Origin of the sequence: Azoarcus sp. CIB, from assembly GCF_001190925.1 — a bacterium.
Lineage (GTDB): Bacteria > Pseudomonadota > Gammaproteobacteria > Burkholderiales > Rhodocyclaceae > Aromatoleum.
In genome coordinates, this window is the sequence record NZ_CP011072.1 from 1473061 (window position 1) to 1929260 (window position 456200).

At 64.0% G+C, this 456200-nt stretch carries 434 protein-coding genes, 4 tRNA genes and 11 pseudogenes (2 of these 449 only partly in view); 218 read left to right on the plus strand and 231 right to left on the minus strand.

The annotated features are described in order from the left end of the window. The 6 genes from AzCIB_RS06480 to AzCIB_RS06505 all read left to right on the plus strand — a co-directional run. Nucleotides 1–1104: the 3' portion of an FAD-dependent oxidoreductase gene (locus tag AzCIB_RS06480; protein WP_050415142.1), read on the plus strand. The gene continues 576 nt to the left of window position 1, outside the view; only the last 1104 of its 1680 coding nucleotides appear in the window; the start codon falls outside the window, past its left edge; its stop codon occupies nt 1102–1104. 11 nt (nt 1105–1115) lie between these two features. Continuing rightward, the gene (locus AzCIB_RS06485) at nt 1116–1340 is read left to right on the plus strand and encodes a DUF2783 domain-containing protein (RefSeq protein ID WP_050415143.1); all 225 of its coding nucleotides are present in this window, start codon (nt 1116–1118) and stop codon (nt 1338–1340) included. Nucleotides 1341–1360: 20 nt separating this feature from the next. Next, nucleotides 1361–1906, plus strand: coding sequence for a VOC family protein (locus AzCIB_RS06490; protein WP_050415144.1), 546 nt, complete (start codon nt 1361–1363; stop codon nt 1904–1906). Continuing rightward, on the plus strand, nt 1903–2913 hold the full coding sequence (locus tag AzCIB_RS06495) for a fumarylacetoacetate hydrolase family protein (protein WP_050415145.1): 1011 nt from the start codon (nt 1903–1905) through the stop codon (nt 2911–2913). Before AzCIB_RS06490 ends, AzCIB_RS06495 begins: the two co-directional genes overlap by 4 nt. Before the next feature lie 93 nt (nt 2914–3006). Continuing rightward, nucleotides 3007–4995 carry an acetoacetate--CoA ligase gene (locus AzCIB_RS06500; protein ID WP_050418258.1) on the plus strand — a complete coding sequence of 663 codons (1989 nt, stop codon included), beginning with the start codon at nt 3007–3009 and terminating at the stop codon, nt 4993–4995. A gap of 42 nt (nt 4996–5037) precedes the next feature. Next, a complete protein-coding gene (locus AzCIB_RS06505) occupies nt 5038–6078 on the plus strand; it encodes a glucokinase (protein ID WP_083446894.1) in 1041 nt (346 codons plus the stop codon). 16 nt (nt 6079–6094) lie between these two features. Here AzCIB_RS06505 and AzCIB_RS06510 read toward each other — a convergent pair whose 3' ends face one another. Continuing rightward, entirely contained in the window at nt 6095–7363 is a 1269-nt protein-coding gene (locus AzCIB_RS06510) for an ABC transporter substrate-binding protein (protein ID WP_083446895.1), read from the minus strand. A 93-nt stretch (nt 7364–7456) separates the two neighbouring features. Between AzCIB_RS06510 and AzCIB_RS06515 the strand changes: the two genes are divergently transcribed. The 5 genes from AzCIB_RS06515 (at nt 7457) to AzCIB_RS06535 (ending at nt 11729) form a co-directional block, all read left to right on the plus strand. Then, the gene (locus AzCIB_RS06515; protein WP_232299376.1) at nt 7457–10045 is read left to right on the plus strand and encodes a response regulator; all 2589 of its coding nucleotides are present in this window, start codon (nt 7457–7459) and stop codon (nt 10043–10045) included. 132 nt (nt 10046–10177) lie between these two features. After that, on the plus strand, nt 10178–10663 hold the full coding sequence (locus AzCIB_RS06520; protein WP_050415146.1) for an adenosine-specific kinase: 486 nt from the start codon (nt 10178–10180) through the stop codon (nt 10661–10663). Nucleotides 10664–10804: 141 nt separating this feature from the next. Further along, complete coding sequence (locus AzCIB_RS06525) at nt 10805–11074, plus strand: site-specific integrase (RefSeq protein WP_050415147.1); 270 nt, start codon at nt 10805–10807, stop codon at nt 11072–11074. A 41-nt stretch (nt 11075–11115) separates the two neighbouring features. Further along, on the plus strand, nt 11116–11442 hold the full coding sequence (locus tag AzCIB_RS06530) for a type II toxin-antitoxin system RelE/ParE family toxin (protein WP_050415148.1): 327 nt from the start codon (nt 11116–11118) through the stop codon (nt 11440–11442). After that, nucleotides 11439–11729 (plus strand): helix-turn-helix domain-containing protein, encoded by a 291-nt coding sequence (locus tag AzCIB_RS06535; RefSeq protein WP_050415149.1) that lies wholly within the window; start codon nt 11439–11441, stop codon nt 11727–11729. The genes AzCIB_RS06530 and AzCIB_RS06535 overlap by 4 nt, the downstream gene beginning before the upstream one ends. A 141-nt stretch (nt 11730–11870) precedes the next feature. Here AzCIB_RS06535 and AzCIB_RS06540 read toward each other — a convergent pair. The 15 genes from AzCIB_RS06540 to AzCIB_RS06610 form a co-directional block, all read right to left on the minus strand. Beyond that, nucleotides 11871–11946 (minus strand) — tRNA-Thr (locus tag AzCIB_RS06540). Between the two features lie 10 nt (nt 11947–11956). Then, nucleotides 11957–13117, minus strand: coding sequence for an HD domain-containing phosphohydrolase (locus AzCIB_RS06545; protein WP_050415150.1), 1161 nt, complete (start codon nt 13115–13117; stop codon nt 11957–11959). Nucleotides 13118–13222: 105 nt separating this feature from the next. Further along, a complete protein-coding gene (locus tag AzCIB_RS06550) occupies nt 13223–13975 on the minus strand; it encodes a Crp/Fnr family transcriptional regulator (RefSeq protein WP_050415151.1) in 753 nt (250 codons plus the stop codon). A gap of 4 nt (nt 13976–13979) precedes the next feature. Further along, nucleotides 13980–15845 carry a nitric oxide reductase activation protein NorD gene (locus AzCIB_RS06555; protein WP_050415152.1) on the minus strand — a complete coding sequence of 622 codons (1866 nt, stop codon included), beginning with the start codon at nt 15843–15845 and terminating at the stop codon, nt 13980–13982. A gap of 1 nt (nt 15846) precedes the next feature. Further along, the gene (locus tag AzCIB_RS06560; RefSeq protein WP_050415153.1) at nt 15847–16887 is read right to left on the minus strand and encodes a 4Fe-4S binding protein; all 1041 of its coding nucleotides are present in this window, start codon (nt 16885–16887) and stop codon (nt 15847–15849) included. Nucleotides 16888–16891: 4 nt separating this feature from the next. After that, a complete protein-coding gene (locus AzCIB_RS06565; RefSeq protein ID WP_050415154.1) occupies nt 16892–17299 on the minus strand; it encodes a magnetosome magnetite crystal formation protein family in 408 nt (135 codons plus the stop codon). Nucleotides 17300–17331: 32 nt separating this feature from the next. Continuing rightward, nucleotides 17332–18132: a CbbQ/NirQ/NorQ/GpvN family protein gene (locus tag AzCIB_RS06570; protein WP_050415155.1), complete on the minus strand. Its 801-nt coding sequence runs from the start codon at nt 18130–18132 to the stop codon at nt 17332–17334. After that, a complete protein-coding gene (locus AzCIB_RS06575; protein WP_050415156.1) occupies nt 18129–18440 on the minus strand; it encodes a cytochrome C oxidase subunit IV family protein in 312 nt (103 codons plus the stop codon). The genes AzCIB_RS06570 and AzCIB_RS06575 overlap by 4 nt, the downstream gene beginning before the upstream one ends. 13 nt (nt 18441–18453) lie before the next feature. Further along, nucleotides 18454–19050 carry a cytochrome c oxidase subunit 3 family protein gene (locus tag AzCIB_RS06580; protein ID WP_198149629.1) on the minus strand — a complete coding sequence of 199 codons (597 nt, stop codon included), beginning with the start codon at nt 19048–19050 and terminating at the stop codon, nt 18454–18456. Between the two features lie 203 nt (nt 19051–19253). Beyond that, nucleotides 19254–20636: a cbb3-type cytochrome c oxidase subunit I gene (locus AzCIB_RS06585; protein WP_050415158.1), complete on the minus strand. Its 1383-nt coding sequence runs from the start codon at nt 20634–20636 to the stop codon at nt 19254–19256. A gap of 37 nt (nt 20637–20673) precedes the next feature. Continuing rightward, complete coding sequence (locus AzCIB_RS06590) at nt 20674–21099, minus strand: c-type cytochrome (RefSeq protein ID WP_050415159.1); 426 nt, start codon at nt 21097–21099, stop codon at nt 20674–20676. Nucleotides 21100–21322: 223 nt separating this feature from the next. After that, the gene (locus AzCIB_RS06595) at nt 21323–22063 is read right to left on the minus strand and encodes a hypothetical protein (protein ID WP_050415160.1); all 741 of its coding nucleotides are present in this window, start codon (nt 22061–22063) and stop codon (nt 21323–21325) included. Between the two features lie 43 nt (nt 22064–22106). Beyond that, the gene (locus AzCIB_RS06600) at nt 22107–23663 is read right to left on the minus strand and encodes a DUF5666 domain-containing protein (RefSeq protein ID WP_050415161.1); all 1557 of its coding nucleotides are present in this window, start codon (nt 23661–23663) and stop codon (nt 22107–22109) included. Continuing rightward, a complete protein-coding gene (locus AzCIB_RS06605) occupies nt 23660–24520 on the minus strand; it encodes a DUF6502 family protein (protein ID WP_050415162.1) in 861 nt (286 codons plus the stop codon). The genes AzCIB_RS06600 and AzCIB_RS06605 overlap by 4 nt, the downstream gene beginning before the upstream one ends. 261 nt (nt 24521–24781) lie before the next feature. Then, nucleotides 24782–26314 (minus strand): fumarate hydratase, encoded by a 1533-nt coding sequence (locus AzCIB_RS06610; protein WP_050415163.1) that lies wholly within the window; start codon nt 26312–26314, stop codon nt 24782–24784. A gap of 248 nt (nt 26315–26562) precedes the next feature. Here AzCIB_RS06610 and acs point away from each other — a divergent pair, with 248 nt between their 5' ends. The 8 genes from acs (at nt 26563) to AzCIB_RS06650 (ending at nt 38202) form a co-directional block, all read left to right on the plus strand. Next, a complete protein-coding gene (gene acs, locus AzCIB_RS06615; RefSeq protein ID WP_050415164.1) occupies nt 26563–28536 on the plus strand; it encodes an acetate--CoA ligase in 1974 nt (657 codons plus the stop codon). 202 nt (nt 28537–28738) lie between these two features. Next, on the plus strand, nt 28739–28936 hold the full coding sequence (locus AzCIB_RS06620) for a hypothetical protein (protein ID WP_198149691.1): 198 nt from the start codon (nt 28739–28741) through the stop codon (nt 28934–28936). 10 nt (nt 28937–28946) lie between these two features. Continuing rightward, nucleotides 28947–31706, plus strand: a complete 2760-nt coding sequence (locus AzCIB_RS06625) for a sensor histidine kinase (RefSeq protein WP_050415166.1) — start codon at nt 28947–28949, stop codon at nt 31704–31706. A 25-nt stretch (nt 31707–31731) separates the two neighbouring features. After that, on the plus strand, nt 31732–32103 hold the full coding sequence (locus AzCIB_RS06630; protein WP_018990971.1) for a response regulator transcription factor: 372 nt from the start codon (nt 31732–31734) through the stop codon (nt 32101–32103). Nucleotides 32104–32106: 3 nt separating this feature from the next. Next, the gene (locus tag AzCIB_RS06635) at nt 32107–34275 is read left to right on the plus strand and encodes a 3'-5' exonuclease (RefSeq protein WP_050415167.1); all 2169 of its coding nucleotides are present in this window, start codon (nt 32107–32109) and stop codon (nt 34273–34275) included. Nucleotides 34276–34339: 64 nt separating this feature from the next. Continuing rightward, nucleotides 34340–36397: a sodium:solute symporter family protein gene (locus AzCIB_RS06640; RefSeq protein WP_050415168.1), complete on the plus strand. Its 2058-nt coding sequence runs from the start codon at nt 34340–34342 to the stop codon at nt 36395–36397. Between the two features lie 102 nt (nt 36398–36499). After that, nucleotides 36500–36590: transfer RNA gene (locus AzCIB_RS06645), tRNA-Ser, on the plus strand. Between the two features lie 91 nt (nt 36591–36681). Further along, nucleotides 36682–38202, plus strand: coding sequence for a site-specific integrase (locus tag AzCIB_RS06650; RefSeq protein WP_050415169.1), 1521 nt, complete (start codon nt 36682–36684; stop codon nt 38200–38202). Nucleotides 38203–38562: 360 nt separating this feature from the next. Here the strand turns inward: AzCIB_RS06650 and AzCIB_RS06655 are convergent, their stop codons facing one another. Then, on the minus strand, nt 38563–39474 hold the full coding sequence (locus AzCIB_RS06655) for a hypothetical protein (protein ID WP_050415170.1): 912 nt from the start codon (nt 39472–39474) through the stop codon (nt 38563–38565). A gap of 729 nt (nt 39475–40203) precedes the next feature. Here AzCIB_RS06655 and AzCIB_RS06660 point away from each other — a divergent pair. Further along, nucleotides 40204–40479: a hypothetical protein gene (locus AzCIB_RS06660; protein ID WP_050415171.1), complete on the plus strand. Its 276-nt coding sequence runs from the start codon at nt 40204–40206 to the stop codon at nt 40477–40479. A 192-nt stretch (nt 40480–40671) separates the two neighbouring features. On the opposite strand, the gene AzCIB_RS06665 is transcribed toward AzCIB_RS06660, so the two are convergent. From AzCIB_RS06665 to AzCIB_RS06775, 24 genes are all read right to left on the minus strand, one after another. Beyond that, nucleotides 40672–42831 carry a hypothetical protein gene (locus AzCIB_RS06665; RefSeq protein WP_050415172.1) on the minus strand — a complete coding sequence of 720 codons (2160 nt, stop codon included), beginning with the start codon at nt 42829–42831 and terminating at the stop codon, nt 40672–40674. Beyond that, nucleotides 42828–43715 carry a hypothetical protein gene (locus AzCIB_RS06670; protein ID WP_050415173.1) on the minus strand — a complete coding sequence of 296 codons (888 nt, stop codon included), beginning with the start codon at nt 43713–43715 and terminating at the stop codon, nt 42828–42830. The genes AzCIB_RS06665 and AzCIB_RS06670 overlap by 4 nt, the downstream gene beginning before the upstream one ends. Further along, complete coding sequence (locus AzCIB_RS06675) at nt 43712–46486, minus strand: Mks condensin complex protein MksF (RefSeq protein WP_198149630.1); 2775 nt, start codon at nt 46484–46486, stop codon at nt 43712–43714. Before AzCIB_RS06675 ends, AzCIB_RS06670 begins: the two co-directional genes overlap by 4 nt. Then, on the minus strand, nt 46483–47043 hold the full coding sequence (locus AzCIB_RS06680) for a condensin complex protein MksE (RefSeq protein ID WP_198149631.1): 561 nt from the start codon (nt 47041–47043) through the stop codon (nt 46483–46485). The genes AzCIB_RS06675 and AzCIB_RS06680 overlap by 4 nt, the downstream gene beginning before the upstream one ends. A 38-nt stretch (nt 47044–47081) precedes the next feature. Then, entirely contained in the window at nt 47082–48338 is a 1257-nt protein-coding gene (locus AzCIB_RS06685; RefSeq protein WP_050415175.1) for an MksB family condensin complex protein, read from the minus strand. A 165-nt stretch (nt 48339–48503) separates the two neighbouring features. After that, nucleotides 48504–49229: a hypothetical protein gene (locus AzCIB_RS06690; RefSeq protein WP_050415176.1), complete on the minus strand. Its 726-nt coding sequence runs from the start codon at nt 49227–49229 to the stop codon at nt 48504–48506. 5 nt (nt 49230–49234) lie between these two features. After that, a complete protein-coding gene (pglZ, locus tag AzCIB_RS06695; RefSeq protein WP_050415177.1) occupies nt 49235–51229 on the minus strand; it encodes a BREX-3 system phosphatase PglZ in 1995 nt (664 codons plus the stop codon). Next, complete coding sequence (locus AzCIB_RS06700; protein ID WP_050415178.1) at nt 51226–54033, minus strand: DEAD/DEAH box helicase; 2808 nt, start codon at nt 54031–54033, stop codon at nt 51226–51228. Before AzCIB_RS06700 ends, pglZ begins: the two co-directional genes overlap by 4 nt. After that, nucleotides 54033–56819, minus strand: coding sequence for a DNA methyltransferase (locus tag AzCIB_RS06705; RefSeq protein ID WP_050415179.1), 2787 nt, complete (start codon nt 56817–56819; stop codon nt 54033–54035). Before AzCIB_RS06705 ends, AzCIB_RS06700 begins: the two co-directional genes overlap by 1 nt. 17 nt (nt 56820–56836) lie before the next feature. Beyond that, nucleotides 56837–58774 (minus strand): hypothetical protein, encoded by a 1938-nt coding sequence (locus AzCIB_RS06710; RefSeq protein ID WP_050415180.1) that lies wholly within the window; start codon nt 58772–58774, stop codon nt 56837–56839. 4 nt (nt 58775–58778) lie between these two features. Further along, nucleotides 58779–62504, minus strand: coding sequence for a DUF6079 family protein (locus tag AzCIB_RS06715; RefSeq protein WP_050415181.1), 3726 nt, complete (start codon nt 62502–62504; stop codon nt 58779–58781). A gap of 15 nt (nt 62505–62519) precedes the next feature. Further along, nucleotides 62520–62993, minus strand: coding sequence for a BREX-3 system P-loop-containing protein BrxF (gene brxF / locus AzCIB_RS06720; protein ID WP_050415182.1), 474 nt, complete (start codon nt 62991–62993; stop codon nt 62520–62522). A gap of 71 nt (nt 62994–63064) precedes the next feature. Beyond that, nucleotides 63065–64468, minus strand: coding sequence for a DNA-processing protein DprA (locus AzCIB_RS06725; protein WP_050415183.1), 1404 nt, complete (start codon nt 64466–64468; stop codon nt 63065–63067). Next, entirely contained in the window at nt 64465–66543 is a 2079-nt protein-coding gene (locus AzCIB_RS06730; RefSeq protein WP_050415184.1) for a RecQ family ATP-dependent DNA helicase, read from the minus strand. Before AzCIB_RS06730 ends, AzCIB_RS06725 begins: the two co-directional genes overlap by 4 nt. A 1-nt stretch (nt 66544) precedes the next feature. Further along, nucleotides 66545–67450, minus strand: a complete 906-nt coding sequence (locus AzCIB_RS06735; protein WP_050415185.1) for a helix-turn-helix transcriptional regulator — start codon at nt 67448–67450, stop codon at nt 66545–66547. A gap of 281 nt (nt 67451–67731) precedes the next feature. Then, nucleotides 67732–68697, minus strand: coding sequence for a helix-turn-helix transcriptional regulator (locus tag AzCIB_RS06740; RefSeq protein ID WP_050415186.1), 966 nt, complete (start codon nt 68695–68697; stop codon nt 67732–67734). A 72-nt stretch (nt 68698–68769) separates the two neighbouring features. Beyond that, the gene (locus AzCIB_RS24075) at nt 68770–68907 is read right to left on the minus strand and encodes a hypothetical protein (RefSeq protein ID WP_157058432.1); all 138 of its coding nucleotides are present in this window, start codon (nt 68905–68907) and stop codon (nt 68770–68772) included. A gap of 16 nt (nt 68908–68923) precedes the next feature. After that, nucleotides 68924–69934: a methionine adenosyltransferase domain-containing protein gene (locus tag AzCIB_RS06745; RefSeq protein ID WP_050415187.1), complete on the minus strand. Its 1011-nt coding sequence runs from the start codon at nt 69932–69934 to the stop codon at nt 68924–68926. Then, nucleotides 69931–71316, minus strand: a complete 1386-nt coding sequence (locus tag AzCIB_RS06750; RefSeq protein ID WP_050415188.1) for a vWA domain-containing protein — start codon at nt 71314–71316, stop codon at nt 69931–69933. Before AzCIB_RS06750 ends, AzCIB_RS06745 begins: the two co-directional genes overlap by 4 nt. After that, nucleotides 71313–71783: a hypothetical protein gene (locus AzCIB_RS06755; RefSeq protein WP_157058433.1), complete on the minus strand. Its 471-nt coding sequence runs from the start codon at nt 71781–71783 to the stop codon at nt 71313–71315. Before AzCIB_RS06755 ends, AzCIB_RS06750 begins: the two co-directional genes overlap by 4 nt. Beyond that, the gene (locus tag AzCIB_RS06760) at nt 71780–73171 is read right to left on the minus strand and encodes an AAA family ATPase (protein WP_050415190.1); all 1392 of its coding nucleotides are present in this window, start codon (nt 73169–73171) and stop codon (nt 71780–71782) included. Before AzCIB_RS06760 ends, AzCIB_RS06755 begins: the two co-directional genes overlap by 4 nt. Further along, complete coding sequence (locus AzCIB_RS06765; RefSeq protein ID WP_050415191.1) at nt 73168–73599, minus strand: hypothetical protein; 432 nt, start codon at nt 73597–73599, stop codon at nt 73168–73170. Before AzCIB_RS06765 ends, AzCIB_RS06760 begins: the two co-directional genes overlap by 4 nt. Before the next feature lie 253 nt (nt 73600–73852). Then, on the minus strand, nt 73853–74632 hold the full coding sequence (locus tag AzCIB_RS06770; RefSeq protein WP_050415192.1) for an ADP-ribosylglycohydrolase family protein: 780 nt from the start codon (nt 74630–74632) through the stop codon (nt 73853–73855). A gap of 212 nt (nt 74633–74844) precedes the next feature. Beyond that, the gene (locus tag AzCIB_RS06775; RefSeq protein WP_050415193.1) at nt 74845–76206 is read right to left on the minus strand and encodes a vWA domain-containing protein; all 1362 of its coding nucleotides are present in this window, start codon (nt 76204–76206) and stop codon (nt 74845–74847) included. A gap of 310 nt (nt 76207–76516) precedes the next feature. Here AzCIB_RS06775 and AzCIB_RS06780 point away from each other — a divergent pair, with 310 nt between their 5' ends. From AzCIB_RS06780 to AzCIB_RS06795, 6 genes are all read left to right on the plus strand, one after another. Then, nucleotides 76517–76909, plus strand: a complete 393-nt coding sequence (locus tag AzCIB_RS06780) for a hypothetical protein (RefSeq protein WP_050415194.1) — start codon at nt 76517–76519, stop codon at nt 76907–76909. 49 nt (nt 76910–76958) lie between these two features. After that, nucleotides 76959–77120: a hypothetical protein gene (locus AzCIB_RS24080; RefSeq protein ID WP_157058434.1), complete on the plus strand. Its 162-nt coding sequence runs from the start codon at nt 76959–76961 to the stop codon at nt 77118–77120. A gap of 197 nt (nt 77121–77317) precedes the next feature. Then, a complete protein-coding gene (locus AzCIB_RS06785; RefSeq protein WP_157058435.1) occupies nt 77318–79612 on the plus strand; it encodes a hypothetical protein in 2295 nt (764 codons plus the stop codon). Next, entirely contained in the window at nt 79609–80751 is a 1143-nt protein-coding gene (locus AzCIB_RS06790; protein WP_157058436.1) for a hypothetical protein, read from the plus strand. The genes AzCIB_RS06785 and AzCIB_RS06790 overlap by 4 nt, the downstream gene beginning before the upstream one ends. A gap of 1 nt (nt 80752) precedes the next feature. After that, the gene (locus AzCIB_RS24085; protein WP_157058437.1) at nt 80753–81640 is read left to right on the plus strand and encodes a hypothetical protein; all 888 of its coding nucleotides are present in this window, start codon (nt 80753–80755) and stop codon (nt 81638–81640) included. Between the two features lie 280 nt (nt 81641–81920). Continuing rightward, nucleotides 81921–83432, plus strand: coding sequence for an NYN domain-containing protein (locus AzCIB_RS06795; protein WP_050415197.1), 1512 nt, complete (start codon nt 81921–81923; stop codon nt 83430–83432). A 157-nt stretch (nt 83433–83589) separates the two neighbouring features. Here the strand turns inward: AzCIB_RS06795 and AzCIB_RS06800 are convergent, their stop codons facing one another. The 5 genes from AzCIB_RS06800 to AzCIB_RS06820 all read right to left on the minus strand — a co-directional run bounded on the left by AzCIB_RS06800 (nt 83590) and on the right by AzCIB_RS06820 (nt 88277). Next, nucleotides 83590–83883: a hypothetical protein gene (locus AzCIB_RS06800; RefSeq protein WP_050415198.1), complete on the minus strand. Its 294-nt coding sequence runs from the start codon at nt 83881–83883 to the stop codon at nt 83590–83592. Between the two features lie 167 nt (nt 83884–84050). Then, nucleotides 84051–84302: a hypothetical protein gene (locus AzCIB_RS06805; RefSeq protein ID WP_050415199.1), complete on the minus strand. Its 252-nt coding sequence runs from the start codon at nt 84300–84302 to the stop codon at nt 84051–84053. Between the two features lie 73 nt (nt 84303–84375). After that, on the minus strand, nt 84376–85380 hold the full coding sequence (locus AzCIB_RS06810) for a DUF932 domain-containing protein (protein ID WP_198149633.1): 1005 nt from the start codon (nt 85378–85380) through the stop codon (nt 84376–84378). A 55-nt stretch (nt 85381–85435) separates the two neighbouring features. Then, nucleotides 85436–87820, minus strand: coding sequence for a VIT and vWA domain-containing protein (locus tag AzCIB_RS06815; protein WP_050415201.1), 2385 nt, complete (start codon nt 87818–87820; stop codon nt 85436–85438). Then, nucleotides 87807–88277, minus strand: coding sequence for a MerR family transcriptional regulator (locus AzCIB_RS06820; RefSeq protein WP_050415202.1), 471 nt, complete (start codon nt 88275–88277; stop codon nt 87807–87809). Before AzCIB_RS06820 ends, AzCIB_RS06815 begins: the two co-directional genes overlap by 14 nt. 235 nt (nt 88278–88512) lie before the next feature. On the opposite strand from AzCIB_RS06820, the gene AzCIB_RS06825 reads away from it, so the two are divergent. The 5 genes from AzCIB_RS06825 (at nt 88513) to AzCIB_RS23655 (ending at nt 91631) form a co-directional block, all read left to right on the plus strand. Continuing rightward, the gene (locus tag AzCIB_RS06825) at nt 88513–89463 is read left to right on the plus strand and encodes an endonuclease/exonuclease/phosphatase family protein (RefSeq protein ID WP_198149634.1); all 951 of its coding nucleotides are present in this window, start codon (nt 88513–88515) and stop codon (nt 89461–89463) included. Nucleotides 89464–89742: 279 nt separating this feature from the next. Next, nucleotides 89743–90057, plus strand: a complete 315-nt coding sequence (locus AzCIB_RS24630) for an NADAR family protein (protein WP_157058438.1) — start codon at nt 89743–89745, stop codon at nt 90055–90057. Between the two features lie 19 nt (nt 90058–90076). Then, nucleotides 90077–90607, plus strand: a complete 531-nt coding sequence (locus AzCIB_RS06830) for a hypothetical protein (RefSeq protein WP_157058439.1) — start codon at nt 90077–90079, stop codon at nt 90605–90607. 53 nt (nt 90608–90660) lie between these two features. Continuing rightward, nucleotides 90661–91104, plus strand: coding sequence for a hypothetical protein (locus AzCIB_RS06835; protein WP_050415205.1), 444 nt, complete (start codon nt 90661–90663; stop codon nt 91102–91104). Between the two features lie 335 nt (nt 91105–91439). Continuing rightward, nucleotides 91440–91631, plus strand: a complete 192-nt coding sequence (locus AzCIB_RS23655; protein WP_083446899.1) for a DnaJ domain-containing protein — start codon at nt 91440–91442, stop codon at nt 91629–91631. Here the strand turns inward: AzCIB_RS23655 and AzCIB_RS06840 are convergent. Next, a complete protein-coding gene (locus tag AzCIB_RS06840; protein WP_050415206.1) occupies nt 91579–92259 on the minus strand; it encodes a TY-Chap domain-containing protein in 681 nt (226 codons plus the stop codon). The genes AzCIB_RS23655 and AzCIB_RS06840 overlap by 53 nt on opposite strands. A 132-nt stretch (nt 92260–92391) precedes the next feature. Between AzCIB_RS06840 and AzCIB_RS06845 the strand changes: the two genes are divergently transcribed. The 4 genes from AzCIB_RS06845 to AzCIB_RS06860 all read left to right on the plus strand — a co-directional run bounded on the left by AzCIB_RS06845 (nt 92392) and on the right by AzCIB_RS06860 (nt 96269). Further along, on the plus strand, nt 92392–93285 hold the full coding sequence (locus AzCIB_RS06845; RefSeq protein ID WP_232299378.1) for a WYL domain-containing protein: 894 nt from the start codon (nt 92392–92394) through the stop codon (nt 93283–93285). Between the two features lie 745 nt (nt 93286–94030). Continuing rightward, nucleotides 94031–94312, plus strand: a complete 282-nt coding sequence (locus tag AzCIB_RS06850; RefSeq protein WP_050415207.1) for a nucleotidyltransferase family protein — start codon at nt 94031–94033, stop codon at nt 94310–94312. Beyond that, nucleotides 94309–94806, plus strand: coding sequence for a hypothetical protein (locus AzCIB_RS06855; RefSeq protein WP_050415208.1), 498 nt, complete (start codon nt 94309–94311; stop codon nt 94804–94806). The genes AzCIB_RS06850 and AzCIB_RS06855 overlap by 4 nt, the downstream gene beginning before the upstream one ends. A 77-nt stretch (nt 94807–94883) precedes the next feature. Then, nucleotides 94884–96269: an ISL3 family transposase gene (locus AzCIB_RS06860; RefSeq protein ID WP_050415209.1), complete on the plus strand. Its 1386-nt coding sequence runs from the start codon at nt 94884–94886 to the stop codon at nt 96267–96269. Between the two features lie 117 nt (nt 96270–96386). Here AzCIB_RS06860 and AzCIB_RS24845 read toward each other — a convergent pair whose 3' ends face one another. Genes AzCIB_RS24845 through AzCIB_RS06880 form a run of 5 tightly spaced genes read right to left on the minus strand, consistent with a single transcriptional unit; the run spans nt 96387 to nt 100553 of the window. Next, complete coding sequence (locus AzCIB_RS24845) at nt 96387–96509, minus strand: hypothetical protein (RefSeq protein WP_286130915.1); 123 nt, start codon at nt 96507–96509, stop codon at nt 96387–96389. 22 nt (nt 96510–96531) lie between these two features. Further along, nucleotides 96532–97485 carry a metallophosphoesterase gene (locus AzCIB_RS06865; protein ID WP_050418263.1) on the minus strand — a complete coding sequence of 318 codons (954 nt, stop codon included), beginning with the start codon at nt 97483–97485 and terminating at the stop codon, nt 96532–96534. Between the two features lie 44 nt (nt 97486–97529). Continuing rightward, nucleotides 97530–97793, minus strand: coding sequence for a hypothetical protein (locus AzCIB_RS06870; RefSeq protein ID WP_157058440.1), 264 nt, complete (start codon nt 97791–97793; stop codon nt 97530–97532). Between the two features lie 43 nt (nt 97794–97836). Next, nucleotides 97837–100092, minus strand: coding sequence for an AAA family ATPase (locus AzCIB_RS06875; protein ID WP_050415211.1), 2256 nt, complete (start codon nt 100090–100092; stop codon nt 97837–97839). Between the two features lie 2 nt (nt 100093–100094). Then, nucleotides 100095–100553, minus strand: coding sequence for a hypothetical protein (locus AzCIB_RS06880; protein ID WP_050415212.1), 459 nt, complete (start codon nt 100551–100553; stop codon nt 100095–100097). A gap of 95 nt (nt 100554–100648) precedes the next feature. On the opposite strand from AzCIB_RS06880, the gene AzCIB_RS06885 reads away from it, so the two are divergent. The 5 genes from AzCIB_RS06885 (at nt 100649) to AzCIB_RS24095 (ending at nt 106507) form a co-directional block, all read left to right on the plus strand. Then, a complete protein-coding gene (locus AzCIB_RS06885) occupies nt 100649–101665 on the plus strand; it encodes a helix-turn-helix transcriptional regulator (protein WP_050415213.1) in 1017 nt (338 codons plus the stop codon). Nucleotides 101666–101755: 90 nt separating this feature from the next. After that, nucleotides 101756–102352, plus strand: coding sequence for a cyclin-dependent kinase inhibitor 3 family protein (locus tag AzCIB_RS06890; RefSeq protein ID WP_198149635.1), 597 nt, complete (start codon nt 101756–101758; stop codon nt 102350–102352). A 2541-nt stretch (nt 102353–104893) separates the two neighbouring features. Next, the gene (locus tag AzCIB_RS06895) at nt 104894–105211 is read left to right on the plus strand and encodes a hypothetical protein (RefSeq protein WP_050415214.1); all 318 of its coding nucleotides are present in this window, start codon (nt 104894–104896) and stop codon (nt 105209–105211) included. A gap of 230 nt (nt 105212–105441) precedes the next feature. Next, nucleotides 105442–106209, plus strand: coding sequence for a uracil-DNA glycosylase family protein (locus AzCIB_RS06900; RefSeq protein WP_050415215.1), 768 nt, complete (start codon nt 105442–105444; stop codon nt 106207–106209). 124 nt (nt 106210–106333) lie between these two features. After that, nucleotides 106334–106507 carry a hypothetical protein gene (locus AzCIB_RS24095; protein WP_157058441.1) on the plus strand — a complete coding sequence of 58 codons (174 nt, stop codon included), beginning with the start codon at nt 106334–106336 and terminating at the stop codon, nt 106505–106507. Nucleotides 106508–106528: 21 nt separating this feature from the next. Here the strand turns inward: AzCIB_RS24095 and AzCIB_RS06905 are convergent, their stop codons facing one another. Together AzCIB_RS06905 and AzCIB_RS24405 are read right to left on the minus strand one after the other, a co-directional pair. Further along, complete coding sequence (locus AzCIB_RS06905) at nt 106529–107119, minus strand: hypothetical protein (RefSeq protein ID WP_050415216.1); 591 nt, start codon at nt 107117–107119, stop codon at nt 106529–106531. A 398-nt stretch (nt 107120–107517) separates the two neighbouring features. Further along, nucleotides 107518–107835 (minus strand): annotated as a pseudogene (locus AzCIB_RS24405) (ATP-binding protein); the annotation flags it as partial. Between the two features lie 74 nt (nt 107836–107909). On the opposite strand from AzCIB_RS24405, the gene AzCIB_RS24850 reads away from it, so the two are divergent. The 3 genes from AzCIB_RS24850 (at nt 107910) to AzCIB_RS06925 (ending at nt 108842) form a co-directional block, all read left to right on the plus strand. Continuing rightward, nucleotides 107910–108098: an ATP-binding protein gene (locus AzCIB_RS24850; protein WP_286130936.1), complete on the plus strand. Its 189-nt coding sequence runs from the start codon at nt 107910–107912 to the stop codon at nt 108096–108098. A gap of 199 nt (nt 108099–108297) precedes the next feature. Continuing rightward, a complete protein-coding gene (locus tag AzCIB_RS06920) occupies nt 108298–108567 on the plus strand; it encodes a CopG family ribbon-helix-helix protein (protein ID WP_050415218.1) in 270 nt (89 codons plus the stop codon). Next, nucleotides 108567–108842, plus strand: coding sequence for a type II toxin-antitoxin system RelE/ParE family toxin (locus AzCIB_RS06925; protein WP_050415219.1), 276 nt, complete (start codon nt 108567–108569; stop codon nt 108840–108842). Before AzCIB_RS06920 ends, AzCIB_RS06925 begins: the two co-directional genes overlap by 1 nt. A gap of 114 nt (nt 108843–108956) precedes the next feature. Here AzCIB_RS06925 and AzCIB_RS24855 read toward each other — a convergent pair whose 3' ends face one another. Then, the gene (locus tag AzCIB_RS24855) at nt 108957–109085 is read right to left on the minus strand and encodes a hypothetical protein (RefSeq protein WP_286130916.1); all 129 of its coding nucleotides are present in this window, start codon (nt 109083–109085) and stop codon (nt 108957–108959) included. A gap of 622 nt (nt 109086–109707) precedes the next feature. Here AzCIB_RS24855 and AzCIB_RS06930 point away from each other — a divergent pair. Then, entirely contained in the window at nt 109708–110553 is an 846-nt protein-coding gene (locus AzCIB_RS06930; RefSeq protein ID WP_157058442.1) for a hypothetical protein, read from the plus strand. Nucleotides 110554–110594: 41 nt separating this feature from the next. Further along, nucleotides 110595–111662 (plus strand): annotated as a pseudogene (locus AzCIB_RS06935) (IS5 family transposase); the annotation flags it as partial. A gap of 570 nt (nt 111663–112232) precedes the next feature. Here AzCIB_RS06935 and AzCIB_RS06940 read toward each other — a convergent pair. After that, on the minus strand, nt 112233–112481 hold the full coding sequence (locus tag AzCIB_RS06940) for a helix-turn-helix domain-containing protein (RefSeq protein WP_050415221.1): 249 nt from the start codon (nt 112479–112481) through the stop codon (nt 112233–112235). A 420-nt stretch (nt 112482–112901) separates the two neighbouring features. On the opposite strand from AzCIB_RS06940, the gene AzCIB_RS06945 reads away from it, so the two are divergent. From AzCIB_RS06945 to AzCIB_RS06980, 8 genes are all read left to right on the plus strand, one after another. Further along, complete coding sequence (locus AzCIB_RS06945) at nt 112902–113195, plus strand: hypothetical protein (RefSeq protein WP_050415222.1); 294 nt, start codon at nt 112902–112904, stop codon at nt 113193–113195. Nucleotide 113196: 1 nt separating this feature from the next. After that, nucleotides 113197–113865, plus strand: a complete 669-nt coding sequence (locus tag AzCIB_RS06950; RefSeq protein WP_050415223.1) for a hypothetical protein — start codon at nt 113197–113199, stop codon at nt 113863–113865. Next, complete coding sequence (locus AzCIB_RS06955; RefSeq protein ID WP_050415224.1) at nt 113862–114284, plus strand: hypothetical protein; 423 nt, start codon at nt 113862–113864, stop codon at nt 114282–114284. Before AzCIB_RS06950 ends, AzCIB_RS06955 begins: the two co-directional genes overlap by 4 nt. After that, entirely contained in the window at nt 114281–114733 is a 453-nt protein-coding gene (locus tag AzCIB_RS06960; RefSeq protein WP_050415225.1) for an HAD domain-containing protein, read from the plus strand. The genes AzCIB_RS06955 and AzCIB_RS06960 overlap by 4 nt, the downstream gene beginning before the upstream one ends. Beyond that, entirely contained in the window at nt 114730–115500 is a 771-nt protein-coding gene (locus tag AzCIB_RS06965) for a metallophosphoesterase (RefSeq protein ID WP_050415226.1), read from the plus strand. Before AzCIB_RS06960 ends, AzCIB_RS06965 begins: the two co-directional genes overlap by 4 nt. A gap of 1 nt (nt 115501) precedes the next feature. Then, nucleotides 115502–116077, plus strand: a complete 576-nt coding sequence (locus tag AzCIB_RS06970) for a hypothetical protein (protein ID WP_050415227.1) — start codon at nt 115502–115504, stop codon at nt 116075–116077. Further along, nucleotides 116071–116586: a 3'-5' exonuclease family protein gene (locus AzCIB_RS06975; RefSeq protein ID WP_050415228.1), complete on the plus strand. Its 516-nt coding sequence runs from the start codon at nt 116071–116073 to the stop codon at nt 116584–116586. The genes AzCIB_RS06970 and AzCIB_RS06975 overlap by 7 nt, the downstream gene beginning before the upstream one ends. Before the next feature lie 118 nt (nt 116587–116704). Further along, nucleotides 116705–117760 carry a metallophosphoesterase family protein gene (locus AzCIB_RS06980; protein WP_050415229.1) on the plus strand — a complete coding sequence of 352 codons (1056 nt, stop codon included), beginning with the start codon at nt 116705–116707 and terminating at the stop codon, nt 117758–117760. On the opposite strand, the gene AzCIB_RS23665 is transcribed toward AzCIB_RS06980, so the two are convergent. Beyond that, on the minus strand, nt 117751–117972 hold the full coding sequence (locus tag AzCIB_RS23665) for an MbcA/ParS/Xre antitoxin family protein (RefSeq protein ID WP_083446900.1): 222 nt from the start codon (nt 117970–117972) through the stop codon (nt 117751–117753). The genes AzCIB_RS06980 and AzCIB_RS23665 overlap by 10 nt on opposite strands. A 60-nt stretch (nt 117973–118032) precedes the next feature. Here AzCIB_RS23665 and AzCIB_RS23670 point away from each other — a divergent pair, with 60 nt between their 5' ends. The 6 genes from AzCIB_RS23670 to AzCIB_RS07010 all read left to right on the plus strand — a co-directional run bounded on the left by AzCIB_RS23670 (nt 118033) and on the right by AzCIB_RS07010 (nt 123732). Continuing rightward, nucleotides 118033–118410, plus strand: a complete 378-nt coding sequence (locus tag AzCIB_RS23670) for a 3'-5' exonuclease family protein (protein WP_083446901.1) — start codon at nt 118033–118035, stop codon at nt 118408–118410. A gap of 465 nt (nt 118411–118875) precedes the next feature. Then, on the plus strand, nt 118876–119070 hold the full coding sequence (yhhA, locus tag AzCIB_RS06990) for a YhhA family cyclophane-containing RiPP (RefSeq protein WP_050415231.1): 195 nt from the start codon (nt 118876–118878) through the stop codon (nt 119068–119070). Next, a complete protein-coding gene (gene yhhB, locus AzCIB_RS06995; RefSeq protein WP_198149636.1) occupies nt 119070–121217 on the plus strand; it encodes a cyclophane-forming radical SAM/SPASM peptide maturase YhhB in 2148 nt (715 codons plus the stop codon). Before yhhA ends, yhhB begins: the two co-directional genes overlap by 1 nt. A 3-nt stretch (nt 121218–121220) precedes the next feature. Continuing rightward, complete coding sequence (locus AzCIB_RS07000; protein WP_050415232.1) at nt 121221–122198, plus strand: hypothetical protein; 978 nt, start codon at nt 121221–121223, stop codon at nt 122196–122198. Between the two features lie 65 nt (nt 122199–122263). Continuing rightward, on the plus strand, nt 122264–122677 hold the full coding sequence (locus AzCIB_RS07005; protein WP_050415233.1) for a GNAT family N-acetyltransferase: 414 nt from the start codon (nt 122264–122266) through the stop codon (nt 122675–122677). An 11-nt stretch (nt 122678–122688) separates the two neighbouring features. After that, nucleotides 122689–123732, plus strand: coding sequence for a glycosyltransferase family 2 protein (locus AzCIB_RS07010; RefSeq protein WP_050415234.1), 1044 nt, complete (start codon nt 122689–122691; stop codon nt 123730–123732). Between the two features lie 2 nt (nt 123733–123734). Here AzCIB_RS07010 and AzCIB_RS07015 read toward each other — a convergent pair whose 3' ends face one another. Continuing rightward, a complete protein-coding gene (locus AzCIB_RS07015) occupies nt 123735–124301 on the minus strand; it encodes a class I SAM-dependent methyltransferase (protein WP_157058444.1) in 567 nt (188 codons plus the stop codon). A gap of 623 nt (nt 124302–124924) precedes the next feature. Here AzCIB_RS07015 and ilvD point away from each other — a divergent pair. Continuing rightward, on the plus strand, nt 124925–126583 hold the full coding sequence (ilvD, locus tag AzCIB_RS07020; protein ID WP_232299429.1) for a dihydroxy-acid dehydratase: 1659 nt from the start codon (nt 124925–124927) through the stop codon (nt 126581–126583). A gap of 207 nt (nt 126584–126790) precedes the next feature. Here ilvD and AzCIB_RS07025 read toward each other — a convergent pair whose 3' ends face one another. The 3 genes from AzCIB_RS07025 to AzCIB_RS07035 all read right to left on the minus strand — a co-directional run bounded on the left by AzCIB_RS07025 (nt 126791) and on the right by AzCIB_RS07035 (nt 130294). Beyond that, nucleotides 126791–128221, minus strand: coding sequence for an IS1182 family transposase (locus AzCIB_RS07025; protein ID WP_050415237.1), 1431 nt, complete (start codon nt 128219–128221; stop codon nt 126791–126793). Nucleotides 128222–128414: 193 nt separating this feature from the next. Then, nucleotides 128415–129623, minus strand: a complete 1209-nt coding sequence (locus AzCIB_RS07030) for an NAD(P)/FAD-dependent oxidoreductase (protein WP_050415238.1) — start codon at nt 129621–129623, stop codon at nt 128415–128417. 128 nt (nt 129624–129751) lie between these two features. Beyond that, nucleotides 129752–130294: an RrF2 family transcriptional regulator gene (locus AzCIB_RS07035; protein WP_050415239.1), complete on the minus strand. Its 543-nt coding sequence runs from the start codon at nt 130292–130294 to the stop codon at nt 129752–129754. An 836-nt stretch (nt 130295–131130) separates the two neighbouring features. Here AzCIB_RS07035 and AzCIB_RS07040 point away from each other — a divergent pair. Both AzCIB_RS07040 and AzCIB_RS07045 read left to right on the plus strand, forming a co-directional pair. After that, nucleotides 131131–136308: a glycosyltransferase gene (locus AzCIB_RS07040; RefSeq protein ID WP_050415240.1), complete on the plus strand. Its 5178-nt coding sequence runs from the start codon at nt 131131–131133 to the stop codon at nt 136306–136308. Then, nucleotides 136305–136892 carry an SLOG cluster 4 domain-containing protein gene (locus tag AzCIB_RS07045; RefSeq protein WP_050415241.1) on the plus strand — a complete coding sequence of 196 codons (588 nt, stop codon included), beginning with the start codon at nt 136305–136307 and terminating at the stop codon, nt 136890–136892. The genes AzCIB_RS07040 and AzCIB_RS07045 overlap by 4 nt, the downstream gene beginning before the upstream one ends. 269 nt (nt 136893–137161) lie before the next feature. On the opposite strand, the gene AzCIB_RS07050 is transcribed toward AzCIB_RS07045, so the two are convergent. From AzCIB_RS07050 to AzCIB_RS07070, 5 genes are all read right to left on the minus strand, one after another. After that, entirely contained in the window at nt 137162–137857 is a 696-nt protein-coding gene (locus AzCIB_RS07050; protein WP_050415242.1) for a thermonuclease family protein, read from the minus strand. A 404-nt stretch (nt 137858–138261) separates the two neighbouring features. Beyond that, complete coding sequence (locus tag AzCIB_RS07055) at nt 138262–138957, minus strand: hypothetical protein (protein ID WP_050415243.1); 696 nt, start codon at nt 138955–138957, stop codon at nt 138262–138264. Continuing rightward, entirely contained in the window at nt 138954–140600 is a 1647-nt protein-coding gene (locus tag AzCIB_RS07060; RefSeq protein ID WP_157058445.1) for a hypothetical protein, read from the minus strand. Before AzCIB_RS07060 ends, AzCIB_RS07055 begins: the two co-directional genes overlap by 4 nt. Further along, on the minus strand, nt 140597–141418 hold the full coding sequence (locus AzCIB_RS07065) for a hypothetical protein (RefSeq protein ID WP_157058446.1): 822 nt from the start codon (nt 141416–141418) through the stop codon (nt 140597–140599). The genes AzCIB_RS07060 and AzCIB_RS07065 overlap by 4 nt, the downstream gene beginning before the upstream one ends. Beyond that, on the minus strand, nt 141418–142884 hold the full coding sequence (locus AzCIB_RS07070; protein ID WP_050415246.1) for a hypothetical protein: 1467 nt from the start codon (nt 142882–142884) through the stop codon (nt 141418–141420). Before AzCIB_RS07070 ends, AzCIB_RS07065 begins: the two co-directional genes overlap by 1 nt. Before the next feature lie 866 nt (nt 142885–143750). Here AzCIB_RS07070 and AzCIB_RS24635 point away from each other — a divergent pair. After that, nucleotides 143751–143960, plus strand: a pseudogene (locus AzCIB_RS24635) (transposase); the annotation flags it as partial. Between the two features lie 29 nt (nt 143961–143989). On the opposite strand, the gene AzCIB_RS07075 reads toward AzCIB_RS24635, so the two are convergent. From AzCIB_RS07075 to AzCIB_RS07110, 8 genes are all read right to left on the minus strand, one after another. After that, complete coding sequence (locus AzCIB_RS07075; RefSeq protein ID WP_050415247.1) at nt 143990–144706, minus strand: SOS response-associated peptidase; 717 nt, start codon at nt 144704–144706, stop codon at nt 143990–143992. Nucleotides 144707–144897: 191 nt separating this feature from the next. Continuing rightward, nucleotides 144898–146880, minus strand: a complete 1983-nt coding sequence (locus AzCIB_RS07080; protein WP_050415248.1) for an SbcC/MukB-like Walker B domain-containing protein — start codon at nt 146878–146880, stop codon at nt 144898–144900. Continuing rightward, the gene (locus tag AzCIB_RS07085) at nt 146786–148732 is read right to left on the minus strand and encodes an AAA family ATPase (RefSeq protein ID WP_050415249.1); all 1947 of its coding nucleotides are present in this window, start codon (nt 148730–148732) and stop codon (nt 146786–146788) included. Before AzCIB_RS07085 ends, AzCIB_RS07080 begins: the two co-directional genes overlap by 95 nt. Then, nucleotides 148729–149997, minus strand: a complete 1269-nt coding sequence (locus AzCIB_RS07090) for an exonuclease SbcCD subunit D C-terminal domain-containing protein (protein ID WP_050415250.1) — start codon at nt 149995–149997, stop codon at nt 148729–148731. The genes AzCIB_RS07085 and AzCIB_RS07090 overlap by 4 nt, the downstream gene beginning before the upstream one ends. A 120-nt stretch (nt 149998–150117) precedes the next feature. Then, nucleotides 150118–150789, minus strand: coding sequence for a hypothetical protein (locus AzCIB_RS07095; protein WP_157058447.1), 672 nt, complete (start codon nt 150787–150789; stop codon nt 150118–150120). Nucleotides 150790–150925: 136 nt separating this feature from the next. Further along, complete coding sequence (locus tag AzCIB_RS07100; RefSeq protein ID WP_050415252.1) at nt 150926–151207, minus strand: hypothetical protein; 282 nt, start codon at nt 151205–151207, stop codon at nt 150926–150928. A gap of 11 nt (nt 151208–151218) precedes the next feature. Next, nucleotides 151219–151656 carry a hypothetical protein gene (locus tag AzCIB_RS07105; RefSeq protein ID WP_050415253.1) on the minus strand — a complete coding sequence of 146 codons (438 nt, stop codon included), beginning with the start codon at nt 151654–151656 and terminating at the stop codon, nt 151219–151221. A gap of 239 nt (nt 151657–151895) precedes the next feature. Beyond that, on the minus strand, nt 151896–152354 hold the full coding sequence (locus AzCIB_RS07110; RefSeq protein ID WP_232299379.1) for a type II toxin-antitoxin system RelE/ParE family toxin: 459 nt from the start codon (nt 152352–152354) through the stop codon (nt 151896–151898). Between the two features lie 979 nt (nt 152355–153333). Here AzCIB_RS07110 and AzCIB_RS23680 point away from each other — a divergent pair. From AzCIB_RS23680 to AzCIB_RS07155, 11 genes and pseudogenes are all read left to right on the plus strand, one after another. Beyond that, a complete protein-coding gene (locus AzCIB_RS23680) occupies nt 153334–154266 on the plus strand; it encodes an ankyrin repeat domain-containing protein (protein WP_083446904.1) in 933 nt (310 codons plus the stop codon). A gap of 363 nt (nt 154267–154629) precedes the next feature. Then, the gene (locus AzCIB_RS07115; protein ID WP_050415254.1) at nt 154630–156330 is read left to right on the plus strand and encodes an IS1634 family transposase; all 1701 of its coding nucleotides are present in this window, start codon (nt 154630–154632) and stop codon (nt 156328–156330) included. A gap of 1968 nt (nt 156331–158298) precedes the next feature. Next, nucleotides 158299–159012: pseudogene (locus tag AzCIB_RS23685) on the plus strand (IS4/Tn5 family transposase DNA-binding protein); the annotation flags it as partial. After that, nucleotides 158989–159165 carry an IS4 family transposase gene (locus tag AzCIB_RS25065; protein ID WP_502685652.1) on the plus strand — a complete coding sequence of 59 codons (177 nt, stop codon included), beginning with the start codon at nt 158989–158991 and terminating at the stop codon, nt 159163–159165. The pseudogene AzCIB_RS23685 and the gene AzCIB_RS25065, both read left to right, overlap by 24 nt. A 137-nt stretch (nt 159166–159302) precedes the next feature. Further along, complete coding sequence (locus AzCIB_RS24860) at nt 159303–159434, plus strand: hypothetical protein (protein ID WP_286130917.1); 132 nt, start codon at nt 159303–159305, stop codon at nt 159432–159434. A gap of 67 nt (nt 159435–159501) precedes the next feature. Then, on the plus strand, nt 159502–162684 hold the full coding sequence (locus AzCIB_RS07130) for a serine-rich family protein (RefSeq protein ID WP_050415257.1): 3183 nt from the start codon (nt 159502–159504) through the stop codon (nt 162682–162684). Between the two features lie 17 nt (nt 162685–162701). Continuing rightward, the gene (locus AzCIB_RS07135; RefSeq protein WP_050415258.1) at nt 162702–163391 is read left to right on the plus strand and encodes a hypothetical protein; all 690 of its coding nucleotides are present in this window, start codon (nt 162702–162704) and stop codon (nt 163389–163391) included. Next, nucleotides 163388–163603 (plus strand): hypothetical protein, encoded by a 216-nt coding sequence (locus AzCIB_RS07140; RefSeq protein ID WP_050415259.1) that lies wholly within the window; start codon nt 163388–163390, stop codon nt 163601–163603. Before AzCIB_RS07135 ends, AzCIB_RS07140 begins: the two co-directional genes overlap by 4 nt. Beyond that, nucleotides 163600–164439 (plus strand): hypothetical protein, encoded by an 840-nt coding sequence (locus AzCIB_RS07145; RefSeq protein WP_050415260.1) that lies wholly within the window; start codon nt 163600–163602, stop codon nt 164437–164439. The genes AzCIB_RS07140 and AzCIB_RS07145 overlap by 4 nt, the downstream gene beginning before the upstream one ends. 4 nt (nt 164440–164443) lie before the next feature. Next, the gene (locus AzCIB_RS07150) at nt 164444–165328 is read left to right on the plus strand and encodes an immunoglobulin domain-containing protein (RefSeq protein ID WP_050415261.1); all 885 of its coding nucleotides are present in this window, start codon (nt 164444–164446) and stop codon (nt 165326–165328) included. A gap of 13 nt (nt 165329–165341) precedes the next feature. Next, nucleotides 165342–168185: an Hsp70 family protein gene (locus tag AzCIB_RS07155; protein ID WP_050415262.1), complete on the plus strand. Its 2844-nt coding sequence runs from the start codon at nt 165342–165344 to the stop codon at nt 168183–168185. A gap of 87 nt (nt 168186–168272) precedes the next feature. On the opposite strand, the pseudogene AzCIB_RS24110 reads toward AzCIB_RS07155, so the two are convergent. Beyond that, nucleotides 168273–168497, minus strand: a pseudogene (locus tag AzCIB_RS24110) (ATP-binding protein); the annotation flags it as partial. A gap of 22 nt (nt 168498–168519) precedes the next feature. Continuing rightward, a pseudogene (locus AzCIB_RS24115) lies at nt 168520–168684 on the minus strand (IS21 family transposase); the annotation flags it as partial. 311 nt (nt 168685–168995) lie between these two features. On the opposite strand from AzCIB_RS24115, the gene AzCIB_RS07165 reads away from it, so the two are divergent. Together AzCIB_RS07165 and AzCIB_RS07170 are read left to right on the plus strand one after the other, a co-directional pair. Beyond that, nucleotides 168996–170624 carry an NERD domain-containing protein gene (locus tag AzCIB_RS07165; RefSeq protein WP_050415263.1) on the plus strand — a complete coding sequence of 543 codons (1629 nt, stop codon included), beginning with the start codon at nt 168996–168998 and terminating at the stop codon, nt 170622–170624. A 190-nt stretch (nt 170625–170814) separates the two neighbouring features. After that, nucleotides 170815–171837 carry an IS110 family RNA-guided transposase gene (locus tag AzCIB_RS07170; RefSeq protein WP_050415264.1) on the plus strand — a complete coding sequence of 341 codons (1023 nt, stop codon included), beginning with the start codon at nt 170815–170817 and terminating at the stop codon, nt 171835–171837. Between the two features lie 410 nt (nt 171838–172247). Here AzCIB_RS07170 and AzCIB_RS24120 read toward each other — a convergent pair. Together AzCIB_RS24120 and AzCIB_RS07180 are read right to left on the minus strand one after the other, a co-directional pair. After that, nucleotides 172248–172454: pseudogene (locus tag AzCIB_RS24120) on the minus strand (IS3 family transposase); the annotation flags it as partial. A 25-nt stretch (nt 172455–172479) separates the two neighbouring features. Further along, on the minus strand, nt 172480–172917 hold the full coding sequence (locus AzCIB_RS07180; protein WP_050415266.1) for a plasmid pRiA4b ORF-3 family protein: 438 nt from the start codon (nt 172915–172917) through the stop codon (nt 172480–172482). Between the two features lie 67 nt (nt 172918–172984). On the opposite strand from AzCIB_RS07180, the gene tnpA reads away from it, so the two are divergent. The 4 genes from tnpA to AzCIB_RS07200 all read left to right on the plus strand — a co-directional run bounded on the left by tnpA (nt 172985) and on the right by AzCIB_RS07200 (nt 175928). Then, nucleotides 172985–173404, plus strand: coding sequence for an IS66-like element accessory protein TnpA (tnpA, locus tag AzCIB_RS07185; RefSeq protein ID WP_083446906.1), 420 nt, complete (start codon nt 172985–172987; stop codon nt 173402–173404). Continuing rightward, a complete protein-coding gene (tnpB, locus tag AzCIB_RS07190) occupies nt 173401–173748 on the plus strand; it encodes an IS66 family insertion sequence element accessory protein TnpB (protein WP_050415268.1) in 348 nt (115 codons plus the stop codon). Before tnpA ends, tnpB begins: the two co-directional genes overlap by 4 nt. Nucleotides 173749–173811: 63 nt before the next feature. Then, nucleotides 173812–175341, plus strand: a complete 1530-nt coding sequence (tnpC, locus tag AzCIB_RS07195) for an IS66 family transposase (RefSeq protein ID WP_050415269.1) — start codon at nt 173812–173814, stop codon at nt 175339–175341. Nucleotides 175342–175343: 2 nt separating this feature from the next. Continuing rightward, nucleotides 175344–175928 carry a plasmid pRiA4b ORF-3 family protein gene (locus AzCIB_RS07200; RefSeq protein WP_050415270.1) on the plus strand — a complete coding sequence of 195 codons (585 nt, stop codon included), beginning with the start codon at nt 175344–175346 and terminating at the stop codon, nt 175926–175928. A gap of 25 nt (nt 175929–175953) precedes the next feature. Here AzCIB_RS07200 and AzCIB_RS07205 read toward each other — a convergent pair. Next, nucleotides 175954–176226 (minus strand): annotated as a pseudogene (locus tag AzCIB_RS07205) (transposase); the annotation flags it as partial. A gap of 192 nt (nt 176227–176418) precedes the next feature. On the opposite strand from AzCIB_RS07205, the gene AzCIB_RS24125 reads away from it, so the two are divergent. Next, on the plus strand, nt 176419–176568 hold the full coding sequence (locus tag AzCIB_RS24125) for a hypothetical protein (protein WP_157058448.1): 150 nt from the start codon (nt 176419–176421) through the stop codon (nt 176566–176568). Between the two features lie 136 nt (nt 176569–176704). Here the strand turns inward: AzCIB_RS24125 and AzCIB_RS07210 are convergent, their stop codons facing one another. Next, nucleotides 176705–177688: an IS5 family transposase gene (locus AzCIB_RS07210; RefSeq protein WP_021444719.1), complete on the minus strand. Its 984-nt coding sequence runs from the start codon at nt 177686–177688 to the stop codon at nt 176705–176707. Between the two features lie 100 nt (nt 177689–177788). Here AzCIB_RS07210 and AzCIB_RS24130 point away from each other — a divergent pair, with 100 nt between their 5' ends. Further along, nucleotides 177789–178166, plus strand: a complete 378-nt coding sequence (locus AzCIB_RS24130) for a hypothetical protein (protein ID WP_157058449.1) — start codon at nt 177789–177791, stop codon at nt 178164–178166. Between the two features lie 78 nt (nt 178167–178244). Continuing rightward, on the plus strand, nt 178245–178856 hold the full coding sequence (locus tag AzCIB_RS07215; RefSeq protein WP_050415272.1) for a cold shock and DUF1294 domain-containing protein: 612 nt from the start codon (nt 178245–178247) through the stop codon (nt 178854–178856). Nucleotides 178857–179273: 417 nt separating this feature from the next. Here AzCIB_RS07215 and AzCIB_RS07220 read toward each other — a convergent pair whose 3' ends face one another. Both AzCIB_RS07220 and AzCIB_RS07225 read right to left on the minus strand, forming a co-directional pair. After that, complete coding sequence (locus tag AzCIB_RS07220) at nt 179274–180974, minus strand: class I adenylate-forming enzyme family protein (RefSeq protein WP_050415273.1); 1701 nt, start codon at nt 180972–180974, stop codon at nt 179274–179276. Nucleotides 180975–181192: 218 nt separating this feature from the next. After that, a complete protein-coding gene (locus AzCIB_RS07225; protein WP_050415274.1) occupies nt 181193–182275 on the minus strand; it encodes an MBL fold metallo-hydrolase in 1083 nt (360 codons plus the stop codon). Between the two features lie 223 nt (nt 182276–182498). Here AzCIB_RS07225 and AzCIB_RS07230 point away from each other — a divergent pair, with 223 nt between their 5' ends. Next, entirely contained in the window at nt 182499–183605 is a 1107-nt protein-coding gene (locus tag AzCIB_RS07230; protein ID WP_050415275.1) for an aromatic ring-hydroxylating dioxygenase subunit alpha, read from the plus strand. Between the two features lie 103 nt (nt 183606–183708). Here AzCIB_RS07230 and AzCIB_RS07235 read toward each other — a convergent pair whose 3' ends face one another. The 3 genes from AzCIB_RS07235 to AzCIB_RS07240 all read right to left on the minus strand — a co-directional run bounded on the left by AzCIB_RS07235 (nt 183709) and on the right by AzCIB_RS07240 (nt 185485). Continuing rightward, nucleotides 183709–184038 (minus strand): hypothetical protein, encoded by a 330-nt coding sequence (locus tag AzCIB_RS07235; RefSeq protein WP_050418267.1) that lies wholly within the window; start codon nt 184036–184038, stop codon nt 183709–183711. Then, entirely contained in the window at nt 184035–184316 is a 282-nt protein-coding gene (locus AzCIB_RS24410; protein WP_198149734.1) for a hypothetical protein, read from the minus strand. The genes AzCIB_RS07235 and AzCIB_RS24410 overlap by 4 nt, the downstream gene beginning before the upstream one ends. Before the next feature lie 185 nt (nt 184317–184501). Next, nucleotides 184502–185485: a WD40/YVTN/BNR-like repeat-containing protein gene (locus tag AzCIB_RS07240; protein WP_050415276.1), complete on the minus strand. Its 984-nt coding sequence runs from the start codon at nt 185483–185485 to the stop codon at nt 184502–184504. Nucleotides 185486–185753: 268 nt separating this feature from the next. Here AzCIB_RS07240 and AzCIB_RS07245 point away from each other — a divergent pair, with 268 nt between their 5' ends. The 8 genes from AzCIB_RS07245 (at nt 185754) to AzCIB_RS07280 (ending at nt 195141) form a co-directional block, all read left to right on the plus strand. Continuing rightward, complete coding sequence (locus AzCIB_RS07245) at nt 185754–186977, plus strand: acyl-CoA dehydrogenase family protein (protein WP_050415277.1); 1224 nt, start codon at nt 185754–185756, stop codon at nt 186975–186977. A gap of 237 nt (nt 186978–187214) precedes the next feature. Next, a complete protein-coding gene (locus AzCIB_RS07250; RefSeq protein ID WP_198149637.1) occupies nt 187215–187973 on the plus strand; it encodes an SDR family oxidoreductase in 759 nt (252 codons plus the stop codon). After that, nucleotides 187970–189025, plus strand: a complete 1056-nt coding sequence (locus tag AzCIB_RS07255; RefSeq protein WP_050415279.1) for a ferredoxin--NADP reductase — start codon at nt 187970–187972, stop codon at nt 189023–189025. The genes AzCIB_RS07250 and AzCIB_RS07255 overlap by 4 nt, the downstream gene beginning before the upstream one ends. A 315-nt stretch (nt 189026–189340) precedes the next feature. Beyond that, complete coding sequence (locus AzCIB_RS07260) at nt 189341–190090, plus strand: electron transfer flavoprotein subunit beta/FixA family protein (RefSeq protein ID WP_050415280.1); 750 nt, start codon at nt 189341–189343, stop codon at nt 190088–190090. Nucleotides 190091–190103: 13 nt separating this feature from the next. Continuing rightward, the gene (locus AzCIB_RS07265) at nt 190104–191063 is read left to right on the plus strand and encodes an electron transfer flavoprotein subunit alpha/FixB family protein (RefSeq protein ID WP_050415281.1); all 960 of its coding nucleotides are present in this window, start codon (nt 190104–190106) and stop codon (nt 191061–191063) included. A gap of 129 nt (nt 191064–191192) precedes the next feature. After that, nucleotides 191193–192362 (plus strand): helix-turn-helix transcriptional regulator, encoded by a 1170-nt coding sequence (locus AzCIB_RS07270; RefSeq protein WP_232299380.1) that lies wholly within the window; start codon nt 191193–191195, stop codon nt 192360–192362. A gap of 237 nt (nt 192363–192599) precedes the next feature. Next, complete coding sequence (locus AzCIB_RS07275) at nt 192600–193454, plus strand: SDR family NAD(P)-dependent oxidoreductase (RefSeq protein WP_050415282.1); 855 nt, start codon at nt 192600–192602, stop codon at nt 193452–193454. A gap of 43 nt (nt 193455–193497) precedes the next feature. Beyond that, nucleotides 193498–195141: an electron transfer flavoprotein-ubiquinone oxidoreductase gene (locus tag AzCIB_RS07280; RefSeq protein WP_198149638.1), complete on the plus strand. Its 1644-nt coding sequence runs from the start codon at nt 193498–193500 to the stop codon at nt 195139–195141. A gap of 158 nt (nt 195142–195299) precedes the next feature. Here the strand turns inward: AzCIB_RS07280 and oah (AzCIB_RS07285) are convergent, their stop codons facing one another. Further along, on the minus strand, nt 195300–196427 hold the full coding sequence (gene oah, locus AzCIB_RS07285; RefSeq protein ID WP_050418270.1) for a 6-oxocyclohex-1-ene-1-carbonyl-CoA hydratase: 1128 nt from the start codon (nt 196425–196427) through the stop codon (nt 195300–195302). 464 nt (nt 196428–196891) lie between these two features. Here oah (AzCIB_RS07285) and AzCIB_RS07290 point away from each other — a divergent pair, with 464 nt between their 5' ends. The 4 genes from AzCIB_RS07290 to AzCIB_RS07305 all read left to right on the plus strand — a co-directional run bounded on the left by AzCIB_RS07290 (nt 196892) and on the right by AzCIB_RS07305 (nt 202827). After that, on the plus strand, nt 196892–198565 hold the full coding sequence (locus AzCIB_RS07290; RefSeq protein ID WP_232299381.1) for a DUF1302 domain-containing protein: 1674 nt from the start codon (nt 196892–196894) through the stop codon (nt 198563–198565). A gap of 28 nt (nt 198566–198593) precedes the next feature. Continuing rightward, nucleotides 198594–199970: a DUF1329 domain-containing protein gene (locus tag AzCIB_RS07295; RefSeq protein WP_050415283.1), complete on the plus strand. Its 1377-nt coding sequence runs from the start codon at nt 198594–198596 to the stop codon at nt 199968–199970. A 116-nt stretch (nt 199971–200086) separates the two neighbouring features. Then, nucleotides 200087–201313: an NADH:flavin oxidoreductase gene (locus tag AzCIB_RS07300; protein ID WP_050415284.1), complete on the plus strand. Its 1227-nt coding sequence runs from the start codon at nt 200087–200089 to the stop codon at nt 201311–201313. A 44-nt stretch (nt 201314–201357) separates the two neighbouring features. Then, complete coding sequence (locus tag AzCIB_RS07305) at nt 201358–202827, plus strand: FAD-dependent oxidoreductase (RefSeq protein WP_050415285.1); 1470 nt, start codon at nt 201358–201360, stop codon at nt 202825–202827. Here AzCIB_RS07305 and AzCIB_RS07310 read toward each other — a convergent pair. The 6 genes from AzCIB_RS07310 to AzCIB_RS07335 all read right to left on the minus strand — a co-directional run bounded on the left by AzCIB_RS07310 (nt 202781) and on the right by AzCIB_RS07335 (nt 208959). Continuing rightward, nucleotides 202781–204196: an MFS transporter gene (locus tag AzCIB_RS07310; protein ID WP_232299382.1), complete on the minus strand. Its 1416-nt coding sequence runs from the start codon at nt 204194–204196 to the stop codon at nt 202781–202783. The two genes, AzCIB_RS07305 and AzCIB_RS07310, sit on opposite strands and share 47 nt — an antisense overlap. Nucleotides 204197–204440: 244 nt before the next feature. Further along, nucleotides 204441–205505 (minus strand): alkene reductase, encoded by a 1065-nt coding sequence (locus tag AzCIB_RS07315; RefSeq protein WP_050415286.1) that lies wholly within the window; start codon nt 205503–205505, stop codon nt 204441–204443. A gap of 11 nt (nt 205506–205516) precedes the next feature. Beyond that, on the minus strand, nt 205517–206146 hold the full coding sequence (locus tag AzCIB_RS07320) for a nuclear transport factor 2 family protein (RefSeq protein WP_083446908.1): 630 nt from the start codon (nt 206144–206146) through the stop codon (nt 205517–205519). An 8-nt stretch (nt 206147–206154) separates the two neighbouring features. Next, nucleotides 206155–206925: an SDR family NAD(P)-dependent oxidoreductase gene (locus tag AzCIB_RS07325; protein WP_050418272.1), complete on the minus strand. Its 771-nt coding sequence runs from the start codon at nt 206923–206925 to the stop codon at nt 206155–206157. Nucleotides 206926–206935: 10 nt separating this feature from the next. Then, a complete protein-coding gene (locus AzCIB_RS07330; protein ID WP_050415288.1) occupies nt 206936–207772 on the minus strand; it encodes an SDR family NAD(P)-dependent oxidoreductase in 837 nt (278 codons plus the stop codon). Nucleotides 207773–207954: 182 nt separating this feature from the next. Beyond that, the gene (locus AzCIB_RS07335) at nt 207955–208959 is read right to left on the minus strand and encodes an AraC family transcriptional regulator (RefSeq protein WP_050415289.1); all 1005 of its coding nucleotides are present in this window, start codon (nt 208957–208959) and stop codon (nt 207955–207957) included. Between the two features lie 227 nt (nt 208960–209186). On the opposite strand from AzCIB_RS07335, the gene AzCIB_RS07340 reads away from it, so the two are divergent. After that, nucleotides 209187–210395: an XdhC family protein gene (locus tag AzCIB_RS07340; RefSeq protein WP_050415290.1), complete on the plus strand. Its 1209-nt coding sequence runs from the start codon at nt 209187–209189 to the stop codon at nt 210393–210395. 245 nt (nt 210396–210640) lie between these two features. On the opposite strand, the gene AzCIB_RS07345 is transcribed toward AzCIB_RS07340, so the two are convergent. The 4 genes from AzCIB_RS07345 to npdG all read right to left on the minus strand — a co-directional run bounded on the left by AzCIB_RS07345 (nt 210641) and on the right by npdG (nt 215089). Further along, on the minus strand, nt 210641–211282 hold the full coding sequence (locus tag AzCIB_RS07345) for an SRPBCC family protein (protein ID WP_050415291.1): 642 nt from the start codon (nt 211280–211282) through the stop codon (nt 210641–210643). Nucleotides 211283–211323: 41 nt separating this feature from the next. After that, nucleotides 211324–213720, minus strand: a complete 2397-nt coding sequence (cofH, locus tag AzCIB_RS07350) for a 5-amino-6-(D-ribitylamino)uracil--L-tyrosine 4-hydroxyphenyl transferase CofH (protein ID WP_050415292.1) — start codon at nt 213718–213720, stop codon at nt 211324–211326. Beyond that, nucleotides 213672–214391 (minus strand): 2-phospho-L-lactate guanylyltransferase, encoded by a 720-nt coding sequence (gene cofC / locus AzCIB_RS07355; RefSeq protein ID WP_050415293.1) that lies wholly within the window; start codon nt 214389–214391, stop codon nt 213672–213674. The genes cofH and cofC overlap by 49 nt, the downstream gene beginning before the upstream one ends. Nucleotides 214392–214492: 101 nt before the next feature. Continuing rightward, nucleotides 214493–215089, minus strand: coding sequence for an NADPH-dependent F420 reductase (gene npdG / locus AzCIB_RS07360; protein ID WP_232299383.1), 597 nt, complete (start codon nt 215087–215089; stop codon nt 214493–214495). Nucleotides 215090–215299: 210 nt separating this feature from the next. Here npdG and AzCIB_RS07365 point away from each other — a divergent pair, with 210 nt between their 5' ends. Genes AzCIB_RS07365 through AzCIB_RS07380 form a run of 4 tightly spaced genes read left to right on the plus strand, consistent with a single transcriptional unit; the run spans nt 215300 to nt 219492 of the window. Then, entirely contained in the window at nt 215300–216415 is a 1116-nt protein-coding gene (locus tag AzCIB_RS07365) for an acyl-CoA dehydrogenase family protein (protein WP_050415294.1), read from the plus strand. Between the two features lies 1 nt (nt 216416). Then, a complete protein-coding gene (locus tag AzCIB_RS07370; RefSeq protein ID WP_232299384.1) occupies nt 216417–217583 on the plus strand; it encodes an acyl-CoA dehydrogenase family protein in 1167 nt (388 codons plus the stop codon). 22 nt (nt 217584–217605) lie between these two features. Then, complete coding sequence (locus tag AzCIB_RS07375) at nt 217606–218475, plus strand: TIGR03619 family F420-dependent LLM class oxidoreductase (protein WP_050415296.1); 870 nt, start codon at nt 217606–217608, stop codon at nt 218473–218475. A 3-nt stretch (nt 218476–218478) separates the two neighbouring features. Continuing rightward, entirely contained in the window at nt 218479–219492 is a 1014-nt protein-coding gene (locus AzCIB_RS07380) for an enoyl-CoA hydratase/isomerase family protein (protein WP_050415297.1), read from the plus strand. Here the strand turns inward: AzCIB_RS07380 and AzCIB_RS07385 are convergent. The 4 genes from AzCIB_RS07385 to AzCIB_RS07400 are packed head-to-tail and all read right to left on the minus strand — an operon-like array spanning nt 219489 to nt 224160. Further along, nucleotides 219489–220928, minus strand: coding sequence for an amidohydrolase family protein (locus AzCIB_RS07385; protein WP_083446911.1), 1440 nt, complete (start codon nt 220926–220928; stop codon nt 219489–219491). The two genes, AzCIB_RS07380 and AzCIB_RS07385, sit on opposite strands and share 4 nt — an antisense overlap. Beyond that, nucleotides 220925–222328 carry a CoA transferase gene (locus AzCIB_RS07390; RefSeq protein WP_050415298.1) on the minus strand — a complete coding sequence of 468 codons (1404 nt, stop codon included), beginning with the start codon at nt 222326–222328 and terminating at the stop codon, nt 220925–220927. Before AzCIB_RS07390 ends, AzCIB_RS07385 begins: the two co-directional genes overlap by 4 nt. A 4-nt stretch (nt 222329–222332) precedes the next feature. Continuing rightward, complete coding sequence (locus AzCIB_RS07395) at nt 222333–223847, minus strand: class I adenylate-forming enzyme family protein (protein WP_050415299.1); 1515 nt, start codon at nt 223845–223847, stop codon at nt 222333–222335. A 4-nt stretch (nt 223848–223851) separates the two neighbouring features. Continuing rightward, nucleotides 223852–224160 carry a hypothetical protein gene (locus AzCIB_RS07400; protein ID WP_198149639.1) on the minus strand — a complete coding sequence of 103 codons (309 nt, stop codon included), beginning with the start codon at nt 224158–224160 and terminating at the stop codon, nt 223852–223854. 292 nt (nt 224161–224452) lie between these two features. Between AzCIB_RS07400 and AzCIB_RS07405 the strand changes: the two genes are divergently transcribed. The 5 genes from AzCIB_RS07405 to AzCIB_RS24975 all read left to right on the plus strand — a co-directional run bounded on the left by AzCIB_RS07405 (nt 224453) and on the right by AzCIB_RS24975 (nt 228900). Further along, complete coding sequence (locus tag AzCIB_RS07405) at nt 224453–225685, plus strand: CaiB/BaiF CoA transferase family protein (RefSeq protein ID WP_050415300.1); 1233 nt, start codon at nt 224453–224455, stop codon at nt 225683–225685. A gap of 282 nt (nt 225686–225967) precedes the next feature. Further along, nucleotides 225968–227062, plus strand: coding sequence for a nitronate monooxygenase (locus AzCIB_RS07410; RefSeq protein ID WP_050415301.1), 1095 nt, complete (start codon nt 225968–225970; stop codon nt 227060–227062). Then, entirely contained in the window at nt 227037–227351 is a 315-nt protein-coding gene (locus AzCIB_RS07415; RefSeq protein WP_050415302.1) for a hypothetical protein, read from the plus strand. The genes AzCIB_RS07410 and AzCIB_RS07415 overlap by 26 nt, the downstream gene beginning before the upstream one ends. Nucleotides 227352–227356: 5 nt before the next feature. Beyond that, the gene (locus tag AzCIB_RS07420; protein WP_050415303.1) at nt 227357–228145 is read left to right on the plus strand and encodes an electron transfer flavoprotein subunit beta/FixA family protein; all 789 of its coding nucleotides are present in this window, start codon (nt 227357–227359) and stop codon (nt 228143–228145) included. Nucleotides 228146–228657: 512 nt separating this feature from the next. Further along, entirely contained in the window at nt 228658–228900 is a 243-nt protein-coding gene (locus AzCIB_RS24975) for a surface-adhesin E family protein (protein ID WP_050415304.1), read from the plus strand. Here the strand turns inward: AzCIB_RS24975 and AzCIB_RS07430 are convergent. Further along, entirely contained in the window at nt 228890–230020 is a 1131-nt protein-coding gene (locus AzCIB_RS07430; protein ID WP_083446821.1) for an ISAs1 family transposase, read from the minus strand. The genes AzCIB_RS24975 and AzCIB_RS07430 overlap by 11 nt on opposite strands. 95 nt (nt 230021–230115) lie before the next feature. On the opposite strand from AzCIB_RS07430, the gene AzCIB_RS07435 reads away from it, so the two are divergent. Continuing rightward, nucleotides 230116–231054 carry a DUF4238 domain-containing protein gene (locus AzCIB_RS07435; protein WP_286130937.1) on the plus strand — a complete coding sequence of 313 codons (939 nt, stop codon included), beginning with the start codon at nt 230116–230118 and terminating at the stop codon, nt 231052–231054. Between the two features lie 377 nt (nt 231055–231431). On the opposite strand, the gene AzCIB_RS07440 is transcribed toward AzCIB_RS07435, so the two are convergent. From AzCIB_RS07440 to AzCIB_RS07470, 7 genes are all read right to left on the minus strand, one after another. Beyond that, on the minus strand, nt 231432–232637 hold the full coding sequence (locus AzCIB_RS07440) for a BaiN/RdsA family NAD(P)/FAD-dependent oxidoreductase (RefSeq protein WP_050415306.1): 1206 nt from the start codon (nt 232635–232637) through the stop codon (nt 231432–231434). 110 nt (nt 232638–232747) lie between these two features. Further along, entirely contained in the window at nt 232748–233089 is a 342-nt protein-coding gene (locus AzCIB_RS07445; protein WP_050415307.1) for a type II toxin-antitoxin system RelE/ParE family toxin, read from the minus strand. Next, complete coding sequence (locus AzCIB_RS07450) at nt 233089–233364, minus strand: type II toxin-antitoxin system Phd/YefM family antitoxin (RefSeq protein ID WP_050415308.1); 276 nt, start codon at nt 233362–233364, stop codon at nt 233089–233091. The genes AzCIB_RS07445 and AzCIB_RS07450 overlap by 1 nt, the downstream gene beginning before the upstream one ends. Before the next feature lie 80 nt (nt 233365–233444). Continuing rightward, nucleotides 233445–234608, minus strand: coding sequence for a helix-turn-helix transcriptional regulator (locus tag AzCIB_RS07455; protein WP_050415309.1), 1164 nt, complete (start codon nt 234606–234608; stop codon nt 233445–233447). A 37-nt stretch (nt 234609–234645) separates the two neighbouring features. Then, nucleotides 234646–236091 carry a coniferyl aldehyde dehydrogenase gene (locus AzCIB_RS07460; RefSeq protein ID WP_050415310.1) on the minus strand — a complete coding sequence of 482 codons (1446 nt, stop codon included), beginning with the start codon at nt 236089–236091 and terminating at the stop codon, nt 234646–234648. Between the two features lie 133 nt (nt 236092–236224). Next, nucleotides 236225–236614 carry a type II toxin-antitoxin system RelE/ParE family toxin gene (locus AzCIB_RS07465; protein WP_050415311.1) on the minus strand — a complete coding sequence of 130 codons (390 nt, stop codon included), beginning with the start codon at nt 236612–236614 and terminating at the stop codon, nt 236225–236227. Nucleotides 236615–236632: 18 nt separating this feature from the next. Then, the gene (locus AzCIB_RS07470) at nt 236633–236923 is read right to left on the minus strand and encodes a type II toxin-antitoxin system Phd/YefM family antitoxin (protein ID WP_050415312.1); all 291 of its coding nucleotides are present in this window, start codon (nt 236921–236923) and stop codon (nt 236633–236635) included. A gap of 286 nt (nt 236924–237209) precedes the next feature. Here AzCIB_RS07470 and AzCIB_RS07475 point away from each other — a divergent pair, with 286 nt between their 5' ends. The 17 genes from AzCIB_RS07475 (at nt 237210) to AzCIB_RS07555 (ending at nt 255434) form a co-directional block, all read left to right on the plus strand. Continuing rightward, complete coding sequence (locus tag AzCIB_RS07475; protein ID WP_050415313.1) at nt 237210–238187, plus strand: flavin reductase family protein; 978 nt, start codon at nt 237210–237212, stop codon at nt 238185–238187. A gap of 212 nt (nt 238188–238399) precedes the next feature. After that, nucleotides 238400–239173: a glucose 1-dehydrogenase gene (locus AzCIB_RS07480; protein ID WP_050415314.1), complete on the plus strand. Its 774-nt coding sequence runs from the start codon at nt 238400–238402 to the stop codon at nt 239171–239173. Nucleotides 239174–239217: 44 nt separating this feature from the next. Then, the gene (locus AzCIB_RS07485; protein WP_050415315.1) at nt 239218–240009 is read left to right on the plus strand and encodes a fumarylacetoacetate hydrolase family protein; all 792 of its coding nucleotides are present in this window, start codon (nt 239218–239220) and stop codon (nt 240007–240009) included. Nucleotides 240010–240105: 96 nt separating this feature from the next. Next, a complete protein-coding gene (locus tag AzCIB_RS07490) occupies nt 240106–241035 on the plus strand; it encodes an acetaldehyde dehydrogenase (acetylating) (RefSeq protein ID WP_286130938.1) in 930 nt (309 codons plus the stop codon). A gap of 10 nt (nt 241036–241045) precedes the next feature. Then, nucleotides 241046–242074, plus strand: coding sequence for a 4-hydroxy-2-oxovalerate aldolase (gene dmpG, locus AzCIB_RS07495; RefSeq protein WP_050415317.1), 1029 nt, complete (start codon nt 241046–241048; stop codon nt 242072–242074). Between the two features lie 164 nt (nt 242075–242238). Next, the gene (locus AzCIB_RS07500; RefSeq protein ID WP_050415318.1) at nt 242239–243567 is read left to right on the plus strand and encodes a spinster family MFS transporter; all 1329 of its coding nucleotides are present in this window, start codon (nt 242239–242241) and stop codon (nt 243565–243567) included. A 232-nt stretch (nt 243568–243799) separates the two neighbouring features. Next, nucleotides 243800–244981, plus strand: a complete 1182-nt coding sequence (locus AzCIB_RS07505) for a CaiB/BaiF CoA transferase family protein (RefSeq protein ID WP_050415319.1) — start codon at nt 243800–243802, stop codon at nt 244979–244981. Nucleotides 244982–245010: 29 nt separating this feature from the next. Continuing rightward, nucleotides 245011–246219 carry a CaiB/BaiF CoA transferase family protein gene (locus tag AzCIB_RS07510; protein WP_050415320.1) on the plus strand — a complete coding sequence of 403 codons (1209 nt, stop codon included), beginning with the start codon at nt 245011–245013 and terminating at the stop codon, nt 246217–246219. Between the two features lie 27 nt (nt 246220–246246). Next, nucleotides 246247–247164, plus strand: a complete 918-nt coding sequence (locus AzCIB_RS07515) for an enoyl-CoA hydratase-related protein (RefSeq protein WP_050415321.1) — start codon at nt 246247–246249, stop codon at nt 247162–247164. Between the two features lie 12 nt (nt 247165–247176). Continuing rightward, on the plus strand, nt 247177–248340 hold the full coding sequence (locus AzCIB_RS07520; protein ID WP_050415322.1) for a thiolase C-terminal domain-containing protein: 1164 nt from the start codon (nt 247177–247179) through the stop codon (nt 248338–248340). Nucleotides 248341–248360: 20 nt separating this feature from the next. Next, complete coding sequence (locus AzCIB_RS07525) at nt 248361–248786, plus strand: Zn-ribbon domain-containing OB-fold protein (protein WP_050415323.1); 426 nt, start codon at nt 248361–248363, stop codon at nt 248784–248786. A 129-nt stretch (nt 248787–248915) separates the two neighbouring features. Next, nucleotides 248916–249695 carry an enoyl-CoA hydratase-related protein gene (locus tag AzCIB_RS07530; RefSeq protein WP_050415324.1) on the plus strand — a complete coding sequence of 260 codons (780 nt, stop codon included), beginning with the start codon at nt 248916–248918 and terminating at the stop codon, nt 249693–249695. Nucleotides 249696–250126: 431 nt separating this feature from the next. Further along, nucleotides 250127–250711, plus strand: coding sequence for an amidohydrolase family protein (locus tag AzCIB_RS25070; protein WP_502685653.1), 585 nt, complete (start codon nt 250127–250129; stop codon nt 250709–250711). 7 nt (nt 250712–250718) lie between these two features. Beyond that, entirely contained in the window at nt 250719–251441 is a 723-nt protein-coding gene (locus tag AzCIB_RS07540) for an EthD domain-containing protein (protein ID WP_050415326.1), read from the plus strand. Nucleotides 251442–251453: 12 nt separating this feature from the next. Then, complete coding sequence (locus AzCIB_RS07545; RefSeq protein ID WP_050415327.1) at nt 251454–252653, plus strand: MFS transporter; 1200 nt, start codon at nt 251454–251456, stop codon at nt 252651–252653. Nucleotides 252654–252855: 202 nt separating this feature from the next. Beyond that, complete coding sequence (locus AzCIB_RS07550; protein ID WP_050415328.1) at nt 252856–253374, plus strand: nitroreductase/quinone reductase family protein; 519 nt, start codon at nt 252856–252858, stop codon at nt 253372–253374. Nucleotides 253375–253436: 62 nt separating this feature from the next. Next, nucleotides 253437–255434, plus strand: coding sequence for an oxidoreductase (locus AzCIB_RS07555; protein WP_050415329.1), 1998 nt, complete (start codon nt 253437–253439; stop codon nt 255432–255434). Nucleotides 255435–255673: 239 nt separating this feature from the next. Here AzCIB_RS07555 and AzCIB_RS07560 read toward each other — a convergent pair whose 3' ends face one another. From AzCIB_RS07560 to AzCIB_RS07630, 15 genes are all read right to left on the minus strand, one after another. Further along, on the minus strand, nt 255674–256930 hold the full coding sequence (locus tag AzCIB_RS07560) for a CaiB/BaiF CoA transferase family protein (RefSeq protein WP_050415330.1): 1257 nt from the start codon (nt 256928–256930) through the stop codon (nt 255674–255676). A gap of 225 nt (nt 256931–257155) precedes the next feature. After that, nucleotides 257156–259579 carry a xanthine dehydrogenase family protein molybdopterin-binding subunit gene (locus AzCIB_RS07565; protein ID WP_050415331.1) on the minus strand — a complete coding sequence of 808 codons (2424 nt, stop codon included), beginning with the start codon at nt 259577–259579 and terminating at the stop codon, nt 257156–257158. Between the two features lie 22 nt (nt 259580–259601). Continuing rightward, nucleotides 259602–260096, minus strand: a complete 495-nt coding sequence (locus AzCIB_RS07570; protein ID WP_050415332.1) for a (2Fe-2S)-binding protein — start codon at nt 260094–260096, stop codon at nt 259602–259604. 30 nt (nt 260097–260126) lie between these two features. Further along, nucleotides 260127–261002 carry an FAD binding domain-containing protein gene (locus tag AzCIB_RS07575; RefSeq protein ID WP_050415333.1) on the minus strand — a complete coding sequence of 292 codons (876 nt, stop codon included), beginning with the start codon at nt 261000–261002 and terminating at the stop codon, nt 260127–260129. An 82-nt stretch (nt 261003–261084) separates the two neighbouring features. Beyond that, a complete protein-coding gene (locus tag AzCIB_RS07580) occupies nt 261085–261741 on the minus strand; it encodes a nuclear transport factor 2 family protein (protein WP_050415334.1) in 657 nt (218 codons plus the stop codon). A gap of 112 nt (nt 261742–261853) precedes the next feature. Beyond that, nucleotides 261854–262684, minus strand: a complete 831-nt coding sequence (locus tag AzCIB_RS07585; RefSeq protein ID WP_050415335.1) for an enoyl-CoA hydratase/isomerase family protein — start codon at nt 262682–262684, stop codon at nt 261854–261856. 159 nt (nt 262685–262843) lie between these two features. Beyond that, complete coding sequence (locus AzCIB_RS07590) at nt 262844–263767, minus strand: TIGR03619 family F420-dependent LLM class oxidoreductase (RefSeq protein ID WP_050415336.1); 924 nt, start codon at nt 263765–263767, stop codon at nt 262844–262846. 54 nt (nt 263768–263821) lie between these two features. Continuing rightward, nucleotides 263822–265042, minus strand: a complete 1221-nt coding sequence (locus tag AzCIB_RS07595; RefSeq protein ID WP_050415337.1) for a CaiB/BaiF CoA transferase family protein — start codon at nt 265040–265042, stop codon at nt 263822–263824. A gap of 15 nt (nt 265043–265057) precedes the next feature. Then, on the minus strand, nt 265058–266290 hold the full coding sequence (locus tag AzCIB_RS07600) for a CaiB/BaiF CoA transferase family protein (protein WP_050415338.1): 1233 nt from the start codon (nt 266288–266290) through the stop codon (nt 265058–265060). A 16-nt stretch (nt 266291–266306) separates the two neighbouring features. Beyond that, nucleotides 266307–267080: a DUF2889 domain-containing protein gene (locus AzCIB_RS07605; RefSeq protein ID WP_050415339.1), complete on the minus strand. Its 774-nt coding sequence runs from the start codon at nt 267078–267080 to the stop codon at nt 266307–266309. 37 nt (nt 267081–267117) lie between these two features. Then, the gene (locus AzCIB_RS07610) at nt 267118–268281 is read right to left on the minus strand and encodes an acyl-CoA dehydrogenase family protein (RefSeq protein ID WP_050415340.1); all 1164 of its coding nucleotides are present in this window, start codon (nt 268279–268281) and stop codon (nt 267118–267120) included. 56 nt (nt 268282–268337) lie between these two features. Beyond that, complete coding sequence (locus AzCIB_RS07615) at nt 268338–268826, minus strand: hotdog family protein (protein ID WP_050415341.1); 489 nt, start codon at nt 268824–268826, stop codon at nt 268338–268340. After that, entirely contained in the window at nt 268823–269368 is a 546-nt protein-coding gene (locus AzCIB_RS07620) for a MaoC family dehydratase (RefSeq protein ID WP_050415342.1), read from the minus strand. The genes AzCIB_RS07615 and AzCIB_RS07620 overlap by 4 nt, the downstream gene beginning before the upstream one ends. Further along, entirely contained in the window at nt 269365–270525 is a 1161-nt protein-coding gene (locus tag AzCIB_RS07625) for a CaiB/BaiF CoA transferase family protein (protein WP_050415343.1), read from the minus strand. The genes AzCIB_RS07620 and AzCIB_RS07625 overlap by 4 nt, the downstream gene beginning before the upstream one ends. A gap of 15 nt (nt 270526–270540) precedes the next feature. Next, nucleotides 270541–271722, minus strand: coding sequence for an acyl-CoA dehydrogenase family protein (locus AzCIB_RS07630; protein WP_050415344.1), 1182 nt, complete (start codon nt 271720–271722; stop codon nt 270541–270543). Between the two features lie 535 nt (nt 271723–272257). On the opposite strand from AzCIB_RS07630, the gene AzCIB_RS07635 reads away from it, so the two are divergent. From AzCIB_RS07635 to AzCIB_RS07650, 4 genes are all read left to right on the plus strand, one after another. Then, a complete protein-coding gene (locus tag AzCIB_RS07635; RefSeq protein ID WP_050415345.1) occupies nt 272258–273226 on the plus strand; it encodes an electron transfer flavoprotein subunit alpha/FixB family protein in 969 nt (322 codons plus the stop codon). Nucleotides 273227–273240: 14 nt separating this feature from the next. Beyond that, nucleotides 273241–273672, plus strand: coding sequence for a Zn-ribbon domain-containing OB-fold protein (locus AzCIB_RS07640; RefSeq protein WP_198149640.1), 432 nt, complete (start codon nt 273241–273243; stop codon nt 273670–273672). Nucleotides 273673–273686: 14 nt separating this feature from the next. After that, the gene (locus AzCIB_RS07645) at nt 273687–274880 is read left to right on the plus strand and encodes a thiolase C-terminal domain-containing protein (RefSeq protein WP_083446917.1); all 1194 of its coding nucleotides are present in this window, start codon (nt 273687–273689) and stop codon (nt 274878–274880) included. Nucleotides 274881–274973: 93 nt separating this feature from the next. Beyond that, nucleotides 274974–276941: a heterodisulfide reductase-related iron-sulfur binding cluster gene (locus AzCIB_RS07650; RefSeq protein WP_050415348.1), complete on the plus strand. Its 1968-nt coding sequence runs from the start codon at nt 274974–274976 to the stop codon at nt 276939–276941. A 355-nt stretch (nt 276942–277296) separates the two neighbouring features. Here the strand turns inward: AzCIB_RS07650 and AzCIB_RS07655 are convergent, their stop codons facing one another. Continuing rightward, nucleotides 277297–278145, minus strand: a complete 849-nt coding sequence (locus tag AzCIB_RS07655) for a Fic family protein (RefSeq protein WP_083446918.1) — start codon at nt 278143–278145, stop codon at nt 277297–277299. Nucleotides 278146–278360: 215 nt separating this feature from the next. Next, nucleotides 278361–278864, minus strand: coding sequence for a hypothetical protein (locus AzCIB_RS07660; RefSeq protein ID WP_050415349.1), 504 nt, complete (start codon nt 278862–278864; stop codon nt 278361–278363). Nucleotides 278865–279001: 137 nt separating this feature from the next. Here AzCIB_RS07660 and AzCIB_RS07665 point away from each other — a divergent pair, with 137 nt between their 5' ends. Beyond that, nucleotides 279002–279850, plus strand: a complete 849-nt coding sequence (locus tag AzCIB_RS07665) for a PA4780 family RIO1-like protein kinase (RefSeq protein WP_050415350.1) — start codon at nt 279002–279004, stop codon at nt 279848–279850. A gap of 35 nt (nt 279851–279885) precedes the next feature. On the opposite strand, the gene AzCIB_RS07670 is transcribed toward AzCIB_RS07665, so the two are convergent. The 3 genes from AzCIB_RS07670 to AzCIB_RS07680 form a co-directional block, all read right to left on the minus strand. After that, on the minus strand, nt 279886–280236 hold the full coding sequence (locus tag AzCIB_RS07670) for a CPBP family intramembrane glutamic endopeptidase (RefSeq protein ID WP_050415351.1): 351 nt from the start codon (nt 280234–280236) through the stop codon (nt 279886–279888). A gap of 121 nt (nt 280237–280357) precedes the next feature. Then, the gene (locus AzCIB_RS07675) at nt 280358–282292 is read right to left on the minus strand and encodes an ABC-F family ATP-binding cassette domain-containing protein (RefSeq protein ID WP_050415352.1); all 1935 of its coding nucleotides are present in this window, start codon (nt 282290–282292) and stop codon (nt 280358–280360) included. Nucleotides 282293–282479: 187 nt separating this feature from the next. After that, on the minus strand, nt 282480–283382 hold the full coding sequence (locus AzCIB_RS07680; protein WP_050415353.1) for a LysR family transcriptional regulator: 903 nt from the start codon (nt 283380–283382) through the stop codon (nt 282480–282482). A gap of 121 nt (nt 283383–283503) precedes the next feature. Here AzCIB_RS07680 and AzCIB_RS07685 point away from each other — a divergent pair, with 121 nt between their 5' ends. The 4 genes from AzCIB_RS07685 to AzCIB_RS07695 all read left to right on the plus strand — a co-directional run bounded on the left by AzCIB_RS07685 (nt 283504) and on the right by AzCIB_RS07695 (nt 286349). Continuing rightward, the gene (locus AzCIB_RS07685) at nt 283504–283941 is read left to right on the plus strand and encodes a DoxX family protein (RefSeq protein ID WP_050415354.1); all 438 of its coding nucleotides are present in this window, start codon (nt 283504–283506) and stop codon (nt 283939–283941) included. Between the two features lie 595 nt (nt 283942–284536). Beyond that, nucleotides 284537–285121: a tyrosine-protein phosphatase gene (locus AzCIB_RS07690; RefSeq protein ID WP_050415355.1), complete on the plus strand. Its 585-nt coding sequence runs from the start codon at nt 284537–284539 to the stop codon at nt 285119–285121. Beyond that, the gene (locus AzCIB_RS24865) at nt 285082–285243 is read left to right on the plus strand and encodes a tyrosine-protein phosphatase (RefSeq protein WP_083446920.1); all 162 of its coding nucleotides are present in this window, start codon (nt 285082–285084) and stop codon (nt 285241–285243) included. The genes AzCIB_RS07690 and AzCIB_RS24865 overlap by 40 nt, the downstream gene beginning before the upstream one ends. A 233-nt stretch (nt 285244–285476) precedes the next feature. Next, nucleotides 285477–286349 carry a DMT family transporter gene (locus tag AzCIB_RS07695; protein WP_050415356.1) on the plus strand — a complete coding sequence of 291 codons (873 nt, stop codon included), beginning with the start codon at nt 285477–285479 and terminating at the stop codon, nt 286347–286349. Between the two features lie 59 nt (nt 286350–286408). Here the strand turns inward: AzCIB_RS07695 and AzCIB_RS07700 are convergent, their stop codons facing one another. Beyond that, nucleotides 286409–286957 (minus strand): gamma carbonic anhydrase family protein, encoded by a 549-nt coding sequence (locus AzCIB_RS07700; RefSeq protein ID WP_050415357.1) that lies wholly within the window; start codon nt 286955–286957, stop codon nt 286409–286411. 98 nt (nt 286958–287055) lie between these two features. Between AzCIB_RS07700 and AzCIB_RS07705 the strand changes: the two genes are divergently transcribed. The 4 genes from AzCIB_RS07705 to AzCIB_RS07720 are packed head-to-tail and all read left to right on the plus strand — an operon-like array spanning nt 287056 to nt 290268. Continuing rightward, entirely contained in the window at nt 287056–287901 is an 846-nt protein-coding gene (locus AzCIB_RS07705; RefSeq protein WP_050415358.1) for a 23S rRNA (adenine(2030)-N(6))-methyltransferase RlmJ, read from the plus strand. Next, the gene (locus AzCIB_RS07710) at nt 287898–288254 is read left to right on the plus strand and encodes a nucleotide pyrophosphohydrolase (RefSeq protein WP_050415359.1); all 357 of its coding nucleotides are present in this window, start codon (nt 287898–287900) and stop codon (nt 288252–288254) included. The genes AzCIB_RS07705 and AzCIB_RS07710 overlap by 4 nt, the downstream gene beginning before the upstream one ends. A gap of 60 nt (nt 288255–288314) precedes the next feature. Continuing rightward, nucleotides 288315–289898: an inorganic phosphate transporter gene (locus AzCIB_RS07715; protein ID WP_050415360.1), complete on the plus strand. Its 1584-nt coding sequence runs from the start codon at nt 288315–288317 to the stop codon at nt 289896–289898. A 40-nt stretch (nt 289899–289938) separates the two neighbouring features. Then, nucleotides 289939–290268: a DUF3301 domain-containing protein gene (locus tag AzCIB_RS07720; protein ID WP_050418276.1), complete on the plus strand. Its 330-nt coding sequence runs from the start codon at nt 289939–289941 to the stop codon at nt 290266–290268. 10 nt (nt 290269–290278) lie between these two features. On the opposite strand, the gene folE is transcribed toward AzCIB_RS07720, so the two are convergent. Genes folE through fabI form a run of 3 tightly spaced genes read right to left on the minus strand, consistent with a single transcriptional unit; the run spans nt 290279 to nt 292339 of the window. After that, the gene (gene folE / locus AzCIB_RS07725) at nt 290279–290920 is read right to left on the minus strand and encodes a GTP cyclohydrolase I FolE (RefSeq protein ID WP_050415361.1); all 642 of its coding nucleotides are present in this window, start codon (nt 290918–290920) and stop codon (nt 290279–290281) included. A gap of 28 nt (nt 290921–290948) precedes the next feature. Beyond that, nucleotides 290949–291545: a hypothetical protein gene (locus AzCIB_RS07730; protein WP_050415362.1), complete on the minus strand. Its 597-nt coding sequence runs from the start codon at nt 291543–291545 to the stop codon at nt 290949–290951. Nucleotides 291546–291559: 14 nt separating this feature from the next. Further along, a complete protein-coding gene (gene fabI, locus AzCIB_RS07735) occupies nt 291560–292339 on the minus strand; it encodes an enoyl-ACP reductase FabI (RefSeq protein WP_050415363.1) in 780 nt (259 codons plus the stop codon). A gap of 186 nt (nt 292340–292525) precedes the next feature. On the opposite strand from fabI, the gene AzCIB_RS07740 reads away from it, so the two are divergent. Next, a complete protein-coding gene (locus tag AzCIB_RS07740; RefSeq protein WP_050415364.1) occupies nt 292526–293029 on the plus strand; it encodes an HAD domain-containing protein in 504 nt (167 codons plus the stop codon). A gap of 9 nt (nt 293030–293038) precedes the next feature. Here the strand turns inward: AzCIB_RS07740 and AzCIB_RS07745 are convergent, their stop codons facing one another. Then, a complete protein-coding gene (locus tag AzCIB_RS07745; protein WP_050415365.1) occupies nt 293039–294031 on the minus strand; it encodes a serine/threonine protein kinase in 993 nt (330 codons plus the stop codon). A 138-nt stretch (nt 294032–294169) separates the two neighbouring features. Here AzCIB_RS07745 and AzCIB_RS07750 point away from each other — a divergent pair, with 138 nt between their 5' ends. The 4 genes from AzCIB_RS07750 (at nt 294170) to paeA (ending at nt 298030) form a co-directional block, all read left to right on the plus strand. Then, nucleotides 294170–294949 (plus strand): hypothetical protein, encoded by a 780-nt coding sequence (locus AzCIB_RS07750; protein WP_050415366.1) that lies wholly within the window; start codon nt 294170–294172, stop codon nt 294947–294949. Between the two features lie 54 nt (nt 294950–295003). After that, complete coding sequence (locus tag AzCIB_RS07755) at nt 295004–295549, plus strand: YaeQ family protein (RefSeq protein ID WP_050415367.1); 546 nt, start codon at nt 295004–295006, stop codon at nt 295547–295549. Between the two features lie 160 nt (nt 295550–295709). Then, the gene (locus AzCIB_RS07760) at nt 295710–296639 is read left to right on the plus strand and encodes a hypothetical protein (protein ID WP_083446921.1); all 930 of its coding nucleotides are present in this window, start codon (nt 295710–295712) and stop codon (nt 296637–296639) included. An 86-nt stretch (nt 296640–296725) separates the two neighbouring features. Next, complete coding sequence (gene paeA / locus AzCIB_RS07765) at nt 296726–298030, plus strand: polyamine export protein PaeA (protein WP_232299385.1); 1305 nt, start codon at nt 296726–296728, stop codon at nt 298028–298030. A gap of 15 nt (nt 298031–298045) precedes the next feature. Here the strand turns inward: paeA and amaB are convergent, their stop codons facing one another. From amaB to AzCIB_RS07785, 4 genes are all read right to left on the minus strand, one after another. Next, nucleotides 298046–299566 (minus strand): L-piperidine-6-carboxylate dehydrogenase, encoded by a 1521-nt coding sequence (gene amaB, locus AzCIB_RS07770; protein WP_050415370.1) that lies wholly within the window; start codon nt 299564–299566, stop codon nt 298046–298048. A 38-nt stretch (nt 299567–299604) separates the two neighbouring features. Next, nucleotides 299605–299907, minus strand: a complete 303-nt coding sequence (locus AzCIB_RS07775) for a hypothetical protein (RefSeq protein ID WP_050415371.1) — start codon at nt 299905–299907, stop codon at nt 299605–299607. A gap of 94 nt (nt 299908–300001) precedes the next feature. After that, the gene (locus AzCIB_RS07780) at nt 300002–300826 is read right to left on the minus strand and encodes a class I SAM-dependent methyltransferase (RefSeq protein ID WP_157058584.1); all 825 of its coding nucleotides are present in this window, start codon (nt 300824–300826) and stop codon (nt 300002–300004) included. A 59-nt stretch (nt 300827–300885) separates the two neighbouring features. Further along, nucleotides 300886–301446: a DUF1415 domain-containing protein gene (locus AzCIB_RS07785; RefSeq protein ID WP_050415373.1), complete on the minus strand. Its 561-nt coding sequence runs from the start codon at nt 301444–301446 to the stop codon at nt 300886–300888. A gap of 88 nt (nt 301447–301534) precedes the next feature. On the opposite strand from AzCIB_RS07785, the gene ylqF reads away from it, so the two are divergent. Then, complete coding sequence (gene ylqF, locus AzCIB_RS07790) at nt 301535–302443, plus strand: ribosome biogenesis GTPase YlqF (RefSeq protein WP_050415374.1); 909 nt, start codon at nt 301535–301537, stop codon at nt 302441–302443. Here ylqF and AzCIB_RS07795 read toward each other — a convergent pair. Further along, the gene (locus AzCIB_RS07795; protein WP_050415375.1) at nt 302409–302618 is read right to left on the minus strand and encodes a dodecin; all 210 of its coding nucleotides are present in this window, start codon (nt 302616–302618) and stop codon (nt 302409–302411) included. The genes ylqF and AzCIB_RS07795 overlap by 35 nt on opposite strands. 364 nt (nt 302619–302982) lie before the next feature. Here AzCIB_RS07795 and AzCIB_RS07800 point away from each other — a divergent pair, with 364 nt between their 5' ends. From AzCIB_RS07800 to AzCIB_RS07825, 6 genes are all read left to right on the plus strand, one after another. Continuing rightward, a complete protein-coding gene (locus AzCIB_RS07800) occupies nt 302983–304185 on the plus strand; it encodes a YbfB/YjiJ family MFS transporter (RefSeq protein ID WP_050415376.1) in 1203 nt (400 codons plus the stop codon). A 56-nt stretch (nt 304186–304241) separates the two neighbouring features. After that, complete coding sequence (locus AzCIB_RS07805; RefSeq protein ID WP_050415377.1) at nt 304242–305867, plus strand: NAD(P)/FAD-dependent oxidoreductase; 1626 nt, start codon at nt 304242–304244, stop codon at nt 305865–305867. After that, complete coding sequence (locus AzCIB_RS07810) at nt 305867–306067, plus strand: SlyX family protein (RefSeq protein WP_050415378.1); 201 nt, start codon at nt 305867–305869, stop codon at nt 306065–306067. The genes AzCIB_RS07805 and AzCIB_RS07810 overlap by 1 nt, the downstream gene beginning before the upstream one ends. Before the next feature lie 93 nt (nt 306068–306160). Beyond that, the gene (locus AzCIB_RS07815; RefSeq protein WP_050415379.1) at nt 306161–306406 is read left to right on the plus strand and encodes a CDGSH iron-sulfur domain-containing protein; all 246 of its coding nucleotides are present in this window, start codon (nt 306161–306163) and stop codon (nt 306404–306406) included. Between the two features lie 188 nt (nt 306407–306594). Next, the gene (locus tag AzCIB_RS07820) at nt 306595–311106 is read left to right on the plus strand and encodes a PAS domain S-box protein (RefSeq protein WP_083446922.1); all 4512 of its coding nucleotides are present in this window, start codon (nt 306595–306597) and stop codon (nt 311104–311106) included. Next, complete coding sequence (locus AzCIB_RS07825; RefSeq protein WP_050415380.1) at nt 311103–312317, plus strand: EAL domain-containing response regulator; 1215 nt, start codon at nt 311103–311105, stop codon at nt 312315–312317. The genes AzCIB_RS07820 and AzCIB_RS07825 overlap by 4 nt, the downstream gene beginning before the upstream one ends. Here AzCIB_RS07825 and AzCIB_RS07830 read toward each other — a convergent pair. From AzCIB_RS07830 to AzCIB_RS07840, 3 genes are read right to left on the minus strand one after another with little or no spacing between them, the layout of a single operon-like run. After that, nucleotides 312314–313351 (minus strand): CobW family GTP-binding protein, encoded by a 1038-nt coding sequence (locus tag AzCIB_RS07830; RefSeq protein ID WP_050415381.1) that lies wholly within the window; start codon nt 313349–313351, stop codon nt 312314–312316. The two genes, AzCIB_RS07825 and AzCIB_RS07830, sit on opposite strands and share 4 nt — an antisense overlap. Nucleotides 313352–313389: 38 nt before the next feature. Beyond that, nucleotides 313390–313584, minus strand: a complete 195-nt coding sequence (locus tag AzCIB_RS07835; protein WP_050415382.1) for a YbdD/YjiX family protein — start codon at nt 313582–313584, stop codon at nt 313390–313392. A gap of 4 nt (nt 313585–313588) precedes the next feature. Continuing rightward, nucleotides 313589–315670, minus strand: a complete 2082-nt coding sequence (locus AzCIB_RS07840; RefSeq protein ID WP_050415383.1) for a carbon starvation CstA family protein — start codon at nt 315668–315670, stop codon at nt 313589–313591. Between the two features lie 230 nt (nt 315671–315900). Between AzCIB_RS07840 and AzCIB_RS07845 the strand changes: the two genes are divergently transcribed. Both AzCIB_RS07845 and AzCIB_RS07850 read left to right on the plus strand, forming a co-directional pair. Then, a complete protein-coding gene (locus AzCIB_RS07845) occupies nt 315901–317271 on the plus strand; it encodes a cache domain-containing protein (RefSeq protein WP_050415384.1) in 1371 nt (456 codons plus the stop codon). Then, nucleotides 317268–317912, plus strand: a complete 645-nt coding sequence (locus tag AzCIB_RS07850; RefSeq protein WP_050415385.1) for a response regulator — start codon at nt 317268–317270, stop codon at nt 317910–317912. Before AzCIB_RS07845 ends, AzCIB_RS07850 begins: the two co-directional genes overlap by 4 nt. Before the next feature lie 15 nt (nt 317913–317927). On the opposite strand, the gene AzCIB_RS07855 is transcribed toward AzCIB_RS07850, so the two are convergent. The 10 genes from AzCIB_RS07855 to AzCIB_RS07900 form a co-directional block, all read right to left on the minus strand. Then, complete coding sequence (locus AzCIB_RS07855; RefSeq protein ID WP_050415386.1) at nt 317928–318800, minus strand: DMT family transporter; 873 nt, start codon at nt 318798–318800, stop codon at nt 317928–317930. Between the two features lie 29 nt (nt 318801–318829). Further along, nucleotides 318830–319540, minus strand: a complete 711-nt coding sequence (locus AzCIB_RS07860; protein WP_050418278.1) for an ABC transporter ATP-binding protein — start codon at nt 319538–319540, stop codon at nt 318830–318832. Beyond that, nucleotides 319540–320370 (minus strand): ABC transporter ATP-binding protein, encoded by an 831-nt coding sequence (locus AzCIB_RS07865; protein WP_050415387.1) that lies wholly within the window; start codon nt 320368–320370, stop codon nt 319540–319542. The genes AzCIB_RS07860 and AzCIB_RS07865 overlap by 1 nt, the downstream gene beginning before the upstream one ends. Then, nucleotides 320367–321668 carry a high-affinity branched-chain amino acid ABC transporter permease LivM gene (gene livM / locus AzCIB_RS07870; RefSeq protein WP_050415388.1) on the minus strand — a complete coding sequence of 434 codons (1302 nt, stop codon included), beginning with the start codon at nt 321666–321668 and terminating at the stop codon, nt 320367–320369. The genes AzCIB_RS07865 and livM overlap by 4 nt, the downstream gene beginning before the upstream one ends. Next, the gene (locus AzCIB_RS07875) at nt 321668–322582 is read right to left on the minus strand and encodes an ABC transporter permease subunit (protein WP_050415389.1); all 915 of its coding nucleotides are present in this window, start codon (nt 322580–322582) and stop codon (nt 321668–321670) included. Before AzCIB_RS07875 ends, livM begins: the two co-directional genes overlap by 1 nt. Nucleotides 322583–322748: 166 nt before the next feature. After that, nucleotides 322749–323846 (minus strand): branched-chain amino acid ABC transporter substrate-binding protein, encoded by a 1098-nt coding sequence (locus AzCIB_RS07880; RefSeq protein WP_050415390.1) that lies wholly within the window; start codon nt 323844–323846, stop codon nt 322749–322751. Further along, complete coding sequence (locus AzCIB_RS07885) at nt 323843–324535, minus strand: GntR family transcriptional regulator (protein ID WP_050415391.1); 693 nt, start codon at nt 324533–324535, stop codon at nt 323843–323845. The genes AzCIB_RS07880 and AzCIB_RS07885 overlap by 4 nt, the downstream gene beginning before the upstream one ends. Nucleotides 324536–324660: 125 nt before the next feature. Next, nucleotides 324661–324873: a hypothetical protein gene (locus tag AzCIB_RS07890; RefSeq protein WP_050415392.1), complete on the minus strand. Its 213-nt coding sequence runs from the start codon at nt 324871–324873 to the stop codon at nt 324661–324663. A 23-nt stretch (nt 324874–324896) separates the two neighbouring features. Then, a complete protein-coding gene (locus tag AzCIB_RS07895; protein WP_050415393.1) occupies nt 324897–325295 on the minus strand; it encodes a thioredoxin family protein in 399 nt (132 codons plus the stop codon). Between the two features lie 82 nt (nt 325296–325377). Continuing rightward, nucleotides 325378–325989: a hypothetical protein gene (locus AzCIB_RS07900; protein ID WP_050415394.1), complete on the minus strand. Its 612-nt coding sequence runs from the start codon at nt 325987–325989 to the stop codon at nt 325378–325380. A gap of 281 nt (nt 325990–326270) precedes the next feature. Here AzCIB_RS07900 and AzCIB_RS07905 point away from each other — a divergent pair, with 281 nt between their 5' ends. Continuing rightward, on the plus strand, nt 326271–327371 hold the full coding sequence (locus tag AzCIB_RS07905; RefSeq protein ID WP_050415395.1) for a PQQ-dependent sugar dehydrogenase: 1101 nt from the start codon (nt 326271–326273) through the stop codon (nt 327369–327371). A 15-nt stretch (nt 327372–327386) separates the two neighbouring features. Here the strand turns inward: AzCIB_RS07905 and AzCIB_RS07910 are convergent, their stop codons facing one another. Next, nucleotides 327387–327815, minus strand: coding sequence for an acyl-CoA thioesterase (locus tag AzCIB_RS07910; protein WP_050415396.1), 429 nt, complete (start codon nt 327813–327815; stop codon nt 327387–327389). Between the two features lie 241 nt (nt 327816–328056). Between AzCIB_RS07910 and AzCIB_RS07915 the strand changes: the two genes are divergently transcribed. Then, nucleotides 328057–330192: a DUF1631 domain-containing protein gene (locus tag AzCIB_RS07915; RefSeq protein WP_232299386.1), complete on the plus strand. Its 2136-nt coding sequence runs from the start codon at nt 328057–328059 to the stop codon at nt 330190–330192. 113 nt (nt 330193–330305) lie between these two features. After that, nucleotides 330306–331241 (plus strand): HDOD domain-containing protein, encoded by a 936-nt coding sequence (locus AzCIB_RS07920; protein WP_050415398.1) that lies wholly within the window; start codon nt 330306–330308, stop codon nt 331239–331241. A 6-nt stretch (nt 331242–331247) separates the two neighbouring features. Here the strand turns inward: AzCIB_RS07920 and AzCIB_RS07925 are convergent, their stop codons facing one another. Beyond that, nucleotides 331248–331757, minus strand: a complete 510-nt coding sequence (locus AzCIB_RS07925) for a hypothetical protein (RefSeq protein WP_050415399.1) — start codon at nt 331755–331757, stop codon at nt 331248–331250. Between the two features lie 221 nt (nt 331758–331978). Between AzCIB_RS07925 and AzCIB_RS07930 the strand changes: the two genes are divergently transcribed. From AzCIB_RS07930 to AzCIB_RS07945, 4 genes are all read left to right on the plus strand, one after another. Further along, nucleotides 331979–332053, plus strand: a tRNA-Val gene (locus AzCIB_RS07930). Nucleotides 332054–332080: 27 nt separating this feature from the next. After that, nucleotides 332081–332155 (plus strand) — tRNA-Val (locus AzCIB_RS07935). A 139-nt stretch (nt 332156–332294) separates the two neighbouring features. Further along, nucleotides 332295–333692 (plus strand): glutamate--tRNA ligase, encoded by a 1398-nt coding sequence (gene gltX / locus AzCIB_RS07940; protein ID WP_050415400.1) that lies wholly within the window; start codon nt 332295–332297, stop codon nt 333690–333692. Between the two features lie 212 nt (nt 333693–333904). Continuing rightward, the gene (locus AzCIB_RS07945) at nt 333905–334783 is read left to right on the plus strand and encodes a L,D-transpeptidase Cds6 family protein (protein WP_198149641.1); all 879 of its coding nucleotides are present in this window, start codon (nt 333905–333907) and stop codon (nt 334781–334783) included. Nucleotides 334784–334787: 4 nt separating this feature from the next. Here AzCIB_RS07945 and AzCIB_RS07950 read toward each other — a convergent pair whose 3' ends face one another. Beyond that, nucleotides 334788–335255 (minus strand): DUF4124 domain-containing protein, encoded by a 468-nt coding sequence (locus AzCIB_RS07950; protein WP_157058450.1) that lies wholly within the window; start codon nt 335253–335255, stop codon nt 334788–334790. A gap of 123 nt (nt 335256–335378) precedes the next feature. On the opposite strand from AzCIB_RS07950, the gene AzCIB_RS07955 reads away from it, so the two are divergent. The 22 genes from AzCIB_RS07955 to AzCIB_RS08060 all read left to right on the plus strand — a co-directional run bounded on the left by AzCIB_RS07955 (nt 335379) and on the right by AzCIB_RS08060 (nt 357863). After that, nucleotides 335379–336350: a helix-turn-helix transcriptional regulator gene (locus AzCIB_RS07955; protein ID WP_232299387.1), complete on the plus strand. Its 972-nt coding sequence runs from the start codon at nt 335379–335381 to the stop codon at nt 336348–336350. Nucleotides 336351–336932: 582 nt separating this feature from the next. Beyond that, a complete protein-coding gene (gene bzdN, locus AzCIB_RS07960) occupies nt 336933–338072 on the plus strand; it encodes a benzoyl-CoA reductase, bzd-type, subunit N (RefSeq protein ID WP_050415404.1) in 1140 nt (379 codons plus the stop codon). A 21-nt stretch (nt 338073–338093) separates the two neighbouring features. Next, the gene (gene bzdO / locus AzCIB_RS07965) at nt 338094–339407 is read left to right on the plus strand and encodes a benzoyl-CoA reductase, bzd-type, subunit O (protein WP_224792950.1); all 1314 of its coding nucleotides are present in this window, start codon (nt 338094–338096) and stop codon (nt 339405–339407) included. A 28-nt stretch (nt 339408–339435) separates the two neighbouring features. Continuing rightward, nucleotides 339436–340245: an acyl-CoA dehydratase activase gene (locus tag AzCIB_RS07970; protein WP_050415405.1), complete on the plus strand. Its 810-nt coding sequence runs from the start codon at nt 339436–339438 to the stop codon at nt 340243–340245. Between the two features lie 38 nt (nt 340246–340283). Then, complete coding sequence (gene bzdQ / locus AzCIB_RS07975) at nt 340284–341189, plus strand: benzoyl-CoA reductase, bzd-type, subunit Q (protein WP_050415406.1); 906 nt, start codon at nt 340284–340286, stop codon at nt 341187–341189. A 138-nt stretch (nt 341190–341327) separates the two neighbouring features. After that, nucleotides 341328–341612 carry a ferredoxin gene (locus tag AzCIB_RS07980; protein ID WP_050415407.1) on the plus strand — a complete coding sequence of 95 codons (285 nt, stop codon included), beginning with the start codon at nt 341328–341330 and terminating at the stop codon, nt 341610–341612. 40 nt (nt 341613–341652) lie between these two features. Further along, nucleotides 341653–341949 (plus strand): hypothetical protein, encoded by a 297-nt coding sequence (locus AzCIB_RS07985; RefSeq protein WP_232299388.1) that lies wholly within the window; start codon nt 341653–341655, stop codon nt 341947–341949. Nucleotides 341950–342000: 51 nt separating this feature from the next. Further along, nucleotides 342001–342453 (plus strand): GNAT family N-acetyltransferase, encoded by a 453-nt coding sequence (locus AzCIB_RS07990; RefSeq protein ID WP_050415409.1) that lies wholly within the window; start codon nt 342001–342003, stop codon nt 342451–342453. 30 nt (nt 342454–342483) lie between these two features. Continuing rightward, nucleotides 342484–343122 carry a CehA/McbA family metallohydrolase gene (locus tag AzCIB_RS07995; protein WP_050415410.1) on the plus strand — a complete coding sequence of 213 codons (639 nt, stop codon included), beginning with the start codon at nt 342484–342486 and terminating at the stop codon, nt 343120–343122. Between the two features lie 57 nt (nt 343123–343179). Next, nucleotides 343180–345729 carry an FAD-dependent oxidoreductase gene (locus AzCIB_RS08000; RefSeq protein WP_232299389.1) on the plus strand — a complete coding sequence of 850 codons (2550 nt, stop codon included), beginning with the start codon at nt 343180–343182 and terminating at the stop codon, nt 345727–345729. A 10-nt stretch (nt 345730–345739) separates the two neighbouring features. Beyond that, nucleotides 345740–345922: a hypothetical protein gene (locus tag AzCIB_RS08005; protein WP_050415411.1), complete on the plus strand. Its 183-nt coding sequence runs from the start codon at nt 345740–345742 to the stop codon at nt 345920–345922. A 45-nt stretch (nt 345923–345967) separates the two neighbouring features. Further along, entirely contained in the window at nt 345968–346747 is a 780-nt protein-coding gene (locus AzCIB_RS08010) for an enoyl-CoA hydratase/isomerase family protein (protein WP_050415412.1), read from the plus strand. Nucleotides 346748–346908: 161 nt separating this feature from the next. Next, nucleotides 346909–347976: a 6-hydroxycyclohex-1-ene-1-carbonyl-CoA dehydrogenase gene (gene had, locus AzCIB_RS08015; RefSeq protein ID WP_050415413.1), complete on the plus strand. Its 1068-nt coding sequence runs from the start codon at nt 346909–346911 to the stop codon at nt 347974–347976. Between the two features lie 35 nt (nt 347977–348011). Then, the gene (gene oah, locus AzCIB_RS08020) at nt 348012–349142 is read left to right on the plus strand and encodes a 6-oxocyclohex-1-ene-1-carbonyl-CoA hydratase (protein WP_050415414.1); all 1131 of its coding nucleotides are present in this window, start codon (nt 348012–348014) and stop codon (nt 349140–349142) included. Between the two features lie 156 nt (nt 349143–349298). Further along, nucleotides 349299–350045: a 3-oxoacyl-ACP reductase FabG gene (fabG, locus tag AzCIB_RS08025; RefSeq protein ID WP_050415415.1), complete on the plus strand. Its 747-nt coding sequence runs from the start codon at nt 349299–349301 to the stop codon at nt 350043–350045. Nucleotides 350046–350093: 48 nt separating this feature from the next. Next, on the plus strand, nt 350094–351695 hold the full coding sequence (locus tag AzCIB_RS08030; protein WP_050415416.1) for a benzoate-CoA ligase family protein: 1602 nt from the start codon (nt 350094–350096) through the stop codon (nt 351693–351695). Between the two features lie 61 nt (nt 351696–351756). Beyond that, nucleotides 351757–352944: an ABC transporter substrate-binding protein gene (locus tag AzCIB_RS08035; protein ID WP_050415417.1), complete on the plus strand. Its 1188-nt coding sequence runs from the start codon at nt 351757–351759 to the stop codon at nt 352942–352944. Between the two features lie 177 nt (nt 352945–353121). Beyond that, complete coding sequence (locus AzCIB_RS08040; protein ID WP_050415418.1) at nt 353122–353988, plus strand: branched-chain amino acid ABC transporter permease; 867 nt, start codon at nt 353122–353124, stop codon at nt 353986–353988. Nucleotides 353989–353990: 2 nt separating this feature from the next. After that, entirely contained in the window at nt 353991–354968 is a 978-nt protein-coding gene (locus AzCIB_RS08045) for a branched-chain amino acid ABC transporter permease (protein WP_050415419.1), read from the plus strand. Further along, complete coding sequence (locus AzCIB_RS08050) at nt 354961–355722, plus strand: ABC transporter ATP-binding protein (protein WP_050415420.1); 762 nt, start codon at nt 354961–354963, stop codon at nt 355720–355722. The genes AzCIB_RS08045 and AzCIB_RS08050 overlap by 8 nt, the downstream gene beginning before the upstream one ends. Next, a complete protein-coding gene (locus AzCIB_RS08055) occupies nt 355715–356431 on the plus strand; it encodes an ABC transporter ATP-binding protein (RefSeq protein ID WP_050415421.1) in 717 nt (238 codons plus the stop codon). The genes AzCIB_RS08050 and AzCIB_RS08055 overlap by 8 nt, the downstream gene beginning before the upstream one ends. Before the next feature lie 73 nt (nt 356432–356504). Then, a complete protein-coding gene (locus AzCIB_RS08060; RefSeq protein ID WP_050415422.1) occupies nt 356505–357863 on the plus strand; it encodes an MFS transporter in 1359 nt (452 codons plus the stop codon). A 54-nt stretch (nt 357864–357917) separates the two neighbouring features. On the opposite strand, the gene AzCIB_RS08065 is transcribed toward AzCIB_RS08060, so the two are convergent. The 5 genes from AzCIB_RS08065 to AzCIB_RS08085 are packed head-to-tail and all read right to left on the minus strand — an operon-like array spanning nt 357918 to nt 364420. After that, on the minus strand, nt 357918–358298 hold the full coding sequence (locus tag AzCIB_RS08065; RefSeq protein ID WP_050415423.1) for a hypothetical protein: 381 nt from the start codon (nt 358296–358298) through the stop codon (nt 357918–357920). Between the two features lie 50 nt (nt 358299–358348). Beyond that, complete coding sequence (locus AzCIB_RS08070; RefSeq protein ID WP_050415424.1) at nt 358349–361468, minus strand: efflux RND transporter permease subunit; 3120 nt, start codon at nt 361466–361468, stop codon at nt 358349–358351. A gap of 9 nt (nt 361469–361477) precedes the next feature. Continuing rightward, on the minus strand, nt 361478–362632 hold the full coding sequence (locus AzCIB_RS08075; protein WP_157058451.1) for an efflux RND transporter periplasmic adaptor subunit: 1155 nt from the start codon (nt 362630–362632) through the stop codon (nt 361478–361480). Nucleotides 362633–362654: 22 nt separating this feature from the next. Further along, on the minus strand, nt 362655–363218 hold the full coding sequence (locus AzCIB_RS08080) for a hypothetical protein (RefSeq protein ID WP_050415425.1): 564 nt from the start codon (nt 363216–363218) through the stop codon (nt 362655–362657). Further along, a complete protein-coding gene (locus tag AzCIB_RS08085) occupies nt 363215–364420 on the minus strand; it encodes a TolC family protein (RefSeq protein ID WP_050415426.1) in 1206 nt (401 codons plus the stop codon). Before AzCIB_RS08085 ends, AzCIB_RS08080 begins: the two co-directional genes overlap by 4 nt. A gap of 313 nt (nt 364421–364733) precedes the next feature. Here AzCIB_RS08085 and AzCIB_RS08090 point away from each other — a divergent pair, with 313 nt between their 5' ends. Beyond that, entirely contained in the window at nt 364734–366737 is a 2004-nt protein-coding gene (locus tag AzCIB_RS08090) for a methyl-accepting chemotaxis protein (RefSeq protein WP_050415427.1), read from the plus strand. Between the two features lie 169 nt (nt 366738–366906). After that, nucleotides 366907–367263 carry a DUF423 domain-containing protein gene (locus tag AzCIB_RS08095; protein ID WP_050418282.1) on the plus strand — a complete coding sequence of 119 codons (357 nt, stop codon included), beginning with the start codon at nt 366907–366909 and terminating at the stop codon, nt 367261–367263. Between the two features lie 22 nt (nt 367264–367285). Here AzCIB_RS08095 and AzCIB_RS08100 read toward each other — a convergent pair whose 3' ends face one another. The 4 genes from AzCIB_RS08100 to AzCIB_RS08115 form a co-directional block, all read right to left on the minus strand. Further along, nucleotides 367286–367825, minus strand: coding sequence for a TPM domain-containing protein (locus tag AzCIB_RS08100; RefSeq protein ID WP_050415428.1), 540 nt, complete (start codon nt 367823–367825; stop codon nt 367286–367288). 31 nt (nt 367826–367856) lie between these two features. Further along, nucleotides 367857–368792: a TPM domain-containing protein gene (locus AzCIB_RS08105; RefSeq protein WP_232299390.1), complete on the minus strand. Its 936-nt coding sequence runs from the start codon at nt 368790–368792 to the stop codon at nt 367857–367859. 22 nt (nt 368793–368814) lie between these two features. Next, nucleotides 368815–369435 carry a LemA family protein gene (locus AzCIB_RS08110; RefSeq protein WP_050415429.1) on the minus strand — a complete coding sequence of 207 codons (621 nt, stop codon included), beginning with the start codon at nt 369433–369435 and terminating at the stop codon, nt 368815–368817. 161 nt (nt 369436–369596) lie between these two features. Next, nucleotides 369597–370028 (minus strand): hypothetical protein, encoded by a 432-nt coding sequence (locus tag AzCIB_RS08115; protein ID WP_157058452.1) that lies wholly within the window; start codon nt 370026–370028, stop codon nt 369597–369599. A 93-nt stretch (nt 370029–370121) separates the two neighbouring features. Between AzCIB_RS08115 and AzCIB_RS24135 the strand changes: the two genes are divergently transcribed. The 4 genes from AzCIB_RS24135 to AzCIB_RS08130 all read left to right on the plus strand — a co-directional run bounded on the left by AzCIB_RS24135 (nt 370122) and on the right by AzCIB_RS08130 (nt 373534). Further along, nucleotides 370122–370334: a hypothetical protein gene (locus tag AzCIB_RS24135; RefSeq protein ID WP_157058453.1), complete on the plus strand. Its 213-nt coding sequence runs from the start codon at nt 370122–370124 to the stop codon at nt 370332–370334. 46 nt (nt 370335–370380) lie between these two features. After that, complete coding sequence (locus AzCIB_RS08120) at nt 370381–372621, plus strand: DUF6351 family protein (RefSeq protein WP_232299391.1); 2241 nt, start codon at nt 370381–370383, stop codon at nt 372619–372621. Nucleotides 372622–372833: 212 nt separating this feature from the next. Continuing rightward, entirely contained in the window at nt 372834–373169 is a 336-nt protein-coding gene (locus AzCIB_RS08125; protein WP_050415431.1) for a hypothetical protein, read from the plus strand. Nucleotides 373170–373201: 32 nt separating this feature from the next. Continuing rightward, the gene (locus AzCIB_RS08130) at nt 373202–373534 is read left to right on the plus strand and encodes a hypothetical protein (RefSeq protein WP_050415432.1); all 333 of its coding nucleotides are present in this window, start codon (nt 373202–373204) and stop codon (nt 373532–373534) included. Between the two features lie 63 nt (nt 373535–373597). Here AzCIB_RS08130 and AzCIB_RS08135 read toward each other — a convergent pair whose 3' ends face one another. The 23 genes from AzCIB_RS08135 to AzCIB_RS08225 form a co-directional block, all read right to left on the minus strand. Continuing rightward, a complete protein-coding gene (locus AzCIB_RS08135) occupies nt 373598–373816 on the minus strand; it encodes a hypothetical protein (RefSeq protein WP_050415433.1) in 219 nt (72 codons plus the stop codon). Nucleotides 373817–373890: 74 nt separating this feature from the next. Next, complete coding sequence (locus tag AzCIB_RS24415; protein WP_198149642.1) at nt 373891–374049, minus strand: hypothetical protein; 159 nt, start codon at nt 374047–374049, stop codon at nt 373891–373893. After that, complete coding sequence (locus AzCIB_RS24140; RefSeq protein ID WP_157058454.1) at nt 374039–374212, minus strand: hypothetical protein; 174 nt, start codon at nt 374210–374212, stop codon at nt 374039–374041. The genes AzCIB_RS24415 and AzCIB_RS24140 overlap by 11 nt, the downstream gene beginning before the upstream one ends. After that, a complete protein-coding gene (locus AzCIB_RS24420; protein WP_198149643.1) occupies nt 374205–374378 on the minus strand; it encodes a hypothetical protein in 174 nt (57 codons plus the stop codon). The genes AzCIB_RS24140 and AzCIB_RS24420 overlap by 8 nt, the downstream gene beginning before the upstream one ends. Nucleotides 374379–374387: 9 nt before the next feature. Further along, complete coding sequence (locus tag AzCIB_RS08140) at nt 374388–374828, minus strand: hypothetical protein (RefSeq protein WP_050415434.1); 441 nt, start codon at nt 374826–374828, stop codon at nt 374388–374390. Further along, nucleotides 374828–375070, minus strand: a complete 243-nt coding sequence (locus AzCIB_RS08145; RefSeq protein ID WP_050415435.1) for a hypothetical protein — start codon at nt 375068–375070, stop codon at nt 374828–374830. Before AzCIB_RS08145 ends, AzCIB_RS08140 begins: the two co-directional genes overlap by 1 nt. Further along, nucleotides 375070–375384, minus strand: a complete 315-nt coding sequence (locus tag AzCIB_RS08150; RefSeq protein WP_050415436.1) for a hypothetical protein — start codon at nt 375382–375384, stop codon at nt 375070–375072. The genes AzCIB_RS08145 and AzCIB_RS08150 overlap by 1 nt, the downstream gene beginning before the upstream one ends. After that, nucleotides 375377–375979 (minus strand): glycoside hydrolase family 24 protein, encoded by a 603-nt coding sequence (locus tag AzCIB_RS08155; RefSeq protein ID WP_050415437.1) that lies wholly within the window; start codon nt 375977–375979, stop codon nt 375377–375379. Before AzCIB_RS08155 ends, AzCIB_RS08150 begins: the two co-directional genes overlap by 8 nt. Then, nucleotides 375976–376692, minus strand: coding sequence for a hypothetical protein (locus AzCIB_RS08160; protein ID WP_157058455.1), 717 nt, complete (start codon nt 376690–376692; stop codon nt 375976–375978). The genes AzCIB_RS08155 and AzCIB_RS08160 overlap by 4 nt, the downstream gene beginning before the upstream one ends. Before the next feature lie 44 nt (nt 376693–376736). Next, nucleotides 376737–377552: a hypothetical protein gene (locus AzCIB_RS08165; RefSeq protein WP_050415439.1), complete on the minus strand. Its 816-nt coding sequence runs from the start codon at nt 377550–377552 to the stop codon at nt 376737–376739. Between the two features lie 3 nt (nt 377553–377555). Further along, nucleotides 377556–377804 carry a hypothetical protein gene (locus AzCIB_RS08170; RefSeq protein ID WP_050415440.1) on the minus strand — a complete coding sequence of 83 codons (249 nt, stop codon included), beginning with the start codon at nt 377802–377804 and terminating at the stop codon, nt 377556–377558. A 1-nt stretch (nt 377805) separates the two neighbouring features. After that, nucleotides 377806–378081 carry a hypothetical protein gene (locus tag AzCIB_RS08175; protein WP_050415441.1) on the minus strand — a complete coding sequence of 92 codons (276 nt, stop codon included), beginning with the start codon at nt 378079–378081 and terminating at the stop codon, nt 377806–377808. Nucleotides 378082–378093: 12 nt separating this feature from the next. Beyond that, nucleotides 378094–378930 (minus strand): major capsid protein P2, encoded by an 837-nt coding sequence (locus tag AzCIB_RS08180; RefSeq protein ID WP_050415442.1) that lies wholly within the window; start codon nt 378928–378930, stop codon nt 378094–378096. A 14-nt stretch (nt 378931–378944) separates the two neighbouring features. Next, nucleotides 378945–379106: a hypothetical protein gene (locus AzCIB_RS24145; protein ID WP_157058456.1), complete on the minus strand. Its 162-nt coding sequence runs from the start codon at nt 379104–379106 to the stop codon at nt 378945–378947. A gap of 77 nt (nt 379107–379183) precedes the next feature. Further along, nucleotides 379184–379756, minus strand: a complete 573-nt coding sequence (locus AzCIB_RS08185) for a hypothetical protein (protein WP_157058457.1) — start codon at nt 379754–379756, stop codon at nt 379184–379186. 128 nt (nt 379757–379884) lie between these two features. Beyond that, nucleotides 379885–380277, minus strand: coding sequence for a hypothetical protein (locus tag AzCIB_RS08190; RefSeq protein ID WP_050415444.1), 393 nt, complete (start codon nt 380275–380277; stop codon nt 379885–379887). A 2-nt stretch (nt 380278–380279) separates the two neighbouring features. After that, a complete protein-coding gene (locus tag AzCIB_RS08195; protein WP_050415445.1) occupies nt 380280–380537 on the minus strand; it encodes a hypothetical protein in 258 nt (85 codons plus the stop codon). Nucleotides 380538–380554: 17 nt separating this feature from the next. Next, on the minus strand, nt 380555–380734 hold the full coding sequence (locus AzCIB_RS08200) for a hypothetical protein (RefSeq protein WP_050415446.1): 180 nt from the start codon (nt 380732–380734) through the stop codon (nt 380555–380557). 27 nt (nt 380735–380761) lie between these two features. Continuing rightward, nucleotides 380762–380980: a crAss001_48 related protein gene (locus AzCIB_RS08205; RefSeq protein WP_050415447.1), complete on the minus strand. Its 219-nt coding sequence runs from the start codon at nt 380978–380980 to the stop codon at nt 380762–380764. 1 nt (nt 380981) lies between these two features. After that, the gene (locus tag AzCIB_RS08210) at nt 380982–381170 is read right to left on the minus strand and encodes a hypothetical protein (RefSeq protein ID WP_050415448.1); all 189 of its coding nucleotides are present in this window, start codon (nt 381168–381170) and stop codon (nt 380982–380984) included. Then, complete coding sequence (locus tag AzCIB_RS08215; RefSeq protein WP_050415449.1) at nt 381160–382389, minus strand: protein rep; 1230 nt, start codon at nt 382387–382389, stop codon at nt 381160–381162. The genes AzCIB_RS08210 and AzCIB_RS08215 overlap by 11 nt, the downstream gene beginning before the upstream one ends. Before the next feature lie 106 nt (nt 382390–382495). After that, entirely contained in the window at nt 382496–382798 is a 303-nt protein-coding gene (locus AzCIB_RS08220) for a hypothetical protein (protein WP_050415450.1), read from the minus strand. Further along, the gene (locus AzCIB_RS08225) at nt 382795–383013 is read right to left on the minus strand and encodes a hypothetical protein (protein WP_050415451.1); all 219 of its coding nucleotides are present in this window, start codon (nt 383011–383013) and stop codon (nt 382795–382797) included. Before AzCIB_RS08225 ends, AzCIB_RS08220 begins: the two co-directional genes overlap by 4 nt. A gap of 237 nt (nt 383014–383250) precedes the next feature. Here AzCIB_RS08225 and AzCIB_RS08230 point away from each other — a divergent pair, with 237 nt between their 5' ends. Beyond that, the gene (locus tag AzCIB_RS08230; RefSeq protein ID WP_050415452.1) at nt 383251–383535 is read left to right on the plus strand and encodes a DUF3693 domain-containing protein; all 285 of its coding nucleotides are present in this window, start codon (nt 383251–383253) and stop codon (nt 383533–383535) included. A gap of 331 nt (nt 383536–383866) precedes the next feature. Here AzCIB_RS08230 and AzCIB_RS23695 read toward each other — a convergent pair whose 3' ends face one another. Further along, nucleotides 383867–384130 (minus strand): helix-turn-helix domain-containing protein, encoded by a 264-nt coding sequence (locus tag AzCIB_RS23695; protein ID WP_083446925.1) that lies wholly within the window; start codon nt 384128–384130, stop codon nt 383867–383869. A 213-nt stretch (nt 384131–384343) separates the two neighbouring features. Here AzCIB_RS23695 and AzCIB_RS24150 point away from each other — a divergent pair, with 213 nt between their 5' ends. Next, on the plus strand, nt 384344–384622 hold the full coding sequence (locus AzCIB_RS24150; protein WP_157058458.1) for a hypothetical protein: 279 nt from the start codon (nt 384344–384346) through the stop codon (nt 384620–384622). A gap of 109 nt (nt 384623–384731) precedes the next feature. On the opposite strand, the gene AzCIB_RS08235 is transcribed toward AzCIB_RS24150, so the two are convergent. Beyond that, nucleotides 384732–385820, minus strand: coding sequence for a DNA-binding protein (locus tag AzCIB_RS08235; protein WP_198149644.1), 1089 nt, complete (start codon nt 385818–385820; stop codon nt 384732–384734). A gap of 189 nt (nt 385821–386009) precedes the next feature. Between AzCIB_RS08235 and AzCIB_RS08240 the strand changes: the two genes are divergently transcribed. Continuing rightward, nucleotides 386010–387188, plus strand: a complete 1179-nt coding sequence (locus AzCIB_RS08240) for a tyrosine-type recombinase/integrase (protein WP_050418285.1) — start codon at nt 386010–386012, stop codon at nt 387186–387188. Between the two features lie 332 nt (nt 387189–387520). On the opposite strand, the gene AzCIB_RS08245 is transcribed toward AzCIB_RS08240, so the two are convergent. Both AzCIB_RS08245 and AzCIB_RS08250 read right to left on the minus strand, forming a co-directional pair. Beyond that, nucleotides 387521–388543 (minus strand): IS110 family RNA-guided transposase, encoded by a 1023-nt coding sequence (locus AzCIB_RS08245; protein ID WP_050415454.1) that lies wholly within the window; start codon nt 388541–388543, stop codon nt 387521–387523. Between the two features lie 443 nt (nt 388544–388986). Then, on the minus strand, nt 388987–391284 hold the full coding sequence (locus AzCIB_RS08250) for a TonB-dependent receptor (RefSeq protein WP_050415455.1): 2298 nt from the start codon (nt 391282–391284) through the stop codon (nt 388987–388989). Between the two features lie 160 nt (nt 391285–391444). On the opposite strand from AzCIB_RS08250, the gene AzCIB_RS08255 reads away from it, so the two are divergent. Continuing rightward, complete coding sequence (locus tag AzCIB_RS08255) at nt 391445–392863, plus strand: sensor histidine kinase (RefSeq protein ID WP_050415456.1); 1419 nt, start codon at nt 391445–391447, stop codon at nt 392861–392863. After that, nucleotides 392864–393496: a response regulator transcription factor gene (locus tag AzCIB_RS08260; protein WP_050415457.1), complete on the plus strand. Its 633-nt coding sequence runs from the start codon at nt 392864–392866 to the stop codon at nt 393494–393496. Nucleotides 393497–393716: 220 nt separating this feature from the next. Here the strand turns inward: AzCIB_RS08260 and AzCIB_RS24155 are convergent. Together AzCIB_RS24155 and cadR are read right to left on the minus strand one after the other, a co-directional pair. Beyond that, nucleotides 393717–393961: pseudogene (locus AzCIB_RS24155) on the minus strand (IS5/IS1182 family transposase); the annotation flags it as partial. Nucleotides 393962–394112: 151 nt separating this feature from the next. Continuing rightward, nucleotides 394113–394583, minus strand: coding sequence for a Cd(II)/Pb(II)-responsive transcriptional regulator (cadR, locus tag AzCIB_RS08270; protein ID WP_050415459.1), 471 nt, complete (start codon nt 394581–394583; stop codon nt 394113–394115). A 109-nt stretch (nt 394584–394692) separates the two neighbouring features. On the opposite strand from cadR, the gene AzCIB_RS08275 reads away from it, so the two are divergent. The 3 genes from AzCIB_RS08275 to AzCIB_RS08285 all read left to right on the plus strand — a co-directional run bounded on the left by AzCIB_RS08275 (nt 394693) and on the right by AzCIB_RS08285 (nt 398265). Continuing rightward, nucleotides 394693–397092, plus strand: coding sequence for a heavy metal translocating P-type ATPase (locus AzCIB_RS08275; protein WP_050415460.1), 2400 nt, complete (start codon nt 394693–394695; stop codon nt 397090–397092). Between the two features lie 47 nt (nt 397093–397139). Next, a complete protein-coding gene (locus AzCIB_RS08280; protein ID WP_050415461.1) occupies nt 397140–397658 on the plus strand; it encodes a hypothetical protein in 519 nt (172 codons plus the stop codon). Between the two features lie 142 nt (nt 397659–397800). Beyond that, complete coding sequence (locus AzCIB_RS08285; protein WP_050415462.1) at nt 397801–398265, plus strand: disulfide bond formation protein B; 465 nt, start codon at nt 397801–397803, stop codon at nt 398263–398265. Nucleotides 398266–398298: 33 nt separating this feature from the next. Here the strand turns inward: AzCIB_RS08285 and AzCIB_RS08290 are convergent, their stop codons facing one another. Both AzCIB_RS08290 and merR (AzCIB_RS08295) read right to left on the minus strand, forming a co-directional pair. Next, the gene (locus tag AzCIB_RS08290; protein WP_050415463.1) at nt 398299–398637 is read right to left on the minus strand and encodes a YnfA family protein; all 339 of its coding nucleotides are present in this window, start codon (nt 398635–398637) and stop codon (nt 398299–398301) included. Then, nucleotides 398634–399047, minus strand: coding sequence for a mercury resistance transcriptional regulator MerR (gene merR, locus AzCIB_RS08295; RefSeq protein ID WP_502685648.1), 414 nt, complete (start codon nt 399045–399047; stop codon nt 398634–398636). The genes AzCIB_RS08290 and merR (AzCIB_RS08295) overlap by 4 nt, the downstream gene beginning before the upstream one ends. Before the next feature lie 39 nt (nt 399048–399086). On the opposite strand from merR (AzCIB_RS08295), the gene AzCIB_RS23700 reads away from it, so the two are divergent. Together AzCIB_RS23700 and AzCIB_RS23705 are read left to right on the plus strand one after the other, a co-directional pair. Then, complete coding sequence (locus tag AzCIB_RS23700) at nt 399087–399302, plus strand: mercuric transporter MerT family protein (RefSeq protein ID WP_083446926.1); 216 nt, start codon at nt 399087–399089, stop codon at nt 399300–399302. Then, nucleotides 399263–400249 (plus strand): annotated as a pseudogene (locus AzCIB_RS23705) (IS1595 family transposase). The gene AzCIB_RS23700 and the pseudogene AzCIB_RS23705 overlap by 40 nt, the downstream one beginning before the upstream one ends. A gap of 73 nt (nt 400250–400322) precedes the next feature. Here the strand turns inward: AzCIB_RS23705 and AzCIB_RS08305 are convergent. From AzCIB_RS08305 to merR (AzCIB_RS08335), 7 genes are all read right to left on the minus strand, one after another. Next, nucleotides 400323–400679: a copper-binding protein gene (locus AzCIB_RS08305; RefSeq protein ID WP_050415465.1), complete on the minus strand. Its 357-nt coding sequence runs from the start codon at nt 400677–400679 to the stop codon at nt 400323–400325. 90 nt (nt 400680–400769) lie between these two features. Beyond that, nucleotides 400770–403925, minus strand: a complete 3156-nt coding sequence (locus tag AzCIB_RS08310; protein WP_050415466.1) for an efflux RND transporter permease subunit — start codon at nt 403923–403925, stop codon at nt 400770–400772. Further along, on the minus strand, nt 403922–405481 hold the full coding sequence (locus AzCIB_RS08315; RefSeq protein WP_050415467.1) for an efflux RND transporter periplasmic adaptor subunit: 1560 nt from the start codon (nt 405479–405481) through the stop codon (nt 403922–403924). The genes AzCIB_RS08310 and AzCIB_RS08315 overlap by 4 nt, the downstream gene beginning before the upstream one ends. Nucleotides 405482–405506: 25 nt before the next feature. Next, on the minus strand, nt 405507–406802 hold the full coding sequence (locus AzCIB_RS08320) for a TolC family protein (RefSeq protein ID WP_050415468.1): 1296 nt from the start codon (nt 406800–406802) through the stop codon (nt 405507–405509). Nucleotides 406803–406958: 156 nt separating this feature from the next. Further along, nucleotides 406959–407420: a hypothetical protein gene (locus AzCIB_RS08325; protein WP_050415469.1), complete on the minus strand. Its 462-nt coding sequence runs from the start codon at nt 407418–407420 to the stop codon at nt 406959–406961. A gap of 2 nt (nt 407421–407422) precedes the next feature. Further along, entirely contained in the window at nt 407423–407917 is a 495-nt protein-coding gene (locus AzCIB_RS08330; protein ID WP_083446927.1) for a MerR family transcriptional regulator, read from the minus strand. A 156-nt stretch (nt 407918–408073) separates the two neighbouring features. Then, nucleotides 408074–408487 carry a mercury resistance transcriptional regulator MerR gene (merR, locus tag AzCIB_RS08335; RefSeq protein ID WP_502685649.1) on the minus strand — a complete coding sequence of 138 codons (414 nt, stop codon included), beginning with the start codon at nt 408485–408487 and terminating at the stop codon, nt 408074–408076. Nucleotides 408488–408526: 39 nt separating this feature from the next. On the opposite strand from merR (AzCIB_RS08335), the gene merT reads away from it, so the two are divergent. The 3 genes from merT to AzCIB_RS24870 are packed head-to-tail and all read left to right on the plus strand — an operon-like array spanning nt 408527 to nt 409445. After that, nucleotides 408527–408901, plus strand: a complete 375-nt coding sequence (gene merT / locus AzCIB_RS08340; RefSeq protein WP_050415470.1) for a mercuric ion transporter MerT — start codon at nt 408527–408529, stop codon at nt 408899–408901. A gap of 14 nt (nt 408902–408915) precedes the next feature. Then, a complete protein-coding gene (merP, locus tag AzCIB_RS08345; protein WP_502685650.1) occupies nt 408916–409203 on the plus strand; it encodes a mercury resistance system periplasmic binding protein MerP in 288 nt (95 codons plus the stop codon). Then, entirely contained in the window at nt 409200–409445 is a 246-nt protein-coding gene (locus AzCIB_RS24870) for a GDCCVxC domain-containing (seleno)protein (RefSeq protein WP_083446928.1), read from the plus strand. The genes merP and AzCIB_RS24870 overlap by 4 nt, the downstream gene beginning before the upstream one ends. On the opposite strand, the gene AzCIB_RS08350 is transcribed toward AzCIB_RS24870, so the two are convergent. Further along, a complete protein-coding gene (locus AzCIB_RS08350; RefSeq protein WP_050415471.1) occupies nt 409420–410751 on the minus strand; it encodes a heavy metal sensor histidine kinase in 1332 nt (443 codons plus the stop codon). The genes AzCIB_RS24870 and AzCIB_RS08350 overlap by 26 nt on opposite strands. A 2-nt stretch (nt 410752–410753) precedes the next feature. Then, nucleotides 410754–411440 carry a heavy metal response regulator transcription factor gene (locus tag AzCIB_RS08355; RefSeq protein WP_050415472.1) on the minus strand — a complete coding sequence of 229 codons (687 nt, stop codon included), beginning with the start codon at nt 411438–411440 and terminating at the stop codon, nt 410754–410756. Nucleotides 411441–411608: 168 nt separating this feature from the next. On the opposite strand from AzCIB_RS08355, the gene AzCIB_RS08360 reads away from it, so the two are divergent. From AzCIB_RS08360 to AzCIB_RS08405, 10 genes are all read left to right on the plus strand, one after another. After that, entirely contained in the window at nt 411609–411947 is a 339-nt protein-coding gene (locus AzCIB_RS08360; RefSeq protein ID WP_050415473.1) for a DUF4148 domain-containing protein, read from the plus strand. 130 nt (nt 411948–412077) lie between these two features. Beyond that, nucleotides 412078–412425, plus strand: a complete 348-nt coding sequence (locus tag AzCIB_RS08365; RefSeq protein WP_050415474.1) for a hypothetical protein — start codon at nt 412078–412080, stop codon at nt 412423–412425. Nucleotides 412426–412556: 131 nt separating this feature from the next. Next, entirely contained in the window at nt 412557–413819 is a 1263-nt protein-coding gene (locus AzCIB_RS08370; protein WP_050415475.1) for a TolC family protein, read from the plus strand. Nucleotides 413820–413836: 17 nt separating this feature from the next. Further along, nucleotides 413837–414400, plus strand: a complete 564-nt coding sequence (locus AzCIB_RS08375; protein WP_050415476.1) for a hypothetical protein — start codon at nt 413837–413839, stop codon at nt 414398–414400. Continuing rightward, nucleotides 414397–415509, plus strand: coding sequence for an efflux RND transporter periplasmic adaptor subunit (locus AzCIB_RS08380; protein ID WP_050415477.1), 1113 nt, complete (start codon nt 414397–414399; stop codon nt 415507–415509). Before AzCIB_RS08375 ends, AzCIB_RS08380 begins: the two co-directional genes overlap by 4 nt. Before the next feature lie 15 nt (nt 415510–415524). Then, nucleotides 415525–418644, plus strand: a complete 3120-nt coding sequence (locus tag AzCIB_RS08385; protein ID WP_050415478.1) for an efflux RND transporter permease subunit — start codon at nt 415525–415527, stop codon at nt 418642–418644. 41 nt (nt 418645–418685) lie between these two features. Then, complete coding sequence (locus tag AzCIB_RS08390) at nt 418686–419072, plus strand: hypothetical protein (RefSeq protein WP_050415479.1); 387 nt, start codon at nt 418686–418688, stop codon at nt 419070–419072. A gap of 66 nt (nt 419073–419138) precedes the next feature. Continuing rightward, the gene (locus AzCIB_RS08395; RefSeq protein ID WP_050415480.1) at nt 419139–419489 is read left to right on the plus strand and encodes a hypothetical protein; all 351 of its coding nucleotides are present in this window, start codon (nt 419139–419141) and stop codon (nt 419487–419489) included. A gap of 112 nt (nt 419490–419601) precedes the next feature. Next, entirely contained in the window at nt 419602–420159 is a 558-nt protein-coding gene (locus AzCIB_RS08400; RefSeq protein WP_050418289.1) for an ankyrin repeat domain-containing protein, read from the plus strand. A 166-nt stretch (nt 420160–420325) separates the two neighbouring features. Continuing rightward, nucleotides 420326–421132 (plus strand): hypothetical protein, encoded by an 807-nt coding sequence (locus AzCIB_RS08405; RefSeq protein ID WP_050415481.1) that lies wholly within the window; start codon nt 420326–420328, stop codon nt 421130–421132. Here the strand turns inward: AzCIB_RS08405 and AzCIB_RS24425 are convergent. Further along, nucleotides 421125–421388: a hypothetical protein gene (locus AzCIB_RS24425; protein WP_050415482.1), complete on the minus strand. Its 264-nt coding sequence runs from the start codon at nt 421386–421388 to the stop codon at nt 421125–421127. The genes AzCIB_RS08405 and AzCIB_RS24425 overlap by 8 nt on opposite strands. 195 nt (nt 421389–421583) lie before the next feature. Between AzCIB_RS24425 and AzCIB_RS08415 the strand changes: the two genes are divergently transcribed. From AzCIB_RS08415 to AzCIB_RS24645, 3 genes are all read left to right on the plus strand, one after another. Next, nucleotides 421584–421946 carry a YgdI/YgdR family lipoprotein gene (locus AzCIB_RS08415; protein WP_050415483.1) on the plus strand — a complete coding sequence of 121 codons (363 nt, stop codon included), beginning with the start codon at nt 421584–421586 and terminating at the stop codon, nt 421944–421946. 99 nt (nt 421947–422045) lie between these two features. Then, on the plus strand, nt 422046–422195 hold the full coding sequence (locus AzCIB_RS24640; RefSeq protein ID WP_232299470.1) for a hypothetical protein: 150 nt from the start codon (nt 422046–422048) through the stop codon (nt 422193–422195). Beyond that, on the plus strand, nt 422141–422410 hold the full coding sequence (locus AzCIB_RS24645) for an ankyrin repeat domain-containing protein (protein ID WP_232299392.1): 270 nt from the start codon (nt 422141–422143) through the stop codon (nt 422408–422410). Before AzCIB_RS24640 ends, AzCIB_RS24645 begins: the two co-directional genes overlap by 55 nt. 402 nt (nt 422411–422812) lie before the next feature. Here the strand turns inward: AzCIB_RS24645 and copK (AzCIB_RS08425) are convergent, their stop codons facing one another. From copK (AzCIB_RS08425) to AzCIB_RS08470, 11 genes are all read right to left on the minus strand, one after another. Next, entirely contained in the window at nt 422813–423094 is a 282-nt protein-coding gene (gene copK, locus AzCIB_RS08425) for a periplasmic Cu(I)/Cu(II)-binding protein CopK (protein WP_018992678.1), read from the minus strand. Nucleotides 423095–423329: 235 nt separating this feature from the next. Further along, nucleotides 423330–423611 carry a periplasmic Cu(I)/Cu(II)-binding protein CopK gene (gene copK, locus AzCIB_RS08430; protein ID WP_026296319.1) on the minus strand — a complete coding sequence of 94 codons (282 nt, stop codon included), beginning with the start codon at nt 423609–423611 and terminating at the stop codon, nt 423330–423332. Nucleotides 423612–423727: 116 nt separating this feature from the next. Beyond that, a complete protein-coding gene (locus tag AzCIB_RS23715; RefSeq protein WP_083446929.1) occupies nt 423728–424120 on the minus strand; it encodes a CzcE family metal-binding protein in 393 nt (130 codons plus the stop codon). A 244-nt stretch (nt 424121–424364) separates the two neighbouring features. After that, entirely contained in the window at nt 424365–424646 is a 282-nt protein-coding gene (gene copK, locus AzCIB_RS08435) for a periplasmic Cu(I)/Cu(II)-binding protein CopK (RefSeq protein WP_018992676.1), read from the minus strand. A gap of 1708 nt (nt 424647–426354) precedes the next feature. Then, nucleotides 426355–426600 carry a hypothetical protein gene (locus AzCIB_RS08440; RefSeq protein WP_050415484.1) on the minus strand — a complete coding sequence of 82 codons (246 nt, stop codon included), beginning with the start codon at nt 426598–426600 and terminating at the stop codon, nt 426355–426357. 151 nt (nt 426601–426751) lie between these two features. Further along, complete coding sequence (locus AzCIB_RS08445; protein ID WP_232299431.1) at nt 426752–427531, minus strand: HD-GYP domain-containing protein; 780 nt, start codon at nt 427529–427531, stop codon at nt 426752–426754. Next, nucleotides 427531–428184, minus strand: a complete 654-nt coding sequence (locus AzCIB_RS08450; protein WP_018992671.1) for a methyltransferase family protein — start codon at nt 428182–428184, stop codon at nt 427531–427533. Before AzCIB_RS08450 ends, AzCIB_RS08445 begins: the two co-directional genes overlap by 1 nt. Further along, nucleotides 428181–428444: a DUF2933 domain-containing protein gene (locus AzCIB_RS08455; protein ID WP_050415485.1), complete on the minus strand. Its 264-nt coding sequence runs from the start codon at nt 428442–428444 to the stop codon at nt 428181–428183. The genes AzCIB_RS08450 and AzCIB_RS08455 overlap by 4 nt, the downstream gene beginning before the upstream one ends. Nucleotides 428445–428458: 14 nt before the next feature. Further along, nucleotides 428459–428929, minus strand: coding sequence for a hypothetical protein (locus tag AzCIB_RS08460; RefSeq protein WP_232299393.1), 471 nt, complete (start codon nt 428927–428929; stop codon nt 428459–428461). Then, nucleotides 428926–429768, minus strand: a complete 843-nt coding sequence (locus AzCIB_RS08465; RefSeq protein ID WP_232299394.1) for a class I SAM-dependent methyltransferase — start codon at nt 429766–429768, stop codon at nt 428926–428928. Before AzCIB_RS08465 ends, AzCIB_RS08460 begins: the two co-directional genes overlap by 4 nt. Before the next feature lie 143 nt (nt 429769–429911). Next, nucleotides 429912–432341: a heavy metal translocating P-type ATPase gene (locus AzCIB_RS08470; RefSeq protein ID WP_502685651.1), complete on the minus strand. Its 2430-nt coding sequence runs from the start codon at nt 432339–432341 to the stop codon at nt 429912–429914. Between the two features lie 659 nt (nt 432342–433000). Between AzCIB_RS08470 and AzCIB_RS08475 the strand changes: the two genes are divergently transcribed. From AzCIB_RS08475 to AzCIB_RS08485, 3 genes are all read left to right on the plus strand, one after another. Beyond that, a complete protein-coding gene (locus AzCIB_RS08475) occupies nt 433001–433246 on the plus strand; it encodes a hypothetical protein (protein WP_018992666.1) in 246 nt (81 codons plus the stop codon). 436 nt (nt 433247–433682) lie between these two features. Continuing rightward, nucleotides 433683–434288 carry a ubiquinol-cytochrome c reductase iron-sulfur subunit gene (gene petA / locus AzCIB_RS08480; RefSeq protein ID WP_050415488.1) on the plus strand — a complete coding sequence of 202 codons (606 nt, stop codon included), beginning with the start codon at nt 433683–433685 and terminating at the stop codon, nt 434286–434288. Further along, nucleotides 434285–435808, plus strand: coding sequence for a hypothetical protein (locus tag AzCIB_RS08485; RefSeq protein ID WP_232299396.1), 1524 nt, complete (start codon nt 434285–434287; stop codon nt 435806–435808). Before petA ends, AzCIB_RS08485 begins: the two co-directional genes overlap by 4 nt. A 52-nt stretch (nt 435809–435860) precedes the next feature. Here AzCIB_RS08485 and AzCIB_RS08490 read toward each other — a convergent pair whose 3' ends face one another. From AzCIB_RS08490 to AzCIB_RS08560, 15 genes are all read right to left on the minus strand, one after another. Beyond that, complete coding sequence (locus tag AzCIB_RS08490) at nt 435861–436283, minus strand: ABC transporter permease subunit (RefSeq protein ID WP_353611553.1); 423 nt, start codon at nt 436281–436283, stop codon at nt 435861–435863. A gap of 130 nt (nt 436284–436413) precedes the next feature. Continuing rightward, nucleotides 436414–436665 carry a hypothetical protein gene (locus AzCIB_RS08495; RefSeq protein ID WP_050415491.1) on the minus strand — a complete coding sequence of 84 codons (252 nt, stop codon included), beginning with the start codon at nt 436663–436665 and terminating at the stop codon, nt 436414–436416. Nucleotides 436666–436861: 196 nt separating this feature from the next. Next, nucleotides 436862–437167, minus strand: coding sequence for a hypothetical protein (locus tag AzCIB_RS08500; protein WP_050415492.1), 306 nt, complete (start codon nt 437165–437167; stop codon nt 436862–436864). Between the two features lie 640 nt (nt 437168–437807). Then, nucleotides 437808–438188 carry a hypothetical protein gene (locus AzCIB_RS08505; RefSeq protein ID WP_050415493.1) on the minus strand — a complete coding sequence of 127 codons (381 nt, stop codon included), beginning with the start codon at nt 438186–438188 and terminating at the stop codon, nt 437808–437810. Between the two features lie 48 nt (nt 438189–438236). Beyond that, nucleotides 438237–441356: an efflux RND transporter permease subunit gene (locus tag AzCIB_RS08510; RefSeq protein ID WP_050415494.1), complete on the minus strand. Its 3120-nt coding sequence runs from the start codon at nt 441354–441356 to the stop codon at nt 438237–438239. A 9-nt stretch (nt 441357–441365) separates the two neighbouring features. Continuing rightward, nucleotides 441366–442520 (minus strand): efflux RND transporter periplasmic adaptor subunit, encoded by a 1155-nt coding sequence (locus AzCIB_RS08515; protein ID WP_050415495.1) that lies wholly within the window; start codon nt 442518–442520, stop codon nt 441366–441368. 23 nt (nt 442521–442543) lie between these two features. Then, nucleotides 442544–442981, minus strand: coding sequence for a hypothetical protein (locus tag AzCIB_RS08520; RefSeq protein WP_050415496.1), 438 nt, complete (start codon nt 442979–442981; stop codon nt 442544–442546). A gap of 134 nt (nt 442982–443115) precedes the next feature. After that, entirely contained in the window at nt 443116–444336 is a 1221-nt protein-coding gene (locus AzCIB_RS08525; protein ID WP_050415497.1) for a TolC family protein, read from the minus strand. Between the two features lie 119 nt (nt 444337–444455). Next, nucleotides 444456–447629 (minus strand): efflux RND transporter permease subunit, encoded by a 3174-nt coding sequence (locus AzCIB_RS08530; RefSeq protein WP_050415498.1) that lies wholly within the window; start codon nt 447627–447629, stop codon nt 444456–444458. Between the two features lies 1 nt (nt 447630). After that, a complete protein-coding gene (locus tag AzCIB_RS08535; RefSeq protein WP_050415499.1) occupies nt 447631–449229 on the minus strand; it encodes an efflux RND transporter periplasmic adaptor subunit in 1599 nt (532 codons plus the stop codon). Continuing rightward, a complete protein-coding gene (locus AzCIB_RS08540) occupies nt 449226–450515 on the minus strand; it encodes a TolC family protein (RefSeq protein ID WP_050415500.1) in 1290 nt (429 codons plus the stop codon). The genes AzCIB_RS08535 and AzCIB_RS08540 overlap by 4 nt, the downstream gene beginning before the upstream one ends. A 90-nt stretch (nt 450516–450605) precedes the next feature. Continuing rightward, nucleotides 450606–450959: a copper-binding protein gene (locus AzCIB_RS08545; protein WP_050415501.1), complete on the minus strand. Its 354-nt coding sequence runs from the start codon at nt 450957–450959 to the stop codon at nt 450606–450608. Nucleotides 450960–451065: 106 nt separating this feature from the next. Next, nucleotides 451066–451554: a cupredoxin domain-containing protein gene (locus AzCIB_RS08550; RefSeq protein ID WP_353611544.1), complete on the minus strand. Its 489-nt coding sequence runs from the start codon at nt 451552–451554 to the stop codon at nt 451066–451068. A 250-nt stretch (nt 451555–451804) separates the two neighbouring features. Next, the gene (locus tag AzCIB_RS08555) at nt 451805–452263 is read right to left on the minus strand and encodes a hypothetical protein (RefSeq protein WP_198149647.1); all 459 of its coding nucleotides are present in this window, start codon (nt 452261–452263) and stop codon (nt 451805–451807) included. Nucleotides 452264–452672: 409 nt separating this feature from the next. Then, the gene (locus AzCIB_RS08560) at nt 452673–453095 is read right to left on the minus strand and encodes a hypothetical protein (protein WP_050415503.1); all 423 of its coding nucleotides are present in this window, start codon (nt 453093–453095) and stop codon (nt 452673–452675) included. A gap of 177 nt (nt 453096–453272) precedes the next feature. On the opposite strand from AzCIB_RS08560, the gene AzCIB_RS08565 reads away from it, so the two are divergent. The 3 genes and pseudogenes from AzCIB_RS08565 to AzCIB_RS23720 form a co-directional block, all read left to right on the plus strand. Next, nucleotides 453273–453953, plus strand: a complete 681-nt coding sequence (locus AzCIB_RS08565) for a heavy metal response regulator transcription factor (protein ID WP_050415504.1) — start codon at nt 453273–453275, stop codon at nt 453951–453953. Next, complete coding sequence (locus AzCIB_RS08570; RefSeq protein ID WP_050415505.1) at nt 453950–455365, plus strand: heavy metal sensor histidine kinase; 1416 nt, start codon at nt 453950–453952, stop codon at nt 455363–455365. Before AzCIB_RS08565 ends, AzCIB_RS08570 begins: the two co-directional genes overlap by 4 nt. Before the next feature lie 34 nt (nt 455366–455399). Further along, nucleotides 455400–455792: pseudogene (locus tag AzCIB_RS23720) on the plus strand (DUF411 domain-containing protein); the annotation flags it as partial. A gap of 15 nt (nt 455793–455807) precedes the next feature. Here AzCIB_RS23720 and AzCIB_RS08575 read toward each other — a convergent pair. Then, nucleotides 455808–456200, minus strand: partial view of an ISAs1 family transposase gene (locus AzCIB_RS08575; protein ID WP_083446821.1) — the end only. The gene runs 738 nt beyond the window's last position; 393 of the gene's 1131 nt are visible here — the last part of the coding sequence; the start codon falls outside the window, past its right edge — the gene reads right to left on this strand; it ends in the stop codon at nt 455808–455810.

Here is a 456200-nt window from a genome sequence, read left to right on the forward strand (position 1 = left end):
CTGGGCCTGGACATCGACGGGAAGATCTTCATGGATCGCTTCCTGATCGCCGACGTCGTGATGAAGGCGGACTTCCCGACCGAGCGCTGGTTCTGGTTCGATCCGCCGTTCCATCGCAATCAGTCGGTGCTGCTGCACCGCCAGGCCGACAACGTCTTCCGCATCGATTTCCAGCTCGGCTGGAACGTCGATCCGGAGGAAGAGAAGAAGCCCGAGAACGTGATCCCACGCATCAAGGCGATGCTCGCAGATGACGGAAACGAGGACAGGGAATTCGAGCTCGAGTGGGTCAGCGTCTACACCTTCCAGTGTCGCCGCATGAATCGCTTCAACCACGGCCGCGTACTCTTCGTCGGCGATGCGGGGCACCAGGTCTCGCCCTTCGGTGCGCGCGGCGCCAACTCCGGTATCCAGGACACCGACAACCTGGTGTGGAAGCTGAAGCTCGTGATGGACGGCAAGGCGCCGGCGACGCTGCTCGACACCTACTCGGACGAGCGCTGCTACGCCGCCGACGAGAACATCATGAACTCGACACGCTCGACGGACTTCATCACACCGAAGAGTGCCGTCAGCAAGACGTTCCGCAACGCGGTGCTGGGGCTCGCCGAGCAATTCCCGTTCGCCCGCGCGCTGGTCAACTCCGGGCGGCTGTCGGTGCCAAGCTTCCTTGCCGATTCGCGCCTGAACACGGGCGATTCGGACGTGTTCGCCGGCAACATGATTCCCGGTGCGCCGATGGACGACGCGCCGGTCGCGGTTGCCGACGGCACGCACTGGCTGCTCGGTGCGGTCGGCAACCGCTTCCAGTTGCTGCACTACGTCCCGAATGCGGGCGCGCTGGATGCGGCGACCGCCCAGTCGCTCCGCAGCCTGATCGACGCGCCGATTCCGGTCGAAGCGATCGTCGTCGCCGAACGCGGCACAGCACCCGCCGGCTTGAAGACCCTGATCGACGTGAAGGGCCGCGTGCGCGAGCGCTACGATCTGCGCGAAGGCACGAGTTACCTCGTCCGCCCCGACCAGCACGTCGCCGCGCGCTGGCGCGCGCTCGACCTCGCCCAAGTGCGTGCCGCCGTGGCGCGCGCCACCTGCAACGCCTGATGGAGACCGCCATGGCCCTCAACACGCAACCGAACCTGCACGAACCCGGCAAGCGCCACTTCCGCGCCTTCTCGCCCGGCGACGACTTCTACGAGGCGCTGATCGAGACGCACCGCGACCTGACGGACGAGCAGAGCGCGATGGTGAACGCTCGCCTGATCCTGCTGCTCGCGAATCACATTGGCGACATCTCGGTGCTGCGCGACGCGATGAAGATCGCGCGCGAAGGCGTCTGAGAATGAATACGGAGACAAGAATGCTAATCCAGAAGATCCACCACGTGGCCTACCGTTGCCACGACGCACTCGCGACCGCGCGCTGGTACGAGAAGCACCTCGGGATGAAGCTGATCCTGTCGATCGCCGAGGACGCCGTGCCCTCGACCGGCGAAGCCGATCCCTACATGCACATCTTCCTCGACGCCGGCATGGGCAACGTCCTCGCCTTCTTCGAGCTGCCGACCCGTCCGAAGATGGGCCGCGACGAGAACACCCCGGCGTGGACGCAGCACCTCGCGCTGCAGGTCGAGTCCGTCGAGGTGCTGCTGGCCGCCAAGGCGCGCCTCGAAGCCGAAGGCATCGACGTGATCGGGCCGACCGACCACGCGCTGTTCCAGTCGATCTACTTCTTCGACCCGAACGGCCATCGTCTGGAACTCGCCGCGAACACGGCGTTGCCCAAGATGCTGGAGGCGCTCGACGACGTGAAGTGGGCGATGCTCGAAGAGTGGGCACAGACCAAGAAGGCGCCGAAGCACGCGGCGTGGATGCACGACGGCAGCTACAAGGAGATGTTCAAGTGAAACTCGCGACCCTCAAGCAAGGCGGCCGCGACGGCACGCTCGTCGTCGTCAGCCGCGACCTGACCCGCTGCCGCGCCGTCCCCGCGATCGCCCGCACGCTGCAGGCCGCGCTCGACAACTGGTCCGACTGCGAGGCGCAGCTGCGCCAGGTGTACGAGGCGCTCAACAGCGGCGCCGTGGATTCGCTTCCCTTCGACGAATCCGCCTGCCACTCGCCGTTGCCGCGCGCCTACCAGTGGGCGGACGGCTCGGCCTACCTCAACCACGTCGAGCTCGTGCGCAAGGCGCGCAATTCGGAAGTGCCCGAGAGCTTCTACACCGACCCGCTGATGTACCAGGGCGGTTCGGACAGCTTCATCGGCCCGCGCGACAAGGTCGTCGCCGACGAGAGCTGGGGCATCGACTTCGAGGCCGAGGTGACGGTCGTGACCGGCGACGTGCCGATGGGCGCGACGGCCGAAGAGGCCGCGAAGGCGATCCGGCTCGTGATGCTGGTGAACGACGTCAGCCTGCGCGGCCTGATCCCGAACGAACTGGCGAAGGGCTTCGGCTTCTTCCAGTCCAAGCCTGCGTCGGCGTTCTCGCCGGTCGCCGTGACGCCCGACGAGTTGGGCGACGCGTGGCGCGACGCCAAGGTCCATCTGCCGCTCGTCGTGCATCTCAACGACCGGCTCTTCGGCAAACCGAACGCCGGCGTTGACGTGAGCTTCAGCTTCGGCCAGCTCGTCGCGCATGTCGCGAAGACGCGCGAGCTCGAAGCGGGCTCGATCATCGGTTCCGGCACGGTGTCGAACAAGGCGGGCGATCTGTGGGGCTCGTCGATCGAGCACGGCGGTGTCGGCTACTGCTGCCTCGCCGAGGTGCGTACCTGGGAGACGATCGAGCAGGGCAAGCCCGCAACGCCCTTCATGCGCAGCGGGGACACCGTGCGCATCGAGATGTTCGACGCCGCCGGCCGCAGCATCTTCGGCCGCATCGAAAACACCGTCGCTGCGCTCGCCGGCTGAGCGGAGCGCGAGGCTCGACTGCCCCGCTCGCGGCGCTACGCGCGATGCTACAGGGATAGAATGGAACGACGAGGAAACCGGATGGAGTTTCATATGACCGACAACACCGTTGTTCCGCTTTGGACGCCCTCCGCCGATCGCATCGCCGCCGCGAACGTCACCGCCTTCCGCCTCGCGGCCGAGAAGCGCTGGGGCGTGTCGCTGCCGGACTACGATGCCCTTTACGACTGGTCGATCGCCGCGCCCGAACAGTTCTGGGTCAGCGTCTGGGAGGGTGACAAAACCGGTGGAGGCGTGATCGGCCAGCGTGGCGAGCGCGTCTTGGTCGACGGCGACCGCATGCCCGGCGCGAAGTGGTTTCCCGATGCGCGCCTCAATTTCGCACAAAACCTGCTGCGCTCGCGCGACGCCAAGGACGCGCTCGTCTTCTGGGGCGAGGACCGCGTGCAGAACCGCATGACCCACGGGGAGCTGTATCGCGCCGTCGCGCACTTCGCCGCCGCGCTGCGCGAGCAGGGCGTGCAGAAGGGCGACCGCGTCGCGGCCTACATGCCGAACATGCCCGAGACCGTGATCGCGATGCTCGCGGCGGCCAGCATCGGCGCGATTTTTACCTCCGCGTCGCCGGACTTCGGCGTGCAGGGCGTGCTCGACCGCTTCGGCCAGACCGCGCCGAAAGTGCTCGTCGCCTGCGACGGCTACTTCTACGGTGGCAAGGCCATCGATGTGCTCGGCAAGCTCGGCGACATCGTGCGCCAGCTGCCGTCGGTGAGGCGCGTCGTCGTCGTGCCCTATGTGCATGCCGAACACGACCTCAAGCACGTGCCGCATGCGCTGATGTGGAAGGATTTCGTCACGCCCTTCCACCTCGTCGACGACATCGCCTTCGAGCCGCTGCCCTTCGATCACCCGCTCTACATCATGTACTCGTCCGGTACGACGGGCGTGCCGAAGTGCATCGTGCATTGCGCGGGCGGGGCGCTGCTGCAGCACCTGAAGGAGCACCGCCTGCACGCCGACGTGAAGCCGGGCGACCGCCTGTTCTACTTCACCACCTGCGGCTGGATGATGTGGAACTGGCTGGTGTCAGGTCTGGCCGCGGGCGCGACGCTGCTGCTCTACGACGGCTCGCCCTTCGCGTCCGACAACCAGATCCTCTTCGACTACGCCGACGCCGAGCATATGACGCATTTCGGCACCTCGGCAAAGTTCATCGACGCCGCCGCGAAGTTCAATCTGAAACCGCGCGAGACGCACAAGTTCGCCACGGTGCGCGCAATGATGAGCACCGGCAGCCCGCTGGTGCCGGAAGGTTTCGACTACGTTTATCGCGACATCAAGGCCGACCTGCAGCTGTCGTCGATCTCGGGCGGCACCGATATCATCTCGTGCTTCGTCCTTGGTTCGCCGGTGCTGCCGGTGTGGCGTGGCGAGATCCAGTGCCGCGGCCTGGGCATGGCGGTCGACGTCTGGGACGACGAGGGCCGACCATTGCGCGGAGAGAAGGGCGAGCTTGTGTGCACGAAGCCGTTTCCGGTGATGCCGATCGGCTTCTGGGGCGACGAGGGCGGGGCCAAGTACCACGCCGCCTACTTCGACCGCTTCCCGAACGTGTGGTGTCATGGCGACTTCTGCGAGATCACCGAACATGGCGGGCTGGTCATCCACGGACGCTCGGACGCGACGCTGAACCCCGGCGGCGTGCGCATCGGCACCGCAGAAATCTACCGCCAGGTGGAGCGCCTGCCGGAAGTGGTCGAGTCGCTCGTGATCGGCCAGGACTGGCCGCCGCAGAATCCGAACGACGTACGTGTCGTGCTGTTCGTGAAGCTGCGCGACGGACTGACGCTCGACGACGCGCTCGTCGTCCGCATCCGGCAGACGATCCGCGACAACACCACGCCGCGCCACGTGCCGGCGAAGGTGCTGCAGGTCGCCGACATCCCGCGCACCAAGAGCGGCAAGATCGTGGAACTCGCGGTGCGCAACGTCGTGCATGGCCGGCCGGTGAAGAACCAGGAGGCGCTCGCGAATCCGGAGGCGCTGGCCTTCTTCTGCGACCGGGTCGAACTGGCTGAGTAGCGGCACGCCGTGTCGCAACCGGATCCGGGCAATGGAGTCGGCATGCCGATCGAGCAAGAAACTGATCTGAACCGCGAGTCCGCGCAGGAGTTCGGTGACGGTGCGCGCCTGCTCGCGGACATCGGTGCGACCAATGCGCGTCTTGCGCTCGAGCGTGCCCCCGGCCGCGTCGAGACGATCGGGCTCTTCGATTGCGGCGACTACGCGGGCATCGTCCCCCTCATCCAGTCCTACCTGCGGAAACAGGGCAAGCTCGCCCCGCGCCATGCGGCGATCGCGATCGCCAACCCGATCGATGGCGATTACGTGCAGATGACGAACCGCGACTGGCAGTTCTCCATCGAGGAGACGCGCCGTGAGCTGGACTTCGACACGCTGCTGGTGGTGAACGACTTCAAGGCGCTCGCGATGGCGTTGCCGCGGCTGTCGGCGGACGAGCGCGTGCAGGTGGGCGGCGGCGCGGCCGCACCGGACGGTGTGATCGGGGTGATCGGCCCCGGCACCGGCCTCGGCGTGTCCGGCCTGATTCCCGCCGACGACCGCTGGATCGCGCTGGGCAGCGAAGGCGGCCACACCACGTTTGCGCCCGCCGACGAGCGCGAACTCTTCATCCTGCAGTATGCGTGGCGCGAAAGGCCGCATGTGTCGTCGGAACGGTTCGTGTCCGGCCCCGGGCTGGAGCTGATCCACCGCGCACTCGCCGAGCGCAACGGCGTGGCGGGCGTGCAGCCGCCGAGCGCGGCCGGGATCGTCACGCGTGCGCTGGCGGGCAGCGACCCGTTGTGCGCGGAAGTCGTCGACTGCTTCTGTGCGATGCTGGGCACGGTCGCGTCCGACCTCGCCCTGACGCTCGGCGCGGTTGGCGGCATCTACATCGGCGGCGGTGTCGTGCCGCGGCTGGGAGCACTTTTCCTGCGCTCGCCCTTCCGGCAGCGTTTCGAGGCGAAGGGGCGCTTTGCAGACTACCTCGCGCGCATCCCGACCTACCTGATCACCGCGCCTTACCCGGCCCTGCATGGCGTTTCGGCGATCCTCGGCCACCACCTGCAGGCGGAAACCCGCGCCAGCCCGTTGGTCGATTAGGTGCGTGCCGCGCGCCTCAGCGCTTGACGAGGGGGCAGCCGCCCTCGGCGAGCGGCTTGAAGGCCTCTTCGGCGGGGATGGTCCGCAGGATGCGCAGGTAGTCCCACGGGGTCGTGATCTCGGCGGGCTTTTTCACTTCCATCAGGTAGGTGTCGTGCACCATGCGGCCATCCTCGCGCAGGCGGGCGTTGCGCACGATCGGGTCGCGGATCGGCAGCTCGCGCATCTTCGCGACGACGGTCGTCCCCTTGTCGCTGCCGCTCGCCGCGACGCCCTTGAAATAATGCGTCAGCGCCGAATACACGCCGGCCTGCATGTCGTTGGGCATCGCCCCGGTGCGCGCGCGGAAACGTTCCGACCAGGCGCGCGCCTCGGGGTCGCGGTTCCAGTAGAAGGCGTGCGCGAGCTTGAGCCCCTGGGCGAGTTGCGGCTTCATCAGGTGCACGTCGTTGAGCGTCGTCGCGACCGCCGCGAGCACCGTCTGACCCTTGCTCACGCTCAGCACGTCATAGCTCTGGCGCACGGCGCGGATCATGTCGTCGCCGGCGTTGACCAGCGCGATCGCGTCGGCGCCGGACTGCGCCGCCTGGCGGAGCTGGGCGAAGAGCTGCTCCTGCCCCAGGGTGTGGCGCGCCGCGCCGATCACGTGGCCGCCGTTGGCGGCGATGACCTTCGTCAGGTCGGCCTGCACGTTCTGGCCGAAGGAGTTATCGACGGTGACGAAATACCACGAGCGCGCACCGCGTTGCGTGAGCTCGCGTCCGATCGCGGTCGTGAAGGCATAGCCGTCGTACATCCAGTGGATGCCGGTGGGGGCGCAGGCGGAGCCGGTGAGATCGGAAGTCATCACGCCGTTGTAGAAGACCACCGCCCCGCGCGTGCGGTTGAGCTCCTGCACGGCCAGCGCAGCCGGTGAGGCGACGACGTCGGCGATGACGTCCACGCCTTCCTCGTCCAGCCAGCGGCGCGCGGTCTCGACCGCCCGGACGACATCGTTGCCGTGATCCGCGATGACGAGTCTGATCGGACGGCCGGCGACCTCGCCTCCTGCGTCCTCGACCGCCATCCGTGCGGCGGTCGCTGATCCGTGCCCCGATATGTTGGCGTAGATGGAGCTCATGTCCGCGAGCAGGCCGACCCGCACTTCGCCGTCGGAGATAGTGGCTGACGCCGGCGCAGCGCCGCACGCGATCGCCACGTACGCCGCTGCCGCGAACAAGCGCATCCGGCGCAGCGGGCACGGACGCGGCCGAAGCGGGAAATTGCCGCCGCGCATATTGTCCATCGGGGTGTCCTGAGTGGAAAATGACCGCGATGATAAGAGGGGTTCTACGCAGGCACAACCGCCGGTGTGCCCGTCCGCAAGGGGAAGTTCAGATTGAAGGACCATTCGAAGGGGGCGCAGCGCCTGCCTTTCATCATTTACGGCGTTGCGGTGCTGGCGGGCGTGATGCTGATGATCGGTTTCGCGCGATTCAATACGCTGCACGAGGTCTTCCTTGGCGCGAATTTCAACGCCGTGCATGGCGCGCGCACGCTGCTGAAGGCGCGCTACTTTCTCGGCCATGCGCAGGAGCGTATCGAACGTGCCGGCGACGATGTCCTGAAGCGCAGCCAGCACCTCGCCCACGCCGCAGAGGCGCTCGCACTCGCGGCGAGCTACGGCGCCGAAGGGCAGGACGCGGACCCCGCGCTGCGCCGCTCGCTGTTGAGCCGAATCGCCCCGATCCGCGAGTCGGTTTCGCGCGTGGCGATGCTCGACAGCGCTGCAGCGGACGAACAGCTCGCCGAGGTGGTCCGCGAGGTGCGCCGGCTGGCGGGCGATTTCGAGGCGGCTGAACTCGACCGCTGGGGTGTGCTGTCCTCACTGAATGCGCAGCTCGCCGATCGCATGGACGGCATGCGCCTGATCATTGCCGCAATCGTCGCGGGGTTTGCCCTTCTGATGTGGATGCTCGGCTGGGCGCTGCTGCAGGCGCGCCGGGCCGAGGTCGGCCTGCGACGCGCCAAGGAGGGGCTCGAGGCGGTCCAGCAGACCACCCTGGATGCGGCCGCCGTCGGTATCGCCTACGTGGATACGAGCAATCCCGCCGACCGCCGCATTACGCGGGCCAATCGCCAGATGGCGGCGATCTTCGGCTATTCGGAAGGCGGGTTGATCGGCCTCAGGACGGCGGACCTGTTTCCCGATGCGGGATCCCACGAACAGGTGGCGAGCCGGGCGCTGCCCGGGCTCGTGGCAGGCGAGGTGCTGCGCATGGAAACGCAAATGCGTCGTCGCAGCGGAGAGGTGTTCTGGTGCGCATTGTCGTGCAAGGCGATCGATCCCGACGATTTGGGTCGCGGTGTGGTGTTGGCCTTCGACGACGTCACCGAGCGCAAGACCGCGGAAACCGAGGTGCGCGATGCGCGCGAACGTGCCGAGGCCTGCAGCCGTGCGAAGAGCGACTTCCTCGCCAACATGAGCCATGAGATCCGCACGCCCTTCACGGGCATTCTGGGGGTGCTCGATCTGCTGCGTCACGCGAACCTGACGGAACAGCAGGACCGCTACGTCCGCCTCGCGCACGACAGCGCGCGGCAGTTGCTAGGCATCGTCAACGACATCCTCGACATCTCCCGCATCGAGGCCGGCAAGCTCGTGATCCGGCCGGAGAGCTTCGAACCGCGTTCGCTGTTCGGCGATGTCGCGCTGATCCACGAGGCGGCTGCCGAGCGCAAGAAGCTGCGCTTCAAGATCTCCTGGAGCGGGGACATCCCGCCGCTGCTGCAAGGTGACCCGGTGCGCTTGCGGCAGGTGGTCGACAACCTGCTCGGCAACGCAGTGAAGTTTACCCCCGCCGGCGGGGTGACCCTGAGCGTCGGCTGGTTGCCGACGGATGCCGGCAGAGGGCGTCTCAGGGTGGAGGTGCGTGACACCGGCATCGGGATCGCACGCGAGTGCCAGGAAAGCATCTTCGAGAAGTTCGGGCAGGCCGATTCGTCGACGACGCGCACGTTCGGCGGCAGCGGACTGGGACTCGCGATCTGCCGGCAGCTTGTCGGGCTGATGGGCGGCGAACTGGGCCTCAAAAGCCGCGAGGGCTCGGGCAGCACCTTCTGGTTCGAGCTCCCGCTCGAGCTGGGCGATCCGCAGCCTGCGCCGGTACCGCGAGCCGTGCCGCACGCCGTCGCGGCGCGCCTGGCGGGCGCTCGGGTCGTACTCGCGGACGACGTCGAGATGAGCGTGGAAGTGCTCGGCGAATACCTGCGCGCAGGCGGCTGCGTCGTGCGGTCGGCGCGCAACGGCGACGAGGCCGTCGAATTGGTGCACGAGTGGAAACCCGACTTGGTGCTGATGGACTGCCAGATGCCGGGCACGGACGGCTACGAGGCGACGCGTCGCATCCGCCTGCTCGAGGATTCTGAGCGGCACACGCCGATCATCGCCCTGACGGCGTTCGCAATGAGCGGGGATCGCGACAAGTGCCTCGAGGCCGGGATGGACGACTACCTGTCCAAACCGGTGGAGCGCGACGTGTTGCTCGGGACGCTCGTGAAGTGGTTGCGGTGCGAGGGCGCAGCGCGCTCGGGGCGGGCGGAGTTCGTCGGGCGGGTGCTGCTCGTCGACGACGATCCGGCCATCCGCGAGGCGAGCTGCGGCCTGCTGGAAGCGCTGGGCTGCGAAGTGAAGCTTGCCGCCTCGGGCCACGAAGCCCTTGAGGTCGCACGCGACGATGCGAACCTCGATATTGTGCTGATGGATTGCCGCATGCCCGGCATGGACGGCTGGGAAACGAGTCGCGCGTGGCGCGAGCACGAGCGCGAATTCGGCCAGACGCCCACCGCGATCGTCGCCCTCACGGCCGGCGAACGCGACGAGAACTTCGAGCGTTGCCGCGAGGCGGGAATGGACGACTTCCTCGGCAAACCGTTCTCGCCGGCCGAATTGAGCGGATTGCTAGGGCGCTGGCTCGCCCGGGGGTGAGCGTGCGGACCCACCCGTCGCCGCGCCGCGTCCGGCCCGACCGGGTGCTATGGTGAAGGTGACGGCCGCTCGCACAGGTATCGTTCCGGCATGACGCCGCGGCGCGGCCCCACACAGCGGAGGCGTGACACCATGAATCTGATTCCTGTCAGGATCGACAAACCCGAACCGATCAACGTCATCCTCGGCCAGACGCACTTCATCAAGTCGGTCGAGGATATCCACGAAGCGCTCGTCAATGCGGTGCCCGGCATCCGCTTCGGGCTCGCGTTCTGCGAAGCGTCCGGCGATCGCCTGATCCGCTGGTCGGGCACCGACCAAGCACTGGTATTGCTGGCCCAGACGAACGCGCACGCGATCGGCGCGGGTCACAGCTTCATCGTCTTTCTCGGCGAAGGTTTCTATCCGGTCAATGTCCTCAACGCGATCAAGCAGGTGCCCGAGGTGTGCCGCATCTTCTGTGCGACGTCGAATCCAGTCGAGGTTCTGCTGGCGGAAACGGGGCAGGGGCGCGGGATCATCGGTGTCGTCGACGGTTATCCGCCGCTCGGGATCGAGGACGATGAGAAGATCGAAGCGCGCAAGCTGCTGCTGCGGCAAATCGGCTACAAGCTCTGAGTTTCTGCACATTCGCGCCAGGGCAAACATCAATCCTGGATGACGGTGTGCGCGAGTGGACGTGCAGAAACGAAAAAGCCAAACCGTGAAGGTTGGCTTGAATCGTTGAGTCCGTTGGTGCCGACAATCTGACTCGAACAGATGACCGCTGCTGCCGGTCTTCCTGCGCTCTCTCTGCATGGCCTGCGCCGCTCCATCGGTACGTTGGCCGAATGGGTGGAATGCCCGGTCGGCGTGTCCGCGCAGATCATGGGGCATAAACCGAGTGCCATTGCCGAGAAGCATTACCGCCGCCGGCCGCTCGACCTGTTGCGCCAGTGGCACACGAAGATTGAGGGCTGGATTCTGGAGCAGGCCGGAATCGAGCAGCCGGATTCCTGGCAGTCGACGGGTTTGCGCGTCGTGGCATAGCATCGACTTGCTGTTTATACAAAAATTTATATACTTAGCCCATGAAGCCGATTTCCTTCCGTGGAACTGCGCTCGATGATCTGCGCCAGTTTCCGTTGAATGCACGTCGCGAGGCCGGTTATCAACTCGATCTGGTGCAGCACGGGCAAGAGCCAATCGACTGGAAGCCCATGAACAGCGTAGGACAGGGGGTGAAGGAGATTCGCATACGAGACGCCGACGGCGCGTTTCGCGTGATCTATCTGGCCAAGCTGGCTGATGCCGTGCACGTGTTGCACTGCTTTCAGAAAAAGACGGAAAAGACAGCGGATGCCGACATTGAACTTGCCCGCAAGCGTTACCGGGTACTCATGGGAGAGCAACGATGACGACTCAGACCTTTACCAGCGTGTGGGATGCGATCGAGGATACGCCGCAACAGGTCGCAAGCATGCGGGCCAAGGCTGAACTGATGCGCGCCTTGGAGCAGACGATCCGCCAGCGCGGCATGACGCAGCAGGACGCCGCCGCACTTTTCGGTGTGACCCAGCCGCGAATCTCGGACCTGATGCGCGGCAAGATCAATCTGTTTTCGCTTGATGCGTTGATTGATATGGCAGCGACCGCGGGCCTGTCGCCGCACATCGTATTCGAGAACGAACCGCTTGCTGCTTGACTGAGCTTGTGGGGTCCCAAGAGCCGGACGCAAACGCAGTGCGCGAATTTCGTTCTCTACCAATTCTCTACCGAGTCACAGGGAGAGCATGGAACACGAAAAAGCCAACCCCTGCGAGTTGGCTTAAGTCTCTGAATCCATTGGTGCCGACAATCTGACTCGAACAGATGACCTACCGCTTACAAGGCGGTTGCTCTACCAACTGAGCTATGCCGGCGCGGGCCGGATTATAGCGTAACGCTGGCGTCCTGAAAGCGCTGATAGATCGCTTCGACTTCTTCGCGGCAATGGAGCAGGGCCTGTACCGCAGGTGCATAGAGCTGGGAACCCGACATGCGTTCGATTTCCTCGAAGGCGTTGTCCAGCGTCCAGGCGGGCTTGTAGCTGCGCGCGCAGGCCAGCGCGTCGAAGACGTCGGCGGTAGCGACGATGAGGGCTTCGAGCGGAATCGCGTCGCCGCGGAGGCCATGCGGATAGCCGCTACCGTCCAAGCGTTCGTGGTGCGCGATGACGATGTTGCGCAGCATGTCGATGTTCGACAGGGATGCGAGGCCGAAGTCGTTGATCAGGCGTTCGGCCATCTGCAAGCCGACGATGACGTGCCGGCGCATCTCCTCGCGTTCGGTATCGTCGAGCTTGCCGGGCTTGAGCAGGATGCGGTCGGGCACGCCGACCTTGCCGATGTCGTGCAGGGCGGAAAACAGGAAGATGTTTTCCGCGTAGTCGTCGGTCTTGCCGTGCGCCGGGCCGATTTCGCGTGCGATGAGGCGGGCATAGCGCGCCATGCGGTCGAGGTGGGCGCCGGTTTCGAGGTCGCGCACGTGGGCGAACTGGCTCGCCAGCCTCAGCCCGCCCACCAGCATCTGCACGGTGGCGAGCTCCTGGGTCACGATCATGCCGATGAGATGGCCGTAGAGCAGGAGGTCAGCGACGACCGGGTCCTGAAAGACGTCGCGCTCGCGGGCGTCGAAGAACAGGAAGCCGAGCAGTTGGTCGCCCCGCCGGATCGGCAGCGTGAGGCTGGACTGGAAACCTTCGTTGTGCAGCCAGCGCGAGTGCGTCGTGTCGGACTGCGCCAGCTTGCCGAGGTCGTTGAGCACGCGCGCCTGTCCGCTTTCGGCGATAGCGAGCAGCGAGGGGACGGTGTCGATCGGGCACTCGTAGCCGTTCAGCGGCGTGATCCCCGGCTCGTTGCTGGCGACGAAGGTCTTGAGGCGCCGCATCTCGGGGTCGTAGAGTGCGACGGCGATGCGTGCGATGGCGGGATAGCGTTCGTGGATGCGCTGGTGCAGTTCACGCACCTTGTCGCTGACCGACGCGACGTGCAGGTTTCCGGCCTGCTTGGCGGCGGATGCGGCGAATTCCTGCCAACTGTCGGTGACGCTCATGATGTTGGTTCGCGCGGGAACGGGAATCAATTATCAATTACGGCCCGAGGCGCCGCCAGTACTTTCGACACATCTCCGTGCGTGGCCCTCCGGAACCGGTGCGCTTCAGTAGCGGGCGCCGGTGGTGCGCAGGCGTTCGATGTCCGGGATATGGATCGTGCGCCCCTCGACGACGATCAGGCCAACCTCGGCCAGTTCGTGCAGGATGCGCGAGAAGTGTTCCTGCGTGAGGTTGAGTCGCGAGGCGATCGTGCCCTTGCTGGTCGGCAGGCGGATCGAGACGCGTCCGCACAGGCCCGGTTCGCCGCTGCTTTCCTCCTCGCGCAGCAGGTAGCCGACGATGCGCTCGCGACCGGAGAGCAGGGAGTAGGTCTCGACGTCGGCGATGAGGTGGTGCAGGCGCTGCGACAGCCCGGCGATGATGCGGCGGCAGAACGTGGGATCGCGGTCCATCTCCTCGAACACCACGCTCTTGGCGATGTGCAGCAGCCGGCTATCGCTGAGGGCCTGTGCCATCACGAAGTAGGGCTTCTCCATGAACATCACCGCCTCGCCGAAGCTCTGGCCCGGGCGCATGATCTCGATGACCTTTTCCTGGCCTTCGGCGGAGGTGAAAGCGAGTTTGATCTGGCCGCACAGCACCAGGTGGAAGCCGTGGCAGGGGTCGCCGCGGTGGAACAGCACGGTGCCCTTGTCGACGTTCTGTTCGCGCACGCCGCGCGCGAAGCGGGCAAGTTCGCCGGGGTCGAATCCTTCGAGGAGCGGGACATGGGCGAGCAGACGACACAGGTTCTCGGTGTCCGCGTGCGGCGTCACGGGCAGGCCCGAGCGCTCGCGCAGGCAGTCGGTCAAGGGCATGGCATCACCGCGTGAGTTGGGCGTAGAACATGGGCAAACGCGCCGGCAGTTCTTCCGGCTTGCGGATCACCGCGAAGCCGGCCGGGCCGAAGAGGTGCGGGAGGTAGCCGGCGCCCTCGCGGTCTATCGTCACGCAGAAGGGCACGAGACCGAGCTTGCGCGCCTCGGATACGGCAATGCGCGTGTCCTCGATGCCATAGCGGCCTTCGTAGAGATCCAGGTCGTTGGGCTTGCCGTCCGACAGGATCAGGAGGATGCGCCGCGCGGCGGGCTCGGCGGCGAGGATCTGGCTCGAGCGCCGGATCGCGGCGCCGAGGCGCGTGTAGTAGCCGGGTTTGATCGCGCTGATGCGGCCGCGGATGCGATCATCGAAGCGGTCGCCGAAGTCCTTCAGCCGATGGAAGCGCACCTGGCTGCGTTTTACGGAGGAGAAGCCGGCGATCGCGAAGCGGTCCCCCGTGGCACCAAGCGCCTCGCCGAAGAGCAGCAAGGCGTCGCGGATCACGTCGATGACGCGCGCTTCGCTCGACACCCAGCTGTCCGTGGACAGGGAAAGGTCGGCGAGCACCATGCAGGCGAGATCGCGTTCGCGCTTTTCCAGCGACAGCCAGAGTTGGTCCGAGGGGTGGCGGCCCACGGCGCGGTCCGTCTGCGCGCGCACGACCGCGTCGACGTCGAGCTCGGAGCCGTCGACCTGCGCCTTGATCCAGCGCCGTCCCGGTTGCAGCGCCGCAAACTGCTGGTGCAGGCGCTTGGCGGTGCGGCGAAGGTGCTCAGGCAGCGGGCAGGGCTGGGCATCGCGCGCGGCGAGTTCAGCCAGGCGCACGTGGTCTTCCAGCAGCACGCCCTTGCGGTAATCCCATTCCGGCAGGGGGATGCCAGGGCCGAGCACGATGTCGTCCTCGGCCGCAGAAGGAAGGTCGAGATCGAAGCGCACCTTGGAGGCGACGCGTTCCGTGTCCTGCGTGAGCGACAGGTGGTCGAGGTCGCGCGCCGCATCGGCGGCGTTCGGGTCGGGGTCGTCGTCTGAAGGCCGGTTGATGCGCAGGAACTCAGCGATCGCGAGCAGGCTTTCCGCGCGGAACATCAGCAGCAGGCCGTTCTTTTCCTTCGGCATGTCGACCTGCTCGGCACGGTGGGCGCGGCGCTCGGATTCGTCGAAGGCCGGCGGGCCACCGTCAGCGGTCTGCTCCGGATCGGCGCCGCTGCGGCGCGTCGCGCCTCCCGTTGCGGCCAGCGATCCGGTGAGCCACAGCAGCACGGGGTGAGCCGGCGGCGTGCCCTGCGCCACGGCCGGGAGCGCGAACACGGTGCCCGGCGCTTCCAGCGCGCGCCGGATCGCGCGTTCGCGCTCGGCCTCCTGCGGCGGCAACTTCTCGGGCTTGGGGCGCTTCGGCAGATAGGCCTCGACCAGCCGCCGGTAGCGCGGCGCAAGCCCGGGCCACGCATGCAGTGCGGCGCAGGTCGCGAACTGGTTGCGGCGGAAGTCCCGGTCGGCTTCGTCGTCGCCTTCGGCGGCGAGGCCTTCGTGCGCGGCGGCGAGCGCAGCGAGCCACAGGTAGAGATCGCGGTTCAGCGATTTCTCCGGGAAGGCGTCGATCTCCGGCGGCAGCCGCAGCGTAGACGGGTCCATGCGCGCCCGCGCCGCGCGGTCGCCGGCGCCGGCGATGCGGGCGAGCAGGCCGCGCCGCGCACCATGCTCGTCGTTGGTTGCCGCGGCAACGCGCAGGCCCGGATCGCCCCCCAGCGCGCGGAAGAACACGCCCGCCGTGCGTTCGATGTCCTTGAGCCGTACGACCGCGTCGGGGTGGTTGCCGACCGCGGCGCGGGTGATCAGACGGTGCCAGATCTTGCCTACGGCTTCTTCCATGCTAGCGTTCCTTGCCGGAGCGGAATCCGGCCTCGTTCTGGCGTGCGGCTTCGTTGCTGACCCACTGCAACAGCGGGCCCTGCGGGTTGTTGCGCTGGCTCTGCTCACAAGCCTCGACGCACTGCGCGCACTGCGTGCAGGTGAACATCAGGCGCTTGATGTTGCGCGGCGTGAGCCGCATCGGGCACACGGCATCGCAGGCCGACTGCCGGTCCGGCAGGCAGCTCGCACAGTCGGCGGCGCGCTTGCGCTGGAAGCCGACGACCATCGCCTTGCGGTTGCCCATCCACGCCAGGCTCTGGAACAGGCCGACCGCGCAGGCATAGCGGCAGAACAGGTGCCGTGCGAACAGGAATTCGATCGACAGCGCCGCGGTGCCGGCCGTGAGGAAGATCCTCTGGTTGCGCGTGAGCTCGCCGCCGAAGAGATTGCCGTAGATCTCCGCCGGCGGCAGCAGATAGGTCAGGAACACCACCGACCACAGGAAGGCGAAGAACACCGCCGCCGGCACGACGACCAGCCACCAGCGAGCGTCCGCGCGCCACGGCGTGCCGTCCGCCTTCCAAGGCGGAAGCGGTTCCTTGACCCACACGCTGGGCTTGCCCGAGGCCTTCTGCATCAGCTTGTTGATCGTCTCGACGACCGAGAAGTGCGGGCACAGCCAGCCGCAGTACAGGCGCCCCCATTTCCACGACACCCACAGGAAGGCCGCTGCGCCGACGAGGATGGGGACGAACAGCCGCAACATGACGTTCGCACCCGCTTCGAACGCGCCGATGCGCCCGGCGAGGAAGTCGTCCATGCCCAGCCGCCATTCCATGCCGAGCAGCCATGCGTGGCCCGCGTCGAGGTCATAGCGGAGGATGTCGAACACCGGGGCGAGGATGAACAGCGTGAAGAAGGCGACCTGGAAGGCGATGCGCTTCTTCTGCGTGCGGTTATGGCCCATCGGCTTCGCGCTCGCGATGGGGATCACGCGCCGGGCGGGTTTCGCCTCGACGTCGGGATTCGCGGACAGCAGGGAGGGAAGCGGGGCGTTCATGGACTTACTCGTAGAGATCCGGGCCGATGAAGGGGTACTGCCAGCTGCGGCCGAGAATCGCGTGATTCAGTCCGACGACGCCGAAGATCACCAGCGTGGCGTGAAACGAAACGAAGTAGAGAATGCCGAGCACCCACGACCACGGATCGTCGAATCCCCCGAGCAGGAAGATCCCGACGCTGACGCCGACCAGCATCGCGCCGCCGTAGATGCTCGCGACGACCGTCTGCTGCAGGTGGTTGCGCACCACCAGCGGCGCGCTGTCGCGATGGCGGCGCCACAGCACCAGCAACGCGAGGAAGGCCAGTCCGGGCGCGATCAGCAGGTTCGCAAGGAACAGCGCCTCGGCGAGGATCGCAAGGCGCGGGCCGGGCATCTGCTCCTTGAGGAGATCGGGTTCCTGGTCGGACATGGGTCTTTGGGCCGAATGACCTGGGGAGGGTGTCAGCGCCCGAAGGTGGCTGACACAACCTCCATCAGGGCGTCGGCGACTTCGGGGTCGTCGGTCAGGCTCTCGACGATCGCCGCGCGGCAGGCGGTCACCGGGTCCATGCCGTCGCGCACGAGCAGTGCCGCATACACCAGCAGGCGCGTGCTCGCGGCTTCTTCGAGGTCCTGGTCCTTGAGCGTGCGCAGCGCATGCGCGATCGACACGAGGCGTTTCGCGAGATCCGGGGCGCAGCGCGATTCGCCGACGAGGATGGCTTCCTCGCGCTCGGTGGCGGGGAAATCGAAGCGCAGGCTCACGAAGCGCTGCCGCGTCGATGGCTTCATGCCCTTCAGCAGGTTCTGGTAGCCCGGGTTGTACGACACCACCAGCATGAAGGAGGGCGGCGCGGCGAGCAGTTCGCCGGTGCGGTCGATCGGGAGGATGCGGCGGTCGTCGGCGAGCGGGTGCAGCACCACGGTCGTGTCCTTGCGCGCCTCGACGACCTCGTCGAGGTAGCAGATACCGCCCTCGCGCACCGCGCGGGTCAGCGGGCCGTCGCACCACACGGTCTGGCCGTCGCCGATCAGATGGCGGCCGACGAGGTCGGCCGCGGTCAGGTCATCGTGGCAGGCCACCGTGTACAGCGGCAGACCCAGGCGCGCGGCCATGTGCGCGATGAAGCGCGTCTTGCCGCAGCCCGTCGGGCCCTTGATGAGCAGCGGCAGGCGGTTCTTCCACGCATGCTCGAAGACGTCGATTTCGTCGCCGGCGGGCTGGTAGAAGGGAACGTCGAGGTGGGGCGTATCGAGCATCATGCGGCGAGTCCTTTCCAGTAGGCAATGCCGATCAGGGCGCAGACGAGCGTCATCCAGCCGAGCGCGAGCACCGGCCACATCAGCGGGGCGCGGCGCAGCGCCATGTAGTCGAGGATGATCAGGGCGCCCTTGCCGAACGCGATCGCGAACAGCAGGCCGACGACGGCGGGGCCGGAACCTCCGTTCTCGCCCACGCTCCAGGTCACGATGGTTGCCGCGATGAGCACGACCCAGATCACAGTGGCGCGCAACGGCGTGCCGTGATCGGAGTGTTGTAGGGCGCGGGCGGAAGATTCTTGGGTTTGCATCGTCTCGTACCTCTCAGCGCATCACATAGACCAGCGGAAACAGGATCAACCACACCAGATCCACCATGTGCCAGTACGCAGCACCCGTCTCGATTCCGTTCATGTTGTCCGGGCCGTAGCGCCCCCTGCGCGCGTTGTTCCACAGGGCCGCCAGGATCACCAGCCCCAGGATCACGTGCATGAAATGGAAGAAGGTCAGCACCAGGTAAAACATGTGGAAGGTGCTCGACGACAGGCTCACGCCGGCCTCGAACTTTGCCGCGTATTCGAACAGCTTCACGACGACGAAGCCCGCGCCGCACGCGAAGCCCCCGGCGATCCACGTCGCCGCGCGGCGCCCCTGTCCGGCTTCCGCCGCCTGCACCGCGCGCACCACGAGGTAGCTCGAAGTCAGCAGCAGGATCGTGTTGATCGCCCCGGCATTGCGGTCCAGCGCCATCTGTTGCTCGTTGAACAGCTCGACGTTGTTCGCACGCGCGAACGCATAGACGATGAAGAAAGCGCCGAAGGCGAGCAGTTCGGCGAGGATGAAGAACCAGATCGCCAGGTCGCCGGGCAGGCGCCGGGCGGGGCTGTCGGAAGTGACGGCCGGGAGGGCAGACGGGCTCACGAGTGTTTGGACGCATGTATTCATGTGTCCCAGTCTACGAAGGGGAGGTGCGCCGAACCTTGATTCCGGTTAACTCCCGGACTTGGCGCCACAAAGAGGTGGGGAAAAAAGCCCAAGTGCCCCGCAACAATAAAAAAGGGGCGGCCGAAGCCGCCCCGGAATCGCTTCACCAGCCCCGCGGAGGGCCGGAAGCGAGTGATCCATCAAGCATGGATCAGGGGTTTGCTCTCGCCCTTGACGAAGAAGCTCGCAAGGTAGGTCACGAGGCCCGCTGCGAACACCACACCGGCCCACAGGCGCATCCAGTAGAACAGCGCGATCTGGTCCTGCACCGCCATGAAGGACATCGGGGTGTCGGACACGCGCTGCAGCCACACTTGCAGGATGCCGGCGGCGGTGAGGAACAGGGTGATGAAGACCATCGAGATCGTCATCAGCCAGAACGCCCACATCTCGCACACCTGCGAACGCTCGCTGTTGGCGGCACGACCGCGCAGCAGCGGCATCGCGTAGCTGATGATCGTCAGCACCACCAGCACGTAGGCGCCGTAGAAGGCCATGTGGCCGTGGGCTGCGGTGATCTGCGAACCGTGCGTGTAGTAGTTGACCGGAGCCAGGGTGTGCAGGAAGCCCCACACGCCAGCGCCGAGGAAGGCCATCACGCCGGTACCCAGCGCCCACAGCACGGCAGCCTTGTTCGGATGCTCGCGGCGGCGACGGTTAACCATGTTGAACGCGAAGACGGTCATGGCGAAGAACGGGATCGGTTCCAGGGCCGAGAAGATCGAGCCCAGCCACTGCCAGTATTCCGGCGTGCCGATCCAGAAGTAGTGGTGGCCGGTACCGATCAGGCCGGTGACGAGCGCCAGGGTGATGATGACGTACAGCCACTTCTCGATCACTTCACGGTCGACGCCGGTCACCTTGATCAGCACGAAGGCAAGGATGGCGGCCATGATCAGTTCCCACACGCCTTCCACCCAGAGGTGCACAACCCACCACCAGTAGAACTTGTCCTTGACCAGGTTGCCCGGGTTGTAGAACGAGAACAGGAAGAAGATCGCCAGACCCCACAGGCCCATCAGCAGCACGATGCTGATGACGGTCTTGCGGCCCTTCAGCATGGTCATGGTGATGTTGAACAGGAAGGCCAGCGCCACGATCACGATGCCGACCTTGGTGATCAGCGGCTGCTCCAGAAACTCCCGTCCCATCGTCGCGAGGAGGTTGTTGCCCGTCATCTCGGCGAGCGTCGAATACGGCACCAGCAGGTAGCCGAGGATCGTCGCCGCACCCGCGATCAGGAAGATCCAGAACATCAGCAGTGCGAGTTTCGGGCTATACAGCTCCGTTTCCGCCTCCTCGGGAATGAGGAAGTAGGTGGCGCCCATGAAGCCGAACAGCAGCCACACGATGAGCAGGTTGGTGTGCACCATCCGCGCTACGTTGAACGGGATTTCCGGGAAGAGGAAATCGCCGACGACGTACTGCAGACCCATTGCCAGGCCGAAGATGATCTGGCCGACGAACAGTCCGATGGCTGCTATGAAGTACGGCAGCGCAACCGATTGAGATGAATATTTCATAGTTATGAATTCCCTTGGAGTTGTCGATTCGCTGCGCTCAGCCCTCGATGTTGGGAGGCCATTTCTGGGTGTTGATCTCCGAGCTGTACTTCAGGAAGGCGACCATGTCGTCGAGTTCCTGCTCGGTCAGATTGAAGTTCGGCATCTGGCGGCGTCCGGGCGTGCCGGTCGGCTGCGACTTGATCCATGCCTTGATGAACTCGGGACCGCGACGCTGGTACACGTTGCCCAGCTCCGGCGCAAAGTACGCACCTTCGCCCAGCAGCGTGTGGCAGCCGATGCAGTTGCGTGTTTCCCAGATGTGCTTGCCGCGCAGGACAGACTCCGTCAGGTTCGCACGGTTGTCGGATTTCGGCAGACCGCCCATGGTGTCGAACGTCAATGCCACCAATAGCAGAAAGAAGAACACTGTCCCGCCGTAAAAGATGTTGCGGGCCATCGCCTTAGTGAATGTGCCGCTCATGGTTTGTCCCTCATTGTTTTGTCATGCATCCGAGTGATTGAGAAATAACCCGAAGGTTGGACGCATTCTGGGCAGCGCGCGGTGGTTGCTCCATGATTTGAATCAATTTCGGGAATTGGGCCGACTTACTCTCTCAAGGAAAAGAAAACGGGGCCGGAATCGGAAGGGAGGAGATCTCCTCTCGCGATTCCGGCCCCGCGGGCCGATCCAAACCGAAGAACGGTCAGTACGTGTAGCCGACCATCACGCCGCCGCCCCAGTCCGGGCTGTTGTCGGAAAACCCTTTCACGCCATACACCTGCAGCTTCCACTGGGTGCTCAGTTTCTGGCTCAGGAACAGCGAGGCCTCGCGGATCGGGTCGCCGGAGGATCGCAGCCGCGCGCGCCAGTCGTAGGCTGCGCCGACGGTGGTCGTCGGCCCGAGCTTGGTGCCGATGCCGAGGGAAGCGTAGAAAGGATTGCGCAGCTCCGAATTGCCCATGTCTTTCCACCCGACGGTGCCGAAGGCGGTTACAGGACCGAAGGCCTTCGCGGCGTCGAACTGCAGCGCGTAGTCGGTCTTGTTGTTGCCCAGGCACTTGCTTTCCGCGGTCGGCATCTTCAACTTTGCCACCGCGTCGAGCAGCAGGCCGTTCGCACTGCCGTCCAGCAGGTTGTAACCGGCGCTCGCCGTGATGTCGCCGAGCCCGGTCTCGGTGCCGGAGCAGTCGGTGCCCTGGATCGGGTCGCCGTCCGGGCTCACCACCGCGTTCGAGACGCGCAGGTACGGAATGGTCGCCTTGTAGGTCATGCGGCCGGTTTCGTACTTCACCGCGATCGGCACATACCAGGTTTCGCTCGTCGTGCTCGTGCCGTAGTCGCCGGTCGAATAATCCAGTCCGGTCGTGACATTCAATTCTCCGGTGCCGGCGGCGAGGGCGCTGCCGGACAGCAGCAGGGCCGGCAGGATGCGCTTATGCTTCATTCGACTCTTCCTCCGCGTTGGGGTGTCGTGTCCCGGTAGTGCTTCAGTCATGTTCGGGGCGTTCGATGCGTTCCGGTCTTTCAAGCTTCTCGGGCCGTTCCAGGCGCTCGATGCGTTCCGGCCGTTCGATTCGTTCGGTGCGTTCGATACGCTCGATCCGGCCGCTGCCGTCGAAGCGCTCGATGCGTTGGCGGGTTTCGATGCGGTCGCCCGAGGTACGCGTCTCGATGCGTTCGCGCAACAGCAGGTCGCCGCTCGGGCTCACCTCCGTGCGTTCGATCCGCTCGCGTTCAACTTCGCCCGTGGGCGACAGCTCGCGCTCGATGCGCTCGCGTCCCGATCCGTCGTCGGTTTCGATGCGGATCCGTTTGTCGTCGATCTCCGTCCGCGTCTTGCCAGAACCGTGTTCCTTTTCGCCCTCGCCCTCGCCCTCGCCCTCGCCCTCGTCCTCGCCGTTGCCGGATTTCTTTCCGGATCGCGAACCGTCGTGGCCTTCGCCGGCCCCGAAGCCGTCGCGCACGACCTCGATGCGGGCAGCCTTGACCTTGCGCTCGCCGGTGAAGCTGCCTTGCACCCGGACACGCATGTCCTTTTCCAGCGTGCCAGCCGCGCCCTCCGAGAATTCGGTGGCTTCCGCCAGTTCCACTTCGAAACCGCTGATATCCATCCGGTTGCCGCTGCGCTCGAACACCAAGCCTTCCACGATCGCGTTGCGCACGCGCCCGGCGAAGGGAATCGTCGGATTAGTCCTTGCCTGCGTCACCGCCAGCGCACGTCCTGTCCATGTGCCGCGTACCAGCGACTCCGCATTGCCCCGGGCGTCGCCGCTCAGCGCCATTCCGTGCAGCGTTCCGTCGCCGCCGCGCGTTCCGATCGCGCTCGCCTCGCGCAACTGTGGTGCCCGTTCGACGCGGGTTGCAACGACCTCGCCGGACGCATTGCGGAATCCGCTCACCCGCACCATCTCGCCGGCGCGCAGGCCCGCCTCGACCTTCGCCCCTGACGCAAGCTGCACCGGCTGACCCATCACGCGCAGCGGCTCGGCGCCCTTGCGCGCAGCGGTCACGGGGCCTTCGTAGGCGTGAACGATCGCGATGCTGCGTGCTTCCAGTCCGCGCGGCGAAGTACCGGCCTCCACGGCGACGACCTGTCCCACGGCAAGGCGCGACACGGTGCCGCCGATGCCGTTTTCGGTCACCGGAACGGCCTCGTCGTAATGCACCTCCACACCGTTCACGCAAATCGACGCGAAGCCGGTGATCGTCCCGACGATGCCCGTGCCACCGGTTCCGCCTTCGCGGGCAGGGGCTCCCGTGCCGCCGATCCCTCCCTGCGCGAGCGGCGCGCCCGTGCCTCCGATTCCCGATGCCACCGGCGCGCCCGTGCCGCCGATGCCCGATGCGGCAGGTGCGCCGGTCCCGCCGATGCCGGACGCCGGCGACCCGGTGCCGCCGATCCCGCCCTCGCGCCGGGGCGCGCCCGTACCACCGATGCCGCCCGGGTCCACGCACACCGGTGCGGCAACCGCCGGGACAACGCCGCACAGCGCGAGCGCGAGGCCCGCCACTAGCCGGCTCAGTGGGTGGAAGCGATTACTCATGACGGGGATGTTGGCGAGGCGTTGCCGGACGGGCCGGTGCCCGAATTCGCCTCGCTGTAGAAATACAGGCCGATCGTGACCCGCTGTCGTGCATCGGGGGCTTGAGCGTCCTGTGCTTCGAGGTCCGAGGCCAGCGTATTGAACGCGAGCAGCGCCTGCATCCCTTCGCTTGCGACCGCGTCGCGCAGGTGTGCGATGCTGGCCAAGGACAAGGCGTCGTAATGTACGCTGCGTTCGAAATACGGCGGGCCGTCGGCAGTCAGGTTATGCACTGCCGCACAGGCATGGTCATGTACGTTGTGGCCGAAATAGGCCGCCTTCTCGTCGAAGCCCTTCTGCGGAATGAAGGCCGTAGTCTCAAGATGCACGCGGTCATGATCATCCATGCGCGCGATTCCGAGCCGCAGCCATTCGTCGAGCACCACGCGCGCCCGGATGTCCTTGCTGACGCGCGCGACGAGCGCATCGAAGGAGCATTCTCCGCCGGTGCTGGCGAGCCGCGGCAAGGGCGCGGGCTCGCCCGGCCGCGTGCAGAACGGCGCGGTGGTCTGCCAGGTGCTCACGAGGTGGGCTCCCAAGGATATGGCTGCGGGCAGGTCGTCCGCCACATCCTCACGCTGGCCGCGCAGACGCTTGACGTCCTTGCGATGCACACCGGTCAGGAGGCTGATCCTGCTGTCGCTCGGCGCGTTGGCGTCGAGGCGGAACTCCTGCTCCGCCACCTCCACGAAAACGCCCTTGAGCATGTCCGAAAAATAAGTATAGGTCACCCCCTTGCGCAGCATCAGCCGCACCAGCGGCCGCATCACGCGTCGGAGCGCGTGCAGCAGCGAAGTCGGCGGGGCGGGGGAATGCATGAGGGTGTTTCTTCCGGGGGCAGTAGCTCACATTCTAACTAGACGTGGGAAAAAATTCCATGCAATCCGCCGGGACCTGCTCAGTCGTGCTCGCGACGTTCCATCCGCTTAGGTGATGGTCCTGAGGCGTCGGCGCCCTTGAAGGTCAAGCGTGTGAGGGCGCGCAGCCATTGCGGGAGGTGCGTCGTGCGGATCCCGCGGGCGAAAAAAAGCCCGGCCGGGTAAACGGCCGGGCTTGCGGTGCCTCTGCCTGCGCGCGGATCAGGCGGTGGCGAGCGGGATCTTGCCGATCTTCACCTGCCACTCCTTCGGGCCGGTGTTGTGCACGCTGGTGCCGTTCGAGTCGACCGCGACCGTCACCGGCATGTCCTGCACGTCGAACTCGTAGATCGCCTCCATGCCCAGATCGGCGAAACCGACGACCTTCGCGCTCTTGATCGCCTTCGCGACAAGGTATGCGGCACCGCCGACCGCCATCAGGTAGGCCGACTTGTTGTCGCGGATCGCGTCGATCGCCGTGGGGCCGCGCTCGGCCTTGCCGACCATGGAGATCAGGCCGGTCTGTTCGAGCATCATGCGCGTGAACTTGTCCATCCGCGTCGCAGTGGTCGGGCCGGCGGGGCCGACGACTTCATCGCGCACCGGATCGACCGGGCCGACGTAGTAGATCACGCGGTTGGTGAAGTCGACCGGCAGCTTTTCGCCCTTCGCCAGCATGTCCTGGATGCGCTTGTGCGCAGCGTCGCGGCCCGTCAGCATCTTGCCGTTGAGCAGCAGCACCTGGCCCGGCTTCCACGACGCGACTTCTTCCTTCGTCAGCGTATCGAGGTTCACGCGCGTGGCGACCTTGGTATCGGCCTGCCAGGTCACGTCCGGCCAGTCTTCCAGCTTCGGCGCTTCCAGCTTCGCCGGACCCGAGCCGTCCAGCTCGAAGTGCACGTGGCGGGTCGCCGCACAGTTCGGGATCATCGCCACCGGCAGGCTCGCCGCGTGCGTCGGGTAGTCGAGGATCTTGACGTCCAGCACGGTCGTCAGGCCGCCCAGGCCCTGCGCGCCGATGCCCAGCGCGTTGACCTTCTCGAACAGTTCGAGACGCAGCTCTTCGGCGCGCGTGAGCGTTGCCCCGGAAGCGGCCTTGTCCTTCAATTCGTGGATGTCGACCGGCGCCATCAGCGATTCCTTCGCCAGCAGCATCGCCTTTTCCGGCGTGCCGCCGATGCCGATGCCGAGGATGCCCGGCGGACACCAGCCGGCGCCCATCGTCGGCACGGTCTTCAGCACCCAGTCGACGATCGAATCGGACGGGTTCAGCGCGTAGAACTTGGTCTTGTTCTCCGAGCCGCCGCCCTTGGCCGCACAGATCACTTCGACGTGATCGCCCGGGACGATCTCGTAATGCACCACCGCGGGGGTGTTGTCCTTGCTGTTCTGGCGCTTGCCGGCCGGATCGAGCAGCACGGAGGCGCGCAGCTTGTTGTCGACGTTGGTGTAGGCGCGGCGCACGCCCTCGTTGACCATTTCCTGGACGCTCATCTTCGCGTCCCACTGCACGTTCATGCCCACCTTGAGGAAGACCACGGCGATGCCGGTATCCTGGCAGATCGGGCGATGGCCTTCGGCACACATACGCGAATTGGTCAGGATCTGCGCGATCGCGTCCTTCGCCGCGGGGCTCTCCTCACGCTTCCAGGCCTCGCCGAGGGCCTTGATGTAGTCGAGCGGGTGGTAGTAGCTGATGTACTGGAAGGCATCCGCGACGGACTGGATCAGGTCTTCTTCGCGAATCACGGTCATGGCGCATCTCCTGGTAAGGCCGGGTCATTCGGTAGGGCCGCAATTCTAGCAGTCCGCGGCCGGCGACGTCCCACCGGAATGGGCAGTGTTCCACGGTATGGGGGTGTAAGTCCTGTGTAAGATACAAAGCCTTAAATGCCGACCAGATCGCGAAGGCAGCATTTTCAGCGAACGATAAATAAGACCGGCTCGACCGGTCGGCCCAGCAGGGCGCTTCAATTACTTTGAATAGTTGAGGAGAGGTCAGTATGTCGAACGAACAGCAGCCCCGTATCTATTACCCGTCGGAAGAGATGGTCAAGAATGCCGCAGTCTCGGGTATGGACGCCTACCGTGCGCTGTGCAAAGAAGCCGAGGACGACTACGAGGGCTACTGGGCGCGTCAGGCCCGCGAGCTGGTCGATTGGAAGAAGCCTTTCACCCAGGTCCTGGATGAGAGCAACGCACCCTTCTTCAAGTGGTTCGCCGACGGTCAGCTGAACGTCTCCTACAACTGCCTCGATCGCAACGTCAATAACGGCTTGGGCGACAAGGTCGCGCTGATCTTCGAAGCCGACGGCGGTGATGTGACCCGCGTCACCTACAAGGACCTGCTGGCCCGCGTCTGCAAGTTCTCCAATGCGCTGCGCGCGATGGGTGTCAAGAAAGGCGATCGCGTCGTCATCTACCTGCCGATGTCGATCGAAGGCGTCGTCGCGATGCAGGCCTGCGCCCGTATCGGCGCGACCCACTCCATCGTTTTCGGCGGCTTTTCCGCTCAGGCGCTGCGTGACCGGATCAACGATGCCGGCGCCGTCGCCCTGATCACCTCCGACGGCCAGTTCCGCGGCGGCAAGGCTCTGCCGCTGAAGCCGATCGCTGACGAAGCGCTCGGCCTGGGCGGCTGCGAGAGCATCAAGAACGTCGTCGTCGTCAAGCGTACCGGCGGCGCCTGCGCGATGGTCGAGGGCCGCGACAAGTGGTTCCACGAAGTCTGCGCCAGCCAGGCCGAGACCTGCGAACCGGAATGGGTCGATGCCGAGCATCCGCTGTTCCTGCTCTACACCTCGGGTTCGACAGGCAAGCCGAAGGGCGTCCAGCACTCGACCGGCGGCTACCTGCTGCACGCGATCCTGACCATGAAGTACACCTTCGACATCAAGCCGAACGATGTCTTCTGGTGCACCGCGGACATCGGCTGGGTCACCGGTCACACCTACATCACCTACGGCCCGCTCGCCTGCGGCGCGACCGAGATCGTGTTCGAAGGCGTGCCGACCTACCCGGACGCCGGCCGCTTCTGGAAGATGATCCAGGACCACAAGGTCAGCATCTTCTACACCGCCCCGACCGCGATCCGTTCCCTGATCAAGGCCGCCGACAACACCCCGGCGGTACACCCGAAGAACTACGACCTGTCGAGCCTGCGCATCCTCGGTTCGGTCGGCGAGCCGATCAACCCGGCCGCGTGGGAGTGGTACTACCAGAACGTCGGCGGCAGCCGCTGCCCGATCGTCGATACCTTCTGGCAGACCGAGACCGGCGGCCACATGATCACCCCGCTGCCGGGCGCCACCCCGATGGTTCCGGGCTCCTGCACGCTGCCCTTCCCGGGCATCATCGCAGCCGTCGTCGATGAAACCGGTACCGAAGTGCCGAACGGCCAGGGCGGCATCCTCGTCGTCAAGCGCCCGTGGCCCTCGATGATCCGCACGATCTGGGGCGATCCCGACCGCTTCAGGAAGTCCTACTACCCGGACGACTTCAAGGGCAAGCTGTATCTCGCCGGCGACGGCGCGATCCGCGACAAGGAAACCGGCTACTTCACGATCACCGGCCGCATCGACGACGTTCTGAACGTCTCGGGTCACCGCATGGGCACGATGGAAATCGAATCGGCGCTAGTGGCACATGAGAAGGTCGCCGAGGCCGCAGTCGTGGGCCGTCCCGACGACCTGACCGGCGAGGCCATCGTCGCCTTCGTCGTGCTGAAGGGCGCGCGTCCGACCGGCGAGGACGCCAAGGCGATGATCAAGGACCTGCAAAACTGGGTCGGCCACGAGATCGGGCCCATCGCCAAGCCCAAGGACATCCGTTTCGGCGAGAACCTGCCGAAGACCCGTTCGGGCAAGATCATGCGCCGGCTGCTGCGTCAGCTGGCGAAGGGGGAGGAGATCACCCAGGATACGTCGACCCTCGAGAACCCGGCGATCCTGGAACAGCTCAAGCAACCCGCGAGCTGACCCAGCATGACGGGAGACCGGTCCGCAAGAGGCCGGCCCCGCATAAGAATAATTGAGGCAAGCCGGCGCGAGCCGGCAGGGGGAGGAGGAGAAGGCGCGCGCAAGCGCGCCTTTTTTTTCCCGTCCGGAGGGACTGCGTCCCGGGGCCCCGGGCGGGCAACGGTATACTTCGGGTAGCCATCGTCATCATGAGGGAGACATGATGCGCAGAGGTCTGGCTGGTCAGAGGCTCGTTGCGACGTTCCTGGGTGGGGCGTTGCTGTTCAACTATCCCGTGCTGTCCCTGCTCGACAGGTCGGAGCCCTTCTTCGGCATGCCGATGCTGTGGGCGTGCCTGTTCATCATATGGGCGGCGCTGATCGCCGTGGTCGCGTGGATCGCGGAACGTGGCGCGCGTTGAGGAGGCGGGGATGCTGTCGGGCACCGTCGTAGTCGCCGCATCGTTCGCGTACCTGCTGGTGCTGTTCGCGGTGGCCTGGTACGGCGACCGGCGGGCGGAGCAGGGGCGCTCGATCATCGCGAATCCGTGGACCTACGCGATGTCGCTCGCCGTGTACTGCACGGCGTGGACCTATTTCGGCAGTGTCGGGCGCGCGGCATCCGGCGGGGTGTGGTTCCTGCCGATCTATCTCGGACCGACGCTCGCGATGAGCCTGTCGTGGGTGGTGCTGCTGAAGATGATCCGCATCTCGCGCACCTACCGCATCACGTCGATCGCCGACTTCATCGCCAGCCGCTACGGCAAGAGCCACCTGCTGGGCGGCCTGGTGACCATCATCGCCGTGGTCGGCATGGTGCCGTACATCGCCCTGCAGCTGAAGGCGATCTCCAGCGGCTATTCGGTACTCACCGGCAGCGACGACAGCGGCGTATTCCCCTTCGCGACGGCGAGCTGGTTCAACGACGGCACACTGTATGTCGCATTGACGCTCGCGCTGTTCACGGTGCTGTTCGGTGCGCGCCACCTCGACGCCGCGGAGCGCCACGAGGGCATGGTCGCCGCGATCGCTTTCGAATCGGTCGTCAAGCTGCTGGCTTTCCTCGTCATCGGCGGATTCGTCACCTGGAGCGTGTATGAGGGATTCGACGACATCTTTACGCGTGCCTTCGCGGACCCCGAGCTCGCCGCGCTGCTGAGCCTGAAGACCGCAAGCAGCGCCGGCTACGGCGGCTGGTTCGCGCTGACGCTGCTGGCGATGCTGTCTGTGATCTTCCTGCCGCGCCAGTTCCAGGTGACGGTCGTGGAAAACGTGAACGAGCAGCACCTGCGCCGCGCGACCTGGCTCTTTCCGGGCTACCTGTTGCTGATCAACATCTTCGTGCTGCCGATTGCGTTGGGCGGCCTGTTGTATTTCGGCCGGGGCACGGTCGACCCGGATACCTTCGTGCTTTCGCTGCCGCTCGCGCACGGCGAGCGGGCGCTTGCGCTGCTGGCCTTTGTCGGCGGCTTCTCCGCGGCGACGGGGATGGTCATCGTCGAGACGATCGCCGTATCCACGATGGTCTGCAATGACCTCGTGATGCCCCTGCTGTTGGGCACCGAGCGCTTCAAGCGCAGCAATCATCCCGATCTGACCGGCTTGCTGCTGGGCATCCGGCGCGGCGCGATCGTCGTTGTGCTGCTGCTGGGTTACCTGTATTTCCGTCTTGCCGGCGAGGCCTATGCGCTGGTCAGCATCGGCTTGATCAGCTTCGCCGCGGTCGCGCAGTTCGCCCCGGCGATGCTGGGCGGCATGTACTGGCGCGGTGGCACGCGCGAGGGGGCGTTCGCGGGACTGCTGGCGGGCTTCGTGGTGTGGGCCTACACGTTGATGCTTCCCTCGGTGGCGAAGTCCGGTTGGCTGGACCGGACTTTTCTCGACTACGGGCTCTTCGGGCTGGAATACCTGAGACCGGAGCAGCTCTTCGGGCTGGGCGGACTCGACAGCATCAGCCATGCGCTGTTCTGGAGCCTGACGGCGAATGTCGCGTGCTATGTGATCGTGTCGCTGGCACGCGTTCCGACCGGGCAGGAGGCCACTCAGGCGACCCTGTTCGTCGATGTCTTCAGCCGCGGCCAGGACACGCCTGCGACGTTCTGGCGCGGCAGTGCGCAGATTCAGGATCTGCAGCCCCTCGTCGCGCGTTTTCTCGGCGCCGAGCGGGCGCGGCGGATGTTCGAGTCCTACGCGCGCGAGCGCGGCGTTGCGCGTATCGACGACCTGAAGCCGGATGCCGGACTCGTGCAGTTCGCAGAAACCCAGCTCGCAGGCGCAATCGGCAGCGCATCGGCGCGCGTGATGGTGTCCTCGGTGGTGCAGGAAGAACCGCTGGGGCTAGACGAGGTAATGGACATCCTCGACGAGGCCTCGCAGGTGCGCGCGTATTCGCACGAGCTGGAGGAGAAGTCGCAGGCGCTGGAAGCGGCGACGGCCGAGCTGCGGGCCGCCAACGAGCGCTTGAAGGAGCTTGACCGCCTCAAGGACGATTTCATGTCCTCCGTCACCCACGAACTGCGCACGCCGCTGACCTCGATCCGCGCGTTTTCCGAGATGCTGCTGGACGATCCCGAGATCGATCTCAAGGACCGTACGCGCTTCCTCGGAATCATCGTGTCAGAGACCGAGCGTCTGACCCGGCTGGTGAATCAGGTGCTGGACATGGCCAAGATCGAGTCGGGCCATGCCGAATGGCACAACACCGACATCGACATGTGCGAACTGGTGGGGCATGCGGTGGAAACCACCGAACAGCTCTTCCGCGACCGCGCTGCGATGCTCGAACTCGACCTTCCCGACCGGGCGCCGCACCTGCGCGCCGATCGCGACCGCCTGCTGCAGGTAATGCTGAACCTGATCTCGAACGCGGCGAAGTTCGTGCCGGGCGACTCCGGCGTGGTGCGTGTCCGCCTGACGTGCCAAGCCGGACAGCTTCGCGTCGATGTCACCGACAACGGTCCGGGGATTCCGCCCGAGCAGCTCGGGGTGATCTTCGAAAAATTCCGCCAGGGTGGCGACGAGCATTCGCGCCCCCAGGGGACCGGGCTCGGATTGCCGATCAGCCGGCAGATCGTCGAGCACTTCGGCGGCAGGCTGTGGGTGCAGTCAAGGCCGGGCGAAGGCGCGACGTTCAGCTTCGTCCTGCCGCTACCGCCCGAGGCCGGCGACGGCCCGGATCGCGCAATGACTTAGAATATAAAGAAGGAAAGGGGAGAGCATGGCCAAAAAAATACTGATTGCCGACGACGAACAGAACATTGTCATTTCACTCGAGTTTCTCATGAAGCGTGAGGGCTACGAGGTGAGCGTCGCCAACGACGGTGATGAGGCGGCGCGGCGTATCCGCGCCGAAAAACCCGATCTCGTGCTGCTCGATGTGATGATGCCTAAGAAGAGCGGCTTCGAGGTCTGCCAGGAGGTGAAGTCCAACCCCGAGCTGCAGTCGGTGCGCATCCTGATGCTTACGGCCAAGGGGCGCGACACCGAGGTTGCGAAGGGGCTCGCCCTCGGCGCCGACGCCTACATGACCAAACCGTTCTCGACCAAGGAACTCGTGGAGCGCGTACGCAGCATGCTCGCGGAGCGCTGACGGATGACCGCTCGTGCGCGCTTCATCCTCGCAGTCTGCATTCTTGCGTTGCTGATGACCGGCCCCTTCGTCGTGACGACGGGGCTGGTGTGGCTGGAGGCGGGCGAGGCCGACCGGGCGCGGCTCATCGACGTGGTCGTGCCGCACCTGCCGCTGGGGGCGCTGATGACCATCGTCGGTTTCGCGCTCGGCATGGCCGTCGTGCGCAACCTGTTCCGGCACTACGTGCAGGGACTGCTGCGCATGGAGGAACACCTCAAGCTGATGCTCGGCGCCAACCGCGAATTCCGCGTCAAGCTCGAGGGTCCGCCCGAGGTGCAGGCGCTGGCGCACGCGGTCAACGTCCTCGCGCAGCAGCGAGACGAGCTGCTGCAGGACGTCGAGGCGCAGATCGCCCAGGCGAAGCACTCCGTGGAGGAGGAAAAGAACCGCCTCGCCGCGCTGATGTCGGAACTCACGCAGAGCGTCGTCGTGTGCAACCTCGACGGCCGTATCCTGCTCTACAACCACCGCGCGCGACAGCAGTTCCGCGCCTTGTCGGATACCCCGGCGGTTGCCGGCGGCGGCGAGCTGATCGGGCTCGGACGCTCGATCTACGCGGTCTTCGAGCGCAATCTCGTCAATCATGCGCTGGAGAGCATCCAGCACCGGCTGCGGCGCAGCGCGGCACAGCCCGTCGCCAATTTCGTTACGACGACGCGCGCGGGCCAGCTCCTGCGCGCGCAGATGGCGCCGGTGCTGTCGGTCGAGCAGGAGGAGGGCGGCGAGCGGGCCATCACCGGCTTCATCCTGATGCTCGACAACATCACGCGCACCTTCGAGACCGAATCGAAGCGCGACCAGATGCTGCACACGCTTACCGAAGGCAACCGCGCGGCGCTCGCCAATGTGCGTGCCGCGGCCGACATGCTCGAATACCCGGATCTGCAGGAAGAGCTGCGCGAGCGCTTCCGCACCGTGATCCGTGACGAGGTTCGGGCGATGAGTACGCGCCTCGACGACACCGCCAATGAATTTGCTGACTCCCTCAAGGTGCGCTGGCCGCTCGAGGAGATGCTCGGCGCCGACCTGATCGCCGCGGCGCAGCGACGCATCGAGAATGTCGTCAAGCTGCCGACGAAACTGGAGGAGGTCGATGAGACGCTGTGGGTCAAGGTCGACAGCTTCTCGTTGCTGCAGGCCCTGACCTACCTAGCGAATCGCCTGTCGGACGAGTTCGAGGTGCGCGAGGTGCGTTTCCGCCTGAGCGCAGCGGGCCGGCTGGTCCACCTCGATCTGATCTGGTCGGGCCAGGCGATGAGCACCGAGACGGTGATGAGCTGGGAGCTCGAGCCGATGCGCTTCGCCGACGAGAACAGCCCCCTGACGGTGCGCGACGTGATCGAGCGTCACGACGGCGAGATGTGGCTGGAGCGCGAGAAGGTCCGCCACCGCGCGTTTTTCCGCATCCTGCTGCCGGCCGCCATGCCGCAGGAACAGCTCGACGAGGCGACCATCCTGAAGGGCGAAAGCCGGCCGGAATACTACGACTTCGACCTCTTCAACTGGTCCGACAAGTCGCGCGCGTTGGACGACCGCCTGCTCAGCGAGCTGACCTACACCGTGTTCGACACCGAGACGACCGGGCTCAACCCCTCGCAGGGCGACGAAATCATCCAGATTGGCGCGACCCGCATCGTGAACGGCAAGCTGCTGCGTCAGGAGTCGTTCGAGCAGCTCGTCGATCCCTGCCGCTACCTGTCGCCCGAATCGGTGCAGATCCACGGCATCACGCAGGAGATGGTCAAGAATCAACCGACCATCGAGGCGGTGCTGCCGGCCTTCCATGCGTTTGCCGAGGATACCGTGCTGATCGCGCACAACGCGGCATTCGACATGCGCTTCCTGCAGCTGAAGGAAGAGGCGACCGGCATCCGCTTCGATCAGCCCGTGCTCGACACGCTGCTGCTGTCCGCCGTCATTCATCCGAACCAGGAATCGCACCGCCTCGAGGCGATCGCCGAACGGCTCAACCTGCCCATCCTCGGACGCCATACCGCGCTGGGCGACGCGATCGTCACCGCCGAGGTCTTCCTGAAGATGATTCCGCTGCTCGCGGCGATGGGCATTCGCACGCTGCGCCAGGCGCGCGAGGCGGCCGAGAAGTCGTATTACGCGAGGGTCAAGTATTGAACGCTGATCCCTTGCGGTGCGCACCGGCGTCGCCCGTGCGCCGCTTGACCGGACGGCTGCCCGCATGACCGGGCCGTCTCCTTTCGCACGCCGTCTGCGCCGGTACTACCTCTGGTATACGATCAGCTTCATCTGCTTCGTCGGGCTCCTGGCGGTCGGCGAAAAGATGGGCATGTCGCAAGGCGTGATCGGCCACGTCTTCCTGTTCGCGACCATCGCGATTTACGCGGGCATCGGCGTCATGAGTCGCACCGCCGATGTGACCGAATACTACGTCGCCGGGCGCCGCGTCCCCGCCATGTTCAATGGCATGGCGACGGCGGCGGACTGGATGAGCGCCGCCTCGTATATCGGTCTTGCCGGCACGCTGTATTTCACCGGCTTCGAGGGGCTCGCTTTCGTCACCGGCTGGACGGGTGGCTTCGTGCTCGTCGCGCTGCTGCTCGCTCCCTACCTGCGCAAATTCGGGCAATACACGATTCCCGACTTCCTCGGCGCGCGCTACCAAGGCAACGTCGCCCGCGTCGTCGGGCTGATCGCCGCGGTCATCGCCAGCTTTGTTTACCTGGTCGCGCAGATCTACGGGGTAGGGCTGATCACCAGCCGCTTCGTCAGCGTCGAGTTCGAGATCGGGCTCTTCGTCGGTCTGGCGGGTATCCTGGTATGTTCCTTCCTCGGCGGCATGCGCGCGGTGACCTGGACGCAGGTCGCGCAGTACGTGATCCTGATCGTCGCCTACCTCGTGCCGGTCACGATCCTTTCATACAAGGTCACCGGTGTGCCCGTCGCGCCGGTGATGTACGGTACGGTGCTCGGCAAACTCTCCGAAAAGGAGAGCGAACTGCTTACCGACAGCGCCGAAGTGGCCGTGCGCAAGCAGTTCGCCAAACGAGCTGGCGACTATGAAGCCAAGATTGCCTACCTGCCGGATTCGCTCGATGCGGAGCGCCGCGAGCTCATCGAGCACCTCAACCAGCTGCGCCTGAACAACGCTCCCGCGCGCGACATTGCACACACCGAACGAGCCCTGCGCGATCTGCCACGCACGCCGGATCAGGCGCGTCAGCAATGGGAGCGCGCGCGTGTCGAGGCGATCGAGCGCTCGCGTCCGCCGCCGCGGCACGCCCAGGCCCACCCCGGCGACACGCCCGAACAGCGTGAGGTCGCACGCAACAACTTCCTCGCGCTGGTGTTCGTGCTGATGGTCGGGACCGCTGCGCTGCCGCACGTCCTGATGCGCTACTACACGACCCCCGGGGTTGTCGAGGCACGCAAGTCGGTGTTCTGGGGCCTGTTCTTCATCTTCCTCCTATATGTCACGGCGCCGGCTTATGCAGTGTTCGCGAAGTGGGAGGTGTACAACAACCTCATCGGCACCAGCATTTCAATGCTGCCAAACTGGATCGTCTCGTGGGGCAAGGTGGGCATGGTCAATATCGAGGACATCAACGGCGACGGCATCCTGCAGCTCGCCGAACTGAGCCTCAACACCGACGTGATCCTGCTCGCGACGCCCGAGATCGCCGGTCTGCCCTACGTGATCTCGGGGCTTGTTGCCGCCGGCGGCCTGGCCGCCGCGCTATCGACCGCCGACGGACTCCTGCTGACGATATCCAACGCGTTGTCACACGATCTTTACTACAAGGTCATCAACCCGAGCGCCAGCACCCAACGCCGCCTGGTCATCTCCAAGTCGCAGCTGCTGGTCGTCGCCGTCGTCGCCGCGTGGGTCGCCTCGATGCGCCCGGACAACATCCTGTTCATGGTCGGCCTCGCGTTCTCCATCGCCGCAGCGGCCTTCTTCCCCGCGCTGGTGCTGGGCATCTTCTGGAAGCGCGCTAACCGGCCCGGTGCGGTCGCCGGCATGCTCGCCGGGCCTGCCGTGACGCTCTACTACTTCGTCAGCACCCACGCATTCTTCGGCGGATCGATGGACAACGCCTGGTTCGACATCAACCCGATCTCCAGCGGCGTGTTCGGCGTGCCGCTGGGCTTCCTCACCATCGTCGTCGTCAGCCTGCTCACCCCGCCGCCGCCGCCGGAAGTGCGGGCGCTGGTCGATTACGTGCGCTACCCGCGGCTGCCGGCCGATGATCCGGGCATCTTCACCGAATCGAAGTAGGCGGGAGGTATCTGCGCCTTGGCGGGCGCGCCGGAATTCTCCGCGGAGCGCGAAAATGGGGTTCCGTATCGCGAGTGTTCTGCTACAATGCGCGCCTTCCACGGAGAGATGGATGAGTGGTTTAAGTCGCACGCCTGGAAAGCGTGTTTGGGATAACATCCCAACGCGGGTTCGAATCCCGCTCTCTCCGCCAGAACTTCTAAGTGGCTGAATTGTAAAGGTCTTTTTTCAGCCATTCTGACGCAAGCGCTCCACTTAAGTGCTCCACTTATAAGGAGCCGCACATGCGTCTTGCCGCCCGAAATCTTCGACTCCGTCACGGGATCTGGCACCTCAGGGTCTGCGTCCCGAAGCACCTGCGGCCTCATTTCCAAAAGAACGAGATCTCGCGCTCGTTGCATACTTCGGATCGTCGGCAGGCCAGCGTTCTGCGCCATGGCTACCTGTCTCAGGTGATGGAGCTATTCAGTCGTGTTGAAAAACTCCTCGCGACCCGGCACCATCCGCTGGACTTGAGTTGCTTGGGTTTGGAGATGCCGGATTTTCGTTTTCCGCAGTGGCGTATACAGATTACGCAGGATGACAAGACCGTCGAACTCTCGACGGAGCCTGGAAACTTGGAGGACCATCGTCTAGGTCTGGACGCCCTGTCGGTCCTGCTCTCCAAGGGTGACGTGACTGTTGCGCACGGCGTCGGACGGGCGCCTTCCGTGCACGGGAATCGCAAGCGGCTGTCGGAACTGGTCGAGACCGTCTTCAATGAGGAAAAAAACCGGTGGTCGAAAGCGACAATGATCGACTACCGCGGCGCCTTGAACGATTTCGTCAAGCGACTTGGCGACAAGTACGCCGATGAAGTCTCCAGTCAGTCCATCGCGAGCTACACGCAGGCCTTGCGCGACTGCGGGACTGCGCAGCGGACAATTGACAAACGCCTGAATCCGATCGCCGCGCTCTTCAAACTCGCGCAGCGAGACGGTTACTATCCGCCAGGAATTCCGCTTCCTACGACCGGCCACTTCAAGTTCAGGAAGGTCACCAATGCGAAGACCAAGGGGCGCGGAGGCTTCGAGTTCTTTGATGCCGCGGATTTGAAGAAGATTTTCGATCCAGCGAACTTGTCTGCAGCGCGGACGCCGCATGAGTTCTTCCTGCCGTTGCTCGGCTTACTCACCGGCGCACGCATCAATGAGCTCTGTCAGTTGGCCTTGACGGACGTGCGTGTGGACGACGACATCGGTGTTGCCTATCTCGACATCAATGGCGACCGCGAGGATGCCAGTGTGAAAACCGATTCTTCGCCCCGATGGGTCCCTTTGCACCCAAAACTTGTTGCTACCGGGTTCCTTGAGTATGTCGCTGCCGTTCGCAAGTCGCCCGGCGCAACACTCGTATTTCCCTATCTTCGATATTCCGAAAAAAATGGCTATGCGGGGGCTCCCAGCAAAGCATTTGGCCGCTACCTCGACAAGATCGGTGTTGTTGGTGCGGGGAAAGTATTTCACTCGCTTCGCAAGACGTGTAACCAGCGACTTCTCGAGGGGGGCGTTTCCGTGGAGATCCGCTCTGACTACTTGGGACATGAGAACGAAAATGTGAATAGCGTTGTTTACACGCGCGGCTTGCAGCTCAAGAAGCTGGGCGAGGTTGTGCACCCGCACCTTGATTTTCCCGAGATTGACGCCGCGAAATTGCGACCAGCGTGCGATCGTCTGATTCAGACGATTGATCAGCTCATGTCCAAAGCCAAACGCGATGCTGCGCACGAAGCAGCGATGAAAACTCGAGTGAAGACGAGGGGCTAGCGGGCGCCCTTGTCGCGAGGCCCAAGCGCGGTTCATCCCCACGCACGTGGGGAATGCTAGTGCATGCGGAAGCGCTCACTCCTCGCTTAGAAGTTTGCGTTTGCACGAAAAACGGTGAACTAGGTGGCACACGCTCTTACAGAGAGAGCCAACAAAGCGGCATGAAGCGGCGCACCCAGAAACATAGTGTATTTTCAGCTACAAGGTCGATCGACCTTGTAGCTGAAAATACACTAATGAAGTAGTTTGATCGCTGTGGATAACTTTATACGGCGACGGTGAGTTGCGGCGGCTGACATGGACCATTGTGGTGGCCGATGAGCCGCCTAGCACTTCCACATTGCAAATTTGATAACTCTGCTATGCGGGTACGGCGCTGCGTTCCTCAAGCTCTGGGGCAACTTCGTAACTGACTGTGGATGTACTCTTGATGATTTCTTTACCGCACGGCAGGATGATATAGATTCGCGTTCCCGAAAAATATAGTGTCGCCAGATCGGCGGAATGCGTGACCACGTGGCTTGTACCTCGGTGCTTTACCCATTCCTTCCACTGCACTTTGATGGCTTTAACTGATGGCAACTGGACGAGTCGTTTTTGATGGTCCTCGGCCAATCGGTTGATGCGCGCTTTTTGCTCCGACATCATTAGACGTACGCGCTCGTCGGCGAGAGCTCTTTCCGCAGTTCGCGTCTCTTCGCGTTGACGACGGATTGCGGCGGCATGCTCCTCCTCAGTTCTAAGCTGTTCCAACTTCGGCGCGAAGATTTCGGTCCACATGCGTTCGTGTTCGAGCCAGATGCCCTTTCCGGGAATGGCAGGCCAACAGGAGGTTTCGGGAAACAATTCGCGGACCCTATTGCGGGCAAGCCACCGTGGTATGTACAGTTTCTTGTCAATCTCGAGGACCTGAGCCTTGGGGACCGTGATTTCGTATTCAGGACCCTCTCGTGGCACAAATCGTCGCGAATCGAACAGGGCCTTCACAATGACCTTTCGGGCGCTTGCAGCGGAGGTACGTCTCCCTCGCTGGACCTCAATCAAGGCGCTGCTACCCATTTCTACGGCCTTGCGTAAGTCTTCGAAGGTCTTGCGATGATCAATACCAAATGCACCAAGCCGAGATGCAAGCGGGCGGTATGCAGTCGTGTCGATCGAAATCACGGCGCCCCAAGGCAATTCAATCGATGTCTCAAAGGTGTTCTGGCGCTTGATCTTCATGTCAACATGTGGCAACTGGTGCGATTCAGAACGGCCGAAAACGATTCGCATTTCTCTTCTCCTTAACGAATAGATACCCCATGGCAATCGGGTTTCTATATCTGAGACGACTGTAATTAAATATAGTTCATGTCAGATGAGAGAAAATTTGGGGATCAACAGTACTACATGGCGGATGAAGCCTGCGTCCATGATTGAGACGCGCGTGCCAGAGAATATCCACTGAGCGGGCAAACAGATGCCGGGCGGCTTGCTGCTGACCCGTCGCCCATGGCACTCCGAAGCAATTGTGGTGTACCTGACCAGCAACGGCGCTGAGCTGTCATGGAAATCGAGTTGATGTCAGTCAAATGATGTCATGTGGCTGCGAATAAGAGGATCGGTTTTCGTTATGACGATATGCATACATCCGTAGACGGAGGCGTGTGAATAGCGTTGAGCTTCGTGCCGAACCCGATGCGTGCGGCAGCACTTACGTCCGAGTCGCGCGAAAACGCCAGCAAGGTTCCCGAGACTGTGTTGTCGGCCGCGTGCAGGTGAGCCTTGCGAGCCGTCGAGTACTGTACGAAAATATAGTCTTAGGAGCCTCAGCCATGAAGACATCTCTCCCGCACGTCCCATACGCGGTGTGCCCGCACTGCCACACGTCGGTTCCCCTCGCACGCTTTGAAGACGCGGTCTGCGGTGCCGTGATCTACCGCGTGTGCCCCGAATGCGACCATACGGTCGTCGCGCGCTCACCTCGTCCGCGGTCGCACAGGTCGAGCCGGAGCAACGCACATGTTCGACGTCCGCGTGATGCGCCGCGAAGGGGTCCGTATTCCGAAAGAGGAACTCGTGAGGCAGAGCGAGTTTATCGGGGACTTCGCGCTGGACCAGGCGAACGGTGCAAAGCGGCTGCGACTGAAGAGCCCTTGGACCGGCGACTATGCGCCAGTCGAGTTGTACGACCCCGTCCTCGTGAGTGCCCGCGGCGGCACGCAGTTATGGCGCGGTTACGAGCGTGCCGGTGACCGTGGGGTGGTCCAGGAATGGCTTGTGCGCGCGCGGCGTTGATGGGAATTCCTGACGGGAAATCGTTGTCCGTGCACGCTCAATATTGACTCCCCCTGCGTGCACTGAATTCTGATCCTGGATGTTTAGCCCTTGAGCATCGATCGGCTGTGGGTATGCATAGCCCGCAGCTGCTTCCTCCCGCGGGACGCTCAGAACGGTGCTACAGGTGAAGCCGGAGGAGGGGGCACAGTATCAAATGTCCAGCTTCCTCCAGATCACCTCATCTGTGATGGCTTTCGCAAAGGCGGCAGCGGTGAAACCGTTCGGATAGAGGGTGCCATCCACATCCTCGCCGTCGAGCCAGTTTGCCTCGTCGCGCAGCGCTATCAAAAACTCGGTCATGCCGACCTTTGGATGTCCAGAGAAGCGCTCTCGATCGAAATCCGGTGATGTGTCGATGATCCAGGCGTGCACTTGCGGCTGGGCTGGTAGTGAATCGAGCTCGAGGTCGCGTTTCAGTGACTCGGGAAGATCCGCCTGAAGGCTGCCGAGCTTTCGCTGCAGTTGTCGTCCTGCCATACGCAGCGTACTCGTTCGATGATGCCAGGCGGCCTCGAGCGTCTGGCGGACATATCCTGACTTGATCTCGAACACGAACAGGTGTCCATCGCGGCTGGCGATCAGATCTATCTCGCCGGGGGGTTCGCCATCGCCATCGGAAGGCTCAAAGCCGACGACGGTTCGGAAGCCCTGTTCCTCCATTTGCTCGGCCAAGCGCTTTTCGATGCGAAAGGTTTCGTCCCTCGCATCGGGTCGGAGCGGACGAACTCGCCGGAGATTGTTCACCACCGCTGTCGGCACGTCCTGTGTCGTCAGTACCCAAGGTAGGGTGAAGACGTAGTCGCCGAGCTTCAGATACGGCAACTCGGCGAAGCTGCCCTTCAATTGACGTTGATCGCGATGGATCAAATCCGGGCTCGTGGCGAGATCGTTGCCCCAGAAGGCTAGCAACGCGGAAGCTGCCTCATCGCTACCCGAGGGCTGTTCTTCTGTCGCCGTGAATTGGCGCAGCATGCTCAGCTTTTCGTCGTGGCGAGCAAATAGAAGGGGGTACCGTTGTTGCAGGCCGTCGAGCATTCCATGCTCGATGATCTCGCGCAACGCAGGAGCCCAATTCCCATGCGTTTGGAAGGCCTGTGCGAACGGCATTAACAAGGTCGTCCGATAGTGCTCGCGTGCCATCTCAATCGCCAGGCAGGCTTGATCGATGCGGACCCGCGTGCCTTTGCCCAGATCGACCTCATCCTCAATCCCGAAGAGGCTGTGTAGCACCGCAAGATCCGAAAACGCACGAACGGTGGCTTCGTCGCCTTCGCGGGCAGGGATCTTGTCGTCGTTCGCGCCCTCTTGCGAAGCCAAGGCGGCATAGGCAATTGCTTGCCAGTAATTCGACAGCACTTGGCCTCGTACCTGCCCGGTTACCCACGCTTTGAAGCTGTTCCCGGGTGAGATTGCATGGTCGAGCCGTTCCGGCGTATGCCCATCGTGGTACCCGTGGTCGAAACAAAATTGACTGATCTCCCGTTGCCGGAAAGCATCGAGCCGCAGTTGTGCGTCGATGTATTGCTCGAAGCGAGCAAGGGTTCGTGCGCAGGCGCCGCCGTCCGCGTAGTGTGGAAGAAGCAGCGGATACAGACGTTGTTGAAAGGTCACCCGGAGCTTCTCCTCCGTGACGATGAGCTCGTCCTCTGTGCAGTGGGTGAGCCTGCGCGCGAGAAGCCGGCTAACCGCTTCGTTGAACGCGGGATAGCGGAACTCGGGGAGTGGAATAACAGCATTGGGTCGCGACAGACCGAGCAGGGGCGGCAGCTCGGTCTTGAATGCGGAAACGCTCGCGGTAACCAGCAGGTCGAGCAGTGGCAGATCGGCCAGCTTGTCGTAAGCCTGGTCAGCGTCGCGGCGCAAGTGCTCGTAACGTTGCCATAGCCCTCGACATTCCTTTACGAAGCCGCGATAGCCCTTCTGCTCGGAGGTCAGCAGGCTCTGCAGGGCCTTCCAGCGTGAAGACTCCGGGTCGAGAAAAGCCCGCGAGTAGCGGATTGCTCGCTTGCAGGCTGCGGGTGCCACGGTCAATGCTCGTTGCAGTTCTGCGAAGCTGTAATCGCCGGCGCGGGTGAAATATCTCGCCAGCGAGAGTGAAAACCCTTCAGTGTGGAATACCGAGTCGGGACAGCTTGACCAGAAGGCGCTCGTCCACAGTGCGGCATCCTTTCCAGCAGGGGTTGTGCCCGTGGAGGACTTCCCGTCCAGATAGCGGTGGATGACTGCGACCGCGGCTTCCTCGTGAGAGGCGCCTTGCCCTGTGAGCTTTAAGAACCACTTGTCGTAGTGGGAAAGCGCGTCGAACATCATTCAGCCTCACTTCCGCGCAGCCATACCGCTTCGTGCTCCAGTGCTAACCCTTCGCGACTCATGGCAGCACAGAGCTCCAGAAGGTCGGCGGGGGGGCGGAGTGCGGCGAGCCGCGTCGTAGCTGCGACGAACTCTTGATGGGTGTTATGCCAGATCCGGTTGCTGCCGTACTTGCGCAGGAGATCGTGCCAGTTCGGCATCAGCCAGAACGAACAGGATGTCGTCAGTTGCTCTCTCAGTCGAACGAAGTTCTGCAGACCGATACCGTCGTAATCCGCAAAGAGGATGACTTCCGGCACGCGCGAGCGCTGCGCAAGCCATGTCACGAGGCGGCTCGGGATCTGTCCCGCGTAGTAGCCGATGCTTGCCCGCGTGTGTTGAGGCAACCAACTCGTGTCATCGAAGATGGCCTGGTTTTCGACCAGCCATAGCGGGCAGTCCGATTGCCAGGCGTCACTTTCCTGGATCGCCAGTACGCCGGCACCTGCGGATTTCGTTGCGGCAGAAAGGTCAAGTACGCGATCGTCGCTGTGCGTCCAACAGACGCCGTTGCCGACCGCCTTCAGCAAAAAATAATGGAATGAGTGGGTTGCCAGGCCTGCCTTGCTGTCACGATGGGTCGCGATGTTGGCTGCGCGTTGCGGGATATCTCGCGGCACCGTGGCAGGGGTTTCAGGCCGCAGGGTGCGCAAGTGGGCTTCAAGTCCGGCACGGTTGCCGATGCGGTACGCCACGCCGCGCCCTTGGGGGCGGGCGATGAGGAATCCAGTCCCGCGTGCGAGGACGTCGAGGGCCGCTCGTTGGGCGGGCGTGAACAGACTCGCCGGCGCTTCATCCCCTTGGGTCAGCAGTTTTTCCAAGGCGTCGGCGAGGGCTCGGCTCATGCCTGTGCCGCGCTCGCTTCGAGCGATTCGATGATCTGCCAGCTTTGCCGGCTGACTAGGTTATGGCCACTGCGACTGGTGATCGGCACGCAGTAGCGGGCCGTGATCAGCGGGGCAGGGGAGGCGAAGATCAGCGCAAAGCCGAAGTCTTCTGCGGTCTCGATCAGGCTGCGCTGGTTGCGTTGATCCAGTGCCGAGGCCTCGTCGAGGTAACAGACAGCCTGCACGTCGTGGCGCTTGTCCTTCATCTGGTGCAGCAGCGCAAGTCCAGTCACGAGCTTGGCCATCAGCACCGTCCCGTTCGAGGCCGCGCTATCGATATCGGTGAATGACTCGGGTTTGCGCCCGGTCTTGCCGACAATGAACTCCAATCGGAAAAAATGCTCGACCTTCAGGCAGCCGCGTACGGCGCCTTCGTCGATCAGCAAGGTCTTGGCGCGGTTGAGCGTTGCGTCGTCCAGTACGCTCTGATGATTGAAGAGCTCGAAAGTCTCACCGCTGCCAGCCTGTTCGGCCGTGCTGATGAGCTGCGCCATCGCCTCGACCAGCGGTGTCTCCTCGACCGGTTCGATCTTGAAGACCTCCAGGTCGGACAACTGTCGTCGGTTCACCAGGCGGTTGAATTCGCGCATTTTCCCCTGAAAGCGAAGCAGGCCGTCACGTAATTCACGCAGGCATGCGGTGACGTTGACCACCGCCGTTCGGGCCTTGCGCTCGAGTGCTTCGGCCTCCTGGGGTAGGTGCGCGGCAAAGCGGACGATCTGGTCGAGCTCCGTTTCCGGGTTGTCGGAGAACAGATACTTCGTCAGGCCGCCTGCATGCAGAACTGCCAGGTGGTTGCCAATGCGGTCATCGAGGTGGAGGAGCGTGCCGCAATCACGTTGATAGGTCTGCAAGTCTTCGGCCAGCGTGGCGAGCGCGATTTCATCGCTGCCGAGCCAGGGCTGATGTGGCAGATCGCCAAGCAGATCGAAGACGGGAGCGTCATCGCCGCGTCGATTGCGCAGGCTCACGATTTGCCTGTGCTGGTCTTCGAGGCGGGTGATGCGAGCCTGAACATCCTTGTGAGCGTTGCGCAGTCGGGAGGCGTCATCCTTTGAGTGCTCGAGCAGGCGTTCGATCTCCTCGACTCGGGCCTTCAGTACCCCCATCTCCTGTGTGCGTGCTTCCTGGCCAGCCCTTAGTTGCAGCAGTTCGTCGTAGTCGGTCAGCTCTTGGGTAATGCGGGCCAGATCGCGTTCCAACTTTGCCTTGTGCGCCCGGGCGGCATCAATTGCCTGTGCGGCTTCAAGCTGCTGTTGAAGTTGGGGCGCAAGGGCGCGCAGTTCTGCAAGCTGCCCCTGGATCTGATCACGCGAGCGTTGCTCGTGTTGCGCTGTCAGGCCGCGCAGATCGAACGCCAGTCCGGGCAGGGCGATTGCCGTGTCGCTCGAGCCCTGCAGCCAGGTCTTTAACCGTGCATGATCGACCTCGAAGGCGGTCGGCGACAAGGTCATCACCGGTGCCGCAAGGGCGCGGTTGAGCCGCTCCAGTTCGTCGTCATCAAGCTGCGCTCGCAAGCGCAGATAGAGGTTGTCGGCGAGAGTTTCGAGTTCGTTTCCGCAACGTTGTTGGTCGCGCTCGTTTGCTGCGATATCGCGCTGGATGTTCGCCACACTGCGATTGTCGGCCTGATGCACCAGAACGATCTGCGCTTCGAGCTGGTCACGGATCTCGCTATGCCGCTGCTCCAGCACCTCGCGCCCGGCAATCAGTTCGAAGCTGCGTGACAAGGAGGTGAGGCGGGTTTCCTGCTTCTGCAGTTCAACGAGCTTGCCGCTGGTCTGGCTCTGTTGCTTGACGAGATCACGGTCCCGCGTGGTGAGACCCTCTTCCTCTGCCTCGACGCGCGCCTGCTCGACCTGCAGCCGCGTCTTCTCTTCCCGCTGGTAGGCGTCCCATTCGCCGAGTCGCGCATCGATCAGGGGCCGAAAGTGCAGCACCTTGCCGCGCACCACACGGCGCGCATCGTGATCCCGCTCCAGCGTCGCGATCAGGGAGCGCTGCTTCATCGCGGCGTCGTACTGCGCCCGGTCGGCGTTGACCTCCGCAAAGGCCTTGTCCCATTCCGCCTTGAAGTCGATGCTCGCATCCGGAAGGTCATTGCGGAAAATCTCGAGCAGATAGGTCTTCACCTCTGCCGAGTTCAACCGGTCCAACCGCAACGTGCGGGTGAGCACGCGCTGGAAGATGGCCGCGTTGCTGACCTGTTCGAGCTTGAAGACGGTGAAATCCGGCTCATTGTCCTGGCGCTTGTGGCGCCGTCCGCCATAAAGTGCGTCGGCGAATTCGGGCGGGCTGTAGGCGTACACCAGTTGCCCGAACTGAAGCATGTGATCCCGCAGTTCGGGTTGCGGCACGGTGCTGCCATCGGGCAGTCGATAGTGTTCGAGGTCGAGCTCGCCCTTGTAGGCGAAGTATTCGTAATCGTGGCTTACCCCCTTTCCGACGCAGCCGAGCACCACAGTGCCGGTCGTTGGCAGGGCCACTTCCAGCAGGATGTAGGCGCTGTTATGGGGGAAGTAGAAGCGCCGGCTGGTGTCGACCTCGTGCGCACCGAAATCCATGCGCCGCTTATCGATGATCAGCAGGAATTGAAGCGCATTGATCAGGCTGGTCTTGCCGGTGTTGTTCGGCGCGATCAGAGACACCGCCGCATCGAGCGGAAGTTCGGCACGCTGGTAGCCCGCGCTGTTGAGCAGGGCGAGGCGCTGGAAACCATAGCGGATCACGCGTCGTCCTCCTCGACAGCAATGTCGTCGCCCAGCTCAGCGTCGCTCGCATCCGCTTCGCCGGTCGCATCACGATGAGCCAGTTCCTCGAAACGATCCAGATACCGGAACACCGCGGGCAGCAGTCGCCAACCCGCGCCATCGGCGATTGCGAAGCCGTAATTGGCGGCTGTGCGCATCAACTGCGTCAGTTGGTCCACTTCCGCCAGGTGCTCGGCCTTCAACAGCAGATTGTTTTTTTCGATGAGTGCCAGCAGAAGACCCTGGTCGATCGGCCATTCGGTGAAACGCGCCAGATGGACGCCCATGTCGGCCTTGAACTCGAAGATCAACATGAAGAGCAGCGCGAGCTGACGGGTGGTCTTGGTGACGTTGCTCGTGCCCTCGTCGGAATGGAACCAGGCGAAGCCCCTCCCATCGATGCGCAGCGCGTAGCCGAGTGCCGCGAACAGGGTTTCATACTGACCCTGCTCACGTTCCAGTTCCGCCCACAGGCGCTGCTGGGTCATGCGGTTCAGATGCTTACCGGCGTTGAGATGTTCGAACAGCTCGCGCAAGAACGGCAGGCGCTGCAGGTCTATGGATGAAGGCGCACTCATGAGGGATTGGTCGACAAGATGATTCGATGCGGGTGAAGCGTCACCCGAACGCTGTTCAGGGGCAGGGAGCAGGCGAACGCGGCTTGGATCGCTTGCCATTCGGGGCGCTGCGCGAGCTCGTGGTACAGCCGCAGCGTGGTGGCATCGCTCCAGGCGGGTTCGTAGCGATGCAGCCAGTCGAGCAGATTATCGATCGGCGCATCCCGGCGCAGCGCAGCCAGGAGGGCGTGCTCGTCGACGAGATCGACCATCGGTTCAGCAACCACACCATCGTCCTCCGGAAAACGGACTGCGGCCGGTGTGTAGCACAGCGCTTCACTCATCACTGACAACACCTCGCTTCCCACCGAGACCCGCCGCTGGAAGTCGCGCTGCCACAGCGGTAACTCGGCACCCCGGAGGGCGCGACGCAGCCCGCGTTTACGAATCTGCCCAAGCAAGTTGCTGATCGCGGAAGACAGGGCGTTGTGCTGCCGAAGCTCCTCGCGCAAAGGCAGCAAGGTGTCACTACACTGTTTCAGTACCTCGCGGCCAAGGCGGCGCAGTTCCTTGGCCTGGAACGCCACCTGCCGCATGGACAGGCGGTGCGAATACAGTGCGCCGCGCACCTCGAGCGTCTCCACCACGTGGTCGAGCGTTTGCTCTGCTTGTTCGAGGTAACGATAGAAAGAGCCCTCTGGGCCGCTGTCCATCATCTCGGCCATGGGTTCGACATAGTTGTCGTAGGCCTCCAGCACATCGGTGTAGCGTCGCGAAAGCGGGAGATTCGCGTCGGCAGCCTTGGCCCGTTCGGCCAGTTCCAGGATCGCGTGACGGTCCTGATCGAGCTGCTGGCTTATCTGGCGGAAGAGCTCAGCCAATTTGACCGCAGCACTGCGCATGCCGTCCGCCTGGTTCAGGGCGAGCGCATCGGCGAGCTGTGCGGTGGCGTCCTTGATTGCATCGACTCGCGCGCGCAGCACCTGCGATAGGCCGAGTTCGTGCTCGCGCGTCAGCCCGCGCACGAACTCGAGCACCTGGGGGTGAAGTTCGAGCGCATTGCCGCGTGGCAGCAGGCGCAGCAGATCCGCATTGACCAGCTGGCGCAGGGTGTCTTCCCGTTGTGCAGGCTCGAGTGTCGGGCAGGCACGGGCGATCACGGCCAAGGCCTGCTCGGGGTCGAAGGCCGGAAAATCACGCGTCAGCGGCACCACGGATTCAATGATTTCCCAGTGCGTGTAGAGGGCGAAGGTGAGGCTGCGGGGGGAGGGCATTCTGGTACGCAGACCTGTAGGGACTATTGACTAACCATGCTGGTCTGCAATCAGGTCGTCAAGGTCAGGTGGCAGGGGTATCGGCCGATGGCGGATTGTCAGCTATCAGTGTGGAGATGGGCTGCCTCTAGTTGGGCGCACAGGCTCGTGTACCGAGTTGGAGTCTCATAGCGCACTGCGCAGCGCGACAAACTGATTGCTGGGGCCTTCGGATCGCACCTCCAGCGTCTGGCTATTCGACATCACATAGCCAAGCGGCTGGTCGAGTACGAACGGGTAGATGACTGCCAACGATTGCAGTGTCGCCAATGAGATGGCCTTCTGCTGGTAGCGCAGTGCGGACTCAACCAACCATGCCACCATCTTGTCGTTCTTCAGTCTTCTGGCCTGCAACCGGACTAGTCGTTTGCCATTCTCCACACGCTCGATCGCCCCCCAATTCGCTTGCGTCTGAATCACGGCTTGTGTGGCGCGCTTTGTCACCTCGCGGTCACCGTACACCTCACTGATGCGGCGGTGGATTTCGGACACCGCGCAATCACCCTGGATCGACGTTAACCGCCCAGTGAACTCGGCGACCTTTCCGAAGTACGGGTAGGTGGCGATTGCCGCACCCCATGCGAAAACAGCAAGCTCCCCGGGATCTTCGGTGCCTTTGAAGATTTGCGCGCCACGGTCGATGAGGTCAACCAGATCGGCCCTCGGTTCAAGCGCGAGCGCGTTCAATTTCGTGCGTGTCTTTGCCTTTGCCTCTTTCCCAAGGCCGGCGACATCCAGCAGCTCATTCAGCTTATCGAGACTGGCCATACCTGCGCGCACCTTAAGCGCAGCAGTCACCCAATCCAGCTGTATGAACCGGTCGAAGCCGATTTGAGGGGCTGTCGGAATCATTCAGTTCAACTCACATAACTAATCTTGACGAAAGGCACCAACAGCTCTTCGACCGAGATGCCGCCGTGGACGACGGCTGGTTCTCCTTGTTGCATAAAGGCAGCGCGTCCGCCCGCGAATAAGGTCATGAAGTTCGCCGGTAGTCCAGCGACATCAAGACGGTAGGTGTTCGGATTCGCAGCCGCCGACTCGGACACCAGGGTCTCACTGCGGTAAGTCCGAACGCGCTCACCACGCAGCTCTGGTGCCACCCCTTGGTTGGGCCGTCCTTGGCCAACCGCTTCCACATTTCCGTGGTCGGCGGTCAGGTAGACGTGGAAGCCTTTGTCGAGCAGCAGCGAGAACAGTTGGTCGACGAAGCCGCTCTCACACCAGCTTTCGATTTGGGTGGCGATGCCGCGCTTACCCAACACGGCGCCGTGCACGATCTCATCGATCGTGTCGACCACAATGCCAGCGGCCCTGATCGATGGCGCTGAAATGGCCGCGCCCAGTTCCGCCAACTGATCCGTTCGCTTGATGCCCTTGCGGTACATGACCTCATTGGCGCGCAGCCCTTGGTCTTGCCAAAACCGCGACCACTGCGTCGGCTCCGGCGAGGTGGACTCGATCGTGTCGGCGAACTCTCGTGGTTTGAGTCCCGAGAACAACGCCTGCCGGGATACCGATGTCAGCGTCGGAAGCCAGGCAAAGCACGCGCTTTCCTCGAACCCGAGCTTGGGCGCTCGCTTAGCCAGAGCCTCGCGGATCTGAACCCACTGGTCCACGGCAAGTCCATCGAACACCAGCAGGGCAATCTTGGCCTCGCCGGCACCGCGCCGCATTGAAAGAAAGCGCGGCACGTGATGCACCATGACCGGTCCTTTGGCTACAGGCAGCGAAGGCAGGTCGGCATAGTGCTTTGTCACCCATTGCCGCAGACGCTCGTCAGTGGAGGCTTGCAGCTCTGCGATCGCGGCTTTCAGCCCTTCGGCGCGCACCGTGTCCAAGGCATGAAACCGGGCAAGCACCTCGCCGAACCGGCGAGACAAGTTGGCCCAATCGCGGAAGGAAGACTCCAGCGTTGGCAGCGACTGAAGAATGCCTTTGATGCCCTCGGCGACCAGGTTCCTCAGTGCGAGCGGATCTTGGACGATGCCCACCTTCGCCCACTCAGGGATGCTGACAGCAGCGCCCTGAACGGCGAGCGGGTGAAGCAGGCCGTCGAGGAACATCGAGTCGACCAGCACCCGAACATCCGGATGCTCAAACGGCACGTCGGCCTTGGCTAGGAAATCCGCCGGCGTGGGTTCCCCGGTACGTGTACCCGTCAACCCAAGGCGTGACAGGTAGCGGTACCAAGCGTCCTGCACGACCCGTAGCAATGTGCTCTTCGAGGCGAACAGCTCGCTGATCGGCAGATCCTTGAACGCCGCGTGATCGCCAAGCACGTGCGCAACGTGGCCTGCCAGAACCAGCGGCAGACCGGAATCGCGGTAGTGCAACCGCAGCAACTCCCGCCACAGGTCCTCGGGGCGCGAAATTAGGTGCGGACTGATCTTGAAGATGTGGGTCAGGACGAACTCTTTGGTCGCAGACTCGCCCAAGGCCTGCGACGCATGCTTCGATTGCGCAGCGAACAGCGCTTCATGGTTTTCTGCGCCGATCTGTCGAACGACGGGATAGCTGAGCCTGGAGAACAGGTTGGCAAGGCTCAGGCTGACCCGGCGTGCTTGCCTCAGGTAGTCCCAGGGCAAATCGCTGACGTTGGTGCCACGCAGGTGCAACACCAGGGCCTTGGCAGGCGCCGCTTCACCACGGTCCCAAGCGCTGCGGTACCGATCCTCATACTCGGCGCGGAACGCGACCGAGTCCTCAAACGGCAGCACCTCGAAACCACGTTCTCGCAAGCCTGACAGCACCTGCTCATCCAGGAGCACATCGTCGGGGTCGGCAGCAATCCACAGACGGGACAGGTCTGCCGGAAACTCCTTGAGGATGCGTTCAATCCATGGGCTCATACGGCCCCCACCCGAAGCATCATCACTGCGTTGAGGTCCGGCACGCTCGCCTCTGCGTCATCCAACGAGGCCATCCGCACCTGGTGTTCGGCATCCAGCCGTTTGCGGCGATGCTCGCGAACAGCAGGCAAGCCGATTCGACCAATGGCCTGGTAGCGTGCCTCGTAGGCGTACTTGGCGCGCTCCCGTTCTTCCTTCAGCCGTGAACGGTGCTCCCCGAGCAGTTCTGAGAACAGCCGCTCACCTTGGGTCTTGGCAGCCGTCATGGAGGCTTCGAACCACTGCACCGCCTGCTCGGTGGTGGTGGCGCCCTTGATTTCGATGGCTTCCGTCAACAGCAGGTCCCAGATGCGCTTGGCCGTGGGCACAAAGGTCCGCCCGTCGTCTGTTGCGAAGACGGGCAGGAAGCGCTTTCGGCTGAGACCTTCAGCGGACAGGCTGATCTCCCACAGTGACCAGACACCCTGCACAGCCTCAGGCAGGCCGGTGATCTTGACCACCGGCAGGGGCTGACCAGCAACGCAACGGGACAGCTCGCTGATCACCGCTCTGGCGCGCGGGTCCTCCAACGTGACCCATTCCAGATCCGGGTTCTGTTCCGCCGTCCTGGCGTCAAAGCAAACCCTGGTGGACTCGCTGCCGTCCACCCACTTCACGCGCCATGCGTCACCCGTTTTCAGGGCACTGCCGCCACGTGCCGGCAAACCGGAGGTGATGGCGCGCTCCAGCCAAAACTGCGCCGGGTGGTCGCGCCACTTGCGGGCATCGTCGGCGTCCAGCGCATGGGCATCCGTCAACAGGTCGCTGTTCTTGCGTTCGTCGGCGACCTTATCTCGAACCTGATTGATCACGGCGTCACACGCCTTGTCGATCGAACCAGGGTCTTGCAGGCCCTGCACGAACACCTCATCGAACATCGCCTCCGCCTCGACTGAGTCCATCACGTCCGAGGCCTTGTCCACCCCGAATTCCTGGGCAATGACTTCGAGCTTGGTCTCCAGCACCTGGCGGACGCGGTGCTCCACCGTGTCTTCGAGAACGAAGTTGATGGCCCGCACCACATGGCGCTGGCCGATACGGTCCACGCGGCCAATGCGCTGCTCGATGCGCATCGGGTTCCACGGCATGTCGAAGTTGACGATGACATGGCAGAACTGCAGGTTCAGGCCCTCGCCGCCAGCGTCGGTGGAGACCAGAACCCGAACATCCTGCGAGAAGGCCTGCTGCGCCTTGGTGCGCGTATCCAGGTCCATGCTGCCGTTGAGCAGGGCCACAGAGAAGCCACGGCTTTCGAGGAAGCCTGCCAGCATGGCCTGCGTCGGCACGAACTCCGTGAAGATCAGGACCTTCATGGTCGGGTCGTTCTCTTCCTGCTGCAGCTTGTAGATCAGCTCGAGCAAGGCTTCGGCCTTCGCGTCTGTGCCTTGGGCCTCCGTTTCCCGGGCCAAGGTCAGCAGCAGGTCCACCTCGGCCTTCTCCTGTACCCAGCCTGAGGTCTGCACCGCGATGTCCACCTGGCTCTGGCCGTCCAGCTCGGCCCACTCGTCCATCTCGGTCGAATCGAACAGCGATGCCTGCGGTTGGGGGTCATTGAGCAACGCCTGCCGCTTCTCCAGCGTGGTGCGAATCGCCGCTGTGCTGGACGTCACCAGCCGCTGCATCAAGATCATCAAGAACCCGATGTGCCGCTGCTTAGCCGCCAGTGCCTGGTTGTAGCCATGGCGAACGTAGTCGGTGACCGCCTCGTACAGGCGCTGCTGGGCGCCGTGCCGGTCTTGCCACGCCACGGCCTGGAGACGGGTGACGCGAGGCTTGAACAGCGGCTGGCCCTCCGCATCGATCGCATTGCGCTTCTCGGTGCGAATGACGAACGGCCGCACGCGATCTCGGCTGACGCTGCCTTCATCCGGGAACGATTCCCGGTCAATCAACTGCATCAGGCGCAGGAACTGGTCGGTCTTGCCCTGGTGCGGCGTGGCCGACAGCAGCAGCAGGTAGGGCGCCGCTTCGGCCAACGCTGCGCCCAGCTTGTAGCGTGCCACCTGGTCGGTGCTGCCACCCATGCGGTGCGACTCGTCGATGATCACCAGATCCCAAGACGCCGAAATCAAGTCCTCGAAGCGTTCGCGGTTGTAGTTGTTCAGCTGCTCCAGGCTCCAACCCTTGCGGCCCTCGATCGGCTTGACCGAGTCCAGTGAGCAGATCACCTGGTCGTGCAGCCGCCAGAGGTTTTCTTCGTCGTTGCGCCACTGCCGGAAGGCGGCCAGTTCGGCCGGGTCGACGAACTGCAACTTCTCCCCGAAGTGCAGGCGCATCTCGGCCTGCCACTGGCGCACCAGCCCCTTGGGCGCCACCACCAGCACCCGCTTGGCCATGCCGCGCAACTTCAGTTCGCGCAGGATCAGTCCGGCCTCAATGGTCTTGCCCAGGCCTACCTCGTCCGCCAACAGGTACCGAATGCGGTGCTGGCTCATCGCGCGGTTCAGCGCATAGAGCTGGTGCGGCAACGGGACCACGCTGGACTGGATAGGGGCCAGCAGCAGGTTGTCCTCCAGGGCATCCAGCAGCTTGGCCGCCGCTGCGGTGTGGAGGATGTGCTCGACCGTCGGCTGGATGCTGTCGAGCTGGGCCAGGTCCTGCGAGCGCGCGCGCACCACCGCGTCTTTGGTGGGCAGCCACACGCGGTAGGCGGTTTCCCCCCACATGTCCTGCCTGTCCACCACGCGGCAAGGCGCTGCGTGGCGCGCGTGCCAGCACCACGCGCCGACGGCGTGCCCATCTGCGGTTTGGCCGCTCTCCGCCATCAGGCCCCAGCCTCCGTTCGCGTGAGCGCCTGGTCGTACCAGAGCAGCAGTTTCTCGTCTTCTTGCAGCGCCTCTTCGGGGATCTTCTGGGCGATCGCGATGATGGCCCCGTAGTTCTTGGCGGCCCAAGCTGCCTTGAACCCAGCTCGCAACACCTCCAGGCGGAATTCCTTCAGCTTGCGACCAGTCGCTGATTGGTACCCCTCGAACTCCTTCAGAAGCGCCTTCTCGCGCCTCTTCTCCAAGTCATGGGCCTTGTTCGGGTCAGGTACATACCAGCGTTCCTGGGCCTTTGCCTTTAAGCGAGGATCGACTTTGTCCAGGCCTCTGTAGTCATGGAAGTTCTTCGATAAGTAGTTCGATATCTGGGAAGGAACTTCGCTGGTACCGTCGTACTGTAGGAAGTTGTTCTCCAGCAATGCCGACAGCTCCGGTTTTGCCTCGTGCTTCTTCCAGCCAGCACCCAACTGGGTGATGAACTCGGGGTGGATCTCTTGGTAGGTGGATGGACGCGACTTTAGGAAGTCGGCAAGCCAGTCAATGGCGCTGCGCTCGTCGCTGACAAACAATTCCATCTGTGGTGCTTGCGCCACCAAAGCACGCTTTTTGTCGTACGCGGCCACTTGGTCTGACAAGAAGACCATGCCATCACGCTCGGGGAAGCGACTGCGAAGGCCGTCTAAGAACTCGTCGCTTGACAGCGGAACCGGAGCGTCGTGGCGCACGAACCATGCGACCAAGCGATCGTAGATACGCCGTGGATCTCGCTCAACAATAAACTCCAGACCACCGTCTTTCACTTTGACCACCGACAACTGCCTTAAGTGCGTCTGCACAAAGTCCCAGGCTGAGTCGGGAGTAGGACCACGTTGGGCGAAGCGCTGCTCAAGCCCACCGTTTGGCTTATAGGCTGAGATCACCAGATCCTGCTTCACGGCAGTAGTGGAGGTGACCTGCCGATAGCTGCCTTGCAGCTTGTCCAGCGCAGTGACCTCGGCGACTACGAAGCCCGCTTGCTGCAAAGCTACCTGGATCGCGTTCCATACTGAGGCCCTGCTGTTTGAAAAGACAACCGTCATCCAGCGTCCGGGCTTGAGCACGCGGTGATACTCCAAGAAACACCGCTGCATCAAGCGCTGATACTCGGGAAGCGCTTTTTTCTTAAATCGGTCAATGATCGCTTCGGGTTGGGCGTCAGTGATGACGCCGTGCCACGCTTCGACTAGGAAATTTAGGTCTGCGTAGTAGATGTTTTCGCCGAAGGGTGGGTCTGTGAAGATGTAGTCGACGCTTTCGTCGGGCAAGCCAAGCCTCGCTGCCGTACCTGTCGTGACGAATGTGTTGTCAGCCTTCGTCCATGAGCCACTGAAGGCAGCGACTAGTCTTCCTAGCTTTCCTTCGAACTGATACCACGGACTGACCTCACTCGAGATCGAAGACACGTAGTAGACGCCAGGCATATCGAGGCCGACCTGAGACCCCCCAATCTTTCCGTATTGGATTGGTTTATATCGGTTCAGCACCGACATTCCACGGATTCCCTGCTCCACCATAAACAGCAGAAATGCTCGAACCCGTTTGTCGGGGTGTGTGTGCACCCTTTCCCACAGTTTGCCCATGGCCTGTGCGGCCCTTGCGAGGAAGAAGTGGTGAATGTGCGTGATACCGGAATAGTCCATCCGCGCACGCTCATGCGTCATGTGCATTGGTGGAAGGTCGCGGGTGGGCACTTCCTTTGGTAGATCAAGCAACTCGATGCGAGCTAGCAGTGCCAGATCGGCGGCATCTGGCTTCTTCTCGTACTTGACTTTCCCAACCTGGTAGGAAATCAAGGTTGGCGCCCGCTTAGGAACCTTGATGGTCTTTCCTGTCGCGGCATCGACTTTGGCCGTATACAGCCGTTCGAGACGCTGTTTGGTAAGACCGGAACCACAATGCGGGCACGGAAAGTCATCTCTAACGCGCTTAGTTTCTGCATCGAGCGCTTCCTCAGTGAAGTTCACTTCGCCTGAGCACTCTGGGCAGCTGTAAAGCTGGCTCCACACCGTGTAATCGATCCGCCCCTTGGTTTTGCCATCTGTGTGCAAGGTCTCGTACATCCAGCCTATTTCGTGTTCGAGGTCCCTAAGCAACTGCTTACCAGCCCGGGCGAAGGCGTCAGCATCGAACGGGAGGTTGTAGTTAGCAGCGATGAACGTAGCGGCCGGCGACAGGTCGTTCAACACCACACGGCGTGTGCCCCACTGAGGGGTAGGTTTGCCTTCCTTTTTCCAGGCCAATTCCACTTCGTGGCGGTAGACGGCCGGTGCGCGGTCGCACCACTGCGCCGCCACGCCGGTCATGCCGGAGCCAGCAAAGCCGTCAAGCACTACATCGCCGGGTTGTGTGTAGTGCAGGATGGAAGGCACGATGGCCAAGTGCGGCACTTTGGTGTGGTACGAGTGCGCCTTGTAGAGGGCGTCAGTCTTTCCCTCGGAAACGTCAATGGCCAACGGTTCGCGGGAGTACTTGGCGTCTGGGTCGTATGGTCTGCCGTAATGCTTTACAAAGTCGCACAGCCACGGATTTGGGCATGCCGTGTAGTACGGTGGGTCCGACATCGCCAGGATGGCTTCATCGGTGCCCTGCGGGAACCCTTCGGTCTTCCGGAACGCCGGGTCCTTCAGCTTCTCGGCCAGCAGTTCCGAGAAGTGTTCGCGACGGGCCTGCTCACTTGGGAACTTGATGCCCAAGCATTCGACTGGGCCTGATGCTGCCTTTTGATGGTCTTTGTATAGGTCGTTCATAACGTCAGCTTCGGATTTCAGAGGTTGGGTCGCACTTGGCGCACGTAGGTGGCCTTGTCGATGCCCACGTGGTGTAGGAATGTCTTGAAGACGCCAGGGCTCACCGGGTCTCGCGTGGGAAGAATGAAGGCACGTTGGTCCGGCCCCGTCCACTTCTGGTGGCCGCCTTTGCCGCCCGATGCGTCCAGGCTGTGGCGGAAGTGTTTGAGCGCCCGCTCAAGCTCGCGACGCGGCGGCACGTTGAACGTGGCCGGGTGGCTTTGCAGACGGTCAGCGATGACGCCCGGGCCCACGAAACGCAAAGGGATGTCGGCGGGCTGGAAGTCGTACGGCAGCGGGCCGGTCAGCGCGCTTTCAAGTGGCAGGCCGATGCTGGTGGCGTTGATCTTGGCGTTACCCGTGCTGAGCTGGTTGGCAAAGGTGCGCCACGTGGCAGCCTGATGCCCCAGGCGCCATTCCTGATACCCGGGTGGTGCGAGGTCGAGAGATCCTTCGACGACGCGGTCCAGGCCCTCAGCGTTCGACGCCATGCGTGTGACCAACGACTGGATGCCGGGTGCTTTGAACCAGTCCCATGCTGACCAGTTGGCCAGGGCTTCTTCGAGCCAATCGGGCGTTTCGCGCAGCGCCTGGTAGACGCGGTACTTGTAGCGCAGGTGTCGCGGCTGCTGGGCGTTGATCTCGGCCCAGGAGAGTGCGGCCTCGACCCGGGCGTGGAACAGCTCGTGGGCGTAGGTCAGGCCAAAGGCCAGCAGCGCAGCAAGGCTGTGCGACCCATGAACACGCGCCGACTTGAAGTCGTCCAAAAAGCTGAGCGCCAGGTCGTCCAGCTTACGGGCGTCGAAGTAGATCCCCCAGGTCTCCTCGGTCCAGACGTGATACGGCTGGAACCAGGCGATGGCCTCGAAGCCCTGTCCTTTGACGTCCTTGCGAACGTCGTCCACGCGGTCGCGGTAATCGTCTTGGTCGAGCTGCAGATCGTCCAGCGCATCCTTGAGGTCGTTCGACGTCGGATCAAAGCCCTGGACCTGAACCGAGTCCTGTACGGGCTGTGTGCCCGTGTCGAACTTGGGCTTGCCCATCTGCTCGATGCGCGGCTTGCGCAACGCCGCAGGCAGGCGCTTCTGAACAGCCCAGCGGACCTCGGGGTACGAGGGTAGGCCTGTGTGGGGCACCCATGAGGCGAGGCCTTGAGTGCGGCGCCCAGCAGCGCCAGGAAGAATGCCGGCGTAGTTTCCATCGCGGGATGGCGGCCAGCCAGATGCGGCGATCCCGGCCAGGGCAGCGCGTGCGAGCTTTTCAAGGTCGCCCGATGTGGGCTGTGGGAACTTCGCGGCGCGCGGCATGGAAGGAAGTAGCCGTTCGGCAGTCAACACCGGACGCTGAAAGTGGCTCTCCATCGCCACCTGCGCTTCTGCATACCCTTCGAACCTCTTCATGTCGCTGTTGCGAGCGTAGAAGTCCTCGTTGTCCTTCTTCTTGCGGTCGATTGCCTCGTCAAACTCGGCGACTTTGGATTGGTGCTCCAGCAGCAGCGCGTCGGCGTCTGCCTTCAGCCCTGCCGAGATCCAAGCATCCGGAGCAACAGGCTTCGACCGCCCCACCACCAGGCACAAAGTCTTCCCGTCCGGCAGCAAGAACACGCCGTGGCAATGAGCGACAACCTTGGTGCCGACCTTGATGCGTGCGTCGGTTGGCTTGAGCTTGGCTGGCGCCCAAATGGCCTCTCGCAGCTGCCGGCGAAGAGACTTTTCGTCTAGCAACAACGCCATCAGCCGCGCCGTTCTCTGGGCCCCAAGAACTTCAATCTCCCATTCGCCGGTTGCAAGGAACTCAACAAGATCAGGGTCAGAAGCGGGTACGTCGATGCAGAACACATCAGGCGCGGTCGTCCACGCGAAGCTGGGGGGAATCCAGCTTTGCAGGCGCAGGGGTCTGCTGCTTGGGCCGCTCACGAGATCACTCCACCACGAACCGGAGCTTGCTGGCGTCCTTGCCCTTGCAGCGGTCATTCAGGAAGGTCTCGAACCGCTTGCGCAGGTCGTCCGGCGTGGCTGGCGATCCGCCTTGCAGCAGGGCCTTCTTGATGTCGTCGCCGCTGACGCCGATCTTCTCCAGTCCTGACAGTGCCTCTTGCACAGCGCTGACAAAGTCCGGGGTGACGGGGTCGGCCAGCTTCTTCGACGCGACGAACTTCTTGATCAGCTCGCGGGCGGACGCCTTCAGCAGGTCAAGGTTGGCCTGAATGATCGGGTCGTCCAGGTTGTCGAGCAGCGTTTGTTGCCAGCCGTCGAGCAACTTGTCCAGTTCCTCGTCCAGTTGCTTGAGCACGTTGGCGGCGGGCAGGAAGTCGCCTTGCTCGTTGGCCGGGCGGAAGCTGCAGTGCGGGCAATAGGGGCTGGCCGACAGTTCCGACTCGACCAGCGACGCGCAACTCTTGAGCTTGTCGAGCTTGTCGTCGAAGGTGGTGAGCTGGCTGGTGGGCATCAGCGAGATGCCGGCCAGGGCACGCATGGCCACCAGGCGCGAGTCTTTGCGCAACGCGGACTTGGTCTTGTCCTCCGCCACGCCCAGGCGAGCTTTGCTGTGCTGGGCGATGTAGGCGGTGAGATAGTCCTTCTTGAGCTGGGCCAGGGTCTGCCGGTATTCGGCGGCATGCTGGGCGTTGCGGTCCAGCGCGAGCTTGTCCAGGATGTCCTTGCGTGCGCTCTGCGCCTGCTTGACCCATGCGTGATCGCTGGACAGCACCATCTCAGCTTGCGACAAGTAGGCTGCCGTGCTGCCCAACTCCGTCACCAGCTCCAGCAGCTTTTCGACGGCAGCCAGGACCTCGAGGTTCTTCTTCTGAGCATCGATGTCGTCGGACCCGATGCGCAGGTTCTTCAGCTTGCCGACCGTGTTGTACGGCGTCAGCCCCTCAGTGAAGGTCTTGAGCGCTTCCAGCCGGGTGCGCCAGTCGCGGATTTCGTCGTCCGTGAGCAGCGGCTTGCCCCAGAAGGTGAGCTTGCCTTGCAGATCAGTGCCCGCCGTCAGCACGCGGCCGACCAGCTTGGAGACGGCTTCGAGAAGCTGCTTGACGGGTTCTTCCGACCCTTGCGTGGCCAGTTGTGCCAAGCCGGGCGACAGGCCGAGCAGTTCGAACAAGGATCGCAGAACGGAGACGTTGATTTCCTTCGGCGCTTCGACATGCTTGAACTGCTTGAGCTCTTCGAGTCCGCGCTCGGCCAGCAGCGTGATCTTGCCGGAGTCGATCTTGTCGCCTGTGATGGCCAGGACGATGTCGCCGGAGTAGACGAGGCCCCCCAGCACGGCCACCAGCAGGTCCGGCTCCAAGCGGAATTTCACCGGGTGGAAGTACTCCACGTCCGTCTGTCCGTTCAGCAGCTCGCTGCGGTTCAGCACCTGGCCATGCCCCTTGGCCTTCAGGCGGCTCAGCACTTCTTGCGAGTAACGCGAGCGCCCCGGCTCGATGCGGTCGCCATCCAGCATCTCCAACGCGTCGAGGATGGCATTGGCGTCCTTGGTGCGGGTGCCGCCGGCCAGTGCCTTCAGCGCATTGCCCACCAACTGCTTGCGGTTGGACTCGGTGACCAGCACCGGGAAGGTCGGGTACTCGGGCGAGACCTCGGCAAACTGCTGGTTGAGCGCCAGGCCGGAGACGACGTTGACGATGTCGCGGAAGTTGGCGCGCTCATCAGATCCCAGACGGAGCCTGTCACGGATGTTGACGCCCGTGGCCCAGCCCTGGAGGGTCTTGGTCTTGCCTTGGTAGGTGACCTCGAATGCGGTCATCTGCTTTTCCTGGAGCCACTTGCTCATGTCGCGCAGCGCGTCTTTGGCTTTGTCCAGGTAGACGGCCTTCGCGCCGCCGCTGGCGGTGGAGGCAAGGTCCTGTGCCGCCGCGTAGAAGGCCAGGTGGCGCTTGATGGCGTCGTCCAGGCCCTTGAGCCGGATGAACACCTCATCGGACTTGTTCTCGTCACGGAAACGCGGCGGCTCGAAGGGCTGAATGAAGTAGACGTAGAAATCGCGCTCGGGCTGGGCGGTGGGCCGGTCGTTCGGGGCCCCGAAGAACAGGTAGCCGTTGCGGTCGACGCGGCGGTCTTGCCACTCGATCTGGTACTGCCAGATCTGATGGCCCGTCACGTAGGTGCTCTCGTCCGTGCGCTCCATCAGCTGCTTGATGGCGCCGTAGTAGGCGCGGTCCAGCGCGTCATCCGACAGCGCCTCGGCACGCTTTTCGATCTGCGCGTCGTAGTCGACGTCCTTCTTGAGGTCGAGGAAGTACTGCTCGGTGTCCGGCGCCTTGGAGATGAACTGGCCGTTGACCGTCTTGACGATCTCCCGCAGGGTGGTTTGAACAGCGGTGAGCAGGTCGTCGGCCGGGTCGCCACCCATGTCCTCGATGCCGGGCTGGTAAAGGCACAGCGTGTCGCGCAGTTCGGCAGCGGTTGGACCGACCGGCACGTAGATGTCGCCGCCTGTGGTCAGCCGATGCACCGACAGGCCGGCAATCACGCGCTGCGCCATGAGCTTGTACGCTGGGCGGGTGAAGGCCTTCAGCACGCGTTCGGCGAGGACCTCAGACACCTTCAGGACGGGGCCAATACTGGGGTCTGAGCGCAGCACCGAGTTGGAGGTTACGGTGTCCCAAAACTTATCGTAGCCGATCAGTCCTGGGCGGTCGTCGGGAACCTCGTCATTCAGGACGGCCTGGATCTGGTCGCGCAGGGTGACCAGGGCTCCGCGCTTTTCGGTGAAGATCAGACGCTCGAAGGTGCCGATGTACTCCGGGTGAACCGGAAACAGCCGCACGTACTCGTCCATGCGCTCGTTCATCGAGCTGTAGAACTTGGCGAACTTGGTGAGGTAGGCCCGTATCTTGTTCTGCTGGTCAGCGGTCTTCTTCAGCAGGCGCTCGGCGACAACGAAGCTGACGTCTTGCCGAGCCAGCAGCACTTGCGTGAAGCGGTCTTTCACGCGGCGCAGGCTGTCGGCGACGTGCTGGAAACGGTTGCTGTCGAAGATGGCTTCCTGCACGCCGGCCACGAAGCGGAAACGCAGGTGCTTGGTGACTTCACCGATCTCACGCAGGAACGACAGGTCCAGCACCAGGTCGTGATCTTTGCGGGACCGCAGGTAGTCGAGAAACTCGTCGACCACCAAGAGCACGCCGTGGTTGGGGTGGACCTCGGCGAACGCGGCCATCATTTCCTCGAACGCCGCCTTGTTGTTGACCACCTTGTCGGCAGCAGGGAACGAGTAGCTGACACCGTTCTTTTCAAGGAAGAGCTCAAGCTCCTGGGTGATGATGTCCCGCAGCGACATCTGGCTGGAGATCTCGATGCGGTGGACCTTGAATTTGCCCGCGATTTTCCCCGCCGCTTCTGCAACCTTGGTGTGACGGATCATTGGAACATAGGACGCATCTTCCGCGACGAGGGATAGCACAGACATTAGGTGTGATTTACCTGTGCCGTAGTTGCCGACGACGAGAAGCCCTTGGTGGTCAATGGACGCATCAAAAGACAGTTGTGGGAGAATTCGGTCCACGATCCTCTCTGCCATATCGTCGGAGATTACATACGTCTGGAGAAGCTTCTGTGCCGCGCCAGGTCGGTCCGCGTTTAGTAGCTCGATCGTTGTCTCGATTTGGTCGAATTGAATGAGGTCGCCGTACCGCATATTTTTCTCTCTTCCCTATTTCTGAATTTCAAATGGGACCACGCCAGCAAGGCTGTAGTCTTGATGTTCTGGGTGCCCTATGTCGGCGTAAGTCAGCCGGCCCGTTCTTGTGTCGCCCTGCAACTCGCCCGGCCAAACCGCCACGACGCGTTTCGCGTGTGCGTGACGCTTCAGCAAATCGAGTGGATCGAGCTGGAGCGATCGGTCGAACAAGAGCTCGATGTTGTCCAGCAGCAGAAGGTCGCCGGTGGCATGCTGATCGGCCAGCTCACGCAGGATCGTCGTGGTCTGCAGGTGGCGCTGTCTCTGCGGCATGCCCGCGAGACGACCGCCCAAGTCAGCCCCGACATTCAGCGGGGTGACACCCTTGTCTTTTGCGAGGGAGTGCAGCAATGCCGTCTTGCCTGCATGAGGCGCACCAATGAGCAGGACGAGCCTGCTCTGCAGTGCCCCGACTTCATCGACTAGACGCTCCAGCTTTTCGATCATCTGCGCTTCCTTCCGGATAGGACCCGGAGATGGCGCCGCAGGTATCCAAAGGGGTGACGTGTCGGCATGAATCACTCGAAAAGGCTGGACTGCTTGACGATGTAGCCCGCTGGCTTCTTCTGTTTCTCGATCACGCCTTCGTCGACGAGACGCTGAAGCCACGTCTTGGCTTGGGCGGTGGAGACGCCCAGCGCAGCGGCAACTTCGGCGTCCTTCATCGGGGCCTTCAGCAGCAACTGGATCACTTCCCGGACAGCCGCAAACAGCGTATCCGCAGGTGTGGACGCCGTTGTCGCCACAGGGCTGGCTGCTTCGGAGGTGGTCTCAGATGCCAGTGCAGCCGATGAGGCGGGCTCTGGCGTCAGCTCAACCTGTTCGTCGATGGGTGCAGCGGCGGATGGCGGCATTGGCTCGCTCGGCGCTTCGATCGCGGGCGTTGTCTCCGGGAACGAGGGGGTCGTGGGTGCAACGCCCGACGTTCCGTCTCCGGAAATCAGTGCAAGGCCTGACTGCGGAGATGGCACTGGAGTTGGTGCAGCGACATCGAACACACCTTCAAACGCGTCAGCGTCTTGCGGGTTCGGCCAAGGTATCGCCCCCTTGCTGCGCAGGGCTTCGAGTCCGGGAGACGACTCGCCCGTGGATCGAACGTACACGGGCACGAACTTGAGCTTGGCCAGTTGTTCGACGGCACCAGCCCAGGTGCCGCCTTTGTTGAGATCAGAGCTGACGACCAAGGATGCGTCGGCCAGCGCATAGATCAGCTTGTTGCGCTGCATGGCGTTTCCAACGTTGAATCCTGCGCTCGGGTCGTAGGGCGAAATCAGCACCAGTTGGCCATCGAGAAGCAGGTTGCGGTGCTCGCGGTTCATGGTCGTTTTTTCCAGACTGTCTGCGAGGACGCCACTGACCTTGCCGCCAGCTTCAAGCGCACCGCGCATGGCGGCCTGATCGATGCCTTTCGCCCCACCCGATACGAGTGTTCTTCCCGCCCGCGCCGCTAGCCGGCCAACAGCCATCGTGTAGTCGATCAACGAATCGTCCACGTGACGAGATCCGACTACGGCGAGGCCACCCGACTCCAGCAAGCCCATTTCGCCGCAGCCGTAGATCACTGCTGGGGCGTCTTCGCGCAGGCGCGCCTTCAAGCGGCGGGGGTACTCGGCATCAGCGCGGCTGACCACCCAGATGGCGCGCGCCTGCCATCGCTCGATGACTTGGCTCAGGAGGAAGCCACGCCCTAACAAGCGCTGCAGACGGGCTTCATCAATTACCGGCTGGCAGGCACGCAGTAGATCTGCCGCATCGGGCGACACGAGGTCCGCAGGCTGGCGTTGTATCTCCCGCAGGTGGCGGGCGAGGCGCTTGTATTCGCCGGGCGACAGAAGCTCCGATGACGATGTACCTCGCCCAGCGATCAGCGGCGCCGTCAGTAGCAGGATCGCCTGGGTGTTGGGGGACAAGGTGGGCGTCATTCGTCGTGCCCCGTTTGAGAGAGTGCCATCGGCCAGACCTCGCCACTTCCGCTCTTGCGTAGCAGCCACGCAGCCACGGTCAGCGTCCAGCGTGAGTCCACCATGTCGTCGACCAAGATCACCGGCCCATGCGGGACCGGCTGACCGGTGAGTGCCAACGAGCCGTCGATGTTGCGCGCTTGCTGTGTACTGTTTGCCATCGTTTTCTGTTCGGGCCTATCGTCTGTTTTCGCAATGACGATATGAAACGGCAGACCCAGAGCCGCAGCCAAGCGTTTCGCAAAATTGGGGACGAGATCGGGGTGACGCAGCGATGGAACGCACGTCACCCAGGTCGGTTTGGGGTGGGGGTTCCATTCGCGAACCATCTTCAAGCACGCCGCAACCAGGTCATCGGCAAACTTGCCGTCGTGATACTTGCCTTGCCGGACCAGGCCGCCCCAACCAGCGTCACCCCATACACACAGCGCCTTGCCAGGCTGCGATTGGTGGTCAGCGGCAATGAATCCCTTGGCGCCGTACTGGGGCATTCCCCCATCAGGCCATTTTTTGCGAGGATCGATGGGCAGGCTAGTGCGCTGAAGAAATGCGATGGCGTCCCGAACCAAGGCCTCATTCACACCTGTTGGCAGTGGGGGAAGTGCAGGCTGCGTGACAACACTAGGATCACCGTCGAGCGCGCTGATCAGGAAGCCCATGTGATCACCGAAGGGCAGACTGACATACTCCTGCATCTGCTGATGTTCGTCACGCCGCAGGGCCGTGAGTCGTTCGGCTCGCGCCCAGAACCCCTCGCTCAGCGTGGCTGCTGTGAGCTGCCACTTGGTGCCCTGTTTGGCGATGGGCGCTGGTGCTTCGAGGGACAGCAGCGCGATCGTCTTGTCGACGCGCCCCTTGCTCAGGTTGACGCGACTGAGCAGTTCGGGGACAGACAGGCCGTTTTCTTCTTCCTCAAGTGCGCCCAAGACGTCGGCGACTTCCTGGCGGGTCGGAAAGGCGCTGCGGATAAACCAGTCGGTGATGTCCGACTCTTCCTGGCCGCTGAGCAGCACACCGTAGGCGGAGTTCAGCGCGCGCCCCGCACGTCCAACTTGCTGGTAATACGCGACGACGGAGCCTGGCATTTGGTAATGGATGACGAACGCCAGATCGGGCTTGTCGTAGCCCATGCCCAACGCCGTCGTTGCGACCAGCGCCTTGACCTCGTTGTTGAGGAGGGCCTGCTCCAGCGCTTCTCGACGGTCGCCCGTTTCGCCCGTGTAGGCCTCGACATTGAAGCCCCGGGTCTTGAGCCAATCGGCGACTTGGTTGGCGTCGCGCACCGTCAGCGTGTAAATGATGCCGTGGCCTTGCAGCGTGGCGAGTTGCTCTGCCAGCCAGGCAAGGCGCTCTGCCTGGCTGGGCAGGCGGATCGTTTGCAGGGAAAGAGAGGTCCGATTCAAGTCGCCGCGTGAGACGTCCAGCTTTGGACCGAGCACGGCAGCAAGGTCCTCCATCACGCGGTTGTTCGCCGTCGCTGTGGTGGCGAGGAGCCGAAGATTCGGCGGCAGCGTTTTGACAATCCGTTCCAACAGGCGGTAGTGAGGACGGAAGTCGTGACCCCAGTCGGAAATGCAATGAGCCTCGTCGATGACCAGCATCGAAATCTGAGCGGCGATCCCTGCCAGGACCTGCGTGCGGAAGCGCTCGTTCGCCAGGCGCTCGGGTGAGATCAAGAGGATGTCGACTTGCCCACGGGCAAGTTTGGCCTCGACTTGGGTCCAGTCATCAACGTTGTCGGAGTTGATCGTGGCGGCGCGAACGCCCATCCGTTCCGCTGCGGCGATCTGATTTCGCATCAGCGCGAGCAGCGGCGAGATCAGTAGCGCGGGGCCATTGCCGCTGTCGCGCAGCAGCTTTGTCGCGATGAAGTAGACGAAGCTCTTCCCCCAACCTGTCTTCTGAACGACCAGCAAGCGGCCTCGTCCGTCGACGATGTGGCGAATCGCATCTTCTTGGCCGTCACGGAATGTGGCGTCGGCGCGTCCCGAACCGATTCGGAGAAGTTCCAGTGCGCGTGTTGGATCATAAACCACGTTATTGCTCTCCCTTATCTTGGTCAGGGGAGCGGTACCCCGGCGCCAACACAGCATTCTTGACGCCGTATAGCGCCAGGTGATCTTTCAGCCAGAGCCTGAATTCGTAGCCGCGCAGGCTGTGGTCGGGCGAGCAGTCCACGCTCCATTTGCGCAGGATGTATCCGGCCGTGGCGGCACGCAGCTTCATCCGCAGTACGCCGTCGCGCATGCCGTAATCCATTTCGGTGATCTCCGGCCGGGGTTGATCCGGGTGCGGCACCAACTCCAGCTCGACGATCCGGGTCCACTGAATGTCTTGATCGCTCAGCTCGTGGGGCGCCACTGGCTGGCCCTTTAGCACGACGGGGCGTCTGATCCGGGTGATGACGAAATCCCGGAACTCCTGGGACTTCCGGTCGAAGCCGCGGACGTGCCACCGGAGGCCGTTGTCGATCAGCGCGAACGGGACGATCTCCCGCTCAGTGCGGCCACTGGAGATGGAGTGGTACTCGATGCCGAGCGGACATTCCTGATGGATCGCCCGGGTCACGCTCGCGAGCACATCCAGATCCGGGTGTGTGAGCCGTGAAGGGCTTTCGCTGGCCACCCACGCCTTGAGCCGCATCGGCTCGCCATCCCCAAAACCCTGGGTCAGCCACGACAGCACGCGCTCCGCAGGGAAGTCGAAAACTGGCTGAAAGTCCGGCCCAAGGACGTAGGACTTACCCTTGGGATCGTAGTCGATGTTGCCGGGTGCCAAGTCCTTGTACAGCGCCAGATCCCTGGATGCTGCGGCGGACTGAATGCCAAACCGCGTCACCAAGTCCTGGCGGCGTATCTCCCCGACGAAGCGCACGCGCAACTCCACGAACGCGAGGCGGTCGCGTTGTGGCTGGGTTAGATCTGCAAGCTGCTCGTTCCACATCCTGGCTGGTTCTTTCGGATTACCGAGTATGTGTATGTGATATTGCGGAGAGTATATGGTCCGCCCTAGAATCTGTCGATGAGTCTATTGCGATTTGTATATCAGGCGTATTTTGATAACCATTGGCGCGCGGCGATAAGAGGAACAATACGGACGCCATGGTGAATTTTGCAGAGCTTCGCCTCAAGCAAGGGACGTGAATCGGTCGCTCGCTGGACGCCAAGTCCGGTAGTGGCAGCCCCTCGGAAACGTGCGTCTGCGTCCCGCGCGTAGTCGTAACGTCACAGCGTTTCCAGCCCACGCTTGAGCTGGTCGCGGACCTGGGACTTTAGTGGATCGGGGCCAAGCACCTTGACGTCCGGTACGTGACGCAGGATGTCCATAGCGAGTTCGGTCGGGTTGCTATAAGGCACCCGCAGCCTGAAGCTGCCGTCCGGCAGAAATCGTCCTTCCTGGTCCGGATGCCAGACCTCCCGGCTGACCCAGCGTGCCCGCTCGGCCGTGAATTCCAGTTCGGCCCACTCCACATCTCTACCCGCGAAGATGCCGTAGCCTCCGTCGAGCGTGGCCCGTATCTCTTCGTCCGGAATTTCGAGCGAGATGTCGCTGTCGAGCGAGACCTCGATGATTGCATCGAGCGCGAAACTGCGCAGTTCCTCCCTCAGGTGGCACCACGCGTCGAGATACCAGGCTTCGCGGTAGAAGGTGAGGCGTTGCGGCGACACTTCGCGACGGATGGTCTCGTCGCGTGAACGGACGTAGTGGTCGATGACGAGGCGGCGGCGCTGTAGGACTCCCGCTGCAATCGGGGCGAAGTGTTTCGGGTCGTGCCGGCGTGCGGCTTGGTGGTGAAAGCGGATGCGTTTTTCGACGGTGTCCGCCCGGATGTCGCCCTTGTCGAGCAGCGCACGCAGCCGTGCGAGGAGCGGTTCGACGTGCGGTGCAAGAAGGCCGGGCTCGAGATCCTTGAGCAGCTGTTGCATGGTGAGCAGCGCATAGACCTCGGAGGCGTTAAACCACAGGCCGGGCAGCTCATAGCGGGGCCCCGTCTGAACCTTGTCGAAGCGATAGCCGCCGGCCTCCCGATCCCACACGATGGGAGCGTTGAACCGCTCGCGGAGGTATTCGAGATCGCGCTTGAAGGTCGCGAGCGAAACCTCGAGTTCGTCCAGGAATGTCTGCAGCGGAACAACCTGATGCTCATGAAGCAGCCGGTCGATATGATAAAAGCGTTCAGTGCGATCCATCGGGCCTATCCTAAGGCATACCGTCATAGCATAGCGTCTTCATCACGAGGACGTTACCTGAAGTGCGTGATGCTAGTCGACGCGCTCGCGTCGCTTAAATGCGACCAGCACGGCCTGACCGGGCAGGTCGGCGCGCAGTCGTACGTTCACGTTTTTGCCACAGCGGTCCAGCGTCTTGAGGTAGCCCAACGGCCAGTCCTGCTCGATCACTCATCCCTAGGCAAGGTCAGATCGAACCATAACGTTTCCGCATCACGTCATGCCTGAAGAACTCTGCGGGAACCCGCTCGCCCCGCCCGGACGTCTCGTAAGCAACATCTAGTGGCACAACGGTGTTGGGCGCATAGGCGAGCCGTACCAGGCACTCATTGGCTCCGGTCCTCACCATATGAAGGGCCGCTTCGCGTGCCGCTTTGGCACCTATACGGTCGATATGCGTCGGGTGCTTTCCTGCCAGGGCTCCGCCCCCGATGGGCACGCGGGGCCCATAGAAATCCATAACGAGCTTGCGACCAGTCTGCCCATTGTCGCCGTCGCTGCCCGCTTCGATCATTGGGCCATTGGGGTTGAGCAGCAATTCGACATCATCCCAGCGGGTCCTCCAACGAGGATCGGCCCTCCGGGCCGCCTCATAGGCGTCCCTCAGGACACTAGCCAGCTCCTCACACACTGAAGTGAAGTCAGCTCCTGACGACTGTTGTAGCGTGACGAGTAGATGTTCCATCCGCCATTCATCGCCTTCCTCACGTATGCGGACCATCAGCTTGCCGTCGGGCCCCTGACCGGAAAGCGTTCCGCTCATGCAGGACTCGAACAATATCTGCGCGAAATGATGTGCCAGGAAATGCTCGGGTGGGAGCCACTTGGTCTTCTGGTCGTAACCTGCCCATCCAATGACGATACTTTGGTCGTTCACGTGGTGCGACCACTGTCTCGGGTCCGCAATGCGTTGGCATACCGCGTCGGTAACGTGATATCGAGTGGCGTCAATGTGATTCCCCGGTTGATACCCGATCGCGAGCCCAGTGCTGACAACGATTTCGTCCAGCTGACGAGCAAGCGGCGTGCGCGTGCAAAGTCCGCCGGAAAGCCAAACCTGATCGGACCAGACAGAGACCTCGACCTGGCAGTACGCATCCGAGTCGGCTCTCAGGGATTCAGCGACGACCGCATCGGCCACGCGGTCGCAAAACTTGTCCGGGTGGCCGGGAAGGACCACCTCGCTAATTCGAATCATGCTGGCAACCTGTCGAGTTGGGTGTAAGGCAGTCCCGCTCTCTCGAGCTCTGCACCATTGCCGTCTCGTGTGAGCAGGACATGAAGCCTCGTGCCGGCAAGTTTTCCGACGATAGCCCGATCAAGGCGCTCGATGTAGCCGTCAGTGACTACGATTGCCGCACTTGGCCTGGTCTTGAGGACGTGCGCCAGCACGCAAGTCATGGAAGTGCCGCCAGTCGTTTCGGTTTTGAGCTGGCCGCTTTCGATCCGGGCTGGCGCGACCACGTCGCTGAAGGCCCAGAGCGGGCGCCGGATGTAACGTGACAGGCACTGTAGCAAGGCGATGATTTCAGGCATCTCTGCATACATCGACCCGGAAACGTCGAGATAAATTTGGGCGGATCCATCTGGTCGCAGCCGCTCCATCGACCAGGTGACATCCGGGAGGAACCTAGACCACCTACAGCGAAGGAACGCGCGCCGATCTGTCGGCGACAGAATCGGGAGGCGAGCTTCGTCAAGGTGGGGGGAGTGCGCCCGTGAGCGATGGTCAGGTGTGAGGTGGCGCTTGAGCACTGCGAGCGTCTTTCGCCGCCAGCGTGCCGTGGGCTCGTTCCTGGCAACGAACAAAGCTTCGTAGGGATTCGTTCCCACTCTTCGCGACGAAGGCGCACGCCATATTCCTCCGCCATTCATTTGGCGCAGTGCCTGATCGAGAACTCTGGCGAGCGCATCGGGGAGCGGACCGGCGAGCCCGTCGTGATTTCCGAAGAGATCCGGAATGATCTCGGAGCGAAGCACCTCGTCCAGACTGAACGGCGCCGCACCCGCATTTGGCTTGCGACGGGAGACGGTGTTCGCGAGGCTTTCGGCCAGTTCGGCAATGTCATCGGCAACGAGGCATCCCTCGTAGAGAGAGGCCCATGCCCGGACCCATCCCGGAACTGCATTTTCGCCACCTTGCAGTGATTGCGAGGCGAGGGCGGCGAGCTCCTTCTTGTTCATTGGGCGCAGGAGCTTGCGCAGGTCCCGCACATCGCTGTAATAGCGAGACATGAGAGACGACCACTTTGGCCCGAAGCTGCGATGAATGATGGCGTTGATCACTGCATCGAACGCGAGATGACGTGCCGGCGTGATGAGGTCGATGTGCTCGGTATGGCGCAGGAGCACATGAAGGAACTCGTGACAGATGACCGCCTTCACCTCGGTGTCGCTTCGGCAGTGCAGTTTGACGAAGTCGAGATTGACCAGGAGGACGGGCTTTTCCTCGCAGGTCACCGCGAGCGTGGAAACCTTGTCGGTGAAGCGCACCTCGCAAAGTTTCAGAACCGCGCGCACCGCCAAGGGGTTTTCCTCGACGAGTTCCTCTGTGAGGTGACGAAACTGCAGCGGCGTCATGCATAGAACTCGGCCGGATCGTAGAGCTCGAGCCCGCGTGTGAGGCTCGCCTGCGTCCAGATGACCGCGCGGGACGGGTCGTAGCGAAAGGCTGTACAGAGGCCGAGCAGCAGCGCTTGTTGGAGCACCTTCTCGCGAAGCGCTTCCGCGACCTTGAGCCGCTGGTGATCATCCGCAAGTGCGCGACAGAGGTAGGGCCGATCAGGCGGAGGGAAGCGCTCGCGTAACGCCTCCGGAGTCGTGAGGCCCTCGGTGGCGAGCATCTGGTGAAGATGCTTGACCGGGTCGACGCCCTTCCGAAACTCAAGCCCAAGTCTGATGATCATCGGGCAGCGGATATGCCCCGTGTCCCGGCCGAGCAGCGAGGATGCGATGCGCACACTGCGCGTGCGGCTCATCGGTCCGCCGATGTTCGCATGAAGCGGATGAATGGCGCCGAGGTCTGCGGAATGCTGGCAGAACATCACGCAAGCCCTCTTCGGCGAATTTCCTGCACGCAGCCTTCAATCTCCTTCTCTAGCGCGCCGGGCTCACCGACGACCAAGTGCTGGACAACGCATGCGTTGAAAAACTGCTGCGCCCGCTCGTACCGGGCGCCCTGGAGATCGCTCAGAATGCGGACGTAACGGGAGAGGTCGCCATGCTCACTGTTCTGCTGGTTCAGTCGCTCCTGCCACGACACCAGGCCCTCGGTGGTCAGCAAAGGGCTCGCGAGGCGAGCCAGATCATTGACGCCTTCTGGACCGATCGGAAGCTTTCCCATGGCAGCCGCGGGATAGACCGCGAAGGCGAAGGCGGCACTTTGCTCACGCGGCGCAACGGCAATGAGTTGCGAGACGGCCTGGGTGCCTGCATCCGGATCCCTGCATTCGTCAAGCAGGATTGAAAGCTTTCGGGGAAGACTACGCTCGGCAAGAAAGCGATGGATCCAGTGTGTTTCGCCGGGTGTGGCACTTTCCCAGGCAACACGGTGCGCCGCTGCAAGGACTTCCTCAGCAACGGCCACGCCCCAGCACGGTTGTGGCAGCGAGGCGCGGAGGATGGTGCGGAAGATTCCTTCCGTGGCATCGCCGACAACGATCGTCGCCGCGAAGAGGCTGCGCGCGATAAGACGTGCGCGGCGAGGTGAAATCCGAACGCTGGCACCGTTGAGCGCCGTGGTGGCGGCGGCGGCATAGCGCACGATGAATTCGGGGCAGCTGTCGACGCCGGTGACAAAGGCGCTCCGCCATGTCTCGATCCGCTCCTTTAGGACGCCTCCATCATCGGCGATACGACCTTCGCCGCCGGGCAACGTGATGCTGCGACGGTCGTCCTCCGACAGATCGTCCCAGTCCGCGGCGGAGACGAGGAGCGCGAACCGGTCGGCGAGCGCGGGATCGAGCGGTTCCGAGCCCGCATACTCCTCGATGGCGTCTTGGTCACCAGAGCATGGGTTCATTGCAGCCCATCGGTAACGAAGCTTCGGAAGCGCAATGCCTTGGATGCGCCGCTCATGCACCAGGGAAAAAAGGCGGTTCTGGTGCTCGGGTTTGCATCGGCTGATTTCGTCGATAAGGACTGATTCTGCGCCCCACACCGTCGCGGGCGTTTCAAGAAACCGCACGCCGCCCGACGCCTCGTCTGGATAGGGGAAACCCACCAGATCGTCGAAGGAAATGAGGCTAGCGTTGTAGTGTCGATGATTGAGCCCGAGCGCTTCGGACAACGAGTTCAAGAGGTATGTCTTGCCCGTGCCGGAGCGGCCGATGAGGATCATCGGGTCCTCGGTGACCAGCGCGGCCAGGATCACCGTCTCAACCGGTTCGAAGCCGAAGACGCCAAGCGAGGCGAGACAGCTTTTGGCTGCGCTCATCGGTGTTTTTCCTGAACGGTGTTGTATTGAGCCGGCACGTCGAACTCGAATCCGCGGGCCATAAGCCAGCGGACGATACTTTCGCCCTCACGGGCCATCTCGAGGGGGTCGTCACGCACGAGCCGCGCCTCCAGGCCCGGAAAATCTACCGGTCCGCTACGCTCGAACATGATGTCGGGGTGCTGCGCAATCACTCCGCCATGACGGTCGGCAATCGCACAGCAGCGTTGCGTGTCTATCCCGGCCGCCCGTAGTTCGGCCAGATACTCCTCCAGATCCTGGCCCGACATGCTGCCCAGACCGAAGAGATAGCGATCCTCCGCTGCATACGGGTAACGGGCGCGAAACCCGGCCTCGCCGCCGGGAAAATGATGTCGCACGGCGCTCTTCTTGAGCACGATCATCAGGAATACGACGGGAAGAGTCATCGCACACATCCCCAGCCCCGGATGTCGGGCGGCGAAAATGGGACGAAAGGCAACATGGCGCACTCCTTTTTAGCGGCTTCGCCGAACTCGCAGGGCCGCGAGCTGGATCGACTCCCCTCGCCCGTCAGGTGGGCGAACCATTGTGTGTACTATAAAAGAATGACATGCGCATTTGTCTATGCTCAGCCAGAGTGTGTTAATCCGGGTCATGACAGAAGAACTCCGTGCGATCCACGCGATCTCCTCCCGTTGATCACACGAGCATACCGGCTTCCTGATAGAGATGGGTAAGCACCTCACGCATGTCATGGGGCAGACGCGCCCATCCCTGATCGGCGATGTCATCGGGAATGCCGAAGAGGGCTTCGGCGACGCCTCCGGCAATCGCCGCCACCGTGTCGCTGTCGCCACCAATCGAGATGGAATTGCGGATCGCATCCTCGAAGCCGGTGGCGGTCAGCGCGCAAACCAGCGCCTGCGGGACGGTCTCCTGGCACGTTTCATTGAAACGGTAATCCGGGCGGATCTCATCGACGCTGCGCTCGAGGTCGTAGCCGAAACGTTCGGTGACCGCGATGCGAATGTTGTGTGGCGTCACCCGCTGGCGTGCGAGAAAGATTGCCAAGGAGGTGGCCTGCGCACCCTTGATCCCCTCCGGGTGGTTGTGCGTTGCGGCGGTGACCTTGTGCGCCAGAGCGAGCGCCGACTCCACGCTGTCGGCGAGCAGTCCGGCCGGGGCCACCCGCATAGCCGCGCCATTGCCGTAGCTGCCGTAGGGCGCCATGTCGTCGGAGGCGAGCCAGAGCGCGAAGCGTTGCCCCCATCCGCCATTCTCCCAATAGCGGCGCCCCCAGTCCTTCAGCGCTTCGGCGGGATCACGGTCGTGGATGAGGGCGTCGGCCACCGCAATCGTGCACACCGTGTCGTCGGTGTAGAAGGCGTTCTCATGAAAGAGGGGCTGGAAGTTCTTTGCGCGGAAATTATGGAACTCGAATACCGAGCCCACGATGTCGCCGATGATGGCACCGAGCATGTCGGATTCCTCTCAGTTGCGGTTGATGCGTTGTGTGCGATGACCCACCGTGGCCGCGGTTCGCCGGTGGCGAACACGACGTTGATGTCGAGGGCGCGCGTCGTCCGGGCGCATTGACAGCATTATCCTGCTGTAATGGCTCAATGGATGAGCCGCTACAGCAGGGACGGGGCGAATCGCCGGGCGCGGATGGCGATGCGTCGATTCAATTCCTACATTTGGTCGTCCTCGGGACGCTGTTCGAACTGTGCCTTGCCCTGTGCACGCTTGCGCCGCAGGAAACTCGGCGCCGCCGCCTCGGTGGCCATGTCGAAATGCAGTTCGTCCTTGGCTGAGACCCGCGCTGCCATCCTGCGGCTCGAGTACATCGCCTCCTTGCGGAAGCGTGCGATGTCCATCTCGCTGGCGAGATCGGCGATCGCGTCGAGGACCTCCATGACCCACGGATGGTCGGCGAAGCGCTTGCGGCCTTCGGCAAGCATCTTGTGGATCGTCTCCCAGTCGCCACGCTCGGCGGCCGCCCGCGCTTCGGCCAGGAACTCGCCCGCCTCAAGTTCGGTGAGCCGCGCGACGACCCGCGGATCGGTGAGCAGCGTGTCCCAGGCCTGCGGCGACAGCACCTTGCTCACCAACGTAGCGTCCGCCATGGCGATCGGCAGCCCGTCCGGTGTGCTCGCCGTGACACCGGCCTGCAGGAGGACATTGCCGGACTCGAGCGCCAGTGCGGCCGGAATCTCGAGTTCGACCAGCGCCCACGCTTCCGCACCATACGGCACGTCGGGTAGACGGATGAGCGGGAAGCCTTCGCGCTCATCCACCATGTAGTCGTTGAGCAGCCGGATGCCCACCCCGGTCGGCGCCGACAAGGCGAGGCGCACGTGACGCGCGTACAGGCTGGAGATGAAATCGAACTCCTCGGTGAAGGGCTCGAAAAGATCCGCTGCGGTGTCGCCGTAGTAGTGATTGCCCCCACCGCGCCGGCCCATCTCGACCATCAGGTCCTCGTTGAAGTCGCTGCCCAGTCCGTACGTAGAGGTGGTCACGCCCTTTTCGGCGGCTTGGGCGCAGAACGCGGCGATTTCTGCGGACGCCAGAATTTCGCCGGCATTGGCGTTGCCGTCCGAGAGGAGGATCACCCGGGCCAGGGCAGCGCTTGCGGCGGTGTCGAGAAGCGTGGTGACGCCGGCCCTCCAGCCGCCGTAGAGGTCGGTCGTGCCGCCGGAACGGATCTGAGCGAGGGCTGTGTGGAGCGCGCTTCGATTGCCCACCGGTTTGGCCGGCACCAGGGTTTTGACCTTGTCATCAAAGATGACGAGTGAGGCGATGTCCGTCGGGTCGAGGCGATCGATGATGTGGCGCGCGCAGCGCACCGCCTGCATGAGCGGTTCGCCCGACATCGATCCGGAGCGGTCGATCACGAGCGACAGGTGATAGGGCTTACGGGGTGCCGAGCGGGTCGGATCGGCGTCGGGCGCCTGCACGCGCACCAGCACGGGCAGCTTCTGCGCCATGCCATTGATGAGGGCCGGCTTGAGAGGGGTGATCAGAATCTGCGGAATGGTGTTATTTGTCATTTCGTCATCTCCCATTCTGCCGGCGCCATCGCCAGCACTGGGTGGGACGATAGCGGGCGGCAGGCTCATAGGGTGAGCCTGGCGATACGAGTACCGCTAAACCGAGCGCCCCCCGTTCGCGGTGACGGCGATTCACTCCGCCATCCTTTCCGCTCCAGCCCGAGCGTCCGCGGTGCGACGGTGTCAGTACAGGCTCATCCCATGAGCCTGTCGCTGGTCACAATGGATTTGCCTACCCACGGGCGAGGGGGATTTGATCCGGATGGCGTCCCCTGCCATGTCGGCAAAGACGCTAAAGAGGAGAAGCCAGATGCTGCGCGAAGAATGGAAATTCGATTACACCACTGACCAACTGGGGGAGGCCGCGCAGGGCAAGCTGCGCTTTCACGAGGAGCGCCTCGCTTTCTGGCAGCAGAAGCGCAAGTCGGTGATGGACACCATCCGCGCCGAGGGGCTCGAGGTTGATGAGAAGATTGCCACCGCCTACAACAATCCCAAGGCGCGCGACTGGCATCGGGGTGCGCAGGTGATGGTGCGCAACGACCTGCAGAAGGATCTCGACGAGTGCCTGGAGAAGCTCGAATGGCACACCGCGCGGCGAGATGAGTACGACGGCTGGCACCAGTTTCTGCGCGCCCAGACGGGCAAGGTGCAGCAGCTCGACATCAACGACTGGCTGTTCTTCTTTGGGCGAAGCAACTGACGTGGGCCGGCGCAGCCTATGACGTCTCCTGCGCGAGGATCGGGACATCATGGCGGCACTCCGCACCGTGATCATCGAGGGGGATTGTCCCGGCAGTTCCTACCTCGCCGCCGAGCTTCACCTGCCGATGCATGAAGCCAACCAGATTGCGGCCGGGCGCGGCTGGGCCATGCGCTTCATCGATGAAGGCGCGCTCCTGCCGAACAGTTAGCCGCTGCTTTAGCGGCGACATCAATGGCCCAATTTTTAGGGGCCTGAGTTAATACGCCACGGCTGGCAATCCGCGGAAGTGTAATATCCGAAATGCAAGAACGGCGAACAATGCTGGCGCAGATGCAGGGCTCCTTTCGCCAACCGCCCTGCCGTCAATGTCATCTTGTACAAGTGCGCTACGACTCGCAGACAAACATGGAAACTCGTGACGGGAAACAGAACATGGATACGCGTGAACGTATTGCGAAAATCCTCGAGCACCGACGAGCTCGGCTGCCGGCAGTGCAAGCAGCGATTGGTCATTGGGAGGAAGTGAACCAGGGGATCCGGCAGCTAAGCGCCGCCGTGGAAGAACTGCAGGCTCATCCGCGCACGTCCGATGAGATCCGCTCGTCGCTCCAGTCTTTTGACGCGACCGCGTTGCACACGCGCGTGACGGAAGCGATCAGGCAGCTACACTTGCTAGCCGGGCGTTTTTCGCGAGACACCATTAATATTGGGGTCAGCGGGCGAGCCCGGGTGGGTAAGAGCACGCTGCTGCAAAAGTTGTCTGGCCTCACTGACCAGCAGATCCCGACTGGGTCAGGCCTGCCGGTTACAGCGGTGCGCAGCCGCATTGTGCACTCCAGCGCGAATGCGCACGCCCGCCTGACGCTGCACAGCTTCGAGTCGTTTCGCGACGAGGTGATCGCGCCGTACCATGCTGAACTCGGCATCGCCCAGTTGCCGCAGAGCATCTCCGATTTCAGATCCTTTTCCTATCCGCGTTCGGAAAGGGAGCTCGCATCGGAACTGCAAGAGCGTCACAGCAGCATCACCGTTCTCCGTCGCTTGCGCGAAATGCAGCAGTCGCTGTGGTCCTACGAAAAGGACCTTTCGGGTGGCGAGCGTACGATCGGACTCGACGAACTGCGCCCCTATGTTGCCTATCCACGCAGGGAGGAGGCGGGCTCGTCCGACTGTTCCCGCCCCTACCTGGCGGTGCGGGACGTGCGCATCGAATGTCGATTCCCTCATACGCAGGTCGAGCATCTGGGCATCATTGACCTTCCAGGCTTGGGCGAGGTAGCAGCCAATGCGGAAGAACACCACCTTAACGGTCTGAAGAACGACGTGGATGCCGTGGTGATGGTCAAGCGCCCGGTGGAGGGCATGGCGTACTGGACGCGGGAGGACGCGAATGCCGTGAATCTGCTGGATCGGGCGCGCGGCTATGTGAGCCAACGTCGCGACTTCGTGGCGCTGCTCATCAACCACGGATCTGAGGATGCCCCTAGGGTGGATGCTCTACGCGACGACATTCTGCGCCAGGTCAACGATGGCAAAGATGGAGCGCACTTTCGCGTACTGGAGGCTGACGCGACGGATGCTAAGGCCGTCGCCGACAGGGTACTGGAACCGCTGTTGGCGCACTTGGCCGAACGGCTGCCGGCGATGGACGAGGAGATCCTGGTTGGTACGCGGAAGGCGTGCCTCACTGAATCGCAAAGTATCCGTGGCGTGCTCAACGGACTGCAAGCTCCTTTGGCGGCAAAGAGGTTGGGCGACATCAGCGGGATTGAGGATTTGCAACGCCGGAGCGAGGAACTGCGCAAGGACCTGGCGGCGGCGCTGCAAGGTTTGGTGTGCGATCTTCGCGACGCATCCCGATCCGGCGAAGAGGATCCGGAATTCATGACGGCATTGGAGACTGCCTACCAGGAGACCCTCTGCTGGATCGAAGATGGGTTCGGTCTAAACCGGGAGAACTGGTGCAATATTGCGCTGCGGCAAATGCGAGTGGACCGATTCAGTCAGGCATTCGCAGGGCATGAGCTCAACCGTATACGTGTTGAAATCAGCGGCCGCTACTGCGCGCTGGACCGCTATCTCACGGGCCGAGTCGAAGAGCTGTGGAACCAGGTGGCGGAATTGCTGAGGAAGCATCTCAATCAGCTCATGGGTGACGAGGGGGGCGCTAATGAACTGGACCAACTCGCCCGATACTTCGATGACGCGGTCGAACCCTGTCCGACTCTGGCCCAAGCCTTGCGGGAGCTGAGGGCCATGCGTTTGGACTATCGCACACAACTGCATCCTCGCGTCCGCAGTGCGCTTGACGGACTCAATCTTCAGGTGACGGATCCCGAATCCGGGCTGCCCGAGGCTCAGATCTCTGTCGAAGTGAGCGAGACGGGTGCAGAGCAGTTGTACCGCACCCTCTCGCAACTGGCCGAAAAGGCGACCTATCAGACTCAAAAGGCCCTGATCCAAGAAGCCAGAACGCCGGCGGCCGTTTTGCACGCAAGCCTAGAGCAGTTCGAAGATACCCTGATCCGCTCCGGTCAGTCGCAAATCGAGTTCGCCCGTTTGGGGAGATCGTTTAGGGACGACATTTGGCCTGGAGTCTACACGGACACTGAACAAGCCACTGCACGCGTCAACCGTGTCCGGCACGCGCTCAACGGGCTTCTAAAACAAATTGACAACGTCGAAGGGGTGCTGGGGTGAGCAACACAGCAGATCTGAAATTCAGGATTGGATTGGTTGGGCCCTCGCGCGTGGGAAAGACGTCACTCGTCGCGACCATATTACGGGACGCACAGCGCGTTCTTGCCCAGACGACAGCCAGAATAGAACCTCATGGCACCGCTAGCGAGCGTCGTCTCCAGCAGCACGACAATGAGTTGCGCGGCGCGCTGTGGGCCGGTGAGTTCAATCCGGGGGCAGTTGCCGGCACCGAGGGAGTGTTCACCTTCGAATTGCGTCTCGATCCAGGAGAAGGTGGCGACGCGTTAGTGTTCGGCCTGCAGGATTTTCCGGGCGGCTGGATCGATGCGGCGGCGCGGGGGACGCATCGTAATGCGGAATGGGAGTCCTATAAGGAGTGGCTAGCACGCTGTTCGGTACTCATCGCACCCATCGAGGCTACGGTGCTGATGGAAGCGACGGCGGCGAGCCAGAAGCGCGCAGTACCAAGCATGCTTGCCATCCAGCAGGTCCAAGCGGTGGTTGAGGACTGGGCCAAGAATCGCCGCACGGCCTCTCATGAGCCTGCACTGCTGCTGCTGTGTCCGGTCAAATGCGAATCGTACTTCTCCGACAACGGCGGCAACGGTCATGGGGCCGGAAAATTGCATGATGACGTATGCACGCTATTCAACAGCGTCATCACCTCAGCCCGGGCCACTGCTCCTCACGTCAAGGTGGCTTACGCCCCGGTCGACACGATGGGTTGCGTCGACCTGATTCGTACCCAATGGCGCGCTGATCAGAATGCGCCTGGCGGCTTCGACTTTACGGCAACTTATCGCGTGCGATCGCCAGGTGAACTTCGGCCCAAGGGTGGCGCCTCGGTGATGGCGTTATTGTGCCGGGACGTTCTCACATCCATCCATGAGGGAGAAAAATTGCTGGAAAAGCAACTAAGTGGCAAGTTTAGTGAAGCTAGCGAGCGCGCAACGAGAAAAGAAGGTTTTTTCAAGGACATCTGGATCAAACTGAATGGCGAGCGCGACAAAAGGAAGTTGGCAGCCACCGACGTGCACAATTGCTTGCAGCAACAGCAAAAACAGGTAGCCGTATTGGCGCGCGCGCTTAAACCACTTGCTGAATTCCAAATGGATTCTCGAGTGATTGAGTTGGAATAGCATGGCCATATATCTGCAGACCCGCAGCCGAACCACCGATTACGCTTTCTTGGGGGATGCACCGCAGGAGCGTTGGTGGACCGCGTTCGAGCGGCGAACGACGCTCGAACGACCGACCATTATCATCGAAGCTTTTGAAGGTCGGTTGCGCGGGTATTTCAGCGGTATCCAGTCACCTTCCAGGCGCGACCGTGTGGGTACCGTGATCCGCTACACAATAGTGGTGGAAGATGAACCTAAAACAATCCTTGCTTTGGCATGCGCTTGCCTGATGCCCGACGCCCTCGACAGTGCGATAGGACTCGGCAGGTTGCTGGATAACCAATTTGTCAGCGAGGATGAGGTCGATGACCTCCTGAAGGGCGGTGCGGTTGCAGGGGAACGGGTTTCTAGGCGCGTGGCGGAAGCGGTACAGTCCTTTCAAGCCCTTTCAGCGGGCGAGGCCGATGTGCAACAAGCGGGTCATTTGCACTGGTTCGGCTGTGTGGCGTCGGAGGCTGCCCGCCGGATCTTCATGGATAGGGTGAAACAATTATCCAGCCGGAATGTCAGTGGTCTTGCTGCCCGGTTGAACTTGGTCGGTACCGAGGAAGCCTGCGGGATGGGGAGCGGTTATCAGTCAATGGCGCTGCTCATTGAGTCGGATGGAAAAATTGAACGGCAAGGTCTCGTAGAACTGAACCCGCAAACCCCCGCGCCTTTGCCGCCTGCTGCCGCTGCAATCACGACGGCCAAGACGCAGCGTAGCGACTGGTCCTTTTCGGGCAGGAGTTGGGTGCTGGTGGTGGTACTAGTCGGACTCTCGGTGTTGGTCGCAGCGATCTTCGTGGGGCGCCCAACATCTACGCCTGCAGCAACATCATCTGCAGTGGGAAATTCTGCTCGTTGAAAGTATCCAGCGACACAGCGACGCCTTCCGAAATCATCAAGCCACCGATATTGGTTTGTCAAAGGGAAGACCTCCTTGTCCCGTCACGACTCCGGAAAGGTTTGCGCAAGCCCACATTGCTTTAGAACGAATGTGCCATGCAACAATCGGGCTGGCCATAGATTTCTTGTGATCTCCGACTCCGGTTCCATCTCCAGGCGTGAGCTAATTTTCGATTATCGCCGGCCCGGAAACATGCATTTTGATATTCTCGACAAATTCAGTTTGCAGGGAGCCGCCGTTGAAGAGCGCACTCTTCGTTGATTTCGACAATGTGTATTCCGGACTGCGCAAGCTCGACCCGGCGATGGCCGACAAGTTCGCGCAGAAGCCGCAGCGCTGGATGCAGTGGCTGGTGTCGTCCCTTGAGCTTCCCGAGCACGCGCCCGAAGACGCGCGGCGTCGCGTCCTGGTGCGGCGCTGCTATCTGAACCCGCAGGTCTATCAGCGGTTTCGCCCCTCGTTCAATCTCGCGGGCTTCGAGATCATCGACTGCCCGTCGCTCACGAGCGAGGGCAAGACGAGCACCGACATCCACATGGTGCTCGACATCATCGATCTGCTGCAGCACGAGGCGCACTATGATGAATTCATCGTGTTCTCGGCGGATGCGGACTTCACGCCGGTTCTGCGCAAGCTGCGTCGCTGGGATCGGCGCACCACCGTCCTTGCCATCGGATTCCCGTCGGCGGCCTACCGGGCATCCGCCGACCTCCTGATCGATCAGGATCTCTTTGTCCGCGACGCGCTGGGGTTCCGTGAAGAGGAAACCGCGGCGCCCGAGCCGGCCCCGAATGCCTCGCCTGCCCCTGCGACCGTGGACGTCGTGCGCGGCGCCCGCGTACTCATTCGGCGTAAGGTTAGCGAGTCCGCAGGTCCAGTGTCCCTTGCTCTGCTCGCGTCGACCATTCTCAAGGAAATCGGAGGCATCGACGCCACCACCTGGGCGGGCTTCGGGAGCTTTCGTCAGCTTGTCGATGAGTCGAGCTTCGCACCACTGGTCGTGAGTTGGGAGGGCGGGGGTGTCATCTTCGATCCGGCCCGTCATGCGACACCGGCGCCCGCGGCCAAGAAAGTGAAGATTGAGGACGAAATGAACGCCATCACTCGGCTCATCCGGGCGGAGGTGGATGCTGCTACGCAACCGGTCGCATGCGCGCGCATCGCCCAGCTCATCACGTCCACGTATGGCGCCATTGCCAAGGACTGGAACGGGCTGGGATCCTTCCGCAAGATGGTGGAAGACCTCAACCTTGCGCCAATCAAGGTCGATTGGGCGGGGGCCGGGGGGCGCATGTACGATCCGGCAAGGCATCGCCTGACGGCCTCCAATGGGACGAAGCCCAACGGTAGCGCTACGCCGGACTGGGGCAAGGATGCCGACCTGCTGCCGATCGCAACCCAGATTCACGATGTGACGAATGCGCCGCTATGGCCTCCGGCCGACTATCAAAACCTGTTTCGACTGGTTGCGGAGGACTTGGCAGATCAACCGTTCGATATCGCCGAGACGGGTAAGCGCGTGCGCGACAAGGTTCGGGCGCAAGGGCGCCCCATCAATCGCCAGAACGTGAACTGGATCCTGCAAGGGTTGTTGTTCCGTGGGCACGTGTTCGGAAAGGGCGAGGACGACTGGATGACGCTGGCGCGCAAATCCGCTGACAACATCAAGTCCTTGTGCTTGCGCGAGCAAATGGTGATCGACGGGTCCGTGGATGCTGCGATCCGGCGCTGGATCGGACGTGCGGAATGATTTGGCGGCGCCGGGCGCCAGCTCTCGCTCATGTCACGCGGGCGTCGATGGGCCGCGGTCGATAATTTGCGAGGCGCAGACCTCGCGCCGCAAAGCCTCGCCGTGGGGCGGGGCGCCTGCTCCGCGTGTGGCCAGGCGCCAACATGTGCAGCTGGGCCTAGTCCATCACGATGCGGTAGTCCTCGACTCGCCCCGTTTTTTTGGCGATCGTGATGGCGAGCCATTCCGAGTCAATTCCGACGGACATGCGCTCGGGCCCCAACCAATACACGAGGTCGTAATCCTTGAAGTAGCCATGATTGCCCGGGTCACCCAGCATCTCCGTCACCTGTGCCGTGGTCAGCCCCTTCAATGTCGCGTCTTGGAGGAATCCGTCCGCCATGAAGCGACGCGGGTACGGCTTGACGTGCTCCGCACCGTGCGACATCCAGATGTCGCGGTCGAACGGCATCGGCGAGGTTACCGACCACCGAGCTCCCCACATCAGGGCGAAGACCAGCCCGAGTATTCCTACGGCCCATGCCAGTCGGCGTTTCAGAGTTCGAAACCGAGTGCGAGACCCCAATTGGGTCGCTGGGCTAAAGGGCGCCGAAGGGCCCGGGCTCGGGGGTGGGTTCGTCATTCTTCCGCACGCAGCTTGAAGGTGCCGTCGGGTAACTCGATCACATCCCCGGAGGCGTCCAGGCAGCGCTGATCGTCCTTGTAGGTCGGGGCGTGCCGCAACAGGTTGAAGGATCTGCCCAAGACGTCCCTCAGCGCTTCGGCATCCGGCCCGACAATCTGGCATCGCGCTTCGCCGCGAGGGGGCGTCCGTGGTGCGCTGTGCTGTGCATCGGCGTGCTGCGGCCCCGGGTCTTCCTGCGTGCTCATCCGATTCTCCGATTGGCGATGCGGGTGGGGGCGGCGGTGGCTCGTCACGAAGCTGCCATTCACCGCCGCTCGATCACGCTGCGGCCGTGGTCGCCAGTTTCAGCGCCGAGGACTTCAAAGTGTCACCCGCACCGAACATCATGTGCGCGTAGCGGTCGCCCTTGATCGCCTGCGCGTGATCGACCCAGGCCGTGACCGAATTGAGCGCGCCCCACCAGGTGTGCGGTTCGGGTGCAATCTGCCTGGCCGGCAGGCCTTCCCGAAAGATCGTGCCCACCTGCGCGCGGGCCCGCTGCGCGGTGGCGAGACGCGTCTCGTAGGCGCGCAGCACGGCCGCATTGCGGATGGCGGTCGCGGGGCGCGATGGATCAGGGAGGAGGCTCGCGAGGAAATGATCGAAGGCGTCGCTGTCGCAGCGTCGTTTGCGCAGGCGATCGAAACGCTGCGCGGCTTCGTCGCACTGGCGGGTGACGAAGGCGAAGAAGCCTTTGGCCTCTTCCTCGAGCAGCGCGAGGCTGCCGTTGTGTGCGCGACGAAACACCTTCTGTCCGGCACGGCCGGATAGCGCCAGCGAGAGGGTGTTCTGGCACACGACGCGGATGGTGGTCAGCCGGATGTCGATGGCTTGGGAGCCGTCATGGCTGTTTGAGAACAGGAGGTAGGGCTCGATGACGTCCCGGCCCGCGAGCTCGATCGTGTGGGGAAGGCGCGCCAGCAGCCACACCACCTCGCCTTGGCGCAGGTACCCCCCCGTGTGATATGCCCGCTCGCCGCGCACGAGGAGTGAGTCGAAGAGCTGCGCCGCATCCCGATTCTGCAGCGGCCGAAACCCCGGATGCACGACCCCGATGACCCGTCCGGGAGATCCCGGGGCGCGATCCATGCGCACGACCGCCTTGCGATGGGCAATGGACGAGTCCGGTTCACCCGCCGGGACAATCGGCACGAGCTCAACGTCCCAGTCGAGCTCGCCGGCTTGCAGCGCGCCCTCGATGTCCGCCGGTGCGGGCAAGGCAGTACCGAGTCCGTGCCACGGGCGCTCGCCGTAGTAGAACATCCTGCCGATATCGTGTGCCATGGGCTGCCTCCCGGTGCGTGTGAATAGGCCTGCCTGTCGAGTGTGGAGAGATCCGCTATTCGATCGGCTCGGCAAGTGCCGTGTCGAGCTCGAAAATACACGCAGGCCACGTTTCGGCCTGCAGGTCCGCGAGCAGCGGCGCAAGCCGCGCCGCGCATTCGGTTTCGAGCAAGGCATCGGATGGGGCGGCCTGCTGCGACCGCGATGCGAGCCGTCGCGCGAGGGCTTTCAGATGCGCCAGCGTCCCCAGGGATTTCACCAGAGCGGCGTGGGTCTCCGGCAATGCGAGCAGCTTGAGGAAGGTCGCTACGACGGCGCGTTCGTCTGCCGCGGCGCCAACCGTCAATTCGAGCCAGTCGACGACCGCCGCCCCGAGCCCGATCTCGCGCAGATCCGCGTACGTCAGGGGCCATAGAGATTCCGGGTTGTCGCGCAGCCATTCGCTCAGGCCGAGTGGGGTAAGCCCGCTGTAGTGCTCGGACGTCGCCCAGTGACGCGGATCGGCATTGGCCGACGCGGCGCGGTCAATGCCGAAACGGTTGTGGCGCAGGAAGGCGGGGATGTCGTAAGCGTTGCCGCCGGCAGGCGCGACAGAACGTCGGGAGCTGCAGCGGATGACGGCAGGGACATCGTAGGCGCCGGGCGCCCTCGATTCGCAGACCATCGCCGCGCCGGACAATACGCTACCTACGCCGCCCCAGCCGGCGGGCAGCATCGACCGGACCTTGGCAAGCCGAGGCATGTCGAGCGGTTTGTCGGCCTCTGCCCGCTCATCGATCAGCAGGAAATTGGTGCGTGTCGTGACGAGCTGGTAGGCAACGGCCAGCCGCAGTGCCTCGGCTTGCGCTGCCGTTCGCCGATTCTTGGCCAAGGAGGCGACCCGCGCGGCGGCCGCCATGCGTGCTACGGCATCGCCGGCCAGCACCGGCCCGATCGTTGCCTCGCCAATCACTTCCCCCGGCGCATCCGGGCTCGGCCGCGCGATCAAGCGCACGATGCCCTCGGGCCTAGACGCGAACCCCGCGAATACGCTCACCGTATCGCCATCGAAAACGGACCCGGGTGGCGTAGAGGCCCATACCGGGGTGCTCCCGTCAGGCCATTGGACGTGGAGGTCCTCCAGGCGCGGCGAGCGCAAGCGCGCAAACATGCGCAGCATCGCCGGCTCCACCGCCTCGCCCGGGGCCACGAAATCGCAGGCGCCCCCGGTGACCTCGGCCAGGCGGCGCAGCAACCCTTCCGCGGGGCTGCTGCCTGCGCCCACCACGAACACGCGATGGCCGGAGGCTTGGGCACACGCCAGAGTGCGGTCGATCGCCTGGATCTCCCCATCGGTGATGAGCAGCACATCCAAGGGGACATCCTTCACTGCCGCGTGCGTAAGCTCGAAGGTCGACAACAGCGCCGCTTCCATTTCGGTGCCGCCGAGGTCGGCCGTCAGTCCGTCCGCCCAGCGCCGGGCGGCGAGCCGTGTGGCATCGGTGGTGCGCCACAGCCCACGGGAGCGATGCTCAACCGACGAGCCGAAGCGCGACAACGAGAAGTGGTCTCCCGCCTCGAACTTGCCGACGATAGCCCGCAGGGCGCGACGCGCGGCGTCGATGCTGTCGCCCGACATCGACCCCGAGCAATCGACCAGGATCTTGACCGCTACCGGGCGCCGCTGCGGAAGACGCGGACAGAAGCTCACCAGCGACGTCACACCGCCGGGCTCCACCGCATCCTCACCCGATACGGCGAGCGAGTCGTGCGCCAGCTCGCTCACGACGAGGATGAAGTCGCGGTCCAGGCGGCCGGCTCGCGCGAGGCCGATCTCGATGCCGTCGCCGCTCGGCCTGGTGCTGATCGGATGACTGGGGGACGCCACGCATGCACGGGCGAGGTCGCCCATGAGGCGCAGGCTGAGTTCGAAGGGGTACTCGACGGCCAGGTCGTGCTCGACGGCCTGGTGGGGGCGCAACCCGCCGTCGATTACCGGGTCGCCGAAGCGTGGGGCGATCACGGTCGGAATCAGCAGCCGCAGGCTGCGCTGTTCGAACGGCAAGACCTGCGCGTAGCGCAGGCGGACCGTGCAGCGCTCGCCGGGGGCAAGATTGCCGAGATTGAGGGTGAAGCTGCCGTCCGCGTTCTGTTCGAGGAGGATGGCCGTATTGCCCTCGGCGAGGGCGCCCTCGTAGTCGGCTTCAGCCTGCGCCTTCTCCACGACCACGCCTTCCAGCTGCCGCTCGCCCAGCTGCACCTGCACGCCGAGGAGAATGGCCGCCCAAGGCAGCGGGAAGGTGTAGACGACCTCCAGGTGCTCGTCGTGCGGATTGTGAAACTGCTGGATCACCGTCGCCTCGAACAGCGCACCGTCCAGCACGCCTTCGAGACGCACCCGCTCGAGCGTGAGCCTCTCGCCCGTCGATGTCGCCACGCGTGCCGCTTCAAGCGTCCTCATTGCTCTTTCCCCCCTCGTGTTCTTCTTCCGCGCCTGAGGCAGCATCGTGCAAGCCTGCATACGCCGCCATCACGCCCCTGACGAAGCGTCGTACCTCCTCGGGACTCAATCCGGCCTTTCCCGGGTCGATCACGACCTCAATCCCTTCCGCCACCGTCAGATGGCTGCACACCGAAACACTCCCCACCGTGCGCGTCCGTGGCGGAACCGGGGGTGCTTCGCCGTGCAGCAGTTCCCGAATCCGTTCCAGCGAAACCCCCGCCGCGCTCCATTTCCGGATGAGCAGCAGCTGTTCGAGGTGCTTCGCGCCGTACCGCGCCGCCCGCGTCTCGCCCTCGGGACGATCGACCAGACCGATCTGGACGTAGTAGCGCACCGTCCGGAGTGGAAGATCGGCGAGGACGCAGAGCTCGGACAGCGGGTAGCTCGCGGCGGTGGGGGAGGAGTCTGGTGTCATGATGCAATTGAAGCACGACGACTGACGCAATGCAAGTGTATGAAAACCTTCAACGTCGATCCCTTCAGTGTCGCAGCGCGGAGTCCGGCCTCAAGAGCGCGAACTGACCGGTCATCGGGGCTGGTGGATGAAGAAATTATCCGGGGCGGGTGGCGCATGGAATGAGCCTGTTTCCCTGAAGTCTTCGCCCAGATGCGACTTTCCTCTTCTCCGATTGCCGTACCATGCCGATTCCATGCGCACGCACTTGTCCATTCTTCGTCATGGCGGCCTGCAACGCCGCGCCAAAGCCCTCGCGGCCCTGTGCGTCGCGGGCCTGCTACTCCCGCTGGCTTCGGCCTTCGAGAATCATTTGCCCGGCGCGCTGGCGTGGGGGCTGGATCTGGCCGTGCACTGGCAGTGGTTTTTCCTCGCCGGGCTGGTGCTGGCGCTACCGATGCTGGCGTTTGCCCACCGGCGCTGGGTGATGGCGGCCGCCTTGGTACCGCTGCCGTGGCTCACTGCAACGCCGGCGGCTGTGCGGGGTGGCGAGGGCGTTGATGGGCTGGTCGTTGCGGCCGCGAACGTGCATCTCGATAATGAATCCCCCGAGCGGCTGGCGCGGTGGGTCGGGGAGACGAAACCCGAAGTGCTCGCGATTCTCGAGATCTCGGACACGTTCGCGCAGCGGTTGGGGCTCGATGACGCGTATCCGCATCGGGTCGTGCGCCCGCGCTGGGACCCGTTCGGCATTGCGCTGCTCTCGCGTCATCCGATTGTGCGCCACGCGGTGGTGGAGGAAGGCGGCGCCACGCCGCGGATCGAGGCGGTGGTCGACTGGAACGGTACCGAGGTCACCGTCGTCGCCTTCCATCCGATGCCGCCGATCAGTGCGGCCGATCATTTGCTGCGCAATCAGTTGTTGGCCGACATCACCGCGCGCTACGCCGACCGCCCGACGATCGTCATGGGCGACTTCAATGCAACGCCCTGGTCATCGGCGTTTGGGGCGCCACGGCGCCATGGTTTCATGCTCGCCGGGGGACTACAGGCAACGTGGCCGGCGCCGTTGCGGGGAGTCATCGGGCTGCCGATCGACCACGTGATGGTATCGCGCCACTGGTCCGTCATCGATCACGTGGTCGGCCCGGACCTGGGCTCGGATCACCTGCCGACTCTGGCCACCGTTTCGCCGCACCGCAAATAGCGCGGGGCTCATTCGCGCCTTCGCTGTCGCGCAGGCGGCGCCGAGCCTAGCCCACTGATGGGCTCTACGTGGCGAAAGGTCGATGTAGCGCCGATCTATACCGGCTACCGACCCCGCACAAATCGCTTGCCCAAGCTTTCCATACACACGTCACGCACGACATTCACGTCGTCTGTCGCGACATATTTTGTCGCAGTCGCCTATTTAATGACATTCATGCGGTGGTTATCCATCGCTCGGTTTTTCGGAAACCGTTCTTTGTCATTTCAGGGGGATGTCATGAACCAGAATCACGTGTCGTTTCTGAAGACGGATGATGAATTTGGTGGATTGTCGAACATGGCTGGCGGTTTTCCGTTGCTGGTGAACGGGGTCAGAGTTTTGACCAGTGAACACCTGTATCAGTCATTGAAGTTTTCGAATAACCCCGAGATTCAGAAAGCAGTGTTGAATCGCGCCCGCGAGAGTGGTCAGATATCGACCTTCTGCGTTAACCGAATTTCAGTAAGGCTTTGCGTTTACCGTCGCAATTTATCGAGTTCGCGTAAACATTGCCATTTTGAATTCAGCGGGCAAATATTATCGCGCGCTTAATCAGATGGGGGAAATAGCCGTGGATATTGAGAAGTTAATAAAATATATTCGCGATCCAAGAAGGACTGAAGACGATCTGCGGAAGCTAATGCACCGATTCGTGAAGGAACGCGACATAGATGCGGCGAAAGCGGTTGATCGGGAGCTGCGGGCTCGTTTCCCTCTTGGTGGCCGCGATGGTCGCGCCAAGCCCGTGATTGCAATGTTCAAGGGGGTTGAGCGAATATTCGAGAAATCAAAAGATGGCTATGTCTGGATGTTGGAGATGTTTTGCAGTCATCATTCTGAGATATTCACTGAGAAGGAGGGATGGAGGAGGGGCTTTGTTAGCGATAGTCGGGAAATTAAGTTCATCTCAGATCAAATAAGCGAGTTGTTTCCGAATTCGCCGGAACTGATGAAGAGGAAATGCAACTACGTGCGCCTGAGTAATGGCCTGTACGCGAGAACCCACATGGACAATGATCAAAAATTGAAGGTGTTGTGTAAGTTGGCTGTGGCTTGCAATATGACGATTTTGGAGGATTGGAGCTGGCAGAAGCTTGTCTGAGTTGCATTCAGTGGATTGATATCGGCGCGTCGGCAAGGTTGAGCGGAGGTAGTATGGATCGAGAGGATGGGAGTGAATTTGAGCGGTCAGCGGAGGAACTGAAGCGTGCGCTGAGCGACTGGGCACGACTGGCTCAGGCGGGCAATCTGCCAGGGCTGAAGGACTCGCTGCTTGCTCACTACGCCCGCATCCGGACAGTCGTCGAGCAGATCCCAAGTCATCGCGAACTGCGGCTTGCGGCCGAGGAGGTGCAGCGTACGCTCGATGCGCAAACTGAGCGGGCGAGGGCGCGGCTGGCACAAGCGGAGTCGGAGCTGCGTGACTTTGACGCGCGGAATCCGCTGTATGCGTACTTGCGCGAGTGTGAGCGATTCCACGAGACCTGGTGTGCGTCGATGGCGATCGGAAACCCATGCGGTGTGCCGTCGGCGCTCGGGCCAGACGTCTGGGCTATGCATGAACGTGTCGCGGTGCTGCAGAAGAAGCTGCCCGCGTAGTAGCTGAACGCGGAGAGCGTCCTGCCCTTCGTGCCCTGCTGCGTCGCGAGGCCACGGTCTGCGCATCGATCTCAGCGCCCGGAGCCGGGATCCCGTATTCCTGCGAGACACAGTCGTCGGGCGCGATCGGCGGATCGATGACGATTTCGGGGATTGACGGGCGTCCAGCCGCCACGGTCCCGCGCGTATTCATTGTCACCTGTGGCCGTCTTCGTGCCGTCTGCAGGCGTCACCTCTCTGTGCTCCTTCGTTTCGTCGGTCGTCCGGCTCCCTTGCAGGCCGTATAATCAACTTGGCTATGATAATTTACCGTTAATTGCTGGGAACGTCGGGCGATGTCGCGAATCAGGACCCATTACGACAACTTGAAGGTCGCGCGCGACGCGCCCATCGAAGTGATCAAAGCGGCATACCCCTCACTCAGCCAAAAATACCATCCGGACCGCAATCCAGATGACCCCAATGCCGGACGCGTCATGCTGCTGCCCACAGGCGCGCGTAGGGCGGATTGCCGACCAACCGGATGAAGGTGGTGGTGGCGTCGAAACTGATACCGACATCACCGTCCTCGTCGAAGTCGAGGGTATCTACGCCGGTGATTTCGCGCACGAGCCCGAGTACGCGCTTGGCGATTTTCTGCCGGTCATACTTCTCCGCCGGTGACACGTGTTGCAGCCCTAGTTCCGGGAAGGTCAGTCCATTGTCGTCATAGTCAAAGGCGTCGTACGTGAGAAAACCCGGGTACGGGATGCCGAGGACCTCCACGAGCGCACCCACTGCTTGCTCCGCGATACGCAGGGCGTCGATCGGGGCGTCGTACTGAATAAAGAAGTTCGAGGAGCCATCCGGATCCTGTTCGGGAGTGGATTCCTCTGGCGTTCCGGTAGGGGGCAACCACCCCGCTTCCGTCAGTTGTGCCATCTGCCCGTCAGAGAAGCGATCGGGGCGGGGCAAGTAGGCATTGCTGCTGATCTCGGCGCGCATGCCAAACGCGCCCTGGGCTGCAAACTGAATGTAGCGTTTGGAATTCTTGTCGGAAATGATCAGAAATTGATCTTCTTCCATGCCCGAAAGAACACTCGCCAGCCGCTCGGTGAACCCCGGCCAGTCGCTCGAGATTCTTGCGCTTTTCGCGTGTAGTTCGACGTTGCTCATCTGCGCCTCCTGTTTCGGTAGTTACCACAGGGATCGATACAACATCATCGTTTTGATGATGTAAATTTATATAATCAAAGTGATGATGTCAAGATGATCTTTTTGATATTATTGGTATGGAGGTGAACCAAATTGACGATCGAGACCAGTCTTGCTGCACTGAATCAGGCCCAACGTGAGCGGCTCGCCTTCATCGAGTTCCGTCTCTGGTTCCTTGGAGACGTAAGGCGCCCCGACCTCATTGATCGCTTTGGCATCGCGCCAGCCGTGGCGACGCGGGATCTGAGTGCATACCGGGAGTTGGCACCGGGCAACATCGCGTTCGATGGGAGCCGCAAGGTCTATGTCCCGACGGCCGCTTTCAAGCCCGTGTTCGAGCATGACCCGGACCGCGTGCTCTCCGGGTTGTCGCGTGGGTTTGGTGAGGGGATCGGTCGGGCATCTGAAGGCTTCCTGCCATGCGAGTTTCCGCTACGCCTCAACCGCCCGCCGCTTGACGTGCTGGCGGTCGTGACCCGGGCGATTCACCGGCAATGCGCAGTGCGTCTGGTGTACCACTCACTGAACAAGGGGCCGAGCACCCGCGAGATCGTGCCCTTCGCGCTGGTCGATAGCGGACTTCGCTGGCATGCGCGGGTATTTGATCGCGTGTCGAATGAATTTCGCGACATGGTGATTACGCGCATGGAGGCCGCGACGCTCCTGGCGGAGAGTAGTGCAGCGCCACATGAATGTCCCGACCACGACATTCAATGGACGCGGATTGTCCCGCTCACCCTCGTTCCACATCCGCGGCAGGCAAGACCGGAAATCGTTGCTCGGGACTTCGGCATCCTTAATGGCGGAGCTTTGACCATCAACGTGCGGGCTGCCATCGCGGGCTATGTGTTACAGCAGTGGAGCGTTGACTGCAGCACTGATCATGCCCTCGATCCGAAGCAGTATCGACTGTCGCTCAAGGACGCACTCGTGCTCTATGGCGTGGACAACGCTGTGATTGCGCCGGGCTATCGAGCTCCGGCCTAGCTAGATCCTCACGTTTAGTTGAGCGGCGGGCACCACCCTGGCCGTCCCGCCTCAGTGTGCAGATGGTGCGGCCGACAAGAATTCACCACCGAGCGGAACGGGCTGTGATCGGATTTCCACTTCGATGCGACATTCCTCTCGGGGTTGGTGGACTTCGTGCATACCACCGCCATGTCGTCCGCGCAGAACCAATCGGGCTCACCGGATTTCGGTGTGTTTGGCCCGCCAGTTATGAGCTGGTGACATACCATCAATAATAGGACGTTATTGTGTTTTTCTGTGGGTGTGCTATAAAACGTCATATAGGATAGTAGTGTGTTCGGTGGAGGCGTAAATGACACTTGGAACAAGTCTCCCAAGGAAGTGGCGCAAGGAAGCGCAGGAGGGCCCGTTAGGGACCCCCTGATCAATCGATGTTCTGAGCACGCTCACCCAAGCCAGCCATTTTCGCCGACTCCGATGATCGATTTCTTCGCTTCCACCGCTCCTTTTCGAGGCCTTTCGGGCCCCGAGCACCCGTTTGCGGGCACAGCGGGCGGATTTCGCCCATCAACTCATCAAGGCTCGCCTCGCGAGGTAAAGGGTGAATGTCCGGCGCGGACCGTGGGAAGCGTGGCACCATCGTTGATGGGCGCGTGCTGGCAACCGGTGCGAGTCTGCGCGACGCCATCCATGCGACGATTCAAGCAGTCTGGCACTGAGCGATGCCTGTCAGGCAATATCGCCATAGGACAATGGAGGCATTATGCGAATTTCTGATGACGCAGCGAAACAAGCGGTAAGCCTTATCTCTGCCCAATTTGGGGATAGCGCCAAAATATGGCTGTTTGGCTCTCGGGCAGATGACCAGCAACGCGGTGGTGATGTCGATATTTTTGTCGAAGCGGAGCCGGTGGATGTGATGCGTAAAATCAAGTGCAAATCGGCCCTGATGGACCTTTTCGACTTGAAGGTTGATTTGGTTGTTGGGGTTGGCGACAAGCCAATTCACCGAATCGCCAAGGCAAGGGGAGTTCGACTTAAATGAGTGAGAATCTCAACATACTTCACAAAAAGCTTGACCATCTCAGTCGAATGCGCAGTGATGTCCAGCATTCGCTTGGGAAACTATCCGGACCGCTGACCACAATCAAGCAGGCTGGCGTTGCGGCGCTAACGCCCGATGAGCGTGAAACACTTTCTGCCTTTACTACCCGTTTTGCAACCTACCAGGAGCATATGGGTAAAACAATGAAGAGCATCGCCATCGAGGAAGAAAGCGCAACCAGCCCATTCGGAACCATCTTGGCCCTGATGGAGAAGTTGGGCATTCTGGATAGCCAGGAAAGATGGAGTGACATCAGAGGTCTTCGCAATTCTGTGAATCACGAATACGAGGATGATGCGGACGAACTGCATCAAATTCTCAGTAATATGGCGGACAGTGCTCCGTGGCTGATTTTGGTGCATGAAAAGTTGGACACTTTTGTAAAGAACACCTATCCAGCTATTTCGGTACCGCGCGGGCACAAGCCCCGCTGATGCAACTCAAGAGCCTCTTAGGAGGCTCTTTTCATTCCGCGCTGTAGGATTATGGTTTCGCGTTTCCAAAATTCACCATGCTGCCCCTCGACTTGCCAGGTATTGCAGTGACCAATACCGAGTCCGACGGCCACCTATTTGCCATCCACGCCGGCTGTGAAGGGCGCCCGACGGCCTGCGTCACCTGCGGTAGCAAGAACTTCATCGGCCACGGCCAGCGCGCCCAAGAGGTCATGGACTTACCCCATCACGGCAAGCTCACCTGCATCCACCTGCTGCGCAAGCGCTACCGCTGCAAGGACTGCTCCGACACATTCTTCCATCCGCTGGACTGGCTGGACGACGACCACCACGCCACCCAGCGCTTCGTCGACCGCATCGCCAGTCTGGCGCTGGAACGCTCGTTCTCCGACCTGGCGCGGGAGTACGGCATCAACGAAAAGACCGTCCGCAACATCTTCTACGGCCGGTACAGGGACACCATAGACACAGCCCGCTTCGAGTCGCCAGCCTACCTGGGCATTGATGAAGTGAATATCGCAGGCAGCGCACGCGGCGTCATCACCAACCTGTCCGAGAACGTCGCCATCGAGTTTCTACCCAAATGCACCAACGACGTGATGCGGGCCTACTTCGAGAAGATGCCCGGCAGGGAGAACGTCAAAGCCGTCGCCATGGATTGCACCAAGCGCTACAAGAACATGGTCCATGAGTTCTTCCCCAAAGCCAAGGTCGTGGCCGACAAGTTCCACATCACTCGCATGGCCGACCTAGCGGTTGATGGCATCAGGAAGGGCGTTCGCGCCGGCATCGAGTCGCGGCGCATGCAACTACGCCTGAAGAAGGACAAGTTCGTTCTGAATACTCGCGCCAGCAACCTCACCGACTGGCAGAAAGACCGTCTGGCGTCCTGGCGGGCCGACTTCCCGGATATTGCTATTGCGTATGACCTAAAGGAAGAGTTCTACCGTATCTACGATGCCGCCAACCGGCGCGAAGCCAAGATGCGCTTCGACACCTGGTGCTCACGCATTCCGCCAACCATGTGGAAGCACTGGCAGCCCATCCTGGTCACCTTCGACAATTGGGGCAACGAAATCTATGCCTTCTTCGATGTCCTAGAAGAAGCCTGCAAGCGCTTGACCAACGCTTACACCGAATGCCAGAACGGGCTGACGCGGGCTATTGACCGCATCGGTCGGGGATACAGCTTCGATGCCGTGCGCGTGAAACTGCTGTTGGCGCCCAAGAAGCAAGGTATGGTGACCAGCTATCGCAGTGTCCGACGCAAGAAGAACGAACCGCAAGGCCCGGCGCTGGCTGAGTTCATGTTAGCCAAGAGCTGCGACATGGACGACGGGTACGAGACAGTCAAGGTGCCGGAGCGTCGGCAGGTGACTTGGGGTGTGGACATCGCCAAGTTGGCGGACTGGCTGGAAGAAGACCTGACCGGACAGCTTTGACTGCCAAATGTTGGCTAAGTACCCACACTAAAATCCGGGGACGCACACACCGGAATCCGAGGTGAAACACACGGACGGGTGGCGGTCAGAAAATCGTAGTTTCAGAGTCGAAACGCACTACTCTCCGAAGAGCCACCAGTCGTTCGGTTCCGGATCAGGAATCACCTGGTGATGGGCGCATTCGAGGCAGTTGGAGACTAGTCCGGCGGACGTCATCTGCGTCTGCTTCTTCTTGTTCATGGCAAATCTCCTCGCGCGACAGTCAGCCCGACGCGCTCTCGACATGGAGGAAGGCGTGATCGGACAGCTGGGCTTCCCCGTTCCAGCGGTACGCCACGAGCTTTCCCCGCTTCGCGACGCTGAAGTCCACGCAGGCCGCTGCAGGACTCTGGATCGCGGGGTCGCCTTGCATCCAGTAATGGCCGAAGAACACCGGCTTCGCGCAGGGATAGCGGTAACGCGCCGCCGGCGGAAGCGGGAGGGTGGGAAGTGTCACCCGCAGGTGCTCCTCGATGACCGCCGCGGTGCGGAAGTGCGTTGCGTCATGATCCCACCAGCGCACGCGGACTTCCCGGCGCGGGTGGCCCTCCTTGTCGGGGAAGGAGAATTCCTCGGGGAGCGGCGCTTCGAGGCCTTTCAGACATGTCTCGACCGCATGAAAAAGCGTCTCGGCCGCGCCTTCCTCGGGCCGGGTAGCAGCCTCATTGAGCAGATCAACGCCGAGACGATTTCCGGGGCGCAGCCGAGCGCCGAAGCGCGCCATATAGTCCGTGTGCCAGCATGCATGCACGATGTTGATGCCGTCGAGCTCCAGCCAGAGCGGCCGGTTCAGAAACCAGTCGAGGAGCTCCCGGTGGAGCGCCGGTTTTCCGTCGACGGCGGCGAGAAAGGCTTTGTGCTGGTTGCGATTCTTCTCGCTGTGCGCGCGCAGCGGGCGCCCGTGGTCGTCGTGCGTTCCCCAGGCGATGGCGTTGAACTCATGGTTGCCCATGACCGCCTGGGCGTGGCCGGCATCGACCATGCGCCGCACGATGTCGACCGTCTCGAGCTGCTTTGGTCCGCGGTCGATCAGATCGCCGAGGAAGATTGCTCGGCGCTCGGGATGGCGCCAGGCACCGGCGTGCATGCGATAGTCGAGTTTGTGCAGCAGCGCCTCGAGCTGCTCGGCGTGCCCATGCACGTCGCCGATGATGTCGTAGCCGGTGTTTTCGGTCATGCGATCGTCCTTGTTCTGTTTGGGGGCGTATCGGCTCAAGGCCGCTACGCCCGAATTTCCGCGTAACTGCGCTGCAGGGCGTCCTCCGACAGTGCGTCCTCGAAGAACGCCTCCACCAGCACGTGGCGGAAGGCCTCGAAGGACTCGAGGTGCGCGGGATCCCGCGCGAGTGTCGCGGCAATCCGGTCGTACTCGTCCTCCATGCCCTCGCAGACGTTGCAGCACGTGTTCGCGGGGTCATGCCGGTAGAGGATCTCGCTGATGTGGCGGTCGGCCATCGCATGCTCTTCCACGTAGGGTCTATTCATATCACATGTATAGGGGGTGCAGGAGGGAAGGGGCGCCATCGCATCAATGCACGGCATCGGCGTGTGTCCGATGGCGCAGTTCCTGCGCGAGCTGCGTCGCGAACGCCTGGGGCGGGAGCGTTTCACCCAGGAGCGACTGCTGGCGCACGACATTGGCGAAGTCACCCGCGGTGAGGCCGTCGAGGCGCGCCACGCGGGTGCGCAGCTCCTCGGCCAGCGGCGCGTGCGCATCGCCGAAGACTTCGCGCGCGAAGAGCGCGAAGCGCTGTTCGAGGCGCAGCGGGCGGAAGGCGAGCTTGAAGTCGAAGCGGCGCAGCGCGGCGGGGTCGATCTCCGTCATCAGGTTGGTGGTGGCGATGAAGATGCCGGGGAAGTCTTCCATCTGCTGCAGCAGTTCATTCACCTCGCACACTTCCCAGCTGCGCTCGGCGTGGCGGCGGTTACGCAGGAAGCTGTCGACTTCGTCGAAGAGCAGCACGCAGCGTTCGGGGTCGATGCTACTGAAGGCCTCCGCGATGTTTCGCTCGGTCTCGCCGACATACTTGCTCTTGAGATCGGAGGCGCGCTGCGTGACGAGTTCGAGGTCGAGCGCATTTGCGATGAGGTGCGCGAACTCGGTCTTGCCGGTGCCGGAGGGGCCGTACAGGCACAGCGATCCGCGCGGGCGCCGGTCGAGCGCGGCGAGGAGCTGCGCCGGGGCCACGCCGCCGGCGACGTTGAGGAAGGCGATGTCGACGGTGAGGGGGCCGGTGCGCCGGTGCGGCATGGCGCTGCCGTGGAGGAGGCGCCGCTGCGCGCCGATGACGTCGCTGACGCGCGTCGCGGCATGGTCCGGATCGGCGACCAGTTCGAGCACGCGCCGCGCCGCGTCGAACTGGGCGGGCATCAGCTTGTTATCGGCCGCGAGGGTGTCGAGGAACTCGTCAGGCAGGCCGAAGCCGCCCAGTTGCGCATCCACGATGCGCCGGCGCACCGCGCGCGGCGGCACATGCACGGCCACCGGCAGCAGGAAGCGGCGCAGGAAGGCGGGGTCCATGCTGTGCGCGTCGTTGGTGAGCCACAGCGAGGGCACGGGATTGTCTTCCAGGGTGCGGTTGATGAAGCCCTTTTCGCGCCCCGTGGGCCGTTCGCCTCCGAGGAGCAGGCCGAGCGCGCCCAGCCCCTCGTTCGAGAACACGTCTTCGACCTCATCGAATACGACCAGCGCGTCGCGTCGTGCACCGAGGAGGCGCTGTGCGAGGAGGTAGGCCGAGATGCGGCCGCGCCGTCCGAGGCCGTCGCCATCCTCGTCCGCGCTGCGCACGCGAAAGCCGCACAACCCCGCGGCGGCGCACACTGCGGTGGCGAACTCGGTCTTGCCGGCGCCGGCCGGTCCGTAGAGGAGCCCATTCACGCCAGCGCCGCCGCGGGCAGCTGCCGCACCCAGGGTGGTGACGAGCCGGGCCGCGTCGCGTGCGAGGTGCGGGAAATCCTCGATCGTCCACTTCGCCGCAGGCAACGGCTCGACCAGGAGCTCGCGCAGCTCGGCCTCCGTCGCCGGGGCTTCGGCCACGATGCGGCGGAAGAAGTCGCTGCTGTGGAGGTAGTCCTCCAGGTCGCAGGTGCCGCGATCTTCCTCGACGAGGTCGATGCGGTGCAGGGTGCCACGCAGCGACAGGGCACGATGCACCTCGTGGGTGTCGAGGCCGGTGGCAATCGCGAGCCACTGGCGGTTGCGCCGCAGCCCGCCGGCCTTGCTCACGCGCATGAAGTTGCGCAGCGCCGAGTTCTCGTCGCGTACCCACACATATTCGAGCAGCGTCCGCTCGACCCGGGGCAGGTTGAGCACCTGTTCGAGGATGCCGATCACGAGCAGCGACCGCCCCGCGTGGTCGAGCGCCTCAAGGGCGTCGAGGCGGGCGAGCGCCGCGGCGGCGAACTCCTCCATCCAGTCGAGAAAGAGCGTGCGTTGGGCAGGGTTGAGGCGCACGAATTCGGTCTCGCCGGGTCCCGCATCGAGGTCGCAGTCATCCAGGTCGCCAAGAAAATCGTCCTCGCCGTCGGCCACCGCGCGGCGCAGCCGCTGCTTGCGGCCCTTGCCGATGAGCGGGCTGACGAGGTGCCACAGGTTCGTGACTACGGCGCTGTCGTTCATGCGCAGCGGCAGGGTCGGCTCGCCGCGCCACAGGTTGAGCACGTAGCGCGCGGCCAGGCGCGCCGCCGGCGACATGACCGGGGCGGGGTCGAACCAGCCGTCGAGGTCGGCGGCGTGCAAGGCAGTGCGCGCATGGCGACGTGCGGGGGTGAGGTGGGTCGTCATGGTCAGGCCTCCGTTTGCGTGTCGTCCGACCACGGCTGGAAGCGGCGGCCATCGACGTGGAAGGTCAGGAAATCGCCGCGCGCCTCGCCCTTGTCGATGAAGAACCCCAGCACGAGGTCGAGCGGCTCGCGGTAGTAGGGCGAACCGGGATTCTCCGAGGGGTCGAGGATGGGCTCGGCGAGCACCTCGACGACGATGGCAGGGTGGTCGTAATGCGGCCAGCGGCGATTGCGCAGCCCCGGCTTCCAGCGCACGGCCATCCCAGGGGTGAAGCGGCAGGGGCGGCCGAGGGCCTCGAAGCGCGCCTTGAGGGTCGCCAGCATGTCGTCCTCGATGTCGGCGCAAAACTCGGCGTGCCCCGCGTCCGAGGCATCGAGACTGTTGCAGCCGATGCGTTCGAGGAGATCGCGCGAGGAAAGCGGCTTGCGGTCGGACGGGCGGCGTGGGGAAGGGTTGGACATGACGGGCTCCGGTGACTTGACAGTGCCATTGCAGCAGGGCGACGCGACACGTTTTGTCGTATGCTGCCGGCTTCGTCATTCCCGGAGTGCATGCAATGGCCGTTGCCTACGAGACGCGCATCAAGCGCCTGAAGGCGATCGAGAACCTGCTCCCCGTCGAGGGCGAGCAGGATACCGGGCTCGCGGCGCAGATCCTGCTGCAGCGCCTGCCTGATCTTTACGAAGGAAGCGACGGCGCCCGTGTGCGTGCGGTCCAGCGCGACCTCAAGGATCTGCTGGCGGAGGGGCGCATCGTGGTGCGCAACCCCAGGGCCAAGCCGCTGACGTATTTCCGGCGGGGGACCCCAGGCGACGACGATTACCTCGATGATGCGGCGTGGTCGTACGTCGTCACCAACGTCGAGAAGGCGCTCGAGGAGGTGATGCCGGAAAGGCGGCTCGAGTCGGCGCTGCGTCGGCTGCAGAATGCCGAACTCGGGGTGAAGCTCTCGAGCAAGCGCTTCCGCATCGTTCCCGACACCTTGCGCCTGTTGCCCGCGGACTTCGAACTCGCGACCCTGGCCAAGGTGTTGCGCGCGGTCGTGGAGGAGCGGACGTTGAAACTCGCTTATCGCGACAGCGAGGGGAAGAAAACCGAGTGTGTCGTGCATCCACAGGCGGCGTTGCAGCGCGGGCCGCGCTTCTATTTCTTCGCGCTGAAGAATGACGAGGCCGAGCCGGTGCGCATGTATGCGTTGCACCGCGTGATCCGGGCCGAGGTCAGCAGCGACCCCGCGCGGATCGCGCCCGGGTTTGACCTCGATGCGGCGATCTACCGGGGACAGGCCGACTTCGGCAACGGCAGGATGATCAGGCTCGAGGCGCAGGTGCGCGGCTATGTCGCCGACCTGGTGCAGGAGTGCGCGATGGGGCGGGACCAGCAGGCGGTCCCCGAGCCCGAGGGCAGCGACTTCGACATCCGCCTGACGGTGACCTTGCCGTCCACGGGGCAACTCTATCGCTGGCTGCTCGGTTGCGGTGCGAACATCAAGGTGCTGGCGCCCGTGGAGCTGCGTCAGGCGATCGTGGGGCAGGTGGCGAAGGTGGCGGCGATGTATCAGGCAGCGGCGTAAGCGGCCCGATTCGCCGCGATTTCAACACGACAGAACCTGTCGGTTCGTGCGGGCACACTGCGGACAATTCCTGACGCATGGAGGCCGCAGATGATATCCCCGCTCGCGATCCGCACCAGCCAAACGCATCCCCTTCGCATCGATCCGGTTCAGCCCGCTGGTGGCTGGGCGCCGATCGGCATGTCGCTGTGCCCGGGCAAGCGACAGCGGGACGCGCTTACGGGGCAATGGGAGCGCGACCTGGCTACCGACCTCGACCGTATTCGGAGCTGGGGCGCGGAGGTGGTGGTGAGCCTGATCGAGGCGCACGAGTTCGGGCTCCTCGACGTGGCGGCCCTGCCCGAGGAGGTCGAGCGCCGCGGCATGCGCTGGCTGCACCTTCCGATCGCCGACCGCCATCCACCGGGCGATCTGTTCCACAGCCTGTGGCTGAGCGCTGGGGCGGAATTGGTGAATGACCTGCAGGCTGGCCGGCGCGTGTACCTGCATTGCATGGGCGGGCTCGGCCGCACGGGCACGGTGGCGGCGTGCCTGCTGATCGAGTCAGGGATGGGTGCGGAAGCGGCCATCGCCGCCGTGCGCCAGTCGCGAAACGGGACGATCGAGACGGCGCTGCAGGAGGAATACGTGCGGCAGTACGTGCGCGGATTCGCCTTCCGCCGGCCTCAGCACCGTTCGCAGCGATGAAGTGTGAGTCGCATACGACGGGTATTGAGGGCGCCGAGTTCAAAAGAGCTTGTTATCGGGACAAAAGCGGTGTCGCGCTCCGTATTGGCTCTTGCAAGTGCACTGGAAAACGGTATACGAAAATGCAGGATTCGGCGGTTAATGTATTTTCAGCTACAAGGTCGGTCTACCTTGTAGCTGAAAATACACCACAGTCCGCGTAGGCTCCGAGCGAGCATGGAAATTGCTGACGGTCTTGGATGGCAGGCCGACTCTCATCCGACGCCAGGCGGGCCGGCGTTTCGTCCGGTGTGAAAATCAAACGCGTCTCAGGGCGATCGGGCGATTTTTCTTACTTTCGGGCGTCCTGAGTAATCGCCTCCACCCAGCCCATGCTCGGTATTACGATAAATGCGGTGTGACGAGTGCTCGACGGGGTTGAAATTGACGGCGAAAATGAAGTATATGCCGGCGCGCAGCTGGATTAGGTGTAGTTTCAGCTACAAGGTTGATCGACCTTGTAGCTGAAACTACACTAATCGAGAAACGTCAATCGCTGTGGATAACTTTAGACAGCGACGGCGGTTGCTTGGAGACACGGCGGCTCTGGGCGTTGTTCGTTACAAACGTCACCGTTTGACACCAAATCGACAACAACACGCACCAATCGTCACCAATTGGAACCAGTCGTCACCAATTGGTGCCAAGCGCCACCAATTGGCACCAAGCGCCACCAACTGGCACCAGTTGTCACCAGTCGGCTACAACCGGCACCAATTGCCACCAATCGGCTACAACCGGCACCAGTTGCCACCAATCGGCTACAACCGGCACCAGTTGTCACCAGTCGTGCGACTCTCGAAGTCCGTCATCACACCTCCAGGCTCGCGAACGCCATCCAGCACGCTGGTCCGGCCGTACACGCGGCTGGTCGCCGATCGGCGCCCGTAACCAACCCACTTTTTGTCTTCCGCACCGCAGGTGGTCGCGAATGACGGCGTCGCGCTCAGGATTGAGCGTGACGGCATCACTGCGCAACATGGGGCATGTGCAGTACGATTAGCTTAAGAGGATAACGGGAGACCTTGAAAATATGAAGTTCTTGGAGTATTTGATGTGGGATGAAATTGATTGATACGCACCAAAAAGTTTTCTTCCCTGTAACGCGAGGACGTAGGGATACATGTTGCAATAGGTATGGGCAAAATCCTTTTCAATTTGGTTTTGCGGACTGCACGGTGTACTCCAAACGAGCCTCTTTGGGTTGCCGGAAGAGGGACAATGAAGAGCCAGGCAGTCATTTCTCGATCTGTGAATAACCTCATAGGAAGAAGAAACACCAATAAAAAGAAGGGGCGCCTGATTAATGGGTGAGCAAAGCAGAAGCGATCAGATAAGTCGGATTCCCTGTCTTGTAAACCGCGCTCCGAGAGAGTGTCGCGACGACAGAAGTCGATGAGAGGAAGGCGTAAACCTGATCTCGTTCCTGACTTATGGAGGCCTGCCGACAGCGGTCAGATAGATACGGAAGTCGAGGGGTTCGGATTCGAGCAAGCGAGTTCCCGGGCGTTTTCCGAATCCATCGTTCTCACCGGTTTTCGTTCACAGGCGCTAGTCATTCAGATGGATGGCGGCGGCGGGGCCACCAGCCATCTCCTAACCGGTAGGCGCCAGCAAGGATTTCGTACCCCTTTCACGTTTCCAGCACTCAAGACTATTCCGAGCTTCCTCAGTCTGCCTTGGCGGCACGCAGTCTGACGGTCGGCGGCACCGGAGCCGCCGGTGGTCAGCTGAGCCTGTGATGTGCCGCCTCATGAGACCCTGCAGATCACGAACCCGTATTATCTTCGCGAAATCGAAATCCGCCGAAACCGTTCCAGGGCGGCGCATAGCCTGACAGGTGGCGGCGTTAGGCCGCCACCTGTCAGTTCGCTAGATGAGATGCGCCGCCCGTCCTGATGACGGAACATCGATGTCCGGAATCGTAAAAATTCAGACGTATCCGGCAGCCATGGTTGCGACTGGTCTACGGACAGCTTTTACGTGATCGAGAAGCGCAGGAAGTCATAAGAAGGCCGTGATCGTTCCCGTGGCGGTGCTCGTCAGGCAGAGGGCGGCGTTAGGCCGCCGGCTGTCAGCTTGCTACGAAGAGGCGCCGCCCGTCCTGTCATCGGAATAGGGTTTCGGGATTCGAAAAATTCCACGCTCTCGTTCATTGGTAACGCATTCGACAAGTACGGTGACTTCAGGATGTCGAGGTGGCGACGCAGGATCCGGCTCAGCGCGGGGCCGGCCCGCGACAGGCCGGCACGTTGAGGTTGCCGTGACGGGAACGGAAGTCTTGTCTGCAGCCGGAAGGATTAAGCTAAGCTATTGCCGCGTAGAAGAAAAGCAGCTCTCAAAAATTTATTCTTCGCGTGCATTTTTGCCTCAGGGCGTTGTGTGCGACAAGGGGCTCTCTTGCCGAGCCTGCGGTGCGCCAATCCTGCATAGCTCGATGGGGTATGATGAATAGTTTCCCGGCCTGCTGCCGCGCGCGACAGTCCTTCCACGGGAGCGGCGATGTCGAAAGCCCTTACCCAGATTCCTCGTGAAGAGCTCCAGGTCGACCGCTGGTACGTCGGCCGCGGCCGCAATGGCAATGTCGGTCTCTGGAATGGAGACTGCTTCCTCGTCATCGCTGAGGGCGGACGCAAGGCAGGTCCGGCCGCTGGCGACTGGGTGCCCGAGTGGCGCATCAAGCAGGAGCCCTACTGGACCGAAACCGAAGGCTGCTTCCAGCCGTTTCGGCTCATTGACGAGGGGCGGGGCGATGACGAACGCGGTCTCGGCTGGAACAGCCACTACGTGAAGGCCCTGACCTTCTACGACGAGGCATGAGCGGCCGGCGGCTTAAATCTGGCGGGCATACGTGAAATATTTCACGGATACGCAACCGTGGCCGTTAATTCAAAACGCGCTCGTTCGAATAGGTAAGGGACGTGGCGAGTTCGCGTCGGTGGCTGTGAGGGGCGAACGCTCCTTCGACTCGCCGACACCCGCCTGCACTGTCACTGGCGCATTTAACTTCCGGCCGGCGCTCAGCGCGGTCCATAAATGAGGGGTGAACCATGAACTACCGTTACCTTTTCGGCGCTCCCGTCCTTCCGTGCCAGCCGAGCGCGGACGGGCAGCGGGATCTCTTCGTGCTCGGTGCCTACCCGAGCGCGCTGCACGTGAAATGGCTTGATCCTGCCGGAGAACGGCTCATCGAGGCGATCGCAGTGGGCAACGAGCCCACTCCCTTTTGGGCGGGCGAAGACCAGAAGGGGCGAATTGCTGCCTGGGTCGCGGAGCAGGGCATACGGCCCGAATGGGGTTCGTTCGAACGCTGCGAGCATAACGGCGCGTCCGGGACGAAGCTAAACAAGATGCTGTTCGAACCGCTGCGACTTTCGCGCTTGCAAGCCTGGATCACCGATTGCCTGGACGAATACCATCAGAGCCGGGATGCGCGCAGGGCGATGTCGCGAAGCGCGGTCCTCAAGATGCTTAGCGACCACGAGATTGTCCCGTCGAACCATCGATCGCACCCGCTGGAAAATCAGATTGTCGCCCAGGCCCTCGAGCACCATCTCCCGCGGCTGCGCCGCGAACTGGCCACTGCACGGCCCCAGCTCGTGGTCACTCTGGGCAATGCGGCATTGCGGGTGTTTCGCGAGCTCGCGGAAGTGGAAGAAGGGCCGCTAACATTGTCACCGGAGCTCGATCTTTACGGGAAGAGCTATGGGGCCCGGATCAAAGGCCGTTTAGTGGAGTGGCTACCCTTGGCACACCCAGCTGCGCCGTCGCACTATCAGAAGACGCATGAGCACTGGAAGGATGCGCGCAAAGCCTAGGCTTCCATCAGCACGTAGACCCTACTGACATTACCAACGTCGGGCAGGGTTCTGGAACGGGGAAGGCGCGGTGCCGGGCGGTGGCCATCCGCGTGGCGGGCACGACTCTCGCCGACTGCGCCACATGAACGAGCGGTTCTGGGCCGAACCGGTGCGCGAGGGAGGCGAGGTGGCAGCGCGGGCCGAGCGCAACGCCCGCAACCTGCCGAACAACTGGGACGACTTCCGCGTGGCGAGTCGCGAAGATCGCTCGTGGAAGCGCCACCGCAGGACGCGGTGGAAGACGTGCCAGAGATGACTTGCCCGGCCGGCGGTGAGGTCAGTTCCTCATCCGCCGACGGACTTCGGCCTTGAAGCCCACCTCACACTGGTTACGGCAGGACGGCGTGCTCTCGCGCTTGCAGCCCATCTCCATCATTTCGCTGGCGGTGAGACCGGCTTCTGCCGCTCCTTTGAAGTTCGCGAGGTAGGTGGCGGCGATGCGCATTCCGGAGTCGTAGCAGCGGGCCTCGGGATCTCCCGGTGACAGGGAGGCGCGCTGCGACGTTGAGGGTTCGTCCCGCGACTTCGACGCGGCTTCCTCGGCCGTGGCTTGGGGAGTGCTGGGCGGCGGTGCAGAGTCTTCGGTTTTGAACGCGACAATCGCCGCAACGCCTACGATCGCAGCGATCGCCCCTCTTTTCAGAACGGCAAGCGGACGTTTGCTCGCTCGCAACGCAGCCACCCTCTCTTCGCCCTCGCGCAGTTTGCGGGCCACCTCCGCCTTCTTTGCCAGCTCCGCTGATGCGATTTTGGCGGCGATCACCGCTTCGACCTTGGCGTAGATGGCCCCACACTTCGGGCACTCGTAGTCAGGAGACGTATCGCTCGGCTGACGAGTGTAAGTGCATTTCAGGCAGGTCTTGGACACGGTGGGCTCGGAAGGGTGTGCGTTTCAGGACATTGTACTGTCCTGAATACCCCTGTGCATCGAACGACTGCCCGATGCGGGCACCGCTTTCGGGTCCGAGATTCCGGAGTCTCAACATTCCGGCACGATGCGAGGGGCGTGGGGACGGGCTAGGCGCTCGCTGCCCCTCAGGCTCCATCAGTCGGAGCGCGACGCCCTGGTGTGGGCGCGCATCCAAAGCTACCCTGCCGTGCGCGTTGAATTTTACCCGGGGGCTTTAGCCACGCGTCATCGCGCGGACTGCTTTCCAGTGTAGCCCAACGGGTCGGATTCCGGTTCCGCGGATCGGTCAATCGGAGTGCGCAGAGGAACCCGCGCAGGGTGTAGCCCGCAGCGGGTTCCCTCTGCGCGGCGACCGTTCAGAAGGGTTCGTCCTCCGTCACGGCGATCTTTCCGCGTTCGCTCTGCTCGCGCGCCGCGATGCGTGACTTCGCATCGGCCGTGCTTTGGCGGAAACGGTAGTACTCGTTGCCGGTCTCGACGATGTGACAGTGGTGCGTGACCTAGTCGAGCAGCGCCGTGGTCATCTTCGCGTCGCCGAACACGGTCGCCCATGCGCCGAAGTTGAGATTCCTCGTGATCATCACGCTGGTGTGCTCGTAGAGCTTCGAGAGCAGGTGGAATAGCAAGGCCCCGCCCGACTGGGGGAAGGGCAAATAGCCGAGCTCGTCGATTAATGTGCACAACATGACTCGACGACTTCGGGCTGAAACCGCTGCGCTCGCCCGCCGACGAAGATCTGCACGACCTGATCGCCGAGCGTTACGAGCAGGCTGCCACCGTCGTCACCAGCAATCTCGACTTCACCGAGTGGGATCAGGCCTTCCCCGGCAACCGCCTGCTCGCCTCGGCCACCGTCGATCGCCTGCGTCAGTGGCAGGTCGGGACACTCGAGGAACAGTTGCCCGTCGTCGGTCACACCGACCCCTCACTTGATTGATTCAGATGCAATCACTATGATTAAAATTGAATCGCTGCGAGAAGTAGGCTGTTGAAGAGCGGCCGCAACTTGTCGTGGCTGGGAACACAACGACGCCGTGACGGCGGCGGGGCGTCCTCCCCGAGCCGGGATAACCGGGGTGCTGGCTCCGGAAAGTTTTTGATGAATCGTGTAATTCCGCAGACGCTGGAGAGTTCAAATGGCACCGACCGAAACCAAAGTGCTGACCGCACATATCCCCCTTCCGTTGGCGGAAAAAGTCGATCAGATGGCTGCCCGACTTGAACGATCGCGCGGCTGGATCATGAAGCAGGCGCTGTCGGCCTGGATCGACCAAGAGGAAGAGCGCAGCCGCCTGACCCGCGAGGCGCTTGCCGACGTGGACGCCGGTCGGGTCATTGACCATCAGGCTGTGCAGGCATGGGCCGACAGTCTCGGCACCGATACACCATTCCCGGTGCCGCGCTGATGGAACTGAAGTGGACCGGCAAGGCGCTCTCCGACTTGGCGCGTCTGTACGAATTTCTCGCCCCGGTAAATAAGCCTGCCGCTGCGCGCACGATACAGGCGCTCACGGCTGCGCCATTAAGTTTGCTGCTGAACCCACGTATCGGCGAACGGCTCGATGAATTTGAGCCGCGCGAGGTGCGGCGGATTCTCGTGGGGCATTACGAGATGCGCTATGAGATTCAGGAATCGACGATCTACATGCTGAGGCTGTGGCACACCCGAGAGGATCGCTGACAGCGCGCGGATACCAATCGCTCATGGATGTGACCTTATCGAGTAGCTCCGTTCGAGTGCACGGAATGCGTAGCCGACGGACGGATGTCCTGCTCGGTATAGGGCGTGCGCCGCTCAGTCCCGTTCGATCACCCGCGTGAGCTGGCCGTCCGAGAGGAGGATCGAATCCTCGGGCGGGAGGTCCGCGAGCGCCTGGGAATCCTCGATGAAGGCCGTGTCCGTGACCGTGCAGCCAGGGGCCAAGCGGCGTTGGGCGGCAGGGGGATCGATTCAGGGTGTAGCGTGAAGATCCACTTGTGGCGAGTATTGGCTGCGACGCTCGCCTTGGCCGCGGCGAGCGCCTGAGACTTGTTCTGGCGGAGGTTCATGTAGAGGCACACCTGCTGGTCGGTGATTCGGGTTCCTGGCATGGGGTCGCCTCTTAGTGAGACTTGTCCCCGCAATCCTGCACCGCGTCCGAGCGCCGCCGCCGGTGGCTCGTCGTCTTCGGCGGCTACGCCGCCTTCGACTCCTCACCACGACCGGCCAAGATGATTGTCGCGCCCCAGGAGGCCCGTTTGATTGGCCGTAACTGTCCCCAAAGGGACAATTGACTGGGGATTGATGGCACAACGGCCCTTCTCGGGGCAGTTACGGCAACGTTGACAATCCTGGTTCAGCTTGGCTTGCGCCATTTGAAGTTGAAGGGAGCGGCGAATGGCGTCGGTCAGCTCCCGCGTGAGCGGCATGTAGCGTAGCGAGCCACTGCGACCAGTAACGCGTGCGACGGCGGAAAGTCGCGGAGCAGGCACCTGTGGCATTGCGCTGCCTTCCACCTCGATGAGCGGGAAGCCGCCTCCGCGCAGTGAGCGCGAGGTGGTCCGCGTTGTCAATAAAGCCGCTGTTCGCCATTCAGCGTCGGATCTGTGTCAAGGAAGGCGCCGAGTTCGACGCTTCGGGGCGTAGGTCCCTCACGCAGGACAACGCGCTATTATGTTCACATCAGGACAAAGGCATTGGCTTGAGGAAAATGATGAACAACCCTTGGAAGAAATTGCCGGCGAGCGCGCCGTATGTCTTGGCCGATGATCAACTCTATATCGCGGTCCACAATGCCAGAGTGAGCCACCGGCATGGGCACGGGCACGAGCATTGGGTGAAGCTCAGCCTCCTGCCGGAACCCCGGCTGGGTCCGGTGAATGCGCCGGTCGTGCTGTTGCAAGGAAATCCAAGTCTCGGATTGCCGGAACCTCCGTGGACCGAGGCTGATCGGCGAACCAACCTCGAAGATGAGGACCACGATCACCTGGGTGCCAAGCTCGGCGGAAAATGGTGGACACCCGTCCTCAGCCGGCTGCTTAAAGACCTTAGCCCAAAGCAGGTGGCGCGCGGCTTGTGCTCGGTGGAGCTCTTTCCTTATTGTTCCGAGACTTTCGGGCACGCGCACATTCGCTTGCCCTCTCAGCAGTACACGCGGGATGTCGTGCTTCAGATGATCGAGCGCCGTGCGATCTTCCTAGTCGCACGCAAATATCCCGAATGGCTCGGCCTCGTGCCCGAACTGGCCCAGCTGGCAGGCACAGATCTCTTCCGGCTCAAGAACTCACGGCGGATATCGATTAGTCCGAGGAACATGCCCGACGCCCAGCTGCAGGGGCGCGTGTACACTAGCCAGGCATACGATCGCGTCGTTGATGCCATGTGGAAGGGTGCAAGTGCAGGCGGTGCTTAGGGGCGACGACCGTAAAAAGTCGAGGTATACCGAGGAGCCCATTGGGCGCAATTTCTGGTGAGCTGGATGCGCTGTATTCGAAGGTTGGGTGGCCATCGATTGCCCCGGAGCGGCTGTTGAAGGGGCAGTTGCTGATTGCGCTGTATTCAGTCCGCTCCGACCGGCAGTTCTGCGAGCTGCTCGACTACAATATTTTCTTTCGCTGGTTCTTCGATATGGACCTCGAAAGCGCTGGGCTGGATCAAACGAATTTCAGTCCCCTGCGCGAGCGCTTGGTCGATACCGATATCGCCCGCCGGTTTTTCGATGAGGTGGTGAGCCTTGTGCGGCGAGAGCAATTGCTGTCGTCCGATCATTTCACCGTCGATGGCACGTTGATCGAGGCCTGGGCCTCGTTCAGGAGTTTCAAACGCAAGGATAGCGAGCCGCCCTAGGACGGGGGAGACAGCACCGGAATGGTCGTTTTCAGAGTGAAAAGCGCTCGAACGCCACTCATCAGAGCACGACCGATCCGGACTCCCGCCTCATGAGAAAGGGCAACGGCCAGCCCGCCAAGCTCAGCTACGGCGGACATGTCCTCATGGAAAATCGCAACGGGTTGTGCGTGGATATTCTCATCACCCAATCGACACAGGCCGAACACCGGGCCGCCCGATCGCTGCTCACGCGATCCCGTCGGCGTCGCATTCACCCCAAGACGTTGGGTGCCGACAAGGGCTATCACGTGAAGGATTTCGTCGCCCCATCCGCGCACGTGCGCGAACATCGCATTCGCCCCCATATCGCGAGAATTGGCGAACGCAAGACGCCGGGTCTCGATGGCCGCACGACCAGTACCAAGGGCTATCGAATCAGCCAGCGAAAAACGATAGACGGCGTCAATCAGCATGGCCGGTCAAACGACATTCATCTTGGCCGGCCAAGATGATTGTCGCGCCCCAAAACGAAAACGCGTGGAGGAAATCTTCGGTTGGTTGAAGACGGTTGGGGGAATGCGCAAGACAAGATTCGTAGGGCAGGCAAGAACGCAGATGGCGGCCTTCATATCGGGAACGGCCTACAACCTACTGAGAATCGCGAGATTGACCGACACGGAGGTGACGGCGTGAGCCCCGCCGCAGAAGGGGGCCTCGCGGCGAACACGAACGAGCACTTCGGCAATTCGAATTGGATTGAAAATCCAATTCCGTCGAGGAAATCGTCGTGATCACCATTGAATCGCGCCGGGTTTTGCGGACGCGGGTTGGTTTAATTTGCGCCTTGCACTCGACTCGTCCCGCAATCTCAACGGCGGCCGGCGTGTGACGCCTCGGGGGCGCGATGTCTCGCTCGCGCATCCAGCGATGGACCTGGTTTGCGTTCACGCCGCTGGCCAACGCAATACCTGCCACCGAGACGCCCGGCTCACGACAGGCTGAAATCACCGATTGCTTGAATGCTTCGCTGTTGGTGCGCCGGCCTCGACGCGAGATGACTAAATTCATAGTGTCCGCGATCGAACGTTCGTGGACACGATCTTCAATGGGCTAAGCGGGCGGGAGAAGGTGTGTTCGCCGGGTGCTTACCAGCGATGAGTCGCACAGGCATGTTGGGCGCGCGAGACCGGCATGGAAGTGATCGGCGCCGCAACAAGAGCCGTTCTCTGAAGCTGCTAGACGCGATGATTTCCCACTAAGCGGTCAAGCCTCGTCCATGCGGCGGGAGTCTTCCGCCAGTACTTCTGCGCGTGCGAGCAGCTTGGAGGCCGGGACGCCCAGGCCGTCGGCAATTGCGAGCAGCGAGCCGACCGTCGGATTGCGCTCGTTGCGCTCTAGCAGTCCGACCAGATTCCGGTGCACGTGGGCTACCTCAGCGAGACGTTCCTGCGACAAACCTGCCGCCAACCTTGCCTCGCGGATGGCGCAGCTAAGGGCTTCGAGACGATTCATGGTGAATTTTGTACGTTATATACCCCCGAAGTCTCACGGGCGTTGCCTTACTTGACTACACACAAAACGGTGGCACACAATAAGGGTGCGCTTTGGGCTTCATTGGCTGGCACGAAATCGTTACGAGGGGAATGTGATGAGGAGGTCGATACATTGAAGGGCTTCATGTGGTTCGCGCCTTCGTTAAGCCCACCGGAATCGACTTCATCGATCGCACTGAAGGGCCGTTCGTGATGTGCGTCAACGGCGACGGATGTTGGTTGGATGCCGAATGGGAGTCCGCGAGGATCACTGGCGACGAGAGCGCGGGAGGTGCGGCGTTCCGTGCACAGCCAATTTATTCACGATCGGCGTCTGGAAGTGGTTGAGATGTGTTTACATACAGTGCGATGCTGAAGCCATGTTCCAGGAGACGCAATCATGCTCACCCTATCTGCGACCACCCCCATCCCCGCGATCATCTACCGCCCGACGCCGGAGGCCGCGCCCCGTCTGCTGACCGACCGCGAGGAGATCGGTACGGCGATGTATCGCGCGACGCTGCGCTATGGCTCGCCGACGGAGGTCTACATCACTCGTGATGAGTTCGTCGCCGCGGTCGACGAGGTCTTGCACGCGTACGCGCCCGATGAACTCCTGGCTGCGGCTGAGCGCGGCGAGGCCTGGCCGCTCGAGCTGGGGCTCGTCGTGGACGAAGGCGAGCAAGGGGGCTGACGTGCGCAAGGATCTCGATGATCTCCTGTGCCGACGGTATCCCGACCTCTTTGCCGATCGCCATGGCGACATGCGAACGACAGCGATGTGCTGGGGCTTCTCGTGCGGCGACGGCTGGTGCACGCTTATCGATGCCTTGTGCGCCGAGATCCGGCGTCACGCCTCCGAGACCAATACGTCGGCTCCCGTTGTCCAGCAGGTGAAGGAAAAGTTCGGCTCGCTCCGCTATTACGTCGCCGGCGGCGACGACTGGATCCACGACCTCATTTGGTTCTCGGACTACCTCTCGGGCGTCATCTGCGAAGAGTGCGGAGCGCCGGGCTACCTGGCAGCCGACGCCGATTGGTATCGCACTCGATGCGTAGCGCACGGCGGCAAGGCGCCGCCTGTGGTCAGGATTGCCGAACCGCGCGCCTTTGTGATGCCACCGATTGCAGCGCCTGGCTGGCGTCATCTCGCTCAAGCCCTCGAGGCCTGCGTAGAGAACGACATCCAGCGCAACGGCCTCGATCCGGTCGTTGTCGATCGCGTGATGGAGGGCGATGATACGTTGCTGTTTGCCTCGCACGGTGGCGGCGACCGTGTCGCGGCCTGGATCCAGCTGCTGTCGATGTACTCCCTGCGGGTCGATTCCATCACCGGCAAGCCGCGCGACGAGGTGCCGGCATGAGAGACGAACTCGTACGCGAGCTGCGCGCGGCGCATCCTGCGCTCTTCGCCCCTGATGCCAGGATCAGCTGCCGCGATGGCTGGCATGGCCTGTTGTCGTCCTTGTGTCGCTACCTGGACAGTCTGGTTGCGGCCGGCACGCCGGCGGTGCAAATCCGCGAGGTCAAACAAAAATTCGGCAAGCTGCGGATCCGTGCCGTCGGCGGCGATGCGACGACGGTTGCGCTGCTCGAGGCCTGCGAAGCGGCCTCTGTATACATGTGTGAGACCTGTGGCCAACCGGGTGAGCTCGTACTGGCTCGCGGCGTCGAGGTGGCGTGTCCTGCTTGTCGCTCAGCGGGTGCCGTGCCGCTCGAGGCCGCGGCTTTGGCGGGCATTCTGCAACCGACGCCGGTTGTGGCGCATGGAGGCGGGCGATGATCGTTTTTCTCGATTTTGACGGCGTCTGTCATCCACATTTCGTGCGTCCTGGCGACCAATTTATTGATTGGCCGCGGCTCGAAGCCGTCCTCGTCGAGCATCCGCATGTCGAGCTTGTCGTGTCCTCGTCCTGGCGCACGATCTCGGCTGCCGAATGGGATGACGAGGTGCCAGAATCGCTACGCCGGCGCGTCGTCGGCCGTACGCCTGTCATCCAGCGCCCTCTGCGGGCGCGGTATCCGCTCGATTACGAGCCGGAGCCTGTGCGATTTTGGGAGATCGTCAAGTACCTCAAGGCGACGCGGCAACTCCACCGCCCCTGGGTTGCGCTGGATGACGACGAGACCGTGTTTCCGCGGGGCTGCCCGAACCTCATCCTGTGCGCCGACGGCTTCCGTGACGACGAGGAGCGCCGGTTGCGGGCTGCGCTGCGCGAGGTGCTGCGATGAAGATCCTTGTCGCCTCCGACATCCATCTGGAATTCGGCGAGCGGTGGATGCCGCCCGATATCGATTATGACGTCCTCGTTCTGGCCGGAGATATTCACGTCGGCACGAGGGGGTTCTCGCTATATCGGGGGTGGATGGACCGCTGGATGATCTACGTCGCGGGCAACCACGAGTTCTACGGCCAGAACATGCCCGCGACAGTGCGCCAGTTGCAGGGCTTGGGCGCGGAAGCCGAGCGCGTCGGGTCGTTCTACCTCGAAAAAAGCAGTACCGAGATCGACGGAGTGCGCTTTCTCGGTTGCACGCTCTGGACGGATTTCTGCCTTTTTGGCGGCGATCGACAGGCCGAGGCGATGGCCGTAGCTGAGGAGACTATGGCTGACTACGCCAAGATCATCGTTGCCAAGGACGGCCCGACCAAGGTCAAGCTCGCACCCCGGGACACGCTGCGTTTTCATGAGCGCGCGCGCGACTGGCTCACCCGCGAACTGGCCAAGCCGCATGACGGCCCGACCGTCGTCGTTACGCATCATGCGCCGTCGATCCACTCGATCGCGCCGCGCTTTTGTGATGATCTCGTATCGGCCGCCTACGCGAGCAATCTCGAGCCGCTAATCGAGGAGTTCCAGCCTGCGGCGTGGATCCATGGGCATTCGCACGTAGCCTGCGACTACCACATCGGTGCGACACGGATTGTCGCAAACCCACGCGGCTACCCGGGCGAGACGTATGTTGGTTTCCGGCCGCGGCTGATCGTGGAGGTCTGAGATGGATCCAAAACTAGACGCCCTGTTGTGCAGCCGCTACCCGGGCATCTACGGCGCTTCCTTCGGCTTCGATACCGCGCCGGGTTGGTACGTCCTCGTCGACACCCTGTCGGCCGAGATTGCTCGCTACGTTGCCGAGCGGCCCGACGACCGTGGAGTCAAGGCAACGGACGTCAAGGAAAAACACGGCGAGCTGTCGTACAACTACTACGGCGGCGGTGACGACGACAGGTACCTGGACGGCCTGATCTGGATGGCCGAACATCTGTCCGCGCGCGTGTGTCAGCAATGCGGAACGATGGATTGCAGCGCGCATACCTGGTGGCGCCATGACCCGCCGCCGGAAAGCCGACGTCTGCCGGCCGTTCGCAATCCCGACTGGATCCCGATCGCGGAGGAGCTCGAACGCGCGATCAGCGCCTCCGTTCGCCGGGGGGCACCCGAGGTCGTGATCCAGGCCGTCATCGAGACGGAAACGCTCGCGTATCGGTGGACCGGCGGCGATCGCCGGCATGCGGGGTGTTTTCGGATGGCTGAGGCGTTTTCGGCGCGCGTCGGAGAACGGCCGCCGTGCTGATCTTCGTCGATAGCGAGTTCACTGACTTCGACAATCCGCGGCTGATCTCGCTCGCACTCGTCGCCGAGGACGAATATCGATGGATCTACACGGAACTCGAGGGCGAGTCCTGGTATCGGCATGCGAGCGAGTTCGTTTTGGCCGAAGTCGTCCCGCTGCTCGAGCGCCGCTACGGATGGGAGGCGCCGGCCGCGGCCGCCGAGCGCATCCGTGCCTGGTGCGACAGGCTCCCGGAGCCGGGGCAAATCGTGTGCGACTCCGATTACGACTGGGATCTGCTGCGCCGGCTGATGATCGACAACGGCGGATGGCCGGACAATCTCCATGATCGCTACATGATGGCGCAATGGACGCCCCGCCTGCACGACTATAAGCAGGACTACTTTTTGAGGTATGGGCTCAGCGCTCACAACGCGCTCAGCGACGCCAGGGCGCTGCGCTACGCGTATCTCTTGCGCCGCGAGACGCCACCGGAGGCGCCGTTCGGCGCCGCCGATGTGCCGGCGTGAGCACCTCAAAAGGCTTGCCGACGGGCGCGCGGCAACCCTTGCCGGCCAATGGCCGGGCGGTGTCAGCTTGGCGACTCATATCACGATCAGTTCACGCTGAAATCAGGATGAGTTCCACATGAAAACACCGCGACTTCATATCCTCAGCGATCTGCACCTCGAAACGGGACCCTACGAGATCCCCGCAGATCTCGAGTACGACATCCTGATCGCAGCCGGCGACATCGGGCCGCCTGCGTTGTCGGTGCCGTGGCTGATCGCGACCGGCAAGCCGGTCGTCTACATCATGGGGAATCATGAGCACTGGGAGACCGACCTCGGCGAGGCTCTGGCCGAGGCCAAGCGGCTTGCGGCCGGTACCCAGGTGCACGTCCTCGAGCGCGAAGACGTCGTGGTCCAGGGCTTGCGGTTTTTAGGCTGCACCTACTGGTCCGACATCGGCCGCGGCAACCGCTGGCTCCGTGGTAAAGCCAAGACACGCGACTATCAACGCATCCGAATCGCGGCATGGCTCGCGAAAAATGAGTCCCGTGTGCGTAAGCTGCTGTCGCGCGCCGGCGGCTACCAGCCGGGTGACGAAAAATGCGAGCGAGCTTACGCGTCGATCGCGCGGAGTGGCCTCTTTGTGCACGAGACATCGATGCTTGAGCATGCCGACGCCGTGCGCTGGCTGGGACGAAAACTCATGTCGTCGTTCGACGGCCCGACCGTCGTCGTCACTCATCACTCGCCGACGTATGAGTCACTGCGCCGGTTCAAGAGCGCGCGTGAACTGGACTACCTGGATCCGCGGCATTTTAAGCCGCGATCAAAAATTTTCGGCCGGGTCAGCGATCGCGATACCGCGACCCGGATCGGTTGCTACGCGAGCGAGGATAGCCGGCTACTGCGTCGACATGCGGATCGAATCGCGCTGTGGGTACACGGGCATCTGCACGAAGGCATGGATTTCGTCGCCCAAGGCGTGCGCGTGATTTGCAATCCGCGCGGATACTGCGAGATGCCGCCAGACGAGAGGTGCGCGTTGTTACGAGTGTTCGGGTATGACTCGCTCGCGAGTGAGCAGATGGTTGCGCAAGACCGGGTCGATTTTGCACAGAATCCGTATCGGGGCGACGCGTTCGAGTTCCAGCGCCGCCTCGTTGTCGGTCTAGTGCGCCGCGATCACGCGTAGGCTCCGCTCTCCATCTGCGCGAGCAGTCGCTGCACGATCTGGCCCCCTTCGTTCGTGTCCAGGTGCTCCGCGGGGCGCTTGCCGGCGAGAGCGAGATTGGCCTGATCGAGCCAAGCGCCGCGCCATGCACTGGCATCGAAACCTTCGGGACCGAGTTCACGGACTTCGACGAGCCGCGGCTGATCTCGCTCGCGCTGGTCGCGGAAGATCAATACTGCTGGCTATATACGGAACTCGATGGCGAGACCTGGTATTCGCATGCGAGCGAGTTCGTGCTGAGCGAAGTCGTGCCGCTCCTCGATCGCCGCTACGGATGGGAGGCGCCCGCTGCGGCCGCGGCGCGGATCCGCGCGTGGGCCGACAAGCTACCCGAGCTAGGGCAAATCGTGTGCGACTCCGATTACGACTGGGATCTGCTGCGCGGCTTGATGATCGATAATGGCGGTTGGCCGGATAAACTGGTCGACAAAATGTTGATGGTGCAGTGGAGCCCGAAGTTTGCAGAGTACAAGCAGGACTACATATTGCGGTACGGCCTCTCGGCGCATCATGCACTCGCCGACGCCAAGGCACTGCGCTATGCGTTTCTCCTGCGTCGCGAGACGCCACCGGAGGCGCCGTTCGGCGCCCTGGACGTGCCGGCGCGATGACTCACAAAAGCTTTCACCTGGACGCCGCGGTGTGCGTCTTGCCGACGGGCGCGCGGCGACCCTTACCGGCGGATGGCCGGGCGGTGTCAGCTTGGCTCATCTCATGATGAGTTCACACTGAAATCAGGATGAATTCACGATGAAAGTAGCGAGAAACCGTAAAGCAAGACAACAACGCTCACACTGGCGCCGGCTAGCTCAGAAAGAGGGGTGACTCGATTCAATGCTGACATTCGAGGGGCTACTTCAGACTGAAAGCGGACTCGAGAGGGGGGCACGCTTGTCAAGAAGACATTACGAACCAACGAGAGGCAATCGTTCCGGCTCTTTCAGGTTCGGCTCATGCTCTAGGGCCGACCTCGACCACTGATTGACGCTCATTTTGAAGCGTTTGGAATCATTAGCTAAGACATTGCGCGAGGCAGTTACACCGTCTAACATCACCCCATCAAGGAGGGCTGACGCATGACTTCGAGCACGATGCAGCAACCGCAATACGAGGATATCGACCAGAAAAGCGATGTGCGTGACGCGATCGCCCGTGGCACGCACACCAATCCTGTCATGCAGCGCCTCCAGACCCGGATCTTGAAGAGCGCGGACGCCAGTGAGGTCATCACGAGCTACGACCGGATGCACCACCGCCACAACCGCTCATAGTGGCTGTTCTGGCTGACGAGGTTCAACTCACCTCGTTCCTTGTCAAGGTCGCATCCAGGTGTAACCTGGATTGCGACTACTGCTACATCTACCACCATGCGGATCAGAGCTGGCGGTCGATGCCTCGACTGCTTTCGTCCGAAAATCGTGAGGCGTTTGCGTCGAAGCTGGCGTCATACCTCGGGCACGCCGGAATACGACGTTCCGTCGTTGTCTTCCATGGTGGCGAACCCCTGCTCATGGGTTGCGCTGAACTCGTGGCTTTCGCGGCTCAGCTTCGCGAAGCGGTAGGGGCTGGCGTGCAATTGGACATCGGCATGCAGACCAATGGCCTTTTGCTCACGCGAGAGGCAATAGATCAGCTCTCGGGCGCCAACATCGGCATTTCGTTGAGCCTGGATGGCCCTAAGGAGGCGAACGATCTGCATCGGACGTCTCGTCGTGGCCGGTCAAGTTTCGAGCAGACCTATCGGGCCTTGCGGCTGTTGCGAAGCGCGCCGGACGTGTTCGCCGGAGTAATTGCAGTCATCGACCCTCGGACGCCTCCGCGCCAGTTGCTGGAGTTCTTCGACGAGCAGCAGGTGCCGCGGCTGGACTTCCTGTTGCCGGACGCGCATCACCTGCGCCTGCCGCCGGGGCGGCTCGAACAGCCGGATGTCTATGAGAAATGGCTCGTCGAGGCCTTTGATCTCTGGTTCGATGAACACTCAAGTCTGCAGGTCCGCACCTTTGAGGCGCTTCTTGACGCCGTGGCGGGTATGCCTTCGCAGACTGATGCGTTTGGCTTCGGCGATGTGAGCCTCATCACGGTCGAAACTGACGGCACCTACCATGACCTGGACGTGCTCAAGGTGGTGGCGCAGGGCGCGACTCGGCTGGGCGGCAGCGTGAGGGACACGCCCATTTCAGATGTTGCGGCCTCGCCTGCTCTGGCCGCCCATCGCGCACTGCTGAAGAAGGACGGCTTGTGCGCCATTTGCCACAGTTGCGACGTTGTCGATGTGTGCGGTGGCGGTTCCGTCCCGCACCGGTATGGAGTGAACGGTTTCAATAACCCGACGGTCTACTGCAAGGAGATGCGCACGCTGATTCGTCATGCGCAGGCGCGTATTACCGAGTCGCTCGAGCTGGCGAAGCCCTCCGCCACCACGGGGCACTACGGCCGCGACCTAGGTGAGTTCGAGCACGCTGAAACCTCCACGGAGGCCGTTGCCAGCCTCTGGGCCAGTGCGATCTCGGACCAGTCCGCTGGACTGCGACGAGCGCTGCTTTGGCTCCAGGGCTCCTGCAGCGGCTCCAGGGAGTCTGAGGCGGCAAGAGCGTTGCTTGATTCGACGTCCGCCATTGATCTCCTCGCACAGAGGCCTGGCGCGATCGCATGGAGCAACGCCATGCTGGCGATCGAAGCTGGCCGCCCAGTGAGTGCCGTTGATGGAAGTGTGCTTCACCGGGACGCGAGATATGCACAATGGATGTTCGCCCGGCTACACGGTTCGCCTGAGGAGTCGCCTGAAGTCCACGCGAACGATGCCTGGCTGCGCCGCCCCTTTGGCAACGCTATCCATTTCGAGGACCAGGAAGTCCTGCCTGCTGCAGAGCCGCTGCTGTACGAAGCGCTTAGTATCCTGCATGCATGGCGTCCGGCCATCGTAAAAGAGCTGAAAAGGATCTGCCGGGCGGTCCAGTTCATCAGGGACCCAGCCGCTGATCCGGACAAGATCGTATCCTTCAGCGACAACGCGGTACCTGGCGCGCTCTATGTCTCGGTGATGCAGCGGGACAGGCTGATAGATGCCTACGACTTGGCGGACTCCCTCCTCCATGAGTACCGCCATCAGAAGCTCTATCTGCTGGAGCGGCTTGCGCCTGTGGTCGAGCCGACAACGTGCAAGGTGGTCTCGCCCTGGCGCCAAGACCTGCGACCGCCGTCAGGACTCTTCCATGCCGTTTTCGTGTTTGTCGAGCTACGCCGTTTCTGGAAGCACGTTCGCTCGTTGAACCTGGACCGGCTGAACACGCGTGCCGAGAATCAGCTGATGGATACCGATGCCCGTTTGAGCGAAGCGTTCCTTACACTGGCCAGATGCCCTCTGACAGCTACGGGCCGCTCGTTGGCAGCTGTGTTGGAAGCCGCTGCACGGGAGTAGAGCGTGCGCGTACCCAGAGGTCGATTCCCGCAAGATTCGGCCCTCTGGCATGGCTTTCTACGTGACTACTTCTGCGACAAGGATGCGGTCGCGACCGAGTCTGCCGGCGACATCCATCTTCACCTGAGTTGGCCCGACGAGGCGGAGCGGCATGTCGATCCCGCCTTGGACGTCGGCCTGCGCTGGTGGGGACGAGGGGTCTCGTTGGGGTCCATGTGGTCGGCACACCGGCGAGAGGGCCGTATCATGACCTCGCTCTACGACACATGGACGCTTCTGAGTTGGTGTGAATGGTTGACTCGAGTTCCGTCTAGCACAACCGAGCAAGTCGTCATCCTGCACGTGGACGATCACCGTGATCTGGGATCGCCACGGCTGTACTTGGCCAACGGCGCGCTGGTTGACGCCATTACCAACGAGGAAGTCCGGTTGACGGATCCAGTGACGGTGCAGCGGGCCATCGAAAGCGGCGCCATAGGCATGGGCAGTTTCATGACGCCATTTCTATGGCACTGCCCGCGAGCGACCGTGCAGCATCTCTGTCAACCGCCGAAGATGCAGGCCGACGTGCGGCGAAAGCTCATGCTCAACCTTGCCCCTGACACCCTGCTAGATCCGGACGCCGAGCGGATTGCTATTGAGCTCGTCGAGGGAGCGGCCGGTAAGGAGGAATATCTGGGGACTAGTGATACGGCGAGGTGGTCGGACGACATCGAGGGCCGTCCAGCGCTTGTTCACATTGATATGGACTATTTCAATAATCGCTATGACGGCGATTCGGCTTGGCCCCAGCGCGACAACCGACTCGACCCGGACCTGCCGACGATGCTATCGAAAGTCGATGATGTCATCGATGCTTTGGCGGCATCGAAAGCGATCATCGAGGATGTGTCCATTGCGTACTCTCCCGGGTTCTTCCCGGCAGAGTTCTGGCAACCTGTTGGCCGGCATTTGCGAGCCGGGCTGGCGCGACTCCTGTGACAGCCCACAGTGCCAGTGCCGCCAAACGCAGGCGACCGGCTAGGGAGACACCTAAGCCGCAGCCCATGAAGCCGCGGACAGCCGAGACGAAGGTCTCCGCCAGCGAAGTGGATCTGGTCGCGGTCGCCGGAACGTCTGGAAAAGGCAAAGGCCTGGGCGGCGAGAAGTGGCGCATTGATGTCGGTGGTGTCCGGGCAGGCGAGGTCTACATAAACGTCATCGATGAGCCGCCGATCGGCCGTCATGCGTCACTGCAGATCTACCTGAACATCAAGAGCCAGGGACGTGGCATAGGCCGCGTTGGCTACATGAAGGCCTGTCAGCTGAGCGCCCACGACACCATATACGCCCATATGCGTCGGTCAAACGTCGCTTCGCGGCGCGCTGCGGAGGCGGCTGGATTCGTGGATGCCACCCCCACAGGATTCACGCAGCTCATCCTTCGCTGGGTAAGACCGCGGACGGACCTCCCCACCTGAGCAATTCGGCCATGGAGACATTCACCGTTATTCCTTGCCTGAACGAAGAGGACTGCATCGCGGCGACATGCGCGTCGCTGGGATTTGGACATGGGCTGGAGCCACTCGGACGACTGGTTCTCGTGGACAACGGCTCAAGCGACGGAACGGTTAAGGTGATGTCTGCGATCCAGCGAGCATCCCCGCCTGGGCATGTCTTGATCACTCACGAGCACAGGCGCGGCTATGTCGCTGCCAGACGGGCAGGCATGGCCGCCGTCCTTGCCGTCGCTCACCGTGAGCAGGTGTCCGAAGAAGATGTGCTGGTCCTCCAAGCCGACGCCGACACGATCTATTTGCCTGGCTACGCCAAAACTATGGTCGACGCTAACTTTGGCGGTCGCGGGCGGCTTCTGGAAGCGAGTGCCGTCACCAGCCGCGAGTTCAACCTCGAGTTTCCTGCATTCGGTCAGCTCTGCCGGGAAGTCGATACTGACATGGAGCGTTGGTTCGCCCCAGCAGAGAGACAAGTCGTGGTGGACGACAAGGTTTGCGCATTCTTGCTCGCTGATTACCGTGCGTGGGGCGAGCACAAGGATGAGCACGATGACCAAGGCGAACTGGTCTTAGCCGAGACGACACGGCTATTCATGCGTGCCAAGAGCAGAGGAAAGGTTTGGCGTGACAGGGTGGAGAGTGCCCAGGCCCTCCCATCGCGTCGGCGGCTTAGGACGCACGCTCCCGGCTATTTCGCCTGCTCAGGCTTTCCCCGGCAGACCAGATGGGTGGAGGCCTGGGGGGCACCAAGTGAAGCAGAACGCTTCTTGCGTTCCCCACATACCTGGACAACGTTGTGCCGTCTTGTGCGATCGCGACAAAGGCACCAGCTGGCTCTATTTGGTCTACTGCCTGCCATCTACCACGCTGAAGTCAGCGTGCGGGTTGAGCTCGCTGCGCTGGCAGAAGTGATTCGCAGGACGTCAGCCGGCATGTCGCCAGGCCGTTTGCTGGGGTTGATGCTGAAGCTGGCCGGCGAAGAAGAGGGGCCACTCGCCGAACTCCTGCGCAAGGGTTGATTTCATCTGTCCGGATAGCAGAGCACAACTGCAGCGTGACCACATCGCGTCCCGTCCGCCATGTCGATCTCAGGAACCAAGAATCGCTCGAGGATAACGGACCGAAAGCCCGGTAGGGTTCGCGGGGGACCATCGCCGAAGTGCGGATGGCAAAGCGCGCCCTCGCCACTTACAAGCCGCCGTAGCAAGCTCGCTTCACTAACCACGTCGTGCGGCTCAGAGGAGTAGTCGAACGGGTCATAGAACAGCAAGTCGAAGGGGGCTGCCAGGGATGCGCTGCGCCAGTCGCCTAGGCGCGGCACGACCCCTGGTCGTGCATTGGCAAACTGCACGAGGTCTGCATAGATCCCTGTGTCGATCTCGACGATGTGGTGCTCGGCAGGGTGCAGGTAGCGTTGAATCAGATCCGCAGAGATTCCTAGACCAAATCCTATCTCCAGGACGCGTGTCGGTCTTAGATCCCTTGCGAGGCGCTCGAACAACTGACGAAAGTACGGCTCTTCTGAACGGGACATTACCATCTGCCCCTGCCATACAAGGTAGTCGTCAGTTTTGACGTCGAACGTCAAGCTAGTAGTCGTCATGGGCGCCCGTACCTCAGTTTGATTTTATCTTTGCCAGCTTACCAACGTCTAAGTATGGACAACTCAACGCGCGTTGGTGACTGATACCGGCGCGGCCTCCATAGGTGAGTCTCGGCTCCATCGAGATTGCGCCACGTTTCGCGACCGCGAGGACAGACAGACCGCGCAACCACATGGCAGTGTCGGAAGACCGCTTTCTGATGCAGACATTGACGTTGGCGACGTCATGGACCGCAACGGGTCGATCACGGCTAGTGATACGCCTGCGTGCTCTACCTGCAGGCCTCGAACTCGGGCAGGTGATGATCGTCATCGCCGCGGCGGCCTAGCTGTTCGTGCTGCGGCTGGCCGCGCTGCTGGTTGGGCGGGTGAGGTTCGTCGACCGCACCGTCGACAGCACGCCGGAGGAACCACTGCGCCGCGATTCATTGAAACAGTACCTCTGGGGGCGTGACGATGCAGGACGTATTCAACACTGACACTGACTCGGGTGTTGGCAAGACCTATAACTAGACAACCCTAGCTCAATTGTTGCCCCGAAGCGGAATGCCTGCGCGCTCGCGCAAGCCACTACAAAGGTTATCGAGATGACCGACATCCCTGACAACATGCGCACGTATTCCTCCCAGGTGGTGGATGGCATCGAGGCCGCCCCCGCTCGTGCCATGCTACGTGCCGTGGGCTTCACCGACGAGGATTTCAAGAAGCCGCAGATTGGCATCGCCTCGACCTGGGCCAATGTCACGCCCTGCAACATGCACATCGACAAACTCGCGCAAGAGGCCGAGAAGGGTGCTAACGCGGCGGGCGGCAAGGCCGTTATCTTCAACACCATCACCGTCTCCGACGGCATCGCCAATGGCACCGAGGGCATGAAGTATTCGCTGGTGTCGCGTGAAGTTATCGCCGACTCCATCGAAGCCGTGGCCGGCTGCGAAGGCTTCGACGGCCTCATCGCCGTGGGTGGTTGCGACAAGAACATGCCCGGTTGCCTCATCGGCATGGCACGCCTGAACCGCCCCTCGATCTTCGTCTACGGGGGCACCATCAGGCCCGGCGCCGGCCACACCGACATCATCTCGGTGTTCGAGGCCGTCGGCCGGCACGCCGCAGGCGAACTCAGCCTGCTCCAGGTCAAGCAGATAGAGGACACCGCCATCCCGGGCCCGGGCTCCTGCGGCGGCATGTATACCGCCAACACCATGGCCTCGGCCATCGAAGCCCTGGGCATGTCGCTGCCGGGTTCCTCGGCGCAGGACGCGATCTCGACCGACAAGGCCTCGGACTGCTTCCGTGCCGGTCAGCAGGTGCTGGAACTGCTGGCACGCGACATCAAGCCGCGTGACATCATGACCCGCAAGGCCTTCGAGAATGCGATCCGCGTGATCATCGCGCTCGGCGGTTCCACCAACGGCGTGCTGCATTTGCTGGCCATGGCTCACGCCGTGGAGGTGAAGCTGACGCTGGATGACTTCACCGAGCTCGGCAAGACCACGCCGGTGCTCGCCGACCTGCGTCCGAGCGGCAAGTACATGATGTCCGAACTGGTCGCCATCGGCGGCATCCAGCCGCTGATGAAGCGCATGCTCGATGCTGGCCTGCTGCACGGGGACGTGCTTACCGTCACCGGCAAAACACTAGCGGAGAATCTCGCCAATGTCGCCGACTATCCGGCCGGCCAGAACATCATTCGTCCCTTCGACAACCCGATCAAGAAGGACTCGCATCTGGTCATCTTGCACGGCAACCTGTCGCCAACCGGCGCGGTCGCCAAGATCACCGGCAAGGAAGGACTGCGCTTCGCGGGCCGCGCGCGCGTCTACCAGGGCGAGGAAGCGGCGCTGGCTGGCATCCTCAACGGCGAGGTGGTCGCCGGCGATGTCATCGTGATCCGCTACGAGGGTCCGAAGGGCGGTCCGGGCATGCGCGAAATGCTGTCGCCGACCTCGGCTGTTATGGGAAAGGGCCTCGGCAAGGATGTCGCGCTCATCACCGATGGCCGCTTCTCCGGCGGCTCGCACGGCTTCGTGGTGGGTCACATCACGCCGGAAGCCTTCGATGGCGGCCCGATTGCACTGGTCGAGAACGGCGATGCCATTACCATCGATGCGGAAACCCGCGAAATCAGCCTTGGCGTGTCGGATGCGGCGCTTGCCGAGCGCCGGGTGCGCTGGACGCAACCGAAACCGCTCTACACGCGAGGCGTGCTGGCCAAGTACGCAAAGCTGGTCTCCAGCGCCTCGGAAGGCGCGGTCACCGACAAGTAAGAGGCGGCCGACCGCTCACGAAACGGAATAACTCGTACGCTAGACAATGCGAATAAACGAGAATCTACGATGGATTTCGGGTTTCGGCCGAGGCCGTGTAAAAACGGTCGCCGATGTGCCAAGAATCAGTCGTTCCGGCGCCCTGCGGCGGAAGCGAACGAATTTGAAGGCGGCAAATCAGCTCAGTTGAGCTTCAAAAAGGCCCTTTCAGGCCTTCATCGCCGCCATCAATGCCTCATTTCCTATCAACTTCATCACTCGTTTCAGGTTATATGCGAGGACGTGCAGACTCATCTCCGTTCTGACGCGTTCGAGGCCCTTGGTCAGGAAGTGCGTCGCCCCCATCCACGCCTTGAGGGTGCCGAAGGGATGCTCCACCGTCCGACGCCGGATCCGCATGCTGTCGGGCGCCTGATCGAGCCGAGCCTGCATGACTTCCAACTCTTCTTCGTGCGCCCAGCGGCCGACCCGCCGGTAGTCACTTGGCGTGCATCGGTCCTTGATGGAGCACCGCGGACAGTGTGAGCTCCAGTAGCGATGCATCGTCAGCCCGGCCTCAACGCGGGTGAAGCGCCAGATCAGGCGCTCGCCGGCCGGGCAAACGTATTCGTCGTTCTCACGGTCATACACGAAGTCCGATTTGTCGAAACGTCCGTCGGCTTTCGCGTTGGAGGTCGCGCTTTTCGGAACCAGGGGCACGATGCCGGCCTTGTGGCAGGCGAGGATTTCCTCACTCTTGTAATAGCCCCGATCGGCAATCGCGGTGAGATAGTCCACTCGCATGGCCTTGCGCGCCTGCTTGCCCATCTTGCTCAGCTGGTCGCGATCCAGACCGTCGTTGATCACCTCATGGGCAACGATCAGATGGTTCTTCGTTTCGACGGCCGTCTGCACGTTGTAACCCACGATGCCCGTGCCCCGCGTCTTCATGGATCGGGCGTCGGGATCCGTGAGGGAGATTTGCTTGTCGGGCGTGTTCTCGAGCTGGACACCGATCGCCTCGAGTTCCTTCATCCGCGCCTTCAGGGTCGTGATCTTGTCCTGCAGCCGCTCCTTCTTCGCTTGGGCCACCGCCGGCTCTTGCCGGTCGGCGGTATCCATCTCGACGAGGTAACGCTCGATGCTGGATTCGATCCCCTCCATGCGCCGTTGCAGCTTGGCGCTGGTGAAGTTCTGATCGCGGTTGTTGACTGCTTTGAACTTACTGCCGTCGATTGCGACCGCCGCTTCGGCAAAGAGTCCCAGTTCCCGGCACAGCACGACGAATTGGCGGCAGACACCGCGAATCCCCTTCGGATTGTCCTTGCGAAAGTTTGCAATGGTCTTGAAATCGGGCGTCAGACGCTCGACGAGCCACATCAACTCCAGGTTGCGCTGCGCCTCGCGCTCCAGGCGTCGGCTCGACTGGATCCGGTTCAGGTAGCCGTAGATGTAGAGCTTGAGCAGCGCCGCCGGGTGATAGGCGGGTCGTCCGGTCGCCGCCGGATCGACGCCGGCGAAGCCCAGCTTGCGCAGATCGAGTTCATCGACGAAGACATCGATGACCCGAACCGGATTGATCTCGGAGACGAAGTCATCCAGCCTCTCGGGCAGCAGCGCCTCCTGTGTGCGGCTCTGACCTTCGACGAAGCGCTTCATGGTCACTGATTACGCTGATAACAATGCCAATATCATACAACATCGACCGTTTTTACACAGCCTCGGCCATAATCGGTCGGTCGACACTTCTGTGAAGCCGCGAATCGAGGGACTGCTTCACTCTCGAACCCGCCGGACGGCGCTTCTGAGCGCCGCCGCCCGATCCCTTTCCGAAAAGCTGTGCTCTTTTGAATTAAGGCACGATAACGAAATCCGGATTTGCAACGGAAAAAACGGCGTCCCGATTCGCAGCGGGCGGATAAATCCACTTTGTCGTGATTTCTTGTTTAAGGTGCTTACCCTCCGCGCGGGTGAGCCGTACTTGCCGATCCCATCCTTCCGTGTAGAGCGCTCCCCAGGAACCGATATCCAGGCAGGTCACATACTTCGGTTGACTGTAGGGATGTAACGGTAGATCCAGCAACGCGGCGGCCGCGTTATGACCGGCGACCCGACCGAGACTCATTGCGTGCTGGCACGACATGGAGGCCACGTTGCCCTGGTCATCTGTGGCTGCATTCACGGCGTCTCCCGTCACGAGAATATCCGGCGCGTCGGGCGCACGTAGATACGCGTCACCGTAGAGGCGCCCGAGATGATCGTAGGTTCCTGGAATCTGACGCACTAATGGATGGGCGCGTGCGCCGGCAGTCCAAAGCACCGTATTGGTGTCGATGCTCATCCCAGTCGCCGTGGTTACGCTGTCGGGAGTGATCGAGACGACCGAAGTCCCGGTGATCATTTCGACTCCGCACTCGGCAAGTGCTTCCTGAATGACAGGACGTGGCACGGGGCCCAAGTCGGGTCCGATGTCAGGTGCCCTTTCAATAATAACGACCCGGATTGGCGCGTCGTCTCCGAGGATGTCGCGAAGTCGAGACGGCATTTCGGCAGCGGCTTCGATACCGGTAAAGCCTCCCCCGGCAACGACTACCGTATTGCGAGCGTTGCTGTCCGGCCGGCTGGCAAGAGAGGCGAGATGCGCTTCGAGTTTTTTGGCGCCTTCAATCTGATCAACATCGAATGCATGCTCAGACAGACCCGACACGGAGGGGCGGGACAGGCAGCTACCGGTCGCCAGGACGAATTTGTCATAGGTCAGAGTCGATTGCACCCCATGTTCATCGACGATTTCGAGTCGATGAGCATCAGCATCAATGGACGTAACGCTTCCTTTGACATAAATGACCCCGGTAGCGTTGAAAAGGGGGATCAGGTCGGGGTCCATGCCCGCGATCGTCGCCTCGTATAGACGAGGACGGATAACGAGCGTCGGGGTGGGTGAGATTACCGTCACCTCGACAGCCTCATCCCGGCCGGACAGCGCGACGGCTCGTGCCGCGGACAGGGCTGCCCACATTCCCGCAAAGCCGGCGCCTGCGACGACAATTTTCTTCTTCATGAACGGGACTCCTAATTTTCGGACGCAAGAGGGCCATCCATCGTGCAGACGCGCGACAGCACCTCGGTCCGTCCGAGGTGACCGAGAGGGGAAACTGACAAAGTGTTACGGCGAGCGCCGTCAGAGCCTCAGGATGAAGCTGTGCGCTTTTTGGCAGGGCGACCGGGGCGGCGGCCTCCTACGCGCTCGTCCATCCATTCCAGAACTTTGATCTTGAAACCGGTAGGAGCCTTTTGCGTTACAGCAAAGGCGACATCGGCAAGCGAATGCGCCGCCAACTGCGCACGCATCGCCTTTTCCGCCTTGATCATGACTACGTGAATGGCGCACAGACCATCGGTAGCCCAGGCGGGTGGTGTATCGCCAAACAGGGCAATCCGATCGCGTATCTCCTGGCATTCGAACAGAGGCTTGAACCCTTCGATCGCGTCAATCACTTGCAGGAAGGTGATTTCTTCGGGCGGACGGGCCAGCACATATCCTCCCCGCACGCCCTCGCTGGCCGTCACGATGCCGGCCTTCTCCAGCTTGGGGAACAGCTTGGCCACGAAACTGGGGGAGATGCCTTGCAATTCCGCCAGATCCCGACTGCTCAGCGGTTTGCTGCCTGCATCGATGAGCCATAACAGGCAATGAATTGCGTATTCGACACTCGCGGTGAGATGTGCCATGAGGGAAGCTCCCTGGACTGCAATAACGAGGACTATATCAGTCCGCGTTATTAACGTCAATATAACAGGGAGTAAGTCTATCGGCGTTTATCGTGCCTGCTATGGAAGATCTCGTATGCCGGAGGCGTCCACTCCTCACAGGAATCCGCTGCGAAGGAGCCAAGGCGACGAATGTCGCCTGTGGGTCGATACGACTCATCAACGAGTGGCTGCTAATGGGAAGCGAACCTCCAGCGGCGGCTTTCCGGCGATGAATCGGAGGAGGCGTCGCTCGCAACCCGACCCTCAGGAGGCATTCATGGCCTCTGTGGCCGAGTGATAGGTTTCGGGGCGGATCGGCCGGACGGTGCGATGGCTGGCTGAGTGCGCCTCGGTCCTCGCCGCCATTGAGGCGGCGCTCCGTGTTAGTCGGCAATGACGCGGTTACCGGCCCTTCAGCATTGGATCGCTCTGAATGGCAGATTCCCAATCTAGCGAAATCATGTTCCCGACCCTGCATTGACAATGAATCCGCTGGACTCATTGCCCCGAAACGGCCGGTCGGAATCCGAGTCACGCGATGCGGCGCCTTCCAGAGAAAAGCCATGGAAAGGGCAACGTAGAGCCCATCGGCATTTCATTTACCGCTTCAGGAAACTCTGGCGTTTGGTGAAAGGCGCTGCGTGAAATTTGTTTGAGCGGCAGATGGCGGTTACATTGCAAACCGTATCGCGCCAAGGGATGGCACGGTTTGACTCCCGGGGATGCTTGGATGAAGCACTCCCCGGATAGTCTGACACCAGGCATATCCCGGAACCGTGATGCAAAACCCCCTCAACTTCACATCCGGAAGTCATATGAACATGCCACTCCAGCACGCGCCGCTTCGCGTCGTCGCTCTCGTTGCCACCAAGAACCGCCACGATCTTCTTGCTGCGCGAGCCCTTCCCTCTATCGCGTCCCAATGGCGTCCCTGCGACGAACTGATCCTCGTCGACGATGCAGCCGAAGCAGCGTCATTGGGACGATGCCAAAATCTAGCCGAGTCCCTAGGCTTGCCCGTCAGCGCCTTGCATAACCGCCGCACACCTGGCGCGGCAGGGGCATGGAATACCGGACTGGACCATCTGGCGCGGCACACTGCCGACCCGCGGAGGGTGTTTATCGCCTTTTTGGACGACGATGACCAGTGGCTACCCCACCACCTGGAGCAGTGCATCGGGGCACTGCAGGCCGGTGCATCGCTGGTTGCCAGCGGCTTTGTACGCGTTGTTGCCGGTCAGCCGGATGAAGCGATCAAGCCGCCCGCCCGCGTCAGCCTGCCAGCCTTCTACGTCGGCAACCCGGGCCTCCAGCCCAGTAACCTGGTCGTTCGTCTGGACCGCTTACTCGAAGCTGGCGGCTTCGATGAATCCCTGCCGAGCTGCACTGACAGAGATTTGCTGATTCGCATTCTGCGAATTTCTACTGCGGGCTACCGTCGTGTAACTGAGCACACCGTGCGACACCACGCCTGCGGTGATCGATCCAGGCTTTGCACCCCTGGCTCGCCTCAGCGCCAAGCAGGCTTGACCGCATTCTTCGACAAGCATGGCCCGCACATGAGAGCCGCGCAGCTTCAGGGTGCCCGGGACCGCGCGAAGCGGCTCTTCGACTGGCAGGTGCCAGTCGCTTCGGCCGAAGCAGCCCAACAACCAGACGGAATGTGCCTCGCATCCTCACCGTCGGTCGATCACGGGATCCACTTAGTGGTTGGCCTGATCACCGATGCGCTGCGTATCCAGGCACTGGACGGTTTGATGCAGGACTTGGTGCTTTTGCAGTTGGAACCGGGGCTCGTGGCGCTGGATGTGCTGGTGCTGGACAACAGCACTGACGCGGACTCGGATGAACTGCCCCGAGCGGCTGACCGCTGGCGGGCACAGGGACTGCGTATTCAAACCATCGGGCAGAGCGCACGCGCGGCCGCCTCGCTTGCGGGCGAATTACCGACCGAGGCGCAAGGGCGGCTAGCCATCGGACCGGCCAGGACCTGCTTGCAGTCCTATCTGTACCGTTTCTGCAAGTCACGGCCCGGTGCTGTGGCCTGGATCCTGGACGACGACATGAGGCTGGATCCGCTTCTGGCCTTCGGTGCGAAGCTACGGCGTACGCGTTACCCGTTGGTTCCGTGGCTAGCTAAGCTTCGAGATGAGGGAGTCGACATCGCCATCGGCAGCTATACGGGGGCAGCGCCATTACCCACCTTGTCAACGCTTCGCGTCCAGTTGGTAGACCTGGTCGCAACGCTGCGCTGGCTGGCCCGGCTCGACCCGGACGAAGCCTTACCCGACATGTCACTCAAAAACGCCGCCCTTCGCTTAGGGAAACGCGACTATTACTACTGCCTGTCTCACCACGAAACAGACCGGCTGGAGACGCCCTTCTGGTTACTGCCCGAGTATCCCGGCGAGACCGTGGGTGCGGCCTTCGAGCGCCTGTGCTCAAACCTTCACCGCCTGTTGTCAGGAGAGCAGTTGTTCCGCCCTCTGGCCATCGACGCCGCGGCGCTGGCCAACTTCGACTTAAAGGATGCCCTGCACCGAGGGGGAAATACCTGGATCTTCGACATTGAGGCACTGCGCGACGCACCCAACGCGGTGCCCGAGATCCGTGGCCGCGTCACGCGCCGGTCCGACATGATCTGGGCACTGATTCAGCGCGACAGATACCGTCGCAAGGTAGTCTCGGTTCCACTAGGGGTCTATCACGCGCGTGAGGCACAGGTCATCGACACGGCGCGCGACGAATGCACTCTCATTGACGACATTCGCGGCTTTGCGGTGTTCTCTGCGCTGCAGGACAAGAGCGTGGACCCTGGCCTGAACCTAGCCGAGCGCGCAGAGAAATATCGCGAAGAGCGCCTAGCGGCCTTCAGGTTGTCGATCTACCGCATTCGCGGGTTGGGGCATGAACTAGCGGCATTGGCAAGATCGAAAGGCTGGATTGGGGCGAGCGCAGACCGCGTGCTGGCGTTCGCCGATACGGTGCTCCGCTGGGTTGATTCAGACCTGCTGAACCGCGTGACCAAGGCTGTAAGCCAGTTGTCGGGGCTTGACGTCGTCGTCTTCGAGGCAGGCCTGTCGGTGATGGTGACCGAACACCAAGACCGCCTACGGTCTAGCACGCTGATTGATGCGCAATTGCACGAGCAGCGGCTGCTCAATGCCGAGTCGGTCGCGCGTCGCTTGGTAGGCAGGCACCTCCGCACCGATGCGGCACTGCAATGCCTGGGTCAGGGCTCAGAAGGCGTGGTTTTCACCGACGGCCAACGGGTGCTGAAGGTAATCGACTATTGGAAGCCCAGACAGGCAGCGAGGGCACGGGACCGTATCGCTTCGCTGGTAGGGCGATGGCCCACGGGGAAGGGGCTGTATGGCATCAAACAGTTCTTGATCGAGGGCATCCACAGCGTGTTGATTTACCCTTACGAGCCCAGCCAACCATATCTCGGGGGCCAGGGCCCCGGGCTCGTGGATCTAATGGCGGAGTGCCATGCAAAGGGCTTGGTCTGCCGGAATATCCATCCCAAGAACCTCCGCAGTGTCGGCTGTATGGTCCGCCTGATCGACTACGGCGGCGACCTGCTGCTGACCAACGAGGTGCAGGACTTCGAGGCCGAGTTCACGGCCATGTGTCGACGTGCCTACCTCGCTTGGCGACACAGCAACAGGACCGACCTGAACGAATTGCTAAGAGCCAGCTCGACCGATGCCTACCTGCCGGAACTTAGCGGCTTCGAAGAGTACTTCATGAGGGCTGTGCGCGAGACCACGGAGCAGCAGCCGGCGGTGGACCCGCTGCTTGCGAATGTGTCGAGGCTGCCGCTACAGCGCGTGCTCGACTTCGGTTGCGGCAAGGGCGAGGTCAGCGGCCTCCTTGCCTCACTGGGGCACTCTGTCGTGGCCTATGACCCCGACCTGGCCTTGGTCGAGCGGCTGGAGAGCCTTCGTAGCCAGAACCTGATACCCGCGCACTGCCTGGACCAGGTGCTGGCCCACGAGCCCTTTGACTTGGTGATCTGCAGGCGCGTGATCTGCTTGCTGGATGACGCGGCGATGAATGAGGTTGTGGCGCAATTGCGCCGATGCGTATCTCGCCAAGGACGTCTGCTGCTGGCAATTTGTCACCCTGCTTACGCACCGCGGATCGCCACGTCAGAAGCGCTGCCAGAGGCACCAGCCGCGATCGATCCGGAAACCAGCTTCAGGTGGACCAAGCGCCATCGACGTAGCGGGCGGACTCTCATCGAATTCCATCGACCCGAGCGCGTCATTCTCAAGCTGCTGCGGCGGGCGGGCTTCGAACTGGTGCAGCGGCTAGAGAGGGAGACCATCGACCAGATCAGATTCGAGCCGGCTTGCGACCTTTTGATTTACGAGTTCCGGCCAGTTGAACCGCTGGACTGCACGCTGCTCATTAAGGCGTGCGCCATGGAAACCGACATGCTGGCCACGCGTGTTCGGCACTTGGTTGAGCAGCTCGAGTCGCCCCGGGCCTTCTACGAGGTCATTTTAGTGCTGGATTCAAGGAAAAATGACTTCCTTCGCCAGTACACCGACGGTAGCCTGGTCGGGCTTCGAGCCCAGGCCGCGGTGCTGCAGGCCCAGGGATGGGTCGATCGCGTCGTAATCGCTCCGGTTGATGCGAAGACCTGTTCGGAACTGGCCGCGAAGTGGATTGGGTACGCGCATCCGGGAACACATGCCGACAATGGCGCCCCGCTGGCCGCAATATTGGCTGGCTTCGAGGCCTGTCAGACCCCTTATCTGCTCCAGACCGATCTGGATGTAATCGTCGCGCGGCGCGACCCGAAGCATGACTACCTCAGCGACATGGTGCGGGCCGTGGACAGCGACCCGATGGCCGTTACGGTGGCATTCAACATTGCCCACGTCACCGACCTGCCTTATACCGGTGCCGGCCCGGCAGGCCCTTGGCGCGTAGAGGTCCGCATTGCGATGCTGCAGATGCAGCGACTACGGGCGCTGCTCCCTCTGGTACCCAGCTGTCCAGACAACTCATCGGTACCCGCTTGGCATCGAGCCCTGGATCGCGTCGTCAAGCGAGGCCTTGCGCACTCTTTGCGGGGCGGCAACCACCGCACCTTCTTCGTCCATCCGACCAACGAGCGCAAGAGTGATCTTGTCGACCTCGCGCGAATTGCATCTCGCGTGGCGACGGGTTCAGTGCCCTCGTTTCAACTCGACGCGGTCGACTTGCAGGGCACGGTAGAGCAATGGTTGCAACCCACGCGCTTCGAGCGTTTCGTGTTCATCATTGCCGGACGGAACGTCGAGCCCGGGCGTTTCCGGCGCTGTCTGGAATCAGTGCAACGGCAAGCATGTAGCGATTGGGGCGCAGTGGTAATCGACGATGCTTCCTGCCCGGCCTGGGGGGAAGTGCAGCGACGGTTGTGCTCCGGCATTGGAGACCGGGTGAGTTTCGTTTGCAACCCGGTGCGTCGCGGCCTGCTGGCAAACACGGTGGATGCGATCCGGATCCACTGTGGCCACCCGGATTCGGTGATCATTACACTGGACGCAGACGACTGTTTGGTCGGGACGAACGTACTCGACATCCTGGCTGCAGAATACGACCGGGGCGCGGACATGACCGTCGGTTCAATGTGCCGCACGGACAAGCGCGCGGACTACCCGGCTTGCCTACGCGATCCCCGTGCAAATAGGGGGGGCAACGTCTGGCAGCACCTGCGCAGCTTCAAGAAGTCGCTGTTCGACCAAATCCCTGACGAACACTTAAGACTCGATGGTGCGTATGTCGAACTAGCCAGCGACTGGGCCCTAATGCTGCCGATGGTGGAGTTGGCACACTCACCGCGGTGGATTCGACAGTGCCTGTACTTGCATGAACCCGGTGGAGCACGCGATGCAGAATCGAGAAGCCAGCGCGACGCTGTCATTGCCTCGCTGATGACGCGGCCATCGCTGCGAAACTCGACACGGGACGCGGCCAGTGCGGGGAGCCTTGCATGACGAAACCCATCGGCAACGCACGACGGGTCTGCATAGCTGTTGTGGGCGATGCACGGCTGGAAGCCGGCCATCCCCGCGCAGCCCTGGCCGAAGCATTGGGCCGCGGGCTCGTCGACGCAGGATTCCGAGTCGTTACCGGAGGCATGGCCGGCGCAATGCAGGCAGCCCATCGCGGGGTGCGCTCGTCTACAGCTTGGTTTGATGGAGCTGGTATCGGAATCCTCCCAGGATCGGACACTGGTGAGGCAAACGAGTACGTAGACATCGCCATACCCACCGGCCTGGACCACGCCAGGAATGCCATCGTCGCGCAGTCCGCCGCGCTGGTTGCTGTCGGCGGGGGCGCAGGCACGCTGTCCGAGATGGCCTTGGCCTGGTCCTTCGGCAGATTAGTGATCGGGATGCGGTGTGGTGGTGCCAGCGAACTGCTGGCGGACCGCCGCATCGACGAACGCGTGCGCTATCCCGGTTTGCCGAACGACCGCGTGTTTGGCGCTACTACTGCGGAGGAGGCTGTGAGGCTGCTGCAGCATTGGCTGCCGCAGTATGGAAAGGTGCACCCAGGAATACTGCCGGTCAGGTAGTTGAGCAGAAATCCGGCCCAGCGTCTCTTGACCGCAGGACACCGGCCGCTCGTTCAGCGAGAGATGTACGGCCGGATTGGCAGGCATCCTTCCACTGCCGATCCGATAGTTTTCAGGGCAGAGCACCCCTTTGACAGTCAGCTTTCTGGCGAGAACGAACTACCGCTCCTGGGCGGACAGAGACCTCGCCACGTCGCCGGCCAACACCTGGAGTGCGCAGAAATCAGTTGGTTGGGCTCAAGGGGCCCGTTGGATCATCCGCTTTACTGTCAACACAACTTCTCGCATGGCAACCCATCCCTGTCGCCGTCGAGTCGATAGAGGCCACAGCTGTTGAGGTAGAACTGAGCTTCCGCGCACGAATTCATTTCTCTACAGTAGCGCTTGCCTGCGCAGGAAAAACCACTGCTCGCTTCATTACGTCCGTGAGTCATCGCCGCGGCTGGTGCTGATGCGATCGCATAGGCGGCCCCATGGAATTCGCGGGAGGTCAAATTCGTACCGTGCCGCCAGTCGGAGGGTCGAATCGGGTCTGGTTCCGACCACAGGCCGAGATGACTTGCGCGTGCTGCAGATTGAGCTTCGAAGTACGCTGGGTCACGCGCGTATTGGTCATAGACCCAGGCCATGCCGCTAGTCACCATCTCGCGATTGATGTCATGACCAGCAAATATCACTGTCCCGACCGTGCGGCCGTAGCGATCTGTCGTCTCGACCTCGATGGTGACCTTTTTGCCGAATACATGGTTCGCAAGCGCCTGCTTGGCCTTTTGTCCGAAGCTCTGCCCTTTCTCGGGCGCGTCGATCTGAGCCAGGCGGACCTTGACCTGTCTTTTCTCTTCGGTGAGGCACGTTAGGGTGTCCCCATCGGAGACGCCCACGACTCGACAGGAAATGCTCTCCGCATGCACGTTGAAAACTGTGATGAGCGCAACGGCAAAAATCAAAGTTCGTGTCAGGGTCATACGTTGTGGTGAAGCGCGACTAACTAGTAAGAGTGAGCGGGCTGCACCGACCAGGGCGGTTTGGAAATTCTTAGCGCATCCATGGCACTGGGCCCCTGACCCGACAGTTTCTTTAGGCCAACGGTCAGCTGCCGGTTTCGTTGTTCAGATTCACGAGAAAGTCTTGCGCTTAGTCCCCCCTACCGCGCACCACGCGGGCGATCCAGCCAAAGAAAGTCTCGCCGGGGAGGCGGTCCAGTGGGTCAGGTTGGCGTACCCTTTGGGGTTGGCGGGCATATGGACTTTCAGGACGCGGTTCCGGGCGCGAGGCAGGCTCCCGGTGTCGCGCAGGATCACGCGACCAGATGCGGTAGAGGTGCGCGGTCATGGCATCGAGACTGCGCACCAGGCCCTTCATCTCGGCATCATGATCCTGCATTGCGCACTTTCCGAATAGCTGGAACAAAAGCCGAAGACACGGCATCGCGAGCATCCACATACCGAGTCGCCTCATTGAAGGTGACTGTGTAGCGGCAGTCTGGTTTTAGCGCCGTGATCGGGCTGAATGCCTTCCGGAAATCTGCCAGCGACAGCTCCCTGACACTGTCGAAGTTATGCCCTAGGATGTGGAGCACCTGCGCGAGCTGCGGCGTGTTCTCCGTGAAACGGATCGTGGAGTCAGTCGCCACGACGGTTGCGACTTTCGTCACCACCTTCTTGCCATCCACCACATCGTAGAGGCATGGGGGCTTGCCCGATCCCTCCTCGAGCTTCCGGAGCTTCTCGAGCCGCTCTTGCACCTTCTCGACCCCGCCTGCATCCGCCACTGCCTTCTGTGCCGAGGTCGCCTTCTCAATTCCACCCCACTTCGCCATGAAGTCGGCAAAGCCCTTGAGTTCGGTAATGGGCGCGAGGCGGGTGAGGAGATCGGTCAGCTCGGTGAGATTCGATACGCCGGCCGCCTTTTTCAACTCCTCGACTTGCTGCTTTTCGACGCCGCGCTGCTCCTCCGCCTCCCGTTGGTTCGCTTGAGCGACCACGTAAATCAGCATCCCGAAAAAGAAGACCTGTACCAGAAAGTCGATCAGGGTAAAGAAGAAGACGTCGTCCGCGCGTTTCACGCTGCCACCTGCTGCCGCTGCTGAGTACGGTCAATGATCATCTGCGCCATCTGCGCTAGGCGTTCCGTTAGCAACGTTACCGCTTCGCCCGATCGACGCGCGTCGGCGTCCAGCACCCCGGCGGAGGACGCGATCGCAGCCTTGACCTCCTCGGATGCGTGGATTAAGTTTTTCTGGGATGCATCAATCGCGGTCGCGAACTTCGGCAGAAGCTGCTCGATCACGCCGATGGATGAATGTAGACTTTTTGCGGTACCGATAAGCTGCGCGCCGCTGTTCGGGCCCTGTGCAGCAGCAAACATTTCGGCCTTCAGCCTTTCCGCATGGGCGGCCGCATCGGTGATCGCCTGCACGATATGCGTAAGCGCGTCAGGAATTCCGGCGCTCGCAGCGGTCAGGTCCTTGATCGGTTGCGGGAGGCTGTTGAGCTGATTTGCGAGGCGATGCGCAACCTGCCCGGCCTGGTCGAACTGGGACCTCAAACCCTCGACGTTGCCCACGAGCTTGGGTAGCGCCTCGGCTGTATGGTCCAGCGCTATCGAAAGGCGGCCGGTTGCCCCTGCAGTTTCATCGATCCGTGTAACCGCTCCGCCGAGGCGCTCGGTCACCTCAACAAGCGAATCCATCTGTTCCTGCGTTTTTTTGGCCATCGTTCGCATCTTCTGAAACGTCGGACCGGTATCGGCCACCGCGGAAGCGGCATGCGCCAGTTCGGTCGTGACTCCATGGACGGCGCGCGACCCTTCCACGATCACGGCACTTGCATCACTCAGGGCTGCGGCCGATTTGACGATCGCGCCTTCGTTACCGGCGAGCAGTTCGACGTTCGTCCTGAGCGTATCCAGCGCGCGGTTAAGTGCGGCGGATGTTGTGATTGACTGCTGGGTGAGGTCCGTGCCGGCGCGTGTTGCCGAGGCGTATTCGGCTAGGCCCTTGTTCAGCAATGTCACTGCTTCCAGGGTCGCCTTCACACTGCGGGTGAGTGCATCGCGTTCTGCCGCAAAGCTCACATCGGAGGCCAACGCACGTACCTCATTGAGCCCGTCGCGCGCAGAGGTGAGCGTCAGCTTCATCTCCTGATCGAATACATGTGCCATGTCGCGCAGGACCTTCTCGGTGGCGGCACGAGAGACCTCCGACACCTCGGCCGTCCGATTGATCACCACCACCGACAATTCAGCAATGCGGTTTGATGCGAGCTCGACGTTGTCGACCATCTCGCGTGAGCGCTTCAGGTAATGATCGAGAATAGCTTCGGGCGACTCGCGATCCTCAACCGTCGCGACGCTACTCAAGTGCATGCGGGCGATCACGGCATAGCCAGTGGCGATCAATCCGACACCGAACTGATAGACGACAGTGTTGATATCCGTTGAGGCGCCGCGGCTCGCGATCGTCATCGCGCTGATGCCCAAGGCCGCCACGGTGACGAGAAAGCCAAAGTAATAGACGCTGTCGATCGCCGTATGGCTTAGGCCCTTCTTTGCCTTGGGGTACAGATAACCCAAATGATAAATGATCATTGGGGCCACACCCGCCGCCATTGATAGCAGCGGTCCAAGATTTACCATCGTCGCTCCGATCAGCAATCCGAACGACAGGAGGATGAACCTGAGAAGACTGTTGAAGTGAGAGCCTGTCATTGCCGAATTCCCGATGTGGAGCTGGTGAGTGTGCCGCCGGGGAGGTAGTCGAGCGTTAGCTCGGCGCGCGAGCCCGAGTTGTTACCGAAAAACCACGGCCATAGCTGATCGCGGCACTTCAAGTTCTGGAGGGGCTGGTCGTTGCGGGGCACCAAGTTCAATACGACCTTCGTGTTCTTGAACTCGGGCCGCTCCTGCGAGCCCTGCCGCGAGGCGCGGAAGCGGCTCACAACGTCCGCGGCCCCCCCGCAGCGGAGCAGGGAAAACCGCTCCGTGTGTTCGAGCATGTCCGAGTAGATGAGCAACGTATTGCGTTCGCCGCGCAGGTACTGACTCAACGAGAGATCTGTGATCGCCTGCGCAATGGGCGACTCCCGGCCTGCGACGGGTAGGATTTGCAGCGCCTCCCGGATCGGCTTCTCGAAGTTCTGCTGGAAGCGCTTGCGCAGCATCTGCACGTTCTCGACGGCCCGGTTACCGTCCTCGCGCGGGCGGCACACAGACACGATTGGCTTAAGCGACTGACGGGTGATGTCCGAGATGGTGAAGACGCTTACCCGTTCATTGATTTGGACCTCATCGAGGATGTGGCGCATCGAACGCGCCATGATCTCCTCAAGCGTCTGGTCGCTAAGGCGATCGCTGTGATCGAGAATTACGACGGTGTTAGCCGTCACTGACCCCACGCAATTGTCTGGAGCAGGCTTCGGCTTATCACCCACCAATATCTTTGCGCCAACCAGAGCGAGCATCGCGGCGACCCCGATGCCGATCATCAAGAGCCCTTGCTTGTCTTTCTTGCTCAGAGTCTTGGCCATCATGCCCCCGCAACGGCAACGGTGCGGGAGATGGTCGGCGAGCTACGATCGATGGCCTCCCGTGCATCCTCTTCCACCCCGGCAATGAAGACGTCGAAGGTATGTCCAAGTGCGTTGGTCGCATTGCCTGCGAGTTCCTTCAACTTGTCGTTCAGCGGGCCTTCGTGACGAGTGCGCGTCTCGGCAATCTCGGCTTGCAGTTCCTCGATGTCGCTCAGGATCGCCGGCGCTGCATCGCTATTGACCAGCGAGACCAAATCTTCGGTGTGCTTGAAATAGGCGGGTGCGTCGTTAGCACGGATCGAAAGGTTGGCTTGTCGGTAGGCGCCAAGCACGAGCGCGTAGTCGCGCTGGATGGCTTGGGCCTGAGTGTGAAGCTTGGTCACTGACTGCTGCAGTTCGGCTGAGCGGGTCGATATGCGTGTGACGAGTTGCGTCGGTTCATGCACGGCCGCCTGGACTTCAGTGCGTTGGCGCTGCAGGAAGTCGCGGATCTTCACGCGCAGTTCTGCTTGTTTTTCGAGCTCTAGGGTGCGGCGCTCCTTCAAGCTGCGGTCCTTGGCGCCGTAGCCCGGGTGTTTGTCATCAAGCGTGTAGCCCTTCCAGAACGCCACGATGCTTAAGAGCAAGCCGAAACCGAACAGGACGAAGCTGCTAATGTCCGCAATCTGCATGTCGAACACGTAGATCTTGATCGCTTCGCCGCTCGCTCGCGTGAAGGCTTCGCGCACCAGCAGGTAGTCCGTCGGATCCGCCAGCATCTGGTATTCGGCGCGGAAGGCCGAGAACAGCGCATTACAGTAGATGGCGCCCGCAATAAAGACGAGCAGGGCGAGCCAGCCGTAGATCTTCTTGTCGAAATCCACTAAGTTCTGGTTTCGGAAGAAGTAGCCCAGCCCCATCGCGCCGCCCATGTTGAGGATGGAAATCGCAAGCGCGACCATCGCACCCCCCAGCAGTCCTTGCGCGTTCTCGTAGAAGAAGGCATTTACGATGGTCTCGAACACAACACATAACGCGACGAGCCCGAAGTGGTGAATCAGGCTGTCAGGATAGCGAGCTTCCTCATGGATGTTGTTTTTGGCGCGAAAGGCTTTCCAGTCGACCTCTGCCCTCATCCGGGCCTCGGTCGCAGCGACGAGCCCGGCGCGCTCCGCCGCAAGATCCATGTCGATCGTATCCCGCACGGACTGATCGGAGACGAGTTGCTTGACCTTGGCCTGAAGCTCGATGAGCTTCTGCTGTGTATCCATCACTATGCGCGACGTCTCGGTCAGCCCGTTGCCAAAGATTTGTTGCTCGGCGGCCATCCACTTTGCTGCCTGGGCGCGCAGGTCGGCCTCGTACTGATCCGGGTGAGTAGCGTCCTTGGAGGGGCGATGCTTCTGGGCTTCCTTAATCCCCTTCTTCTGGTACTCATCGACCAGTGCGCTGAATTCTGCGTTGTAGTGAGCGGGCGTGGGCATAGGTTCTGACCTTGTGATGACGACAGGCTAGGTGCGAGCGGACTGAGGGGCAGGCTCTTCGGGAATGGAAGCGATGATGCCTGCGTGTCGACAGTGATCCGTAAGCAACTTCTCGAGAAGGTTGGTTTGACTGCGCTGCTCCCGCTCAGCGGCCAATTTCAGTAGGCGCTTGAATTCCGAGGTCACGCGCATGTTGATGGTTTCGCATTTGTCCTGCGCCACTGCTCACCTCAATCATGTAATGCGCATTACAGTACATCTTGTTACCAATTTGAATCAAGTATGCACTGCGGAAAGTGATGCGATGGAAACAATGTCTTTGGCTAACGCATAGTGAATACTTGCGGCCGGAGCGGACAGTAGCGAACCGAGCCGCTGCCGTCCGTGATGAGTCCGTCACCGGTCGCATATTAGGAGAACGCGACGAAACGCCACTCTGCACGCCACCCTGCAAGCGGACTTGGTCGCGGAGCAGGAGGGCGTGCCCATGTCTTGACCGACTAGTGCCGAGGCGGAGCTGACTTCCGACTGACCGGTTTGTGGGACGGATGTGTGGCCGGAACTGGCGGCGTCGAGTCACAGCGGGGGGGCGAGGTTGACAGCCGTAAACCGGACGTCCAAGAGGGGCCAGGCGGAGAAATTCTGAGCGAATCGCCATCGGCCGGTTCTGGCCGCGTGCGTGAGTTCAGTACTCGCACCGGAATGTTGACTTTGACGAGCCGAAATTCGCAAGCATGGAAGTCGAGTCCGGGCGACGACGAGGCAGTGAACTCGCTGTCTCCCGGTACGCCGCCTGCTCGACCGTGGCTGCCGGTCAACAGCTCTCGGTGCCGAGCGGAGCGCAACCCGGAGCGGAGGGGGGCTTCGGGCGTCTGACGCCCGACTTCAATACCGTTGCTTACCGCCGTAAGGAAGATCCGAGGGGGATCCGTCGTGTCTGCCGCCAGTTCGGCGTGCTGTGCCGTGAACTGGCGCTCTTCACCGAAGCCATGGTTGCGATCGACGGCAGCAAGTTCAAGGCAGCCAATAAGCGCTACCGCAACTTCACCAGCGCCAAGCGGCAACGGCTCATGGATGCCTCTAAGCGAGGGGGCCGCGCAATCGGTCAGCTAGGAAAGCCGACCCGTTCGACCAGCTCTGGACCCTCCGTCCGGGGATTGCCGACCGCTCGACCGACGGGGTAAGCCTCCATGCGGCTCACTGGAAACTCGCTGGCCAGCTCCCGCACGAGCCCCGGGTCGGTGATGCCCGGATCGAGCCATGCCGCGTAATTCTCGGGCCGGAGGATCACGGGCATGCGGTCGTGGATCGGGCGAACGAGATCGTTGGCGGCCGTCGTCAGAATCGCGAACGTTAGCACCTCGCCGTCAGTGCCGTTCCACCGTTCGAGCAGCCCGCCGAACCCGAACAGCACCTCACCGCCCGCTGGGCGGATGAAATACGGCTGCTTGCCACCGGCCACAGGTTGCCACTCGTAGAAGCCGCACGCAGGCACGAGGACACGGGACCGTCTGATCGCATCGCGGAACATCGGCTTTCCCGCCGCGGTTTCGATCTTCGCGTTGATCGGTTGTGAGAGCTTGCCGGGTTCTTTGATCCAGCGTGGTAGCAATCCCCAGCGAGCAGCGAGGATCTCGTGATGCTTGCCTGCTGCGTGGATCACCGGAGCGGACTGCGTCGGCGCGATGTTGTAGCGGTCAGTCCAGCCGAATGGATTCGGCGCATCGCGCGGAATGATCTCGAAGTCGTCATAGCCAAGGTCGACATCGAACTGCCTGCAGGCGCGGGAGATAGGACCATAGAGCGCGTATCGACCGCACATGGCAGGGCCTCAACTTGTGGCAACGCAGGCACCCTACACCGAATGGCGGCCTACCGCTAAACGGCACGTTTGCACAGCTTTCAGCCACGTTGACGTTCGTTCGGATTCGCCGCCTTTATTGTGCGTATCAAACGGGCCGCCTTGTGCCTCCGCCGAGTCTTGGTGGCGATCGGTGGGGCAGTGCTCGAATTTCATGCTGCCGCATTCTCCACGACCACGCGGCTCTGTCCACCGGGTTGGCGTTTGAGGACGATGCGGGTGCCGATGCGCTCGGTCATCTCGGCGACGTGCGAGATCACACCCACTTTGCGGCCGAGCGACTGCAGGCTGTCGAGGGCATCCATTGCGATGCGCAGCGTGTCCGCATCGAGGCTGCCGAAGCCTTCGTCGATGAAGAGCGATTCGACGCACACACGGTGCGAGGACAGCGACGCGAGGCCCAGCGCCAGCGCGAGCGAAACGAGGAAGGATTCGCCACCCGAGAGCGAATGCACCGAGCGGTGTTCGTCCCCCATGTCCTGGTCGATCACCATCAGCGCCAGGGTGTTGGGCACGCGCTCGAGGCGATAACGCCGAGCGAGATCCTTGAGGTGTTCGTTCGCGTAGGCGATGAGGATGTCGAGGGTGAGCTGCTGCGCATAGTTCCGGAACTTCTTCCCGTCGGCCGAGCCGATGAGTTCGTTCATCTGCGCCCAGACCCGGGCAGCGGCTTCCTGGGCGTCGATCTGCGCGACGAGTTCGGCGGATTGGCGCCGCGCCAGGTCGTCCTGTGACAGGGCGAGCTTGACCGCCTCGAGGGTGCCCCGCACGGCATCGATTTGGCTGCGCACCTCGGCGAGGGCCGCATCGAGCGCGGCGGGCGCATCTTCAATGGGGAGGGACCACGCAGGGCGGGCTGCCTGGTGGGCCTGCCGCTGCTGCGTGAGGGTGGTCAGGGCGCCCATCGCGGTTGCAACGGCCGTGTCGAGCGCTTGCAAGGCCTTGCGCTCGGCGGCGAGCCAGGCTGCATCGTGGGCGAGGAGGGTGGCGAGCTCCCGCCGATCCAGAGGCGCGTCGGTGGTGTCGGCGTTGAAGTTGGCGATCCACTCGGTGAGCGCCGTCTCGGCCGCGCCGCGAGCCGCCTCCGTATCCACTTTGCGGCGGGTGAGGCCCTCCAGGGCGCTCTGGGCGCGGGTGAGCGCGGTGGCGCAGTCCTTCAGGCGGACTTCGCACGCGTCGAGTCGTTGTGTCGACCGGGCGTTCGCCGCCTCAAGGGTCGCTTCGATCTCGGCGACGCTGAACGTCTCGGCGTCGCGTTCGGAATCCTCTTCATTGCCCGCCGGCAGCCGCAAACCCGCAAAGACCTGAGCGCGGGCCTGACGCTTGGCCTCCACGGCAGACGCGGCAGTGGTGGCCTTCAGGCGGGCGGCTTCATAGTGCTTCGAGGCTTGCTCGGTCAGCTTTCGGGCGCCGTCGAGGGCCGTATCCAGTTGTGCGATGCGTTGCCGCAACTCGTTCGCGGCTTTGTCCTGTGCTCTCCAGTCGCGGGCGCTGCGTTCGAGCGCTGCGCGGTGCCCTGCAGGATCCGCGGTCCAGGCCGCACGCCACTCGGCCTCGCCCAGTTCGGCCTGCATCGGTTCAAGCTCCGTGAGCTGGCTGTTCAGGCGTTGTTCGGCCGCATTGTGATTGGCCTCGGCCGCTTCGCGCCGGGCACCGATCTCGCCGAGGCGCTGCCGCAGGGTGTTGAGCGTTTCCTGCGTTTTTCCCAGTTGGACGCTGCTTTGTTCATGCTGGCTACGCGCCTGCTTGAGCGCCTCCTGCGCTGCACGCAGGGCAGCCTCCTCCCGTGCTAGTGCTTCACGGTCCTTGCCGAGCGCCGTGTTGCGATCGGCGAGCCACGTCTTGGCGTCCGTGGTGGCATCCGGCGGGACTTCGCCGAAGGCCTCTGCCTGGGCGGTGCGCGCATCTGCCCAAGCCACCGTGGCTGCTGCAACCCGTTCGGCAAGGCCGGTGCGTTGAGCTTCGAGCTCACGGGACTGAGCTTGAAGCGTGGTGCGTTCTTGGCGAAGCGCACCCAACTCGATCTCCGCAGCGCGGTGCTTAGTCTGGGCGGCCTCGCGCCGCTGGGTCAGGGCGTCGAGCGCGTTGTCGAGGGCGGGATGCGCCGTGACGTAGGGGGTGCTCTTGGCTTCCACAGACGGGGCAGGGCGCGTCGGGGCGCAACTGCGCCCGCAAGGCCTCGATGCTTTCCTGCGAGGCCTCGAACACGACTTTCCAGCTGGCCTCAATCTCGGCCAGAGCCGTGGCCAGCGCAGGCAGCTCGCGTTCGAGTGCATCGTGTCGGGTGGTGGTCTTGGCGATGGTCTCGGTGAGCTTTCCGTGCTGATCGTTAAGACTCGCGTGATCGCGCTGCACGGCATCCAGTGCGTCGAGCCGGGCGCGGCCTTCAAGCAGCCGTTCGTGCTGGCGCGTGAGCCGTTCGCTACGCCGGGACAGCGCCGTGCTGTCGAAGCGATCGGCGGCCCTAGAAGCAAACTCCAAGGTTGCGGTCCGCTCCTGGTGGATCTTTGCCGTCGCCTCGTGTGCAGCGTGCGCCGCTTTCGCGTTTGCCTTGAGCGCCTCCTGTTCGGATCGGGCCTTCTGCAAGGCGGTCGTCGCGGTGAGCAAGTCCGAGCGGGCGGTTTCGGCGTTGCCGAGAAGGCTATCCCAGCGCGGCCAGCCTTCGGCCAGCGTGCGCAGGCGAGCGTGGTCGGCGAGCCAGGCTTGCGCTTGCGTCAGTTGTCCCCGGGCCGCACCGAGGGCCGATTCCGTGCTGGTTTGATCGCGCCGGGCCGTAGCGTGTGCATTTTCGGCGTCGGTGAGGGCCTGGGTCGCTGCGGTATGGTCGGCGGCAAGGGTGACGAGGGCCGCATCGAGTTCGCGGGCAGCGTCTAGCCGGGGCTTGAAGGCTTGCGCGATGGCGCGCAGCGCCTCGCGGTGTTGCTTGGCGGCCTCCATCGCGGTCTCCGCGGCCTGCTCCTGGGTCAGTGCGGTGTCGGCCGCGCCGCGGGCGGTAGCCGTCTCCTCGTTGAGCTTTTGCAGCGCCGCCTCTTGGCGTCCGATGTCCTCGTGCAGCGGGCGGGCTGCTTGCACCGCCTCGACGCGTTCGAGTTGGCGCTGGCGCGGCAGGGCGTTGTCGCGAGCGGTCACCGCTTGCTGCCACGTCGTACGGGCGGCGTCCTCCCGCGTGGCGACGTCGCGAAGATCCTGGTGCCAGCGCAACTGGCGTTCGAGCAGGCCTTTGCGCTCGGCATGGGCGAGGAGGGTGGTCTCCGCCGTCGCCCGCTCCGCTTCCTTAGCAGTGCGTTCGTCGGCCGCGAGGGGCTGTTGCAGGGCGAGGAGTCCCCGCAAGCGCTCGAGCAATTCCTGTTCGCGCTTGTGACGCTCGTAGGCGCGGCGCGACAGCACTTCGAAGCGGTCGCGGCCGGTGAGTGTCTGCAGCAGCGTGCCCCGTTCGTCCTCGCTCGCCTTCAAGAAGGTGAAGAACTCGTTCTGCGCGAGCAGCACGGCGCGTGTGAACTGCTCGAAACTGAGTCCGATGCGCTGCTGGATGAGGTCGAGCACCTCCGTCTTGTTGCCGCCGAGCGGACGTTCCTCGGGCAGCTGCAGGAGCGTCATCGAGGATTGCTGAAGCTTGCCGTCAGCCTTGGTGCGGGCCCGTCGCACACTCCAGCGGGAGCGGTAGTCGATGCCGTCGTTGCCGCGGAAGTCGACCTCGGCAAACCCTTCGGCGCAGCCGCGGCGTAGCAGGTTGCGCGGATCGCTCGGTTGGGTGGTTTCCTCCCCGACGTCGGGCAGCTTGATGCCGCGGCTGTCGGCCCCGCGCATGCGCGGCGTGTTGTCGAAGAGGGCGAGGCACAGCGCATCGAGGAGCGTGCTCTTGCCCGCACCGGTGGGGCCGCAGATGGCGAAGAGTCCCGCCGAAGCGAGCGGATCGCTTTGAAAGTCGATGGCGAACGCCCCTGCGAGCGAGGCGAGGTTGTGACCACGGATGGCGAGGATTCTCATGCCGACACCTCCTCGCTAGGATCGAGCTGCAGTTCGGCGAAGGCACGCCGCAGCGCCGTCATCATTTCCTCGCGTCCTTCCAGGTCAGGGTTGATGCGCTGTCCGCACAGCCGCTCGAAGACCTGCTCCGGTTCGAGTTTTTCGAGATCGGTGAGGGACACGATGGGGCGCTCGGACTCAGCCTTGGCACGGTGGCTGGTGGGGTCGATGCGCGCCAGCCGCACGGGTTGGCCCGCCAAGGCGTCTTCGATCCGGGCCCGCAGGCCCGGCTCCGGCGCGTCTAGCCGCACCCGGACTTCGAGGAAGGGTTGCGCTTCGGGCGGCAGGCCGGCGTAGGCAGAGAGGTCGAGCTCGGCCAGTTCGGCGAGTGCCTCGTCGAGCGGGGCGTGCGTCTTCGGCACGCGCAGCAGCTCAACACTGCGCGGCACGCGGATCGGGCGGATCGCCTTCGCGGTTTCGCCTTCGAGCTCGACGCACACGATCTGATGCGGGTAGTCGATCTCGGCGAAGGACATCGGCAGCGGACTGCCGCTATAACGCAGGTTGGCCTGGCCATTGACCTGCTGCGCAAGATGCAGGTGGCCGAGGGCCGTATAGGCAATGGCGACGTCGAAGACGTCCGCGGGCAGCGCCTCGGCGCCGCCGATGACGATGCGCCGCTCGGAGTTCTCGGAGGCTTTGCCGGCGACCATGTGGCAGTGCCCCATGGCGACTATGGCCTGGCCGGGCAGGCGCTTCGCCTGCGCGTTGGCGAGCGCTCGCTGGTACAGGGCCGCGACGCCCGCAAGGTAGGCGTCCGCGGCGCCCTCGATCCGTGGCACGTCCCCCGGGCGCAGGAAGGGCATCGCGATGCACCATGCGCGCACCTCCCCATCGCGGGCCTTCAGCGGCACGACGAGGCGGTCGAGGTCGAAGGCATCCGGGCCGTGGCGATCCACCTGCCCGACGACGCTCGCGTCGAAGAGTTCGAGGAAGGGGCGGGTGGCCTCCAGCCGGCCCGGCGAATCGTGGTTGCCGGCGATCACGACGATATTGAGCGCCGGTGCTCGCTCGCGAGCGGCCGTGAGAAAGCGCGCGAACTGGTGCTGCGCCTGGGCTGACGGATTGGCGGTATCGAACACGTCACCCGCGATCAGCAGGGCGTCGGGCGCTTCCGCTTCGATTTGCGCGAGCAGCCAGTCGAGAAACTGCGCGTGCTCGTAGCTGCGGTCAAAGTCGTGGAGCGTCTGGCCGAGATGCCAGTCGGAGGTGTGCAGGAGGCGCATCGGTCGGAGGTCTCGTCGAATCGGGGGCAATCGGTTAAGTCGCTTATGGGTGAATACCGCGCCGCAGGCGTGAGGCGCCCATGATAAATGGTTTGGCGGAAGTGCCGCCGTGGCATGGATTCATTCGCTCTCCGCCGCCATGCAGTGGGCGTAGGTGGTCAATTCCGCCGCGAGTTCAGCGGCCGGCCGGGGTGTGAGAGCGAGGCAGCGCCGGAAGCGTGGCTCTTCGCTGCGATCCCACAGGATGCCGATGCCGTGCTCCCAATATGAAAGGTAGGCTTCGCCGAGGGCGTCGGCGTAGTGGTTACCCATGCCCACCGAGCAATCGAGCGCGAAGGCCCAGTTGTTGGCGCGCATGCAGACGCCCGTCTCGGGGTGAGGGGTCTGGCCGAGGGCGGTCAAGTAGTCGGCTGACTTGCCGTCCAGCGGGCGATAGGTGCAGACACACAATCTCCCATCGCGTGTGGGTTGGAGTGCAGCGATGAGCTCGTTGCCCCGCTGCACGGTCACGATGGTGGTCGTCAGATCGACCCCGCCCAAGCGCAGCCACCAGTTGGATCCGGAAAGCTCGTGGGACAGCTCTAGTGTGTCGCGGGCGAGCAGTTGTGCGAGCCGCGCCATCGCCGGCTCCAACTGTTGCCACCCGCGCTCGTCGCTGGCGCTTGCGCACTGCAGGCCGAAGAGCATCTCGGCAAGCGGCGGTGTTGCGGTGTCGATTGTGGCGAGCACGGCGGCACGAACCGGGTAGGGCATCTCGGGCAAGCCCAGGGCGCGCAGTATTTCGGCTGGCACAGCGAGTTCGGTCAGTTCCGGCATCGGCGAGGCTCAAGTGGAGGGGGGGACGGGCAGGGGGAGTCGCGTGACGGGCGTTCTGCCGCTTCCTGCTTTGCTACGCATTGTCAAACGGGTCGAGCTCATAGGATGAGCCTCACAAGCTTGTCGGGTGGTGAGCGTCGGCGCTGCGGTGCGGCGGATAGCGCCTGCGGATCTCCAGATAGCACCGCATCAGATCATCCTCGCCGACCGCCCCCGCGAAGAACGATCGCTCCAGCACCTCGCGCAGAACCTCGAGGCTCAGTGCGTTGGCGGGAATGCGGGCGATGGCGCCCGCAACGCGGTCGTACTCGTCCTCCATGCCGTCACAGACAGTGCAGCCCGTGTGGGTGGGGTCGTGTCGATAGTGAATGCGTGAAATGAATTCCTGATGCATGGCGATGGCCTTCAGGCGGCTTCAAGTTGCCGTGAGGTGGTGGGCTCGACAGCGGTCATGTCCTTGTAGAAGTAGATCGCCTGGTCGTACGGCACGATCTGGAACCCTTGTAGGAGCGAAGGGGAGAGGCGATCGGCCATCCTTCGGTACAGTCGTCGCTTCTTGTCGCTCGCGGCCTGGATCCAGAAGTAGCTGGGCCGGCTCGATTTGATCCACTGCGCGGTGAGTTCCATCACCCGGCGCATGACCTCGATCGGTTTTGGGCAGACGCCGATGTCTTCAGTGCTGATGACGATGTCGTCATCATCCCAGCCGAGCATCAGATCCTCCATCGGCACCAGACGCAGCTTGTAGTTACTGTCTTCGAGGGCGAAGGCCACCTGGTGGTCATCAGTGACCGACCACACGTAACGCCAGCCGCCAACAAAGAACTCGACCCTTTGTCCCATCACACCCTCCACATCGGGTTGGACCAGTGCACGGGGTCAGAGTAGCGCCGTGGCGCGACGGACCTTGTCGCATTCGTCGGCGCGGGGGATGGCGCCGGCAATGTCGAGAATGGATCAGGCTGCCGGAACAAATCTGAACATCAGGGGTGGCGCCTCTCGGGCTTCCGCACCGTCTCCCCCATCGGAGGGTGGCCCCTGTGCAGACAGCAATACTGGGGCGCGAATACCGGGCGGTCGCGTCAGGCTAAGGTGTCCGGGTCTTGCATCCAAGCGGGAATATCGCGCTGGCCATGCAACACACGCCAGACATCAATGAGGTCCAACCGTTCTACGTAGAAGACGACGTAAGGGTGGCGAGACAGTGACCAAGATCGAAGACCGGGAATGTCCACTTCTTGGCCATAGCGAGGTAAGCCCGTACCGGGATGGCGGCCAATATGGGTATAGGCCTGTTCCAATGCGTCGATGAAATCGAGTGCGACCGACGCGGTACCCTCATCGAGGTAGTAGGCGACCACGTCGTCGGCGTCTAGATTGGCCCGCGCACCCGGTTGTGCTGCCCCGCCGGCGTTTGGGCGAAAAGTGAGGGGCCGCGCCATTGATCTCGTCCACCAGCTCCGGGTCGATGCCGTAAGCCGCGTCGAGATCACGACCCCGTGCAACTGAGCCCGCAGCTCGTCCCAGCGCTCGCGCAACACGTCCCAGTTCCGCTCGTCGTAGGTGCCCCGAAACACCACCGGACGCACCAGAATCAGTGGTCACGCCGCATTTTCGGCACCCTTGCCGAGGCATTCCTCCATCTGCGTCGCAGTCAATTTGATATGAAAACACGTTGATTTCATCGTGTTTTCAGCGACAGCTTATGGTGATCCTAGTTTGAATCGAACAGGGCACTTTGTTGGCATGCCTGCAGAATTGGAAGTGCAGCAAAGCATTGAAAAACCGGCAAAAATTTAGATATGTGTTATGGTACAAAATGTGCTACACGCGTGACGTGCGCGCGTTTTACGTAAACATTAAGTAAGTAATGTAAACATAGTTTAAGATTGTCTTTGTATTAGTTAACTTATTAAGAAAGACTATACTTTTGTCGGGAACGAAAAATTTTGAAAAACTAAGGGAAGTGTGATGGAAGCAGCGTGAGAAACACTTTATGAAGTCGACACGCCTGGATAGACTCGTAAAGGACGTCGCATAGCGACGTCTCTCAGGCGAAATTCTTTGAGGATGTCGAGAAAGGAGTGTTGAGTTCGATTTGCCCGATATCGTGAATATTTTATGTTTACGGATAGCGCGCGCGGGAAATTGAAAAAAACGGCCTGTGGGCCGTTTTTGGGGTCTGGGTAGGTGTTGGTATTGTCGCTCGTGGAAAAGTTCGGCCATGAGGCTATAAATCGATTCTAGAGGTATTGCCTCTGTGCGGAGGGATGCATCCTGAAGAAACGCCCTATGGCCTTGTCTAGTTTTGGCGTCGGGTCGCTTGTTCGGTCAATTTCTCTGGGGTACTGAACAAGTTCGCTATAGAGGTGTGGAGTTTGCCTCGAGCATCACGCACAGTCCGTATGTCTAAACCGCATCCGCCCGCATCGCACGGATGATCTCGACTTGCAGTGTTGACGTTCGTCAAGCCAGTGCCCCCTGAGCGCGTTAAGATTGACTTTTTTGTGATGCTCAGACATGCACGATCTTTGTGAAGCGGTGCGTCGCGGTGATATCAATGCCGTTCGATCGAAGCTCATGGCCGGCGCAGACCCCGATCAATGTTCATGGGGCGATGAAACGTCGCTGATGATCGCAGCGAAAGACGGATCCACTGACATAGTCATTTGTTTGCTTGAGGCAGGAGCCGAATTCGATTTCCTGGATTTGAATAACAAGACAGCTTTAATGCATGCCGTTGCCGCGGGACATTCCGATGTCGTGGACGTGATCATTAATGCGGATTCGCAGTTTCAAGACGAAGCTAGATACATTTCTGAACTGCTTGGAATTGCCGCAAGTCACGGTCATGCCGAAATGGTAGATAAGTTTCTACGTCTAGGCGCCGAAGTGGACGGGGCTATCGATGACGCCGGGAACAGCGCATTGATGGTGGCCGCTCGGAGTAATAGAGGCCCAGTCGTGCGTTCACTCGTCCGCGCCGGGGCAAATGTCAAAAGGGAGAACAGCGGTGGTCTCTCGCCACTGTTGATTGCAGTTCAGCACGGGGACGAAGACATCGTTGAATTCCTGATCGAATCCAGTGCGAGTTCGGCACAGATGTCAGATCTGCTCTTGATTGCAGCGAGCCGCGGACACGCTTCAATAGTACGCAGGCTGATCGTATCGGGAGCCGATATCAACAAGGTCGGGGATGACAAGAGGTCACCTCTCGATATTGCCTTGGATTTTGCTGAGTACAAAACTGCAAAATTACTTATCGATTTGGGTGCAGATGATAGCAAGGTTGATAGGCGACACAGGTGGTTTTGTGCCGCCGCTAAGTCATTAAGGGCGGGCAACGATCGCGCGCTGCTTCGGGCAATCAAAAAAATCCGAGTATCGCCTCAATCAATTGCGAGAAGAGATACTCCAGCGTATTACGATTGCCAATCACGACATACTCAATGAGTTCGGAGAACTCGGTGACGAGTACCGTGCCGCAGTCATGAAGCGCGTCGCGAGCGGAACTGCAGTGTCCGATGTCGTGAGATCGGATCCCTCCGTTCGAGCCCGCGGTATCAGCCGCGCACGGGACGTTCTCTGAGAGGGTTCCTGCGTAGGCGAGTCGAGAGGCTAGTCCCAGGGGCGATTCACCGACAGCGTCTCGGGGGCCCGAGTTCGACAGTTCAGCCCCAAAAACGCCGTTTTTTGAGCAATCGAGCCAGTGTTTATGCGGGTTGTAGGCCTATTTTTCAAAAAGTCGTGTGGTGGCACGTTTGTAATATTAATCGTCAATATTGACGTTACATGTAGTGCTGCTAAAGTGGCGGCATGCATGTCAAAATCACCACCTCCGGCTCGCGCCGCTACGTCCAGCTCGTCGAGTCCTATCGGGATGACGCCGGCCGGGTGAAGAAGCGTACCGTGGCGACGCTGGGACGGCTCGATCAGGTGGGCGGCGAGCTCGATTCGGTGATCAGCGGTTTGCTGAAGGTTGCTGGCCACGAGCCGCTGGCGGCCAAGCCCCCGGCGCCGTCGGTCTCGTTCGAATCGGCCCGCGCGCTCGGTGATGTCTGGGCACTCACGGAACTATGGAAAGAGCTGGGCTTTGGCGCGCTGCGGCGGGTGTTTCGCAAGACGCGCCACACCACGGACATCGAAGCCCTGATCCGGGTGATGGTGCTCAACCGGCTGTGTGATCCGGACTCCAAACTCGGGGTGCTGCGCTGGGTGGAGACGGTCGCCTTGCCGGAAGTCGATGTCACCGTGATCACCCACCAGCAATTGCTACGCAGCATGGACGCCTTGATGGATCACCAGGCCGATGTCGATGCCGTGGTGGCCGGGCTGCTGCGCCCGCTGATCGATCAGGAGCTGTCGGTGGTGTTCTACGACCTCACCACGATCCGCACCGAAGGCCTGACGACCGTCGAGGGTGACGTGCGTCAGTTCGGCATGGCCAAGGAAGGACTCATTGCGCGCCAATTCATGCTGGGGGTGGTGCAGACCGCCGAGGGGTTGCCGATCTATCACGAGGTGTTCGCGGGCAACGCCTCGGAGACAAAGACGCTGCTGCCCACCCTCACGACCGTCCTTGAGCGCTTTCCCAAGGTGCGCCGGCTCATCCTCGTGGCTGACCGCGGGCTGCTGAGCCTGGACAATCTCGACGCGCTACAGGCGATCCGGCTGGCCAACGGGCAGACACTGGAATTCATCATCGCCGTACCGGGCCGGCGCTATCACGAATTTGCCGATCTGCTGGGAGACTTCCACCAGAACCACTGCATCGCGGCCGCTCAAGAGGTGAGCGGTGAGTTGGTCTGGAACGGACTGCGCCTGGTGGTGGCGCATGACCCCGCAACGGCGGCGGCGCAGACACAACGGCGCGGCGAGCAGATCAACGAACTCATCGCCTTGGGTGACCAATGGGCGGGCAAACTGGTCGATCAGGACGAAGGCGTCAAACGCCGGGGGCGCAAGCTCTCGGACAGCGGCGCCAAGGCGCGCTTCTACCATGCGGTGTGCGAGGCGCACCTGTCAAAGATCATCAAGGTCGATCTACCGGCCGAACTCTTCAGCTATGACATCGACGCGATGGCTCGTGCGCTGGCGGAGATGATGGATGGCAAGTTGCTGCTCGTGACCAACACGCAGGATATGACGCCCGAGGATATCGTCGGACGCTACAAGTCGCTGGCCGACATTGAGCGCGGCTTCAAGGTGCTGAAATCCGAGATCGAGATCGGGCCGGTGTATCACCGGTTGCCCGAACGGATCCGGGCGCATGCATCGATCTGCTTCATGGCGCTGATCCTGCACCGGATCATGCGCGCCCGACTGCGCGCGGCAGACACCGGACTGACCCCGGAGCGCGCCCTCGAACAACTGCATCGCATTCAGCACCATCGCATTCGCCTGAACGGCGCCGAGCCGGTGACAGGGGTGTCTTCGATTAACTCCGATCAGAGCGAGGTCCTCAGTGCCCTCAGGGTGAAAAAACCGGTCGCGCCGCAACAACTGACGCTGTTGTAGTGGAGCGTTTTAAAGCCTGACCTAACGAAATCAGATAGTTACGAGATTAACTGTCGAATTCCGGCGGGGGGTATCGATTGTTCAATTGCTCAGACGAACAAAAGGCGCACACGTCTTCCGTGTGCGCCTTCATGCTTGACCTACGATGGGGTTTGCCCCATCAGCGATCTTGCGCAATCGGTTCCTAGCCTGAGAACCGTTTCATTTCAACCCTCAGGAGTTGCCCCCTGAGGCAATATCAGCCACACGTTTCGGTTCCTAGGCTGCGAACCATTTCATTTCAATCCTCAGGAGTTGCCCCCCGAGGCAATATCAACCGCACGTCTCGGTTCCTAGCCAGCGAACCAATTCATTTTCAATCCTCAGGAGTTGCCCCCCGAGGCAATATCAACCGCACGTCTCGGTTCCTAGTCAGCGAACCAATTCATTTTCAATCCTCAGGAGTTGCCCCCCGAGGCAATATCAGCCACACGTTTCGGTTCCTAGGCTGCGAACCATTTCATTTCAATCCTCAGGAGTTGCCCCCCGAGGCAATATCAGCCACACGTTTGGGTTCCTAGGCTGCGAACCATTTCATTTCAATCCTCAGGAGTTGCCCCCCGAGGCAATATCAACCGCACGTCTCGGTTCCTAGCCAGCGAACCAATTCATTTCAATCCTCAGGAGTTGCCCCCCGAGGCAATATCAGCCACACGTTTCGGTTCCTAGGCTGCGAACCATTTCATTTCAATCCTCAGGAGTTGCCCCCCGAGGCAATATCAGCCACACGTTTCGGTTCCTAGGCTGCGAACCATTTCATTTCAATCCTCAGGAGTTGCCCCCCGAGGCAATATCAACCGCACGTCTCGGTTCCTAGCCAGCGAACCAATTCATTTCAATCCTCAGGAGTTGCCCCCCGAGGCAATATCAGCCACACGTCTCGGTTCCTAGCCTGCGAACCATTTCATTTCAATCCTCTGCTGTTACGCTGAGGCAATATCTTCGGTGCGTCCGGTTCATGACCTGCGAACCGCTTTTCACTTCAACCCTCAGGCGACGCCCGAGGCAATACGCTGCCCACACCGATGCACCAGATGCTCATTTCTTGAGATATCCCATAAGTTCCCTCACGGGGTATTACACGATATGGCTCTGTGCATGGCTTATTTCTACGCGAACTCCAAAGGCATGTCAACGAATGCGAATAAAATTGCCGGAAATATATGAAAATATAACGCTTAGGCATTATGTGATGGGCGTGACCGTATCAATGTGAAATCGTCGCTGCGAGCGTCGCGTTCTGCTTGTCATTCGCAAAGATGCCGTCACTGAAGGCACTGCGCTCGTGCGCGCCAAAGGCTCTGGCCGTAACTTGCGCCATCTGTTCAGATGTAAATTGTCTCGAGAGTGTCTCGGCGGATGATATGAAGTCGGTGGATTATGTTTGCGCAGTTGGTCGTTGTGGGGGGGGCTGGGGGCGCAAGCGCCCCGGTCTAGCCGACTGGCTTGCAGTTCCGGTCGTACGGCTGTCCGTGGGCTATTGATCCAATTGTTCGGTCCGAAAGCCGATAGGGGTGATGTCTTGTGGCCTCAACCTGACGATGTGACTTTTTGCCGCCTGAGTGGCTTCCGAAAGTTCGAAAACGTCACATCGAACGACACCCGGTTGACCTCTACCTGCAAGGTGGGGAAGTCGAACATCGTCAGCGGATCCCGGCCGTCGTAGTACTTGTCCTGGGTGTCGTTGTATTTATGTCCGGCAAGCCGTGTCCGATTATCTGAGTAGGACCTCACACGTATCGGCGGTAACGCCATCGACGACAGAACGGTGAGTCACGCAGGTTGTGCTTGTGCTGCCTATAACCCATTCCATTACACAGATCTCCGACGCCCCTGAGCTGGTCATAAAATATGCTGATTCAGCTAGTTAACACTTTGCTTGTGGACCTGCTGAAAAAAGCGTCCACTCTCGTCTTTTGGCGAGAGAACATGGCGACAGAGGCGGCGGGCTGGGTGGCGATGGAATTCGAAGGCATGGATCTGGGGGACGAGCGGCTGAATCGGCGGGCGGTGAAGCTGACGGAGAAACTGGCGGCGAAGCCGATGTCGAGCATCCCGTCGGCCTGCGGTGGTTGGAGCGAGACGGCGGCGGCGTACCGCTTTCTGTCGCAGGAGGAGATGTCCTGGCAGGACATCGTGCAGCCGCACTGGCAGCGGACGCAGGAACGCATGGCGGCCCACGAGGTAGTGCTGTGCGTGCAGGACACGACGGAACTGGACTTCAACGGTCAGGAGATTGCCGGCCTCGGGCCGCTGTCGTATTAGGCGCAGCGCGGCATGTACCTGCACCCGACCTATGCGGTGACGCCGGAGCGCGAACCGCTGGGCCTGCTCGACGCCTGGATGTGGGCGCGCAACTTCAAGGATGGCGAGGGCGAGCGGGCGCAGGTGGGGGAGAGCACGCGCTGGATCGAGGGCTACGAACGGGTGGCGGAACTGGCGGCGGCATTGCCGAACACGCGCCTGGTGTATGTGGCCGACCGGGAGTCCGACATCATTGCCCTGATGCTGAGCGCCCAGGACTTGGGCACACCCGCGGACTGGCTCGTCCGCTCCCAGCATAACCGTGCGTTGCCGGAGGGCGACAATCTGTGGGAGCGCCTGACGTCGGGCACGACATTGGGGGAAATGGCCTTCAGACTCAACGACGTCATCCGTCTCATGGCGGGACTCGGTGGATTCCTCGGCCGGAAAGGAGACGGCGAGCCGGGCGTGAAGACCATCTGGCTCGGGCTACAGCGCGTCACCGACTTCGCCGCCGGCCTGCGTCACGCCAGAGAGTTCGGCGAGCTTTGAGATGTGTGTAATGGAATGGGTTTGGCGGCTGATAAACGTAGAGAGGATGGCGGCGGTGCGTCAATAGTTGTCGCATCTATCAAACATCATGACTCCACCGGCACTCATCGTCTTCCAACCACGTTGGGAAATACATCATGAACGGCCAACTGCAGACATTGATTAGCCGGAGGCATCAGCCCATGCGCGAACTGCGTGGCAACGCCCGCGACCACGTCATCACCATCACACGGATCGCCTCACACCCGATTTATGTCATAACCCGTTAAAATAGTGACGCGGCCTATAACATCACCTACTCCGCATTTCGAGTTCCAGAATCAGCCTGAGAGAGCTATGGCCAACCCCATTCAACACAAGGCATCGACACACCCGGTTGCTGGGCTCGTTCAGATCGATCCGGCCCTTCTTGAAAACATCCAGCGCACACCGCAGCCGGAACTTGCATGTTCAGTGTCTCCGCGCCCTAAGTTGTGGCTGATGCGCCTGGATGAAATCAATGAAGAAAGCCCCAGCACCTATCGAAGCGCGTTAGCCAACGTGTATGCGACGCTAGACGCGGACGACGGCACGAGCTTCCTATACCTGCTCGACGGAGGGCCAGACGGGGTTTCGCTGCATTTCGGCATTATTGAGTCACGCCCTGATTCCGGTTCTCATGAGGCGTTCAAGAATCTATGGGGTGCCCTCGAAGGACAACTTCCTGGCATCAACCTGGGCAATGAAGAGAACATCGAGCCACTCATTCAGCGTCTCGAACAAAGTCGTTTCCAAGGAGTCGTTCTTGGGGTGCCCACTTTGCAGGACGAAGGACAGGGGAGTGAAGACGAGAATTTTCAAGGCATTGAAAGACTGGTGCGCACCCTGGTTTCCCAGCGCGGACTCAAAGATCCGAATGTCACGCGCTGGCAACTGGCCGTTGTCTGCCAACCGCTGAGCCGTGTCGAGGCGCGTAAGAGACTTGACGCCGCCTACGATCTGGCCAGTGAAATTGCTGCACTAGTTCGTACCAGTGTCCAAGCGAGCGGCAACAGCAGCGAGCAGAAGGGTAGTTCGTACAGCAGTAGCACTGCCGACGGTGAAAACACCAATCGGGCAGATTCGCGCGGCAAGTCGGAAGGCGTCTCCGATACACGCAGTCACGGCACTAGCAAGAGCAATGGTAGCTCCTCCAGCAGCGGCGGCCAGAACTCTGGCACCTCGCAAGCCAAGAACTGGGGTACCAACGAGGGGGTAACGAAGACCACCGGTACTTCGACGACCCGAACAGAAAGCGACAGTGTCAATCTCAGCCGTAACAGTGGCAGCAGCCTCGGCATCACCCAGGAGTTCACTGACAAGCGCTCGCAGCACCTTCTAGAACACTTAGAGAAGATCCTCATTCCGCGCTTGCAAAAAGGTGTCACCAAGGGCCTGTTCTGCACGGCCATACACATCTGCGCTGACCGTCCGTCGACTTATCGCAGCCTCAAACGAACCCTTTGCGCGACCTACCAGGGCGGCGAAGCCACCGCCAGTCCAATGGAGGTGCTCGATCTTCCGGAGGGTAGCGCAGGCCAAGCCCTGCGGCTGCCACTCCTCGCACAACCTCTTGAGCCTCGGGTCGCCGTTTTTCACAGCCTGGGGGCAGGAAGAGCGCCCAATAGCCTAGGTAGCCTACTCACCGCCGACGAAGTTGCCCTGGTTGCCGGCTTGCCGCGTCAGGAATTACCCGGCCTGCGCCGGCGCAAGACGGTTGAGTTTACCGTCGCCCTGCCGCGTCCAGGCGAGTCGGATGCCATCGATCTCGGCGAAGTCATTGACTGCGGGCGGCGGCAGCCCAGCAACCGAGTGCGGCTCGACAAGGCTGACCTCAACAAGCACTGCTTCATCACTGGCGTCACTGGCGCCGGAAAGACCACCACCTGCCTCAATCTGCTGGTCGAATCAGGGCTCCCCTTTTTGGTTATTGAGCCTGCAAAAACGGAATACCGTGCATTGCACGGGCGTCTCGCAGGCGAAATCGATTATTACCGCCCGAATGGCGACACGCATCGCAGCCTGCGCCTGAATCCTTTTGCGCTCTTACATCGAAAACAGAAACTGAAGAGTCACGCATCCTTCCTGCGCAACGCGTTTGCTGCCATTTTCCCGATGGAAGCCTCGATGCCCTACTTGGTCGAGCAGGCCATCCTGCGAGCTTACGAAGAAAAAGGATGGGATCTTGCCGACGACAGTTGCTTGTTGGCCGACGATCCCTTCGATCCGGCCGCCCGCGCCTGGCCGACTATGAGCGACATGATCCGCCAACTCGACGTATTGATTCCCGAGCAACGCATGGGTCCGGAATTCACGGAAAAATACCGTGGTTCGCTGGTATCGCGGCTCACCAGCCTGACCCACGGCGTGCTCGGCGATGTGCTCGACGTACCGCAATCGCTCGATTTCACCGCGCTGCTCGATCGTCATGTGGTAATCGAACTCGAAGAAGTCAAGGATGGCGAAGGCAAGGCTCTGATGATGGCTCTTTTGCTCGGCGCCGTCAGCGAAGCCATTCGCCAGCGCCACAGCAACGACTCGTCGTTTCGCCACCTCACTCTGGTTGAGGAGGCACACCGCCTGCTCTCCCGCCCCGAACCCGGGGACAAGGCGCGCGCAATGGCCGTGGATGCCTTTGCCGATCTGCTCGCCGAAGTGCGCAAGTATGGCGAAGGTTTGATCATCGCCGATCAAATTCCGGCCAAGCTGATTCCAGACGTCATCAAGAATACCCATACCAAGATCGTGCACCGGTTGTTTGCCGAAGATGACCGCCGTGCCATGGGTGAGGCAATGATGATGGATGATGACCAGCGTGATTTTATGCCCAATCTCGCCACAGGCGAAGCCATCGTTTTCTGTGGTGGCTGGCATGGCCCAACCCATGCGGCCATTCGTTCCGATCACGCCGGCACCGATCGCTCCCCATTGGCCGAGGCGGACATCGAAGCGCGCGCCATCGGGCAACTTTGGCGTGAGCGGAAGCGCTACTACCCCAGCCTCGCGACTCTGGGCTGGCTAGGGTCTGGGGAGGACGCTCCGCATCGTTTTGCACAGTTTGTGCGCCACACACGTAAGGCCTTCGGCCACCTGCTTGCTCTCAACCCGCACAACCGAGGACAAAAGCGTGAGTACCTCTACGCACAACGCTTTGCCGCACTGCAGCGCTGGCTCCACGACTGGCAAACGTTTGCAATAACCGCACCGCTCAACATCGATGCCTGGGGGAGGCTCAGTGGCCAACCCCGGCCCGGCCAACCGCTCACTGCGCCGCTCCTGGCAATGCTGTACGACGCTAGCCCGCGCCCTCATGCGCAGGCCAAGCCAAACTCTGCTTGGCCTTGGCTGATCGCGGATTGGCACTTGTGGCAAGGGCCGTTCGACACTCTCCTCGAACATCTGGCTGGCGGCGTTGATGCTACGGATTTTGTCAAGCGCATGAATGAATCACGTGAGCTGAAAGGGGTTTTGGTAAACCTGGGCCAGTATCAGAGTTTTTGACAACCAAGGAGAAAGACATGGATTTTGGGTTCATTACTAGCGCCATCGGTACCATCAGCAGCGCCGTCAGTACCATCGGTAGCGCCCTCTCATCCTTTGCCAGTGGGGTCAGCACGGTCATCGGCAAGATCGTAACTACGTTAAGTCCGGTGGCCGAGGCACTGGGCAAGTTTGCCAATGCCTTCCTGCAGGTGCTGGGCATCCTAAAAGCCGACGAAAAAACTGAAGACCTCGGCGAGCGTGCCCTGCAGGCCGCAGAAAAGGGCATCACCCTCGACCAGTTCGACGACTTCGACTGTTATCTGGACGCACTGCGCAACTTCGATCTCGACCCGGACAAGGCGGAGAAACGCAGCCACGCGGAAAAACTGGTCGCGGGCCTGGGCGTTGGAACCGTTGCCGTAGAACGCAAATTCAACGCCGCCCCGGGCGCCCTCGACAGCATGTGGCTACTGCCCATTGCGAACCCGAGCTACTTCACGCCCGAGCGGATGCAAAGCATCGTTAGCACCGGTCGCTTGACTGGCGATCTCTGGGCTTATCTCGACAAGCGCCTCTCTGCAGGTGACAGCAGTCGCCTGGAAGAATCTCTGGCCGCAGGCGCCCCGGAAGCAGGCGACAAGGAACAGCTCTACGAAGCTCTCGACCAGGCTAGTGACAAGTGGGAAGCACTCGGGCGGCAAATCGAAAGCGGCAAGGACGCATGAGCATGGGATTTTTATCTTCCATATGCTCGGCCATATCCGGGACAATAGCCAGCATCGACGAAAAGAAGCCTGAGCGCACCACGGATGCCACGCTGTTCAAGGATTTTGACGTTGAATGTAAACGGCTGCAGAACTTCGACCTCGAAGCCCCGGTCGAGTCCGTGGCTAGCCCCAACGCGCGCGCGCAACGCAGGGACTTCGGCCAATCATGACGAACGCAACCCCCGCGCTGATTCTGCTCCTCCTTGACCAGCACCTCGCCGCCTGGCTCGCCCTGCCTGGCGGCGTGCCACGCGACCAGCCAATTGAAGGCGAAGGAGGCTGGATTCCGTGTCATACAGCTGATGAGCTCCTCCAGGGCCTTGACGATCTGCGCAGCCGACTCAGCGGTGAGCTCGGAACCAACTTCCATCTCGAACTGCTTCACGACGACGCTAGCCGTGCCCTGCTGACGACGGCGCTGTCCAAACTGGCCCCACGCCTCGCCGCCAGCGCCTGGCAAATCCGACGCTGGGAGCCACTTGCCACCCGCTGCGGGCTGCGAAGCACTGAACGCGCACGTCCGGCCAGTGACTGGATCGCCCAGCATGCACTGCCGTTGCTGCTTGCCAGTGATGATGTCAGCGCACGCAAGCACATGCAGGAAGCCACGCAGCGTGACCATGCCAGCCTCACGGGGCAACTGCAGGCCGAGCGCGCGCAACTCCAGCGTGAAAACGATACCCTGCGTGCGCAGAACGAAGCACTGCGCCGGGTGGATGCCGAGCGGCTCATCGTTTACCTGCCAGCACTCTTCCCCCGCATCTTCACTGAGATCGGGGGGCAGGACCTGGCACTGCTCACCGGCCGACCCGAGCCTTATGCCTTGCCCAACCCCTACCCGGAGCCGAGCCCAGAGGTCCTGCACACCATGCAACGCGACTTCCGCGCCCTGCCGCCCGAATTGCAACGGCAGATCGTCGGCTTCATTGCCCGCCTGCCGCAGCGACAGAAACTCAAACCGCGTCCGGAAATGCGCGAACTCGTTCTAGATCTTGAAAGTGAGTGACGCCATGGGAAGAAAAGACCATGACGATACCGACCCGCTGGCTCACCTGGACAAGGACGCACGCAAGCGTCTGGAAAAGCTCGGCGAGGAATGGGACAAGGACGCTGGTGGCTGGCTTGAAAAGCTTACTGCCCCCGATCTGCGCCTGATTCTGGAAAACTTCCGTCCGCTGCACGATCTGATCCGGCGGATTGCAGCCAGCGCCTCCGGCCAAGCCGTGCCCAGTGCCGCCGCGCAGCAAGTGCTGGAAGCCTCCTGCAGCCAGGCAGAAAGTGAAAAAGACGCGGCCTTGGCCGAAGACCTGACCTTGCTGGAGCAGCTCGATGCCTGCCATCAGGAGCAGACAGAACTGCGCCGGCAACTCCAAGCCACAGAAAAGCGGCAGGCCAAACTGGAAGCAGATAACCTTCGTCTCACAAGCGAACTCGGTGCGCAGCAACGCGAACTCACCCAGCTGCGCCTGCATGCCGACCTGCCGCCGGTGCTCGGCCTGCTTCGCCGTGATCCGGCACTTGCTGAGCGTCTGGGGCTTGGTAGCCTGCCGGACGACACCAGCCAGGCGTTGATCCGCGCCGTGGCCGTGCTTTCCCAGATGGGCACTATCGAACGCTTGTGGGACACCCTCAGGGAAGGTTGCGAACGCGAGTGCCGGCCCGCCAACGCCGAAGAAACTGCGCTGCTGCAAACAGCCCTCGACTGGCATAACCACAATTGGCAGAAAAAACCTTTTGCCCTGCACCACCCCAGCGACGGCAGGCACTTCGACTTCAGTAAGGAACAGCGCGCCGCCACCTCGCCCAGCGGCGACACCCTCACCACGGTCTGGCTACCCGGCATTGTCTCCGGAAATGGTGCCGTGCAAAAAAAGGCGCTGGTCGCCACCCGATAGGCAAGAATTTTCGATGAGCACGAACAACAAGATGCAGCACAGCGAACCGCAGATCGAGCACGCGGTGCGACTACAGAATTCCGGCATCGACGCGGCCGCTGTGTGGGACGAAGCCCTGACAGAATTCACCGACGCGCTGATGCAGCAACCGCTCTGGCTCCTTGTTCCAAAGGCAGGAGGGACAGTGAGCGGGGTTCTCAATGCCAAGACTGGCCTGCGCTACCCCCCTTCCAACGAACTTGAGTCGTTCCTCCAGGCCCATTCTTTCCTGTTTGTGCAGGATAACAATAGATCCACCCTCGCAACCCTGCACTCCGCCACACGCAATTTGTGGCACTACCCGGCTCAAGGAACTTCATTTATCTTGGCAGGAGGTAAGGCCAAGGTGGCCGAGAGCCGGGTGGCCGGGTTGCAAGGCTGGCGGCTACCTACGAAGGATGAGCTGTGGAAGTTTGCCAAGGCTGAAACTAACCCGCATCGCAAAGGTAAAAAATACCGATTGAATGAGACGTGCTTGTGGCTCACAACTGGGGGTGGCTGCGACGTGGATGAAGGATTCTGGAGTGTTCGTTCGGAAAGTATGGGCGACATCGTCGCCTGCCACGACCACTGGGTTAACGCATCCCCAGCGGACCTGCTGATCGACCTCGCCGCACGCGGTTGGCAACTGACCAGCCCAAATGGCCAAGCGAGTTACCTCCCACCGGAACCGAACGCCACATGGCAAGGCTTCGATTCCGCCCGACTGATGCAAGCCCTCCACGACGCTGGCGCGCAGTTGCAAAGCCCAGACGGCAAGGCAAAGCTCGATCCCAACCCCTTCGGCTTTCTCTACGACCTTGACTACACCCCCTGCCGCCTGCCGCGACTGGAAACGGCTCAACTCACCGATCCTCACAAGGGGCTGTGGGAGTTGTGGGGCAACGATGCCGCCCTGCTCAAGCATCTCGGCCTGGTCGCTCGCGACCCGGCGCGGGACATGTGTACGCGCAATGTTGCCATCGACTTCGGTACCAGTAGCACGGTGGTTGCCTTGGTCGACGAACACGGCGGCCGGAGACTGCTGCGCATCGGTGTGCGCGATTTTTATCAGCCACCGTGCGGTGCCGACTTCGAGAACCCGACAGTGCTCGAAATCATCGATTACGCGCAACTCCACACCGCGTGGACGGTGCAAGCCTACCGGCCGACTTTGGATTGGAACTGGTTGCATGCATCCCACGAAGCACAAGCCAGCTTTCGCGACAACCCTGGCGACACTGCGGTACTCGCCAGCATCCTGCCACGCTTGAAGCAATGGGCACTACGCTCGTCCAAGGAAGCACTACGCATCACCGATCGCCAGGGCAGGGAGATCGATTTGCCGCCACTCACCGAGTGTAACCCGGTGCGCGGCGAGCCGATGATCGTAGGAGCCGAAGACGCTTTCGACCCCATCGAGCTCTATGCCTGGTTCCTCGGTATGGCCGTCAATTGGCGCGGCCGCGGCCTGCACTGCAAGTACCACTTGACCTTTCCGGTCAAGTACGAGCGCGAAGTCAAGGACAAAATCCTATCCAGCTTCCGTCGCGGCCTACAGCGCAGTCTGCCGCCAACACTAGTGATGCAACCCGGGACCCTGCAGCCCTTCAGTGTCGTAGAGATCGCCTCCGAGCCCGCCGCGTATGCTGCTGCCGCATTACCTCATCTCGGCATGGCGCCAAACAACGAAGGGATTTTCTATGCGGTTTTCGATTTCGGAGGCGGAACAACAGACTTCGATTTCGGCCAGTGGCGCTGGGCCAACGATCAGGAGGCCGAGGAAGGCTACGACCAGGTGTTCGAGCACCTGCATTCTTCGGGGGATAATTTTCTCGGCGGCGAAAACCTGCTCGAACACCTCGTGTACGCTTGCTTCCTTCACAATCTCGTGGTGTGCCGCGAGCAAAAAATTCACTTCACCCGCCCCCTGGATAGTGAACGCTTTACCGGTGACGAGGCATTTGTTCATGCCACCCAGGCAGCCCAGACGAATACCGTGCTACTCGCTGCCAAACTACGCGGCTTTCTGGAAAGCACCGATGGCAGGCTCGATGCACAACTCAAGATCGACCTCTTGGACAAGGACGGGAACAAGAGGTCCTGCGAGCTGAGTCTGGACAGGGCGGCCCTCGATCAGCTGTTGTTCGCTCGCATGGAAAGCGGTGTACGCGCCTTTCTCACCGAATTGGCCGCGATTCGCGGTGATTTGCCAGAGGGCCAGCCCGTGCAGGTCCTTCTGGCCGGCAATGGCAGCCGCTCGCGCCACATTGCCGAACTGTTCGACAAAGAGAGGGAACACTGGCCGCGTCTGTTGCAGGAATGTTTTGGCGACAGGTCCCCTGAATTGATCGTTCACCCGCCGCTGCCCATTGACGAAGGCAACCATCATGCCCCCACAGCCAAGACCGGCGTGGCCCTCGGCATGCTTCACCTGTGTCCGGGAGAAGGCGTCAAGCTGATCGATCATGTGCGTAGCGCCAGCCATGATGAAGCACCATTTCGCTATTTCGTCGGCAAACTGGGACGACGCGAAGAGTTTACCCCGGTACTCGACCCGCGGACTGCCTACAAGCGGTGGCATCTGCTCGGCCCGCTACCGCAGGGAGTATTCAAGCTCTGTTACAGCGTCAGCCTGCGCGCGCGCAACGGGATGCGTCAGGGCGATGCGGAATTACGGATTCAGCGTCTGGACTTTCCCAATGCCACCCCGCAGGACAAACTGTTCGCTCGTGCCATCGGACCGACGACGATAGAGCTGGCCTTCGCCACCGATGAAGCCACACTGTTCGCCCGCTCCGATCTGCCGCATCAGACCTTTGATCTGGAGATCGGTTAGGGATGAACTGCGAAACCCTAAAACAAGGCTATCTCTGGGGCGCGACAATCATCTTGTCCGCCGGCCATGCTGATTGACGCCGTCTACGACATCCTCCAGGCAGGCGGCAGCGGCCTTGATGCGGGCCGCTTTGAGCAGCCGGTCGATGCGTTTGCCATCGCGCAACAGGATCTCGCGATCGATGAGCTGGGCGAAGCGCTCCTCGAAACTGAGCGCGGCGATGGCGGGCTGGGTGAGCTGTTCTTCGAAGGCGTGCGCCATGCCTTCCAGGCGCAGGGCGCGCAGTTGTTGCAGGCTGTGTTGCATCAGCATCGATGTTCTCCGGTGGGTGGAATCAGTGGTAGTAGTGCGCGCCGCGCAGGTTCTCGTGCGCGGCGGGGAGCGCCAGTTCGGTTTGGCTAGCGGCGGCGGGGGTGGGTAGCGGTGCCCGGTCAAGCCCGCTCTTGAGGATGGAGGCGACACTGCGGTAACGCATCGCGCCCAGCGTCACTGCGCGGGTGAGCGTGGTCGGCGAGCCAGGCTTGCGCTTGCGTCTGTTGTCCCCGGGCCGCACCGAGGGCCGATTCCGTGCTGGTTTGATCGCGCCGGGCCGTAGCGTGTGCATTTTCGGCGTCGGTGAGGGCCTGGGTCGCTGCGGTATGGTCGGCGGCAAGGGTGACGAGGGCCGCATCGAGTTCGCGGGCAGCGTCTAGCCGGGGCTTGAGGGTTTGCGCGATGGCGCGCAGCTCCGGGGCTTTGGGGCAATCTCCGCCATCGTCATGGCTGTGCGACAATCGAATACGTGTTTTTCATTGAGCGAGCGATCGCGCCATGACTGCGAAGGCATTCCCGTTTCGCGCCTCCTTGCGGCAGGACACGGGCCTGTACCGCGAACTCGATGTCCTGCAGCGCTTGGAAGATTCCCTGCCAAAGGGTTATGAGCTCTTCCATAGCGTCAGTTGGCACACGGTGCATCAAGGTGCCGACTGTCACGGCGAGATCGACATCGTGGCGCTGGCCCCCTCCGGGAACATCCTGTTGATCGAGGTAAAGGCCGGCGACGTTATCCTGCGCAGCGGGCAGATCCTCAAGCTCTACGACGGGCGCGAGCGAGACGTCGCCAAGCAGTCACAGATCCAGTACGCCGCCCTGCGCAATCGCCTGAGCCAGGCGAAGCTCGAAACGCGAGTGGCGAACTGCCTCGTGCTACCGGATTACCATGTCGGCGACGCGCCGATCGTCGCCTATCCGCGTGAGCGAATCATCGACGCCTCCCAGTTCGACATGCTCGGGACACTGGTTCGCGAGCTGATCCCTAGCGTGCCGGCCCCGAGCGGGTTCGAGGCCGTGCGGCAGTTTCTCGCCAACGAGTTCAAGGTCTCTCCCGACCTGCGCGTGCTCGGCCATCAGTTGCGCAGCGTCAAGCGTCAACTCGCGGACGGTCTCGCCACGTGGGTGCCGCGCATCGAGGCGCCGACGGGCGTGATCCAGGTGCAGGCCACGGCAGGATCGGGCAAGACGCAACTTGCGCTTCGCCTCCTGGAAGAGGCCGCCGTGACTGGGGGCCATGCCCTCTACGTGTGCTTCAATCGCACGCTGGCCGACCATGTTGGTCGCATCGCCCCGACGCGGGCGAAGGTCACGAGCTTTCATGAGCTGTGCGTGGAGCATTTCCGCCGTGCGGTGGGCGAGCCTGCGTTCAGCGAAGACGGCATCTTTGACGTCATGGCTGCCCGTTTCTGCGCGGATGTCGAGGCAATGGAAACCTGCTTCGATCTGGTCATCGTCGATGAAGCTCAGGACTTCGAACCTGAGTGGGTGCAAGGTTTGACCGGCCTTCTCGCGGAGAGCGCGAGGCTCTACGTCCTGCAGGATGAGGATCAGCGTCTGTATGGGCGGGACAGTTTCGGTATCGACGACGCGGTGACCATCCGCTGCTGCGACAACTTCCGGAGCCCCCGCGCCATCGTCCAGACGATCAACGCCTTCGGACTGACACAACAGGCGGTCGAGGCGCGCTCCCCGTATGTCGGCGAGCTTCCCGGCATGCGGACCTACACGGATCGGCGCGATCTGCTGCGTCAGACGGCGCAGGCGGTCGATGCGCTACGGGAACGTGGCGTCGAGCTCGCGGACATTGCCGTGTTGTCCTGGCATGGCCGTGCAAAGTCGGCGCTGCTGAATGCGGCGCGTATCGGTGATTATGCCTTGTCGCGCTTTTCCGGGCGCTACACCGCGGACGGGGAGCAGGAATGGACGCCGGGGGATTTGATTGCGGAATCGGTTTATCGGTTCAAGGGGCAGAGCGCAGCGGGGATTGTGCTGACCGAGGTGGATTTCGAAATGCTCGGGGCGCTCGAGCGCCGCAAGTTGTTTGTGGGGATGACGCGGGCGGAGTTGGCGGTGGAGATGGTGTTGTCTGAGGCGGCGGAGAAGTGCTTGGCTGCTGCTCTGCAGTAGGTGTCCATGTTGCTTGCGACAGCAATGCCGCCACCCGCTCACAACTTCGCTCGAACGGCGGGTCTGCCCGCCTTTGACTGGCCGGACCAGACCTTTATGGAAATCTAATGAAATGGACTCCCCCTCCGTCTAGCGGGAAACTGACCCGGTCGCGGCCATGACGGCAGCGAGTCAGCCAAGGAGGTGTGCCATGAACGTTGTTCGCATTGGTCTCGACATCGCCAAGTCTGTTTTCCAGGTGCACGGCGTTGACCCGCACGGCAAACCCGTTATCAGGAAGACATTGAGCCGCTCTCAAGTGTGCGAGTTTTTCGCCCGACTGCCGCGTTGCCTAGTCGGGCTTGAAGCGTGCGCCGGATCGCACTACTGGGCACGGGAACTGGGCAAGCTCGGCCACGACGCACGGTTGATGGCCGGCCAGTTCGTCAGCCCATACCGCAAGAGCGGGAAGAACGACGCGAATGACGCCGAGGCGATCTGCGAAGCGGTCGGGCGGCCGAACATGCGGTTTGTGCCCGTGAAGTCGGAGGAGGCCCAGGCGGTTCTGACGGTGCATCGAGCGCGTGCGTTAACGGTGTCCGAACGTACTGCGCTGGTAAACCAAGTCCGCGGCCTACTCGGTGAATTTGGCATTGTTACTGCAGCAGGGGTTTCGCACGTGCGCAAGTTGCTGGCCGAGATCGGCGCCGGCGGCAAGCAGTTGCCAATTCTTGCCCGCGAGACGATGGGTGAGCTCCACGACCGGTTGCGCGCGCTCGACGAGCGCATCTTGGCCTACGATCGAAAAATCGAGGCGCTGGCGCGCCAGAGCGAGCCAGCGCGGCGACTGATGGCGATCGAAGGCATCGGTCCAATCACCGCCTCTGCCCTCGTCGCCAGTGTCGGCAATGCCAGGACCTTCACCAACGGCCGCCAGTTTGCAGCCTGGCTGGGACTGACGCCACGGCAGAACTCTAGCGGCGGCAAGGCGAAACTCGGTGCAATCAGCAAGCGGGGCGATGTCGTGCTGCGAACCTTGCTGATCCACGGTACGCGCTCGGTGCTGCGTCTTAGCGCTCAAAAGCACGACCAGAAAAGTGCTTGGGCCGAAGCGCTCAAGGCGAGAAGCTGCGCCAATGTCGCGGCCGTCGCATTGGCTGCAATGCATGCGCACATCATCTGGGCGATGTTGGCCCGCGGCACTGATTATCGGAGTGCAGCCGTGTCCGCTTGAATCCGCTGCATTGATTAGCCAGAAAGATTCCTGCCTGAAGATTGCGAGCGAAGCGTGTTGATGGGATGACGGTGCAAACCGACGCGGCAAGAACCTGCTTATGGGAATGGTCGAAGCCAGACCGCGAGGCTAATGAGGTGGCCGCGGAACGTATGTCATCAGGGCCGGCGCCGACGGGCGTCACAGTAGGCCGGATAGATTCCTGCAGGTTTGCTTCCAGAAGCCCAAGACCGTCACTTGCAATTCCGGGGGAGTCCATAGATTCCATAAGGGGCGTTATGCAAAGTCCTCGATCATGAAAAGTTGCCCTCTGATGGACGTTGAGGACCAAGCGGCAAGCGAGAGGTTTCGCCCGATGGTGGTCACCAGGTTGAATCGCACCGGGTTCCGTGGAGGCCGGTTGGTTTAAGTCAGGCCGCGATGGCGGCCTGACGGGCGAGTTGCCCGTAGTAGTTTGCCTCAGCTTCTGCGGGCGGGATATACCCGATGGGTTCGAGCAGCCTGTGGTGGTTAAACCAGGACACCCATTCCAGCGTTGCCAACTCCACGGATTCCTTGGTTTTCCAGGGCGCTCGCCGGTGGATCATCTCTGCCTTGTACAAACCATTGATCGTAAGCGTCCGCCCGAGACCGTCTTGACGCTCAGACCTTGATTTTGTGGAGGCGCAGATCGACCGCCGCGATGTCGAAGGCGGCCGGATCGAACGGTGCGCCGTACCATTCGAGCATGTCGTGGTGTTCAGGATGGTCCGGATCGGCCATTGCCGCGACGAAGTCGGCGTAGCCGGGTGCGCCGCCGACATCCTCAGGCGGGGTGGCGTTGGCGCCGCCAAGGCAGAGCGCCGTATCGAAGAGCGAGTCGGGTGGTAGGCGGCGTTCGACCTTGATGCGATGCTCCCAGTCGTCACCGAAGTCGTAGACGTAGCGGAAGGATTTGGCGCCGCCGAGCGCGGTCGCGAGCCGCACGCGTTGTTCGTTGCGAACGGGCTCGAAGTCGTAATCGGGATCGGGGACGCCATAGCGCTCGCCGGTGATCTCGAACTCGTGCAGATGGCAGTCGTGCCGTAAGCGTCCGCCCATCACCGTCTTTCGTTGGTGACAGGGATCGCCCAGAGTGGTGCCCACCAAATTTCTGGTGGGGACCACTTTGGCCACGAATAGCATCACCCGGGTGACCCGCAAGGGGCGGCCGAACTACCCGATCGACTTCAAACGCCACCTTGCCGCGCTCGCCTGCGAGCCGGGGGTCTCGGTGGCTAAGCTCGCCCTCGAACACGGCATCAACGCGAACCTGCTGTTCAAATGGCGTCGTCACTACCGTGCCGGGTGGTTCGGCGAGCCGGGCCCGGCGCATCACGCGGCCCCTCGGCCGCGTGTGGGTGAAGCGCCGAAACTGCTGCCGGTGATGACCGTGTCGCCGACAGTCGGCCTGCAGTTGGCGTCGAAGAGCGTCAAGCCGGCAGCCGCGCTCGAGATCGTTATCGGCGGCGCGACCGTGCGGGTGCTCGGCGAGGTCAGTCGCGACGCACTGCGTACGGTCCTCGACTGTCTGGCCGAGCGGGCATGATTGGCTTGCCGGCAGGCACGCGCATCTGGCTTGTGGCCGGCGTGACCGACATGCGTCGCGGCATGGACGGTCTGGCGGCGATCGTGCAAGGGGCGCTCACTGAGAACCCGTTCTCCGGGCACGTCTTCATCTTCCGCGGGCGGCGGGGCGATCTCGTGAAACTGCTGTGGTGGAGCGGCGACGGGCTGTGCCTGTTCGCGAAGCGCCTCGAACGGGGGCGCTTCATCTGGCCGCAGGCGACCGCGGGGGCGGTGCATCTGACCGCAGCGCAGCTGTCGATGCTGCTCGAAGGCATCGACTGGCGTCGGCCCGAGCGGACCTGGCAGCCCGACTGCGCGGCCTGAAGATCGGAGCATGCCGCCCCCCGGAGGCTGTTCACACGCCACGGCATCGCGTAGACTCACGTCATGCACGCGACGACGCCCCTTCCCGATGACCAGGCTGTGCTCAAGGCCCTGGTGACGGCCCAGCAGGCCGAGATCGCGCGCCTGAACTTCATCATTGCCAAGCTGCGCCGGATGCAGTTCGGTCGCCGCTCGGAACAATTAGACGGCACGCTCGCCCAGCTCGAACTCGCCCTTGAGGGCATCGAGACTGCCCGGCGCGAAGCCGCTGCAGACGTCTCGCCGGACACGACCGCCGGCACAGCGTCGTCACCGAAACGCCCCGCCCGCAAACCCTTGCCCGATCACCTGCCGCGTGAGACGGTCGAGCATGCGCCCGCCGAAGGCGACTGCCCCGACTGCGGCAGCACCTTCGTGAAGCTCGGCGAGGACGTCTCGGAGATGCTCGAGTACGTGCCGGCCCACTTCAAGGTCATCCGGCACGTGCGCCCGAAGCTCGCCTGCTCGCGTTGCGAGTGCATCGTGCAGGCGACTGCACCCGCGCGGCCGATCGAACGCGGACTGCCCGGGCCGGCCTTGCTCGCGCATGTGCTGGTGGGCAAGTTCTGTGACCACCTGCCGTTGTATCGGCAGAGCGCCATCTATGCTCGCTCGGGCATCGAGCTCGACCGCTCGACGCTCGCCGACTGGGTCGGGCAATCGGCACAACTGCTCGCGCCCTTGGTCGAGGCGCTGCGCCGCTACGTGCTCGCCGCCGACAAGGTCCATGCCGACGACACCCCGCTGCCGGTGCTCGCGCCCGGCGAAGGACGGACCAAGACTGCCCGGTTATGGACTTACGTACGCGACGATCGCCCGGCGGGTAGCAATGACCCTCCGGCGGTGTGGTTCGCGTACTCGCCCAATCGCAAGGGCGAGCACCCGCAGCGCCATCTTCGCGCCTTCTGCGGCATCCTGCAGGCCGACGCCTATGCGGGTTTCAATGCGATTTATGCGACTGGGCAGGTGCAGGAAGCCGCTTGCTGGGCCCATCTGAGACGCAAGTTCTTCGATGTGCACCGGGCACAGGCTTCGCCGATCGCTGCCGAGGCGCTCGCGCGGATCGGTCAACTCTACGCGATCGAAGCGAGCGTCCGCGGCGAACTCCCGCCGATCCGCCGCGTGGTGCGGCAGGCCCAGGCGCGTCCATTACTGGAGGATTTGCGGGCTTGGTTGGAAGCGCAGAGCCGGCGCGTGTCGCGCAAGTCCGGCATCAGCGAGGCGATCCAGTACGGCCTGAACCACTGGCAGGCGCTCGTCCGCTACGCAGACGACGGTCGCATCGAAATCGACAACAATGCCGCCGAACGCGCCCTGCGCGCGGTGGCCTTGGGAAGAAAGAATTTCCTCTTCGGCGGTTCGGATGCCGGAGGCAATCGCGCGGCGACCCTCTACAGCCTGATCGGCACCGCCAAACTCAACGATCTCGACCCGGAAGCGTATCTACGCGACGTGCTGGCACGCATCGCCGAGCATCCGATCAACCGGATCGAAGACTTGCTGCCCTGGAATCTGGGCCGCGACCAATCCGACCCCCTGCGCAAGGCCGCCTGACCATGGGCACTGTTGTACGACTTCCCAAGGCGCGACCCGCGCCGCATCTGCTGCAACTGCGGATCGAGCTAGCCAGGATCAAGCCGGCCATCTGGCGTCGGGTGGCGGTCCCGGAAACCATCACGCTGCCGAAGCTGCATCAGGTCATCCAGGCCGTGATGGGCTGGCACGACTGCCATCTGCACGAGTTCGAGATCACCGGCGAGCGCTATGGCGTCCCCGATCCCGATTACGACTTCGAGCCCGTTCGCAACGAACAACGCGTGCGGCTCGCGACCGCGCTCGGCGGCGCCAAATCCTTCCGCTACGTCTACGACTTCGGTGACGACTGGGAGCATCGCATCAAGGTCGAACGCCGCCTACCACCCGACTCGCTCTTCGATACGGCGCTCTGCCTTGGCGGCGCCAACGCCACCCCGCCTGAGGATGTCGGCGGCGCACCCGGCTACGCCGACTTCGTCGCGGCAATGGCCGATCCGGACCATCCTGAACACCACGACATGCTCGAATGGTACGGCGCACCGTTCGATCCGGCCGCCTTCGACATCGCGGCGGTCGATCTGCGCCTCCACAAAATCAAGGTCTGAGCGTCAAGACGGTCTCGGGCGGACGCTTACTCAGAATCTCATTGGCTTTGCGCAACTCACGGACCTCGCGCTCGAGTTCCTTGACGCGCTTCTGATCGGCCGTGGTAGGTCCGTCGCGCTGGCCGCTATCTCGTTCGTGCTGACGAACCCACGTCAGTAGCGTCTGCGGCGTGCAACCAATCTTGGCGGCGATGGATTCAACGGCTGCCCACTGCGACGGATGATCGCCGCGACACTCGGCCACCATGCGTACGGCACGCTCACGGACCTCGGGGGAGAACTTCACTGACTTCTTCATGGCTCTATCTTCTCAAGAATTAGAGCCTCCACCAAACCCGGGGCGATTCAAGCTGCTTCCAACTACGAGTTTGTTCTGTGCAAGGGGCACGCGGAGTTGCTTCAAGCCCCTTTCGCCCCAGAGCATGTTGCACTAATGGCAAAGAGATACGCCGATGCCTAACTCCAACGTTAGGCCATCCACTGGGGTCGCATGACTGATTCAGATTTGCTTGCGTATGTTGGCGCAATCACTGGTGTGATCGGAGCCATAACGGGTATTGCTGGTGCCGTCATGGGCTACTTTAGCTACCGCAAGACGAATGAAATCAAAGCGCTCGAGCTGCGCCTAGGGAAATGCTGAACAAATCAAGTTCAAGCGCCCGCGGACCGATTTCGAGCGCGTATCAGTGATGACCATTCGAGGTCGAAGACATTTTTCGCTTCCGATCGGGTCGTTCACGGGCTGTTGCCCCCCGTTTTCGCTCCTTGGTGTCCCATCAGGACGCACCTCGGGCATGAAGCGCCAACAACGGTCGGCGCGCCAGGAACAGATTGGCCAGGCCGAAGAGCGAGAACAACTGAGCTTCGTTCTTCGCCAGCCCGCGGTAGCGGGTCTTCTTATGCTTGAAGAGGTTCTTGACCACATGGAACGGGTGCTCGACCTTGGCGCGAATGCTCGCCTTGACGCGCTCAAGCTTCTCGAGAAGCTTCCCCAGCCGGTTGGCCGGCAATGCCTTGCGCTTGCTGCGCTTCATGGCGACGTGCCAGGTCACCTTGGTGCCCCGGTTCTCTTCGCGCTTCTCGACGCCCTGATAGCCCGCGTCACCGAGCACCTCCGTCTCCTTACCGTGCAGCAGCTTGTGCGTCTGGCTCACGTCGCTCACGTGGGCGGCCGTCGCGACCACCGCATGCACCAAGCCTGACTCGGCATCGACGCCGATGTGCGCCTTCATCCCGAAGTACCACTGGTTGCCCTTCTTTGCTTGGTGCATCTCGGGGTCGCGCGCCTTGGCGCGGTTCTTGGTCGAGGGCGGCGCAGCGATCAGGGTGGCATCAACGATGGTGCCCTCGCGCATCATCAGGCCCTTCTCGGCGAGATGCGTCTTGATGACCTCGAAGATCTTGCGCGTAAGCCCGTGCGTCTCCAGCAGGCGGCGGAACTTCAACAGCGTGGTCGCGTCGGGCGCCGCTTCCCGAGCCAAGTCGATGCCGACGAAGCCGCGGATCGCCTGGCTGTCGTAGATCGCGTCCTCAATCCCTTCGTCCGACAACCCGAAACACTGCTGCGCCACGTACATCCGCAGCATCCGTCCCACCCCGATCGGCGGGCGCCCGCGACCCGCGCCCTTCGGGTAGAACGGCTCGATCTCGGCCTCCAGCGCCGACCACGGCGTCACCGCCTCGATCTCGGCGAGGAACCGGTCACGCCGCGTCTGCTTCTTCTTGGCGGCGTACTCCAGCTCGGAAAAGCTCGATTGCATCGGTTGAGGTCCCGTTGTGGCTCAGCAGCGGCCATTATCTCAAAGGCATCCCACCAGCCGGGCGGTGGCGGACGAATAAATCAGTGGCTCCCTAGAACTCATGAAGTCGGGCGTAGAGGTGTTTCAAAGCGCCGATAGTCTGGTGGACCTGCTTGCTCGTGCAAAACGATCACGGGACGCAGTTGCAGCAGCAATGGGCTCGCACAACTCTGGCGCTCATGATAGATGGATTCGTCAACACGCAGCAGACGAAGAATCCCTTGCGTCGATCAATGAATCGGTAGATGAACTGAATTTTGACTACTCCAACGCACCGCTACACGAGCTTGAGCGGGCGATCACGGATGTTCATGCCCTGCGAACGATCGTAGGCAGCATAACGGAAAAATACGTTGATTCTATTGCGGAAGACGATCGCAATCGAGAGTTCATTCGGGACCAAGCCCATGCAAGAGTTAACCGTTGGCTTAAATTCTAACCACTGCGTGCAGCGGACCGTCAAAAGCTGCGCTTTTGCCGTCCGCTGAAGGCGCACGTTATAACTCATGCATACATCATGCGAATCGATGGCGCTGTAAAAACATGGAATGACGAGCGGGGCTTTGGCTTCATCGAGCCTTTGCATGGCGGCCAAGAAATCTTTGTTCACATCAAAGCCTTTACGTCGCGCTCGGGCCGCCCTGAGGTCGGTCAGCGAGTTACGTTTGAGGTCGAAATGGCCCCTGATGGAAAGAAACGCGCAAAACGCGTCGAGGTAATCAGAGCCACGCGCGCACGAGTGAAAGCACGAAATGAGAATCCAGCGCAGTGGGGTACTGCAACTCTGTTCGCCATTCCTGCGTTCTTCATTCTCTTCACCATCACCGCATTCTTCTGGAAGGTTCCGGTTTGGGTCGGTGCCCTCTACGTCGGCGCAAGTGTGTTGTGCTTCGTCGTATACGCCAGCGACAAGTCTGCCGCCGCTGCCGATCGGTGGCGCGTCAGCGAAGACACATTGCTTGCTTTGGGGCTCATCGGAGGCTGGCCCGGGGCGATCGTCGCTCAACAGTTCCTGCGCCACAAATCCAGCAAGATTTCGTTCCGCACCAAGTTCTGGGCAACCGTCGTCGCAAACGTTCTGGGGTTTCTTGTCCTCAATTCTCCCGTGCGATCCATGGTGTTCACGTGACTTCTAGCATTCCGGGCAATCTGACAACTGAAAGCGGTGCGCTCTTCGAACGAGCCGCCTCGCGCGGTTGCAAGTAATCTCCACGTTGTGCGCACAATGCCAAGTCCGGTTAGCACCGCCCCCTTTCATACATTGATGGGCTCCTTGAAGGCAAGCGGTTTCACTGCGCAGGCGGCTCGTCTTGAAGAGGTTCTGGATGGTACGTGGACAACCTCGACTGAGCTGATTGGTGAACTTGGTGCAGTGGTATGCGCAATCCGTAGGGAGTGCAGGCCTCTCACCTTTGCCCAGAAACGATTGATCAGGGCTTGCCTCAGGGAGGTACGGAAGGCGTGGCCGGGGTTTGGATGGTTCAGCGGGTTTCCTTTTCGCTGGTAGCGGTGGCGACAATTCAAGGGGATCTCGCGCGATGCATCATCAAGCCTCCGCAGGCTGCCCCCCATACGCGCGCTTGAGCTCCACCTTCAGCAGCTTCCCCGCAGGATTGCGGGGCAGGGCCTCGCTGCGCACATGTACGACGACCGGCACCTTGTAGGCCGCGAGACGCGCCGCGACGTGCTCGCGCAGCGCCTCGGACGTCACCGCGCCGGGCGGGTCCACAACGACGGCGGCGACTACCGCCTCGCCCGACTTTTCGTCCGGTACTGCGAACACGGCTGCCTCGATGACTGACGCATGCTCCAGCAGGCAGGACTCGACTTCGGCCGCGGCGATTTTCTCACCGCTACGGTTGATCACGTCCTTGATGCGATCGACGACGAACAGGAAGCCCTCGTCGTCGAGATAGCCGACGTCGCCGGTGTGGAACCAGCCGTCGACCAGCGCCGAGGCGGTCGCCTCCGGATTGCGCCAGTAACCCTGCATCACGGTGATGCCGCGCAGCCAGATCTCGCCGGACTCGCCGGCGGGCAGGGCCTTGCCGTCCGGGTCGGCGATGCGCACGTCGATGATGGGTGAGGTGATGCCCGAGCTGCGGGGTTTGTATTTGAAGAGCTCTCCCGAGCCGGCGGCGCCGACGCCGTTGGTTTCCGTGAGTCCGAACCCGATGCCGGACAGCCCGTTCGGGCGGGCGGCGAACACGCTGCGGATCAGCGGCTGGGGCAGGCCGGCCCCGCCGAAGCCGAGGCCGCCGAGGCTGCCGGTGATCGCCGGGTCGTCGAAGCCGGGGGCCGCGAGGAGTTGCGCCACCATCGACGGCGCGCCGTTGAATTGGGTGATCTTCTCATCGCGGATCAGGTCCAGCGCCTGCCCGGGATCCCAGCGGTGCATGAACACCAGGCGGCGGCCGTTGCGCAGGGCCGACAACAGCTGCGCATGCAGGCCGCTGACGTGGAAGAGCGGCACCGCGGTGAGGGTCGTCGGTGCGAGGCCGCTTTGCATGAGGGCAGCGACGGCCTGCGGCGAGGTCATCGCGGAGATCGCACCGATGAAGTCGATGTTGAACAGGGCCTGGCACACGGCGCGCTGCGAGGACAGCACGCCCTTCGCCTGGCTCGTCGCGCCGGAGGTGAACAGGATCAGCGCCGGATCGTCCGGACCGAGGGCGGGCCGTTGCAGTGTCTCGGGGGCACGTGACGCAAGCGCCTCATAGGACAGCACGCCCTCGGATGCCTGCCCGCCAACGAGCACGATGCGGCAGCCGGGTACGCCCGTGTCGCCTTCGATGCGTTCGAGGCGCTCCGGATCGCAGAACAGCAAGGTCGGTTCGACGTCGGTAAGGGCAGCCCGCAACTCGCCGCGCAGACCGAAGCTGTTGAGCGGGGCCGGAACGGCGCCGAGAAGGGCCGCGGCGGCAAACGCGACGACCCATTCGGGACGGTTGCGCATCGCGATCGCCACGCGGTCACCGCGTTGCAGGCCGTGCTGCTGCAGCGCGGAGGCGACGGCGTCGACTTCCGCGAAGAAGCGGTTGAAGGTCCAGTGCTCGCCCTGATAGACGACAAAGAGCTTGTCGCCATGCGGGCGGCCGGCGTCGATCAGGACCGGCAGGTCGGGGAAGGCATTCCGGTACATTTTTACCGGACGCCCTCCGACTTCGCATTCGGTCAGCTCGAACGGCGCCCCGGGCGCCAGCAGTTGCGCGCGGGCAGCCGCCAGCGCGTCGATGATGTTCGTCATTCGTCCCTCCGTGGCGGCGGTGCAGGTCTTCCGCCGCTGTCCTTGTTCGTGCGTGAATGCATCGCGGTCACTCCCTCCCCTTCAAGGGGAGGGCTGGGGTGGGGATGGGTTAGGCAAGCGTCGCCGAAACCCATCCCCCTCCTAACCTCCCCCCTTGAAGGGGGAGGAATAAGGTGCCCGAGCGGAGTCCATCCAAGTGATCGCCGCCTTTCTACTTGCTAAGTTGCCGCGCTGAACCGATAGGCGCCGTCATCGTCGAGCACGCGGCGCAGTTCGCCTTCGTATCGCAACCACGACAGGTGTGCAATGGTCTCGCCGATCGCGAGCATGTCGTCGGCGCCCCCGAGGATGCGCGGGAACAGTCGCCCCATGGCCTCGAAGGCCGTGCAGCTGCCTGCACCGGCGACGAATTCGCGCAGGATGTCGAACTGCTGACGGTGGTGCTCGCGCAGTTCGCGCACGCGCGCGTTGAGGCCGCGGAAGACCAGTTGGTGCGACGGCAGCACGAGCGTCTCGGCGGCCAGGCGATCGAGGCGCCCGAGCGATTCGATCCACAGCTTGAGCGGATTCGCCTCCGGTTCGACGCCCGACACCAGTACGTTCGACGTGATGCGTGGCAGCAGCTGATCTCCGGCGATCAGGATTCGGTCCGACTCGCAGTACAAGCAGGCATGTTCCGGCGAATGCCCTTCGCCGATCACGATGCGCCACGTGCGGCCGCCAATGTGAAGCTCGTCGCCCTCGCGCAGGCGCCTGAACGCATGGGGGTGGGGCGGCATGAAGGGGTCGCGCCGCACCGCACCGAACATCCGGTCGATGCGCGCATCGGGCATGCCCGCCCGCTGATAGAACTGGCGCAGCGGGGCGGGCAGCGGGTCGGGCACCTGCTCGTTCAGCCCCCGCATGGTGAAGAACTCGCCGTGCGTCATGAACAGCGGGATGTCGAAGCGCTCCGTGAACCACGCCGCGAGTCCCGCGTGGTCGTAATGGAAGTGCGTGCAGATCAGCCCCTTCACCGGCAGGCCCTTCAGGTGGCGGGCGATGATCGTGTCCCACAGGGCCTTCGATTTGCCGGTGTTGAGGCCGGTGTCGACCACGAGCCAGCCGTCGCCGTCCTCCAGCAGGTAGACGTTGATGTGGTCGAGCTGCATCGGCATGGGGATGCGCGCCCAGAGGATGCCGGGCGCCAGCGCGACGACTTCGCCATCGGGGGCAGGGGCGGCAAACGGATACTGCAGCCCTCCCTCCTCCTTTCCCTGACCGGCTAGCGCCGGTTCCGAAACAAGCCCGTGGTCTGGCATGAATGCTCCTGTGTGCTGCGGTCGGCAGTGCCCGATCGTTGCTGCAATCTAGATCGGCCCGGGGCGCAGAAAAACGTCCAAAAGGACGATGCCGCCCCACGTCCTCGCGAAAGGCGAGTCGCACGCCGCCACGACCATCGTCCAAACAGAGGATGTGGAAGGGGGCGGTGCACTCGAAAATCTGGGTGAAATTCCCCATACCCCATCAAGAGGAGACAGCTCGATGGCCACTACCAAGGATTACCGGCTCGGCGATTTCACCTATCCGCGCGGCTGGTTCATGATCGCAGACGCCGAGGAACTCAACACCCACAAGCCGCTCGCGGTGCGCTTCTTCGGCAAGGACTTCGCACTGTATCGCGGCCGTGCGACCGGCAAGATCGTGCTGCTCGACGCCTACTGCCCGCACATGAAGACCCACCTCGCGGCCCAGAACACGACGTCCTATGTCGTGATCGATGGCGGCGGCAGCAACGTCGAGGGCGACAGCATCCGCTGCCCCTATCACGCCTGGCGCTTCGGCGCGGACGGCAAGTGCGACGACATTCCTTACCATCAGGGGCCTATCCCGGCGACCGCGTGCGTGAAGTCGTGGACGGTTGTGGAAAGCCTTGGGGCGATCTGGGTTTGGCACGACCCGGAGGGTGGCGAGCCCGAGTGGGAGCACCCGACGCTGCCGCAGTGGGACGATCCGTCCTGGGTGCGCTGGAAGTTCGACCACCTCGGCGTGCTCAACCAGCACCCGCAGGAAGTCATCGACAACATCTGCGATTACGGCCACCTCAGCCCGATCCACGGATCGACGGTCGAGCGCTACGAGAACGAGTTCCGCGGCCACACCGCCACCCAGCGCCAATGCGGCCCGCACCGCACCCTGGTCGGGGCGGACGGCGCCAGTCCCATTCTCCACACCGACACGACCTACCACGGCCCCGGCGTGCTGATCTCGTACCTTACCGGCCTCTACGACTCGGTCCTGATGATCACGCACACCCCCGTCGACGACGGCTCGATCAAGGTCTGGCACTCGCTCCTCGTCAAGTCGCCCGGCAACAACGCCGTCGCGACCGTGCCCGACACGATCGCCGCGCGCCAGTTCCAGGAGTCGAGCCGGCTCGCCTTCATGCAGGACTTCGAAGTGTGGATGAACAAAGCGCCTTGCCTCAATGGCCTTTTCATTCCCAGCGATGGTCCCTTCATGAAGGCGCGCATCTGGTACAAGCAGTTCTTCAATCCACGCGCGAAGAAGCAGGAATTCCTCGATCAGTGCGAAGGTACCTACGTTCCGCGGGGCGCGACGCCTTATACGGAGCCGGCTGAAGCGGCCTGAGCGACCGGGGAGGTCGATTGAAGGAGGCCCGTCCTGAGGACGGGCCGATTTTTTATGTGCCGGCCTCGGACGAATTCAGGTCGTGCAGCCCGGTTCGACAAGCTCAGGCTGCTATGGCCGCCACTTCCCGCGCCGCCTCCTCGCGTGTATAGAAGCGCCCGTCCAGTACGAACCCCGAGACGATGCTCTCCTTCACCCGCCTGACGCGGCCCCCAGGCTCGCGCTGGACGACCACGTCCTCGGGGAGTCCGTCGAGGAGGTGGAAGGGCGCCGGCCGACCGTCCGCGAATCGGGAGTCGTAGACTGTGCCCGATGCGACGTCCTTGAACGCCGGACGAAAACCGAGGGGCCTGTTCTCCTCGCTGCGTCCGCCGGTGTTGCGAAACTCGCGGTTTTCCCGCTGCAGCGACAAGGGACCCATGACTGTGCTCATGATTGCTGCGCCCATGCCCACCACCATGGCACCGATGCCGCGAGGGGATTCCAAGGCGTGGGCGCGCTTTTCTCCGCGGCGGAGGATTGCGCCGGTGCCGGGTTCGCGAGCTGGAGATTTGCAGCAGTCGTGTCGCAGTGCCGGCAGTGCAGGCGGCCGGATGTCGTGACGGTCCATGCGCTCTCGCCGCACACGCCGCAAGACCAGATTTCCCGATCCGCTTCCGCGCTATGGGAATGACGCCTGCGGTACTCGTCGATCCGAATCACTTTGTCCATCGTCGCCTCCGCTCCGGTATGGCCGGAATTCACCTGACGGTACCGATTCTGTTCGGGTGCGAAGGGTGGCGCATCGTCCCTTTCGAATAGTCCGAGCGGACGAGCTGGATGGTGTTGCGGGTGGCGTAAACGAAGCGCCGGCGCCGCCCGGGAAAGGCGACGCCGGCGCGTGACAGGGACTCTGCCTAGGATGCGTTCTTCGGTGCGGCGGGGGTCGTCGGTGCCCAGTTCTGCAGGCCGCTGTCGCTCGCAAGCAGCCATTTCCCGTCGGGGGAGACGATGAGGTCGGTGAGCGTCTCGCGGCCGCCCTTGCGCGCGATGGTGAAGCTCGCTCCGCCATCCGCGCTCGCGAGCACGATGCCGCCCTGGCCTGCGAGGAGCAAGCTGCCGTCGCGGTCGATCGCGTGGCTGTAGGTGGAAATGGGCGCCTGCAGCTGCGAAGGGGCCCAGGTCGCGCCGTCATCGACGCTGTGGAATACGTTGCCGCGCATCCCGTACGCGACCCAGCGACCGTCGCTGAGATGCACGGCGCCGTACAAGGAGCCGTTGTAGAACGCGGGCACCTTGGTCCATTCCTGACCGCCGTCGGTCGAGCGCTGCAAGGTCCCCGCCTCGCCGACGATCAGCCAGGTCTTCCTGTCCTTCGAGGCGGCGATGTGGTTGAGGTGCCAGTCTTCCTGCTCCCCGATCGCGAATTCTTCCCAGGTCGTGGCATCGTCTGCGGAGCGCAGCGTGCGGCCGAAGGCACCGACTGCAATCCAGTCGCCCGAAGGCAGGCGGGCGGCGGACATCAGCGGTTCGCCGTTCGTTTCCGTGAAGGCCACTTCGGTCCAGTTCAGGCCGCCGTCGCTGGTGCGCAGGATCCAGCCCTCATGCCCGAGGGCGACGCCGGTCTTGTCGTCGGCAAAGACGAGGCGGGTGATTACAGCCTGCCGGTTCTGCGACAGGTTCGCCCGCTGCCACGAAGCGCCCTCATCCGTGGAAATCAGAATGCTCCCGAGCTCACCGGCCGTGACGAGGCCGGCCGAGGTGCGCGCGATGCTGGTGAGCTGCATCCGGTCGACCGGGATGCGGGTGGCTGCAAGCGGGGGCACGCTGCGCGGCGAAAAGGCGAAGACCCCGGCGAACGCCACGGTCAATGCTATCGCCATGCCAACGAGAGTTCGCATGGATTGTCTCCTTGATGAACGGTCTGCCGCGTGAGGCTTCGGCAGTGTGCGCCAATTATTGACGGCGCGGAGGGTGGAGCATCGTCCAAACGGGTTACTGCTTTCCCGCGCCCCCGGCTCCTTTCGATCGAATCGCGCGCGCCGTCCGGCGTTAGTCCGTTCAGACGATGAGTTGCAGGTGTCCGTATGAAAACCTTGCATCAACGGGGTATTTCACCCAGCGCAATGTTTGCAGGCCGGCGGGCACGATTTCGAGGAGGCGCGGAGAATGGGTATTGTGACGGAAGATCAGGTGGCGGGCGTGCTCGCCGAGGATTACATGACGCCCGAGGCGGTCGGGCTGTTGCAGCGAGCGCGCGAACTCGCACCGCGTCTCGCGGCGAGGGCGGCCGACGCCGAGCGAGAGGGCATCGTGCCCGCCGAATCGGTGCGCGAGATCGCCGCAGCCGGATTGTTCCGCGTGCTGCAGCCTCGCCGTTGGGGCGGCTACGAGCTCGATCCGCGCGTGTTCTACCGTATCCAGATGGCCCTCGCCGAAGGCTGCATGTCGACGGCCTGGATCTACGGCGTGATCGGGGTGCATAACTGGCAACTTCCCCTGTTCCCCGAGCAGGCGCAGCAGGACGTGTGGGCGAAGGATTCCGGCACGCTGATCGCATCGACCTACATGCCGGTGGGCAAGTCGGAGAAGGTCGACGGCGGTTATCGCTTCTCGGGCCGTTGGAGCTTCTCGAGCGGGGTCGATCACTGCGAATGGATCTTCCTCGGCGGCCTGCTCCCCAAACGCGACGGCTCGGAGGGGCTGGAGCACACGACCTTCCTGCTGCCGAAATCGGACTACCGCATCGAGCGCAACTGGGACGTGCTGGGCCTGCGGGGGACCGGGAGCCACGACATCGTGGTCGAGAACGCCTTCGTGCCGGAGCATCGCACGCAGCGCACCAACGATCATTCCAATGCCGGCTGCCCCGGGCGGGAGCTCAATTCCGGCTGGCTGTACCGCATCCCCTTCACCCAGGTGTTCCAGCGCGCGGTGTCCTCCTCGTGCATCGGCGCGCTCGACGGCGCGATCGCGAGCTTCAGGGAGCGTGCCGCGGCGCACGTAGGAAAGCATGGGGCGAAGACCGCGGACGATCCGAACGCGCAGATGGCCGTGGCAGAGGCGATGATGACGAGCGACCAGCTCAAGCTCGTGCTGTTCCGCAACTACGCGCGCATCGTGCAATGTGCGCGCACCGGGGAACGGATGCCGGTGGAGGAGCGCCTCATGCAGCGCGCCCAGGCCTCGCAGGTGCCGAAGGTCTGCGCACGCATGGCCGACGAACTTCTGCGCGCCTGCGCGGCCTCGGGCACCTTCCGCGGCAACCCGGTGGAGCGCGTCTTCCGCGATATCCATCAGGCGCGTGCGCACATCGCGAACAACACCGACGCCTACGCGCGCGCCCACGGCGCCGTGATGCTCGGCCTGCCGAACGCCGACCCCTTCGTGTGAGGGCTCGATCCGAGTTGTTGGTATTACTAATCCGGCAACCAATTAGCTGATGTCAGGTTGATAGCAGCGCGGGTACTCCCTCCCCTTCAAGGGGAGGGCTGGGGTGGGGATGGGTTTAGCAGACGCCGCAGAAACCCATCCCCCTCCTAACCTCCCCCCTTGAAGGGGGAGGAACACGGTGCCTGAGCAGATTGCAGATCTGTGTTTGCCGCCTAGCTGGGAAAACAGGAGAGGATGATGGGACGTCTCGATGACAAGGTCGTGCTCGTGACCGGCGGTGCGAGCGGGGTGGGGCGCGAGGACGTGCTGCTGATGGCGCGCGAAGGCGCCGCGGTGGTGCTGACCGACCGCAACGTGGACGCGGGCGAGGCGCTGGCGAAGGAAGTCGGCGATCAGGCGCTGTTCCTGCGCCACGACGTTGCGAGCGAGGCCGACTGGCAGGCGGTGATGGCGGCGGTCGAGGCGCGCTTCGGGCGTCTCGATGCGGTCGTCAACAACGCCGGCATCCTCGAATCCGCCTCGCTGGAGGAGGCCACGCTCGAGCACTGGCAGCGCATCCAGCGCGTCAATGCGGACTCGTGTTTCCTCGGCTGCAAGTACGGCGTCCTTGCACTTAAGGAACGGGGCGGCTCCATCGTCAACATGGCTTCGGTCTCGTCGTGGCTGCCTGTCGACGGCTACGCCGCCTACAGCGCGTCGAAGGCTGCAGTGGGCGCGGTGACGCGCGCCGCGGCGCTGCACTGTCGCAAGCGCGGCTACATGGTGCGGGTGAATTCGGTGCATCCCGACGGCATCTCCACGCCGATGATGCAGGCAAGCGCTCCGGGCGTCGATCCGAAGTACATGCTTTTCGATCCGGTGACGAACCGTGGCGGGCGCGTCTATATGCCGGACGAGATTGCAAACGTCGTGCTGTTCCTCGTCTCGGACGAATCGCGCTTCGTCAGCGGTGCGGAGATCCGTGTCGATAACGCGATCCTGGGCATGGGGCTATGAGTTCCACCACGACGCGCTGGCATGCGCTGAAGATCGCGTCCGTCGTCGCCGAGACGCACGATTCGAAGTCCGTCGAGTTCGACATCCCGGCGGAACTCGCGGACAGCTTCAGCTACCGCCCGGGCCAATTCCTGACCCTGCGCGTGCCGGTGCTCGGACGCCACCTGCCGCGCTGCTACTCGATGTCGAGCGCACCGACGCTCGACGCCCGGCCGCGCGTCACCGTGAAGCGCGTGGCGCAGGGGCGAGCGTCCAACTGGTTGTGCGACCACCTGAAGGTCGGCGACACGCTCGAAGTCATGGCGCCAGCCGGCGTGTTCACGCCGCGCGCGCTGCAGACGGACTTCATCCTGTTCGCGGGCGGCAGCGGCATCACGCCCGTGTTCTCCATCCTGCGCTCGGCGCTCGCGCACGGGCAGGGGCGGGTCGCCCTGATCTACGCGAACCGCGACGAGCGTTCGGTGATCTTCCGTGACGCCCTCAAGGAACTGGCCGCCGCGCATCCGTCGCGCCTGCAGGTGATCCATTGGCTGGATTCCGTGCAAGGTGTGCCCTCCGTAGCCCAGCTCGCCGAACTCGCGCGCGCGTGGCACGGCGCCCAAGCGTTCATTTGCGGCCCCTCGGCTTTCATGGACGCGAGCGTTGCGGCGCTGGAGGCCATCGGCATGGCGGGCGATGCCGTGCACGTCGAACGCTTCGTCTCGCTGCCCGATGAGGAGGACGCGGCTGCGGTGAGTGCCGCCGCGGCGGCGACGGCTCCCGTGGCTGCCGTCGAGCAGGCCGAGCTCGAGGTCTCACTCGACGGCGAACACCATACGATCGCCTGCGGCGGCAGCGAGACCCTGCTCGACGCGATGCTGCGCGCCGGCATCAATGCGCCACACTCCTGCCAAGCGGGGATGTGTGCATCCTGCATGTGCCAGGTGGAGGAGGGCAGCGTCCATCTGCGCCACAACGAAGCGCTGGACCAGAAAGACCTCGATCGCGCCTGGACGCTCTCCTGCCAGGCCGTCCCGACCTCGGGCCGCCTGCGCGTCCGCTTCCCGGGCTGAACCCGTTTCGCGTATTAACCCGGCACCAAATTTGGTGATGCCAGGGAAGAGATGCACGGTCGCTCCCTCCCCTTCAAGGGGAGGGTTGGGGTGGGGATGGGTTACGCAGACGTCGCAAAAACCCATCCCCCTCCTAACCTCCCCCCTTGAAGGGGGAGGAACAAGGTGCCGGAGCACACTTCATTTTCCTGCCGCCTTAATAGTCCTGTTGGGGGATGCCTCGCTCTCCCGCGCCCGCGATGATTGGCTCAGGGGCCGGCCCGCCCTCGGCTGGCGGCCGGCACGTACGAGTCACGTTCCGAGTGGGAGAAGCAAGTGAAGATTCTGGTCCCCGTGAAGCGGGTGGTCGATTACAACGTCAAGGTGCGGGTCAAGTCGGACCGCAGCGGCGTGGAACTCTCCGGCGTCAAGATGGCGATCAACCCCTTCGATGAGATCTCCGTGGAAGAGGCCGTCCGCCTGAAGGAGGCCGGCACCGCAACCGAAGTGATCGCCGTGAGCTGCGGCAGCACCGCGAGCCAGGAAACGCTGCGCACCGCGCTGGCGATGGGCGCCGATCGCGCGATCCTGGTCGAGACCGATGCGGAACTGCAGCCGCTCGCGGTCGGCAAGCTGCTGAAGGCCGTCGCGGAACGTGAACAGCCGCAGATGGTGATCTGCGGCAAGCAGGCGATCGACGATGACGCCAACCAGACCGGCCAGATCCTTGCCGCCCTGATGGGCTGGGGCCAGGCGACATTCGCCTCGAAGGTCGTCGTCGAGGGCCAGACCCTGCGCGTGACGCGCGAGATCGACGGCGGGCTCGAAACGCTCGAACTGAAGCTGCCGGCGGTCGTGACTTCGGATCTGCGGCTCAATGAACCGCGTTACGCGACGCTCCCCAACATCATGAAAGCGAAGAAGAAGCCGCTCGACGTCATTCCTGCGGCCGAGCTGGGCGTCGATGTCGTCCCGCGCCTGCGCCACACGCAGTATTCCGAGCCGCCGACGCGGAAGGCAGGGGTGAAGGTCGCCGATGTCGCCGACCTGATCGCGAAGCTCAAGAACGATGCCAAAGTGATTTGAGGAGTCCGGGAAAATGAAGGTTCTGGTCATTGCCGAACACGACAATACGAAAATCGCCGGCGCGACGCTCAATGCCGTCGGCGCCGCGCAGCAATTCGGAGCGGAGGTGCAGGTGCAGGTGCAGGTGCTGGTCGCCGGTTGCGACAGCGCGGCGGCCGCGAACGAAGCGGCAGCGCTGGCCGGAGTCGCCCAGGTCGTCAGCGTGAATGCCCCGCATTACCGCGACCAGCCGGTCGAGAACCTCGCGCTGCTCGTGGCTGGGCTCGTACGCAACGAGGGTTTCACTGCGGTACTTGCCGGCGGGACGAGCTTCGGCAAGAATCTCGCGCCGCGCATCGCCGCTTTGCTCGACGTGGCGCCGGTTTCCGATGTCGTATCGATCGCGGGCGTTGGACGCTACGTGCGTCCGATCTATGCTGGTAACGTGATGGTGTCGGTGGAGTCGGACGAGCCGGTGCAGGTGCTCACGGTGCGCACGACGGCATTTGCCGCAGCCTCTGCCGGCGGCGCAGCGGCCGTGCGCGACGTGGCGGCAGGTGAGGATCTGGCAGTCTCGCGGCTGGTCGGGCGCGAGATCAGCAAGTCTGAGCGGCCGGAGCTCGCGGGGGCGCGTATCGTCGTCTCGGGCGGGCGCGGCCTGGGCAGCGGCGACAAGTACCGCGAAGTGCTGGAGCCCCTGGCAGATCGCCTTGGCGCGGCGCTGGGAGCATCGCGTGCCGCGGTGGATGCAGGTTTCGTCCCGAACGACTACCAGGTCGGTCAGACTGGCAAGATCGTGGCACCCGATTTGTATGTCGCAGTGGGCATTTCCGGCGCGATCCAGCATCTTGCCGGGATGAAGGACTCGAAGGTCATCGTTGCGATCAACAAGGATCCGGATGCGCCGATCTTCCAGGTGGCCGACTTCGGACTGGTCGGCGACCTGTTCGAGACGATTCCGCAGCTGGTCGAAGGACTGGGAGCGAATCAGTAGATACTAGGATCGGGTCGGGGCACTCAGGTGTCCCGGCAGTTGCGGCAACGATGTGAGATGGCCGGGACGTGGAGGGAACCCCGACGGAGGGAACCCCCGATAGACGAAAATCCCGGTGAAGGAGAGATCGTGGAAGCAACCAAGGGGCCGTCGGCCCTGATGCAGTCGAATTTCGATCTGGCCGAATACGACCGGATCGTCAGTGCCTTGTACGACGCGGCGCTCGACACCAAGTCGTGGGCGCCGGCGCTGGAGCACCTGCAGCACGTCTTCGCGGCGAACTACGTGACCCTCATCCTGCGCACGCCGGAACAGTCGGATACGGGTTTGATGATCGCGGTGGGCGATGTGGAGGGGGGCGGCCGGGTCACGTACATGAGCTATCCCCAGACCACCACCCCCTTCGTCAACCAGCCCGCTGACAAGGTCTTCACGGTCGAAGACCTGATGACCGAGAGCGAGTGGCGGCGTTCTTCCTACTACCAGCACTGGTGCGCCGGCCACGGCGTCTTTCACGTCATGGGCGTCGATATCGCCACGCCCGGTGCCGGCAAGCTGCGGTTCAGGATCACACGGCCCGAGGATTCACCGAAGTTCTCCGCCGAGGATCGCGCACGCTGCGACGCGCTGTTGCCGCACCTGCGGCGCGCCCTGCAGATCCACAACCAGCTCGACCGCAGCGAATCGCTCGGCGCGATGTACGCGCAGGCGATCAGTCGTCTGTCGATCGCGACCGTCGTGCTCGACGAGAGCGGGAAGGTGCTTGACCAGAACCTGATCGCGAAGGAGATCCTTGCGACCGGCGACGGGCTCAAGGTCGTCGGGGGGCGGCTCGAGGCGTCGTATCCGACTGACAACCGCGAGCTGCAGCGGCTCGTGCGCAACGCCTTCGCGCGTTATGGTAGCGGCAATGTCGCGGTGGCCGAGGCGATGTCGGTCTCACGGCCGTCGGGGCTGGTGAGCCTGGGTGTCGTCGTGGAGGTGGTCCCGTCGAGCGAGTGGGCCGAAGGCAAGGGGCAGCCGGCCGCCGTAGTCTATATCCGCGATGCGGCCGGCAAGTCGCTCGCGAGCAGCGCAGTCGCCAAACAGCTGTTCAACCTGACGCCCGCCGAAACCGCGCTCGCGCTCGAACTCACCAACGGCCTGTCGCTCGAGGAGGCCGCGGAAGCCCTCGGCATCCGGCGCAATACCGCGCGCGCCCACCTGCGCTCGATCTTCTCCAAGACGGGTGTGCGGCGGCAGACCGAGCTTGTGCGCATCATGCTCAACAGCGTCGCGGCGCTCAGCAAGAACGGTTGAATCCTGCGCGCCGTGCCTGCGGCGCGCTCTTCGTCGAGGTCCGTCGCCGCTGTGTGCGGGGCCCTGTGACGCTATCGCTCGTTCCAGCGGGCCGGCTGTAGAGATTCCATTGGCATATAGCGCAGGCAGGCGTCCGAGCGAGCCCCGAAAACCGCACGACATGATCTATATGGACGATGCGGCGCTGCGGCAAACACTGGAATATCCCATACAACACAGTCGGTCAATGAGGAATCCATGCACAAAGTCGCATTCGTGACGGGGGCGAGTCGCGGAATCGGGCGCGAGACGGCGATGGCTTTCGCCCGCGCCGGTTTCGATGTCGCAATCAGTGCACGCACCATGGAAGAGGGCGAAACGCACGAGCACGCCCTGCAGACAGCCGACGGCCGCCCCTTGCCGGGAAGCCTCGCGGAGACCGCTGCCGCCATCCGCGACCTGGGGCGGAAGGCGCTGGCGATCCGCATGGATCTGCTCGACGACGCCTCGGTGCGGGCCGCGGGCGAGGCCGTGTTGCGCGAATTCGGCCGCATCGACGTGCTTGTGAACAATGCCGTGTATCAGGGCGGCGACCTCAATCTTCCCTTTCTCGACCTGGAGTCGGCCACGCTGCAGCGCGTGTTCCAGGGCTACGTGATGGCGCCCTTCCTGCTCACGCGCACCCTGTTGCCGGCGATGCTCGCGCAGGGCGAGGGCGTCGTGATCAACATCACCTCCGGCGCCGGCGAAAGCGATCCTCCCGTTGCCGCAGGGAAGGGCGGCTGGGGTTACGCCTACGGCGCCGGCAAGGCTGCGGTGTCGCGACTGTCGGGGATCCTCTCGGTCGAACTGGGCGAACGGGGAATCCGTGCCTTCACGGTCAATCCGGGTGTGGTGACGACCGACGCACTGAAGGCGACGATCGGCGAGAAGGGCGTGATCGCGCTGCGCAACGGATCGGCGCCGCCCGAGGTCCCGGCGGCTGTGCTGCTCTGGCTGGCCACGGCACCGGAGGCGGTGCGATTCCAGAAGCGCACCATCAATGCCCAGCCGTTCGCGCTCGAGCACGGCATCGTGGCGGACTGGCGTCAGGCAGGGCCGAAAGAGGCCTGACCGGCCACCTCGTAATGATGCTTTGAATCGGAATGACGAAGCGATGAGCAATGAACGCGAATCGATGGAATTCGACGTCCTGATCGTCGGCGGCGGCCCTGCGGGCATGGCCGCGGCGATCAGGCTCAAGCAGTTGGCCAACGAAAAGGGCACGGAACTGGCGGTGTGCCTGATCGAGAAGGCGGCCGAGATCGGCGCGCACATCCTCTCCGGCGCGGTGATGGATCCGCGCGCGCTCAACGAGCTGATCCCCGACTGGAAGGAACAGGGCGCTCCGCTCAACACCGAGGTCACGGAAGATCGCGTGCTGTTTCTCAATGAGACGGGCGGTCGCAAGGTCCCGAACGGTCTGCTGCCGGATTGTTTCCTGAACCACGGCAACTGCATCGTGCGCCTGGGCAACGTCGCCAAGTGGCTCGGCGAGCAGGCCGAAGCACTGGGCGTCGAGGTCTATCCGGGTTTTGCGGGGGCCGAGATCCTGTTCGACGAGACGGGCGCTGTGAAGGGTGTCGCGACCGGCGACATGGGCGTCACGCGCGAAGGCGAACAAGGTCCGGCCTATCAGCCGGGCATGGAGCTGCACGCGAAATACACGCTGTTTGCCGAAGGCTGCCGCGGGCATCTGGGCAAGCAGCTCGAAACTAAGTTCAACCTCCGGAACGGCGTCGATCCGCAAACCTACGGCATCGGTCTGAAGGAGCTGTGGGAAGTGCCGGCGGAACGTCATGAGCCGGGCGTGGTCGTGCACACCACCGGCTGGCCTCTGCCCTCGGACACCTACGGCGGCGGCTTCGTCTATCACCTCGAGGACAACCTCGTGGCGATCGGCTACGTGGTGGGACTCAACTACACGAACCCGCATCTCTCCCCGTTCGAGGAGTTCCAGCGCTACAAGACGCACCCCGAGATCCGCAAGTATCTCGAAGGGGGCAAGCGTCTCGCCTACGGCGCGCGTGCGATCGCCGCGGGCGGCCTGCAGAGCCAGCCCAAGCTGGTGTTCCCGGGCGGCGCGCTCATCGGTGACGACGCGGGCTTCCTCAACGCCGCCCGTATCAAGGGCAGCCACGCCGCGATCAAGAGCGGCATGCTGGCCGCGGAAGCCGCGTTCGAAGCCCTCGCGGCAGAACGCCAGCGCGACGAGCTCTCGGCCTTCCCGGAAGCTTTCAAGAACAGCTGGCTGTTTGATGAGCTGCACAAGACGCGCAACTTCAAGCCCTACATGAAGAAGGGCCTGTGGATGGGCTCCTTGCTCTTCGGCTTCGACCAGAAGGTGCTCAAAGGCAAGGCGCCGTGGACGCTGCACAACAGCGCCGACCACGACAAGCTCAAGCTCGCCGCCGAGTGCCCGAAGATCGACTACCCGAAGCCCGACGGCGTGCTGACCTTCGACCGTCTCTCCTCGGTGTTCCTGTCGAACACGAACCACGAGGAAGACCAGCCCTGCCACCTGCAGCTGAAGGATGCGTCGGTAGCGATCGCGGTGAACCTCGCGAAGTACGACGCCCCCGAGCAGCGCTACTGCCCGGCGGGCGTGTACGAGATCGTGCGCGAGGAGTCCGGTCCGCGCCTGCAGATCAATGCGCAGAACTGTGTGCACTGCAAGACCTGCGACATCAAGGATCCGACGCAGAACATCAACTGGGTCGTGCCGCAGGGCGGTGAAGGGCCGATTTACCAGGGAATGTAGCCCCGGCAGATTTTTCCGGAGGTGTCGCATCAAACGCTTTTGGGTTCTACGCTCTCCTCCTCTCCCTCTTGCGTGACACCTTCGTTTTTTACATACGGCGACGTCGGCAACGCCCTTGGGCTTTGCCGGCGCGTTCGCCCAAGGATTGCGACGCTTCCTTAGCGCGGAGCGGCGAGCACCTGTTCGGCGAAATGCTCGTCGATCTGGGCGCCCTTCGCGAGGAGCTGGCGGTACTTCACGAAGTCGACCGTGTCCTTGCCGGTCAGCTTCCGCGACTCGAACGCGTTGAAACCCAGCCAGGCCTCGTTGTTCATGTTCGCGGCGAGCCAGTGCCGTTGTGCCGCCTTCTGCTGATCCCAGAAGAATTTCTTCTTGCCGCGGATCGCGTCGATGGAGTTCATCAGGCAGTTGGGGAAGAGGTTCGTGAAGCGCCAGATCAAGGCGTTCACTTCCTTGTCGAGCCGCTCGAAATCCACATCGCATTGGGCGATCAGGGCTTCGGCCTCCTTGAGCGCATCCCCCTGGACCATCTCGCCGTACACGATCTGCCCCAGTTCGGACCAGGTATCGGTGCGCACCTTCGGATTAGGGATCCACTCGCCGTTCTTCTTCAGCACCGGCAGGACCTTCGAGATCATGCCCTTGTACTTCATCTTGTAGGCGCTCCACAGCTCGCACGAGACGCAGTTGTAGATCGCGTCCTCCATCGACAGGAACCAAGGCAGGAAATCGGTCGAGCCGCCCACTGGCGCGCTCCCGTGCTTCGGGCCGGCCTGTCCATACACGGCCATGTCCGACGAGATCGTGATGTCGGTCGCCATCCCGATCTCCTGGCCGCCCGCCACGCGCATGCCGTTCACGCGGCAGATCACGGGCTTCTTGCAGTTGAGGATGCCGTCCACCATGCCGATGAAGAGATCGATGTAGTCGCCGTATTCCTGCGGTCGCCGCGAGTAGTAGGACGCGTATTCGGCCGTGTTGCCGCCGCTGCACCACGCCTTGTCGCCGACTGCCGTGAACACGGCCGCGACGACGCTGCGGTCCGACGACGCTTTCTGGAAGGCTTCGATGACGCCTTTCACCATCTCCGTCGTGTAGGAGTTGTATTGCGCCGGGTTGTTCAGCGTGATCCAAGCGGAGTAGAGGTCTTCGACCGGCTTGCCGGCCGGGTCGAGGACCGGGCGCTTCTCGTAGATCACGGACGGCGCGGACGCGCCTACGTGTTGGTTCTCCATCAGGGCGTGATTCTTCAGCTCGTTGTCGCGTTTCAGAAAGTCCAGGCTCACGTCGGTCTCCATGTATTGAGTGTGCCGGAAGGATTTCCGGCAACACGTTGCAGTGATGTTTATCAAACAATCGGATTTCTATCTTTGAGCACGCCCTGACCGTACAGGCGCGACTCAGCGCGCGAATCACCGATTTCGGTGATGCGGTCACGTGGGGGATGGGATAGCCGGGGAGGGGAATGGGCCGCAAGGCGTGTGCAGGCGCGCCTTTCCATAGTTCATTTTAGTGATGTCGCGCCATTGGCGAGGTGCGAGCATCCCCCTGCCTCCGCTAATCCATGTGGACGGGCACTTCCACGCGCGGTCCCGCGCTCGATACGAATAACAGGCGTCGTCCGCCCCCGAACGGGGACGGCGGACCAGGCGCCCCACCTGCGGCGGCAGGCAGCCATGCCGTGCCGCTCTTGTGCCGCGCTTGCCGGAGGAGGCAAGCGCGGCGAGTTCCACATCGTGAGGGAGACAGGATGTTCAAGAAGAAGATAACGGGGCAGGCGGACGGGCTCGCGACACGCGCGAAGCCGCTCGCCTTGGGTATTTCGCAGGTATTGCTGGCACTGGCGAGCGGGAGTGCGCTGGCGGCGCCAACAGTCCAACTCGGGCCGGACACGACGCTGGACTATTCACTGACGCTGTCCTACACCGCGTCGACGAGGACGGAGAAGGCGGCCCGTGAATACCTGAACGACCTCAACAGTGACGACGGGACGAGGAATTTCAAGCGCGGCTCGCTGTTCACGAATCGCGCGAATGCGCTGGCCGAAATCCGGCTCAAGCACGACAACGTCGGTGCGATGCTGCGCGCAAGTAGCTTCTACGACTGGGCCTACCGCTCCGGCAACGACAACGATTCGCCGCTGACGGTGAACAAGACCGGCGACCACGACGAGTTCACCAGCCGCACACGGCAGCTGAGCGGTCGCAATTCGCGCGTCCTTGACGCCTTCGCGTACGGCAACTGGATGCTGGGCGAGGAGCAGTTCTTGTCGCTGAAGGCCGGCCGGCACGTGCTGGCGTGGGGCGAGAGCCTGTTCTGGCCTAACATCAGCCAGGGGCAGTCGCCGCTGGATGCGACGAAGTTCAACGTGCCCGGCACGGAAGCGAAGGAGGGCTACCTGCCGGTCGGCCAGGTGTCGGCCTCCTTCACGGTGAATCCGTGGCTGACTCTGGCGGGCTACTACCAGTACAAGTGGGAAGAGACCCAGCTCAATCCGGTGGGCGATTACTTCGGCAGCGATTATTTCGGGCCGGGCGCCCAGTTCTTCCGCCTCGCACCCGGCGCGATCGGCTCGCTGCCGGACCACACCTTCCGGGTCGCCAATTTTGCCGGCGAGATCAAGCCGCGTGACACCGGCCAGTGGGGTCTGGGCTCGCGCTTCCGTCTCGGCGACACGACCGAAGTCGGCCTGTACCACTACCGCTATCACGACCGCATCGGGGCGATGTTCTTCGACTTCACCGGCTCGACGCAATATTCGTCATTCAATCGCTTCGGCCGCAAGGCGTCGCCAGCGAGCGCGCCGTACTTCAAACTCGCCTACTTCGACGATATCAAGCTCACCGGCGTGAGCCTCAGCACGAAGTTCGGCGATGCCGTGCAGGTTGGCGCAGACCTTAGCTACCGCGACGGCACGCCGGTGTATCTGTCCAATGGCGCGCCTGCCCGCGGGCAGGTCACGCAGGGCAACCTAAACTTCCTCTACATCCTCGGGCCGTCGAAGATCGCGCACCAGACGACGCTGATGGGCGAGGTCGTGCATCAACGCATCGAAGGCGTGGACAAGCTGACGATCAGCGGCGGCCTGCCGGGCCAGAACGGGACGTTCAAGGACTTTACCTACGACACGCAGACCAAGAGCTCAACGCTGTTGGGCCTCGGGGCGATCTTCGACTATCCCAACGTGTTCGATGGCTGGGACCTGTCGACGAAGGCGATCTGGACGCAGAACGTGGATGGCAGCCCGCTGTCGGGCATGGGCAAGGACGACCGCCGCCTGACGCTGGGCGCCGATTTCAAGCGCTTGGGCAACTTCACGGTCGGGCTGACTTACGTCGCCTTCCTTGGCTCACCGGACCTCGCCAACGGCCGCACGATGACCGATCGCGACTACGTGTCGCTCAGCGCGAAATACACCTTCTGATTACGTTCAATTCGAAAAGGATCTGTTCATGAAGATGAAACTGTGCGGACTGCTGCTCACGTGTCTGGCAGCGGCCCAGATATTCCCGTCGGTGTCATTCGCGAAGGGAACACCCGACGAGATCGCCCGCCTCGGCAAGGATCTCACCTGTGTGGGCGCCGAGAAGGCCGGCAACAAGGACAGCAGCATTCCCGAATATTCGGGCAAGTGGCTCGGCGTGCCGCCGCACGTGCCCTTCAAGGGCACCGGAAACCATCCGCTCGACGCCTATCCCGACGAGAAGCCGCTGGTCGTGATCACCGCCGCCAACATGGAGCAGTACGCGGCGCGCTTGTCTGAAGGGCAGAAGGCGCTGTTCAAGAAGTATCCGCAGACCTTCCGCATGCCGGTCTATCCCAGTCATCGCGATTTCCGCTTCCCGGATTCCGTGTGCCAGACCGCGAAGGAGAATGCGGCAGCGGCCGAACTGGTGAACAACGGTGAAGGGGTGATGGGCGTGACCGGCGGGCCGATCTTCCCCTTCCCGAAGACGGGCACCGAGCTGCTGTGGAACGCGATCATTCCGTATCGCGCATACACTGAGGAACTGATCTCGGACAACGCGTATGTGTTGGCTGGCGGCGCCATCAACTGGGGGCGCGTGAAGTCGCGCAACCTCGGCGCGGCGAACGAGCCGGGCGTGCGCCACAAGACGGAGGGGCAGTCCTCGTACTACCTCAACGAGACGCTGCTGCCGGAGCGCGACAAGGGGGAGATCAACACCGGCATGGAGTTCTTCAACTTCGCGCAGAATCCGCGCCAGAGCTGGCGCTTCGACCCCGGCACCCGGCGCGTGCGGCAGTCGCCCGGCTATGGCTACGACATGGCCTTCCCCGGCACGGGCGGCTCGATCACCGTCGACGAGGTGCGGATCTTCAACGGTTCGCCCGAACGCTACGACTGGGCGATCCTGGGCAAGAAGGAGATCTACATCCCGTACAACGCCTACAAGGTGCATTCGCCGAACATCAAGTACTCGGAACTCGTGAAGCCGGGGCACGCCAATCCAGAGTTCATGCGCTACGAGCTGCATCGCGTGTGGGTGCTCGAAGGCAAGCTCAAGGAAGGTTACCGTCACCTGTATGGCCGGCGCGTGATGTTCATCGACGAGGACACGCTGTTCCCGATCATGGCCGACAACTATGACGTTCGTGGCGAGCTGTGGCGGACCTCGATGCTGAACCACTTTTATGCGTACGAGATGAAGACCTGGCAGGCCGGCGTCGGCTTCTATCATGACCTGAACGCCGGCACCTACCTCGCGTTCAACCTGATCAACGAGCAACCGGCGGCCTACAAGCTGAACGAGAACAAGATCACGCCGCAGATGTTCGGGCCAGAGGCGGCCCGTCGCATGGGGCTGTGAGCTGTTCCGCACCGCGTGCGGGCCATCCGGGGCGTGATGCCCCGGACACGGCCCGCCGCGTTGTTTCGCTGTTCATGCGGCAGCCCGGCTGCCGCCGCAACGATGGGGGAAATGCGATGACACCGGTGGCGTCGCCATTCGATCCACTCACATTGGGGCCCTTGCGGCTCCGCAATCGTTTCATCCGTGCCGGGGCGAACGAGGGCATGGTCGTCGATGGGGCGCCGAGCCGCGCGCTGGTGAAGCACCATCGCGACCTTGCCGCGGGCGGCGTGGGCATGACGACGGTGGCCTACGGCGCGGTGAGCCAGGTCGGCCGCACCTTGCCGAACCAGGTGTGGCTGCGGCCGGAGATCCTGCCCGACCTGCGCGTGCTGACCGATGCGGTCCACGCCGAGGGCGGGGCGATCGCCTACCAGCTCACGCATGGGGGTTCCTTCGTGACTTCGCTGAAGGTGCGCGGGCCGACGATGAGCGCGTCCTCCGGACTGAACAAGGCGGGCCTGATGCGCGGAAACTTCTTCCAGCGGGCGATGACCCACGACGACATGCAGCGCGTCGCGGGCGAGTTCGTCGAGGCCGCGCGCCTGTGCCGGCAGGCCGGTTTCGATGCCGTGGAACTGCACATGGGCCATGGCTACCTGCTCAATCAGTTCATCTCGCCGCTGTCGAACCGCCGCCGCGACGCCTATGGCGGCAGCGCCGAGAACCGCGCGCGTTTTCCGGCCGAGGTGCTGGCGCGCGTGAAGGATGCGGTCGGGGGCGACATGGCGGTCGTCGCGAAGATCAACGTCGCCGACGGCGTTAAAGGCGGGGCGACGGTGGACGATGCGATCGTCACCGCCCGCCTGCTGCAGGCGGCGGGGGCCGATCTGCTGGTGCTGTCGGGCGGGCGCAACGTCGAGTCGGGCTGGTTCATGTTCGGCAGCAACCATGACATGGACGAGATGCGGAAGGTCCTGGCGGGTAGTCCCATCACCGGACTGATGCTCAAATGGTCGCAACATGGCGTGCCGAAGATCACTTTCCGCGAGATGTACTTCCTCGAGCATTCGCGTCGCATCCGGGCCGCGGTGGACGTCCCGCTGGGCTATCTCGGCGGCGCCCGGTCGCTGGCGAACGCGGAAGCGGCGATGCGCGAGGGCTTCGATGCCGTCGTGATGGCGCGGCCGCTGATCCACGATCCGGCGCTGGTGAACAAGTTCCGCGACGGCAGTGCGCTGCGGTCCGGTTGCACGAACTGCAACCGCTGCGTGCCCTACATCTACCACCCCGCCGGGACCTGGTGCGTGATGAATCCGCCCAACGATCCGGCCCTCAACAAGATCCGGGCTGCCGGCTGAGCCGGCGCGATCCCGGACCGAACCTCACCCCCAGGAGAATTGAGATGGAACAGCAGTTTTCGCCGTCGCGGCCATGCCGCGTCGAGGATGTCCCGCAGTGGGACATCGAGACCGATGTCGCCGTGGTCGGCTTCGGCGCCGCCGGCAGTTGCGCAGCGATCGAAGCGCGCAATGCGGGCGCCGAGGTGGTGATCTTCGAGGTCGCCGCCGCGCCGGGCGGCAGCGCGGCGCTGTCCGGCGGCGAGGTGTACGTCGGCGGCAGTGGCGGCACGAGCGTGCAGCGCGCGGCCGGATTCGAGGACTCGACCGAGGACTTCTACAAGTACCTGCTGATGGCGGGCGGCCCCGGCGCCGACGCCGCACGGGCGCGCGTGTATTCGGAGAACGCCGAAGCGCACTTCCGTTGGCTGCAGGAGCAGGGCGTGCCGTACAAGGGCACTTTCCTGCCCGGGAAATGGCTCGAGCCGCATACGGACGACACGCTGGTGTGGTCGGGTTCCGAGCTGGCCTGGCCGTTCTCGGCCGAGGCCAAGCCAGCACCGCGCGGGCACACCGCGCAGCAGGACGGCTGGAGCGCCGGGCGAACGCTGATGGAGAAACTCTGCGGCCGCGCCGAGGCGCTCGGCGCGACGGTGTATTGCAGCAGCCGCGCCCTGGCGCTGGTGACCGCCGCCGACGGCGCGATCGTCGGTCTCGTGGTGCGCATCGACGGGGTGCCGCGCTACGTGCTGGCGCGCCGCGGCGTGGTGCTCGCGTCGGGCGGCTTCATCACCAACCGCGAGATGGTCGAACGCTACGCGCCCGACGCGCTCGTGTGCGAAACGCCGGTCTCGGCCGGCAACGACGACGGTTCGGGCATACGCATGGGCATCGGCGCCGGTGGGACGGCGCTCAACATGGACCAGTTCTTCGCGACTCTGCCCTACTTTCCGCCCGAGTCGCTCGTGAAGGGCATCTTCATCAACGAGCGCGGCGAGCGCTTCATCAATGAGGACGCCTATCACGGCCGCATCGCGCACTACGTGCTGCGCCAGCCGGGTGGCCGCGCCTGGCTGATCGTCGATGACGAAATCTTCGGACGGCCGATGATCCATCGCGACATCACGATCGCCGGGGTGGGCGAGACCTGGGAAGAACTGGAGCAGGAACTCGGACTGGCCGAGGGCAGCCTGCAGTGCACCGTCGAGGCCTTCAACCGGGAGGCTGCCGAGGGACGCGATCCGCAGTTTCACAAGGCAGCCAACTGGCTGCGCCCCCTGACGAAGGCCCCGTTCGCCGCACTGAGCTACTGCCGCGGCGACATTCCGGGACACGCCTTCACGCTGGGCGGCCTCGCGACCGACACCGACGGCGCGGTGCTGAACGAGGCCGGCCAGCCGATTCCCGGTCTCTATGCCGCGGGGCGCTGCGCCTGCGGCCTGCCGCGCTGGGGAGAAGGTTACAGCTCTGGGATGTCGCTGGGCGACTCTACGTTCTTTGGTCGACGGGCTGGCCGTCGCGCGGCGGAGGGCTGAGGCGCGGGTCCTGCTGCTGGGCCTGCTTTCGTTCAAGGCGCAGGCTCAGCAGCAGGGCAAGGCCGATCAGGCCGACAAGCAGCCAGCCGACCGTGCCGAGTGCGGCGGCGAGGGCGTCGGGCGTGCCCTGCTGCTTGTGGAACGCGAGCGAGGCGCTGAAGGTTGCAAGCGATACGGATGAGCCCGTCGGCGCGCCCAGATCGCGCAGGGTGCTGAAGAGCCCGGTGCCGGCGCCCAGGCGCTCGGGGGGGACCGCGCCGAGGGCGAGTTTCATCACCGCCGGGGTGTTGCAGCCCATCGCGAGGCCGAGCACGCAGACCGTGGCGATCACGAACCACAGCGGGGTGTCGCTGCGCAGGGTGAGCAGCAGCGCGAGGCCGGCGAGCATGACGGCGAGGGCTGCAGTCGTGACGTGGCGGGGAGCGATGCGGTCAACGAGGCGGCCGGCGAGCGGCGAGGCGAGCACGCTGCTGCCGTAGAGGAAGAGCGTGACGAAGCCGAACTGGGCGGCGCTGCCGCCGGGGCGTCCGTTGATGAAGAAGGCGAGGGCGTAGACGACGCCGCTGAAGGAGAGCAGGTGGAGCCAGTAGATCGCGCTGGGCAGCGCGAAGGCCGGGAGGCGCAGGATCGCGACATCGATGACGGGGGCTGCGACGCGCTGGCTGTTGCGCCACAGGAGCGTGAGGCCCAGGACCCCGGTCGCGACGATTACCGCGGTGTAGGGCGAGCGGAGGCCGAAGTTGCCGATCCAGGTGGGCAGGGAGAGCAGCGCGGCGATCGTGGCGAAGAGCGCGGCGGAGCGCTCGCTGCGGATGTCCGGCACGAGCAGGGCGACCGGGACCAGGCCGGCGAGGGCGAGCGCGCCGCTGATCCAGTAGACGCTGGGCCAGCCGAGGCGGTCGATCAGCAGTCCGCCGAGCAGTCCGCCGCTCGCCGCGCCGAGCGTCATCGTCATCGCGAAGATGCCCAGCGCCATGCCGCGGCGCTGCTCGGGGAAGAGATGCCCGATGTAGGCGAAAACGCCGGGCAGTATGCAGGCGACGCCGAGGCCCTGGGCGAAACGCGCAGCGAGGAAGACATGGAAGTTCGCGGCCGCGGCGGCGGCGAACTCTGACAGCGCGAACACCAGCAACCCGGCCAGCAACACGCGCTTGCGCCCGCGCTGGTCGCCCAGGCGCCCCATGATCGGCGCGAACACGGTGAGGCCGACGAAGTAGGACATCAGGACCAGCGCGGCGAGGTTGATCGGAATGCCGAAGTGCTTGGTCAGGCTGGGCAGCGCCGGCGCCTGGAAGGCGGCCGCCTCGATCGTGACGAAGGTGCCGAACAGCAGGGCAGCGTAGATCTTCCACGCGGTGCGCGAATCCATGGTTCCTCCGAAAAGGGAGATGTGACGTGGACGGCTGCTTTTGCTCCCTCCCCTTCAAGGGGGCGGAGGCGGGGTTTCGCAGAGCACCGCTCTGCGCCGCCGTAGCGGCGGAGCGAAGCGGAGACTCCCGGGGCGGGGTGGGGATGGGTTACGCAGGCGTCGCAGAAACCCATCCCCCTCCTAGCCTCCCCCTTGAAGGGGGAGGAACAGGGTTCCCGGCATGCCGTCGTGGCTGTGCCTGGCGTTACACGGCCAGCGGGGGATAGTCCGTATAGCCGCGCGGCCCCGGCGTGTACAGCGTACCCTGATCGAATTCGGCGAGCGGGGCGCCCTCACGGAAGCGCCGGACTAGGTCCGGGTTGCCGATGAAATAGCGCCCGAAGGAGAGCGCCTCGCCCTTGCCCTCGGCGATGACCCGTTGTGCGCTGGCGAGCTTGAAGCTGTCGTTGGCGATGATCGGGCCGCGGAAGTTGGCGCGGGCGAGCGCCAGCGCGTCGAGTTCGCGCAGCGGCGAGCGCATCACGTGCAGGTAGGCGAGGCCCAGCGGGTCGATGGCCTGCAGCAGTCCCGTGTAGGTCGTGACCGGATCGTCGTCAAGGACATCGTTGAACGGATTGGCCGGGCAGATGCGCAGGCCGACGCGACCGGCGCCGGCGGCGGATGCCATGGCTTCCAGCGCCTCGACGACGAAGCGCAGGCGCTTTTGCGGCGAACCTCCGTAGGCGTCGTCACGCTGGTTGGTGTTGGCGGCGAGGAACTGCATCGGCAGGTAGCCGCTCGTGCAGTGCAGTTCGACGCCGTCGAATCCGGCTTCGAGGGCATTCCCGGTCGCGCGGCGGTATTCGGCGATCACGCCGGGGATTTCTTCGGTGCGCAGCGCGCGCGGCATGTCGTGCTCGACCATGCCAGCGACGTCGGTGAAGATCTTCCCGGCAGCGCGGATCGCCGAGGGGGCGACGGTCTCGGTGCCGGGATCCTTGTTGAGATGGCTGGCGATGCGCCCGACATGCATGATCTGCAGCACGATGCGTCCGCCTTCGCGATGCACCGCGTCGGTGACCTTGCGCCAGCCGGCGATCTGCTCGCCGGTGTGGATGCCCGGCGTGCGGCAGTAGCCCTTGCCGTTGGCGCTCGGCTGCGTGCCTTCGGCGACGATCAGGCCGGAGGTGGCACGCTGGCGGTAGTACTCGACCATCAGATCGGTCGGCACGTCGCCCGCGCCCGCGCGGCTGCGGGTCATGGGTGCCATGACGATGCGGTTGGCGAGCTCGATGTCGCCGAGCGTGAGCGGGGAAAACAGGTCTGGCATGTCGGGCTCCTTCAGCGGACGCGGATCTTCGGCGCGGGGGTGCCGCGTCGCATCGTCTCGAGGAACTTCTCCAGCGGCGCGGGCGGCGCGACTTCGGGCAGCGATTCCTTGTCGGGACGGTTGGCCCAGAACTCCTTCCACGACGGGAAAAGCTCGTGGAAGGTGCCGGCGTAGGGCGGGCGGCCCGGCCAGCGCATCTTCATGTCGCCGATCGGCGGCTTGTTCAGGTCGGTGGCGTACCAGTAGCACGGCAGGCGGCGCCGGAACAGCCAGCGGCCGTCGATGCGCTGGTAGTCGTCCCAGTACAGCATCTGCATGATCACCCACTCGCCGCCGCACTCGTGCTCGTTCTTCGAGTAGACGACGCCGGTGGCGTGGTCGCGGTCGGTGAACTCGATGATGTGCTGGCCGAGATGGTGGGAGGTGCCGGTGAATTGCTCGCGCAGCGTGTCGTCCTGCCAGGCCTTGAAGTGAGCGCGGCCGACCCGCTCGCGGCCGACGCGGATGTCGGGCGCGAACAGGTTCACGTGCGAGTCCATGTCGCGCATGTCGAGCGACAGCGAGTACTTCGCGACGAGCTGACGGATTTCGTCGAGCGATTCGAGCCGGTCGATGCGTTCTTCGAGCGTGGGCGTGCTCATTGCGTCCCTCATTCGAGCGCGGTGACGAGCACGGCGGAGCGACCGCCATCGACCGGCAGCGCGGCGCCCGTGATGTAGGAGGCGTCGGGTCCGGCGAGGAAGGCGACTGCCGCGGCGAGCTCGTCGGACTGGCCGACGCGGCCCATCGGAATCAGCTTCTCGGTGTTGCGGCGCGACTTCTCGTCGGAGAGCATGCCGGCGGTGGCCGGGGTCTCGACGACCGCAGGGATCACGACGTTCACGCGGATGTTGTCGGGGGCGCCTTCGGCGGCCGCGGCGCGCGAGAAGTTGATGATCGCGGCCTTCGCGGCCGAGTAGCCGGCCATCCACGGCGTGCCGAGCGTGCCGCAGATCGACGACAGGTTCACGATCGCGCCGCCGCGCCCCTTCATCAGCTTCATCGCGGTGCGCGTACCCCAGAAGGTGCCGTCGACCGAGGTGCTGAAGTTGGCGTGCCAGTCGGCGGTCGAGGTCGATTCGATGGCGCCCCAAGTGTAGGCCATCGCGTTGTTCACGAGGATGTCGAGGTGGCCGTGGCGCTTGGCGGTGTCTTCGAGCGCGGCGACGAACTGCGCCTCGTTGCCGACGTCGACGACGAGCGCTTCGGCCTTGCCGTCCTTCGCGACGATGTCGGCGACGACTTCGTCGAGCGGTTCCTTGCGGCGGCCGCAGATGACGACGGTCGCGCCCTCGGCGGCGAGGCGACGAGCCGTCGCGGCGCCGATGCCGGAGCCGCCGCCGGTGACGAAGGCGACCTGGCCGTGGAGTTTTCCGGACATGCGCATCCCCTTACTTGAAGTACGAGCCGCCGTTGGCGACGAGATCCGAACCGGTGACCATCGCGGCGTCGTCGGAGGCGAGGAAGGCGACCACAGCGGCGATGTCGGAGGGCTCCGCCATGCGGCCGAGCGGGATGCCGGCGACCATCGAGTCGATCCACGCCTGCGAGACGTTGGCCATGATCGGCGTGTTCACCGGGCCGGGCATCACGTTGTTCACGCGAATGCCGCGCGGCGCGAGCTCCCGCGCGAGGCTGCGCGTCATGCCCGTCAGCGCCGCCTTGGAGGCGGCGTAGTGCAGCGCGCCTTCGCCCGAGATCGCTGCCGTGCTGGAGATGTTGACCAGCGCGCCCTTGATGCCGTGCTTGATCATCACGCGCACGGCTTCGCGAGTGCAGAAGAAGGTGCCGTCGAGGTTCACCTGCATGACGCCGCGCCAGCCTTCGTCGGCCATGTCGCAGATGAGATCGGGATACACGGTGGGCTTTTCGCCGCGGGCCATCTGTGCGCCGCGCTCGTTCATGCGCGCGAGCAGCTTGTCGAAACCGTCGTTCTTGGCGCTGCCGATGCCGGCGTTGTTCACGAGCACGTCCAGGCGGCGATAGCGGCCGTCGACTTCCTCGAACAGGGCCTTCACGGAGGCGCTGTCGGCGATGTTGCAGACGCGCGCGATGCCGTCCGAGGTGTTGCCACTGAGACCTGCGAGTTCCAGCGTTTCCTTCGCGTTGGCTTCGTTTACATCGACCGCGACGATGGTGGCGCCTTCCTGCGCGAGGCGGATTGCGATGGCGCGTCCCATGCCTTGGCCGGCGCCGGTGACGACGGCCACTTTTCCTGCGAATCTCATGCCTTGTCTCCTGGAAATGACTGTTTGCGTGGGGTGAGCGTAGGGATCCCGCCCGGGCGTGCCATCGTCCGATGGGACTAACGCGGCCACCCATTACCGTTCGGGCTGAGCTTGTCGAAGCCCTCTCACGGCCCTTCGACGGGCTCAGGGCGAACGGATGTTGTATATGTCGGTGCGTTCCCTCAGGCCGCGTGCGCGAGGCGTGCGTCGGAGAGCGTCTGATTCGTCCACGCCTTGAAGGCGCGGCGGAAGTTGCTGACGCTGCTGTAGCCGAGCATGTAGCCGATCTCCTTGGGCGTCAGCATTGTGTGTTGCAGGTACTGCAGCGCGAGATCCTTGCGCGTGTCGTCGAGGATCTTCTGGTAGCTCTGGTCTTCATCCACGAGTCGCCGGCGCAAGGTGCGTGCGCCGATGTTGAGGTGCTCGGCCATCTCCTCGAGGGTCGGAAATTCCCCGGGGTGGCCCACCAGATAGTCGCGAATCAGTTCCGACAGCCCCGCATCCCGACGCTGGCGCGCGGCAAGCATCTCGCACTGGCTCGCGCACAGCTTGAAGACCTCGGGGTTCGCGAGGCTGATCGGATCTTCCAGCCGGTTGATGTCGAAGACGACGAGGTTGCGCGACTGGTTGAAGTAGATCGGGCAGTTGAAGCGGCGGATATAGGGCGTAACGTCGGCAGGCTGCGGGAAGGTCAGGTGCAGCTCGAGGATCGGGAAGGGGCGGTTGGTCAGCGTCGACGCGAGCTGGATGGTCTGGCTGACGAACTCCTCGACCGCGAAGCGCATCACGTCGCCGAGACGATAGACGTCGTGGATCTCCGAGAACCAGCGCCCGTGCTTGATGTAGTTGGTGGTCGAGAAAATGTGTTCGTTGAGGCCGCGGTAGCGGTCGTAGAGTTCGCGCGAGTCCTTGAGCGTTGAGGCGCTGAGCGCCGCATAGCCGAGGATGCCGAGGTCGCTGACGCGGAATTCCTCGCCCAGCGCGATGCCGAGCCACGGGTTGCGGGTGAGTTCCAGCATGTTGAGGATGACGCGGCGATACTGCGGCGGATGCGGCTGGAGGTCATGCTCCTGCAGTTGCTTGGCGCGCAGTCCGGTGCCGGCGAGCACGCGCTCGGCGCCGATGCCGCGGCTGGCCATACGGGCCAGATAGAACTCGAGTTTGCCCGTCGGTTTCAGATCATTCATCGCCGTCTCCGTCCGTATCTGCCGCTTTCCGGGGCACGCCCGGCCGCGGGTGGTGAGGGCATCGTCGTCGATGGCCCGTTCGCGCGCATCACCCGATCGCATTAAATCCCCCGGCGCTTCGAGCGTTTAGGTCTTGGCCGCCGCCGTAATGCAAAGGAACGATGCGGGTTTGCGCGCCGCGGACGACAGTTCGAGCAGGGCTTGTGATACCGGAGAGGGAGGCGCCGATGAACGAAATGCAGCGGATCATCCAGGCCGTCGCGCGCCTGCGCGGGCGTGGCGAGATGGCGGCGCTGGCCACAGTGGTGGCGGTCGAAGGATCGACCTACCGACGCCCCGGCGCGCGTATGCTCGTGAGCGCGGACGGCGAGGCCGAAGGCGCGATCAGCGGCGGCTGTCTCGAACGCGACGTCTTCCGCCAGGCCGCCCGTGTGCTGCACAGCGGCCAGCCTGCAGTCACCGCGTACGACTCTACCGGCGAGGATCTCGATGAAGGATACTCGCTCGGCTGCAACGGCCTCGTGGTCGTGCTCGTCGAGCCCCTGGCGCCGGACGGACCTGCTGCGGCGCTCGACTTCATCGCGGACTGCGTGCGACGTCGCCGTCAGGGCGTGGTCGCCACGGTTTTCGCGGTGCGGGGCGCGGTTCGGACGCGCATCGGTGCGCGGCTGACCCTTGCCGACGATGGATCGAGCTGCGCGACGGGGATCGATGATGACTCGACGCGTGAGCTGCTGTGCGCCGAGGCCTCCAAGGCCCTGCACACGGGACGTTCTTCGCGCACCCGGGTCAGTACGCCAGCAGGAGAGTTCGAAGCCTTCGTCGAGGTGGTCGCGCCGCCGACGGCGCTGAAAATCTTCGGGGCCGGCCACGACGCCGTGCCGCTTGCGCAGTTCGCGCAGGCGCTCGGCTGGCACGTGAGCGTCGTGTCGCGCAATGCGGGTCATGGCATCCACGCCCGCTTCGCCACAGCCGACCGCGTGCTCGTCGCGGATGCCGACGAGGCACTCGACGGGCTGGAGGACGAGGGCGGTGCGATCGCCGTGGTGATGACGCACAACTACTTCGAGGACCTGCGCGTGCTGCGCGCGCTGATCGCGCGTCGGCCGCGTTATGTCGCGCTGCTCGGCCCGAAACGACGCACCGCGCGCCTTCTCGCGGCTTTGGCGGACGAGGGCCTGATGCCGCGCGGCAAGCCGGCGCCATGGCTGCACGGGCCGGCGGGGCTGGACATCGGGGCGGACACGCCGGAGGAGATCGCACTGGCGATCGTCGCGGAGATCCGGGCCGTTGTCACGGAGCGGAAAGGGGGCTTTGCGCGGGAGCGGAGCGGGCCAATGCACCCGCGGAGCGAGGCGCTTGAAGGGGCGCGTGAAACGGTGCTTGCTGTCGGCGTGCCGCGCGGCGAAGTCGTGTGCGGGATTATCGCCGACTAGCTCGGGACGGAGCAGCCGAGACACGTTCGGGCGGGAAGGGGCGGTCACATGAATGCGCTTGTCGTCGGATCGCGTGTGAAATTGTTTGCGGGGGCACGGATTCGTAGGGTGGGAGAAGCGCAGCGCATCCCACCACGCAACGGTCGAGCGGATTCCGGCGCCTGGATTGGCGGGATGCGCTGCGCTCCTCCCGCCCTACGCGGGCTCGTCCGATTGCCTTGGGGGCGGTCGCCCCCGTGCAGGACTCAGGCCCGACCGAACACGCGCCGGAACAGCGCGGCGATGCGGTCGAGGAAGACCTTGAACACTACGCCGACGACGTTGATCGAATCTTCCTTGCGCGGAATGGCACGCGGAGGCGATTCGGGCGCGGTGGGTGCAGCGTTACCGCCTTCTGCCGCGGTGGAGGGAGCCGTGGAGGCTTCGTCGCGCGGGACTTCGAGCAGTGCGCGCACGTTGTTTACGTACTTCTTGATGATCTGTGCCGACACACCTTCGATCATGCCCCGCCCGACCTGGAGGATGCGCCCGGTGAGGTCGATGCTCGACTCGCAGCTCACTTCGGTGCTCCGGCCGTCGGGTGAAGGGGTGAGGCGGGTGACGATCGTTCCGCTGACGGTGCCGCCGCCGCGCTCGTTGCCTGACGCGAGCAGCTTGACGATGTGCTGGGCGAGGTCCTTCTCGACGTAGGTGATCGTGCCCTGATACTGCGCCGTCACCGCGCCGATCTTGAGCTTCACCGCGCCGATGAAGCTGTCGGCATTCACGATTTCCGTCAGCGAGGCGCCCGGCATGCAGGCGACGACGTTCTGCGGGTCGAGCAGGAACTGCCAGACCGCGTCGACCGGCGCGGCGACCTCGAATTTCTCCTGGATTTGCAGGGCCATGTCCGTTCCTTGGTAGTGGTTGTCTTGGTTCTTGCGGGGCTTTAGCCGAGGCAGGCCGCGATTTCGTTGCCTTCGGCGTGCACGGCGTTCTCGCGCACGGCGGCGCGGCCATAAACCGTGTTGCGACGCCAGAGGGGGCGGCCGATGGCGGTTGCGATGCGGTTCATGCCGGTGCCGTCCATTTCCTGGCCGTTCAGGCCACCGGCGGCGCGGGTGATCGATTCGTACATCAGTGTTCCGCCCAGATCGTTGGCGCCGGCTTGCAGGCACCGTGCCGCGCCGGTCGGCCCCATCTTGACCCACGAGGTCTGGATGTTCGGGATCAGCGGGTGCAACGCGAGGCGTGCAACCGCGTGCATCAGCACGGCCTCGCGCGCGGTGGGGCCGGATCGGCTGCGGCCCTTGTGCCACAGCGGCGATTCCATATGCACGAAGGGCAGAGGCACGAATTCGGTGATGCCGCCCGTGTCTCGCTGAAGTTGGCGCAGCTTGAGGAGATGGCGGGCCCAGTGGCGCGGAGTGTCGACGTGGCCGAACATGATTGTCGAGGTCGTGGGCACCCCGACCTCGTGGGCCGCCCGCACGATGGCCAGCCATTCGTCCGTGCCGAGCTTGTCCGGGCACAGCTTTGCGCGCACCTCGTCGTCGAGCACTTCCGCGGCGGTGCCGGGCAGGCTGCCCAGCCCGGCGTCGCGCAACCGGCGCAGGAACGCGGCTGGTGACAGCCCAAGCGTGGCCGCGCCGTGGCGGATCTCGAGCGGCGAGAAGGCGTGAATGTGCATGTCCGGCACGGCGTCGCGTACGGCCGCGACGATGTCGAGGTAGGACTGACCCGTGTAGGCGGGGTGGATGCCCCCTTGCAGGCAGACCTCGGTGGCGCCTCGGCGGTGTGCCTCCAGGGCGCGCTGTCCGACCTCGTCGGCGCTCAGCACGTAGGCGGGGCCGCGCAGCGTCTCGGCGCTACGCCCCTTCGCAAAGGCGCAGAAGCCGCAGCGGTGTTTGCAGATGTTCGTGTAGTTGATGTTGCAGTTCGCGACGAAGGACACGCCTTCCCCAACGGTGGCCGCGCGCAGGCGATCGGCTGCCTCGACGACGGCCGTGTAGTCGGCGCCGCGCGCTTCGAAGAGGGCGGCGATCGCATCCTCGGTGAGTTCGCGGCCGGCGCTGGCTTCGTCGATCAGCCGGAGGACAGTGCTCGACGGCGCACGCGCGTTGCTTCGGGCGCCGCCGCCGACGGATGGCGGGAGCGGCGCACCGCTGCCGGCGTGCCAGGCGTCGTCACGCGCGAAGCCCGATGCGTCGGTGCGGTGCAGGATGGCGCGCGAGATCTCGGGAGCGGTCCAGCGGGCCGCGTCGCGGGCGTAGGCGGGGACCAGCGCGAGGCGCTCGACGAGCTCCCGCCCGGCCGCCTCGGTTTCCTGCCGCAGCGTGGCAATGTGCGGCCACGCGGCCTCCGGGTTCACATGGTCGGGCGTGACCGGCGAGATGCCGCCCCAATCGTTGATGCCGGCGCGGATCAGCGGCGCGAGTTCGCCTGGGCGCAGGTTCGGCGGCGCCTGGATCGACATCGCGGGGCCGAAGATCAGGCGCGCCATCGCGATCGTCCACTGGTGTTCGACCAGGTCCGGCTCGGGCGCGTGCGCCATCGCGGTGCGCGGTTTGGCGCGGAAGTTCTGGACGATGATCTCCTGAATGTGGCCGTGCCGGTCATTCAGCGCGCGCAGGGCGATGAGGGCCTCGATCCGTTCGAAGCGCGTCTCGCCGATGCCGACGAGAATGCCGCTCGTCATCGCGATCGCCTGCTCGCCAGCGGCGTGCAGGGTCGCGAGGCGTGCGTCGGGATGCTTGTCGGGGCATTGCCAGTGCGGGCCACCGCGCTCGGTGAGGCGGGTGGCGGTCGACTCCAGCATCAGGCCCATCGATGCGGCGTGCGGCCGCAACCGGCCGAGCTCCTCTGCCGAGAGCGTTCCCGGATTGAGATGCGGCAGCAGTCCCGTCTCGTCGAAGATGCGGCGCGCCATCGCGGCGACGTAGTCCACCGTGCTGTCGAAGCCCAGCGCGGCGAGCGCGTCGCGCGCGGCGGGGTGGCGCAGCTCGGGGCGTTCGCCGAGCGTCAGCAGGGCCTCGCGGCAGCCGGCTGCGGCCCCGGCGCGGGCAATCGCGAGCACCTCGTCCGGACTGAGATAGGCCGGTGTTCCTGTGCGCGGACTCTCCGCAAAGGTGCAGTAGCCGCAGCGGTTGCGGCACAGATGCGTGAGCGGGATGAAGACCTTGCGCGACCAGCCGACCGCGGTGCCGTGGCCCGCGAGGGTCAGTGCTTCCGCCGTCGCGAGGATCGGTTGGAGTTCGGCCGCGGCAGCGAGAATCGCCGCGCCTGTGGCGTCTAGCCTCAGTCCCGCGCGTACGTCGGCAAGGATTCGCTGTGCACTGTCGGCCATGGCATGGGATTCCGGTGGGGGGTGGGGAAGTGGCGGCACGGTGGGTCGCGGCGAGCCGTCAGAGGGTGGCAGTGTGATTGGCTGAGTGATTGGCCGAGAGGACGCGCGAAGCGCGCGAGATCGGCCGGCAGATCGACATCGAAGGCCAGTCCCGGCCGTTCGACGATAGCCGGCACCAGTCCGCAGCGCAGCGCCTCGGTGACGTGAATGGGGAAACTCTGCGTGCCGAACTGAAAGCGAAAATCGCTGCCGGCCTCGAGGTAGACCGCGTTGGTGCCGACGCGGGCCCGGTCGGGTGCGAGCGCGAGGCCGGATTGGCGACCGCGCAGCACGAGTTCGTCGATGTCCTCGGGACGCGCGAGCGGCAGGTCTCCGTGCATCACGACGAGTTCGCTCGCGCCCCGGTCGGCGAGGGCGAGGGCGGCCTGCTGCACCGAGCCGTTAAGCCCGAGGCCGCAGTCGGGCAGGACCTCGACGGGGCGGGACGTGAGATTTGCGGCGGGGGTGACGATGGCGACCCGATCGATCAGTGACGAGCCGAGCAGCGCGTCGAGCACGCGATCGAGCATCGCGCGTATCAGGCGCTGACGCTCGCCCGGGCCGAGGACGCCGGCCAGCCGACCCTTGCCCAGGGCGGGCAGCTTGATCGGGATCAGCGCCCAGCAGCTCACGGTCGGCCCCGGTCAGTCGGCGTAGGCGGCGAGCGCGCCGGTGATGCGCACGCCGGCCCCATCCACCGAATAGTTGCGGTTCATGAAGATGAGGATCGAGGTCAGGGCCTCGGCGGCTGCGGAGTTGTCCAGCGCCCCGGCATGGAGCCCGCGCAGGCCCGCGTCGTCCGCGAGCGCCGCGACCACGCCGCGCGCCGCCTTGTCGTCGCCGAAGACCAGCACACCAGCACGTCGCATTCGACCTCGACATCGGTCGCGAGCTTGTGCGCAGCCACGTTGTGGAAGGCGGATACGACGCGCACGCCCTCGCCGAGCAGCGCCTGCGCGCGCAGCGCGGCGCAGCCTTCGGGCGGCAACTGGACCCGCATCACCTTGGGCGGCACGAGCGGCACCGTGGTATCGACGACGATCTTGCCGCCGACCGCAGGGCGGATCTCCTCGAGCACGGCAGCCTGCGAGGAGAAGGGAACCGTCACGACGACGATATCGGCCCGGCGTGCCGCGTCGAGGTTGGTGCCGGAGGCGATCTCGCGTCCCAGTTCGGCGCCCAGCACATCGGCTGCCGCACGGGCCTTGTCCGCGTCGCGCGACCCGATGACGACCTTGTGGCCGTGCTTCGCCCAGCGCCGTGCGAGCGCTGCGCCCAGGTGCCCGGTCCCGCCGACCACGCCGATGATTCGTTCCGTCCCGTTTGTCATGTCTGGCCTCTTTTCGATGTGAGGCCAAAGCTATCAGCCGGGGGGGGCGGGCAGCATCGTTCTTTTGCACTATCGGTGGGGCAGGGGGCGATTCAAATCCGGTCAGGCGCCGCGGTATTCCGCCAATAGTCCCATTGGATGATGTGTCTCTCCGTGCCCGCCGGGAGAATCGCCCCATCAAGATCCACGAGGCGATTCACGGGAAAGCCAATGGAAAATGCATTGCTGTTATCCGACGAGCAACTCGCGCTGCAGGACACGGCGGCCGCGTTCCTCGCCGAGTTCGCCAATGCCCGCAAGCCGCGGGACGAGGATGCATCCCTCTGGCGGCGCATCAGTGAGCTGGGGTGGCCGGCGGTGCAGGTGCCGGAGGACTTGGGCGGGCTGGCCATGGGGGCGGTGGAACTCGCCCTGCTGATGGAGGAGATGGGGCGCCGGTTGATCCGCTCGCCCTACTTCGCGAGCGTGGTGTTGGCGCAGACGGCTCTGCTCGAAGCGGGTAGTGCCGCAGCGCGCGAGCGTTTCCTGCCCGAACTCGCGAGCGGCGAGGTGAGCGCGACACTGATCCTCGCGCCCGGGCTCGTCTGGGCCCCGGACGCGATCGGCATCGAATGCCGCCGCGAGGGGGACGGATGGGTGATGAACGGCGAGGCCGCGCAGGTGCTCGACGACGGCAACGCCGCGATGGCCTTTGTCGCCGCGCGTACCGAGGATGGCATCGGCCTCTTCCATGTTTCGGCACACGCCGCCGGCGTCGAGCGCAGTCCGTTGGATGTCTGGGATCTGACCCGCCCGCAATGCGCGTGGCGCTTCCGGGAGGTGCGTCTCGCGGCCGATGCCCGCATCGACGCGCCCGGGAAGCTCGACGCGGGGCTTGCGCGCACGGTCTCGCTCGCCGCGCTGCAGCTTGCGGCCGAGCAGGTCGGCGGCGCGGCGGCCTGCCTCGACATGACCGTGGCCTACACGAAGGAACGCGTCCAGTTCGGCCGTCCGGTCGCGAGTTTCCAGGCCGTCAAGCACCGTTGCGCGCAGATGATGGTGAAGCTCGAAACCGCCCGCTCCGCCGTGCGTGGCGTCGCCGCAAGCGTCGCCCGCCTGCAGGACGCGGACGCGCTGGCCTGCGAGGTCGCTGTCGCGCGCGTGCTCGCGTCGGACGCCTATCGCTACTGCGCACAGGAGGCGGTGCAGCTGCACGGCGGCGTGGGATTCACATGGGAATACGACCCGCAACTGCACTTCAAGCGCGCGCAGTGGGGCAGCCAGTGGCTCGGTCCGGCCAGCCGCTGGCGCGAGCGCGTGGCCACCCAACTTCTGGATCTTGCCTGACATGGATGCGACAAAGGATTCGATGAACGAGACGGCCTTTCGCGCCGAAGTGGCCGCGTGGCTCGCGCGCGAGCTGAAGGGCGAATTCGCCTGCCTGCGCCACCGCGGCGGCCCCGGCGACGAAGAGGCCTTCCCGGCCTTGCGCAAGGACTGGGAACGCAAGCTCGCCGAAGGGGGCTGGGTTGGCGCGTCGTGGCCGCAGGAGCATGGGGGGCGCGGTTTGCCGCTGGAACTTCAGCTCGCCTTCCATGAGGAATACGTGCGCGCGGGCGGCCCCGGCCGCATGGGCCACATCGGCGAAACCCTGCTTGCCCCGACCCTGATCGAGCTCGGCACCCCCGAGCAGCAACGCCGCTTCCTGCCCGGCATCCGCGAGGGACGCGAATTCTGGTGCCAGGGCTATTCGGAGCCGGGCGCAGGTTCGGACCTCGCGGCGATCACCACCCGCTGCTGGCAGGACGGCGACGTGTGGCGTGTACAGGGGCAGAAGGTGTGGACCTCGCTCGCGCATGAATCCGACTGGATTTTCGTGATCGCGCGCAGCACGCCGGGTTCGGTGGGCCGCGAAGGACTCACCTTTCTTCTGATGCCGCTCGACCAGCCGGGCATCGAGATCCAGCCGATCCGCCAGATGACCGGCGAGGCGGAGTTCAACGCGGTGTTCTTCGACGGCGCCGCGACCGATGCGGGCTGCATCGTAGGCAAGCCCGGCGAGGGCTGGCGTGTCGCGATGGCCTTGCTCGGCTTCGAGCGCGGCGCCTCGACACTGGGCCAGCAGATGCACTTCGTGCATGAGATGCAGCTCGTCGTCGATGCCGCGATCGCCATAGGCACGGCCTTCGATCCTGCCATACGCGAACGCATCGCCGACGCGTGGATCGGCCTCCGCGCGCTGCGCCACAACGCCCTGCGCATGCTCGCGGGCAATGACGGCGGCGTCCGCCCGGAATCGCTGATGTACAAGTACGCGTGGTCGAACTGGCATCGCGATCTCGGCCAGCTGGCGATGGACGTGCTCGGCGCAGCCGGCGACGTGCGCTCCGACGACGACACCGTGCGTCGACTGCAGCAAGTGTTCTTCTTCTCCCGCGCCGACACGATCTACGCGGGCACCAACGAAATCCAGCTCAACATCATCGCCGAGCGCGCGCTGGCCATGCCGCGCTGACGCGACCGGAAAGGGAGTTCCCATGCGTTTCGTGCTGCAACTCGGCTTCAGCAACTACCGCAATTACACCGCGATCGCCCAGGCCGCCGACGCTGCCGGCTGGGATTGGTTGTCCATTCCGGACAGTCTGTTCTTTCCGCGACTGACGGAGTCGGAATATCCGTATGCCGAAACCAGTGCGATCCGGCAATACCTGGAACATTCCGACTTCATCGAGCCCTTCGTCGCGATGTCGACGATGGCGGCGGTGACGCAGCGGATCGGTTTCTACCCTGGAGTGATGAAGGTGCCGGTGCGCCAGCCGCTGATTCTCGCGAAGGCGCTGTGTTCGCTTGCGGTTATCTCCAACGGGCGCGTCGCACTCGGTGCGGGCCTGAGCCCGTGGAAGGAGGACTTCGTCTATAACGGCGCGGATTTCGAACGCCGCGGCGAACTGATGGACGAGTGCATCGCCGTGTTGCGCGGCGCAATGAGCGGCGAGTTCTTCGAATTCCATGGCAAGCATCACGACTTCGGCCCGCTGCGCATGCGCCCGGTGCCGGAAAAACCGGTGCCGATCCTGATCGGCGGACACAGCAAGCCCGCACTGCGCCGCGCCGCACGTCTGGGCGATGGCTGGGTTTCTGCCAACACCGATCTGCCGACGCTGAAAGACCTGATCGCCGAGGTCAATGCCTACCGCGCCGAGTTCGGCACCCTCGGGCGCGACTTCCAGTTCCACGGCATCGATTTCGCCGCACGCACCGTCGATGACTTCAAGCGCCTCGCCGAGGTCGGCGTAACCGATGCCGGCGTACTGCCGTGGGACGTCCGCAGCGATCCGACGGACCTGCAGGGCCAGCTCGACGCGATCCGCCGCTTCGGCGACGAGGTCATCGCGAAGATGGGCTGAACCATGGCGGACGGCGACCCCGCGGTCCTCGACCTGGCCGACCTGCGCGCGTTGCGCTTCGCGTCGGCCGGCGGGGCAGGGGGCTCGCCGTTCGCGCCCGATCCTTTCCTCGTCGTCGCCCCCGTCGGGGCGGACGAAGGCGATGAGGACCAGCTCGCCGCCTGGCTCGCGCGCCAGCCCTGCCCGGTGATCGGGTTCTCCGATAAGGGTGCCGCGGCCTCAGCGCTGCTCGCCGCCTGCGACGTCGTGCTGGACGACATCGGCGATCTCGCACCAATCGCTGCAAACATCCGTAAGGCGCCGCTCGCAGCGATGACGCTGGTGCAGGTGCTACGCGTCACGGACGGCATGCCGCCCGCACAAGCCCTGGCCGTCGAATCCTTGGCGTACGCAACTCTGCAGGCCGGGCCCGAGTTCGCGGCGTGGTCGCGCGCGAATCCGCCTGCGCCTGAGAAGCTCATCGTTGGGGAGGGGCCGGCGGTGCGCATCGAGCGCGACGGATCACGGATCGAACTCATCCTGAACCGTCCGCGCAGCCGCAATGCGATGTCGGTCGAGATGCGGGACGCCCTGTGCGAGGCGCTGCAGCTTGTCGTCGCCGACGAATCCATCACCTCGGTCACGCTCTCCGGTGCCGGCGCCTGTTTCAGCACGGGTGGCGAGTTGCGCGAGTTCGGCACCGCCCCCGATCCGACCACAGCACATGCCATCCGCAGCCAGCGTCTGCCTGCCGCGCTGCTCCTTCAATGTGCCGATCGGGTCACCGCCCATCTGCACAGCGCATGCATCGGCTCGGGAATCGAACTCCCTGTGTTCGCGCATCGCGTCACGGCGGCCCGCGACACCTTCATCCAGCTGCCGGAACTGCGCTTCGGCCTCATTCCCGGGGCCGGTGGCTGCGTGAGCTTGCCGCGACGCATCGGGCGACAGCGGACGGCGTGGCTGGCGTTCTCGGGGCGGCGGATCAGCACGGCGACGGCGTTGGGGTGGGGGCTGGTTGATGAGGTCGTCGACTAGCTCCGGCGCCAGATCGCCCGCCCATCCTTGATCGTCGCATCCACACCGACCGCTGCCAGCTCGCCCAGTGCAGCCTCCCACGAACGATTCAGCAGGCACAGGTCGCCCGCGGCACCGCTTTCGATGCGGCGTGACGATCCGCCCGGATCATTTGCGTCACCTGTGAACAGCGCGAGGGCTTCGGCGGGCGAGAGCGCTTCGTCGGGGCCGATGAGTGATCCCTTGCGCGTGCGGCGGCTGACGGCGGCGGACATTGCGGTCCAGGGGTTGAGCTCACCGCAGGGCGCGTCGGTGCCGGCGGCGAGCGGGATGCCGGTTTGCGCAAAACCGCGTCCGCGATAGAGCCACGGCAGATCCTCACGGTCCACCTCGTCGATGTAGCTGTCGCCGCGTTCGAGCACGAAATGCGGTTGGGTCACGACGGTGAGGCCCAGTTCCCGCAGCAGTTCGACGCCCTCGGGAGGGGCGACGGAGGCGTGTTCGATGCGGTCGCCGCGCAGGGGGCCGCATTGGCGCAGGGCGGCGGTCGCGAAGATCAGTTCGCCGCGGGTCACGCAGTGGATCGCCACCGGTCGCCCTGCCGCGTGACTCCGGGCGATGGCGTGGCAGAAGTCCTCGAAGGGCGGCAGCTCGGCGTCGCGCAGGTACAGCTTGGTCGGACCGACTCGGACACCGGACTCGTCGGCGAGGTCGTCGAGCTCCGCGTTGCCCATCACCAGCACGTCCTGTTTCAGTCTGCCGTCGCGCCGTTCGGCGACGAAGTGCCCGAATTCGCCGCGCCCGTTGCGCGCGCCTGCGTCGGTGACGCCGGTCACGCCCAGCCGGGCGAGGGCCTCACTTGTCCGCGCGAGCGACGGGTAGGTGCCGGCAAGGCGCGCGCTCAGCCACTCGTCGGCGTCGAAGAGGCGCCCGGTGAGCCGTCCGTCGATGCGCTCGAGCGGAGTGTCGCGACTGCTTTTGGCGTCATTCTCATCCACGCCGATGCGCCGCAGCGCGCAGGTGTTCAGGATCCACAGCCGGCCGCTGCGATGCTGGATGCGCACGGGCACGCGCGGCGCCACGGCGTCGAGCCAGCGCCGGTCGATGGGGCCGGCGACGCTCTCGTGGTAGCCGATGCCGCGGATCCAGCCCGGCGCTGACGGATCTTCCATGCGCGCCCGCATCAGCAGCAGTTCCGAAAAGCCGGTGACGCAGCCGATGACCGGGTTCCCGCACGGCAGGGATTCCAGCGCCGCCGCGTGGGCCATGAGGTGCAGGTGGTGGTCGTGCAGACCGACCGAGAGCGCACGGCCGCGCGCATCGATCACGGCCTCGCCGTCGCGCGGCGGTAGTCCCGGTGCGATGCGCTCGATACGTCCGGCGGCCAGGCGCACGTCCACCCTCGCCCCGGATTGAAGCTCCGCGTCGCGGATCAGCAGGGCCTGGGCGGGGCTCATGCCGCACGTAAGCCGAGGTCCGACAGCACGGCCGCGGTGTCGGCACCGAGCGGGCGCGCGCGGCTCTGCGGCGCGAAGCAGAGCGGGGCGGGCTCGATATTGCGGCGGGATCTCGCGACCCGCGTCCAGCGGGCGTGCCGCTCGTGCAGCGCATCGTCCGATTGTGGCGCGCCGAAGCTCACGCAATGCCGCAGCACGGCGTCCAGCGAGAGCGCGAGCAGGTGGCCGCCGCCGGCGCGCCAGCTCGCCCAAACGGCGAGTGCGGCATGCAGGCCCGTGAGCGGGTCGCCGATCGCGTCGCCGCAGATCAGCCGTTCGCCGGTCGCGCGGTGCATCAGCTCGGAGAGTCCTGCGCCCACGCCCGCGTCGTCGCCGAATGCGACCCAGTCGGCGGCGTCACCCCGTCTGCCATGGCCGGTGATGCTCAGCCAGCTGCGTCCGGCGCGCGCGGCAAGCCAGTCTTCGGCGGCGACGCCCATCTGGCGCAGGGCGCGCGGACGGGAGGCCTCGATCACGATGTCGGCGCGCTCGACCAATTGCCGCAGCCGATCGCGTCCGGCCGGCGAGGCGAGATCGAGCTGCACGCTCGCCTTGCCCGCGTTGAGCAGATCGAAAAAGGGCGCCGGGCCGCGGCGGGCTCCGTCGGGCCGTGCAGACGATTCGACTTTGATCACGTGGGCGCCCAATTCACGCAGGAGTTGTCCGCACAGTGGTCCGGCCCACAGGGACGAGAGGTCCACGACGAGGGGGCGGTCGCCACTGGCACACCGCGGGCGTGGCGCCTTGGGCGCGCCGAGAAGATTCAGTTCGAGCCACGAGCGTGGCGTGGGGGCCTCCGACACGGCGGCCGCAAGCCCCAGCAGGCGCGAGCGTTCAAGCAGCTGCGCGGCCGGTTGATCCGACACCCGCGCAGCGACGGTGACCCAATTGGGGACATCATCGCTTTCGAGCCACGCCGGCACCATCGCCCAGTCGTCGGGGCGGGCGAGGTTGATCGCGATATGTCCGTCGCGGCATGCGAGCAGGCGGCAGGTTCCGCCCGGCGAGACCGCGCCCTGACGGGCCAGGCCGGCGAATTGTGCACGCACGCCCATCAAGGCGGCGCCGCTGCCGGGTACTGCGCGCAGGCCCTGCCCGAGCGCGGCGAGTGCGGCGAGCGCCCCGTCGGCACAGGCGGTGAGCGGCACCGGGCACATCCGCGCCGCGCCGCCCGCCCGTCCCGTGAGCGCCATCAATCCGCTGCGGCGCCATGCGAGCGCTGGGTGCTCGTCGGACTCGCCGTCGCCCTTCGCCTCGCATTCGACGCCCAGGGACGCCAGCAGGCCACGCGCGTAATCGCTGGCGTGGCCGTGCCCGCCCAGCGCGACGCGCAATCCGGTGAGCGGGTAGGCGGAGGTCATGCGATCAGGCCGGCTCAGCCGCGCTGCGGAAGTCGTCCTTCAGCACGCGCCGCAGCACCTTGCCCATCTCGTTGTACGGCAACTCGTCGCGGAAGCGGATCGCCGCGGGCACGCGCGACGAACGCAGGCGTTCCCGCACCCAGTCCTGCAGATCGGCGGCCACCACATTCGCGCCTTCGCGCGCCACGACCACCGCTGCCACCGCTTCGCCCCATTGCTCGTCCGCCATTGCGACGACCGCGACGTCGGACACTGCCGGATGTTCGCGCAGAACGTCCTCGATCTCGCCCGGCGAGATGTTCTCGCCACCGCGCACGATCACGTCGTCGGCCCGCCCGTCGAGGTACAGAAAACCGTACTGATCCACGAAGCCGCGGTCGCGCGTCGGGAACCAACCGTCCGCGTCGAGCAGGCTGCCGACGCCGAGATATTCGCCCGACACCTGCCCGCCGCGCACGAACACGTCGCCGAGTTCCCCCGCGGACAGCGCCTTGCCGTCCGCGCCGCGGATCTCGATTTCAATCGTGCCGATCGGTTTGCCGACCGAATGCAGCCGCCGGCGCACGTCCGGGTCGCTGCTCGCGAACGCGTCGCGGTGATCCTGAGGGCCGAGCAGGCAGATCGTCGAGCTCGTCTCCGTCAGTCCATAGGCGTTCGTGAAATCCACCGCGGGCCAGATCGCCATCGCCTTCTCGATCACCTGCGGCGGCATCTTGCCGCCCCCGTACGCGATCGCCTTCATCGCCGGCAGCGCCCCGGATTCGCCGGTGGCGTCGAGATGCTCGATCACGCGCGAGAGCATCGTCGGCACGACGAAGGCATTGGTGACACCCTCGTCGCGACACAGCCCGAGCCAGGTCGGGCCGTCGAAGTTGGGCAGCTGCACCATGCGTCGGCAGGCGTAGGTCGAGCTCAACACCGCCGAGATGCCGGCAATGTGATATGGCGGCACCGCGACCAGCGCAGCATCCGCGTCGTCGGCGCCGGCGAAGTCGACGGTGCCGAGGATGTAGCTCATCAGGTTCTCGTGGCGCAGCACGGCGGCCTTCGGGGCGCCCGTGGTACCGCTGGTGAAGAGCTGCACGGCGACGGCCGACGGCTCGCCCGGCGCTTCGGTGGCCGGTGCGGTGTCGCCCTGCGCCAGCGCGAGAAAATCCTCTGCGCTCACGACGCGATTGCCGGCCGGCATCGTCAGCGGTTCGACGTAGGCCGGGGCGGCGACGAGGAAGGCCGGCTCGATGCGGGCGAGCAGGGCCTCCAACTCCGGGCGCGTCAGCCGGTAGTTAATCGGCACATAGGGCACGCCCGCATAGGCGGCGGCGAAGATCGCAATCGGCGCCGCGAGGCTGTTGATGTCGAGCAGGCCAACATAGCGGCAGCCGCTGTCGCGCACGACCGCGCCGGCAGTGCGCGCCGCGCGCAGCAACTCCCCGTAGGTGAGATTTTTTGTGCCGGACGTGACGGCGACGCGATCGGGATGGCAGTCGGCCGCCATCTCCAGGGCCATGACGATGTTCATGCGATCAGTCCGAAGAGGGCAAGGCCTTGGCCTGCTTCACGACGAGCGCCGCGCCGCCGAGCGACAGGCTGCCCTTGCCGCCCTTCGTGCATAGCAGTTCGGTCGTGTCCTGCTCATCCACATAGCGCTTGCCCACCAGCGTGCCTTGCGCGAAGGCCGCATCCGGCTCGGCAGCGGCCTTCTGGCCGTCCATCGCGATCATCTCCATCCCGCCGCAGCACAGCAGCACGGGCTCGGGGCGGGTGCGGATCACCATCACTTCGGTATCGCACGCGGCGCTCTTCAGGCGCGTTCCGGCTTTCAGGGTTTTCATCGAAGCTCCTTCGGATTGTCCGTTGATCGTTTTCGCGACGCCCTTCCGGAAGGCCGGGCCGAACGCCGCATCGCATTGATCGTGCTGCGATTCTGGGCGATGGATCTCCGATAAACATTTGACTGGCCCGAATTGCAATGCCGATGTCCCGATCAGAAACGCAAGCCCGGAAACCCCCTTCCGGCAATTCCCTATCGTGATCGCAACGGCCGATCCGTCACGGCTCGGCTCGCTTCGCCCTTCCTTTGCAATCCCCGGAAAACCGCTCCGGATCACGAGGTGAACGCCCATCATGAACACGCCCGTCCCGCCGCTCGGCAGTCTGCGCATCATCGAAAGCTCGATTCTCGGCCCCGCCGCCATCACCACCGCGCTTGCCGATCTCGGCGCCGAGGTCATCAAGGTCGAAACGCCCGCCGGCGACTACATTCGCGAGATGACCTGGCCGATCATCGAGGGCGTATCGCTGATGCACTACCACCTCAACCGGGGCAAGAAGAGCATCGCGCTCGACCTCAAGACCGAGGCCGCGCGCCGCATCTACCGCGACCTCGTGCGCGATGCCGACGTGGTGATCGAGGCGTCCAAGCCCGGCGCGCTCGCGAAGTACGGCCTCGGCTACGAGGACTTGCGCAAGATCAACCCGAAAATCGTCTTCTGCACCGTCTCCGGCTACGGCATGAGCGGCCCGTACAAGGACATGCCCTCGCACGGCATCGCCTACGACACTTGGGCTGGCATCGTGAAGCCCGCGTATGACGAGGAAGGCTTCTGCTACATCCCCGAACACGTCGGCATCGGCATCAACGCCGCGCCACTGTTCGGCGGCCTGGCGGTGCTCGCCGCGGTGATCCGCGCACGCGAAACGGGGGAGGGCGCCTTCCTGGAACTCGCGCAGAGCGACGCCGCCGCCGCCTTCGACTGGTACCGCAGCGAAAGCCACATGGCCTATGCGCGCCCTGAGGATGTCGTCACCGGCAACAAGTCCGACAACTGGGTGCGCCGCCCGGTCGCCACCGCCGGCATGAAGGAGGGCGTGCGCTACCAACTCTACGCATCGGCCGACGGCCACGTGCTGTTCATGGCCTCCGAGCAGGCCTTCTGGAAGAACTTCTGCGCGGGCGTCGGCCGCATGGACCTCTTCGACAAGTGGCCCGGCTCGAAGTACGCGGACCACGCCCGCGGCAACCGCGAGCTGCAGGCCATCCTGCGCGACATCTTCAAGACGCGCACCACCGAGCAGTGGCTCGCCTTCGGCGTGGAGGCCAACACCCCGATCGCACCGGTCAATACCGTGCAGAACATCGTCGATGACCCGCAGTTCCAGGCGCGCTTCAAGCTCATCCCGCACGAGACGCACGGCGCCGACATGCTCGGCTTCCCGGTGCAGTTCGTCGGCGAGGAACTCCCCGAGCCCACCCGCGCGCCCACCGTCGGCGAGCACCGCGATGCGGTGCTGCGCGAGGTGCTGGGCTACGACGCCGCGACCATCGATGCGCTCGCGCAGGAGAAGGCGTTCGGGTGAATGGGTCGTCCGTAGGGCGGAAAAGCGAAGCGCCTTCCGCCGTATGGCAGTCGGGGGCGTGCTACATCCCGCATGCCCGTGGCCGACGAGCTACATGCGGCGGATAACGCCTTCGGCTCATCCGCCCTACGAAATTCCCGCCTCACCGCTGCCTGTCACGTACGGATACCCCGCGGGCCGTTTCGGATACCAAACGCGCCCTAAGCCCGCGGCGTCGCTCAATAGAATCAAATCGAGGCCGGCGTCGCTCGCCGGCCACCGCCGATTCCCGAAGGAGCCAAGATGAGCAACCCCCTGCACACCCCACTCTGCGACAAGCTCGGCATCGAGTATCCGGTCGTCGCCTTCACCCACTGCAAGGACGTCGCCGTCGCCGTCATCAACGCGGGCGGCTTCGCGGTGCTTGGCGAGGCGCTGCACACCCCCGACCAGATCGCCGCGGACATCAAGTGGATCCGCGAACGCATTGGCGGCAAGCCCTTCGGCATCGACCTCGTGCTGCCGTCCTCGGTGCCGGAGGAGAAAAGCGTCGAGGAACTGCTCGCGATGATCCCGCCCGAGCAGCGCGAATTCGAGCAGATGATCAAGCGCAAGTACGACGTGCCCGATCCCAAGGTTGCGCCGGACATCCACCATTGGGGCGGCCTCGACCAGAAGCGCGCGCTCGCCCAACTCGAGGTCATTTTTGACGAGCGCGTGCCCGTGTTCGCCTCCGGCCTCGGCTCCCCGGCCTTCCTGCTCAAGCGTGCGCATGAACTCGGCATGCAGGTGTGGGGCCTGGTCGGCAAGCCCAAGCAGGCGAAGAAGCAGCTCGCCGCGGGCACCGACGTCATCATCGCGCAGGGCTACGACGCCGCCGGCCACACCGGCAACATCGGCACCTTCTCCATCGTCCCGCAGGTCGTCGATGCCGCGCGCGGCACCGGCGTGCCGGTCATCGCCGCGGGCGGCGTCACCACCGGTCGCCACCTCGCCGCGGCGATTGCCCTCGGTGCGGACGGCGTATGGACCGGTTCGCTGTGGCTCGCGTCGCGCGAATCGGACGTCAATCTCCCGCTCAAGGAGCGCCTCATCGAGGCCGAGACCGACGACACCGTCTACTCCAACTGCATCTCCGGCTACACAATGCGCACCACGCGCAGCCCGTGGCACAACGAATGGGGCAGCGACGCCGCGCCGGAAGTCCTCAAGCCGCCGCTGCAGATGATCCTCTCGTCCAACTACATCCAGGGCTCGCTCGACTACCAGCGCAAGGACCTGATGACCGAGGCCGCGGGGCAGGGCATCCACTACGTCACCGAGATGAAGCCCGCCCGCCAGATCCTGTCCGATATCGTCGAGGAGGCGCTCGATGTCTTCGACCGCTTCGCAGGCTGACACAGGTTTTCGCCCCGGATTCGACGCCGCGATGAGCGGCCGCATCGCCGAGTGCGATGGCGGCCGCCACATCGCCGGCACCAAGTTCGCCGGCCGGCAGGAATTCACCGGCACGCTCACCGGCGCCTACCGCGACTTCGGCCCGTATCCGTGGCGCTGGTACCTGCTCGCCCAACTCACCCGCAAACCCGAAGGCTTCGCCCATGACGCCGTCTGGTGTGATGCCGAAAGCCTCACCCTGACCGGCGCGCTCGACGCCGCCGGCATCCGCCAACCCGAACAGGAGTGACCGCCATGCGAATCGTCGTATGCGTGAAGGAAGTGCTCGACCCCGCCGCCGTCAACAACTACGCGCTCGCCGGTAACCTCAAGATCGCCGCCGACGGCCGCACGCCCGAAGTCGCCGCGATCCCGCGCCTCATCAACGGCTATGACGAACAGGCGATGGAAGCCGCGCTGCGCATCCGCGACCAGGGCGTCGCCTGCACCATCACCGCCGTCACCATCGGCACCGACCGCAAGGACCTGCTCAAACACTGCGCCGCCCTCGGCGCCGACGAGATCGTCGCGATCGACCCCGGCGCTGCGGAACCGGACGGCCAGGTCGTCGCCAACATCCTCGCCGCCTACGTGAAAAGCATCGGCGGCGCCGACCTCGTCCTGTGCGGCCGCCAGGCCTCCGACGACGATCAGGGCGTCGTGCCCCTGCTGCTCGCCGAAAAACTTGGCATGCCCGCAGCAACGCTCGCCCGCGCGGTCGAGGTCAGCGGCAGCAGCGTCACCGTCACCCGCGCCACCGCCGACGGCGACGAAGTCGTCCGCGGGCCGCTCCCCGCCGTCGTCACCGTCAGCAACGAACTCGGCACCCCGCGCTTCCCCAACGCGAAGGCCAAGATGGCCGCGCGCAAGATGAGCCCGGTCGAACTCGCTCCGGTGGCGCTGGGGCTTACCGCGCAGGAGCTTCAGCCGGCGGTTGTGATGCTGCGGCAGTATGTGCCGAAGGTGCAGGGGAACTGCAAGTTCCTCACGGGCTCGGCGGCGGACATCGCGCGCCAGTTGTTGGAGAAGATTCGGGCTGCGTAGGGGAGAAACTCCCTCGGCATGGAAGAGCCGGCGCGTTCGGTATGAACGCGCCGGCTCTTTGCGTTTACCTTGCCTCTTGAAGTGACGGGCGACTAGTCGGCCGAACCCGACGTTCGTCCGTCGCCGCATTGCTCGGTGAACGGCAGCTATCGGGAACCCACTTTCAGTAGCGGCACCCGGCCATTATCTGCCTGTCGAGGGCGCTACCCAATTTCAATAATTTGCACGTACAATGATCCAGCTAAATTAACCGCATCCGGCTAGCAAATTGGAACACACGTCGCCTCAGCTCGAACAGAAGCAGTCGGTGACATTGTTTTCCTAATCCAGTCATTAAATATGACAAAAAAAACAGGTTCGCGGTCACGCAGAGCCTGTCAATAATCTTGTGTTTGGGGCATTCCATGTCGCGGAGGTCCAAACAATGCCGCCGCTCATGAGTAATCGCATCCCAAGATGCATAGAAGTCAATTCACATGCCTAGTTCAAGCGCTTTCTCACGCGTGGTCGTCATGCTGCTCACGACCGTAGTCCTTTGTGCCCAATGCGAACGGGCAACAGCCGAGTGGGTGGAGGTAAGAAAGCACCCGGTATCGACGATTTACATAGATCCTGAGATCGCGCGATATGACAAGGATATCTTTTTGGCATGGATGCTAGCGGACTTCTCCCCTCCGTACAAAAATCCCCTGATCCTATCGTCGCGTTTTCAGATGGCCTACGACTGCCAGGGCAATCGCACCTTCATGTCATAACCCCGAGCAACTCGGCGCGAAATTCATCGACGGTGGCAGCCAGCATGCGCTTCGATTTGATGCTCGCCTTGCGGGTCGTATTGAGCCGCAGCAGGTTCATCACGATGTGGCGGACGATGGCCAGGTTGTTGGCGGCATAACCGCTGCGCACCCGTGACTGATCCTCATTGAACTGCACATCCAGACACCAGTGAAGGCGATTCTCCACCTCCCAGTGACTGCGTACGGCCCGAGCGATGCGCTCGGCGTCGGCGGGCAGGCTGCTGATGTAGTAGGCGCGCTCGGTGCTGGTGCGATTGCCCACCGTGCGCACGCGCTCGACCACGGCAAAGCTGGCGATGTCCTGCCAGTCCTCGGCCTTGTAGAGCCGCTCGGTTGCATCAAAGGCCCAGCATCGCCTGACTTCGCTACGACCGTGGCCTGGATTCTTGGTCTCGTGCGTCGAACTCGGTGTCAGCGGTCCGTTCGGACCGATACCGGCAAACATGATCGAGTCGAGCAGCTTCGGATGGTTGTCCTTCACGCACAGCACGTAATGGGCGCCACGCTCGCGGATCGTGCGCGCGATCTTCGTCTGCGTGCCCATCGCGTCGATCGTCACCACGCAGCCCTCGAGCGCCAACTTGGCGAGCAATTCCGGGATCGCCGTGATCTCGTTGGATTTCTCGGCGGTCGCCGTCTGGCCCAACACAACACCCATACCGGCCACGAATGCGCTGACCAAGTGCAGCGGACTCGCCTGCGTCTTGGTCTTGCTGGCGGTTCGTCGGCTGGTCTTGCCATCGATTGCCACGACCGTGTCCTCGGCCAACGCGGGCACCACCATGCCAACCCAGCGCCGGAATGCAGATTCGAACTCATCGGGCGTGATCATGCCGAACACGCGACCGATCGTGTCATGGGACGGGATGCCATGCTCAAGCTTCATGAAGCCCCGCAGCCAGTCGATCTTGGCCTCGGCCCACAATTCGATGTCGACGAAGTCGTCCACGCCCGACAGCACCGCGCAAACCGCCACCGTGAGCAGTTCGGCAAGATCGTGGCGCTTGTGGCGCGCGCTGCGCGGATCGGAAATCGAGACGAACACCTGCGTCAGCGGCATGATGTTTCCTGCCTTCATGGGCGGCCCAAAAAGGTAGGAAACTACACAAATTATGCCGCTGTGAACAGGGGCTCGGTAAGGTCATGAAAGTTAACAATCTTTGGCATTCGCATATGCCAAGTCGGTGCGATTGCCCTGCCTACGAGACCAACACGCGCAATGTCTGTGCTCAACGCGACTTCATGCGGTTCGAAGCCAAGGGGCGTAAGCCGGACTGGCTCGAAGAAGAGTTTGGCAAGCTCGAATCAATGGCTGTGGCAGCCATTCGCGAGGTGATGAAGTCAGGAGATTTTGACGGCGAAAACAAGAACTACATACTCAACTTGATGGCCTTGCTGGCCGTTCGTTCACCCGAGCAGCGTGAGAATATGCGCGAGTTTCAAGCGCGCGTGGCGCAGCGCATGATGGAATTGGTGCTCGAAACGAAGGAGCGCTGGGAGTCTCAGATCAGTGAAATGGAAGAGACTACGGGTAAACCAAGGTCGGTCACGTATGAGGAAGTCAAGGATTTCCACGAGCAGGGTAAGTACACGATCGAGGTTGCGCGCGAGCGACACATTCAGACCGAGATCAATTTGTACAACACGGTGTTGCAACTGCTTGGCCAGCGAAAGTGGACGTTATATTCAGTTCCTGGTGACTACGGCGAGTTCATTACTACGAGTCGGCCGGTGGTGATTGCGTATATCGATCCGGAAAAGGTGCCGTTGTACCTGCGGCACTCCCCGGGCTTCGGTCTCAAGAACACGGAGGTCTACTTTCCACTGACGAAGCACGCCCTATTGGTTGGGCGTTGGGATGGCGATGAAAAGACTATCAGCCCGGCAAATCAGGCGTTCGTAGGTGTGATGAATTACCAGATGATCCAGCACTCTTACGGACTGGCGCTGTCTTCAGCCCGTGAAGTGCTATACCACGATCCGCTACTGCGACTCCAATGGGACGACAAGGTGATCGACAGGTTCACTGTTCCCCCGAGCGAAGAAGATGTCGCGCAATTCAAAGCCAACCACGGAATCGCGGACACCCCGGAAGCGAGACGAACAGACTAGTTTTGTGCCAGCCGCTGACGTCGGCATATCTCCGTCAGCTTGATGAATTTCAGGTTAAATCGACTCGTGGAAGCGGTCATAAGCGAACGTCGCCTCCTGGCCGGGTACGTGAGTTCGTGAACGGCCGCGTCGTGGCTTCGAAACTCGCGAAAGCCCAGTGTGCCTGAGCGGCGGCTTCAGGGAAGTCCCAATGGCCGCTTGGGGTCGACACTGCACTGTCGGCAGACGCGACCGGAGACATTCACCCTGCGTAAGTTGACGAGCGGCTGAACGTCCGTTGAGGCCGACTCGCGGTCAATCGACGGTTGTACCAAGACCGCCGGTACATGGGGAAAGGAGGCGATCCGGGCCCGCTTCGCGGGGCTTGAGGGTAACCCTTAAACGAACTGTCCGGCAGCGTGCCCGGACGACCATGCCCACTGGAAGTTGTAGCCGCCGAGATGGCCGGTGACGTCCATCACCTCGCCGACGAAAAACAGCCCCTTGCAGCGCGTCGCCTCCATCGTCTTCGACGACAGCACGCGCGTGTCGACGCCGCCGAGCGTGACTTCCGCCTTGGCGTAGCCTTGCGTGCCCGACGGGACGATCTGCCAGTTGGCGAGCGTGGCCGCGACGGTGCGCAGTTCGGCGTGGCTGAAGCGGTTCAACGGCCGTTCCCAGCCATGCAGCGCGCACCACGCATGCGCGAAGCGGCGCGGCAGATGTTCGGCGAGCAGGTTGGCGAGCAGCGCCTTGCCATCGGCGTGCGAGAGCAGCCAGGCTTCGGCGTCGAGGTCGGGCAGGAGGTCGATGCCGACCGGCTCCCACTCGCCGTCGCGGTAGGCCTGTGCCTGCCAGTAGTTCGACACCTGCAGCACCACCGGCCCGGACAGCCCGCGATGTGTCACGAGCAGCGCCTCGCGAAAGCGCGCGCCGTTGCACTGCGCGGCGACGTCGAGCGAGGCGCCGGAGAGGTCGGCGAAGCGGGCAAGGGTTTCGGATGGCAGCGTCAGCGGGACCAGCGCAGGGCGCGGCGCGACCATCGGCAGGCCGAACTGTTCGGCGATGCGGTAGCCGAACGGCGTCGCCCCGATCTTCGGGATGGACAGTCCGCCGGTGGCGACGACCAGGCTGTCGCAGCGCAGGCGCCCGCGCGCGGTGTCGAGCACGAAGCCGGTGTCGCCCTCGCCGCGCGCGATGGCCTGTACCGTCATGGGCATCGCCCACGCTACGCCACCGGCGTCACACTCGGCGCGCAGCATGTCGATAATCCGCTGTGCGGAGTCGTCGCAGAACAGTTGGCCGTGGTCGCGTTCGTGGTAGCGGATGCCATAGCGCTCGACGAGCGCGATAAAGTCGGTGGAGCCGTAGCGCGACAGCGCCGAGCGCACGAAATGCGGATTCTGCGACAGGTAGTGTTCAGGACCGACGCGCCGGTTGGTGAAGTTGCAGCGCCCGCCGCCCGAGATGCGGATCTTCTCGGCGAGGTGCTCGGCGTGATCGATGAGCAGCACGCGCCGCCCGCGTTGCCCGGCCTGGGCCGCGCACATCATGCCAGCCGCGCCCGCGCCGATCACGATCACTTCGAAATGCTGCTCCGCCACTGCCGCCTGCCCGTCGTCCGAAAGGGGCGCAGGATACGCCGCGCGGTGAGGGGCGGCTAGTGGGCATTTTTCGATTCCGCCGACGCGAGAATGGCGCGGACTAACCGGATTCAGGCCCCGAGAAGGCGGCGAGCCAGCACTGACTGCATATCCCGGCGGCCATCGACGATCAGGTAAATGACGACCTGGCTTCCTGAAACGCGGTAGATCACCCGATAGGGTTTGAATGCGGTCTGGCGATACTCCTTGATGCCCAAGGCAGCCAACTCCTTCGGGTGGCTGCCTCGTTCGGGGAAATGCGCCAGGCCTTCGACGACTGCCATCAACTGGTCGAGGACATGGTTGGCATTTGCCACGCAGTCGAACTCGGCGATGTAGTCGTGGATGGACTCCAGGTCCTGCTCCGCGCCCTGGGTGAGCAGAACCTCGTAGCGGGGCGGTCTGCCGGCCATCAGGCAGTTGTATGCTTGGCGCGCAGACGCGCCACGACGTCTGCCACAGGTTTGACCCGACCGGCTTCGACATCCTGGTTACCGAGGGCCAGAATCTTCAGCAAAGCCAATGTCTCCTGCGTCTCCTCGAAGGATGCGACGTCCTGCAGCACGGCCTTGGCTTCCCCGTTCTGCGTAATGATCAAGGGCTCCCGTCGCTCGGCAAGATCTGTCAGCACCTCGGCTGCGTTGGCCTTGAGGTAGCTGATGGGTTTGACTTGTGATGAGTAGCGCATTGCCTTGCCCTCCGAATTCGACAAGACTGAATATAGTTTTTTAAAGGGCTTGTCGCAACAGACGAATAAGCTCGCCGCGCTCACGCCAGCGGAATCACACCCCCGAGCAGCAGCCGCAGCAACTCCGTCTGCCGTGTCACCCCCGTCTTCGCAAAGATCGCCCGCAACTGGCAACGCGCCGTGTTGCGGCTGATCGACAGCTCTTCGGCCGCTTCATCGACGGTGAGCCCGTCGAGGAGCTTCAGCGTGAGCGTTGATTCGGCCGGCGTCAGGCCGTAGAGCCGTTTCATCAGCGCTTGCGAGGCCTGCACGCGGGATTCGGAGTCGCGGATGACGACGACGGCGGCGGGGCGGTTCGCGGTTTCGGACCACTCGGTGACGGGCGCGGTGCGCACGAGGATGCCGAGGTTGCCGTGGCCGGCGGTGCGGGTGATGGACATGGCGCCGACGACGCCGGGGCCGCGGTCGGCGTGGCCCGCGATGGCCTGCTCGATGAGGCGGTGCAGCTCGCGGTTTTCGCTGCCGTAGGACGCCTGAAGGCCGCCCTGCACGAGGCTGATGCCGTTGCGCTCGGCCAGGATCTCGTTGGCGGCGCTGTTGCTCTTGAGCACGCGGCCTTTCTTGTCGAGGATGACGGCGCCGATGGCGAGGCGCTCCAGTGCGCCTGCATAGACGGTGCGTTCGGCTTCGGTGGCGTCGTGCGCGGAGCGCAGGCGCACGGCGCATTTCAGGTGCGGCAGCAGCAGCGTGCAGAGTGCGCGCTCAGGCTCGGAGAAGGGGGTTGACCCGCTCGGACGGCTGACGCGGATGCGGCAGATCGCGTCGTTGCCGCCGCCGACGTCGGCGCCCATGTAGTAGCGGATGTTGAGCGGCTTGAGGAATTCCTGGTAGATCGCACTCTTGAGCCAGTCCGCTTCGTTGATCACCTCGTCGACCGTGACCATGCGGTCGGCGGGCAGATTGACGAAGGGGTCCATCGCGTAGAAGAAGGTTTCGTACGTGGCGGCGATCGCGGGCTGGGCTTCGCCGGCGAAGACGACGCGCCATTGGTGCTCGGGCGTCGGCGGGCGCAGGATCAGCGACACGTAGTTGGCGTCGAGCCGCTTGCGCAACGATTCGAGCAGCCGCGTCCAGGGCACCGGTTCGGTGACGCCTTCGTAGACGAGCCGGATCAGGTGATCGTAGTCGGCGACGCCGAGACCGGAGGCGGCGAATCGGATAGCGAGGTCGGTCTCGGGTGCCATCGGGAATCCTCCGGTGTCGGGTTGTTTTGCTGCGGGGTCAGGGCGTGATCTGGGATTGCATGGCCGCGAGGAAATGATCTGGGTAGGGCGGCAGCGTGCCCCACTCGCGGCGCGGGTCGTAGGCGGGCGCCTTGAACACGGTGCGGACGTGGCTGAACTCGATGAAGCCCTCGCGGCCGTGATAGTGGCCCATGCCCGAAGCACCGACGCCGCCGAAGGGGGCGTCCTGCATCGCGGCGTGGAACATGGCTTCGTTGATCGTGACGCCGCCCGAGAGGGTGTGTTCGAGCACGCGCTGCTGCTCGGCCGCGTCCTCGCCGAAGTAGTACAGCGCGAGCGGGCGGGGGCGGGCGTTGATGTCGGCGATGACCGCGTCGATGTCGTCGTAAGGCAGCACGACCACGGCGGGGCCGAAGATCTCTTCCTGCATGATGCGAGTGGTGTGCGGCGGGTCGATCACGATGCGCAGCGGACAGCGACGGTTCTCGGGATCGGCGGGAGAGGGGGCAGTGAGGGGCGCGGGCGCGGTTTCGATGCGCGCCCCGGCTGCGGCGGCTTCCTCGACATAGCTTTCGACGCGGGCGAGATGGCGCGCGTTGACGACCGCGACGACGTCGGGATTGTCGGCGATGGTCGGGAACAGCGACGCGTAGGCACTCTTGAGGGCACCCACGAAGTCTTCCAGGCGTTCGCGCGGGGCGTAGATCACATCCGGATTCACGCACAGCTGCCCGCCGTTGGCGGCCTTGGCGGCGGCGATGCGGAAGGCGGCGGTGGTGAGGTCGGCGCTGCGCGCGACGATGGTCGGCGACTTGCCGCCGAGTTCGAGCGTGACCGGCACCAGGTTCTCGGCGGCGTTGCGCATCACCTCGCGGCCGACCGCGGTGCTGCCGGTGAAGACGAGATGGTCGAAGGGCTGGCAGCTGAAAGCTCCGCCGATGTCCGGGCCGCCGGTGACGACGCCGACGATGGCCGGGTCGATCAGGCCGGCGAAGGCTTCGGCGATGGCCGCCGCGGTGCGCGGGGTGATTTCGGAGGGTTTCAGGATCGCGCGGTTGCCCGCGGCGAGCACGTAGGCGAGCGGGCTCAGCAGCGTGAACAGCGGGGCGTTCCAGGTGCCGATGATGCCGATCGAGCCCTTCGGCTGGTACATCACCCAGGCTTCGCCGCCGAAGTGGTCATAGGGCGTGAAGGGCTGGCGCTTCTCGTTCTGCATCCACGCTTCGAGGTGGTCGCGCGCGTGCTTGAGCGACGCGAGCGAGCCGAGCACGTCGTTCATCAGCGAGAAGCCCTGCGGCCGGTTGCCGAAGTCCGCTTCCATTGCCGCGGCGAGGGCCACGTGATGCTTCACGAGCAGGTCGATCACGCTCTGGATGCGCGCGCGGCGCTCTTCGGCACCGACCGGGCCGGCGGCCGTGAAGGCGGATTTCTGCTGTGAGAGCAGCTGGGTAAGGCCAGCGACTGTGCTTAGCGTGGAGGTCATGGCGGTGCGTTCCGGTGGGTTGTCGGAGAAGTGTCGCGCGGCGCAGTGGGGCTTGCGCTTTGGACGCCACACTATCACCCGATGGCCGGAGGTGGCCTCGTCCGATCGGACCATGGCGGGGCAGCCGTTTGGTCTATTGCCGCCAGTGGCCTTCGAAGTCGAACGAAAGCTGTCGCTGGAGTCGGATAGTCAGCAGATAGATCGCGCCTCCAGCCTGTGCGTAGAGCAGCAGGTAGTCCTTGAGGACGTATTCGCGGAGGGCGTCCATGTCGGCTGTCAGTGCAGACAACTTTGCACGGAGCGTTGCCAGCGCATTGGTGGCTTCCACGGAGCGCGGCTGACGGGTCAGGAAGGGGCGCCCCATGTCCGGGTAGCGCTCGAGGTTGGGAATCACCGTTTCAAGCAGTTCGTCCAGCAAGCTGTCGAAGGCTTGCGGTACTTCCGCTTCGGTCAGGAAGCGCTCGATGTCTTCGAGGTTGCGCTCGAAGTTCGCGGTGAGTTTGACGACCGGTTTTCCTGCCACAAGCAGATCCGTCGCAACTCAGACGCTGCGACGGCGCTTGATGGACTGAACCACGCTGCGGGCGTCCTTCACCTTGCCGGCGGCAACATCGTCGAGTCCCTTGGCGGCCTCGTCGATCAGCAGCAGATGAATCCGCTCACGCTCCAGCTGGTGGTAGTAGTCCAGACGGTTGGCGTCGATCAGGGCGACGTAGCTCTCACCGTTCTTGGTGATGATCTTCTCGGCGCCGCCCTTGACCTCTTCCGCCAGTTCGGAAAAGTTGGCCCGCGCGTGAGAGAGCGGGACGACGTCACTTGCGGAGATAGCCATGGTGGCCTCCTGAATCCCATAAAAATGTACAGAATATTGTACGTCTTCTTAGCGAGCTTTTCACGCATCCGCCGGTTTGCTCGAACACACCCTGCTGGCTGCAGGTGGATGGATTCGCGGCTAGGCTGCGTGAGCGAACGACCGTCGCGGTGGACCGAAATGGCCCAAATCGAGTCACGCAGCGAGAGTTGCCCCATGGCTCGCACGCGTTAGTCCGTTGGGACGATGTTTCAGGCGTGGCCGGCTTTGATACTGCGGCCATGTTCCCTGTTTCCGGAGACCCCCGATGACGTCGCAAGCGAGCTTCGATCCGCAGGCGTTCCGTGCCGCGCTCGGCACCTTCACGACCGGGGTCACGATCATCACGACGCGTGGCTCCGATGGGGCTCCGGTGGGCGTGACCGCCAACAGCTTCAATTCAGTTTCGCTCAATCCGCCGCTGGTGCTGTGGAGCCTCGCGAAGAGTGCCCGCAGCCTGGAGGCGTTCTCGACGAATCAGCACTGGAATGTGCACGTGCTGTCGGCCGCTCAGGAAGGGCTGTCGGGCCGCTTCGCGTCGCAGGGCGAGGACAAGTTCGGCGGCATCGAGCTCGACGAGGGTATCAGCGATGCACCGCTGCTGCCCGGTTGCACCGCGCGCTTCCAGTGCCGCACCGCGTTCAGCTACGAAGGCGGCGATCACGTGATCTTCGTCGGCGAGGTGCATGCCTACGACCGCAGCCCGGAACCGCCGCTGGTGTATCAGGCCGGGCAGTATGCGGTGGCCGCACGCAAGCCGCGCACCGAACTTCGCCTTGCGGCGCCTCCACCGCCCGAATGCAGCTACACCGAGGACCTGCTCGGCTACCTCCTCGGTCGCGCTCATTACCAGATGCTGCATGCACTGCGTCGCATGCTCGCCGGCGATGCGCTGGACGAGGCGAACTTCTTCCTGCTGTCGGTGCTGTGCATCCGCGACGACCTGACGCTCGACGAGCTCAACGGGTTCGTGAGCTACACAGGCATCGAGGCGACCGCCGAGATGATGGCGCAGCTCGAGGAGCGGCGCTTCGTGGCCTGCGAGCGCCGCGGCCGGCAGAACCGCTACGTGCTGACGGCTGACGGGCGCGAGGTCGCGCTGCGTCAGATTGCGCTGGCGAAGGCCCAGGAGGACAACCTCGCGGACAAGCTGGGAGTGGGCGACGTGATGGCGCTCAAGCTGATGCTCAAGCGTCTCGTCGCCGCGACCGATCCCGGCCTGCCTGATTTGTGGGCGCCGCGATGACTCCCTCCCCTTCAAGGGGAGGGCTGGGGTGGGGATGGGTTAAGCAGACGCCGCAGAAACCCATCCCCCTCCTAACCGGTAGTCTCGGCTGCGCCTCGCCGCTCCACAGGCGGCGAGCAGTGCTCGCCGAAACCCCTGTTCCGCCCCCCTTGAAGGGGGAGGAACAGATAGACGACATATCCAAATCACGAATTCGACTTGAAGAGGACGGAATGAGCATCATCGATCGCTTCAGCATGGAAGGTCGCGTGGCCGTGGTGACGGGCGCGGGGCGGGGAATAGGGCGCGCGATTGCGCTGGCCTTCGCCGAGCGCGGGGCAGACGTGGTGTGCGCGGCGCGCACGCTCGCCGACGTCGAGGCTGTCGCGGCCGAAGCGCGCGCGATGGGGCGGCGGGCGCTCGCGGTGTCCTGCGACGTGAACGACGCCGCGCAGCGTGCGGCACTGGTGGCGGCGGCGCAGGAAGGTTTCGGCCGCGTGACGCATCTCGTGAACAACGCGGGCGGCGCGGGACCGAACCATCCGCTGAAGATGACGCCGGAGCAGTTCGAGGAGGTCTTCCGCTTCAACGTCAGCTCGGCCTACGCGCTGAGCCAGTTGTGCGTGCCGCTGATGCGTGAGGCGGGTGCGGGCAACATCATCAACATCACCTCGGGCGCTGCGCGCTATGCGCAGCCGCACTTCAGCGCCTACGGCACCGCGAAGGCGGCGCTGACGCAACTGACGCGCCTGCTCGCGCAGGATTTCGCGCCGCAGGTGCGCGTGAACGCGATCGCGCCGGGACCGATTCTCACCGATGCGCTCAACCGCGTGCTGCCGGCCGAGATGCGCGACGGAATGATCAAGAACACCCCGCTGCAGAGCCTTGGCGAGACCGAGGACATCGCCGCCGCGGCGCTCTACCTCGCCTCCGACGCGTCGCGATGGGTGACCGGCAAGGTCATCGAGGTCGATGGCGGCGCCGAATCGAGCGTCTGGCCCGGCTGAGCCGTGCATTCCATTCCGACAGAAACGAAGAAAGAACGACAAGCATGGACGCAACCCTGATCGAAACCCTGGGCGACGAGCTGCACGCCGCCCTGCGTAGCCGGCGCACGGTGACGCCGCTCACCGCGCGACACGCGGGCATGTCGGTTGCCGACGCGTACCGCATCTCTCTGCGCCTGTTGCAGCAGCGCGAGGCCGAAGGCGAACGCGTGATCGGCAAGAAGATCGGCGTCACGAGCGAGGCGGTGCAGGACATGCTGGACGTGCATCAGCCGGATTTCGGTTTCCTGACCGACGCGATGCAGCTCGACGACGGGGCGACGGTGAGCCTCGCGCAGGCGGGGCTGATCCAGCCGCGCGCCGAAGGCGAGATCGCTTTCATGCTGAAGGCCGACCTGTGCGGGCCGGGCGTGACGCGCGACGACGTGCTGGCGGCGACCGAGTGGGTCGCGCCGTGCTTCGAGATCGTCGATTCGCGCATCGACGCGTGGAAGATCCACATCCAGGACACGGTCGCCGACAACGCCTCTTGCGGCGTGTTCGTGGTCGGACGTGAGCACGTCGACCCGCGCGGGCTGGACCTCGCGGCGCTGCACATGGAGATGTTCCGCAACGGCGAGCCGGCAGGCAGCGGCTTCGGCTCTGCGGTGCAGGGCCATCCGGCAGAGGCCGTCGCGTGGCTCGCGAACACGCTGGGCGAATTCGGCATCCCCTTCCGCAAGGGCGAGTTGATCCTGTCGGGTTCGCTCGCCCCGCTGGTGCCGGTTGTCGCGGGCGACCGCTTCACGATGCGAATCGAAGGTCTGGGCGGCTGCTCGATCGGCTTCGCGCCGTAGTTTTCCGGTTGCAGGCACGCGGCGCGAAACCCATCGCTCTCCTCCTCCGCGTCGCGTTGCCTGCTCCACCCCAACAGAGAACCCTGCAAGGACAACATAATGAAAAAGATCCGCTGCGCACTGATCGGGCCGGGGAACATCGGCACCGACCTGCTGTACAAGCTGCAACGCAGCCCGGTGCTGGAGCCGGTGTGGATGGTCGGCATCGACCCCGATTCCGACGGCCTGGTGCGAGCGCGCGAAATGGGCCTGAAGACGACCGCGGACGGTGTGGATGGCCTGCTGCCGCACGTCGAGGCGGACAACATCCAGATCGCTTTCGATGCGACCAGCGCCTATGTGCACGCCGAGAACAGTCGCAAGCTCAACGAGCTGGGCGTGCTGATGATCGACCTGACGCCCGCAGCGATCGGCCCCTACTGCGTGCCGCCGGTGAACCTGGTCGAGCATGTCGGCAAGCGTGAAATGAACGTGAACATGGTGACCTGCGGCGGGCAGGCGACGATCCCGATGGTCGCGGCGATCTCGCGCGTGCAGCCGGTCGCGTATGGCGAAATCATCGCGACGGTGTCCTCGCGTTCGATCGGCCCCGGCACGCGCAAGAACATAGACGAGTTCACGCGCACCACGGCGGGTGCGGTCGAACGGGTCGGCGGAGCGAAGAAGGGCAAGGCCATCGTCGTCATCAATCCGGCCGAGCCGCCGCTGATGATGCGTGACACCGTGCATTGCCTGACCGAGTCCGAACCCGACCAGGCGGCGATCACCGCATCCATCCACGGAATGATCGCGGAGGTGCAGAAGTACGTGCCGGGCTACCGCCTCGTAAACGGGCCGGTTTTCGACGGCAATCGCGTGTCGGTCTTCCTCGAGGTCGAAGGGCTCGGCGACTACCTGCCGAAGTACGCGGGCAATCTCGACATCATGACCGCCGCCGCGGCGCGCACCGCCGAGATGTTTGCCGAGGAAATCCTCAAGGGCGAGCTCGTGCTGGCGCCCGTCGCCCCCCAACCCGTCGCAGCATAAGGAGCCGGCCATGGATCTGCACGGCAAGAAAATCACCGTTCATGACATGACCCTGCGGGACGGCATGCATCCGAAGCGTCACCTGATGACGCTCGAACAGATGAAGACCATCGCCTGCGGGCTGGACAAGGCCGGCGTGCCGTTGATCGAGGTCACGCACGGCGACGGCCTGGGCGGCTCGTCCGTGAACTACGGCTTCCCGGCGCACACGGACGAGGAGTATCTCGGCGCGGTCGTGCCGCTGATGAAGCGCGCCCGCGTGTCGGCGCTGCTGCTGCCGGGGATCGGCACCGTTGATCACCTGAAGATGGCGCACGGGCTGGGCGTGTCGACGATCCGCGTCGCGACCCACTGCACCGAGGCGGATGTCTCCGAACAGCACATCGGCATGGCCCGAAAGCTCGGCATGGACACCGTCGGCTTCCTGATGATGGCGCACATGAGCAGCCCTGAAGGGCTCGTCGCGCAGGCGAAGCTGATGGAGAGTTACGGCGCGAACTGCATCTACATCACCGACTCGGCCGGCTACCTGCTGCCCGACGACGTGCGCGAGCGCATCGGCGCGGTGCGCGCGGCGCTCGCGCCCGACACCGAGCTGGGCTTCCACGGCCACCACAATCTGGCAATGGGCGTCGCGAACTCCATCGCGGCGATCGAGGCGGGGGCGAGCCGCATCGATGCGGCGGCAGCGGGCCTCGGGGCCGGCGCGGGCAACACGCCGATGGAGGTCTTCGTTGCGGTGTGTGCGCGCATGGGGATCGACACCGGCGTCGACGTGTTCCGCATCCAGGACGTCGCCGAAGACCTCGTTGTGCCCATCATGGACTTCCCGATCCGCATCGACCGCGATGCGCTCACGCTGGGCTATGCGGGCGTGTACGGCTCCTTCCTGCTGTTCGCCAAGCGCGCGGAGAAGAAGTACGGCGTGCCGGCGCGCGAGATCCTCGTCGAGATGGGTCGCCGCGGCATGGTTGGTGGGCAGGAGGACATGATCGAGGACACGGCGATGACACTGGCGAAGGCGCGGGCCGCGGCATGACGAGTTGGGAGCCGGGGACGTGGTGATCTTGGTTCCTCCCCCTTCAAGGGGGAGGTCAGGAGGGGGATGGGTTTCTGCGGCGTCCGCTAGACCCATCCCCACCCCAGCCCTCCCCTTGAAGGGGAGGGAGTGACCGTGCAGCACTCAAACCGATAGGAGCCCCGATGTCTGCACCGCCCCCCACGACCTCCGCCAGGCGCAGCCACGGGCTGCTCATGCTGTTGTCGCTGATGTATGCGGACAACTTCGTCGGGCGGCAGATCATGGCGGTGATGATCGAGCCGATCAAGCGCGAGTTCGGCGCGAGCGACACGGCGATGGGCCTCATCTCGGGCCTCGCGTTCGCGGGCGTGTATGCCTTGCTGGGGCTGCCCGCGGGACGCATCGCGGATCGCGTCTCGCGCGTGCGCCTGCTCGCGGTGTCCGGACTGATGTGGTGCGTGGCGACCGTGCTGTGCGGTCTGGCGAGCGGCTTCGGACTGCTGGTGCTGGCGCGCATGGCGGTGGCGGTGGCAGAGGCACCGGCGACGCCGGCCTCGCTGTCCATCATCGCCGATCTCTATCCGCCGCAACGCCGCTCGTTCGCCATCAGCTGCTTCACCGCAGCGCCGACCTTCGCCGCGATCGTCGCACTGAGTGTGGGCGCATGGATGGTGGGGGCGTGGGGCTGGCGCAACGCTTTCATGGTGCTCGCGCTGCCGGTCCTGCCGGTGGCGGCGCTGCTTGCGTTTGCGGTGCGCGAGCCGCGACGGGGCGTATGGGATGGCGGCCATACGGGCGCCGCGATTCCGCTGGGAATGTGGAGCACCCTGCGCGAGCTCTGGGCCTGCCGTCCCTACCGTTACCTGGTGCTCGCCAGCGCGGTGACGACGCTCGGCGCGAACGCCTACGGCATGTGGAATCCGACCTTCCTCGTGCGTTCGCACGACCTGACGCTGCAGAACGCCGGGCTCCTCGCGGGCCTCGTCGGCGGCACCTCGGCCGGCGTGGGCATGCTCTTCAGCGGCTGGCTGACGGACCGCCTGACGCATCGCGGGCAGCGCTGGCACCTCAGGATTCCGTTGATCGGCCATAGCATCGCCGTCGTTTCGCTGGCCGCCTATCTGCTGTGGCCGCACGCGACCTTGCTGCAGGCCGGGTCGGTTGCCGTGCCCACTGCCATGCTGTGGTGCGGACTGAACGGATTCTTTTCCGTGTGGTGGGTGGCGCCCTCGTACAGCTTCATCACCCACCTGGTCGCGCCCGGCCAGCGCGCGGTGGCGCTCGCCGCCCTGACGATCCTCACCACCTTGCTCGGCGTCGGAGTGGGGCCACTGCTGATCGGTGCGTTCAGCGACGCGCTGCAGCCGCGGTTCGGCGGGGAATCCCTGCGCTATGCGCTGCTGTTCGTGTGCCTGACAACGGTTGTCGCGATGTTCGCGATCAGGCGTGTGGGTGGCCTGATCGGGGGGCAGCCGCAGGCCGGTCTCGCGGTGTCAGGTTCCACGCCATGAGCGGCGTGGTGCAAGTCACGCCGCGGACGTCGTTCGAAGGGGGCCTGCGGGCCCTCTTTGCATTGCTGAGAACCCCGCGCTGCGCGCCGTTTCCGGCGTCGTCCGCATTTGATCCGCCATCGGCCGTAAATGACTTCCTGCCGTCCCTGACGGGAAAAGCCGGACCGATAGACTGGAATTGGCATGGGGTGAAGTTCGCCCCGCACCTCCGAACTCGTCACAAGGACTCCCGATGAGCCGCGCCCTCGACGATGTCGTCGTTCTCGATCTGACCCGGCAGTTCTGCGCCTCGCTGTCTGCCGCCTTCCTCGCCGACTTCGGGGCGCGTGTGATCCGCCTCGATCTGCCGCCCCAGCGCGCGCCCACCGACGGGCGCTGGAATCACGAGGCGGACCTGATCCACCGCAACAAGGAGAGCGTCGCGCTCGATCCCGCCACCAAGCGGGGGGCGGCGCTCCTGCACCAGCTCGTGGCCAAGGCCGACGTCATCGTCACGGACTGGCAGCGCGACGAACTGGCGGCGCTGGGGATCGACTACGCAGGCGGGTCTGCGCTGCGCCCCGACATCGTCTTCGGGCGCATCTCCGGTTTCGGCCCGCAGGGGCCGGATGCCGACCTGCCGCCGATCGACGAGCTCGCCGCGGCGCGCACCGGGATGATGCCGATCCTGCCGCAGCCCGGCCAGCCGCCGATCCACACCGGGGCCGGCGCGATGCACGCGACCGTGATGCTGGCCTTCGGCGTCGTCACCGCGCTGATACACCGGCAGGCTTCCGGGGAGGGGCAGGAGGTCGACGTGTCGCTCTTCGGCGCCAACATGTACGGCGGAGCGCTCGACATCCAGGCCTTCCTCGCGATCGGCGAAGGGGAACGCTTCCTCAATCCGATCTCCCGCATGGACGTCTCCAACCCGATGTCTGGCTCGCTCTATCCGGGCGCCGACGGGCGCTGGGTGACGCTCACGATGCCTGATACCGACCGATGGTGGCCGGTGTTTTCGGCGGCGGTCGGGATCGCGGCCGACGATCCGCGTTTCGACACGCACGACAAGCGCACCGAGACGAACCGCCTCGAATTGATCCGCGAACTCGAAGCCGCCTTCGGGAAGCAGCCCGGCAGCCACTGGCGCCAGGTGTTCCACGAGAAGCAGATGTCGGCGGACGTCATCGAACGCTTCGACTACCCGGCGAACGACCCGCAGGTGCTCGCCAATCGCTACATCCTCGAACTCGACCACCCGAGCTTCGGGCCGGTGAAGAGCCTCGGCTTCCCGATCTTCATGAGCGACAGCCCGGCGCGCCTCGACCGCCTTGCGCCCTGCGTCGGCCAGCACGGCACCCAGGTGCTGGGCGAGCTGCTCGGCTACCCGGAAGAGGCCATCCAACAACTGCGCGCGGACCGCGTGCTCGTCTGACGTACAGCAAACGGGAACGGAGAACGCTCGTGGCGAAAGCATTGGAAGGAATCCGGGTCATCGACCTCACCGTGTGGTTCCAAGGCCCCGTGTCGGCCCAGTATCTGGCCGACTTCGGCGCCGAGGTCATCAAGGTCGAACGGCCGCAGGGCGGCGACCAGGGCCGCGGTGTGCGCTCGATCAAGTCGCTGCCCGTGGGCGACTGGAACCAGTATTTCCTGGTCATCAACCGCAACAAGAAGAGCATGGCGATCGACCTCAAGACCGAGGGTGGGCGCCAGATCCTCTATAGGCTCGTCGAAAAGTCGGACGTGTTCCTGTCCAATCTCGCGCCGGAAATGCTGGAGAGCTGGGGGCTGTCGTACGAGAAGCTCTCCGCGCTCAACCCGGCGCTGGTCTATGCGACCAATACCGGTTACGGCCGCTTCGGCGGCGTGTCGAAGCCGTCCTTCGACATGACGGTGCAGGCGCTCACCGGCGCGATGGCGCGTCTGGGCGAGCCGGGCGAGCCACCGGTGTACCTCGGCATGGGCTCGGGCGACGCCTACGGCGGGATCATGTCCGCGCTGGGCATCGCGCTCGCGCTCTACCAGCGCCGCCGCACCGGGCGCGGCCAGTACCTGGACGCGTCGCTTTACGGCGCGCAGCTCTTCCTCGCGGCGCCGTACCTGCAGTCCTTCCTCGCCGGCAATCAGGACGCGGCCCTGCAGCACTCCCGCAAAGCGGTCGAGAACCCGCTGTGGAACCTGTATCCGACCACCGGGAAATGGGTCTTCCTGTGCGAACCGAACGATGACGCGCGTTTCGCCGCGCTGTGCCGCGCACTGGATGCGCCTTCCCTGCACGCCGATCCGCGCTTCGCGACCTGCGCATTGCGGGCCGAGCACAACGAGGCCCTGATCGCGGCCATCGAGGCGCTGACGCTGCGACACGACCATCAGGCGCTGATGCGGGCCTTCGTTTCCGAGGCGGTCGTCGCGAGCCCGGTCAGCAACCTTGCCGACGTCGTGCGCGACGAGCAGGCCTGGCGCAACAACTACTTCATGAAGGCGTACTGCGAGGAAGTGCAGCGCGAGGTCGACGTGCGCGGCCTGCCGGTGACGCTGTCGAAGACGCCCGGCGAGATCCACTGCCTCGGCCCGCAACTCGGGCAGGACACCGAGCTGCTGCTCATGGACCTGCTCGGCTACGAGTGGGACGAGATCGAAACCCTGAAAGCGCAGCGCGCGATTCCCTGAACACCCAGCGCATCCGGAGACGAATCGATGAAGAACGAAAACGTGCCGACCGTGTGGAGCGCGTGGCAGGTCGTGGAGGGCGAGGGGCTCGACGACTTCGCCGAGATCCTCTACGAGAAGAAGATGCATGGCGAGCTCGGCGGCGGCATTGCGCGCATCACGCTGAACAAGCCCGACAAGATGAACACGCTGACGCTCGCGACCGTCGACGAGATGTTCCGCGCCTTCTACGACGCGAACCACGACTCCGCGATCGGCGTGATCGTGATCGCGGGCAAGGGCAAGCATTTCGGCGCCGGCGGGGATGTCGAGTGGGAGCGCTGGGGGCTGCGCGAAGCCTTCTACAACCGCTATCCGCACAACCGGCTGATGCGCCTGTCGCGCAAGCCGATCATCGCGCAGGTGCAGGGCTACTGCATCGCCGGCCACAACCACATGGCCTACTGCTGCGATTTCACGATTGCCGCGGACAACGCCATCTTCGGCCAAGCCGGTCCGCGCGTCTCGTCCCCGGCGGACGGCTTCTTCGTGCCCTATCTGACCAAGGTCGTCGGCGCCAAGAAGGCGCGCGAGATGTGGATGCTGTGCCGCAAGTACAAGGCGCCCGAGGCCCTGCAGATGGGGCTGATCAATACGGTCGTGCCGCTTGACGAGCTGGAGACAGAGGTCGATCGCTGGTGCGAGGAAATGCTGGCCGTGAGCCCGGGCTGCCTCGAAGTGCTCAAGGCCTCATTCGACCAGGAAATGGACGGCTACAAGGAATCCTGCGTGACCTCCGCGGCAATGTATCCGGACTGGTTCGACATGCCCGAAGGCAAGGAGGGCGGGGCGGCCTTCCTCGCCAAGCGCAAGGCGCGCTTCTGGGACATCCGGCAGCGCGAGGCGGAAGCCCGGCAGGCGCTGCTCGCAGACTACGAGGCGCAGCCCGCGCCTGTGGCCAAGTAGGAGCGCCGGCGAATGTTCAAGGACAAGGCCTGTATCGTCGGCATCGGCGAAACGCCCTTCTGCCGCAAGCCCGGCTCGGGACTCAGCGAGATGGGCATCCAGCTCAAGGCGGCGGTGGCCGCGCTGGAAGACGCCGGGCTCAAGGCAGCGCAGATCGACGGCATCCTGCCCTTCCCGAACGTCGGCAAGGCGGAGGCCTTCGCCGCGAGCCTGGGCTGCGAGAACCTGCGTTTCGCGGCGACGCTGCACATGGGCGGCGCGGCCCCCGTCGGCTCGCTGCGCATGGCCGCGATGGCGGTCACGAGCGGCGCAGCCGACTACGTCATGGTGCCGGGCGGCTGGAACGGCTACTCCGGCGCGCGGGTGCGCGAGACGGCGGCCAACGACGTCGATTCCATTCCGGGCGGCGAGATCGCGCGCGACTTCTACATGCCCTTCGGGCTTACCGCACCGCCGCAGTGGTACGCGCTGATGGCGCGCCGGCACATGCACGAATACGGAACGACCGCCGAGCAGTTCGGCGCTGTGGCGCTGGCGATGCGCAAGCATGCCCAGTTGAACCCCGCCGCGCTGATGCACGGCAAGCCGCTGACGATGGCCGACTACCTCGCGTCGCCGTACATCGCTTCGCCCTACCGGCTGCTCGACTGCTGCGTCGAAACCGACGGCGCGGCCGCCTTCATCGTCACCACCGTCGAGCGCGCGCGCGACCTGCGGCAGAAACCCGTCTACATCATGGGTGCAGCCGCCGGCCAACCGTACCCCGCGGACGAGATCACCAACCGTGCCGACTTCCATCGCACCGGGCTCACCAATGCCGCGCCGGAAGCCTTCCGCATGGCCGGCGTAAGCCCCGCGGACGCGGATTTCGCGCAGATCTACGACTGCTTCACCTTCGAAGTGATCCAGCAGCTCGAGGAAGCCGGCTTCTGCAGGCGCGGCGAAGGCGGCGCCTTCGTCGAGAACGGCGGCATCGAGCTGGGCGGCCGCCTGCCGGTGAATACGCACGGCGGGCTGCTCTCGCAGGCCCATGTACTGGGCATCTCGCATGTCGTCGAGGCGGTGCGCCAGCTGCGTGGCGAGGCCGGTGCGCGGCAGGTGGCGGATGCCGAGATCGGCGTCGTGACCGGCTGGGGCGATTTCGGCGACGGCAGCATCGCCGTCCTGCGCCGCTGAAGAATCCCTGGAGAAGCGACATGAGCCAAAACGCGATTTCCTACGACAAGCCGCAGCCCAGCCTCACGGGGTTGCACGGCGAGTTCTACGCCTGGTGCCGCGACCGCGAGCTGCGCTTCCAGCGCTGCAAAGGCTGCGGGCGCCATCGGCACGTGCCGCGCGACATCTGCGCGCATTGCAGCTCGATGGAATGGGAATGGGCCCGTTCCAGCGGGCGCGGCACGGTGTTTACCTGGACCGAGGTGGTGCGCGCACTGCATCCGGCCTTCGCCGCCGTGACCCCGTACGCGCCGGTCGTTGTCGAGATGGAGGAGGGCGTGCGCCTGCTGTCGCGCGTCGTCGATTGCACGCCCGACGAATTGCAGATCGGCATGCCTGTCGAGGTCGATTTCGAGAAGGTTAGCGATGCAATTACGTTGCCCGTATTTCGCCGTGCAGCCCGGTAGGGCGGAAAAGCCGAAGGCGCCTTCCGCCGCATGTACCGATCCCAGTCACATTCGGCGGAAGGCGCTGCGCTTTTCCGCCCTACGCAAGACGTTTTCATTGGATAACGCAGTCAACGTGAGGACAAATTCATGGGCCTGAACCTGCCCGCGAGCCTGAGCTACGAGAAACGCGGCCGCATCGCGATCATCACAATGAACCGCCCGGAGGCGATGAATTCGCTGACGAAGGAGATGCTGATCGGTCTTGAGGCGGCCTTCGAGGATTACAACAACGATCCCGAATTGCGCTGCGCGATCTTCACCGCCTCCGGCGACCGCGCCTTCTGCACCGGGCTCGACCTGAAGGTGGCGCTTCCGGCGCTCAATGAGGGCGACGCACTGGGTTATGAGGATCCGGCGAAGCGCCCGTTCCAGAACGTCTACAAACCGATCATCACCGCGGTGAACGGCGTGTGTGTGGCGGGCGGGCTGGAATTCCTGCTCGGCACCGACATTCGCATTGCCGCCGAGCACGCCAAGTTCGGCCTCGCCGAAGTGCGCTGGGCGGTCGTGCCGGCGGGCGGCTCGCACGTGCGCCTGCCGCAGCAGATCCCGTGGGCGATCGCGATGGAGATGCTGCTCACCGGCAACACCATCGACGCGCAGCGGGCCTACGACATCGGCCTGATCAACAAGGTCGTGCCGGCCGACAAGCTCCTCGACGAGGCCCTGGCCTACGCCGAACGCATCTGCGAGAACGGGCCGCTGGCGGTGCGCACCGCGAAGGAGATCGCGATGCGCGCGCTCAACAACGAACCGGCCTTCGTGCTCGAAAAGACCATGTCCGCGCGCGTCTTTGCGTCGGAGGACGCGCGCGAAGGGCCGCGTGCCTTCGCTGCCAAGACCAAACCCGAATACGTCGGCCGCTGATCCGCCGAAACCCCACGAACCCAAGGGAAGGAGACCGCAGCATGAGCAAAGACTACTTCGTCGCAATGACCGAATTCCACTTCATGAACCTGCAGACCATGAGTGAGATCGGTTACTACCCGGGCATGCAGCAGTTCCACGACAGCGTGAACGGCGTGTTGCGCGCGTGGGCCGGCCGCGACCTCGACAGCGAGTGGCCGAAGCCGATCGCGAGCGAGCTGATCAACTACATGGACCAGACCAGCGTCGACGTTGCGTTCTGCCTGCGCGAGCCGATGATGGACATCACCGGCGGCACCGTGTCGATGTCGACCAACGGCTTCATGCTGCAGCAGATCGAGCCCTATCCGGAGCGCATGTATCTGGAGGCCAACGTCGGTCCGGTCATCAAGCGCGGCATCAAACATGCGAACTGGGAACTCGAATACCTCGTGAAGGAGCGGGGCGCCAAGCTGTGCAAGCTCTACACGCCCGAGGACGACGGCCCGCTCAACGACAAGCGCCTGTGGCCGTTCTACGAGAAGGCGGTCGAGCTGGGCGTCCCGCTCACCATTCATACCGGCATGAGCTACGTGTGCCCGCAGCCGAGCAACCACTGCCATCCGTCGCAGCTCGATGACGTGATGCTCGACTTCCCCGATCTGAAGATCATCGCCTACCACGCGGGCTGGCCGCATTCGGAGGAACTGATCGGCCTGTGCGGCAAGCACAAGAACCTCTACCTGAGCCTGTCGGGCATCATCGGCTGGTTCCAGCGCGCACCGTACCGCGGCTATCACACCATCGGCACCGCGCTGCAGTGGATGACGTCCGAGAAGATCGTGCTGGGCTTCGACCTGCCGTTCGACGACCTCGGTCGCGTCACCGACTACATCAAGAACCTCGACATGCCCGAGGAATTGCAGGAGAAGTGGGGCTACGCGCAGGTCACCGAGCAGGACAAGGCCAACATCCTGGGCCTCAACCTTGCGCGCCTGACCGGTATCGAGCCGACCAAACGCGCGCCGCTGCGCTGATCGGTTCATGGAAAAGGTCATCTATGCCCTGTGGCGCTGCGAAGGCACGGACAAGGCCGCCTTCGCCGCGCGCTTGCACGGCGAACTCGTGCCGCGCCTCGTTGCGCTGGGCGTACTCGGCGCCCAGCTGAACGTGGCCGACGCAGACGCTGCGGATGCCGCACCGACGATGCAGGCGCTGCCGATGCCGATGGACGCCTTCGTTTCGGTGTGGGTGGATTCGGCCAACGCCTCGCTGCGCAAGCCGGTCGACGACGCCGTCGCGGCCGTGTGCGAGCGCTACGCCGCCTGGCTCGTGACCGAGTCGCGGCCGATGCGCAACACGCGCTTCCTGCCCGCGCTCGGCGAGCGCACGGCCGGCTTCGCGCAAGTGGCCCTGTTCCGCCGCCCGCCACGCATCGAGCGCGAAGCCTGGCTCGACGTGTGGCTCGGTTCGCACACACAGGTCGCCATCGATACGCAGGACACCTTCCTCTACGTGCAGAACGTCGTCACGCGCGCGCTCACGCCCGACGCGCCGCAGTACGACGCGATCGTCGAGGAGGGCTTCCCGCCGGAGGCGATCGGCAACATCCAGGCCTTCTACGACGCTGTCGGCGACGAGGAAAAATTCCGCCGCAACGTCGTGGCGATGCGCGAAAGCTGCGCACGCTTCATCGACATGGACAAGATCGACGTCGTGCAGACCAGCCAGTACGTGCTGATTCCCCCGCGCGGCGGCGTCGGCTAGCAGGGGCATGGATTGACCGGGGACCGACTCGTCGCGGTCCTGCGCGCCGCGCATATGACCCATCTGATCGATTTCATGGTCATGATGCCGCTGGGCGCGCACTTCATCGGTGCCTTCGGCGCGACGCCGGCCGATCTGGGCCGGCTCGTGCTGGCCTACACGGCGAGCGCGGCGGTCGCGGGCGTACTGGTGAGCACGGTGATCGACCGCTTCGACCGCGGTCGGGTGCTGTGCGCCGTATATGCGGCCTTCGTGCTGTCGCTGCTCGTGACGGCGACCGCCGGCAGCCTCGACGAATTGGTCCGCGCACGGGTCTTTGCCGGCATGAGCGGCGGCGTGCTCTCGGCGCTGATCCAGTCCCTCGTCGCCGAGGTAGCCCCACCCGGTCAGCGTGCCGGGGCCATCGGACGCGTCATGAGCGGGCACGCGCTGTCAGCTGTGATCGGGCTGCCCGCCGGGTTGTGGGTTGCTGCCGCGCTGGGCTGGCAGGGACCTTTCGTCGCGGTCGCGCTGATCTCGGTGGGCGTGTTCGTGGGTCTCGTACGCCACCTGCCACCCGTGCCGTCACGGCGGCTCCAACCTGCGTCGGATACCCCGGCCCGGACCTCGTTCCGGGAGCTTCTGGTCGGCCGTGCGCTGGGCGGCTTTCTCCTGACCTTCCTCGTGACCTCGTCCTGCTACGCGGTGATCGCCTACATCGCGCCCTACTGGGTCAAGAACGTCGGGATCGCCGAGACGCAGCTGCCGTGGATCTATCTGCTGGCCGGCGCGATCAGTTTCTTCACGACGCCCTTCGCGGGACGGCTCGCCGACCGCCACGGACGCTTTCCTGTATTCGCAGCGACCAGCGTGCTGTCCGCGATCGGGATCGTGCTCGCCACGCACGCCCCGGTGCTGCCGATCGCTGGCGCGCTCGTGGTGAGCAGCCTCTTCTTCGTCTCCGTGTATGCGCGCTGGACGCCGACGGTGGCGATCCTCGCCGACCTTCCGCCCCCCCGGGTGCGGGGCGCGTTCATGATGCTCAACGGCGTCATGACCCAGTTCGGCATGGGGGTGGGCGCGATGTTCAGCGGCGTCGTGATCAGCATCGGGCCGGACGGGCAGCTTGCCGGATTCGGGACCGTCGGCATCGTCGCGACGCTCCTCTCGCTCATCGCCCTTGCGCTTGCCCACGTCATTACCGGCTCCAGTGCCAAAGGCAGTTCTGGCTGAGCTTGTCGAAGCCCTGCGCGTGCCCTTCGACAAGCTCAGGGCGAACGGAGTATTTGGCACTGTGAGCAGCGTCGGAATCGCGAGCGGGCGCGCTGTCCGCAATTGAGACGCGATCGGCCGGATTCGAAGCCGTGCCGCCACGAGCGTCGCGCGACGCCTCTCTACACTGGACTGCGGATCGTCTACTCAAGGAATTCCAGCAATGTCGACGCAGAATCGCGAAACCATGGTGAAGCCGGACTACATGTCCGATGAAGAATGGCAGGCCATCAAGGACGCCACCGCGTCACTCGAGCGCATCCGGGGCGACGCGAAGGCGGATGTCGCACGCTATCTCGCGAACCCCGACGGCTGGGCTTCCGGCAAGGGCTCGCCGTCGGGCTTCCCGACCCTGCTGCTGACGGCCGTTGGCCGCAAGTCTGGCGAGCCGCGCACGACGCCGCTGGTGTTCCTGCAGAACGGCAAGGATGTCGTCGTCGTTGCGTCGCTCGCCGGCTATGACGAGCCGCCCGCCTGGTACCTCAACGTCACCGCCAACCCCAACTGCTGGGTGCAACTCGACCGGAACAAGTCCACCGCGGTCGCGCGCGACGCCACCGATGAGGAACGCAAGACGCTGTGGCCGCACCTGACCGCGCTGTTCCCGCCCTGGGGCTTCTTCCAGCAGCAGACCGACCGCCCCTTCGGGATCGTGATCATCTCGCCGACCCGCGCTGTCTGAGGCGCCTCGCCGGTTCCATTCCCCGGCTTCGTGTCCTGTCGCTTTCCTGTGGAGACGCTCGCATGAGCACCGTGAACTTCGAACACCTCTTCTCGCCGCTGCAGGTCGGCCCCATGCGCGTGTCCAACCGCATTTGCGAGACGACCAACACGATCAATTCCTCGCGCGCGCCAGGACTCATCGACGAGCACTTCATCGCCCACCACGGCGCCAAGGCGAAAGGGGGCACGGGGTGGATCGGTAGCGAGACCTGGCTGCTCAATGTGCCGCTGCCGCCCGGAGCGCCCGACGAGATCTCGCTGAAGGGCGGGTTCGGCTGCCGCTTCGCTGCGCACCAGAATCCGGCCTTTCTGGAAGGCTGGAAGAAGTTTGTCGATGAAGTGCATGGGCATGGTGCGGTCGTGGTGGTCCAGCTCACACACCTCAACGCGCTCTGGTCGCCGTCGCCGGTGCCGGTCGTCGGCGCGCAGGACTACACGCCTCACGTGCTCGGCGAAGCCGAGATCGAGTTTCTGCTCGACGGGTATGCCGATGCCGCCACGGCGGCAAAGGCGAGCGGGGCCGATGCGGTCGAGATCCACTGCGCGCACGAGACGGTGGGCTACAGCTTCCTGTCCCCGGTCACCAACCGTCGCACTGACAAATGGGGCGGCGGACCGGCCGAGCGCATCCGCTTCGTCGTCGAGGCCCTCAAGCGGGTACGCGAGCGCGTCGGTTCCACGATGGCGGTCGGCATCCGCGTCAACGGGCAGGAATCCCGCGAAGGCGGCTACGACAACATGCAGCTGCGGGAGATGCTGTACCACATCGGCGAGACCGGCCTGATGGACTTCGTCGACCTCGACGTTGGCCACTGCTGGGGCGCTCCGTCCTACGTGCCCTCGTCCTACCATCCGCATGCGGAGTATCGCGAGTTCGGCAAGGCGGCGCGCGCTGACCTCGCCGACCTGGATCCGAAGATCTCCGTGCTTTTCACGGGCCGCATCAACGACCCCGTGCTCGCCGAAGAGCTCATCAAGGGCGGCTTCTGCGACCTCGTCGGCATGGTGCGCGCAGGCATCGCCGATCCCGATTTCGCCCTCAAGGCGAAGGAGGGCCGGCTCGGCGAGATCCGCCGCTGCATCGGCTGCACGCGCTGCATCGACGAAGCCTCCGAGCCTGCGTACATTCCCTACACGCCCACCTGTTCGATCAATCCGATGATCGGCAACGAGTTGCAGTGGGAAGCCGACTTCCGACCCACCGACAAGCCTGGCCATGTCGTCGTCGTGGGGGGCGGTGCCGCAGGCTGCGAGGCGGCGCGTATGGCCGCGCTGCGCGGGCATAAGGTCACGGTGCTGGAGCAGGGCAAGCGCCTCGGTGGCCAGCTCCTTCTCGCCGCGAAGGCGCCGGGGCGGGACTCGTTCGAGGATCAGGTCTATTTCGAGGAAAACGCACTCGCGCGCTTGGGCGTCGACGTGCGCGTCGAGACCGCCGCGGATCTTGCCGCGATCCAGGCACTCCAGCCGGATTCCGTCGTGATCGCCACCGGCTCGCTGCCGCGCATGCCGACCGAGGTGCCGGGAATCGACCTGCCCCACGTCGTGCAGGGCTGGGACGTGCTGCGCGGGCGCGCGAAGACGGGGCAGCGCGTCGCGATCGTCTCCCAGGAAGACTACTACCAGACCCCCTGCGTCGCGGAATACCTCGCCGAGCAGGGCAAGTCGGTCGAGATCTTCCACAAGTCCGTGCACCTCGCCACCGAAGTCGCACGCTACTCGATCGGGATGGTGCTGAAACGCATGGAGCGCTGCGGCGTGAAGGTGCACCCGAACCTGATCCTGCGTAGCATCGACTCGGACGTGTTGGAATTTGTCTCCAGTTGGGGCGACCAGACCTACCGGGTCGAAGGCTTCGATTCCGTCGTGCTGATGTACGGCTCCGTGCAGCAAGCGGCGCTCTACGACGCCCTCAAGGCCGATGGCAGCATCGCGCAGGTATTCATCGCCGGCGGCGCATGGGTGCCGCGGCGGCTCGCCGAGGCCACGCGACATGGGGCGGCGGTGGGGATGATGGTCTAGTTCCTCCTCCCCGCGAGCATGAATGTGCCGATCCGCGCCCCGTCGGGGCAAGGATCGGCGCACAATCACTTCGCCACGGGCGCCCGCGCGGTCAGCGCTTTGGTGCGCCGCGGGTGTGAAGGTCCGCCTCACTCGCCAGCGTACGGTCGGAACATATCGCCCGACACAGTGGGGCGCACATAGCAGCCGGTGTAACGTCCGGCCGCCCGTGGCCCTTTCGTTGGGTCGCTCGAATCCGTTCAGGTCGGCTTTCTGACCTTCCGTTCCTCGCGGCGGCGGGTCATGTCCGCGACGTCTGCGACCAGACCCTCGCCGATCAGCGCATCGACATCCCCCTTCGCGTAACCCAGTTCACCGAGGATCTCTCGCGTGTGTTCGCCCTGCATCGGCGGGTGCCGCGTGACTCCGCAGGGGGTGCCGTAGAAGCGGATGGGGATGCCCGTGACGTCGAGGCGGCCGAGGACGGGGTGCTCGACCGGGACGATCATGCGGTTGTGCAGGATCTGGGGATCCTTGACGACATCCTCGACCTCGTTGATCGGCGCGGTGAGGACGTCGGCAGCAATCAGCTTCTCGACGAGTTCCGTGCGGTCGAACTGGCGGGTGCGTTCGGCCATGACGCGATCGAGCTCGTCCTCGTTGGCGAGACGCGCGTGGATGTCGTGGAAGCGCGGGTCGGTGTCCCAGTCGGTGTCAAGGGCACGACAGACTTTGGCGAAGAACTTCTCGCCCGGCGTGGTGATGACGACGTGTTTGCCATCCCTCGTGGGATACACGCCTGAGGGCGCGAAGTAGAGGCTGCGGTTGCCGGTGCGCTTGGGCCGGTCGCCGGTGGTGAGCCAGGTGCCGATGGAACTCGCCTGCGCGTGCATCAGGGCGTCGAGCAGCGAGACCTCGATGCGCTGGCCTTCGCCGGTGAGTTTGCGCGCGCGCAGCGCGGCCAGCGCGGCGTTGCTGACGAGGAGCGAAGTCATGACGTCGACGGCCGGGAACCCCGTGCGCACCGGTGCACCATCGGGTTCGCCGTTGAGGGTGAGCACGCCTGTGTAGCCCTGCGCGAGGAAATCGATGCCGGGGCGGCCGGCGTAGGGGCCGTCGGCGCCGAAGGCGGTGACACGGATCCAGATGATGTCCGGCCGGTGCTTCTTCACCTGCTCGTAGTCGAGGCCGAGCTTCGACAGGGCCGGCTCGCGGATATTGGTGACGAGGATGTCGGCAGTGGCGGCCAGCCGGGCGAAAATAACCTGCGCCTCTTCGCGCTGCAGGTCGAGCACGAGGTCACGCTTGCTGCGGTTGAGGCTCAGATATGGGCCGCGCTCGTCGCCGCGCTTGGGGCCGAGGTGGCGGCTCTCATCGCCGTAATGGGACTCGATCTTGATCACGTCGGCGCCCAGGTCCCCGAGCAGCGTCGCGCCGTAGGGGCCGGCGAGCATGGTCGAGAGGTCGAGGACGCGCAGGCCGGCGAGGGGGCCTTTGCTGAGGTCAGGGATGGTCATTGGAGAGTTCCGGTTCGGGCGGCGTTCACCGAGGGTGTGCCGACGGGATTGCGTTGATAGCAGCATGCTCACTCCCTCCCCTTCAAGGGGGAGGGTTGGGGTGGGGGATGGGTTAAGCAGCGTCCGCCGGAACCCATCCCCCTCCTAACCTCCCCCTTGAAGGGGGAGGGACTAGGTGCCTGGGAATCCATTCGACTGCTCGGGTAATCGCTGACATCCCCTAACTTAATTGCCGTGCTGGCCGCGCTGGTCGTGCAGCAGTTGCCACAGCCGGCGCGGCGACGCGGGGGTTTCCCGGCACTCGAGGCCCAGCGGGGCCAGGGCGTCGTTGATCGCGCACAGCAGCGCCGCGGGCGTCGTATGGATCGCGCCTTCGCCGCAGCCCTTGGCCCCGAGCGGCGCGATCGGCGAGGGCGTGACGATGTGATCCTTCACGGTCATCGGCACCTCGTGGATGGTCGGCATGAGGTAGTCGACGAAGGTGCTGACCAGCGGCTGGCATTGCGCGTCGTAGACGTATTCCTCGTAGAGCGCCGCGCCAACGCCCTGCGCGACGCCCCCCTGCAACTGGCCTTCGACGTTCGCAGGGTTCAGGCGCGTGCCGCAGTCGTCGACGATGTAGTAGCCGAGGATCTCGACCTGCCCCGTATCGCGGTCGATTTCGACCTGGACGACGTGGGTGGCCGCGGCCGCGGTGAGATAGCTGCGGCAGCGCCCCTGGTCGTCGGGCAGATTGCGGTTTGGCGAGACCCAGACGAAGGTGGCTTCCGGGCAGGGCTCGACGCCGGGAGGCAGCAGGTCGCTGCGCGACAGCATGAGGCCCGCGACTTCCGCGATGGTCATGCCGTGTTCCGGCGCGGCCTTGATCTGCAGGCGGCCGTTCATCAGTTCGATCTGCTCGGGCTCGGTCTGCATCACGTGGGCGACCACCCTGCAGAAAACTTGCCGCAGCTTTTCGCAGGCGCCCAGGATCGCGCCGGTCACGGCGACGCCCAGCCGGCTGCCGCCCTGACCGAAGTGGGGCAGGGCGACATCGGTGGAGGCGGTGGTGACTTTGACCGCATTCATGTCGACGCCGAGGTAATCCGCGACGACCTGCGCGGCGACCGTGAACTGGCCCTGGCCCTGCAGATTGAAGCCGACCGCGACGGTGACGGTGCCGAAGACATCGACGGCGACCTTGACGCCTTCGGGTACGCCGACGCCGGGTACGCCTACCGTGGCATAAGCGTTCCAGTCGAAAACGCCCGGTTCGACGGTGCTCACTACGCCGATGCCGACCAGCCGGCCCTCGGCGCGAGCCTTCGCCTGCGATTCGCGCAGCGACTCGTAGTCCGCGAGTTCGAGGACCCGGTCAAGCACCGCGGCGTAGTTGCCGCTGTCGTATTCGTTGCCGCTCGGCACCGTGTAGGGAAACTGCTCGGGCCGGATGTAGTTGCGGCGGCGCAGCTCGGCCGGGTCGAGCGTGAGTTCGCGCGCGGCGACGTCCATCAGCGATTCGAGGACCAGGTTGTGGGGCGGGGGGCCGTAACCGCGATACGGGTAGGTGGGCGCCCGGTTGGTGGCGACTAGCGTGAGGTCGTAGAGGGCCGCCTCGATGCGATAGTTGCCGGTGAAGGCGGCGAGCGGCTTGGCAGCCGAGATGGTGCCATAGCCTTCGGCGCCTGCGCCCTGGTCGTCGACGAGGCGCACCTTGAAGCCGGTCACGGTGCCGTCGGCCTTGAGCGCGAGAGACGCGTCGTAGTAGCGGTCCCAGGACTGTCCGCCGCCGGCGAGCAGGTATTCCATGCGGTCTTCGATGTACTTGACGGGGCGTCCGTCGCTCTTGCGCGACAGCAGCGCCGCGATGTCGGTGCCGCGCGGCCCGCCCTTGCCGCCGAAGCCGCCACCCTGGGCGTGGCTGATGATCTTGACCTTATTGGCCGGCAGGCGCAGCGAGGCGGCGCGGCCGATCGCCATGAAGCGCGGCGTCTGGTAGGCGCCCCGGCAGGTGAGGCTGTTGTCCGCGAGGTCCCACTGGCAGATGCAGCCGAAGGTCTCGGTGGGGTTCGCGCCGACGCGATTCCAGCGGAATTGGCGGCTGACGATGCGGTCAGCTTCGGCGAACACGCGATCGACCTCGCCCCAGGTGTAGGTGCGGCTCTGGATGACGTTGGTGCCGCGGTTCTCGAACACGAGGGGCGCACCGGGGGCCATCGCCTCGTCTGGATTCGCGACGGGGGCCAGCAGTTCATACTCGACCTGGATCAGTTCCAGCGCATCCTCGGCGATGTAGCGATTGCTCGCAGCGACGGCAACGACCGGTTCGCCGACGAAACGCACCTTGCCGACCGCGAGACAGTAGTTGCCCCATCCTTCCGGTGCCGTGAAGCAGGGGTCGCACCAGCGCTCGACGTCCTCGCCGGTCAGCACCGCCTCGACGCCGGGCAGCTCCAGCGCCGCGCTGACGTCGATGCCGGTGATGCGCGCGTGCGGATGCGGGCTGCGCAGGATCGCGCAGTGGAGCATGCCGGGCAGCGACAGGTTGTCGATGAACTCGACGGTGCCGGAGACGAGCGCGGGGTCTTCGATGCGCTTGACGGCCTTGCCGATGAAACGCGTGGCGCTGGTCGGCAGCTGATCGGTACGGGTGGGAATGTCGATCGCCATGAGAGGAAGTCCGTGAGCCGCGTCAGGCGGCGGAGGCGGTGTTGATCCGGCTGGCGGCAAGACGCACCGAATCGAGAATGCTCTGGTAGCCGGTGCAGCGGCACAGGTTGCCGCCGAGGGCTTCCTTGATCTCGTCGTCCGTCGGGTTGGGGTTCTCGCCGAGCAGTTCGAGGGTGGTCATGATGAAACCGGGAGTGCAGAAGCCGCACTGCAGGCCGTGGGCATCGACGAAGGCCTGCTGGATCGGATGCAGTTGCCCGGTCTCGCGGTTGCGCAGCCCCTCGACGGTGGTGATGCTGGCGCCGTCGGCCTGTACGGCAAGGGTCAGGCATGCGCGCGCCGAACTGCCGTCGATGAGGATCGTGCAGGCACCGCAGATGCCATGTTCACAGCCGACGTGGGTGCCCCCGAGATGCAGTTCATGACGAATGAAGTCGGCCAGCGTGAGGCGGGCTTCGACCTCGCGTTCGTAGGGCTTGCCGTTGACGGTGAGGCGGATGGTTTTCCGGGTGCTCATGGTGAACCTCGTGCCTGGAGTGAGAGGGCTTCAGTGCGCGCGCGCGGCCGCATCGGCGAGCGCGCGCTCGAGCAGGGTGCCGACGAGGTGGCGCCGGTACTCGGCGGAAGCGTGGATGCAGCTCATCGGGTCGGCGAGCGAGGCGGCTGCAATGGCCCCCGCCCGGGCGAAGCTTTCGGTGTTCGGGACGGCGCCGCGCAGCGCGTCTTCGGCCTCGCTCAGGCGCACGGCGGTCGCATCGATGCCGAATGCGGCAATGCGCGCGTCGGCACAGCGGCCCGCTTCGAGGCGCAGCGTGAGCGCGACGCCGGCAAGTGCGAGGTCGCCGCTGCGGCGCGTGATCTCCCGGATGGCCCAGCCGGTTCCGGGGGGCAGCACCGGCATGCGAACTTCGGTGAGGATCTCGCCTTGTTCCAGTGCGGTCGTCATGTAGGTGACGAAAAACTCGGCGGCCGGAATCACGCGCTCGCCGTCGGGACCGGTGGCGACCATCTCCATGCCGAGCACCAGCGCGACGGCCGGATATTCGGATGCCGGATCGGCATGGGCGAACGAGCCGCCGACGGAGCCGCGATTGCGGATCTGCTGATGTCCGACGAGTCGCGTGGCCGCGTGGAAGAGCGGCTGGCGCTCGCGCACGAGTTCCGACAATTCCGCGGCGCGCTTGCTCGCCATCGCACCGATCGCGATGCGGCCGTCCTGCAGGCGAATGTGGTCGAGGCCGGGCACTTGGCGGAGGTCGACCAGGGCATCGGGGCGCGCGACGCGCATCGCCAGCATCGGCATTAGGCTCTGGCCGCCGGCGAGGATCTTGGCGTCGCAGCCCTCGTCTTCGAGACGTGCGAGGAGCGTGACCGCGTCGGCGAGGGAGGTCGGGGCGTGGTATTCGAACGGGGCCGGTTTCATGGCGCGGACCTCGGTGCGGGTCGGGGGGATCGGTCGGGATGACTGTATGCGGGTGGGGAGGTACCCGCATCATCAGGATGGGTTATTGCGAGGCGACCGGCGTTTCCTGCCCGCCGCGGCACAGGCCGTCGCCGTGACAGTGGCGCTCGACCTTGCGGCCGTGCTCGGCGAGGTAGTCGACGGTGACGTTCGGCAGCTTGTCGAGCTTCTCGACGATCTCGTAGTGGCGCTTGTACTCGGTGCTCCGGAGCAGCCACTTGCCGTCGACCTTCACATAGCGGTCGCGATAGAAGGCGGTGCCGGTGGTGTAAAGCTTCTCGCGCAGGTTGTAGAAGTTATCGTGCAGGTACCACGTGCCTTCGGCCTCCGTCGGGCTGACAAGGCGGATCTCCGGGTGATGGCCGTTATGCTGGGCAATGACTTCGCTGTTGAAGTTGTTGCCGATGGCTTCGAGGTACTGCTCGCGGCCCGCGAGCTTCCACTCGTAGCCGCCGCCGATGAAATGCACGGTGACCTCGGGGTGCATGAGGCTGCGCAGGAGGGGCAGGTCCGCACTGTCGATGCCGCGGAAATAGGCGTGCTTGAGCATGCGGATTTCCTCGATGTCCTTCAGCGCGCGCACTTCGGCCTGCAGGGCCTTGAGCTGCCCGGCCACGTTGTCGCTTTTGGGTGGTGCCGCGGCGAAGGCCGCGGACGAAAGGATCAGCGCGGCGGCAGCCGCAACAATGAATTTGCTCATCTCAACTCCATGTCATGGCGCCCCCGGCGCATCGCGCGCCGTCGGGCGGGTCTCGTGTCGGGGTTGGCGATGAGGGGGCCGGCCCGGTCTGCGCCGTGCTCGGCCGTACGCGTCAGATACCGCGATACACGGGCTTGCGCTTCTCGAGGAAGGACTGGGTGCCTTCCTTCGCGTCGAGCGACGAGGCGACGATGACGCCGGCGATGCCTTCGTAGTCGAGCATCTGTTCGAGCGTCGCGGTCTGGCCCATGTAGATCATGCGGCGCGCCATGTCGACGGCGACGCTGGCACGCTGGGCCAGGGTCTTCGCATATTCGAAGGCGGCGGCGAAGCTTTCGCCTTCGGGCACGAGATCGTCGACAAGCCCCATCGTCCTGCATTCCTCGGCGCGGAAGACGCGGCCGGTCTCGACCATCATCAGCGCGGTGGGCAGGCCGACGATGCGCGGCAGGAACCACGACAGGCCGCAGTCCGGCGCGACGCCGACATTGGTGAAGATGGCCGACATCTTGAGCGTGGTGTCCGCGAAGCGGCGGTCGCACACCATGGCGTAGGCGAGCCCCGCGCCGACGGCGTGGCCGTGGAGGGCGGCGACGATGGGCTTGTCGACCGCGATCATCTGGCGCGTTGCGTCCATGAAGGGGCCGCCCGGGGTCTTGCGCTGCGAACGCGGAATCGGGCGCGTCGCGTCGGAGGTGCCCGGCATCGGGCGGTCGCTGTCGCCGGAGATCCAGTCGATGTCGCCCCCGGCGCAGAAGGCCCGGCCGGCGCCGGTCAGCACGATCGCGCGGACTTCATCGACGTAGCGCCAGCGATGGAAGACCGTGGCGAGTTCCTCGGCGAGTTCCCAGCTCAGGGCGTTGAGCTTCTCCGGGCGGTTGAGGGTGATGATCCCGACGTTGTCTTCGATGCGGGTGGTGAGGTAGTTGTGGGTGTCCGGCATTTCTGTCTCCGGTTTTGCTTTATGTGAAATCAGACGAAGTCCCGCAGTGAAACTCCCTCCCCTTCAAGGGGAGGGTTGGGGTGGGGATGGGTTAAGCAGCGGCGCCAGAAACCCATCCCCCTCCTAACCTCCCCCCTTGAAGGGGGAGGAACTGGTGCATCACCTAAACTGCGGAATGATTTCCTGGTCGTACCACTCGATCCAGTCGAGGCATTGCTCGAAGGTTTCGAGCTTCGGCGGCATGACCTGGACGGAAGTGGCGCCGGCCTTCTGCAGCGCCTCGATTTCGCGCAGCACGCTGTCGCGGTCGGCGGAAACCTCGGTCTCGCCCTTCTCAGCGTGCGAGTAATCCTCGACCTTGTAGGCGGTGGTCGTGACGAGGATCTCAAAGCGGTCGGCCTTCTCTTCGTAGGCGGGCAGGCTCTTCATGTAGGCGATGCAGCCCGGGAGGTCTTCAGCGGTCACGAGCCAGGGGATCCAGCCGTCGCCGTGCACGGCGGCGCGGCGCATCGCAGCCTGCGAGTTGCCGCCGATGAAGATCGGCGGGTGCGGCTTCTGTATCGGCTTGGGTTCGACGAGGATGTTGTCGAACTTGACGAAGTCGCCGTGGAACTTCGGATGCTCCGAGGTCCACACTTCTTTGAGCGCCTTGAGGTATTCGTCGGTCATCGGTCCGCGCTGTTCGAACGGAATGCCGAGGGTCTCGAACTCGCGTTCCAGGTGACCGACTGCGGTGCCGAGCGTGAAGCGTCCCCCGGCGAGGAATTCCATCGTGCCGATTTGCTTGGCGAGCACCAGCGGATGGCGGTAGGGCAGCGCCAGGATGTAGGTGAGCATGTGGATGCGCTCGGTCGCGCCCATCAACACTGCAGAGGCGGCGATGCCCTCGGCGAAGCGCGAACCCATCACCTCCTTCATGTCCGTGGGCATCACGATGTGCTCGGGGATTGTGAGCCAGTCCCAGCTCAGGGAGTCGGCCTTCCGCGCATAGCGCAGGACTTCCGGGCCGCCGGCACGCGGCTCCCACGGGGCCATGGCGGCCGGGTAGTTGTTCAGCGCAGGCGTTGCGAGGGCGAACTTCATGGCGTGTCTCCGATGTATGGGCCGGGCGGCGGGGTGCCTGCGGGCCGGTGCGTGTCAGTAGATGATCCGGTCGCGCTTGAGGCGCTCGTATTCCGCTTCCGGGATGTCGAGGAGCGTCCTGAACACGCGCTCGTTGTCCTGCCCGATGGTCGGGCCGGGCCGGATGTCGGGACGGCTGCGGCTGGTTTTCACGTAGGCTCCGTAGATCGTTTCCTTGAAGCCCAGCGGGTGCGTGACCTCGATGAAGGTGTCGCGGGCGCGGTATTGCGGGTCATGCAGCAGGTCGCCGACGTTCAGCACCGGGGACGCGGCGACGCCGTGCTCCTGCAGGCGCGCAGCGAGCTCGCGGTCGTCGAATCCGCGCGTCCATTGCGCGATGTGTTCGTGCAGGCGGTCGATCGTGGACACCCGCGCGGGCAGCGTCGCGAAGGCGGGCGTCGCGGCCCAGTCAGGGTTGCCCATCGCGGCGACGAGGCCTTGCCACTCCTCGTCCCGGCAGACGGCGATACTGATCCAGCGGTCGTCGCCGCGGCAGGGGAAGACGCCGTGCGGCGCTGCGGCGGCGGTGGGGTGTTCGTTGCTCTTCGGCCCGCCGCTGCGCCCGTTCAGCGTGTAGTCCATCCACGCCGGGGCAACCATCTGCATCACCGCCTCCTGCTGGGAGAAGTCGACGTGCTGGCCCGTACCGGTGTTGCGGCGGTGGTTGAGGGCGGCGAGCACCGCAAACGCACCGAAAATGCCCGCGAAGGGGTCCGAGAAGGCGTTCTCGACCGGCACCGGGTCGCCGCCCTTGTAACCGACGAGGCTGTCGAGGCCCGTCAGCGAAGTGAGGCTCAGGCCGTAGGTGCGCACGTGTTCGAGGGGACCGTAGAGGCCCGCCGCGGGCATCGAGAACAGGATGATGTCCTCCTTCACCTCGCGCAGGCGCTCGTAACCCAGGCCGAGGCGTTCCATGACGCCGGGGCCGAAGTTCTCGACGACGACATCGGCGGTCGCGATCAGCCGCAGCGCGAGTTCTAGCGCTTCGGGTTCCTTGAGGTTGAGCGACACCGATCCGTTGCCCGCCCAGCAGGCGTGGTTCGACAGGCTGCGGTCTGGCCCGGGGATGCCGTCGGCGAAGGGCGGCAGGTTGCGGGTCATGTCGACGCGCGCGGCCGATTCGATCTTGAGCACCTCGGCGCCGAGGAAGCCGAGCGTCTGCCCGACCACTGGCCCCGCCCACACCCAGCCGAAATTGACGACGCGGACACCCTTCAGCGGCAGTTCGTTGGCCATGTCCATTTCCCCCGATCAGATCACGTTGCGTTGCGCGAGTCGGCGCACGTCCGCGGCGCCCAAGGCCAACAGTTCGCGGTAGACCTCTGCGTTGTGCTGGCCGAGCAGCGGCGCAGGGCGTTCCGGTCCGCCGGGGCAGGCCGGGAGCTTGAAGGGGGCGCCGAGGTTCTTCAGCCGGCCGAGCTGCGGGTGCTCCATGTCGACGAAGTAGTCGCGCGCCTGCAGATGCGGCTGCGCGGCGGCCTCCGCGATGGTGAACACCGCCGTCACCGGGCAACCCGCGGCTTGGCACTTCTCCATGATTTCCATCTTGCCGTGCTGCAGCGTCCACTCGCGGATGAACTCGTAGATGACATCTGCATTCTGGGCGCGCGAGTACATGTCCTGGAACATCTCCAGGCTCGCCCATTCCGGGTCGTCCATCACCTTGCGCAGCCCGTTCCACTGGCCCGGTTCGAGTGCCAGCATCCATACGTGACCGTCGCGACAGGGCAGGATCGTGGCTGGCGCGCCGAGCGGCATGCCGACACCGGTGCGCTTGTCGAAGCGGCCTTCCTGCGCGTAGCAGCCGATGTTCTGGCCGCCAACGAAGGTCGCGGCGATCGCCTCGGCGCAGGACACGTCGACCTGCTGCCCGCCCCCGGCGAGCTCACGGCCATAGACGGCGGCGAGTCCCCATGCCGCCGCGGTGACCGCGCCGAAGTAGTCCGCGGCGAAAGTGCCGTGCTCGAGCGGCGTTTCGCCTGGCCGACCGCAGTAGCGGGAACTCGCGCCGGACAGGTGGTAGGCGTTCAGGTCGTAGCCGTTCCAGCCGCTGTAGGGGCCGGTCTGCCCGAAGGGAGTGATGGAGATCACGACCAGGTCGGGGTTGGTCTCCGCAAGGGTCGCGTAATCGAGCCCCCACGCACGCATGCGCTGCGGCAGGTTGTTCTCGATCAGCACGTCGCTGTGTTCCAGCAGGCGGAGGAACAGCCGACGGCCTTCGGGGTGGGCGACATCGCAGGTGATGCCGCGCTTGTTGGTGTTGTGGAAGAAGTACAGTCCGCTCTTTTCGACGTGCGGCACGTCACCCGGGAACGGCCCCGCAGTGCGCGCAGCGTCGCCCTCGGGCAGCTCGACCTTGATCACGTCGGCCCCGTAGTCGCTGAAGAGTTTCGCGCAGTAAGGGGCCGAGACCATCTGGCCGAAGTCGATGACGCGGATGCCGGCCAGAGCGCCGCGCGGGGCGGCAGGGGTGTTGGGGATCATGGAGCCTCCGCGGGGATCAGGGCAGGAACTTCAGCAGGCGTTCGGGGGCGTGCGTGAAGTCGCGCACCGTGCCCGCGCTGCGCAGCGCCCGTTCGACGGCCCCTGCGTTGTACGAGTAGCAGGCGCCCTGCGGCATGCCGTCGGAGATGCCCGGATGCGCTGCGACCGGTTCGAAGCTGTGGCGCCGCGCCTGGGCGACGAAATACGCGCGCTGCAGTGCGACGGCGGCCTCGCGCGGCATGCCGTCGAAGGCTTGCGACGCCCATGCGTGGAAGCCACGCATCACCGGCTTGCCGGCGAGTTCTTCCGGCGCGGTGATCGTGTGCGCGCGTGGCGTGGCGATGTGCCATTCGTGGACTGGAGCGCCGTCGCAGGCGATGCGCGCGCGGGTGATGCCGTCGCGTTCGTCGTCTACCGCCATGTCGTAAAGGCGCGTCGTCCGTTCCTCGCCGCGGTGTGCGGCGGCATGCGCGACGGCAAGGATCGTCAGGTCGTGCATGTGCGTGCAGTTGTCGCCCGGGACGAGGCGGCTGCGCAACGTCGCTTCGTCCTCGTCGAGGCGATGGCCGATGGCGCGCTGGAGCGGGCGTACCGCCTCGGCGCAGGTGTTGAACGGGATGCGCATCGGCTGCACCTCGACGGTCGTGACGCGCTCGCCGTCGTGCCACAGGCGCAGGCGGAAGCCGTGGTTGCAGTCCTCCAGCTCGACGGCCACCTCGCCCGGCGCCACGCTCACGCGGAGGCGACGACGGAAGATGCCGGTTCCGTAATGCGGGTTCGGGTGCGCCATGCGGGCTTCCTCGTTCAGGCGGGCGGTCGTGGGCGGATCAGACGGTGAAGGGATCGGGGATGGTCCGCTCGCCGTCGCGGTCGAGGATGTCGGCGGCGATCAGCTCCTCGAGGTAGGACGAATCCCACCAGTTCATCTGCAGCTGCTTGGCGCGGCGGTAGAAGAGCTGGATGTCGTAGTCGAGCGTGAAGCCGATGCCGCCGTGCACCTGCTGGGCCATGTGCGTGACCTCGCGGAAGGCGCGGCAGGCGAAGAGCTTGGCCATCGCCGCGAGGCGCTTCACGTCCTTGCCCGAGGCGTGCGCCCAGGCGGCTTCGAGCACCAGCATCTTCGCGCCGTCGACCACGGCGCTCGCGTCGGCCATGTAGTGCGCGAGCGACTGGAAGGCGCCGATCGGCTTGCCGAACTGCTCGCGCTCCTTCGAATACTGGACGGTGATCTCGAGCGCGCGTTCGGCGCCGCCCGCGGCCCAGGCCGCGAGCAGGATGATGCCGTCGTACATCGCGGCCTCCCACGCCTGCCAGCCCCGCCCTTCGGCGCCGACGTGGTTCTCTGCACTGACCCGGACATTGTCGAAATCGACGCGGTACTGGGTGTCGGAAGCCATCGAGTGCTGCTGCGTCAGCGTGACGCCGGGCGCCTTCGTATCGACGAGGAACAGGTCGATGGCGTCCGCGGCCTCGCCCGTGCGGGCCAGCACGAGGAGCTGTTGCGCGGCGGCGGCGTGGAACACGTGCCGCTTGGTGCCGGACAGGACATAGTCGTCGCCCTGCCGCGTGGCGCGCAGCTGCACGCCCGCCGGGCCGAAGCCGCCGTCCGGTTCCAGCCACGCCGGCACCACGACGGTGTCGCCGGTTGCGATGGCGCCGAGCAGCCCGCGCCGGTCCGCGGCTTCGCCCGCGTGACGCAGCGCCCCCGCCACCATCACCGTGCTGGGGAAGTAGGGTCCGGGCGCGAGGTGGCGGCCGAGCTGCTCGTAGATCACGGCGCAGTCGAGCATGCTCAGTCCCATGCCGCCGTCTTCCTCGCGGATCGCCATGCCGAGCAGGCCCGTCTCGCGCATCTGCTGCCACAGGTCGGCGGGGACGCCCATCGGGTCGTTTTCCATCTTGCGCACGACGTCCGTGCCGCTGAAGTCGGCGCACAGGTTGCGGGTCATGTCGCGGAGCATGTTCTGCTCGTCGGTGAACTTCAGGTCCATTGGCAGCCTCTTGAAAGTGTGGCGGGCGAAAAGGTCGCGGTCATGGCGCGGGTGCCTTACGGCAGCCAGCGATCGCCCTTGCGGGTCCAGGGATTGTCGGCAGCGTCGGCAGGGATGGCGACGCGTGCGCGGCCGGTCGTGCGCACTTCGTCGCCGACGGAAATCGTCAGCTCCAGGTCGGCCCAGTGGCATCCGGCTGCGTCGCGGGCGAGCTTGCGCACGATCCCGGAAAAGCACATCTCGTCGCCGGGGAAGACGGATTTCTTCATCTCGAAGCGCAGGCGCCCGAGGCGGCCTTTCGGGCCGGTCCAGTCGGTGATGTAGCGTTCGAACCAGGCGGCGTTGTTGGGCGTGTTGATGAATATGTTATTCACGCCGTTGCGCTCGACCGCGAAGTCCTTGTCATGGTGCATCGGCCGCCAGTCGCGACTCGCCAGCGCACCGAGCACGATGGTCGTCGCGCTCACGGGGTGGCGCAGCGCGGGCATTTCCTGGCCTTCGGCGATGTCGGCGGCAGTGATGCCGCACACCTCAGTCGCGCTCATTGCTCGGGCCTCCGGTAGCCCAGCATGGTGTAGATCTCGGTGCCGACCCATTCGCCATGCTGGTTGGTGGTTTCGACGTCGATTGTCCAGAATCGCCCGATGCCCAGCTTCGTCTGTTTGAGGGGGCCGATGCTGCGCACGATCTGGCGCGTCGTCAGCCGATCCCCGGGGCGTACCGGTTCGCCGAACACGGCTTCGTTGCTGGCGACGACCGCCTCGGGCAGGTCGAGGATCTGCTTGAGGTCGAAATGCGTCTGCAGCGCCTTGCGTTCGCCAGTCGCCCCCGGTGCCCAGTAATGCGGGCGGAACCACACGGACATCATCGTCGGCGGCGCGATCGGGCCGCCCGTGACGGCCTCGGCGACGGCCGGATCCCAGAAAATCGGGTTGCCGTTCTGCACGGCCGCGCAGGTGTTGTAGACGTAGCCCATCTCGATCGGGAACTCGCCGGGCTCTTCGTAGAGCGGTGTGTCGATCATGCGCTGCGCCTCGTCGGGCAGGTCCGTGGCGTTGCGGCTGGCTTGCGGATCGCGCGCGCTCATTCGATGCACCCCGCTGCGCGCAATTCGGCGATCTGGCCGGCGGGGAAGCCTGCTTCGGCGAGGATCGCGTCGGTATCGGTATGGCCCGGTGGTGCGACGTGGTGGACGGGCTGCTTGCGATCACCGCCGGCGAGCACCGGCGCGAGCTGTTCGAAGGCGCCACGGCGCGGATGTTCGGCCGCCATGAAGGCCTTGCGCTCGCGGAACTGCGGATGCGCGGCCACTTCGGGGATCGCCAGCACCGGTGCGACGCAGGTGTCTGCCCCGGCGAGCAGGGTGACCCATTCGTCGCGGCTGCGCGTCAGGAAGCGTGCCGCGAAGGCCGCGCGCATCGCGTCCTGCTGCGCGTCGTCGTACTGGTGGTCGGCGAAGGCTTCGAGCTCGAGCAGTCGGCACAGGTTGCGGAAGAAGTGGCCTTCGATCGCGCCCACCGCGATATGCCTCCCGTCGCCCGCGGTATACACGCCGTACCACGCGTATTTGCCGGTCAGCACGCCCGAGCCGGGCGCGGTGTCCTCGCCGGTCGCGAGGTACTGGTCGAGGTACAGCGACATCAGGTTCAGCACGCCGTCGGTGATCGCCACGTCGAGGCATGCGCCTTCGCCGGTGCGCTCCCGGCGCAGCAGCGCCGCGAGGATGGACTGCGCCGCGTGCATGCCGCCGCCCGCGCCGTCGGCGAGCGTCGCGCCGGGCAGGGCGGGGCGGCCTTCGGCGTCGCGCCCGCTGCAGGCGAGGAAGCCGGACATCGCCAGGTAGTTGATGTCGTGCCCGACCCACTGCGCGCACGGCCCGTCCTGGCCGTAGCCGCTGGTGGAGCAGTAGATGATCTTCGGGTTGCGCGCGGCGATGTCGGCATAGCCCACCCCGAGCCGGGCGGCGACGCCGGGGCGGTAGCTCTCGATCACGACGTCCGCCTGCTCCGCCAGACGCAGCAGGGTGTCGCGGCCGGCGTCGGACTTGAGGTCGAGGCGGATCTTCTGCGTGCCGCGCCCCGCACCGTAGGCGTGGAAGACGGGCTCGACCTGCTTGGCGCCCTTGGCCGCGACCGGCGCGACCTTGACGATGCGCATGCCGAAATCGGCGAGGATGCGCGAAGCGCGCGCGGCCGGGCCGACGCTCGCCAGATCGAGAACGGTGTAGCCGTCGAGGAAGTTCATCGCGCGTCCGTCCGGTCAGAAATTCTTCGGCAGGTCGAGCTTGCGCTTGGCGATGATGTTGCGCTGCACCTGCGACGAGCCGCCGCCGATGGTGTCGATCACCGTGTAGGTGTAGCAGCTCTCCCCGCGGCCCTTGAGCGGCGCGTCCGCGGTGTGCAGCGCGAGCTGCCCGCCGGGGCCGACGATATCCATCGTCGCATCGGCCAGACGACGCGACAGCTCGGTGGCGTACAGCTTGTATTCGGAGGCCTCGACAGTCGGGGTCTTGTTGCTGTTGAGCGCGGCATCGACGAACTTCACGCCGAGCACTCGCGCAACTTCGCACTCGGTCGCCAGTTCGGCGATCCTGTGGCGCACCACCGCGTCATCCTTGAGCGGCTTGCCGTCGCGCTTGGCCGTCTTCACGTGGTCGGCCAGCACTTCCACGCGCCCGCGGATCGGCGCGAACGTGAACATGCTGAAGCGTTCGATGTCGAGCGCTTCGGCGATGTACTGGAAGCCCTTGTTGAGCTCGCCGACGCGGTAGTCGTCATGCACGAACACGTTGTCGAAGAACACGGCGTTGGTGCGCTCGTTGCCCATCGTGTACATCGGGTGGATGGTGAGGCCCGGGTCGTCCATGCGCACGAGGAACAGGCTGATGCCATGGTGCTTCGGCGCGTCCGGATCGGTGCGCGCGCCGACCCAGTACCAGTCGGCGAAGTGCGCGGAGGTCGTGAACACTTTCTGGCCGTTGAGCACCCAGCCGTCGTCCTTGCGCTCGGCCTTCAGGCGCATCGCCGCGGCGTCCGAGCCGGCCGACGGTTCCGAATAGCCGACGGCGAATTCGATCTTCGCGTCGAGGATCTGCGGCAGGAATTCGCGTTTCAGCTTTTCCGAGCCGACATTGATCAGCGTCTTGCCGATGATGCCCACGCCCTTGCCGATTTGCGGCGCGCCCACCGAGGATAGTTTTTCGTTGAGCAGGTATTCGAAGAAACCTTCGCCTTCCTGACCGCCGTATTCCTTCGGCCACGTGATGCCGAGCCAGCCCTTTTCGGCGACCTTTTTCATGAAGGCGCGGCGCTCCGGCGTATCGCACACCTGTGCCATGTTTTCACGAGTGACGTCCATGACTTTCGGGTCATGGTTTTCCTTCAGGAATTGATCGACCTCACGCAGGAATTCGCATTCTTTTTCGGAAAACTCAAAATCCATGTCTGTCCCCGCATCAGGAATTAATCAAGACGGCCGGGAAGTCGGCTATTGCCGCCATGCCGCCAATCGTTGAGCCGATTCTAGATTCCGATTTCGGGCGATGTTGTCCGGCGGCAGTTCCGAAGTGGCCGCAGGAATGTCAGATAAGGCCATGCCCGCCCTGGCAGGGCGCGGGCGACCGATCCTTGCATCGCGCAACCTGATTCGAACGAGATTTATCCACGCGCGCCGCAGACCCTCCCCCCTCCCTTCAAGGGGAAGGAGCCCTTCGATCACCGGCTGAGGTTCGTTGCTAATCAAGTCGCCAAACGCCTTGCGTGACAAGGGTTTCGGGCTGGCCGGAAATGAATTGGCAAAGTCCCCTTCTGATTCGAAGCGGCGCAGTGCGAAAAAGGGCAGGCAATTAGACTGGATTCAGGAATCGGGATCCGGGACTGCGCCGATAACCCGCAGCAAAGTGGCCGCATGGAAATAGCACTGCCTCTGCCGGATGCCCGCTCGATCAATTCGTCGCACTGAACAAGGAGTCCTCGCTATGGCCGTTGTGCTGTGTTCCTGGGGTGATGCCATCGACGGCGGTACCGAAGAGGCGCTGACGCTCGCACGCAAGCTGGCGGGCTCGACCGGGGTGGAATTGCGCTGGCTGGTGCTCGGCAGTGCCGCGGACGCGGCGACCGAAGTGGCTGCCCGTTACGGCGTGAATCGCCTCGACCGCATCGAGGGAGCCGCGCAGGGGGTGACTGCAGGGCCGTCCGGACCGGATGCGCTCGTCGCAATCCTCGCCGCTTACTGCGGCAGCACCTCGCCCAGCACGGTGCTGTTCAATCAGGGCGCCGAATCGCGCGTCATCGCGGCGCGCCTCGCGGGCCGTCTCGGCGTGCCCGTGGTCGCAAACGTATTCGATGCCGAGCCCGCCGGCAACGGGCTGCACGTGACGGCGACGGCCTTCGGTGGCGACACGCATGCGGTCTACGAACTGACGGCGCCGGTCGCGGTGCTGTCGGTGACGACCACCTCGATCGTCGCGGCGCCCGCCGCCGTGCCCACCGCCGTCGTGCAGCACGCCGTCGCGCTCGACACGGGCGCCGTCGGCGAACGCTTCGAAGTCATCTCCTCGCCGCAGGTCGCCGAAGCGCGTCTCGAGGACGCCCAGATCATCGTCTCGGGCGGTCGGGGCCTCGGCAGCAAGGAGAACTTCGAGATGGTCAAGGACATGGCGGCAGCCATAGGCGGGATGTGGGGCGGCTCGCGCGCCATCGTTGATGAGGGCTGGATCGACTCGTCGCATCAGGTCGGCCTCACCGGCAAGGTCACGCGTCCGGCGCTGTATATAGCCGTCGGCATCTCCGGCGCCAGCCAGCACATGGCCGGCTGCTCCGCGGCGAAGACCATCGTCGCGATCAACAAGGATGCCGACGCGTCGATCTTCCGCTACGCGCACTACGGGGTCGTGGGCGACTGCCTGGAGATCCTGCCCGAACTCATCAAGGCGGCGAAGGCATGACGGAGCGTTACACGATGAATGAGATTGCCAACACTGCCGCCCTGCGCGAGCCCTGCGTCCCGGGACTGTTCTCGGAAGAGGAGGGCGCGCGCCTGCACGGTGCCCGCTGCAATTGCTGCAACACGCCGTACTTTCCGCGGGTGGCCACCTGCCGCAATCCGTCGTGTGACGAATCGCGGATCGTGCCCTGCACGTTCGGGGGCGAGGGAAACCTCTGGAGCTATTCGGTCGCGGACTTTCCGCCGCCGCCGCCCCACCGCTACGACCAGCCCTTCGTCCCGTACGCCATCGGCGTGGTCGACCTCGACAGCGGCCTGCGCGTGGTCGGGCAGATGGTGGATCCCGCCGAGGCCATGCAGGTCGGCGCGCGCGTCCGGCTCGTGATCGAACCGATCCATCACGGTGACGGCAAGGCCTTCACGTCGTGGAAATTCAAACTGCTCTGAGCTCCGGGGGAAACATGCAGGAAGTCGTCGTTCTGGGAGTAGGGATGCATCGCTTCGGCAAGACCGGCGATGCGATCGTGGGGGAGAAGTCCGTCACCGAGTTGTGCCGCCATGCGGTGGACATGGCGATGAAGGACGCCGGCGTGTCGTGGAAACAGGTGCAGGCGGTGTCCGCCGCGAGTTCGCGTTTTTCGGGCGGGAAGGGCTGGGGCCTGAACGGCAACGACATCGTCGAGGATTTCGGCTGCACCGGCATCCCCGTCTACAACCTCTCGGCCGGCTGCGCCGCCGGGGGCAACGCGTTCAACATCGGCTACTCGCTCGTCGCCGGCGGCATCCATGATCTCGTCCTCGTAGTCGGCGGCGAGGTGATGCCCAAGGGCATGATCCAGACCTCCGGCGTCGAGGACGCGAACGATCCCGAATACCTGCGCCAGCGCTGCGTCGGCATGCCAGGCCCGGCCTTCTGGGCGACCCTCGCGCGGCGCCGCATATTCGACTACGGCACGACCGAGGAGCAGATGGCCAAAGTCACCGTGAAGGCGCGCAAGTGCTCCGAGAGCAATCCCTTCGCGCGCTTCCAGAAGGCCGTGTCGCTCGACGAGGTGCTCGCGTCGCCCTACGTCAGCAATCCGCTGCGCCTGTTCGAGATCTGTCCGGTGTCGAACGGCGCCGCCGCGGCGGTGATCTGCTCGAAGGAGATGGCGCGCCGCTTCACGTCGAAGCCGATCACGGTCGCAACCAGCGCCGTCGCCACCATCGGCTTCGACGACGCCCTGCCGCGCAGCCTCGCCGGCCCGGTCCCCTCCGGCCCGAGCTTCCACACCGAGGCCAAGTCCGCCGTGATGAAGGCCTTCGAGCGTTCCGGTATCGGCCCGCGCGACATCAGCTTCACCGAATTGCAGGACAACACCTGCTACTACGAGCTCGCCTTCCCCGAGGAATGGGGGTTGTGCGAACCCGGCGAGGCCGAGCGCCTGCTGGAGGCGGGCGAGACCGCGCCCACCGGCCGGATGCCGATCAACCCTTCGGGCGGCTTCGTGTCCTTCGGCGAGGCCACCACGGCGATGGGCGTGTTCCAGATCGCCGAACTCACCTGGCAGTTGCGCGGCCAGGCGGGCGGACGGCAGGTGCCGGATGCGAAGGTCGGGCTTGCCCAGACCAACGGCCTGGGTGGCAACGCGACCGCCGCCATCCTCAAGCGCTGACTTCCTCCAGATACGACCGTTCGCCCCGAGCCTGCCAAAGGGCTCGGCACGACCGATCGCTGGTTACAAGGCTGATTACCCCGGGGCCCCGACATGTCCACGATCTCCGCACTCGACTACACTCTCCTCGCGATCCTGCTGGGGGGCGCACTGGTCAGCATGCTCCTGGGCCTGAAGCGTCGCGCGGCGCGGATTGCAGCCGGCAAGGCGACCCCGGTCGGTGTCAGCCCGGGGCAGGCGTGGCGCGAGCGCCTGAACTTGCGTGCCTTTGCGTCGCGCGGCCTGTTCGCGTCGCGCCTCATCAAACGCCCGGTGGCCGGGCTCGCCCATGGCCTGATGTTCGTCGGTGCACTCGTCGCCATCTTCGGCCACGCGGCCTTCCTGCTGAGTTTTGCCGGCGTGCCGGTGTATGAGGGGAAGTTCGGCCTTGCCGTGATGGAACTCGGGCGCGAACTCGCCGGCCTGCTGATGTTCGTGGGCGTGGCCTTCTTCCTCGTGCGGCGCCTCACGCGCCTCGAACGCCTGAACACCGGTGGCTTCCGCCGCGGCTTCGTCGCGATGGAAGTGTTGTTCCTCGTCACCATCGCGGCCGGCTTCGCGGCCGAAGCCTTGCGGCTGGCGGCACCCGGATCCTTCAGTCGCGGCGAGTTCTTCGGCCTCGCGCTCGCGGGCGGGCTGCGCGACATCGGGCTCGGTGCCGACGCCCTCGGCTCGCACCTCGCGTGGTGGCTGCACGGCCTGCTGGGCGTCGCGTTCATCGGCCTGATCGCGCACACGCCGCTGTCGCACATGCTGCTTGCGCCCGCCAACGCCGCGCTCGCCCGCCGCCGCCCGGGGATCACGCTCGCCCCGATCGACTTCGATGCCGATCCGCCGGAGGGAAAGGAGGTCTCCTTCGGTGCCGCGAAACTCGCCGATCTCGACCGCAAGAAGCTGCTCGATTTCTCCGCCTGCCTGTGGTGCGGGCGCTGTCAGGAAGTGTGTCCGGCGGTGCAGACGGGCAAGGCATTGTCGCCAAAGAAGGTCATGACGACCTGCGCGAGCTACCTCGAAAGCGGACGCCTCGACGATGTCGCGCTGATCGACGAAATCGGCCTGCAGGCGGTGTTCGACTGCACCACCTGCGCCGCCTGCGTGGAGGAGTGTCCCGCGAGCAACAGCCCCGCTGAAACCATCCTCGAGTTCCGCCGCCATTTCGTCATGGATCGCTCGGAAATGCCGGACACGCTCGCGCTCGCCAACCGCAACCTCGAATCACGCGGCCACCCCTTCGTCGGCACTGCCGCCAATCCGCACGACTGGCGGAAGGGGCTGGACGTGCCCTTCTTCGAGGCCGGAAAGTCCGAATACCTGCTCTGGATCGGCTGCTCGGTCGCCTTCGAGCCGCGCGCCCAGGAAGTCGCCCGCGCGATGGTGCGCATTCTGGAGACCGCCGGGGTGTCCTACGGCATCCTCGAAGAGTCGCGCTGTACGGGCGACCCGGCGAAGATGGCCGGCGACGAGATGCAATTCGTCGAGATCGCCCAGGCCAACATCGAAGACTTCCGCGAGCGCAAGATCCAGAAAGTGATCACGATGTGCGCGCACTGCTTCAACAGCTTCGACCGTTACTACCCCGAACTCGGCGCCGACTGGCAGACGATCCCGCACTCCGTGCTGATCGACCAGTTGATCACCGACGGCCGCCTGCAGGTCCTGCGCAACGACGCCGAGAAGATCACCTTCCACGACCCCTGCTACCTCGGCCGCCACAACGACATCCTTGCCGAACCCCGCCGCGCCCTCGGCGCCGTCGCCCAACTCATCGAAATGCCGCGCAACCGCAAGGACAGCTTCTGCTGCGGCGCGGGCGGTGGCAACTACTGGGGCGGGAAAGGTGGTACTGCGCGCATCAACGACGTGCGCATGCAGGAAGCTGTCGACACCGGCGCCGCGAAGGTTGCGACCTCGTGCTCGTTCTGCTTGCTGATGCTCACGTCGAGTGCGTCGAAACACGGGGAGGAAAGGCGCGTGTTTGATGTCGCGGAGTTGGTGGCGGAGGCGCTGCCGACGCGCGCGTAAACCGCCTGAGGGCGGTCGTGGAGTCTCGCCTTCCTGCGCGTTGCCCCAATTTGAGGCGCGCCCGTGCGTCCCTGTAGCCGCGCGGCTTCGCGCTGGTTCCCCGCATCTTATCCACAGGCTCGCCCACAGAGATTGTGGAGGAAACCTCGGGGCGGTTATTCGGGTCAGCCGCCGAAACGTATACTTGCGCGCTCTTGGGCAAGCCAGTGTGTACGGCAACAACCGCCCACTCGCTTCTTGTACGCGTCTTGATGCCCCACACTTCACCACACGAAGGATGCTTCGCCCCCCTCATGCCCACCCGGCACTCTGTTCAGAGGCCGGGACCGGATCGAGAGCGTGAAGGACTCGGCGCCTACTGCTGCGCGAGTTCCGCCTTCACCAGCGCTTCTATGAACTCGAAGGCTTCGGCGGGCACCCTTTCAACCAACTGCTTGCGCCGGTTCTTCGAGATCGCGCCCCCGTTTTGCAGCGCAGACGCGATCAGCAGGTGCTGGTCGTTCGACCGCAAATCGAATTCCTCGTTCACGGCCCTGCTGATGCGGTCGAAGCTCGCGAGAAATTCGGTCTCCTGCCGCAGATCGACGTTGAGGGCTTCTTCAGCCATCCGGAAGCCGAATTCGACACAAGGCGTGGCATCCCAGTAGCGATAGATCGAAGGCTGCCCCTTGAAGTCGAACGCGAATTGATCCTCGTCGATCCACGCCACATCCCACAGCTTGCGGGCAGGCTTCGAGAAGGACTGCAGGGCCAGCAGATACTGCTCCTCGTGGCGCTTCATCGCGATTGACACGGGTAGCAGCAGGCCCCGTTCCAGTTGGCCGGACTGACACAAGGCGTGATGAAACAGGAAACGTGACAGGCGGCCGTTGCCATCCATGTAGGGGTGCAGGAACACGAAACCGAAGGACTCGACGGATGCCGCAACGATCGGGTCGATCTGTTTGGACAGGCTGTTCGCCACTGCCATGAAGGCAGGCATCAGGCTCGTCAGCAGGTCGGGGGCCGGCGGCACATAGGTGACGCTGCTTGCCCCGCGCAGCCCTCCGCCGCGTAGCCAGTTCTGCTCGTGACGAAAGCAGGCTGCCCGATCGTATGGGTTCGAGAGCGTCGCGGACTGCAGATCGGACAGGTACTGTTCCGTCAGTTCAACGTTCTCGTGCCCAGCGGGAAGGAGCTCAGGTTGAGCCTGCGCCGAAGGAATTCGTAGCCAACCAAGTCCATGAAACGTTGCCCTCGTGCCCGGATATTTCGAAGCGGTACAGGATTTTTTTAATTCTTGGCCGTTTCGGAAAGTATTTTATACGTATAGATATCCGGTGCTCACATCCCGCCATCCCTCTTGCGCGATGACCGGCGGAAGATCTCGTTGTAGCGCTGCGCCCGCTGATCTCGTCCGATGTCGCCCGCAAAGGTCGATCAGCCCGGCCTGCGGAAGTCATCCTCGATCCACGCCTGCGCGCTGGCCGTGGTCAGTTTGAATCCCGCATCCACGCGCAGTCGGGCCAGTTCTTCGCCCGCAGCGTCGTAGGCCCCCAGCAGGGCATGGGGATCGTACTCGTCGACAACAATGTCGAGCGTGACGCTGACCGGGCCGGACTCCGTGTTCACGGTGAGTTTCTTGTGAAGCGTCGCGTGCAGCTGTTGCTCATGGCGGCGTAGGACTTCGGAGGCGGTCTTGACCAGGGTGTTGAATGCTGTGGGGTCAAGGGGCTTCGGGTTCTTCTTGTCGCGCCCCATCGTCCAAGGCCCCACTAGGGCGGGCTCGGGCTCGCCATCTTTGATCATTTCGACCGCCCATCCCTCGTCGTCCATGTTCTTGATGACGCGGGCGGTCCAGCCGTCGTCCTGCCATAGGCGCGGCTCTTTCACGCGGACGACTCCGTCGTCCACTTCGGCTTCGTTCATTGCATTCGATGTCATGGGTGGATTTTACGTCCCCCACGATCACGACGCGAATCATGGTTCGTAAGGATTACGCGCCGAACGAGTTCTGCCCCGATGGGAGGTGGTAATCTACTCGGTTAGCCCCATTCCATGCAGTTCAGCAGGACCAAAGTATGAAAACCCCAAGCAGAATCGAGCCGCTGGTGACCGACGGCCTCGTCGACCGCGTCACGCGCCAGCTAATGAGCGGCAAGGAGGCGATGGTGTTTGTCGTTGAGTGCGGCGAGGAAGTGCGCTGCGCCAAAGTCTACAAGGAAGCCAACAAGCGCGCCTTCCGTCAGGCAGTCGACTACACCGAAGGCCGCAAGGTCAAGAACAGCCGGCAGGCGCGCGCAATGGCAAAGGGTTCGCGCTATGGGCGGCAGGAGCAGGAGGCCGCCTGGCAAAGCGCCGAGGTCGATGCGCTATATCGCCTGGCCGCGGCCGGCGTGCGCGTGCCGACGCCGTACAACTTCCACGAAGGTGTGTTGTTGATGGAGCTGGTGGCCGACGAGAACGGCGAACCGGCGCCGCGGCTCAACGACATCGTGATGAGCGAAGAGGATGCGCGGCGCTACCACGCCTTTCTGGTGCGTCAGGTGGTGCGCATGCTGTGTGCGGGCATCGTCCACGGCGACTTGTCCGAATACAACATCCTGGTCGATGCCGATGGACCGGTGATCATCGATCTGCCGCAGGCGATCGGTGCGGCCGCCAACAACAACGCCAGCCGCATGCTGGAGCGGGACGTCGACAACCTCGCCGCCTACTTCGGCCAGTTCGCGCCGGAGCTACTGACCACCGATTACGGCAAGGAAATCTGGTCGCTCTACGAGTCCGGTAGCCTGCATCCGGACATCGAATTGACCGGCAACTTCAAGCGTGACGAGAAGCTCGCCGACCTGGACGAAGTCATGCAGGTCATCGAGGCGGCGCGCGCCGAAGATGCCGCGCGGCGGGCGCGCATGGACGAGTCCATGTAGCTGGACAGGTAACGCGGCCGACCTTGCCGCCGGAGTCAGTTGCGTGGGGCCTCGCGATCCTCTTCGCGAATTTCGCGCAGGACTTCGCCTTCGATCACCGTACCGTCGGCGGCCGGGCCTCGCGGGGCGGGCCCTCTGGCCTGCGCCTGGGCTTGGGCTTCCTGCATCACCTTGCGCAGATTGCGGGTCTTCCACCAAAGATAGCCCCAGATCAGCCCGCCCACGGCCACCACCACCGCAAAGAACAGGATGGAGAAGGTCAGCGCCAGGCCGAACACGAGCACGGCAACGGCGATCGCGGCGATCTTCTGCAGCGGGCCGACAGGCTTGGGCGGGTGCTGCTTCAGGTTATTGAACAGGGCGTCGAGTCTCGGATCGCGTTGCATGCGGGTTCCTGCGTGTGGCTTGGTGTAGCGGATGGACGAGAGATCGCGAAGAAGGTTCCGGTGAGCCGGAGCCGATTCTCGCATTCGCGCACCGCAAAGCGATGACTGCCGCTTCGCGGCTTCAGCCCCGGCTTGCCGCTTCGATCTCCTCGGAAAGCTGCAGCCAGCTGTCCTCGTGGGCATTCAGGGTTTCGTCGATCTGCTGCAACTCCTTTCCCAATTCAGCGAGTAGCTGCACCGACGGCGATCCGGCCAGTCGGGCTTCGGTGGCGTGCTTGCGCGCCTGTACTTCCAGGATCGTTTGCTCCAGCTTGCCCAGGTCGCGTTTGAGGCTCTTGAGCTTCTCCGGGCTGATCCGGTGGGCGGCAACCGGCGCCGGCGCGGGCTCGTGCTTCGGACTCTTGAGCGCGGCTTTGAGCTCTTCGCGGGCGCGGCGGGCTTCGTCGAGCAGGTATTGCTGGTAATCGTCCAGGTCCCCGTCGAAGGGTTCGACGCCGCCGCGGGAGACTAGCCAGAACTCATCGCACACCGAGCGCAGCAAGGCCCGATCGTGGGAGACCAGCATCACCGTGCCCTCGAATTCGTTGAGCGCCATCGCCAGCGCTTCGCGGGTCGCGAGGTCGAGGTGGTTGGTCGGTTCGTCCAGCAACAGCAGGTTGGGGCGTTGCCACACGAGCATGCACAGCACGAGGCGCGCTTTTTCGCCGCCGCTCATGGTGCCCACCGGCTGCTGCACCATGTCGCCACTGAAGTTGAAGGTGCCAAGGAAGGTGCGCAGATCCTGCTCGCGACCGCTCTGGCCGGCCGGGAGGCCCTCGCGCGCCATGCGCACCATGTGTTCGAGCGGGTTGTCCTGCGGGCGCAGCACGTCCAGTTCCTGCTGGGCGAAGTACCCGATGCGCAACCCCTTGCCCTCGGTGACGACGCCGCTGGTGGGGGCGAGGTCACGCGCGATGGTCTTCACCAGCGTGGACTTGCCGCGGCCGTTGGCGCCGAGGATGCCGATGCGCTCGCCGGCCATCACCGACTTGTTCACCCCACGCACGATCACCGTCGGCGGCGTGCCTGCGGGGGCGTCGTCGGGCGGCGGATAGCCGAAGCAGGCTTCCTCCATCGCCAGCATCGGGTTGGGCAGGTTGAGCGGTTCCTTGAACTCGAAGGTGAAGTCGGCGCTGGCGAGCACCGGTGCGAGCTTGTCCATGCGATCCAGCGCCTTGACCCGGCTCTGGGCCTGCTTGGCCTTGCTCGCTTTGGCCTTGAAGCGGGCGATGAACTTCTGCAGGTGGGCGATCTTGTCCTGCTGCTTCGAGTAGGCGTTCTGCTGCAACTCCAGCTGCAGGGCGCGCGTGTCCTCGAAGGTCGAGTAGTTGCCGCCGTACCGCGTCAGCTTGTGGTTGTCGATGTGCACCGTGACGTCGGTGATGGCGTCGAGGAATTCGCGGTCGTGGCTGATGACCACCAGCGTGCCGGCGTAGCGCTTGAGCCAGGCTTCCAACCAGACGAGGGCGTCGAGGTCGAGGTGGTTGGTCGGTTCGTCGAGCAGCAGCAGGTCGGATGGGCACATCAGTGCCCGGGCGAGCTGCAGGCGCATCCGCCAGCCGCCGGAGAAGCTGTTCACCGGATTGCACAGTTCGGTGGTCTTGAAGCCGAGCCCGAGGATCAGCGCCTGGGATCGTGCCTGGGCGTCGTGGGCGCCCGCGTCGTGCAGCGCCATGTAGGCGTAGGCCATGCGTTCGCCGTCGTCGCTGGCTTCGGCGGCGGCGACTTCCTGCTGCGCGGCGAGCAGGGCGGTGTCGCCCTCGATGACGAAGTCGGTGGCCGACTGGCTGGTCTCCGGCATGTCCTGTGCGACCTGCGCCATGCGCCAGGCCGCCGGGATGTTGAAGTCGCCCGCGTCTTCATGCAGCGTGCCGTTGAGCAGGCCGAACAGCGAGGACTTGCCGGCGCCGTTGCGCCCGACCAGGCCGACTTTTTCGCCGGGGTTGAGGATGACGGAGGTGTTGTCGAGCAACACCTTGGCGCCACGTCGCAGGGTGACGTCCTTGAGGGTGATCATGAGATAAGGCTCTGGTATCTGGGGATTGCAGTTGCGGGCGGATAGGGAAACGAACGCGCACGGGACCGCACTGCGGAGCTCGACCGAATCGGGAAGGACGCAAGGATACGTGCTTTGGGGGTGTGATGGTGCTGCAGGCGAAGGCGCCGCCTGCTTAATGGGAACTGCCCCGATTCGCTTGCTGCCATCAAACGTGAGTCCCGAAGAGCTCACCCACGAATTTCACAAACGCGCTGATCTTTGCCGGTTGGTGGCGGCTGGGCGGGTAGAGGATGGATATTGGAGGGCCCGGTGCAGTCCATTCCGCCAATATCGGCACCAATGTCCCTTTCTCGATGTGCGGCTGAAGCGAGAGGGACAAGAGCTGGATGACGCCCGCGCCGGATAGTGCTGCGTCGATCAACGATTCAGCGTGATTGATCCAGATGCGGGCGTCGGGCGTGTGCTCGGTAGCGGCACCGTCTCGCTCGAAGAACCACGGGACTGGCTGGCCCGTCGTCGGCTGCAGAAAACCAAGCTGCGGACACCTCGCCAGGTCGGCAGGGGAACCCGGCGTGCCGTGCCTGGCCAGGAAATCCGGCGATGCGCAGCAGACATGGCGCGTGCGGTGAATGGTTTTTGCCACGCGCCCGGAGTCTTTCAGGTTGCCGATGCGGATCGAGACGTCCACCCCTCTCTCTTCAGGGGCGACGATCTGGTCGCCGAGCGTCATCTTCACCGTAACCTCGGGGTAAAGCGCCGCAAAACGGGGCAAAGCCGGAGCGATATAGATGCGCCCGATGGCCGTCGGCACGTCGACCCGGAGAACACCTTTGGGAACCAGCGTTGCGCCGCGCAGGCGCTCCTCCATCTCGCCCAATCCGTCCAGGAGTTCGCGGGCCCGCTCGTAGCACGCCTTGCCCTCGTCGGTCAGGGAGAGCTTGCGAGTCGTTCGATTGAGCAAGCGAACCCCCAGGTGACGTTCCAGATTCGTCAGATGGTTGGTCACAGAGGAATTCGACATCTCGAGCTGCCGCGCCGTGCACGTGAAGCTGCCGGCTTCGACGATACGGCAGAACACTCGCAAGGCTTCGAAGCGGTCGATGCTCATTATTTCGATTTACCGAAGAATGTTTTTAACCATTCTACATTTGTGGATTTTGCTTTAGAAGCCACAATGCGACCCGAAATCGGCCGAACGTCTTAGAACCTTTTCTTCACAGGAGCAAATCATGGCCAGCATACAGAACGGACAGACAGCAGGTCTCCTTATCGGGCGAATCCTCCTGGGTCTGATCTTCGTCATTTCCGGCATCGGCAAGATCGGGAAGTTTGCCGGCGTTGCCGGGTACATGAGTTCGAAGGGCATCCCCATGAGCGAAGTGCTCCTGGTCGGCACGATCGCCCTTGAAGTGCTTGGCGGACTGGCCATCATCACCGGATGGAAAGCGCGATGGGCGGCGGCTGCCATCGTTCTTTTCCTGGTTCCGGCGACGTTGGTGTTCCATCAATTCTGGGCAGCCGATCAGGCCAGCTATCAGAACCAGCTCAATCACTTCCTGAAGAATCTCGCGATCATGGGCGGCATGATCTACATCGTTCTTGCGGGCCCGGGGAAGCTCAGCCTGGACCGCGGTGCCGATAACGAGGCGATGTCTTCCGCACGCTAGAAAGATCCGCTTGACCGCAAGTCACCACTAGCGGCTCCCCGCATCAGGGGCGCTGCGCTGGTGAAATCCCTGCAACGCCGCCACCCACAGCGTGGTGGCGTTGTAGGAGCGCCTGAAGCTTTGCAATACCGGGTAAATTAGCGCATTTGGCTTATTTCCGGCCGACTCCCGGCCGACTCGCACGGAACAGACAAGCTCGGCCCCTTGCTCAAGCTCAGGTACAACAACGCGATCGCCGACGCGTTCGCGGATCTGGGCTCGCCGGATGTGGTTCGCAAGGCGTTCGTCGGGTTTCAGCGCTACCTGTATCAGGGGTAGCGATTCACTCCGGGACAAGGTTCGTGAAGCGCCGGACGAGGGCGTTCGCCTGCTGGCTCAACGCAGGGCACCGCAGAATCGCTATCCCACTTCTGGCACTACCTCTTCGAATTGAGCAGAATTAGCGGTTAGTGCTGGCGCCCCCGTGCGCGTCCGTATCGGGCCATCGCACCTTCCGGCGGAGGTGTCCTGGACCCGCAGCGCGGGATTTCGCGTACGGGCACGGGAGCGGAGACAGCGCCGATTGCGCAATGCGGAGATAGGGAAGGGGACAGGATTGCATCGGCAACTGAGCGGCACATTCAACTTTCGCAGCCTGGCAGGTTTGCCGACGAATGACGGCCGCCGTATCGCGGGACATGTGGTGCTGCGCTCGGACCAGCTGGATCGTCTGCAGCCAGCGGACTGGGAGGTGCTTGCTTCGCTTGGCGTGAAGACGGTGTGCGACTTGCGTACGGCTGCGGAGCGCAATCGGTTTCCGAACCGTCTGCCGGAGCAGGGCATGAGGCAGATTCCGATCGAACTCGTCGGTGATGTGCGCTCCAACCCCGAACTGATCGAGCCGCTGCGCACGGGTCACGGTGCCGAAGGCGCGGTGGCGATGATGAGGCAGATGTACCGCCAGTTTCCCGAGGCGCTCGCGCCACACTTGGCGACGCTGTTCCGGCTTTTCCGCGAGGACGAAGTGCCGGTGCTCGTGCTCTGCGTCGTCGGGAAAGATCGCACCGGCTTCACCGTCGCGGTGATCCTGCATGCGCTGGGCGTCGCGCCGCGACGGCACGGATCATCCAGCGCATCACCGAGCGGCACGTCACCGAAGAGATGGTCGATGCGATCCTCGATGCGAGGCCGGAGTATTTGAATTCGGCGCTCGATGCGGTGACCGAGCGCTATGGTTCGATGCAGGACTACCTGCGGGTGCGTGCCGGCCTGGACGAACGGGCGCTCGGCGAGTTGCGCGACCGCTGGTTGGAATCGCGCTGAAGCCGGGTGCATCGTGGCAGCGGACGCGCGATGGCGGGGCTAGGTGCCTTTCGCCGTCCCGCCCTCCGGCTTCCTGAGGAATAGAACACGTAGCCGTAGTTACGGAACGCATCTCGGCACAGTTCAAGGCGCACTGACGCGCGAACCACCCGGAAACATCCGCGCATAGCCGAACTTCATTGACCGCGTCCCGCGGCTTCGGCAAGCTTCGAGGTTTTTGTCGGAGAGGGCGGATGCATAACGAGCGCTTCGTCGGCGCGGCTTACGTCGCAGTATCGGCATCGGCGTTCGGTGCGATGGCGATCTTTGCCCGTTTTGCGCGCGACAGCGGTGCGGACGTCGTGACGGTCCTGTTCCTGCGCTTCGTGATTTCCGCCGTGCTCATGGCTGTCGTGATGCTGGCGACCCGGCGCCGCTGGCCTTCCGCGCGGAATGCGGCGATTCTCGCCGCGATGGGCGGGATCGGGTACGTCGCCCAGTCGTACGCGTTCTTCGAGGCGCTGAATTACGCCTCGGCTGGCCTGGTCGCCCTGTTGCTGTATCTCTACCCGATCCTCGTGACGGTGCTGGGCGCGGTGTTCCTGCGGCAACGGCTCACGACGGGGCGGGTGATGGCCGTGCTGACCGCGCTGGCGGGAACGGCGCTGACGATCGGCGGCGAGCTCAGCGGACGGCCGCTGGGGGTGATCCTCGGGGTGAGCGCGGCCCTGATCTATTCCGTCTATATCCTCGTTGGTAACCGCGTGATGAGTCAGGAGGCGCCGCTGGCGAGTGCGACCGTGGTGATGATGGCCGCGGCCGTGGTGTTTGGTGGACTGCTCGGGGTTTCCGGTGCCGCGTGGCCGCAAGGGGCGACGGGCTGGGTCGCCGTGCTGCTGATCGCCGTGGTGTCCACCGTCATTGCGATGGTCAGCTTCTTCGTCGGACTGCAGAAACTGGGCGCGGCCGATGCCGCATGCCTGTCGACGCTCGAGCCGGTCGTCACCTTCGTGCTCGCGGCGATCTTCCTCGGCGAGGCGATCGAGCTCAATGAGGTGCTGGGCGGAGCGGTGATCCTCGGTGCGGTGATCTGGCTCGCGCGGCACCCGCCGGCGGCGACATTCTGACAAGTGCGTGGGGAACATGACGTTCCCCGTGCGCGTCGCAGGACCCCGCTGCAGCCCGCTCAGTCGCGGCGCTTGGGCAGGTCGGGCGTGATGTGGCGCAACTCGGCGGCGTACATGCGCGAGTTCTGCACATAGTTCAGGGCATTCTGGCGCAGGTCGGCGATGTCCTCGTCGGTGAGCTCGCGGATGATGCGCCCCGGTGAGCCGACGACCAGGGAGCGGTCGGGGATGACCTTGCCTTCCGGAATCAGCGCGTTGGCGCCGATGATGCAGTTCTTGCCGATCACTGCATGATTCAGGACGACCGCGTTGATGCCAATGAGCGTGTCGTCGCCGACCGTGCAGCCGTGCAGCATGACCATGTGCCCGACGGTGACGCCGGAGCCGATCTTCAGCGGCACGCCGTCGTCGGTGTGCAGGACCGAGCCGTCCTGGACATTGGTGTTGTCGCCGATCGTGATCGGATCGTTGTCGCCGCGGATCACGACGTTGTACCAGACACTCACGTTGGATCCGGCTGCCACACGCCCGATCACCGTGGCGTTGTCCGCTACCCAGCACCCGTCGCCGAAGTTCGGGGTATGTTCGCCCAGGGCGTAAATCGCCATCTTTCTTGTCTCCGTTGGAGCCGGCGGTGCGCGCCAGCGGCCCGCAATCATAGCAGGCAGTGTTAGCATTCGGCGCCTGACTCCGTTCCGCATCCTCCATGCTCAGTTACCGCCACGCCTTCCATGCCGGCAACCATGCCGACGTCCTCAAGCACTTCGTCCTGATCGAGCTGCTGCGCTATTTCAATCGCAAGGACAAGCCGTGGTGGTACATCGACACGCATGCCGGTGCGGGTTGCTATGCGCTCGACAGCGAACAGGCCGGCAAGACCGCTGAATTCTCGGGCGGGATCGGACGCCTGTGGGAGCGCGACGATCTGCCGGAGGCGCTGCGCGCCTACATCGACGCGGTCGCCCAGTTCAATCCGCACCGGCGCCTGACCTTCTACCCGGGCTCCCCCGCGCTGGCCATGACGCAACTGCGCGATCAGGACCGCATGCGCCTGTTCGAACTGCATCCGGCCGACGTGTCGCTGCTCGAACAGACCTTCGCGCGCGATACGGATCGCGTGCTGATCCGCAAGGCCGACGGGTTTGCCGGTTTGCGCGGACTTCTGCCGCCGGCGGTGCGGCGTGCCGTGGCGCTGATCGACCCGCCGTACGAGATGAAGGAGGATTACCGCCGCGTAGTCGATACCGTCGCGGACGCGATGAAGCGCTTTCCGGGCGGCACTTACGCGGTGTGGTACCCCATGCTTGCGCGCCCTGAAGCACGGCAGCTGCCGGAGCGGCTGGCCGACCTCGGTGCAGAGAGCTGGCTCGACGTGCGGCTCGCGGTGCGCAAACCGACGCGCGACGGCATCGGGATGTTCGGCAGTGGCCTCTACATCGTCAATCCGCCGTGGGTGTTGCCGCAGACGCTCGAGTCGGTGATGCCGTGGCTGGTGCGCGCGCTCGGTGAGGACGAGGGCGCGGGTTTCGACCTGGAGCATCACATCGAATGAGCGGGCAGGACAGCCTCGACGCGCTGCGCGACGCGCTGCGTGCGTTTGCCGCCGAACGCGACTGGGAGCGCTTCCATACGCCCAAGAACCTGGCCATGGCCCTGTCCGGCGAAGCCGGCGAGGTGATCGAGCATTTCCAGTGGCTGAGCGGCGACGAGTCCGCCGCATTGCCGGAGCCGGCACGCGCGGAAGTGGCGATGGAACTGGCCGACGTGCTGCTGTACCTCGTGCGCCTGGCCGACGTTCTCGGTGTCGACCTGGCAGACGCCGCGAGGACGAAAATGCGCATCAACGCCGAGCGCTATCCGGTCGACAAATCCCGCGGACGGTCGGACAAATGCGATCGCCTCTGAGGCGCCGCAGGATTCTGCGAAAATGAACAATTCCGCGTTCGCATAGTGGTCGGCTGAAAGTTGGAACTCAAGCATATAGACGAAATCGACAAGGCCACGCGCCAGGGGCACGGCGAACTGCTGCGCCTTGGGGCGACCATGTTCTTCGTCGTGGGCGTGATGCTGTATGCGGCGCTGAAGGGCGGTTCCGAAGGTGGGGTGCTCGTGGTGGTCGGCGCCGTCCTCGGTGCGTACATGGCCATGAACATCGGCGCCAACGACGTTGCGAACAACGTCGGGCCTGCCGTGGGCGCGCAGGCGCTGACGCTCACTGGCGCGCTCGGCCTGGCGGTGGTGTTCGAGGCTGCGGGCGCCCTGATCGCGGGGGGCGACGTGATCCGCACGATACGCAGCGGCATCATCGATCCCGCGAATATCGGCGACGCCTGGACCATGGTGTGGGTCATGATGGCCGCACTCCTTGCCGGCGGACTCTGGATCAACGTCGCGACGGCTTTCGGCATGCCGGTGTCGACGACGCATTCGATCGTCGGCGCGGTGCTGGGGGCCGGTGTCGCAGCGCTGGGGCCGGACGTCGTGAACTGGAAGGTCATCGGTGCGATTGCCGCGAGCTGGGTGATCTCGCCGGTGCTGGCCGGACTGTTTGCGGCGCTGTTTCTTTACCTGATCAAACGCATCATCACCTATCAGGTCGACATGGTCGCCGCGGCGCGGCGCATGCTGCCCGGGCTCGTGGCGCTCATGGCTTGGTCGTTCTGGACCTTCCTGCTGATGCAGGGCTTCGGGCGTTTGTGGGCGGCCGATTTCACCGTGGCGGCAGGCAGCGGCATTGTCGCCGCGGGGGCCGTGTACCTGTACGTGCGGCGTGCTCTGTCGAACCCGAACTACATCATCGCGAATACCAAGTCGGGCGTGAACCGTCTGTTCAACCATCCACTGATCTTCGCCGCCGCGTTGCTGTGCTTTGCGCACGGCTCGAACGACGTGGCGAACGCTGTGGGACCGCTCGCGTCGATCGTCGATTCGCTCGCGCACCTCGACGGACCCGTCGCGCGTCTGACACCGGTACCGTTCTGGGTGTTGTTGACTGGTGCTCTCGGCCTGGTGGTGGGGCTTGCGCTGTTCGGCTCCCGGGTGATCCACACGCTGGGCGAGGAGATCACCGAACTCGACCAGATGCGCGCCTTCTGTGTGGCACTGTCGTCGGCCGTGACGGTGATTACCGCCAGCGCGCTGGGCCTGCCGGTAAGCACGACCCATATCGCGGTCGGCGCAGTGATCGGCGTCGGCTTTCTGCGCGAGTACCTCAAGGGGAACTACGCGCGCATGGTTGCGGACATGAGGGCGCAACATCCGGCAGGCGATCAGGCGGCGATGGACGCTTTCCTCGGCCGTTTCGAGCGTGCCGGCGTGCCGGAAAAGAAGGCGCTGCTCGCCGAGCTGAAGGCGCGTTCGAAGCAGAAGTCGGATCCGGCGAATTTCTCGAAGCGGGAGCGCAGGGTATTGCGCGAGGTTTATCGGAAGGAACTGGTCACGCGCACGCAGCTGCAGCGCATCTTCGCGGCGTGGCTGCTGACGGTGCCATTGTCCGCACTGCTCGGCGGTTTGTTCTTTGCTGTGATGGACGGTATGAAGCTCGAATGACGACCCGGTGCCTGCATCCGGTCTTGCGGAGTCCCCGATGATAAGTTTTGCCGAGTTGCTGGCCCTGATGCTGCTGTGCCTGTGTGGCTGGTTCTGGCTGGACGGGGCCAGGACGCGCGAAATCGGCGTTCAGGCGGCGAGGGCAGCATGCCGTCGCGAAGGCGTGCAGTTCCTCGACGAAACCGTCTCGAGCCGCTCGTTCCGGTTCGTCCGCGACGAGGACGGGCGGCTGTGTCCGCAGCGCGTCTATGAGTTCGAGTACTCGGTTTCGGGCAACGACCGCGTGCACGGTTCGGTGACGCTGCGCGGCAAGGAGGTCGTGATGCTCGAGATCGGCGCGCAAGGGGTGCCGACCTTCACGCTTCACTAAACGCGGGAGGTCAGCGCGCGCCGCGCCCTGCGACGGCGTGCAGGAACTCGCTGCGCAGGTGTTCGCGCGTCTCGAATTCGCCGGCGAAGGCCTGCGTGACGACGCGCTCGTCGCCGCGCCGGTCCTCGCCCAGCAGCAGGCACAGCTGCTCCGCCTCGATGATGCACGCCGCACCCCGCGCATGGCCGTGCTGGAGCAAGGCATCGGCGATGTCGCGCGTCATCCATTCCTGGTACGTGAAGCGGTGCCCGATGGCGTCGACCAGGCGGGCAATGCGCCCGAAGCCGTGCAGGCGTCCGCCGGGAAGGTAGGCGACATGCGCGACGCCGCGGAAGGGTACGAGATGGTGCGGGCACACGCCATGCACGGCGATGCCGCGAATCACGACCATGTCCGAGCGCTCGTCGGGGAAGCCGTCGCCCAGTGCCTCGGCGGGGTCGAGCTCGTATCCGCCAAGCAGGCGCCGTTGCCACAGTTCGCGCACGCGCGTGGCGGTGCGGCCCATGTGGGTGGTGTCGGGGGCAATGCCGCAGGCGGCCAGGAGGTCGTTGACCGCACGTTCGAACGCCGCGGGGTCGAATGCGCCGCTGCGCGGTATGCCGACGCCGGTGCACGGCGCGTGGCGCGGGTGGTGCTCGTCGAAGTCGCTCATCGTGGCCCTTTGTACGGTGGGGAATCGCTCAGGCGATGAATACCGGGTCGGAGAATACCAGCGTGCCGTCCCTGCGCATCATGATGTTGTCCGCGTTGAGGATGTCCGGCAGCACCTGATACTCCTCGACGAAGTCCGACAGCGCCTTCAATGCGAGCTTCAGCGATTCGCTTATCGCGGGCGGCGCGAGGCTCACATGGTATAGCGCGATCCTGCCCATGTCCCCACCCAGTTGCGTACGTTCGAGGCAGGCCGACCAGTAGCCGTCGATCAACAGGGCGGCCTGATCGGCTGCCGTGGTTCCGTCCTGCAGCGGGTAGAGACGCTCCATCTCGAGGAGATGGAAGGGGAAGCCGGAGGCTGCGCGCCCGATCGCGCCGTGGTGTGCGTACACCACCGGGAAGTGGGGACCCCGCGGGCGGTCGTCGGCCGTGTAGAGGAACAGGTCGGCGGGCGAACTGACGACTTTGTAGACCCGGTCGGGATCGGGGTGTTGCAGCACGATGCTGTATTCGCCCCGTCCGATTTCCCTCAAGCCCGCGAGCAGGGCATGAGGGGGGATCGGATCGGGCAGGCGGAGTCCGATACGACCGAGTCGGGCGCGTGCTTCGGCGAGATCGATCACCGCCGCCTCGCGTCTCAGGCCATGATGTTGTAGCCGGCGTCCACAAAATGGACCCCGCCGGTGACCAGCCGCCCGGCGTCGGAGACGAGGAAGGCCGTCAGCGCGCCGATGTCCTCCGGCGTGACGAGGGCGTGCATCGGCGAGCGCTCGACCGCGGTCGCCATCAGGCCGTCGAAGCCGGCGATGCCCGATGCGGCGCGCGTCATCAGCGGGCCGGGGGAGACGGCGTTCACGCGGATGTTCTTGCTGCCGAGTTCGAACGCCATGTAGCGGGTCGCAGCTTCCAGCGCGGCCTTGCACAGGCCCATCACGCCGTAGTTGGGGATCACCTTTTCGCTGCCGAGGTAGGTCATGGTGACGAGCGATCCGCCGCCGGCGCGCTCCAGCAGCGGCTCGACCATCTTGGCGAGGCGCACGAAGGAATGCGTCGACACGTCCATCGCCATCGCGAAGCCGTCCGCCGAGGTGTCGACTACGCGGCCGTGCAGGTCGTCGCGCTTGGCGAAGGCCATGCTGTGGATTGCGAAGTCGAGCTTGCCGTGGCGCGCCGCGATCTTGTCATGCACGTCGGCGAGGGTTTCCGGGCGCGTCACGTCCAGGAGATACACGTCCTCGACGCCGAGGCGATTGACGACGGGCTCGATGAAGGCGCGCGTCTTGTCGTTCTGATACGTGATGATGAGCTTCGCACCTGCCTCGGCACACGCTTCGGCGATGCCGGTGGAAATGGATTTTTCGTTGGCGATGCCTGTGATCAGGCCGACCTTGCCTTCGAGATTGACGATCGGTTTCATGGGGAATCCTCGGGAAAACTGGAACGGAAATGGTGCACTGCGGCAGTACGATGCTGCGCTTATGTCTTTAGCAATAGGTGAAACCCGCAATTCGCCATTTTTAAAGGCTACTTGCCAGATTTTGCGCAATGCAGCATTCTAGCATCCGGTGCGCCTTCGCGCCGTTACTCTATCGGTAACCAATCAATGACTCGGCATAGCTACATCTTCATGGATTTCGACGGCGTCACCCACCCGTGGGGCGAGGTCGAGGATTTTCGCTGCCTGCCGCACATCGAGGCGGTCGTGCGCGACTATGAAGAAGCGCGCATCGTCATCACTTCGGACTGGCGAATGCTGTTTTCGCTGTCCAAACTGGTCGGGCGCTTCGCCGAGGACATCCGTCCGCGGGTGTGTGGCGCGACGCCGCATGTCATTCCCAAGAACGGCGCCGAACTGCACGGTTTGCGCGAACGCGAGGCGATGCTGTGGCTCGCGCAGCACGTGCCCGACGTGTCGACGGCGTCGTGGTGCGCGGTGGATGATGCGCCCGGCAACTGGCTGACCCGTTCCCGGCTGGTGCTCACCGACTTCAAACGCGGTTTCGGCGACGAGGACGCGGCGCACCTGCGGCGCACGCTCGACAGCTTCCGCGCCGGCACCGCACAGCCGCCGAAGTCGCGCGAGCCCTCCTTCCTGCGGCGAGCCTGACGGGCGGGGTCAAATCGACCAGAGCGGCGCTTCGTCCATCGCGGCCACCTGCTCGCGCAGCTCCAGCACCCGGTCCTGCCAGTAGCGCTGGGTGTTGAACCATGGGAAGGCGAGCGGGAAGGCCGGGTCGTTCCAGCGACGGGCGATCCACGCCGAGTAGTGGATGAGGCGCAGCGTGCGCAGCGCCTCCACCAGATGCAGCTCGCGCGGGGAAAACTCGTGGAAGTCCTCGTACCCGGCCAGCACGTCGCCGAGCTGCCGGCTCATCTCCTCGCGCGAACCCGACAGCAGCATCCACAGATCCTGCACGGCGGGTCCCATGCGGGTGTCGTCGAAGTCGACGAACTGCGGCCCCGGGGCCGCGGCCGACTCGCTCCATAGCACGTTGCCGGCGTGGCAGTCGCCATGCAGCCGGATGTGCGCGACGGTGCCGGCGCGCTCGAAGCAGCGTCGCACCCCGTCGAGCGCCTGGTCCACGGTGCTCGTCCAAGCCGCAAGCAGGTCGGCGGGGATGAAGTCGTGGTCGAGGAGGTAGCGTCTCGGTTCGACGCCGAAGGTTGCGATATCCAGCGTCGGCCTTTCCCGGTAGGGTTGCAAGGCGCCGACGGCGTGGATGCGGCCGATGAAGCGCCCCATCCATTCGAGCGTCGCCGGATCGCACAACTCCGGAGCCCGGCCGCCAGCACGCGGAAAGACCGCGAAGCGCTGGTCGGCGAAATGGTGCAGCGTGGCGCCTGCAATCGCGAGCGGAGCGATGACGGGAATCTCCCGCGCGGCGAGTTCGGTGACGAAAGCATGTTCTTCGGCGATGGCTTCGTCGCTCCAGCGCGCGGCGCGATAGAACTTCACGATCAGCGGCAGGGCGTCCTCCATGCCGACCTGATAGACGCGGTTCTCGTAGCTGTTCAGGGCCAGCATGCGACCGTCGGGACGCAGCCCGACACTCTCGAGCGCGTCGAGAAGGAGATCGGGGGTCAGGGATTCGAAGGGCAGGTCGGACATGTTCGTCGGGGTTCGGGAGGATGGGCACATTCTGTCAGGAATGGCGCAATGCACAAGACCGACCGCAGCAGCGTCGGACGATATTTGCCGTCCGCTTGCGCGGGGCTCAGAATACGCCCCTTTTGCCGGACCGCAGACATGACGCAAGACGTATCCGCCGACACGATCCCGGTCGACTCGCTCGCCGCCCTGGCGGCGGTCGATGTGCAGAAGCTCGCTGCGCGCATGGCGCAGGACAGCTTTGCGCAGGTGTTCCGCCTGACGCTGGACGAGGATGATGCCGGCCGTGCGCGCGGCGTCGAGACGCTTGCCGCGGCGCTCGGCAACTGGAGCCGCGCGGCCGCCGACGACGACGCCCGCGCACTGCGCCTGGCGATGCTTGTCTCGGGGCTGGACCAGTGGGGGCTCGCGTACAGCCAGGCGTTCGGATTGGTCGCGATCCCCGGCCTGTCGGAACTCCTCGGCGCCTTGCACACCGCGCTGGGCCCCGAGCAGGAAGCACGTTTTCAGCGTCAGTTCGCGGCGATCGCCGAAGGCGAGGGCGACGCGATCGACTTCAAGATCGACCTCAGGCGCGGCATCCATCTCGCCCTCTGGCACGCGATGATCGCGAGCGACGAACGCGAGCAGGCGACGGCGATCCTGACCCGGCTCGGCGGGATGATGTTCGCGCTGACGGAACTGATGCCGGTGCTCGGCTGGCGCCTGGTGGCCGATGCGGTCGCGCATATCCAGATCCAGTGCCTGGCCAAAGGGCTGGCTGCCGACGGGCTGGCGCGCGAGATGAACGAGGCGCTGTTCGGTGCCTTGTCGAAGGAGCTGCCAGCGCAGTTCCGCGACCGCGTGATGGCGCATGCGACGCATGCGGTGCTCGCGTGGCAGCAGGCGCGCCGCCCCGCCGGAACCCCGACGCACTGAAGCGCGGCACAACCAATCAACAGCGGCCTGAGGCCGCAGCGGGAATCGAACGACATGGCCCTCAAGGCAACCATTTTCAAGGTCGAGCTCGTGGTCGCCGACATGGACCGCAACTACTACGGCGACCACAACCTGACGATCGCACGCCATCCGTCCGAGACCGACGAACGGATGATGGTGCGTATCCTCGCGTTTGCGCTGTACGCCGATCCCGCGCTCGCTTTTGCCAAGGGCTTGTGCGTCGACGATGAACCGGACCTGTGGCAGAAGGATCTGACCGGCCTCGTCGAGCGCTGGATCGACGTCGGTCAGCCGGACGAGAAATGGATCCGCAAGGCCTGCGGCCGCGCGCGCGAAGTCGTCGTGATGAGCTACGGGCGAGCGGCGGACGTCTGGTGGAACGGCATTCGCGACAAACTCACGCGGCTGACGAACCTCACCGTGCTGAACCTGCCCGGGGACGTCGCCCCGGCGCTCGCTGCGCTGACCGCACGCAGCATGCGCCTGCAATGCACGATACAGGACGGGCAGCTGTGGATCACGGACGGGACCGAGACGGTGTCCGTCGAGCCGGAGCGCCTGATGGGGCCGCGCGGCTGATCGCCCACGGCGGGAAACCATGTGGCATTCGTGACGGGGTTCCCGCCGCTCGTCGTCGCAGATTCGCCTTTTTCGGTCGGACACCGTAGATTAGACAGGGATGTCGGCTTTCCGATTGCTGCAGGGGGGATCGGTCATGAGGCGCAGTCTGGCGGGTTGCATGCTTCTCGGATATCTCGCGAGCGGGTGGGCGGCGGGGGCGGACGTGTCAGGCACGCCGCAGCCGGCCGGATCCGGATCGTCCATTCTCGACCGCAGCCGTGTGATGGTGCACGGCTTCACCGAGGGCGTTGCACGGCACGTCGACAGCTGGTTCGGTGACAGGCCGTTCGAGCAGGGCGGGAGCGTGTCGGGCAGAATCGGCTTCAAGTTCCTCACCCGGCAGCACGAGAGCCCGGACGCGAGCTTCCGCTTCGGTGCAAAGCTCGACATGCCGAACGTGAAGGAAAAGACCTATCTGTTCTTCGGCCAGGAGAACGAGCGGGAGCTCCTCATCGACCAGCCCGAGCCCTTCACCCGGCGCGAACTGCTGCTTGCCGAGGACCGCAGGGAGGACCAGACCTTTTTCGCCGGAGTCGGCTACGCGTTGCGCGACAACATCGACTTCCGTGCGGGTCTGCGCAGCGGCATCAAGCCTTATGCCCAGGCGCGCTACAAGATGGCTTGGGCGCTGGGAGAGCGCAACCGCATCGACTTCCGCGAGACGCTCTTCTGGAACCGCAAGGACGGTGTCGGTTCGACGACCGCGCTGAGCTTCGGTCACGGCTTCACCCGGACCCTGGCGTTTCGCTGGCAGCTTGCCGGAACGATCTCGGACGAGACGGACGGCTTGGCGTGGTCGAACAGTATGGGTATCTTCAAGAACTTCGGCGACCAGCATACCTTGTCGCTGGAAGCCCTCATCGGCGGAGCGACCGCGGGTTCGGACAATGTGTCCGAAACCGGCGTGCGTGCGATCTGGAAGCAGCCGGTGTATCGGGACTGGACGCTCGTCGAGGTGAGCCTGGGACACTTCTGGCCGCAGGGCGATGCGAAGGACGAGAACCGGCGCGGCTGGGCGCTGGGCGTCGGCTTCGAGATCCTCTTTTGACTCGGTAAAGCCCCGCGTCGGCTGCAGGCACGCGGCGGCGCATGGCGGCCGCGGGGGGCTGCTGCGGAGGAGTGCGGAGTTTTATCGTGAGTCTGTCGAATCAGTTGCTGGTCATTGCCGCGCTCATCGCTTTGAGCGCGTTCTTTTCGATTTCGGAGATTTCTCTCGCTGCGTCGCGAAAGATCAAGCTGCGGCTGATGGCCGCGGGCGGCGACGCGGCCGCGGCGCGGGTGCTCGCGCTGCAGGAGAACCCGGGCCATTTTTTCACCGTGGTGCAGGTCGGGCTGAACGCCATCGCGATCCTGGGCGGCATCGTCGGCGAATCGGCGCTGTCGCCCGCGATTTCGGGCGTGATCGCGCTCGTCTATGACGGACCGATGCTCGACACGCTGAGCTTCGTGCTGTCCTTCATCGTCGTGACCTCGCTGTTCATCCTTTTCGCCGACCTGATTCCGCGTCGACTGGGGATGGTCGCGCCCGAGCGCGTCGCGGTCGCGGTGGTGAAGCCGATGCAGGTGTTCCTGATTGCGTTCGCCCCGGCCGTGTGGCTCTTCGACGGGCTCGCGAACCGCCTGTTCGCGCTGTTCAAGCTGCCCAACGTGCGCGCGGAGGACATCACTTCGGCGGATATCGTTGCGATGGCCGAGGCCGGTGCCCTGACTGGCACCCTGCTAAACCAGGAGCGTGAGCTCATCATGAACGTGTTCGAGCTCGATACGCGGACGGTCGGCTCGGCGATGACGAACCGCGAGAACATCGTCTTCTTCACGCTCAACGAATCCGAGGAGGGCATCCGCAAGAAGCTCACCGATCAGCCGCACGGCAAGTTCCCGGTGTGCGAGAACACGATCGACACGGTGGTCGGCTATGTGGACCTGAAGGACATCTTCACGCGCATCCTGTCCGGGCAGAAACTCTCGCTGCGCGCGGACCCGATGGTGCGCAGCGTGCTCGTCATTCCCGACACGCTCACGCTTTTCGAAGCGCTGGACCGCTTCCGCGCAGCGCGCGAGGACTTCGCGCTGATTGTTAACGAATATGCCCTGATCGTGGGCCTGCTGAGCCTGCAGGACGTCATGAACACGGTGATGGGCGAACTGGGAAGCACGCTGCAGGAGGAGCTCATCGTCAAGCGCGACGCCGATTCGTGGCTGATCGACGGCATTACGCCGATCGAGGACGTGATGCACGCGCTGGAGATCGACGAATTCGAAGGTAGCGAGAACTACGAGACCCTCGCCGGCTTCATGATGTATGCCCTGCGGAAGGTGCCCAAGCGCACCGATTCGGTGAGCTACGGCGGCTACAAGTTCGAGGTGGTCGACATCGACAATTACCGCATCGACCAACTCCTCGTCACGCGCGAATCCGCTGCGGCCCCTGCGAGCTAGGGCTGCCCGACCGGCTCAGGTTTCGTCCAGCCCGAAGCGGATGCCCTGCGCGAGGGGCAGCGCGCCCGAATAGTTGATCGTGCAGGTCGCGCGGCGCATGTAGCCCTTCCACGCGTCCGAGCCCGATTCGCGTCCGCCGCCGGTGTCCTTTTCGCCGCCGAACGCTCCGCCGATTTCGGCACCCGAGGGGCCGATATTGACGTTGGCGATTCCGCAGTCGCTCCCCGCGGCGGACAGGAAGCGTTCGGCTTCGGCAAGATCCTGCGTGAAGATCGACGACGCGAGCCCCTGGGGCACGTCGTTGTGCAACGCGATCGCCTCGTCGAGGGTGGAATAGCGCATCGCGTAAAGGATGGGGGCGAAGGTCTCGCGGCGGACGATGTCGTGCTGCGCGGGCATTTCGACCAGCGCCGGGCGCCGGTAGCAACCGCCTTCGGAGCCGCGCACCGTCACCGTTTCGCCGCCGAACACCTTGCCGCCCGCTGCCTTTGCTTCGGCGAGGGCGGCATCCATCGCCGCCCCGGCGCCGGTGTCGATCAGCGGGCCGACAAGGGTTGAGGTGTCGAGGGGGCTGCCGACGGGAATGCGGCGCCAGGCCGCGCGCAGCCGCTCGAGCAACGTGTCGGCGATCGATTCATGCACGATCAGGCGGCGCAGCGTCGTGCAGCGCTGTCCGGCCGTGCCCGCCGCGGCAAAGAGGATGGCGCGTTCGGTGAGCGCGAGATCGGCGCTGGGGCACACGATGGCGGCATTGTTCCCGCCCAGCTCGAGGATGGAGCGTCCCAGGCGCGCTGCGACGCGCGGCGCCAGTGCGCGCCCCATGCCGCAGGAGCCGGTCGCGGAAAAGACCACTATGCGGCGGTCGTCCGCGAGCAGAGCCGCGTGCTCGCGGCCACCGGTCACGACTTCGAGCAGGCCCGCCGGGGCCTCGCTCACGCCGCGGCATGCGCGCTCGAACAGGGCCCTGCAGGCGAGCGCGGTGAGGGGCGTGCGTTCCGATGGCTTCCACACCACGCTGTCGCCACACACCCACGCCAGCATCGCATTCCATGCCCATACCGCGACAGGGAAATTGAAGGCCGACACGACGGCGACCACTCCGGCCGGGTGCCATTGCTCCATCATGCGGTGGCCCGGCCGCTCGCTGGCGATCGTGAGACCGTACAGCTGCCGCGAGAGGCCACAGGCGAAGTCGCAGATGTCGATCATCTCCTGCACTTCGCCGAGCCCTTCCTGGCGGATCTTGCCGGTTTCGATCGTGACGAGCGTGCCGAGGTCGGTCTTGTGATCACGCAGCAGGTTGCCGAAGCGCCGCACGAGTTCGCCGCGCCGCGGAGCGGGCACGCTGCGCCAGGCGAGGAAGGCGTCATGCGCGCGCGCAATGGCCGCCTCCGTCGCGGCCTTGTCGGCGGCTCCGACCCGGCCGATCAGGCTGCCGTCGATCGGGCTATGGACGGCAAGCTCGCCGCCGTCGAAGCGCTCCTTCGCGACGCCGAGCGAGGCCAGCAGCGAGGAAGTCAGGGATGCGAGTTCCATGATCGGCCTCCGGGAGCAGATGCCGCGTTGACCCGTCCCTATGCGGAATCGTTCTGGAGCGAGCCGGGCGTTCCCCGCGTGTAGCGGAAAAGGGGCTTGTCACATTGCGAGCAGGCGACGACGCGACGGTCGTCGCCGGAATCGTTGATTCCGAACTCGCGGGTGTCTATCGAGCGGCAGTGTGCGCACACGACCGAATCGAGGCCGTGCGAGGCGAGGTATTGGTCGCGTTCGGGCAGGTTGCGCTGTGCCTCTTGCTGCCGCATGAACACGTGGAGAATGGCGAGGGTGCCGAACAGGAAGACGGCGGCGACCAGGACGGGGAAGGGAACATCGGACATGGGGGGACCCGCGGTCTGTTTGTGAACCAACAGCCTACCAGCGCACAACCGGTGCGTACTTCACCGTGATCAAGTTTGACGCCCCGTGTGCGGCTCAGTAGACGAAACGCTCGCGCAGGTCTTGCAGGTTCAGTTCGGCGAGGATGCTCTCCAGCCGCTCGCGCGCGTTGCCGCGGCGCTGGCCGGTGGCGCGGGCGATGATGAGTTCGTTCTTCATCGAATGTTCCCAGCCGACAAGTTCCGTGACCGTGAGCTGGTAGCCGTGCGACTCGAGCAGCAGGCAGCGCAGCACGTTGGTGAGCTGGCTGCCGAATTCGCGCGTGTGGATCGGGTGGCGCCACAGCTCGGACAGCGGGGTGCGGCCGAAGGATTCGTTCTTGTGCTTGCGCAGCGTGGCCGCGACTTCGGCCTGGCAGCAGGGCACCAGCACGATGAAGCGCGCACGCTTCTCGAGCGCGAAGCGGATGGCGTCGTCGGTGGCGGTATTGCAGGCGTGCAGCGCCGTGACGATGTCGATGTGCTCGGGCAGCTCGGCCGAGCGGATCGATTCCTCGACCGAGAGGTTCAGGAAGCTCATGCGCTCGAAGCCGAGCCGGTCCGCGAGTTCGCGCGACTTCGCGACGAGCTCCTCGCGGGTCTCGATGCCGTAGATGTGGCCACCGGTTTTGCCACCCTCGCGCGACTTCAGGAACAGGTCGTACAGGATGAAGCCGAGGTAGGACTTGCCGGCGCCATGGTCGGCGAGCGTGAGGTCCCCACGCGCGCTCATGACTTCGTCGAGCAGGGGCTCGATGAAGTTGTAGAGGTGGTACACCTGCTTCAGCTTGCGCCGGCTGTCCTGGTTGAGCTTGCCGTCGCGGGTGAGGATGTGGAGCTCCTTGAGGAGCTCGATCGACTGTCCCGGCCGGACATCGGGAATCGCAGCCGGTGCGGCGGGGAGTGCGGGCCGGGCCGCCGCAGGCTTGTGGCGCGTGCTGCTCACTTCTTCTCGTCCTGCATTCCGGGAATGCCGAGCGACTTCCAGCCGTCGAGCCCGAGCTTTGTCACCGTCTCGATGTTGCGGTCGTAGATCGCCTCGGCTTCCGGGTAGGCCGCAACGGCGCGCTCGATGCTCTCCTCGCGCAGCAGGTGCAGGGTGGGGAAGGGCGAGCGGTTGGTGAAGTTCGCGATATCGTCCTCGGCGGTGTCCTCGAATTGGAAGCGCGGATGGAAGCTCGCCACCTGCAGGATGCCTTCGAGCTCGTGCTCGATGACCGCTTCCTCCGCGATGCCGGCGATCTCGTTGAAGTCGAGGAAATCGGGAAACAGGGTGGGATGGATGAGCAGGGTCGTGTCGACGTCCTGCGGGTCAGCGGCGGCGAGAAATTCGAGCTCGCGGTCGAGGTCCTCGAGGAAGGCGTCCACATGCTTCGCCTCGCTGACGACGATGCGCACCTGGTTCTTCACATACACCGACTTGGCGAAGGGGCACAGGTTGAGCCCGATCACCGCTTTTTCGATCCACTGGCGCGTGGCCGCGATCACTTCGTCACGATTCATGCACTACCCCTCGAAAGGGCGCCATTTTGCCCCAATAGCAGGCCGAAGGAGGCGATAATGCGCGCCTTGTCCAACACTTACTGTCCAGATGTCCATCCAGTGGTTTCCCGGTCACATGACCTCGGCGCGCAAGAAGGCGGCCGAGACCATGGCAATGACCGACGTCGTGATCGAGGTGCTCGACGCCCGCATCCCCGAGGCGAGCAGCAACCCGATGATCCGCGAATTGCGCCTGTTCCGGCAGCGTCCGTGCCTCAAGCTGCTCAATAAGGCCGACCTCGCGGATCCCGTCACGACCCGCGCCTGGTTGGACTTCTTCAACGCGCAGGCCGGCGTGAAGGCGGTGGCGCTGTCGTGCAAGAAGCCGGGCGATGTCGCGCGCGTGCCCGGGCTGTGCCAGGCGCTGGCGCCGCACCGCACCGACGGCACGAAGCCCTTGCGCATCATGATCATGGGCATCCCGAACGTGGGCAAATCCACACTGATGAACGCGCTGCTCAAGCGGCGCGTCGCTGCGGTCGGCGACGAGCCGGCGGTCACGAAGTCGCAGCAGACCTTCGATCTCGGCTCGCACATGACGATCACCGACACGCCGGGCCTGATGTGGCCGAAGATCGACCACGATTCGGACGGCTTCATGCTCGCGGCGAGCCACGCGATCGGCCGCAACGCGGTGATCGACGAGGAGGTCGCCGCCTTCCTCGGTGACGTGCTGGTGGAGCGCTACCCGGATCTGGTCGCGACGCGCTACGGCGTCGCCCCCGAACGCATGGAGGCGCTCGATGGCGTTGGCGTGGTCGAGATCGTCGCGGCGCGGCGCGGTTGCCGCCTCAAGGGCGGCGCGCCAGACCTGGAAAAGGCCGCGCAGATCTTCCTGACCGACTACCGCAGCGGCGCCCTCGGGCGCATCAGCCTCGAGACGCCCGAAAGCCGCCGCGCGATGCTCGAAGCCGGCCGCGGTGTCAGTCCTCGAGCCGGAACCCCACCTTCAGCTTGACCTGGTAGTGCGCGACCTTGCCGTCGGTGATGTGGCCGCGGATCTCGGTCGCCTCGAACCAGTCGAGATGACGGATCGTCTTGCCGGCGGTCTCGATGGCGTTGCGGATCGCGGCATCGACGCTGTCCGGGGACGAACCGACGATTTCGACGAGTTTGTAGGTGTGGGCGGACATCGCGGTCTCCTTTGTTGTTCGGGGTCGAGATCCCAGTATAGATAGGCGAACCGGCGGCGCACGGTTGCTCCCTCCCCTTCAAGGGGAGGGTTGGGGTGGGGATGGGTTAAGCAGGCGGGACGGAAACCCATCCCCCTCCTAACCAGTAGTCTCGGCTGCGCCTCGCCGCTCCACAGGCGACGAGCAGTGCTCGCCGAAACCCCTGTTCCGCCCCCTTTGAAGGGGGAGGAACACAATGCCGTGCGCCATTTCGCTGCGCGGGCATATGCGCAGGGAATCAGTCGCGCTTATGTGCGCATATGTTGCACTTGCGCGATGCGTACCCATACCGTAGCGTATTGATCCGCACACCACGGCCCCGACGATGAGCGAATCACAAAAACAACGACTGAAGGTCCTGAGTGCCGGCATCCTGAGCCTGATCCTGGTGATGGGCGTTGCACGTTTCGCCTACACCCCCCTGTTGCCGCTGATGCAGCAGCAGGCGGGCCTCGGAGTGGCCGACGGCGGCTGGCTGGCAGCGTGGAACTACGCGGGCTATCTCAGCGGCGCGCTGATCGCCTCGATGACCAGCGACCTCGTGCTCAAGGACCGCCTCTACCGTATCGCGCTGGTCGTCGCCGTGATCACCACGGTGGCGATGGGCCTCACGACGGATGTGTTCTGGTGGTCGGTGTCCCGCTTCCTTGCTGGTCTGAGCACCGCCGGGGGGATGCTGCTGGGGACCGGGTTGATCCTGAACTGGCTCATCCGCCACCAGCACCGCTCCGAGCTGGGAATCCACTTCACCGGCATCGGCCTCGGCATCGCGGGCTGTGCGGCCGCTGTGGCGCTGATGACGCACTGGCTGGACTGGCGCACGCAGTGGTTCGTGTTCAGCGCGCTGGGCGTGCTGCTGCTGATTCCCGCGTGGCGTTGGCTGCCCCCGCCCGACAGTACGTCCCTCACGGTCGGCGGACAGAAGATGGAGGACAACCCGCCGGGGGCGGGCTTCCTGCGCGTGTTCATGGCGGCGTATTTCTGCGCAGGCGTCGGCTACGTCGTCAGCGCGACCTTCATCGTCGCGATCATCGACAAGCTACCCGGCCTGGGTGGGCGGGGCCCGCTCGTGTTCCTCGTGCTCGGGCTGTCCGCCGTACCGGCGTGCATCGTGTGGGACTTCATCGCGCGCCGGGTCGGTTACCTGAATTCGCTGCTGCTGTCGTTCGTGCTGCAGATCGTGGGCATCCTGCTACCGCTGGCGGGCGGCCTGATCCCGGCCATCCTCGGGGCGACCCTTTTCGGCGGCAACTTCATCGGCGCGGTGAGCCTCGTCCTCACGATGGCCGGCCGCTACTATCCGACCCGGCCGGCGAAGATGATGGGAAAGATGACCATTGCCTACGGCATCGCGCAGATCGCCGGGCCGGCAGTCACCGGCACGCTCGCGGCGCGCGGCGGCAGCTACGCGGATGGCCTGTACATGGCGGCGGGGGTGATGACCGTCGGAACGGTTCTGGTCGTGGTGCTCAAGGTAATGGCCGCGCGGGGGCCCGAAAACACAGTGACGGCAGGCAATCCCGTTTAAAATCGCGGCCTTCGACGTGCTCGGCACGTCCCCGAGAACCTGCGACCGGAATCACCATGCTGCGAATCAACGAACTCAGGCTGCCCCTCGATCACCCCGAGGGCGCCCTGAGGGACGCCATCGTTGCCCGCCTGGGCATCCAGCCCGCCGAACTGGGCGAGTTCACTGTGTTCAAGCGCAGCTACGACGCGCGCAAGGTGAGTGCGATCACGCTCAGCTACACGATCGACGTGCAGCTCGCGAACGAGGACGCAGTGCTGGCGAAGTTCGCCGGCGACCGCAACGTGGTCCGCACCCCCGATACCAATTACCGCTTCGTCGGCAAGGCGCCGGAGCAGCTCGCCCATCGGCCGGTGGTCGTCGGCTTCGGCCCGTGCGGCATCTTCGCGGCGCTGATCCTCGCGCAGATGGGCTTCCGCCCCATCGTGCTGGAGCGCGGCAAGGCGGTGCGCGAGCGCACCAAGGACACCTGGGGTCTGTGGCGGAAGGGCGTGCTCGACCCCGAGTCGAACGTGCAGTTCGGCGAAGGCGGGGCAGGTACTTTTTCGGACGGCAAGCTCTACAGCCAGATCAAGGACCCGAAGCACTACGGGCGCAAGGTGCTGACCGAGTTCGTGAAGGCCGGTGCGCCGGAAGAGATCCTGTACGTGAGCAAGCCGCACATCGGCACCTTCCGCCTCGTCGGCATGGTCGAGAACATGCGCGCGGACATCATCGCGCTGGGCGGCGAGATCCGCTTCCAGCAGCGCGTGGCAGACGTGCGGATCGAGGACGGGCACCTGCGCGGCGTCGTGCTCGCGAACGGTGAGGAAATCCGCTCGGATCACGTCATCCTCGCGCTCGGCCACAGCGCGCGCGACACCTTCGAGATGCTGCACGAGCGCGGCGTGTACATGGAGGCCAAGCCGTTCTCGGTCGGCTTCCGCGTCGAACATCCCCAGTCGCTGATCGACAACGCGCGCTTCGGCCCCAACGCCGGACATCCGGTGCTGGGCGCGGCCGACTACAAGCTCGTCCATCACGCGAAGAACGGCCGCTCCGTGTACAGCTTCTGCATGTGTCCGGGCGGAACGGTCGTCGCGGCGACGTCCGAGCCGAACCGCGTCGTCACCAACGGCATGAGCCAGTATTCGCGCAACGAGCGCAACGCCAACGCCGGCATCGTCGTCGGCATCACGCCGGACGATTATCCGGGCGGCCCGCTTGCGGGCATTGCGTTCCAGCGTCACTGGGAATCGCGCGCCTACGAGCTGGGTGGCGGCGACTACATCGCGCCGGGCCAGCTCGTCGGCGACTTCGTCAAGGGGCAGCCGTCCAGCGTGCTCGGTTCGGTCGAGCCGTCGTACAAGCCGGGGGTGAAGCTGGGCGACCTGTCCACGAGCCTGCCCGACTACGCGATCGCCGCGGTACGCGAGGCGCTGCCGGCCTTCGAGCGCCAGATCAAGGGTTTCTCGATGCGCGATGCGGTGCTCACCGGGGTCGAGACGCGCACCTCGTCGCCGCTGCGCATCACGCGTGGCGGGGACTGCCAGAGCCTCAACGTGAAGGGTTTGTTCCCGGCGGGCGAGGGTGCGGGATATGCTGGCGGAATTCTCTCGGCGGGGGTCGACGGCATCCGCGTTGCCGAGGCGGTGGCCACGTCCATCCTCGGCGACGTGACCGTGGTGGCGGAGGAGGCGTGATGGAAGGCCGCCTCGACCGCATCGAAAGCAAGCTCGCACTCGCCGAGGACGCAATCGACGAACTCAACATGACGGTGTTCCGCCAGCAGCAGCTGATCGACCGCCTGCAAAAGCAGGTGCTTGAACTGCACCGCCAGATCTCCTCCGGGGCGCCCGGCGAGCGGCGCGACCTGCGCGAGGAAATTCCGCCGCATTACTGAGAGGTGGTGGACTGGCCGAGCGTCACTGCGGTCGTCTAGAGTGGGGAAGGCGCAGGCCCGGCGGCGGGCCCGCTTCACTTCAGGAGAGACGTCATGACCGAGCCGGAACCGACCATCGCGCAGAAGGCGCCCTATGCCGTCGAGCTGGAAGCCGGCAAGAGCTATTACTGGTGCCGCTGCGGCAACAGCAAGAACCAGCCGTTCTGCGACGGATCGCACAAGGGCGGTCCGTTCCTGCCGGTGAACTTCACGGCGCAGGAGACGGGCACGGCCTATCTGTGCGGCTGCAAGCACACCGGCAACCAACCCTATTGCGACGGCACGCACAAGACGCTGTAAGGGGGCGGTGACCGTATCCCTCACCCTCGCGGACGGAACGCGGATTGCCGGAGCGCAAGCACCGGGGCGGTGCGGCAACGAGTGGGGAATATCGCCCTTGGATGCCAAGGGGGTGATAAGATCGCCCCAAAGCAAATAACGGCGACATTTCGTATCCCCGTTCGCCCCGATGCGCGAGGTGCGTCCCGATGGCCGATTCCGGTTTGCAACGCGGCCCCGCTTCCTTAGGTTCGAATTCGCTGGCCGGGATTGCCGAAAGTCCGGCAGGGCAGACGGCTCCTGCCGGTGCCGCGGGGCCTGCGGCCGTGTGGCTCAGGATCATCGTCGTCGCGGCGATGTATGTCGCGGCTGGCCTGTTGGCGCGCGCGCTGACACAGTCATCAGGCTATGCGTCGCCCGTTTGGCCCGCGGCCGGCGTCGCGCTCGCGGCCTTGCTCGGCTGGGGCGTGCGTTGCTGGCCCGGAGTGTGGCTGGGCACATTCGTATTCACCTTGCAGTCCGGCGGTATGGCAGCAGGCGCCATCGTCCCTGCCTTCGTCGCAACCGGGGCGACCGCCCAAGCGCTGCTCGGTTACTGGTTGACCAAGCGCTTTCTGCTCACGCCGATATCTCGTGCACGGACCCGCGATCTTGCGCGTTTCCTGCTGCTGGCGGGACCGGGCGTCTGTCTGGTGGCGGCGAGTATCGCCGTCGGCACCCGGCTGGGATTCGGACGCATTGCTTCGGCAGAGGCCGGTGGGGAGTGGCTGGCATGGTGGGCGGGCGACACGCTGGGGGTGTTGCTGTTTGCCCCCCTGATGCTGCTCGCGTGGCCGGGCGTTCATCCGCAGTGGGTACGCATGCGGGGCAAAGCAAGGTTTTCCATTCTGCTGCTGCTCGTGATCACACTGCTTTCGGCCGGAAGCTTCGGTGTCGCCCGGCTGGCGGAAAGCCGCAAGGGCGCAGAAATATCAAGATTGATGGACGAGGTATTCGAGGTCGGATTCTTTCCCCTGCCGGGCATCATCGCCCCGCTCGAAGGGGTCGAGCACTTCATCAATTCGAGCGAGGTCCTGAGCGGAGCCGAGTTCACTACGTTCACGGGATGGATCACCCGTCATCCGGCGGTGATGTCGATCGACTGGGCGCCGCGCGTGCTGGATGAGGAGCGCGAGCGCTTCGAGCGGGCCGTACGCGCCGAAGGTTCGCGCGGCTTTTACATCTTCGAACCCGGCAGCGACGGCACTCCGCAACGCGTCTCGAACCGGGCGGAATATTTTCCGATTTTGTATAGCGCACCGCAGGAAGAGGGGCGTGCGGTCCTGGGACTCGACCACGGCCACGATCCGCATAGACGCGTCGAGATGGAGCACGCGCGCGAAAGCGGCACGTCCCACCTGGTCCGCGTAGTGCCATTGTTGCGCACGAAGCACATGTCGTTGCTCGTTTTTCATCCCGTGCGGGGTATCGCGCGTGCGTCATGGATCGGTGCGGGGCGCGCAGGCACTCACGATCTGCTGGGCCATGTCGTGGGGGTTTTCGACGTCGAGCAACTGTTCGTTCCTCTGGCCGCGGCGGCACGCGCCCGGAATATCGGTTTCCGCGTGTCGGACATGACGGCCGGCGGCACCGTGCAGACCTTGCTCGACGAGATGCCTTCCGGTGCAAAGCCGGCCATGCGCAGGTCCATCGAATTCGGCGGACGCACACTGAGTCTGGAAATGGCGCCTGACGGGTCGGCGGCAGTCATAGGCCATCGTCTCGAGGAGCGGATCTATCAGGTCTTTTCGGTTCTGGCGGCCCTCCTCGTAGCCTATGTATCGCTGAGCAACGCAGGGCATACGGCGGCCATCGAAGCGGAAGTGGCGGAGCGGACGGCAGATCTCAAGCGTGCATTGGACGCCCGCCTGGCCGCGGAAGACGAGCGTGACCGAATCTTCGATCTGTCTCTTGACCTGCTCGGGATTGGGGGCGTCGACGGTTACTTCAAGCGCGTGAATCCGGCCTTCAGCCGCACGCTCGGCTGGAGCGAGGAGGAAATCCTGTCGCGGCCCTTCCTCGACCTGGTCCATCCCGACGACCTCGAGGCGACGCTCTCCGAGCTGGACTCCGTTGCCCATGGCCGCACGACGATCGGCTTCGAGAATCGCTATCGCTGCAAGGACGGTACGTGGCGCTGGCTGGAGTGGACAGCTTTGCCGCTACCGGACGGCTTGATGCTGGTGACGGCGCACGACTGCACGCAACGACACGAAAGAGCCCAGCAACTGCGCGAACTCAACGCCGAATTGAGCCGTCGCGTCGGCGAGCGCGAGGCGGCGCTGGATGCCCTCGGCGCGAAGGAGGAGGAGATCCGCGCGGCGCTGGACAATCTGATCGAGTGCGTCGTGACCATCGATGCGCGAGGGATCGTCCAGGGGGCGAACGCGGCTGTCGAAGCGGTGTTCGGTTACCCGCGCGATGAAGTCGTCGGACGCAACGTTTCGCTGCTGATGGCTTCGCCGCATCGGGAGCAGCACGATGATTACCTGGCGCGCTACCTGATGACTGGCGAGAGGCACATCATCGGCACGACCCGCGAAGTGGAGGGGAGACACAAGCTCGGCCATCCGATCGCACTGGAGCTGAGCGTTGCAGAGTACCGCATGCACGACGATCAGTTCTTCATCGGCACGCTGCGGGACATCGGCGAGCGCAAGGCATTGATCGCGGCTCTGACGCATGCGCGGGAAGACGCGGAGCAGGCAAGCCGCGCGAAGTCGGCCTTCCTGGCGGCGATGAGCCACGAGATCCGCACGCCGATGAACGGGGTGGTCGGGTTGATCGAAGTGCTGGCGCGCAGTGGCCTGCCGGAACATCAGGCCGATCTCGTCGGGACGATCCGCGAATCCTCCTCGACGCTCCTGCGCATCATCGACGACATCCTCGATTTCTCGAAGATCGAGGCCGGCCGGCTGGAACTCGACATCGGGGCGGTATCCATCGCGGATCTCGTCGAAGGCGTGGCCGGTTCACTTCTTCCGGTGGCGGCTCGGCGCCATGTCGACCTGTCGGTGTTCGTGGCGCCGCAGGTGCCCGAGCGCGTGCAGGCCGACGAGGTGCGGCTGCGGCAGGTCCTCTACAACCTGGTGGGCAACGCGATCAAGTTCTCGGCCGGTCGTCCGCACGTGCGCGGGCGAGTGTCGGTCCGCGTAACCGTCGCCAGTACCACGCCCTTGCGACTCGCGGTCGCGATCGCGGACAACGGTATCGGCATCGAGCCAGAAAAGGTGGAGGAGCTGTTCACCCCCTTCACCCAGGCGGAAACTTCCACGACGCGCCGATTCGGTGGAACCGGCCTCGGACTTGCGATCTGCAGGCGACTCGTGACCCTGATGCAGGGCGAGATCGAGGTTCGCAGCGAACCCGGAGCGGGGTCGACGTTTACCGTGACAATCCCCTTCGTGCAGTCGGACGAACAGCCGGTGCGGACCGTGCCCGAGCTAGGCAGCGTGAATTGCGTCGTCGTCGATAGCCCCGAATTCAACACCGAGGATCTGCGCGTGTACCTTGAGCACGCGGGGGCAAGCGTATTCCCGGCGGACGACGAAGCTGCGGCCGGCGTGATCGCGGCGGGGTTGGCAGCACCGGTGGTCCTGATCGAGTTTGGCGGCGAACGGCGGAGTGGAGGCAGCGGAACGCCTGCCATCGCGAGCGGCGCTGCCCGCGTGAGGATCACGCGCGGCCGGCGCCGGCGTCCGCGCATCACGGGCCCCGACACGGTCATGCTCGACGGCAATGCGTTGCGCCGGCAGTCGCTGCTGCGGGCCGTCGCGGTCGCTGCGGGGCGTGCGTCGCCCGAGATCTTCCACGCAGGAGCCGCTGAAAGCACCGTGCAGGCAACCAAGCGTGCGCCGAGCATCGACGAGGCGCGCCGGCAGGGTCGCCTGATCCTCGTTGCCGACGACGACGAGATCAACAAGAAGGTGATTCTCGAACAACTCGCACTGCTCGGTCACGCCGCGGAGTTTGCCGACGACGGGGCCGAAGCCCTGCGGATGTGGCAGCGTGGCGGCTATGCGCTGATCCTGACGGATCTGCACATGCCGAACATGGACGGCTATGGACTTACGGAAGCGATCCGCAAGGCCGAAGGGGGGGCGACGCGCATACCGATCGTGGCGCTTACGGCAAACGCCCTGCAGGGCGAATCGCGGCGGGCGCTCGAAGCGGGGATGGACGAGTATCTGACCAAGCCGGTTCGGCTCGATGTGCTCGGCGCACATCTCGAGCGATGGCTCCCGCGGCAGGGCGCGGCGGTCGGGAAGGGGGAAACGGGCGTGCCTGAGCCCGCACCGGACACCTCGGCTTCGGCGTTGCCGATCTTCGATGTGTCCGTCCTGAGCGGACTGGTGGGGGATGATCCGGTCGTCATTCGCGAGTTCCTGTGCGACTATCTGACCTCCACAAGGAGCCTCGCAGCGGAAGCGCGGGCGGCATCTGCCGCACGGGACAGCAGCGCGGTCGCCGCCAGCTCGCACAAGCTCAAATCTTCGTCGCGTGCGGTGGGCGCACTGGCCCTCGGGGACCTGTGCAACCGCATCGAAAGCGCGGTGCGGGCGGCAGATTCGGACGCGCTGGAGCGGGAGATGAGCCAATTCGACGCTACGGTCGGCGCGACCGAATCCGCTATCGCGAGGCTGTTGAACGAACCGATTTCCGTGATCGGGGGTAAGCAATGAAGATACTCGTGATCGATGACGAACCGTTCGCGCGGAAGCTCCTCATGCATCAGCTCGGGCGACTGGGGGTCGAACACGCGCAGCCGTGTGCGAGCGCGCAGGAGGCCTTGGCGCTGCTCGAGCGTCCGGGTGAAAGTCCCGATCTGATCTTCTGCGACCTGCAGATGCCGGAGATGGACGGCGTCGAGTTCGTCCGGCACCTGGTGCGTGCGGGTTATGCGGGCGGTCTGGTACTGGTCAGCGGCGAGGACGAGCGGCTCGTGCAGACCGCGGCGAAGCTCGCCCGGGCGCACAAGCTGAAGGTGCTCGGTGCGCTCAACAAGCCGGTGCCGATCGACAGCCTGAAGCAGTTCCTCGATGGCGACGTCGCTCACAGTCCCGCCCAGGGGCGTAACGAACGCAAGACTTACTCCGCTGAGCGTTTGCGGCGTGCGATTGCCGACGGCGAGCTGGTCAATCACTACCAGCCCAAGGTCGAGCTCCCTTCGGGCGCGGTCGCCGGGTTCGAGACCCTGGTGCGCTGGCGGCACCCGGAGGACGGACTGATCTTTCCCGATCAGTTCATTCCGCTCGCCGAAGAGAGCGGACTGATCAACGAACTCACGCGGTCGGTGTTGCGCACGGCCTTGCGTCATGCGCGCGCATGGAGCGACGACGGCTTCCCGCTGCAGGTGGCGGTCAACGTGTCGATGGATAATCTGGTGTCGTTGGACTTCCCGGATTTCGTCGAGCGCGCGCTTGGCGAGGCCGGTATTGCGGCAAGCGGCCTGTTGCTGGAGGTTACGGAGAGCCGCCTGATGAAAGATCCGCTGGCGCCGCTGGAAGTGCTAACGCGCCTGCGGCTCAAGCGCATCGGATTGTCGATCGACGACTTCGGCACCGGACACTCCTCGCTCGCCCAGGTGCGCGACATTCCGTTCAGCGAACTCAAGGTCGACCGCGGTTTCGTGCATGGCGCCTGGCGCGATGCCTCGCTGCGCGCGATTCTGGAGGCGAGCCTTGGGATGGCTCGCCAGCTCGGCATGAAGACGGTCGCGGAAGGGGTGGAGGACAGGGAGGACTGGGACTTCCTGCGCGACAGCGATTGCGAACTGGCGCAGGGTTGGTTCATCGCCAAGGCAATGCCGCCCGAACAGATACCGGACTGGATCGCCGACTGGGAAGTGCGGCGGCCGACGGTCGTGGATTTCGGAACACGATCAACACCCTAACAGGGGGCGATCACGCACTCCGCAAAGCCGGCACGTAGTTCGTCCGCCTGCAGCCGGCGGCCGATCACGACGATGCGCGAGCGCCGCGTGTCGTCATTCCAGTCCGTGCCGTAGTCGAAGCCGGCGAGACGGTGCACGCCCTGGAACACCAGCCGGCTCGCCTGGCCGGGAATCGCGAGCACGCCCTTGTAGCGGAGCAGGTCGTCGCCGTGGCGGTCGAGGAGTCCCTGCACGAAGGTGCCGATGCGGTCGAGGTCGACGTCGCCGGCGTGTTCGAGCAGCAGCGAGCCGATCTCGTCGCTGTGCGCCGCAGCGCCAAAAATCGCTCCTGCCTCCGCGACCGGGCGGAAGCGCGGTGTCGCGGGGGCTTCGTCGGCGAGCAGGTTTTCGTTGAGGTTGAAGCCGCGGATATCGAGCAGGAAGCCGACATCGAGTTCGCCGGTTACGAGTTGGCGGATCGGCGCTCGCGGGTTGATGCGCGCGAGCCGGTCGAGCAGTGCGTCGAGCACATCGGCTGCGACGCCCTCGCTCTTGGATACGAGCAGGCGGTCGGCGAAACCGATTTGTTTCAGCAGGACGGGGTGTTCGGCGAGCTGACGCGGGGCGTGGACGGCATCGACCACCGTGAGCACTGCGTCGAGGAGGTAGGCCTCGGCGAGCTCGGGTTCGGCGAAGAAGGTCTGGATCACCGGCCCGGGATCGGCGAGGCCGGTGGTTTCGATGACGATGCGGTCGAAGGCGAGCTCGCCGCTGTCGCGGCGCGCCTTCAGGTCGACGAGGTTCTTCGCCAAGTCGCCGCGCACAGTGCAGCACAGGCAGCCGTTGGTCATCTCGACGACTTCCGCGCTTTGCTGCACGAGCAGCTCGCTGTCGATGTTGACCGGCCCGAACTCGTTTTCGATGACCGCGATGCGGTGCCCGTGGGCCGTCGTCAGGATGCGGTTCAGCAGCGTCGTCTTGCCGGCGCCGAGAAAACCGGTGAGGACCGTGACCGGAATCGGGACAGAGGAAGGGTTGGGGTTGGGGTGTTGCATGCTCGATCCTTGTTCCGTTCCGGTTTCTTGACGGTTCCTCAACAGCAGCGGCCGGTGCCGCCGCCGTAGCGCGCTTCCTGACGCTCGCGGAAGAATTCCTCGTAGCTCATCACCGGCCGGTCGGGGTGCGTCGCCTTCATGTGCGCGACGTAGGTATCGTAGTCAGGCAGGCCTACCATCAGGCGGGCGGCCTGCCCGAGATACTTGCCGAGCTTGGAGAGGTCGTTGAACACGGGCTTACGCCGCGGCGCCCTGCGAGGACGTGCCCGGTGCGCCGACTTCCTGCGTAGTCGGATGCGCCACGCGGTAGGCCTGGTAGCAGGTGCGTGCGCCGAACACCAGGATGCTCAGGACGACGAGCATGAAGAACGCGGTCAGTCCGGCATCGATCTGGTTGTTGAGGATGATCTGGTGCATCTGGTCCAGCGACTTCGCCGGTGCGAGCAGGTCGCCGCGGGCAAGGGCGTCCTGATAGCGCGACGACTGGGCGAGGAAGCCGATCTTCGGGTTGGCGTCGAACACTTTCTGCCAGCCGGCGGTCAGCGTGCAGGCGAGCAGCCACACCATCGGCAGGACCGTCACCCACGCGAAACGCTCGCGCTTCATCTTGAACAGCACGACCGTGCAGAGGATCAGCGCGACGGCGGCGAGCATCTGGTTGGCGATGCCGAACAGCGGCCACAAGGTATTGATGCCGCCCAGCGGATCGACCACGCCCTGGTAGAGGAAGTAGCCCCACGCAGTGACGCACAGCGCGGTGGCGATCGCGTTGCCGGCCCAGGAGTCGGTGCGCTTCATCGCGGGGACGAAGGTGCCGAGCAGGTCCTGCAGCATGAAGCGACCCGCACGCGTACCGGCATCGACTGCGGTGAGGATGAAGAGCGCCTCGAACAGGATCGCGAAGTGGTACCAGAAGCCCATCATCGCGGTGCCGCCGAACATCTTCGAGAAGATCTGCGCCATGCCTACCGCAAGGGTCGGCGCGCCGCCGGCACGCGCGATGATCGTGTTCTCGCCGACCGCGGCCGCGGTGCCGGTGAGCGTTTCCGGCGTTACCACGAAGCCCCAGCTCGAGATCACTTGCGCAGCGCTTTCGGCCGTCGGCCCGAGCACGGCGAGCGGGCTGTTCATCGCGAAATACACGCCCGGGTCGATGATGGATGCGGCAACCAGCGCCATGATCGCGACGAACGATTCCATGAGCATGCCGCCATAGCCGATCAGGGGCATGTGCGACTCGTTCTCGATCATCTTCGGGGTGGTGCCGGAAGAAATCAGCGCATGGAAGCCGGATACGGCGCCGCAGGCGATGGTGATGAAGAGGAAGGGGAACAGGCTGCCCGACCAGGCGGGGCCGGTGCCGTCGATGAAGCGCGTGACCGCCGGCATTTCGAGGTCGGGCGCGACGAACAGGATGCCGACCGCGAGCGCGAGGATCGCGCCTATCTTGAGGAAGGTCGACAGGTAGTCGCGCGGCGCGAGCAGCAGCCACACGGGGAGCACGGAGGCGACGAAGCCGTAGCCGATCAGCAACCAGGTAAGTTGCGTGCCGGTGAAGGTGAACAGCGCCGCCAGCGCGGGATCGGCAGCGATCTTGCCGCCGCCCACAATGGCCCAGATCAGCAGCACGAAGCCGATCACCGAGATCTCGCCGATACGCCCCGGGCGGATGTAGCGCGCGTAGATGCCCATGAAGATCGCGATCGGGATCGTCGCGGCGACGGTGAAGGTGCCCCACGGGCTTTCGGCCAGCGCCTTCACGACGATCAGCGCGAGCACCGCGAGGATGATCACCATGATCATGAAGGTGCCGAACAGCGCGATCACGCCGGGAATCGGCCCGAGTTCGGACTTGATCAGGTCGCCGAGCGAGCGGCCGTCGCGGCGCGTGGACACGAATAGCACCATGAAATCCTGCACTGCGCCGGCCAGCACGACGCCAGCCAGGATCCACAACATGCCCGGCAGGTAGCCCATCTGCGCCGCAAGCACCGGGCCGACCAGCGGGCCGACCAGCGGGCCGGCGCCGGCGATGGCGGCGAAATGGTGGCCGAACAGCACGTACTTGTTGGTCGGCACGTAGTCGAGGCCATCGTTGTTGCGGCAGGCCGGGGTACTGCGGTCGGGATCCAGCGACATCACCCGTTTCGCGATGAACAGGCTGTAGTAGCGATACGCGATGAGGTAAACGGAAACCGCGGCGACCACGATCCACAGGGCGTTGATCGTTTCACCGCGATTGAGTGCGATATATGCGAGCGCGAAAGCGCCGAAGATGCCGACAAGCGCCCACAGCGCGTGTCTCGACAGCGTGGCCATCTATACTCCTCCTCTCTCCGGATAGGCCGTTGAATCAGGCTCTGGTCTTACCGGATCTGGTTCCGGGTCCCGGCACCCGTGTGCCGGGGATCACACATTAATGTCGCGGAACGGCGCTCCGCGGACCATTCGCACTACTACTTTCCGGGTCTGCGTAGTACTACGCAGACATGCCGGGGGACTGCCACGCGGCTCTACAATCGCGAGCAGGCAACGGGGGAGAGGAAGGCTTGCGACTCAAGCACAAAGTCATCGTCCTGGCTGTCCTGCCGCTCATTGCGGCGGTGGCCGCGATCGCGATCCTCGTCGCGATGCAGGCGCGCGACCTCGAGCGGCAGCAGGAAAGCGTGCTGAACGAGGCGATGCTCGCGGCGAAACGTGCCGAGCTGCAGCACTACGTCCAGCTCGCGCAAACCTCCATCGACCACCTGTATTCGTCGGGGCGCGACGACGAGGTGACCAAGGCGGAGGCAAAGCGCATCCTCAGCGAGATGAACTACGGCGACGACGGTTACTTCTTCGCCTACGACGTCACCGGCCTCAACATCGTGCATCCGCGCCAGTCCGAGCTTGTCGGCCGCAATCTGTGGGACAAGCAGGATTCCGAGGGACTCCCCGTCATCCAGCGCCTGATCGCCGCGACGGCGTCCGGCGACGGGTTTCTCCAGTACAAGTGGAACAAACCCTCGACGGGCAAGGAAACCGACAAGCTGGGCTATGTGGTGAAGCTCGATCGCTGGGGCTGGGTGCTCGGGACCGGCATCTACCTCGACGACGTCGAGAGCATCCGCAGCAAGCTGCGCGACCGGATGTCGTCACGCATCGCGGCAACCGTCGTGGGCTTCACGGTCGTGGGGATCGTCGCGGCGCTTATCGTGTTCGCCGGCGGCATGGCGCTGAACATCAGCGAACACCAGCTCGCCGACCGCCGGCTGAAGGCGCTCGCGCAGCGCATCGTGACCTCGCACGAGGAGGAGCGCACGCGCGTCGCACGCGACCTGCACGACGGCCTCAGCCAGTTGCTGGTGTCGGTCAAGTTCCACCTCGAACTCGCCAAGGAGCGCGCGCTTGCGGGGCGTGACGACGTGGCGGAGCACATCACCAAGGGGCTCGAAGGACTTGGCGTGGCGATCGGCGAGATCCGCAGCATCTCGCACAACCTCCGCCCTTCGCTGCTCGACAACCTCGGGCTGTCCGCCGCCCTGCGGCAACTCCTAGACGAGTTCCACCTGCGCACCGGCATCGTGGTCGACGCCGACATCGGCAAGGTCGATCTGCTCGCCGACGAGGCAGGCGCGACGACGCTGTATCGCATCGCGCAGGAAGCATTGACGAACATCGAACGTCACGCCGTCGCCCATCACGTCCGCATCGCCCTTGCGTCCGGGGGCGGGGCAGTCCGCCTCGTGATCGCCGACGACGGGCGCGGCTTCGACACCTCCCGCATCGATCACCCGCGCAGCGGCGGAATCGGCCTGCGCAACATGCGCGAGCGCATCGAGCATCATGGCGGGAAGCTTGCGGTCAGCTCCGTGCCCGGCCATACCGAGCTCAGTGCGCTGCTGCCGTGCCCGAATGCGAAGAAAGGAAACCTGACATGAGCGATACCACCGATCCCGGCACGCGGATTCGCCTGCTGCTCGTCGACGACCACCAGCTCGTCCGCGACGGCCTGCGCGCGCGGCTGGGCGACATCCCGGAGATCGACATCGTCGGCGAGGCGGCCAACGGCGAGCAGGCCCTGACCGGCGCGGAAACCCTGCGCCCGGACCTCGCGCTGGTCGATGTTGGCCTTCCCGACATCAACGGCATCGAACTGACCACGGCGCTCGCGCAACGGCGCCCGGAGCTGCGTGTGCTGATCCTAAGCATGTACGACAGCCAAGGCTACGTGATGTCGGCGATGCGTGCGGGCGCGCGCGGCTATGTGCTCAAGGATGCGCCCTCGGCCGAGATCATCGCGGCGATCCGGGCGGTCGCCGCCGGCGGTGTCTACTTCAGCAGCGCCCTGACCGCGGCGCTGTCGACACAGGCGGACGACGCGACGGCCCTGACGGAGCGGGAACGGGAAGTGCTGATCTTCGTCGCCCAGGGCGACAGCAACAAGCGCATCGCGCAGAAGCTGGACGTCAGCGTGCGCACTGTCGAGACGCATCGCCTGAACCTGCGCCGCAAGCTCGGCATCGAGACGGCGGCGGGGCTCGCGAGCTATGCGCTGAAGCGCGGCTGGCTCAGGGGTTGAGCTGCCGCGCGGCGATCAGGATTTCTCGCCGCGCGCCGCCAGATAGATCCCCGCAAGGAGCAGCGCGAAGCCGCCGAACTGCAGCGGCGCGAAACCCTCGCCAAAGAAGATGAAGGCCATCGCCGCGCTGCCGACGGGCTCGCCGAGCGTGACCACCGCGACGAAGGTCGCCGAGACGTGGCGCAGCGACCAGTTGTAGGCGGTGTGTCCGAGCAGTTGCGGCCCGAGCGCCATGCCGGCCAGCACCGCCCACGCGGTGACGCTGAAGCCGCTGAGCGGGGCCCCGCTGCTGCTGCTTGCGGCGACCAGGAACAGCGCGGCGGTGCCGTACGCAAGCCACACATAGGCGGGCAGCGGCAGCCCCGCCCGCAAGCGGCGGCCGATCAGCAGGTAGGCCGAGAAGCACCACGACCCGACCAGCGCCAGCAGGTTGCCGAGCATCGGGTTCGCCCCGGCGCCGGCGTTCTGGCTGTCGCTCCAGAAGATCAGCAGGCTCCCGCCGAAGGACAGCGCGATGCCGCCCAGCATCATGCGGCTGGGGCGCTCGCGAAACAGCACGAAGGACGCCAGGCCGATCCACAGCGGGTTGGTGGTCACCAGCGCCGTACTGGAAGCGACCGAGGTGTATTCCAGCGAGGTGATCCAGGTGCCGAAGTGCAGCGCAAGAAAGAAACCCGCCGCCAGGGCGAGCAGCCCCTGGTGACGGTTCAGCCTTGCGAGCACGTTCCCCGACTGCAGCAGCGCAATCGGCGTCACGACGAGCGCTGCCAGCCCAAGCCGCCAGCTCGCCACGGCGAGCGAGGGCACCCCTTCGGCCTGCGCCAGGCGCGCGAAGATCGCACCGAAGGAGATCGCCAGCAGCCCGATGCCCAGCACGACAAAGGGCATCCAGCGCGGCGGGGCGGCAGTTTGTCCCGTCAATGCCCGCCCTCGAGGTAGGCCGCGCGCACTTCGGGGCTCGCGAGCAGCTCCTGGCCCGTGCCCGCGAGCACGATCTCGCCGTGCTGCAGCACGTAGCCGCGATGGGCGCAGCGCAGCGCATGGTGGGCGTTCTGCTCGACCAGTAGCACCGTCATGCCGTGCTCGGTGTTGAGTTCGCGGATGATCTGGAAGATGCGCTTGATGTAGATCGGCGCGAGGCCCAGCGACGGCTCGTCGAGCAGCAGCAGCTTGGGCCGGCTCATCAGCGCGCGGCCGATCGCCAGCATCTGCTGTTCGCCGCCCGACAGTGTGCCGGCGCGCTGCGATGCCCGCTCCTCGAGGATCGGAAACATCGCGTACACCCGCTTGATGTCGGCGTTGAAGTTCGCCGGGTCGGCGAAGGCCGTGCCCATCAGCAGATTCTCCATCACCGTCATGCGCGGGAAGATGCGACGCCCTTCCGGCACGATCGCGATGCCGCGGCGCGAGATCAGGTGGCTCGGCACGCGCGTGATGTCCTCGCCGTCGAACACGATGCGCCCCGACGAGGCGCCCGGCTTGCCGAACAGGCTCATCATCAGCGTCGACTTGCCCGCACCGTTGGCGCCGATCAGCGTGACGATCTCGCCGACCTGGACCGTCACATCGACACCGCGCAGCGCGTGAATATGGCCGTAATGGGCGTGCACGCCCTCCATGTGCAGCATCATGCGGCGATCCCCCCGGATGCGGTTTCGTCGTCATCCTCGCCGAGATAGGCCTTGATGACTTGCGGGTCGTTGCGGATTTCCTCCGGCGTGCCTTCGGCGATCTTGCGCCCGTAGTTCAGCACGCAGATGTGGTCCGACACGTTCATCACGACGCTCATGTCGTGCTCGATCAGCAGGATCGCGATGCCTTCCTCGCGGCACAGCGACAGCAGCAGCGTGTTGAGCTCCGCCGATTCGCGCGGGTTCAGGCCCGCAGCCGGCTCGTCCAGACACAGCAGCACCGGATCGACGCACAGCGCACGCGCGATCTCGATGCGCCGCTGCGTGCCGTAGGGCAGGTCACCCGCGGCGACGTCGGCGATATCGGTCAGGCCGAGCCGTTCGAGCCAGTGCGCGGCCGTCTTCAATGCCTCGGCCTCGGCCTTGCGGTAGCGCGGCAGGCGGAAGATGCCGCCGATCGAGAATCCCGAGGCTTTCTGCAGGAAGTTGTGCTGCGCGACGATCAGGTTCTCCAGCACCGTCATCTTCGGGAACAGGCGGATGTTCTGGAAGGTGCGCACGACCTGCGCATCGCGTGCGACGCGATGCCCGGTCATCGACTCCAGGCGCATCTCGCCCTTCTTCGGATGCACGAGGCGCACGCTGCCGGTGGTCGGCTTGTAGAAACCGGTCAGGCAGTTGAAAAAGGTCGTCTTGCCGGCGCCGTTGGGGCCGATGATCGCGGTGATCTTGCCCGCCGGGACCGACACCGACAGATCGTCGATCGCCGTCAGGCCGCCGAAACGCATCGTCAGGTTCTCGACCGAGAGCAGGGTAGCGGTGCTCATGACTGACCTCCCGCGGCGGCCGCCTTGTTGAGACGGATCGTCGGTTCGCGCGAGGACAACAGCCCGCTCGGTTTCCAAACCATGATCAGCACCATCGCCGTGCCGAACAGCAGCATGCGGTATTCGGAGAAATTGCGCCCCAACTCCGGCAGCAGCACCAGCACCAGCGCGGCGAGCACCACGCCCAGCTGGCTGCCCATGCCGCCCAACACCACGATTGCGAGGATCGTCGCCGACTCGGTAAAGGTGAAGCTTTCCGGCGAGATGAAGCCCTGGCGCGCAGCGAAGAACACACCGGCGAAGCCGCCCAGCATCGCACCGATCGCGAAGGCCGAGAGCTTCACGTTGGTCACGTTCATGCCCATCGCCTTGCACGCGATCTCGTCCTCGCGCAGCGCTTCCCATGCACGCCCGACCGGCAGCTTGCGCAGGCGCGACACGAAGACGTTGGTCAGCAGCGCCAGCACCAGGATCAGGTAGTACAGGAAGATGATGCGGTGCATGCCCGAGAACTCGAGCCCGAAGAAGGTCGCGAAGCTCTGCGTGCCTTCCGCCGGGTTGCGATCGAAGGGCAGGCCGAACAGCGTCGGGCGCGGGATCGATCCGATGCCGTTGGGTCCGTTCGAGAGCTCCGTCCAGTTCACCAGGATCACACGGATGATCTCGCCGAAGCCCAGCGTCACGATCGCCAGATAGTCGCCGCGCAGGCGCAGGATCGGGTAGCCGAGCAGGATGCCGAAGGTCGCGGCCATTGCGCCTGCCGCCGGCAAGGCCTCCCAGAAGGTCCAGCCGAAATGCGAAAAGAGCAGGGCGTAGGTGTAGGCGCCGACCGCATAGAATGCGACGTAGCCGAGGTCGAGCAGGCCGGCCAGTCCAACGACCACGTTCAGGCCCCAGCCGAGCATCACGTAGATCAGCACCGTGGTCGCCGTGTCGATCACGTAGCGATTTTCGGAGAAGGCAATCGGCAATGCGATCGACGCGCCCAGCACGGCCCACCCGATCACCTTGATCGCCTGCGGCGTGCGGTCGATCTTCGCGACCACCGGTTTCGCCGCGCGACGGTTGCGCACCTGATCCATGACCCAGCGGAAGATGAAACGGCCGACGAAGGAGGCTCCGACGAAGGCCCCGAGCATGCCGAAGCGGGTCTGGACGGTCAGGGCGCCGCCCTGGTCGACGGTCGTCAGGCCGACCATCGGAATGCCCAGCAGCAGCGCGACGAACGCCACCCAGGCCGCGTCCTTGAAGCGTTCGGCGGGCGTGCGCGCGTGGCGCGCGATGATCACGGCGCTCATCAGACCTTCTCCACTTCGGGACGGCCGAGCAGCCCGCTCGGGCGGAACATCAGCACCAGGATCAGGATCGAGAAGGTCGCGACGTCCTTGTACTCGGGCGACAGATAAGCTGCCCAGAACGCTTCGATCAGGCCGATGATCAGCCCGCCCAGCATCGCGCCCGGCAGCGATCCGATCCCGCCCAGCACTGCGGCGGTGAAGGCCTTGATGCCCGCGACGAAGCCGATGAAGAAGTCCACCACGCCGTAGTACACCGTCACCATCACGCCCGCGACTGCCGCAAGGGCCGCGCCGAGCATGAAGGTCGCCGAGATCGTGCGGTCGACGTTGATGCCCAGCAGCGCCGTCATCGTGCTGTCCTGCTCGCACGCGCGCTGCTGGCGCCCGAAGGCGGTCTGCGTGATCAGGTACGTGAAGGCCACCATCAGCACGATGGTGACGAGCACGATCATGATCTGCGTCCAAGAGATCTGGACCGTAAAGCCGCCGGATTGCCAGATCTCGATACCGCCTTCGAGCACCGGCGGGATCGGCTTCACGCGCGCCCCCTGGGTGAGCTGCACCATGTTCTGCAGGAAGATCGACATGCCGATCGCGGAGATCAGCGGGGCGAGGCGCGTCGAGCCGCGCAGCGGCCGGTAGGCCATGCGCTCGACCGCCCAACCGTAGGCCGACGTGAAGAAGATTGCGGTGATCAGTACTGCGGTGATTGCCAGCGGCAGCGACGTGATGTCGAAGGCCGCGAGCAGCGTGAAGGCGGTGACCGCGATGAACGCGCTCACCATGAAGATGTCGCCGTGGGCGAAGTTGATCATGCCGATGATGCCGTACACCATCGTGTAGCCGATCGCGATCAGGCCGTACACGGCCCCCAGCGTCAGGCCATTGATGAGCTGTTGCAGTGCGTATGCCACAGCAGTCTCCTTTCTCGTTTTGTGTGTGTTTCTCGCGAGCGGCGTCCGCTGGCCCGATCGGCGGACCGCGCGGGGCGTCATCCCGTGAGAGTGCGCCGCCGGCCTTGTGGACCGGCGGCGCGTTGGCCGGGCGGATCGCCCGGCCGGTGACTAAACCAAAGAAGGATTACTTGGCGGCGTAGTCGTACTGGCCGCCCTTCCACTGGTACACGACGAAGCCGGGCTGCTTCTGGTCGCCCTTGGCGTCGAAGGCGAGTTCGCCGATCACAGTCTTGAAGGTGTTACCGCGCATCGTCTTCTCCAGGTCGGCGAACTTGGTGCTTTTGGCCTGGGTCGCGGCGTCGGCGAAGAGCTGCATCGCCGCGTAGGCGTACATCACGTAGCCTTCGGGCTCCACCTTGGCGTCGCGGAAGCGTTTCACGATCGGCGCCGCATCCGGGTTCTTGCGCGGATCGGGCGAGAACGTGAACATCACGTTGTCGGAGTTGGCGCCGGCAGCGGTGACGAGCTCCGAGTTGGTCATCGTGTCGCCGCCCATCACGGTCAGCTTCAGGCCGGCCTGCTGCGCCTGGCGCAGGATCAGGGCGACTTCGGTGTGATAGCCGCCGTAGGCCAGCACTTCGATGCCGGCCTGCTTGAGCTTGGTCACGATCCCCGAGTAATCCTTCTCGCCCGCAGTGATCGACTCGCGCAGCGTCGGCTTCAGGCCCTTGGCGGTCATCGCCTTGGCCATCTCGTCGGCCAGGCCCTTGCCGTAGGCGCTCTTGTCGTCGAGCACGGCGGCCTTCTTGCCCTTGAACTTGTCGGCGATGTAGCTGCCGGCGACCAAGCCCTGCTGGTCGTCACGACCCATGATGCGGAAGATGTTCTTCAGCCCGCGCTCGGTGACCTGCGGGTTGGTCGACACGGTCGCCATCGGGATGTCGGCCTCGACATACACTTCCGACGCCGGGATCGTCGAGCTCGAGCACCAGTGGCCGTGCATGAACACGATCTTCTTGTTGACCATCGTGTTCGCGACCGAGACCGCCTGCTTCGGGTCGCAGGCGTCGTCGCCGACTTCCAGCTTCAGCTTCTGCCCGAGCACGCCGCCCTTGGCATTGATGTCGGCGATCGCCATCTCCGCACCGCGGCGGATCTGGTCGCCGGCCGAGGCGTACTGGCCGGTCATCGGGCCCGCGATCGCCACCGTCAGGTCGGCGTGGGCGAGCTGCGCCTGCGCGCCGAGCGCGAGGAAGGCGGTCGCAATCAGGGTCTTCTTCATGTGTTTCCTCCGTGGTGTCTGTGGTCTTTCAGGTACTGCACGAGCGACGCCCCCGCATCGAGCACATGGGCCCGCGTCAGGGACGCCGCAGCGTCGGGGTCGCGCCTTGCGAACGCATCGAGGATCGCGCTGTGCTCGCTCTGCGTCTTGGGCATCTCGGTCTGCGCCGTCATCGCCAGCAGCGCGCGCACGTAGCGCTCCAGCTTGTCGTAGAGCGCGCGGATCTCGGCCAGCAGGATGGGCCGGTCGGCGTCGGCGTAAAGCGTCGAATGGAACAGCCAGTTCAGTTCGCCCCAGCGTCCGGGGTCTTGCGACGCGCCGAACTCGGCCAGCTTCTGGCGAGCTTCGTTCAGGCGTTCGTCGCTGATGCGGGCTGCTGCGAGCCCGGCGGCGCGTGCTTCGAGCATCGCGCGGATGTCCATGTATTCGAGGATTTCGGCCGGCGACAGGCCGGCCACCACGGCACCACGGTTCTTCGTGAAGCGTACCAAGCCCTCCGCCTCCAGCCGCTTCAGTGCTTCGCGCACCGGGATCTTGCTGACATGGAATCGGGCCGCGATCTCATCCTGGCGAAGCACCACACCGGTCGCGAGGTGCCCACTGACAATCGCATCGCGCAGCGAACCGGCAATCTGGTCGGACGCCGAGAGACGCAAGACGCGCGGGACTGCGAGTTGTTCGAGTGGCATAGCCGTGGAGGGTCTTGTGTAAGATCGTATACGTTATACGGAGCGGCGCGAAAACTACCCGCCCGCGCAACGGAATGCAAGCTGCACTGCAATATCAGGATTTGCCGATCTTTTCGGCGTTGCGCTCAGGCGTCGGGGAGCTTCAGTTCCGCCCACATGACCCACTGTCCGCAGGCATTGCGGGGACTGCGCAGGGTGCCGTGCCACGGCCCCTCGTTGCACGGTCCGCGGGCATCGTCCTCGTACTCGACCTCGCCCGGATTCGCTCCGGGCTTGCGCGCGCCGCCCCAGCGTTTGCACGAAACGCAGCGCTTGCGGTCGGCGGGCTGGACGGCCATGGCGGTGAAACGGGAGGAGGGGTTCAGGCCGCCTTGCGTGCGAGATGCGTCTCGAGCGCCGGGCGAAGATTGCACTCCTGCTGCCAGCCTCGCCGCTCGTCATTGGCGAAGGCATACGCACGCGCCTCGTCATCGCCGAGGGCGGCCAGGGTTTCCAGCGTGCGTTGCAGGAATACGTGCTGCGGCAGCATCGTGCCGAAGAACTGCACCAGATCGCCGCGCTGGATCAGCAGCGTGGGGAAGTTCTCGATGTCGAGGTCGCCCGCCACGTCGGCATCGTCCTCCACATCCACCCAATGGAAAGCAGCCTGCGGCCATTTCGCCGCGAGCGCCTCGAATCCGGCGCGGTATTCGCGGCACGTACCGCACCATTCGGCGCACAGGCAGACGACAAGCAGTTCGGGCAACGCGGGGGTGTCCATCGGCGGAAACGGTCGGGGCAATGACCCCGAGGCTAGCATATCCGGCGTCGAAAACGCTCCGCTTCGTCCGCCGGCAGCGGAATCACGCGACCGGCCTGATGCTGAATACCGCCGGGTCGTCGCAATGCTCGAGCAGGATCCGGCGCACCCTGTCCTGCCAGAGGCGTCCGAAGCGCGCCGCGAGTTCGCTATCGCCCGGCGCATGCAGGCAGCGCCCCAGCAGTTCGGGCATTTCCGGGTCGGCCGGCACCGACGACAGGTCCGTTTGCGCGTCGACGGCCGCCCCCGTGTCCAGGCGCGTAAAGCGCATCGCCAGAGGCAGCTCAGCGGCGAAGTCCAGCAGGCCGCGGCGCACGAAGCGGCCCCCCAGCCCCTTGAACCCGCCGTCGTGCGCGGCACCGGTCAGCAACGTGACGACGCTCGCGATCACCCCCGTGACGCCCTCGTCGACGCGTCCGCGGAACGCGACCCTGACGCCGCCACGCTCGGGCAGTTGATCCGGATAGAGTGCCTGCAGTGCATGCACGCAGACCATGTATGCCGACGCGACGGTGGGGCAGGAATGGCCGGCGAGCTTCACCGCATCCTCGTACCCGTACGCGATCACGCCGCCCTCGCTCGCGCCGAGAAAGGCCGCCAGCGGGTCGCGCACTTCGATCCGACGCACGTCGGTAAAAAATTCCGGAAACCGCATTCGAGACCTCTTATCCTTTCGTGTGTTGGCGGCATTTGCCGGGTGGCTTGCGCCGGGGCGCGCCATCCGGCAACTTCGGTCATGTTCCAAGGATCTCAGCAAGGCTGCCGTCGTCTCATTGATGCCCGTCAAATCGCTATCCGGGCTCGTACCAGGCCAATAACCAATTGTTCGAATGGGAAGGGGGCTCCATGAGGTGGTTCTCATCGCTTCACGCCACGCCAGGCGTCGATGGTTCGGGCTGCAACGCACGCCTTGCACGCTGCATTGGTTCGGTGCTGATGGTCTCTACCCTTTGGCTGTCGCCCGCGACATGCGCGCAAACGGTGGTCCGTAGCGAGGCCGGGCCGGTCCGCGTCACCGAGGTCGCGCGCGGGCTCGAAACCCCCTGGTCGCTCGCCTTTCTGCCCGACGGAAACATGCTCGTCACCGAGCGCGCCGGACGGCTGCGCGTCGTGACGCCGGACGGCAAGCTGTCGGCACCGATCCAGAATGTTCCGCGCGTCCATGCGAGCGGGCAGGGCGGGTTGCTCGACGTCGTCGTCGGGCCCGATTTCGCTCGCGACCGCCTCATCTGGCTGTCCTTCGCGCAGCCGACCCAGAAAGGTGCCCGCACCGCCGTTGCGCGGGCGCGGCTGGACGAATCCTCCCGCAGCCTGCAGAACGTCGAGGTCGTGTTCGCCCAGCGCGACGATCCGGACGGCCGCAATCACTGGGGGTCGCGACTCGTGTTCGACCGCGACGGCAAGCTCTTCGTCACGCTGGGCGACCGCCACGCCTATCGCGACAGCGCTCAGGACCTGGGCAGTCATCTCGGCAAGATCGTCCGCATCCGGCCCGACGGCGCCATCCCGCCCGACAACCCATTTGTCGGCAAGACCGGCGCATTGCCCGAAATCTGGTCCTACGGCCACCGCAACGTGCAGGGCGTGGCGCTGCACCCCGTCACGGGCAAGCTGTGGGCTCATGAGCACGGACCCCAGGGCGGTGACGAGGTCAATGTCGTCCGTGGCGGAGCCAATTACGGCTGGCCGGTGATCACGTACGGCAAGGAATACGTCACCGGATTCAGCATCGGGGATGGGACGCAACGGGCCGACGTCGTGCCGCCGGTCAGGTACTGGATCCCGTCGATCGCGCCCTCGGGAATGACGTTCTATACGGGCGACGTGTTTCCGAAGTGGAAGGGCAGCCTCTTCGTCGGCGCCCTGCGCGGTCAACTCCTCGTGCGGATCGAACTGGACGGCGAAAAATTCGTCCGCGAGGAGCGCCTGCTGACGGAGCTGGGTAGCCGCATCCGCGATGTGCGCCAGGGGCCGGACGGCAGGCTCTACCTCCTCGACGAGACGGAGGGGCGGATCCTGCGCCTCGATCCGGGCTGAATCCGGCGTGCCGCTTCAGGCGGCGCTTACGCGCTCCAGGAAACGCGGAGGAACCGGCGCGACTTTGCGTCCCGTGTAGTCGAAAAACACGAAACCCAGCTTCGCCCGTGCAACCTCGCGCCCGGTTTCGCGGTCGCTGACGCGGCAGACGATGTCGCCGCCGTACTTGTTGAAATCGTTGGCTGTGAGCCGGAAGACCAGCGTCTCGCCTTCGAAGGCTTCCGAGATGTACTGGAACGCCGCATCGGTGATCACCGTGCCGAGCCCCTCGACATTGTTCTGGTTGTAGCCGAGACCGATGAAATAGGCCTCCCGTGCGCCCGATATCAGAACCACCATCTGCGCATTGTCGACATGGCCGGCGCCGTTGATGTGCTGTGCCTGCACGGGGATTTCGGTGGCGAAGGTGAAAAGCTCGGGTAGTTCGACCTTGATTCGTGGCATGAGGAAATCGTTAAAGAGATGACTTGCGGAGCCGTAAGTATAGAGAAGGCGTCCAAGCGCCGGTACGCGCCCGCCATTCCTGCCAGCTTGCACGCGTGTTGCCGGAATGCCCCGTCGCAGCGTCGTTTGAAGCATCGAAGGGGCGAATGAAATGTGTCAAACTGACCACGTTTGAGATTCGCCCAGAGTCCGGCGACAGTAATCGCCATTGTCCCGTACCGCCATCAAAGCGGAGCATCTCGTGACCAACCTTCAACCATCGCGCCAGACCGGAGCTCCCGATGCGTTCCGTCCGCATCAGGGGGTTCTGCTCGAATGTCGCGACTTCGTCAGCCAGCGCGTACGCGAAGCGCTTGCCCGGGCAGTCGGCGAGCTCGGCGATGAGGTCCAGGCTCGCCGGCTGAGCGTCAAGAACGCCGAGGAAGCGCAAAAACTGATCGAGTTGCAGGTACTCCTGCGCGGCATCGGCGCCGATATCGATCGCGCCTTCAGCGCCGGCTTCGACGATCAGTTTCAGGAGCGCGCGAAGACCTCGAACGTGGGCGGCTCGTTCTATGAGAGCGAAAACGGCTTCTTTCCGGAACTTTCGCTCGTCGGCGAGACCGAGATCGACGAGACCCTGGCGGTGAAGAATCTCGCGACCCGACTCGAACGGGCGTGCGAAGCGGAAAACCAGGACCTCCAGACCCGAGTCGCCTTCATGCTTGGCGAGAGCGACATCGACAACACCACGAACCCCATCGGTCCGACCGCAATCTGCGAAGCGCTCAAGGACATCTGCTGGACGCAGGAGGCGTCCGGGGGGCTGCGTGCCACCGCCCTCGAACTACTCATCGGCCGGCTTGCAGGCGAGCTTTCCACCGTTTATCACGATGTCAATGCGCTGCTCGTTGCGCGTCGCGTGATGCCCAATGTCCGGCCGCGGGCGCGACGCGGCAAGGCCTCGCAGCGCATGGCCGTGCGCAAGAGCGCGACGCTTCCCGGCGAGCCCGATCCGTCCGATGTCGTGAAGGAGATCTTCACGGCCAGGGCCGCAGCGGCCGACAAGGCCGACTGGCGGCAGCGCGCAGGCACGACCGACCTCATGCAACTGCTGGATGGCCTGCAACAGGGACGGGGCGACCTGCAGTTCGGCGGGCAAAACTTCGCGCTTCCGGCGGATGGTCAGGCCACCGGCAACGTCATCAGCGCCCTGATCGAAGCCGGCCTCAGCAAGCAGGCGAGTTCCGTCGACGGCATCGTCATCGACGTCGTCGCCACGCTGTTCGACTACATCTTCGACGACTCGCGCGTTCCCGACGCCATGAAGGGGTTGATCGGCCGCCTGCAGATCCCCGTGCTGAAGCTGGCCATGATGGATCACGGCTTCTTCTCGAACCGCACCCATCCCGCGCGCCGGCTGATCAATTCGCTGGCCCAGGCAAGCGTCACGTGGGACGGCCCCCTGAGCGAGGACAGCACCCTCTACCGTATTGCCGAAGGCATCGTCGTCCGCATACAGAACCAGTTCGCGGACGACCCCGGCGTTTTCGCAGGCTGCCTGCAGGAGCTCGAGAACTATCTCGCCGAGCAGGAACGCTATGCGGACGCACGCGCGGCGACGCTGACGGAGCGCCTGCGCGAACGCGAGCGCATCGAGCTCGCCCGTCAGGTCGGCGAGGACGCGCTGGCAGCCCACCTCGGGAACGAGGAAATACCTGAAGTCGTGCGCGACTTCATTCGCGACACGTGGACGAGGGTGCTGGCGCATGCCGCCCTCGAGAGCGGCGCCACGGCGGCGCCGCCCGCCAACAGCGAGCGCTGGACGAACGCGGTCTCCGCGGTCGGCGAACTCGTGTGGAGCGTCCTTCCCAAAGAGAGCATGGAAGAACGCCAGCGCATGGTGAAGCAGCTCCCGGTGATCCTGCGCAACCTGAAGGCGAGCATGACGGGTGCCGGCATAGACGAAGCACGTCAGAAGGCGTTCTTTTCAGAGCTCGTCAAATGCCATGCGGCAGCCCTGAAAGCCCCGGTCGCACCCGCGCCGGCTCCGGTGCGCCCGGCGCCTAATGCGCCGGCGCGGCCCACCGGGCCCTTGCCCGGCCTTCAGCCCGTCGGCGAAGAGCCCACACCGGAGATGCTGGAGCTCGACCTTCTCACCCGCGGCACCTGGGTGGAACTCAAGGACGAATCCGGCGAGGTGCGTCGCGTACGTCTCACCTGGATCAGTCCCGCGCGGACCATGTACCTGTTCGCGAACCGCCAGGGACAGCGCGCGCTTGCCCTGACGCGGGCCGAACTCACGCGGCGCTTCGCGAACGGGGAGGCATCGACGGCCGATCAGGAACCCCTCCTGGACCGTGTCGTGGATGACGTGCTCGACGAATTGCGCAGCTGATCGCCGGGGCGCTCGAACCGGCACGAAATGAACGAGAATCCAGCAGTCGGGCGATGGCGCCGGCGATACGGCGGAAACCTTCGCCCGACTGCGCTGCACGAGAGGTAACGGGAATGAATTCAGCCAGCAATCAGCGAGACCGTGGCCAGGTAACCGGAAACATCCGCGACTTCCTGCTCGCTGCCGACGAGCTGCCCAGCCCGCGCGGCGCGGCGCTGCAACTCATCGAACTTGCACGCGATCCCGAGGTGCGCATCGATGCCGTCGTGCGTGTGATCCGCTCCGACCCCGCGCTGTCGGGCTTCGTCCTGCGTGCCGCTTCAGCCGCGCGCTTCGGCCGGACGGAGCGTTCGCTCGACCTGCAGCAGGCAGTCATCCGACTGGGCATGAACATCGTGCGCGCGCACGCAGTCGCGCTGTCCCTGGTCACGAATCGCCCGAAGGTCACGTCGAAGCGCTTCGACTACAACGCCTTCTGGACCTCGTCGCTGCTCAATGCGGCCGTGATGGAAACGCTGGCCCACCACCGGGGAGATCTGCCCGGAGCGGAAGCGTTCACCCTCGGGCTGCTGAGCGAGATCGGCACGCTCGCATTCGCCACGGGAGCGCCCGCGACCTACGACCTGACACTGGAGCAGGCCGCGCGCGGGACGGATTCGGTCGAAACCGTCGAAATTGCCACCTTCGGGTTCGACCGTCACGAGTTGTCCGCCGTCCTGCTGGCCGACTGGGGACTGCCGACCTCGCTCGCAGACGTCGTGTACTGGCAATGCGACCCCGAGGGCGGCGGCTTCGAACCCGATTCCCGTTCCTATCGGCTCGCCTGCGGCCTGCAGCTGGCGACGAAGCTCGCCGATACCTGCCTGGCTGCGCAACCCGATCCGGATTCGGTGGCGACGATCTACCTGCGCGCCGCCATTCTCGACCTGACGCCGGAAGAAACCCGCAAGCTCGCAATGGATGCGCTCGCAGAACTCCCGATGTGGACCGATCTCGTGCGCCTTCCCAAGCCCGCGATCGCGGCCCTGCCATCGTCATGGGTGGACTGAAGCGCCTCAGAGCACCTTCAGCAGATCCTTGCGCAGATCTTCCGCGCTGCGCCGACCGGAGCGGCTATCGACGATGAGCCGGTACCACTCCGGGTAAAGTTCGCGCAGCTCTTCATGCGAGGATGCTGCGTTGATGTTGCTCATCAACGATATCGGGCCATACAGGCTGCAGAAATTCTTCAGCGTGTTGATCATGAAGTTGCGCGCCATCTCGAGTTCCTTCGGCTGGCGATTCGCCGGCAGCTCGCGGAAGGCCGTGATCGACGGCAGGGGGCCGGCAGGCTTGTCGCCACCGCCACTCGCCGAATCCGCGTTGCGCACCTCGATCAGACCGAGCTCCTCGAGCGCACCCAAGGTATGGGTCAGATCGTCGGCCGCCACCAGATCACGAAGTTCGGTGACCGTCTTTCGGCCGTCCACCAGAATCAGCACCCGGCGCACGCGGGGCGACAGCCCCCCGCTGCGGCTGGCAATTTCGTCCTGCCCGTTCGCCGTCTTGGCGAAAACCACTCCCATCGATGTCTCCTCGTTATTTTTTCTGCAACGTCCGTCGAGGGACGCAGCGCGATTCTGGCATGACTCGGGTGTCTGCCGCGAGACCGCGAAGGCATGCGCCGCGATTCGGGCTGCGAAACCGCCCACGACGCGGGGTCGAACGAAGTCTTCGTCGCAAAGTCTCGTCGCATGCTTGACGAAGGAATTCCCGTCCCTCTACAATCGCGCCTCTTCGCCACACTGGGCGGTTAGCTCAGCGGTAGAGCACTGCCTTCACACGGCAGGGGTCACTGGTTCGATCCCAGTACCGCCCACCAGTCGATGACGAAGACGCACGGAATTCCGGGCGGTTAGCTCAGCGGTAGAGCACTGCCTTCACACGGCAGGGGTCACTGGTTCGATCCCAGTACCGCCCACCACAATGCAAGGCCCTGGAGCTTCGGTTCCAGGGCCTTTGTTGTTTTGCGTACGGATTGCTCCCGTCATCGCCTCCGCGCCGTGGAGGAGGGCCAATGGCGTAGAATCCGCGTCTTTAGATCCGGCCCAGAGTCCTCATCGATGGCTTCCAACGTTCGCACCCGTTTCGCCCCCAGCCCCACCGGCTACCTCCATATCGGCGGCGCGCGCACCGCGCTCTTCTCGTGGGCCTTTGCGCGTCGTCACGGCGGTACCTTCATCCTCCGCATCGAGGACACCGACGTCGCGCGCTCGACGCCCGAAGCGGTGCAGGCGATCCTCGACGGCATGGCCTGGCTGGGTCTCGATGCCGACGAGGGACCGTTCTACCAGATGCAGCGGATGGCCCGGTACAAGGAAGTCATCCAGCAGATGCTGGCCGCCGGTACCGCCTATCACTGCTACACCTCGACGGAGGAACTGGACCGCATTCGCGAGGAGCAGCGTGCGCGCGGGGAGAAGCCGCGTTACGACGGCCGCTGGCGCCCCGAAGCGGGCAAGGTCCTGCCGACGCCTCCCGAGGGCGTGAAGCCGGTCGTGCGCTTCCGCAATCCCGCAGGGGGCGTCGTTGCCTGGGACGATCTGGTCAAGGGGCGCATCGAGATCGCCAACACGGAACTCGACGATCTCGTGATCGCCCGCGCCGACGGCACCCCGACCTACAACTTCTGCGTCGTCGTTGACGACCTCGACATGGGCATCACGCACGTCATCCGCGGCGACGACCACGTCAACAACACCCCGCGGCAGATCAACATCCTGCAGGCGCTCGGCGCCCAGGTCCCGCTGTACGCCCACCTGTCGATGATCCTCGGCGACGACGGCACCAAGCTGTCGAAGCGGCATGGCGCGGTCAGTGTGATGCAGTACGACGATGACGGCTATCTGCCGGAGGCGGTCGTGAATTACCTCGGTCGACTGGGCTGGAGCCACGGCGACGACGAGATCTTCTCGCGCGAGCAGTTCGTCGAATGGTTCGATCTCGACCACATCACGCCGTCGGCCGCGCAGTTCAACACCGAGAAGCTCAACTGGTTGAACGCGCACTACATCAAGCAGGCCGACAACGCTCGCCTTGCGGCCGAAGTCTCGCGCCGCCTCGCTCGCCGCGGTGTCGATCCCGAAGCCGGGCCTGAGCTGGAGTCGATTATCGCGCTGTACAAGGAACGCGTCGCCAACCTCAACGAACTGGCCGACTCTGTGGAGCTGTACTGCGTCGAAGTGCATCCGGCACCCGAACTCATCGCCCAGCACCTCACCGACGGCGCACGCTCCGCGCTTGCCGGCCTGAAGGCGCGTCTGGAATCCGCGCCGTGGGAGAAGGCCGCGCTCAATCAGGCGATCAAGGACACGATGGCCGAGCATGGCCTGAAGATGCCCCAGGTCGCCATTCCGCTCCGCGTCGCGACCTTGGGCGTGCCCCAGACCCCGGCAATCGACGCCGTACTCGAGGTTCTCGGCCGCGAGCGCGTGCTCGCGCGCATGGCCCGCTACGTCTGACGATTGCGCGAGGACGCAAAATGCAACCTCAAGCCTTGCATCGCCGCGCAAACCTGAGCGCAATCAGGGGGTTCGCCGGCATCGCGCTGTTCGGGTTCAACGGTCTGGCACTCGCAATGGTTGGGAGCAACGCGTTCGGCAAACCATTCCGGCCCGATTTCCGTCCCGTTGCCCGCGTCTCCTGTCCGCAGTCGGGTGCGTTGCCGCGTACCTTGATCGACGCGGCGGCCTGCGGCGACTTGTTCCGCTTGCACGCCCGCATTGTCGAAGGCGGCGACCTCGCAGCGACGGACCCGCGCAAGCCGCTGCAGGGACGCACGGCGCTCCATCACGCGGCGCAGCGCGGCGACAAGGACATCGTCGAAGCCTTGCTGGCCGCCGGCGCGAATCCGGACGCCGCGGATGCGGCGGGCAATTCGGCCATGCATCTTCTGGCGATGCGCCCGCGCAGGGCGTCCGACGTCGCGATCGTCGATGCGCTGATCAAGGCGGGTGCCGACGGCCGTCTGCGCAATGCGAAAGGGCGCACGGCTCTCATGGAACTGATGGATTTCACGACATACAGCATCGATCCCGTGCGGATCGGCGTGGAACGAATCGGTGGCATGTTCGACGAAGCGGAGGCCAAGGGCCCCGTGAAGGCGCTGCCGGTCCAGCCCGTGCAGGCGGAGGCGGGGCTGACTTCCGGCGTGGACATGCGGCAAGGCGAGGTTCCACCCGCCGAATACGCTGCTCCGGCTAGTCCGCAAGGCGCCGAGACGTCCGTCCAGGATGCTCTGGATGCCTGGGCTGGCGCCTGGTCTGCACGCAACATCGACGCCTATCTGAGCCATTACGCTTCCGACTTCCGTCCGGCCGATGGTCGCCCGCTGGAGCGATGGCGTGCGCTGCGCCGGGAACGTATCGGCGGTGCATCTTCCATCGACGTAAAACTCTCGGACGTGAAAATCCTCGTCGACGGTAGTCGTGCAGTCGCGCAGTTCCGTCAGGACTACCGCAGCGATGCGCTGAAATCCGTTGATCGGAAGACCGTCGTGCTCGACAACGTGGCGGGCAAGTGGCGCATCGTCGAGGAAAAGACGAGCAAGTAGAGGTTCATTCGGCAGCGAGACATTCGCTGAAGTAGCGGTCCCGCAGCGTGCGTGCACGCAATTCGTGATCGCGCTTGTAGCGGTTTCGTCGCAGGTGCTGTCTGGCGTCCGCCTCGGCCCGTTCCGCACGCTCCTGGTAGCTCGCACAGCGTGCTGCATGTGCCTGCCGCTCGTCGTCGCGCTGCTTGAGCTCGGCTCGAGCGTTGCGCCGTGCGACTTCCCGCGCGGATTCGATTTCGGTGACGAAACGCTGTTCCTTGCGTGCCCGGGTCCGTGCGGCCGCTTGTTCAGCCGGTACGGGATCGCGCACGGAAAGATCCATGTGTGCTCCGTCGTTTTCGCACGGGAGTGCCTGATAGCTTGGCTGCCCGCTACCGGACACGCACTTGAACACCTGTGCCGGACAGGCGGGCGCGAAGAAGGTGGAAACCGTCGCAATGACGGCGAGGATATGCAGTTTTTCGCGGTTCATGACGTTCATCTGCCGGTGTAGTCATGAATGATGCCATATGCATTATCCGGCGTCTCCTGCTTAGGCGTGAGAGCGCTCGCGGGCAATTTTGCGGTTACTACGGATGCCCGACAACTCATCCGCATGTTGCAATCGCGCCCAACCTTGAGCACTATAATTCATCGGCACTTTATTGCCGCACAAATAGGGGTAGCCCCGATGTCCAACGATGAGAACTCATCACGGCTCAAACGCCCGGACCTGTCGTTAGAAGAGAACAACTACCTGCTGATGTTGGGCGACCGCATTCGCGACCTGCGAGCGCAGCGGGGAATGACGCGCAAGATGCTGGCGCAGCAGTCCGGGGTGTCGGAGCGTTACCTTGCCCAACTGGAAACGGGGCACGGCAATATCTCCATCATCCTCTTGCGCCAGATCGCGCAGGGGCTCGGCTTTCCCATCGTCGACCTCGTGCGCGAGGAGGCGGAGCAGTCTCCCGAGTTGACGCTGCTGATTCAGTACCTGAGCCGTTTTCCGCCCAAGACGCATGAATGGGCGCGCCGGCTGCTCCAGAATGAGCTCGAATCTTCGGGGCGAAGCGCGCGCAGGCAGCGCATCGCCTTCATCGGCTTGCGCGGGGCGGGGAAGACCACGCTGGGGACGATGCTGGCCGAGCACCTCGGCGTGCCCTTCCTCGAGCTCGCGAAAGTGATCGAACAGGAAGCAGGGGCCGATCTGTCCGAAATCTTTTCGCTGTATGGCCAGACGGCATACCGCCGCTACGAGCGTCGCGGGCTGGAGTCGGTGGTCGCAAGCAACGAGGCGTTTGTGCTGATCGCGGGCGGCAGCATCGTGTCCGAGCCGGCCAACTTCGATCTGCTGCTGTCATCGTGCTTCACGATCTGGCTGTGCGCATCCCCGGAGGAGCACATGGCCCGCGTCATGGAACAGGGAGACTACCGCCCCATGCACGGAAACCAGGAGGCGATGGATGACTTGAAACGCATCCTGGCCGGCCGGACGACCATGTACAGCAAGGCGGACGCCATCATCGATACATCCGGCCGAACGGTCGAGCAATCCTTCCTGGACATCCTCGAAGTCCTGGCACGCTGAGCGTGCATCAATGATCCGGCAAGTAGATACCGCTCGGGCCGAGTATGTCGAAGCGCTGCGATGGCACTTCGACAAGGTCCGGGCGAACGGCGCTTCTTGATTGGCGCCTGACTAAGCGCATGCAGTTTGATGCGCGTCGGGTCAGGAACAATGCCCAAAGCCGCCCGAGCGGACAGCAAGGCGCCCCCGGACCCGTAAATCTTCGGATAAACAGCTGACGCAGTGCAGCATGCTGCATCAGGCGCTCCCGGCTTCTCTCTCGACATTCCCTCATTTCCAGCAAGCCCTTTCCGGACTGCGTTCGAGAGCGGTTTCCGCTCGCGTTCGCTCTCCCGAGCCTCGCGTTTTACTGCGTGTTGCAATGCAACAAAATGCATTTCATGCTGCGTTGCGGCAAGAAAGATTGCAGTTTTCCATGCAAAAAATGCAATCAAGTGCATGCAAACGTGCCTGACATTTGACTTAGATCAACATCGCCTGCACTGCAGTGCGTAACATGCGACATCATGCATTAACGGCAAAATAATGCAGCAAAGGCGGACTCAGGGACGGGATCCGCAACACATCAGAGGAGATAGTTCGATGAGCGATGGTTTGTTCGACCAGTTCAAGACCTGGTACGAGAAGCGCCACGATTATGCACGCGACTGGAAGGTGCGGACAGGTGGCCAGGTTGTTGCAACGATGTGTACCTACACGCCGGAAGAGCTGCTGATCGCGGCCGGCATGCTGCCGGTGCGCGTCCTCGGTGCGCACGAGCCGCAAAACGTGACCGAGCCGCACATCTTCGGCATGTTCTGCCCGTTCTGCCGCGACTCGCTCGCACAGGGCCTGCTGGGCCGCTTCGACTACGCGGAAGGCGTCACGCTGACCCAGTCGTGTATCCAGTATCGCCAGACCTTCGGTTCGTGGCGCCTGCACGTCCCCACCGTGAAGTGGGACTACTACGTGCCGATGCCCAACGAAGTCCAGTCGCCGCATGCCCGCAAGGCTCATTACGAGGAAGTGCAGGCCTTCCGCGTGTTCCTGCAGACGCTGACCGGCAAGGAAATCACCGACGCGATGCTGAGCGATGCGCTCGCCGTGTGCGACGAGAACCGCCGCCTGCTGCGCGAGCTGTATGAATACCGCAAGGCAGCCGACCCGAAGGTGACCGGCGTCGAAGCGCTGTACGCATCGCTGACTGCGCAGTTCATCGACAAGCGCGAGCACAACGAGATGCTGAAGAAGACTCTCGCTGCGCTGCCGAACCGCAAGGTCGAGCGCAAGACGGGCGCGCGCTTCATGACTATCGGTTCCGAGAACGACGACATCGCGTTCATGGGCATGGTGGAGTCGGTCGGTGCGACCATCGTCATCGATGACCAGTGCTCCGGCAGCCGTTACTTCTGGAATGCATCGAAGCCGGAGGGTGATGTCATCAAGGCGATCGCCGAGCGCTACTGCGATCGTCCGGCCTGTCCGACCAAGGATTATCCGGCCCACACCCGCTTCGATCACGTTCTTGGCATGGCCAAGGAATACAACGTCGAAGGCGCGATCTTCCTGCAGCAGAAGTTCTGCGATCCGCACGAGGGCGATTACCCGGATCTGAAGCGTCATCTCGAAGAAAACGGCATTCCGACGTTGTTCCTCGAGTTCGACATCACGAACCCGATCGGCCCCTTCCGCATCCGCATCGAGGCATTCCTCGAGACGCTGAGCGAAGAAGAACTGTTCTGAACCGAGACTGCGGAGCTAACGATGAACGCAATGGCAAACAAGTATCCGACCGAGCAGCTGAAGCTCTGGGGCAAGGCGAAGGAACTGCGCGAGCAGTACTACATGAACTACGCGCGGGCGAAGGAGAAGGGCGGCATCCGCTGGTCCGGCTCGGCGTGGGCGCTCGACGCCATTCCCGCCGGTCTCGGTGAGGACGTCTATTCGCTGACCGGCGAGCCTTATGCCGCCGCCGTCGCCCACGACCGCAAGTTCGCGAAGGAGTGCATGGACGCGGCCGAAGCCTACGGTTTCGCCCGTGACCTGTGCTCGTACATGCGGATCTACTGGGGTGGCATGCACCTGAACAAGTACGCCTTCGGCGGCGAGTTCCCGAAGCCCGACTTCGTGTTCCAGACGCAGATCTGCTGCTCGCACTCCAAGTGGTACCAGCACGTCGCGAAGGAAGAGAAGATCCCCGAGTTCTACCTCGACGTCGGCGTCGGTCCTTACAGGGACATGACGGACGCCCGCCTCGACTACGTCGCCAACCAGCTGCACGACGGCATCGCGTTCGTCGAGAAGGCCAGCGGCCGCAAGTTCGATGACGAGCTGTTCATCAAGGCGGTGAAGAACGAGATGCGTTCGACCTCCCGCTGGGCGGACATCTGCGCGCTGAACAAGGTGAAGCCCGCGCCGCTCGACGAGAAGACGATGTATTCGCTGTACGTGCTCTGCACGCTGTCGAAGTCGTCGCAGTGGTGCGCGGACTTCATGGACGAGCTGTACGAGGAAGTGAAGGACCGCGTCGCCCGCGGCATCGCCGCGGTGCCGAACGAGGCGATCCGCCTGATGACGGATACGCAGCCGCCCTGGTCCTTCCTGAAAATCTTCCGCTACCTCGAGACCTACGGTGCGGTGTCGATCGGCTCGCTCTACACCTTCGCGTTGGAAGGTATCTGGGAAGACAAGCCGGACGGTTCCTGGGGTGGTCGCACCCTGCCGTGGGACAAGGGTATCGAAATCAACGACCGCGATACCGCAGTCCGCCTGTATGCCGACTGGAACCTGTCGAAGCCGCAATGGCAGCACTTCTACGATCCGACCATCAAGAGCGACATGATGCTGCGCATCATCAAGGAATGGCAGGTCGATGGCGTGATGCTGCACTTGAACCGCGGTTGCGAAGGTCTGTCGGTCGGCATCATGGAAAACCGCCTCGCGATCGCGAAATCGGGTACTCCGGTGATGACGTTCGAAGGAAACATGGGCGACGAGCGCGAGTTCGACGAAGTGCGTACTCAGGCACGGGTCGACGCCTTCATGGAACAGCTTGGCGTGCGCCGTCAGGCCGCCTGATCTGAAACAGAGCGAAGAGGAGACGAGAATGATTACCGCTGGAATCGATATGGGCTCCCGCAGCGTCAAGGTGGTGCTGCTGGAACAAATCAAGGTGGAAGGGGCCAAGGAGCCGAGCTTCGCTGTGAAGAAGGCGCATCTGATGATGCCGGGTGATCTCGACGCCGACCAGGCTGCCGAGGCCGCCTTCGACGCTGCACTCGCCGAGGCAGGCGTGAGCCGTGACCAAGTGAAGTCGATCTTCGCCACCGGCGCCGGCCGCGGCCAGGTCGCCTTCGCGAACGAAGGCGTCACCGAGATGACTGCCGGGGCGCGTGGTGCGGTGTTCATGTATCCGCAGGCCCGCACCGTGGTGGACGTCGGTGCCGAGGAAGGTCGCGGTATCAAGACGGATCCGGCCGGCAAGGCGATCGACTTCGCTGGCAACGAGAAGTGCGCCGCTGGCGCCGGCTCCTTCGCCGAGGCGATGAGCCGCGCGCTGCAGCTGTCGCTCAAGGAATTCGGCGAAGCCAGCCTGCGCTCCGACAAGAGCATCCCGATGAACGCGCAATGCACGGTGTTCGCGGAGTCGGAAGTGGTGTCGCTGATCCACTCCTCGACGCCGAAGGAAGACATCGCCAAGGCGGTGCTCGACGCGGTGGCAAGCCGGGTGTGCGCGATGGTGCGCCGTGTGGGTATCGAAGGCAACGTCGTGCTGATCGGCGGTATGGGGCACAACCCCGGTTTCGTCCAGTCGCTGAAGAGCGCGATGGACGTTGATCAGGTGCTGCTGCCGGAAATGCCGGAATTCGTCAGCGCCATCGGCTGCGCGCTGATTGCGGCCGAACGCCAGCACTGAACCGATACGCGAAACGACACGGATAAAGGAGCGATCAAATGAATGCAGAAGTTGCTGCCGCCACCGCCGCCCCCGAGAAGAAGGAATTCTGGCGCTGGCAGGAAAACACCTGGTTCGACGAGACGAAGAACTGGAAGGACGCCAAGATCATCACCTGCGGTATCGACGTCGGCTCGGTGTCCTCGCAGGCGGTGCTGGTCTGTGACGGCGAGCTGTATGGCTACAACAGCATGCGCACCGGCAATAACTCGCCGGACTCGGCCAAGAACGCCCTGCAGGGCATCATGGACAAGATCGGCATGAAGCTCGAGGACATCAACTATGTCGTCGGCACCGGCTACGGCCGGGTGAACGTGCCCTTCGCCCACAAGGCGATCACCGAGATCGCGTGCCATGCCCGCGGCGCCAACTACATGGGCGGCAACAAGGTGCGCACCATCCTCGACATGGGCGGCCAGGACTGCAAGGCCATCCACTGCGACGAGAAGGGCAAGGTCACGAACTTCCTGATGAACGACAAGTGCGCAGCCGGTACCGGCCGCGGCATGGAAGTCATCTCCGACCTGATGCAGATCCCCATCGCCGAACTGGGCCCGCGCTCGTTCGACGTGGAAACCGAACCGGAAGCGGTGTCGTCAATCTGCGTCGTGTTCGCGAAGTCCGAAGCGCTGGGTCTGCTGAAGGCCGGCTACACGAAGAACATGGTTATCGCCGCTTACTGCCAGGCGATGGCCGAGCGCGTCGTGAGCCTGCTGGAGCGGATCGGTGTCGAGGAAGGCTTCTTCATCACCGGCGGCATCGCGAAGAACCCGGGCGTCGTGAAGCGGATCGAGCGGCTGCTGGGCATCAAGCAAGTCGAGACCAAGATCGACAGCCAGATCGCCGGCGCGCTGGGCGCGGCGCTGTTCGGCTACACGCTGATGCAGAAGCAGGCCGCCAAGTAATCGGCGCAAGGCCTCTCCCTCCCCTTCAAGGGGAGGGTTGGGGTGGGGATGGGTTATTCGGCGGATGCGAGACCCATCCCCATCCTGTCCTTCCCCTTGAAGGGGAAGGGACCTACTAAGTGCCCGAGGAGGGAAAAAATGATCGCGAACTACGGATACAAGGACGGCTCCGGCGAGTATTACATCAGCATCGATACGGACAAGTGCATCGACTGTGCCGCGGATCGGGCTTGCCTGACCGCGTGCCCCAAGAACATGTTCGAAATCATCACCGACGACTATGACGACGAAGTGGCGTGGGTGAAGAAGGAGTGCACGCGCGCGCTGGCCTACGACTGCGCAGGGTGCAAGCCCGCGGGCGGCTACACCAGCCTGCCCTGTACCACCGCCTGTACGCCGGGCGCGATCAAGCATTCCTGGTAAGGAGAAGAGCATGTTCCCGGCGATGACGGAGGGTTCCGCAATGAGCACGAAGAAGACGATCCCGATCAAGCTGGCGTCCGCCGTACGCGAAGAGGACGTCGAGGAGCGCCTGTTGCGGGAAGGCTGGAAGCGCCTGACGACGATTGGCGAACCGCGCCTGTCGGAGATCGCCGAAGCGTATCGGGGCATGGGTTTCGAGGTGCACGTCGAGAGCTACAAGACGGAAGGTGACGGCTGTACGACCTGCCTCGATACCGACCAGGAAATGGGGAAAGTGATCGGCACGGTGTACACGCGCCGCTCGACGAAGTCCCAGCAGGAAGACGAACTGTTCTGAGAGGCGGTGACGCGAACAGAAGCGGAACTGCCAACCAAAGGAGATAGGTAAATGTCTGACCAGAAGCGTGTGATGCGGGTGCTGAAGAAGGAAGACCTGAATGCGATCGTCGAGATCGACGCAGCAGGTTCAAAGCAGAACCGTCGCGACTACTACGAGCGCAAGCTCGATGCGATCCTGAACCCGAAGCACAATATCAATTCCTCGCTGGTGTGCGAGATCGACGGCAAGATCGCCGGTTTCGTGATGGGCGACATCTATTTCGGCGAGTTCGGCATTCCGGATTCGACCGCGACCATCGACACGATCGGCGTCGATCCGCGCTTCCAGAACCGCGGCGTGGCGAGCGAGCTGCTGGACCAGTTCATGATGAACATGAAGGCGGCGGGCGTGGTGAAGGTTTATACGCTGGTGAACTGGGACGACTTCGCGCTGGAGAAATTCTTCTCCCGCCAGCGCTTCTCGCCGTCCAAGCGCATCAACCTCGAATACACCGTTTCCTGAGCGGCCAGGCCGGCGCGCGGAGTCCGTCCCATGTGGATCGATTGCCATTGCCACACCAAGTATTCCTACGACAACTGGCTCGAGCCGGTGGATCTGATCCGCCGCGCGAAGGAGCTGGGGCTCGACGGAGTGTGCATCACCGAACACTACTCGTACGAAGCGTCGCTTCCTGTCGAACAGGTGGGGCGCGACGAGGGTTTTCTGGTGCTGCGGGGGGTGGAGATCGCAACCGATCGCGGGCACATGCTGGCATACGGTGTCGAGGATGACGGCTGGAACATCTGGGGGCGCGACAACTACCTCCCGATGAACGACGTCATCGAGCACATCAACAGCATTGGCGGAATCTGCGTGCCGGCCCATCCGTTCCGTGAGGTCGGCGCCAGTCTGCTGCACGGCCTGCTCGATCTCACCGGGATCGCCGCCGTGGAAACGCACAACGGCGGCAATTCCGACAGTGACAACGACCTGGCAATCAGTGCCGCTCGCCACATGGCCCTGCCTGCGCTGGGCGGCAGCGATTGCCACAAGACAATTGCCGTCGGACGGTGCGCGACGAAGTTCGCGCAGCCCGTCACCGACATGGCGAGTTTCATTGCAGCGGTGCGTGCGGGCGCCTGCCAGGGGAGTTACTACCCCGGCTACGTGCAACTGGCGCAGGCTGCATAAGAGCCGCTTTGACCGGGCACACGCGAAGCCCGGCGCAGAATAGAGGACGAGAGAGACATGGAAGCCGTACAGACATCGGAAATCAGGTGGTGGAAGGCGAGCAAGCCGGTCGGCATGGCCGAGTTCGGCGCGCCGGTAAAGCTGAGCATCGACGGCGTCGAGGTCGAGGCGCCGGCCGGTGCGTCGGTCCTGAATGCGGCGACTGCCGCGGGTCTCTACATTCCGGCGCTGTGCGCGCACCCCGATCTTCCTCCTGCCGGGCAGCGCGGCGCGGGTGAGGGCGGCTGCAACCTGTGCATGGTCGAGATCGAGGGCACGGACGGCCTTTCGAAGGCCTGTTCGACCACTGTCACGGCCGGCATGGTCGTGACGACCCAGTCGGCGGCGATCCAGACCGTGCGCCAGGCCAACCTGGCGAAGGTCCTCGGTCCGCACCCGCATGTCTGCCTCACCTGTCCGCAGCGCGACGGCTGTTCGCGCTCGCAGTGCTCCTACGGCAACCCGCAGGAAACGCGCTGCTGCACGATTTTCTCGTCCTGTGAGCTGCGCAAGGTCTCCGACTACATCGGCATCCCGAACACCACCCCGCCGTACAAGCCCGCGCAGCTTCCGATCATCAAGGACGAGCCGTTCTTCGATCGCGACTACAACCTCTGTATCGACTGCCGCCGCTGCCTCGTCGCCTGTAACGACGTACGCGGCGTGGGCTGTCTCGAGGTGAAGGAAGTCGAGACGCCGCAGGGCAAGCGCACCTACGTCGGCACGATTGCGCCGACGCTGCTCGAATCCGGCTGTACCTTCTGCCAGGCCTGTGTGACCGTGTGCCCGACCGGCGCGCTGATGGACCGCACGCTCGACCCCGCGAAGCGCGAGGAGTCGATGGTGCCGTGCAAGAGCGCCTGCCCGGCGGGGATCGACGTGCCGCGTTACGTGCAGCTCGCCGCAGAGGGCAAGTACGGCGAGGCGATCGCCGTGGTGCGCGAGCGGCTCCCGTTCCCGGGTATTCTCGGCCGCGCCTGTTTTGCAATGTGCGAGTCGGCCTGCCGGCGCAAGGATCTCGACGACCCGCTGTCGATCCGCAATCTCAAGCGGATTGCTGCCGATAACGACACGGGCCTGTGGCGCGAGCATGCTAAGAAGCTGCCGGCGACGGGCAAGAAGGCTGCGGTGATCGGCGCCGGTCCGGCCGGCCTGACGGTGGCGTACTACCTCGCCAAGCAGGGCCACGGCGTGACCATCTTCGATGCGCAGCCGGCCGCGGGCGGCATGGCGCGCTACGGTATCCCGTCCTACCGCGTTCCGGCCGAAGTCATCGACAACGAGGTCGCGGAGGTTTCTGCTCTGGGCGTCGAGTTCCGCTACGGTGCCAAGGTCGAGAGTGTCGATACGCTCTTCAACGATGGCTACGGCGCGGTGTTTGTCGGCATCGGCGCGCAGGGCGGCGACAATCTGGGTATCCCCGGCGACGATCTGCCCGGCGTGGTCGATAGCCCGACCTACCTCAAGGCCGTGACGATGGGCCTCGTGAATACCCCCGAGGGCATCCAGACCGGCAGGAAGGTGGCCGTGATCGGCGGCGGCAACGTCGCGACCGACAACGCACGCAGCTCGCGCCGCTTCGGCGCCGAGGTCGACATGGTGTATCGCCGCACCCGCGAGGAGATGCCGGCACGCCTGGAGGAGTTCGAGGGCTGCGTGGAGGAGGGCGTGAATATCCGCTACTTGCTCGCGCCGAAGAAGATCGAGCCGGGCACCAACGGTTTCCGGCTGCAGATCACCTACGCGAAGATGGCGCTCGGCGAGGCCGACGCGTCCGGGCGCCGCCGCCCGGTCGAGACCGGCGAGGAAGTCGTCGAGGGGGTCGATCTGGTGATCGCCGCGATCGGCCAGTTCCCGAACCGTTTCGGAGGTTTCGGCGTGGAGACGGATCGCAAGGGCCGCATCACGGTGCGCGAGGATTCGATGCTGACGAGCCGGCCCAAGGTGTATGCCGGCGGCGACTGCGTGCTCGGACCTTCGACGCTGATCGAATCGGTTGCCCAGGGCCGCACTGCGGCCTCCGCGATGGACATCGTGCTAGGCGGCGACGGCGACATCTCCGAAGTGCTGCTGCGCAGCGGTTGGGAGACCAACCCGCGCATCGGCCGCAAGGACGGCTTCAACACGACGCGCAAGTTCCACCCGATCATGCTGGCGCCGGAGCAGCGCACCGGCTGGGACGAGGTGGAGCTCGGCTTCGACGATGCGACGGCCCGTGCCGAAGCGGCCCGCTGCTTCAAGTGCAACCTCGCGCCGAAGATTGCCGAAGCGATCCTGCCGCCCGAGTCCTCGCTGAAGTTCGACGAGGCGACGATCGCATCCGTGCCAACCGAGTCGGGCGTGTTCCAACTGCTCGATGGCGACAAGAACGTGCTGATGATCAAGGGCGTCGAGAATCTGCGCGACGGGCTCATGGAACAGCTCGAACGTGGCGGCGACGCGACTAACTTCGTGTTCGAGGAAGCGGCGCTCTTCACCTCGCGTGAAAGCCAGATGATCCAGGCTTACCTGCAGCAGTACGGAAAGATGCCGGGCGGCGGGTCCGACGAGCTGGACGACCTGTTCTGAGGACTACGTCATGGGACAGGTGATCGATTTCTGGTCGGCGGAGGAGATCCGCCCGTCCATCAAGCCCGAGGCCAAGTGCCGGTGCACGAACTGCGGCGCGGACCTGTGGCACATCCGCTGCGACGGCGAAGTGTGCTGTGCGGACTGCGACGCGGTTTGTCCCTACCGGCTGCAGATGAAGAACGAAAACTGAAACGCCCGAAGACGCGCACAGCGAACGAGAACCAGGGGAGACACCATGAGTAAAGCGCAATTCCAGTTCATCACCTACGGCGTGGCCGACGGCCTCGCAACGCTGACGATCAACCGTCCGCCGTTCAACGTCCTCGACATCCCGACGATGGAGGAGATGAACGTCGCCCTCGATCTGTGCCAGGCCGATAACAGCGTGAAGCTGCTGATGATTACCGGGGCGGGCGAGAAGGCCTTCTCGGCGGGCGTCGAAGTCGCGGACCACACGCCGGACAAGGTCGACCGCATGATCGAGGTCTTCCACGGCATCTTCCGCCGCATGCAGCAGCTGCCGATTCCGACGCTGGCTGCGGTGAATGGCGTGGCGCTGGGTGGCGGGATGGAAGTCGCGATCGCGTGCGACATGCTCGTCGCTGCCTCCAACGCGAAGTTCGGCCAGCCTGAGATCAAGCTCGCAGTGTTCCCGCCGATCGCCGCGGTGCTGCTGCCGCGCCTGGTGCCGCCGGCCCGTGCGCTGGAGCTGCTGCTCGGCGGCGAGAACATCGGCGCCGACGAGGCGAAGGCGATCGGGTTGGTGAATCGCGTGTTCGCCAAGGAGAGCTTCGCCGCCGACGTGCAGGCTTTCGTCGCCCCCTTCCTGGGCCTCAGCCGTGCGGCTCTCGCCAGCACCCGCAAGACGATCCGCGCCGTCGCCGACAAGCCCTTCGGTGCCGCGCTCGACACTGCCGAGAACATCTACCTGAAGGAATTGATGAACACCGACGACGCGAAGGAAGGCCTCGCGGCCTTCCTCGAGAAGCGCAAGCCGGTGTGGAAGAACACCTGATTTAGACGGTCCCTTCCCCTTCAAGGGGAAGGACAGGATGGGGATGGGTTCCAGAGGCAACGAACGCCTTAAACCCATCCCCACCCCGGCCCTCCCCTTGAAGGGGAGGGAGAAAACCGTGGCGACTGAAGTGACAACCGAAAGCTAAAGGGAGACGAAGCGTGATTCCTGAATTCATCGATACCTGGCAGATGACCGAGCCGGGCAAGCTGCAGAAGACCCGCGTGCCGATGCCCGAGCTGCAGCCGGGCGACGTGGTGGTGAAGATCGCCGGCTGCGGCGTGTGCCATACCGACCTGTCGTATTTCTACATGGGCGTGCCGACGGTGCAGAAGCCCCCGCTGTCTCTGGGCCACGAGATCTCCGGCACAGTGATCGGCGGCGAAGCGTCGATGATCGGCAAGGAAGTGATCGTGCCGGCCGTGATTCCCTGCGGCGAGTGCGAGCTGTGCAAGACCGGCCGCGGCAACCGCTGCCTGTCGCAGAAGATGCCGGGCAATTCGATGGGCATCTACGGCGGGTACTCCAGCCACATCGTCGCGCAGTCGAAGTACCTGTGCGTGGTCGAGAACCGCGGCAGCACGCCGCTGGAACACCTCGCCGTCGTCGCGGATGCCGTGACCACGCCTTACCAGGCTGCGGTGCGCGCGGACCTGAAGAAGGACGATCTGGTGATCGTCATCGGCGCGGCGGGCGGTGTCGGCAGCTTCATGGTGCAGACCGCCAAGGGCATGGGCGCGAAGGCCGTCATCGGCATCGACATCAATGAAGAAAAGCTGACGATGATGAAGGACTTCGGTGCCGATTTCGTCATCAACCCGAAGGACAAGAGCGCGAAGGACGTGAAGGAGCTCTTCAAGGGCTTCTGCAAGGAGCGCGGCCTGCCGTCGAACTACGGCTGGAAGATCTTCGAGGTCACTGGCAGCAAACCGGGCCAGGAGCTTGCGCTGTCGCTGCTGTCCTTCACCGGCAAGCTGGTGATCGTCGGCTACGGCACGGCCGAAACCAACTACATGCTCTCGAAGCTGATGGCCTTCGACGCCGAGATCATCGGCACCTGGGGCTGCCCGCCGGACCGCTATGCCGCTGTGCGCGACATGTGCCTCGACGGCCGCATCAAGCTCGGCCCCTTCGTCGAAACCCGCCCGATGAGCCAGATCGAACAGGTGTTCGACGAGGCGCACCACGGCAAGCTCAAGCGGCGCGTCATCCTGACGCCCGATTTCTGATTACGCACACCACTGGATAAAACAGGAGACATCTCATGGCACTCGATTGGCTGCGCCGCGACAACCACCTCAAGGACCACGCCCTCCTCGGCGAGGAGCATTTCGGCACCGAAGCGCCTTCGGTGATCTTCGAGAAGCGCCCGGTTACCGATCCGCAGGGCAACCAGGTTCCCGGCCTGTACGCCGCCTGGATCATCCTGAACAACCCGACGCAGTACAACTCCTACACCACCGAGATGGTCAAGGCCGTCATCGCGGGCTTCCAGCGCGCGTCGTCGGACCGCTCAGTCGTCGCCGCGGTGTTCACCGCTGTCGGCGACAAAGCCTTCTGCACTGGCGGCAATACCGCCGAGTATGCCGGCTACTACTCCAAGCGCCCGAACGAGTATGGCGAATACATGGACCTGTTCAATGCCATGGTCGACGGCATCCTGAACTGCAAGAAGCCGGTGATCTGCCGCGTGAACGGCATGCGCGTCGGCGGCGGTCAGGAAATCGGCATGGCGACCGACCTGACGGTGACCTCCGACATGGCGGTGTTCGGCCAGGCCGGCCCGAAGCACGGCAGCGCGCCGGACGGCGGCTCGACCGACTTCCTGCCGTGGATGCTGAACATGGAAGATGCCATGTACAACTGCATCTCGTGCGAGCCGTGGAGCGCGTACAAGATGAAGGCGAAGAACCTCGTCACCAAGGTCGTGCCGGTGCTGAAGAAGGACGGCCAGTGGGTTCGCAACCCGCTCGTCCGCACCGACTCCTACGTCGATGACGGCGAGCTGGTGTACGGCGAACCCGTCTCCCCGGAGCAGGCGAAGGCGGCGAAGGAGCTGATCGGGCAATGCACGACGGACTTCGCGAAGCTCGACGAAGCGGTCAATGCCCTGGTGTGGAAGTTCACCAACCTGTTCCCGCACTGCCTCGTGAAGACGATCGAGGGCATCCGCGGCAAGAAGAAGTTCTTCTGGGATCAGCTCAAGGTCGCGAACCGCCATTGGCTGGCTGCGAACATGAACCATGAGGCCTACCTGGGCTTCACGGCGTTCGACAGCAAGAAGCAGACCGGCAAGGACGTCATCGACTTCATCAAGTACCGTCAGTTGATTGCCGAAGGCGCGATGTTCGATGAGGACTTCGCCGAGCAGGTCCTGGGCAAGCCGAAGGCCTGACGCCTCGGTGCATACAGTTTCATAAGGTCTCTCCCTTCCCGGGGTGGTGGACGCGGCGTTGGCCGTTATCCTTCCACCCCGGCCTTTTCTGAAACGGGGGAGCACTTGCAGTTCACCGGCGGTGCATCTGCCGCCATGCGGTTAAAGGGGACTTGCATGCAGTTGAAGGACAGGGTCGCAATCGTGACCGGAGCGGGGCAGGGCATCGGCGCGGCGGTCGCGAAAGCCTATGGGCGCGAGGGCGCGAAGGTCGCAGTCATCGACCTGGATCTCGCCGCCGCCAACCGGATCGCGGAACAGATCGTCGAAGCGGGTGGTCAGGCTCTCGGCGTGGCCTGCGATGTCGCGAATCGCGAGCAGGTCGAAGCAATGGCCGCCAAGGTCACTGCTGAATGGGGTCGCATTGACATCCTCGTCAATAACGCCGGCATCACGCGCACGGCGATGCTCAACAAGATGACGTCGGATCAGTGGAACCAGGTGCTCGGCGTGCATCTGACGGGCGCGTTCAACTGCCTGCAGGCAGTAGTCGGCGGGATGATCGAGCGCCAGTACGGCCGCATCATCTACGTGACCTCCACCGCCGGCGTGCTCGGCACGATCGGGCAGATCAACTACAGCGCGGCCAAGGCCGGCGTGCTCGGCATGACCAAGAGCACCGCGAAGGAGCTCGCGCGCTACAACATCACCGCGAATGCGATCGCACCGGGGGCGGCCACGCCGATGACCGAGACGATCCGCACCGACGAGCGCTTCAAGGAAAAGTACCTCGACCGGATTCCGCTCGGGCGCTGGGCCGAGCCGGAGGAGATCACGCCCGTGTTCGTGTTCTTCGCATCCGACTCGTCGAGCTATGTCACGGGACAGATTCTGGCGGCCGATGGCGGAATGACGATTCACTGAAAATCCGCAGCGCCACGCCAGCAAGAATCATAAGGAGAGGAGGAGCAAATGGCAGAACTCAGCGTCGCGGATCAAAGTGTCAGCCCTCCGCGCATCACCATACCGCGCGAGTACAACGCGGCGCACGACCTGATCGAGCGCAACCTGCGCGCCGGGCGCGGCAGCAAGACTGCAGTAATCGACCACGCGGGAAGCTATACCTACGCGCAGCTCGCCGAACGGGTCGACCGCTTCGCGCATGCCCTGGGCGAACTGGGCATCCGCATGGAAGAGCGGGTGCTGCTGTGCTTGACTGATACCGTTGATTTCCCCACGGCCTTTCTCGGCTGCATCAAGGCCGGCGTCGTGCCGATTCCCGTCAATACGCTTCTGACGGCATCCGATTACACCTACATGCTGCGCGACAGCCGTGCGCGCGGCCTGGTCGTCTCGTCGGTCCTGTTGCCGGCCTTCGCCACTGCGATCGAAGCCAGCCCGTTCGTCAAGAATGTCGTCGTTTCGGGCGGCGATGCGGGCACGCGCGGTGGACATCTCGATTTTGCCGAACTCATCGCATCCCCGCGTCCGCCGTACGAGGCGGTCCAGACCTGTTGCGACGATCCCTGTTTCTGGCTGTATTCGTCGGGTTCCACCGGCGCCCCCAAGGGAACGGTGCACCTGCACTCCAGCCTGATCAACACCGCCGAGCTGTATGCGACGCCGATCCTGGGGGTATGCGAGAGCGACGTCGTTTTCTCGGCGGCGAAATTGTTCTTCGCCTACGGTCTGGGCAACGGCCTGACCTTCCCGCTCGCCGCGGGCGCCACCGCTGTGCTGATGGCCGAACGGCCGACGCCGGATGCGGTGTTCCGCGTGCTGCGCGAGCACCAGCCGACGATCTACTGCGGCGTGCCGACGCTATACGCATCGATGCTGGCGAGCCCGGCGCTCCCCGGGCGAGAGGAGCTGTCGATCCGCCGCTGCGCCTCTGCCGGCGAGGCCTTGCCGGCCGAAGTGGGCAAGCGCTGGACCGAGCATTTCGGCGTCGAGATCCTTGACGGACTCGGTTCGACCGAGATGCTGCACATCTTCCTCTCGAACAGGGCAGGGGACGTCCATTACGGCACCAGCGGCAAGCCGGTGCCGGGATACGAGCTGCGCCTGATCGGCGAAGACGGGGAGGAGGTCGCGCCAGGCGAGGCGGGAGAGCTTCAGGTGCGCGGGCCCACCAGCGCTGCGCTCTACTGGAATAACCGCACGAAGAGCCGCGATACCTTCGTCGGCCAATGGACGCGCAGCGGCGACAAGTACAGCCTGGATGAGCACGGCAACTATGTGTACGCGGGGCGCAACGACGACATGCTCAAGGTCGGCGGCATCTACGTCTCGCCGATCGAGGTCGAATCGGCGCTCATCACGCATGCTGCAGTGCTCGAAGCCGCGGTGGTCGGAAAAGCGGACGATGACGGACTGATCAAGCCGCTGGCCTTCGTCGTGCTGAAGCCCGGACGCATGCCCGCGGACGAACTGGCAGACGAGCTGAAGCTCCACGTCAAGAGCAAGCTCGCCCCGTACAAGTACCCGCGCTGGCTGGAATTTGTCGACGAGCTGCCGAAGACGGCCACCGGAAAGATCCAGCGATTCAAGCTTCGTTCGCTTTCAGGGGCGTAGATCCCGTAGCGCACCCATAAATAGAGCCGCACAAGCGGCCTAACCAAAGGAGGAGTGTGAAATGGAGCAAGGATTCAATCGCCGTCGTTTCCTGCTGTCCACTGCCGGTGTCGCGGGAGGGCTTGCCCTGCCCGGGGCACCACTGTTCGCCCAGAGCGCCAACAAGATCCGCGTCGGGCTGATGCTGCCCTATACCGGCACCTATGCGTCCCTGGGAAATGCGATTACCAACGGGTTCAAACTCGCCGTGGAGCAGGGCGGGGGGAAACTCGGCGGGCGTGAGATCGAGTACTTCACCGTCGATGACGAGTCGGATGCGGCGAAGGCACCGGAAAATGCCAACAAGCTGATCAAGCGCGACAACGTCGACGTCCTGATTGGTACGGTGCATTCGGGCGTTGCGCTGGCGATGACCCGTGTCGCGCGCGAGACCAAGACCCTGCTCATCGTTCCTAACGCCGGTGCAGACGAGATCACCGGTCCGCTGTGCTCGCCCAACATCTTCCGCACCTCCTTCTCCGCGTGGCAGCCCGCCTACGCGATGGGGCAGGTGATGGCCGAGAAGAAGCACAAGAACGTCGTCACGTTGAGCTGGAAATACTCGTTCGGCGAGCAGTCGGTTGCAGGTTTCAAGGAAGCATTCGAGAAGGGGGGCGGCAAGGTCGTGAAGGAAATGTACCTGCCTTTCCCGAACGTCGAATTCCAGCCCTATCTCACCGAGATTGCGGCGCTCAAGCCCGACGCGGTGTTCGTGTTCTTCGCCGGCGGTGGTGCGGTCAAGTTCGTGAAGGACTACGACGCCGCCGGTCTGAAGAAGACAATCCCGCTCTATGGCTCAGGCTTCCTCACTGACGGCACGCTGGAGGCGCAAGGGGATTCCGCCGAAGGCATCCTGACTACCCTGCACTACGCAGACGGGCTCGATATCGCGAAGGACAAGGCATTCCGTACCGCGTACGCGATGGCGTTCAAGACGCAGCCGGATGTCTACTCGGTGCAGGGCTATGACGCCGCTCAGCTCTTCGCTGCGGGATTGGCAGGCGTCGCGGGTGACGTCACCAAGCGCGAGGCGCTGATCGCCGCGATGGAAAAGGCGACGATCGATAGTCCGCGCGGGCGCTTCACGCTGTCGAAGGCGCACAACCCGGTGCAGGACATCTATCTCCGCAAGGTCGAGGCGAAGCAGAACAAGGTGATTGCGGTCGCCGCGAAGGCGCTGGCCGATCCGGCACGCGGCTGCCGGATGTAACCGGTTGCCAGCCCCGGCGGGGCTTGCGCGGGCGCGTGCAGCAAAGGGGCGCCCCGCGCAGTGCGAGCCCCGCCGGCGCGGCACCAGCGCTACGGCAGGTGTTCGCCATCCCGGTGGCGAACACCCGATCCGCTTCACCTTCACTCGGGCGCGGGCTGCGCCCGGAGGGATACGGCGATGGACTTCTCGACCTTCCTGATCCAGCTGCTGAACTCGTTTCAGTACGGACTGCTGCTATTCCTGGTGGCCAGTGGACTGACCCTGATCTTCGGCATCATGGGCATCATCAACCTCGCCCACGGCAGCTTCTACATGATGGGCGCCTACATGGCGTTCTCGCTCACCGCCCTCTCGGGCAACTTCCTCGTCGCAATTGTGGTGGGGGTCGCGCTGAGCGTGCTGATCGGCTTCCTGCTCGAGTGGGCGCTGTTCAGCAGGCTGTATAAACGCGACCACCTGGACCAGGTCTTGCTGACCTACGGCCTGATCCTGATCTTCGAAGAGCTGCGCAGCCTGCTCGTCGGCGACGACGTGCACGGTGTGCCGATCCCCGAGCTGCTGTCGGCGTCGATCCAGCTCAGCGAAACGCTGAGCTATCCCGTGTACCGGCTCTTCATGTCCGCCGTCTGCATCCTGCTCGCGATCGTGATGTACTGGATGATCCGCCACACGCGCTTGGGGATGATGATCCGCGCGGGCAGTTCGAACCGCGAGATGGTGCAGGCGCTGGGCATCAACATCGACCTGATCTACCGCATCGTGTTCGGCCTCGGGGTCACGCTCGCGGCTTTCGCCGGGATGCTCGCGGCTCCGGTGTCGTCGGTTTATCCCGGCATGGGCAACCAGGTCCTGATCATCTGCTTCGTCGTCGTCGTGATCGGCGGCGTGGGTTCCGTGTGGGGCGCACTCGTTGCTGCGCTGCTGATCGGCCTGGCCGATACCTTCGGCAAGGTCATCGCGCCCGACTATGCGGGCCTTGCCGTGTATGTGCTGATGGCCGCCGTGCTGCTGTGGCGGCCCGAAGGCATCTTCCGGAGGATCTGACGATGTCGCTCGCGCGCAAGAAAACCCGCAACTACCTGCCACTCGTGCTGCTGGTGCTGGCCCTGTTTCCGATATTCGGTTCGGGTTACTACAACGAGCTGATCGCCAAGATCATGATCATGGCGATCTTCGCGCTGAGCCTGGACCTGCTGGTCGGCTTCACCGGTCTCGTCAGCTTCGGTCACGCGGCTTTTTTCGGCGTGGCGGCCTACAGCGTAGTGCTGCTGTCGCCGAAGTACGATCCGGGAAACCTGCTGCTCGTCCTGCCGGGAGCGGTATTCACCGGTGCGGCGGTCGCCTTCGTCGTGGGGCTCTTCGTGCTGCGCACGAAGGGGATCTATTTCATCATGGTGACGCTCGCGTTCGCGCAGATGATCTATTTCGTGTTCCACGACACGCCGCTCGGCGGAGGCTCGGACGGGGCCTTCCTCAACGTGAAGCCGGAACTGCGCATTGGCGAGACGGTGCTGCTCGACCTCAACGAGCCGATGCAGTTCTACTACATCGTGCTGGTCTTGCTGGTCGTGGCCTACGTGTTCTTGCGGGTGCTGTTGCGCTCGCCGCTGGGGCACGCGCTGGCGGGGATCCGGAGCAACGAGCATCGCATGCTCTCGCTGGGCTTCCCGGTGTTCCTGTACAAGCTCGCGGGCTTCGTCACGGCGGGCGGTCTCGCGGGGCTTGCCGGCTTCCTGTCTGCCTGCCAGTACGGTTTCGTCACCCCGGAAATCCTGTCCTGGCACCAGTCGGGCAACGTGCTGCTGATGGTGATCCTGGGCGGCATGGGAACGTTGAACGGTGCCGTGATCGGGGCCTTCGCGTTCGTCGTGCTGCAGGAGGTGTTTTCGGCCCTGACGAAGCACTGGCAGCTGCTGATGGGGGTCGTCATCGTGACGGTCGTGATGGTGCTGCCGGGCGGCCTTTCGAGCCTTCCGCAACGCCTCAAGGGCCTGCTGATCGGGGGAGGCAACCGCAATGGCTGAACTCGTTCTCTCGGCACGCGGGATGTCGCGCCGTTTCGGGGGCCTGTACGCGAACAGGGACGTGTCGCTGGACATGCACAAAGGCATCTTGCATGCCGTGCTGGGGCCCAACGGCGCAGGCAAGTCGACGCTGATCAACCTGCTGTCGGGCGATCTGCCTCCCTCGGCGGGGCAGATTCTCTACCGCGGCCAGGACATCTCGGGCTGGAGCCCAGACAAGCGTTCGCGCGCCGGCATCGGCCGCAGCTACCAGCGCACCAACATCTTTCCCGCCTTCACGGTGTTCGAGAACTGTCGCCTCGCCGCGCAGTCGCGCGTACCGCGGGCGCTGCGCGTCTTCTCGAAGGCCGTTTCTTTCGCCGACCTGCGCGACGCCGCCGACCGCGCGATCGAGCAGGCAGGCCTTGCCGAGCGGCGCGATGTCGTTGCGGCGACGCTGAGCCACGGCGAGCAGCGGCAACTGGAAATTGCGATGGTGCTCGCGACCTCGCCCTCGGTGCTGCTGCTCGACGAGCCGCTCGCCGGCATGGGCCCCGAGGAGTCGCAGTCGATGGTGGCGCTGCTGAAGAAACTCACCCCGGATCACGCCATCCTGCTCGTCGAACACGACATGGACGCGGTGTTCGCGGTCGCCGACGTGATTACGGTGATGGTGGCGGGGCAGGTGCTCGAAAGCGGACCGCCGGACCAGATCCGCGACAGCGTCGCCGTTCAGGAAGCCTACCTGGGTGAAGGAGAATCGGACGATGAGTGACGTACTCCTGGAAGCCGAAGGGCTGCACACTTTCTACGGCAGCAGCCACATCCTGCACGGCATCGATTTCCACATCAGCCGCGGCGAGACGATCGGCCTGATGGGCCGCAACGGCATGGGCAAAAGCACGCTCATCCGCAGCATGCTCGGCCATGTGCGCCCGCGCCACGGCCGCGTCGCTGTGCGCGGCAAGACGATGACCGGCGGGCGGCCCTATCTCATCGCGCGCAAGGGCATCGCCTACGTACCGGAGGGCAGGGGGATCTTCCCCAACCTGACGGTGCGCGAGAACCTGATCATGGGGGCGAAGCCGGGTGTCGATGGGCGCCGCGACTGGACCTACCAGCGCGTGCTCGAGACCTTCCCGCGGCTGGGCGAACGGCTTGCCAATGGAGGCAACCAGCTTTCGGGTGGAGAGCAGCAGATGCTGACGATCGGCCGCGCGTTGATGACGAACCCGGACCTGTTGATCCTCGACGAGGCGACGGAAGGCTTGGCGCCGCTGATCGCCAAGGAGATCTGGTACATCATCCGCCAGATCCGTGCCACCGGCATCGCCACCATCGTCATCGACAAGAACCATGCGGCGGTCACGTCGATTGCCGATCGCAACGTCATCATCGTGAAAGGCAAGGTGGCCCACGAGGCGAGCAGCGCCGAGCTGCGCGCGAACCCCGACCTGCTGCACAAACATCTGGGCGTGAGCTGAGCGCCCGTCAACGAACTGTGCGGCTCCACAAGGAGCCTTGCGGGATTAAAACGATACCAGGAGACACGGCGGCATGAGAAACATCGATGTACACAAACTGATCGACGGGGCGACATTCAATCGCTTCCACTGGCAAGTCCTGTTTTTGTGTGCCCTGATCATCATCTTCGACGGCTACGATCTCGTGATCTACGGGGTCGTGCTGCCGGTGCTGATGAAGGAGTGGGGCCTGACGCCGATCCAGGCCGGCACCCTCGGCAGCTACGCGCTGTTCGGCATGATGTTCGGCGCACTGGTGTTCGGTCCGATGTCCGACCGCTTCGGACGCAAGAAGGTGATCGCGGTATGCGTGATCCTCTTCAGCCTGTTCACCTTCCTCAACGGCTTCGCGCGCGACGTCACCGAGTTCGCGGTCTGTCGCTTCCTGGCGGGACTGGGGATAGGGGGCGTGATGCCCAACGTCGTCGCCCTGATGACCGAGTACGCGCCGAAGAAGCTGCGCACCACGCTCGTCGCGATCATGTTCAGCGGCTATTCGGTGGGCGGCATGCTGTCGGCGGGGCTCGGCATGTATCTGATCCCGGCGTATGGCTGGTCCTCGGTGTTCTTCGTCGCAGGGTTGCCGTTGCTACTGCTTCCCGTGATCTATTACCTGCTGCCCGAATCCATCGGTTTTCTGCTGCACGCGAAACGCGATCAGGAGGCGGCCATCCTGCTGTCGCGCGTCGAAGGAAGCTTCGTTCCGCAGCCCAGCGACCGCTATGATTTCCCGACCGGGAACACCGGCCACGCTCCCTTGGTGGCACTGTTCAAGCACGGCCGCGCGCTCAGCACGATGATGTTCTGGCTGGCGTTCTTCATGTGCCTGCTGATGGTCTACGCGCTGGCATCGTGGCTGCCGAAGCTGATGACGCAGGCGGGCTACGGTCTCGGTTCGAGCCTGTCCTTCCTGCTGGTGCTGAACCTCGGTGCGATCTTCGGCGCGGTGGGCGGCGGGGTCGTCGCGGATCGCCTGCACCTGAAGACGGTGCTGATGGTCTTCTTCGTGATCGGATCGGTCTCGATCAGCCTGCTCGGCTACAAGAGCCCGACCGAGGTGCTGTATGTGCTCGTCGCGCTTGCCGGCGCGACCACCATCGGTTCGCAGATCCTGCTGTACGCGTATGCGGCGCAGTTCTATCCGATGGCGATCCGCTCGACCGGTATCGGCTGGGCCTCGGGCGTCGGCCGCAGCGGCGCGATCCTCGGGCCCATCGTCGGCGGCACGCTGCTGGCGATGGCAATGCCGCTGCACTTCAACTTCCTGTTCTTCGCGATCCCCGGAGCCATTGCGGCCTTCGCGGTCTCGCTGATCTCGCGTAGCGCATTCCACGCGCCCGAAGAAGAGGAGCCGCTCGCCTTTGCCGGCGAAATCGGTGTCGTGACCGAGTAAGACTGTAGAGGACGCCCGTCCCGTGACCGGGGCGGGCGCCGGGGCAACAGAGTCCTACTTGATCGAAAACCGCGCAGTTGCCGGCGCCTTGCCGGCGAGCGTGACCACTGCCACCGCCTTGGTGCCGGAGCCGACCTTGAACGCGCCCTTCGCTTCGAGCTTGTTGTCGCCGGCGGGGGCGAGGGTGGCTTCGGACTTCTCGGCACCGTTCAGCAACGTGACTTTCGCCGAGCCGCCGGTCGTGTCGACTTTCCTGCCGTGGTCGTCGAGATACAGCGCCAGGCCCTCGGGCGTCGCGACCAGTTCATACACGACATCCTTGACCTCGACGACGGCGCCACCGTGGTGGGGTGTCAGGTCGTGACCCGCACCGGCGAAGACGGCAGGGGCGGACAGGATCGCGAGGGCGGCGACCAGGGCGTTGAGGGATTTCATCGGTTTCTCCTTTGATGTCGATGCGGGGGCGGATGAAGTGGGAAGGTCGTTCAATACGCCTCGCCGCCCGAATCGGCGACGAGACGCTCCATGGGCTTGCGTCCGAAGAGCCAGACCATTACGGGCGTTACGAACGTGTCGAGCAGCGTCGAGCTGATCAGGCCCGAGAAGATTACCACCGCGACCGGATGCAGGATTTCGGTGCCCGGTTGTTCGGCCTCGAAGAGCAGCGGGGCGAGCGCGAACGCGGCGACGAGCGCGGTCATCAGCACCGGCGTCAGTCGTTCGAGCGAGCCGCGCACCAGCATGCGGCGGTCGAATTTTTCGTCCTCGAAGGCGCACAGGTTGATGTAGTGGCTGACCTTGAGGATGCCGTTGCGCGTCGAGATGCCGGCGAGTGTGATGAAGCCGATCAGCGCGGCGACCGACAGCGGCTGGCCGGACAGCCACAGGCCGATCACCGAGCCGACCAGCGCGAGCGGGATGTTGGCCATGATCATCAGTGCGAGCGCGGTGCTCTTGTAGCGGCTGTAGAGCACGAGGAAGACCATCGCTGCGGAGACCAGCGACAGCAGGCCGATCAGGCGGCTGGATTCCTCCTGCGCCTCGAACTGGCCGCCGAGATCGATGAAGTAGCCTTCCGGTAGCGGCGTATCGGCGATGACCTTGCGGATGTCGGCAATGACGTCCGACAGTGGGCGTTGCGACGCGTTGGCGGACAGCACGATGCGCCGTTTGCCGTCGTCGCGGCTGATCTGGTTGGGGCCGTCGGATTCGTCGATGTGCGCGAGCTTCGATAGCGGCACGCGACCGCTCGGCGTGTCGATGAGGACGTTGGCGAGGCCGTCGACCGAGCGTGCGGCGTCGGGCAGGCGCAGCACCAGGTTGAAGCGGCGGTTGCCTTCGATGACCTGCGTGATGCGTTCGCCGTCGACCATCATCTTCAGCTCCTCGAGCAGCTTCGACGGCGGCAGGCCATAGGCCTCGGCGGCGTCGAAGTCGACGCGCACCTTGATCTGCGGCGTGAGCACCTGCTTTTCGATTTCGAGGTCGGCCAGGCCCTCGATGCCGGCGAGGCGACCGCGCAGGGCATCGGCCTGGGCGCGTAGCGTGTCGAGGTCGTCGCCGAAGACCTTGATCGCGATCTGCGCACGCACGCCGGAGAGCAGGTGGTCGATGCGATGGCTGATCGGCTGGCCGATGCCGATCGCCGCCGGGAGGCTCGCGAGGCGTTCGCGGATGTCGGCATACACCGCGTCGAGCGGGCGTTCGCCGGGACGCAATGCGATGTCCAGCTCCGACGAATGCACGCCCTCGGCATGTTCGTCCATCTCGGCGCGGCCCGAGCGGCGGCCGACGTGCACCACTTCCGGCACCTCGCGGATAAGGTGCTCGGCCTGCGTCGCGATGCGTACCGACTCGGTGAGCGTGGTGCCGGGGTTAAGGCGCAGGCCGACGAGCACCGTGCCTTCGTTGAAGGGGGGCAGGAAGGTCGTCGGGAAGAAGGGCACCAGCGCCAGCGCGGCAGCGACCGCGACGGCCGCAGCCGCGAGCAGCGTGCGGGCGTGATCGAAGCTCCATTCCAGCGCCACGGCGTAGCGCGCCTTGAGCCATTGCACCAGCCGCGTGTCGCCGTGGTCCAGGCTCTTCATGCGCGGCAGGAGGTAGTAGGCCATGACCGGCGTGAGCGTCACCGACACCAGCATCGATGCGAGGATGGAGGTGATGTAGGCAATCCCCAGCGGCATGAACAGCCGCCCTTCGATACCGGGCAGCGCGAACAGGGGCACGAACACGAGCACGATGATGAAGGTCGCGTAGACGATCGCGGAGCGCACTTCCAGCGTGGCCTTGCCGATCAGTTCGAGCGGGTTCAGGCGGGCGTGACCCTCGGCGCCGCGCTGGCGCTCCTGCTTGAGTCGCCGCAGCACGTTCTCTACGCCGACGACCGCGTCGTCGACGAGCTCGCCGATCGCGATCGCCAGTCCGCCCAGCGTCATCGTGTTGATCGACATGCCGAAGTAGCGGAACACCAGCACGGTGGTGAGGATCGAGGCCGGGATCGCGACGAGCGAAATCAGGGTCGTGCGCAGGTTGGCGAGGAAGAGGTAGAGCACGACCGCGACGATTGCGGAGGCGGCGACGAGCTTGCCCTGCAGGTTGCCGATCGACGATTCTATGAAATTGGCCTGACGGAAGGTCACGCGCGGCGCGTCCATGCCCGCGGGCAGGGATTTCTTCAGCTCGGCGAGCGCGGTCTCGATCTCGCGCGTGAGCTTCACGGTGTCAGCGTCGGGCTGCTTCTGCACGGACAGGATCACCGCCGGCTGACCATTGAAGCCGGCGTCTCCGCGCTTGATCGCGGGCGCGAAGGTGACCGCCGCGACCTGCTTGAGCAGGATGCTGCGGCCGTCGCGTGCGGCGACCGGCAGGCGTTCGAGATCCGCAAGACGGGTGGTGTGGCCGATGTGGCGGATCAGGTATTCGCGCGCATTGAGTTCGAGGAAGCCGCCGCTGGTGTTGGCAGAAAAGCCCTTCAGCGCGCCCGCGATGTCGTCGATGGTGACGCCCAGCGCCGCCATGCGCGCGGTGTCGGGCTGCACCTGGTACTGGCGCACCTCGCCGCCGATGGGGATCACCTGGGCGACGCCGGGTACGGACAGCAGGCGCGGGCGCAGCACGAAGTCGGCGTATTCGCGCGTGGCCATGGGGTCGATCTTCGCCGGGTCGATCGGGATCGCGATCAGCAGGATTTCTCCCATGATCGAACTGATCGGCCCCATCGCGGCGTGCTCGATGCCGGCGGGCAGCTGGTCGCGCACGGTGGTGAAGCGTTCGTTCACCATCTGCCGCGCGCGGTAGATGTCGACGCCCCAGTCGAAGCTCACATACACGAAAGCGAGACCGACCGAGGACACGGAGCGCACCGCACTCACGCCGGGCAGGCCGCTCATCGAGACTTCGAGCGGGATCGTGATGAGCTGCTCGACTTCCTCGGGGGCCATGCCGCCGGCCTCCACCTGCAGCGTCACCTGCGGGCGGTTGAGGTCGGGGAAGACGTCGACCGGCGTGCGCACCAGCGTCATGCCGCCGTAAAGCATCATCACCGCGGCGAGCGCGAGTACCAGCAGGCGGTTGCGCAGGGATTGATTGACGAGCCAGTCGAACATGATTCGCCCTCAGCGCACCTGGTTCACGAGCGCGGCGCCCTGCACGACGACCCGGTCGCCTGCGGCAAGCCCATCGGTGATGGTGACGGTTGCGCCATCGAGCGGGTGGTGGCGCACGGTGCGCGGCACGAAGCGTTCGGCCGAGTTGTGAACCCAGACGATCTCCTGGTTCGCGGGATTCTTCACCAGCGCGGCGGCGGGGACGGGAATGCCGGTGATCTGTTCGCGCGTCTGTACGACGACCTGCAGCGGCTGCCCGACGGCGAGCGGTGGAGTCTTGCCCTCGACGGTGCGGAACAGCACCGGCAGACTCTGTTCGCGCAGCGCCCGGCCCGCGCCGACCCATGCCAGCGGAAAGGCGGTCCGGCCACCATCGACGGACGCCGAGGCCTGCGCGACGCCGTCCGCCTGCGTGGCGTCGTGCGCGATGGCTTCGACCTGCAGGCGGGCGGGATCGACGATCTCGAACAATACTTCGCGTGCCTCCACGACCTGTCCGGCGACCACATTGCTTGCGGCGATGACGCCCGACACGGGGGCGACGAGGGCCTCCGCGGTGTTCAGGCTGCCCGCGACCGCGGCGAGGCGTTCGCCTTGGCCGCGCACTTCGGCCTGTGCGGCCTCGATCTCCTTGCGCGGCACGCTGCCTTCAAGCTCCTGCAGGCGGGCGAGCTGCTTCTTCGCGGTATCCAGACCGGCGCGCAACTCGGCGGCCTGCGCCTGCTGGCCGGCGCGCTCGATCGGGCCGGCAGACGCGCGAACGTGCGCGAGCACCTCGCCCTTGCGCACCGGCTGACCGAGCACCGGCAAGCCGCGCGGGCCGGCTTCGATGCGGCCTTCGACGGTCGGCTGCACCTTGCCGCCGGCGTTGGGATCCATGACCACCTTGCCGACCCACTGCCAGGTCCGGGGCAAGGATTGCGGCTCGGCGACGATCGTACGGACGTCCAGTTGGCGCTGCGACAGCTTGGGCAGGAACACCGAACCGTCGGGCAGGCGCTTGGGCGCATCGGGATTGGTCACGACGGGGGCTTCATCGTGATCGTGTCCGCCGTCGTGGCCTGGTCCCGCGAAGGTGGGGCCGGCGAGGGCGACTGCGAGAAAGGGGAGAATCAGCCAGGGCGCGATCGCGCGGCCGGGCGCGGGGCGGGGGAGGTTCTTCATGATTTTTCCGCGAGGGCTGATTTCAGGAAGCCGGGCGGCGGCGACGCAGGCCGAAGGCGAGTGCGAGGATCATGGCGGCACCGCCGGCCCCCCACCACAGGATGCCGTTCGACGTGCGAGCCGTTCCGGCTGCGGGCGTGGCCTCGAGTTGCGGCACGACGAGGTCTGCGGCAAGCAGATCGACATCGTCGCCGGCCGTGATCGTCAACGTCACCGGATAGCTTCCCGGAGCGGCGAACGGGGCGGAGGCGAAGCGATACAGCTGGCGCTCGGGGACGTATTCGCCTTGCGCCTTGAAACTGCCCGACTCGAGCTCGATCTGCGCATCCGCGACAGGCTCGTTGCTTGCGTAGCGGTCGAGCGAGAGCGTCAGCGCGCCGCGCGATACGACGCCGACCACCTCGAACAGCTCCGAGTGCGCCTCGAAGCGCGGGACCGCCGGGCCGGATGCGACCGGTTGCACGTCGTCGTGCTCGTGTCCGCCCTCGTGCCCGGGGCCGGCGAACACGGGTGTCGCGATGATGAGACTGCCGCCGACGGCCAGCAATCGAAGGCGTCGCATGAAGAGATGAGGCACGGGGATCATGGAAGCAATCCGTAAGCTTGTTTCAGTCGGGATGCCGCGCGGCCGGATTCGAGACGCGCGCGGCCGAGTGCGAGATCGGCGTCGAATGCTTCGTTTTCCGCGCGCAAGCGCGTGGGAAGGTCGATCTGTCCGAGCTCGAACGCCTTGACCAGGAGTCGCCGGCTGTCGGCGGCAAGACGGGCCCGCTCGGCGGCAAAGGTCTCGCCTTGTTTGGCCTGCTCGACTTCGGCGCGGGCCGCCTCGACCTCGGCGTTGAGGCGCTCGCGCTGCAGCGTGGCCGTCGTCTCGGCCTCGATGAGTTCTGCGTTCGCTGCGCCGATCAGCGGCCGGTTGCGCGCTTCGGAACCGAAGGGCACGCGCACGCCGACGCTCGTCGTATTCGCGTAGCGCTCGCCGAAGTCGCCGCGCTCGCGCTTCATGCCGAGGATCAGCTCCGGGTTGTCGCGTGTCGCAGTGCTCGCCTCGTGCAGCCGGGCGCGCGCCAGATCTGCCGTGCCGCGCGCCGCAATCAACGCGGGATTGGCATCGAGGTCGCCCGTTGTGGGTGCCGGCTCCGTATCTGCCGGTACCTGCGCGACACCCGTCAGCGCCTCATAGAGCCCTTGCTCGCGCCGTACGCGCGCCGCTACCTCGGCCAGCGCGGCCTTTGCAACGAGCACTGCCGCTTGCGCGCTGTTGGTGTCGATGCGGGCCAGGTCGCCGGCACGAACGCGGCGCTCGACGTCGGCGGCCAGCACTTCCACCTGCGCGACGCGGCGCTCGTTCGCGTCGAGTTCATTGCGGGCCAGCCGCAGCGACCACACGGCCTCACGCACCTCGGCGGCAACGCGAAGCCGGGCGGTGGCGAGATCGCTTTCGAGCGCTGCGGCTTCCGCTTCGGCAGTCGCCGTACCCGCGGCACGTACGCCGGGCGTGCGCAGCGGCACTTCGAGCTCAGCCTCGACTTCGCGCATTCCGTCGTTGCGGTTCAGGCGATCCGAGCTGTGCACCAGCGTGAGGCTCGGCGCGGCCGCCATCCAGCCGCCTGCGGCGCTGCGTCGTGCGTCTGCAAGCTCACGCCGCGCCTCGGTCGCGCGCGACGCGGCACTGCGCTGCCATGCGGCTGCGACGATTGAGCGGATCGTGATCGAGCCATCGCCACCCGGTGGGGAATCCGGCTGCTGGGCGCCCAGCGAAGACGAAATGGTGATCGCGATGAGCATGCCCCAGCGCAGGCGGCTCGTTCGGCCTCGGGCGATCCGGGGAGAGGGAAGGGCGGAACGGAATGGCATGAGGTCGGGGCGAACGCGGCCATTCCGCGCAGGGGTGGATGATGGTGGCGATGATGCTTGCCGCGGGCAAACGAAACCCTGACGGGTAAATTACATTTTTGTAAGCTTGGGCTGCGCCTCTCGCGCCACTCACGTGCAACGCCGCCGCTGTGCCGAGCGCCGGAGATCGCGGTTCGTAATACGCACGACACACGGCTCCGTTAGCCTCCGCCGGTTCGTATCAGCCACCAGCGATTTCAAGGCCGTGCTCAAGCGATTCCTCCAACCTGCGATCTGGCTTGCCGGACGCCTGAATTTCCGTCACAAGCTGCTCGGCGCCTTCCTGCTGTTTTCCCTGCCGCTGGCCGGCGCGACTGCGCTCTTGCTGCATGGGGCGTCGCAATCGATCGACCGCATCATCCTTCAGCGGCAGGGGCTCGCTCTGCAGATGCCGGTTTTGGGTCTGGTGCGCAGCGTGCAGGACCACTTTGCAGCGTCCCTCGCTGCGGCACACGGCGACGTGGCACTCGAGGCGCGCATCGCCGAGTCTGTCCGCGAGTTCGAAGGTGCTGCGCCGGACGTGCTGGCTCACCCGCTCGTCGGCGACGGCGGCAACAGGATTCGCCGGCAATGGGACGAACTGGCGGGGCGGAGCTTCACGGACGCCGACGAGGTCCGCGAAGCGCACGAGCGCATGCTGGACGAGCTGTTCCGCCTGCGCGAAGCCATCGTCGATCGCAGCGGGCTGGGCCTGCAGGACGAGATTGCCGCGCAGGTGACGACCGGCATCCTCAACGACCAGCTGGTGCCCTTGGTACAAAACCTCGGGCAGGCGCGTGACACCGGCACCGGATTCATTGCCCGCGGCCGCATCGGCTCGTCGCAGCGCGACGCGTTGAGCATGCTGCGCGGCAGCTTCGACACGCTTCTGACGTGGGTGAGCAAGAGTGTCGAGAAAACGGGCACGATCGCCCCAGCAACTGGCAAGACGCTCGCAGTGCCGCTGGATACGCTGAATCTCGCGACCCTCGGTCTGCAGGAATTCCTCACGACCAAGCTCATCGATACGACCGAGTTCGACCTTCCTGCGGCCGACTTCCATGCCAAGGGCAGCGCGGCCCTCGACGCGGCGATCGCCTTCGGTGCGACGCTCGTCCCGGGCATCGATGGGCTGATGGCTGCAGCCGAAGCGAGGGCGCGGACGAGCTTCAACGCGAGCCTGATCGTATTCGGCGCGAGCATCGTGCTGATGGGCTGGATTTTTTCCGGTGCCTATTCGTCGATCATCGGGTCCATCGGGGAACTCGAACGCGCCGTCCGCTCGATGACCGCAGGGGATCTCCGGACCCGCGTCGAGGTGCGGACGCGCGACGAGATCGGTCACGTGGGCGACGGTTTCAACACGATGGCGCGGAGTTTCGCCGAACTCATCGGCAAGGTCGCGGCCGCTGCGGGCGACACGCAAACCGCTGCCGGTATCCTGACCGACCAGATCGGACTGGTGACCACCGCCTCGGGCCGCCAGAGCGAAACGGCGGCCAGCTCGTCCAGCTCCGTGCAGCAGCTCGCGGTAAGCGTGCAGGAGGTCGCAGCCCACGCCGAGGACACGAGCCGCATCGTGCGCCAGGCGGCCGATCTTTCCGCCGAAGGCCGCGACGTGGCGGACCGGGCAAAGGCGGAGATGCAGCGCGTCGTCGACGACATCTCGCGGGCGGTTGACGCCGTGCTCGCACTGGAGGAGCGCTCGCGCAACGTGGATCAGGTCGTGGGCGTGATCTCCGAGATCGCCGACCAGACCAACCTGCTCGCGCTGAATGCCGCGATCGAGGCGGCACGTGCCGGCGAAGTAGGGCGTGGTTTTGCCGTGGTCGCGGACGAAGTCCGCAAGCTCGCGGACCGTACCGGGAAATCGACGCGCGAGATCGGCGGGACGATCCGCGAGATGCGCGCCGGCATACAGGATGTGGTGGCCAGCATCCGCGAGGGCAGCGACCGCGTGGGTGCGAGTTCGGCGAGCTTCTCGAGGGTCCGCGAGGCGCTCGATTCCATCCACGACGAGGTATCGCGCTCCGCGAACTTCGTGAGCGAAATCGTCGATGCAACGCGCGCGCAGACCGAGGTCAGCACCGACATCGCGCGCAGCATCGAGCGCATGTCGGCGATGGCCGACGAAAACCACGCCGCCGCACGTCACACGGGCAGCATCATCGACGAACTGCAGCTGCTTTCCGGCGGACTGCGGCATGCCGTGTCGGGCCTGCGCGTCTGACGGGTTCGGGACGGGAGTGCCCACGTCGGACGCCCCGTAGCGCTGCGCCATTGCGCGGAAGACGAGGGCAGCGGACACTAGCCGCCTCCAGCCTGTCCGATGCCTGCGCATCGGCCATCACTCTGCCGCGCGGCGCGTGCCCTGCGGAAACCCGATGCTTCAGCAAACCATGAATCGATTCATTCTGATCGCGGGCAGCCTGCTCGCGGGACTGGGCGTTGCCCTCGGGGCTTTCGGGGCTCACGGCCTGCGCAACTTGCTCGGCGCAGCGGAGCTCGGATGGTGGAACACCGCGGTGCAATACCAGATGTGGCACGCGACCGGTCTCCTCGCACTCGGCGCCTGGCGGTTGCCGAATACGGGCCCCGTGGCAGTCCTGCTCGTGCTCGGTACGCTCGTGTTTTCCGGCAGCCTGTACGTGATGGCGCTGAGCGGATGGCGCGTGCTGGGAATGATCACCCCGATTGGCGGAACGCTCCTGATCGCCGGCTGGCTGCTGCTCGCGTGGCGGGCGCTGCGCGGGTAGGTGGCGCAGCTGAGAGTGCCGGTCAGCGCAGGACGGGTCGATTCGGCAACTCGTTCACTTCCCCGGTGCCGTCGTCGCCCGTATCCGTCGCGGGAAAGGCGGAGCGGAGCACCGTGCTGACGGCGTCGATCGCGCGCCCCAAGCCGTCCTCGTAGCGGCCGGCCCTGAATTCGGGCGTGGCCTCGGCGATCATGCGCTGCCACTCGGCGTCGCTCACGGTCCGCGCCACGGCACGGTCGGCCACGATCTCGATGCGGTGTTCCGCGAGTTGCAGGTAGATCAGGACGCCGTTGTTGAGTTCGGTGTCCCACACGCGCAGTTTTCCGAACAGGGTCACCGCGCGTTCCCGCACGACAGTGTCGATCGGAGTGCCCTTGAGGTGGCGCCACAGATAGCTCAGCGGAACGCTGGCCTCGACGCACAGGCAGATCTCGCCCGTGTGCTGCCGTTCGCTTTCGCGCACGCGCGCTTCCAGGCGCTGCAGCGCGTCCGGTCCGACCGCCCGTCGGGCATCGTCGGCGTCCAGCCAAAGGTGGCGAACGAGGCGGGCGAGGGCGCTCATTGACGTCCCCCTGGTGCCGGATTCATCTTCGCTACCATCGCCCTGATGCGCCTCCGCCGCCGAAACTTCCGCCGCCGCCCGAGCCGAAACCGCCGCCCCCGAAGCCCCCTCCACCAAACCCGCCTCGGCCTCCTCCACCCCCGATGATCGGCCCGCCGGGACCGCCACGGCCACCGCGTCCGCCACCGCCGGTGCCGAGCACGAAGACGAACACGATGGCGAGGACGCCGACGATGATGCCCAGCACGAGGCTGCCGAGCAGGAATTTCGCGAGGAGACCGAAGACGCCTCCGGTTGCCAGTGCGCCGAGCTTGCGGCCCAGGACCGCGGCGAGCATGCCGCCGACGATGGGCACGCCGAACATGAGGAAGACGGCGATGTCCTGCAGCGAGCCGAATCCGCGCGAGTCGCGGGCGTCGGACTCTGGCTCGGGCAGGGCCAGGTTTTCGCCGCGGATACGTGCCATCAGCGCATCCACACCGGCGTCGATACCGGCGGCGAACCGGCCTTCGCGGAAGGCGGGCGTGATGGCGCGGTCGATGATGTGAAAGGCGGCCAGATCGGGCACCGCGCCTTCGAGCGCGCGTGCGACCTCGACGCGCACGCGCCGGTCGTCCTTCGCGACGACCAGCAGGAGCCCGTCGCCGACGTCGCGCCGGCCGATCTTCCAGTCCGCCGCGACGCGATAGGCGAAGGCGGCGATGTCCTCGGGCGCCGTCGTCGGCACGATCAGGACGACAAGCTGGCTGCCGCGCTCGGATTCGAATCGGGCCAGCTTGTCTTCGAGCGCCTGCCGCTCGCCGGACGACAGCGTTCCCGTCTGGTCGATGACGCGTGCCGTCAGCTGGGGAACCGGGATCAGTTCCTGCGCGCCTGCGGCGCCCGGCCACAACAGCAGCGCAAGGACGCACATCGCCAGGCGCAGGGCGTATTCCAGCGTAAGCATGGGACGGGCGAGGAGCGGCATCACTGCTGGGGGACTGACGGATTCAGCGCTTGGGCGCGCCACCGCCGAATTCCACAGCCGGGGGCCGCGAGATCTCTTGCTCGTTCGCGACGGTGAATCCGGCCTTGGGGGCGTAGCTGAACACCATCGCGGTCAGGTTCGTCGGAAAGCTGCGGGCGAGGACGTTGTACTCCTGCACGGTCTTGATGTAGCCGTTGCGCGCAACGGTGATGCGGTTCTCGGTGCCTTCGAGCTGCACTCGCAGATCCTGGAAAGCCTGGTTGGCCTTCAGGTTCGGGTAGTTCTCGGCCACCACGAGCAGGCGCGACAGGGCGCTGCCCAACTGGCCCTGAGCCTGCTGGAAGCGTTCCATGGCCTGCGGGTCGGCGAGCATTTCGGGCGTGAGCTGGATCGAGGTCGCTTTCGCCCGCGCCTCGATAACCCGTGTGAGCGTTTCCTGCTCGAAGTTTGCCTCGCCCTTGACGGTCGCGACGAGGTTGGGAATCAGGTCGGCGCGCCGCTGATACTGGTTCAGTACCTCGGCCCAGGCAGCCTTGCTTTGCTCGTCAAGGCGCTGGAAATCGTTGTAGCCGCAGCCGGTGGTGCTCAGCGCAGCCACAACAGCGGCGGCCGATGCAAGGCGGCGCAAGAAGGATCTCGACACGTCACACTCCCAGGATCAGGTCAGCCGCATCAGGCGGCTCAGAGAGTCGCGCTCAGTCTGTGACTGCCGCGACACCCGATATGCGGGGGTGATGATAACCCGCCGCGCGCCGATTGCGACGCCGGCGGGAACTGCGTGCGAGGGGGCGGCGACGTACCCGCTCAGTCGTCGCGCTTCTTGTCCGGTCCGTGGGGCATCACGGTATCGATGGAAATCACGTTGCTGCCGCCCATCCAAGGCAATGTCGGCACGCGCACGCGCATCGACAACCTCGTCGCCTCCGTGCCCGGTTCGTCTTCCGTGCGGCAGAAGGGAATCACCGTCGATTCGATCTTGGGAACCCACGGGAGCTCCGCACGCCGGCGCTCCGGGCGTGCCGACCGGGTGCGCCCGGAAGCGCGCGCCGGCGCAATGTCCGGGCCGTGTTGCCCGAGCCACGTTGCCCAGGATTGCATCCACAGGTTGACCCACGGCATCCCCATCCACGCCGCCGTTACGTCGGCAAACGGCCACGTCGCGTGCGATTCGTCGGGCGCAGCCTCGACCGGCGGCGCATGCGCGGACTCATGAGCTATGACTTTTTTTCTTGGCATGATCGGCTCCTCGGCTTCAAGACTGGTCATTTCCGGTATAGAGCACATCCCCGACTGTCCGCAAGAACCGGCCGAGCATTCACCGGCGGCACGATGATCAGCGCGCCGGCTGACGGGCCGACGAACAGGCCGGTTTTCGGCAGCTTCCGGCACATCGGGATCAGTTTTTCATTTCGAATTCATTCACTTTTGAGCGCGATCGGGCGGCCGGAGTTCGCGGCCCTGGCCCTGAGGAAGCAAATTTCGGTCGAATTCGCACTTCCGGTCATCGTGCGTTGCGGCCCGCCAAGCGTGATCTATACATGAATCATGGACGGCTCCGCCGGACGGGGTGCGCAGCAGGATGCCAATAATGAAGGGAAAAAAATGGCTGTGGCCGGGGTTGCTCCTCGTCGGATTCGCCATCGGCGGCCAGTCTGACGGGCGCGGACAACTTGGCCATCGGCAAGTCGTCGGCTTGCCGCCGGGTTTTGACGCCGGGGCGCCCGCCGAACCCTACGCCGGACCGCATCCTTCGCGCCTCGAACGGCCGGCCGAAACCTTCCGCTTTCCGATCATGCTCGGTCAGGTCGGCCCGAGCGAGCCGCTGTTTGCCGGGCCGAAGCAATATCCATTCATCTGCGACACCGCCAATTCGGGCCTGGGTGCCCCGCTCGCGGACAATTCGGCGGGGATCGGCACGCCGGTCGAATCCATCGACGACGCCACGGACGGAACGCGCAAGGCTGCGGCCTTCAGCAAGGATTGCCAGGCACCGACGAAAGCCTGGTACTTCTACAAACCGGTGGGCGAGAAGCATTTTGCACGTTGGAACAGCCAGTCGGAGGATGTCGACACGATCACCGTCAATGGTGCCCGCGTCCCCTTCATCGTGCGGGTCGAGATGGGTACGATCAACCGCTTCATCTACCTCATCGCGGCGCTCAAGGGCGCGCGCGAGTTCATCGACGCTCCCGCCGCCGACCGCTGGAACCGCCGCCTGATCTACCAGTTCTATGGAGGCGTGGGAATCGGTCATCGACAGGGCAGGGCGAGCGTGAAGGCCGTTCTCGAGGATCGCCGCGAACAGCTTGCGCAGGGCTACGCGGTCGTCGCATCGACGGGAACGACGAGCCGGAACCACTTCGACATCTGGCTCGCGGAGGACACCGCACTGCGCGTCAAGCGGCAGTTCGTCGCGCTGTATGGCGATCCCGATTACACGGTCGGCGTGGGCGCCTCTGGGGGCGCGATCCAGCAATATCTGCTCGCGCAGAACCGCCCCGGTCTCATCGACGCGGCGATCGCCCAGTATTCGTATCCGGACATGATCACGCAGACGATCCCGGTGTTCGACTGCGAACTGCTCGAGTATTACTTCGACGTCACCGACGGCAACAACCGCGCTTGGCGCAAGGCCGAAAACCGGCGCTGGATAGAAGGTTTCAATGCCAGCAATCGCCATGAAAGTTCGGGCGGTCTGATGAAGATCGAGGTCACGACCCGGGTGGCCTTCATGATGCGCGGTGAATCGGTGCCCGAACGGAAAGGCGACACGGAATGCGTGGTGGGCTGGCGAGGCCTCACGCCGCTCGTCCTGAATCCACGGTTCGCGCATTTCGAATCCCATCTGACGCGCGACGTTTTCAAGCAGGTGCGCTGGAGTTACTTCGAGGATCTGAAGCGTTTCTTCGGCACCGACGCCCGGGGTTACGCGCGCATTCCTTGGGACAACGTCGGTGTGCAGTACGGCCTGCAGGCGCTGCAGCGCAAGCGGATCACCCCGAAGCAATTCCTGCGGCTGAACGCCCGCATCGGCAGCTGGAAATCGCCCGCCGACATGCAGCGCGAGCATTACTGGCTGATCGACGGCGGCGAGAGCGAGCTGAGCGCCTTTTCACCCTGGAGCGCCCACAACATCAACCTGAGCCCCGATCGAGCTCGTCCGGCGCCGCGCTTTGCGGGCGACCTCGAAGCGATCGCAGCTGCGTATCGTTCAGGTCAGGTCTTCCTCGGTCGCATCGACATTCCGGTCATCGACGAGCGCCTGTACCTCGAAGCCGAGCTGGACATGCACCACACGGCAGCATCGTTTTCCGCACGGGCGCGGATGATCGCAGCCCAGGGCGATGCGGGCAATCAGGCGATCTGGATGAGCGACAAGGCCTACGACCCGACCCCCCGGGCTTTCGCCGCGATCGATCAGTGGCTGCGCGCAAAACGTGCGCGTCCCGAGCTGTCGTGGGCGCAGGTTCGCCCGGGGACGGCCAGCGACCGCTGTTTCGACGCTCGCGGCCGGGTCATGTTCAAGGGCGACCGGGTCTGGGACGGCAACTGGAACCAGCTTCCGGCAGGCGCCTGCATGCGCGCCTATCCGATCTATAGCAATTCCCGCATGGTTGCCGGCGACGGGATCACAGGGGACCGCTTCAAATGCGCCTTGCAGACGGTGTCGGCCGCGCTCGATGGTGGCGAGTACAAGCCCGTGGACATGCGTCCGTACAAGGCACAACTGGAGCAGATCTTTCCCGACGGCGTGTGCGATTATCGCCAACCCGACCCAGGGCGTCCGAAGGATCTGGTGGGTGGCGTGGTGTCGGAGGGGGTTCGGTAGGGTCGGCGCGAAACGGCGTGGAGCGAGTGCGTTGCACCGATCTGTTGACCCATCGTAAACCGCCATAATTGGTATTATGTCAACTCGAAGGCGCCCTAATCATCGCCCCGAACCGGGTGCGCCTCTGCAGCAGCAACAACAAGTTTCGGCCGCGATCACGCGGCTTTTTTTTTGCTCCAAGCGTGACCTTTCACACGGAGCCAACAACAACCATGCCCGCCCGCACCCCTCGCCCTGGCACGTTGCCACGGCACGACATCATTGACCTGGCCGAACTTCTCGGCAGCGAATGGGACGGTTTCAGCCTGTCCCGCGATGGTCTGCAGCACCCGTATTGGCGCCGGCCGTTCTCGTGCGGCGATCTGAAAGCGATGTTCTACCGCTCGCAGCAGGTTGCCATCCTTGAGCGCGAGATCTCGCGCGCCCGTACCGAGCAGGAACGCGCCAGCGCGGCGCAGGACGCCGCCGAGGCCCGCGCGGACTGGTACCGGCACCAGCTGACACTGGAAAGCCGCCTTGGCTTGATGCTGGCCCGCGTGAGCGCGTAGCATTCGGCCATCATCACAGGGAGCCCATCAGCATGAAACGCATCGCCCTTGCCGCCCTGGTGGCGGTTCTCGCCGGATGTTCCACCTACGGCACGTCCAACATTGCGACCTACCGCGCAGCCGATACGGCGAAGCCGCACACGATCTCAGCCGACGTCGACGACGACGATCTGACGATCTACGTCGACGGCGACGACGTGGCGGATGGAGATTGGAACGCGGCCGGCACGCAGGTGCACGGCGAGTGGAAGACGCACCGCGTAGCAGCGCAGTGCGCGCAGCGTGCGGACTCGAAAGCCGCTGGCACCTGCACAGTGTTCATTGACGGCGAGCTAGCCGCTGAACTCGCCTTGCAGTTGCGGTAATCCTGCTTGAGCAAACACAAAGGGCGCCTCATGGGCGCCCTTTTCATTTCCGGCCAGCGTGGGTTACTGGCCGTCGTCGTCGGTCTGGATATTCAGCAGCTGCAGCGCGGCGTTCACGACTTGCCGAGGCGCGGCATTCACCGCCGGCACCGCGGCCTTGAGTTCGACCAGCGTAACGACGGCCTTGGCGGGGTTCGCCTGCAGATGGGCGGTAATCGCGGCCTTGATGGCTTCGGCGGCGGTGACCGTGGGGTCGACGTAGTACGGGTTTCGGATCTTCATCGGATCAGCCCTTGCGACGGCGGAAACGGCCCTTGCTGTCGCGCGGCGGCGTGCGGCGTTTGCTCATGGTGTCCTCACTGTGTGGTGGTGGTCGTGGTCGGGAACGTGAACCACTGCTTGGCGGTTGCCGGCAGCATGCGAATCACGACGGTTGCGAGCAGCGCCCCGGCGAGCACGATGACGGCTTCGCGCAGGATCTCCGGCCCGCTGGGGATGATGGACTTAAGCTGCACGGTGCGCCCCCATCAGGCCGTCAAGCCGCGCATGCGCCTTCTCAGCCGATCGCGCAGCGTTCTCCGCCTTCTCGCGCAGCTGCCCGAGGTCGTAGCGGATGCCGCCGTAGACGGCCAGAGCTCCCCCGCCGGCCGTCAGGATCTGAAACACCCAGTCAGGCATTACCGGCCCCCTTCTCGGGCGCCACAGCGGCCAGAACGCCCCCCAGCGCGGCAGCCCACGCTTGCGGGTTCTTGGGGTCTGCAGCAACAGCGACGAAGCCCTGTGCGATCAGCGCGAGCCCTGCCCAGGTAGAAGGCTCACCGAGCCGGGAAAGAATCCATTTCATGAAGCGGCCTCAGTCGTAGAAAACGTCATTCGGATGCAGCGACCAGAACATCGCCGGCGCCTGGTAGGAGCCTTCGGGTAAGTCGGTCGTGTGGGGTTGCTGCACGGACTGCGACGAGGCCGGCGCGGTCGCCCCGGTCGGCTGCCCTGCGAGCGTCCAGGCGAGGAAGTCGCCCGCGGTGCAGTATTTCGAGGCGCCGAGCACGTCGCCCCTGGCCTTGGAGATGTCGCACAGCATAGCGTCCGTGCGCGGCACGCCGACGGCATCGCCGATGCCGAGCACGGCACCGCTCGCCACATCGCCGAGCGCGCCAACGGTCGCACTCACGGCGCCGGCCGCTGCATCCTGCACAGAGAAGGACGCCGCGCCCGACTGCAGAGCCCGCAGGGCGATCAGGCCCAGCACGCCGAGCGCGGCACCCATCAGGAGGGCAGAGCGGCCCGAGTCCATCAGGACACCCGCTGCCCTTGGTAGTAGATATTTCCGGCGGCGTCCTTGCCGTAGCCGCTGTCGTAGTAGCGCCAGCCCTGCCACGTCGCAATCAGGTTGCCGAAGCCGGCATCCGAAGCGGTCGCCGTCGGGTTGAAGTTGGCGCCGATGACGGGCGCCGAGCCCCCGCCGGAGATCGTCCGCGCGATCAGGAACACGCCCAGGGCGGCAGCGGCCATCATGAAAAGGTCATTGGTCTTCATCACAGCCACTCCGAAATATCGCCGTAGGCTTCCTGTCCGTAGCCCCATGCACTGTCGTAGTCGATCGCCCCGCCGTCGATCAGCGCCGCGGCGGTCGAGGTGCTGCCCGCCGTGTTCCAGCCCGCGGCAGCCTTCGCGAGCGACTGGATACCGACGCCGGCCAGATTGATGCCGGCCATCTTCAGCCAGTAGTCCTGTTGATCGTGCAGCGTGGGCGCCGGATCGGTGCGGCGCATGGTCTCCGGCGGACGGCGGTTGAGCAGCAGCCACACGAGCAGCCCGCCGCCGATCAGAAGAATCGTTTTGTCAGACATACGCCCGACCTCCATAGTTGGCGAACGCAGTCAAAGCGGCGTCCATCGTCAAGGTGCCCTGCTTGCTGTACCGCCACGGCGGCAGGCTTGCCCATTCCCACGAGCACTTTTCGAGCGCGGTCGAGATGCGGCCGGCGAGCACGTCGGCGAGCGCCCCGCGGTTGCGGATGAGCTGCACGGCGGCGAGATCCTGCGAGGCCGGCGAGAAGTCGGAAAGCCCCGCCTGCAGGCGAGCCATGTCCCAAGTCTTCGATCGGAACTGATACGCCCCGGCAGCGGTCGAGTAATCGCCAATTCGCGCAATCCACACGGATTGCCGCGGATGGTCTGCAAAGGAGGCGAACGAGCCGCCCCCGACGAGCCGGCGATATCCGCCGTCGTCGGCGGTCCCCTCGCCCTTGCGCACGAGCTGCAGGAAGGCGCGCACGTTCGGATTGTTGAGTGCTTCGGCGTTCGTCATGTCCCACGTTTCCAGAAAGTCGGCGGCGGTGTCGATGACGCCCCCGTCGTCGGAGATCGTCACGCCCCGGTCGCGCAGCAGCACGAACAGGACGCAGCCGAGCAGGACGCCGGAGGCGATCAGGGAGACGTTCACACGGGTTCCTCGAAAAAATCCACCGCCCCTGAAAATCCGGCCTGCAACGTCACCCCTGCCACGACCAGACCGACCCCCGGCGCCAGAACCCACGGCTCAGTCGGTCGATACACAACAGGCGCCATCGTCGCGCCGACGTAGACGCGCCCGCCAAACGATGCACCGACCGGCGCCGCCAACGTGGTACTGACCCACACTTGAGCGGACAGGCCGTGTGCTTGCGCCGCATACTTCGACGCGACCGCATCCGCCGCCGCTTGCGCGCCGAACGTCGCGGTGATGTAGCGCACCGCGAGCACGCCCGCGTTTTGTTCGCCCTGAACGATGATCTGACTGACGACGATTCGCTTGCCCGAGCCGGCCGGATTCCACAGCGCGCCCGCCTGATACTGGCCGACCCCCGGATTGCTCGCAGTTCCGTAGGCGATCGAGGCCATGCCCGACGCATTCGAGAGCACGCGCGACTTGCCGCCGTCGATCACCGACACCTCGCCGGAAACGCGATCGTCGATCATCCCCGAGAAGCCTACGAGGATTTTTCCGCTGTTGGCGGCGCCCGACTTGTCGGTGATAGTCAAGGTGTTGAAGTTGAACTCTCGCAGTCCCTGACCTGGCATCAGGTCGAGCGTGGCCCCGGTGTCGACGTTGACGTTGATGACGCCGGTTGCACTGATGACTTTGAAGAAGTCACCCACCACCGGCAGGCGCTGCATGCCGCCCGCGATCAGGGTGAAGTCGTAGATTCTTGCGTGCATTTCTATCCCCTTGCGCGCACTGCAACGATGCCCATTACCACGACGGCAGCCAGCAGCAGGTAATCTGTCATCGCCCCGCGCCCCTTGGCGTCGGCATAGGCGTCCTTTGCCATGCCGGCCGATGCCGCGGCAGCGTCGGCGGCGGTCGTCAGCCCGCCCCGTACCGTGTTCATCGCGTCATTGACGACGCCGAGCACCTGCGAGAACGCCCCGTCCGCGAAATTGAGCGCGCGGCCGGTCGAGTCGTAGGCGACGCCCAGGGCGTTCGACATGGCCCCATCCGCGAAATTGAGAGAGCGGCCCGTCGAGTCGTAGGCGATGCCCAGCGCGTTCGACATGGCGCCATCGGCGAAGCCCAGCGATCGAGACAGCGCCCCGCTGGTCGAGTCGTAGGCGAGATCGAGCGAACGCGACATGGCACCATCTGCGAAGCCCAGCGCCCGAGACAGCGCCCCGGCCGTGGAAGCGTTCGCAAGGTCCATAGCTTGCGACATGGCGCCATCAGCGAAGCCCAACGCGCGGCCGGTCGAGTCGTAGGCCATGCCCAGGGCGTTCGACATGGCCCCGTCAGCAAACGAGAGCGCCCGACTATTCGAGTCGCCCAGCGCACTGACGGTGTTGCGCACGACGCCGTCGACGAGATCCCAGGCGCCGCCGTCGATCACGTTATTGACGGTCTGAGTCGTCAGCGAACCTTTCGAGCCGACCTTGACGTTATCGAATCCCGACGACGTGGACCGCTCGCCGATGACCTGGCGGCGGTCGGTCTGGTTGGTCGACGTCGACGACTTTTTCGAGCTACCCCCGAACAAGCCCATTGCTTACCCCTTTTTCCAGATCCACCACGCGGCGACGCCGGCGGCGATCCACAGCCACGGAATGCCGGCCAAGCCGGGCACTTCCGTTGCCCCGCCCTGCACGTTCAGGCCGCGACCGCCGAAATTGACAGTCCACCCCGAGTTACCCATGCCGAGCGAGCCGCCGAACATGCCCGAACGGGTTTCCCCGCTCATGTCATCCGAGACGGCCGCGGAGACGAACGAATTACCGCCCGACGAAGCGACGCCCATGTCAGCCCCGCTTTTTCAGCAGGAACCACAAGCCCAGGCCGATCAGGATCAGCGTGGGATTGATGGTCAGGCCGGCCGCAGGCGCCGGAGCGCCGTAGCCGCCCGCGGAGCCCTGCACGTAGAGCGAGCCATCCCCGGCCATGCCGAAGTTGACGCCCCCGTTCATGAGCGGCGTGGCGTAGCGGACTTGCGAGTCAACGCCGTCCGTGATGCCGCGCCCGAGGTAGTAGAACCAGTTTGAGACGCTGGTTGCTTGTTGTTCCGCGATCGGGTCCATGTCCGCCCCCTATCAGTAGACGTCGAGCGGTTCGAGAGTTTCGACTTCGATCGTGATTGTTTCGGCGCCCGAGAAAGTACCCATCAGCTGGGCAGTCGTGCAGCCCGAGGCCGGCCGGGTGTCAAAAACGCGGTCCTCCTGCAGCCCGTCGACCATGCTGTCGATCATGTAGAGCGAAGCCTGCGGCGTGCGGCCGTAGATTTTCTGTCTGTACTCGTTGATCGCCTTCACCGAGTCATGCTCGATAATCCCGTTGCGGATTACCTGTGCGGCAGTCATGTTCGCGGAGAAGATTGCGAGCCGCTTGAAGATCGAGCCGCCGGAAACCGGGTCCATGTGCGGGACGGCCAGCGGGAACGTCCCGGCGGCGCCAATGGTTTGCGTCACGCGGTGCACGCGAGCGATCAGCGGGCGAAGCTGGGCGAACTCGGGACCGACTTGCGGCCGCGCGACTTCGGCATAACCGGCGAGCGTCGGAGCGGTCGCGCCCGCGATGGTGATTTCGAGGCGCAGGTTCTTGATTCCGAGCGTGGTATCGAGCGAGCCGCCGAGCATGCCCAGCTTCGATTTCGCGAGGTTTTCGAGAAAGTCGATTTCCAGCATGGTCGCGTCGGCGGTGCGCGGACGATACGACAGGCGCGCGTCCAGCTTCGAGCCGTCGGTGTCGAGGATGATTTTCCCGTTCGCCTTCAGCTGAATGCTGGTCAGCATCGCTTTCGTGAGCGCGGTTCCGCCGAGCTGCAGGAAGATCTTTTCGATCGAGTAGCCGAGCAGGTTCGACAGGTCGATGTTCGCGACGCCCGAGGCGACGACGTTGTTCGCGGGGTTGAGCTTGATTAGTTCGATCATGTTCGCGGCCCCGGTTAGATGAGCGCGTCGCGCACGTAGGGGACTTGCTTCGCGATCACGGTGCCGGCGGCGCCGAGCGCCATCGCCTTGACGGCCTGATGCGGTGCGAACTTGTAGGCGGCATAGAGCACGCCCAGGGCAATACCGGTGCGAATGACTTGGGTTTGAGTGGGCATGTCGGCCTCTCCGAGATAGAAAAAGAAAACGCACCGCTAGGGTGCGTTGTCTCGGCGAGCTGTACAAACATCCAGCCTTAGGCGTCTGGCTGAGGTTCCGGCGATGCCTTGGGGATTTTTTTTGCGGGTTTCGGCTTTTTCACGCTGGGCAGGGTGCCGCGCGTGGTCGAGCCGGTCTTCATCAGCCGCTCGAAGTATTCAAAGGTGTCGGTGTCGTCGTCGGCCTTGAGGTCGCGCACATCCTCAACGGACACCCCGAGCACGCCCGCCATCACCACATTGTCCGCGCGGAAGTTGAGGCGCGAGCAGTGGATAAGCGTGGCCTGCGAGAATATCGTTTTGTCGATGATCGCCGGCCGTTGCGCGCAGGCCCACACACGAAGCGCCTTGTGCCGGCCCTTGGTGAGAATCCGGCGCCACGGCGGCGGCGCATAGCTGGCCGTCGTCACGTCGCCCAGCTCATCGACCACGATGTCGCACTTCTGCCACGCAAAGGCGATGTTGCAGAAGGTCGCGAACTTCGCGGCGTAGCTGTCCTGATCGTCACCCGGTCGGAAGATCCCGACGAACGGCCCCGTTTCAGCCTTGGCACACGCGGCGGCGAGCTGGCGCACGTCGGCAAAGACCTTGCCGCCGGTGTATTCGTCCATCGGATCCCACACCAGCAAACGCGAAGGCCGAACCCTCGCAAGTACGGCCTTCAGCCATCGCCCTTTCCCGGAACCAGTCGCGCCGATTACGACGACGATATGCGCCCGGTTTCGAGAGCCTGGCCGAGTCATGCATCAGCCTCAGCCGGCGCCGGTTCCTGCTTCTCGGGTGCCTTGCCCACGGCCGCGTCCACGATCTTGTTTAGCACGGCTTGCAGCACGGCCGGCGGCATCAGCGCGAACGCAAGGGCGATCTCCGGCGCGTAGTCGCGCGCCCAGCCGCCGACGTTCCAGCCGTGCTTATTCGCGACCGGAACGAACGCGACGGCGATCGCGTGGATTTGTTCCGGCGGGTAGTGCTCGCGCACCTTCGGCACGGCCGCGCCGAGCAGGCCGAACACGACAAGCAACGCCTGTTCGATCTGCTGCACTTCGCCCGGTTCAGCATCGAGCACTTCCGGCAGGGTTTCGGACTCCGGGCCGGGTTCCGCGGCGATCGCGTTGAGGGTATCGAGATCCATTGTCACAGCCCAAGGTCAAACGCCGGCTTGCGGGCCGGCGTCTTGGTTTCAGTTTTCGGAGCCGCTTCCGGCGCCGGATCGGGAGCGGCGAACCGCGCCCGCATCTTGTCTGCAGCCGGCGTGCCCTTGCGGAGCAGCACGCCATAGTCACAGTCTGGACAGGTTGCAGAAAGGGAGCCGGACTCGGATTCCTTCACCCACATTTCAGTTTTGCAGTCCGGGCATTCCGTCTTTCCCAGCCGCTTGCGAGCAATCGCCATTCCAGCCCCCTCCCCTCTTACAGTCCGCGCAGTTCGGCGAGCGCGAAGTTCACCACGGCGCCCTGCAGTTCCGGCGTGGCGTCCAGGCGCACGACGAGGCCGGCGCCTTCCTCGCGCAGCACGACGCCTGCACGGTCGAAGTGCTCCGACTGTTCGTTGATGACCTTCACGGATGCCCAGGCTTGAAAGGTGCTCATGTTGCTTCTCCTTCTGTGATGCGGCGATCAGAGCCCGCCGCTTTGCTCCTTGAAAAGCGCAATTCGTTGTTTCAACACATACCGCAACTCGATCATGCAATCGGCCTGATCGTGCATTAGATCTTGCTCTACAAAGTCGAGTTGGCCGAACGCGTCGGACTTCATGAAGGCGGCCAGCTTTTCAAGCTTCTCGTCTAGTGCGGCCTTTTCGTCCACGACTCGCTGTTGATGAGGTAGCAGTTCCATTTCATCCCCCTTGCATTTCACGCTCCGCCCGCAGCTGGGCGACTTCATCGGCCAGATTCACCACCAGCCCGCGCAGGCTCAGGACGATCTCAACGATGTCCGACTTCGCAGGCATGAACGCGGTCTGTGCGCGCTTGCTGGCCGCGTCCAGGCTTTCCAGCAGCTGACGGTTTGCTTCCTCATGCAGCATCGCGATACTCCACAGGCTCAACGGCCCGAATGCGTTCGTTCTTGTCGAAGGTCGCGCGCTTGAGCACCTGCCCGCGGCCAAATTTCGGCATGGCCTTCACCATGCGCAGGTAATCGTCAATGTCTTGCTGCGCACGTTCCGGATGAACGCACGACTCGGCCACGTACCGATGAAAGTCTCCCAGCATGTTGCGGGAGACCAGCGCCGACAGGTCTTCAATGGAGATCGTGCCGACCTGTTCCTCTTCCGGTGCCGGCCGGTCGTCGGCGGCGATCTCGTCATCCTCGCGGTCGTCGGCGAGCCGGAGCGCCTTGCGCAGTCCCGGCGACCAAGAGAGCATCCGCCGGCCGTGGAAGGCGGCGGCATACTCGCGGAACCGCGCAGCGGCCCAGCCATCGCCCGAGATCACGAATTGCAGCAGTTGGAACGGGGTGAAGTGCATGTCGCCAGCGATCTCGCCGACCGTGCCGACCTTGGCGTGATTCCTGGTCAGCTCCGACGACGCGCCCCAGCGTTCATCCTTGCCAAACTTCGCGATGTACTCGGCAGCCTTCGCCCCGCCGCGCACGTTCAGGCCGTGCTTGAACACGTCCGACACCTGCGACACCGAGCACAGGCCGGCCTTCTGCAGCGCCTTCACCCATGCGCCTTTAAGTTCGTCGATCGCGCCCGAAGCCAGATCCCCGGCCGGGTTGATCGGGTCGCCCTCGCCGAAGGCCCCCGGTACCGCGAACACCAGCGCGTGCACGTGCGGATGCCAGCCGTTCGCCTTGCCGACCGTGACTTCCAGCGCATTGACGGTGCCGAGCCGGCCCGCGGTGCCGCGGTCGCCCTTCTCGCCCATGATGCGCTTGTACGTGCGGGAGTTCGCCCAGGACTGGCGAGCCTTGGCGAACTTCTCCAGCAGCTCGCCCAAGGGCATGTCTGATTCGTGGGGAAAGGTGAGCGTCAGCAGGTAGGCATGTCCGCCGGCCGCGACGTGGCCCGCCATCGCCTGGCTGAGATCCTTGCGGCGTTCCTCGCTGATCTTCGCGGCGCACACAGGGCACGTCCAGACCGCCCCGCAGGTGATCACGCCCGAGAGGCGAGCATTCGAGCCATCCACCGCGCGCCAGACGCCCGCCTTGTCGGTGCCGGTCGTGATCCCGCGATTGCACCAGACGGTGGGGTGCTGCTGGCGCGGACCCTCGCCCTTTCGGTAGAGCAGCGAGGACGCCATGCGCAGTAGCTCGAAGCGGTCTTTCTTCCGCCGAACGCCCCCCGAGCCCCCCTCAGCGTGTATCGATTTCCCATTAGTACCGAGAGTAGTATGCACGGCCCCGACCTCAGTGCTGGGAGGGCACCGCAGCGCCCTCCGAAAGGTCGGATTCAAGGCGGCAATCCACGCGCTGGAACTCGCGCACAAGCGCCCTCAGGGCGGCGGAGTTCTCCTGCAGCATCACCTCAAACGGGCCGGTGCACACGTCAAGCCCTAAGCGTTCCTCTTCGGCGATCGCCTTGCGCAGTACATCGCCGATCTTCATCACGGCGGAAAACTCGCGGCGCAGCAGCGACGCATAGGCGGCGATTTCGTCGGCGGGTAGCGGGCAGCTGGGGGCGTGCTGCTCAGGGAGGGCGGCGGGGTTCATTTGTCGCCCCTTGCCTGCAGCTCTTCCCACTCATGCGAGGTTATGGCGCCCAGACGGGCGGCGAGCCTCAGAGAGCCGTGCAGCCAGTTCGAGACGCGAATTACGTCGTCGATATCCTTACTGCCCTGCTGGTACTCCTGGCGCATCGTCTGACACTCGGCAATCTGCTGTTCTATCAGCTCAAGCGCCGTTGCCCGCAGTTCTGAGGCTTTCATGATGGGTAGCTCCCGGTTACGGTCTCCCTCTGCTCGCCGATTGCCCTTGCCCATCTTTCAGGGCACCTACCGGCGGGATTGGCGAGCCGGGAGACCCTCAGAAACCACCCCGGCGCGGTAGGCGAGAGGGATACTAATTCACACGTCGTGACATGTCCACAGACTGTGAATCTTGAAGGGCTGTGAATCGTGGCCTAGATTGCGGCCTTAGGAAGCTGTCAACCGGGAGAAGTGACAATGCAGACGACGAACGAAATGCTGGACGAACTTAAAGCCCGCTACGGCCTGTCAAGCGACTACGCCTTAGCGAAATTCCTTGGACACAAGGGGCAGTCTCGGATATCGAATTACCGTTCCGGCCGCTCTCAGTTCGACGACGAGGAAGCCGTCAAGGTCGCGGCCCTACTGGAGAAGAATCCGGCTTATGTATTCGCCTGCACTCATGCGGAACGCACGAAGAGCGCGGCGCAGCGACGCGTATGGGAGAGCATCGCCGACAAGTTCGCGATTGGTATTATGTAAACCACGAAATTGGTCGCGGGTTTTCGCAACGTCAGATATTCGGATCAGCGGGCAATGATAATATATGGAGCATATAGCACTCGGACACAAATTCCATAGTAAATACTGAGTTTCGGGACAGAATAGGCCTAGGCTCGGAGTTTCACCTTCCACTCCGACCATTGTGTCCCTAGCAAACCTAATCGATCGGCGGCTCGCACTATTCTGTCCAAAGGCCTACGTCAGCATTTCAGCACGACGAACTGCCCCAGCCGCCTGTCTGGCTCCGTATCGCTCCGCGGACTGTGGTACTGAAGGCGTAGGCCGGGCATAGGCAATGCCCTTGTGACGCTCAGCGAAGCGCCTTCCCTTCATCGGCGACCGCCACTTCAAACCGTGCGACGAAATCGCTCAGGGGAACACCCATCGCAACACACCAAGAGTGGAGTTCAACGAGATCGAGACGCCGCTCCCCGCGCTCGCATTTGCTGACGAAGGACTGCGTTGACTCAAGGCGTGTTGCAAGGTCTTCCTGTGTAAGTCCCACCGCTTCTCGCTGGCTCCGGAGAAGTTCGAGAAACGTTCTATATTGGCGAGAATAAATAGACTTTTGCATGTGGGCACAAGCTGGGCAAGGCCACAAGACTGAAGTCCATTTTCAAATAGTCCAAAATCGACTATTATCTAGATCGATCAACGAGGACAGACCCCTCGGTAGGAGCTCCTTCCGATTTCAGCGTACCACCTGACAGGGACGGCACGTCCACGTCGGTGCCGTGAGAATACGCGCCGGCCGAGCTTTCCAAATCTTTGCGAGCATGAGTACGCCATGTCGATATCAAGACGTTCAGCGACTGAAAATCCGTTTCAGCGCCCCGCCTTTGTCAAACGTGTCCAAAAAATGGGCGAGAAGCTCGGGCAGCCTGAGCTGTTCGAGCAATGGCTGACGGCGGCTCAAAACGATCATATTTTTTCAATAATGAACCTGAAGGACTACGGTTTGGTTCCACAGACCACTGCAGAGCTCATGAAGTGGGCAAATGAATACGCAGGAGGCATCGAAGAAACCAAACTGCGAAATCGATTACAAAGGGGATGTCACTTTTAGAACGTGCGCCCCATATCTTCACGGGTTGCCGCCCCGCGCAGCGGCTTCGGCGTGTGCTACAAAAGGCGGCACCATAGGACTCGCTCAGTACGCGCGCTATAAGCGTCAGTTACTCGCGGTTTTGCGACTCAACCGGCTCCTCCGAGAGAGACTTCCTGGTTGCCCGCTTGGGTGTAACTCGATCTGTGTGCGGAGCAAGCACCTTCTTCTTCGTACGGGCTCGTAGCTCAAGCGCCCTGAGCTTCTCGCCACGTAATTCCAGATCGCGTCGTAGAAGGGCCGTTTCGATTGCGCGCTGTGCCAATTGTTCGCGCAGCACGTCCAACTGCGCTGTGTGCTGATCGGCAAGCTCTCTCATCCTCACCAGGCCACCCTCCGCGGTGCCAAGCTCTTGGCGAACGTTGCCAAGTTCGCGCTGGAGTACCGAGGCCTCACTGCGATGGCGTTCTGCCTGATCAACATTGGCTTGCCGCTGCTGGGCCAATTCCTTTTGGCTCTTGGCCGCGGCGGTCCGCTCACGGTCGATTTCGAGCAAGGCGCGCTTTTCGGATGCCTCGTAACGCTCCTCGGCCCACTGCACTGCGTCGCGCAGCTTCTGTAGTTCCGCCGAAAAGTCCTTGCGAGCCTCTGACAGTTCCCCTTCGAGACCCTGTTGCTGTTCACGTGCAGCAGCGAACTGCCCGCGCAGCGACTGCTTTTCGGCTCGTTCGGTGGCGAGGCTACGTTCCAGGGCGAGATTGCGTTCTGATGCCGCGTCAAGTGCCTCGTGAAGCTGCTCCAGCTCGTTGATGGCTGTCTGCCGGTCCTGCTCAGTCTGAAGACGCGCGGTATTCGCCTCGTCGACACGACCGTCGGCTTCCCGCCGAAAGACATCAAAGCATTCCTTGGCTTGGGCTTGCGCCTCCGTCCATAGCCGCCCAACCATTTCGGCTGCCGCAACTTTCAACGACTCCGGCAGCTCCGGATGCTCGATGCGCACGCGGCTCTTCTCGCGCAGCTCTTCCCAGAAGCGCGCCAATGCTTCGGCAGGCGCCGACATGCTGCCCTTCTTGACAAATTGGTAGAGCTTGTTAGCGGTCGGCGTGATGCCGTAACGGAAGAACAAAAGCGCACAGACCTCGCGATACAGGTCCTGTGTATTCGAGGTCGTCTCGCGCAGTGCGTCGATGTCCTCACGAATTTGAGCGTCGATATTCATGGTGGCGAACGTTCCCAGTGCGATCTGAGGCATCGCTTTGGTGGGGTTGCATTGATAATACAACGTAAAACGTATGGATCATGGAGAAAATTCTAATAGATTTGACATTATGACTCTAATGTCGAAAAATTGCGGTACGTTGATGGTTGGAAAATAATGAGGCCCGGGATCGCTCCGAGGATGCGGAAAATGACTGATTCCCTCATGGTTCCCGGCCCGTTCGAGGGCCTCCGGCTTCCGTCGGATCTGGATGGCAGTCACGGCCACAATCGTGCCGTCGGCAAGGTGGCCCAGATTGCGGCCGCCAACGATCTGCAGGCGATCCAGGCGTGGCTCGCGCGCTTTGCCGACACACGCACGACCTTCGATAACTACCGCAAGGAAGCCGAGCGGTTGTATCTCTGGGCGGTGTTTCAGCTCGGACGGCCGATCTCGTCGCTTACGCACGAGGACTTCCTCGTGTACCAGCGCTTTCTGGCCGATCCGCAGCCGCGCGACAAGTGGGTGGCCGGCGCCGGTCGGAAGCACCCGCGGGGGGATCCACGCTGGCGCCCGTTCTATGGACCATTGGCCCCGACAAGCCAGCGGCAAGCGATGGTGATCCTCAACGTGATGTTCGCGTGGCTCGTGGAGGCCGGCTACCTGGCCGGCAATCCGCTGTCGTTGTCGCGGCATCGTACCCGTCGCCCCAAACCTCGCATCACGCGCTACCTCGATGCGGATCTCTGGCAGGAGGTGAAGGCGTACATCGAGGGCATGCCATGCGAGACCGATCGGGAGCGTGCCCACTATTTTCGAATCCGGTGGCTCTTTACCCTCCTCTATCTAGGCGGGCTGCGGATCTCCGAGGTCGGCTACAACACGATGGGCGCCTTCTTCTGCCGGCGCGATCGCGGCGGCGAGGAGCTTTGGTGGCTGGAAGTGCTGGGCAAGGGGGAGAAGGAACGATTGGTACCGGCAACCAGCGAGATGATCGTGGAACTCGCCCGGTACCGGCGTGAGTGCGGGCTTGCCCCCTACCCTACGCCCACCGAAGACACGCCGCTCGTGCTTCCGATTGGCAAATCACGGGCACCGCTTACCCGAGCCGCGCTGCACGCGATCGTGAAAAAGGTCTTCGACGGCGCAGCTTCCCGGCTACGGCAACGTGGTGAGGGATACGCTGCTCGAGCCGATCAGCTCGAGCGGGCCTCCGCTCACTGGCTACGGCACACCGCTGGTTCGCATATGGCTGACAAGCAGATTGATTTGCGCTCGATCCGCGACAATTTGGGGCATGAGTCGCTGAAGACCACCAGCCAGTACTTGCATACGGATGACGATGCTCGTCACCGGGAGACCGAGCAAAAGCATCGGATTGGTTGGTAGTCATTGGCCGGTGCCGTCGTGCCCTCACAATCCCATGCTTGCTGTCCTTTAGGTTCTTGGCCTTATGCAATCTATGGACTCCCCCGGAATTGCAAGTGACGGTCTTGGGCTTCTGGAAGCAAACCTGCAGGAATCTATCCGGCCTACTGTGACGCCCGTCGGCGCCGGCCCTGATGACATACGTTCCGCGGCCACCTCATTAGCTTCGCGGTCTGGCTTCGACCATTCCCATAAGCAGGCTCTTGCCGCGTCGGTTTGCACCGTCATCCCATCAACACGCTTCGCTCGCAATCTTCAGGCAGGAATCTTTCTGGCTAATCCATGCAGCGGATTCAAGCGGACACGGCTGCACTCCGATAATCAGTGCCGCGGGCCAACATCGCCCAGATGATGCGTGCATGCTTTGCGGCCAATGCGACGGCCGCGACATTGGCGCAGCTTCTCGCCTTGAGCGCTTCGGCCCAAGCACTCATCTGGTCGTGCTTTTGAGCGGTAAGACGCAGCACCGAGCGCGTACCGTGGATCAGCAAGGTTCGCAGCACGACATCGCCCCGCTTGCTGATCGCACCGAGTTTCGCCTTGCCGCCGCTAGAGTTCTGGCGTGGCGTGAGCCCCAGCCAGGCTGCAAACTGGCGGCCGTTGGTGAAGGTGCTGGCGTTGCCGACACTGGCGACAAGGGCAGTGGCGGTGATTGGACCGATGCCTTCGATCGCCATCAGTCGTCGCGCCGGCTCGCTCTGGCGCGCCAGCGCCTCGATCTTTCGATCATAGGCCAAGATGCGCTCATCGAGCGCGCGCAACCGGTCGTGGAGCTCACCCATCGTCTCGCGGACAAGGATTGGCAACTGCTTTCCGCCGGCGCCAATCTCGGCCAGCAACCTCCGCACGTGCGAAACCCCTGTTGCAGCAACAATGCCAAATTCACCGAGCAGGCCGCGGATTTGGTTTACCAGCGCAGTACGTTCGGACACCGTTAATGCACGCGCTCGATGCACCGTCAGAACCGCCTGGGCCTCCTCCGACTTCACGGGCACAAACCGCATGTTCGGCCGCCCGACCGCTTCGCAGATCGCCTCGGCATCGTTCGCATCGTTCTTCCCACTCTTTCGGTATGGGCTCACGAACTGGCCGGCCATCAACCGTGCGTCGTGGCCGAGCTTGCCCAGTTCCCGTGCCCAGTAGTGCGATCCGGCGCACGCTTCAAGCCCGACTAGGCAAGGCGGCAGTTGGGCGAAAAACTCGCACACTTGAGAGCGGCTCAATGTCTTCCTGATAACGGGTTTGCCTTGCGGGTCAACGCCGTGCACCTGGAAAACAGACTTGGCGATGTCGAGACCGATGCGAACAACGTTCATGGCACACCTCCTTGGCTGGCTCGCTGCCGTCATGGCCGCGACCGGGTCAGTTTCCCGCTAGACGGGAGGGGGAGTCCATTTCATTAGCTTTGCATAAGGCCGAGGACCAGGAGTTGCCCCCTGCCCTTCTTCGTTTGACATTATCCGCCAAGGGTCGGCAACCGTACCGGTCGTTCGGCCGAGAGCCAAGCAAACGTTCAAAACGTCTTGTCAAGCGACATGGAGATTTGCCCCCTGACACTTCATGCATGGGCGCATGCAACGGATAGGCGCGCCGGCAATCCGCGCTTGAACACGTTACGTGGCTCCAAGAGCCCTTGAGAATTCGTTAAACGGCTGCCATTCCACGTAGCCGGGCTTCGGAAATTCTTACGGAGCGCAAACTACGGGCCAACGACGGCTTCCACATGTTCCTTTGTGGCGGGTCGAGTGCCAGCAACGGATTAGCTCCCCTTCCAGGTGTAACGCACGCCGATCCACGCGCTGCGCGGCGTGCCGGGGGCGAAGAACCGTTCATGGCGCCATTCGCCGGGATCCGCGGCAAACGCGTTGCCCGCGCCGACGAAAGGATTCTCCGCCAGCGCACCGGCGGTCGCGTAGCGCTTGTCGAAGAGGTTGTCGATGCGGCCGAACAGGGTCCAGCCGCGAGCGAACCGGTAGTCGGCACTCACATTGACGACGGCATATCCGGGAAGCTTCCCGCGGCCTCCGAACTCGCCGTCGGGTTCATGGCGGTTGTTCTCGTTCCCGCGCACATATTGGCCGGAGTATGCGAGGACGTCGGCCCCGAGGCGAAGGGCGTCGCCGGTGCGCCAGTCGAGACCGAGCTTCAGGCTGTGCCGTGGCAGTCCCGGAAGCCGGTCGCCGCGCGAAACGCGGATTTCGTCGTCGGGACACCCGCCTCCACCCTCCGTGCTGTTGTTCTCGGCGAGGATGCAGGCGGAGGACTGGAAGGTGGCCTCGAGGTAGCTGTAGTTCACCCGCCAGTCGAGGGCGCCGCTCTCCCCGGTCAGGCCCAGTTCGATGCCCTCGCGGCGGGTGCGCCCGAAATTGGTGAAATAGCCGAGGCTGCCGCCCGTGCCGACGAAGAGGATGTCGTCGCGGTTGGTGCTGCGGAAGGCGCTTGCGTTCCACTGCACGTTTCCGGCGAGCTTGCCACGCACCCCCAGTTCGAAGGTCCGGGTGACGACCTGATCGAGGAAGGGGTCAGCGGCCATCGCATTGGGCAGGCTGCAGGCATTCTCGGGATCCGCACAGCCCAGTTCAATCGGCGTCGGCGCGCGGTTGCCCTGGGAAAAGCCGCCGTACATGGTGAGAGCGGGCGCGGCTTCCCAAGTGAGGCCCAACGCGGGGTTGAGCTTGTGATAGGTGAAATCGCCGTTGAGGGCGTCGCCCATGCGGTCCCGGTTGATGACCCGGGTGCGATTGAAACGCAGCGAGCCGGTCATATGTGCGGAGGGGACCAGCATGACGGTGTCGGTGGCATAGACGCTGGTGGTTCGGGTGCGGCCGAGCAGGCCGTTCACCTGTTCCTCATCCTCTGCCGCGGCGATGCCGCGGCTCCCGGTGAGTTCGCCGCCCTGCTCACTCTGGCGGAAGCCGGCACGGCTGCGGTCGTGGGACACGCCGACGGCGAACTGGTGCGCACCGGCGATGCGGCTCCACTGAAGAGCCAGCCCCGCTGCGTTCTGGTCGGTGCGGGTGCGGTTGAGCACACCACTTTCCGGGCCGTCGCCGGCGGGGAAGCCGGCATCGGCCCATTCCTCGAACTCGTTCTCATACTCGTCGTTGCCGTCGCCGTTCAGCGTGCGGGTGCGGGTGCGCCGCGCGTAGATCGTGCCGGAGATCTGGTCGTTGTCGTTCAGCCAATGGCTCCCGGAGAGCGCCAACAACGTGCTCCGGTTCTTCGTCTGGTCCGGATGGGTGAAGATCGCCTCACGCCGCTGGTGCTGCATACTCTCCGGCACCAGACCGTTGCCGATCAGGTCGGTGCTGGCGTGAGCGAGGGTCAGCGCGACATCCGTCCCCCACTTGGTCCATGCGAACTTGCCGAACAGCTGGCCGACCTCCGACGGAGAACGGTCGCGCCATCCCTCCTCCTTCATCCCCTCGGCAGCGACAAACCAGGAGAGTTCGTCGCGCTTGCCGCCGTGCTCCACGGATCCGCCGCGGCGATTAAAGGAACCACCGTACAGCTCCATCGCGCCACCCGGGTGAGTGTCGCCGCGCTTGGTCTGGATTGCCAGCGCGCCCCCGAGGGTGTTCAGTCCGTAAAGCGGGTTGGAGCCGGGCACCAGCGTCATCGTCGCGATCGCCGCCTGGGGGATCAGATCCCAATTGACCACATCGCCGAACGGCTCGTTGACGCGCACGCCGTCGAGGAACACGGAGAGGCCTTGGGGTGTTCCGAGCAGCGGCGAGGCGGAAAAGCCGCGGTAATTGACTTCGGCCTGGTAGGGGTTGCCCTGGATCTCGTTGACATTGACGCTGGGCAGCCTGCGCTGCAGGTCCTCGGCCAGTGACACACCGCCCGCCTCGCGCAGTTGCCGGCTGCTCAGGGTCTGGACATTGGCGGGGACCTGTTCTCTTGGAAGGCCGATCCCGGGTAGCAGCGTGGTGCCGACGACCTCCACCGGCGCGAGCTCGACCGTCTCGGCGGCCACGACCGTCGCGGCGGGTCCCAGGGAAGCGATCAGGATCGCGAGTGCTTTGCGGATCGGTGGCCGGCGGTCGGGCTGCATGAAAGTCCTCGTAGTCTGCTGGTATCCGTCGGTGGGTTGCCTGTGCCGTGGTCCCGCCGGCTGCACGACGCAGCGTACGCAGGCTGCGCCTTGCCTTCCATAGGAAAAATTCCCGATTTTCTCGATGCGCCTCCTGTCGGGCCGGTGTGATACTCCCCGCATGGAACTGACCTACGTACTGTTGCGCCGTGCAGCGGCGATTTCGCTTGCCTGTCTGCTCTGCGTCCTGCTGCTCGCGGTGTGGCGGGCGCGATCGGACGTGCGTCGGGAGGGGCTGGGCGCAGGGCAGCTTGCGCAGCTGAGCAGCCAGCTCGCCGCTTTGCAGAACGTGGCGGAAAGCGGGCTCCAGGAGAAGATCGGGGCCCTGCGCGAGGTGGGGCATTTGCGCCACCTCGACTTCCGGCTCGAAGATGCGGGCAGCGGGGAAGTACTGGCGCAGTCGAAGGCGGAGGAGTTGCCGCCGCTTGCGATGCGACCCTTCCTGTGGCTGCTGAACCTCTTTGCGCGCCCGCATGCCGCGGAGGAGTCGTCCTGGCATCTCGAGCGTGCGGATGGCCGCAGCTTTCGCGTCACGCTGACCACGAATCCGTTCAGCGAGCAAAGAGAGGCGTTCGACGACATCGTCGGCGTCACCGGTGTCCTGCTCCTCTATAGCCTTTGCCTGCTGGTGGCCCTGTACTGGGCAGTCCGTCATGCCTTTGCACCGCTGCGCCGCATTCTGGACACCATCGGTGCATTCGAACGCCAGGACTATCGGGCACGCCTGCCGGCGATGCGTATCCGCGAAATGGATGTGATCGCGCGTGCGCTCAACCACCTGGCGGCGGCACTGGGCCAGATACAGGAGGAGCGGCGCCTGCTCAGCCTGAAGCTGCTGACCCTGCAGGAGGACGAGCGCAGTCACATCGCCCGCGAACTGCATGACGAACTCGGCCAGTCGCTCACCGCGATGCGTGCGGACGCGACCTACCTGCTGCGGCGGACCGATCAGCAGCCGGAGCTGCACGCCGTCGTCGCGGAACTGGAGCAGCAATGCGCCCGTGTCCAGCAGGACATCCGCGACCTGCTGGGCTGGCTTGGCAAGCCGAGCGATGCGACGAACCGCGGGCCGATTCCGATCGACGAGCTTGTCGAGGCCTTGGTCGAGAGCTGGCGTAACCGTCCGGGGCAAACGATCGAATACCGGCTGACGGTCGACCTCGGCGACATCGATATCCCGCAAGCTCTGGCACTGACCCTGTACCGCATGACCCAGGAGGCGCTGACCAACGTGGCCCGCCACGCCGACGCCAAGACGGCGGCGGTCCGCCTCGTCACCCGCCCCGGGCAGGCCATCGAGTGGTCAGTATGTGACGACGGCGTCGGCATCGCCTCGTACAACGAGGCATCGCAGCAGGGCAACGGCTTGGCCGGCATTCGTGAGCGGGTCTGGGCCCATGGTGGCGAACTGGAAATGCTGGATCGGGGGCCAACGGGCTCGGCGCCGGGGCTACGTCTGGTCGCATGCTTTCCTTGCCCGGAAGCGGAACGCGCTTCAGGCGCCCCTAGCATGCGCAACGACGAACTGGAGGCCAACTGAATGACCTGCCTGCGCGTGGCAATCGCCGACGATCACGCCGTGGTGCGAACCGGCTTTCGACGGTTGTTGGAACTCGAGCCGAATGTCACCGTGGTGGCGGAATTTGGCGACTGCGAAACGGCATACACATGGCTGTGCGCCAATCGCGCCGATATTCTTGTGCTCGATCTTTCAATGCCCGGCCGCGGCGGCCTCGAAACGTTGCGGCGACTGAAAGCCAGAGTGCCAACGCTGAAGATCCTCGTCTTCAGCATGCATGGCGCGCCGGCGATGGTCAGTCAGGCGATGCAGGCCGGAGCCGACGGCTATTTGACCAAGAGCAGCGCGCCGGAAGCGTTGATCTCGGCAGTGCTGGACCTCGGCGCGGGCGGGCACCCGTTGTCGCAGGAGGCCGCACACGCCTTGAACGAAGCCGGGAACGACAGCCAAGCGCCCCACCTGGTGCTGTCGCCACGGGAATTCCAAGTATTCACCCTGCTCGCACAGGGACTGGCGGTAGACGAGATCGCGGGGCGCCTGTGCGTCAGCGCCAAGACCGTGGCCAACTATCAGACAGCCATCCGGCAGAAGACCGGACTGGGCAACGCGCTGGCGATGTTTCGCTACGCGCGGACCCACACATTGCTCGAGTGAGCCGAAATGCGCCAGCCTTCCACCCTCTACTGATTGATTCAGCGGGCTTCAGTCCAGCCCCTTTCTGGACGAAGGGTGCATCACGGTCCCGGTGTGACCGAGGCTGTATAAAACGGCTGACGATGCGCCAGCTGTCGGGCCGCTTCCACGCGACCCTTTGCAACCCAAGTCATTCGATGACGACGAGGCGACGCTGTTGAGGTCGTAAGATAGGACTGCTTCAGTCTCTCATCGCCACCATCAGCACCTCATTTCCCATCAGCTTCATCACCGGCGTCAGGTTGTACGCCAGAACGTGCAGATTCTTCTCCGTCTGACGCGTTCGAGCTCCCTGGTCAGGACGTGGGTTGCGCCCATCCACGCCTTGAGGGTGCCGGAGGGGTGTTCGACGGTCCGACGGCGGATCCGCATGCTGTCAGGCGCGTCATCGAGCCGCGCCTGCATGACCTCCAGCTCTTCCTCATGCAATTCGCGATGGCCACCTGCTTTCATGGAGCTGCCCCGTCCAGCACAGAAAACGTACGCCACCCCGATCAACCCGCCGACATTTCGGATTCAAATGACTCCTGTGCGGCTGAACACGGTGTCGTTCATTTTTGGCCCACCCATGCCGACATCACTTTCCGGCATTGCGGACTCGTGCACCGCCATGCGCGCCATGCACGTGCCCGCCACCGATAGGTGCTCCGTGACACGAAGGTTGCGACAGCTCATGCAGGATTCCGCAGTGGGCAGCATCCCGTGCCTGGGGGCATTGTTCGCGCAGGCTCTTGAGTTGCCGTTCCAGCGCGCGCAGTTCGCGGATACGGGCTGCGACGTGGCCGATGTGCGCGTCGAGCAACGTGTTCACGTCGCCGCAGTTCTCGCCCGGCGCATCCTTGAAGCGCAGCAGGATACGAATCTCGTCCAGCGCCATGTCCAGCGACCGGCAATGGCGGATGAACGACAAGCGCTCGGCGTGGGTGTCCTCGTAGATGCGGAAATTGCCCTCCGTACGCACCGGGGCGGCCAGCAACCCTTCGCGCTCGTAGTAGCGGATGGTCTCTACCGGGGCGCCGGTCATTCTTGCCAGCTCACCGATTTTCATGTTGCTTTCCCTCCAGGTGGGAAGAAAGGTCGTACCGGCATTCTAGGTCCTTGACTCTGTAGCGACTACAGATTGTTAAATGACTCAAGTCCAGACAAAGGAATCGACCATGCGCAAACGCAGTGATGGCGGCTGCGGCTGTTCCTCCCTGCCGCAGCCGCGGGAGTCGTCGCCCGCCGAACCTCACAGGGCGCAGTCCCCGATCGACAGCCCGGATTGCCCCACCGATGCGGCGCTACTCCGCAACAATCTTGAACCCCTCGACGGCGTGACGGGACTCGACCTCTCCGTGCCCCGGCAAAGGTCGGACGTAAGCGATCGCCCCAACCCGCCGTTCTCGGCCGACGCCGCCTTGCCAGCCACCGGTGCGCCGGCACAGCGCATCGATGAGACGACTGCTGCCGTGCGCACGACGCTCACGATCGCAGGGATGGACTGCCCGACCGAGGAAGCGTTGATCCGGAGCAAGCTCGCCGGCATGGCCGGAGTGGCGGCGCTGGATTTCAACCTTGTCCAGCGTCGCCTGAGCGTGATGCATCGTCCGGGGGCATTGGACGCGGTCCTCGGCGCCCTGCAAGCCATTGGTCTCGAAGCGAAGATCGAATCGGACGGCACGGAGAGCGCAGCCGCGCCGATCAAGTCCGCACCGAAGACCCACTGGTGGCCGATGGCCCTGGCCGGAGTCACTGCGACGTTGGCCGAGGGGGTGTATTGGCTCAACGGCGGCGATCACTGGGCCGTCCTGGTGCTCGCGCTGGTGTCGATCCTCAGTGGCGGTCTGTCGACCTACAAGAAAGGCTGGATCGCGCTCAGGCATCGCAATCTCAACATCAACGCACTCATGTCGATTGCCGTGACCGGCGCGATGCTTATCGGACATTGGCCGGAAGCGGCCATGGTGATGTTCCTCTTCGCGCTGGCCGAGGTGATCGAAGCGAAATCGCTCGATCGGGCGCGCAACGCAATTCGCGGCCTGATGGAACTCGCGCCCGACACCGCGACCGTGCGCCAGCCCGATGGAAGCTGGGTGGCCGTGCCGGCCAAAACGGTGCCGTTGGCCGCCGTGGTGCGCGTGCGCCCCGGCGAGCGGATCGCGCTCGATGGCGTGGTGATCCGCGGACGTTCGACGGTCAATCAGGCGCCCATCACTGGCGAGAGCCTGCCAGTGGACAAGGCCGAAGGCGACAGCGTATTTGCGGGCACGATCAACGAGGCGGGATCGTTCGAATATCGCGTGACGGCCGAGGCGAACCATTCCACGCTGGCCCGTATCATTCACGCGGTCGAATCGGCCCAGGGCAGCCGCGCACCCACCCAGCGATTCGTCGACCAATTCGCCCGGATTTACACGCCGGCCGTGTTCGCCGTCGCGCTGCTGGTGGCCATCGCACCCCCGCTGGCCTTTGGCGGCGCATGGATGGACTGGATCTACAAAGCGCTGGTGCTGCTGGTAATTGCCTGTCCGTGTGCGCTGGTAATTTCGACGCCGGTTACCATCGTCAGCGGTCTCGCCGCGGCCGCCCGCAAGGGCATTTTGGTCAAAGGCGGCGTGTATCTCGAAGAGGGGTGCAAGCTCGCCACGCTGGCGCTCGACAAGACCGGCACGATTACGTACGGCAAACCCGCCCAGACTGACTTCGTCGCGCTAAGCGATGATGCGAACAGGATCCATATTCTGTCAGGCAGCCTCGCCGCGCGCTCCGATCATCCGGTCTCGCTGGCGATCGCCCGGGCGGCGACCGATCTCGGATGGGTGCTGCGCGAGGTGGCCGATTTCGCTGCCATTCCCGGCCGGGGGGTGCGGGGCAGCATTGACGATCACCCCTATCACCTCGGCAATCATCGACTGATTGAGGAGCTCGGGCTGTGCTCGCCCGACATTGAAAGGAGGCTCGACACGCTAGAGCGACAGGGCAAGACGGCGGTGCTATTGGCCAACCAGACCGGGGTGCTCGCCATTTTCGCGGTCGCCGACACCGTGCGCGAGACGAGCAGGCAGGCGATCGCCGACCTGCATTCCCTCGGCGTGAGAACGCTGATGCTCACCGGAGATAACCTTCACACCGCCGAAGCGATCGCCGGCGCGGTGGGTATCGATGAGGCAAGGGGCAACCTGCTGCCCGAAGACAAACTCGCGACCATCGAATCGCTCCTGGCGAACGGCAAGGGTGGCAAGGTCGGCATGGTGGGCGACGGCATCAACGATGCTCCTGCGTTGGCCCGCGCGGACATCGGCTTCGCGATGGGGGCAGCCGGTACGGACACCGCCATCGAGACCGCGGACGTGGCGCTGATGGACGACGACCTGCGCAAGATCCCCGCCTTCTTGCGTCTGTCGCGCGCCACCGCTGCGGTGCTGACACAGAACATCGCTCTTGCACTCGGCATCAAGGCGGTGTTTCTGATGCTCACCTTTACCGGGCAAGCCACGATGTGGATGGCGGTATTCGCCGACATGGGGGCCAGCCTTCTGGTGGTAGGAAATGGTTTGCGCTTGTTGCGGCGATAGGGGAGCAGAAGTCTGAAGGCATTTTTCAATCTACAGGAGGCTGCAAAATGAAAAAAACGACTTTGATCGCGGCGATGATGGCTGCCGTGCTTCCAGCGCTGCCGAGCATAGCTCAGCAAACGGCGCCCCCTCCCGCGAAAGACGCTCAGGTGCAGCGGAAAGCACCCGACGTCGCCGAGTTCGACAAGCAAATGGCGCAGATGCAGCAGAACATGCAGCAGATGCAGGAGCAAATGGAGAAGATCCGTCAGGTTCAGGACCCGCAGGAACGGCAAAAGCTGCTTCAGGAACACTGGGCGACCATGCAGAACAGCATGGCAATGATGCACGGCATGTGGGGGCCCGGAATGATGGGATGCTGTGCAAGCGGCCCGATGATGGGAGGGGGAATGAAAAGCGGCCACATGATGGGCTGGCGTGGAATGGGCGATTACTACTCGAAACTCACGCCGGATCAGATGAAGCAGCGCCAGTACATGATGGATCGATACATGGGCATGCAGCAGCAGATGATGGACCACATGATGCAGCATCAGAATTACATGTGGATGCAGCCTTCTCGGTGAGAAGGATGGGGAGTCGGCCCCCGGTCTACCGGCCTTGGCTTCGGGCCCAATCTTTCGGGTTGGGCTTCTTTCCCGACGACGATATCGACAAGCGCGCGATCCCTGAATACATTGCTGCATCATTACCGGAGCTGAACCCGAATTGACCAAGATCGACCGATGCTTGCGGGACAATACTCTGTCTGGCGCCGCCTGGTTTCTGGTGCTTGCGTGTTTCGGGGTCAGCGGCGTCGCGACGCTGGGTACGCTCGCGCTCAGCGGAATCATGCAACTACCGTGTTGCGTGCTGTGCTTGTATCAGCGGATCTTCCTGTTTCCCTTGGTTCCCGTAACGTTCGTGGGACTCATCATGTTCGACCGCAGGGTGGCGTACTTCTCACTCCCGTTAGCCGGTATCGGCTTGCTGCTCGCGGTTGTCCACCTATTTGTGATTACTGAAACCATACCCGCGGCCGAGGCGTTCAAGTCCTGCATCCAGGGCATACGCGACTCAAAGCTACAAGCCATGATGTGGTTCGGATTCGAGACGATCCCAATGTTGTCGACGGCGGCGTTTTCCGTTATCAACGCGCTGTTGGTGGCGGCACATCTCAAAATTTCAAAATGACCACGAGCGTTTGCCTTGTCGCGCTCCTCACTCCTAAATTTCCCCCGACGGCTGCAGCGCAATGACCGCCATCCCGACCAGTGCGATGGCCGCACCTGCGATATCCCAGCGCGTCAGCAGCACGCCATCGATGAACCGCAGCCATAGCAAGGCAACGGCGATGTACATGCCCCCATACGCCGCGTAAGTTCGTCCCGCCGCGGTGGGATGCAGCGTCAGCAGCCAGGCAAACAGTGCCAGGGACAGCGCGGCCGGGACCAGTAGCCAGGCGGTCTTACCCTGCTTCAGCACCAGGAACGGCAGATAGCAGCCGATGATCTCGGCGAGCGCCGTGACCGCGAATAGCGCGCTCAATCTGGCCAATTCGATCACGGGCGCCCCTGCAACGAAGCAATGAGTGGGCAGGTTACCGCCCCATGTGACGATCCGCAGCGGGCAACCAACTGGTTCAGCACCGCTTCGATGTTGCGCAGATCAGCGAGTCTCACTCGCACGTCCCCGAGTTTGAGTTCGGCGAGGATACGCGCTTCGTCGCAATGGGCGCCGTCCTCCAGTTTCAGCAGTTCGCCGACTTCATCCAGCGAAAAGCCGAGCCGTTGTGCAGATTTGATAAAGCGCACCCGGGCAAGGTCCTCGTCGGCGTAGCGGCGAATGCTGCTGCGCGGCCGTTCAGGTTCGGGAAGCAGGCCCTTGCGCTGGTAGAAACGGATGGTCTCGACGCCGACCCCCGCCGCTTCTGCCAGAACCCCGATGGAGAAACCGGCCGAGTGGATTTTCATCATGCTTGATTCCGTACTTAAGTACGGAAGTAAGCTTACACCATGCACCCGAAAAGCTCGATCGAGAATCTCCCGCGCCGTGATGGGCGCGGCAGCCTGCTCACCGGCGGCGTGGCGGCCATCCTGGCTTCCGCCTGTTGCGTGGGGCCATTGGCGCTGCTTGCGCTCGGCTTCTCCGGTGCATGGATTGGTACTCCGACGGCCCCTGAGCCCTGGTCATGGATACCCAAGCGTTCCAACACTTGTTGGCACAACTGAGCCAACTCAGCGGGAAGCAGAAGTCCCTTCTTTTGGGTGCGCTTCATGAGCCGCCCCGGCAGGATGAGCTTGAAGGTGCGGTGCCGGACCTGCATATCTGCCCTCATTGCGGCGCGCCATCAGCGCAATTGGCCTCGTGGGACTGGAGTCGCGGTCTGCGCCGTTATCGTTGTCGGGCGTGTGGGCGCACCTGCAATGCTTTGACCGCCACACCGCTGGCGCATTTGCGCAAAGGCGATTTGGCGAGACTATGCCGATGCATTGATCAGTGGCCTGACGGTCAGGCAGGCAGCGCGATACTGCGGCATTAGCAAGAACACGGCGTTTCTATGGCGACATCGTTTTCTGTAAGCGGTGGCCGGACATCATGACGAGCATGAGAACGGTATCGTTGAAGCCGACGAGACATTCTTCCTGGAGTCGTTCAAGGGGCAGCGCCACTTGCCCAGAGCGCCGCGCCGGCGCGGCGGAGTGGGGGCGACTCTTGGCACCGGAAAAGACCAGATTCCGGTGATGACGGTGCGAGACCGTCAAGGGTACGCCGCCGATTTCAAGCTGACCCAACTCGATGCCGCGCACATGCAGGACGCACTGCAGCCGCTGATTGATCGCGAGTCGGTCTTATGTACGGGCGGGGCCGCCGTCTACGCCGCCTTTGCGCGACGCTGTGGCATCACCCATCGGGTGGTGTATGCCAAACCCAAGCAGAGCGAGTCCGTGAGGGCGCCTTCCATATCCAGAACGTCAATGCCTATCACAGCCGGCTCAAGAACTGGATGGCACGCTTTCACGGTGTCGCGACCAGCTACCTCGTCAATTACCTCTGTTGGCGACGCATGCCGGAACGCTACCGGAAAGCTATCCGACCCGCGCACTGCCTGTACGAGGCCGTCGGACGTCCCATGCAACACGTAATTGGGACATTGCGCTTCATAACGGTCTCTTGATGTCCGCTGACCGATCGTCCGCGGTTTGCGAAAAGCTTTGGAGGCGATTTCCCCCAAAGCTTCGTAGCACCGCTTACTTGACCGTGGTCACGAGATAGCCCTTGCCTTCCTTCACAAATTCGAAGTCCACCTTCTTGCCGTCGGCGAGCCTGTCGAACAGCGTCTTGTCTTTGATGCCGAAGGTCATGGTCATCGCCGGCCAGTTCATGCTCTTGACCGCTTCGTGGGCGAAAGTCACCGTACCGGCCGCGGTATCCATCGCCTTGACGACGCCGACGGCCGTATGCGTCGTCGTGCCCGCGGCGGATGGCTTGCCCATGTCCATGCCTTTCATGTCCATGTTCTTCATGTCGTCCATCTTCTGCTGTGCGAAGGCGCTGCCTGCCAGCATCAGGGTGGCCAGAACGGATGCGAGAATCGTCTTCTTCATGAGGTGCGTCCTTTCGTTGAGGGCGTGGGTGAAATTCGGGGGCTGATCGGTTCATCGGGAAATTGCACAGGCTTGCACGAGTCGATCGGATTACATCTGCAGCACCTCCTTTCCCGCGTCCGGCGCGAGATGGCGCCGCCGCAGCAGCAGATAGGCGGCCGGGATCACGAACATCGACAGCAGCGGTGCGGTGATCATGCCGCCGACCATCGGTGCGGCGATGCGCTGCATGACCTCGGAGCCGGTCCCCGTGCCCCACATGATGGGGAACAGGCCTGCGAGAATCACCGCGACGGTCATCGCCTTGGGCCGCACGCGCAGCACCGCGCCCTCGCGGATGGCGTCGAGCAGGTCGGCGCCGCCGTTCCTGCCGCGGTCGATACGCTCGTCCCAGGCGCTCTTCAGGTAGAGCAGCATGATCACGCCGAACTCGGCCGAGACGCCGGCCAGCGCGATGAAACCCACGGCCCCGGCCACCGACAGGTTGTAGCCGAGCAGGTACAGCAGCCAGATGCCGCCGACCAGCGCGAAGGGCAAGGTCGCCATGATCAGCAAGGCCTCGTCGAAGCGCTTGAAGGTGAGATACAGCAGCACGAAGATGATGAGCAGCGTGAACGGCACCACCACCTTCAGCTTCGCCGTTGCCCGCTCCAGGAACTCGAACTGGCCTGACCACGACACCGAATAGCCCGGAGGCAGCTTCACCTGCTCGGCCACCGCACGCTGCATGTCATGGACCGCCGAACGCAGGTCGCGCCCGCGGATATCCACGTATACCCAGCCCGACAGGCGGGCGTTCTCGCTCTTCAACATCGGCGGGCCGTCCACGACCTCGACCCGCGCCACGTCCGAGAGCAGGATGCGCGCCCCGCGTTCGGTGACGATCGGCAACCGGCGGATGCGCTCGACCGAATCGCGGATCTCGCGCGGATAGCGCACGTTGATCGGAAAGCGCGACAGGCCTTCGACCGTCTCGCCGATGTTCTCGCCGCCGATGGCCGACGACACCACCGACTGCACGTCGGCGATGTTCATGCCGAAGCGTGCGGCGGCGTCGCGATCGATCGTCACGTCGAGGTAGCGGCCGCCGGTCAGCCGCTCGGCCAGCGCCGACGACACGCCGGGCACGTCCTTGAGCACACCCTCGATCTCGGCCGTGATGCGGTCGATTCCGGCCAGCTGCGTGCCCGCCACCTTGACGCCGACCGGGCTCTTGATGCCGGTGGCCAGCATGTCGATGCGGTTGCGGATCGGCGGCACCCAGATATTAGCGAGGCCCGGCACCTTGACGATGCGGTCGAGCTCGTCGACCAGCTTGTCCGGCGTCATGCCCGGCCGCCATTCGCTGCGGGGCTTGAACTGGATCGTGGTCTCGAACATCTCCAGCGGTGCCGGGTCGGTCGCCGTCTCGGCGCGCCCGGCCTTGCCGAACACGCTCGCGACCTCGGGCACGGTCTTGATCAGGCGGTCGGTCTGCTGCAGCAGCTGCGCGGCCTTGCCCGCCGACAGGCCGGGCAGCGCCGTCGGCATGTAGAGCAGATCGCCTTCGTTGAGCGGCGGCAGGAACTCCCCGCCGATGTGCTGCAGCGGCCAGAGGCTCGCAACCAGGAGCAACGCGGCAACGATCAGGCTGATCTTGGGGGCACGAAGCACGGCATTGAGCAGCGGCTGGTAGGCGGCAATCAGCCAGCGGCTGAGCGGGTTGCTCTGCTCGTCCGGAATACGGCCGCGGATCAGGTAACCCATCAGCACCGGGATCAGGGTCACCGCCAAACCGGCGGCTGCCCCCATGGCGTAAGTCTTCGTGAAGGCCAGCGGTGAAAACAGCCGTCCTTCCTGCGCTTCCAGCGTAAAGACGGGGATAAAGGACAGCGTGATGATGAGCAGCGAGAAGAACAGCGCCGGGCCGACTTCGGCGGCCGAGTCGCCAATGACCCGCCAGTGCGCCTCCCCGGTCAGCTCATGCCCGGGGTGTTCGTGCTTCCACTGCTCGAGATGTTTGTGGGCGTTCTCGATCATCACCACCGCGGCATCCACCATGGCGCCGATGGCGATGGCGATGCCGCCCAGCGACATGATGTTGGCGTTGACGCCCTGGTAGCGCATGACGATGAAGGCGGCGAGGATGCCGAGCGGCAGCGAGACGATGGCGACGAAGGCCGAGCGCAGGTGGAAGAGGAAAATGAAGCAGACCACCGCGACGACGATGAACTCCTCGACCAGTTTGTGGCCGAGGTTGTCGACGGCGCGCTCGATCAGGCCGGAGCGGTCATAGACCGGCACGATGTCCACGCCCGCGGGCAGGCCCGACCGTAGCGACGCGAGCTTGGCCTTGACCGCCTCGATGGTCTCCAGCGCGTTCTTGCCCGTGCGCATGACGATGATGCCGCCGGCGGCCTCGCCTTCGCCGTCGAGTTCGCCGATCCCGCGGCGCATCTCGGGCCCCACCTGCACCTGTGCGACGTTGCCCAAGCGTACGGACACGCCGGCGTCAGTCGTCGTCAGGGGAATTTTGCGGAAGTCGTCCAGCGATTGCAGGTACCCCGACGCGCGTACCATGTACTCGGCCTCGCCGAGCTCCAGTACCGAGCCGCCGTTCTCCTGGTTGGCCCGCTGGATGGCTTCCACCACCTTGCCGTGCGGCAGGTTGTAGGCGCGCAGCTTGTCCGGGTCGAGCACCACCTGGTACTGCCTGACCATGCCGCCGATCGAAGCCACCTCGGCGACGTTGCGCACGGCCTTGAGCTCATACTTCAGGAACCAATCCTGCAGGGCGCGCAATTGGGCCAGGTCGTGCTGCCCCGTGCGGTCGACCAGGGCGTATTCAAAGACCCAGCCGACGCCGGTCGCATCCGGGCCGAGTGCGGTCTTGGCGCTCGCCGGCAGGCGCGACTGCACCTGATTCAGGTATTCCAGCACGCGAGAGCGCGCCCAGTAGAGGTCGGTGCCGTCCTCGAACAATACGTAGACGAAGGAGTCGCCGAAGAACGAGAAGCCGCGCACCGCCTTGGCGCCCGGCACCGACAGCATCGTGGTGGTGAGCGGATAGGTGATCTGGTTTTCGACGACCTGCGGCGCCTGGCCCGGGTAGGTGGTGCGGATGATGACCTGCACGTCGGAGAGGTCGGGTAGTGCATCGAGCGGGGTCCTGCCGACCGACCAGACGCCCCACGCCGCCACCATCGCGGTGGCCAGCAGCACGAGGAAACGGTTGTCGATGGACCAGCGGATGAGCCGGGCGATCATCGCTTCAGCTCCCCGGCGCCTTTCGGTTTGATGTGGGTCAGCTCCGGCATGCCGACCTTATTCATCGTAAAGGCGAAGCTCACCGACTGGCCCGTTTTCAATTCCGGCGGCAGGCCGGTTGTCGGCACACCGAAATCCATCGTCATCGCCCCCCATTGCAGGGAGGGAATGGGGCCGTGCGACAGGGTGATGGCAGCCTTGCCGATGGCTTCGATCCTGGCTTCGCCATGGTGCTCGACCGTTGCGGCGCCCGGCGTCGGCGGGCTACCCTCCATGCGGGTGGACGTCGCCTTGAGGCTGGCTTCCGAATCGACCAGGAACTGGCCCGACACCACGACCTTCTGGCCCGCCTCCAGGCCGTGCTTGATCTCGGTCTGCCCGCCCGACTCGACGCCGATGTCCACGTCCACGGGGCGGAACCTGCCGTCGGCCTCGGCCAGCATGACCACGCTGCGCCGGCCGGTCTGGATGACCGCTTCGGTCGGCACCAGCACCCCCTCTTCGGCCGCGGTGTTGAGGGCGACGCTGACGAACATGCCCGGCGCGAGTTGCGCCCCCGGATTGGCCAGTTCGACCCGCGCCTTCAGCGTGCGCGTGCCCGGATCGACCTCGGGCAGAATGGCCTGCACCCTGCCCTTGAACACGGTTCCTGGCAGCGCCGGAGAGCGCGCCTCCACGGCCGCGCCCGGGCGCAGCAAGCCGGCCTGGCTCTCGGGCACCTCGGCGTTGGCCCACACGGTGGACAGCCCGTTGATGCGGAACAGGGGCGCGCCAGGCATCACCGTCATGCCTTCGCGCGCCGCCAGCTCCACGACGACGCCGCCGGTCGGTGCGGTGAGCGCGATGTGCGGCTGCACCGTGTCGCTGGTTTCGACCAGGCGGATCTGATCGTCATTCATGCCGACCTGGCGCATGCGTTGGCGCGCGCCATCGACCAGCGCCGCCAGATCGTTGCCCTGAATGCGGCGCAGCGACAGGAATTCCTCCTGCGCGGCGACCCAGTCCGGGACGTAAAGATCGGCCAGCGCCTGACCCTTGCGCACCCGGTCCAGCGTGGCGCGTACATACAGGCGTTTGATGTAGCCGGCGGCGCGCGCCTGCACCACCGCCTGATCGCGCTCGTTGAAGGCGATGCTGCCGGCCGCCTCCACCTGCGGCGAAATCGTGCCGCGCCGGGCTTCGGCGGTGCGCACCCCGAGGTTCTGCTGCACCCGCGAGCTCACGGTGACGCCCCCGGGGTCTGCCCCATCCGGGTCATCGGCGTCGGCGTAGACGGGTACGAGTTGCATATCCATGAAGGGCGACTTGCCGGGCTTGCCGAATTTCTGCCCCGGCACCATCGGGTCGTGCCAATACAGCACGCGTCGGCCGGTGGACGGATCGATGTCCCCGGTCTTCATCGGGCCGGCCGCGGCTGCTGTGCCGGAGGCGGCGGCGTCCGCTGCGCCGGTCGATCGGTGGATGCCGCGCTGCATGCCGAGCGCGTACAGGCCGTAACCGCCGGCACCGAGCACGCTGGCAGCGAGGAGGCCGATCACGAGGGGTCTGACTGCCATGCGAGGTTTCTCCGAAGGGCCGGGTTCAAGGACGGGACGCCGCCACGTCATGGTCGGCCGGGATCAGGTAATTGAGTCGCGCCCACAGGCGCGCGGTCTCCATTTCGAGACGCAGGCGTTCGAGGCGGGTGTCGATTTCGTTGCGGCGGGCGTCGAGGACCGCCGCCAGGGGACTCGTTCCCCCCCGGTAGGCGGCCAGCGCCGCGCGGGTCCGCTCGGCGGCGAGCGGAATCAGCGCTCCGTCGTAGCGCGTCAGGCGCGCCCGGTTGCTGCGCCACTCCGCCAGCATCGCGAGTGCCTCCGCGACGTGTTCGCGCGCGGCTTCCTCACGCTGGGCATGCATCTGCTCCACCACCGCGAGCTTCGCGGCCAGCTCGCGGTCCTGGCGGTTTCTCTGATCCCACTGCAAGGGAATCGACACGTTGAAGGAGACCATGTTCGAGAACGCGGGGCCGCGCTGAGCGAACATCAGCTCCGCGCTCCAGTCTGCCTTCTTGTTGGAGCGCGCCAGTGCGGCCTCGGCCCCGGCGATCCCTTCCTGCGCGCTCAACACCGCAATCTGCGGGTGGTGGGCGAGTCGCGTTTCGAGGTCCACCGCCGCAAGATTCACGGTGTCGACGGTCGGACGGGCGCCCAGCGGCCGATCGGCGGCGTCGCCGACCCAGCGCGCCAACCCGATCCTGGCGGTGGCGACCTGGCGTTCGGCCTGAGCGATGCGGTCCTCGATCTGCACGACGGCCGCGCGCGCGACGAAGAGGTCGGCCTGCGCGCCCTTGCCGCCGCGGTAGGCGGCCTCGGCCGCATCGACCTGCAGGCGCGCCTCGTCGCGCTGGGCGACGAGCGCGTCGCGAATGCGCTCCTGGTAGTGGCGATCCAGCCACGCGATCGCCGTATCGCGTTGCAGGTCGGCCAGTGCCAGTACGCCGCCGGCGCGGGCGGCGTCGGCTTCGCGATCGAAGCGCGCCGCGCGGGCCTGGCGCTTGTCGGCGCGAGTGAATTCCTGCGCGATCCCGATCGAGCGCTGGGTCATGAAGTCGCGGGTGAGGCTGAAGCGGTCCGGGCCGTCGGTCGGCAGGTTGTCGATGCCGAGCTTGAGCATGGGATCGGGCAGTTGTCCGGCGGCCACCGCCATCTCGCCCGCGGCCCGCGCCGCGGCATCCTGCGCGGCGAGCTGGCGCGAACGATCCTGCGCGAGGCGCAGGGCCTGATCGAAATCCAGCGCGTTTTCGGCATGGGCGCCCAAAGCCGTAACGCCGATGGCGAAGGCGAGCGCATGTGCGACGGCGCGCCGCCGCCCGACACGGAATGAGTCGAAAGACATCGGATCTCCAGACAAGAAAGACGAAAAGCGAATCGGCTCGGGTGAGGTCCCGGGGGCCCGCAGGTCGACGAAAGCCGAACCCCGCAGGCGCGGACGAGCGGAAGCGCTGCGCGTAGCCGACCGATCAGGTCGTCGGCGCAGGCGTCGTCTGGACGATCAGATTCGGAAGCAGCAGTGCAGGATGGCGTGCGGCGGGGGTGCCGCAGCGAGGAGGCTGGGCGATGCTGCAGGCCGGGCCGGCGTCATCGGCGCCGGCAACGCCGGGATGATGTAGAGGCTGACGAGCAGGGCCGCCGGCACGGTCGGCGCTTGGGTGTGATCGCTCTGCTGGCCGAAATGAAAGTATTCGACGCAGAGGTTGGGATTGTCCGGGTCCGGCTGGTCCATCCCGGCGCAACCGGGCGCCATGTCCGCGACCGCTGTCGCGCCCGCGGAATCCTCGCTGGCCGGCGCCATGGCAGCTGGATCGGCCATCGAGCTCATCCCGGCCATGGACGTCGCCAAGCCGGAGCCGGTCGACGACCACTGCGGGCAGGCATAGGCCGCAACCGCCAGTTGCGCGAACAACAGAATGCCGACCAGCAGCCGGCAGATCAGTCGTTCGGCACGCCGCGCCACGTTCAGCACTCCACCGCGCGGACCTGGCGCGGCGGCGCGGCGCCACTTGCCGGCGCCTGGCTCGCCTGCGGTTCGCCCGCCGGGATTGCCGTAACGGGGTCCGCTGCCAGCGCCGCGATGATCGGACACGGCTGCGACCGTGGCGCGCGGGCGCAGCAGGAGGCCAGACCTTCGAGCGCCGACGCCATCGCCTCCAGTTGCGCGATGCGCGCGCGAATCTCCGCGGCACGGCGCCGGGTCAGCTCGCGGACGTGCAACTGGTCGCGCTCGGCGCTCAATGCCACCAGTTCGGCGACATCATCGAGAGAAAACCCCAGCTCCAGCGCGCGCTTGATGAAACGCAGGCGCTGCACATCCTCGGCCGCATATTCCCGGAAACCGCCCGCCACCCGTTGTGGCTCGTGCAGCAAGCAGCGCCGCTGGTAATAACGCACGGCCTCCACCCCGACCCCGGCGGCGTCGGCGAGTTTTCGAATGGTGAAGGCGTGGGCGGGCATGGCGGTGGTCGGGCAATCTGTAACTCAGTTTTCAGATACGGAGTTTAGTCAAGGCGTTCGCCGATGTCCATGCAGTAATGGCGCCTCTGTTTGTAGTGAAGAGCATCGAGCGTCGGCAAAACAAACGGGGAAACGCGCTCAATCTGGCCAATTCGATCACGGGCGCCCCTGCAACGAAGCAATGAGTGGGCAGGTTACCGCCCCATGTGACGATCCGCAGCGGGCAACCAACTGGCTCAGCACCGCTTCGATGTTGCGCAGATCAGCGAGTCTCACTTGCACGTCCCCGAGTTTGAGTTCGGCGAGGCTACGCGCTTCGTCGCAATGGGCGCCGTCCTCCAGTTTCAGCAGTTCGCCGACTTCATCCAGCGAAAAGCCGAGCCGTTGTGCAGATTTGATAAAGCGCACCCGGGCAAGGTCCTCGTCGGCGTAGCGGCGAATGCTGCTGCGCGGCCGTTCAGGTTCGGGAAGCAGGCCCTTGCGCTGGTAGAAACGGATGGTCTCGACGCCGACCCCCGCCGCTTCTGCCAGAACCCCGATGGAGAAACCCGCTGAGGGGATTTTCATCATGCTTGACTCCGTACTTAAGTACGGAAGTAAGCTTACACCATGCACCCGAAAAGCTCGATCGAGAATCCCCCGCGCCGTGATGGGCGCGGCAGCCTGCTCACCGGCGGTGTGGCAGCCATCCTGGCTTCCGCCTGCTGCGTAGGGCCATTGGTGCTGCTTGCGTTCGGCGTCTCCGGTGCATGGATTGGTACTCTGACGGCCCTTGAGCCCTATCGCCCGCTGTTCATCGCGCTGGCCGTGGCGTCGCTGGTGCTGGCCTGGCGACACATCTGGCGACCCGTCGCGACCTGCCCGCCAGGCGCGGGGTGCGCGGTCCCGCCGGCCGACCGGCTGTACAAACTGCTGTTCGCGGTCGTGACCGTGCTGGTGCTGATCGCGCTGGTCTTTCCCGCCATCGCACCCTGGTTCTATTGAGAGGAGATCCGCAGGTGAGAATACGTCCGCTGATGCTGGTTTCGTTGGCCACGTTCGCCCTGCCGACATGGGCGGCATCCACGACGGTCACGCTGTCCGTGCCGACGATGGACTGCCCGGTCTGCCCGATCACCGTCAAGAAAGCGCTGAGCAAGGTTGCCGGTGTGGAGGCGGTCACGGTGAGCCTCGACCGGCGCGAAGCGATCGTCACCTTCGACGACGTCAAGACGACTGTCGAGACACTGACTCGCGCCACCCGGGACTCGGGCTATCGGTCGAGCCTCGCGGAGCGCAAGCCATGAGCGGGATCGTTCTCGAATCGACATTGTCCTGTCCGGCGTGCGGTCACGCGAAGACCGAAACGATGCCGACGGACGCATGCCAGTGGTTCTATGAGTGCGAGCGGTGCCACACCGTAATCAGGCCGCTGCCGGGTGACTGTTGTGTGTTTTGTTCGTACGGCACCGTGCCTTGTCCCCCCATTCAGGCGCTCGGTCGCCCGCGTACCTCCACCGGCATTAGCAATTCCCGCCCGACAGACTGAAGCCGATCGTCGTTCTGCCGGCGGACGACCGGGCGAACGGTTGCCCGCCATGCATGCGCGCGATCGCTGCGACGATCGACAATCCGAGCCCGTGATTGGTGCTTCCGTGTTCGCGCGCCGCGTCCGCCCGATAGAAGCGGTTGAACAGGTGTGGAAGGTGTTCCGTGGAAATCTCCGGCCCGACGTTGCTGACGGACAAACGAACGCCGCCAGATTTGTCGAGCTCGATATCCAGATCGATCATTGACCCGCGCTGCGCAAACCGCGTGGCGTTGGCAAGGAGGTTCGACACGGCCCGCCGCAACAACCCTGCATCGAACGCGCCGCCGCTGTCCCCGCAAACGCGAACACGCACACCGGCTTCCTGTAGTGCCGCATCGTGGAACTCGACGACCTCGGTCACAAGCGCGGCGAGGCTGACGACAGGGCTTCGGCGCGCCCGTTCGCCGAGATCGGCTTTTGACAGGAACAGCATGTCATTGACGAGGCCCGCCAGGCGGTGCAGGTCCTCGAGGTTCGATCCCATAACGTCCCGCAGTTCCGGCACGCCGCGCTCGCGGCTCAGGGCGAGTTCGGTCTCGCCGATCAGCGTCGCCAGCGGAGTGCGCAGTTCGTGAGCGACGTCTGCATTGAAGCCTTCCAGTTGCTGATAGGCGCTATCCAGTCGCACGAGCAGTGCGTTGAACTGCGCGACCAGCGGTTGCAGCTCCTGTGCCTGCGCGGAACCATCCAGCGGCTGTCCGACGTTTTCCGGACTGAGTGCCGCGGCTTGTCGAGCCAGGTCGCGGACGGGCAAAAGCGCGCGTCGCACGAGCCACGCACCACCGGCGGAGACGAGCACGGCGCCGGCCAGCGCACTCGCCAGTAGCGTCCACGCCAGTTGCCTCAGCAATTGGGCATCGGAACTGCTGTCGAGCGCCAACTCGGCACGCAGCACGGTTGTGCCCGACCACGGCGAGGGGATCTCGAATTCAACCCGACGCAGGTTCGCGGGGGGCTCGGGGGCCGGCGGCGTCATGTAGAGGAGCGTCTCGGCGTCCCCGGTCAGCCGTAGTTTGAGGTCGGCATGGCCGATGAAGAAATCGTCGAGCTTGTGACGCAGGCTCGGCAGATCCTCCGGTGTCGCGATCTCGCGGACAAGGTGGCGGATCACGTCCTGTTTGTGCCGAAGCTCCTCAGCCTGCCTGGCGGAAAAGTTGAGGCTGGTGGCCACATACACGACGGCGCAGACGAATCCGAGCCCGATGAAGGTCTGCACGGCAAGCCACCATGACAGCCAACGGCCAAGCGAACGCGAATTACGCATCCTCAGGGCTCCCGGTCTTCCAGGACGTAGCCCATGCCGCGCACGGTGTGCAGCAACTTCCTCGCGAAGGGGTCATCGAGCTTGCTGCGCAGGCGGCGCACGGCAACCTCCACAACATTCGTATTGCTGTCGAAGTTCATGTCCCACACCTGCTCGGCCAGCGCGGTGCGCGACAGCACCTGTCCGTGCCGGCGCAAGAGCAAGGTCAGCAGCGTGAATTCCTTGGCCGTCAGATCGAGCCGCTGCCCGGAGCGCGACGCCTTGCGCCGCACCAGATCGAGTTCGAGGTCGGCCAGGCTGAGGACCGTGAGATCCTGACCGGCCGTCGGAATGGCGCCACGCCGCAACAGCGCGTGTACGCGTGCGAGCAGTTCGGACAGGGCGAAAGGTTTTACGAGATAGTCATCCGCCCCCGCCTGCAGCCCCTTCACGCGATCCTCCACCCTGTCCCGCGCGGTGAGCATCAGCACCGGTACGTGCTTGTCGCGCCGCATTTCGCGCAGGACGGCGAAACCGTCCAAGCCCGGCAGCATGACATCGAGCAGGACGAGATCGTAATGCCCTTCGATCGCGAGGTAGCGCCCCTCGGTGCCGCTGTGTGCGACATCGACGACGTAGCTGCTTTCGGTCAGTGCCTTGCGCAGGTATTCGGCGAGTTTGGGTTCGTCTTCAACGACCAGGATTTTCATACACGAATTATCGCGAAGAGCGCAGCGCGCCGACATTACGAATTCGTAATCGGGCTGTTCGCGATTCGACGTGGACGGTTTTCTACAGTACGTCCCGTGCCCGGTTTGACGGCACCTGACGATGCCCCAGCCGTGCCATACCCCGAATTGACGACAGGAAAGCCCATCATGCCCAAGATCCGTACCGCCACCCTCGTGTCCTTGCTCACCGCCGTCCTCGTTGCGCCGACCGGGGCGCAGGCCGGTTCGCTGTGGCACCCCGCCAACAATGAAGCCGGTTTCACCTTTCATCCCGACCATTCCACAAGCACCAAGACGCGCGCCGAAGTGCTGAAGGAACTCGAGGAGGCCAAAGCCGATGGCAGCTACTCGTCCATGCTGCGCGGCCTGCCCCCGCCTTCCCGCGACGTCGGACCCGGCAAGACCCGCGAAGAGGTGATCAAGGAACTCCTGGCCATGACGCCCGAGGAGCGGGCGCGCATGGACGAACTCTATGGTGACAATTGACGCGGTGGTGATATGCGCGCGGGCTGGATGCCACTCAACCCATGGCATCGCAGGGCCCCGCGCAGTCTCGACGTGAGTCCTCAGCAGTCCAGCCCCCATTTTCATGCCTCTTGCCGCTACAATGCGCCGCATGCGCCGCTGGCTTGCGATTCTCTTCATGGTGTTCCTGCCGCTCCAACTGGGTTGGGCCGCGGTGAGTGCCTATTGCCAGCACGAGTCGGGGGCGGCGGCGAAACACCTGGGTCATCATGACCACCAGCATCAAGCCGCGGCTGGCGACGAGCCCGGATCGAAAGCAGCAGGAACCGATTTCGATTGCAGCTTCTGCCAGGCGGCGACTTGCACCGCACTGCCGAGCGATGTGGGAGCGTCATCGACCGACATCCTGACTTCCCTCGCCATCGCCTCCACTCCGATGGGGTTGCTCCCGGGACATCCCTCCGAGCCCGAACGTCCGAAATGGGGCCTCCCTGCCTGATCGGCAGGGTGGTCGCTTTCATTCTCTTTCCGGCAGTTTCACCGTTATGAACGGTATTGCCGCGCGTCCATTGCGATCGAGCTGATCGCGCCTTGCCGATTTTCCGTGTCTCGTCATCAACGGAGAATTGGATGTTTCGAAGAATTCGCATCAACTGGCTGCCGGGGCTGCTGCTCGGACTCGCGGCCAGCGGGGCGTGGGCGCAAGCCGCGTCCCCTGCATCACCGATCGTAACGACTCTCAGACAGGCGTTCGACGCCGCTTGGGCGCGTCAGCCCGAAGCCCAGTCGCGCGACATGCGCCGGGCGGCTGCGCTGGCGCGACGCGAGAGCGCCGACAGCTGGTCGGCCGAACCGCTGGCACTCGAAGTGTCGGGCAAGTCCGACCAGATCCACCGCAACGACGGCAGCCGCGAATACGAGATCGGGCTTGCGGTGCCGCTGTGGTTGCCCGGCGAACGCGCATCGACCGCGGCTCTCGCCGATGCCGAAGTGCGCGCGAGTACGAGCCGCACGCTTGCGGCACAGCTGCGTACGGCCGCTGCGGTGCGGGCCGCGTACTGGGATTGGCAGCGCGCGCGGATCGATGTCCTGGTCGCACGCGAGCGGCTTGCCAACGCCCGCGAACTCACCTCGGATGTATCGAAACGGGTTCGGGCCGGCGATCTCGCTCGGGCCGACCAGCATCAGGCGGACGGAGCGCTCGCGACCGCCGAAGCGGCGCTCGCCGAAGCCAGCGGCGCGTTTGCGAGCGTTGAACAACAGGTGCGCTCCCTGACCGGCGTGACACCTGCGCCTGCTGCGGAAGGGCTCCCCGTGGCCGAAGCGGAGCCCGTCCCTGCCACCCCTTCTGCACCAGAAGTGGGGCATCCTGCTGTCGCCGAACTGCGCGATCGGGCGGAGCTTGCACAACGCAGCATGAACCTCGCCGGGGTTCAGGGCCGCGCCAATCCCGAGCTGCGTCTGGCGACGACGCGCGAGCGCGGCGCATCCGGCGAATCCTGGCAACAGACGGTGACGGTCGGCGTACGCATTCCATTTGGGTCCGATACCCGCAACCGCGCTCGTGTTGCCAGCGCCAGTGCCGAGGCGATCGAAGCCGAATCCCAGCTTCGACTGGAACGCGAACGCCTGGCGACCGAAGTGGACACGGCACGCGTCCGGGTCGAATCGGCGCGCACCTCGGTCGCCTCTGCCGAGCGGCGCGCGCAATTGGCGCATGAGTCGCGCGGCTTCTTCCAGAAGGCGTTCCGCCTCGGCGAAACCGATCTGCCGACCCGCCTGCGCATCGAACTCGAGGCCGCCGAAGCCGAGCGTCAGGTGGCGCGCACCCGCATCGAACTGGCCGCGGCCGTGTCCGCGCTGCGGCAGGCCATGGGCCTTCTTCCCGAATGAACACCAGGAACCCGAACATGAAAGCTTCCCCTACCCTGGCGGCGTGGAGTCTTGCCGTCGTCCTTGCGGGCGTCACGCCCCAGGCCTTGGCCGGCGAAGGACACGACCACGGTGACGCCCCGGCGCCCGCGGCCGGCCCGGCGCTGCCGCGATTCACCGCCGTCTCGGATCTCTTCGAACTGGTCGGCGTGGTCGACGGCAAGAACATCACGCTCTATCTCGACCGCTTCACCGACAACAGCCCGGTCAAGGACGCGACGCTGGAGCTTCAACTCGACGGCAAGGCGATTTCCGTCGAGCCTCATGCCGACGGCGAATTCGAAGCCACCTTGCAGGAAGCACTCAAGCCGGGCGTCGTGTCCGTGACGGCCACGGTCGTTGCCGGACAAGACACGGATCTTCTTGCCGGCGAGCTGGATCTGCATGAAGAAGCCACCGAAGCGCACGACGATACGGCCGGACCAGGCTTGAAACCCTACGCAGGGTGGGTGAGTGCCGGCGTTCTCGTGCTCGGACTCGTCGGATGGGCCGCGTTGCGCAAGGGAAACGCCCGCAACCGTTCGGCCGGAGGTGTCGCATGAAACCGCGAATCCTGCTGGTCATCCTGTGCCTCATCACCGCCGGTGCATCGTGGAATGCATTCGCCGGAGACGGTCACGACCACGGCGACGAGGACACGGCGCCCGTCGGCGGCAATGGTCCGCGACGGCTGCCCGATGGCAGCGTATTTCTGCCCAAGCCGGCACAACGCCAGATCGGCGTGCGCACGTTGGTCACGGAAGCGGGCGAGCTGCCCCGCACGGTGGCGCTCGCCGGCAAAGTCGTCATGGACCCCAACGCGGGCGGAAAGGTGCAGGCGGCGGTCGCCGGCCGCCTCGAAGCCGGGCCGCGTGGCTTGCCCGGGATCGGGCAGACGGTGAAAAAGGGCGAGGTGCTCGCGTACGTCGTGCCATCGGCGGGGCAGATTGAGCGCTCGAACCAGATGGCCCAACTAGCCGAATTGCGGGCCGCCAAAGTGCTCGCGGAAAAGCGCGTGGCGCGGCTGAAGGAGCTCGCCGACACGATTCCGCGCAAGGAAATCGAGGCGGCCGAGAGCGAACTCGCGAGTCTCGCGGCCCGCGCGACGGCGGTGGGTGCGGGGCTCAGCAATCGCGATGCGCTCATGGCACCCGTCGCGGGCGTCATCGCATCGAGCAACGCGGTCGCCGGGCAAGTCGTCGATGCCCGCGAACTGGTGTTCGAGATCGTCGATCCGAAGCGCCTGCGCGTCGAGGCGCTGGCCTACGATGCCGACACTGCCGTCGATGTCGCCGGCGCGAGCGTTGCGGTGGGCGAGCAACGCGTGAAGCTCGATTTCCTTGGCGCGGCGCGCAGTCTGCGCGAGCAGGCACTGCCGCTCGCTTTCGGTGCCGCGGGCGATTCGCTGGCGCGCTTCGCCGTCGGGCAACCGGTCGAGGTGTTCGTGCAGACGCGCAGCACGCTGCAGGGCGTCAGTGTGCCCGCAGGATCGGTGCTGAAGAACCCGGCGAACCAGACCATCGTGTGGGTCAAGACCGCGCCGGAGCGCTTCGAGCCCCGCACCGTCACGACCGCGCCGCTCGACGGGGCAAATGTGGCGGTGACGTCGGGCCTCGCGGCCGGGGAGCGCGTCGCCACAAACGCGGCCACCCTCATCAACCAGATCCGCTGACGGGGAGCCCGACCGATGTTCAAGTGGCTACTCGACAATAGTCTCGGAAACCGGCTGCTGGTGATCATCGCCAGCCTGGTGTTGATGGCTTACGGCGCATTCACGCTCACACGCACGCCCGTGGACGTGTTCCCGGACCTCAACAAGCCGACGGTCACAATCATGACCGAATCCGGCGGCATGGCGGCGGAGGAAGTCGAACAGCTCATCACCTTCCCGCTCGAAACGACGATGAACGGCCTGCCCGGCGTGGAGTCGGTGCGCTCCATTTCGACTGCAGGGCTGTCCTTTATCTACGTCACCTTCGACTGGAGCACCGAGATTTTTCGGGCCCGGCAGATGGTGTCGGAGCGCCTGTCCGCGATGGAGGAAGGACTGCCTGAGGACGTGATTCCGCGCATGGGGCCGATCAGCTCCGTGATGGGCGAAATCATGCAGATCGCGATCCCGATCGACACCGCGAAAATCTCGCCGATGCAGGTGCGCGAATACGCCGACTGGGTGCTGCGTCCGCGTCTCATGGCAATCCCCGGCATCGCTCAGGTCATCCCGATCGGCGGTGAAGTGCGGCAGTTCCAGGTGCAGCCGGATACGCGGCGCATGGCGGAACTCGGCATCTCGCTGGAGCAGATGGAAGCAGCGATCCGCGGGTTCTCGTCGAACACCTCGGGCGGCTTCCTTGAACTCACCGGGCGCGAATACCTGATCCGCAACCTCGGACGTACCTCGAATCTGGAGGATCTGAAGAATCTCGCGATTACCGCACGCGACGGTCAGCCGATCCTAATGCGCCAGATCGCGGCCGTGACCTTTGCCCCGGCGCTGCGACGTGGCGATGCGGGTTTCGAGGGCAAGCCGGCGGTCATTCTCGGCATCCAGAAGCAGCCGACCGCGGACACCATTCACCTCACCCGCTCGATCGAGGCCGCGCTGGACGAAATGAAGAAATCGTTGCCGACTGGCATGGATGCGCCGGCGGTAACTTTCCGTCAGGCAAGCTTCATCGAGGCGTCGATCGGCACGCTCCAGGGCAAGCTGATTGGCGCGTCCGTGTTCGTAGCGGCGATCCTGTTCTTCTTTCTCGGCACGCTGCGGCCGACGGTGATTGCGCTCACTGCGATCCCGGTGTCGATCTTCATGACGGCGCTGGTATTCAAGTATTTCGGCCTGTCCATCAACACGATGACGCTGGGAGGCCTCGCCATCGCGATCGGTGGTCTGGTCGACGACGCTGTTGTCGGCGTCGAGAACGTGCTGCGCCGGCTCAAGGAAGAGCGGGTCAAGCATCCCGATCACCGGCTCCACCCTATCGAACTCGTCGCGCACGCGACGATGGAAGTGCGCTCGGCCATCCTCTACGCGACGATCATCATCGTGCTGGTGTTTCTGCCGTTGTTCGCGTTGCCAGGTATGGAGGGGCGGCTCTTCGTGCCGCTCGGTATCGCGTTTATCGTCTCGACGCTGGCGTCGCTGGTCGTGTCGGTGACGGTGACCCCGGTCCTGTCCTTCTATCTGCTGCCGCGCATGAAGTCGCTCGAACACGGCGACACGCGCCTGCTTGCCTGGCTCAAGGCGCGCTATCGCGGTGGCTTGCAGGCGGTCCTCGATCGCCCCAAGGCGGCCGTGACCGCGGGAGCCATGGCTGTCGTGATCGCCGCGGTGGCCGTGCCGTTCTTCCCGACGACCTTTCTGCCGCCCTTCAATGAAGGCACCCTGCTGATTGGCATGCGGCTCAACCCGGGGGTGACGCTCGCCGAGTCGACGGCGCTCGCGCAGCAGGCCGAGGTGCTGGTGAAACAAGTGCCTGAAGTCACACACGTCGGACGCCGCAGCGGACGTGCGGAACTCGATGAACATGCCGAAGGCGTGCACGTCAGCGAACTCGATGTCGGGCTCAAACCGGCATCTGAACTCACCCGCTCGATGGGGGAAATCGCCGCCGACATCCGCGCGCGGCTCGTGAACCTGCCAGCTGCGATCGCGATCGGTCAGCCGATCTCGCACCGCATCGATCACATGCTCTCGGGCGTGCGCTCGCAGATCGCGATCAAGATCTTCGGCGAGGATCTCGACACGCTGCGGGGTCAGGCCGATGCATTGCGGGCTCGGCTCGCCGGGATCCCCGGACTCGCGGACCTCGAGATCGAGAAGCAGGTGCTCGCGCCGCAGATCAAGGTCCGCATCGACTATGCGGCGGCGGCGCGTTACGGCGTGCCGGCACCGCAGATCCTCGCCGCGCTGCAGAACCTCGTCGAAGGCGAGAAAGTCACCCAGATCGTCGAAGGCGGACGGCGTTTCGCGCTGGTCGTGCGCCTGCCCGAGTCGGCGCGGTCGGTCGAGGGGCTCGCGCAGATTCTCATCGAAACCCCGACCGGGCATGTCCCGCTGTCGAAACTCGCGTCCATCGAGGACGGCGACGGGCCGAACCAGGTCAGCCGCGACGATGGCAAGCGCCGCATCGTGCTGTCGGCCAATGCGCAGCAGCGCCCGCTGTCGGAGATCGTCGAGGACATCCGCACCTCGGTAGCCGATATGAAGCTACCCGAGGGCTACTTCATCACGCTCGGCGGGCAGTTCCAGGCGCAGGAGGAAGCCTCGCGCCTCGTCGGACTGCTCTCGATCGTGTCGCTCGTGCTGATGTTTGTCGTGCTCTACAGCCGCTACAAGTCGGTACGGCTCTCGGCGTTGATCATGTCCAACATTCCGCTCGCGCTGGTCGGTGCAGTGATTGGCCTGTGGATCTCCGGCCAGCCTTTGTCGGTTGCGGCGCTGATCGGCTTCATCACGCTCGCGGGCATCTCGGTACGTAACGGCATCCTGAAGGTCAGCCACTACATCAACCTGATGCGCATCGAAGGCGAAGGTTTCGATCACGCAATGATCCTGCGCGGCTCGCTGGAACGTCTCTCCCCGGTGCTGATGACCGCCCTGGTCACCGCCTTCGCGCTGGCCCCGCTGCTATTCGAGGCCGAACGCCCGGGCACCGAGATCCTGCATCCGGTCGCCGTGGTGATCTTCTCGGGGCTCATCAGCTCGACGCTGCTCGATACCTTCCTCACCCCGGCGATGTTCTGGCTCTTCGGTCGCCGCGACGTCGAGCGCCTGCTCAACGACCGCAATGCCGAAGCGTTCTAACGCTGATGCGCTTGCACAATCAAATCCTGAAAGGAGAAAACATGAAACTCTCGAAGCTCATCGCCTTGGTTGCCCTGGTCGCCGTCGGTCCTGCTTTCGCGGCGGACAAGCACGATCATGCCCACGGACATGAATCCCTGCACGGTGGCGTGGTCGTCGAGGTCAAGGATATCGACCTCGAGCTCGTCGCCAAGCCTGACGTCATCCAGCTGCACCTGCGCGATCACGGTAAGCCGGTCGATGTAGCCAATGGCAGCGCGAAGCTCACGCTCCTGGCCGGCACCGAAAAGCAGGACGTCGAACTGAAGCCTGCCGGCGACCGGCTGGAGTCCAAGGGGAGCTTCAAGGTGGGCGCTGGCACCAAGCTGGTGGCCGTCGTCACGCTGCCGGGCAAACCCTCCACCACCGCGCGCTTCACGCTGAAGTGACGCCGTCCGGCTGCCTGCAGCACGTCGCTGCGGGTGGCCTTCCCATGTGATCAAAAAGGTGACCCAATGAAAACTTTTGCTGCAGGAATGGTTGTCGTGGCCCTCGGTGGATTGGGCGGATGTGCGAGCCCCACCGTGCTCGAAGGGAAATACTCCGAGGCGGACGGGTGGCGCAAAGGAACCGTCGTCGAGATCGGCCCGGCGAAAAGTCTGAAGCGGCCCGCGTTTTATGACTGCAGGACCGAGGCGTCGTATAAGGATGACAACGAGCAATATGTGCTGGTCGCGCTATTAACAAATGGACACCCCCATGCACGTGCAGCGAAGTTGCCCGCCGACGCGCAATTGCAGATCGGTGACAAGGTCTACGTGAACTTCAAGGACTGCAGCGCGCCAATCCTGAAACGCAGCTCATGAACGTTCGACCGGTAGGCACTCTCTTGATGTACTTGCCGCGCGGGACGCGGGGGATCGTTGCGATTGATCAGCGGTCGGAGAAACCTTGGTTGGTCTGCTCAGGGCCCACACGATGAGTGACGACATCCATTACGAAGCTTGGGGCGATCGAGTCGACCCAGCACTGCTCGAAGCCGTTCGCGATGGCAACGTCCCGGAGGTGCTGAGGTGGCTGGAAAACGGACTGCCGGCCAACTGGCAGGACACCGAGGGGTGCAGCCTGATCTTCCTCGCCGCCTATCACCGCCAGTGGGCTATCATTGACAGCCTGTTGGCGCACGGCGCATCGGTCGACCTGCCCGATCGCAGAGGATGGACTCCGCTCTTCTGGGCCGCCTTCAACAGCCATGCGGACATCGTCTCATTCTTGATCGGGCGCGGTGCCAATCCCGACGCGCGGACTAACGACGGGGAGTGGCCCTTGTTCTGGGCGGTTTACAAAGGCCACACGGCCGTCGTCCGCTACCTCTTGCTCGGCGGCGCGAAGCGGAACCAACTCGATGTGGATGGTCATGACGAGCTCTGGCTCGCACGCACCTTGGGGCGACAAGAAATCGTCACCATCCTTGAAGGGCAGCGGACGCGACACTTGACTCACCCCCAGCCAGGGAATTCCGACGGGTTCGTTTAACCCCGCCCTACTGCTCCACTCGTACAAGTCGAAATAACTGCTTGGCAAACCGGAAGCCAACGTAAGCTTCAAACTGAAGTGATGTAGTACCTTTTGCCGGAGTACGCGACACTGCCGCGCACTCCGGCGCTCTGATTCAGAGCCGTCATATCCTCAAGGAATCATCATGTCAATTCATCGTTTCATCCTGGCACTGGCCATGACCTTCGGTGTTCCCCTCCATGCCACAGCCGATGGAGCCAAAAAGATCCAGGACAATTCATTCCTGATCGAGGAGGCATACAACCAGGAAGCCGGCGTGGTTCAGCACATTCAGAGCTTTATGTACCTCCGGCAGTCCAAGGAGTGGGCCTACACCTTCACGCAGGAATGGCCGATTCCCGACGAAACCCACCAGCTTTCATACACAATTCCAGTCCTGCGGGTCGCCGATCCGACTGCATCGACCGGCATCGGCGACATCGCCCTCAACTACCGATATCAAGCGATCGGTACGGAGGGCGTCGCCTTCGCGCCTCGCCTGTCGGTCATCGCGCCTTCCGGAGACTACCGAAAAGGGCATGGCACTGGCGCTATTGGCATTCAGGTGAACCTGCCCCTGAGCGTTGAGTTATCCGACTCAGTGGTCACTCATTGGAATCTCGGGGGAACCTACACGCCGAACTCCAGAGAGTCTGGCGGCGCCCGCGCTGATACCGTAGGGTCGAACTACGGTGCCAGCATCATTTACTTGGTGAGCGCGAACTTCAACCTGATGTTGGAGGCGGCCGGGACGAATTTCGAAGCAGTTCAGGCGGACGGCAGTAGACAACGTGAGAAGACGATGTTCATCAACCCCGGCTTCCGCTATGCGACCAACTTCGATTCGGGCCTCCAGGTTGTGTCGGGGGTTTCCCGGCCGATCGGTGTCGGCCCGTCTTCGGGAACGCAGGGTATATTGCTCTATGTGTCGTTGGAGCACCCGTTCAAGTAAGGTCACGGCCCGATTGCCATCGAGAGAACACGCGTCGCCGTGCACGGAACCCCGAGTCAACAAGGGCCACACGTCGGTTGTCCGGCATCTTCTGATCGGCGGTGCGAAGCGCAACCAGCTCGACGCGGACGGACATGACGAGCTCAGGCTCGCGCAGACGTTGGGGCGGCACGACGTCGTCACCATCCTTGAAGGGCAGCGCTTCAAACGTGACGTTTGACGCAATCGGCAGGTCGTCGACCGCCCATATCGTCATGCGCGAATGAGCTCAAGACACGCAGCCTGCCGACATTACGAATTCGTAATCGGGCTGTCTGCAATTCGACAGGGAAAGTCTTCTACAGTGAGTCCAGTACGCGGTTTCACAGATGCCATGATTGCGTACCCCCAAGATGGCAGAAGCAGATTCATCCTGCCCGACATTCCCTCTGCCGTTTCTGGAGGTCATCCCATGAAGACAATTATGGTCGCTACCGCTGTTATGGCCCTTGTAGCGCTGAGCGGATGTGCGAGCCCCACCGTGCTCGAAGGGAAATACTCCGAGGCGGACGGGTGGCGCAAAGGAACCGTTGTCGAGATCGGACCCGCGAAAAGTCTGAAGCGGCCCGCCTTTTATGACTGCAGGACCGAGGCGTCGGGCACGGAAGGCAGCGATCAGTATGTGATGATCGCGCTTTTGAGCCATGGACACTCGCATGCGCGCGCCGCCAAGTTGCCCGCCGACTCGCAATTACAGGTCGGCGACAAGGTCTACGTGAATTTCAAGGACTGCAGCGCACCAATCCCGAAACGCAGCTCATCGCCATCGGACTAGCAACAGTTCAATTGATGTGCTCATCGCGCGGGACGCCGGGGATTGTGGCGAAGGATCAACGCCCGCAGAGTCCGGGTTCGCCTCGTCAGGACCAAGACGATGCATTACGACATCCAGCACAAAGCCAGGCGCGATCGAGCGGCCCCGAAGCTGCTCGACGCGGTTCGCCAGGGCAAGGTCCCGGAAGTGCTGAGATGGCAGGAGGACGGACTGCCCGTCGCTTCGCAAGATACCGAGGGGGGCACCTGATCTTCCTGGCGGCATTTCACCGTCAGTGGGCCGTTATTGACAACCTGTTGGCGCACGGTGCATCGGTCGACCTACCCGATCGCCGCGGGTGGACGCCGCTCTTCTGGGCCGCTTTCAAGGGCCATGCGGACATCGTTTCATTCCTGATCGGCCGTGGCCCCAACCCCGACGTGCGGAACTCGGACGGGGAGTGGCCTCTGTTCTGGGCCGCCTAAAAGGGCCACACGTCGGTTGTTCGACATCTTCTGATCGGCGGTGCGAAGCGCAACCAGCTCGACGCGGACGGACATGACGAGCTCTGGCTCGCGCAGATGTTGGGGCGGCACGACGTCGTCACCATCACCGAAGGACTGCGCGCCCAACGTATGAAGCATCCTCCTCCCGGAAACTCCGACGGAGCACTTTGATCCAGCAGCTTCGCGGACGTCACGCAAGACGCATGGCTGCCGCAACTTGGTAGGCTGGTCAAACTGAAACCAGGTCAGCCCCCCTCCGGCACGCCTTCCGGCGACGTATTGACCTACGAGTTCGCCCTGCGGATCGTCGGAAGAACGCCGGGGATGCAAGAACAACACCGGCTCGGGGCCGGTGTCAGGCGAACACTTGTAATGGGAGCGTCAGCGACCGCCGCGATTTGGATGCAAGGCCCTTTCAAGACGCCAGATTTCATCGCCCTTCATCATGATCTTCTGGCCATCCTTAGTCTCCATCACGTGCCCCTCCGCCATCCTTTCAACCCGGCCGAATTTGTTCTCCATGGCCATCTTGCCATCCTTGAAAACATAAACCGTCGATCCATCCTTCATTACATACGATTTTTCTACGTTACTCTCGTCAACTGCAAGGGCCGACGTCGCGACCAAGACCGAGGCTGCTGCGACAATGAGTTTTTTGAGCATGATTTACTCCTTTAAATTCGCAACCTGTGGCTGACAGTTTAGCGGGAGATCAACAGGCATATTCTCCGCTTTAGTCACGCTCCGCGTGCTTCATGCCAGCCATAAGTTCACAGTTCAGATTTTCCAACAAAACTTGGCACGGACGTATCAACCTCCCCTCGGCGCAGACTGAGAAAACCTAGTATCAGCAACCGCACCACAAGAAGTCGGGCACTCCCAAAAATTCAAGGGAGAGTCAACTACCTCCACGATCACGATGCAACTCGCGCTCGAGACGCCAGATTTCATTGCCCTTCATCATGATCCTCTGACCGTCCGTTGTTTCCATCGTGTGTCCTTCCTTCATGGTAACAAGGCGCCCCAATTTGTCCTCCATGGCCATCTTTCCATCCTTGAATACATAAACCGTTGATCCATCCTTCAACGGATACGACTTCGTCACGTTCCCCTCATCTACGGCCAACGCAGACGCGGTAACGAGGAACGATGCAGCAACAATTGCGAGCTTACTAAGCATAACAAACTCCTCGTAGAGGATATGTGAATCAAGAATGTTGGGGCCGTGCGCGCCGTACTTGACACCTTTGTTCTGCACAACGCCGTTGTTTACGCCCCACTCCCGATGCTCTGCCCTCACTGACCTCCTCGGTACATCGGATTCTCGTCAACATATACGGTTACCTGCTCCGTGCCAGGGATGATTTCCGACAGCGGAAAACTAGAGGTTCCCAAGGTATCGAAGGTCCACGTAACAGTTTTTTCTCCGACGCGTATTGCAATCGTTTCCATTCTCACAACGTTGATATGGCGGGTCTGATTGTCAATGGTTATGCTCCGCTCCGCCGTCGCCAGCGATGCGTATCCATAGCGGGCAGCCTGGCGTGCATGAGCGGCGCTTGCGGCAACCCGGATTAAAGCTCCAACTTGCGTTTCGCTCGGCGCGGAATACTGCTCACCAGCAAGTGCGCTCGCTGTCCCAAACAGCAGTATTGATGCGTAAGCTACGCTAGATTTAGTAGTTTTCATCCTTCACTCTCCCGCAGTATTTGGCTCTATCGCTCGACTTCGCTACACCACGAGTAGATATTAGCCTGGAGCGCCTTACGGCAGAATGACTTTCCGATTACTTCCTACTCATCCTCCTGCAACCTTGCGGAAAGCAACAACGTTGTTTAAGCAGGGATTACGCACCACCGACAGCAGATCGGCCTGCTCCGCCGTTACAGCGCGCAGGCCGATCAATCGTCGCCACACGACGGTCGCAAACAATTCAGTTTGTCTGATGCTCGCGATGCAGCTCGTTCTCTAGACGCCAGATTTCGTTACCCTTCATCATTATTTTTTTTCCATCCTTTGTTTCCATCGCATGACCTTCCTTCATCGTAACAACTTGCCCAACTTTGTTCTCCATCGCCATCTTGCCGTCCTTAAAGACGTAGACGGTGGAGCCATCTTTCAACTCATAGGCTTTCTCGACATTTCCTCGGTCCACTGCGAATGCCGAGGTGGCGATGATCACGGATGCGGCTGCGGCGATTGCTTTCGTAAGCATGATTGACTCCTGACAGTTAAGTGGTAGAACTTAAAAACTAACCTTTACTGCACGACGCCTTTTGGATGTGAAACCGGTGTGCTATCTGCAAGAAGCCATCTCGCTTGATTGGTCCTGGGGAATGATTATGAACCGCAATATCTGCCGTGCCACTGCTATCTCGGCGCTGCTGTTCACAACGGCCTCGTCGGCAATCGCACACACTGACTATTCAGAAGCTGGCACTTCGCACTGGGTCCTTATCGAGTGACCGTAACCTGATGGTAGCTGCGAGCATCTGACATTGGCATGACGTAACAATTACATTTCAGTCATCGCTGTGTCATTTTGTAAAAACCACTGTGAGCACGTATATAATTTATCCATGCACGCTCTGACAACGCAACAAATCCTTAGCCAAGAGCATTCGCGCGCCGGAGAACTAAAAGTGCAAAATCCTGTCCTGACCGAGAATCGTTAAGCAGAGCACTTCTCGGAGTAGACGGGCAGCTCTTCTTTCGAACGGATCCCAGATTTACGGAATCCACTTTGGAGTTCCAGTCATGCTCATATGCGAACTGCTCGCTGCCCATTTCATGACACCTTCGGCGATTTCGTTGTGCGTCCGACAAAGATGGATTGGCAAGCTGGACGATCACGTTCGCCAATGAAATTTGGCTGGCGCAGCTATCCGCGATCACCGATTGGAGCTCGTCGATGATGTTCTTCCTGACCATGATGCCCCTTGCAAAGTAGCCGCTGACAAGTCACGACATGAGCCGCCAGTATTAATAACGAATGCGTACGGGCTATGATGCGAAATGGAATGTGCCGTCGCTTGCGGCAACATTCAGTTGCCACTACACGTGCAAATGAATGATTCTGTGATTGCCCCGTGTTTGCACCGTCCCGGAGTTGTAGTCACGGGGTGTCTTCGCATTCAACTTGCTACGGGGAATTCGTTGCTGGAGATAGGAAAAATGGAGTCGCGGAAGCACTATGCAACATGGCTAGAGCTTGCTGTTGCACCTGAATGGATGCGAGGTTCATGCAAAATCAAGGTGCACGAGGTTGGCGGAAGAGGACGGCCTTGCTTTGCTATTTCAATGAATAACCGGTGGTTGTGCGCAGCCAGCGGATGCCTGACCGTATTCTTCGGCCTCGGTTCGGCGCTGCATTTCCTGAAGCTTTGGCGCATCGAAAATTTTGAACCTGGCGAGGCTCACATTGGCAGTGTCGAATGTAGCGACTCCCGCCACTGTCTCAGCATCGGGGGCGATGGCAGTCTGAGGCGTTGCAGGGCCAACCCGAGTAAGTAACGCTCAAGGACCCACTTCCGCTTCTTGTCTGGCAGGTCGATGCCGTTGTCGAGAGGGGAGCGTCCATCTCATTGCTTACGCAGAGCCCACTCTGCTGGCATCGAAGATGCGTTGCTTTCGATACAGGCGCAGCGACGGGTATGGACTGCGCCGGCAGATTGACTGAAGGCGCCTGCCTTTCCCTCGCCTTGTAGACATCCCTCACTCGAGGGATGTCGGCTATATATGATTCTTCTTAGAGTCTTACCCTGTCTTCACGATCGCGCAGGATTGAAACCTCTCGATGAAAGCTCTTTATTTCGCCGTCCTCATTTGAAACCTCGCCGGCTCCAATGCCTCCCGTCTGGGAAGCGCGGTTTTTGGCAGTGATTGATTTCTAAAGCGGGCGCGCAGTAAGTCCTGCGAATTGATTACAGGTGCTTATGGAACTTGCTGTGATCGTGGAGAACTTTCTTCGCGTGTTGCGGCGTCGCTTCCGCACTCTTCTGTGCGGGAACAGCGAGCTTCTCTTGCATATGGTTATGGGGGCTGACACGGCCTTCGGTCTTCTCGTTCTGCGCCGCCACAGGTGCAGTCGTTGAGGCAGCGTTCCCCGCGGGCGCCAGGATTGCAGACGCGGATAACAGAGTCGTGATAAGAATCAGCTTCGTTGTCATGGCACGATCTCCCACAAAAAACACTATCGAAGTGCGCTACTGTCGCCTTGATCTGCGCACACCCTACCGGGAGTGTGCTCCACATAGGCTGTCGAGAGCATGACGCGGATATTACACATTCGTAACTGGATCAAATCGCACTTTAGGACTTCTAGGTTGATTTAGTGGGTTCAGACACGCATTTCATGTCCACCATCTGACGCAGTACGGCCTCCTCGGCGAGTAGTGCATTCACCGCAACAGGGTCGAATTGGCTGCCGGACATGTGGAGTATCTCCGCCTTCGCCGCATCAAATGTGAGCCCCTGACGGTACGGCCGGTCTGACGTCATGGCATCAAGGGTGTCGACAACGGCAAATAGCCTCGCACCGAAGGGAATATCCTCACCCCGCAGGCCACGCGGATACCCGCCGCCATCGAACCTTTCTTCATGACTGCGCACGATATCGGCCGCCTCTTCCATGCCGGCCAGTCGGCCAACTAACCGATGGCCATCATCCGGATGCCGACGCATGATGGTCCATTCGTTTTCCGTGAGCGGCCCTACCTTCAATAAAACACCATCCGGCACTCCGATTTTGCCCAAGTCATGCAGAAGAGCGCCCCAGTATATCTGGGCCAATCGCTGTTCATCGTTAGGAAAAATGCGCTTAGCCAGGACAACCGTGTGGCACGCAACACGCCGGGAATGCAAGCCAGTCTCATGCTCACGCAGATCAAGAGCATCTGCGAGCGCTTCTGCAAACGCAGCGTTCAGTTCACCACAGCGTGAGCACCCGCGGGACAACTCTTCGAGAAAACAGCGCTCACAAGTCTGCTGGCTTGATTTCCACGGCGTACGAGAAACGACACGGGTACCGCAGCAATGACACGTCCCTGCAAAGGTAGGTCGAAGCTCCAATGTGTGCCTCCCATGTAACGACGCACCCATCACTCGGTTGCATCGGGCGGTTGCCGCCCCAGGACAGGGATGAATGCCGGCGTGCGTTCCCGGTACTGCACGTAGGCTTCGCCAAATTCAACGAGTACGTCACGTTCTTCTTGGTGCGCCAGGCGCGCGTACACGATAAGCAACACGGGAAATAGCGCCAACGTGATCAATGTGGGCCACTGCAACAGGAATCCAAACATCACGAGGACGAAGGCAACATACTGAGGATGCCGAATTCTTGCATAGGGACCGGTGTCCGCCACGCGATGCTCACGCTGTGCGCGATAAAGCACCGGCCAAGCTTTTGAAAGCAACCAGAAACCGCCGACGATGAACGCCGTGCTAAGGAGATGAAACGGGCCAAAATGCGGGTTAGATCGCCAACCGAACATGACTTCGAGCAGGTGGCCCGAATCATGAGCGAGGAAATCAACACCCGGAAAGCGCGAGGATAGCCAACCGGACAGCACGTAGATTGTGAGCGGAAACCCGTACATCTCCGTGAACAAGGCGACGATGAAGGCGGAGTAAGCGCCGAGCGAACGCCAATCGCGCGTGCTGCGGGGCCTTGCGAAGCTGAACGCAAACGCGATGAAAAAGATTGAGTTGATGATGACCAGCGACCATAGGCCGTAGGAAGGCGTGTCGGTCATTTCTCATCTCCTTCCGTTTTATTCTGTGTGTCCCCCTGATTGTGCCCACCATGCCCACCGTGTCCGCCGTGCATGAAGATGTGCATCAACGGACAGGCCAACAGGAAAAGCCACGGCAAGATGCCGAGGAGATGAGCGCGGTGTTCAGTGAAGAGAAAAAACGCGGCCAGCGCGAGAAAGCCGAAGAATACCCATTTCACCCGTGAGTCAGCCCCCCCGCGTCTGTGGACCGGCTGTTCCCTATCATGTTGCTCTGACATGTCATAGCTCTCGGTTAGCGTCGGCGGTATTCGAAAAGTGCTTCGATCGGCTGTGCTATCCCGGGCCGTCGAACCTCGATGGCGATTCGGTATGGTCCATCACCGGACAGGATGAAGTAAGCGCCGAAGCTCAGCGCGTCGTCGATGTGCATGGGCTCAAGCCGCTTGTGCGTACCCGCCATGCCTAGTTCAGCGACGCTTGCCCGCACGTCGGCCTCGGTGATGCGTTGCCCAGCCGTATCGATGAGCGCGACGACTAGATGGTATGCATCCTTCTTGCTTGGAACTCCGCCATGCATGGCGCGTTCTTCATGAGGTGCCGGATGCTTGCCTGCCACCTGTGCCGGCATGAGCCCGTAATAGACTTCTATCCCTTGCACCGTCATGTGCTGCCCCGATTCGACCGCATGGGCGAACGCCGACGTGACCAGCATGACGAGCGCAGCCATCCAGCACCGAATCAATAGTGGGTACTCTTTTTTCATGATCCTTCTCCTTGCGTTGAGCCTGAACGTGCCACCCAGAGCGCTAGCAACTGCATCCAACGCCCCTGCATTTGGACAGAGCCGAACCCGTTTCGCTGCAGAAAAGCGGGAATCTCGCCGCGCAGGTTTCCGGCGGTCATTGGCATGGCCAACAAGGGCCAGAGCAGCCACCACCACAGCGGGTTCGCCGGCCGGTCGAGGTCGGCAATGACAAGACGTCCCGAGGGCTTCAGGACGCGGCGCACGCTCTTGAGCCCGGCTTCCTTCGCTTCCGGCGGGAGGTGATGCAACATCGCGCTCGCCAGCACCACGTCGAAGGTGGCGTCGGGAAATGGCAGCGTTTCGATGGCCGCAAGCTGGAAGCTCGCACGACTACCTGCGCGGGCGGCATTCTCACGGGCGACGACGATCATGGCCGGTGCCGCGTCAATGCCGATTGCCTCGCCCGACGCCTCGATCGCTTCTGCGGCGAGCCGGGTCAGAACGCCCGTGCCACAGCCGACTTCCAGCACGTGCTCGCCTGCCTGTAGTGCAGCATGGCGCAGCGTCTCCATCCGAAAGGCTTTGCCGAGGCCGAGTTTGGGGAAGTACCAGTCGTAGATCGGCGCGGCCCAGCCCATAGTCATTCCCGCCGTGCGGGGGGCGGGGCCAGGGGGAAAGGCGCCTGACCGGCGCAACTGCAGGCCGCCCCATACCAGCACTCCCGGGCAGGCGAGCAGAACGGCGACAAGCGTCGCACTTGGCCACGTGAGTCCCCACAGCGACACGACGACTGCTGCCACCCCGATCGCCAAGGCAGGACAGATCCACATCCAGTTGTCGATTGATCGTCGGCTCATGGCAATCTCCGATAGCGAGGACAACGCTGATTTGGCTAGGGCGAGAATGCTTTTTACGGGACGAGCACGTCTCGGGACGTTGACCGCGTTACATGCGAGGACATCGTTTCCCTACCCCCTATTAAGCGTTCTATGTCAGCGCGTCAGAGTATTGTGGTGCGAAGTCTTAGTGCATTCCCGACCACGGAGGCCGAACTGAGACTCATCGCCAGCGCAGCGATGAGCGGCGACAACAGAAGACCCAGGAACGGGTATAGCACGCCAGCCGCGATCGGCACGCCGAGCGCGTTATACAGGAACGCGAACGTCAGGTTCTGGTGCATGTTGCGCACCGTTGCTACGGACAGCGCGCGCGCGGTGGCGATGCCGCGCAGGTCGCCCTTGACGAGCGTAAGGTGCGCGCTGTTCATCGCGACGTCGGTGCCGGTGCCCATCGCGATGCCGACATTCGCGCGCGCGAGCGCGGGCGCATCGTTGATGCCGTCGCCCGCCATCGCGACGATGCGGCCTTCGGCCTGCAGCTTCGCGACGAGGTCGTCCTTGTCCTTCGGCTTGACCTCGCCGTGCAACTCGTCGATGCCTAGCTGTCGGCCGATCGCGCGCGCGGTCGTGAGGCCGTCGCCGGTCGCCATGATGATGCGCAGGCCGGTCGCGCGCAGCCCTTCGAGCGCTTCGGCCGTCGACGCCTTGATTGGGTCGGAGACGGCGAGCAGTCCGGCGATCCTGCCCGCGACCGCGAGGAACATCACGCTTGCGCCTTCCTGCCGCAACGCCTCGGCCCGCGCCTCGAGCGGCCGCCAGTCGACGCCTTCGTCTTCCATCAGCGCGGTGTTGCCGAGTGCGACGGCCTGTCCGTCGATCGTGCCGCGCACGCCGATGCCGGACGAGGATTCGAAGGTGCCTGCGGTGCTGAGGCCGAGAGCGCGCTTTTTCGCCTCGGCGACGATTGCATGCGCGAGCGGGTGTTCGCTGCCCTGGTCGAGGCTCGCGGCGACGCGCAGGACTTCGGCTTCGGTCCAGCCAGGCGCCGGGGCGAGGCCGTGGAACGCGGGTTTGCCTTCGGTCAGAGTGCCGGTCTTGTCGACGATCAGCGTATCGACTTGGCGCATCGATTCGATCGCGGCGGCATCGCGGAACAGCACGCCGTGGGTCGCGGCCTTGCCGGTCGCGACCATCACCGACATCGGTGTCGCGAGCCCGAGCGCGCACGGGCAGGCGATGATCAGCACGGCGACCGCGTTGATGAGCCCGTACGCCCAACTCGGCTGCGGCCCGAAGAGGCCCCAGACGAACAGCGTCAGCAGCGCGATCGCGACGACGCCGACGACGAACCAGCCCGCGACGCGGTCGGCCATCCGCTGCATCGGCGCGCGCGAGCGCTGCGCCTGGGCGACCATCTGCACGATCTGCGACAGCACGGTCTGCGAGCCGATCTTCTCCGCGACCATGACGAGCGCGCCGCTGGCGTTGAGCGTCGCGCCGATCAGCTTGTCACCGGGCCGCTTCGTCACCGGGATCGGTTCGCCGGTCAGCATCGACTCGTCGACCGCGCTCGACCCTTCCTCGACAGCACCGTCGACCGGTACCTTTTCGCCTGGACGCACGCGCAAGCGGTCGCCCGGATGGACGTGGGTCAGGGGGATGTCCTCCTCGCTGCCGTCTTCGCGGATCCGGCGCGCCGTCTTCGGCGCGAGCCCGAGCAGCGCCTTAATCGCCGCGCCGGTCTCCGAACGGGCCTTAAGTTCGAGGACCTGGCCGAGTAGCGTCAGCGAGATGATCACCGCGGCAGCTTCGAAATACACCGCGACGTGCTCTCCGATCCGGAACGACGGCGGAAACACGTCGGGTGCGACGGTTGCGATCACGCTATAGACGTAAGCGGCGCCGGTTCCGAGGCCGATCAGGGTCCACATGTTCGGGCTGCGGTTGCGGATCGACTGCACGCCACGAACGAAGAACGGCCAGCCGGACCACAGCACGACCGGCGTCGCGAGAGCCATTTCGACCCACGGCCGCGCCGGTCCGAGCAGCGGATCGAACATGCCGCCCGACATCGCGACCACAGTCACGATGACTGTCAGCGGCAGCGTCCACCAGAAGCGGTGGCGAAATTCCGTCAGCTCCGGATTGTCGCCCTCGTCTTCGCCGGGAAGCACCGGTTCGAGCGTCATACCGCATTTCGGGCATGTGCCCGGGCCCATTTGGCGGATTTCGGGGTGCATCGGGCAGGTGTATTCAGTGTCTGCCGCGACGTCCGGCGTCGCTCTAACGTGCATTGCCGGTGCCGGTTTCAGATAACGCTCCGGCTCCACCTTGAATTTGTCGTGACACTTTGCGCTGCAGAAGTGATAGACGTGACCATTGTGGCTCGCATGATGTGGCGAATCCGGTTTGACGGTCATGCCGCACACTGGATCCTTGGTCGCTACGTCATCGCGCGGATTATCGGAATCGTAATGATCGTGCACGACCAAGGCTTCTGGGGGGGGATGAACGTGTCGCAAGGCGGCATTCTCCCTATTGGGGCACGGCGCGTCCGACGCGGTGGGCACGCACAGCGCGTAGCCGGCCATGCATCGCAATGTTGATCGATCAGACTCCAGACTGTTCTGAACGAACGTAACCGGTTCGGTACAGCGAGTGACGTCTTGACTGCGCTGCAGTCCACCACGACGAACAATAGAGCCGGCTACGAACTCCCTGTCGGAACATTGCCATCGCCCTTGGATCCGATGGAGCTGTAGCTTACCCCGCCCATGCTGTCCCGCGCATGACGCTTAAATTACAACTCTGTAATCCTGCAACCATACAGCGCGGAGAAGCCGCGCTTTGGTTCGCGAACGACGACGCCTTCAGACGCTACTGCACCGTTGCGCGTGGATCAGTGTCGCAAATTACAATTAGATAACTGCGATGTAATGCTGTCTTCATTGCCGCGTTAAGATCCGACTCCTACAATTTGAGCCGTTGCGTGACTGTTTCCCGCGTTCGCCGGAGCGCGGTGCGGCAAGCCCCAAAATCGCTTGCCATATGAACGTCGATTTCCCGAGTGGATTCTCCAGATTCTACCGCCCGCCACCCGCCGGTGAGGACGAGCAAAGAGTCAATTGCAGCGAGCAACTCCGCGACCTGCGCTGGCGTGAGAAGAAATCCGCATCCACCGAAACGCGCTTCGCAAACTTCGTGACTGGCTGTGGTGCGTGGGAAAAAAAGTACCGATAAGAGGTGTTCGATGGAATCAAAATCGTCAGTGACCCACGGTCACCTTTGCGTCTGCCGTCTGCTCGCCGCTGCCGTCGGCTTACCCCCCGGCGCGGTGAACTACCGCTTCTGCTCCCGCGTGCTTCAGAAGCGCTGGATCGTCGATTGCGACCATGGCATGTGCAACAAGCCCGCGACGCACGACACCAGCGGAAAATGGCACGACGTTGGGCCGATCGACCCCGCAATCAAGGCAGTCCTCGTTCACGAGGAGTAGCGGGCGCCTCACTGCCATTTGAGAGATAACGCATGGCCGCATGTGCATCACTCCATCGCATGCGCATACGGCGTGGAGGGCAAATCGCGGCACATTGGTCTTCGCGTCCTGGTCTTTGATTGCTGCGGTGTTCTACCTGCCTTTGTCGTGCTTACGACTGCTTCTATATGCTAGTTGCAATTCCGCCATTCCAACCGTACATGCCGCGGACATTTTCGCAAGCTTGTGTAATTGATGGCGCGCAGCTGACGGAAACGTAACCTTGTCGTCACTCCACCGTCAGCTCGACCGTTTCATGATGTAGTCACATAGAAGAGTCCGTTCAGGACGGCCTTTGCCCACGCGCAAGAACGACGGCTTCGCTTGGCAGGTGGGCATGTTTCGCGAACAGCCAACCGTAGAGTGGTTCGCTGCGTAGTGAACGGGAGATGAGACGATGCGATCAGAGCACGACACTGACACGCCCCCCGACCCACAGCGCCGCCGCTTGCTGGTCGCCACTTCGGCAGCGGGAGGTGCCGCGGTGGCGGCGGGTGCGGTTCCATTCATCGTCAGTCTGACGCCGAGCGACCGAGCGCGGGCCCTCGGCGCGCCCGTGGAAGCGAACATCGCGAAACTTGGCGACGGCGAGATGACCACCGTCGAATGGCGCGGCCAGCCGATATGGATTTTGCGGCGCACGCCCGACATGATCGAAGGGCTCGAACGTATCTATGAGTTATTGCTCGACCCCGCCTCGCAGCGGCTGCAACAGCCACCCTATTGCCAGAACGCGACGCGCTCGATCAAGCCCGACGTTTTCGTCGCCATCGGCCTTTGTACGCACCTGGGCTGCGTTCCAACCTTCCGCCCGGAATTATCGCCGCGAGACCTCGGTCAGACCTGGCCCGGCGGGTATTACTGTCCTTGCCACGGCTCCAAGTTCGATCTCGCGGGCCGGGTCTTCAAGCATGTGCCGGCCCCATCGAACTTGGTCATCCCGAAGCACAAGTACCTGTCCGATACGCAATTGCTGATCGGCCAAGACGATTCGGGCGCATGACCGCAGACACACATGGGATCGATGGGCGCACTCGCCCATCCTTGGCACGGGAGGCAGGGCATCAACACGGGCGATCGCACCGAGGGGGTGTCGTAATCGAATCCGCTGGCCCGAGCAATACCGCTCACTACTCGCAAGAAAAAGAGGGGGGAATCGTGAACAAGTCAAGAACCGCAAGCCTTATTCAGGCCATGATGCAGGCGGCAGCCGCGGCGCTGTTGTTCCTGCTGTTGAGCGCCCCGGCACAGGCGGTGCCGAGCTTCGGGCGCCAGACTGGACAGCCATGCGCGTCGTGCCATACTGTCTTCCCCGAGCTTACGGCGTTCGGTCGGCAGTTCAAGCTGCGCGGCTACAGCCTGGGTAACCAGCTCGACGACAACAAATTCCCGTTCAACCTGCCGCTGTCGGGCTCGCTGATCGGCTCGCACAGCTCGATCCGCGACTCCCGCGCGTCCGATCCGTCGGAGGACTTCCCACGCGCCGGCGAGACGATCCTGCAGACGGCGGCGGTCTACTACGCCGGCAAGATCACCGACTCGTCCGGAGCCTTCGTCCAGTACGGCTATGACGGTATCGAGCGGCGCTGGGCGATCGAGATGGCCGACATCCGCTATGCGAGCAGCACAATGCTGAGGAGCAAGGAGCTGCTCTTCGGCGTGACGCTCAACAACTCACCCGGCGTACAGGACGTCTGGAACAGCGCCCCGATGTGGTCTTTCCCTCATCTCGAGGACACCGGCATCATGCCGGAGGTCGCACCGGCGCTCGACATGACCCTCGCCGGCCAAGCGGCCGGGCTGGGGCTGTATGGCTTCTGGGACAACATCCTGTACGGCGAAATTGGCGTCTATCGCACGGCCAGGAAGGGGGTGCTGCGTCCATTCAGCGCGGGAGTGCCGACCGAAACGGTGGTCGACGGCTATGCCCCATACTGGCATCTGATGTTCAACCGTGAAATGGGCAATCAGAGCTTTGCCGCCGGCATCAAGGGAATCATTGTGAACATCTTCCCTGATGAAGATGAACCAAGCGGCCCGACCGATCGCTTCCGCGACGTGGCCCTGGAAGCCCAGTACCAGTATATTGGCGCCGTTCACACCTTCACCGCCGACGCCACGTGGATGCGCGAGACGCGCGATTGGGACGCAAGCTTCCCGATGGGCATGGCCTCCAACGCATCCGACAAGCTGCGGACCTTCAAGGCCAATGTTCATTACTACTGGCAGCGCCGCGTCGGTCTCGGCGTGGGCTACTTCGACACGCAGGGCGACCGCGACATGCTGAAGTACGGCATGGCCGACGACCCGAGCGCCATGGGCAGCGCGAGCGGCAGTCCTGACAACCGCGGCTGGATCGCTGAACTCAACTACCTGCCGCTCAAGGACACACAGAACCTGAAGCTCGGGCTGCGATACACCTCGTATTCGCGCTTCAACGGTGCCCGCAGCAACTACAACGGCTTCGGCCGCGACGCATCGGACAACAACCTGCTCTTCGGCTACGTCTGGTTCATTTTCTGATTGAGACAAGGTGGGGGGGCGATGAAGCATTTCGACCAACTTGCGCAGCCCCCTACTCGAATTGCCGCCGGATGCGCCAGACGCCGACGCAGAATACCGCCCCGCCCAGAAGCAGGGTCCGAGGCACGGTGGCGATGAAGTGCTCCAGTCGCGACGACGTGAAGCCGGACAACGCCGTCAGCGCAAAGAACAGCGTCAGGCTACCCTTGATCAGCACGTGAAAGACGGGCCCGAGGACGGCGAAGACGCTCATCATCGACCCGGCCAGAACGACGAGCGTCATCGCGAGCACCTTGGGCACCAGGATCTGCAGCGGCGTGAGCGGCGAAACCAGCAGCAGCTGCTCGATGGTCCCGCGTTCCTTCTCGCGCGCAACCGTCCCGCACGACAGCAGAAGCGTCGCCATCATCAGCAGTTCGGCGATGGGAAAAACCAGAGTTTTGATTCGGGTTGAACCAGGCACACTGCTCCTCACGAATGACCGGCAGCGTCTCAAGGGTCCCCGCGCCCAGACAAGCGAGCGCGAGTTCCGTTTCGAACTGGCCTGTTATCTGCTCTGCATAGGCCGCAGAAAGCAGGCCGAGCGACGAACTGGCGGTATCCGCCTATGGATGTGCGGCGGCCGGCTTGCCGCGCAGCAGCGACTTCTCGAAGTCGGTTGGAACGTCCATCGTGATCATCATATCGCCGCGGTCGAGGAGCCGGATGCCAGTTCCGAGTTGCCCGTCCGTGCCATGCAGCAGGTAATAAGGCGCGGTGAACCGGCTCAACAACTCGCGCGAGGTCGCGCTCTTGTCGCCCTCGAGCACATACATGATCGCGTTCTGGAGTTCGAATCCGACACGCCCACTACCCATGCACTTCGGCTACGTGAGGTGGAAGTCGACAAGTCCGACTGAATTCGCTGCGCAGCCCCACGTGGCCACCACGCCGGGGCTCGGTCGGAAAACGGTTGCGCTGCAAGCATAGGTGACTGTGACGCGGCACGCTTTCTAGTCGCGCCTCACTTTCGAGTTGCTGCGCCTTAAACGTGATCGCGTCTCACGCCCTCACTTACTGCTTCGACAGGTTGTTAATGATGCCCTTTTGGATTTCTACTCCAGTTGACCACCAAGCGGACCACAGAGACATGCCGATTTCGCTGCTCTCCACAATGTATTTCGACAGGCCGTTGTCAAGGAACAATTCACGACCGGCTTCCGCGAGAGCAAGCGCACCATTCGTGGCATCCGTGCTCAAGTCAGCGAATCCCTTGCAGCATTTCAAACCAAGATCACAACAGGAGCGCGACAGATCGAGCTGTGCCTGGTAGGTTTCCCGCAAGTGATTTGTATGCGCTTGCAAATCCTTGTCGTTCACTTTGTCCTCCTATCGCTATTCAACGTCATGAAGACTCAACGCGCCGCCGTCCTCAACCTGATCGTCTAGGCAGTCACAGGCAAAGTGAGGGCCAAGGGCAGTGTGACGCTTCCGTGTTCGAGTGTTCGGGGTGCGTTGCACTCGTCAACTGCCCCTCTGGGGAATGACGTCCCGTGCAGATTGATCTGGGGCCCACGCTACTTCATATCACGCATATGATCGTGCTGCTTCGTCTGTTGGCTTCGTGGCGTTGTGGACTTGTCGGACACTGGATCTGCCGGCGTATTGGCTGTAACCCCCAGTCGCTCAGCTGCATGGTCATGCCGCGTCTTCGGTTGCGGAGCCTGGTTCCCGACGCTTTCGCTTTTCGTCTGTTCAGCCGCAGCGTTGGGCTGAGGATCCACGGAATTTTCTGCGCCAGTAGCCATCGTTGCGGTAGCAGCAAGTAAGCTGGAGAAAAATAGAGTCTTGAAGGTCATGCCACCCCCTGAGGGACAAGTCAATCCTGTGTCAAGGGCGTCTAACGCGCTCCTGCCACGCCGGTTTCGAGAACACAGACTACCCGCCGCCACCTGTCATGAACATGGCGAGCGGATTACATGTGCGTTATCAATTCAGCCTGCTTCGCACGCAATTCTGCTTACTTAATCGCGAACCTTGCCGTCGCAGGCGATTTGCCGGGCAGCGTAACCACTGCGACCGCCTTGGTCCCGGAAGCCAGTTTGTAAGCCCCCTTTGCTTCGAGCTTGTTATCGCCGGCGGGTGTCAGAATTGCCTCCTTCTTGTCCGCACCGGCGAGTAACGTGACCTTCCCGGAGGCACCTGCGGTGTCGATTTTCTGGCCGTGGTCATCGACATGTAGGGTAAGCGCGTCAGATGTGGCGACGAGTTCAAAGACCACACCACCAGCTTCGGCGGCGACGCCGCCGTGCTTCGGTGTCAGGTCATGACCGGCTCCGGCGAACACAGCCGAGGCGCTGAGAATGGCCGCGACAGCGACAAGGGTTTGTAGTGCTTTCACGTATGTCTCCTTGAGATTGGGTGTGAGCGAGGCTAGTGAGGATGAGGGTCAGTAGGCGTCTTTGCCAGAATCTTCGACCAGCCGTTCAATTGGCGTGCGCCCGAAGAGCCAGACAATCGCTGGCGTAAGGAAGGTATCGAGGAGCGTTGAGCTGATCAGACCCGAAAAGATCACCACCGCGACCGGGTGCAGGATTTCGGTGCCCGGTTGCTCGGCCTCGAAGAGCAGCGGCGCGAGTGCGAAGGCTGCGACCAGCGCGGTCATGAGCACCGGGGTCAGGCGCTCGAGCGAACCGCGGATCAGCATCTTCTGATCGAATTTTTCTTCCTCAAAGGCGCACAGGTTGATGTAGTGGCTGACCTTGAGGATGCCGTTGCGCGTCGAGATGCCGGCGAGCGTGATGAAGCCGATCAGCGCCGCGACCGACAGCGGCTGGCCGGAAAGCCACAGGCCAATCACTGAGCCGACTAGCGCGAGCGGGATATTGGCCATGATCATCAGCGCGAGCGCGGTGCTCTTGTAGCGGCTGTAGAGCACGAGGAAAACCATCGCAGCTGAGACCAGCGACAGCAGGCCGATCAGGCGGCTGGACTCCTCCTGCGCCTCGAACTGGCCGCCCAAGTCGATGAAGTAGCCTTCCGGTAACGGCGTATCAGCGATTACCGTTCGGATGTCGGCGATAACGTCCGAGAGCGGGCGCTGCGATGCGTTAGCGGAGAGAACGATACGACGCTTGCCGTCGTCGCGGCTGATCTGATTCGGACCATCGGAGTCGTCGATGCGCGCAAGTTTCGAGAGCGGAACGCGACCGCTCGGCGTGTCGATGAGGACGTTGGCGAGGCCGTCGACCGAGCGCGCGGCGTCGGGCAGGCGCAGCACCAGGTTGAAGCGGCGGTTACCTTCGATGACCTGGGTGATGCGCTCGCCATCGACCAGCATCTTCAATTCCTCGAGCAGTTTCGAGGGCGGCAGGCCGTAGGTTTCGGCCGCGTCGAAATCGACGCGCACCTTGATCTGCGGCGTGAGCACCTGTTTTTCGATCTCGAGGTCGGCCAGACCCGAGATGCCGGCGAGGCGACCACGCAGTGCGTCGGCTTGGGCGCGCAGGGTGTCGAGGTCATCACCGAAGATCTTGATCGCGATCTGTGCGCGCACCCCGGAGAGCAGGTGATCGATGCGGTGGCTGATCGGCTGGCCGATGCCGATCGCCGCCGGCAGACTCACCAGCCGCGCACGGATGTCAGCATACACCGCGTCGAGCGGTCGTTCGCTTGGGCGAAGCTGGATATCCAGTTCCGAGGAATGCACGCCTTCGGCATGCTCATCCATCTCGGCGCGGCCCGAGCGGCGCCCGACGTGTACCACTTCGGGCACCTCGCGAATCAGCATTTCCGCCTGCTGCGCAATGCGCACTGACTCGGTGAGCGTGGTCCCGGGGTTCAGACGCAGACCGACGAGCACGGTGCCTTCATTGAAGGGCGGCAGGAAGGTCGTCGGGAAGAACGGCACCAGTGCCAGCGCGGCAGCAATTGCAACGGCCGCGGCGGCGAGCAGCATGCGGGCGTGCTCGAAGCACCAGGCGAGGGTAGCCGCGTAACGCGCCTTGAGCCACTGAACGAGCTTGGGGTCGCCGTGCCCGAGGCTCTTCATACGCGGCAGCAGGTAAAAGGCCATCACGGGGGTCAGCGTTACGGATACCAACATCGAGGCGAGAATCGAGGTGATGTATGCAACGCCAAGGGGCAGGAAAAGCCGCCCCTCGATACCCGGCAGCGCGAAAAGGGGCACGAATACCAGCACGATGATGAAGGTCGCGTAGACGATTGCGGAGCGCACCTCCAGCGTTGCCTTTCCAATCACTTCCAGCGGACTTAGGCGCGAATGGCCCTCGGCGCCGCGCTGACGTTCCTGTTTTAAGCGCCGCAGGACGTTTTCGACACCGACGACGGCGTCGTCGACCAGTTCGCCGATCGCGATCGCCAGGCCGCCCAGCGTCATCGTGTTGATCGACATGCCGAAGTAGCGGAACACCAACACGGTCGTCAGAATCGACGCCGGAATTGCAACGAGCGAGATCAGCGTTGTACGCAGGTTGGCGAGGAAGAGGTAGAGCACCACTGCAACGATTGTCGACGCAGCAATAAGCTTGCCCTTGAGGTTTCCGATTGATGACTCAATGAAATTCGCCTGCCGGAAGGTCACGCGCGGTTCTTCCATGCCCGCAGGCAGGGATTTCTTCAGCTCGCCAAGCGCCGATTCGATCTCCCGCGTGAGCTTCACGGTGTCGGCGTCGGGCTGCTTCTGGACCGAGAGGATTACCGCCGGCTCGCCATTGAAACCCGCGTCGCCACGCTTGATCGCCGGAGCGAAGGTAACCGACGCGACTTGCTTGAGCAGGATGCTGCGCCCGTCGCGGGACGCGACCGGCAGACGCTCGAGGTCCGCAAGGCGCGTTGTGTGGCCGATGTGACGGATGAGGTATTCGCGTGCATTGAGTTCGAGGAAGCCACCGCTGGTATTCGCCGAGAAGCCCTTCAGTGCGCCAGCGATGTCATCCACCGTAACACCCAGCGCAGCCATGCGTGCAGTGTCCGGCTGCACTTGGTACTGACGCACTTCACCGCCAATCGGGATCACCTGGGCGACGCCGGGGACCGACAGCAGGCGCGGGCGTAGCACGAAATCGGCGTACTCGCGCGTAGCCATCGGGTCGATCTTCGCGGGGTCGATCGGAATCGCGATCAACAGGATCTCGCCCATGATCGAGCTGATCGGCCCCATTGCGGCGTGTTCGATGCCTTGGGGCAGTTGGTCGCGAACGGTGGTGAAACGCTCATTGACGATTTGGCGGGCTCGGTAGACGTCGACGCCCCAGTTGAAGCTCACATACACGAAAGCGAGGCCAACGGAGGAGACTGAGCGTACGGAACTCACACCCGGCAGGCCGCTCATCGACACTTCGAGTGGGATCGTGATGAGCTGCTCGACCTCTTCGGGGGCCATGCCGCCGGCCTCGATCTGCAGCGTGACTTGCGGGCGATTGAGATCGGGAAAAACGTCGACCGGCGTGCGGGTGAGCGTCAGACCACCGTAGAGCATCATCACGGTGGCAAGCGCGAGCACCAGCAGGCGGTTACGTAGGGACTGATTGACAAGCCAATCGAACATGAATCGTCCTCAGCGCACCTGATTGACCAGCGGCGCCCCCTGGACGACAACCCGGTCGCCAGAGGTAAGGCCGTCGGTGACGCTGACGGTCGCGCCATCGAGCGGATGGTGGCGCACGGTGCGCGGCACGAAGCGTTCGGCCGAGGTGTGCACCCAGACGATCTCCTGGTTGGCCGGATTCTTCACCAGTGCGGCAGCGGGGACGGGGACGCCGCTGATCTGCTCGCGCGTCTGCACGATGACCTGCAGCGGTTGCCCGACGGCGAGCGGCGGCGCCTTGCCTTCGACCGTCCGGAACAGCACCGGCAGACTCTGTTCGCGCAGCGCGCGGCTGGCACCCACCCATGCCAGGGGGAAGGCGGTCCGGCCGCCATCCACGGAGGCCGAGGCCTGGGCCACGCCTTGCGCCTGTGCGGCATCGTGCGCGATAGCCTCGACCTGCAAACGCGCGGGATCGACGATCTCGAACAGCACTTCGCGAGCCTCGACGACCTGACCAGCGACGACGCTGCTTGTGGCGATGACGCCCGACACGGGGGCGACGAGGGCCTCGGCGGTGCTCAGGCTGCCAGCGACCGCGGCGAGGCGCTCTCCGAGGCTACGTACCTCGGCCTGTGCCGCCTCGATTTCCTTGCGTGGCACGCTACCTTCCAATTCCTGCAGGCGGGTGAGCTGCTTCTTGGCAATCTCCAAATTCGCACGCAATTCGGCAGCTTGGGCGTTCTGTTCGGCTCGTTCGATCGGATTCGCAATGGGGCTGACACGTGCCAGCACTTCGCCCTTGCGCACTGTCTGGCCTAACACCGGCAGACCACCTGGGCCGGCCTCGATACGACCGTCGATCGTGGGCTGAACCTTGCCGCCTGCGTTGGGATCCATCACAACCTTACCGACCCACTGCCAAGTCTGCGGCAGGGATTGCGATTCGGCGAGCACAGTACGCACCCCAAGTTGACGCTGCGACAACTTGGGCAAGAAAACGGAACCGTCAGGCAGGCGCTTGGGCGCGTTCGGGTTGGCGACAACAGGCGGTTCATTACCGTGGTCATGTCCGGCGTCGCCAAACGCTGTACCGGAAACGCCGCTGACGAGCATGAAAATCAGCAGGGCGGAGCGAACAGGGGGTAGCGTGCGGCACAACCGCAAGTGGGAAGACTTCTTCATGGATCAGTTTCCGTGAGCGTTTCTCAGGCCACCGCACGGCGGCGACGCAGACCGAAGGCGAGTGCAGCAATGGCACCTACCCCCCCCACACCCCACCACAGCCAGCTGCCCGAACTAGGCGTACCGTTCATGACGGACGCGGACGCGGACGCAGCAGAGGCCGGGCGCACGATGAGATCGGCGGCGAGCAAATCCACCTCGTTGCCCGCGGTAATGGTCAGCGTCACCGGATAGGTCCCGGTCGCACTGAATGGCACGTCGGCGAAGCGGTAGAGCCCCCGATCCGAGTCGAACTCCCCCGTGGCCTTGTAGCTTCCTGATTCGAGCTCGACCTGCGCGCCCGACACAGGCTCGTTCGTCGCGTAAGTGTCCAGCGACAGCACCAATGCACCACTATTTAGGATGCCGACGACTTCGAAAAGGTCGGAGTGCGCCTCGAACCGCGGTTCTACCGAATCCACCGCGACAGGCTGCCCCCCCTCCTCCTCGTGGCCACCGTCATGCCCTGGCCCAGAAAATGCCGGAGCAGCAAAAATAAACATCAATAGCAGCAGAAGCCGGCGGACAACTGATGGTATGGAACGTGAATCGGGGTTCATGGCAACAGTCCGTTGGCTTGTTGGAGTCGGGAAGCGGCTCGACCAGCTTCGCTACGCGCGCGGCTTAGCGAAAGTTCAGCATCGAAATATTCGTTCTCGGCGCGCAGACGGGTCGGAAGATCCACTTGGCCGAGTTCGAAAGCCTTGGCAACCAGTTGCCGGCTGTCTGCCGCAAGGCGAGCACGCTCGGCGGCAAAGGACTCGACGCGACGAGCTTGGTCAAATTCCTCGCGGGTGGCATCGAGCTCCGCGCGGAGGCGTTCGCGCTCGAGCTCGAACGTCGTCTCCGCGTCGATGAGTTCCGCATTCGCAGCGCTGATCTGCGGGCGATTGCGTGCAGCGGTGCCAAAGGGCACACGGATGCCGATCGTCGTTGTGTTCGTATAGCGTTCGCCGAACTCCCCGCGTTCGCTGGTCACTCCGAGGATGAGCTCAGGTGCGTCGCGAGTTGCCGTGCTGGCTTGGTGGAGGTGAGCGCGCGCCAGTTCCGCAGCACGGCGTCTGGCGATCAGGGCCGGATGACTGTCGAGTTCGGCTGCCACCGCATCCGCTTCGCGATCCACGGGTGGTTGGGGAAGACCCGTCAATGCCGAATAGAGCCTCTGCTCGCGCAGCAGGCGGGCCTGTGCTTCGGCCATTGCCGCGCGGGCCTGCTGCACCGCAGCCTGCGCAGTGTTGGCATCGATGCGGGCGAGGTCGCCGGCCACGACCCGACGCTGCACATCGGCGGCGAGTACTTCGGCCTCCGCGACGCGGCGCTGGTTCGCGTCCAGATCGTTCTGCGCAAGCCGCAATGACCACACGGCTTCACGCACTTCGCCGGCGAGTTTCAGTCGGGCCAGCGCCAAACGCGCTTCCAGTTCATCGCCTTGCGCGTCTGCAAGTGCCGAGGCGGCAGCACGTGTCCCGGGCATCCACAACGGCACCTCCAACTCCGCCTCGACCTCGTGCTGGCCGTCATTGCGGTGGAGGCGGTCACTGCGCTGAGACAGCGTGAAGGTGGGCGGTTCGGGCGTCCAGCTGATTGCAGCATCGCGCCGAGCAACCGCTTCGTCGCGCCGGGCTGCCGCTGCACGACCGTCTGCACTACGCTGCCATGCCGCTTCGACAGCGTGCCGGATGCTCTGCGTACCGGCCTCTCCTGACGCGTGAAGAGCGGCCTGCTGGGCTGCCGCGGGACATGAGACTGCGAGCCCGAGCAGCACGATGCGGCGCATCGAGCGTGTCCGCCGAAAAGTCATCGACAACATCTCGGCGACTGTCCGGGCGGCAGTATGCAGTGACGGCACGGCGCTGCTTACCCGTCTGGCGCGGGTAAGCTGTGTATTCTTGCTGCTCATATGTTCGCGGCGACGGGGGCTGGGGCGTCCGACGCGGGCCGCACTTCGCGTCCTCGTCTCAGTTGCCACTGTTTGACCAACGCATAGAGCGCCGGGATCACGCCGAGGGTCAGAACGGTCGACGAAATCATCCCCCCGACCATCGGCGCTGCAATGCGGCTCATGACCTCGGACCCGGTGCCGCTACTCCACATGATTGGCAGCAGACCAGCCATGATGGCAACGACAGTCATCATCTTTGGCCGCACACGCTCGACGGCGCCTTCCATGATAGCCTCATAGAGGTCTGCGACTGAGGGCTCTTGGCCGTCGGCAACACGCTTCGCCTTGATCGCCTCCCATGCATGGTCGAGATAGATCAGCATGATCACCCCTGTCTCGGCAGCGACACCGGCCAGCGCTATGAACCCAACCGCGACCGCCACACTGATCTGATAATTTAGCCACCACATCAGCCACACGCCGCCAATGAGAGCGAACGGAACCGACAGCATCACGATCAATGTTTCAGTGAGACGTCGGAAATTGAGATACAGAAGCACGAAGATGAGGCCGATTGTCAGCGGCAGCACAATCTTCATCTTCTCCTTCGCTCGCTCCATGTACTCGAACTGACCACTCCAGGTGGCGTAATAGCCAGGCGGGAATGTGACTTGCTCGGCGACCGCTTGCTGTGCACGTTTGACGAACGCACCAAGGTCGGCATCACGGGTGTCCACATAGACATAGGCAGCCAGCAGCGCATTTTCGGTTCGAATGCCAGGCGAACCGCGCGTGAGCCGGATCTCCGCGAGTTGGCCGAGGGGAATCGGTCCGCTCATGGTCGGCACATACACTTCGGCGGCAATGCGTTGCGGGTCATCGCGCAGATCGCGCGGATACCGCACGCTGACGTTGTATCGTTCGAGGCCCTCGACCGCCGTCGTCACCATGTCGCCGCCCAGCGCGGTTGCGACAACTTCCTGAACGGCCCCGACCGACAGGCCGTAGCGCGCGAGTTGATCGCGCCGTGGCACGATGTCGACGTAATAGCCGCCGGTAACGCGCTCGGCGTACGCGCTGCTCGCACCCGGGACGTTCCTGACCGCCGCCTCAATCGCTTTCGCAACCTTCTCGATGGTGTCCAGATCCTTGCCGAACACCTTGACGCCGATCGGGGTGCGGATCCCGGTTGACAGCATGTCGAGGCGCGCCTTGATCGGCATCGTCCACGAGTTCGCGACGCCGGGAAATTTCAGCGCGGAGTCCATCTCGGCGATCAGCTTGTCGGTCGTCATGCCGGGGCGCCACTCGGCTTGCGGTTTGAGGTTGACGACCGTCTCGAACATCTCGAGCGGCGCCGGGTCGGTCGCCGACAGAGCGCGCCCGGCCTTGCCATACACAGACTCGACTTCGGGGAAGGTCTTGATGATGCGGTTCGTCGTCGCGAGCAGGCGCCCGGCTTCGGTCACCGACATGCCCGGCAGCGCCGCAGGCATGTAGAACAACGTGCCTTCGTTGAGCGTCGGCATGAACTCCGAGCCGAGTTGTCGCGCCGGAAAAACAGTTGCCGCCATCGTCACCAGCGCGGCCACGATCGTGAGGATCTTGTGGCGCATCACCCAGGCGATGATCGGACGATAGAGCCAGATCAGCACCCGGTTCACCGGATTCTTCGCCTCCGGCAGGATGCGGCCGCGCACGAAGAACAGCATCAACACTGGCACGAGCGTCACGGACAACAGTGCTGCGCCGGCCATCGCGAAGGTCTTCGTGAACGCGAGCGGCGAGAACATACGGCCTTCCTGGCCTTCGAGCGTAAACACGGGCAGGAAGGACACGGTGATGATCAGGAGCGAGAAGAACAGTGCCGGGCCGACTTCCTTGCAGGCACGGATAATTGCCTCACTGCGCTGAGCCTGCGTCGCTCCCTCGGGGAGGTGCTCTATGCGTTTGTGGGCGTTTTCGATCATGACGATCGCAGCGTCAACCATCGCACCGATCGCAATCGCGATGCCACCGAGGCTCATGATATTCGAGCCCAGATTGAGCGAGCGCATCGCGATGAATGCGATCAAGATGCCAAGCGGTAGTGTGATGATGGCAACGAGCGCACTGCGCACATGCAGAAGGAAGATCACGCAGACCGCGGCGACGATCAGGCTTTCCTCGAGCAGCGTCCATTTCAGGTTCGCGATCGCGCGCTCGATCAGCGTCGAGCGATCATAGACGGGGACAATCTCGGCCCCCTCGGGCAGCCCGGGCGTGATCTCGGCGATCTTCGCCTTGACGTTGGCGATCACGTCGAGCGCGTTCTGGCCAAAGCGCGCCATGACGATGCCCGAGGCGACTTCGCCTTCGCCGTTGAGCTCGGCGATGCCCCGGCGCTCGGCCGGGACGAGTTCGACGCGGGCCACGTCAGCTATGCGAACCGGTGTGCCGCCTACGCTCTTCAGCACAAGGGCCTCGATGTCCTGCACTCCCCGCAGGTAACCGCGGCCGCGGATCATGAATTCTTTCTCAGCCATCTCAATGACACGCCCGCCGACGTCGCGGTTCGAGTCGCGGATCACCTTGCTGACCTCGTCAAGCGCAAGGCCGAAGGTCGCAAGCCGGTGGGGATCGACGGTGACCTGATATTCGCGCACGAAGCCGCCGATGCTCGCGACTTCGGACACGCCGCCAGCCTTCGTCAGTTGGTAGCGCACGTACCAGTCCTGCAAGCTGCGCGTCTCAGCGAGCGACAAATTCTTGCCGGTTATCGCGTACTGATAGACCCAGCCGACACCGGTCGCATCCGGGCCGATCTGTGGCGCCACCCCGGCGGGTAGCCGGCCGGCAACGGTACTGAGGTACTCGAGGACGCGCGAGCGCGCCCAGTAAATATCGGTGCCGTCCTCGAAGATCACATAGACATACGACGCGCCGAACATCGAGAAGCCGCGCACGACTTTCGCGCGCGGCACCGCAAGCATCGAGGTGGTAAGCGGGTAAGTTACCTGGTCCTCGACGACTTGCGGCGCCTGGCCCGGGAAGTCGGTGAAGACGATGACCTGAACGTCCGACAAATCCGGCAGCGCGTCGAGCGGCGTATTTTTGACCGCGTAGATCCCGCCACCAATCAGGAACAGTGTCCCGAGCAAAATCAGGAAAATGTTGCGGGAAGACCAGTCGATCAGCCGGCCGAGCATGTTAGTGCCCTCCGTGCGCTGGGGCCGGTGCCACCGGCTCGCTACCGGCCACCGGTGCAGATTTCTCAATCCGGGTAACGACGAATTCGCCAGGCGCGCGCTGTATGAACTCGAAGCGCACCTTTGTGCCTGGCGCAACTCCGGCAACGAGATCCTTCGATGCGATTCCGAAGTCCATCGTCATCGCAGGCCACTGCAGCGCGGGAATGTCGCCGTGCGTCAATGACACGGTGCCGGCAGCGTCATCGAGCGCGTCGAAGGTACCTTCCCCGCGGTAGATCTGCGCTGCTGCGGACGATCCCCCACCTTCTGCCGCCGTGGCATCGGTCAGGTTCGACAAAGCGGCCTTGAGCTGGCTTTCGGAGTCGATCAGGAAATTCGCTGACACGACAACACGATCGCCCGCCTGCACGCCGTCCGTCACTTCAACGTATTCCTTGCCGCGCTGGCCGATGCGCACCGGTTGCGGCTTGAAGCGTCCTTCGTCGAGCGCGAGCAGCACAACCTGGCGCTTGCCGTCGTCGATTACAGCTGAAGTCGGCACGGTTACTCGCTGGATCGCCGCGCCGGACGCGAGGTCAACGTGCGCGAACATCCCCGGGCGCAGCAGGCCGTCGCGGTTGTCAAGCTCGAGGCGGACTTGTGTGCTGCGCGTTTCCGTATTTAGCGTTGGGTAGAGATAGCCGACCTTCGCCTCGAAGCGGCGGTCCGGGAAGGCGTCGAGCGTGACCGACGCCAACTGGCCAACCCGGATGCGGGCGAGGTCGCGCTCGTAGATGTCGGCGATGATCCATACCTTCGACAGGTCGGCGATGCGATAGACCGCGTCGCCGGGCATAAAGCGGGTGCCCTGTACCGCCTTTTTCTCAAGCACGACGCCGTTCGTCGGTGAATGGAAAGTCTGGCGCTGCGGCGTCTCGCCACTCGCGGGCGCGGCGATGTCCCAGTTGCGCAGGCGCGCCCGCGTCGCATCGGCGAGCCGACGCGCAGCGTCGGCAGCGACTGTATCGGTGGCCGCGCTGTCGCGCTGCAGTCGCTCGGCGATGCGCAGCTCCTCGCCAGCCGATTGCAGTTCCGGGCTGTAGATCGTGAAGAGCGGCTGCCCGCGACGCACCGGATCTCCGACGGCATTCACATACAGGCGCTCGATCCAGCCTTCGAAACGCGGCGCGACATCCACGATCGCGCGCTCGTTGAGCTCGACACGTCCGGCCGCACGCACTACCGCATCGACGACGCGCATTTCGGCGATCGCCGTTTTGACGCCGAGAGTCTGCACGCGGGCGGGGCTCACGACGACCACTCCGCTATCGTCAGGCTTATCGTCGGCATACACCGGGATGTAGTTCATACCCATTGAGTCCTTCTTCGGCACGGGCGAGGTGTCGGGCAGACCCATTGGGTTGCGGTAGTAGAGGACCTTGCGTTCGCCAGTTGCACTCGATTGCGTAGCACCTGCTGGCGCGGCGTCGCCCGCACCGACCACGTGGCTACCCGTTACCGGATCCTGTCTATCGGCGCGATTACCCGCCCAGTAACCGGCGCCCAACGCGAGCGCGACCGCCACAGCAGCCAAGGAAAGTTGTACGCCGGGCTTCAAGGCATATCTCCTGCAAGTTTTTCAAGTTCAGCAAGCGCCATCCGAGTGTCAACGTCGGCCTGCAGCATCGCCATGCGCGTATCGACGAGTTGGCGCTCGGCTTCGAGCACGGTATCGAAGTCGACACGCCCCGTCGCGAATGCGGCGCGCGTTGCATCCCGTGTCGCCTCAGCTTGCGGCATGAGCGTCCCGCCCAACAGTTGCAGCGTTTCGCGGCCGCTCGCGTACGTCGCATAGGCACTGCCAAGCTCGCCCAGCAGCTTCGACTCGGCCGCAGAGCGCTTTGCGTCAGCGGCAGTGACCATCAGCGTCGCCTCACGTTCGCGCGCTCGACGAGCGGACTGCTGCAGCGGGATCATCACCTCAAACATCACATCCCAGGATTGATCACCGCCGCGAGGTTGGTTGTTGGTCAGGCCGAGACTGAAGTCCGGGTATCGGTCCCGCCAAGTTCGATCGCGCTCGATCCGCGCCGCCTCGATACCGCGATCCTCGGCGGCAATCATTGGGTTAGTCGCACGGGCGCGCTCGACAAGGTCCGCAAGGATGAGCGTCTGTGGCAATGGCGCGGGATCCTGGGGCAAAGCAAGTTCATTGCCCGGCGCACGTCCGAGCAATGCGTTCAGTGCCGAGGCCATGCCGCGGCGCCGCTGTTCGATGCCCACAAGCGCAAGACGTTGTGAGGTGATCTCACGCTGCGCACGCAATACCGCCTGTTGCGGCAGCAGGCCGAGTCGGTAACGCGACAGCGTGATTTCCTCAAGACTCTGCAGCAATGCGAGCCCGTCACGGTTCAGTGCGGCCTCGCGATCGGCCGCGTAGTAACGCAGCCACGCAATCTTGATCTCTGCAGCAAGATTGCGCCATGCTGCGTCGCGGTTCGCATCGGCCTGATCGGCACGCGCACTTGCCGCGTTCGCTGCTAGTTCGCGCTTACCCCAGCCCGGTAATGACTGGATGATGCGATAGCGCGTTTCCCCAACTTCGCCCGGAATAAGTGTCGTCGAGCCCCCACGCATCGTGTTAGTGAAGTCCATGAGTTCAATCTGAACGGTCGGATCGGGCAGTGCGCCCGCCGGTTCAACCCGTTCCCGGGCCGCGGCAGCTTCGGCGCGATCGACCGCGAATGCCGGGTTGTTGAGGCGGGCCTGTTCTATCAGACCAACCACATCGGCACCCAAGGAGGGGTTTTGGGCGTGTGCGGCGCCTGCACTCAGACTGGCGGCGAGCACGGTAATGCCTACGACTCTATGCAAGGAACGGAGGCCGAGAATATGCGTTTTCATCCGAAACGACTTGAAAATAGAGGCCGATACAATCGTAAATGACAGGTGCCCACGGCGTCCGGGACTACACCCCTCCCGGTGACGCTGGCGTCAGTTTGCGGCTTCAAGCTTTGTGACAGTGAACACGCCATCAACGCGCTCGGCCCTGAAGCGGACCTTGTCGCCTATTCTGACCTGCTCGAGCATGGATGCATCGGCGGCACGGAAAACCATCGTCATTGCCGGCATGGCGAGATTTTCGAGCGGACCGTGGCTGATCGTAATTTTGCCGGTGCTCTTGTCAATCTTCTTGATCGTTCCGTCAGACAGCGCCGATACGATCTCGCTACCGCTGTCGGCAGCGCCAGCATGATGGGCATCGTGGCCGTTCGACGCAAAGGTCGGAGTGGCCACTGCGAGTGCTGCGAGGAGCGCAACGGTAGGAAGATTGCGTTGGGTAAGCATGACAAATCCTGCGTCGTGACTAATTGAGACTCAGTATGAAGAGTCGATTTGAACCGGAAGGTGACTGGAAAATTACTTTTTTGTCAGCTTGCATGGTTCAATCGGCTCAAGCTCGGGACACAATGATCGTACCGATCATGCCCGCTTGGTAATGACCAGGGATCAGGCAGGCGAACTCGAAGCGCCCGGGGCGATTGAACGTCCAATTGATTTCGCTCATCCCGCCCGCGGCAACGTGAGTCATCCACGGCGCGTCATGCTCCATACCGGGGAACTTCGTCATCAATTCAGCATGCTCATGGAGTGCCCACTTTGTCCCGATGACCATTTCGTGGAGAACGTTATCGACGTTGCGATGAACAAAGCGGATCGTTTCTCCAAGGCGTACTTCGATGCGATCGGGCGAGAAGCGCATTCCATTCGTTATTAGGATGGGGACAGTACGACTTGCCTCGCGCGGATCGCCGGCCACCCCCCAGTCCTTCTGTTCATTACTAACCGTCGCAGGTCTGATGGCGGAGTGCGTCGCTTCTCCGTGAGCCAATGCTGCGCGACCAGCAAAGAGTGAGCCTGTCGCGAACAGGCTTGTAGCCAAGAAATGACGTCGTGACCTCATTGGTTCTCCATTATCATAATCGAATATTCATACAGTTCGGGATGAAGTGGGCAGTGGTCCAGCATCAGTGCCTCGGGTGACGTCTGGGCCGGCGAACATTAATGGTTCAGGGAGAGCCGGTGTTAGTCCCCGGCATTGATTGACCACCTGCATCGACTGTCCGCGCCGGGTGGCACACGTCAGTTACAAGCGCCAAGACCGACGCCGAGGCCCGCAAGCGGATTTCCCGTTATTTCAGCTCGGCGCGGTCGAGACGCGCAGGTAGGAGCAGCACGTCAAGCAGCGAGAAGCTCAACGCTCGGCCAAGCTCGAGTTCGCGCTCGCCGCCTCCTGAACGCAGCAGACGCTCGAAGCTAAACACCAGGTTGGGGACGCGCGCTGCGCGCGTAGTATCGGCTGATGCCGCTGCCGCTTCCGCTTCCGCTTCCGCGAGCATCATCTGAAACGCCGGACTATAGTTGAGCGCTATCCGGACGGCATCATCCTTACGCAACGGCTGAGCCTGCAGGCGAGCGACTTCCGCCTCCACCTCGACGCGATCAGAATCGCGACGCAACCATTGCGGCGCGCTTCCAGCATGTTCCTGACTGAATCGCGCTACCGCCTCGTAAATACTGTCAATTTCGGCCGTTGCGCAGCCCGTCAGGATGCCAGCGGAAACCAAGACAAAAGACGTGGCGGCCTTCACCTCATATCCTCCGTCCTTCCACCCTGTGGCGCCGCATTGTTCGAAATCGGCGTATTGCCGCGATTACCGTGACGGCCCTCCTCTCTACCCACTTCATCGTTGACCTCACGCCATGGACGAAGACGCTCGTCCGCGCGGTAAGAACGGTAGTTTTCAAGCACGGAACGGAACGAGTGCACCTCAATTCCGGCATCCCCGCCTGTCGCAAATGTGGCGTCGCGCACGCAGGAGGATACTGGTGGCGAGGACTCGTTCGACGCCGCGGCTCGGCCTGTGTGAACTTGTAAGGCCAGACAGACGAGCGCCGCAGCGCTCCGCCACGAAATGGCGAAGCAACCACTCTTCATCGGGGATTTATTCTTTCTTGTGGCCTTAGCCCCGAGGAGCACTCCCAGAGGCAAACCTCCTCTTATTTCATGGGGTTCGTCGACTCGGCCTTCATGTGCATTTCCATCATCTGCTGCATCATGTCCATGCGCTTTTCCATCATTCGCATGTGGTCACGCGTCACGTCTGGCGCTTTGCCGCCCATCGGGCCAGCGGCCATTTGGCATTTATCTGGCATGTCACGCATCGCCAACTCCATGGCCCGCACCTGCTCTTCCATCAGGGCCATGCGACGCGCCGGGTCTTCCTCCGAACGGATCACTTTCATGCGCTGTTGGAGCGCGGGCATGCTGGCAGCGGGTCCTGTCGTGGCGGGTGTCACTTGCTCCACGTCGGGATGATGACTTTGGTGCTCCTCATTCGTCGGCGCTGCCGCAAACGTAACAGACATCGCAGCAGCGGAAGTCAACGCGAACACAACGCGCATCACCATAATCGGTTTCATATAACTACCTCCTTCGAAAGGATAGAAGCGATGCCCTCGGTACGGACCGACACATCGCCATGTTGCGACTCAGAAGGTGTCAGAAGTCTGTCTCCCGAATTACATCTTGGTAATCTCGTATTGAAGCCCGGTTTAGCGATGCAGAATGTCGTCGCATGAACGAGATAGAGGGCAACCATGAAGATCCTGATCGTTGAGGATGAGCCGAAAACCGGCGATTACCTGCAGCAGGGACTGGGCGAAGCCGGCTTTATTGTGGACCTCGCGCGCGACGGGCTGGATGGCCTGCATATGGCGCTCAATGGCGAGTACGACCTGATTGTGCTCGACGTAATGCTCCCCTCACTCGATGGCTGGGGCGTGCTTCGAACCGTCCGACGTAGCGGCAGTGAAACGCCGGTGCTGTTTCTTACTGCACGCGATCAGGTCGAGGATCGGGTACGTGGTCTCGAGCTCGGGGCCGACGACTATCTAGTGAAACCCTTTGCGTTCTCGGAACTGCTCGCGCGCGTGCGCACACTGCTACGTCGAGGAAAGACCAAGGAGCCTGAGGTGTTCAGGGTTGGGGACCTCGAACTTGATCTTCTGCGACGGCGAGTGACGCGTGCAGGCATAAAGATCGATCTCACAGCGAAGGAGTTCTCATTACTCGAACTGCTGTTGCGCAGGCAGGGCGAAGTGTTGCCGCGGTCATTGATTGCCTCGCAAGTGTGGGACATGAACTTCGACAGCGACACGAACGTCATCGAAGTCGCAGTTCGGCGGTTGCGTGCGAAAGTCGACGAACCCTTCGAACCAAAACTTATCCGTACCGTGCGTGGCATGGGCTACGTTCTGGAAGTGCCGGAGGCTCAGTGAAACTCCGATACCCTCTATCGCTCACCACACGACTTGCACTGCTCTTCGCACTGACGGCAGCGAGCTTTCTGATTGCCGTCGGCGTACTGCTCGGTCGTGCAGTCGAAGTGCACTTTGCGGAACTCGACGACCATGAATTGCGCGGAAAACTCGCGCTGATCGAAAATCTGCTCCAGCGGGCCGATTCGCCGTCCGCACGGGATATGCTGCCTCAACGACTCGACGACGCTTTCGTCGGCCATGATGGTATCGCGGCGTTCTTGCGCGATAAGGACGGGGTTGTAAGTTACGCAATCCATCCAAGCTCTTTTCTGACGGGAATCCTCGCCGGAGAAGCATTACCATCCGGCATCGCCAAATGGGAGAAGGATGGACACCACTATGCGGGACGTGAGCAGTCGCTGCGTATGCCGGGGGCCGACGGAACAACGACCTACATTCGCGCTGTGGTCGGACTGGATATCACCCACCATGCAACTTTTCTCGACGCAGCGCGGCTTCGCCTTTGGCTTGCCATCTCATTCGCGGCGGTAATGGCCGCCCTGCTCGGCTGGTGGGTCGCGCATGCGGGTCTCGCCCCCTTACGCCGAGTGACCGAGATCGCTCGCGGGGTGTCGGCTGAGCGTCTTAGCCAACGCTTGACGGAAGCCAAGGCGCCGGTTGAAGTGCGTGAACTCGTCGACGCCTTTAACGGCATGCTCAGCCGCCTCGAAGCTGCGTTTCAACGTCTATCCGACTTTTCGGCCGATATTGCCCATGAACTGCGGACCCCCATCTCGAATCTGATGACGCAAACGGCCGTTTCCCTGTCCCGACCGCGTACCGCCGACGAGTATCGTGAGGTCTTAACGTCAAACCTTGAAGAATATCAACGGATCGCGCGAATGGTTGCCGACATGCTGTTCCTGGCAAAAGCGGATAATGGGCGCCTGCCAGGCCCACACGAACTGGTGGCCTTGGCCGAGGAGGCGCGTGCGCTCGCGGAATTCTATGAAGCACTTGCCGAGGAACACGATGTCAGCGTGGTGGTACGAGGCGCAGCAACGGTCCACGGTGATCGCTTGATGCTGCGGCGCGCGATCTCAAATCTGCTATCGAATGCCCTGCGCCATTCCCGCGCGGGAAGCACTATCGAGATTGATGTCGCCGATGACGGCCCTCAAGTCATGCTCCGCGTCAAAAATCACGGCGATACGATTCCGGCGGACCAGCTATCACGCATTTTTGAACGTTTCCATCGTGCGAGCGCCGAGCGACATCATCACGGAGAGGGCGCCGGGCTCGGTCTGGCAATCACCCGTACGATCGTCGAGACACATGGCGGAACGGTAGACGTCGAATCCGCCGACGGCGTCACCGCATTTCGCATTCATTTGCCGCGCTTGATCCATGGCCAGACGAGCACAGAGTAGAGTTTGCCCAAGGTATTTGCCAGGAGTGACCGATATGACCATCAATGCACTGTTTCCGATCCGCGAGCGCGCATTGCTTGCCGCAACTGCGCTGTCCCTCACGTTCAGTCTGTCTCCTGCGCTTGCAGCAGGTGACGAAGTCATCGTTTACAAGGATCCGAATTGCGGCTGTTGCGGCAAATGGGCAGAGCATATGCGATCCCACGGCTTCAAGGTCAAGGAAATTGCCACGCCGAAAATGGGCGAGGTGAAACGCGAGGCCGGTATCCCGACGGCGCTTAGCTCGTGCCACACGACCAAGGTCGGTGGCTACGTCGTCGAAGGGCATGTGCCCGCTACGGATGTGAAGCGGCTGCTGGCAGTCAAGCCGAAGATCGTGGGCATTTCCGCGCCCGGAATGCCTCAAGGATCCCCGGGGATGGAGGGCAGGGCAATCGCACCTTCATGTCATAACCCCGAGCAACTCGGCGCGAAATTCATCGACGGTGGCAGCCAGCATGCGCTTCGATTTGATGCTCGCCTTGCGGGTCGTATTGAGCCGCAGCAGGTTCATCACGATGTGGCGGACGATGGCCAGGTTGTTGGCGGCATAACCGCTGCGCACCCGTGACTGATCCTCATTGAACTGCACATCCAGACACCAGTGAAGGCGATTCTCCACCTCCCAGTGACTGCGTACGGCCCGAGCGATGCGCTCGGCGTCGGCGGGCAGGCTGCTGATGTAGTAGGCGCGCTCGGTGCTGGTGCGATTGCCCACCGTGCGCACGCGCTCGACCACGGCAAAGCTGGCGATGTCCTGCCAGTCCTCGGCCTTGTAGAGCCGCTCGGTTGCATC

Coding starts and splice junctions, on each gene's coding strand:
- AzCIB_RS06740 (WP_050415186.1), bottom strand. CDS start 68,697: ATGGATCGCACTGAACGCTTTTATCATATCGACCGGCTGCTTCATGAG.
- AzCIB_RS08315 (WP_050415467.1), bottom strand. CDS start 405,481: ATGGCAGTCAGACCCCTCGTGATCGGCCTCCTCGCTGCCAGCGTGCTC.
- AzCIB_RS07865 (WP_050415387.1), bottom strand. CDS start 320,370: ATGAGCACCGCTACCCTGCTCTCGGTCGAGAACCTGACGATGCGTTTC.
- AzCIB_RS08120 (WP_232299391.1), top strand. CDS start 370,381: ATGAAGGGAAAAAAATGGCTGTGGCCGGGGTTGCTCCTCGTCGGATTC.
- AzCIB_RS06590 (WP_050415159.1), bottom strand. CDS start 21,099: ATGAGCGGCACATTCACTAAGGCGATGGCCCGCAACATCTTTTACGGC.
- AzCIB_RS06520 (WP_050415146.1), top strand. CDS start 10,178: ATGAATCTGATTCCTGTCAGGATCGACAAACCCGAACCGATCAACGTC.
- AzCIB_RS06850 (WP_050415207.1), top strand. CDS start 94,031: ATGCGAATTTCTGATGACGCAGCGAAACAAGCGGTAAGCCTTATCTCT.
- AzCIB_RS06900 (WP_050415215.1), top strand. CDS start 105,442: ATGAACTACCGTTACCTTTTCGGCGCTCCCGTCCTTCCGTGCCAGCCG.
- AzCIB_RS06815 (WP_050415201.1), bottom strand. CDS start 87,820: ATGAGGACGCTTGAAGCGGCACGCGTGGCGACATCGACGGGCGAGAGG.
- AzCIB_RS23695 (WP_083446925.1), bottom strand. CDS start 384,130: ATGCAAAAGTCTATTTATTCTCGCCAATATAGAACGTTTCTCGAACTT.
- AzCIB_RS07150 (WP_050415261.1), top strand. CDS start 164,444: ATGGGAAGAAAAGACCATGACGATACCGACCCGCTGGCTCACCTGGAC.
- AzCIB_RS08405 (WP_050415481.1), top strand. CDS start 420,326: ATGTCAATTCATCGTTTCATCCTGGCACTGGCCATGACCTTCGGTGTT.
- AzCIB_RS06685 (WP_050415175.1), bottom strand. CDS start 48,338: ATGCCCTCCCCCCGCAGCCTCACCTTCGCCCTCTACACGCACTGGGAA.
- AzCIB_RS08235 (WP_198149644.1), bottom strand. CDS start 385,820: ATGAATATCGACGCTCAAATTCGTGAGGACATCGACGCACTGCGCGAG.
- AzCIB_RS07890 (WP_050415392.1), bottom strand. CDS start 324,873: ATGGCCGTCCAGCCCGCCGACCGCAAGCGCTGCGTTTCGTGCAAACGC.
- AzCIB_RS07610 (WP_050415340.1), bottom strand. CDS start 268,281: ATGGACCTGAAGTTCACCGACGAGCAGAACATGCTCCGCGACATGACC.
- AzCIB_RS07435 (WP_286130937.1), top strand. CDS start 230,116: ATGCCAAGTCGGTGCGATTGCCCTGCCTACGAGACCAACACGCGCAAT.
- AzCIB_RS24870 (WP_083446928.1), top strand. CDS start 409,200: ATGAGCGGGATCGTTCTCGAATCGACATTGTCCTGTCCGGCGTGCGGT.
- AzCIB_RS08050 (WP_050415420.1), top strand. CDS start 354,961: ATGGCTGAACTCGTTCTCTCGGCACGCGGGATGTCGCGCCGTTTCGGG.
- AzCIB_RS08240 (WP_050418285.1), top strand. CDS start 386,010: ATGACTGATTCCCTCATGGTTCCCGGCCCGTTCGAGGGCCTCCGGCTT.
- AzCIB_RS07280 (WP_198149638.1), top strand. CDS start 193,498: ATGAGCAATGAACGCGAATCGATGGAATTCGACGTCCTGATCGTCGGC.
- AzCIB_RS07785 (WP_050415373.1), bottom strand. CDS start 301,446: ATGAATCGTGACGAAGTGATCGCGGCCACGCGCCAGTGGATCGAAAAA.
- AzCIB_RS08565 (WP_050415504.1), top strand. CDS start 453,273: ATGAAGATCCTGATCGTTGAGGATGAGCCGAAAACCGGCGATTACCTG.
- fabI (WP_050415363.1), bottom strand. CDS start 292,339: ATGAAACCGATCGTCAATCTCGAAGGCAAGGTCGGCCTGATCACAGGC.
- AzCIB_RS08225 (WP_050415451.1), bottom strand. CDS start 383,013: ATGAAAGCCTCAGAACTGCGGGCAACGGCGCTTGAGCTGATAGAACAG.
- AzCIB_RS07340 (WP_050415290.1), top strand. CDS start 209,187: ATGAACGAAATGCAGCGGATCATCCAGGCCGTCGCGCGCCTGCGCGGG.
- AzCIB_RS08510 (WP_050415494.1), bottom strand. CDS start 441,356: ATGTTCGATTGGCTTGTCAATCAGTCCCTACGTAACCGCCTGCTGGTG.
- AzCIB_RS07910 (WP_050415396.1), bottom strand. CDS start 327,815: ATGCCACGAATCAAGGTCGAACTACCCGAGCTTTTCACCTTCGCCACC.
- AzCIB_RS07345 (WP_050415291.1), bottom strand. CDS start 211,282: ATGGCCCTGCAAATCCAGGAGAAATTCGAGGTCGCCGCGCCGGTCGAC.
- AzCIB_RS08485 (WP_232299396.1), top strand. CDS start 434,285: ATGACCGCAGACACACATGGGATCGATGGGCGCACTCGCCCATCCTTG.
- brxF (WP_050415182.1), bottom strand. CDS start 62,993: ATGATCGAAAAGCTGGAGCGTCTAGTCGATGAAGTCGGGGCACTGCAG.
- AzCIB_RS06625 (WP_050415166.1), top strand. CDS start 28,947: ATGCTGTCGGGCACCGTCGTAGTCGCCGCATCGTTCGCGTACCTGCTG.
- AzCIB_RS07620 (WP_050415342.1), bottom strand. CDS start 269,368: ATGAGCGCGCGCGATCCGCAAGCCAGCCGCAACGCCACGGACCTGCCC.
- AzCIB_RS08060 (WP_050415422.1), top strand. CDS start 356,505: ATGAGAAACATCGATGTACACAAACTGATCGACGGGGCGACATTCAAT.
- cadR (WP_050415459.1), bottom strand. CDS start 394,583: ATGAAAATCGGTGAGCTGGCAAGAATGACCGGCGCCCCGGTAGAGACC.
- AzCIB_RS08220 (WP_050415450.1), bottom strand. CDS start 382,798: ATGAACCCCGCCGCCCTCCCTGAGCAGCACGCCCCCAGCTGCCCGCTA.
- AzCIB_RS06700 (WP_050415178.1), bottom strand. CDS start 54,033: ATGGCGGAGAGCGGCCAAACCGCAGATGGGCACGCCGTCGGCGCGTGG.
- cofH (WP_050415292.1), bottom strand. CDS start 213,720: ATGGCCGACAGTGCACAGCGAATCCTTGCCGACGTACGCGCGGGACTG.
- AzCIB_RS08390 (WP_050415479.1), top strand. CDS start 418,686: ATGAAACTCTCGAAGCTCATCGCCTTGGTTGCCCTGGTCGCCGTCGGT.
- AzCIB_RS07705 (WP_050415358.1), top strand. CDS start 287,056: ATGCTCAGTTACCGCCACGCCTTCCATGCCGGCAACCATGCCGACGTC.
- AzCIB_RS08375 (WP_050415476.1), top strand. CDS start 413,837: ATGAAAGCTTCCCCTACCCTGGCGGCGTGGAGTCTTGCCGTCGTCCTT.
- AzCIB_RS06705 (WP_050415179.1), bottom strand. CDS start 56,819: ATGAACGACCTATACAAAGACCATCAAAAGGCAGCATCAGGCCCAGTC.
- AzCIB_RS06840 (WP_050415206.1), bottom strand. CDS start 92,259: ATGAGCAACGTCGAACTACACGCGAAAAGCGCAAGAATCTCGAGCGAC.
- AzCIB_RS06665 (WP_050415172.1), bottom strand. CDS start 42,831: ATGATGTTCGACGCGCTTTCCCACTACGACAAGTGGTTCTTAAAGCTC.
- AzCIB_RS08415 (WP_050415483.1), top strand. CDS start 421,584: ATGAAGACAATTATGGTCGCTACCGCTGTTATGGCCCTTGTAGCGCTG.
- AzCIB_RS06925 (WP_050415219.1), top strand. CDS start 108,567: ATGGAACTGAAGTGGACCGGCAAGGCGCTCTCCGACTTGGCGCGTCTG.
- AzCIB_RS06855 (WP_050415208.1), top strand. CDS start 94,309: ATGAGTGAGAATCTCAACATACTTCACAAAAAGCTTGACCATCTCAGT.
- petA (WP_050415488.1), top strand. CDS start 433,683: ATGCGATCAGAGCACGACACTGACACGCCCCCCGACCCACAGCGCCGC.
- AzCIB_RS08160 (WP_157058455.1), bottom strand. CDS start 376,692: ATGCAGCGCCTGCCGGTGGTGGGTGACTTCTTCAAAGTCATCAGTGCA.
- AzCIB_RS07750 (WP_050415366.1), top strand. CDS start 294,170: ATGACGCAAGACGTATCCGCCGACACGATCCCGGTCGACTCGCTCGCC.
- copK (WP_018992676.1), bottom strand. CDS start 424,646: ATGCTTACGAAAGCAATCGCCGCAGCCGCATCCGTGATCATCGCCACC.
- AzCIB_RS06820 (WP_050415202.1), bottom strand. CDS start 88,277: ATGACACCAGACTCCTCCCCCACCGCCGCGAGCTACCCGCTGTCCGAG.
- AzCIB_RS06965 (WP_050415226.1), top strand. CDS start 114,730: ATGAAGATCCTTGTCGCCTCCGACATCCATCTGGAATTCGGCGAGCGG.
- AzCIB_RS07065 (WP_157058446.1), bottom strand. CDS start 141,418: ATGGCCAAGACTCTGAGCAAGAAAGACAAGCAAGGGCTCTTGATGATC.
- AzCIB_RS08305 (WP_050415465.1), bottom strand. CDS start 400,679: ATGAAGAAGACGATTCTCGCATCCGTTCTGGCCACCCTGATGCTGGCA.
- AzCIB_RS07755 (WP_050415367.1), top strand. CDS start 295,004: ATGGCCCTCAAGGCAACCATTTTCAAGGTCGAGCTCGTGGTCGCCGAC.
- AzCIB_RS06870 (WP_157058440.1), bottom strand. CDS start 97,793: ATGAATAGACCCTACGTGGAAGAGCATGCGATGGCCGACCGCCACATC.
- AzCIB_RS06640 (WP_050415168.1), top strand. CDS start 34,340: ATGACCGGGCCGTCTCCTTTCGCACGCCGTCTGCGCCGGTACTACCTC.
- AzCIB_RS06970 (WP_050415227.1), top strand. CDS start 115,502: ATGGATCCAAAACTAGACGCCCTGTTGTGCAGCCGCTACCCGGGCATC.
- AzCIB_RS07395 (WP_050415299.1), bottom strand. CDS start 223,847: ATGAACATCGTCATGGCCCTGGAGATGGCGGCCGACTGCCATCCCGAT.
- AzCIB_RS07405 (WP_050415300.1), top strand. CDS start 224,453: ATGAACACGCCCGTCCCGCCGCTCGGCAGTCTGCGCATCATCGAAAGC.
- AzCIB_RS07675 (WP_050415352.1), bottom strand. CDS start 282,292: ATGATCACCCTCAAGGACGTCACCCTGCGACGTGGCGCCAAGGTGTTG.
- AzCIB_RS07400 (WP_198149639.1), bottom strand. CDS start 224,160: ATGAAAACCCTGAAAGCCGGAACGCGCCTGAAGAGCGCCGCGTGCGAT.
- AzCIB_RS07740 (WP_050415364.1), top strand. CDS start 292,526: ATGACTCGGCATAGCTACATCTTCATGGATTTCGACGGCGTCACCCAC.
- AzCIB_RS07980 (WP_050415407.1), top strand. CDS start 341,328: ATGATCGCGAACTACGGATACAAGGACGGCTCCGGCGAGTATTACATC.
- AzCIB_RS08045 (WP_050415419.1), top strand. CDS start 353,991: ATGTCGCTCGCGCGCAAGAAAACCCGCAACTACCTGCCACTCGTGCTG.
- amaB (WP_050415370.1), bottom strand. CDS start 299,566: ATGGAACTCGCATCCCTGACTTCCTCGCTGCTGGCCTCGCTCGGCGTC.
- AzCIB_RS08040 (WP_050415418.1), top strand. CDS start 353,122: ATGGACTTCTCGACCTTCCTGATCCAGCTGCTGAACTCGTTTCAGTAC.
- AzCIB_RS07825 (WP_050415380.1), top strand. CDS start 311,103: ATGAAGATACTCGTGATCGATGACGAACCGTTCGCGCGGAAGCTCCTC.
- AzCIB_RS07550 (WP_050415328.1), top strand. CDS start 252,856: ATGTCGACGCAGAATCGCGAAACCATGGTGAAGCCGGACTACATGTCC.
- AzCIB_RS07625 (WP_050415343.1), bottom strand. CDS start 270,525: ATGAACTTCCTCGACGGCTACACCGTTCTCGATCTGGCGAGCGTCGGC.
- AzCIB_RS23715 (WP_083446929.1), bottom strand. CDS start 424,120: ATGAAAACTACTAAATCTAGCGTAGCTTACGCATCAATACTGCTGTTT.
- AzCIB_RS24140 (WP_157058454.1), bottom strand. CDS start 374,212: ATGCCTGACTGGGTGTTTCAGATCCTGACGGCCGGCGGGGGAGCTCTG.
- AzCIB_RS06630 (WP_018990971.1), top strand. CDS start 31,732: ATGGCCAAAAAAATACTGATTGCCGACGACGAACAGAACATTGTCATT.
- AzCIB_RS07700 (WP_050415357.1), bottom strand. CDS start 286,957: ATGGCGATTTACGCCCTGGGCGAACATACCCCGAACTTCGGCGACGGG.
- AzCIB_RS06620 (WP_198149691.1), top strand. CDS start 28,739: ATGCGCAGAGGTCTGGCTGGTCAGAGGCTCGTTGCGACGTTCCTGGGT.
- AzCIB_RS07570 (WP_050415332.1), bottom strand. CDS start 260,096: ATGAGCACCCGGAAAACCATCCGCCTCACCGTCAACGGCAAGCCCTAC.
- AzCIB_RS08100 (WP_050415428.1), bottom strand. CDS start 367,825: ATGAGCGCCCTCGCCCGCCTCGTTCGCCACCTTTGGCTGGACGCCGAC.
- AzCIB_RS24975 (WP_050415304.1), top strand. CDS start 228,658: ATGCTGCTCACGACCGTAGTCCTTTGTGCCCAATGCGAACGGGCAACA.
- AzCIB_RS06880 (WP_050415212.1), bottom strand. CDS start 100,553: ATGTCCAACCCTTCCCCACGCCGCCCGTCCGACCGCAAGCCGCTTTCC.
- AzCIB_RS06660 (WP_050415171.1), top strand. CDS start 40,204: ATGTTCGACGTCCGCGTGATGCGCCGCGAAGGGGTCCGTATTCCGAAA.
- AzCIB_RS23680 (WP_083446904.1), top strand. CDS start 153,334: ATGCACGATCTTTGTGAAGCGGTGCGTCGCGGTGATATCAATGCCGTT.
- AzCIB_RS08245 (WP_050415454.1), bottom strand. CDS start 388,543: ATGAACGTTGTTCGCATCGGTCTCGACATCGCCAAGTCTGTTTTCCAG.
- AzCIB_RS07850 (WP_050415385.1), top strand. CDS start 317,268: ATGAGCGATACCACCGATCCCGGCACGCGGATTCGCCTGCTGCTCGTC.
- AzCIB_RS08445 (WP_232299431.1), bottom strand. CDS start 427,531: ATGGGTGCGTCGTTACATGGGAGGCACACATTGGAGCTTCGACCTACC.
- AzCIB_RS06545 (WP_050415150.1), bottom strand. CDS start 13,117: ATGAGCGTCACCGACAGTTGGCAGGAATTCGCCGCATCCGCCGCCAAG.
- AzCIB_RS07380 (WP_050415297.1), top strand. CDS start 218,479: ATGGCGGACGGCGACCCCGCGGTCCTCGACCTGGCCGACCTGCGCGCG.
- AzCIB_RS06510 (WP_083446895.1), bottom strand. CDS start 7,363: ATGGACAATATGCGCGGCGGCAATTTCCCGCTTCGGCCGCGTCCGTGC.
- AzCIB_RS07420 (WP_050415303.1), top strand. CDS start 227,357: ATGCGAATCGTCGTATGCGTGAAGGAAGTGCTCGACCCCGCCGCCGTC.
- AzCIB_RS06560 (WP_050415153.1), bottom strand. CDS start 16,887: ATGAACGCCCCGCTTCCCTCCCTGCTGTCCGCGAATCCCGACGTCGAG.
- AzCIB_RS24410 (WP_198149734.1), bottom strand. CDS start 184,316: ATGGACAAAGTGATTCGGATCGACGAGTACCGCAGGCGTCATTCCCAT.
- AzCIB_RS08370 (WP_050415475.1), top strand. CDS start 412,557: ATGTTTCGAAGAATTCGCATCAACTGGCTGCCGGGGCTGCTGCTCGGA.
- AzCIB_RS06860 (WP_050415209.1), top strand. CDS start 94,884: ATGCTGCCCCTCGACTTGCCAGGTATTGCAGTGACCAATACCGAGTCC.
- AzCIB_RS07040 (WP_050415240.1), top strand. CDS start 131,131: ATGAACATGCCACTCCAGCACGCGCCGCTTCGCGTCGTCGCTCTCGTT.
- AzCIB_RS08150 (WP_050415436.1), bottom strand. CDS start 375,384: ATGTCTGACAAAACGATTCTTCTGATCGGCGGCGGGCTGCTCGTGTGG.
- AzCIB_RS08275 (WP_050415460.1), top strand. CDS start 394,693: ATGCGCAAACGCAGTGATGGCGGCTGCGGCTGTTCCTCCCTGCCGCAG.
- AzCIB_RS06605 (WP_050415162.1), bottom strand. CDS start 24,520: ATGCATTCCCCCGCCCCGCCGACTTCGCTGCTGCACGCGCTCCGACGC.
- AzCIB_RS07985 (WP_232299388.1), top strand. CDS start 341,653: ATGAGCACGAAGAAGACGATCCCGATCAAGCTGGCGTCCGCCGTACGC.
- AzCIB_RS07745 (WP_050415365.1), bottom strand. CDS start 294,031: ATGTCCGACCTGCCCTTCGAATCCCTGACCCCCGATCTCCTTCTCGAC.
- AzCIB_RS07540 (WP_050415326.1), top strand. CDS start 250,719: ATGGAAAAGGTCATCTATGCCCTGTGGCGCTGCGAAGGCACGGACAAG.
- fabG (WP_050415415.1), top strand. CDS start 349,299: ATGCAGTTGAAGGACAGGGTCGCAATCGTGACCGGAGCGGGGCAGGGC.
- AzCIB_RS06980 (WP_050415229.1), top strand. CDS start 116,705: ATGAAAACACCGCGACTTCATATCCTCAGCGATCTGCACCTCGAAACG.
- AzCIB_RS06760 (WP_050415190.1), bottom strand. CDS start 73,171: ATGAGCGCAGCCAAAAGCTGTCTCGCCTCGCTTGGCGTCTTCGGCTTC.
- AzCIB_RS06890 (WP_198149635.1), top strand. CDS start 101,756: ATGATATCCCCGCTCGCGATCCGCACCAGCCAAACGCATCCCCTTCGC.
- AzCIB_RS07880 (WP_050415390.1), bottom strand. CDS start 323,846: ATGAAGAAGACCCTGATTGCGACCGCCTTCCTCGCGCTCGGCGCGCAG.
- AzCIB_RS08465 (WP_232299394.1), bottom strand. CDS start 429,768: ATGAGCCGACGATCAATCGACAACTGGATGTGGATCTGTCCTGCCTTG.
- AzCIB_RS06835 (WP_050415205.1), top strand. CDS start 90,661: ATGGATCGAGAGGATGGGAGTGAATTTGAGCGGTCAGCGGAGGAACTG.
- AzCIB_RS24865 (WP_083446920.1), top strand. CDS start 285,082: ATGGTCGATGCGATCCTCGATGCGAGGCCGGAGTATTTGAATTCGGCG.
- AzCIB_RS08320 (WP_050415468.1), bottom strand. CDS start 406,802: ATGTCTTTCGACTCATTCCGTGTCGGGCGGCGGCGCGCCGTCGCACAT.
- AzCIB_RS06745 (WP_050415187.1), bottom strand. CDS start 69,934: ATGATTCGAATTAGCGAGGTGGTCCTTCCCGGCCACCCGGACAAGTTT.
- AzCIB_RS07520 (WP_050415322.1), top strand. CDS start 247,177: ATGTTCAAGGACAAGGCCTGTATCGTCGGCATCGGCGAAACGCCCTTC.
- AzCIB_RS07860 (WP_050418278.1), bottom strand. CDS start 319,540: ATGCTGCACATGGAGGGCGTGCACGCCCATTACGGCCATATTCACGCG.
- AzCIB_RS06555 (WP_050415152.1), bottom strand. CDS start 15,845: ATGGAAGAAGCCGTAGGCAAGATCTGGCACCGTCTGATCACCCGCGCC.
- AzCIB_RS06575 (WP_050415156.1), bottom strand. CDS start 18,440: ATGCAAACCCAAGAATCTTCCGCCCGCGCCCTACAACACTCCGATCAC.
- AzCIB_RS07415 (WP_050415302.1), top strand. CDS start 227,037: ATGTCTTCGACCGCTTCGCAGGCTGACACAGGTTTTCGCCCCGGATTC.
- AzCIB_RS07180 (WP_050415266.1), bottom strand. CDS start 172,917: ATGGGCGGACGCTTACGGCACGACTGCCATCTGCACGAGTTCGAGATC.
- AzCIB_RS08140 (WP_050415434.1), bottom strand. CDS start 374,828: ATGGACTCGGGCCGCTCTGCCCTCCTGATGGGTGCCGCGCTCGGCGTG.
- AzCIB_RS07695 (WP_050415356.1), top strand. CDS start 285,477: ATGCATAACGAGCGCTTCGTCGGCGCGGCTTACGTCGCAGTATCGGCA.
- AzCIB_RS08395 (WP_050415480.1), top strand. CDS start 419,139: ATGAAAACTTTTGCTGCAGGAATGGTTGTCGTGGCCCTCGGTGGATTG.
- AzCIB_RS07525 (WP_050415323.1), top strand. CDS start 248,361: ATGAGCCAAAACGCGATTTCCTACGACAAGCCGCAGCCCAGCCTCACG.
- AzCIB_RS07555 (WP_050415329.1), top strand. CDS start 253,437: ATGAGCACCGTGAACTTCGAACACCTCTTCTCGCCGCTGCAGGTCGGC.
- AzCIB_RS07250 (WP_198149637.1), top strand. CDS start 187,215: ATGGGACGTCTCGATGACAAGGTCGTGCTCGTGACCGGCGGTGCGAGC.
- AzCIB_RS07590 (WP_050415336.1), bottom strand. CDS start 263,767: ATGAAGTTCGCCCTCGCAACGCCTGCGCTGAACAACTACCCGGCCGCC.
- AzCIB_RS07010 (WP_050415234.1), top strand. CDS start 122,689: ATGGAGACATTCACCGTTATTCCTTGCCTGAACGAAGAGGACTGCATC.
- AzCIB_RS07855 (WP_050415386.1), bottom strand. CDS start 318,800: ATGCCCTTTGTCGTGCTGGGCATCGGGCTGCTGGCGATCTCCTTCGGT.
- AzCIB_RS08205 (WP_050415447.1), bottom strand. CDS start 380,980: ATGGAACTGCTACCTCATCAACAGCGAGTCGTGGACGAAAAGGCCGCA.
- AzCIB_RS08010 (WP_050415412.1), top strand. CDS start 345,968: ATGAGTAAAGCGCAATTCCAGTTCATCACCTACGGCGTGGCCGACGGC.
- AzCIB_RS08355 (WP_050415472.1), bottom strand. CDS start 411,440: ATGAAAATCCTGGTCGTTGAAGACGAACCCAAACTCGCCGAATACCTG.
- AzCIB_RS07455 (WP_050415309.1), bottom strand. CDS start 234,608: ATGGCACCCGAGACCGACCTCGCTATCCGATTCGCCGCCTCCGGTCTC.
- AzCIB_RS07370 (WP_232299384.1), top strand. CDS start 216,417: ATGGATGCGACAAAGGATTCGATGAACGAGACGGCCTTTCGCGCCGAA.
- AzCIB_RS24860 (WP_286130917.1), top strand. CDS start 159,303: ATGAACGGCCAACTGCAGACATTGATTAGCCGGAGGCATCAGCCCATG.
- AzCIB_RS08195 (WP_050415445.1), bottom strand. CDS start 380,537: ATGGCGATTGCTCGCAAGCGGCTGGGAAAGACGGAATGCCCGGACTGC.
- AzCIB_RS07760 (WP_083446921.1), top strand. CDS start 295,710: ATGCTTCTCGGATATCTCGCGAGCGGGTGGGCGGCGGGGGCGGACGTG.
- AzCIB_RS08280 (WP_050415461.1), top strand. CDS start 397,140: ATGAAAAAAACGACTTTGATCGCGGCGATGATGGCTGCCGTGCTTCCA.
- merR (WP_502685648.1), bottom strand. CDS start 399,047: ATGATGAAAATCCACTCGGCCGGTTTCTCCATCGGGGTTCTGGCAGAA.
- AzCIB_RS06500 (WP_050418258.1), top strand. CDS start 3,007: ATGACCGACAACACCGTTGTTCCGCTTTGGACGCCCTCCGCCGATCGC.
- AzCIB_RS07225 (WP_050415274.1), bottom strand. CDS start 182,275: ATGCCAGACCACGGGCTTGTTTCGGAACCGGCGCTAGCCGGTCAGGGA.
- AzCIB_RS08170 (WP_050415440.1), bottom strand. CDS start 377,804: ATGGGCGTCGCTTCGTCGGGCGGTAATTCGTTCGTCTCCGCGGCCGTC.
- AzCIB_RS07500 (WP_050415318.1), top strand. CDS start 242,239: ATGTCTGCACCGCCCCCCACGACCTCCGCCAGGCGCAGCCACGGGCTG.
- AzCIB_RS07505 (WP_050415319.1), top strand. CDS start 243,800: ATGAGCCGCGCCCTCGACGATGTCGTCGTTCTCGATCTGACCCGGCAG.
- AzCIB_RS07210 (WP_021444719.1), bottom strand. CDS start 177,688: ATGCAATCGAGCTTTTCCGAGCTGGAGTACGCCGCCAAGAAGAAGCAG.
- AzCIB_RS08180 (WP_050415442.1), bottom strand. CDS start 378,930: ATGATCGAACTAATCAAGCTCAACCCCGCGAACAACGTCGTCGCCTCG.
- AzCIB_RS07810 (WP_050415378.1), top strand. CDS start 305,867: ATGGAAGGCCGCCTCGACCGCATCGAAAGCAAGCTCGCACTCGCCGAG.
- AzCIB_RS07460 (WP_050415310.1), bottom strand. CDS start 236,091: ATGACCTCCACGCTAAGCACAGTCGCTGGCCTTACCCAGCTGCTCTCA.
- AzCIB_RS07820 (WP_083446922.1), top strand. CDS start 306,595: ATGGCCGATTCCGGTTTGCAACGCGGCCCCGCTTCCTTAGGTTCGAAT.
- ilvD (WP_232299429.1), top strand. CDS start 124,925: ATGCGCACGTATTCCTCCCAGGTGGTGGATGGCATCGAGGCCGCCCCC.
- AzCIB_RS07030 (WP_050415238.1), bottom strand. CDS start 129,623: ATGAAGAAGAAAATTGTCGTCGCAGGCGCCGGCTTTGCGGGAATGTGG.
- AzCIB_RS07600 (WP_050415338.1), bottom strand. CDS start 266,290: ATGATCCCCAACACCCCTGCCGCCCCGCGCGGCGCTCTGGCCGGCATC.
- AzCIB_RS06945 (WP_050415222.1), top strand. CDS start 112,902: ATGCTCACCCTATCTGCGACCACCCCCATCCCCGCGATCATCTACCGC.
- AzCIB_RS07650 (WP_050415348.1), top strand. CDS start 274,974: ATGTCCACGATCTCCGCACTCGACTACACTCTCCTCGCGATCCTGCTG.
- gltX (WP_050415400.1), top strand. CDS start 332,295: ATGGCTTCCAACGTTCGCACCCGTTTCGCCCCCAGCCCCACCGGCTAC.
- AzCIB_RS06490 (WP_050415144.1), top strand. CDS start 1,361: ATGCTAATCCAGAAGATCCACCACGTGGCCTACCGTTGCCACGACGCA.
- AzCIB_RS08055 (WP_050415421.1), top strand. CDS start 355,715: ATGAGTGACGTACTCCTGGAAGCCGAAGGGCTGCACACTTTCTACGGC.
- oah (WP_050415414.1), top strand. CDS start 348,012: ATGGCACTCGATTGGCTGCGCCGCGACAACCACCTCAAGGACCACGCC.
- AzCIB_RS07100 (WP_050415252.1), bottom strand. CDS start 151,207: ATGCATCAGGAATTCATTTCACGCATTCACTATCGACACGACCCCACC.
- AzCIB_RS07165 (WP_050415263.1), top strand. CDS start 168,996: ATGACTGCGAAGGCATTCCCGTTTCGCGCCTCCTTGCGGCAGGACACG.
- AzCIB_RS08145 (WP_050415435.1), bottom strand. CDS start 375,070: ATGAAGACCAATGACCTTTTCATGATGGCCGCTGCCGCCCTGGGCGTG.
- AzCIB_RS07995 (WP_050415410.1), top strand. CDS start 342,484: ATGTGGATCGATTGCCATTGCCACACCAAGTATTCCTACGACAACTGG.
- AzCIB_RS06865 (WP_050418263.1), bottom strand. CDS start 97,485: ATGACCGAAAACACCGGCTACGACATCATCGGCGACGTGCATGGGCAC.
- AzCIB_RS07320 (WP_083446908.1), bottom strand. CDS start 206,146: ATGAGCACGCCCACGCTCGAAGAACGCATCGACCGGCTCGAATCGCTC.
- AzCIB_RS06725 (WP_050415183.1), bottom strand. CDS start 64,468: ATGACGCCCACCTTGTCCCCCAACACCCAGGCGATCCTGCTACTGACG.
- AzCIB_RS07615 (WP_050415341.1), bottom strand. CDS start 268,826: ATGAGCGCGACTGAGGTGTGCGGCATCACTGCCGCCGACATCGCCGAA.
- AzCIB_RS06800 (WP_050415198.1), bottom strand. CDS start 83,883: ATGCCGTTCGACCGCGACATCTGGATGTCGCACGGTGCGGAGCACGTC.
- AzCIB_RS07390 (WP_050415298.1), bottom strand. CDS start 222,328: ATGACCTCCGCCTACCCGCTCACCGGATTGCGCGTCGCGCTGGGCGGG.
- AzCIB_RS07635 (WP_050415345.1), top strand. CDS start 272,258: ATGGCCGTTGTGCTGTGTTCCTGGGGTGATGCCATCGACGGCGGTACC.
- AzCIB_RS24845 (WP_286130915.1), bottom strand. CDS start 96,509: ATGAACAAGAAGAAGCAGACGCAGATGACGTCCGCCGGACTAGTCTCC.
- AzCIB_RS07060 (WP_157058445.1), bottom strand. CDS start 140,600: ATGACAGGCTCTCACTTCAACAGTCTTCTCAGGTTCATCCTCCTGTCG.
- bzdQ (WP_050415406.1), top strand. CDS start 340,284: ATGAATGCAGAAGTTGCTGCCGCCACCGCCGCCCCCGAGAAGAAGGAA.
- copK (WP_018992678.1), bottom strand. CDS start 423,094: ATGCTCAAAAAACTCATTGTCGCAGCAGCCTCGGTCTTGGTCGCGACG.
- AzCIB_RS07135 (WP_050415258.1), top strand. CDS start 162,702: ATGGATTTTGGGTTCATTACTAGCGCCATCGGTACCATCAGCAGCGCC.
- AzCIB_RS08515 (WP_050415495.1), bottom strand. CDS start 442,520: ATGAAGAAGTCTTCCCACTTGCGGTTGTGCCGCACGCTACCCCCTGTT.
- AzCIB_RS07235 (WP_050418267.1), bottom strand. CDS start 184,038: ATGAGCACAGTCATGGGTCCCTTGTCGCTGCAGCGGGAAAACCGCGAG.
- AzCIB_RS08125 (WP_050415431.1), top strand. CDS start 372,834: ATGCCCGCCCGCACCCCTCGCCCTGGCACGTTGCCACGGCACGACATC.
- AzCIB_RS07530 (WP_050415324.1), top strand. CDS start 248,916: ATGGGCCTGAACCTGCCCGCGAGCCTGAGCTACGAGAAACGCGGCCGC.
- AzCIB_RS06750 (WP_050415188.1), bottom strand. CDS start 71,316: ATGACGCCGCTGCAGTTTCGTCACCTCACAGAGGAACTCGTCGAGGAA.
- AzCIB_RS07070 (WP_050415246.1), bottom strand. CDS start 142,884: ATGCCCACGCCCGCTCACTACAACGCAGAATTCAGCGCACTGGTCGAT.
- dmpG (WP_050415317.1), top strand. CDS start 241,046: ATGGATCTGCACGGCAAGAAAATCACCGTTCATGACATGACCCTGCGG.
- AzCIB_RS07230 (WP_050415275.1), top strand. CDS start 182,499: ATGGCCACTACCAAGGATTACCGGCTCGGCGATTTCACCTATCCGCGC.
- AzCIB_RS07105 (WP_050415253.1), bottom strand. CDS start 151,656: ATGGGACAAAGGGTCGAGTTCTTTGTTGGCGGCTGGCGTTACGTGTGG.
- AzCIB_RS07670 (WP_050415351.1), bottom strand. CDS start 280,236: ATGCAACGCGATCCGAGACTCGACGCCCTGTTCAATAACCTGAAGCAG.
- AzCIB_RS07035 (WP_050415239.1), bottom strand. CDS start 130,294: ATGGCACATCTCACCGCGAGTGTCGAATACGCAATTCATTGCCTGTTA.
- AzCIB_RS08030 (WP_050415416.1), top strand. CDS start 350,094: ATGGCAGAACTCAGCGTCGCGGATCAAAGTGTCAGCCCTCCGCGCATC.
- bzdN (WP_050415404.1), top strand. CDS start 336,933: ATGAGCGATGGTTTGTTCGACCAGTTCAAGACCTGGTACGAGAAGCGC.
- AzCIB_RS07605 (WP_050415339.1), bottom strand. CDS start 267,080: ATGGCGCACCCGAACCCGCATTACGGAACCGGCATCTTCCGTCGTCGC.
- AzCIB_RS07200 (WP_050415270.1), top strand. CDS start 175,344: ATGGGCACTGTTGTACGACTTCCCAAGGCGCGACCCGCGCCGCATCTG.
- AzCIB_RS07170 (WP_050415264.1), top strand. CDS start 170,815: ATGAACGTTGTTCGCATTGGTCTCGACATCGCCAAGTCTGTTTTCCAG.
- AzCIB_RS06810 (WP_198149633.1), bottom strand. CDS start 85,380: ATGGCACACGATATCGGCAGGATGTTCTACTACGGCGAGCGCCCGTGG.
- AzCIB_RS07245 (WP_050415277.1), top strand. CDS start 185,754: ATGGGTATTGTGACGGAAGATCAGGTGGCGGGCGTGCTCGCCGAGGAT.
- copK (WP_026296319.1), bottom strand. CDS start 423,611: ATGCTTAGTAAGCTCGCAATTGTTGCTGCATCGTTCCTCGTTACCGCG.
- AzCIB_RS24085 (WP_157058437.1), top strand. CDS start 80,753: ATGGCCATATATCTGCAGACCCGCAGCCGAACCACCGATTACGCTTTC.
- livM (WP_050415388.1), bottom strand. CDS start 321,668: ATGAGCGCCGTGATCATCGCGCGCCACGCGCGCACGCCCGCCGAACGC.
- AzCIB_RS08200 (WP_050415446.1), bottom strand. CDS start 380,734: ATGAGCACCTTTCAAGCCTGGGCATCCGTGAAGGTCATCAACGAACAG.
- AzCIB_RS07775 (WP_050415371.1), bottom strand. CDS start 299,907: ATGTCCGATGTTCCCTTCCCCGTCCTGGTCGCCGCCGTCTTCCTGTTC.
- AzCIB_RS07050 (WP_050415242.1), bottom strand. CDS start 137,857: ATGACCCTGACACGAACTTTGATTTTTGCCGTTGCGCTCATCACAGTT.
- acs (WP_050415164.1), top strand. CDS start 26,563: ATGTCGAACGAACAGCAGCCCCGTATCTATTACCCGTCGGAAGAGATG.
- AzCIB_RS07955 (WP_232299387.1), top strand. CDS start 335,379: ATGTTGCAATCGCGCCCAACCTTGAGCACTATAATTCATCGGCACTTT.
- AzCIB_RS07450 (WP_050415308.1), bottom strand. CDS start 233,364: ATGCGCTACTCATCACAAGTCAAACCCATCAGCTACCTCAAGGCCAAC.
- AzCIB_RS08380 (WP_050415477.1), top strand. CDS start 414,397: ATGAAACCGCGAATCCTGCTGGTCATCCTGTGCCTCATCACCGCCGGT.
- AzCIB_RS07470 (WP_050415312.1), bottom strand. CDS start 236,923: ATGGCTATCTCCGCAAGTGACGTCGTCCCGCTCTCTCACGCGCGGGCC.
- AzCIB_RS07305 (WP_050415285.1), top strand. CDS start 201,358: ATGGAACAGCAGTTTTCGCCGTCGCGGCCATGCCGCGTCGAGGATGTC.
- AzCIB_RS06670 (WP_050415173.1), bottom strand. CDS start 43,715: ATGAGCCGAGCCCTCGCCGACGCCTTGGAAAAACTGCTGACCCAAGGG.
- AzCIB_RS06690 (WP_050415176.1), bottom strand. CDS start 49,229: ATGATTCCGACAGCCCCTCAAATCGGCTTCGACCGGTTCATACAGCTG.
- AzCIB_RS06565 (WP_050415154.1), bottom strand. CDS start 17,299: ATGTCCGACCAGGAACCCGATCTCCTCAAGGAGCAGATGCCCGGCCCG.
- AzCIB_RS08065 (WP_050415423.1), bottom strand. CDS start 358,298: ATGAAATCCCTCAACGCCCTGGTCGCCGCCCTCGCGATCCTGTCCGCC.
- AzCIB_RS07145 (WP_050415260.1), top strand. CDS start 163,600: ATGACGAACGCAACCCCCGCGCTGATTCTGCTCCTCCTTGACCAGCAC.
- AzCIB_RS07645 (WP_083446917.1), top strand. CDS start 273,687: ATGCAGGAAGTCGTCGTTCTGGGAGTAGGGATGCATCGCTTCGGCAAG.
- AzCIB_RS07830 (WP_050415381.1), bottom strand. CDS start 313,351: ATGCAACACCCCAACCCCAACCCTTCCTCTGTCCCGATTCCGGTCACG.
- AzCIB_RS24135 (WP_157058453.1), top strand. CDS start 370,122: ATGATCAGCGCGCCGGCTGACGGGCCGACGAACAGGCCGGTTTTCGGC.
- AzCIB_RS08495 (WP_050415491.1), bottom strand. CDS start 436,665: ATGGGTAGTGGGCGTGTCGGATTCGAACTCCAGAACGCGATCATGTAT.
- AzCIB_RS07005 (WP_050415233.1), top strand. CDS start 122,264: ATGAAGCCGCGGACAGCCGAGACGAAGGTCTCCGCCAGCGAAGTGGAT.
- AzCIB_RS08105 (WP_232299390.1), bottom strand. CDS start 368,792: ATGCCGCTCCTCGCCCGTCCCATGCTTACGCTGGAATACGCCCTGCGC.
- AzCIB_RS08095 (WP_050418282.1), top strand. CDS start 366,907: ATGAATCGATTCATTCTGATCGCGGGCAGCCTGCTCGCGGGACTGGGC.
- AzCIB_RS08475 (WP_018992666.1), top strand. CDS start 433,001: ATGGAATCAAAATCGTCAGTGACCCACGGTCACCTTTGCGTCTGCCGT.
- AzCIB_RS06600 (WP_050415161.1), bottom strand. CDS start 23,663: ATGAGTAATCGCTTCCACCCACTGAGCCGGCTAGTGGCGGGCCTCGCG.
- AzCIB_RS08525 (WP_050415497.1), bottom strand. CDS start 444,336: ATGCGCCGCATCGTGCTGCTCGGGCTCGCAGTCTCATGTCCCGCGGCA.
- AzCIB_RS08210 (WP_050415448.1), bottom strand. CDS start 381,170: ATGCTGCATGAGGAAGCAAACCGTCAGCTGCTGGAAAGCCTGGACGCG.
- AzCIB_RS06765 (WP_050415191.1), bottom strand. CDS start 73,599: ATGACTCTTCCCGTCGTATTCCTGATGATCGTGCTCAAGAAGAGCGCC.
- AzCIB_RS07330 (WP_050415288.1), bottom strand. CDS start 207,772: ATGAGATTCGCAGGAAAAGTGGCCGTCGTCACCGGCGCCGGCCAAGGC.
- AzCIB_RS07255 (WP_050415279.1), top strand. CDS start 187,970: ATGAGTTCCACCACGACGCGCTGGCATGCGCTGAAGATCGCGTCCGTC.
- AzCIB_RS07325 (WP_050418272.1), bottom strand. CDS start 206,925: ATGTCCGGAAAACTCCACGGCCAGGTCGCCTTCGTCACCGGCGGCGGC.
- AzCIB_RS07315 (WP_050415286.1), bottom strand. CDS start 205,505: ATGCCAGACCTGTTTTCCCCGCTCACGCTCGGCGACATCGAGCTCGCC.
- AzCIB_RS08005 (WP_050415411.1), top strand. CDS start 345,740: ATGGGACAGGTGATCGATTTCTGGTCGGCGGAGGAGATCCGCCCGTCC.
- AzCIB_RS07275 (WP_050415282.1), top strand. CDS start 192,600: ATGCACAAAGTCGCATTCGTGACGGGGGCGAGTCGCGGAATCGGGCGC.
- AzCIB_RS07800 (WP_050415376.1), top strand. CDS start 302,983: ATGAGCGAATCACAAAAACAACGACTGAAGGTCCTGAGTGCCGGCATC.
- AzCIB_RS06650 (WP_050415169.1), top strand. CDS start 36,682: ATGCGTCTTGCCGCCCGAAATCTTCGACTCCGTCACGGGATCTGGCAC.
- AzCIB_RS08545 (WP_050415501.1), bottom strand. CDS start 450,959: ATGCTTACCCAACGCAATCTTCCTACCGTTGCGCTCCTCGCAGCACTC.
- AzCIB_RS07595 (WP_050415337.1), bottom strand. CDS start 265,042: ATGGCCAACGAACTGCCGCTGAAGGGTGTCCGCGTCGTCAATTTCGGC.
- AzCIB_RS07630 (WP_050415344.1), bottom strand. CDS start 271,722: ATGGATTTTGAGTTTTCCGAAAAAGAATGCGAATTCCTGCGTGAGGTC.
- AzCIB_RS08530 (WP_050415498.1), bottom strand. CDS start 447,629: ATGCTCGGCCGGCTGATCGACTGGTCTTCCCGCAACATTTTCCTGATT.
- AzCIB_RS07950 (WP_157058450.1), bottom strand. CDS start 335,255: ATGAACCGCGAAAAACTGCATATCCTCGCCGTCATTGCGACGGTTTCC.
- AzCIB_RS24645 (WP_232299392.1), top strand. CDS start 422,141: ATGGCAGGAGGACGGACTGCCCGTCGCTTCGCAAGATACCGAGGGGGG.
- AzCIB_RS07680 (WP_050415353.1), bottom strand. CDS start 283,382: ATGAGCATCGACCGCTTCGAAGCCTTGCGAGTGTTCTGCCGTATCGTC.
- AzCIB_RS07130 (WP_050415257.1), top strand. CDS start 159,502: ATGGCCAACCCCATTCAACACAAGGCATCGACACACCCGGTTGCTGGG.
- AzCIB_RS24425 (WP_050415482.1), bottom strand. CDS start 421,388: ATGACGATATGGGCGGTCGACGACCTGCCGATTGCGTCAAACGTCACG.
- AzCIB_RS06780 (WP_050415194.1), top strand. CDS start 76,517: ATGCTGCGCGAAGAATGGAAATTCGATTACACCACTGACCAACTGGGG.
- AzCIB_RS24640 (WP_232299470.1), top strand. CDS start 422,046: ATGCATTACGACATCCAGCACAAAGCCAGGCGCGATCGAGCGGCCCCG.
- AzCIB_RS08385 (WP_050415478.1), top strand. CDS start 415,525: ATGTTCAAGTGGCTACTCGACAATAGTCTCGGAAACCGGCTGCTGGTG.
- AzCIB_RS06895 (WP_050415214.1), top strand. CDS start 104,894: ATGTCGAAAGCCCTTACCCAGATTCCTCGTGAAGAGCTCCAGGTCGAC.
- AzCIB_RS06775 (WP_050415193.1), bottom strand. CDS start 76,206: ATGACAAATAACACCATTCCGCAGATTCTGATCACCCCTCTCAAGCCG.
- tnpB (WP_050415268.1), top strand. CDS start 173,401: ATGATTGGCTTGCCGGCAGGCACGCGCATCTGGCTTGTGGCCGGCGTG.
- AzCIB_RS06960 (WP_050415225.1), top strand. CDS start 114,281: ATGATCGTTTTTCTCGATTTTGACGGCGTCTGTCATCCACATTTCGTG.
- AzCIB_RS07475 (WP_050415313.1), top strand. CDS start 237,210: ATGACGTCGCAAGCGAGCTTCGATCCGCAGGCGTTCCGTGCCGCGCTC.
- AzCIB_RS08115 (WP_157058452.1), bottom strand. CDS start 370,028: ATGCCAAGAAAAAAAGTCATAGCTCATGAGTCCGCGCATGCGCCGCCG.
- AzCIB_RS08080 (WP_050415425.1), bottom strand. CDS start 363,218: ATGATCCCCGTGCCTCATCTCTTCATGCGACGCCTTCGATTGCTGGCC.
- AzCIB_RS06805 (WP_050415199.1), bottom strand. CDS start 84,302: ATGAGCACGCAGGAAGACCCGGGGCCGCAGCACGCCGATGCACAGCAC.
- AzCIB_RS08360 (WP_050415473.1), top strand. CDS start 411,609: ATGCCCAAGATCCGTACCGCCACCCTCGTGTCCTTGCTCACCGCCGTC.
- AzCIB_RS24150 (WP_157058458.1), top strand. CDS start 384,344: ATGTCGATATCAAGACGTTCAGCGACTGAAAATCCGTTTCAGCGCCCC.
- AzCIB_RS07485 (WP_050415315.1), top strand. CDS start 239,218: ATGGACGCAACCCTGATCGAAACCCTGGGCGACGAGCTGCACGCCGCC.
- AzCIB_RS08135 (WP_050415433.1), bottom strand. CDS start 373,816: ATGAAGATCCGAAACCCGTACTACGTCGACCCCACGGTCACCGCCGCC.
- AzCIB_RS07640 (WP_198149640.1), top strand. CDS start 273,241: ATGAATGAGATTGCCAACACTGCCGCCCTGCGCGAGCCCTGCGTCCCG.
- AzCIB_RS08070 (WP_050415424.1), bottom strand. CDS start 361,468: ATGTTCGACTGGCTCGTCAATCAATCCCTGCGCAACCGCCTGCTGGTA.
- AzCIB_RS24420 (WP_198149643.1), bottom strand. CDS start 374,378: ATGAAATGGATTCTTTCCCGGCTCGGTGAGCCTTCTACCTGGGCAGGG.
- AzCIB_RS08460 (WP_232299393.1), bottom strand. CDS start 428,929: ATGAAAAAAGAGTACCCACTATTGATTCGGTGCTGGATGGCTGCGCTC.
- AzCIB_RS06940 (WP_050415221.1), bottom strand. CDS start 112,481: ATGAATCGTCTCGAAGCCCTTAGCTGCGCCATCCGCGAGGCAAGGTTG.
- AzCIB_RS06920 (WP_050415218.1), top strand. CDS start 108,298: ATGGCACCGACCGAAACCAAAGTGCTGACCGCACATATCCCCCTTCCG.
- AzCIB_RS06875 (WP_050415211.1), bottom strand. CDS start 100,092: ATGACGACCCACCTCACCCCCGCACGTCGCCATGCGCGCACTGCCTTG.
- AzCIB_RS07265 (WP_050415281.1), top strand. CDS start 190,104: ATGAAGGTTCTGGTCATTGCCGAACACGACAATACGAAAATCGCCGGC.
- AzCIB_RS07900 (WP_050415394.1), bottom strand. CDS start 325,989: ATGCGGTTTCCGGAATTTTTTACCGACGTGCGTCGGATCGAAGTGCGC.
- AzCIB_RS07075 (WP_050415247.1), bottom strand. CDS start 144,706: ATGTGCGGTCGATACGCGCTCTATGGTCCTATCTCCCGCGCCTGCAGG.
- AzCIB_RS08000 (WP_232299389.1), top strand. CDS start 343,180: ATGGAAGCCGTACAGACATCGGAAATCAGGTGGTGGAAGGCGAGCAAG.
- AzCIB_RS07660 (WP_050415349.1), bottom strand. CDS start 278,864: ATGACATCGAATGCAATGAACGAAGCCGAAGTGGACGACGGAGTCGTC.
- AzCIB_RS24130 (WP_157058449.1), top strand. CDS start 177,789: ATGAAGTCGGGCGTAGAGGTGTTTCAAAGCGCCGATAGTCTGGTGGAC.
- AzCIB_RS07310 (WP_232299382.1), bottom strand. CDS start 204,196: ATGGATTCGCGCACCGCGTGGAAGATCTACGCTGCCCTGCTGTTCGGC.
- tnpC (WP_050415269.1), top strand. CDS start 173,812: ATGCACGCGACGACGCCCCTTCCCGATGACCAGGCTGTGCTCAAGGCC.
- AzCIB_RS07895 (WP_050415393.1), bottom strand. CDS start 325,295: ATGGACACCCCCGCGTTGCCCGAACTGCTTGTCGTCTGCCTGTGCGCC.
- AzCIB_RS07815 (WP_050415379.1), top strand. CDS start 306,161: ATGACCGAGCCGGAACCGACCATCGCGCAGAAGGCGCCCTATGCCGTC.
- AzCIB_RS07385 (WP_083446911.1), bottom strand. CDS start 220,928: ATGAGCCCCGCCCAGGCCCTGCTGATCCGCGACGCGGAGCTTCAATCC.
- AzCIB_RS07990 (WP_050415409.1), top strand. CDS start 342,001: ATGTCTGACCAGAAGCGTGTGATGCGGGTGCTGAAGAAGGAAGACCTG.
- AzCIB_RS06505 (WP_083446894.1), top strand. CDS start 5,038: ATGCCGATCGAGCAAGAAACTGATCTGAACCGCGAGTCCGCGCAGGAG.
- AzCIB_RS06770 (WP_050415192.1), bottom strand. CDS start 74,632: ATGCTCGGTGCCATCATCGGCGACATCGTGGGCTCGGTATTCGAGTTC.
- AzCIB_RS08440 (WP_050415484.1), bottom strand. CDS start 426,600: ATGACAACGAAGCTGATTCTTATCACGACTCTGTTATCCGCGTCTGCA.
- AzCIB_RS07710 (WP_050415359.1), top strand. CDS start 287,898: ATGAGCGGGCAGGACAGCCTCGACGCGCTGCGCGACGCGCTGCGTGCG.
- AzCIB_RS06735 (WP_050415185.1), bottom strand. CDS start 67,450: ATGTGGAACGAGCAGCTTGCAGATCTAACCCAGCCACAACGCGACCGC.
- AzCIB_RS07290 (WP_232299381.1), top strand. CDS start 196,892: ATGTTCAAGAAGAAGATAACGGGGCAGGCGGACGGGCTCGCGACACGC.
- AzCIB_RS06535 (WP_050415149.1), top strand. CDS start 11,439: ATGACGACTCAGACCTTTACCAGCGTGTGGGATGCGATCGAGGATACG.
- AzCIB_RS06655 (WP_050415170.1), bottom strand. CDS start 39,474: ATGCGAATCGTTTTCGGCCGTTCTGAATCGCACCAGTTGCCACATGTT.
- AzCIB_RS07665 (WP_050415350.1), top strand. CDS start 279,002: ATGAAAACCCCAAGCAGAATCGAGCCGCTGGTGACCGACGGCCTCGTC.
- AzCIB_RS06585 (WP_050415158.1), bottom strand. CDS start 20,636: ATGAAATATTCATCTCAATCGGTTGCGCTGCCGTACTTCATAGCAGCC.
- AzCIB_RS07085 (WP_050415249.1), bottom strand. CDS start 148,732: ATGAGAATCCTCGCCATCCGTGGTCACAACCTCGCCTCGCTCGCAGGG.
- AzCIB_RS08165 (WP_050415439.1), bottom strand. CDS start 377,552: ATGGGCTTGTTCGGGGGTAGCTCGAAAAAGTCGTCGACGTCGACCAAC.
- AzCIB_RS08230 (WP_050415452.1), top strand. CDS start 383,251: ATGCAGACGACGAACGAAATGCTGGACGAACTTAAAGCCCGCTACGGC.
- AzCIB_RS07115 (WP_050415254.1), top strand. CDS start 154,630: ATGCATGTCAAAATCACCACCTCCGGCTCGCGCCGCTACGTCCAGCTC.
- AzCIB_RS06715 (WP_050415181.1), bottom strand. CDS start 62,504: ATGCGGTACGGCGACCTCATTCAATTCGACCAAATCGAGACAACGATC.
- AzCIB_RS07215 (WP_050415272.1), top strand. CDS start 178,245: ATGCGAATCGATGGCGCTGTAAAAACATGGAATGACGAGCGGGGCTTT.
- AzCIB_RS07925 (WP_050415399.1), bottom strand. CDS start 331,757: ATGGGAGTGGTTTTCGCCAAGACGGCGAACGGGCAGGACGAAATTGCC.
- AzCIB_RS06610 (WP_050415163.1), bottom strand. CDS start 26,314: ATGACCGTGATTCGCGAAGAAGACCTGATCCAGTCCGTCGCGGATGCC.
- AzCIB_RS07045 (WP_050415241.1), top strand. CDS start 136,305: ATGACGAAACCCATCGGCAACGCACGACGGGTCTGCATAGCTGTTGTG.
- AzCIB_RS08455 (WP_050415485.1), bottom strand. CDS start 428,444: ATGTCAGAGCAACATGATAGGGAACAGCCGGTCCACAGACGCGGGGGG.
- AzCIB_RS06525 (WP_050415147.1), top strand. CDS start 10,805: ATGACCGCTGCTGCCGGTCTTCCTGCGCTCTCTCTGCATGGCCTGCGC.
- AzCIB_RS07155 (WP_050415262.1), top strand. CDS start 165,342: ATGAGCACGAACAACAAGATGCAGCACAGCGAACCGCAGATCGAGCAC.
- AzCIB_RS23655 (WP_083446899.1), top strand. CDS start 91,440: ATGTCGCGAATCAGGACCCATTACGACAACTTGAAGGTCGCGCGCGAC.
- AzCIB_RS08035 (WP_050415417.1), top strand. CDS start 351,757: ATGGAGCAAGGATTCAATCGCCGTCGTTTCCTGCTGTCCACTGCCGGT.
- AzCIB_RS06530 (WP_050415148.1), top strand. CDS start 11,116: ATGAAGCCGATTTCCTTCCGTGGAACTGCGCTCGATGATCTGCGCCAG.
- AzCIB_RS07585 (WP_050415335.1), bottom strand. CDS start 262,684: ATGCCGGACACCCACAACTACCTCACCACCCGCATCGAAGACAACGTC.
- AzCIB_RS06785 (WP_157058435.1), top strand. CDS start 77,318: ATGGAAACTCGTGACGGGAAACAGAACATGGATACGCGTGAACGTATT.
- pglZ (WP_050415177.1), bottom strand. CDS start 51,229: ATGAGCCCATGGATTGAACGCATCCTCAAGGAGTTTCCGGCAGACCTG.
- AzCIB_RS08130 (WP_050415432.1), top strand. CDS start 373,202: ATGAAACGCATCGCCCTTGCCGCCCTGGTGGCGGTTCTCGCCGGATGT.
- AzCIB_RS07795 (WP_050415375.1), bottom strand. CDS start 302,618: ATGTCCGCCCACACCTACAAACTCGTCGAAATCGTCGGTTCGTCCCCG.
- bzdO (WP_224792950.1), top strand. CDS start 338,094: ATGAACGCAATGGCAAACAAGTATCCGACCGAGCAGCTGAAGCTCTGG.
- AzCIB_RS07515 (WP_050415321.1), top strand. CDS start 246,247: ATGAAGAACGAAAACGTGCCGACCGTGTGGAGCGCGTGGCAGGTCGTG.
- AzCIB_RS08255 (WP_050415456.1), top strand. CDS start 391,445: ATGGAACTGACCTACGTACTGTTGCGCCGTGCAGCGGCGATTTCGCTT.
- AzCIB_RS07920 (WP_050415398.1), top strand. CDS start 330,306: ATGAATTCAGCCAGCAATCAGCGAGACCGTGGCCAGGTAACCGGAAAC.
- AzCIB_RS07685 (WP_050415354.1), top strand. CDS start 283,504: ATGGCCAGCATACAGAACGGACAGACAGCAGGTCTCCTTATCGGGCGA.
- AzCIB_RS08260 (WP_050415457.1), top strand. CDS start 392,864: ATGACCTGCCTGCGCGTGGCAATCGCCGACGATCACGCCGTGGTGCGA.
- AzCIB_RS24630 (WP_157058438.1), top strand. CDS start 89,743: ATGAACCAGAATCACGTGTCGTTTCTGAAGACGGATGATGAATTTGGT.
- AzCIB_RS07805 (WP_050415377.1), top strand. CDS start 304,242: ATGCTGCGAATCAACGAACTCAGGCTGCCCCTCGATCACCCCGAGGGC.
- AzCIB_RS08310 (WP_050415466.1), bottom strand. CDS start 403,925: ATGATCGCCCGGCTCATCCGCTGGTCCATCGACAACCGTTTCCTCGTG.
- AzCIB_RS08470 (WP_502685651.1), bottom strand. CDS start 432,341: ATGGCCGGCTACGCGCTGTGCGTGCCCACCGCGTCGGACGCGCCGTGC.
- AzCIB_RS07840 (WP_050415383.1), bottom strand. CDS start 315,670: ATGGCCACGCTGTCGAGACACGCGCTGTGGGCGCTTGTCGGCATCTTC.
- ylqF (WP_050415374.1), top strand. CDS start 301,535: ATGTCCATCCAGTGGTTTCCCGGTCACATGACCTCGGCGCGCAAGAAG.
- AzCIB_RS07295 (WP_050415283.1), top strand. CDS start 198,594: ATGAAGATGAAACTGTGCGGACTGCTGCTCACGTGTCTGGCAGCGGCC.
- merR (WP_502685649.1), bottom strand. CDS start 408,487: ATGATGAAAATCCCCTCAGCGGGTTTCTCCATCGGGGTTCTGGCAGAA.
- AzCIB_RS07430 (WP_083446821.1), bottom strand. CDS start 230,020: ATGAAGGCAGGAAACATCATGCCGCTGACGCAGGTGTTCGTCTCGATT.
- AzCIB_RS24095 (WP_157058441.1), top strand. CDS start 106,334: ATGAACGAGCGGTTCTGGGCCGAACCGGTGCGCGAGGGAGGCGAGGTG.
- AzCIB_RS07565 (WP_050415331.1), bottom strand. CDS start 259,579: ATGGCGATCGACATTCCCACCCGTACCGATCAGCTGCCGACCAGCGCC.
- AzCIB_RS08400 (WP_050418289.1), top strand. CDS start 419,602: ATGAGTGACGACATCCATTACGAAGCTTGGGGCGATCGAGTCGACCCA.
- AzCIB_RS06635 (WP_050415167.1), top strand. CDS start 32,107: ATGACCGCTCGTGCGCGCTTCATCCTCGCAGTCTGCATTCTTGCGTTG.
- AzCIB_RS08175 (WP_050415441.1), bottom strand. CDS start 378,081: ATGGACCCGATCGCGGAACAACAAGCAACCAGCGTCTCAAACTGGTTC.
- AzCIB_RS06550 (WP_050415151.1), bottom strand. CDS start 13,975: ATGCCCTTGACCGACTGCCTGCGCGAGCGCTCGGGCCTGCCCGTGACG.
- AzCIB_RS07335 (WP_050415289.1), bottom strand. CDS start 208,959: ATGAATGATCTGAAACCGACGGGCAAACTCGAGTTCTATCTGGCCCGT.
- AzCIB_RS07300 (WP_050415284.1), top strand. CDS start 200,087: ATGACACCGGTGGCGTCGCCATTCGATCCACTCACATTGGGGCCCTTG.
- npdG (WP_232299383.1), bottom strand. CDS start 215,089: ATGACAAACGGGACGGAACGAATCATCGGCGTGGTCGGCGGGACCGGG.
- merT (WP_050415470.1), top strand. CDS start 408,527: ATGCACCCGAAAAGCTCGATCGAGAATCCCCCGCGCCGTGATGGGCGC.
- AzCIB_RS24080 (WP_157058434.1), top strand. CDS start 76,959: ATGGCGGCACTCCGCACCGTGATCATCGAGGGGGATTGTCCCGGCAGT.
- AzCIB_RS07580 (WP_050415334.1), bottom strand. CDS start 261,741: ATGAGCAAATTCATTGTTGCGGCTGCCGCCGCGCTGATCCTTTCGTCC.
- AzCIB_RS07885 (WP_050415391.1), bottom strand. CDS start 324,535: ATGCCACTCGAACAACTCGCAGTCCCGCGCGTCTTGCGTCTCTCGGCG.
- AzCIB_RS07025 (WP_050415237.1), bottom strand. CDS start 128,221: ATGAAGCGCTTCGTCGAAGGTCAGAGCCGCACACAGGAGGCGCTGCTG.
- AzCIB_RS06485 (WP_050415143.1), top strand. CDS start 1,116: ATGGCCCTCAACACGCAACCGAACCTGCACGAACCCGGCAAGCGCCAC.
- AzCIB_RS07240 (WP_050415276.1), bottom strand. CDS start 185,485: ATGCGAACTCTCGTTGGCATGGCGATAGCATTGACCGTGGCGTTCGCC.
- AzCIB_RS24145 (WP_157058456.1), bottom strand. CDS start 379,106: ATGCCCACTCAAACCCAAGTCATTCGCACCGGTATTGCCCTGGGCGTG.
- AzCIB_RS08350 (WP_050415471.1), bottom strand. CDS start 410,751: ATGCGTAATTCGCGTTCGCTTGGCCGTTGGCTGTCATGGTGGCTTGCC.
- AzCIB_RS08365 (WP_050415474.1), top strand. CDS start 412,078: ATGCGCCGCTGGCTTGCGATTCTCTTCATGGTGTTCCTGCCGCTCCAA.
- AzCIB_RS07410 (WP_050415301.1), top strand. CDS start 225,968: ATGAGCAACCCCCTGCACACCCCACTCTGCGACAAGCTCGGCATCGAG.
- AzCIB_RS07090 (WP_050415250.1), bottom strand. CDS start 149,997: ATGCGCCTCCTGCACACCTCCGACTGGCATCTCGGCCAGACGCTCCAC.
- AzCIB_RS06595 (WP_050415160.1), bottom strand. CDS start 22,063: ATGAAGCATAAGCGCATCCTGCCGGCCCTGCTGCTGTCCGGCAGCGCC.
- AzCIB_RS06825 (WP_198149634.1), top strand. CDS start 88,513: ATGCGCACGCACTTGTCCATTCTTCGTCATGGCGGCCTGCAACGCCGC.
- AzCIB_RS07970 (WP_050415405.1), top strand. CDS start 339,436: ATGATTACCGCTGGAATCGATATGGGCTCCCGCAGCGTCAAGGTGGTG.
- AzCIB_RS08185 (WP_157058457.1), bottom strand. CDS start 379,756: ATGGACGAATACACCGGCGGCAAGGTCTTTGCCGACGTGCGCCAGCTC.
- AzCIB_RS07560 (WP_050415330.1), bottom strand. CDS start 256,930: ATGACCATCCCTGACCTCAGCAAAGGCCCCCTCGCCGGCCTGCGCGTC.
- AzCIB_RS23700 (WP_083446926.1), top strand. CDS start 399,087: ATGCACCCGAAAAGCTCGATCGAGAATCTCCCGCGCCGTGATGGGCGC.
- AzCIB_RS07480 (WP_050415314.1), top strand. CDS start 238,400: ATGAGCATCATCGATCGCTTCAGCATGGAAGGTCGCGTGGCCGTGGTG.
- AzCIB_RS07140 (WP_050415259.1), top strand. CDS start 163,388: ATGAGCATGGGATTTTTATCTTCCATATGCTCGGCCATATCCGGGACA.
- AzCIB_RS07905 (WP_050415395.1), top strand. CDS start 326,271: ATGGTCTCTACCCTTTGGCTGTCGCCCGCGACATGCGCGCAAACGGTG.
- AzCIB_RS07575 (WP_050415333.1), bottom strand. CDS start 261,002: ATGAAACCGGCCCCGTTCGAATACCACGCCCCGACCTCCCTCGCCGAC.
- AzCIB_RS08560 (WP_050415503.1), bottom strand. CDS start 453,095: ATGAAACCGATTATGGTGATGCGCGTTGTGTTCGCGTTGACTTCCGCT.
- AzCIB_RS08450 (WP_018992671.1), bottom strand. CDS start 428,184: ATGACCGACACGCCTTCCTACGGCCTATGGTCGCTGGTCATCATCAAC.
- AzCIB_RS07375 (WP_050415296.1), top strand. CDS start 217,606: ATGCGTTTCGTGCTGCAACTCGGCTTCAGCAACTACCGCAATTACACC.
- AzCIB_RS08190 (WP_050415444.1), bottom strand. CDS start 380,277: ATGGATCTCGATACCCTCAACGCGATCGCCGCGGAACCCGGCCCGGAG.
- AzCIB_RS07445 (WP_050415307.1), bottom strand. CDS start 233,089: ATGGCCGGCAGACCGCCCCGCTACGAGGTTCTGCTCACCCAGGGCGCG.
- AzCIB_RS08250 (WP_050415455.1), bottom strand. CDS start 391,284: ATGCAGCCCGACCGCCGGCCACCGATCCGCAAAGCACTCGCGATCCTG.
- AzCIB_RS07365 (WP_050415294.1), top strand. CDS start 215,300: ATGGAAAATGCATTGCTGTTATCCGACGAGCAACTCGCGCTGCAGGAC.
- AzCIB_RS08540 (WP_050415500.1), bottom strand. CDS start 450,515: ATGAAAACGCATATTCTCGGCCTCCGTTCCTTGCATAGAGTCGTAGGC.
- yhhA (WP_050415231.1), top strand. CDS start 118,876: ATGACTTCGAGCACGATGCAGCAACCGCAATACGAGGATATCGACCAG.
- AzCIB_RS08085 (WP_050415426.1), bottom strand. CDS start 364,420: ATGCTCATCGCGATCACCATTTCGTCTTCGCTGGGCGCCCAGCAGCCG.
- AzCIB_RS06955 (WP_050415224.1), top strand. CDS start 113,862: ATGAGAGACGAACTCGTACGCGAGCTGCGCGCGGCGCATCCTGCGCTC.
- AzCIB_RS08215 (WP_050415449.1), bottom strand. CDS start 382,389: ATGGCGTCCTCGCTGCTCTACCGAAAGGGCGAGGGTCCGCGCCAGCAG.
- AzCIB_RS08330 (WP_083446927.1), bottom strand. CDS start 407,917: ATGCCCGCCCACGCCTTCACCATTCGAAAACTCGCCGACGCCGCCGGG.
- folE (WP_050415361.1), bottom strand. CDS start 290,920: ATGAGCGACTTCGACGAGCACCACCCGCGCCACGCGCCGTGCACCGGC.
- AzCIB_RS07220 (WP_050415273.1), bottom strand. CDS start 180,974: ATGACGAACATCATCGACGCGCTGGCGGCTGCCCGCGCGCAACTGCTG.
- AzCIB_RS06570 (WP_050415155.1), bottom strand. CDS start 18,132: ATGATGCTCGATACGCCCCACCTCGACGTTCCCTTCTACCAGCCCGCC.
- AzCIB_RS08075 (WP_157058451.1), bottom strand. CDS start 362,632: ATGAAGAACCTCCCCCGCCCCGCGCCCGGCCGCGCGATCGCGCCCTGG.
- AzCIB_RS24125 (WP_157058448.1), top strand. CDS start 176,419: ATGACTGATTCAGATTTGCTTGCGTATGTTGGCGCAATCACTGGTGTG.
- AzCIB_RS06885 (WP_050415213.1), top strand. CDS start 100,649: ATGGCCGTTGCCTACGAGACGCGCATCAAGCGCCTGAAGGCGATCGAG.